Genomic DNA, 451,538 nt, shown 5'->3' on the forward strand with positions numbered 1-451,538 from the left:
CGTCTCCTCGATCCGCTTGGTCGCCGTCCCTACAGCCGTCGCTGTCTCACGGATGTTCGTCCGCCACACGCTGGAGCAGTGGCACTTTGAGGAGCACATCGACGTCGCGACGCTCATCATGAGCGAACTGGCGACCAACGCCATCAAGGCAACCGGCATCACCAGCCCGCAACCGAAGTCGTGGCAGATCACCGACGAACACGTTGTCGCGATGCAGCTCCGAGCACTCGGAGCCAGTCTGTACGTCGAGGTCTGGGACAGGAGTGGCGGCGATCCCGTCAGGAAGAACCCGGACCTTGAGGCCACCAACGGGCGTGGCCTACTCCTGGTCGACGTGCTCTCGAAACGGCGGAGCATCTACCGGCCCCCTGTCGGCGGGAAAATCGTCTGGGCTGAGTTGCCCCTCGGCGTCCCCCTAGAGTCGCCACCCCTCAAGCCGGTACATCGGCCGCTCTTGCTCGGTCCCGGCATCCGTGCACCACGAGGTCCGGTTGAAAACCAGGCACGTACGGCCCTGTTCGACTGGCTGACGAAGACGACCATCGACTCCGAACTCTCGTCGCGGGTGAACGATGCGACCTAGGACCGATGGCCGGCTGACCGTTGATCGGCTCGACCTAGCACCGCACGGCGGTGCCCGATGAAGCCAGGCGAAATATGGGGCGTCTTCGACTGGTACTACGGGGCGTGCTTCCGCTGCGAAGCGTTTCGCGTGCCCGTGGCGTTGGTCGGCGACATCACGGCCACGGACACGAAGGTCGAGTTGTACGCCTGCCATCACTGCATCTTCCGGATGCAGCAACGACATTGGTTCGCAACCGGCCGCCGTGCCTGGCAACTTGAACAGCTTCACCTACCGCCTCGTGGCGGATCTCGGATGACACGACCACTTGCTACACGGTGGCTGCGCTACGTGAAGCGAAGAGACCACAAGAAGTAGGAACGCCCCGCGACCGGCTAACGGACGCGGGGCGTTGCGGCGACCACGGCTATGAACACGAGCAGCAGATACAACGGGGCGAACCAAGCGAAAGCCTGTAGGTGAGCTGCCCAAATCATGGCCTTGTCCCGAGCGGCAAACGCTTCCTCGGCACCCAGGTGTATGTACTTATTCCAGGCACGCTCACCGGCCACCGTAGGCGAAAGCGTCCAGTAGAACGTTTTAATCTCTGGCTTTCGCGGCTGACGAAGGGAGGAGCGAACCGACTCCCAGAAGGTTGTTCGGTGTGGCGGCTCCCAATTCCGTGGGGGCACGTGGGGTGCCAGTGGCTCTACATCATCAGGTAGCTCGGGTTGAGCTTGGGTGACTATCAAACGCGCCAGTTGCTCGATGGCCTGGTTCTCGGCGTAGAACTGCGCTCGTTCCGACCCGTAGAAGTGACCATCCTCGATGGCCGCCTTCCGACGGGCAGTTACGTTCTTTCTACGCGGTACCCCGACAGCCAAGGCGTGTCGCAGTGCCACTGCTTGGTGGCCGTCACCAAGTTCGTCGATCAGTGCTGCTAGCCGCCGCGCCCCATCCTCTTGGTCGTCGGCGTTCAACATGCGGAGCAGGACGTGTTGGTCCTCCAGTGCTTCCGGCGTCAGCCCGTCGCCTCGGCGCAACTGGGCCAAGCTCGACGTCACGTCCTCGTAGATGCCCATGGTTCTACCCCCTCAGCTGCTGGAACAGGTTGCCCGGATCAACGGACCGACTGCAAGTCCACTGCAGAACGCCTCCTTGCAGCTTGGTTGCAGTGACTTCACCCCCTGGCCGGCGGCAGGTTGAAGCCCCGGACCAAGCCGGTCCGCGGTGAACCCGTAGAAGGAGACGTTCTAATGGCCAGTGAGCTGGAACTGAGGAACTTCAACCAAGCTGGCGGGCGACGAGAAGTGTCTAGGCGCGTCGCCCGTGGCCTGCGTACGGTCCAAGAAACCCAGACGCTCGACCTGGCCCGCCTGGCGGGTGAAGGCGAGTACACCGAACTGCGGGCCATGTTCCGGAAGCGCATCGTCGAGGACGGCATGCGCGACGTGACCGATGTCGTTGAGGTCGCACAGCAGTTGGCGGCGGGCGACCAGTTCGTCGCTTCCCTGCTGATCCCGATCGTGCAGGACTTCGCCCGGCAGACCTCGCAAGACATTCGTTCCTTCGGGCGTTGAGGGTGATGGAAACCCTCCTCCACTACGGGCTGGGCGCCGTCATCCTCGTTGTCGGCATCGCCGTGCTGCTGGTGTGGTTCTGGATAGAGGAATACCTCTGGAACCGGAGACCCAAGCAGACAGCCCGCAGCGTCCGGCAAGCCAACAAGAAAGCCATCTCCAACCTGCTGTCGTCGGCGCAGAGTTATGAACTCAACCGTCGACGCCTGCGGGGCGACACCATCGACCGGATGCGGACCGTTGTCCGCGACCACCAAAGTGCAGGCCGAGGCCGCCGCAGTTCGAGGCGTCCATGAAGAAGGCCCGAGCCATGTTGGTCACTCTGCTTCTCGCAGCGATCTGCGTCCGGGTGGTGTGGTGGACCATCGCACCGATGTTGCCCTACGCAATTAGCGGCCTGGTCGTCGTCACCGTGATGGGGTACATCATCCACCGCACGATGAGATGGTAAAAGAATTCGGGCAACACTCACGCAAGGTATGAGAAAATGTCCTGCGTGAGTGTTCCCGAATTGCTGACGTTATCTGCCGCCTCCGCCCCTCTCATAGGTGTGGGCTTTATGGAATTCAAGGACATGCAGACCTCGGCAAGCGGGCACATCCCTTTTAAGCTGCACTTCCCTGCAGACTTGGAACCCGACCAAGTAGCCAACTGGTTCCGTTCGCTTGGTGGCACGCTCCCAAGAGGCGGCCACCTCTTCGGTAGCACGACCGTCGTACTGGAAAACCTGGCCACCGAGCGCGGCATCAGTCACCGGCTCCTGGCTCCCAAGCAACACGCCGACTACATCGGGCAGCAGCTGCGCACCTTGGTTCCGGGCATCAACGTGACGGAGGACGACCAGGAGGAGCCCGAGGCCGGCTGGACCGCCGCGGTGGAGCTTGGACAGTCCAACCCAAGTCGCAGCTTGAGCCTGCCTGATCTAACCGCTATAGCCCACAGCATCCTTGGCACCTTCCAGGGCCTTGGACGCGATGAAGCGTTGGTCGTGCAGTACGTGCTGTCTCCTGCAGTACGGGAGCGACCACCGGTGCCTACGCGCGAAATCAGCAGTACCAACTTCAGCATCGTCGGTCACCTGCTCACAGGGACCAAGGCTGCCGACAAGGACGAGATAGCCGACCGCCGTGCCCGCGCCGCTGAAGCAAGCTTTCTCGGCGTCATCCGGATTGCAGCACGAGCCAACTCGACCAAGCGGGCACGCCTGCTCGTGTCGAACGTCCGCAAGGTGTTCTCAAGCACCGGCAGTCCACACAACCGGATACGCAACCGGTACGTCTCAACTAAGCGCGTCGCACAGCGTATCGACCACGCCAGTAGTCCCCTGCTCTTTCCCGGCCGGTACTCAACGACTGAGTTGGTCGGCCTGACAGGGTGGCCGCTCGGTGACCCACATGTCGCCGGACTTGCGAGGGGACGCACGCGTCAGCTTGCCGCCACCGGTTCAATCCCACGCAAGGGACTGGTGATCGCCCGGTCCAACTTCTCGCAGGACGACCGCTTGATCGCAGTCGACCCCGTACAAGCAGCACAACACATGCAGATTGTTGGGCCGACTGGCTCCGGTAAGACTGTGGTAGCTCAAAACCTCATCTACCAGAACATGATGGCGAACCGAGGCGTGATCCTGATCGAGTCGAAGGGCGACCTGTACAACAGCGTCTTGAACACCGTGCCAAAGCACCGTCTCAAAGACATAGTGCTCGTGGACGTGACCGACACCGATTACCCGCCTGCCTTCAACATCTTGCAGGGTGCCCCTCAGGTGGTGGCGACGGACATCCAAAGACTCTTCGACCACCTGTACCCGCAAGACGCAAAAGGTATCCGCGTACGGCAAGGCTTCTACCACCTCATCTTGACGCTCCTGATGAGTAAGAACGCCACCCGACCCATGACGTTCGCCGACATCGGGCCGCTCAGCGTTCCTAGGGCCAACCAAGCACAGTTCTCCGACCAGTTGATCCGTGGCGTCTCACACGTCGAGGAGCTGGCCATGTGGTGGCAGGAAATCACCAACCTTCCGCGTGCTCACCGGGACAACTACTTCAAGCCCATCTCAGACCGGATCTGGCAGCTCAATAACCGCCCTGCTATCCGGAACATCATCGGGCAAAGCAACAGCAGCATCGACCTACAAGACATCATCCGGAACCGTAAGATCCTGCTGGTTAATCTCGGTCGCTCAACCGAGGGTGCGCCGACAGCTGGATTGCTCGGCAGTCTCTTACTCAATGCCATTTGGGGCACCGTGCAACGAGGTGCCGCCAATCCAAACAACCCGACCATGCTGTACCTCGATGAGTTCCAAGACTTCTTGAACCTGCCGATCTCGCCTGCAGACTGGTTTGCACAGGCCCGCAGCATGGGCCTAGCGGTCACGGTGGCGCACCAATACATTGGGCAGTTGAGTCGTGAGCTTCAGGACGCCACACAGAACAACGCGAGGTCTAAAGTCGTCTTCCAAACCGGCGCCGACGAGGCTAACTACTTCGCCAAGCAATTCGGCCGCCGTGTCACGCCGGATGACTTCATGAACCTTCAGCGCTACGAGGTCATCATGCGCCTTGCCACGACGGACGGTGTGAGTTCGCCGGTTACCGGCATGACGCTGCCGCCAGTAGAACCGACCGGCTTTGCTGAGCGGATTCGTGAAGCATCACGGACCAAGTACGCACGACCGGTTGCCGAGGTCGAGGCGGACATCCGCAACCGGCACACGAACGCTGCTCCGAGTGCACCAAAGACGAAACGGAAATTCGGTGGTCGAGCATGGAACGACTAAGCATGAGCCGTCACGACGGCCTAGGCGAACCCCCTAGGACAACCCTAGGCCAGCCCTGGGCGTACACCCATACCTGTAAGGGGTCCGACCAGGGAGAACGCCCCGTCCTATGGAGACTGACAGTAGGTGGGTGACGGACGCATGAAGCTCCGCATGGAACTATCGGATAGGGACATGGATCTATTGGGGGGTACCTGCGAATTTTCGCAGCTCTCGACCCCCCATTACCGGGAGCTCTATTTTCATGGTGTCAGTCATTCTGTTGCAGATGTTGTTCTTACTCGTCTGGTCCGTCTTGGCTATCTCTCGCGCGTTGGTCGGCGGGCTAGCCAGCCGCAAGGCGGCGCGGGTGCTTGGGTGTATCAACTGGGCAAGTTTGGTCGGGCACTATTCGACATTCAAAGTCGACCGGCAACCCAGGTAAGTAACCATGCCCTCATGATTGCCGACACCTTCGTGTCACTGGTGAAGGCCGAACGCGCGGGCGTTCTCATCATCAAACGGCGGGATGTTGAACTACCCGTTCCACCACAACGGGCCGACTTGTTTGCATCGGTCGACTTCCCGCACCAACGGCGTGAGTCCAAATACTTCTTTGAGATCGACCTAGGTAACGAAGCGCGCTCGATCATCCTGGATAAAATCGCGGGGTACTGGCAAGCATCTAGCGTAAGCAAAGAGGAGTTCTTCCCGTGGGTGGTGTTCGTCGTTCGCAACCAGGCCATAGCCAACCAGTTGCAGCGGTACATCCGTGACGCGCCGACGGATCAACAAGAAATGGTGCGCGTGTTCATGCTCGGCGAGTTGGTGCCGAAGCTGATGCAGCTTTGAAATATCGGCCACCTGTTATATAACGTAAGCAAGGGAACGCTACATTACGTAGCGTGGGAACGTGGGATGAAACTGCGCACCAAGGAGTTATACCCCCCCCCCCCCCCCCCCCCCCCCCCCCCCCCCCGCATATTCGGGCGGGAGTCCGGTAATTTCGTGGTTGAACACTTTTTTGGTTACCCATCGTGGTTACAGCCAAGCCGGACGACTCCTAACAACCATAAGCAAGGGCCGTAACACAATGACGCAACCCACCCCCTTAGAAGAACCGGTGTCCGTAACGGTGGCACCACACAGCATGGAAAAGATCGAGCTTGGCGACTACCCGGCCCGCAAAGAAGTCCCGAACTTCTCACTCACCTTCATGCCGGATGACGGCGAATCCGTCGTAGCCAGTGAACACATAATTGATTCGGCCGATGGTGTGCGCCTCGTGGTGCATGTCCAGAACTACGGCAACGTAGCGACCGAGGTAACGGCAGAACTCGCGAGCGCTATCTGATCCCGTAGAACTCGCACACCTAGCCCTCGTGGCCGGCGTGCCTTTGAAGCTCCCCCACCAAGCCCGCTCCGCGGAACCGCCTTAAAGCGGCTCACCTAATGCCGCCAATAGACCCCGACTTATGCACACCAATAAGGAATAAAGCCATTGATTAACAGAGGTGAGAGGAATATAATTATAGATACAATTAAAAAAAGGCCCTGATTGCACCAGGACCTTTACGGATTCGATTAGTTTGGGTTAACCGAATCCGCTGCTATTTATAGCATCTCCTGGCGTTTTGGGCAAGGAGAAAGCTATATGAGCACTATTGCGCAGACTCAAGAAGCAAAACTATTAACGGATGCCCAGGCGTTCTATGACGCCACATTTGATGCAGAAACTTTGGCGTTACTCGACCAAGCAGCCGACGGCGACGACGCTGCTTGGGATGCCTTAAACGCGATGACCTACAACGTCACACAGGAAGTCACCCACTATGTCACCCTTGCCGGGGGCGGCCCTGCCGCTCGCTTAGCGGTAACCGTCAATGATGACGGAGACGTCGAGAACGCATGGCTTGAGTACCAGGATTGGCTTACACCGTGGACTCGCGCCCCCAAGCAGGACCGAGAGACGGTTAAGCGCTTGGCCACGATCTTCGCCCCTTTCGAGGATTAGAACCGTCGCACCTCCGCCTCATGGCCGGCATGCCCTTGAACGACTCGTATAAGCCGACGAAAAAACCGCACCTTGATGGGTGCGGTTTTTTGCGTTCCGAGCTAGGATTGTTCTCGTCTAACTGGGATGCACAGAGAGACGAGCTACAACAAAGTAAGAAACCGCGTAGCGGTTTAGGAGAAGGGACGATGCCAAACTGGACATCCAACACAGTCACCATTAGTGGTGGCAAATTCAGTGTACGAAAGGTTCGGAAAATACTAAAGGGCGAGTCGGATTTCGACTTCAACCAGCTCATACCGATGGCGGAGACGCTAGGTATAGAGTGTGGCAGTCGGACAGACTTGGGGTTAGCGTGCTTCGATCAAAGTCTCTTTGAGAAGGTACGCAGCTATCCATGGTTCGTTGCTGAATACCCAAACGTCGAAGCACCCAAGCAGTTGCTTGACACTCTCAAGGAAACTCGGCCGGAGACGGTGGAGCTTGGAAGACAAGCGGCAGCTAACGTGAGGGACTACGGAGTACCTACATGGTATGAGTGGCGCAATGAGCACTGGGGTACCAAGTGGAATGCCTGTGAGGTAAAGCTTGAAGCGCACGGCGCAGGGCTGACTTACAGATTCGATACGGCCTGGAGTGCTCCGTACCCCATAGCGTGGCAACTGCACGCGATCTGCACTGAGCTGCTCGGCCTAAGCATCGAGTGGACGGCCGAGGATGAGGATGTCCTAGAGGCGTACGACGTTCTCCAATAGCAAGAACCAGGGAGCGCAGCATCCTGCGCTCCCTGCCCTATTTAGTAGCCCTTACCAAGCGTTCTCGTGTACTGGTCCCGCGTAAATGATGCGAGTTCCAGACTCGGGGTATCGAGGGACATAGGCGTATCGCTGGCGCGGGTAGTGGCAACGAGTCCGGCCGCGCGATTGCTTGCCTGAGATCTGCTCGACAGAAGCAGCCAGGATTGATAGGCCGAGACTAAGTGCGGCCTTCAGGATGCCGACGAGGACGCTTCTTGCGAACCTTCGAGTACTGACGCGCTTCTTCATCGCTACGCCTGCTGCCTTAGAAGTCGTGCCGCAAAGCTCACCCACGCCTTGTCGTTGGTCCCGCTAAAGACCCGTAGGTCGATGCCGAGTTTGATTGCTACATAGCGCTTTGCTTCGTTCTTTAGACTGGTGCTTTTATCCGTCATTTCAATCCGTTCCTTACTGCTTTCATTATGCGCTTGCGTGCACTAGAAAGCAAGAAATAAAGTGCACTGGTGCACTAGTGCACTTTATTTCTTGTGCACTTGCTTGAAGGCAAGAAAGAAAGCGCACTATTGAATGCACAAGTGCACTCGTGTTATCTTGAATGGCAAAGGGGATTCACGACAACACGATGGCAAGAAAGATTGCATTTTCAGCACAGAAGGGCGGAGCGGGGAAGACGGTCAGCGCTAAGAACATAGCGGCGGTCTTCGCCATGCACGGAAAACGAGTCTTGGTGGTTGACCTCGACCCACAAGCAAACATAACTAGAGGCCTGGGGTTCAAGGCAACAGACGTACCGATTACGCTGTGGCATCTCTTTGAACGAAGTGACTTGAGGCCTGAGAACGCCGTCCTCGTTGAAACCTCGGTTAAGGGTGTTCATTTGATTGCCGGGCATCCCCAGCTTAAGGTAACTGAAGCAGGCATGGCGGTTAAAAGAGCCGTCCCAACAAACGGCAAGGACCCAATCTTCACCCTCAGGGGATTCCTCGCTGAGCTCGACAGCCAATACGACTTCATCATCTTGGACACTCCGCCGTCGATGAGCTACATGACCATCAACGCGTTGGCTGCCGCGGATGAACTCGTCATCCCGGCTCCGGCCAGTACATACAGTGATGCCGGAATAGCTGGAGCGGTTGAGGCGTATGAACAGGCTGTCCAGTCTTACAACCCGAGCCTAAAACTGCGCGGGATTCTGGTGACGCGATTTAAGACCACGACAAATAAGTCCAAGGACGTGAACATCAAGATTGGCGCGGAATATTCAGACCTGGTGATACCGCAGCTCATAGTTGAGGCCGTGGCGGTTGACGAAGCAGAAGGGCTCAACCTTCCAGTGGTCATCTTCGATCCGAAGAGTCCAGCGGCCGTGGGATATGTAAAGGTGGGGGAGATACTGTTAGATGAGTAGCAACTACAAAAAAATGCGGGATGAACTGCCACAGCAGATACAGCCACGCTTCTCCAGTTCGTTGTTTGATCCTGGCATACCTAAACCGATGCCGACCGATCCGGCAAGTCCGGACTTGCCTAGTACGCCAGCGTTGCCAACTGAGCCAGCAGAGTCAAGCGGCCTTGAACCAGCTACCGCCTCAGAGTCGCCTCAGGACAGCAATCCACCAATTCAGCTCACCATTGTGAATGTTGACGAAAAGCGCGTGGCCCAAGGTACTGGAATGCGACCGTCACGGCATCGACAGTTGAAGGAGTTAGCATTTCATGAGGACCGAGACAACTGGCTGATCGTTGATGACGCTATCGAAGAGTACGTGGTGAGGCACTATGGGAAGCAGTTCAAGCGCCGCGCCATGGGCAGGTAGAAACATCACAGCAGTACGTATCTTGACGGATCATTGATTTTATTTCCTAGTATGCGGCCACCTTAGTTGGCTGACGCTCCGCGTCGTAAAATCAACATTGTGCGACGATGAATGTCCGTCTCTCTCGCTGCACTTCACCCCAGTAGATTAGGTGGTCCTGGGATTCCGGGACCATGTCCGTGGATGCCTCGAACCAACCCCTCGTGGCCGGCATGCCCTTGAAGCAGCTCGACCAAGCCGACGCCGCGGGGACGTGTTGAACCCGCCCACCTTCGGTGAACTCCTGGCGGTGATCGTCGCGGACGACCTAACGTCAGCCGGCCACAGGCCCTAGGTCACGGAGGACCACCAGGCGCAACGGTTGCCGGTTGGTGGCACAGCTCGTCTCTCGACAGTCCTGCGTGTGATGTGAGCCGTTCTCGACCTGTCTAATGGGGTCGTTGACCTGAGCCATGGTGAGAGTCATCTTTCACCCGAAAGCCCGTCACAGGGCTTGTGGTGAGGTCTCAGAGCTATGCCGTAGTTGGGGTGTTCCCTTGCTTCCACGCGAGATGCATGAACAGCTTGAACGCTGATCCGTCCGGCCGCTTCTTGGTGACTGCTGTCTCTGACGCCGTCACAGCCATCTGTACGGCTCGTTCTCCATGACGCCATACGGCCTTGAGTACAGCTCCCATGTCCTGTGCGCGAGCCTGCACCCGCTTCGCTGCGTCCTCGGCCATCCGTGCCACCTCTCGGACCTTGGCGAGAAACTTCAAGGTCCGTTCCCAGTTAGCTTTGGACGCTACCGAGGCAAACCAGTTCGCCGGGGTACTTCGCTGAGCCATCTTCGGTGCAAGCTCGGCCAGCTCTAGGAGGTCGTTCAAGTGCCCTTCCCTGATGAGCTTGCGGTAGCGGTTCCCTTTGGCCTGTCGCCAGTAGTCGCTTCCCTGGTTCAAGTCGTTTAACGCTGCGGGTAAGCCCTCTTCTATAGAATTAACGCTGGTTTCACCAGGGTTCTTTCTATAGAACTGCTTGCTACTCAGTACGTCACTTAATGCGGTTGCCGCCATGTTTGTTTACCCTCCTACTCGGCCGTTCTTGGTCCGAGCTGTCTTAGTTGTGTTTGGTGGCTCGGTAGCAGCGATCCGCTTAGGCGGTCATGCCGGAGGGTTTTGATAAACAAAAAAGGCCCTCCCGAGGGAGAAGCCTTTTTCTAGGTGTGCGCCTGAATTTGTGCTAAGTCCATAGTAAACAAAGCCAACATGAAAGTCAATACACTTCATGCGCTATCCACTAGGAGCACATTGGTTCCCCTCTTACCGATGGCTAGCGCGAGAAGATTTGCACAAATTCAAGCACTAGTTGTTTCGTAGTATAAAGCGCGTCGTTCTAATTAGCAATATTGGGCTTGCGTGAACGCGCATATTCCCCTTCCTAGTAGTGCCCCGCTTCAATTTTGTGTCCCGAATGGGAATTGAAGCGGGGGGTTCCGCCACTGGTCGCCATTTGATGGCAGCGACCCTGGCGGGTCAGGTACTACCCGTTGCCGTTGCCGACACGCGTACCGGGAACGCGGCCTCGCGTCTTGCGGGCCTCCTTGAGTACCTGGTCCATGTTGGGGGCGAGCTTGTTGAAGTCGGCCAGTCGCATCGCGACATCCTTCTTGGTGCCGTCGGGCTGCTGGATCTCCAGCATCACGAGGTCACCGATGGGCACGAACTTCTCAAGCTCATCGGGAAGAACGTCCAGGGCCTTCGGCTCGTCGAGGGTGGGGTGCTGACGCACGACCACGACGACGAAGTCACCGTCATCACCCTCTTTCTTACTGAGGTCCGACACCTTCTTGTTCACGATTGCCACGAGCTCATCCTCTACATGGTGGGGTTTGACCTGTATTTGTACGGGCCGCCATCTATTTACGCACAAGTTGCCCCAATAACCATGAACAATATTGCTTCGCTTCAACATGCACCGCGGCCGTCGGTGTGAACGGGGCGCTCTAAGGGCATGCCGGCCACGGGTGGTCCTTTATAGCTGTGATTCGGTGTAGCGCCACTTGTTGGCACCGATTTTTTCGAGAATCTCTAAATCTGCCCCGAGGTTAGCGGACAGCAGACTCTCTCCAAACTCTCTGGTGAAGACCCGCATCCGAGTCAGGTCGGTGAGCTTTGTCTTGGTCCTGTAGTTCACGAACCACGTTACAGCCTTCATGATTAAGTCCCTTTCGTTAGGGTGGCGCGCGAAGCGCGAGCCAAGGACTATGTCGAGATCTTCGTCGTCTTTTAGCTTGTCCAGCATTTCAGGAAGGTTGCGGAGGTCGTACCGTTCATCAACGGTCGCCAGGTATCTAACGCGCGGGTTTTGTAGTGCGAACTCGATGCCCGTTTGAAGCGCTGAGCTATATCCGTGACGGGTTGGAATTTTGATGAGCCCGGCGGAGGTCTTCTCAATCTCTGCGACGGATTCGTCTGTGCTGCCGTCATCGACGCACACAACAAGCGGAAACTCAGCGAGCACCTGTTGCAAGATGCCGCCTATTGTCTTCCCGTTGTTGTGAACGGGGATTACTACCGCTACTTCTGAACCACTCATTTACCCAATACTATAGAGGAGTAAGAGCGATATTTAAAGCATGCATTCAAGTTTCTGGCGCAGGCGATACAAAACACGACCTAACATTTTCCTTTGCGGAATTCGAAATTCATGTTATAAGTACCTGGGCAAGTGTGTGACACCGGTCAAAAGGTGTTTCTTTTATCGCCCCGAATAAGAGGGCGGCCACTTCGCACCTTCAAGTACCTACAACTCCTCGGAAAGGGGGAGTGGTGACACCTGCCCAGAATTGGAAGAGACTCTTCACGAGTCGATTCCTGGTGGTCATAGCCATGGTGTCGAGCCTGCTCGGCATCGGTGTGACCCTCAGCGCTGCACCAGCTGCGGCTGAAGACGGCGGCTATCCCAGCGCCACCATGCAGTGCATCCACGCTCCGTACAAGACAACCGGTACGGGCTACTGGTGCTCCGGATATTCCTGGGGAACCATCAAGGACAACGACAGCGGCGCGAGCATCTACTCGGCGCGCGGCTACGCCTACCGCAACTGCACGGACTACGTGGCCTGGAAGCTTGAATCCCAGGGCATATCGTCGTCTCTCGTGCGAGGGCGCGGCAACGGTGGACAGTGGGACGACAGCTCCACCGGCGTGACCGTCACAACGACTCCGGAAGTCGGCGACGCCGCCGTAATGGAGCCATGGGCCACCAACGCGTACGGTCACGTCGCCTACGTCGAGGCCGTCCAGGTGGTCAGCGGCAAGTACCAGGTCAAGGTCTCTCAGTACAACTGGGGCCAGGACGGCAACTACAGCATGACCGGCTGGCAGAACGCCTCGACCTACGGCAACTTCGTCGACTTCAACGGAGTGAACACGCCGCTTGGTGGTGGCAGCACCGGTTCCGGGAACGTCACGGCCGACCCCGACCCCTTGGTGACGAGCCTGGTCACCAGTGACGGCGTTCGCCACGTCTACTCGGGCACTTCTTCCGGCCGCCTGTACGAGACGTGGTGGTCTGCATCATCGCCCTCTCCGACCACATGGGAGCTGATGAACGTCGGCAGCCCGGTGACGGCGATCTCGGCGCAGGCAACTGCGGACGGAAACGAACACGTCTACTACGGCACACAAGGCGGCCAGGTCGGCGAAGTTTGGTGGGGACCGAACTCCAACGGTGTTCACCTCGGCCAGACGTACAGCACCGGAGCGGTGGTCACGACCATCTCCAGTCAGGTGACCTCTGACGGCATCCAGCACGTCTACAGCGCCAACGCAGCGGGCAGCGTGTACGAGACCTGGTGGGGCTCGAACCCGGCGACGACGTGGCAAGTCGCCAACGTCGGCGTGAACGTCGTGTCCATCTCCAGCATCGTGACCTCGGACGGAACCCAGCACATCTTCTACGGTGCAACCAACGGCCAGGTCGGCGAGGTCTGGTGGAACGCCACATCCAACGGCGGACACCTGGGCTTCACGAGCAACGTCGGCACCAACGTCACGTCGGTGACAAGCCAGATCACCTCTGACGGGGTCCGCCACATCTACAGCGCTGCTGCTGATGGCGGCCTCTACGAGACCTGGTGGGGCTACACCTCAACCGGCGCGACCACCTGGCAGCTCGCCAACGTCGGGCACCACCCGACCTCGGTGTCCAGTCAGGTCACCAGTGACGGAACCCAGCACGTCTACTACGGCACGAGCTTCGGCCAGGTCGGCGAGGTCTGGTGGAACGCGAACTCCAACGGTGTTCACCTCGGCCAGACCTACAGCGACCCGGCCGGTGTCGGTGACACCTCGGTGTCCAGTCAGGTCACCTCGGACGGCAGTCAGAACGTGTTCTTCGGGAACGACGCTGGCTCCCTGTTCGGGATGTCCTGGGGAGCCAACCCGGCCACGACAGCTTCTCTCGGAAGCGTCGGCTGACCCCAAGAGGTTGTAGGTACGACAAGGCCCCGTAAGCGGTGACGTTCAACGTCACACAACACGGGACCTGCGTGGGGGTCGGGCGCGTTCATGGCTTCCAGCCAAGACACCCTGACCCTCACGTTCGTACTACTGCTCTCGCGGTAGAAGCTCATTTATTAACAGCCTTTGTGGGCAACCTTGTACCCTCACCACCAACCCGCGCCGGCCACGACTTCTAGGTCGTGTCGTTCAAATGTAGTAAAATACATGTGTGAAACAGAATCCTGATCAACAGGGGTTTGGCTCCCCCAAAATATTTCGCATGGCCATACAAATCCTCGTGATGAGGTTAAAGGGCTCTCGGCGCCACCGTAGGTGATTCTTGCTCCACGGATCATCAATATGAAGGAAAAAGACTTAACCTCACCAGCACCAAAAGCCCGACGCTCCGCAACAAAAGTCAAGCGGACCACTGCTGATAGTGCGGCACAAAAATGGGCCGAAGAACAGGCAGCTAAATTGCCTGCACTCCGGCCCGACCAGTTGAAGCGGATCGGTGCGATTATTAGCGCGGGATGACCTGCAACCGATCTGGGTTGAACCGGTTCGCTCCCTTCTTCGCCGGGTGAAGGATGATCGCCTCGAAGTTCTCGCCTACTATGGCGTGCTTCCGTTCAATGTCGAGGTCCGGCCACTCTTCTCGGATGTTCGTCGTCTTCGGCCGTGCCGTCTTGCGTAGGTGAACGGCTCGTTCCTTGAGGAGCTTGGAGATAGCGGCTTCAGCCTTCCGGATCTCCGGCCATATGTGGGTGCCCATGTCGGGGTTTTCTTTGAACTGTGCGAGTAGGTTTGCCTTCGTGGCCTCGTACTCGGCTAGTTCTTCCGCCCCTGTCCACGGGGTTTCATCGAGCGGAATCTCTTCGTTGTCCAGACGCGCGAAGATCAGCTCGGTTATGAGCTTGTCTATCGTGGGGCCTTTGCCAGAAACCTTATGACAGGTATCGCAGATGTACATAAAGCCGCATCGCTTGTCGGCATTCCCACGCATTTTCCCAGAGCAGTTGGCGCACCGAAGATGTCCAGAGCACATGTACTTGAGTTTGCCGACAGCGACGCCTGCACCAGGGCGATCCGGGTCCTTCAAGAGGGCGACGACTGCACGCCAGATCTTCTCGTCCAACAGAGCCTCGTGCTGCCCCTTGATGGGGTTGCCGTCCTTGTCTTTGGCGTAGCGCTCGTGACGCGGCAGCTCTTCCGGCCCGTGCACGCGCCATCCGACCAACCGAGGTGAGGTCATCATGGTAATGAAGGTTTGGCGCACCCAAAAGTTCCCTTTGGGAGTTAGAACACCGCTCTTCTCCCACTCCCTCAGGATCGTGTGAACGAACTTGCCTTCAAGTAGGTCTGTCGCAGCGTCGTTGATGAGCTTCTTCTCTTTGGCGTCAGCGGTTCGCTTGTCCGCCTGCCAGCCGAAGGGGCGTATCCCGCCAACTGGTATGCCCTCCCGTGCCAACGTCTTGTGCATGTTCTTCACACGTCGGGAGGTTGCGGCTGACTGCTTACCGGCCATCGTCACCATGACCCGTGCCATGTCGCGACCGTTCTCGGTCAGAAGGTCAAGCGTGCCCGTGATGTCGATGATCGGGCGGAAGTGGTACTGCACTGTTTCGATGGCGTCTTCAAGGTGCCGGTTGTCGCGGGTCAACCGGTCGACGTCGTAGACGATGGAGCCGTTGATCACTGTCGTCGGGTCGTACCCGTCAACCGGAGTGAAGTACTTGGTCTCGGTGCGACCCTTGCGCAGGTCGCTCAACATGCCCTCGAACACCGGCCGTACGACTCGGTATATGTAGGTGCCGTCGGCCTGCTTGATCCGCTTCTTCTTCCAAGCAGATGTGTGCGGCTCGTCGTAGGTGCCTATGTACGTACCGCCACGTGCCTCGATGTAGTCGCGGCACAACTGCTCTTGTTCCTCGCGGTTGTTGATGTCCGAACCGCTCAGAGGAACGTCGGGGCGTTCGTGGTCAGGGTCGCGATTGGGCTTTGTCTCGAAGGACAACCGAACCAAACCGGCGAAGTAGAGGCCGGTGAAGTCGCCCCTGTGGGCACGTTCAAGGATGTTCGGTTGTGACTGCATGGAGTGATCTCCTGTTACTCAGTGTAACATTAGTCACGTCGTATGCGAATGTTCTGAGACCAGCAGGTGCCGATGGAGTGGGCGTTCAAGGGGCCGCGCACGATCGCCGACCGGCTCGGAGCCACCGACCTGGACGCGGACGACATCGCGGCCCGTGACCCCGAGGCCTTCGCCGCGCTCCTCTCCGAGAAGCCGGCGGTGCACCGCTACCCGGGCTCGATGGCCAAGCGGATCCAGCAGCTCTGCCAGTACGTCGTCGAGCACTACGACGGGGACGCGAGCGCCGTCTGGGCGGGCGTCGGGACCGGGGCCGAGCTGCTGAAGCGGCTTGAGGAACTGCCCGGGTTCGGCAAGCAGAAGGCGCAGATCTTCCTCGCCCTGCTCGGCAAGCAGCTCGGCGTCACCCCGAAGGGCTGGCGCGAGGCCGCCGGTGCCTACGGCGAACCCAAGTCCCACCGGTCCGTCGCCGACATCACCGGCCCCGAGTCGCTGGCCAAGGTCCGCGCCCACAAGCAGGAGATGAAGGCGGCGGCGAAGGCCGCGAAGGCGGCCGACGGCAGGTAACCGCGTCAGCCGGACGGCCCGCCCCCGGTGGCGGGCCGCGTGACCCCGGTCACACCATGGACCATGACCGAGGCACCGAGCGGCTCCCCCTGGGGCCCGGAGTTCGACGACCGCCGCGCCCACGCACCGCGGCCCCCGCACGACGAGCGCTACCGGGAACCCGACCTCGAAGGTCCCCTGCACGCCCTGTCCAAGGCCGCCTGGCAGGTCGTCCTGCTCACCGGCGTCGCGTCCCTGGTCCTGGGCGTCCTGGTCCTGGTGTGGCCGGGCGCGTCCCTCTTCGCGGCCGGCATCCTCTTCGGCGTCTACCTGCTGATCAGCGGGATCTTCCAGCTGGTCTCCGCGTTCGGCACCCACAGGGCGACCTCGCTGCGCGTGCTGGCCTTCATCAGCGGCGCGCTGTCGATCGTGCTGGGCCTGTTCTGCTTCCGCGGCCCGATGCAGTCGATCCTGCTGCTCGCCCTGTGGATCGGCATCGGCTGGCTGATCCGGGGCATCACCCAGACCCTGGCCGCCGCCTCCGACCAGAACATGCCCGCGCGCGGCTGGCAGATCTTCCTCGGGATCGTCACGTTCATCGCCGGCATCGTCCTCATCGACTCGCCCTTCCGATCGGTCGCCGTCCTCACCCTCGTCGGCGGCATCTGGCTGGTCGCGGTCGGGATCGTCGAGATCATCACGGCGATCAGGATGCGGAGCCGGGCTCAAGAGGTACCGACCGCCCTGTGACCGGCACCCCTACTCCATGCGGGCGTATCTCACTCCGGACCCGATGAACGCCGTGGCTCCGCAGGGCAGATTGACCCCCGTGAGCACCGCACGCAGCCTCCCCCGCAGCCGTGCCTGGCTGCGGGCGCTCGTGCTGCTGCTCGCCCTGCTGGTACCGGGTACCCACGCCGAGATGCGCGCGACACCGGTCACCTCGTCCGTCGAGACGACCATCGAGTACGACGTCCTCGACACGGCCGCCGCCCTACGGCCCTCCTCCCCCGCCGTCCACCGGCCCACCGCACCCCTGCGCCCCGCGCCCGCCCCGGCGTCCCACGTCCCCGAGGGCCGCGCCCTCCCCGCGCCGCACGGACCGTCGTACACCCTGCGCGCCCAGCGCACGGTGGTCCTGCGCTGCTGACGGACCGACCGCCCCACCAGGTCAGTCAGTCCGTTCGACGCGAGGAACACAGCCATGCCCATCGACCCGTACGCGGTCCTGCGCGCCCTGCTGCGCGCGGAGGCCGTACGCAACGCACCCAAACCCGAGGCGCGCACGCCCGAGCCGCAGCGGCCCCCGGAGGAGCCGAAGCGCTGATCCGACCGTGCGGCCCGGTGGGGGCTATCTCTTCCGCCGGGCCGTGCCGAACAGCGAGCGGGTGATCTCGCGGCCGATCTGGGTGCCGACGGAACGCGCCAGGGACTTGAACATGCCGCTGCCGACGACCTGTTGGACCATCGACTCGTCCTCCTTGGCCGGAGCCTTCTTCGCCGCCGCCTTCGGTGTCTCGGCGGGTGCCGGTCGTGCCTCCGAGAGCTTCTCGTAGGCCGACTCTCTGTCCACAGCCTGTGCGTAACGGCCGTACAGGGACGAGGACTTGACCGCCTGGTCGAGGACGGCCGGGTCGATCGGGCCCATCAGGGACTCGGGGGCGCGGAGGCGGGTGACGGCCACGGGGGTGGGGGCGCCGTTCTCGCTCAGGACCGTGACGACGGCCTCCCCTGTTCCGAGGCCCGTCAGGATCTCCTCCAGGTCGTAGGCGGAGTTCGGGAAGGTCTTCACGGTGGCCTTCAGGGCCTTCTGGTCGTCCGGGGTGAAGGCGCGCAGCGCGTGCTGGACGCGGTTGCCGAGCTGGGCCAGGACGTCGCCGGGGACGTCCTTCGGGGTCTGGGTCACGAAGAAGACGCCGACCCCTTTCGAGCGAATCAGCCGGACGGTCTGCGTGATGGAGTCGAGGAAGGCCTTCGAGGCGTCGTTGAAGAGCAGATGCGCCTCGTCGAAGAAGAAGACGAGCTTCGGCTTGTCGGCGTCGCCGACCTCGGGGAGGTCGTGGAAGAGGTCGGCCAGCAGCCACATCAGGAAGGTCGAGAAGAGCTGCGGTTTGTCCTGGACGGCGGGGAGTTCGAGGACGGAGACCATGCCCCGGCCGTCGGTCGCCGTGCGCAGCAGCTCGCTGGTGTCGAACTCCGGCTCGCCGAAGAAGTCGGCCATGCCCTGCGCCTCGAAGGCGGTGAGGGAGCGGAGGATCACGCCGGCCGTGGCGGTGGACAGGCCGCCGATGTTCTTCAGCTCCGGCTTGCCCTCGTCCGAGGTCAGGAAGGTGACGACGGCCCGCAGGTCCTTGAGGTCGATCAGCTCCAGGCCCTTGGTGTCGGCGTAGTGGAAGATCAGGCCGAGGGACTGCTCCTGGGTCTGGTTGAGCTGGAGCACCTTGGAGAGCAGCACCGGTCCGAAGCCGGTGATCGTGGCGCGGACGGGGATGCCGTGGCCGATGCCGCCGAGGGCGTAGAACTCGGCGGGGAAGCCGGTCGCCGTCCACTGCTGCCCGACCTCGGCCGCCCGCCCCGCGACCTTGTCGTTCGCCGTGCCCGGCGCCGAGATCCCCGACACATCGCCCTTCACGTCCGCGAGGAACACGGGCACGCCCTGCGCCGAGAGCTGCTCGGCGATGAGCTGGAGCGTCTTGGTCTTGCCGGTGCCGGTGGCGCCCGCGACCAGGCCGTGGCGGTTGAGCATGGGGAGGGGGATGCGGATCTGCGCGTCGGGGAGAGGGGCCCCGTCCCAGAGGAGGGCGCCCAGATCGAGTGCGGGTCCTGTGAAGGCGTACCCGGCGGCGATCGTCTCGCTGTCACTCATATCAGGCCTCGGTTCCCTTTTTGCCCGGCTTTGCGGCATCTTTTCCAGCGTCGCACTCCGTCTCCATGGCTGCGCCCGGAACGTCATGACCGGTAGGCTTTCCGTGTGATCTTCAAGCGCATCGGAAACGGCCGGCCGTACCCCGACCACGGCCGGGAAAGCACCCGGCAGTGGGCGGATGTCGCGCCGCGCCCGGTCCGCCTCGATCAGCTCGTGACGACCAAGGGCCAGCTCGACCTGGAAACCCTCCTCGCCGAGGACTCGACCTTCTACGGCGACCTCTTCGCGCACGTCGTGAAGTGGCAGGGCGACCTGTACCTGGAGGACGGCCTGCACCGCGCCGTCCGCGCCGCGCTCCAGCAACGGCAGGTGCTCCACGCGCGCGTCCTTGAGTTGGACTGACCCACTCCGGTAGACCGTTGACCCTTTCGGGTTGGTCTCGGCGCTGTCGAATGATCATCTAGTAGGCATCGTCGCCCGGGCGCACTACGCTGCGCTCATGAGCATGCTGACTCCCCCAGGCATGGGCGGCCAGTACCGGATCACGGGGGACAAATACCCGCGCATGCGCCGTCCGCGGCGTCGCGGGCGGCTCGTCCTCATGGTGGTCGCGTCCGTCGCCGTGGTCGGTGTGGGCGGGTGGGGCACGTTGCAGCTCATCGACGTCTTCACCGGTGGCGGCAAGCAGGCCGCGGCGGCCGGTCCCAAGGCGGACTGCGCGTCCAAGGTGAGCCCCTCGCCCCGTACGAACGCCGCCGTCCCGAAGCCCGCCCAGATCACCGTGAACGTCTACAACGCCACGCCCCGCAGCGGCCTCGCCAAGTCGACCGCCGACGAACTCCAGAAGCGCGGCTTCAAGATCGGGGACGTCGGCAACGCGACCGCGCAGTTCGACAAGAAGGTCAAGGGCACCGGCATACTGCTCGGCCCCGCCGCCTCCCTCGACACCTCGCTGCCCGTCCTCGCCACCCAGCTCACCGGCGCCGAGCGCCGCACCGAGCCCACCCGCAAGGGCACCGCCGTCGACCTGATCATCGGCACCGCCTTCAAGGACCTCACGGCGAAGGCCGCCGCCGACAAGGCCCTGGCCGCGCTGAGCGGACCGGCACCGACGGCGAGTTCCTCACCGAAGGCGTGCTCGTAGCCGTACGGCAGCACACACGCAGATTCCCGTACAGCAGGTAAGAGCCGTACGGGAATCGGGTGTTGAACCAGTGCTACTCCGCGGCGCCGTACAGCCGGTCGCCCGCGTCGCCGAGGCCCGGGACGATGTAGCCGTGCTCGTTCAGGCGCTCGTCGACCGAGGCCGTCACTACCGTCACCGGGGTGCCCGCGAGCTCGCGCTCCATGACCTCGACGCCCTCGGGGGCGGCGAGCAGGACCACGGCCGTCACGTCGTCCGCGCCGCGCTTGATCAGTTCGCGGATCGCCGCGACCAGGGTGCCGCCGGTGGCCAGCATCGGGTCCAGGACGTACACCTGGCGGCCGGAGAGGTCCTCCGGCATGCGCGTGGCGTACGTCGAGGCCTGGAGCGTCTCCTCGTTGCGCACCATGCCCATGAAGCCGACCTCGGCCGAGGGCAGCAGCCGGACCATGCCGTCCAGCATGCCGAGGCCGGCCCGCAGGATCGGCACCACCAGAGGGCGCGGGTAGGACAGCTTGACGCCGGTGGTCGCGGCGACCGGCGTCGTGATGTCGACCTGTTCGGTGCGCACATCGCGCGTGGCCTCGTAGGCGAGCAGGGTGACCAGCTCGTCGGCCAGGCGGCGGAAGGTCGCGGAGTCGGTGCGCTGGTCGCGCAGCGTGGTGAGCTTGTGGGCGACCAGGGGGTGGTCGACGACGTGGAGACGCATGTCCACAACAGTAGCCGGGCCCCGCGGCTGCCGCGGCCCCGCTCCGGCCCGCCGCGACGCCGCCCCCACCGGCCACGATTCCGCCCGCACTGGCATCAAACCGCCCGTCCGGGGGAAAGTGGGAGGGACGGACCGGGGTGGTGAGCCGATGCCTGACCGTGAGTCCCGAGAGGACCCGTCGCAGCACGAGAGCCGGGAGACCGATGCCGAGCGCAGACGGCGCCGGGCACAGTTCCTGCGCGAACTGACCGAGGCCCGTGAGCTGCGCGACCGCGTCCAGCCCCGCCGCGCCAAGGCCGCCCGGCTGCGCCACGCCATGCGTATGCGGACCTTCCGCTGGTAGTTGAGGCCTGTCTCACAGGACCTTGTAAGGCCAACCGGGTGCGTGCGCACGGCGATCGCCGCGTACGATCCCGCTGGTGGTCGATCAAACACGGGCGGACACAGGGAGCCGAAGACGTCCCCTGAACGCCTTGTTTCTGCCACGATTCCGAGTGGGTGGGGCTCGGAGCACGAGCTCTCCCCGCCCGTAACCTCCGCCGGGGGGACCCCCAACCGGCACGCCTAAGACCAGTGGGAGAGTCACGGTGTACTTCGCCGCACTGCTCGCGCGCACCGAAGACGGGTGGGAAGCGAGCGACACAGAGCTCGACGATGTCGAGAGCCTGTCGGATCTGGCCGAACTGGCCCGTGAAGCCTCGCCCGAGGACGACACGGTGCTGGTGCTCATCGAGCAGGAGGACGCCTGGTTCGGCGTCGTCCGCATCGACGGCGAGGACGACCCCCGGATCTACGTCTCGGACGCAGCTGCGGCAGCCCGCAGCTCGTACGGCGAGATCCTGCTCACGGACGAGCTGCTCGGGAGGGATCCGGACGCCGACGACGTCGTCGATCTGGACTCCCTCGACCTCGACGGCACCGAGGACGGTGACTCCGAGGAGGACGACGACGAGGACGGCACCTCGGCCGAGGCCGTTCCGCACAGCCCGGTCGGGGACAGCCAGATCCTCGACGACCTGGGCGTCGGCGAGAAGGAGCTGCGCCAACTCGACGCCGACGACGCGCTGAGCGCCATCGCCGAGGCCCTGGGGGCCTCGGAGGTCCTGGAGACCGTCCGCTGACCACAGCACGCGCAGAAGGGTCTCGGGACCCGGTACGCGACCGCTGGCGGGCCGCGATGCGGCTCGCCCTGGACGAGGCCGGAGCCGCCGCCCTGGGCGGCGACGTCCCGGTCGGCGCGGTCGTACTGTCCCCGGACGGTACGACCGTGCTCGCCACCGGCCACAACGAACGCGAGGCCACCGGCGATCCGACGGCGCACGCCGAGGTCCTCGCGATCCGCAGGGCCGCCGCTCACCTCGGTGAGTGGCGGCTGTCCGGCTGCACGCTCGTCGTCACCCTCGAACCCTGCACGATGTGCGCGGGCGCGCTCGTGCAGTCCCGGGTCGACCGGGTCGTCTACGGCGCCCGCGACGAGAAGGCCGGCGCGGCCGGCTCGCTCTTCGACGTCGTACGCGACCGGCGGCTCAACCACCGCCCCGAGGTGATCGGGGACGTCCTCGCGGACGAATGCGCGCACGTCCTCACGGAGTTCTTCCGGGACCGGTAGCAGGGCCCTTGGCGGGCCGCCGATTACCGATTTCAAACCACGCCCCACCTTGTTGTAAGGTCTCTCTCGGTAGCGTGTCCGAGCGGCCGAAGGAGCTCGCCTCGAAAGCGAGTGTGGCGCAAGTCACCGAGGGTTCAAATCCCTCCGCTACCGCTTCTGGAGGGCCCCGTCGAAAGACGGGGCCCTTCGTGCGTAGATCCAAAAACGGCCGTGAAGGTTAAACTCACCGCCGGCAACAGGGGCCCACGGGCACGTACGTCACAGGGGGAGGCCGCGATGGCGGTGAACGCGAAGAAGATCGCTGTCTATGTGCTCGTGGTCTTCGCGCTGTACGTGATCATCACCAAGCCCGCCAAGGCGGCCGACTACGTCCAGATAGGCTTCGAGGGCATATCGGACGCCGCGAAGGCCATCGGCGACTTCATGACCTGGCTGGCCGACGGGGCGCACTAGCCGACCACCCGGGAGCGTGCAGATGATCCGCCACCTCGTCCTCTTCAAGCTCAACGAGGGCGTCCGGCGCGACGACCCGCGGGTGGTGGCGGGCGTCGAGGCCTTCCGCCCGCTCGGCGACCTGATCGAGGACCTGCGCTCCTGGGAGCTGGGCTGGAACATCAGCGACCGCCCCATCGCCTACGACTTCGCGATCAACTCCTCGGCCGACGACGCCGACGCCCTGAAGCGGTACGTCGAACACCCCGCGCACCAGGCGGGCGTCGCGCTGTGGCGCGAGTTCGCGACCTGGGTGATCGCCGACTACGAAGTCTGAGCCCGCCCCCCCTCTTCCAACAGCCCTCCGCCGAAACGGCGGAGGGCTGTCGTGCGTCCTATCCACCAATTTGCCCCTCAACACGGCGTAACGCAGTGATATGCGGTGCTTGCACACAGTGCACATGTGTTGTGATGCTATGACCGCTATTGACGGATGAGTTGACCGATTGAGTTGACCGATGAAGAGGTGGCGTTGACCGTGTCGGCCAGTACTGCGCCGCCCCAGGAAGTCACGGAAGTCACGGAAGCCCCGCCGGCCGCACCCCGCAGCCGCGGTGCCGACACCCGGGCCCTCACCCAGGTGCTGTTCGGCCAGCTCAAGGGGCTCCAGCCGGGCACGCCGGAGCACAACCGGGTGCGCGGGGCGCTCATCGAGGCCAATCTCCCGCTCGTGCGCTACGCCGCCGCCCGCTTCCGCTCCCGGAACGAGCCGATGGAGGACGTCGTCCAGGTCGGCACCATCGGTCTGATCAACGCCATCGACCGCTTCGACCCGGACCGGGGCGTGCAGTTCCCCACGTTCGCGATGCCGACCGTCATCGGCGAGATCAAGCGCTACTTCCGCGACAACGTCCGCACGGTCCATGTGCCGCGCCGGCTGCACGAGTTGTGGGTGCAGGTCAACGCGGCGACCGAGGATCTGACGACCGCCTTCGGGCGCACTCCGAGCACCGCCGAGATCGCCGAGCGGCTGCGGATCGGCGAGGACGAGGTGCTGTCCTGCATCGAGGCCGGCCGCTCGTACCACGCGACCTCCCTGGAGGCCGCCCAGGAGGGCGACGGACTGCCCGGCCTGCTGGACCGGCTCGGCTACGAGGACCCGGCCCTGGACGGCGTGGAACACCGCGACCTCGTCCGGCACCTGCTCGTCCAACTCCCCGAGCGCGAACAGCGGATCCTGCTCCTGCGCTACTACAGCAATCTCACCCAGTCGCAGATCAGCGCGGAACTCGGCGTCTCCCAGATGCATGTCTCACGGCTACTCGCCCGTAGCTTCCAGCGACTGCGCTCCGCGAACCGCATCGAGGCCTGACCGAAAGCGTGAGCGATCTGTCACCGTTAAGAACGAATCGCTCATCAGGGCGCTTCCCGTCAGTTCTGCCCTGAAAAACCGTCAGACCCCCTTTTTCCAGGGCTGATTCGTAACAGACAAGTCGACATGTCACTACAGCGTGTTGCCGACATGTGACATTCTGCGGGAAGCGCGTTTGCCGTGGCCCAGGCTCCGGTATTCAGGTGAAGGCACCGCTCCCCCGACGGGGGCGATCGCCGCGACCGTCCCGCGACCCAAAGGGGGTGGCATGTCCGCAGACCAGGGCAGCTCGAAGGTGCTCACGCTCACCAAGAGCGAGGCTGAGCCCGCACTCGACGCCGTTACGGTCCTCGAGGCCGTACCCGCCGTACCGGCCCCGGCCCTCCCGACCACGGGAGCCATCGACACCCGCACCCTGTCCCGCTCCCTCTTCCTGCGGCTCGCCGCACTCGACGAGAACAGCCCCGAGCGCGGTTACGTCAGGGACACCCTCATCGAGCTCAACCTCCCGCTGGTGCGTTACGCCGCCGCGCGTTTCCGCTCCCGCAACGAGCCGATGGAGGACATCGTCCAGGTCGGCACGATCGGCCTGATCAAGGCGATCGACCGGTTCGACTGCGAGCGCGGGGTGGAGTTCCCGACGTTCGCGATGCCGACCGTCGTGGGCGAGATCAAGCGCTTCTTCCGCGACACGTCGTGGTCGGTGCGGGTCCCGCGGCGCCTCCAGGAGCTGCGGCTGGCCCTCACCAAGGCCAGCGACGAGCTCTCCCAGAAGCTGGACCGGTCGCCGACCGTCCCCGAACTCGCCGCGGTCCTGGGCGTGTCCGAGGAGGACGTCGTCGACGGCCTCGCGGTCGGCAACGCGTACACGGCCTCCTCGCTCGACTCCCCGGCCCCCGAGGACGACGGCGGCGAGGGCTCGCTGGCGGACCGCCTCGGCTACGAGGACACGGCCCTGGAGGGCGTGGAGTACCGGGAGTCGCTCAAGCCCCTCCTGGCCAAACTCCCGCCCCGGGAACGCCGGATCATCATGCTGCGCTTCTTCGCCAACATGACCCAGTCGCAGATCGGCGAGGAGGTCGGCATCTCCCAGATGCACGTCTCCCGCCTCCTCACGCGCACCCTGTCCACCCTGCGCGAGGGCCTCATCTCCGACTGAGGGTTCCTATTTGACGGAGTGTCAGCCACCATGGCGCGATGCTTCGTCCGACATGGCCAACTGGCCGCCGAGGCGCCCTCCTGGGTGCGTCGGCGGCCGCGGTCTGCGCAACACTGACCGCGTGCGGCGCCGGCGACTCCACCGCCGGTTACGCGGCGGTCGGCCCACCCCGACCACCATCCGCCACGACGACCGGCCCGACCGGAAGCGTCACGCTGATACCGCTCGACGACCCCAAGTCGCCCGCCGGCAGCGAGACTTCGGAGACGGAAACAGGGACCACACCAGGACCGGCGTCCAGCACCCCCACCCCCGCCTCTCCACCCTCAGGCGCCAAGTCCGGGGGGAGCGGCGCACATTCACCGTCCTCGCCCCCGACGGCCGCTCCTACGACGACTCCGGCCGCCCTCAGTTGGGGCGCCCCCGCACGCAGGGCCACGGACCACCGCTGGTGCGAGGACGTGACCCTGGCCTTCCACAACTCCGGTGGCACGGCGGTCCGTTCGGGCACGGTGACCCTCGGGACACACATCATCGGGGCCCTCGGAATCGACTGGGCGACGATCGACTCCACGGAGCAATTGCCGGTACCGATCGCGGCCGACGCGCACACGGAGAAGACCTGGACGGTGTGTGTCGACGCGTGGCGGGTCCCGCTGGGTATGCACATCGAGACGCGTGACGTGTCGGTCGAGTGGCTCTAGGCGGCGGCCCCCCAGCCAACGATCGATAGGCTCCTCGCCATGGACGTAAAGGTGGAGATCGCGCGCGAGGCGACTGCCGAACTCGTGGACGCGTTCGGCCAGTTGCTGCCGCAGTTGTCCTCGACGGCGGAGCCCCTCGACAGGGTCGCGGTCGAGCGGCTGGTCTCGTCCGCGACGAACACGGTGCTGGTGGCGCGGGCGGAGGGCATGGTCGTCGGCACGCTGACGCTGGTGCTGTTCCCGGTGCCGTCCGGGTTGCGCGGGCGCGTAGAGGACGTGGTCGTCGACGCCGCTGCCCGGGGCCGGGGAATCGCCGCCCTGCTGACCAACGAAGCGCTGCGGATCGCCCGGGAGGCCGGCGCCCGCACCGTCGATCTCACCTCGCGCCCCGACCGCACCGCGGCCAACCGGCTGTACGAGCGGCTGGGCTTCCGGGCCCGGGAGTCGACGGTCTACCGGTTCGCCCTGGAGCCGACCCGGTAGCCGCCCGAGACGCGCGGTCGGCTTTACATCATCGCCAGGTACACCACCGCCGCCACGACCAGTACGGCGGCGACGACGCCGGCGATCAGGCCGATGCGGGGTCCGGCGGGAGCGGCGGCCTGCTGCTGGCGGCCGCCCTGGGGGGTCTCGTCGACGAAGGCACGGAACATCTGGGTGCTGCCGGCGGGGTCGTAGTTGCCCTCGGGGCCCTGGGTGTTTGCCATGGGCCGAGACACTAGCGAATCCCCGGGGGACACCCAAGTGCGGGGCCTCGCGCAGCCGTTCTCACCTGTGGATTTACTTTCGGCAATGCTTGCCTTTGCCAACTTTTTATGCCAGACCCACCCCATTTTATTTGCCTGTAGCAACCAACCTCTCTTATGGTTGCCCCAAGCAACGAACGTGAACATGGAAGGCAGGGGAGGTGTGATGGCCGAGCGGGCGCAGTACGAGGAGCTGATGCGTCAGTTCAGCGCCTTCGGCGCCGTACGCAGGGAGCTGGGACGGATCCTGCCGTCCGACTGCCCCAGCGGCTCCGCGGCCGTGCTGACCCTGCTCGGCCGGCACGGCGCCATGCGCATGAGCAGGCTCGCCGAGCTGCTCGCCGTGGACATGTCCGTGACCAGCCGCCATGTCGCGCACGTCGCCGACCGGGGCTGGATCGAACGGTCCGCCGACCCCACGGACAAGCGCTCCCGCATCCTGCGCCTCACCCCCGGCGGCCAGGTCCGGCTCGACGAACTCTCCCGCCGTACCGCCCAGTTGCTCGCCGACCGGCTGAGCGACTGGAGCGACGAGGAGGTCGGACAGCTGATCCGGCTGATGGGCCGGCTCCGGGACGACTTCGGCGACTGCCGTACGCACCCGGCCCAGCCCCCGCCCGTCGAATCCCCCCACTCCCCCCACCTCGAACTCGAACACACCACCCGTACACCCGCATAAGCACGGAAGAAAAGGAAGCCCATGGCAACGACCACACCAGCCGGTGTGCGGGCTCACGCCAAGCACGGAGGGGGTTCCCCCGCGGCCTCCGACGGCGCTCCGATGACGCACCGGCAGATCATGGAGGCGCTCTCCGGGCTGCTGCTCGGCCTGTTCGCCGCGATCATCTCGTCGACGATCGTCACCAACGCCCTGCCGACGATCATCGGCAGCCTGGGCGGCGGCCAGGAGGCCTACACCTGGGTCGTCACCGCGGCCCTGCTCTCCATGACGGCCTCGGTGCCGCTCTGGGGCAAGATGGCGGACCTGGTCAGCAAGAAGGCCCTGGTCCAGATATCCCTGGTCATCTACATCATCGGCTCGGTCGTCGCCGGCCTCGCGCAGAACCCGGCGATGCTGATCGGCGCCCGCGTGATCCAGGGCCTCGGCGCCGGCGGTCTCTCCGCCCTCGTCCAGGTCGTGATGGCCGCGATGATCTCCCCGCGCGAGCGCGGCCGGTACTCCGGCTATACCGGCGCCACCTTCGCGGTCGCGACCGTCGGCGGTCCGCTGCTCGGCGGTGTGATCACCGACACCTCGTGGCTCGGCTGGCGCTACTGCCTGTTCGTCGGCATCCCCTTCGCGCTGATCGCGCTGGTCGTGCTCCAGAAGACGCTGCACCTCCCGGTCACGAAGCGGAAGGTCAAGGTCGACTGGGCCGGTGCCTTCTTCATCACCGCCGCCGCCTCGCTGCTGCTGCTCTGGGTGACCTTCGCCGACGACAAGTACGACTGGCTGTCGTGGCAGACGTACACGATGGTGGGCGGCACGTTCGTGCTGGCGCTGCTGTTCGTGTTCACCGAGACCCGGGCGAGCGAGCCGATCATCCCGCTGCGCCTGTTCCGCAACCGCACCGTCTCCCTCGCCTCGCTGGCCTCGCTGTTCGTCGGCGTCGGCATGTACTCGGGCACGGTCTTCTTCTCCCAGTACTTCCAGCTGGCCCGCGACAAGTCCCCGACGATGTCCGGCGTCATGACGATCCCGATGATCGGCGGCCTGTTCGTCGCGTCGATGGTCTCCGGCCGCTTCATCACCAGGACCGGCCGCTGGAAGGGCTGGCTGGTCGCCGGCGGTCTCTTCCTCACCGCGGGCTTGGGCCTGCTCGGCCTGATGCGCTACGACACCCCGTACTGGGAACTGTCCATCTACATGGCCCTGTTGGGCATCGGCGTCGGCACGATGATGCAGAACCTGGTCCTCTCCACGCAGAACCAGGTCACCCCGAAGGACCTCGGCGCCGCCTCCTCCACGGTGAGCTTCTTCCGCTCGCTCGGCGGCGCGGTCGGCGTCGGCGTGCTCGGCTCGGTGATGTCCGGCCGGATCACGCACTACGCCAAGGACACCATCACCTCCCTGGACCCGCAGTCCCAGGCCGCCGCCGCGAAGGCCGTCGGCAGCAGCTCGCTCCCCGACATGGACTCCCTCCCGAGCACGGTCCGCACCTGGCTGGAGGGCGCCTACGGCCACGGAATCGCCGACGTGTTCCTCTACGCGGCCCCCTTCGCGCTCGTCGCCTTCGTCGTCGTGATGTTCATCAAGGAGGTCCCGCTGCGGACGTCCGGCGGACTGGCCCAGGCCGCGGAGGAAGCGGCGGGCGTGCTGGACGCGGCCGAGGTTCCCGCACCGGCAGCGGAGAAGATCCCCGGCTGGGCCGCCGCTTCCGAGACTCAGACCGGTGCCGTAGCCACGGTGACCAGGGAGAAGATCGCACCCGTGACCACATCCGCCTCCACTTCCGTGTCCGGTGGGATTCCCGTCCGCGGCTTCGTCCGCGGCGCCGAGAGCGCGCCCGTCCCGCAGGCCGCCGTGACCCTGATCTCCCTCGGGGGACGCCAGTTGGGCCGTTCGGTCACCCAGGCGGACGGCTCCTACGCGCTGGACGCGCCGAGCGTCGGCTCGTACGTCCTGATCGCCTCAGCCGACGGCTTCCAGCCGCAGGCGTCGACGGTCGTCGTCAACGGCAGCGACCCGGTGTCGTACGACGTTCTCCTCAGCGGTACCAGCGGCCTCAACGGGCTTGTCCGGGCGGCCGATTCGGGGCAGCCGGTCAAGGACGCGATGGTGATCGTGACCGATGTGCGCGGGGATCTGCTGTCCACCGGAACCACGGGGGAGCAGGGCGAGTTCGCGTTCGCCGAGCTGGTGCCGGGGGCGGTGACCGTCGCGGTGAACGCCGACGGGTTCCGGCCGCGCGCCCTGCCCGTCGAGGTCGGCGGCACCGGTGTCACCCGGGTCGAGATCGACCTCGACTCCGGCGCCCAGGTCCTGGGCGTGGTCCGCGCCCCGCACGGCCCGCTGGCCGACGCACGGGTGACCCTCGTGGACGCGGCGGGCAACGTGGTCGGCACCGCCACCACCGGTTCGGACGGGGCGTACGCCTTCACCGACCTGAGCGGCGGCGAGTACACGGTGATCGCGACGGGCTACCCGCCGGTCGCCACCGCCCTCACGCTGAACGGCGGCGGAGCCGACGGCCACGACATCGAACTCGCCCACCCCGGCGAGTAGTTGACACCCCGGTCTGCGCAACGTGTCCCGAGCGGAGGCACGTTGCGCAGACCGGACCCCTTTGCAGGCCTGTACGGCGAGGAGTTACGACAGACATGGGACTGACCGCGAAGATCCGTACCCGCGACGGATGGGCCGTGTCGCACGCGGTCGTCACGGTGACCGACATGACCGGGGCGCAGGTGCTGCGGGCCGAGGCGGACGCGGAGGGAGCGGTGCGGGACCCCGACCCCATGGCCCCCGGGCCGTACACGGTGATCGTGACCGCCGTCGGGTACGCGCCCGCCGCCGCGACCGCGATCGTCACCGCGAGCGGCCGGGCCGAGGTCGGCACGGTCACCCTGGCCCGCCAGGGCGGCACCGAACTCCCGCCGCCCGGCCCCTGGACCGTCGACCCCGCGCACTCCACGGTCGGCGCGGTCGCCCAGCACCTGGGCATCTCCAGCGTGCGCGGCCGTTTCACCGACTTCGCGGCGACGGTCGAGATCGCGCCGGACGACATCGCCAAGTCCCGGGTGGAGGCGGTCATCCGGGCCGCGTCCATCGACACGGGCAACGGCACGCGGGACACCCACCTGCGGTCCGCCGACTTCCTGGACGTGGACCGCTGCCCGGAGATCACCTACCGCTCCACGGGCCTGTCCCCGGCGGGCTCCGACCGCTGGACGGTGCACGGCGAACTGACCCTCCGCGGTGTCGTACGACCCGTCGACCTCGACCTCGCCTACCTCGGCACCGGCGCCGACCCCTGGGGCGGCACCCGCGCCGCGTTCCGCGCGACCACGGAACTGCGCCGCGAGGACTTCGCGATGAACTACAACCAGGTCGTCCAGGCGGGCATCGCCGCGATCGGCACGACCCTCAAGGTCGAGCTGGACATCCAGGCCGTGCAGGGGGAGTCACTGCCTCAGGCGTAACACGGTGCCCTGCGCCTAGGCTGGCGCCATGGCACCGAACATCGCGACCAACACCGCCGTCTCCCTGGACGAGTTGCTCGACTTCGTACGACCCCGCCACCGCGCCCTGCTGCTGACCCGGCGGGCCGACGGCAGCCCCCAGGCCTCGCCGCTGACCTGCGGGGTCGACGACTCCGGGCGGATCGTCGTCTCCACCTACCCCGAGCGCGCCAAGACCCGCAACGCCAAGCGGGACCCCCGGGTCAGCCTCGTCGTCCTGAGCGACGAGTGGAACGACCCGTGGGTCCAGATCGACGGCACCGCCGAGGTCATCGACCCGCCGGACTCCGTGGAACCCCTCGTCGAGTACTACCGCAACATCGCCGGCGAACACCCGGACTGGGACGAGTACCGCGCGGCGATGCTGAAGCAGGGCAAGGCGATCATCCGGGTCACGCCCGAGCGGTGGGGGCCGGTGGCGACGGGCGGCTTCCCGGCGCGGCTGGCGGACGACAAGTAGCGCCCGTGCTCAACCCCGCTTCACCATCGCCTCGATGCCCGCCACCAGCAGGTCCAGGGCGAAGGTGAAGTCCCGTTCCATCATCTCCGCGACCGTGTCGCCGCCCCGGGCCGCCATGAGTTTCCTGGACTCCTCCACGATCTCGGCGGTCGTCGGGGCTCCGTCGAACGTCGTCATGGCGTGCTGGAAGTAGTCGTCGGGGGTCATGCCGGTGTCGGCGACCCGGGCGAAGAAGTGGCCCTCGATCGTGCCGTAGCCGTAGACGAACTGGAAGACGGCCGAGATGGCTCCCGTCAGCCCGTGGTCCGGCAGTCCCGTGCGCCGGATCACGCGCTGGACGACGCGGGAGAAGGACAGGTTGTTCGGCCCGATGTTGAGGAACGTCCCGGCGAGCGGCGACAGCCAGGGATGGCGGACCAGCAGGCCCCGGTACTCCGTGGCCAGCATGCGGAGTTGGTCCCGCCAGTCCTCGCCCTCCGCCTCCGGATCGGGCAGCGGCAACTCCCCGAAGACGGCGTCCAGGGCGAGTTCGAGGAGATCGTCCTTCGTGTCGACGTACCAGTAGACGGACATCGCCGTCACGTTCAGCTCGGTGGCGAGCCGCCGCATGGAGAACTTGGCGAGTCCCTCGGCGTCGAGGAGTCGTACGGTGGCGTCGGTGATGCGGGCGCGGTCGAGCCCGGAGGGTTGTCCGCCACGCGCACTTCGAGGTGCCTTCTCTTCCAGCCAGACGCTGGTGCGTGCAGAACGCCCTGACGACGAGCTTGTCTTGGCCATGACGCACCTTCCTATGCATTTCAACCCCGGCTCAGTATCCAAGGGGCGCGGGGAACTGCGCGACCAGCCACAACGCACCCGCACCCGCACCCGCTACTGAGCGACCACCACCCCCGAGTCTGCCCGCTCCGCCCGCCACAACAACGCCGCCGCAAGCAACCCCCCGGTCAAGACAGCGACCGCCCCCACCAACTGACTTACCTCCAGAGCGGCAGAGAAGGAATCGGTCACCCGCTTCCGCTCAGCCGCTGAGGTCGCCGCCGCCAATCCCTCCGGCAAGGAGCCCGCCGCGAACCGCGAACTCAGCACCGCGCCGAGAACGGCGACCCCCAACCCGTTCCCGAACTCCCCCAGCGTTCCGTTGACTCCCGCACCGACCCCCGCCTTCTCCGGCGGAATCGCACTCATGATCGCGTGAGCCATCGCCGGATTCGCGATCGCCGCCCCCGCCCCGATCAGCAGCAGCCCGGCCAGAGTCCCCGCGTACCCACCGGACGCGACCACCGCGATCGACGCCAGCCCCGCCGACATCAGCACCATGCCCAGACCGATGGCCTGCGGAGCGCCCAGCTTCGCCGTCCACTTCGCCGCCAGCCCCGAGAAGTTGAGCGCGACGATCGCCAGGGCGAGCGGTGCCGTCCGCACGCCGGCCTCCAACGGGCCGTAGCCGAGGACGAATTGGAGGTGCTGGGTGAGGAGGAAGAGGGAGCCGGCCATGCCGAAGGTGATGAGGACGACTCCGGTGACCGCGCCCGTGAAGCGGCGGTCGCGGAAGAAGTCGAGGTCGAGCATGGGGTACGGGACACGGTTCTCCCAGTACGCGAAGGCGGCCAGGAAGAGGACCGCGACCGCCGCGAACAGCAGCACCCGCTCCGACGTCCAGCCGTGCGCGGGGCCGGAGATGATCGCGTAGACCAGCGCGGCCATGCCGACGGTGGAGAGCAGGGCGCCGAGGAGGTCGGGGCGGTCCCCGCGCGGGCTCTTGGACTCGGGGACCAGGGCGATCGCCGCGACCAACGCCAGTGCGGCCACCGGGAGGTTGATGAGGAAGATCGCGCCCCACCAGAAGTGGTTGAGCATGAAGCCGCCGAGGAGCGGACCGGTCGCGAAGCCGAGGGCGTTGACGGCGGCCCAGATGCCGATCGCCTTCGGCTGTTCCTCGGGGGTGAAGATCTGCATCACGACGGCGAGGGTGGTGGTGATGAGCAGCGCCCCGCCGACCCCCATCCCGGCCCGCGCGACGATCAACTGCCCGGTGGAGTCCGCCAGTCCGGCGATCAGTGAGCCCGCGCCGAAGAGGACGAGACCCGTGATCAGCATCTTCTTGCGGCCGTAGCGGTCTGCCGCGCTGCCCGCCGTCAGCAACAGCCCCGACTGCACGAGCGAGTACGCGTTGATCATCCACTGGATGTCCGCCGTGCTCGCGTCGAGTTCGCGGGTGAGCGAGGGGATCGCGACGTTCAGCACGGTGTTGTCGAGCAGCACGGTGAGCTGCGCGAGGCAGATGACTCCGAGGACGATCCAGCGCTTGGGGTGGGAGGTCATGCTGTACACCGTAGAACAGTTCCTATACGGCGTACAACGGGGATTGTCCGGACACGAAGGAGGGGCGGTGACCGTGTGGTCACCGCCCCTGCTCAGCCCTGAACCGTCAGCTGCTCGTCTTCTGCGTCAGGTCGTAGAAGGTGGCCGAACCGACCGTCACCTTCTTGTAGTTCTTCTCGACCCACGAGGAGATCTGCGAGGAGCTGCCGGTGCTGCTGCCGCCCATGCCGGTGCCGCCCGAGATGAAGTAGTGGATCTTGCCGTCCGCCACGTACTTCTTGAACTGGGCCAGCGTCGGCGACGGGTCGGTGCCGTTGAAGCCGCCGATCGCCATCACCGGGTCGCCGGTGGCGAGTTGGTAGCTCGCGGCGTTCTGGGAGCCGATGGACGCGGCGACCCAGGTGTACTTGCTCGCGTCCGTCTGGAGCAGCTTCTTGGCCGCCGAGGTGACCGTCGCGCCGTTGAGCAGACCGCCGACGCCACCGCCGCCGCCCATGCCGCCGCCGTCGCCGGTCTGGCCGCCGAAGCCGCCACCCTGGTTCTGGGTGCCGCCGCCGGTACCGCCGCCGGGCATCGTGCCCGTGCCGCCGCCCGGGAAGCCGCCGCCCTGGTTCTGGGTGGTGCCGCCGCCCTGCTGGCCGGGCATCGTGCCCGTGCCGCCGGTGCGGTTGCCGCCGCCGAAGCCGCCCCGGCCGCCGCCGGGACCGCCGCCGCCCATCATGCTCGCGCCGGCCGGACCGGCCGTCGGGATGGAGCCGGTGTGCGCCGAGTCGACCGTCGACATGGTGTACGCCGCCGGACCGGCCAGGCCCGCCACGATGCTCAGACCGACCGCCGCGAGGGCGAGTTGGCGGCCGATCTTCGCGACGAAGATCAGGCCGAGCGCGCCCGCCAGCGAGCCGAGGAGGACGAGCCACTTCAGCCAGGGCAGGTAGTCGGAGGTGCGGTTGAGGAGGACGTAACCCCACACGCCCGCGGCGACTACCGCCGCCGCGAGGGTGATCGAGGCCCAGATCTCGCCGCGCTTCTCCCAGAGGGAACCCGCGCCGATGCCGATCACGGCCGCGATGTAGGGGGCGAGGGCGATCGTGTAGTACTGGTGGAAGATGCCGGCCATGTAGCTGAAGACGACCAGGGTCGTCACCAGCGAGCCGCCCCACACGAGCATCGAACTGCGCCTGACCGACGTGCGGCCCAGCTTGCGCGTGGCCACCAGGCCCGCGACCAGGAGGATCAGCGCGGTGGGCAGCAGCCAGGAGATCTGGCTGCCGATCTCGGAGTTGAACATCCGGTCCCAGCCCGTGGCACCCCACTGGCCGGTACCGCCGGCGCCACCGCCGCCTCCGACACTGCCGGTCTCGTCGCCGCTGAGGCGGCCGAACCCGTTGTAGCCGAAGGTCAGTTCAAGGAAGCTGTTGTTCTGCGAGCCGCCGATGTAGGGGCGCGAGGAGGCCGGCCACAGTTCGACGATCGCGACCCACCAGCCGGCGGCGGCGACCAACGCGCCCGTCGCCAGGCCCAGTTGGGCGAACCTCTTCTTCACGCTCACCGGCGCGCACACCGCGTAGACGATGGCCAGCGGCGGCAGGATCAGGAAGGCCTGAAGGGTCTTCGACAGGAACGCGAAGCCGATCGCGACTCCGGCCCACACCAGCCACTTCGTACGGCCGTCCTCCAGGGCCCGGACGACGAGGTAGCAGGCCACCGACATGAGCAACGCCAGTGCCGCGTCGGGGTTGTTGAAGCGGAACATCAGCGCGGCGACCGGGGTGAGCGCCAGCACGGCGCCCGCGATCAGACCGGCCTCGGGGCTGTGCCGGCGGCGGACCGCCGCGTAGACGACCGCGACCGTGCCGACGCCCATCAGGACCTCGGGGACCAGGATCGCCCACGAGTTGAGGCCGAAGATGCGGACCGAGATCTCCATCGGCCACAGGAAGGCCGAGGGCTTGTCGACGGTGATCGCGTTGCCCGCGTCCAGCGAGCCGAACAGCATCGCCTTCCAGCTCTTGCTGCCGGCCTGGACCGCCGCCGAGTAGAAGGAGTTGGAGTAGCCGGACGCGCTCAGGTTGTAGAGGTAGAGCAGGCCGGTCGCCAGGAGCATGCCCCAGAACGCGGGGCGCACCCAGCGCGGGTCCTCGGGCCGGCCGCGCCACAGGCGGCGGCCGAGCGGCTGCTTGGGCTCACCGGCCTGGGGGGCCAGGGTGTCCGACGGCGCCACCGGCTCCTGAAGGGCCGTATCTCTGCCGGTGTCACCGGCCGGCGCCCCCCAGGACGAGGGGCCGCCTCCTCCCGGATAGGTCGTCTGATCGGTTTCGGTGGTCATCGGGAGTCCCTCGGGTCGGTGTCGTGGGGACGCACCGGCTGCAACTGCATCGTCGCGTCCCTCCAGGTGCCGTCCGCGGCTTCACCGGCGCGGAACTGGGTGGTGGTGTCGTACGGCGCTCCCTGCTGGGGCTGCGGCTGCCGGTGGGGCAGCGGGCCGTAGGCACCGTGGTGCTGCGTGTACTGCGCGTGCTGGGGGGTCGTCGCCGTCGAATAGGTGGGCGACGAAGGGGAGTTGAGGGCCGCGAGCGTCGACTCGTCGGTGCTGTCGTCGCGGTCCGGGAAGACCCAGGCGCGCAGCAGCAGGAAGCGCAGGACGGTCGCCGCGAGGTTGGCGACCACCAGGACCGCCAGTTCGGTGGAGTGCGCCGGGTTGCTGCTGGCCGCGTTCAGGGCGGCCAGCGAACCACTGGTGAGCGCGAGACCGATGCCGTAGACGACCAGGCCCTGCGCCTGGTGGCGGACGGCGCCGCCCCGGCCGCGGACCCCGAAGGTCAGTCGGCGGTTCGCGGCCGTGTTGGCGATCGCCGAGACCAGCAGGGCGAGCGCGTTGGCGATCTGCGAACCGGAGAACTCCCGGAAGAGGCTGTAGAGCAGCAGGTAGAAGAGGGTCGACAGGCCGCCGACCACACAGAACCCGACGAGCTGGCGGGCCAGCCCCTTGGGCACGTCCTTGATGTCGCGGTCGCGGGGGTCGTCGCCGAAGGGGCGCGTGACACGGTCGAGCGGCAGCGAACCGGAGGCCAGGGCCTTGCCCACGCGCCACACTCCCTTCAGGTCCTCGGTCGCCGTCTTCACGATGTGGACCGTCGAGTTCGGGTCGTCGACCCAGTCGACCGGCACCTCGTGGATGCGCAGTCCGGCCCGCTCGGCCAGCACCAGCATCTCGGTGTCGAAGAACCAGCCGGTGTCCTCGACGAGCGGCAGCAGCGCCTGGGCCACATCACGCCGGATCGCCTTGAATCCGCACTGGGCGTCGGAGAAGCGGGCCTGGAGCGAGCCGCGCAGGATCAGGTTGTAGGTCCGGCTGATGAACTCGCGCTTGGCGCCACGCACGACACGCGACGAGCGGGCCAGCCGGGAACCGATCGCCAGGTCGGAGTGACCCGAGATCAGCGGCGCCACCAGGGGGAGCAGCGCGTTGAGGTCGGTGGAGAGATCGACGTCCATGTAGGCGAGGATCGGGGCGTCCGAGGCGGACCAGACGGTGCGCAGTGCTCGACCGCGCCCCTTCTGCTCCAGCCGGAACGATTTCACCTCGGGGATGTCCGACTCCAGCCGCGCCGCCACCTGAGGAGTGGTGTCGATCGACGCGTTGTCCGCGATGGTGATGCGGAACGCGTACGGGAACGTGCGCTTGAGGTGCTCGTGCAGTCTGAGCACACATGGCTGGAGGTCCTTCTCCTCGTTGTAGACGGGGATCACTACGTCCAGGACAGGCGTACCGGCGTCTCCGGCCGGGAGGTGCTCCCGCGCCGGCAGGGTGCCGGGAGAAGAGTCGGTTCGCATGAACCGACTCTCCTCAAGCGCCCTGTTGCACCCATGTGGTGGCACTGTGCTGTGCCTGTGAGTGCGATTGCCAATTCGTTTCGGGGGCGGGCGCGGGCACGGCCGGTGCAAGCGCGGGCAGATGCACGGTGAACACAGTGCGTCCGGGGACGCTGTCCACGGTGACGGCACCGCCGTGCGCGGTCGCGACCGCCTGCACGATGGCCAGGCCCAGACCGGTCGACCCGGTGGAGCGGGAACGCGCCGAGTCGCCGCGCGCGAACCGTTCGAAGACGTGCGGCAGCAAATCCGGCGGGATGCCCTGGCCGTTGTCCTCGACGTCCACACACATCCACGGTCCGCGCCGCTGCACGCGTGCGGTGATCGTCGTACCCGGCGGGGTGTGCTTGCGCGCGTTGCCGAGCAGATTGACCAGCACCTGCTGGATACGGGCCGCGTCCGCCGACACGAGGGCCGGTTCGTCGGGCAGGTCGAGCCGCCAGTTGTGGCCCATGCCGGCCGCGCGCGAGTCGCTGATGGTGTCCACGACGAGCGGGATCAGGTCGGTCTGGTCGAACTGGAGGGGCCTGCCGGCGTCGAGCCGGGCGAGCAGGAGCAGATCCTCTACGAGGAGGGTCATGCGCCCGGCCTCGGACTCGATCCTCCCGAGGGCGTGCTTGGTGTCGGGCCCGGTCTGTTCGCGTCCGCGACGGGTCAGCTCGGCGTAACCCCGGATGGAGGCCAGCGGCGTACGCAGCTCATGGCTGGCGTCCGCGACGAACTGCCGTACCCGCATCTCGCTCTGCTGTCTGGCGTGCAGGGCGCCGTGCACATGGTCGAGCATCCGGTTGAGCGCGGCCCCGACCTGGCCGACCTCGGTATGGGGGTCGGTCTCGGACTCGGGGACCCGTTCGTTCAGGGTCACCTCGCCGGTGTGGAGGGGGAGTTCGGAGACCCGGGTGGCGGTGGCGGCGACGCGGCGGAGGGGGCGGGTGGCGATGCCGACGAGGATGTAGCCGGCGATGCCCGCGGCTACCAGGCCTGCGGCGGTGACGCTGAGTTCGACGAGGATGAGGGTGTTGACGGTGTTGTCGACATCCGTGGTCGGCAGGGCGACGTAGTAGCCCTCGGTGGTGGAGCTGGGGTTCTTGGCGTACTTGACGAGGTAGTCGCCGAGCCCCGGAATGGTCACCGAGTGCGTGTTGCCGTCCTTCGACACGGACGCGATGGCCTGCTTCTGCGCCGCGCTGAGACCGACGGCGTTCATCTTCTTGAACGCGCCGCTGCTGTCGGTCACCTGCTGGCTGTAGGACGCGCTGGTGATCGCGCCCTTCTGCACATAGGCGGCGACGGTCTTCTCCTGCGTCGGACCGTTCGTGAGCAGCTTGTCGACCTTCGCGGCCGGCGTGAGGGCCTTGTCGGGATCGGTGTCCGAGTTGGCGGACGAGTTGCCCTGGGTCCCCGGAATCGCTCGCGGGGCGCCGGTCCCGCCGTCCGGACTGCCCTGCGGACGGCCCACGGCCCGGATGGCCGTCTCCGTCACCTTGCCCTGAAGCTGCTGATACAGGTGGGACTGGAGCGCGAGCGTCGTCACGGTCCCGATCACCGCACACACCACCGCGATCAGCGTCACGGACGCGACGACGAGCCGGGTCCGCAGGGTGCGCGGCTTACCCGCTCGCTTCTTCTGCGCACGCGGCCGTCGTCGCCCGCTCATGAGGCCGCGGGCTTGATCAGGTAACCGGCACCGCGTCGGGTGTGGATCATCGGCTCACGTCCCGCGTCGATCTTCCGGCGGAGGTACGAGATGTAGAGCTCGACCACATTGGCCTGCCCACCGAAGTCGTACGACCACACACGGTCGAGGATCTGTGCCTTGCTGAGTACACGACGGGGATTACGCATCAGGAAGCGCAACAGCTCAAACTCGGTGGCGGTGAGGTGGATGCCCTCACCGGCCCGCGAGACCTCGTGGCTGTCCTCGTCGAGGGTGAGGTCACCCACGACCAGCACGGAGTCGGAGCGGCGGTCCGCCGCACCGGAGCGGCGGATCAGCCCGCGCAGCCGGGCCACGACCTCTTCGAGGCTGAAGGGCTTGGTGACGTAGTCGTCGCCGCCGGCGGTGAGTCCCGCGATCCGGTCCTCGACCGCGTCCTTCGCGGTGAGGAACAGCACCGGCACGTCCGGCAGCTCACGGCGCAGCCGGCCCAGGACGGTCAGACCGTCCATGTCGGGCAGCATCATGTCGAGGACGACGGCGTCGGGCCGGAACTCGCGCGCGGTCTGGATCGCGCCGGTTCCGTCACCCGCGCTGCGGATCTGCCAGCCTTCATAGCGGAGGGCCATGGACAGCAGCTCGGTGATCGACAGCTCGTCGTCCACCACAAGCACTCGGACGGGGCTCCCGTCCGGCCTCAGCAGTTCGGTGCGCCCCTGGGGCGAGGTCGTGGTCATGGTGGACACGTTGTCGTGGTCCTCTTAGAGCACGCTTTCTAGAGTCTGTGATTTTCCTGAGAAACGCACAGGGGCCTCTCAGGGAACACCTTGGAATCTCTTGCCCGGGACTTATCCCGTCCCGCACACGGCCCCGGCGGACCTGTGCGTTCCGCCCGTGCCGCCTCGGTCTCCCCTGTATCCCCCCAACCTCCGCGCCTCCCTCACAGTCCGAACAACCCTGCCCCGTTGTGATGGCAGACCGCCCGCAGCCAGTCGTCCCCGAGGCCCAGCCGCTCCAGGGCGTGCAGCTGGTGCAGATACGGATACGGGATGTTCGGGAAGTCACTGCCGAGCAGAACGCGGTTTCCCAGGGCGGCCAGCCGGGGGAGCGCACGCGGCGGGAACGGGGCGAAGCGCTCGCTGAAGTCCGTGAACGCCATCGTCGTGTCCAGCCGCACCTCCCCGAACCGCTCGGCTAGGCCGAGGAAGTCCTCGTACTCCGGCATCCCCATGTGCGCGACGACCAGCCGCAGCCGCGGGTGCCTGGCCAGCACCCGGCCGATCGGTTCGGGTCCGGTGTGCTTGCCGGGGGCGGGCCCCGACCCGCAGTGGATCACGACCGGTGTCCCGGACTCGGCGAGCAACCCCCAGGCGGGATCGAGCAGTTCGTCGGCCGGGTCGTACGCCCCGACCTGCACATGCGCCTTGAAGACCCGCGCGCCGGACTCCAGCGCTTCGCGTACATAGCCCTCAACTCCCGGTTCCGGGAAGAGAGTCGAGGTGTGCAGACAGTCGGGGGTGCGGGCGGCGAAGTCGACGGCCCAGCCGTTGAGCCACCGGGCCATGCCGGGCTTGTGCGGGTAGAGCATGGCGGTGAAAGCGCGTACTCCGAACTCCCTGATCAGCGCGACCCGTTCGTCCTCCTCCTTCCGGTACGTGATCGGCCACTCCAGCGCACCACCGGTCGACGGCCCGAGCGCGTCGAAGTAGTCCCAGACCTTGCGCAGCACCCGCTCGGGCATGAAGTGGGTGTGCACGTCGACGAGCCCGGGGAGCCCCAGCCGCTCCCAGAACCGCCGGATCTGGGCCGCCTCGGTCGCGGCGACCATCTCGGCCGCCTCGGCAGCCAAGCCGTGGTCACGGGTTCCGCCGGCCTCACCGGCTTCACTGTCCATATCCATACGGGACCCCACTCCTGCCCATCGCTAGCGCACCGGCCCCTGCTCGTCCACATGGAAGGCGGGCGTCCCCAGAAACACCTCGGCGGTCACCGGCCCATAGGCGATGTTGAACGTGTCCAGCCAGTACGACCAGTCCCGCACACCGGCCGCACTGCTGAAACGGTAGTTGAGCTGCCACCGCACCCACTGCCCCGGCGCGAGCCGGACCGCGGGCGGCCGGCGCTGTCTGGGCGGCAGCCCGAAGAGCGGGTCCACGCACGGGAACACCCTCAACCGCCCCTCGGTCTCCCGGAGTCGGACCGCGACCTGCTTCCGCTCCGTCCGTCCGTCGTACGGCGTGAAGTCGTCCTTCTCGTGCATCCGGACCGTGTGGACCGTGTGGACCGACTGCGCCAACCCGTCCGGCAGCGGGAAGCCGACCGGAACCGCGTTTCTGCGCGCGGCCGCCTCGCCTCCCCGTGACCGCTTCGTCCAGGACGTGCGGACCCACTGCACCGTGACCTCCATGACGCCCCCTCCCCGTTCCCTTCCCCGTGCTCAGAACAACCCTTCCTGGACCCCCGGCACTTCCCTCCTGAACTCCCGCACCGGCACGGTGAATTCAACCGTGTCGCCCCCGGCCGGGATCAGCTCCCACCCCGTCATCAGCCGCGAGTCCAGCACGACCACGCCCCGTCCGGTGGCGAGGTGGAGGTCCGGTCCCGCCGCCGCGAGCACCTCCCCGCTCACCGACCCGCCCGGGACCAGCCCGCTCACCTCGCCGACGGGGGCCGGGAGGTCCCTGAGACCGAACACCTCGACGTGGTCGACGGGTTGATACGGCTCGCGGCGGAGCGACTCCGGCCATTCGCGCAACGCGAGAGCCCGGGCGTGCAGGTCGGCGAGCTCGGCCGCGCGCTCCGCCGCCGAGCCCGGGAGCACGGAGCGGACGGCGCGCTTCTCGCCGTAGGGGATCCGGTCCGGTACCCGGAGTGCGGCGCGCAGGAGTTCCTCCGAGCGGCGGGCTGCCATCAGGGGGCCGAGGCCCAGCCAGCTGAAGCAGACGGCGCCCTGCTCAAGCAGTCGCGCGGAGCCGCGCTCTTCGGCGGTGATGCCGACCTTGAGCAGGCCGGGGCCGAACCAGGCCAGATATACGTGGTACGGCCGCGGGTCGTCCGCGATCGTGTCGGCGGCGACCGAGTGCGCCCGGTCCAGCCGCGCGCACTCCTCGCACCGAGCACCCGTGCTCCGCTCCGGCACGGCCGCCCGCAGCGGACACGTATGCCCCCGCGCTCCCACACATGTCCGCCCGCCCCCTTCCGCGACCTCGAAGGCCACCCGCTTCCCCCGGGGCAGCGGGCTCCCGCGCCCGCCGTCCCACTTCAGCTCGGGACCGCCTGCCGTCCATCGGAGTCCCGAGCACTTCCACGTCCGTGGTGCCCGTGATGTCTGTGCCATCGCTCACGAGATTAGAGGGCGCCACTGACAACGGCCTCAGCCTGCGGTTTCTCCGACCGGAACGGGCTGCCGGGTCTCCTCCGTGCGCCCCTGGGCCGACCGTCCCCGCCCCCGCCCGGCCAGCCGGCACCCGACACACCCGGCGTGCCCGGCCCGCGCGAGCGGGTCCCGTACCCGCATCCCCCACTGCGCCCGGTCCCGCCGCCCGGGCGGCTTGCCCCAGCCGGTGAGGTGGAGCGCCCAGGTGACCAGGACGGCGACGACGACGATGCCCAGTCCGCCGCCGATCAGCGCGGCGGAGACGGTGCACACCCCCGCGCCGGCGACGGCCGTCCCGACGGTCGCGATGCCGAATCCGGTCCACCCGGCGACCGTATGCCCCTCGTCATACTGGTGTGCGCTCATGCGCCAGCCCCTTCAGACTTCTGAAACCTCTCACCACCTAAGAAGTTTAGAGTATTAACCCCTCACGAGCTAAGGCAATATCCATGCAAGCCAAGCCCCGCCCCGCCGCCACCCCGGCCCAGGCACTGGACGCGATGGACTCCCTCATCGCCACCGCACAGCTCGGCCAGCAGGAAATGGCCGAGCGGCTGGGCCTGAACGTCACCGATCTGCTCTGCTTCGCCTGCGTCCTGAAGGCGGGCGAGAACCTCCTCACGGCGGGCGACCTGGCGGAGCACGCCCACGTCACGACGGGCGCGGTGACCGGCATCCTCAACCGGCTGGAACGCGCCGGTTTCATCACCCGCGTCCCCGACCCCACCGACCGCCGCCGCGTCCGCGTGGCCTCGGTACCGGCCGCGGTGACCCGGGTCGTCGCGCTCTACGGCCCCTACTACGACCGCCTCAACGCCCAGTTCGCCGACTACTCCCCCGAGGAGATCGCCGTACTGGCCGACTGGTTCGCGCGGACGTCCACGCTGGCGCAGAACTACATCGAGGAACTCCGCGCGCGGGACAGGGAGTAGGACAAGGAGCCGGAGCGGGGGGCAAGCCCGACCCCGGTGGTGTAGCGGGCTCCACCAACGGTTCGGGTGACCGCTTCCTCGTGCCCGCAGCCGTACGACGGGATCGTTGATCTCAGCCGGTCAGGAGGACCGGCGCAGGTCGAACGGCCGCCGTACGGAGGGAAATCCCATGTCAACCGCACCCGGTCCGTTCGCGTCCTTCGTCCGGTTCGTGGTGTGCGGCGGCGGGGTCGGGGTCCTGTCCAGCCTGGCGGTGCCGCTGCTCGCCACGCTGATGCCCTGGGTCGCGGCGAACGCGCTGATCACGATCGCGTCGACCGTCCTCTGCACCGAACTGCACGCCCTGTTCACCTTCGGCACCGGACGCCGTCCCGGACTGCGCGAGCACTGGCAGTCGGCGGGTTCGGCCACGGCGGCCTACGCGGCGACCTCCGCCGCGATCCTCGTCCTCCACACCGTCCAGGCCTCCCCCTCCATGCTCACCGAACAGATCGTCTACCTCAGCGCCTCGGCCCTGGCCGGCATCGGCCGCTTCCTGGTCCTGCGCCTGTTCGTCTTCGCCGACCGAAGCACTCCGGCCACCGTCACGATCCCGGTACGACCGGTCCCGACGACGCCCGTGTTCAGCGCGGCGGCGTAAGGGGGCCGCGCCCCAACTGCGCGGAGCTGCCGGCACCGTGGGTCGTTCCGTGAACGAAACACTCACGGGTGACGGTGACGGTGACGGTGACGGCAGTACGGGGGACGTCGACTACGGGTGCGGGTCACCGCTGTCGAGCCGTCGCGTTCGATGCGGGAGCAGCGGCCTCGGGGGCTTGCCGAGGCCGTGGACGCGGTGGCCGAGGAACTGCCGTTCCCTGATGGGGCGTTCGACGCTGCGATGACGACGTTCGGCGTGCATCAGTGGAGCGACCCGGCCGCCGGGCTGCGTGAGATGCGTCGGATGACGCGGGGCCGGTCGCCGTGCTGACCTGCGATCCGGGTCTCGTCCGGGACTTCTGGCTGTACGAGTACGCGCCGCCGGTCCTGGACACGGAGGCGCGCCGCCATCCGTCCGTCGCGGGCATCGCCGACGCGCTCGGCGGGACGGTCACCGTCACCGCCGTGCCCATCCCCTCGGACTGCACGGACGGTTTCAACGAGGCGTACTTCGGACGGCCGGAGCGCTTTCTCGATCCCGGTGCGGTCCAGGCCTGCTCGGCCTGGGGTTTCGTGGCGGAGGAGACGCGGACGGAGTACGTGGGGGCCATCAAGGCCGCGCCGGCGGACGGGAGTTGGGACGCGCGACACGGGGCCTTGTGGGACGCGGAGGCCTATGGGGGGTCACTGGTCCTCGTCCGTTCGGTCCGCTAGAGGGGGAAGGGCGGGGCGAGGGAGTGGTGGGCATGACTGTGTCCGCCCGGTCCGCCGCCGGGAACAAATCCGTTTCCCCTCGGAAGCCCGGCCCCCCGTGGCTGGGCCGTCCTGCCTAGCCCGCCTGGCGGTAGGCCTCGTCCAGTTCCGAGAACGTCGCCGGTCCGTCGTCGAGCGGCAGCGTCTCGTCCTCCCCGAAGTCCGGGGCCTGGAAGGGGTTCGTCGCCGGAGGGGGCGATCCCGCGCTGGAACGGCGGGACGCCCCTTCCGGGGCGGAGAACAGCGAGGTCAGTTCGATGAGAGGTCTCCCGTTCGTTACAGGCCGCCAGGACCTGGTGTGCCGTGACCGGGCACTGCGGTCCTACAGCTTGCTCATCTTGGCGTACGGACTCAGGATGCGCTCCTGAACCGAGCCGAAGTCGACGAGCACCGCGATGCCGTCCTCGATGCCGATGACCCGGCCGAGGCCGTACATGTCGTGTGTCACCTGGTCGCCCACGGCGAAATGCTTGGGGGCCGCCGCGGCCGGTGCCTTGAAGGGACTGGTGGGCAGATAGCGCTTCGGTGCAGCTGGCTTTGTCATTGCTTCCAGTATGGGCCTAGACACGCCTCTCGCTGAGGCCGTCCACATCGCTTGTTCATCACAACCTGGTCGCCGACCTCGCGTACGACCCCACCGAGCACCCGAAAACGTGTGAGCAACGTCACTTGGACGTGCTCCCTGGCGACCTGGACGAGGAGGAACCCCGACACCGGACGCAAGCAGGGACCCTGTGGAGTGATCCACAGGGTCCCTGTCGCTGATGTGCACTCGGCAGGATTCGAACCTGCAACCTTCTGATCCGTAGTCAGATGCTCTATCCGTTAAGCTACGAGTGCTTGATTTTCTCTTGTTTTCCTTCGCCGCTCCCGGCCCTTCCGGCCCGCTCGCGGCGACAGGAAGAACATTACATGACTGCCGCCGCCATGTGAAATCCGTTAGCCGTACCCCTTGTGAGCTGCGGAAACGACCCGAAAACGACCTTGCGAACGACCGAAGCCCCGGTCACTGGGACCAGGGCTTCGGATGGGGTGCGGAGGCGGAGGGATTTGAACCCTCGATGGGATTTGCGTCCCAAACCGCATTAGCAGTGCGGCGCCATAGACCGGACTAGGCGACGCCTCCAGCGATGACCTCCCGCGCGAGCGCGAGTGGTGCGTGCAGATGATGACACAGACGAGCGGGGTGCCACCAATCGCGGTCCACGGTACTAGGCAGGCGGGCCGCAGGGCAAAGCCGTTGATGCCGGCCGCCGTGTCCGCAACGTCCGCGGGCGGTGGGCGTTAGTCAGGTCATGTTGCAGGTCAGCCGTCTCCTCGTGATCGCCGCCGCGTCCGCCGCCACCGTCGGCGCACTGGCCGCGACGCCCGCCACCGCGTCCCCCACGACCGCCCGCACGCTCGCCCCACCGCCCGGCAACGACGAGGACCGGTCCGGCGCCGACCACCTCACCGTCACCGTCCGGCACGCGGGCGCCGCCGACGGCACCCACGATCTGTACTGCCACCCCGGCGGCGGCACCCACCCGGACGTGACCGGCGCCTGCGAGGCCGTCGGCCGCAACACCCGGTGGGGGAAGGACCCCTTCGCCCCGGTGCCGCCCGACAGCATGTGCACGATGATCTACGGCGGCCCCGCCACCGCCCACGTCACCGGCACGTGGGCCGGACGCCCCGTCGACACGACGTACGACCGGAGCAACGGCTGCGAGATCTCCCGGTGGAACCGGATGGTCCCGCTGCTGCCCGACCTCGGCCGGTAGATGCCCGCCGCCGGACGGCCACCGGTGGATGTCCATCCGTAGGGGGCCGACGACGTTCGGTCACACGTTCTGCGTCACTTCACCGTGCGACCTCCCTCTCATCTCACTCCGCGAGCACAAGGAGTGCCCTTAGACTCCCTCGCGTGACACGTCGCGGGCCGGTTGGCAAGATGGCCTCCGCGGTCGGCAAGGTGCGGTAACAGGGAGGAAGCGTCTCGTGAGCAGCAGGCCATCCCGAGGCGCTGCTCGCCTCGCAGCCATACTCGACGCGCTCCCGGACGCGTTGGTGCTGGTCAACGCCAACGGGACGGTCGTCAACGCGAACACCATCGCGCTGGAAGCCTTCGAGGCGCCCGGCACCGCGCTCGTCGGACGCGGACTGCTGGACCTGCTGCCGGAGTTCGACTCCCGGCTCATCCCCGGTTCCATGCGGCGCCCCGACTCGATGGACCCGCGCGGCCGGACCAAGCCCACCCGGATGATCGCGCGGCGGACGGACGGGTCCGAGTTCCCGGTCGAAGTGACCAGCGCCAACCTCGAGGACGGCCAGCAGGCCTACGACGGCTACGGCTACACCGCCGACGAGCTGCTGATGCTCGTCGTCCGCGACCTCTCCGGAACCGTCGACACCGAGGCCGAGCTGGCCCGTTCGCAGCGGCAGACCGAGATGATCCTGCGCGCCGCCGCCGAGGGTGTCGTAGGAACGGACACGGACGGGCGGGTCGTGCTGGTCAATCCGGCCGCCGCGCAGATCCTCGGGTACCGCGCCAGCGATCTCGGCGGCAAGGAGCTGCACACGCTCGTGCTGCACTCGCGGGCGGACGGCTCACCGTTCCCGTACGCCGAGTCGCCGCTCGCCGACACCCTGCGGTCCGGGCGCAAGCACCGGGTGCGCGGGCAGGTGCTGTTCGCCAAGAACGGGGACCGCGTCTCCGTCGACCTGACCACCGCGCCCGTGCGCGACGGCGACCAGCTCGTCGGCGCCGTGATGACCTTCACCGACCGGCGGCCCTACGACTCGCTCGCCGAGGAGAAGGAGGCCGCCGACAAGCTGCACCGGGACGAGCTGGAGCGGATCGACGAGGAGCACGCCTCCGAGCTGACCTCCCTGCGCCAGAAGCACATCACCGAGACCGAGGAGCTCCAGGAGCAGCACGAGGAGGAGCTCGCGGCGAACGAGGAGCGGTACGCCGCCCTCGGGGAGCGCGAGAAGGACCGTTACGAGGAGCTGGCCGCACGGCACGAGCAACTGCTCACGCTGCTCGGGCGTTCGCTGCGCGGCCCCCTCGACGAACTGCGCCGGGAACTGGCCGCGTTGGCCGCCGACGACGCCGGACAGCTGTGGCCCGAGGCCAACCAGGTCCTCCATCATCTGTCGGCCGGCTACTCGCGCATCACCCAGCTCATCGACAACGTGCTCGGCTATCAGCGGCTGGAGACCGGGGCCGAGGAGATCGCGCGGACGAAGGTCATGCTGGACGCCGTGGTCGCGGCCGGTGTCGACGGGGCCGTGGAGCTGATCGGTCCCGGTCGTGTGCAGTTCGCCGTGCACGCGCCGCCCATCGAGGCCGAGGTCGACCCCGCGCTGCTCGCGACCGCGCTCGCCCACCTCGTCGCGGACGTCGCCGGCGTCGACGCGACCGGCAACTCGCCCGCTTCGGCGGGCGGTTACATGGACAATACGGTCGTCGTGGCGGCGGCGCAGCGCGGTGAGGTCGTACGGATCGAGGTGCGCGGACCCTACGCCGGGGGAGACCCGGTGCACGAGCCGATCGTGCGCGGGATCGTGCGGGCGCACGGCGGGGTGCTCCAGACGCACGACGTGCCGGGGATGAGCGGCAGCGCGTATGTGCTGGAGGTGCCGATCGGGGGCGGGGCGGGGGCCGTGGCGGTGCCGGCCGCGACCGGCGGTGCCGAACTCGCCGTACCCGAGCAGGCCACGAACGGCAACGGCGGGCGGCGGCGGGCCCGGCGGTCCTCGGTGGACGCGTTCCTGGAGAGCGAGGTGCCGGACGGCGGGTCCGACGGTTCCGGTGGCTCCGGTGGTGAGGGCGCGGTGCCGACCGGGCGGCGCAGGAGGCGTGCGGGCGAGGAGTCGGCGGCGGCCGCGGAGGCGGGCGGCGACGGGGCTTCCAGCGGTACGGGGCGCCGGCGCGGGCGGGCGGCCGAGGGCGGCGCCGGTGACGGGGACGCGGAGGGTGTGTCCGAGGGTGCCGTGATGACAGCGGCGGAGCACGCGGCCGGGACGGCGGCCTCGGGGACCGGGCTGGGCGGGACGGTGCCGCCGCAGGGCGTGCCCGTGCCCGCGGGTGGGGAGCGGCAGGCGTTGCCGGCCGCGTTGCCCGCCGCGGGTGCGGCCGACGAGTCCAGTGGCGAGGACGGGCAGCCGACCGGGCGTCGGCGGCGCGCTCTCGCCGCTGCGGCCGAGCGGGCCGCCGCGCAGGAGGCGGGCGCCCGTACGGTGTTCGCGCTGCCGCCGGCCGAGGCGGACCGGACGCCCGAGACGGATGGGCAGGCGCCCGGGATTCCGGTCGCGCCCGGGCAGGTTGCCGGTGACGAAGGACGGCACGACGCCGTTCCGCACGACCAGTCCGAGGACCACACTCCGCCGCAGCCGCATCCCGCGAGCGCGCCCACCGGGCGGCGCCGCCGGGCCGTGGCCCAGCCGCAGCAGCCCGCGGAGGGCGTGCCGGTGCAGGCGGCGGGCGCGGTGGTTCCGGCGCAGGGTACGGCGGGGCAGGGGCAGCAGGTCGGCGCTCCGGTGCAGCAGGCGGTTCAGCAGGGGCCGGGTGTTGCCGTGGGCGTACCGGCACAGGCGCAAGGACAAGGACAGGAACCGGCGGGGCAGGCCGTACCGGGGCAGCAGCAGGGTGTGGTGCAGCCGGTCGGTGGACCGCCCGTCGGCGGTCAGCCGGTGCCCGGTCAGCCCGGCCAGCCGGGTGCCGCCATGCAACTCGCGCCCGCGCAGAGCCTCCCCGGGCAGGGGCAGGCCCCCGGAGCACAGCCGCTGCCGCTTCCGGCGGAGGCGGCCCCCGGGCAAGGCATCCCGGCACAGGCGGCGTTGCCGCAGGGCGGGCCCGGCCAGCCGGTCGCGCCTCAAGGAGTCCCCGGGCACCCGGTCGCGCCTCAGGGAATGCCCGGGCAGCCCGTCTCGGCTCAGGGAATCCCCGGGCAGCCCGTCTCGGCTCAGGGAATCCCCGGGCAGGGGGTCCCGGGTCAGCCGATTCCGCCGCAGGGCATTCCCGGTGCCCAGGGGCAGCCGGTCTCCCCGCACGGCATCCCCGGTCAGGCCGGCGCGGCTCAGGCCCACCCCGGTGCGCCCGCAACGGCCGTACCGCAGCAGGCGCTTCCCGCCGCTCAGCAGGCGCCGGGCGTCACGCCCGCCCCTGGCACCCCCGTCGTACCGGCGAACGGCGCCGACCCGGCCGTAGCCCCGAACCCGCAGCCGAACCCGAACGCGCCGGCACCCGCCGCTGCCGCTCCCGTCGCCCCGCAGGCGCGGGTCGCTCAGCCGTTGCCCGCCGAGGCCGCCGTGCCGGCGCCGGCCGGGGCCTCGGTCGGGGGTGTCGACCCCAACTCCACCCAGGGGCGGGCGATCAGTGTGCGGACGTTGGGGCAGGGGGTGCCGTTCACGCGGCAGGCGGCGCAGGTGCAGCAGCCGACCGCGACGCCGCCGCCGCACGCGCCGGCCGGCGGCGGGCGGCGGCGGAAGCTGGGGACACGGCCCGATGCCGGTACCGCCGGGTCGGCGCGTCCGCACCCCCAGGGTGAGCAGGCGCAGCCCTCCCTGGCCGGGCAGTCGCGGCTCGCGCCGATCACCGAGGGCGCCGGACGGTCGTACGCCATAGGAGCACCGGACGAGAACGCGGCCGAGGGGCCCGAGCCGCTGGACGGGCCGGGCGGGGCCGTGGAGATCGCGGACACGCCGAGACCGCAGCCGCTCGACGACGAACTGCCTCCCGAGCCGCTCGACAACCCGCGCCGGCTGCTGGTCTGGCCGGCGCCGGACGTGACGACCACGCAGGCGCTGAGCGACCGCGGGTACCGGCCCGTCATCGTGCACTCGCGCGAGGAGGTCGACGCGCAGATCGCGGCCTTCCCGGCGGCGCTGTTCGTGGACCCGCTGACCGGGCCGATCACGCGGACGGCACTCCAGTCGCTGCGGCAGGCGGCGGTCGCGGCCGAGGTGCCCGTGCTCGTCACGGCGGGGCTCGGGCAGGCGACGCGCGAGGCGGCCTACGGTGCCGATCCCGCCGTCCTGCTGAAGGCGCTCGCGCCCCGGGACAGTGAGCAGCATCCGCCGCGGGTGCTGCTGATCGAGGAGCACGCGGAGATCGCGCTGGCGCTGACGGCGACGCTGGAGCGGCGCGGGATGCAGGTGGCGCGGGCCGCGAGCGACGCGGACGCGGTGACGCTGGCGGGGCAGTTGCGGCCCAACCTGGTGGTCATGGACCTGCTCCAGGTGCACAAGCGGCGGGCCGGGATCGTCGACTGGCTGCGCGCGAACGGGCAGCTCAACCGCACCCCGCTCGTCGTCTACACGGCCGCGGTGGACCAGGCCGACCTGCCCCGGCTGGCGTCGGGCGAGACCGTCCTCTTCCTCGCCGAACGGTCGACGAGCACGGAGGTCCAGTCGAGGATCGTGGACCTGCTGGCCCGGATCGGCACCAACTAGCCGATCGGGCGGGCGAGTTGGGCAAGTAGCCTGCGGGCATGCCCACGCCCGCGCCCGGTCCCTTCGCTGTCCCCACTCGCCACGACGGTGCGCCCGACCGGGTCGCGGTCGTCGTGCCCGGTGTCGGGTACACACCCGCCATGCCGCTGCTGCACTTCGCTCGTGCCGTGCTCCTCCAACACGGCTGGACGGTGCAGGAGTTGTGGTGGCGGATTCCTGACGACTTCTCGCGGTTCGGCGTGGAGGAGCGGATCGCGTGGGTGGAGGCGGAGGTCGCGCGGGCCGTCGACGCCGAGGCGGGGGCCTGTCGGCTGGTCGTCGGGAAGTCGCTGGGGTCCCTCGGGTGCGGGGTCGTGGCCGAGCGGGGCATCGCGGGGGCCTGGCTCACGCCTGTTCTGACGATCGACCAAGTGGTACGCGGCCTCCGGCGGGCCCAGGCGCCGACCCTTCTCGTCGGCGGCGGTGGCGACAAGCTGTGGGACTCGGGGGCCGCCGGTTCCGTCGGACATGAGGTGCTGGAGATTCCCGGCGCCGATCACTCGCTGGAACTCGCGGGCGACGCCGAGGGGTCGGTCGACGTGCTGCGGAAGGTCGTCTCGCGGCTGGACCGCTTCGTCGGGTCGCTCGGCCGGTAGCCCGTGGGGTCACCGGCCGAGCCGACCGTCGGTTCAGAGCTTGGTGACGTCCAGGTCGCCGTCGGCGTAGCGCCTGCGCAGGACCTTCTTGTCGAACTTGCCGACGCTCGTCTTCGGGACCGACTCGACGATCGTCCAGCGTTCGGGGAGCTGCCACTTGGCGATCTTCCCCGCGTCGGCGAGGAACGCGCGCAGGGACTCGAAGTCGGCGGTGGAGCCCTCCCGCAGGACTACGGTCGCCAGCGGGCGCTCGCCCCATTTCTCGTCCGGTACGGCGACCACGGCGGCCTCGGTGACGTCCGGGTGCGCCATCAGGGCGTTCTCCAGGTCGACGGAGGAGATCCACTCGCCGCCGGACTTGATGACGTCCTTGGCGCGGTCGGTGAGGGTGAGGAATCCATTGGGGGAGATGGTGCCGACATCGCCGGTCTTGAGCCAGCCGTCCTCGCTGAACTTGTCGGCGGGGCGCAGGGGTTCGGCGTCGGGGCCGTTGTAGTAGGCGCCGGCGACCCAGGGGCCGCGCACCTCCAGCTCGCCTGCGGACTCGCCGTCCCAGGGCAGCCGTTCGCCGTCGGGGCCGGTGAGGCGGGCCTCGACGCTGGCCGGGAAACGGCCCTGGGTCAGCCGGTACTCGAACTCGCGCTCCGTGCCGACCGCCTCGGCCGGCGGGCGGCAGACCGTGCCCAGGGGGGACGTCTCCGTCATGCCCCAGGCGTGGAAGACCCGCATGCCCAGCTTGTCGAAGGCCGTCATGAGGGCGGGCGGGCAGGCCGAGCCGCCGATGGTGACCTGGGTGAGGGAGGAGACATCACGCGGCTTGGCGGTCAGTTCGGCGAGCAGGCCCTGCCAGATGGTGGGCACGGCCGCCGCGTGCGTCGGGCGCTGGCTCTCGATCATCTCGGCGAGCGGGGCGGGCTGGAGGAAGCGGTCCGGCATCAGCATGTTCACGCCGGTCATGAAGGTGGCGTGCGGCAAACCCCAGGCATTCACGTGGAATTGGGGCACCACGACCAGTGAGGTGTCCTCGTCCGTGAGACCCATCGACTGGGTCATGTTGACCTGCATGGAGTGCAGGTAGATCGAACGGTGGCTGAACACCACACCCTTGGGGTCGCCCGTGGTCCCGGAGGTGTAGCACATCGCGGCGGCCTGGCGTTCGTCCAGCTCGGGCCAGTCGTACGTGGTCGGCCTGCCGGCGATGAGGTCCTCGTACTCGTGCACGCGTACGTGGGTGCCGTCCAGCGGGCCGCGGTCGCCGGGGCCGGAGACGACGATGTGCTCGACCGTCGGCAGCTTGGGCAGCAGGGGGGCGAGCAGCGGGATCAGCGAACCGCTGATGATCACCACCCGGTCGGCCGCGTGGTTGACGATCCACGCCAACTGGTCGGCCGGAAGACGGAGGTTGAGGGTGTGCAGCACCGCGCCCATGGCGGGGATCGCGAAGTAGGCCTCGACATGGACGGCGTTGTTCCACATGAAGGTCGCCGTGCGCTCGCCGTCCGCCACGCCCAGGTCCTCGCGCAGGGCGTGCGCGAGCTGGGCCGCACGGGCTCCGATCTCCGCGAAGGAACGGCGTTCCGGCTCTCCCTCACCGGTCCAGCTGATCACCTGCGATGTTCCGTGGACCGTCGACCCGTGGGTCAGGATCCTGGAGATCAACAGCGGTACGTCCTGCATCGTGCTCAGCACGGCGTCCTCCCGGGGGCGACATTGCCTACGCGGTAGTAAGGGTTGCGCTGATTCTGCTCACATACCGCACGGTATGTCACTAGGGACGGGTGATCGATCACCCGACACCTGGCTGACTCCTACCGGACCAGGACCAGTTCCGGATCCTCCCGCAGCTTGCCCAGCGCCCGCGACACTGCCGACTTCACCGTACCCACGGAGACCCCGAGCACCTCGGCCGTCTGCACCTCGCTGAGGTCCTCGTAATACCTGAGGACGACCATCGCCCGCTGCCTGTCCGGCAGCTTCGCGATCGCCCGCCACATCGCGTCGTGCAACGCCTGCTGCTCGGCCGGGTCCTCGGCACCGCAGCCCGGCTCCGGCTCGGGCAGCTCCTCGCACGCGAACTCGTCGACCTTGCGCTTGCGCCACTGCGAGGTCCGCGTGTTCAGCAGCGCCCGGCGCACATAGCCGTCCAGCGCCCGGTGGTCCTCGATCCGCTCCCAGGCGACATACGTCTTGGTCAGCGCGGTCTGCAGCAGGTCCTCGGCGTCGGAGGGGTTCGCGGTCAGCGACCGCGCGGTCCGCAGCAGCACCGGCTGCCTGGCCCTCATGTACGACGAGAACGAGGGGTACGTGAGGGCGGCGGCGGTGACAGTGGTGGTAGCCGTGGTGGTGGCGGTCGGCTGAGTCTGCGCAGCCCGCGCCGCGGGACGGGCGGCCGGACGTACGGCGGGGCGTGCCGCGGTGCGGGTGCCGGGCCGTGTCGTGGTCCGAGCGTCGGCCCGTTCGGCGGCCCGTGCGACGGCGTTCGCAGCGCTGGTGCAGACGGCTGTGGTCATGGCTCCACGCTATGAGCGAACCCCGCTCCGGCGGATCGGCCGCAGGTCCCGAAGCAGACTCCGCCTCAGGTTGTAGTGGTGGGGCTGCCTCCACCTCCTGAAGGTGGACGAGCGGGGGAGACGTACTGCGGGTTTACCCCTGGGGGGGTGGGTCGGGCCCGGCCTTCTGCGGTGGGTCGGGGTCGGGTGTCTCCGGTGGGGTGGGGTCGGGTGTCTCCGGTGGGGTGGGGACGGTGGTCTCCGGTGGGGTGGGGACGGTCGCCTCCGGCGGGCTGGGGCCGGTGGCCTCCGGCGGGCCGAGGACGGTCGCCTCCGGCGGGTTGAGGCGTGGCCTCCGGTGGGCCGGGGTCGGTCGCCTCCGGCGGGCCGAGGACGGTCGCCTCCGGTGGGCCGAGGACGGTCGCCTCCGGCGGGTTGAGGCGTGGCCTCCGGTGGGCCGGGGTCGGTCGCCTCCGGCGGGCCGAGGACGGTCGTCACCGATGGGCCCGGGCTCAGGCGTCGGTCGTGAGGATCAGCCCCGATGTCGGTACCCCGGTACCTGCTGTCACCAGTACCCGGCCGGCGCCGGGTATTCGGTTCACCGCGGTGCCGCGCAGCTGTCTGACGCCTTCCGCGATGCCGTTCATGCCGTGCAGATACGCCTCCCCGAGCTGTCCACCGTGCGTGTTGAGCGGCACCTGTTCCTCGGCCACAAAGTCCGCCGCCTCGCCCTTTCCGCAGAACCCGAACTCCTCCAGCTGCATCAGCACGAACGGCGTGAAGTGGTCGTAGAGGATCGCCACGTCCATGTCGTCCGGTCCGAGCCCCGAGGTGCGCCACAGTTGTCGGGCGACCACGCTCATCTCCGGGAGGCCGGTCAGGTCGTCGCGGTAGAAGCTGGTCATCTGCTCCTGTGCCCGGCCGGCGCCCTGGGCCGCCGCCGCGACGACCGCCGGCGGGCGCGGCAGGTCGCGGGCCCGCTCCACCGACGTGACGACGATCGCCTGCGCGCCGTCCGTCTCCTGGCAGCAGTCCAGCAGCCGCAGCGGCTCCACTATCCAGCGCGAGGCCGCGTGCTCGGCGAGGGTGATCGGTCTGCCGTGGAAGTACGCCGCCGGGTTCGTCGCCGCGTACTTGCGGTCCACGACCGCCACCTGCCCGAACACCTCGGGTGTGAGGCCGTACGTGTGCAGATACCGTTGCGCCGCCATCGCCACCCACGACGCCGGGGTGAGCAGCCCGAACGGCAGCGACCAGCCGAGCGCGGCGCCCTCCGCCGACGGTTCGCGGTGTGTCACGCCCGAGCCGAATCTGCGGCCCGACCGCTCGTTGAAGGCCCGGTAGCAGACCACCACCTCTGCGACCCCCTCCGCCACGGCCAGTGCCGCCTGCTGGACCGTCGCACAGGCCGCGCCGCCGCCGTAGTGGACCCGGGAGAAGAAGGACAGCTCACCGATCCCGCAGGCCTGGGCGACCGTGATCTCCGGGTTGGTGTCCATCGTGAACGTCACCATCCCGTCCACGTCCGCCGGCGTCAGCCCCGCGTCGTCCAGCGCCGCCCGCACCGCCTCCACAGCCAGCCGCAACTCACTGCGCCCCGAGTCCTTGGAGAACTCCGTGGCCCCGATCCCGACGATCGCGGCCCGTCCGCCGAGGGTGTCGCGGGTGCGGGCGCTCATGCCCCGGCCTCCGTCGTCTCTGGTACGGCGACGGCGACCGTGACCACGACCGTGCCGGTGACGTGCCGGCCGATGCCGTTCGTCCCGAGCACGCGCACCGTCGCGGTGGTGTCGTCCGCCTCCTCGATCCGCCCGGTCAACACCATCGTGTCGCCCGGGTAGTTGGGGGCACCGAGTCGTATGGCGACCTTGCGGAGGGTCGCTCCCGGGCCGAAGTGGTCCGTGATGTAACGGCCGACCAGGCCGTTCGTCGTCAGGATGTTCATGAAGATGTCGGGGGAACCCTTCAGCCGCGCCAACTCCGCGTCGTGGTGCACGTCCTGGTAGTCGCGGGAGGCGATGGCCCCGGCGACGATCAGGGTGCGGGTGATCTCGATCTCGAGCGGGGGCAACTCCTCACCCACCCTCATGGCCGCGCCTCCTGCCCTCATGGCTGCGCCTCCTCACTGACGATCAACTCCCCCAGTTCCTGCAGTACTTCGGCCCCGCATCCGAGGTACGCGTCCAACTGGCGCCCCCAGAGGAAGTGCCGGTGGACCGGATGGTCCAGGTCCGCTCCCGCCCCGCCGTGCAGATGCTGACCCGTGTCGACGACCCGCCGGCCCGCCTCGGACGCCCACCAGGCCGCGGTCAGCGCGTGCGTGGCGTACGGCAGCCCCGCGTCGCGCCGCCAGGCCGCCTCGTACGCCGTCACGCGTATCGCCTCGATGTCCATGTACGCGTCGGCGGCCCGGAGTTGGACCGCCTGCCGGGTGGCCAGCGGACGTCCGAACTGCTCCCGCGCGTTGACATGCCCCACGGCCCGCGCGAGCGACCCCGCACAGACCCCGGCCTGAAGTCCGGCGAAGGCGGTACGGGCGGTGGCGAGGACGTCGGCGTGGGCCGTCACGCGGACATCGGCGTGGGCGGGGGTCGGGCCGTCGGCATGGGGCGTCACTCGAACATCGGCCTGGGCGGACGTCGGGCCGTCGGCGTGGGCCTCCGTGCCGCCGAGCCGCTCCGCCGCCGCGCCGTCGAGCGTCAGCCTCCCGGCCGACCAGGGGGCGGTCAGCTCGACCGGTTCGACGCGGGTCGCGTCCGTGACCGGCGTCAGCCACAACTCCCCGTGTTCGTCGGCGACAAGGACATGCGTGGCGTCGCGCAGCCAGGGGACGACAGGGACCGTGCCGGTCAACTCACCCCGCCCGGACGCCCGTACGGCCCGTACACCCCCCTGCGCCGGAAACGCCCCGCACACCACCACCGATCCGTCCCCGATGCCCGGCAACAGTCGCCCCCGCTGCTCGGGGGAACCGTGCGCCCCCACCGCCAGCAGCCCGTACACGCATGTCGGGGCGAAGGGCACCTGGGCCGTCGTCCGCCCCTGTTCCTCCAGCAGGAGGACGAGGCCGAGCAGGCCCAACTCCTCGACGGCGCCCACCAGTCCGGCAGCGCACACCGCCTTCCACAGCTCGGGGTCGCTGCCCGCCCCGGCCGCCGTGAGCCGCTCCGGTGTCGCGAGGTCGCCGAAGATCCGGGCGGCCAGGTCACGGGCCGCCGCCTGTTCCTCGGTCGGCGTGAAGTCCATGTCAGCCCACCCCGCCCTCTCGGTCTTCCTGGACCCGGAAGACGGGGAGCACCAGCGGATCGTCCCCATCGTCGTCGTACCGCCGGAATTCGAGCCGTACCGGCAGCCCGACGCGCACCTTGTCGTACGGCACTCCCACCACGTTGCTCACGATCCGCACGCCCTCGGCGAGTTCGATCAGACCGACGGCGTAAGGACCCGCCGCGTCAGCGGCATGATCGGACTGCGTGAAGGCGGGGAAAGGCGGGTGGTGCATCACCACGTACGAGTAGACGGTCCCGTCGCCGCTCGCCTGGACGGTGTCCCAGTCCGGGCCGCCGCAGGTGTTGCAGCCCGGCAGCCAGGGGTGGCGCAGCGTGCCGCAGTTCGTGCAGCGCTGGATGAGGAGTTGGTGCCGTTCCACGCCCTCCCAGAAGCCGGCGTTGTCGCGGTTGACGACGGGGCGGGGGCGGCGGGCGCGAGCCCCTTTCTCTTCCTGTTTCGCCTTCGTCTTCTGCTTCTGCTTCTGCTGCTGTCGCGCGGGGGCGTACTTGAGGATGCGGAATCGGTGGGTGCCGACGAGGTCCTGGCCCACCCGGACGTCCATGCGCGTCGTGACGAAGTACCCCGTGCCGAGCTTCGTGGTCTTGCGGTCCGAGACCGACTCGATCACCGCGTCGAAGGTGATCTCGTCGCCCGGCCGCAGGGGCCGTAGGTACTCCTGCTCGCAGTCGGTGGCGACCACCGAGGTGCAGCCCGCCTCGTCGAGCAGGTCGAACAGCTCGTCGTAGGCCCCCGTGCGTCCCGAGTGCCCGGAGAGGCCGCCCATGGTCCAGGCCTGGAGCATGGTGGGCGGGGCGACGGCGTCCGGGCCCGCGTACGCCGGATCGGTGTCGCCCATCGCCTCGCACCAGTGCCGGATCATCGGCTCGTTGACGGGGTCCTTGCCGGTGCCCGCGACGGCGGCCGCGCGTCCCTCGTACGCCTTGAGCCGCGCCCCCAACTCGTCGGTCACTGTGCTCACCGCCGCCCCCTCGTCATCCCGAGCCGCATCGTCGCGACGATCTCCCGCTGCACCTCGCTCACCCCGCCCCCGAACGTGTTGATCTGCGCCGCCCTGTTCAACCGCTCCAGCTCGCCGTCCCCGAGGACACCCGGCGAACCCGAACGCACCAGCCCCGTCAGTCCCGTAGCCGCACCTGTTCCTGCTGTCCCGTCCGCTCCGGCGACGTGCTGACATATCTGGTACACCGCGACCGTCGATTCGGTTCCCATCACTTTCACGCCGCTCGCGTCGCCGGGCGCCAGCCGGCCCGCGCCCACGTCACCGACCAGCCGCCAGTTGAGCAGGCGGGTCGCCGCGAGCCGGGCGTGCGCCTCGGCCAACCGCGCCCGCACCCACGGCTCGTCGGCCCGGCGCCGGCCCGTCACCGGATCGGGTGTGCGGGCGGCGGTCAGCGCGGCCGTGTAGAAGTCCTCGGCCTGCATGCCGGTCGCGGCGAGGGCGACCCGTTCGTGGTTGAGCTGGTTGGTGATGAGCGACCAGCCCTCGTTCTCCGCGCCGACCAGGTTGGCCGCCGGGACGCGGACGCCGTCGTAGTACGTGGCCGTCGTCCGCTGCCCGCCCACCGTGTCGATCGGGGTCCAGGAGAAGCCGGGCGCGTCGGTCGGGACGAGGACGATCGAGATGCCGCGGTGTCTGGGGGCCTCGGGGTCGGTGCGGCAGGCGAGCCAGATCCAGTCGGCGTTGTGGGCGTTGGAGGTGAAGATCTTCTGCCCGTCGATCAGCCAGCCCCGCTCGTCACGCACAGCCCGTGTCCGTAGCGACGCGAGATCCGTGCCGGCCGACGGCTCGCTGTAGCCGATCGCGAAGACGAGCTCCCCGCGCAGAATGCCCGGCAGGAGGGCGGCCTTCTGCTCCTCGCTGCCGTACTTCATGAGCGTCGGACCGACGGTGTTCAGGGTGACCATCGAGACGGGCGCGTTCGCCCGGTAGGCCTCGTCGAAGAACACGAACTGCTCGTCCGCGCCGCGCCCCTGACCGCCGTACTCGACCGGCCAGCCCAGCCCGAGCCACCCGTCGCCGCCGATCCGGCGCAGCAACTCCCGCTGCCCGACGGGGTCGTCCGCGCGGGGTGGTCCGTCCGGCATCAACGCCGCGAAGTACGACCGGAGTTCGGCACGCAGGCGCTGCTGGCGAGGGGTGGGGGCGAGGTGCACGACGCCGGACCTCCGTGTCGTCGTACGGACGATGGTTTCTGACTGTCCGTCAGATGCCGTGGACTGTCAAGGTCGTCCGTGCGCAGGCGCCCTGGCGACCGGCCACGCGCGCGTGGCGCACGAGAACGTCCGCGCGGGACGTCTGCCCGCATGCGGGAAAACGTCTGCGCGGTGGCACCGAAGCACCACCGCGCAGACGCGTTACGACCCCACAGAGCACACCTCACACACCCTCAGACGCCTCCGCGCATCCCCGCGCGGGAGTCGTCGGGCGCGGCTACCAGAAGTTGGCGAAGTTGACGGCGACGTTCGAGTTTCCCTGGTTGATGGCGGTGAACGCGGATCCGTTGACCTGGGCGGTGTTGCTCTGGTTCGAGGCCCCGGAGCCGACCGCCTGCTGCTGTGTGGTGGACGAGTTGCCCTTATTGTCGTGCCCGACCCCGCTGCCGCTGACGGTCGCCACACCCGCGTTCGATCCGTTGCCCGCGATGGCGCCGTTGTCCGCCGCCGCGACGCCGGTGAAGAGGGCGGCTGCCAGCGGGAGGGCGGAGACGGCGGCGATGAGGCGGGCGGTACGGATGCTTGCCATGTTGTTCCTCCAGAACAGAGTGCGTAGCGGCTCCGTAGCCGGACGCACATGAAGTACGGCTTCAAGTACTGCTGCTACCAGGGCAGTTGGCCGACCGCCTCGGTGTTGTGCACGACGTCGCGAGACCAGAGTTGCCCACCGAATCCCCGGCGAACCAGGGCGGAAGCGGTTATTCCCCCTGAAGCGTGATGACAAGTCGATAAACCCCTTTGCCTCCACCGAAGCCGCAGTTCAGGGCGGTACGGACATCCCGCCCCGGGCCGCAGAAGAGGCGAAGCGTTCCGCCACATTCCCGGCCATCACCCTCCCCCGGGCGCGTCGACGCGACCCCCTCTTCCCTTTTTCGAACACTCGTACGAACATGGAGTCATGGCCACCATCGACCGGCAGGCCACCACGCTGGCCCTCGCACACGCCCTGTCAGCCGCCGAACGCGGACTGGCCGTGATCCCCCTGTCCCGAACAAAACTCCCGGCCCTGCGCTCACCGCACCGCGACGACACCGACCTGGTGGGCGCCGCGGGCACCGTGGGACCGCCCTGCCACGGCGAGTGCGGACTCCTGGGCCACGGTGTCTACGACGCCTCCACCGACCCGGCCCGCATCCGCGAACTCTTCGCCGCCGCCCCCTGGGCCACCGGCTACGGCATCGCGTGCGGACTGCCGCCGCACCACCTGATCGGCGTCGACCTCGACACCAAATCCGGTACGGACTCGTCCTCCGCCCTGCGCGAACTGGCCCTGCGCCACCTGTTCACGATCCCCGAGACCGTGGTCGTCCTCACCCCCAGCGGCGGCCGCCACCTCTGGCTCACCGGCCCGCCCGACGTCGTCGTCCCCAACTCCGCGGGCCGCCTCGCCCCCGGCATCGACATCCGCGGCGCCGGCGGCTACCTCGTCGGCCCCGGCTCCCGCACCGAACACGGCTTCTACGGCGCCGCGCCCGCCACTGCCCACCTGGCACCGGCCCCCTGCCCACCCTCCCTCCTGCGCCTGCTCCTCCCCCCACCCCGCACCAACCACCCCACCCCCACCTCGACCGGCCAACACGGCCAGGGCCTCGTCCAGTTCGTCCTCGCCGCCCACGAGGGCCAACGCAACACCCGCCTCTTCTGGGCGGCCTGCCGCGCCTACGAGAACGACATCGGCCCGGCGCTGGTCGAGCCCCTGGTCGAGGCTGCGCTGGGCACGGGGCTGTCGGAGCGGGAGGCACGGGCGACGATCGCTTCGGCGGCTCGGATGACGGGGCGGCGGGCATGAACTCGGGCCCCTCGCCGCAACATCCCTCTGTAGCGTGACCGCATGGAAGAACCTCGCATCAAGGTCTACGGCTCGGCCACCGAGATCACCGTGGCAGGCAACGCGGCCGGTCTCCTGACCCTGGCCGAGCGCCTCACCGCCCTCGCCGACCCCGAACTCCGGGACGGCTACCACGAGCATCTCGACGCCGGCATCGACCTCACGGACGGGCCGATCAGCCTGATCCTGCAACGCGACGAGGCGCTGTAGACCCGAGGCGCCGCAGGCCCCATCCACCGCGAACGACCCCCGCCCGAGTCACCCGGTCAGGGGCCGTTCACCCGCGGTGGGTGTGGGACTTGAACCCACGGTGACATCGTTGCGACGACGGTTTCCAAGAGCGTCGCGGTATGAGGAGCGAAACCCGCAAGCGCGCGGGACGTCCGAAGCCCTACGAACTCCGCCGGCGCGTCGGGGCACGGCCGCACTCCAAAAGCTTCGAGCTCAAGCCTCAGGCGGACGGTCGCCGTTCGGAGTTGATGACGGCGCTTCGTGAGCGCGAGCAGTTCGACGAAGACACGGGCCTGCCTGCGCGGGAGTTGACAGTCCGCGACTCGCCCACCTGGTACGACCATGCCACGGCGTACGCGCTCATGAAGTGGCCGCTGGCCGCGGCCAAGCACCGCGCGGGCATCACCGAGGCGCTCGCCGTTGTCATCCCGGCTCTGGTCACGACAACTCGGGGCGCCCCGGATTCCAAGACCCTGCGGACCACTCTCTACCAGTGGGCGTTCCGCGCTTTACCGGGCCCGGACGGTGAAATGACCGCACGCCACACCGCAGAGGAGCCGCCGCCAGAGATCCGATCGGCCTTGTCCTGGCTCTCCGGGCACTCGATGAAGGTCAAGGCGCTGGAAGATCCCGCGCTTCTACGGCCCGCCCTCGAAGCCCTCTCACGCCGCATGGACGGTCGGAAGGCCGCGGAGAACACCGCCCGGCGGAAGCGCACGGTGCCGTCGGCCTCAGTCCGCAGGCCGACCGACGGCCCCTCGCCCCCACCGGCCGACGCGTCCCGTCCCATCATCACGCCAGGGCCAATCACCGCAGGTCAGCGCCATCCTCTTCCCATGATTTCGTCACATCCAGCGATGCCCTTGGGGGCGGCTCGGCTGGGCCGTAGGTTCCTCGGCGTCATCAGTTGGTTGGCCCAATTGCCAGGGATGTTTCATGAACCTCGCCCGAAAGCTCGCATCCGGAGCCATTGCCGCCGGCATCGCCGCCACCGGCCTCCTCGCGGCCACACCCGCCAGCGCCGCCAGCGGCGGCGGCTGCGACCCCTACAGTTCCAGTGCCGGTATCAAGGCGTGCATCAGCGCCAGTGGCAGTGACGTGTTGCCGGACTTCTACATCACCGTGGTCCCTGCCCATTGCCAGTCGGCGGAGTTCACACTCTGGGACATAACCGCGAACACAAGGGTCTGGTCCACCGGGGTCGCCTGTAAGGACATGCACGGCGGCCCGTGGCACATCCATGCCACCTCGGGGCACGCCTACTACAGCGAGCTCGACGTGGAAGTGGGCGGGGAGGGGGCGTTGTCGTCGACAAGCCCGATCTCGTACTGGTGAGCCGCTCTTGAGCGGGCCCGCCTCTGTCCCACAGATGACCCATACGCACTGGTCAACCGTGGGACAGAGGCGGAACGGGGTGAGACAAGGTGCACGCGGAAGGGGCGCCCTCGCGAACGTGGGCGCCCCTTCTGACCTGCAAGTCATCTGACCTGGGCGGTGGGTGTGGGATTTGAACCCACGGTCACATCGCTGCGACGACGGTTTTCAAGACCTTTCGCCGATCATGGGCGGTGAGGTCTCCGCCGCAGGTCAGACGGGTACGAGCGACCCCGCCAAGCCGTCGTCATCGTCGTCGTGCCCGCTACGTGCCCCTCGGTCGAGATCGTGCCCGTTGACCCACGCGTCCGAAGCTTCGGCCACCTGGTCATCGCGGCCGGCGACTGGACGGGCGTAGTGACGAGTGGTCACGCTCGCGTTCGAGTGTCCCAGGCGGTGAGCGGCCGTCATGACACCGTACTTGTCGGCTACCCACGTCCCATGCGAGGCCCGGAGATCGTGCGGGGTCACGTCGGTGAGGCCGGCCGCCGCTACGGCGGGGTCGAAGTAGGCCTTGCGCCACTGGTTGTAGTGCAGGGGTTTGCCCGCAGGTGTGGTGAACAGGAGCGCGCGGCCGTCGTCCGGCAGGGTCTCCAGGTGCTTCCCGAGCCGTTTCGCGAGGGTGGGCGCCACGCGAAGTAGCCGCTTCTGATGGGACTTCGGGGTGTCGAAGACCAGAGCTCCGTTCGCCTCAGCGAGGTTCTCGTCAACCAGCACCGTGCCGCCCGCCACGTCGACATCGTCACGGCGCAGGGCGAACCCCTCACCCACCCGGAGGCCGGCGAAGGCGAGCAGCGCGATCAGTAGGTCGTGCGGCTTGTCGGCCTTCCGCACGACGCGTGAGGCTTCGAGCGGGGTCAGGATGTGGGGCTCGGTCTGCGGCATCCGAGGGAGACGCACGCCCCGGCAAGGTGTCTGCGCGATCAGGTCGTTGTCGACGGCCGAGGCCATGACCTGCGACAGCACTCGGTACGCCTGCCGGATTCGCGACGGGCTGAGCCCCCTCGTTCGCATCTGCGCGACCCACTCCGTCACGGTGATCGGACGCAGGCTCGACAGCTCACGGTCCCCAAGCGCCGGGTTGATCAGCGAGTTGATCAGTGATCGGTACGAAGCCTGCGTCTTGTGCTTGAGCTGCGGTGACACAGCCGCCAACCAGCGAGCCGACCAGTCCCTGACCGTCGTCTGTCCTTCGGCGGGATCGATCCAGCGGCCGTCTTCGATCTCGATGCGCTTCTTTGCGAGCCATCGATCGGCGTCCGTGGTGGTGGCGAACGTGCGGTCGGCAGGCCGCAACACTCCGTCAGGCCCCGGGTAGCGAGCTTGGTACCGCCCTGAGGGCAGCTTCCGAATCCTGCCGAAGCCACGGCGAGACTTGCGCTTCCCTGCCATCAGGCAGCCCTCCTAAGGCCTGTCGGTCGGAGGACGACCGGTTCCACGGTGTTCGCGGCTACGTACGCCTCTATGGCCCGTTCAGGGATTCGGACGTGTCGTCCGACCTTCACGAAGGTGATCCGGCGTTCTTCGATCAGCCGGCGCGAGAACCGCACGGTCGTGCCGAGGAGTTCGGCGACCTCGTGGACGTTGAGGAGTCGTTCCATGGTCACCACTCCCCCTCGGGCAGCTCTGCGAGGGCTTCGCGTGTGGTCTCGCGGTTGAGTTGGATGTCCCGGCGGATGTTGGCTGCGAGCCAGGATTCGCCGGGGGTGTGGCCGTGGCCGGCGTAGGTCCAGTGCGCGAGCGTGAGCGTGGTTGCCTCCGGGTTGTCGTCGGGGTCGGGCAGGCCGAGGGCTTCGCGGTGTTGGGCCGCCCGGTAGTCGGCGCGGACCTGTCGCAGGGCGCCGAGGGTGGTGGAGTAGCGGCGGGACTTGGTGGAGAAGTGGCCCCGGAAGCCGAGCATGTGGGCCCAGTCCCGGAGCTTGCGGTCCGGGTAGAGCGGGTGCAGGTCGAGGCAGGCCGCGATCAGGCGGGCGGGGTGGTCTGGCACGTCGAGCAGCACGAGGGCTTCTTTGTTGCCGATCCTGCGGTCGACCGTGCCCGTGGTCTCCGCCGCCTTGGTGGCGTACTTGGCGACGTAGGAGGCCACAGCGGCTTCGGTGATCTCTTCTCCGTGGCCGAAGGCGCCGATCGGCTGGACGTCGAGTTGTGTGCCCCACCGCAGCGTGCGAGCCGGCTCGTCTCCGGCGGGGTCGACGTCGACCGCGACGCGGGCAGCAGCGGCCCGGATCGCGTCATCAAGCAGGTCGAGCGTGGCCCAGGCCGGCGGGGGGCTGTCGGGTCCGTCCGGTCCGTCGAAGCGGATCACCGCGTGGAAGTGGACGGCTCCGCGCTTCTGGTATTCGGCGACCTTGCCGAAGGCCACGCGGCACTGAGCGTGTGCGTCCTTCTGTGTGAGGCCGGCGCGCTTGGCGATCTCGCGGCGCAGGTAGATCGTGAAGTAACGCCACAGCTCGGAGGCGTGGTTGTTCCACAGCACCGCGCCCGCGTAGTCGTACGTGGTCGGGTCGAGCGGGGTGCCGAGTTCGGGCGCGTCCTCGCCGTGGCGGGTGCCGCAGCGGCAGGGCCGGTTGCCGGGTCGGTTGTGGACGGGGCCGAACGAGGGCGCGGTGAGGGTGGCGAAGACGCGGGGGTGGTCGCGGATCGTGTGCGGGGTGCCCTTGGCGGGGTCGCCGACGAGTCCGGCTCGGATGAGGTGGTAGGTGTCGCCGGCGTAGGTCCAGGCGCAGGCCGGGCAGCGCGAGGCACGGCGGTTGCCGCACGCGATCCGCAGGGTGCCGCCGGGCTCGTGCTCGGTCGTGTAGGCGTACAGGATCGTCTTGGTGGTCGGGTCGATGGTCTTGGTGGCGCCGGCGAGGCGGATCGGGTCGGAGCAGCCGCCCGTGCGGCGGATCTGGTCCTGCCAGCGGTCGAAGTGGGCCGAGCCGGCCACCCTCAGCACGTCGCTGAGGGTGGCCGGGTCGAGTCCCGCCAGGGTGGCGGTGTCGGTCACGCGAACACCTCCTGACGGCAAGTCAGGAACGCGGTACCGATCCAGCCGGTGTAGGCGGGCGGGATGGCCTCGGTCAGCTCCTCGTGGATGTCGGTCCACGTGATGCCCATGGCGTGCTGCATCTCGGCAACCGAGGCCTTGCCGCCGCCTTCCCCGTACGCGGCCACATACGGGCCGTCGCGGTAGACGCCGTGACGCCAACCGCGCACGTAGCCACGGTGCTTGGGGTGAGCCGGCCGAGCGACGGCCCAGCGGCCGAGTTCGAAGTTGCGGTGGCGCAGCACGGCGAGAGCGAACATCTCGCCGCACAGGGTCACGTCCTTGCGGATCTCCGCCTTGCCGTTGGGTTGCTCGATCACGTACGGCAGGCCGGACCGGTCGAGCAGTTCGCGCGTGGGCGCCACCAGGTCTTCATGGGTGCCGCCCCAGCCCTGGGAGGCGTTGGTGCCCACGGTCAGGGTGTTCTTTGCCTGGCAGGGCGGGGAGGCGTGCACGAGGGCGTACCGCTCGATGGCGCCCGTGGTGATGAGGCGGTCGAGGTATTCGAGGGCGTCGCCCCGGTGGTACGGGAAGGGGTAGCGGGGGCGTTCGGCGATGTCGCAGCCGTCGACCGCGAAGCCGGCGCGGTGGTAGCCCATGGCCGCACCGCCAGCGCACGAGAACAGGTCCAGGACCCGGGGCGCGGTCATCGCCGGCCCCCGTTGCGGTGGGCGGGGCCGTGGTTGGCGCTGTAGTCCTCGACCAGGTTCTTGACGTCGGTGTCGCCGTTGGCGTGGTCCTCGGCACCGCAGCCGCCGCACCGGTAGTCGCCCTGGGAGTTGCTGTAGCGGGTACCGGTCTTGACGCGCAGGCCGGGGCTGTCCTCGGTCGGGGTGAGGTCGGCGGGGAGCTTGCGGAACATGGCGGTCACCTCCCGGCGCGGATCAGGGCGGCGCGGGCGGTGTGACCGGTGCCCTTGCAGGTCGTGCAGGTGACGCGGAGGGTGGCGCGGGTTCCGTCGCGGTGGCGGGTACCGGTGGTGATGGTGGCGGTGGCGAAGCCGTCGCAGTCTCGGCAGACGGGCGTGTTCGTCTCGGCGTGCTGGGGCATGATGGGGGCGTCCCTTTCGGGTCCGTTGGATCAGGAATGGGATGGGGCGCCCGGAGCGGCGGAAGTTTGGCGACCGAGGCCGCTCCGGGGGCCGGTTAACGCTGGTTGTTGAAGTCCTTCAGGACGGAGCGCAGAACGACCGCGACCACGGCGACGGACACGCCCGTGATGGCGACCGCGAGGAGCAGCGAGACCAGGACCACGCCGACGACGAGGACCACGGCACCACCGCCGGCCGCGAGGGCGAGCGCACTGCCCGGGGTGAGCTGCACGGTCGGACGATTCGAGACCGGGGCGAGCGGAGCAGGAGCCTGCGGAGCGGGTACCGGGGTGCCGGCGGTCGGCACGTAGACGACCGGGGTCGGGGCGGGGGCGGTGTCCTGGGGCGGGTACTTCGGGGTGAACACGGTTGATCTCCCTTCGGGTTGAGTTACTTCAGGACCGTGCCGAGAGCGGGAGCGAGGACGCTGCCGGCGAGGAGGTAGCCGCCGAGCAGGAGCACGATCACCAGCCACACGGGCGGGCGAATGAGCTTGATGCCGAGGTAGCCGACGACGAGCAGGGCGAACCAGAGCGGGACGTCCATAACGTGATCTCCCTTCAGGCGTTGCAGCGGTGGGTTTGGGCGGTGAGTTCGGCGGCGGCACGGTCGCGGTAGTCGCTGGAGAAGCCGCAGTCGGGTGCGGTGCAGGCGATGGCGTGCTTCTCGCGGCCCCGGTCGTCGGTGTAGGTGGCGACCTGGACGGGTCCGATCCGGATCACGTGCCGGAAGCGGCGGTAGGCGGTCACCGTCAGTCCCCCTGTCGCAGGGTGCGGCCGGGGAACTCGTCGAGGATGCGGGCCGCCCGGTCCGGGGTGCGGTCGGCGGCTTCCTCGGCGAGCAGACGGGCCAGGGTCGGGCGTCCGGCGTCGGCCATCTCGCGGGCTGCGTTCACCAAGTCGTCGGGGCGCTCGAAGGGCTGCATGGTGGTCAACTTCTTTTCCTCTCAGGTGAGTTGGAGTTGTGCGGCGATCGCGGCGGTCATCGGGGCGGGCAGTTGGAGCCGGGCGGACAGGGCGTCGACGGGCATCGGCGATCCGGTCGCGGCGCGGTGGGCGTCGGCGATCTTCCGGGCGTGGTCGAGGAGCGCGGCTGGCACCACGGGTGCGGCGGGCAGTTCCGGCACCGGGTCGACCGCCGGGGCGGGCTCGTCGGTGCGGTGCATCTCGACTTCCGGCGCGGCCACGTCATCCACAGGCTGTGGGGAAGCGGGCACGGCCGTGGGCGAGTGGACCAGGAGCGTGCCGCCGAGGAAGGCGAGTGCGGGCCAGCCGGCGACGAGGATCCGCAGCCAGGCCGGAACGTGGTCGAGGTCGAGGAGTCCGGCGGTGGCGACGTTCGCCCCGAGCGAGGCCGACAGGGCGATGACGAACCAGGTCCAGGCCGCGCTGTCATGGAGGGCGGTGCGCAGTCGGCGCCAGGCGGCGACCATCAGCAGGTCGACCGAGACCGGGTAGGCCCAGGCCTTCCACCCAGTCTGATGGGCCGCTTCCGCGAGGTCGTGCAGGTGGGCGAACGAGAGGGCACCGGCGATGACGGCTTGGATCAGGACTGCGTCCAGACGGACCGAGCGGGCCATGAACGGCACCTCCCTTCAGGAGAGTTGGGCCAGGAGCGGGCGGGGCAAGGGGTCTCCATCCGCCCGACCCCGGCAGGTCATTCGGCGGGGGCCTCGCCACTGCCCAGGCAGTTGAGGCAAAGCCCGGTCTGCTGGCCGACCGCGCGGCGTTTGCGTCCGACGTGAACGGTGCGGGAGACCTCTCCGGTGCCGTGGCAGACCGGACAGTTCTTCGCTTCGGTCTCGCGGGCGGCGGTGTCGGCAGTAGCCATGAGCTGCGCTCCTTCCGGATTTCGGCATGGATCGGGTAGGGACCTGGCGCGAGGCGGTCACGCCGACCGTGTTGGGCAGAGGGGTGTCAGGGCTTGGTCAGCAGTGGTGTGCCGACGAGCGGTGAGGAGGCGGCGGGGGCGAAGGGCCGAAGGAACGGCAGGTCGGGCACCAGGTGCTCGAAGTCCCGGCAGACCGTGGCGACTTCCTCACGCGCGATCTCGGGCGTGCGGATCAGGGACCAGCCGCCATCGGCGTCCGTGGCCACGGCCGTACCGGCACGGCTCGCGGGGATCATGCAGGCGATCGGGACCGCGACCGGGGCGACGTCCTTGAGCCCCATCTCGGCCGTTTCCTTGTCGTTGACCCGGTGCACCACACGGCCCGTGAGCTGGGCGCGGAGCATGGTGGCGCCCTTGCCGAGGTCGGAGCCGAAGCGTTGCCCGCAGATCTCCAGGTAGATGCCGGCCGAACGGGCCATCTGCGCCAGCCGGATCAGCGCCGTGACGATCCGTGTGCGGCGGTCTTCGTCCTCTTTGCGGGAGATCAGGAAGAGTTCGGCGATCTCGTCGACCAGGACCACGATCGGAGCCGGACGTAGGTCTTCGGGCAGTTCCCAGATGTCCGCAGCGCCGTACAGGCCCAGCAGGTCGAAGCGGTCTTCCATCTCCGCCACCAGCACATCCGCCAGCGAGGCGGCATCGTCCGGGGTGGTCGCCAGGGCCGACAGACGCGGCGCGTACGCGGCCTGTTCCACCCCGCGCTTGCAGTCCATCCCCACCAAGGCCACCGGCAGTTGAGCCAGCCCCTTGATCAGACTGCGCTGATACGTCGACTTCCCCGAACTGTTGGCGCCCAGCGTGAGCGCCATGGGGACCTTGCGGTAGTCCCGCTCGAACACGGTCCCGTCGTCCCGCAGCGCCACCGGCACGACCATGTCCCGAGGCTGCGCCTTGCGCGGCATACGCACCCGGCGCAACACGTCATAGCCAGTCATGCGCAGTTCCACGAACCCCGGCTTCGTCACCGCGACCCGCACCGCGTGCACACCCCAGGCGTGCCGCAGCCGTTCCGTGGAGGCGATCACGTCGGCGGGCTCCAGGCCGGCCGGGAGACGCAGGGTGACCCGCAGTCCGGTCATGGTGCCCCGCACGCGGCGGATCTTCGGCGGAACCGGCTGCACCTGACGACGAGCCACGTTGCGGGCCATGAACGCCCGCAGGCCGGACGGCTGAACCGTCAACCCGCACACGTCCATGGTCGAGCGGTACGTCACCGTGAACCGGCCCCACGTCGCGGGCAGACCGACCAGCGACCAGTACGCGCGAGGAGCCCGGTACTTCGCGTAGCCGAGACCGCCGACGCCGGCTATGGCGCCCGCAGTCTCCAGCCACATCGTCGCGTCAGCCATGATCAGGCCGCCGGAGTGATCGCGACCGCGCGGAACGAGATCCCGTGCCGCTTCTGGCCGTTGAACTCGTTCTCCCAGTCCCGCGCCTTCAGCCCGATCACCTTCACGGGCGTCCCCGGCGCCAGACCCTCCGGGAAACCGGTCTCCGGGATGGTCACCTGGTAGAGGTTGCCTTCTCCCTCGTCGGAGACCAGCAGGCCCACGGTCGACAGGCCCGCGTTCGTCTCCCGGTCCACGGCCCGCTCACCGGTCTTCTGGTTGACCAGCTTCGGCACGGGCGCGGTCGCCACGAACACCACAGCGGTCGAAACGTCGATCTTGAACGACGGCATGAAGCACATCCCTCAGTTCTCGGAGGCCGCCGGTTCGCAGCCTCTCTAGACATCTCCAGTAGGCCACACGTCTCTAGAGACGTCAAGGGAATCTGTATAGAGATGTTGAGAGTGCGGGATTCGGGCTACACGGCAGAGCGAGTGCCGTACCTATGGCCTAGGCTGTCTAGAGATGAGAGGAGGGCTCCCGAATGACCACCACCGACGACGACCGTCGGCCGAAGTACCAGCGGATCGCGGACTCTCTACGCGAAGCGATCCAGTCGGGCGAGTACGGTCCCGGTGATCGGCTTCCGGGAGAGAACGACTTGATGGGCACGCATGGCGTAGCCCGTATGACGGCACGTCAGGCCCTGGGTGTCCTCAAGGACGAGGGCATCGCCGAGTCCCGCAAGGGAGCAGGCGTTTTCGTCCGGTCCTTCCAGCCACTGCGGCGCCGAGGAATCCAGCGGCTCTCGGAAGAGCAGTGGGGTAGCGGGCGATCCATCTGGGCAGCCGACACCGGTAGTCGGGCGCTCGACGTCGACCAAGTGGCGGTGTCGGAAGAGGCGGCGCCGGCGGACATCGGGCGCGTGCTTGACCTGGTCGACGAGGAGACCGTGTGCGTCCGGCGTCGGCGGTACGTCCTCGACGGGAAGCCCGTTCTTCTGGCGACCAGCTACCTGCCCACTTCGGTGGTCGAAGGGTCGGCGATCACCCAGGAGGACCCGGGGTCCGGAGGGATTTACGCTCGGCTCGCCGAACTCGGTTACAAGCCGGTGCACTTCCGCGAGGAGATCCGCTCACGCATGCCGACGAAGGAGGAAGCGGCGCAGTTGAGCATCTCCGCTGGCACGCCGGTCATCCTGATCTGCCGAACGGCGTTCGCTGACGAGGGCCGTCCTGTCGAGGTCAACGAAATGACGCTTGACGCGGCCTCCTACATCCTTGAGTACGACTTCGACGCCTGATCAGGCAGACCAGGTGTGAGACCACCGCGCGATGCCGTAGATGTGGGCCACCTGGTCGGCTGCCAGAGTCGGTGTCAACCCGGATAGGACGCGGTCGAGCTGACCGACTTCGAGCACGAGAACCGGCGTGTTGGCGTTCTTGACGACGAGCTTTCTCGCATGCACGACCGAGATCACGGGCCGTACCGGCACCTCGAATCCGCAGTGTTTGGAGAGGGCGCGGGACACTCGACGTGCTTCGGACAGGCTCGCTGCGATGTGGTGGGTGGTGCTGCCGTTCACCGTGATCTCTCTGTCTCCGTACCAGACGGCTTTGCCCGGATGCCGTTTGGAGTTGATGGAGAAAACGCCGGCGGGACCGATGGCGATGTGGTCGATGTCCGTGCCCGTCGCCCATTGGACCGCATGAAGGGTGAGCCAGCCGTGGCCACGGAGCTTGGCGAGCCGCCGAGCGGTGAGCACTTCACCCCGGAGGCCGATGATCCAGCTATAGATCTCCGTCTTAGGCCGCCAACGGTCGATCACTCTCAGCAGAGGGTTCGGCTGTAATTCCTGGATCTTGCGGCGCACCGCGTCGCCCGGACGATTCCGCGCCAAGTCATCTGCCAACGGCTGCATGCCCAGCCCCCTTGTATGTAGCTGTACTGCCAGGCCACCACGGAGACGGCATCTACGCCCAGGCCCGGATCAGCCATGAGCTGTTACAGGTTTCTCTACTTCATCAAGTCCCGGCTGCGCTCCGCTCCGCCGGGCGCGCTCCCGGCTCCGCTGCGGGCGCCGCTCCTGCCTTCGGCTCGCTCCGCCCGCGCTGCGCCGACGCGCGCCCACGTGAGAGGCCGGGGTGATGGGGTGACCACCGTACGAATGCCACGGTCAAGGCGATGCCTCCGGCGGGGGATCAGCCGACACCGGGATGGAGGGGGCGCCGTGCGCGACTGCGGGCCCGTCGTAGTGCACGTGAGGTGCTTCCATCCCGACCACCATCGACCCAGGCAGAGCCGAGCAGACGCAGCCCATGGCGTCCAGGTCGTTCGTACAGTGGCGCGCTCCACCTGGACGCCATGAACTACGCCCGCTCCACGGTGTGTGGGTCGACGGCGGACGGGATGGAAGCTGGGGTGAGTGGTGGGTTGAGGTGGGGAAGCTCGGTTTCACGTGAAACATCGGTCTGCCCCAACTCCCTTATGGAAAAGCCGAGTTGATGCGTCAGCCACTCATCCGCAGCCCGTGCCCCTCGCGTGCCCGATCGACCGGGGAACCACGGGGAACAAGGGGCGCTCGCGGGGAGGGGAAACGGCGAGAGCCCCCGACCGTTTTGGCTGGTCAAGGGCTCTCATGCTGCGGTGGGTGTGGGATTTGAACCCACGGTGACATCGCTGCCACGACGGTTTTCAAGACCGTTCCCTTAGGCCGCTCGGGCAACCCACCTGTGCAGCCGCCCACCAGGGACGGAGCGGGTACAGCGTACCGGCATCGGGGGTGGGTGGGTGGCTTGGTCCCACTGAGGCATCCCGTGGAGCTACGTCTGCGCGGCGCCCGAGACGCCGTACCCGGTGAAGTCGTACCCGGTGAAGTCGTAGCCGATGAACTCCCCCACCGATACGAACCCGATGCGTCGATAGAGCGCGTTGCTCGTGGCGTTGGCCGGGTCGGCGAACAGGACGACGTCCGTTGCGCCCGAGGTCAGTGCGGCTTGGCTCACCGCGGTCGTCACGGCGCCCGCGTAGCCGTGACCTCGGAAGTGGGCCGGGGTGTAGACGGGGTCCAACCGGACCATGCCGGCGGTCGGCGAGGTTACGGCCGCCATGGAGGTGGGGGTGCCCTCCGGGGTCTCCCAGAACGTGAAGTGTCTGTCACCGAAGCGGGACGCGGCCCAGTGGCCGGCGTCGATCAGGTCGATGGAGCCGGTCTCTCCGACGTCGACACAGAACTCGCGGCACCAGCGCGCGACTTGCTCGCGGTCCTGCTTGCCTGCTGCTCGGCCGCGGCCTTCCGGGAACGGCTCCGGTGGGGTAGGGGTGCCCAAGCGATAGAGACGGGCGCCCCAGGTGCGTAGCGGTTTCGCGCCCGTGTGCCGTTGCCAGGACTCGGCGAACGCCTCGGCCGTGGCGTGGTCCGCGATGACGCCGGAGAGCGGTTGGCCGAGGGCTGCCAGGTGGGCGGCGAGGGTGTCGGACTGCTCCGGGGTGAGCGAGGTGGGGTTCAGGCGGCTGCGGGCGGATACGCGGTAGAAGGCCGCGTGGACCTCGCCTCCTCGTTCCGTCCAGCCGAACACCGGGGGCTCGGCGCCGGGTGCGTCCGCTCCGCGCCTCCGTACCTTCTCGATCGTCGTGAGTGCCATGGTGTGGTGTGCGGGACGTGAGCGCAGGAAGGCGCCGGCCCGGGCGAGGAATTCGTCGGCGTCGTGGGTCAGGTGCCAGTCGTTCTGTCGCATGGGTCATGGAGTTTCGTGCGGCCGTTGCATCACCCTGTCCACCACACCGCTCGCGGCGACGTACGACCACTGTTCGTACGTCGTCCCGCCCGCCGTCCGCTGATCGCACATGCCGAGGTAGCGGTATGTCTTCGCGTCGAAGACCAGGAGCGGTGAGCGGGACGTTCCCGGTCCGGGTACGAAGCGGATGCCGATGCCCACGCGGCCGTCGGCGTCCTTCTGGCCGGGGACGACCTTGATGCCGGGGACGGTGGCGAGCGCCTCGTAGGCGGCGGAGCGCAGTCCCTTCGGCAGGACGGGCCTGCGGAGCAGGCCGGAGAGGAAGTACTGGACCATCGGCCAGTCGCCGGGCTTCATCGGCTTGCTGTAGTCCGGCTTGCCGCCCATGTCCCGCAGGTCGATCGCCAGTTCGCGCGGATCGGTGGGCATCAGACTGAGCTCGCTCCACTTGCTCGGCGGCCAGGTGCCCTGGCCCGGCCCGTACACCGGGACCCACTGCTTGTGGCCGAGTTCGCTGACGTACGACCTCTTGGAGCCGTCGACCGAGTTCCAGCTCTCGTCGACGTACGTCCGGGTCCGGCCGCCCCCGGCGGGGGTCTCCTTGATGACCTCCTTGGTGTAGATGAACTGGTCGTCGCGTGCGGCGATCGGCTTCTCCAGCCGGCGTTCCTCGGCCGCCGCTCCCTGGAGCACGGTGGTCGCGCTCACCGGCTGGGTGTCGGGCGAGGAGTCGTTGGCGACCAGCACGGTCGTGGCGACCGCCGCCGTCGCGACGCCTGCCACCGCGATCCGCAGGAACGGGCGGCGGCCGACGGCCACGGAGGTGGCGGGGGCGGTCATCGTCTCGTAGAGGCGGAGACGGGCACGCGCGCGTGCGTGGTCGGTGAGCGGGGGCGCTTCCGCGTCCCACTCCTTCAGGAGCTCCATCTCATTCATCGTCGGACTCCTCAACGTCGGATTCCTCTCGGAGAGTTGTCGGATCGGATCCGCCCAATGCGTCGCGCAGTTTTCTGCGGGCCCTGTGCAGCCGTGACCGGACCGTTCCCACCGGTATCTCCAGGGCGCGGGCGACCTCCTCGTAGCCGAGGTCGGCCCAGGCGACCAGCAGCAGTACGTCCCGGTGGCGGGCGGGCAACCGGGCCATGCCCAGGGCCAGTTCGCCGCGTACGGCCTGTGCGCTGACCCGCGCGGCCACCCGGTCGGCGACCGCGTCCTCGGCACCGTCGGCAGGGGTGGCCGACGGCAGCCGGCCGATCGCCTTCAGCCGCCGGGCCTCGGCGCGCCGGTGCCGGCCCACGAGGTTGGTCGCGATGCCGAACAACCACGGGCGGGCGTCGGCCAGTTCCGTGTTGTAGCGGAAGCGCTGCTGGAACGCGATGGTGAACGTCTCCGCCATCAGGTCCTCGGCCACCTCCGGGCCGAGCCGGCGCGCCGCGTAACGGTGCACCGAGTCGGCGTGGCGGTCGAAGAGCGCGGCGAATGCCTCGGGCTCCTGCCAGGACCGCTCGATCACCGAGGCGTCACTCGTCGGGGCGTCGCTGTCCTGCCCCACCCTGACGCCTGGTTCGACGGTCATCGGGGCTCCTCTCGTCCATGCGAATCGTCCGTGCGAACACGCTGATGAAGATTGGGCTTTCACCCGTACTTCGCCGCAGGGAGGAATCCGGTTCCCACGGTGCGCGAGCGCCCGTGAGGGGAGAGGGCGGAAAGCGGCCGGGCCGGGCAGGGGATTCCCTGCCCGGCCCGGCCGGTCGAGTGTCGGACGCTGCGTCAGCTGTCGCCGACCCGGGACCCCAGGGTCAGTTCCGTGGTGTGCTCGGTGCCGCCGCGCTTGTAGGTGATCGTGACCTTGTCGCCCGGCTTGTGGGTCCAGATCTCGCCGATGAGGGTGGGGCCGCTGTCGATCACCGAGTCGTCGAGCTTGGTGATGACGTCGCCGGCCTTGAGGCCCGCCTTGGCGGCGGGGCCGCCGGCCTCGACCGCGGAGGAGCCCGTGGTGATCGTGGCGCCCGCGGTGCTGTCCTCCAGGGAGACGGAGGCGCCGATCTTGGCGTAGACCGGCTTACCGGTCTTGATCAGCTGCTGGGCGACGTATTTCGCCTGGTTGATCGGGATGGCGAAGCCGAGGCCGATCGAGCCGGACTGGCTGCCACCGCTGAGGCCGCCGCTGCTGGTGGACTGGATCGCGGAGTTGATGCCGATGACCGCGCCCTGGGCGTCGAGCAGCGGACCGCCCGAGTTGCCGGGGTTGATCGAGGCGTCGGTCTGCAGGGCGCTCATGTAGGACGCCTTGCTGGTGGAGCTGCCGTCGCTGGAGGCGACCGGGCGGTTCTTGGCGCTGATGATGCCGGTGGTGACCGTGTTGGAAAGGCCGAAGGGGGCGCCGATGGCGATCGTCTCGTCGCCCACGGCGACCTTGTCCGAGTCTCCGAGGGCGAGCGGCTTGAGGTCGGTGGGGGCGTTCTTGAGCTTGATGACCGCCACGTCGTAGCCCTGGGCGTGGCCGACGATCTCGGCGTCGTACTTCTTGCCGTTCGGGAAGGTCGCCGTGAGCTTGCCGCCGTCGACCGCGTCGGCGACGACGTGGTTGTTGGTGACGATGTGGCCCTGGGTGTCGAAGACGAAGCCCGTGCCGGTGCCGCCCTCGCCGCTGGTGCTCTCGGCCTCGATGGTGACCGTGCTGGGCAGGGACTTGGCGGCCACGCCGGCGATGGTGCCCGGGTCGCGCTTCACGGAGGCGCTGCTGCCGGTGTCGGAGGAGACGGTGGTGGAGTTGCTGTCGTCGTTGTCCTTGGCCAGGGTGTAGCCGAGGCCACCGCCCAGGCCGCCCGCGACCAGCGCGGCGATCAGGACGGCGGCGATCAGGCCGCCTCTTCCGCCGCCGGACTTCTTGGGCGCCGGCTGCTGGTACGGGGTGCCCCAGCCGCCCGCGCCGCCGCCGTAACCACCCGCACCGGACGCGCCGTCGCCTCCGTAGCCGTCGCCGCCGTATCCGCCCACGCCCTCGCCGCCGTACGCACCCGCGGCCGTGCCTCCGTCGGCGTACGACGGTGTGGCGGGCGGGGGCGGCCAGGCGGAGTCGGGAGCGGATCCCGTGCTCTCGGGGCCGGGCGTCTGCGGCGCGGCGCCGTACGCGGGCGCGTGCCCGGCGTCGTGCGGGGCGCTCGGAGGCACCGGGGGGAGCTGCGTGGTGGGCGCGCCCCCCTCGGGCGCAGCCGCCTGCGGGGAAGCTGCGGGAGATTCCACCGGCACAGGAGGTGCAGACGGGGCCGGGGGTACCTCAGTGCCCTCGTTCTCGGTGCTCACAGCTCTTCTCCTCGGTCCACGGCTGTTGTTCTCGGAAGCATGCGGTCACACTCGTTCACGCTTGTCGACGGTCCGGCGCGAAACAGCTGTGCTGGTGCTTTTGTATGCCGTCAGCTTTTCCCACCGGACGTCAGGGCACCATAAGCGGTGCCTGTGGGTCCATGGCGATCCTTTATAAGCGGTCATCAGTACCAAAAAGCCGCATACCTACGCCTTTTCGGTTCCACGTGTACCCCTTTGCGGTGGCACCATGACGCGGTGACCCACGCACGGCAGCACCGGATCCAAGTCGTCGCCCACCGCGGAGCCTCCGAAGAGGCCCCTGAACACACCCTCGCCGCCTACAAGAAGGCGATCGAGGACGGCGCGGACGCGCTTGAGTGCGATGTACGACTGACCGCCGACGGCCATCTCGTCTGCGTCCACGACCGACGCGTCAACCGTACGTCGAACGGACGCGGAGCGGTCTCGGCGCTGGAGCTCGCCGATCTGGCCGCCCTCGACTTCGGCTCCTGGAAGGGCCGCGACTCCTGGCGGACCCGGGACGAGGAGCCGGACTGGGAGCACCTTCCGGAGGACCGCGCGGACACCTCCGTACTCACCCTGGAGCGGCTGCTCGAACTCGTCGCGGACGCGGGCCGGCGGGTGGAGCTGGCCATCGAGACGAAGCATCCGACGCGCTGGGCGGGGCAGGTCGAGGAACGGCTGCTGGTGCTCCTGAAGCGCTTCGGGCTGGACGCCCCGGCCTCCGCCGCCGAGTCCCCGGTACGGGTCATGAGTTTCTCGGCGCGCTCTTTGCACCGGGTGCGGGCGGCCTCCCCGACGCTGCCGACGGTCTATCTGTTGCAGTTCCTCTCGCCCCGCCTGAGGGACGGTCGACTTCCGGCCGGTGTCCGGATCGCAGGCCCCTCGATCCGGATCGTGCGTAATCACCCTGCGTACATCGAGCGGCTGAAAAACGCCGGTCATCAGGTGCATGTGTGGACCGTCAACGAGCCAGAGGATGTCGATCTCTGCGTTGACCTGGGCATTGACGCCATCATCACCAACCGGCCGCGGGCTGTTCTGAGCCAGCTCGGCAGGGAACATTAAAGAACCTCATAAAGACCGCCAAACACCCCTTGACCCGGGCACCTCACCTGCACCATCCTCCGAACTCGGCCACACCATCGAAAACAAGCCACCCGATTACAGGGAGTGCTCCGGCGCGTTCGGTCCGTGTTCGATCGTTGCGAATGCGTCACTGAACGTGGATTGGCCGGTTTCCGGTACAGGCCAAGAGGGCATCCACACCGTGGCGTGGGGCGAAGGAGGTCTCGGGGGTGGCGTTGGTGGTGGCACAGGAAGTGCCCACGTCGTCGAGCATGGCCGTGACCCATGGCCCTGCGGGCGTGGGGCAGGCAAGACATCGCATGCGCGACCAGTTGCGCACGGGCGGTGTGTCGGAATCGGTCATCGACGATGCCGTACTGATCCTGTCCGAGCTTCTGAGCAATGCGTGCAAGCACGGCCGGCCGCTGGGCGACGCCCTGGCCGGTGACGGTGACGTCCGCTGCGCCTGGCGCGTGGACACGGGCGGCCGGCTCACGGTCGAGGTGACGGACGGCGGCGGCCCGACCCGCCCGGCTCCGGCCACCCCGTCGGTCACGGCCCACGGCGGGCGCGGCCTGAACATCATCACGGCACTGGCCGACGACTGGGGCGTACGCGACGACACCCTGGGCGAGGTCACGGTGTGGGTCGTCGTGCACGAGGACGTCCATGATCCGGAAGCCGCCCGCCGACGCGACGACTTCGCTACGCGCGTCACGGCCCCGACGGTCTCCGGCACCCGCCTCGGCTACGCGGACGCCTACGAGGACCTGGACTGACGCGCGCCCGCTGCGACGACTGGGACCGAGGCGTCGGCTGCGACGGCTTGGACTGACGCGCCTGCTGCCACAGCTTGGACTCAGGCGTCCGCTGCGACGGCTTGGACTGACGTCCGACATGGCGACTGGGACTTACGTCCGCCGCGCCAACTTGATCCGGCAGGTCCGCTACGACGGCCTGGGCCCGGGCGTCCGCCGACGACCGGGATGACCCGTCCGCCACCACACCCGGAACCGGCCTGTCGACCACGACGACCTGGACCGGCCCCGTCCGCTGCGACGACCTGGACGGACCTGTCCACCACGACACCCCGGACCGACCCGGCCGCTTCGACGACCTGGAGTCACCCACCCGTCCACCGACGACCTGGATCTGCTCGTCCACCACGACGACCCCGACCGACCCGCCCCATCGACGGCCTGGACCGACCCACCGTCCACCGACGACCCGGATCGACTCATCCACTGGTCCACCACGACGACCTGGACCGACCCGTCCGCCACGACGGCAGGAGCGACCGGTCCGCGCAGAGCCGCCGCGTCCGTCCACAGGTGCCGGGTTGTCCACAGGAGGCCCGTGTCACCGGGTTTTCCACAGGCGGGCCCGCCGCCGACCCGTGTCGCCTGGTTGTCCACAGGCTCCCGTCGGTCATGGCGTGAACGGCTAGGCTCCCGCCCGTACGAGACGAGCCGTAACCGGGAGACACCCAGATGGCCAAGAAGCGACCCCAGACCACGGCCAGGCGGCCTCAGCTCAGTGACGCGGAGGTCCCGGTGGTCGGTGCCCGCGAGCCCTGCCCCTGCGGCAGTGGCCGCCGCTACAAGGCGTGCCACGGCCGGGCCGCCGCGCACGCGGTGACCGAGCTGGTGCAGCGGCCCTTCGAGGGCCTGCCCGGCGAGGGCGACTGGGTGGCGCTGCGCGAGCTGGTGCCGGCCGCCACGGTCGCGCTGCCGCTGAAGGGCGGCCTCCCCGAAGGGGTTCCGTCGGTCACGCTCGCCACGGTGCTGCCGATGGCCTGGCCGGCCCTGCGCCGCGACGACGGCTCGGTACTGCTGGGCCTGCAGAACGACACGGCCTCCGGCGACATCAGCCGCGACCTCGCCGACACCCTCCAGCGCGCGCTGGTCGCGGAGCCGGGCACTCCGGTGCAGTCCCGCCGTGCCCCCGCCGACGGCCCGCGGTTGCAGGAACTGCTCGACCCGGAAGGCGCGTTCGAGCCAGTTGTGCACACGGGCTTCGAATTCTGGGTTCCGGAGGCGGAGAACGCGTCGCCCGAGGTGACCGCCTCCCTGGAGCGCGCCAACGCCGCCGCCATCCCGACCGTGAAACTCCAGGGCGTGGACGCCGCGTACTGGTGCGAGACGCCGGACAAGAACCACCTGCGCTGGGTCATGCCGTACCCGGAGGAGCAGCTTCTGGACGCTCTCGCCCGGCTGCACGCGGCCGGCCGCTCCGGTCTCGGTGAGGGCACCCGCCTCGTGGGGTCCTTCCGTGCTCACGGTCTCACCGTGCCCGTCTGGGACCTGCCGAGCGGGTTCGGCGCGGACGACGTGGAGAAGCCGGCCGCCGAGTTCGCCGAGCGCCTCACCGCCGCGCTGGCCACGGACGCCCCGCTCACCGCGGACGAGCGCCGCGCGCGCGGCGGCCTCACCAACCGGCAGGTCACGCTCAGCTGACACACAGCGGAGCGCGGGAGTTCGGCTGACCGACCGGTCAGTCGCAACAGGCTCGTTCACTCCGGTGACTCCTGTCACAACTCCCCGTTGTGAAAGGCAAGTCGGTGTCCGAATAGCCGAGATCGAATTTGCGAACCGCCGATCTCTTGTTACCGTTCGAGTAGCCCGGTTGCTGGTGCATCCCCCGTCGCCAGCAACCGGGTCTTTTCATGCCCGGCCCGCGTGTACGGAACGATGCCGTCCGTCAACTCGCCGTAGGCGCCGAGGAGTTGCTCCCCGAACGCAGCAACAGCGGCCCGCGCCCACCCTGTCCGGCGGCGAACTCCGCGACGGCCGTGTAGGCCCCCGGAGCGCCCTGTGTGTGCTCCCTGGGCGTCTCGCACAGCGAGGGCTCGTCCTCGGCGCTCACGGCGCAGTGCATCTGCACCGTGCGGTCCGCAGGACCCATCAGGCTCAGCACCGCGTCCAGGTCGTCGCCGGTCGCGTTGCGGTAGTAGGTGCGCGCCCAGGTGTCCTCGCCCTGCGTCATGACACAGGTCTGCGCCTCGATGCCGTCGGGCGTGGAGAGTTCGGGTCCGCAGCGGGCGGCGGTGGCCAGCCCCAGGCCGAGCGTCAGCGGGGAGCGGGTGGGCGCGGGCGCCGGCGAGGGCATCGCCGACGGGTCCTTCGCGTCACCGTCGGAGGAGCCGGAGGAGTCGACCAGGGAACGTACGACCGCCTGACCCTCGTCGCGTACGGGTCCCGCGGACGCCACGGCCAGCGGCAGCGCGACCGCGCACACCGCGACGCCCGCGAGGGCGAGCAGACGAAGGTTCATGGTTCGGAAGATAACGACCAACTACGGGCGCCGCGGTCCGCGCGCGCCCGACACCCCTACAACTCGGGGGCGCTCACACCCGTACGAGTGAGGGCCTCGACCACGGCGTCCACCACGGCCTCGACGTCGGGGACCCAGGGCGAGGACGAGCCGGGCAGTGGTGCGCGCTCCCAGCGGATCTGCCCCTGGCCGGTCTCGGAGGGCGGCAGGGCGAGATAGCCGCCCTCCCCGTGGAAGCGGAGTGAGCCGGGGACGTGGTCCTTGGCGTAGAGCAGCTCGCCCAACTGCTCCATGGAGTACGGCTTGACGAGCAGCGACCAGCGGGTGGGCGCGGCGACGACCGGGCCCAGGCGCATGCCCTGGAGGTCGAGCGCGGCGAGCGCCCGGGCGGCCGCGGGAGCGGGCAGGCTGACCGCGCAGGGGGCTTTGTCGCCGGTGGCGAGGACGATGGGCGCGGCGGGGCGGTTGCCCCACCACCAGCGCACCATGCGGGCGTCGGTGGTGGCCGCGAGGAGGCCGGGGTCGAAGGGGTGGGCGCCGGGAACCGTGCACTCGGGGTCCGGACAGCCGCAGCGGGCCCGGCCCTGGGGGTCCGGTGCCACGCCCGGGAGTACGGGCCAATTCCATTCCGTGGCGAAGGTCAGGGCCGCGCCGAGCATCTCAGACCTCCTGTTGTCTCGCCTGGACAGGAGCCTGCGTCGCTTTCCGAGGATCTCGCGCATGAGCGCTCGTTCCTTTCCGTTGCACCGCTGGCAACACCGAGGACCACATCACACCATGTGTCGATCACTTCACTGTGCGTACCTGTTGGCGCATCACACCCCTGCGCGAAGCAAGGGGAACCCGTGCGTGCATGAAAAGCATGGGCGTGGCGTGGGGGTGGCGAAGTCTGGCGTTTTGCCGTCCCGCGTATTTCTCTCCGCCTCCGCCACGGGAGGATGGGGCACGATCGTCGGTGGTTAAGACGCCCGGGTCCCTCACCAGGTTCCGGGCGACCCCCGCCACCCCTGGTCTTCTCCGAGTACGTACCCATCACGACCGCTGTGACGCTCCGTCGAGCAAGCCCAGTCGACCGCAATGGACCGTCCCCTGATGCAGTTTTAAGCCAACTTTGCCAATCCGCAAGGGGAGAGCGAAATGCCCCCGCGAAACCCATGGACACCAGGAATCCCGGCAGGACAATGCTGGACATCCCCTCACGAGTGCGTGTACATGTGGAGACACTGCCAGCGGCGCAGAATGACATGGGGGTTTGCGATGCTTTTGAGCAATACGCACCGGTCGGAAAGCCGGACGCCATGAACGCCCCTCACCCTCCGAAAGTGGCTGGAATCGATTCAACGGTTCCCTCGCCCGCACACACTGTCGCGCCCGCGCCTGCCGCCACCGGTACCCCTCCGGCCCCTTCCCCGAACGTCCAGAATCCGCCGGAAACCGCTCCGAACGCGCCAAGTGCCCTGCTCCAGGACCGTCTCGCCGGCTGGGTCTCCGACCTCACGACCCTCCACGAACTCACGGAACGCCTGACCCGCACGGACGCACTCGCGGACGCACTCCAGGAACTGCTGCGCGCCGGAGCCGCCCTGGTGGGCGCCCGGCGCGGACTCGTCGTCCTGGAACCCGGCGACGGCCTCGGCCCGCACACCACCATCGGCCTGGGCCTGGACCGCTCCGACCTCGGCCACATCGAGACCGTCCCGCGCGGGGCGATGTCCTACGGCCAGCTCCTCGACAGTCCTGCCGGGGCTCCCGGCGGCGAGGGCGGCGAGATCGTCCACGCCGACCTGTTCGCCGAGGACGGCTTCGACCCGCGCCACCGCGAGGTCGCCGTACGCCTCGGCTACGCGGCCAGTTACGCGCTGCCCCTGGCGACCGACGCGGCCGGGCGGCTCGGCGCCGCCGTGTGGCTGTACGACGAGCCCGCCGAGCCGGTCGAGCGGCAGCGCCATCTCGCCGGCCTGTACACCCGTTTCGCCGCCGAGCACCTGGCGCGGCTCCTGGAGGTCGAGCGCACGCGCGCGTGCGTGGCGACCATCGCCGAGGAGCTGCTGCCGTCCCGGCTCCCCCGCGTGGCCGGTGTGCAGCTCGCCGCGCTGCACCGCACGGGTCCGCGCGGCGGCGGCGACTGGTACGACGCGCTGCCGCTGCCCGACGCCGCGCTCGGCCTCGCCGTCGGCTCGGTGACCGGATCCGGGCCGAGCGCGATCGCCGCGATGGGCCGGCTGAGGGCCTCCCTGCGGGCGTACGCGGTGATGGAGGGCGAGGACCCGGTCGCGGTCCTGTCCGACCTCGAACTGCTCCTGAGGCTCACCGAGCCCGCCCGCTCGGCCACCGCCCTGTTCGCCTACTGCGAGCCCGCGCTGCGCAAGATCACCCTGGCCGGGGCGGGACACAGCCCGCCGCTGCTGGTCGGCGAGCGGCGCACGGAGTTCGTCGAGACCTCCGTCTCCGCGCCGCTCGGCATGCTGGCCTGCTGGGAGGCGCCGAGCGTGGAGCTGGAGGCGGAGCCCGGCGAGACGGTTCTGCTCTACACCGACGGGCTGCTGCACCGTACCGGCGACCCCATGGACCGCGCCTTCGCGCGCCTGCACTCGGCGGCGGCGAGCGTCCCCAAGGCGCTGCGCGCCGACCCGGCGGCGATCGCCGACCACGTGCTGCGGACCGTACTGCCGGACGGCCTCGACACGGCCGACAGCGACGAGGACGTCGTCCTCCTGGCGGCCCGTTTCGAGTAGTCGCCCGGACGCCATGTGTAACAGGCCATACGGCCCTGGGCCCCCTTCCGTACGACCGTACGATGGACGGGGTCCAGTGCCGTATCTAGGAGGATGACCGTGGCCGACGAGCTCAACCCGGAGACCCCGGAGACTGAGTCTGGTGAGCCTGAAGAGCCCATCAAGAAGCGGAAGAACGGCCTGTACCCGGGCGTGTCCGACGAGTTGGCCGAGAGCATGAAGTCCGGCTGGGCCGACACCGAGCTGCACGACCTGCGGCCCGTCGAGCAGGCCGGGCACACCGCCCGCCGCCGCGCCGCGCTCTCCGCGCGCTTCCCGGGCGAGCGCCTGGTGATCCCCGCGGGCAACCTGAAGACCCGCTCGAACGACACCGAGTACCCCTTCCGGGCGTCGGTCGAGTACGCGTACCTGACGGGCAACCTCACCGAGGACGGCGTCCTCGTCCTGGAGCCCACCGCCGAGGGCCACAAGGCGACGATCTACCTCCTGCCGCGCTCCGACCGTGAGAACGGCGAGTTCTGGCTCTCCGGCCAGGGCGAGCTGTGGGTCGGCCGCCGCCACTCCCTCACCGAGTCCGAGGCGCTCTACGGCATCCCCGCCTCCGACGTCCGCGCACTGCCGGACGCCCTGCGCGAGGCCACCGGTCCGGTCCGGGTCGTCCGCGGCTACGACGCCGGCATCGAGGCCGCGCTGACCGACAAGGTCACCGCCGAGCGCGACGAGGAGCTGCGGGTCTTCCTCTCCGAGGCCCGCCTCGTCAAGGACGAGTTCGAGATCGCCGAGCTGCAGAAGGCCGTCGACTCGACGGTCCGCGGCTTCGAGGACGTCGTGAAGGTCCTCGACAGGGCCGAGGCGACGAGCGAGCGCTACATCGAGGGCACGTTCTTCCTCCGCGCGCGCGTCGAGGGCAACGACGTCGGCTACGGCTCCATCTGCGCGGCCGGCCCGCACGCGACCACCCTGCACTGGGTGCGCAACGACGGCCCCGTCCGCTCCGGCGACCTGCTCCTCCTGGACGCCGGCGTCGAGACGCACACCCTGTACACCGCCGACGTCACGCGCACACTGCCGATCAACGGCCGCTTCACCGAGATCCAGAAGCAGGTCTACGACGCCGTGTACGAGGCCCAGGAGGCCGGTATCGCGGCCGTGCAGCCGGGCGGCAAGTACCGCGACTTCCACGACGCGGCGCAGCGCGTGCTGGCCGAGAAGATCGTCGAGTGGGGCCTTGTCGAGGGTCCCGTGGAGCGCGTTCTGGAGCTGGGCCTCCAGCGCCGCTGGACGCTGCACGGCACGGGCCACATGCTCGGCATGGACGTCCACGACTGCGCCGCCGCGCGCACCGAGACCTACGTCGAGGGCACGCTGGAGCCCGGCATGGTCCTCACGGTGGAGCCCGGCCTGTACTTCCAGGCGGACGACCTGACCGTCCCCGAGGAGTACCGCGGCATCGGCGTCCGCATCGAGGACGACATCCTGGTCACCGAGAACGGCAACCGGAACCTCTCCGACGGCCTGCCCAGGCGGTCCGACGAGGTCGAGGTGTGGATGGCGTCCCTCAAGGGCTGATACAAGACTGATGGCCGGGTACCGGTGCGGTGCCCGGCCATTGGTGTGCCCGAAGGGGCCTTTTTCATGAACGTGCCTAGGGGGAGGGCTTTTTCGTGAACGACTTCTGGTCCGGTGTCGGGGTCGACCTGCATCTGGAACCCGACCCGGAGGGCGGCCGCCGCGCCGGTCTCGAACGCGCGCTCCGGGACGCCGTACGCGACGGCCGCCTGGCCCCCGGAACCCGCCTCCCGGCCACCAGACGCCTCGCGACCGAACTCGGCGTCTCCAGGGGCACCGCGAAGGCGGCCTACGACCAGCTCGTCGCCGAGGGCTATCTGACCGCCCGCCAGGGCTCCGGCACCCAGGTCGCCCTGCTGCCCTCCGTCGACGCGGAGGCACCGGGCGCGGCGGCACGCGCGCGTGTACCCCGTTTCGACCTGCGCCCCGGCAGCCCGGACGTCGGCGCGTTCCCGGCGGCGGCCTGGCTGCGCGCGCTGCGCCGCGCCATCGCGACGGCACCCTCCCTGGCGTACGACTACGGCGATCCGCGCGGTCGCCTCGAACTGCGCACCGCGCTCTCCGGCTACCTGGGGCGGGCGCGCGGGGTGATCGCGCCCCCGGAGCGGATCGTCGTCACCTCCGGGTACGTCCAGGGGCTCGCGCTCCTCACGCGCGTGCTCGACGGCTCCCAGGTCGCCATGGAGGATCCCGGACTGCCCTTCCACAGGGAGGTGGTCCGGCACAACGGAGGCGACGTCGTCCCCGTAGGGGTCGACGAACGGGGCGTCCGCGCCGAGGGGTTGGGGGACGCGGCGGCCGTGGTGGTCACGCCGGCCCACCAGTACCCGACCGGCGTGACCCTGCACCCGGAGCGCAGACGGGCGCTGACCGACTGGGCACGCGCGCGTGGGGGACTCATCGTCGAGGACGACTACGACGGGGAGTTCCGCTACGACCGGCAGCCCGTGGGCGCGCTCCAGGGGATGGCACCGGGACAGGTCGCGTACCTGGGCACCGCCTCCAAGACGCTCGGGCCCGCGCTGCGGCTCGGCTGGATGGTGCTGCCGCCGCACCTGGTCGACCCGGTCGCCGACGCCAAGCTGCACAGCGATCACCACACCGAGACCATCGGCCAGCTGGCCCTCGCCGAACTGATCGACAGCCATGCCTACGACCGCCACGTGCGCGCGTGCCGGCTGCGCTACCGGCGCCGCCGCGACCAGCTCCTCGACCGGCTGGGGGCGCACAGCAGCGTGCGCGGGATCGCGGCCGGGTTGCACGCGCTGGTGGAGGTCGACGACGAGGAGGCCGTGCTGGCGCGGGCCGAGAAGGAGGGGCTCGCGGTGGGGCGGCTGGGGGAGCACTGGCACACGGCGGAGGCGGACGCGGACCGGCCGCAGGGGCTGGTGGTGGGGTACGGGACGCCTCGGGAGCGCGTGTATCCCGAGGCGTTGGAAGCGTTGGGACGGGTGCTGGACGGGTCCTGAATTGGACCAACAAATAGGCTGGCTATTGGGTCTCACCAGGGATCCACTGCGCGTCTAACGTCAGAGACATGACGAACTCACTCGTCCCACCCGCGGGCCCGCAACGCACCCTCGCGCTCGCCCAGTTGACCAACTCCGTCGGTGACGGCGCCTACTACGTGACCTCGGCGCTGTACTTCACCCGTGTCGTCGGGCTCGCCCCCGCGCGCGTGGGCCTCGGGCTCACCCTCGCGTGGGCCGTGGGTTCGCTGGTGGGCGTACCGCTGGGGCGGCTGGCCGACCGGCGCGGGTCGCGCGGCACGGCGGTGCTGCTGGCGCTGGCGACCGGGCTCGCGGTGGCGTCCTTCCTCGTTGTCCGGGGATTCGTGCCGTTCGTGCTCGCCGCGTGCGCCTACGCCTCCGCGCAGTCGGGGCTCGCGGCGGCCCGGCAGGCGCTGCTGGCGGGGCTGGTGTCCGCCGGGGAGCGGACCGGGCTGCTGGCCCACCTCCAGTCGACGCTGAACGCCGGTCTCGCGGTGGGCGCGGGCCTGGGCGGGCTCGCGCTGCGGGCGGGGACGCGGCCGGCGTACCTCGGGGTGTTCGCGCTGGACGCGGTGAGCTTCCTGGTGTGCGCGGGGTTGCTGCTGCGGCTGCCGTCGGTACCGGGCGTCCAGGTGCGGAGGTCGGGCGGTCCGGGCGTCCTGCGCGACCGCCCGTACGTCGTCGTCACGCTGCTCAACACCGTGCTGCTGCTGCGGATGCCGCTGCTCAGCCTCGGGCTGCCGCTGTGGATCGCCGAGCGGACCGACGCGCCGACCTGGGTGGTGTCCGCGCTGTTCGTGCTCAACACCGGTGCGGTGATGGTCTTCCAGGTGCGGACGGCACGCGGGGTCACGGGGCTCGCGTCGGCCACGCGCGTGGTGCGCCGTTCGGGCTGGGTGATGCTGGCGGCCTGCGCGGCGTTCGCGCTGTCGGCAGGCGCGTCGCCGTGGGTGGCGGTGGGGACGCTGGTGGTCGGGGCGGTGCTCCAGGTGGCCGCCGAGATGGGCCAGTCGGCGGGTTCCTGGCAACTGTCCTTCGCGTTGGCGCCCGTTGACCGGGTGGGCGAGTACCAGGGGTTCTTCGGCACGGGTGTCACGGTGGCCAGGACGATGGGCCCCCTGGTGCTGACGTCCCTCCTCCTGGAGTGGGGCACACCGGGCTGGTTGCTGCTGGGCGGGGCGACACTGGCGGCGTCGTACGCGATGGGGCCGGCGGCTCGGTGGGCGGCGGGTGCGGGTGCGGGTGCGGGTGCGGGTGCGGGTGAAGTTACGGTCAGGCGGCCGGTGTTGGTGAAGTGACCTTCAGACAGTCGGTGTTGGCGAAGTGACCGGAAGCGGCTCTCAGACGGCCCGCGCGCGGGCTGAACCGAAGCGGGTCCCAGACACCCGGAGTTCGCAACCCGGCCGGCACGAGCGCGGTCGCCGGACCGGCCGCGGGCGACGACCGGACAGGCCGTGCCGGCCGGCCGCGCGGCGGCAAGCGGGGCAGCGGCCCGTGCGCGGCACGGCAAGGCCCGACGGACCCTGCCGATGAATTCACCTGCGCGTCTCGGGACGGACTGCCATTGGCGGCGGGCCGTACGCCCTCGGAACGGCCCGTCACTGGTGGCAGGCCACACGCCCCGAAACCGCCCGCCACTTGGAGCGGGCCGCACGCCGCAGGCCCCGGAACCGCGCGCCGTCGTCGGCGGATCAGCCAGTGCGGGCCGGTGAGTTGACCGGCAGGGAGTCCAGGAAAAGTGCGCCCGCCAGGAGGCCCGCGCTTCCGCGAGGGCTCCACGCGCGCGCGTGGAGGTCGGCGTCCAACGCGGCCAGGGCCTCCGCGCCCGCCACCGTGGCCGTACCGCCCGCCTCCAGGACGCCGCGGGCCCCCGCCTGGACCTGGCGCAGGCCCAACGGACCTGCGGTGTGCAGGAGTTCGGTGTCCTGGAGGGTGGACATCACGGTGAGGAGGGCGTCCAGGCGGGCCTGGTTCTCGGTGGCGCCCGACTTGCGGGCTGTGGCGAGGGCGTCCAACGCCCTGCGTACGTGCGGGAATCCGGCCCTCGCCTCGCCCCGGGCGCCGGCCGCGCCGTACTTGACGGAGATCGACGAACCCCGGGAGGGGCGCCTGGGGGCGCCCTTGTCGTTGAACGCGGCCATCTTCCTGGTGCTCGCGGTGATCTCGTGGGCCTGGGCGCCGGGGTCCAGGGCGACCGCGGCGACCAGGAAGCCGAGGGCCCACAGGGCGCCCTTGTGGCCGCCTCCGGCCAGGCCGACCGAGTGCTCGGTGCACCGGCCGATCGCGCCCAGTTCCGCCCGCAGCGCCGGCGTGACCTCGCCGGCACGGCGGGCGGCGGCGGCCATCGCCGCGAGGCCGGGCGCCAGCGCCCTGGCCGACCAGCGCAGACTGTCGTGCTCCCGGCGCGTGCTGCGGGCGTCCAGGTCACGCGGGTCGGGCAGACCCGGCTTGGGAGCCAGGGCCAGCTGCCCGGTGAGCGCGGCCACGGCGGCCCGCGCCAGCGCGTCGTCCTCTCGGCTTGTCATGTCCCTTACCTTATGAGGAGGCCGAGGCGGAAGGGGAGGCGCTGTCGCTGGGCGGCGTACCCGTAGGGGCGCCGCTGGGAGCGCCACTCGGGGGCGTGCCGCCTCCGCCGCTGCCCGCGCCCGTGCTCTCCGCGTCCGGGTCGACGCCGAGCGTCAGGGAGCCCTTGTAGCCCTTGGACGGGTCCTTCTTGTGGACGGCCTTGAGGGTGAGCAGACCGCTGGTGGCTCCTCCGCCGTCGTAGACCATGTCGTCGGCGAGGACGGTGTACGTGCCCGTGTGCTTGGCGTACGGGTCGAGGGTGAAGATCTCCTCGGCGATGTCGTCGGCGAAGAAGAGCTGGCCGGTGTAGTTGACCTTGCCGCCCTCGTAGGTGCCGTCCTCCTTCTCGCCGCCGGTGTGCACCTTCACGTGGATGTGGCAGGTGCGCGGGGTGTACCAGCCCGGGAAGATCGTCTCGAACTTGACGACCCCGTTGGCGTTGGCGATCTGGTAACCGCGCAGGTAGGTGAGGTCGTTGGCGCTGTCGCCCTCCTCGCTCTCGGCGGGGGCCGAGCCGCCGGGGTTGGCGGTGGTGTAGCCGGAGTAGTAGCCCCAGGCGTCGCAGTGCCAGATCTCCACGGCCGCGCCCTTGACCGGCGTACAGCCGTCGGTGGCGTCGACGACGGTCAGGCGCAGGGTGAGCGGGACGCCCGCCTTGCCCTCGGTGATGTCCTTGCGCACCAAGGCACCGTCGAGGTAGTACGGGCCCTCGGTGACGCTCGTCATCAGCGTCATGCACTCGCTGCCGGTCGAGGTCGCCGTAGCCGTCGCGTCCGCGTCGGCCGTCGCGTCGGTCGTGTCGGCGAACGCCGACTGGAACCCGGCCACCGCCAGCCCACCGGCCGCGACCGTCCCGCCGGTCACCGCGAGGGCGCGGCGCCGGCTGATCGTTTTGTCTTTGTGGTTTCCCGTCATGATCGGGAAGCTACGAACGGCACCCGTCAGGGGCGTAGGCCCCGGCTGTGCGCGCGGTAAGAATCCTTAGAAAGCTGACATCGGGTCGTCGTCGTGCAGGATCCGCTGGAACAACCGGTGGTCACGCCACGCCCCGCCGATGTGCGCGTAACGCGGAGCCATGCCGATCGGCTCGAACCCGCTCTTCTCCAGGACGCGTTGGGAGGCCAGGTTGTCGAGCCGCGTGGTCGCCTCGATGCGGTGCAGTCCGATCGTCTCCCGCGCGATCCCGCACACCCGCCCGACACCCGAGGTGGCCAGGCCGCGCCCTTGCAGGTCGGCGGTGATCCAGTAGCCGAGCGAGGCGCTGCGGAAGGAGCCGAGCACGATCCCGGCCAGGGTGAAGGCCCCGGCGACCCGCTCGCCGGACATGAGGAGCAGCGGTACGACCCGGCCCTCCCGGTACTCCCGCAGCAGCGCCCGCAGCCGTCCGCGCTGCCCGTCGGCGGTGAAGAAGGCGTCCGGACGGTACGGCTCCCAGGGGCTCCGGTTCTCGGCGAAGGCGGCGGCGAGGGCCGGGCCGTCGGCCGGCTCGGCGAGCCGCAGCGTCAGACCGTCGGCCAGTTGTTCGGGTCGGATGTCCATGCGCGGATTCTGCCGTGGCGCCGACACCGGGGGACGCGCCTCGGACGCGCGTCACACCGCCATCAGCGGCGCGTCCTTCCGCCACTTCAGGATCTTGTCGAAGCTCACCACCGCGCCGCCCACACCCGGCTTGTTGCCGATCTGGACGTGGTCGGCGAGTTCCTGGATGAGACACAGCCCCCGGCCGTTCTCCGCCTCGCTCGGGGCGGGGCGGACGGCCTGGGCGCGCGCGAAGCCGGGGCCCGAGTCGGCGACCTCGATACGGCACTTCTCGCCGTCGAGGTACGCGGTGACGCGGTACGCCTCCGACGAGGCTCCGGGCTCGGTGTCGCCGCCGTGCTCGACGGCGTTGGCGCACGCCTCGCTGAGGGCGACCGAGAGGTCGTAGGAGATGTCCGGGTCGACGCCCGCGGTCTCCATCGTGCCGAGGAGAAGCCGGCGGGCGAGCGGAACGCTCGCGGCCTCGCGCCTCAGATGGAGTGACCACCAGATGCTCATGCTCCAGCCTCCTGGCCGCGGCTCGACATACCGATACCTATTGCCGCCAGTGCCCCTGTGTAAGCACGGAGTTGACGTGATGCCGCCCATATGGGGGATGTGTCCGAAACGTAATTGGTGTATCCGGAGGTAGCTCACGTCGGAGAGTGACCTTTGTGATCTATGACACATTATCGTCCCGGTGTGGCGGACCTGCCGTATGGCGCCCGCAGGGCCGGTGCGATGATGAGCCCGCCATGACTGCCCCCCACCCACGTACGGCGCGCTCCGGAGGTGAACTCCGGGTCCTGCGGGCCGCGGTGTTCGCCGCGGTCTGTGTCGTGCTGGCCGCGGCCGGTCATGCCATCGCCTCCTGCGCCACCGTGCCCCTGTGGACACTCGGCGCGGGCTTCGTCGCCACGCTCCTGCTCGTCGCGCCGCTCGCCGGGCGCGAGCGCTCGCTGCCGGGCATCGCGGCACTGCTCGCGGTCGGACAGACCGTCCTGCACACGCTGTTCGGGCTCGGCCAGACGGCGGGCACGTCGACCACCGGCGGCCTGTCCGCGTCCGACGCCACGCTGGTCGCGCGCGCCGCGCATCTGCTGTGCGGCACCACCGCGGCGGCGATCAGCCCGGCACAGGCCCACCAACTCCTCGCCGACGCGCGGCTGCTGCCCGCCTCGGGCTCGATGAGCGGGATGAGCGGCATGGGGTCGACGCACGACCCGGCGGACGCCATGTCCGCCTCCGCCGCCTCGTCCATGTCGCTGTTCCCGTCCGTGTCCATGCTGCTCGGCCACCTCCTCGCGGCACTCGCCGCGGGCTGGCTGCTGCGGCACGGGGACCTGGCGCTGCGGCGCCTGATGGAACTGTCGGCGCACGGAGTCGCGGAAGGGGCGCTCGTACGGTCCCTGCGCGGGGCCCTCGCCCTGGTGCGCGCCCTGCGGGCCGGGCTGCCGGGGGCGCCCGGAACGGGCCCGCGGCTGCGGCGTACCGCCCACTTCGCGCCGCCCGCGCCGCACACCACCGCACTCCAGCACTCGGTGATCCGCCGCGGCCCGCCGTCGGCCGCCGCACACGTCCTCGCCGCCTGACGCGACGCGACCACCGTCACCGCACTCCTTTCGTGCGTGGAGAGGCCGCCGTCGTGCGGCACGCGCGCGTGCCCGGCCTCTTCCGCCGGGAAACCCCTGGTGCCACCCAGGTGTGCACGCGCCCCTCTTCACCACCGGAACTCACTCGAACTCGAAGTGGAGTGCTCCCTTCCATGAAGGCTTCTCGTATCGCCGCCGCCGCTGCCGTCGCCGGCTCGGCCGTTGTCGTCCTGTCCTCCCCCGCCTTCGCGCACGTCTCCGTGCAGCCGGAGGGCACGGCCGTCAAGGGCGGCTACGCGGTCGTCGACTTCAAGGTCCCGAACGAGCGCGACGACGCCTCGACCACCAAGCTCGAGGTCACCTTCCCGACCGACCACCCGCTGGCCTCCGTGATGCCGGAGCCGATCAGCGGCTGGACCGTGAAGGTCACCAAGTCGAAGCTGGCCAAGCCCGCCGAGATGCACGGCGAGACGATCACCGAGGCCGTCACCAAGGTCACCTGGACCGCGACCGGCAAGGGCGTCGAGCCCGGCTACTTCCAGAAGTTCCCGGTGTCCGTCGGCATGCTGCCCACGGACACCGACCAGCTCGTCTTCAAGGCCCTCCAGACGTACTCCGACAAGGAGGTCGTGCGCTGGATCGAGGTGCAGAAGGACGGCGCGGAGGAGCCCGAGAACCCGGCTCCGACGCTTCAGCTGACCGCTGCCGCCGCCTCGGGCGCGAATGCCGAGGACGCCTCCGAGAAGACCGAGAACACCGCCGCCGACACCACGTCCGCCGCCGACTCCTCCGACACCACCGCCCGCGTCCTGGGCGTGGTCGGCATCGCCGTCGGCGCGGCGGGCGTGGCGTACGGCGTTCTCGCCGGCCGTCGGCGTACGACCGTCTGAGGCCCGTCCGCTCATGGCGCGCACAGGGGTCCGTGCGACTCTTGCGTACGACCCCGGTGCGCGCCGGAGCTCTCACAACTGGGACATTTTTCCTATGCGCAAGAAGACGTTCGCGGCGGCAGCGCTGCTCGCCGCCGCCACCCTGACGCTCTCCGCCTGCGGCAGCGACGACGGCAACAGCCCCGTCGCCGTGGTCTCCGAGGACACCGCGACCCAGGCCGCCACCGTGCTCGACACCCCGTTCGAGAAGCCGGACCTGGTCCTCACGGACACGCACGGCAAGAAGTACGACTTCCGGGCGGAGACCAAGAACCGGCCGACGCTGATCTACTTCGGCTACACCCACTGCCCCGACATCTGCCCGCTGACGATGAACAACATCGCGGTGGCCAAGAAGTCGCTGCCCAAGGCCGAGCAGGACAAACTGCTCGTCGTGTTCGTCACCACCGACCCGGCCCGGGACACCGCGTCGGAGCTCGGCAAGTGGCTCAAGGGCATCGACACCCAGTTCGTCGGCCTGACCGGCGACTTCGCCACCATCCAGGCCGGCGCCCGCACCCTGGGCATCTCCATCGAGCCGACCTCCAAGGACAAGAACGGCAAGCTCGTCTCCGTCCACGGCACCCAGGTCGTCGCCTTCTCCCCGAAGACCAACGGCGGTTACCTCCTCTACGGCCAGGACACCACCGTCGACGACTACACCAAGGACCTCCCCAAGATCATCAAGGGGGAGACGCCGTGAGGCGGTTCGCCGGGCCCGTCGCGGTACTGACCGGCGCGCTGGTCCTCACCGGCTGCGGCGGCACGGACGACGCGAAGGCCCAGCTCTCCGTCGGCTCCGCCTACATGCCCCAGCCGGTCTCGGACATGGCGGCTGGCTTCCTGGACATCGTCAACAAGGGCGGCGCGAAGGACGAGTTGACCTCCGTCACCAGCAACGTAGGCCCGGTCTCGGTGCACGAGACGGTCGGCCAGGCGATGGAGGAGGTCACGTCCCTCGATGTGCCCGCGCACGGTCAACTCGTGTTCAAGAGCGGGGGCAACCACCTGATGTTCGACAAGCTGAAGCACACGCTGAAGCAGGGCGACAACGTGACCGTGAAGCTGCACTTTGCCAAGTCCGGCCCTCTCACGGTTGAGATGCCCGTGAAGTCGGCGACGTACAACCCCACGACCGGGCACTGAGGGAGGGACCCCCACCTTGAAGACGACCATCACCCCCCGAGTCCGCACGCTGGTGCTGCTGTTCCTGGCCGTCGTCGGCATGCTGTTCGCGGGTGCCGGGACGGCCTCCGCGCACGCCGCCCTGACCGGCAGCGACCCCTCTTCGGGGGTGGTGGTCAACAAGGCTCCGACACAGGTCTCGCTCACCTTCTCCGAGAAGGTGGCGACGAACAACGACTCGCTGCGCGTGCTCGACCCGAAGGGCAAACGCGTCGACGTCGGCAAACCGTCCAACATCAGCGGTACGACGTACGCCACACAGATCCGCAGCGGACTGCCCGACGGCACCTACACGGTGGCCTGGCAGGTCGTCTCCGCGGACAGCCATCCCGTGGGCGGCGCCTTCACCTTCTCGATCGGCTCCCCCTCGAAGACCACCGTCTCCGCGTCGGCCGAACAGGACGTCGGCGGCGGGCTCGTCGGCGGGCTGTACGGCTTCGGGCGCTACATGTCGTACGCCGGCTTCATCGTCATGGTCGGCGGCGCCGCCTTCGTCCTGGCCTGCTGGCAGCGGGGCGCCGGAGTGCGCGCGCTCCAACGGCTCGTCGTGTCCGGGTGGGTCTCGCTGACCGCGGCCACGCTCTGGCTGCTGCTCCTGCGCGGCTCGTACACGACCTCCGGGAAGATCGGCGACATCTTCGACCTGAACCTCCTCGGCCAGGTCCTCCAGACCAAGACGGGCGCCTCGCTCGTCTCCCGGCTGCTGCTGCTCGCCGCCGCCGCGCTGTTCATCGCCGTGCTCTTCGGGGCGTACGACAAGCGCGAGGACGAGGAGAAGCGCGACCTCACCTTCGGGCTGGCGATCGGCGGCGGTGTGGTGGCCGCCGGACTCGCCGCGAGCTGGGCCCTGTCCGAGCACGCCTCGACCGGCTTGCAGCCCGGCATCGCGATGCCCGTCGACGTCATCCACCTGCTGGCCGTCGCGGCCTGGCTCGGCGGCCTCACCGCGCTCCTCGTCTCGCTGTACCGGGCGCCCGCCGACAACCCCGTCGGGCGGGCCGTCGTACAGCGCTTCTCGCGCCTCGCGTTCGGCAGTGTCGTCGCGCTCGTCGCGACCGGCATCTACCAGTCCTGGCGCCAGCTCGGCTCCTGGTCGGCGTTCACCGACACCGGCTACGGGCAGCTGCTGCTCGTCAAGATCGGGCTGGTGGCGCTGCTGGTCGGGATCGCGTCGATCTCCCGGCGGTGGACGGGGCGGCTCGCGGACACGGCCGAAATCTCCGTGACGGAAAAGGCAGTTGAGGCGGCCGAGGAACGCGAGCCGGAGAAGGAGCACGTCACGGCGTCCGCGAAGGCCGTCGATTCCGGTGCCAAGGCGTCCGCCGCGCACACCGACTCCGGCGCCAAGGCCTCCGCCGCGGTCACCGACTCCACGGCCGCGGACTCCGCCGGCGTCGGCGCGTCGGCCGAGGCAGATGAGCCGGCGCCCGCGTCAGGCGCGTCCAACGGGACCGGTGGCTCCAAGCGCGCCGCCCAACTCGCGCGCCAGCAGGCTGCCGTGGACAGCACCCGGCAGAAGCGGCTGCGGGACGCGGACCCGAACCTCTTCGGGCTGCGCCGCTCGGTCCTCGCCGAGGCCGCCGTCGCGGTCGTCGTCCTCGCCGTCACCACGGCCCTGACGACCACCGAACCGGGCCGCACGGAGGAGGACGCCAAGGCGGCCAAGGCCTCCTCCTCGTCCTCTTCCTCGTCGTCCTCGGGCGCGCTGACCCTGGACATGTCCTTCGACACCGGGGGCACGGACGGCAAGGGCGTCATCCGGGTCGACATCGACCCCGCGCGGGTGGGCGGCAACGAGATGCACGTCTATGTGCAGCGCCCCAACGGCCGGGCCTTCGACGTCCCCGAGGTGAAGGTCGCCTTCACGCTCGCCGCGAAGAAGATCGGTCCGCTGCCCGTGACGCCCGACCGCATCACCACCGGGCACTGGGCCGCGAACGGAATCCAGATCCCCATGGCGGGCGACTGGAAGATCTCGGTGACCGTGCGGACCTCCGACATCGACCAGACCACCGTCGACAAGAACGCGCAGATCGGCTGAACCACGCCATGCCTGACCAGTCCATTCCCGAGGCCCGCACCGTAAAGGCACCTCCCGGGGAGGCCGTTTCCGAAAACGCCTCCCCCGGGGAGGGCGTTTCCCGCCGACGGCTCCTCGGTACGGCCGGTGCCACCGGGCTCGTGCTCGGTGCGGCGGGCGGAGCCGTGGGGTACGCGTCCGCACCGGCCGGGGCCACTCCGCTCACCTCGCTCGGCGCGGACAGGGCAATGTTTCACGGGAAACATCAGCCCGGCATCACCGAGGGCCTCCAGGCGCGCGGCCACCTCGTCGCGTTCGACCTGGCGGCGGGCGCGAGTCGCAAGGAGGCAGCCGCCCTGCTGCGCCGCTGGTCGACGACCGCCCAGCGGCTGATGGCGGGCGAGGCTGCGGCGCAGGACGACACGGATATCGCCCGGGACGCGGGGCCCTCGTCGCTGACGATCACCTTCGGCTTCGGCAACAGCTTCTTCTCCCGTACGGGCCTGGAGAAGCAGCGCCCCGCCTCCCTTGACCCGCTCCCCGACTTCTCCTCCGACCAGCTCGACAAGACGCGCAGCAACGGCGACCTGTGGGTGCAGATCGGCGCCGACGACGCCCTGGTCGCCTTCCACGCGCTGCGCACGATCCAGAAGGACGCGGGCAGCGCGGCCAAAGTGCGCTGGCAGATGAACGGCTTCAACCGGTCGCCGGGTGCGACGGCCCACCCCATGACGGCCCGCAATCTGATGGGCCAGCTCGACGGCACCCGCAATCCCAAGCCGACCGAGTCCACCTTCGACAAGCGGATCTTCGTGCCCGCGTCCGGTTCAGCCGACCCGGCCTGGATGGCGAACGGCTCCTACGCCGTCGTACGCCGGATCCGCATGCTCCTCGACGACTGGGAGAAGCTCTCGACCGGCGCCCAGGAGAACGTCGTCGGGCGCCGCAAGTCCAATGGGGCACCCCTTTCCGGGGGCGGCGAGACGACCGCGATGGACCTGGAGAAGACCGACGCGAAGGGCGCCCTGGTCGTCCCCATCAACGCGCACGCCCGGATCGCCCGCCCCGACCAGAACGGCGGGGCGGCGATGCTCCGGCGCCCGTTCTCGTACCACGACGGCATCGCCGCCGACGGGACTCCGGACGCCGGGCTCCTCTTCGTCTGCTGGCAGGCCGACCCGCTGCGCGGCTTCGTCACCGTGCAGCGCAAGCTCGATCGCGGGGACGCCCTGTCGACGTACATCCGCCACGAGGCGAGCGGCCTGTTCGCGGTCCCGGGCGGGGCGGCGGAGGGCGAGTACGTGGGGCAGCGGTTGCTGGAGGGGTGACCCGGTCGCCCTGACGGGCCGACTGGATGGCGGAGCCGTCGCCCTGACGGCCCTGCGGCGGCCGGAGGCGGGAGCCGTCGCCCTGACGGGTGGCCGATCAGGGAAGCGTGCGCCCGGTTTCGCAAGGCCCATTAGGGTGAGGTCATGCCAGCCAGCTACGCGTATCTCGGCCCTGAGGGCACCTTCACCGAAGTCGCCCTGCGGACGCTTCCCGAGGCGGCCACCCGGGAGCTGATCCCGTATGTGTCGGTGCAGTCCGCGCTCGACGCGGTGCGTACCGGTGAGGCCGAGGCCGCGTTCGTGCCGATCGAGAACTCCGTCGAGGGCGGTATCACCACCACCCTGGACGAGCTGGTCGCGGGCGCGCCGCTGATGATCTACCGCGAGGTGCTGCTGTCGATCACCTTCGCGCTGCTGGTCAGGCCCGGCACGAAGATCTCCGACATCAAGACGGTCTCCGCGCACCCGGCCGCCCAGCCGCAGGTCCGCAACTGGATGAAGGCGAACCTCCCGGACGCCCTGTGGGAGTCGGCCGCCTCGAACGCGGACGCCGCCCGCCTGGTCCAGGAGGGCCGCTACGACGCCGCGTTCGCCGGTGAGTTCGCCGCCGCCCGGTACGGCCTGGAGGCCCTGGAGACGGAGATCCACGACGCGGAGAACGCGCAGACCCGGTTCGTGCTGGTGGGCAAACCCGCCCGCCCGGCGGCACCGACCGGCGCGGACAAGACGTCCGTGGTCATCTGGCAGCGCGACGACCACCCCGGCGGTCTGCGCGATCTGCTCGGCGAGTTCGCCACCCGGGGCATCAACCTCATGCTGCTCCAGTCCCGCCCGACCGGCGCCGGCATCGGCAACTACTGCTTCTGCGTCGACGCCGAGGGACACATCTCCGACCGTCGCGTCGCCGAGGCGCTGATGGGGCTCAAGCGCATCTCTCTGCAGGTGCGCTTCCTCGGTTCGTACCCGCGCGCGGACGTCGGCGTGGACGGGGTGCGGCCGCTGTTCCCGGGCACCTCGGACGAGGACTTCCTGTCGGCGGCGGACTGGGTCGCGCACTGCCAGGACGGCCGTTTCTGACCGGGAGTGCACCGGCGGTGTACCGACAGTGCCCCGGTAGTACCTGCGTATCTTCGTTATCCACAGAAGTTATCCACAGGCCCACTTCTCGACCTGGGGACAAGTCGACAGTGAGGCATCAGTCTGTCGACAAATCGCCCTACAAGCCTCTGGTGTGCGCACCAGCGCGTAGGTCACTCTTCGTCCACCCGTTTCCTTCGGGCAATCCTATGGAGCTACGCAATTCCACCCGAAAGTGGGTGTGAGGGACGTTTGGGTCGGGAATTCCTTGATCCAGTAACCCCTTTAGGAATGATCACTTCCGGCATCCACAGATCTTCCACACAGCCTGTGGATAACTCTTCCGGGATGTGGATTCCTGTGGACAACCGCGACCTCAAGTCCCGTTTCCCACAAGGGATTCGGGTCAACGGGCCGCCTCGCGCCTGCCCCGTTCCGGGGAGCGGGACGCTCTTTTATTGACTCGCGTCGCCCCTCATTGACACTCTTCGCAATTACCCCATAACTGGATGTAAGCCGCGGTTCGGAATACCAAGTCGTGAGCCGGAACCCCGCACCGGTAGCCTTGTCCGCGTGATTGACCTTCGCCTGCTCCGTGAGGACCCCGACCGTGTGCGCGCGTCCCAGCGCGCCCGTGGAGAGGACGTCGCGCTCGTCGACGCTCTCCTGTCCGCCGACGAGCGGCGCAGGTCGTCCGGCGTCCGCTTCGACGAGCTGCGTTCCGAGCAGAGGGCGCTCGGCAAGCTCATTCCCAAGGCCTCCGGCGACGAGAAGGCCGAGCTGCTCAAGAAGACGGGCCGGCTCGCCGCCGACGTCAAGGCGGCCGACGCCGAGCAGCACGAGGCGGACGAGGAGACCAAGCGCCTCGCGCTCCAGCTCGGCAACCTCGTGCACCCGGACGTGCCCGTGGGCGGCGAGGAGGACTTCGTCGTCCTGGAGACGCACGGCACGATCCGCGACTTCGCCGCCGAGGGCTTCGAGCCCAAGGACCACCTGGAGCTCGGCGAGGCGCTGGGCGCCATCGACGTCGAGCGCGGCGCCAAGGTCTCCGGCTCGCGCTTCTACTACCTCACCGGCGTCGGCGCCCTCCTGGAGCTCGCGCTCGTCAACGCGGCGATCGCGCAGGCCACGGAGGCCGGCTTCGTCCCGATGCTGACCCCGGCGCTGGTCCGCCCGCGCGCCATGGAGGGCACCGGCTTCCTCGGCCAGGCCGCGGAGAACGTGTACCACCTGGAGAAGGACGACTACTACCTGGTCGGCACCTCCGAGGTCCCGCTCGCCGCGTACCACATGGACGAGATCCTCGACGCCGACAAGCTGCCGCTGCGCTACGCGGGCTTCTCCCCGTGCTTCCGCCGCGAGGCCGGCACCTACGGCAAGGACACCCGCGGCATCTTCCGCGTGCACCAGTTCGACAAGGTCGAGATGTTCTCGTACGTCCTCCCCGAGGACGCGGAGAACGAGCACCAGCGTCTCCTGGACTGGGAGAAGCAGTGGCTCACCGCCCTCGAACTCCCCTTCCAGGTCATCGACGTGGCCTCGGGCGACCTCGGCGCCTCGGCGTCCCGCAAGTTCGACTGCGAGGCGTGGATCCCGACCCAGGGCAAGTACCGCGAGCTGACCTCGGCCTCCAACTGCGACAGCTTCCAGGCCCGCCGCCTGTCGGTGCGCCTGCGCGACGGCAAGAAGGTACAGCCGCTGGCCACGCTCAACGGCACGCTGTGCGCCGTGCCGCGCACGATCGTGGCGATCCTGGAGAACCACCAGCTGCCCGACGGTTCGGTGCGTGTGCCCGAGGTGCTGCGCCCGTACCTGGGCGGCCGTGAGGTCCTGACGCCGGTCGCCAAGTGAGCACCGGCTTCCCGTACAAGCTGATCGCGACCGACCTCGACGGAACGCTCCTGCGCTCCGACGAGTCGGTCTCGTCGCGCACCCGTGCCGCCCTCGCGGCGGCCACGGAGGCCGGTGCCGCGCACATCGTGGTGACCGGCCGCGCGGCCCCCTGGACCCGGCACATCCTCGACGACCTCGGCTACGAGGGCCTCGCGGTCTGCGCCCAGGGCGCCCAGGTCTACGACGCCGGCGAGCACCGCCTGCTGACCTCGGTCACCCTGGACCGGCAGCTGGCCGCCGTGGCGCTCGCCAAGATCGAGGCGGAGGTCGGCCCGCTGTTCCTGGCGGCGAGCCAGGGCGGCCTGGACGGCGAGGTGCTGGTCGGTCCCGGGTACCGGGTCACGGGCGCGCTTCCCGCGACCCCGTTCACTGACGTCTCCGAGCTGTGGGCCGCTCCCCTGAACAAGATCTACATACAGCATCCGACCCTTACCGACGACCAGCTCGCCGAGGCGGCCCGCGAGGCGGCGGGCGGCTTCGTCACGGTCGCGATGGCGGGCGAGGGCATCGTCGAACTGCTGCCCCTGGGCCTGTCCAAGGCCACGGGCCTCTCCATCGCGGCCCGCCGCCTGGGCCTGAAGGCCGCCGACACGATCGCCTTCGGCGACATGCCCAACGACATCGCGATGTTCGGGTGGGCTGCCCACAGTGTGGCGATGGCCAACGCGCATGAGGAACTCAAGGCTGTGGCGGACGAGGTGACGTCCTCCAACGAGGACGACGGCATCGCGGTCGTGCTGGAGCGGTTGCTCGCGTAGGTGTGGGCAACCGCCCCAGCGCGTCGTGCCCCCTGCCATGGGGGCGAAAGGGAGGGCGGCCCACGCGATAATGAGTCGCGTGCTCGAAGCGGCCGCCCCGGGCAGCTCCCCGTGGTGGGCGACTCGACGGAGGGGTAACTACTCCGGAGACCGCCGCGGGCTGCCCTGAAGGGAGTTGGACGTCCTGTCGTGCATCGACATCGTCCAGCTCCTCTCCCAGTAGGTGGCGCCGGCTGATCCGGCGTCGACAGAACAACTGTGCCTGTACGCCGAGTTGGACGCCACCGAATAAAAGGGCAGCCGCGTGGCTGCTAGCCCCGGCGCCACCTGCGCCGACGTGCCTTGCTGAAGAACCAGCCCGCGGGCGGCTCGTCCGAGCGCCAGGGCTGCGGCTCGGGCGACTCGTTGCGCCAGCGGGCCGCGAGCATCCGGGCGCGCGCGGACGGCTCGGCCGTCTCGGCGGACCGTATGAAGTCGTCGTCCAGGACCAACTTGTCCCAGCCGTCACCTGATTCGGCCTGTCCGCTGCCGTACGGTGCCTGTCCCGCCATCCCCGTTCCTCCTAGCCGTGCGTCCCCGTTTGCCCAGTGTGCCCGGACAGAGATGAAGCCCCCGTCAAGATCAGGACCTGTCATTCCTCGCCGGCGAGGGTAAGCGAGCGCAGCTTCTGTCCGGCGTACCAGGTCGCTCCCACGGTGACCGCGACCAGGAAGATCGTCGCCGTGGTCAGTCCGACGTCCGAGGTCACCAGCTCGCCGCCGGACACCTTGTGGGCGACGGCCAGGGACCACTGCTGGACGCTGAGCGTGCGGGCGCCGGCGACCAGGGAGCCGAACAGGGCCTCCCAGACGAGGGCGTAGACCAGCCCGAAGACCACCGCGTGCCGCGAGACCGTGCCGAGCAGCAGGAAGAGCGCCGCGTAGGCGATGGAGGCGACCAGGGCGGCCACCGTGTAGGCGACGGCGATCTGCTGGCCGTTGCCGTTCAGGATGAGCCCGGAGATCAGCATGGGCACGGCTGAGAACACCATGGTGACGCCGACCGCCACGATCAGCTTGGTGAAGATGATCGTGGGCCGCTTCAGCGGCTTGGACAGCAGGTACACCACGGAGCCGTCGTCGATCTCCGGTCCGATGGCGCCGGTGCCCGCGATGACGCCGATGATCGGCACCATCGTGGCGAGGCCGAGGCCGCCCAGGACGTCGACGGCGGTCTGGTCGTCGGCGCCGGCGAGGGCGCGCACCACCACGGAGATCACGATCAGCAGCAGGGGCAGGGCGCCCAGGATGAGGGCCCGGCGCTTGCCTAGCAGGGCCCGGTAGGTGAGTCGGGCGACTGTGGGGTCGTACATCTCTTGGCCTCCTACGCCGCGACGAGATACGAGAAGACGGATTCGAGCGACTCGTCCGACGGCGAGACCGTGAGCAGCCGGATGCCGTGGTCCCTGGCCACCTTGGGCAGCAGGGCGGTGAACCGGCCGAAGTCGACGGCCTGGATGCGCAGCGCGCCCTCGGCCAGGTCGACCTCGATGCCCGAGGTCGACGGGTCCGCGATCAGCGCGGCGGCCAGGGCACGGTCGTCGCTGGAGCGGACCAGGTAGCGGTGCGGGCGGTCGGTCATCAGGCGGCGGATCTTGCGGAAGTCGCCGCTGGCCGCGTGCCGTCCGGCGACGACGACCTCGATGTGCCAGGCGAGCTGCTCGACCTCTTCGAGGATGTGGGACGAGAACAGCACCGTGCGGCCCTCGTCGCCCATCCGCCGCAGCAGGTCCATGAGCTGCATGCGCTGGCGCGGGTCCATGCCGTTGAAGGGCTCGTCGAGCAGGAGCAGCGAGGGGTCGTGGACCAGGGCGGACGCCATCTTCACGCGCTGGCGCATGCCCTTGGAGTACGTGGAGATCTTGCGGTCCTGCGCGTACTCCATCTCGACCGTGGCCAGCGCCTTCTGGGCCGCCTTGGCGCCGAGGCCGTGCAACTCGGCGTTGGCGACGACGAATTCGCGTCCCGTGAGGAAGTCGTACATCGCCTCGCGCTCGGGGACGATCCCGATGTGCTTGTAGATCTGTTCGTTGCGCCAGACCTGCTGGCCGTCGAGGGTGACGGTGCCGGTGGAGGGGGCGAGGAAGCCGCCCATCATGTTGATGAGGGTGGACTTGCCGGCGCCGTTGGGGCCGAGGAGTCCGGTGACTCCGGGGCCGACGTTCATCGTGATGTCGTTGACGGCGACCACGTTGCCGAACCAGCGGGAGACGTGGTCGATGGAGAGCGTGGTCACAGGCCCACCTTCCGGTAGCGGCGGATCAGGAGGCCGTAGGTCGCGGCGATGAGGCCCAGGACGGCGAGGACATACACGACGCCTTCTCCGTGGGTGGGACCGACGCCTCCGGGAAACGCCGAACTCGCGCCCAGGAAGGCGGACTGGAGGCCGTCGATGAGGGTGACGGGCGAGAAGAGGCCGATCCAGGGGATCGCGCTCGTGGCGTTCTGCGCGTCGGCGATCGCCTGGAGGGTGGAGACGGCGCCGTAGGAGATGGTCAGTACGGCGATGACGGCCGCGATGCCGAAGCCGCGGCGCGGGGTGACCGCGGCGATGACCAGGCCGATGCCGGCGAAGAGCAGGGAGAGGAGGGTCACGGAGACGAGTCCCTGGGCGAAGCCCTTGGTCTGGTCGGCGAAGTCGAGCTTCGCGAGCAACGCTCCTACGTAGAGCACGATCAGCGGGGCGGCGGTCAGGATGAACATCGCCGAGGCCAGGGCCGCGAACTTGGCCCGCACGTAGTCGGCGGTCTCGATCGGCCGCGAGAAGTACAGCGGCACGGTCTTGAAGCGCAGGTCGCGCGAGACGGACTGGGGTGCCTGGGAGGCTACGTAGAGGCTGATGACGGCCTGCATGATGATCGCGTAGCGGGTGTAGTCGACGGGCAGGTCCTTGGCCTTCGTGGCGACCGCGACGGCCACCATGATGGCCGCGGGCACGCACATGACCACGAACAGCAGCATCGGCAGGACCTTGGACTTCACCGAGCGGCCGAGGCCGTAGGCGCCGCGCAGGGACTGCGAGTAGAGGGAGCGGCGGGCGTAGGCGCGGCCCAGGCGGGGGCCGTCGTAGTTGCGGTAGCCGATGTTGTGGATACGGGTCTGGTCGCCCGGCTGGGGGACCAGGGGCTGGTCAATTGCCATGGCCTACGGCCTCCTTCCGCTCTGCGTCGCTGTTGGTCTCGGTGTCGGTGAAGACCTCGGAGATGTGGTGGCGGCGCTGCTCCATGCGCACCAGGCCGAGGCCGAGGTCCGCGATCACGTCCCGGACCACGTCGTACGTCTCCTCGCCCGAGGCCGTCAGCAGCAGGACGTGGCCCGCGCCCGGCAGGCCGCTGCCGTCGTGGGTGTCCACCCCGCGCGCGTGGAGCGCCTCGCGCACCGCGCGGGTGCCGTCCGGGTGCTCGTCGGTGTCGGTGACCTCGATCGCCAGGGTCGTCGTGGTCTGGGTGAAGTCCGTGGTGGAGCTGGAGCGCAGGAGCTTGCCGCCGTCGACCACGATCACGTGGTCGCAGGTGCGCTCCAGCTCGCCCAGCAGGTGCGAGGTCACCAGGACCGAGATGCCGAAGTCCGTGTAGATGCGGCGGATGAGGCCGAGCATCTCGTCGCGGCCGACCGGGTCCAGGCCGTTGGTCGGCTCGTCCAGGAAGACCAGCTGCGGGTCGTGGACGAGGGCCTGTGCCAGCTTGACGCGCTGCTTCATGCCCGTCGAGTAGCCGCCGATGGGGCGGTAGCGCTCCTCGTACAGGCCGACATGGCGCAGCGTGTCCGCGGTGCGCTCGCGCGCGGCGGTGGGCGGCAGTCCGGACATGCGCGCCATGTGGACGACGAACTCGGTGGCCGAGACGTCGGGCGGCAGACAGTCGTGCTCCGGCATGTACCCGACGCGCTCGCGGATGTCGGCACCCTTGGTGGCGACGTCGAGGCCGAGCACTTCGGCTCGGCCCTCGGAGGCGGGGGACAGACCCAGCAGGATCTTGATCAAGGTCGACTTGCCGGCTCCGTTGGCACCGACGAGCCCCGTCACACCGGGGCCGACGTCCACGGAGAGCCGGTCAAGCGCGGTCACCCGGGGGAACCGCTTGCTCAGGCTTTCGGTCGCGATCACAGTCACGACTACGAAGGTAGTGACGCGGACCACTCCGGTCGTCACCCCGCAGAGCTGTCCTCACGTCAGACTCCAGACGTACGGGTCCGTAGGGGATGCCCCTACTTGAGAGCTACGCGACCGCCCTCGCGCAGTTGTCCACAGGTGGAGATCAAGGCTATTGACGCAGCCTCTAACAACTGTCACATTCACCAGTGTCAAGTTACGAGCACGTACCGCAGTCGGTGTGGACAGGTGGGGCGGTGGCATGACTACGGCGGTGACACGCGAACTCTCCGCGGAACTGCGGGGGTTCAGAGAGGTCCAGCGGCTGGCGTACGAGTGCGCCGAAGCCGTCGCGGCCCGGCTGGAGCCCGGGACGACCGAGCGCGACGCGGCCCGGATGCAGCGGTCGTGGCTGCGCGCGAAGGGTGTGAGCGACTGGTTCCATCTGCCCTTCGCCTGGTTCGGCGACCGCACGGCGTTCACGAACTTCCGGGTGCCGCTCCAGTTCTTCCCCACGAACCGCCGGCTGGAGCCCGGGATGCCGTTCATCCTGGACATGGCCCCCGTGTACAAGGGCTTCACGGCCGACATCGGGTACTCGGGCTCCCTGGGCGCGAACCCGGTGCAGGACCGGCTGATGGCCGACCTGGAGGCCCACCGCGAGCTGCTGCTGCGCGAGGTGCGCGAACGGCGCCCGCTGCGCGAGATCTACGAGGACGTGGACCGCCTCATGGTCCGCCAGGGCTACGCCAACCGGCACCGCGCGTACCCCTTCGGCGTGATCGCGCACAAGGTCGACCGGGTCGCCGAACGCCCTTGGTCCCCGCGGCTGTTCGGGTTCGGCACCCAGTCCCTGAAGGGCCTGGCGAGCGACGCGCTGCACGGCCACCGCGAAGGCTGGTCCCCGCTCTGGTCGCCGTACCGCTTCTCCGATCACCCCCCGCACCCCGGCCTGTGGGCGGTCGAACCGCATCTCGGATTCCGGGGCACGGGCGCCAAGTTCGAGGAGATCCTCGTCGTCACCGACTCCAAGGACCCCGAACAGAGCGCCTTCTGGCTGGACGACGATCTGCCGCACGTGCGGCGCTGGGCGGAGGACAAGTGACGCTTGAGGGTGCGCGCGAGCGCCGGGTGCGGACCGGCGGGGTCGAGCTGTGCGTGGCCGAGCTGGGGGACGAGTCGAACCCCACCGTGGTCCTGGTGCACGGCTATCCCGACAGCAAGGAGGTGTGGTCCGAGGTCGCGTCCCGCCTGGCCGACCGCTTCCACGTCGTGCTCTACGACGTCCGGGGCCACGGCCGCTCCACGGCCCCGCGGCCGCTGCGGGGCGGGTTCACCCTGGAGAAGCTGACGGACGACTTCCTTGCGGTCGCGGACGCGGTCAGCCCGGACCGGCCGGTGCACCTGGTGGGGCACGACTGGGGCTCGGTGCAGTCCTGGGAGTTCGTCACCGTCGCGCGCACGAAGGGCCGTATCGCCTCCTTCACGTCGATGTCCGGACCGTCCTTGGACCACTTCGGGCACTGGATCAACAAGCGCCTGACCCGGCCCACCCCGCGCCGCGTCGGCCAACTCCTGGGCCAGGGCGCCAAGTCCTGGTACGTGTACCTCCTGCACACGCCCGTGCTGCCCGAACTCGCCTGGCGCGGCCCGCTCGGCAAGCGCTGGCCGAAGATCCTGGAGCGCGTCGAGAAGGTCCCCGGCGGCGACTACCCGACCTCCTCGCTGCCCACGGACGCGGCCCACGGCGCCTGGCTGTACCGCGACAACGTCCGGGCCCGGCTGCGCAGGCCACGCCCCGACGCTTATGCGCACGCGCGCGTGCAGCTCATCACGCCCCTGGGGGACGCGTTTCTCTCCGAGCGGCTCTACGACGGGCTGGAGGAGTGGGCGCCGGAGCTGGTGCGGCGGACGCTGCCGGCCAAGCACTGGATCCCGCGCACGCGCCCCGATCAACTGGCCTCCTGGATCACGGAGTTCGTGACGGCCGACGAAGGGGGTCCGGTGACGGCCGGCGAAAGAGGTCCGCTGACGTCCACGGGGACGGGCAAGTACGCCGAGCGGTTCGGCGGGCAGCTCGTGCTGGTCACGGGCGCCGGCAGCGGTATCGGGCGGGCCACGGCGTTCGCGTTCGCCGAGGCGGGCGCCCGTGTCGTGGCCGTCGACCGGGACGCGGAAAGTGCCGTCCGTACGGCCGAGTTGGCGCGGCTGATCGGCGCCCCCGAGGCCTGGGCGGAGACCGTCGACGTCTCCGACGGGCCCGCCATGGAGAAGCTCGCCGCGAAGGTCGCAGGCGAGTACGGCGTGGTGGACGTCCTCGTGAACAACGCCGGAATCGGACTCTCCGGTTCCTTCTTCGACACAAGCCCGGAGGACTGGAAGAAGGTCCTCGACGTCAACCTGTGGGGCGTCATCCACGGTTGCCGGCTCTTCGGGAAGCAGATGGCCGAGCGCGGCCAGGGCGGCCACATCGTCAACACCGCGTCGGCGGCGGCGTTCCAGCCCTCCAAGGCACTGCCCGCCTACAGCACCTCCAAGGCGGCCGTCCTGATGCTCAGCGAGTGCCTGCGCGCGGAGCTGTCCGGGCAGGGGATCGGCGTCTCGGCGATCTGCCCGGGCCTCGTCAACACCAACATCACCTCGACCGCGCACTTCGCCGGAGTCGACGCCGACGAGGAGAAACGGCGCCAGAAGCGGTCGGCACGGCTGTACGGGCTGCGGAACTACCCGCCGGAGAAGGTCGCCGACGCGATCCTGCGGGCGGTCGTCCGCGACCAGGCCGTCGTACCGGTCACCCCGGAGGCGCGCGGCGCCCATCTGCTGTCCCGGTTCGCCCCGCGCGCGCTGCGGGCGGTGGCCCGGCTGGAGCCGCCGCTGTGACCGCAGCCAATGAACACCATGCGATCGTGCCCCGCCGGGTCTCCTTCGACTGGTCGCGCACGCCCCTGCACTGGATCCCGGACGAGCCGACCGCCACGCATGTCGTCAACGTGCTGCATCTGCTGCTGCCGGCGGGGGAGCGGTGGTTCGTGAAGGTCCTCAAGGAGGGCCTGCCGCTCGTCAGGGACCCCGAACTCCTCGCGGACGTCAAGGGGTTCATGGGCCAGGAGGCCACGCACAGCGTCCAGCACGCGCACGTGCTGGACCATCTGGCGGCCCAGCGGCTCGACACGGCGGACTTCACCAAGCACGTCGACTTCCTCTTCGAACGGCTGCTGGGCGAACGCCCGCCGCTCGGCGCGCCGTTGCCCGAGCGGGAGTGGCTGCGCTTCCGGCTCGCGGTCGTCGCGGCGATCGAGCAGTTCACGGCGGTGCTCGGCGACTGGATCCTGGCCGCCGAGGCCCTCGACCGGGCGGGTGCCGACGAGGTCATGCTCGACCTGCTGCGCTGGCACGGCGCGGAGGAGGTCGAACACCGCGCGGTGGCCTTCGACATGTTCCAGCACTGCGGGGGCCGCGGTCTCCCCCGCTACGCCCGCCGTATCGCCGGCATGACGGTCACCGCGCCCGTGATGCTCTACCTGTGGGCCTGGGGCACGGCCTATCTGATCCGCCACGACCCCCAACTCGCCGGGCGCGTCCGCTACTCGCTCGCCGAGCACAACAGGGCCGCACGGAAAGGCCTGTTGCCCACCTGGCGGTCGCTCGGCGCGGCCGTCCCCCGCTATCTGCGGCGCTCCTACCATCCGTCGCGGGAGGGATCGCTGAGCCGGGCGGTGGAGTACCTGAGGCGGTCGCCGGCGGCGCGGGCGGGGGCCGCGTGAGTACCGGCTCCGGTGGGGTCGCCCACCGGATCGAGGATCTCGCCCGGCTCAGCGGGGCCACGGTCCGGACGATCCGCGCCTATCAGGACCGCGGGCTGCTCCCCCGGCCCGAGCGGCGCGGGCGGGCCAATGTGTACGCGGACGTCCATCTCGCCCGGCTCCGCCAGATCGCGGACCTGCTCGACCGCGGCTACACCCTGGCCTCCATCAAGGAGTTGCTGGAGGCCTGGGACGCGGGCCGGGGCCTGGGCGGGGTGCTCGGGCTGGCCGCGGAGGTGGACGGGCCGTGGACCGACGAGGAGGCGGGCCGGATCTCGCGCGCCGAGCTGGAGCGGCGGTTCGGCGGCAGCCCGGACGACGCGGCCGTCGCCGAGGCCGTCGAGCTCGGCGTACTGGAGCCGGTCCCCGGAGACACCGACTCCTTCCTCGTGCCGAGCCCCCAAGAGCTGGCAGTGGCCGTCGAGTTGCACGCCTCGGGGGTTCCGCTCTCCGCGATCTCGTCCCATCTGCGGGAGTTGAGGGTCCAGGTCGAGCACATCGCCTCCCGTTTCCTGGAGTTCACCACCGAGCACGTCTTCGCCCGCTACCTCGAAGGACCGCACCGTCCGACCGACGCGGACGCGGCCGAGGCGGCCTCGCTCGTACGACGGCTGCGGCCGCTCGCCCAGCAGACCGTGGACGCGGAACTCGCCCGCGCGATGCGGCTGTTCGCCAACCGTTCACTGCGGCAGCACCTCGGTGCGGCGGAACCTTCTCCGTCGGTGTCCTCGTCACGTTCCGTGGCCGTGCCCGAGGAGACAATGCGGGCCGTGGAGGGGCTGGTTGGGGCGGCGAACGCGGCGGAGTTCATCGCGCTGGCGGCCGAACGGGAGGTGCGGGCAAGGGCGTTGGATGGGCTCATGCCAAGTGGGCGACCCCCAGCTGATCTTGACGAACAGGTGTGGAATGACAGGGAGTTATCCACAGAAACGCCAATTCCCCTTGTGGATAACTACAGTTGGTTGTGGACCAAACATCGGCCCTAAAAGAAAATGCGTGACGCGCGTCTCTCCCGTCATGCTGAGCGGATGGATGAAAGACGCACCGTGAAGGTGTCGAAGTACCTCTCGAAGCATCTGCGCCACCAGCCCGAGCGGATCGGGCTCACCCTCGACGAGGCCGGCTGGGTCGAGATCGACACGCTGATCGCCGCCTGTGCCGCGCACGGGTTCCGCTTCGACCGTCAGGAACTCGACCACGTGGTGGCCACGAACGACAAGCAGCGCTTCGCGATCGAGGGCACCCGGATCCGCGCCAGCCAGGGCCACAGCATCGAGGTCGACCTCGGACTGCCCCCGGCCACCCCGCCGTCGTACCTCTTCCACGGCACGGTGGCACGCAACCTGGACGCGATCCGGGCCGAAGGGCTCCGGCCCATGAACCGCCACGCCGTGCACCTCTCGGCCGACCGGGAGACCGCGACCCGCGTGGGCGCCCGCCGCGGCCGGCCCGTCGTGCTGTCCGTGGACGCGGGCGCGATGCACGGCGACGGCCATGTGTTCCGGGTCAGCGAGAACGGGGTGTGGCTCACCGAGGCGGTTCCCACGCGCTATCTGCGGTTCCCCGAATCCCACTGACCCTGCGCGGCCCGGGATGTGCACCGGGTATGGCCTCGGCCGCACCACCCCCGGCATGATCAGAGGTATGGACCACTTCCCCAGTACCGAGGCGGCCGTCACCGCCCTGCGGGCCATCGCGGACGAGTACGCGCTCGAGATCGAGGTCACCCACGACATCGGCGCCGACCAGACCTCACGTCGCACCTCCGCGGGTTTCGGCGTCACCACCGACCCCGACGGCTCACTCCCGCACGAGGCCTTCATCGAGTTCGGTGGACTGCCCCGGGTGAGTGTGCGGCTCTTCCCCGACGACGACGCCGTGATCACGGTCGAGGGCATCGCCTGCCCCGACATCGCACGCGACGACGTCCCCGCCTTCCTCCGCTCCGTCTTCGACGGCCACGCCTACGTCAAGGCCCGCCGTTTCCCGCCCAGTTGCAACCTGATCGTCCCGCTGCCCGGCGACCGGACGCACAAGGAGTGGATCTCGATGATCACTCTCACGCCGTGGCTGAACGGCCGCATCAGGTGACGGTTTCACGTGAAACACGGACGGCCGCATAGCCTGGGAGCCATGAACCTGCGCCTGAGCACCGTGATCCTCCCGTACCGCCGCTGGAACGAGGGGAGCCGCGAGGCATGGCAGCGCGCGGAGCAGCTCGGCTTCCACACCGCCTACACCTACGACCACCTGTCCTGGCGCACCTTCCGGGACGGCCCGTGGTTCGGCGCCGTACCGGCACTGACCGCCGCGGCGGCAGTCACCGAGCAGATGCGTCTGGGCACGCTGGTCACATCGCCCAATTTCCGGCACCCGGTGACCCTCGCCAAGGACCTCATCACGCTCGACGACGTCTCCGAGGGACGCATCACCCTCGGCATCGGTGCGGGCGGCACCGGCTTCGACGCCACCGCCCTCGGACAGGACCCGTGGACCCCTCGGGAGCGTGCCGACCGGTTCGGGGAGTTCGTTCCGCTGCTGGACCGGCTCCTCACCGAGGACTCGGTGTCGTACGAGGGTGACTTCTACTCGGCGCACGAGGCGCGGAACATTCCGGGGTGTGTGCAGCGGCCCCGGCTGCCGTTCGCGGTGGCCGCCACCGGCCCGCGCGGTCTCAAACTCACCGCCCGCCACGGGCAGGCCTGGGTGACCACCGGTGATCCCCGGCTGTTCGAGAGCGGCACCCCCGAGCAGTCGGTTCACGCCATTCGTGGCCAGGTCGAGAAACTGACCGACGCCTGCGCGGCGATCGGCCGCGACGCGGCCGGGCTCGACAAGATCCTGCTCACCGGCTTCACCCCGGACCGCGGCCGTCCGCTGGAGTCCCTCGGCGCCTTCGTCGACTTCGCGGGCCGGCATCAGGAACTGGGCTTCACCGACATCGTGATCCACTGGCCGATCCCGGACTCCGACTTCGCGGCCGACGAGAAGGTCTTCGAGCAGATCGCGATGGAAGCCCCCACGCAGCTCCGCTGACCCGGCGGCATCCCTGGCCTCGGGCGCGACGGCCCTGCCGGGGGCCGTAACCACTCACCTGTGCGCACTGTCGCACGGCCGTGCGGGCATATGCGGGAGAATGGCCCGGTGACCTCAGCGACTCGACAGCCCGAGACCCCGGCCTCCGCCGTCCCGCCACGGCTGATCGCCACCGACCTGGACGGCACTCTGCTGCGCGACGACAAGTCGGTGTCCCCCCGTACGGTGGCCGCTCTGGCGGCTGCCGAGGAGGCGGGCATCGAGGTCTTCTTCGTGACCGGACGCCCGGCCCGCTGGATGGACGTCGTCAGCGACCACGTCCACGGCCACGGCCTCGCGATCTGCGGAAACGGCGCCGCCGTGGTCGACCTGCACGGCGGCCCCGGAGCCCACCGCTTCGTGAAGGTCCGCGAGCTGGCCCGCAACAACGCCCTCGACGCCGTACGACTGGTACGCGAGGCCGCGCCCGGGACCGTGTACGCGATCGAGCAGACCTACGGCTTCTACCAGGAGCCGGCGTATCCGAAGATGCACATGGAGATCCCGGACACACTCGCGCCCGCCGAGAAGCTCCTCGCGGCGGACGCCCCGGGGGCCGACGAGCCGGTGCTGAAGATCCTCGCGTTCCACCCCGACCTCGACCCTGACGACTTCCTGACCACCGCCCGCCTCGCCCTCGGCGACCGCGCGAACGTCACCCGGTCCAGTCCCAGCGCCCTGCTGGAGATCAGCGGCCCCGGCGTCTCCAAGGCGAGCACGCTCGCCCTGTGCTGCGCGGAGCGGGGGATCGCGCCCGCGGAGGTCGTCGCCTTCGGGGACATGCCGAACGACGTCGAGATGCTCACCTGGGCCGGACAGTCGTACGCGATGGGCAACGCGCACCCCGACGTGCTCGCCGCGGCCTCGGGGCGGACCGTCGACAACAACGAGGACGGCGTTGCGGTCGTCATCGAGCGGATGCTGTCCGAGCGGCGGTAGCTCGCTCAGCCGACGGCCACTCCGCGTGCCTCCAGCCACGGCAGCGGATCGATAGCCGAATCCGTCTCCGGGGTGGCCCGTACCTCGAAGTGCAGGTGCGGTCCTGTGGAGTTGCCGGTCGTGCCGGACTCGCCGATCCACTGGCCGGTGGTGACGCGGTCCCCCTGGTCGACGGCCACGGCGGAAAGGTGGGCGTACTGCGTGCGGTAGCCGCCCGGATGCTCGACCACGATCTGGATGCCGAAGGCGCCGCCGCAGGACACCCGCACCACCCGGCCCGCTCCGGCCGCCCGGACCGGTGTGCCGATCGGCACCGCGAAGTCCTGGCCGGTGTGCCGGTTGGCCCAGCGGGAGCCGTCGCTGCCGAATCCGGCGGACAGTTCGCCCGACTCCACCGGCGCGACCCATGAGGCGGTTTCGACGGTCGGCGGCCGGTCGAGACGGACGGCGCCCGGGCAGGAGCCCGACCCGACCGACCCGACCGATGCGTCCGTCTGTCCGGCACCGGCGGTGTGGCTGTCGCCGTCGCCGGGGCGGGCCGCGAGCACGGCGATCGCGCACAGGAGCACCGGAACGAGCAGTGGGTGACGGCGAGATGAGGGCACGTCAGCGATCGTGACCCGCGCAGCGGACCGGCGCCCTGTTCAAGTCGTACGCATGGGGGACAGGGTGGCGCGAACGGCTCAGCGGGAGCCCCGGGGTGACGGACTCAGTGGGGCGCCTGCCACACCACCGTCGTACCGCCTCCGCCGTCGCCGGGCCCGTACCAGCTGTCGCCGCCCAGGGATTCGGCCCGTCGCTTGAGATTCTTCAAGCCGCTGCGGCGACCGCCCTCCGGGATACCGACCCCGTCGTCCGAGACGGTGAGCCGGACGCCCGGCCGTCCGTCGGGCAGGGTCGCGGTCGCGTCGACGACGACCTCGATGCGAGTGGCCGCCGCGTGCCGGAAGGCGTTGGAGAGGGCCTCGCGCAGGGCCGCGACGAGGTTCTTGCCGGTGAGGTCGCCGACCGCGGTGTCGACCCCGCCGACGAAACGGTGCGCGGGTGTGAAGCCGAGCGGCACGGCGGCCGTGTTGATCTCCCGCAGCACCCGCGTGCACAGCCCGGAGGGGGCTTCGGTGGACCCTTGCTGGAGGGCGAAGATCGCCGTGCGGATCTCCTGGATGGTGATGTCGAGTTCGCCGACGGCGTTGCCGACTCCCTGCCGCACCTCGGGCACGAGCGAGTCGCACCGGGCGCTCTCCAGCGTCATCCCGGTGGCGAACAGCCGTTGGACGACCAGGTCGTGCAGATCGCGGGCGATCCGGTCCCGGTCCTCGTACACCGCGAGGCGTTCCCGGTCGCGGTGCGCCTCGGCCATCATCAGCGCGAGCGCGGCCTGCGAGGCGAACTGGATCGCGAGGGTGCGTTCCGCCTCCGTGAACGGCCGCTCGCCGCGCGCGCGAGGTGTGACGAGAGCGCCCAGGACGCGTCCGCCGCTCTGCAGAGGCAGCGCCATGATCGGCCCGTACGCGCGAGCGAGGGCGCTGATCATACGGGGATCGGTGCCCGCGTCCCCCACGAACACCGGCTGTCCTTCGAGGAGTCGCGCGACGATCTCGCTCTCCGGCGGGACGACTCTGCCGAGCTGGTTGGACGGCTGTTCCGAGGCCACGGCGACGATCTCCATGCCGCCCCCGTCGGCGGGCAGCAGCACGATCCCGGCGGCCGATCCGGAGAGCCCGCGGGCCCGTTCCGCGACGACCTGGAGCGCGTCCTCGGCGTCCCCGCCGGACAGGAGGGCGGTCGTGACGGCCACGGACCCGTCGATCCACCGCTCGCGCTGCTGGGCTGCCTCGTACAGCCGGGCGTTGCCGATCGCGATGCCGGCCTCGGTGGCCAGGACCCGGACCATGGTGACGTCGTCGTCGTTGAAGGGGTCTCCGCCGCGCTTCTCACCGAGATAGAGATTCCCGAAGACCTCGCCCTGGACCCGGATCGGAACGCCGAGGAAGCCGCGCATCCGCGGATGGTGCGCGGGGAAGCCCCAGGAACGCGGATCCTGGGTCACATCCGCCAGCCGGACCGGCTCCGGCTCCCGGATGAGCGCGCCGAGCAGCCCCTTGTGCCCGTCGGGAAACCGCCCGATGCGCCGCGCGGTTCCCGCGTCGACCCCGTGGAAGACGAAGTCGGCGAGGGCCTCGCCGTCCTCGTCGACGACACCGAGCCCCGCGTACCGGGCGCCCGTCAGCTTCGCCGCCGCCTCGCAGATCCGCTCCAGCGTGGAGTGCAGTTCGAGCCCACTGCCCACGGACCGCATCGCAGCCAGCAACTGCGGCACCCGTACGGCCAGTTCGGCGGACAGCCCCGAGGAGGGCGACGGGGGACCGGCACTCTCGGTGGCTGACATGCCACGAGCCTAATTAGTCCCGTTTGTCACGGAAAGTCGAGCGCCCCGACCGTGAGCCTCCCTACCCGGCCGCCACCAGCAGCTCCGACTCCGCCTCCCGCTCCGCCATCCCCCGCAACGGCCCGTCGGCCAAGACCAGTTCGGCGTACGGCCCCCGCTGCACGACCCGTCCCTCGTCCAGCACGATCACCTCGTCCACGTCCTCGAGTCCCGCCAGCCGGTGCGTGATGAGCAGCGTCGTACGGCCCTCCGTGGCGGCCAGCAGATCGGCGGTGAGCGCGTCGGCGGTCGCCAGGTCCAGGTGTTCGGCGGGCTCGTCGAGCACGAGGACCGGGAAGTCGGCGAGCAGCGCGCGGGCGAGGGCCAGCCGCTGCCGCTGCCCGCCGGACAGCCGCGCCCCGTGCTCACCGACAAGCGTGTCCAGTCCGTCGGGCAGCCCGTCGGCCCAGTCGAGCAGCCGGGCCCGCTCCAGCGCGGCCCGCAGTTCGTCCTCGGTCGCGTCCTTCTTCGCGAGCAGCAGGTTCTCGCGCACCGAACTGTCGAAGAGGTGCGCGTCCTGGGCACACAGCCCGACGAGCCGTCGTACGTCGTCGCCGTCCAGGGCGTACGCGTCCACGCCGGCCAGCGTGTACGAACCGGCGTCCGTGTCGAGGAAACGCAGCAGCACCTGCGCCAGCGTCGTCTTGCCTGAGCCGGAGGACCCGACCACGGCGACCCGGCGACCCTTTTCCAGCGTGAGGTCGAGCCCGGCGAGCGCGTCCCGGTCCTGCCCGGAGTGCCGGGCGGCCAGTCCCTGCACGACGAGCGGGAAGGGTGTCGCGGGCGCTTGGCGGGGCCGCTCCGGTTCCCGTACGGGCTCGGGAGCGTCGAGGACCTCGTACACGCGCTCGGCGCTCTTGCGGACCCGCTGCCGGTACTGCACGGCGAGGGGCAGTCCGAGGACGGCCTCGAAGGCGGCGAGCGGGGTGAGGACGACGACGGCCGTCAGGACACCGCTGAGCCGTCCCGCGGCGACGGCCTGGGCGGCCACGAGTGCTGTGGCGGCGACGGTCAGGCCGGAGATCAGCGCGGTGAGGCCGTCGCCGAGCGCGGTGGCGGTGGCGGCGCGGGAGGCGATCCGGGTGAGGACGCCGTCCGCGCGGCGGGCCTCGGCGGTACGGGCGGGCAGCGCGCCGGCGACCGTCAACTCGGCCGTTCCGGTGAGTAGTTCGGTCACCCGAGTGGCGAGCGCCCCGCGGGCCGGGGCCAGTCGCCGTTCGGCACGGCGGGCCACGGCACCGGTGACGAGGGGGACGCCGGCCCCGGCCGCGAGGAGACCCACCGCGAGGACCGCACCGGTCTCGGGCAGCAGCCAGGCCGTGAAGCCGACCGTCGCCGCGGAGACGGTGGCCGCGACTCCGGCGGGCAGCAGCCAGCGCAGCCAGTAGTCCTGGAGCGCGTCCACGTCGGCGACGAGCCGGGACAGCAGATCACCCCGCCGGGTGTCCCGCAGCCCGGCGGGCGCGAGCCGTTCGAGGCGCCGGTAGACGGCGACCCTGGTGTCGGCCAGCATCCGCAGCACCGCGTCGTGCGACACCAGCCGCTCCGCGTACCGGAACACGGCCCGCCCGATCCCGAAGGTCCGGGTCGCGGTCACCGCCACCATCAGATACAGCACGGGCGGCTGCTGCGAGGCCCGCGAGATCAGCCACCCGGAGGTGGCCATAAGCCCAACCGCACTGCCCAGCGCCAGACTTCCGAGCAACAGCGCCAGGGCGAGGCGGCCACGCCGGGCGCCGGACATGGCGCGGACGCGGGAGAGGACGCTGCCCGTGTGTGCCGCGAGCCGGGTCTCGGGCTCGTCGACGGCCACAGAACTCACCGTCGCCTCCGGGCTCGTACCGGCGACCGTCGGCACGGTCTCCGCCCGAACCGCGGTCTCGCCCTCCGTCACCCGGACCACCCGGTCGGCCACCGCCAGCAGGGCCGGCCGGTGCACCACGAGCAGCACGGTCCGCCCCACCGCCAACCGCCGTACCGCCTCGACCACTTCGGCCTCGGTCGCCCCGTCCAGCGCGGCCGTCGGCTCGTCGAGGAGCAGGACGGGACGGTCGGCGAGGAAGGCCCGGGCCAGCGCGAGCCGCTGCCGCTGCCCTGCGGACAGCCCGGCCCCGTCCTCGCCGAGCACACTCCCAATGCCCTCGGGCAGCGCGTCCACGAAGTCCAGAGCACCGGCGTCGGCCAACGCCCGCCGTACGGCGGTGTCGTCGGCGTCGGGCCGGGCGAGCCGTACGTTCTCGGCGATCGTCCCGGCGTACAGCTGCGGCCGTTGCGGCACCCAGGCGATGCGCGAGCGCCAGCGCTCCAGGTCGGCGTCGGTGAGATCGACTCCCCCGACCCGGACCCGGCCCTCGGCGGGCCGCACGAACCCCAACAGGGCGTTCAGCAATGTGGACTTGCCCGAGCCGCTCGGGCCGACGAGAGCGACGGTCTCGCCGGGTTCCACGGTGAAGGACACGTCCGACACGGCGTCCGCAGACCGCCCGGGATACCGGACCGTCACGCCTTCGAAGGCGAGGGTGTCGGAGAGTACTTCGGTGGTGCCCGTTGCCGGTACCGGTGTCTCCAGGACCGCGAAGATCTCCTCGGCCGCCGCGAGACCCTCCGCCGCCGCGTGGTACTGCGCGCCCACCTGACGCACCGGCAGATACGCCTCGGGGGCCAGGACGAGGACGACGAGGCCGATGTAGAGGTCCATGTCGCCGTGGACGAGCCGCATGCCGATCGTCACGGCGACCAGGGCCACGGAGAGCGTGGCGAGGAGTTCCAGGGCGAAGGAGGAGACGAAGGCGATCCGCAGGGTCCGCATGGTCGCCTGCCGGTACTCGCCGGTGATGCGCCGGATCGACTCGGCCTGCGCCTTGGCCCGCCCGAACACCTTCAGGGTCGGCAGCCCCGCGACCACGTCCAGGAAGTGTCCGGAGAGCCGGGACAGCAACTTCCACTGACGGTCCATCCGGGACTGGGTGGCCCAGCCGATCATCACCATGAAGAGCGGGATGAGCGGGAGCGTGCCGACGATGATCGCCGCCGAGACCCAGTCCTCGGTGACGATCCGCGCCAGCACCGCCACCGGGACGACGATCGCGAGCCCCAACTGCGGGAGATAGCGCGAGAAGTAGTCGTCGAGGGCGTCGACACCACGCGTCGCGAGCGCGACCAGCGATCCGGTCCGCTGCCCGCTCAGCCAGCCGGGGCCCAGCTCCACGGAACGCTCCAGCAGCCGTCGCCGTAGCTCCGACTTCACGGAGGCGCTGGCACGGTGGGCGGCGAGTTCGGTGAGCCAGGAGACCAGGGCACGGCCACCCGCTACGGCCACCAACAGCAGCAGGGGAGTACCGAGTTCGCTCACGGACTTGCCGTGCTGGAAGGCACCGACCACGACCTCGGCGATGAGCATCGCCTGGGCGATGACCAGCAGCGCACCGACGGCCCCCAGGCCAACGACCGCCATCAGGAAGAGGCGGGTGGCGCGGGCGTATCGAAGTAGCCGTGGGTCGATTGGTTTCACGTGAAACACACCCTCTTCATCGGGAGGTCCCGACTCCTCAGTAGGTCCCGGTTGGGGCATGTTTCACGTGAAACATGCCCCAACCGGACTCAGCGCTGGCCTCAGTGCGCCGCTTCGGCGATGTGCTGCGTACCGATCCGCTTGCGGAACACCCAGTACGTCCAGCCCTGGTAGAGCAGAACGATCGGGGTGGCGATCCCCGCACACCAGGTCATGATTCGCAGGGTGTACGGGCTCGACGAGGCGTTGGTGACCGTGAGGCTCCAGTCCGCGTTGAGCGAGGACGGCATGACGTTCGGGAAGAGCGACAGGAAGAGCATCGCGACGGCGGCGATGATGGTGACCCCTGAGAACGCGAACGACCAGCCCTCGCGCCCGACCTGGATCGCCCCCAGCGCAGCGACCAGGGCGACGACAGCCACGATCATCGCGACCAGGCTCTTGCCGTCACCGCTGTCGACCTGGGTCCAGATCAGGAAGGCGAGCGCCAACAGGGCGGTGATGAGACCGACTTGAAGGGCCAGCTTCCGTGCCCGCACCCGGATGTCGCCGACCGTCTTGAGTGCCGTGAACACCGCGCCGTGGAAGGTGAACAGGGTCAGCGTGACCAGGCCTCCGAGGATCGCGTACGGGTTGAGCAGGTCCCAGAAGGTGCCGGCGTACTCGAAGTTCTTGTCGATCTTCACGCCCCGCACGATGTTGCCGAAGGCCACACCCCACAGGAACGCCGGGAGCAGCGAGGTCCAGAAGATCGCCGTCTCCCAGTTGCGCTGCCAGTTCTCCTCGGGTCGCTTCGCCCGGTACTCGAAGGCGACGCCCCGGACGATCAGGCAGACCAGGATGATCAGCAGGGCGAGGTAGAACCCGGAGAAGAGGGTGGCGTACCACTCGGGGAAGGCGGCGAAGGTCGCGCCGCCGGCCGTGAGCAGCCAGACCTCGTTGCCGTCCCAGACCGGGCCGATCGTGTTGATCAGCACCCGCTTCTCGGTGCGGTTCCGGGCGAGCAGCTTGGTGAGGATGCCGACCCCGAAGTCGAAGCCCTCCAGGAAGAAGTAGCCGGTCCACAGGACGGCGATGAGGACGAACCAGACGTCGTGCAGTTCCATGACTGTTGCAGCTCCCTCGGCCTAGTACGAGAAGGCCATCGGCTTGTCGGCGTCCTGGGAGTCGCCGCCGATCTTCGTGGGCGGGTTGAGGTCGGCCTCGGTGAGTTCGGGCGGGCCGGCCTTGACGTACTTCGCGAGCAGCTTGACCTCGATGACGGCGAGGATCGCGTAGAGCGAGGTGAAGACGATCATCGAGGTGAGGACCTCGCCCTGGGAGACGCTGGGGGAGACGGCGTCACGGGTCTGGAAGAGGCCATAGACGACCCAGGGCTGACGGCCCATCTCGGTGAAGATCCAGCCCCAGGAGTTGGCGATGAGAGGGAAGCCGAGGGTCCAGATGGACACCAGCCAGTAGAGCTTGGTGAGTTTCGGGCCGAGAGCCTTCTTCTTGAAGAGGACCACGTTCGGGACCTCGTCGTCACCGACCCGCAGATGCTGGGGCAGCATGAACTTCTTGCGGGTCAGCCAGAGTCCGGCCAGACCAACGGCGAAGGACGCCATGCCGAAGCCGATCATCCAGCGGAACGCCCAGAAGGTGACGGGGATGATGGGCCGGTAGTCGCCGGGGCCGTACTTCGCCTGCTCGGCCTTGTTGGTGTCGTTGATGCCGGGGACGTACGAGTTGAAGTCGTCGTCGGCGAGGAACGACAGTATCCCGGGGATCGAGAGCTCGACGGTGTTGTGGCCCTTGCTGACGTCGCCGTAGGCGAAGATCGAGAACGGCGCGGAGTCCTGGCCGTCCCACAGGGCCTCGGCAGCGGCCATCTTCATCGGCTGCTGCTTGAACATGACCTTGCCGAGGGTGTCGCCGCTGACGGCGGTGAGCAGACCGGCGATGGTGACGGTGATCAGGCCCAGCCGCAGCGAGCTCTTCATCACCGCGATGTGCTTCTTGCGGAACAGGTGGAAGGCGGCGATGCCGACCATGAACGCGCCGCCGGTCAGGAAGGACGCGGAGAGCGTGTGGAAGGCCTGCGCGAGCGCGGTGTTCTGGGTCAGCACGTGCCAGAAGTCGGTGAGTTCGGCACGCCCCTTGGCCTTGTTGATCTTGTAGCCGACGGGGTGCTGCATCCACGAGTTGGCCGCGAGGATGAAGTACGCCGAGAGGATCGTGCCGATCGAGACCATCCAGATGCAGGCCAGGTGGATCCGCTTGGGGAGCTTGTCCCAGCCGAAGATCCACAGCCCGATGAAGGTGGACTCGAAGAAGAACGCGATCAGCGCCTCGAAGGCGAGCGGGGCACCGAAGATGTCGCCGACGAACCGCGAGTAGGCGGACCAGTTCATGCCGAACTGGAACTCCTGCACGATGCCCGTGACGACGCCCATGGCGATGTTGATCAGGAAGAGCTTGCCCCAGAACTTGGTGGCCCTGAGGTACTTCTCCTTCTCCGTGCGCACCCACGCGGTCTGCAGGCCGGCCGTGAGAGCGGCGAGCGAGATCGTCAGGGGGACGAACAGGAAGTGGTAGACGGTGGTGATGCCGAACTGCCATCGCGCCAGTGTTTCCGGCGCCAGAGCCAAATCCACGTCGTCAGTCTCCTTATGTCGCCGTGGTCACAGCGGCAGTTTGCCCCTTATGTCACACGCATCACTGGACAAGCAGGACACGCTTGTGAACGCGTTCACATTCACAAGGATTATGACGCATGGCTGTTCGACATGTGATGGGCGGGGGGTCCCTAAGGCAGTCCCGTACGTCACATCGGCCGGGGCCGGTCGGCCCATGGCGCGGGGCGCCTCGGTTTCACGTGGAACCGAGGCGCCCCGCAGGCGCGTAATAGTCGTTCACCAACCTCTTGCCGTTCACAGCTCCTTGCGGAAGCCCTCGGCCACCTTCAGGAAGATGTCGTTCGCCTCGGTCTCCCCAACCGTGATGCGCACTCCCTCGCCCGCGAAGGGTCGGACCACCGCACCATGCTGCTCGCACACCGCCGCGAAGTCGACCGTGCGCTCCCCCAACCGCAGCCACACGAAGTTCGCCTGGGTCTCGGGAACCGTCCAGCCCTGGGCGCGCAGCGTGTCGACCACGCGGGTGCGCTCGGACACCAACGAGCCGACCCGCCCGAGCAGTTCGTCCTCCGCGCGCAGCGAGGCGACCGCCGCGTCCTGCGCGAGCTGGCTCACCCCGAACGGCACCGCCGTCTTGCGCAGCGCCGCCGCCACCGGCTCGTGCGCGATCGCGAAGCCGACCCGCAGCCCGGCGAGGCCGTACGCCTTGGAGAAGGTCCGCAGGACGCAGACGTTCGGCCGGTCGCGGTAGAGCTGGACGCCGTCCGGCACCTCCATGTCCCGGATGAACTCGCGGTACGCCTCATCCAGAACGACCAGGACATCGCCGGGCACCCGGTCCAGGAAGCGCTCCAGCTCGGCCCGCCGTACGACCGTGCCCGTCGGGTTGTTGGGGTTGCAGACGAAGATCAGACGGGTCCGGTCGGTGATCGCGTCGGCCATCGCGTCGAGGTCGTGCACATCGCCCGGGGTCAGCGGCACCTGCACGGCGGTGGCGCCACTGATCCGCGTGATGATCGGGTATGCCTCGAAGGAGCGCCAGGCGTACATGACCTCGTCGCCGGGTCCCGCGGTCGCCTGGATGAGCTGCTGGGCGACCCCGACCGAGCCGGTGCCGGTGGCCAGGTGGGAGACGGGGACGCCGAACCGTTCCGCCAGCTCGTTCATCAGACCGGTGCAGGCCATGTCCGGGTAGCGGTTGAAGGAGGCGGCAGCGGCCGTCACGCTCTCCATGACACCGGGCAGCGGCGGGTACGGGTTCTCGTTGGAGGACAGCTTGTAGGCCACCGGACCGTCCGCCGCGGCGGGCTTGCCCGGCTTGTAGGTGGGGATACCCTCCAGCTCGGCGCGCAGCTTGGGGCTCGTCTCGCTCACCGCAGTCCTCCTTGTGACCACCACCGGATTTCAATACTGCTCACCTTATGAGGATTCGACGCCGCCGCGTACAGATCGCGTCCGGGTGAGCGGCCTCCGGGCGCCGGCCGGGACCGCCTCGCGCCTCACAGCCGCATCAGGGGCAACAGCGTACGAAGGCGCACGAACTGGGGGCGCGCTGTACATATATCTATGCGCTGGTAGCTCACGCCGTGGCGCGCATCCCTCGTACAGGTGAGTTGAGACCTCTTCGAAACATCGGGGACTTGGCAGGCCCATGCGCGCCGACAAGTCACGTAATGCCATCGAAGCGTTTAACTGACTTTGTTTCTAAGGTAGTTGACCCTTCCTGACCTTGCAGAAACGTGCCTGTCAACGCGTGCATATGCGTCCGCACTACCCCACCGCATGAGCCCTACTATCGGCTCGCCATGACAGCAGCAGGGAAGCACCAGGTGAGCCGCGCGGAAACCTCTCGTCGAGGAAGCCGGCCGGGCCGGGCGGGAATCAGAGACGTGGCCGCCGCGGCCGGAGTCTCCATCACGACCGTCTCCGACGCCCTCAACGGCAAGGGCCGGCTCCCGGACGCCACCCGACGCCATGTCCGCGAAGTGGCCGACCGGCTGGGCTATCGCCCCTCCGCGGCGGCTCGCACGCTCCGTACCGGGAAATCGGGCCTCATCGGCCTGACCGTCACGACGTACGGGGATGAACCTTTCACCTTCACCGAATTCGCGTACTTCGCCGAGATGGCCCGGGCCGCCACCTCGGCCGCGCTCGCCCGCGGCTACGCCCTCGTGATCCTTCCGGCGACCTCGCGCCACGACGTGTGGTCGAACGTCGCCCTGGACGGCACGGTCGTCATCGACCCGTCCGACCAGGACCCGGTGGTCAGCGAGCTCGTCCGGCAGGGTTTACCGGTCGTCTCCGACGGCCGCCCGGCCGGCTCGCTCCCGGTGACCGCCTGGGTCGACAACGACCACGAGGCCGCCGTCCTCGGCATCCTCGACCACCTGGCCGACGCCGGCGCCCGCCGGATCGGCCTGCTCACGGGCACGAGCACGGACACGTACACACATCTCTCGACCACCGCGTACCTGCGTTGGTGCGAGCGGGTGGGCCAGGATCCGGTGTACGAGTCCTATCCCGCGCACGATCCGTGCGCGGGCGCCGTCGCCGCCGACCGACTGCTCGCCCGGCCCGACCGGCCCGACGCGGTCTACGGCCTGTTCGACCCCAACGGCACGGACCTGCTGGCCGCGGCCCGGCGTTACGGGATGCGGGTGCCGGAGGATCTGCTGCTGGTGTGCTGCAGCGAGTCCACGGTGTACGCCAACACCGAGCCGCCGATCACCACGCTCTCGCTGAAGCCGCGCCGTATCGGCACGGCGGTGGTGCAGCTCCTCATCGACGCCATCGAGGGGGTCGATTCGGATCTGCCGGTCGAGCAGGTGATACCGACCGAACTGATCATCCGTACGTCGTCCCAGCGACGGCCACCGCGGACGACGGTCAGTCCGCCTCGGTCGCCGGAGGGGAAGTAGGGGACGGGCGGGGCGGTGGGTCGGACCGGTCGGATGGGTTGGCCGGGTTGGCCGGGTTGAGTGCCGGTCGGGTGTCTCGGGGGATGCGGGCGGCTGGTGGGTCGGAGAGCCGGTCGGGTCGAGTCTCCGGAGGGGCGAGTGGCCGGTCGGCCGGGCAGCTCGTCTGACGGTGGGTCGGGCTAGCGGTCGGGGCGATGGCGGTCGGGCTGCTGGCCGCTGGTGGGTGGGGCGATGGAGTCGGCCCGTCGGCAAATCGGTGGGCCGGTCAGTCCGGCGGTGGGCTGTCGTCGGGTCCGACGGCGGGTCGTCATCGGGTCCAACGGTGGTCGGTCTGCCTGTCGCCTGCTCCGTGGGCAGGCTGTCGGCTGGGCCCGGCCTGGCTGGTTGCGTGGGCCGCTCGGTCGGTGAACTGGTCAGTGGGCCCATCGGTCGGTCGGTGAACCGCTCGGTCGGTGAACCGGTCGCGCGACGGGCCGGGCTGGCGGTGCGTCAGGGCGGCGGTGGGCTGGGGCAGCGCGGGGGCTGGCCCGGTGGGTCGACCGCCCGGTGGGTCCGCTTGTCGGCGCCTGCCCGTGCCGAGGGCTGCTCGGGGCGTGGTGACGGGCGTGCGGGTCGGTGTCGTAGGCGGGGCGTGCGGGGCGTCGTAGCCGGAACGGGCGAGGCGTCGTATGCCGAGACGGGTCGGCATACGGCCCTTCTTCACGATCGGCACGGTGACGGGTGGAGCAGCTGGAGGGGGACGTCGTGACGGGCTCGGCGAAGGGGTGGGCGCGGTGCCGTGCACCCCTCGGGGCGGAGCGGCCGGCGGGCGGTGCCCGGGTGCTTCCCTCGGGCTCCCGTACGGGCCGGACGGTGCCGGGACTCCCACTCGGCACCGTTCGGGCCGTACCGGCCGACCCTGCCCCCTCGACGCCCGCGCAACCCTGGCTCCCAGGCATCCACCCGATGCCGCTCGGGCCGTACCGCCCAACCTCTGCCCCTGCAACGCCCGCCCGCCCCCGTCTCCCCAGGCACCCACCCGGCACCGGAGTCGACTACCGACCGACGCACGGTCGGCGGTCGTACCGAAGTCGGAGGTGGAGTACGGCAACCGCCGGAGGCCGTCGCACCGGCGAAATCCAGCCGCCCTTCCGGCGGGAACCGATCGTCCCTGGAGTGCTGGTCGAGTGGTCGAAGCCCTGCCCAATCGGGGCGAAAGCCACGGTGAACCGGAGTCCTGCTCTGATTCACCACCCCTGGGTCATCACATGGCGCGATCCGCATTCCTATGATGGGCCCACGACACCGCGGGCCGCTGCGACCAGGCAGTCCGACGCGGTGCAGACGCGGCGTGATGGTGGAGGGGTCGATGACTCAGGGGGCCGGTCAGGGACCCGAGGTGGAGCGGACGGCGACGTTGCGCGACTTCCGGGTACCGGCGTATGTCCACGAGACCGGTCCGTACGCCGACAGCGCGCAGCCCGGCGGCGCCGTACGACCCGACGAGGAGGCCTTTGACGAGGCCTATCCCGACGGGTACACGCCGACCCAGCGCGATCTGCCGGTCATCAATAGGGGTGACACGGTTCAGGTCGCGGTGGACCCGGCGCCGGTGGGCATCCCGCGGCAGACGGAGGGCCCCGGTCCGCTGTTCGTCGTAGGGGATGTGCACGGCTACCTCGACGAACTGGTCGCCGCGCTGCGGGAGAAGGGCCTGATCGACGCGGCCGGAAGCTGGTGCGCGGGCACCGCGCGGCTGTGGTTCCTCGGCGACTTCACCGACCGCGGCCCGGACGGCATCGGCGTCATCGACCTGGTGATGCGGCTGTCCGCCGAGGCCGCCGCGGCCGGCGGCTACTGCAAGGCCCTCATGGGCAACCACGAGCTGCTGCTGCTCGGCGCCAAACGGTTCGGCGACACCCCCGTCAACTCCGGCGCGGGCACCGCCACCTTCCAGGCGGCCTGGCTGCTCAACGGCGGCCAGAAGACCGACATGGACCGCCTCCAGGACGTCCACCTGCAGTGGATGGCCCGGCTGGACGCCATGGAGGAGGTCGACGGGCATCTGCTCGTCCACTCCGACACCACCGCCTACCTCGACTACGGCGACTCGATCGAGGCGGTCAACGACAACGTCCGCGAGACCCTCACCCGCAACGACGCGGACGAGGTGTGGGACGTGTTCCGCAAGTTCACCAAGCGCTTCTCCTTCCGCGACGAGGGCGGCGCCGAACATGTCCGCTCATTGCTCGACATGTACGGCGGGACCCGGATCGTGCACGGCCACAGCCCGATTCCGTACCTGCTGGGCGACGTCGGCTCCGAGGACGGCGAGGACACCGCCAGTCCCGTGGTCGAGGGACCGCACGTCTACGCCGAGGGACTCGCCATCGCGATGGACGGCGGAGTGACCATGGCCGGAAAGCTGCTGGTCCAGCAACTGCCGTTGGATATCTGAGCGTTTAACGGGCAGAGGTCCCCCTCGGAGGACCGGCGGACGACAGCGCTGGCCAGGGGCCAATTTCTGGAAACCCCCTGTCACCGTGTGCCGTCGCCGCTCTACCATCGGCTTATCCGTAGCAGGCTCCCCTCCGTTTCTGCCCGACGGCTCGTTGGCATGCGAGCCCCAAGCCCTACGGAGCATCGGGGGATGCACATGAACAGCGTTCCGCAGCACCTGCACAGCGAGGACCGCCAGGAGTACGAGCGGATCCTCGACGAGGCGCTGCGCTCCGCCCCTACCCGCCCGGAACTGGCCGCTGTCGGTAAGCGGCTCAACCCCGAACAGCTGCGCACCATGGCGCTGAACGCCACCGCACTCATCACGGCGGCCGCGGCGACCGAGTACCAGCACTACGTGAAGGTCCGCGAGGAACTGCGCCAGCCGGCGTCGTCCACCCCGCCGTCCGTCCACGAGACCGGCTCCGCGGAGCCGGGCGGCGTGGGTGCGATGGGGCTCGCCACCACCCTGGGGGAGGCTGCCGAGGGTGCGGGTGCCGTCGCCGTCGCCGCCGTCCTCACCCCCGTCCTCGCCGGCACGGCCGCGGCGATATTCCTGCTCGTGGGGTACATCCTCAAGATGCTCACCCCCGAGCCCGCGTTCGCGCAGACCATGCTCACCGCCGGCTGGGTGTTCGGCGCGATGACCGCCGCGGCGATCCTCGTCGCCGCCGTCGGCCTCCTCCTCACGGCCCTGCGCAACCGGCCGACGTTCGACGCCGACCCCTACGGCGAATCGGGCGGTGAGGTGGCCCGGGCCAGGGAAGCCTGGCACGACGCCCTTCTGGAACGCGGCATCCTGCCGTTCCTCCAGGAGGCGCTCGCGGCCCCGGGCACGGCGGCCCGACGCCGTCCGACACCCTCGGCACCGAGTCGCATGCCGCACCTCGGCTACGACCGTCCCGGCTTCTCCAGCCCCGACGAGGGCCCGGAGCCGGGCCACCGCCCGAGCTTCAGCAGCCCGGACTTCTCCAGCCCGGACTTCGGGGGGCCCGAGCACGCGCCGGAGTAGCCCCTCGGCTTGCGCCCCCAACCAGGGGAGCGCAAGCCGAACACCCGGGTCCACCGAGTTCGATCAATTCACCGAGTTCTATTGTTTCATTGTTTCATTGGTTCACTGAATTCGGCGAATTATCTGCGCCGCGGCCCTTTCCACCGGGGTGCGGCTGTGGACATGTACGAGTGCGAGATGGAAGAGCGCCGGTGCGACAGGGGCCCACCGGTGAATGCGATCGGCGCGCAGCATGTACTTGATGACCGCCGAAGGGCGGAACGGAACGAAATCGATGGTCTGGTGTTCCCATCTGTCCGCCACCCCTCTGCTGATACGCGCCTGCATATCGGCGCAACTCGCGTCCTTGAGCCGGGCATAGAAGTGCACTCCATTGCCGCTTCTCGATGTCCAGCACGAGGGCGAGCATTTCGAGTGCGTACTCGTGCGGTTCTATGGCCAGTTCCTCGCGCATGCCGCGCCGCGCTACCGCGTACAGATCCGGGGCGCTCCTGCCGGACGAGTCGATGTGCCGTGACATGCCTTCGTTGACGGACGAGTTCCAGACGCCCGAGGCCATACGGACCCTGTTGCTGCGCTGGGTGACGATCAATATGTCGTCGGCCGTCACCACCGCGATGTTCACCGCGAAACTGCATTGCAAGAATGCGGGTGCCGACAGCGGGTCATCGGGATCGAGATAGCGCGAACGAGGTGTGGTCCCGTCGGCCAGCCGACGGTCCAATTGCTGGGCCGCGAGGAAAGTGTAGTAGTCCGTCGGACGCAGACGCAGGTGGATTTCCGGCTGTTCGTCGAGCGCGGTACGGGAAATACCGACCGTCTCGACCGCGTATCGAGGTCCGTTCCACAGGGGTGTTCGGCCCTCTGCCTGAAGGCGCGCGCTTTCTTCCTCGATCTCGGCCCGCCAGCCCGCCATGTCCGGAGGCAGCTCGATCTCCTGGTCCAGTACCTGGATGTAGACGGCTTGCGCCGGTATGGACGATTCCCCGTCGCCTTCGACGATCAGGGCGGAGGTATGCAGCGGACCGAGGGAGAACGTCCGCCACACCGGGCTGGACTCCTCCCGCCGGCGCAGACCTCGTACCGCGCTCTTCGAGCGGGCTCGCAGCCTGTACCAGCTGTTCTGTATCGGATCCTGGAACAGCACCGCGACCAGCATGCCCAGCACGGCGCCGACAACCCCGTTGGCCAGATCGATCCCACCCATGCCAGGCAGGGTAGAGACCTTGATCGCGGCCCGCCTGACCTTGTCTCTTCCGTTACGACGTCCCCTTCCGTTACGGCGTCCGCCGGGGTTCGCCGGGGTTCGCCGCGATGACCTCGTACGGGGGTTACCCGGACCGCGCATTCGGCGGGCAGCCCCATCCTCCCCCGCGCCCCGATCCGGTTGGCTGGTGATCGTCGCCGATCAGGACCAGGAGCAACGGGGGATTCGGACATGCAGCTGCCGTCGACGAGGAAGACCGGCGCCGCCGTACTGGCAGCGGTGTTGCTCGCACTGGCCTCGCCCATGGCCGCGACCGCCACCACCGGACACCCGGCACCGGACCACCCTTCCCACGCGTACGACGAGGCCACGCTCCAGCGCGACCTGGCAGCCGTACGGAAGGCGGGCGGCGGCGATGTGAACGTGCTGGCCAGGGTCGACGGACCGAGCGGCGCACCGCTCATGGCACGCATCGGCACCCGCACCGCCGACTCCTCCGACCCGATCCCCTGGAACTCCCACTTCCGGGTGGCGAGCACGACGAAGACGTTCGTGGCGACCGTCGTCCTCCAACTCGTCGCGGAGAAGCGGCTGTCGCTCGACGACACCGTCGATCACTGGCTGCCGGGAGTCGTCACGGGCAACGGCAACGACGGCACCCTCATCACCGTCCGCGACCTGCTCCGCCAGACCAGCGGCCTCTACGACTACATCGACGACCCGGAGATCCAGGACCGCCTGATCAACCACTTCGACGAGAACCGCTACGACACCACCCCGGCGGCCGACCTGGTCGCCGTCGCGATGAAGCACCGTCCGCTCTTCGTGCCGCAGCCGGGCGGAGCCACCCGGTGGGCGTACTCCAACACCAACTACCTGCTGGCCGGGATGATCGCGGAGAAGGCCGGCGGCGCGAGCTGGCAGGACCTGGTCGCCCACCGGATCATCGCGAAGCTCGGACTGCGCAACACCTCCATTCCCGGGCTCGATCCGTTCCTGCCCGACCCGCACGTGAACGCGTATCTGACGACCGCCGACGGCAAGCGCCTCGACGTCACCGATCACAGCTTCCAGCACACCGCGGACTCCGGTGTGGTGAGCACCACCGCCGACCTGAACACCTTCTTCCGGGCCCTGGCCGGCGGCAGGCTGCTCCCCGCCGCGCAGTGGCGCGAGATGCGGCAGACCGTGCAGCGGACCGACGACCCGGAGGACGTGGCCGAGATGCCCGAGGGCACCTACGGCCTCGGCCTGCGCAGGATCCCGCTCTCCTGCGGCGGTTACTACTACACCCACGAGGGTGACGGAGCGGGCGTCAACACCCGCACCGCGGCGAGCGCCGACGGCAGGCGAGCGGTGACCGTCTCGATCACGACCACCACCGCGCCGCCGGACCTCGCCGCCCTCAACCGCGCGACAGGCACCCTCGTGGACCACGCCCTGTGCGACAACACGTCGGCGAAGGGCTCGCCGAAGAGTTAGACACCGTGCTGGATGGACCGTGTCCGTCCCGGCCGGTCGTCGTCAGTCGGCGATCGGCAGGTACACCCGGTTGCCCGCCGCCGCGAACTCCTTCGACTTCCGCGCCATGCCCTCCTCGACCTCCGCCCTGGTACCGCCGTGTTCGCGGCGGATGTCCTGGGAGATCTTCATCGAGCAGAACTTCGGCCCGCACATCGAGCAGAAGTGCGCCGTCTTGGCCGGCTCCGCGGGCAGCGTCTCGTCGTGGAACTCCCGTGCGGTGACCGGATCGAGGGCCAGGTTGAACTGGTCCTCCCAGCGGAACTCGAAACGGGCGTCGGACAGCGCGTCGTCCCACTCCTGTGCACCTGGATGCCCCTTGGCGAGGTCGGCTGCGTGGGCGGCGATCTTGTAGGTGATGACGCCGGTCTTGACGTCGTCACGATTGGGCAGGCCCAAGTGCTCCTTGGGCGTGACATAGCAGAGCATGGCCGTGCCCCACCAGGCGATCATCGCGGCACCGATGCCGGAAGTGATGTGGTCGTACGCAGGCGCGACGTCCGTCGTCAGCGGGCCGAGCGTATAGAACGGAGCTTCATCACAGATCTCCTGCTGAAGGTCGATGTTCTCCTTGATCTTGTGCATCGGGACATGTCCCGGGCCCTCGATCATGGTCTGTACGTTGAAACGCTTCGCGATCGTGTTGAGTTCCCCGAGGGTCCTCAACTCGGCGAACTGCGCCTCGTCGTTGGCGTCCGCGATCGAGCCGGGACGCAGACCGTCGCCCAGCGAGTACGTGACGTCGTAGGCGGCGAGGATCTCGCAGAGTTCCTCGAAGTTCTCGTAGAGGAACGATTCCTTGTGGTGCGCCAGGCACCAGGCCGCCATGATCGAGCCGCCGCGCGAGACGATGCCGGTCTTGCGGTTCGCCGTCAGCGGTACGAACGGCAGCCGCACGCCCGCGTGGACGGTCATGTAGTCCACGCCCTGTTCGGCCTGTTCGACGACCGTGTCCTTGTAGATCTCCCAGGTCAGTTCCTCGGCGCGGCCGTCGACCTTTTCGAGTGCCTGGTAGAGCGGCACGGTGCCGATGGGGACGGGGGAGTTGCGCAGCACCCACTCGCGGGTGGTGTGGATATTGCGGCCGGTGGACAGGTCCATGACCGTGTCGGCGCCCCAGCGGGTCGCCCAGGTCATCTTCTCGACCTCCTCCTCGATGGAGGAAGTGACCGCGGAATTGCCGATGTTGGCGTTGACCTTCACCAGGAACCGCTTGCCGATGATCATCGGTTCGATCTCGGGGTGGTTGACGTTGGCCGGCAGCACCGCCCGCCCGGCCGCGATCTCCTCCCGCACGACCTCGGGCGAGACCTTCTCCCGTACGGCCACGAACTCCATCTCGGGTGTGATCTCGCCCCGTCGCGCATAGGCGAGTTGAGTCACCGCCGTGCCCTCGCGTCCCCGGCGCGGCTGCCGGGGGCGGCCCGGGAACACCGCGTCGAGGTTGCGGAGTCCACCGCGCGGTGACGTGTGCTTGATTCCGTCGTCCTCGGGGCGGACGGGGCGGCCCGCGTACTCCTCGGTGTCGCCCCGGGCGATGATCCAGTTCTCCCGCAGCGGCGCCAGCCCCCTGCGGACGTCTGTGTCGACGAGCGGATCGGTGTACGGGCCGGAGGTGTCGTACAGCGTCACGGACTGTCCGTTGGTGAGGTGCACCTGACGGACCGGCACCCGCAGATCGGGGCGCGAGCCCTCGACATAGCCCTTGTGCCAGCCGATGGACGACTCCCCGGCCGCAGGGGACTCCTCGACCCCCGTCGGCTGCTCGGCCCGTGCGAACTCCTTGCCCGGAATGGGCTGTTCGTCCTGGCTGAAGGCAGGCGTGCGTGCGTCCTTGTTGGTCATGAGACCTACTCCCTACGCCGGCATTACCCGGTAACAGGTTCGGCGGTCGACGCAGCGGCTTCCGTCAGCCGATGTTTCATGTGAAACATCACTCGATACAGGTGACGTTTCCCGTGAAACATCGCAGAGACGGAGGTCAGCGCCCTCTCAGCCCGGTGCTCCGAGCTCCCGCGTGTGCAAAGGTGCCTCCACGCTAGCGTCATATGTGGCGCGGTGAACAGTGGGCCTCCGGCGTTCTTGCGATGATCGGGCGGTGACCACGACGCAGCAGCCCCCGTACCCGCCGACCGGGCCGCCGCATGGCCATGACCACGGCCGCGGCCATGGTTCCGATGGCGGCCACGGTTCCGGGTCCGGGGACGACCACAGCTCCGGTGGGGACGGCGGGCACGGCTCCGGCGCGGGCGGTGGGCACGGTCACTCGCACAGTCACGGCCCGGCCGCCCCCGTCTCCCGTCACCTCCGGAAGGTGATCGCGGCGATCCTGATCCCGTTCACGGTGGCGGTCGTGGTCGGCATGGTGGTGTTGTGGCCCGGCGGCGCCCCGTCGCACAAGCGCACCGGGGTCGGCTTCGACCGGCAGACGCAGCAAGCGACGGTCACCAAGGTCGTCAGCGTGAGCTGCGCGTCGGTGAACGCATCCGGCGGAGGCTCGACCGGGGACACCTCCACCGCCGAAGGCTCCTCGGCGGCGCAGGAAGCGGCCGGCACCTGCAAGAAGGCCACGGTCACGGTCAGTACGGGCAAGGACAAGGGCCGTACGTTCACGGAGATCGTGCAGCCCGACCAGTCACGGCAGTTGCACCAGGGCGAGAAGGTCGTGGTCGCCTACGAGCCCTCCGCGCCCAGGGATCTGCAGTACTCGGTCACCGATGTGAACCGCAAGTTCCCGATGGCGCTGCTCGCCGGCATCTTCGCGCTGGCCGTCGTGGTGGTGGGCCGGCTGCGCGGTGTCATGGCGCTGATCGCGCTGGCCATCAGCTTCATGATCCTCAACTTCTTCATCCTGCCCGCGATCCTGCACGGCTCGAACCCGCTGATCGTGGCGGTGGTCGGATCGAGCGCCATCATGCTGATCGCCCTCTACATGTGCCACGGGCTGTCGGCCCGCACATCCGTGGCGGTGCTCGGCACGCTGATGTCGCTGGTGCTGATCGGTGTCCTGGGTTCGGTGTTCATCGGCTGGGCCGCGCTGACCGGCAACACGGACGACAACACGGGCCTGATCCACGGGCTGTATCCGTCGATCGACATGAGCGGTCTGCTGCTCGCCGGCGTCATCATCGGTTCGCTCGGTGTGCTCGACGATGTGACGGTCACGCAGACCTCGGCGGTCTGGGAGCTGCACGAGGCCAATCCGTCGATGGGCTGGCGGGGGCTGTACCGCGCCGGTATCCGGATCGGCCGCGACCACATCGCGTCCGTGGTCAACACGCTCGTCCTCGCCTACGCGGGCGCCGCCCTGCCCTTGCTGCTGCTCTTCTCCATCGCCCAGAGCAGCGTGGGGTCGGTGGCCAACAGCGAGTTGGTCGCCGAGGAGATCGTGCGCACGCTGGTGGGCTCGATCGGTCTGGTCGCCTCGGTTCCGGTCACCACTGCGCTCGCGGCCCTGGTGGTCTCGGCGGACCGACCGGGACGCGAATCGGCTCCGGCGGGTGTTGCGGCGGCGGCCACGGCGACGCCGGGTTCCGGGTCCGCGGCAGCGCCCGACGCCAAGCCCGCGCCTGCGCGCGGCGGGAAGGGCCGACGCCGCAAGCGCTGAGGACGGCGAGAACCGCCGCGCGCAGCCACGCAGAAGCGTTCCTGCGGCCCCGAGGCCCCTCTCGGGCTTCCCCGGACCGCTCCCGGACCCTCTCGACCCCCGCAGGCCTTTCAGGGGTCCACAGATGCCTCCAAAGGCTTCGGACCCCTTGGTGAAGCGTTACGCCAACTCCCTCCGCCGCCACGGCTACGCTTCAGCCGGCGCTCTGCTCCTCCGCCAGAATGCGGTCCAGTGCCTCGTCGAGGTGGGCGTCGAAATCCGCGAGCGCGCCCTCCTGACCGAGCGGAACCAGCCGGTCAGTGCGGTCGAGGAACGCTACGAGCGGGGCCGCGCCGGTGCGGAACAGCGCCTGGTCGGCGCCCACCTGAAGCCTGATCAGCACTTCGCCCAGCGTCTCGGGATCGACGGGCTCGATCCGGACATCGCCGTCACCGGACGCCCGGCCCACCCCGTCGATCAGCAGCTCCCGGCCGAAGGCCCAGGTCACCGGGGCATCCCCCGGCAGATGGAAGGTCAGCCGTACGGCGTACGGATCGCACGTCTCGTAACCCAGCTCGACCGGGATACGGAAGGAGAGCTCCTCGGAGACGAGGAAGCTCATCATGACCTCTGCCTGTACGGACTCGCGCATCGCCTATCCCGTCAATTGCCGCCGACTGGCTGGGAATGATCCCTGTGACACTGAAGGAATATTGCTGAACGTACACAACAGATCACAAGGAGTAAGTTTTCAGATACTGATAGAGAGCGCGAGCGACCCCAGCAGCCTGCCGACCTCGATCTGCAACTCCCGGGCAGCGGCCGGCAGACGGTCGGCCTGATGCGAGGGGAGAGAAATGGCCATCGTGGCGGCCGTACTGCCGAGCGTGATCGGAATCGCCGCGCAGACCGTGCCCAGCGCGTACTCCTGACGCTCCACCACCAGCTCCATCCGCCGCATCCGGTCCAGCCGCCGCAGCAGCGAGTGACCGTCCCGCACGGTGTACGGCGTGAGGGAGCGCGCGGGGTAGCGGTCGAGGTGGTCGCGCCGGGCGTCCTCGTCCAACTGGGCCAGCAGACACTGGCCGATCGCGTGCGCGTGCCCCGTCTCACGGAAGTCGGCCCACTCCTCGACCGCCGGGTTGCCGGGGCTGTCGGAGACGCACATGACCTCGATCTCGCCGTCGCGGTACATCGCGTAGTAGACCGGCACACCGATCGAATCCCGCCAGGCCGCCAGCGCGTCCACCAGCGTGCTGCGACGTTTCTCCTGCGCCCCGCTCCTGCTCAGCCTCTCGGCCGCTTCACCGAGGAAGAACAACCCTTTGTCGCGGCGGAGATAGCCCTCGTGCACGAGGGTGCGCAGCAGGTGGTACGCCGTGGGGAGCGCGAGGCCGGTCTCGCGGGCCAACTGCTTCGCGGGGGCGCCGTGTTCGTGCGCGGCGACGGACTCCAGCAGCCGCATGGCCCGCTGGACGGAGCCGATGAGGGTGGTGGCGGGCTGGGGCTGCGAGCCGATGAGGGTCGCCGCCGACTCCGGCTGCGGCTCGGGGGCTGTCGCGGTGCGCTGCCGCGGCGGGGCCGCCACGGGACGCAGCTGTGCGGGGATCGCCACCGAACTCGGCCAGGTCGGCGGGCCGGGCTGGGTGGGGGGTGCGTGCGGTTCTACGGGTGCGGTGTCAACCGTGGCCAAGGGTCACTTCCGGAGCGCGAGGGGGCAGCCCGTGCGGGGAACACGGGGAGGGGGTGCGCCGCCCGCGGGGTTCGTCCCCGCGTCGAATTCCGGACTGTAACCGCCTGCCACCGCCCGCAGACGGCCTGTCCGGAAAACTTCCCCCGCCCGAGGGAACCGGTGATTCCTGTTACCGATCACCGGTTGCCCAGCAGGGCCTCACCAGTCGCTGCGTGAGGAGGAACCCGCCGTGAACTTCCGCACGACGTAGACCAGTCCGCCGACCAGCGCCACGAAGACCAGCGCCTTGAAGAGCAGTCCGATGACAAAGCCCACGACGGTCGCTATCAGCCCGCCGAACACGACCAGGGCGATGACCGGCACCGCGACCCACTTAACCCACCACGGCAGTCCGCCGAAGATCTCTCGCATCGCCCTCGTCCTTTACCTCTCCGCCCGTCGCTCGTACCGGGTCCTGTGGTGTCCGGCACTGCTGTGCCGGACCTCTGATGTCCTGCACCCGATGCTAGGGCGGCCGACGGCAGAACGGGGGCCTCGCATCCCTTGTCCTCCCCTGACCGTTCCCCTAGGGAACCCTGAGACGCGGGGTCAGGCTTCAGGGGGAGAGTCAGGCCTCCGGCGGCGAGAACACCACCAGCACCCGCAGGTCCTCGCTGATGTGGTGGAACTTGTGGGCCACCCCGGCCGGCACATAGACCACGCTGCCGCGCGCCACCTGGGTGGTCTCCATGCCGACGGTGATCGCGGCCCGGCCGCTCACGACGAAGTACACCTCGTCCTGGTTGTGCGGCTGCTGCCGGTCGTGATCGCCCGCGTCGAGCGCGTAGAGGCCGACCGACATGTTCTTCTCGCGCAGGAACTGCAGATATGCGCCGTCGTTGGCGGCACGCTCCGCCTCCAGTTCATCCAACCGGAATGCCTTCATCGCCCTCGTCCACGCTCGGAGTCGATCTCTTCTGTCACGATCAGACACATGAAGAATTTCCTAGTCAAGACGATCGCCAACGCGGGTGCCCTGGCGGTCGCCGTATGGCTCCTCGACAAGATCACCCTGACCGGCGACAGCACCTTCAAGAAGGTCTGGACCCTGATCCTGGTCGCCCTGGTCTTCGGCCTGGTGAACTTCCTGGTCAAGCCGATCGTCAAGGTACTGACCTTCCCGCTGTTCATCCTGACGCTCGGTCTGATCACCCTGGTGGTCAACGCGCTGATGCTGCTGCTCACCTCGTGGCTGGCCGACAAGCTCGACCTGAGTTTCCACGTCGACGGCTTCTGGACCGCCGTCCTGGGCGGCCTGATCATCTCGGTCGTCTCCTGGGCGCTCAACCTCGCCCTCCCCGACGGGGACTGAGCGCGCCATGACCTACCGCGTCAGCTTCGTCTGCACCGGCAACATCTGCCGCTCCCCGATGGCCGAATCGGTCTTCCGCGCGCGGGTGGAGGAGGCCGGGCTCGGCGATCGGGTCGAGGTCGAGAGCGCGGGCACCGGCGGCTGGCACGAGGGCGACGGCGCCGACCCGCGCGCCGTCGCCGTCCTGGCGGAGCACGGCTACGGGACCGACCATGTCGCACGCCGGTTCCAGGCCTCCCGGTTCGCCCGCCTGGACCTCGTCATCGCCCTCGACTCCGGCCACCGGAAGGCCCTGCGCCACCTCGCCCCGACCGAGCAGGACGCCGAGAAGGTCCGTCTACTGCGCTCCTACGACCCCGCCGCCGGCGCCGATCTCGACGTACCGGACCCGTACTACGGGGGTCTGGACGGCTTCGAGGAGTGTCTTGAGATGGTGGAGGCGGCGAGCGAGGGCCTGCTCGCCGCGGTTCGCGAGGAAGTGGAAGGACGAGCGATATGAGTGATTCCGCCGCAGACGGAGGCGTAGGAGACGGCACCGGGGACGGCACGCGCGCGGTGCGGGCCGGTCTGCCCGAGTCGGTCAAGTACGAACCGACGCTCCCCGGACCGGTGTTCGCCGCACACTTCCACCTCCCTGGCGAGGTGGCGGGCCCGTACAGCTACGGCCGTGACGACAACCCGACCTGGACCCACCTGGAACGCGCCATCGGCGAGCTGGAGGCACCTGGGCGGGAGGGTGTCGAGACGCTCGCGTTCGCCTCCGGGATGGCCGCCATCTCGGCGGTGCTCTTCTCCCAGCTGCGCGCCGGCGACACGGTCGTCCTGCCGAACGACGGCTACCAGGTACTGCCCCTGGTACGCGCCCAGCTGGAGGCGTACGGCATCGAGGTACGCACCGCGCCGACCGGCGGGGACGCCCAGCTCGACCTGCTCGACGGCGCGAAACTGCTGTGGATCGAGACCCCCTCGAACCCGGGGCTCGACGTGTGCGACATCCGTCGGCTCGTCGAGGCGGCACACGCGCGTGGCGCCCTCGTGGCCGTCGACAACACCCTCGCCACACCCCTGGGACAGCGCCCGCTGGAACTCGGCGCCGACTTCTCGGTGGCGAGCGGCACCAAGCAGCTCACCGGGCACGGGGACGTCCTTCTGGGCTACGTCGTCGGAACGGACGCCTCCGCGATGACCGCCGTACGCCGTTGGCGCAAGGTCGTCGGCGCGATTCCCGGGCCCATGGAGGCCTGGCTCGCGCACCGCTCGATCGCCACGCTCCAACTGCGTGTGGACCGGCAGGACGCCACCGCGCTGATCCTCGCCGAGGCCCTGCGAGGGCGGGACGAGATCACGGGGCTGCGTTATCCGGGGCTGCCCGACGATCCCTCGCACAAGGTCGCCTCGCGGCAGATGCGGCGCTACGGGTGTGTGGTGTCGTTCACGTTGCCCACGCGCGCGCGTGCCGAGCGTTTTCTCGACGCGCTGCGGCTCGTGGACGACGCGACGAGTTTCGGCGGGGTGCGGTCCACCGCGGAACGCCGGGGACGCTGGGGCGGGGACGCCGTTCCGGAAGGTTTCGTTCGCTTCTCGGTCGGTGCCGAGGATCCCGAGGACCTGGTGGCCGATGTGCTGCGTGCGCTGGACGAGTCGGCGCGGTGACCGCTTTACGTACCGCCGATCGGTGTCCGGCTACGCACAACGGACGGTCCGAGCCTCCCCCCTCGTGGCTCGGACCGTCCTCGGTTCTGCGCGCGAAGAACCGCGCGCACAAGGCTAGTTGACTCTGTGTCAGTGTCCAATCACAGTAGCGACAGAGACCTATCGACTTATTTATAGTTGGGCCCTGCCCGGGGCCGGAGAAAGGGCGGGGAAAGGAGAGTGCGTGCCATGGATCTGGCCTTGCTGCGCACCTTCGTGACCGTGCACCGGGCCGGCTCCTTCACCCGCGCAGCAGCCCTGCTCGGTCTCTCCCAGCCCGCGGTGACGTCCCAGATCCGCACCCTGGAACGGCAGTTGGGCCGCCCCCTGTTCCTGCGCCAGGCCCGTGGAGTCACCCCCACGACCATGGGCGACGAACTCGCGCACAAGGCCGCGCCGCATCTCGACGCCCTCGTGGAGATCGCCGAAACCGGCCCCGACAACGACTCCTCGTTGCGCACCCTGCATCTCGCCGGGCCCCCCGAGTTCACCGCAGAGCGGGCGCTACCCGCGCTCACGGAACTGACCGGCGACGACGGCCAGCCCTTCGCACTGCGCGCGTCCTTCGGGAACGCCGAGGAAACCCTGGAGGGGCTGGCCGCCGGACATCATGATCTGGCCATCAGTACGGCCCGTCCGCGAGGTGCTCTGCTCACGGCGACAACGCTCTGCGACGAGGAGCACGTCCTCGTCGCCGCTCCGCGCTGGGCCGAGCAGATCGGCTCCGCGAACCTCGATCCCAAGGACGCGCCCGCGCTGGACGATCTCCCCCTGATCGAGGTCCACGAGTCGCTGCCGTTCGTCTCCCGGTACTGGGCGTCCGTCTTCGACTCGCGCCCGGCCGCCTCGGGCACGGTCATCGTGCCGGACCTGCGCGCGGTGCTCGCCTGCGCGAGCGCGGGTGCCGGACTCGCAGTGCTGCCCCGCTATCTGTGCGCATCCGCACTGGAACGCGGCGAGGTCGTCCCGCTCCACGAACCGGCGGTGCCACCGCTGCGGACGTATTTCCTGGTCGTGCGCACCGGAACTCTCGCGATGCCGCACATCGCCCGGGCCCACGAGTGGCTGCACCGCGCGGCCACCGGATGGGGCTGACCAGGCGCTTTGTCGTCGCTTCTCGCCAACGGCGCCGAATGTCACGCTCTGAACCGCCAAGGTGACGTTTCGCGATGTTTCACGTGGAACCAGCCGGGCCACATTTCTCCCATGACCGTCCGACCAGTGGTCAAGCGCACCGCACGTGCCGTTCTCCTCGACGGCGACGACCTGATCCTGATCAAGCGCACCAAGCCCGGTGTGGATCCCTACTGGGTCACGCCCGGTGGCGGGGTCGAGCCCGAGGACACCACCGTCGTCGATGCCCTGCACCGCGAGGTGCACGAGGAGCTCGGCGCCAAGATCACTGACGTGGTTCCCTGCTTCGTGGACACCGTCGAGCACATCGGTGCGGACGCCACGGCGACCGGCGTGAAGGTCCAGCACTTCTTCGTCTGCCACCTGGAGTCCATGGACCCGGCGCTGCGCCACGGCCCCGAAGTGGACGCTCCCCTCGGCGAGTACGAGATCGTCAGAGTCCCCTTCACCAGGGTGGGCATCGCATCCGTCCATCTCGTGCCGCTGTCTCTACGGCACTATCTGGACGGCAACATCGAAGGCGTCCGCGCGATGCACGCCCCGGACCTCGGCTGACCTCGCCGACGCCGGGTCAGTCCCCGGCGGCCACCAGCTCCTCGACCGAGTCGTGCCGTATCCGTTCCGCCGGGATACCGATGTCCTGCAGAGCATCGACACCGCTGCGGATCATTCCGGGCGGGCCCGAGACATAGGCGTCATACCCACTCCAGGGCCCGTACGTCCGTATGGCGTCCGGGAGTTGGAGATGCGCCTGCTGGTCGACGACCGTCCGGACCGTGAGCCACGGATACGACTGTTGGAGCCGGAGCATCGTGTCGATGTCATAGAGGTCGTGATCGGTACGGGCCCCGTAGAACACCTCCACCGGCCGCCGCTCGCCGTGCTCGGCGACGTCCTCGACCAGTGCCTTGATCGGCGCTATGCCGGTGCCGCCACCCAGGCAGAGCAGTCCGCTGTCGGTGCTGTGGTTCACGGTCATCGAGCCGGCCGAGGGACCGAGCCGGATGACATCGCCGGGCCGGGCCCGGTGCACCAGCGCGTTCGAGACCCAGCCCGCCGGGACGGCCTTCACATGGAAGGTCAGCAGCCCGTCCGAGCGGGGCGCCGAGGCGAAGGAGTAGTGCCGCCATATTCGCGGCCACCAAGGCGTCTCCAGGGTCGTGTACTGCCCGGCGAGAAAGGGGTAGGGCTGGTCGGGGCGGACGGTGACGACCGCGATGTCCCGGGTCCTGAGGTCGTGGGCAACGACCTCCGCGTTCCACCAGGCCGGGGCGCGCAGTTCGTCCGCGGCGGCCGCGTCGATCATGACCTGCGAGATCGTCGTGTACGCCCGGACCCAGGCGGCCTCCGTCTCCGCGTCCCAGACGGCCGAGGCGTACTTGTTCAGCGCACCGATGAGGCACTCGCCGACGGCCGGGTAGTGCTCGGGCCGGGTGCCGTACTTGCGGTGCCCGCGGCCGAGGTTCTGCAGATACGCGACGAGGACCTCGGTGTTGTCGATGTGCTCGGCCGCGGTGAGCAGCGCCTTCAGCAACCGGTCCCGCTGGGTGTCCATCGCCGCCGGGAACAGCGACCGCAGCTCGGGGTGGCGTACGAAGAGCAGCGCGTAGAAGTACGAGGTGACCTTGTCGGCCACCGGGGCGACTTCGGCCATGGTCCGGCGGATGAGCACGGCGTCCGGGGATGCCTTCTCCGTGACGGTGCCGGAAACGCGCTGGGCGGGGACTCGCACGACGGCCGAACCGGTCGCGGCGACGGACGGGACGGGTGCCGGAGCCGACGGCTCGGGAGGCAGAACCTGCGCGGGCGTGAAGGGCGACGAGGGCGCGGGAGACAGGTTCTGGGCCTGCACGGCGGGCGCCGGAGGCATGGACGGCGGAGGCGTGGACGGCAAAGGCATCGGGGGCGAAGCCTGGGCAGGTGTGGCGGGTGGAGGGGGCGTGGGAGGCGGAGTGTGAGCAGGCGCGAAGGGCTGCGGAGGCGTCGTGGATGAGAGTTGAGCGGGGATGAAGGGCTGCGGAGGCGTCCCAGGCGAGGCTTGCGCAGGAACGAAGGGCTGCGGAGGCGCGGGAGGCAGAGGCTGGGCCGGGGTGAAGGGCTGAGGGGCGGTCGCGGCCGGCGGTATTCGCTCCTGGCCGGGCGGGATGCCCTGCGGCGAACCGTGGCTTTCCGGCGCCGGCGCGGCACCCTCGGCGCTCTGGGCGGACCGCTCCGAACTCTCCGCGGGCGGGCGCTCGTTGACACTCGCCGCGGACCTGCGGACCGGTCGCATCACGGCCGGACGCCGTACCCCGGCCGTCTCCCGCTCCTCGCCCGGAGGCACCTCCGGCTGCTTGCGTGGCGTGAACCAGCCGCTTCCGCCGCTGCCGCCGCCGGACGGACCGTTGTCGGCCGACGTGGTGGTCGGAGCGTCCATGGTGTGCCTCGCCTCGAACATCTTTCGGTCGGTCGGCGTGCTTCCCTCATCGGAAGCTGCCTGCTTTCCGCGCGGACTGCTTGCTTTTCCCCGTTCACTCAAGCGGCCGATACAGCCATATCCAACCCACATTCCCACCGCGTACGGACAAGTAAGGCGAGATGTGACATTGCCCGCAGTACTCGCCTGCGGCGCCCTGCTGCGGACAAGAACCGGAGTCGACCATACCGGCCCGTGATGCGCGCACAACTCCGGCCCGGCTCCCCCACGAACAGTGGGAGTCGCGAACCATCAATTCCCTCAACTACCGGGCGCCGCGCACCAATTCGTAGGCATCCCACAGATCCCGCCCCGCATAGGAGTGGGTGGCAAGGCCCGCCAGATGTCGATCGGCGTTCACCGCGACCGAGACGGGGACGACGCCGAACAGATCCTTGTCCGACGTCGAGTCGCCATAGGCGACGCAATCCGCCCTCGTCACCCCGAACTCCTCACAGAGCCGATCCGCGATCACCACCTTGGCAGGGGCACTGAGGACTCCGGTCAGGTCCATGGAAGGCTGGGTGAAGGGCACGGCGGGGAAGAGCGATCCGTGTGCCGCGTGCGCGCCCCAACCCGTGAGCCGCTCCACGAAGAAGGACGGCGAGAGCGACACGACGGCGCAGTATTCACCGGCGCTCCTGATCTCGGCCCAGACCTCTCGAATCCGCGCCAGCCAAGGGGCCTCTTCAAAGGCCGCCGCGACATGCGCCTCCGTGAGATCCGCCCATAGCGCGTACACGCGGGTCGCATACTCCGGCGGACCGATCAGCCCGGCCGAGATCTCCTGTTCAAGCTCCACCGTCTCGGCTTCCAGACCGAGCTGACGTGAGATCTCCAGTGGGGCGCTGGTTCCGTGCAGCAGAGTGCCGTCGAGGTCGAAAAGGTGAAGTCTCGCCATGGGCCATGAGGTTAGTGGGCACAGCTGTGGCACCTTCCGCGAGCCTGCCGGATGTTCGCCGTTCGCCGGTGTTTCACGTGAAACATCCGGCTTCGACCGAGGTGTTGTGCGGTCGGCCATGACATGGCCAAAAGCGAGTACGTCTCCCCGGAAACGGGTGGACGCCGACAACGCAGTCAGACAGCCTGACCTGCGTGCCGACTCATTCCCTCGCCGCTCTGCCCATCCGCCGGCTGACGCTCCGCGATCGCAACGCCTGCGCCGACCTTTCAGAGGACCGGGGGTGGCCACGCGAGGAACACAAGTGGGGCTTCCTCCTCAGCGCGGGGACGGGGTACGGCATCGACAGCCCGGAGGGTGGCCTCGCCGCGGCATGCGTCGTCACGGAGTACGGCCCACAGGACCGCCCGGATCTGAGCGCCATCGGCATGGTCCTGGTCGCCGAACGCCATGCCCGCCAAGGCGTGGGGCGTCGGCTGATGCGCCACCTGCTGTCAGTGCTGGGACCGACGCCACTGACCCTGCACGCGACCCCGAACGGCCGCCCGCTCTATGAAGAGCTCGGCTTCAAGGTGACCGGCCGAGCCGAGATGCTGCGCGGTCGTTTCACGCCGGACGGACCCGAGTCCCGGATCGCCACCCGTGCGGCCACGGCCGAGGACCTCACCGGCATCCTCCGGCTCGACGAGGAGGTGTTCGGGACCGATCGCACGCCCCTCATCACTCGCCTGCCCGCCTTCGCCGACCAGTTGCGGGTGGCGCAGGACAACGGCCGGATCATCGGGTACGCGGCGGCCTGGCCCAACATGGACACACACGTCGTGGGCCCGCTGATCGCACGGGACGCGGAGACGGCGAAGGCTCTCCTCGTCTCGCTCGCCGCCCGCACCGACCGTCCCCTGCGCACCGACATCGACGCACGCCACGAAGACCTGCTGTCCTGGGCGAAGGAACGCGGCCTGGAGTACCGCGCCTCCAACTCCGTCATGACGTACGGGATCGCCGAGCTGCCCGGCGACTGGACACGGCGGTTCGCGCCCCTGACAGTCGCGGCCGGCTGACACCTCCGGGCATGGCAAACGCCGGCTCCCGACTTGATCGGCAACCGGCGTTTCAGCCGTCTTCAGACGTCAGACGAGTGCCTCTACGGCGGCATGGGCGAACCCGTGGTCCTGCGACGGCGCACCGCCACCGACCCCGATCGCTCCGATCAGCCGGTCGTCGCGGTGCACCGGGAGACCGCCCGCGATGAACAGCAGCGGCCGGTCGAGCGCGGTCGGCAGGGTGTGGAAGAGGCCTCCGGGCTGGACCGCGTCGACGAGGTCGGCGGTGGCCGCGTTCAGCTGAAGCGCGGTGTACGCCTTGCGGGTGCTGGTCTCACCCGAGATCAGCACGGCCCGGTCGTCGCGCCGGAAGGCGAGCAGATGGCCGCCCGCGTCCAGCACGGTGACACTGACGGTGGCTCCGGCGTCCTCCGCGGCACGGCGGGCCCGGTCGACGAGCGCTTCGGCGTCCTGGATGGTCAGCGGGGCTACGGCGGTGGTCGTGCTCATCAGGGTTTCTCCTTGCGGGTGTTGCTGGTGGTGTGTTGTCGGTCGGAAGGCGCAGGGACGGTCCTGTGCCTGTGCCTCCTCGACGGGGTTCAGCGGGGTCAGTGGTGGACTACTGAGCGCTGCTCGCTCGGCAGGGCGCCCGCCACGACCGCCGTGCCACGGGCGCCGGTGCGGCGCTCCAGGGCGGCCGAAAGGATCGCGAGGAGCAGGGCGGCCGCGGCGAGGACGGCGCCGACCCAGTTGGGGGCGGTGTAGCCGAGGCCGGCCGCGATGACGATGCCGCCGAGCCAGGCGGACAGCGCGTTGCCGAGGTTGAAGGCGCCGATGTTCACCGCGGAGGCCAGCGTCGGGGCGCCGTGCGCCTGGTCCAGGACCCGCTTCTGCAACGGCGGCACGGTGGCGAAGCCCAGGGCGCCGATGAGGGCGATGGTGACGGCTGCCGCGATCTTGTTGTGCGCGGTGACCGTGAAGAGCGCGAGTACGACGGCCAGGGCGCCGAGCGAGACGTACAGCATGGGCATCAGGGCGCGGTCGGCGAACTTGCCGCCGATGAGGTTGCCGCCGACCATGCCGAGGCCGAAGAGGACGAGCAGCCAGGTGACGGACCCGTCGGCGAAGCCCGCGACATGGGTCATCATCGGCGCGATGTAGGTGATGGCCGCGAAGACGCCGCCGAAGCCGAGGACGGTCATCGCCATGGCGAGCAGGACCTGGGTGTTCTTGAAGGCGGCCAGTTCGTGGCGCAGTTGTACGCCCTCGGGCTTGGGCAGGTCGGGCACGAGCTTGGCGATGCCCGTCAGGCCGATCACACCCAGGCCCGCGACGACGGCGAAGGTGACCCGCCAGCCGACGGACTGTCCGACGAGGGTGCCCAGCGGGACGCCGACGACATTGGCGACGGTCAGCCCGGTGAACATCATCGCGATGGCTCCGGCCTTCTTGTCCGGGGCGACGAGTTCGGCCGCGACGACCGAGCCGATGCCGAAGAAGGCGCCGTGGGCGAGCGAGGCGACCACACGGCCGATCAGCATCACGGAGAAGCTGGGGGCGACGGCGGAGAGCAGGTTGCCGACGATGAACAGGCCCATCAGCAGCATCAGCATCCGCTTGCGGGGGATCTTGGTGCCGAGCACCGTCATCAGCGGGGCGCCGATCACCACGCCCAGCGCGTAACCGGTGACCAGCAGACCGGCAGTGGGGATGGAGACCCCGAAGTCGCCCGCGACCTGGGGCAGCAGGCCCATGATCACGAACTCGGTCGTTCCTATTCCGAAGGCCCCGATCGCGAGGGCCAGAAGCGCGAGAGGCATGGGGATGTACCCTTCCCAGAAGATTGCAGGAGCGCTTTGCGTGCGTTCACAATAGTTGCAGACGCGGGCTATATGCAAGCGCTGACTATTTCGCCTGTGCTCTATCCTGGGTTCAGCCGCTCCTGGACGGAGGAAACGCCAATGACAGCGACGGACCCCGCACTCACCGCCCTCGCCCAGGGCTGGTGCGCCCTCTCCCTGCTGCACGGGAGGATCGAGGCGCACATCGAGCGCGCCCTTCAGGCCAAGCACGACCTGAGCCTGCGGGAGTACTCCCTGCTCGACGTCCTCAGCCGGCAGCACGACGGTGACGGGGGCCATCTGCAGATGCGACAGGTCGCCGACGCAGTCGTCCTCAGTCAGAGCGCCACCACCCGGCTGGTCACCCGGCTCGAGGACCGCGGCCTGCTCGCCCGGTATCTGTGCCCGACCGACCGCCGGGGCATCTACACGAACGTCTCCGAGGCCGGCCTCGCCCTGCTCGAAGAGGCCCGCCCCACCAACGACACCGCCCTGCGCGAAGCTCTCGACGCGGCGGCCGGGAACCCCGAGCTGGCGCCGCTGGTCCGCGTCGTGGAGTCGATGCACGCGCCCGCATAGCCGGCGCCGTCCTCCGCCGCACAACGCTGCCTAAGGTGTGTGCATGGGAGATCTTGAGATACGAGCCGCGGTCACCGAGGACGTCCCCGCCATCGTCGCCATGCTCGCCGACGACCCGCTGGGCTCCCAGCGCGAGTCACCTGACGATCTGACGCCCTACCTGGCCGCGCTGGAACGCCTGACCGCCGACCCCAACCAGCACCTGGTCGTCGCCGTCCGCGAGGGCCGTGTCGTCGGTACTCTCCAGCTCACGGTCATTCCCGGCCTGTCCCGCAGAGGCTCCACCCGTTCGATCATCGAGGCCGTACGCGTCCACGCGGACGAGCGGGGCAGCGGCCTCGGCACCCGGCTCATCGAGTGGGCAATCGCCGAATCGCGCCGCCAAGGCTGCCAGTTGGTCCAGCTGACCTCCGACGCCACCCGCACCGACGCCCACCGGTTCTACGAACGGCTCGGCTTCACGGCCTCACATGTGGGCTTCAAGCTCCCCCTCTGAAGGGAAAGTGAAGCACCCGTCCGACATCGAGAGGGGCCATGTTTCACGTGAAACATGGCCCCTCTCCGACCGCCACGGCTAGCGGATCCCCCGCCACCCCTCCGGGTCCACCCCACCCGGCACAGAAGCGCTCTCCTCGTACGGCTGACGCGTGAACACGAACGATCCGAGGTCCAGGTGGTCGACGGACCCGTCCGGGCGCCGTACGGGCCGTAGGAGCTCTCCGGCGTAGTAGCCCTCCAGTCCGGTCCAGGTGCCGTCACCGTTGGCCCGGAAGCGTGAGCGGCGGCCCTTGCCCGCCAATGGCTCCAGCGAGGCCGTTCCATCTGCCGTCAGCCGTAGGGCGAAGCCGTGTGTGCCCCAGTACCACTGCCCGGCCAGCTCCAGTGCGGCGGCGTCGACTTCGGGCATCGGGCGCCAGGGCTCGGGAATCCTCGGTTCGGCCTCGGCGACGATACGGACGAGGTCGGCACCCACCGATGACAGGAGCGGTCCGGAGGTGCAGTTGGCCAGCACCACCGCCGAGACGTCGTCCTCCAGGCTGATGGTGAGGTTCGCCAGGAAGCCGGGCAGCGATCCGGAGTGGCCGACGAGCAGGCGGCCGTCGCGGTGCTGAATCTGGAGGCCGAGACCGTAGGCGGCGCCGTCCACGACATCGGCCGCCTCGGCCGGTGCCGCCGGGGTTCGCATCTCCCGCACGGACTCCGCGCTCAGGACCCGGTCGTCACCGTTGGCCAGGAAGACCGCGAACCGCGCCAAGTCGCCCGTGGTGGACCAGAGTTGACCGGCCGGCGCCATGAGACCGAGGTCCACGGCGGGTTCCGGCAGCAGTGCGTCGGCCCACGGATGCACCGCCCAGCCGCCCGCGTGGGGCGCCTGGGGCTGAGCACTCGTGCGACGGAGGCCCAGGGGTTCGAGCACTTCCCGCCGGAGTACGTCCTCCCAGGGCGCACCGCGCAACTCCTCGACGAGCGAGCCCAACAGCGTGTATCCGGGGTTCGAATAGTGGAACCTGCGGCCGACCGGATGCAGCAGGGGCTGCTCGCCCAGCACATCGCGGAGTTCGGGGCGCAGGGAACCGGGTGTCCGTTCCCACCAGGGTGCGGGTGACTCGGCCGCCAACCCGCTGGTGTGCGCGAGCAGTTGGGCGATGGTGGCCTCCCCCGCACCGGTACCCGGCAGATGCTTCTCCAGGGGGTCACCGAGATCGAGGACGCCTTCGTCACGCAGCCGCAGTACCAGGACGGCGGTGAACGTCTTGGTGATCGAGCCGATCCGGTACTGCACGTTCTCGTCCGGCCCGTGCCCGTCGACCGAGGTCCGCGCGCCGTGCCACACCGCCCGCCCGTCCCGCACCACCGCCGCGACCAACGACGGTGCGCGCCCCTCGGCCTGGGCACCGGCGATCCGATGCAGCAACGCCCGGCGGGTCGCGGGAAGCAGGTCGTCCTGAGATGTCGTCATGCCCCCAGTCCATCCGGCAGGACTGCCCTACGTCGAGCACATTTCCCGGGACACGACAACGGGTCGGCCGCCAATGGTCGTGCAGGTCCCACCGCCGATGACCTACCGATGAGTTTCCCGCGCCGCGCCGGTCCGTACGTGTGAGACCGACTCACGGAAGGCTGGCGCCATGCGGAAACTGATCTACGGCATGAACCTCACCCTGGACGGCTACATCGCCGCGCCCGGCGACGACATCGGCTGGGGCGGACCGCCGAGCGACGAGCTGTTCCAGTTCTGGTCCGACCAGTTGCAGGCGACCGACCTGTCGCTGTACGGGCGCAAGCTGTGGCAGACGATGAGCTCCTACTGGCCGACCGGCGACCAGCAGCCGGGCGCCACCCCGGCGGAGATCGAGTTCGCGCGCCGCTGGCGGGACATGTCGAAGGTGCTGTTCTCCTCGACGACCGACAAGGTCGACTGGAACACCCGCCTGGTCACCGGTGACGCGGTCGCCGAGATCACCCGACTCAAGGCCGAGGACGGCGGCCCGATGGACATCGGCGGCGCGACGCTCGCCGGGGCGGCCATGCGGGCCGGGCTGATCGACGAGTACGTGCTGGCCACCGCGCCGGTCCTGGTGGGCGGCGGCACGCCGTTCTTCAGCGCGCTGGACAACTGGGTGAACCTGAACCTGGTGGAGACGCGGACGCTTCCCGACGGCGTGATCCTGACCCGGTACGAGACGAGGCGCTGAGCAGCAGTACCCACCCACATCGCCCGGTCAGGTCTGCGCCATGTCCACGAACCGCGAGTAGTGGCCCTGGAAGGCGACGGTGATCGTCGCCGTTGGGCCGTTACGGTGCTTGCCCACGATGATGTCCGCCTCGCCGGCCCGCGGTGACTCCTTCTCGTAGGCGTCCTCGCGGTGCAGCAGGATCACCATGTCGGCGTCCTGCTCGATGGAGCCGGACTCACGGAGGTCGGACACCATCGGCTTCTTGTCCGTGCGCTGCTCGGGACCACGGTTCAGCTGCGAGAGTGCGATCACCGGGACCTCCAGCTCCTTCGCCAGAAGCTTCAGGTTTCGGGACATGTCCGAGACCTCCTGCTGACGGCTCTCCTGGCGCTTGGAGCCACCGGCCTGCATCAGCTGCAGGTAGTCGATGATCACCAGCTTGATGTCGCTGCGCTGCTTGAGCCGGCGGCACTTCGCGCGGATCTCCATCATCGACAGGTTCGGGGAGTCGTCGATGTAGAGCGGCGCGGACGACACCTCGGGCATCCGACGTGCCAGCCGGGTCCAGTCCTCGTCGGTCATGGTGCCGGACCGCATGTGGTGCAGGGCTACGCGGGCCTCGGCGGACAGCAGACGCATCGCGATCTCGTTGCGCCCCATTTCGAGGGAGAAGATGACGCTCGGCAGGTTGTTCTTGATCGATGCCGCACGCGCGAAGTCCAGCGCGAGCGTGGACTTGCCCATGGCGGGACGGGCGGCGATGACGATCATCTGGCCCGGGTGCAGACCGTTGGTGAGCGAGTCGAGGTCCGTGAACCCGGTGGGGACACCCGTCATCTCGCCGCTGCGGGAGCCGATCGCCTCGATCTCGTCGAGCGCACCCTCCATGATGTCGCCGAGCGGGAGGTAGTCCTCGCTGGTCCGCTGCTCGGTGACCGCGTAGATCTCGGCCTGGGCCCGGTTGACGATCTCGTCGACGTCGTCGTCGGCCGCGTACCCCATCTGCGTGATGCGCGTACCGGCCTCGACCAGGCGGCGCAGGACGGCGCGCTCGTGGACGATCTCCGCGTAGTACTCCGCGTTCGCCGCTGTCGGCACGGTCTGGACGAGCGTGTGCAGATACGATGCGCCGCCGACCTTGTTGATCTCGCCGCGCTTGGTGAGTTCGGCGGCGATGGTGATCGGGTCGGCCGGCTCGCCCTTGGCATAGACGTCGAGGATCGCCTGGTAGATCGTCTCGTGCGCGGGCTTGTAGAAGTCGTGACCCTTGAGGACCTCTACGACGTCGGCGATGGCGTCCTTGGACAGGAGCATGCCGCCGAGTACGGACTGCTCGGCATCGAGGTCCTGCGGCGGCACACGTTCGAAGGCCGACCCCGCGCCCTCCCACTCGCCGCCTTCCCGGCCGCGGTCGTGCTGTTCGTCGCGACCCCTGCCTCCGTCACCGCGCCGTCGGGAAGCAGGCAGACGATCACTTGGACCGCTCTCGGCCCACGGGTCGTCCAAGGGCTCGGAAATACTCAACCGAGCCACCTCCTCCCGTCCGCCGAGCGGACCTCGCCGTGCCCCTCATTTCTACGGCACGGCACTGACAAATGAGACGCCCAACTCCGGTACGGGCGCGTCGGTTTTGTGATGGTTTTCAGGCCGACGGACGGAGCGGGCGCCGGTCCACCGTAGGCCCGCGGGCACCGTCAGCCAATCTGGTTATCCACAGGCCATGTGGACGACGGCCCGGATGCTGTGGAGAACCCGCCAAAACCTGTGCACGACCCGGTGGACAGCCCTGTGAACAAGACCTCCCGATTCCGAACGCAACCCGTCTGACCTGCCCTTTCCCCATCCACCGGCTGTGCAGAAGAAAAACTTCTCCAGCCGGACCAAGATCGCTTCGAACAGTGCGCGAGAGGACACGAGGCGAGATCAGAGGTAAGGGTCAGACAGCAATTGCATCTCTTACCTGTGGACGATTAGATTAGTGCTCATGACACAGGCTCCCGCGACCACCAGGGCCATCCGACGCCGGCACGACCGCGAGATCGTCATGCTGGCCGTCCCGGCCTTCGGCGCACTCGTCGCCGAGCCCCTCTTCGTCATGGCCGACAGCGCGATCGTGGGCCATCTCGGCACCGCACAACTCGCCGGACTCGGCGTGGCTTCCGCCCTCCTGACGACAGCCGTGAGCGTCTTCGTCTTCCTCGCCTACGCCACCACGGCGGCCGTCGCCCGACGCGTCGGTGCGGGTGATCTCCAGGCAGCCATCCGCCAGGGCATGGACGGCATCTGGCTCGCCCTGCTGATCGGTGCCACCGTCATCGCCGTCGTCCTCCCCTCCGCACCCGCCCTCGTCGGCCTCTTCGGCGCCTCGGACACGGCGGCCCCCTACGCGACGACCTATCTGCGGATCTCCTCCCTCGGCATCCCGGCCATGCTGGTCGTACTCGCCGCCACCGGAGTCCTGCGCGGACTGCAGAACACCAAGACACCGCTGTACGTCGCCATCACCGGTTTCGTCGCCAACGGCGTCCTCAATCTGGGGCTCGTCTACGGCGCCGACCTCGGCATCGCCGGCTCCGCCTGGGGCACCGTCATCGCGCAATGGGGGATGGCTGCCGTCTATCTCGTCGTGGTCGTCCACGGAGCTCGCCGGCACGGTGCCTCGCTCCGCCCCGACGCGACAGGGATCCGGGCCTCGGCGCAGGCGGGTGCACCTCTCCTGGTACGCACGCTCTCCCTGAGAGCGATCCTCCTGATCGCTACGGCGGTCGCTGCCCGTCTCGGGGATGCCGACATCGCCGCCCACCAGATCATCCTGTCACTGTGGTCTCTGCTGGCCTTCGCACTCGATGCCATCGCCATCGCCGGCCAGGCCATCATCGGCCGTTACCTCGGTGCGGACGATCCACAGGGCGCCCGAGCCGCCTGCCGCCGCATGGTGCAGTGGGGCATCGCCGTCGGAGTGGTGCTCGGCCTCCTGGTGATCGTGTCCCGACCGCTGCTCCTCCCCTTGTTCACCAGCGACTCCACCGTCAAGGACACCGCGCTACCCGCCCTGATCATGGTCGCGCTCTCGCAGCCGATCTGCGGTGTCGTCTTCGTCCTGGACGGGGTACTGATGGGTGCGGGAGACGGGCCGTATCTCGCCGGAGCGATGTTGGTCACCCTGGCGGTCTTCGCCCCTGTGGCCCTGCTCGTACCGGCCTTCGGCGCCGGACTGACCGCTCTCTGGGGAGCGATGACCCTGATGATGGCGGTGCGCATGCTGACACTCCTGCTGCGCACCCGCTCGGGCCGCTGGGTCGTCACCGGCGCGACCCGCTGACCGTTTCACGTGAAACACCGCTCGCGGCCACGTTTCACGTGAAACATGCGCGCCGTAGCACCGCCTTGAACACAGCGGAGGGGCCGCACCCCAACGGGTGCGGCCCCTCTCTCAGCTGTGCCGAGCGCAGCGATCAGGCTGCGATGACCTCGATGTTGACCTTGGCGGCAACCTCGGGGTGCAGACGCACGGACGTCTCGTGGGCGCCCAGCGTCTTGATCGGAGCAGACAGCTCGATACGACGCTTGTCGACCTCGGGGCCACCGGAAGCCTTGATCGCCGAAGCGATGTCGGCCGGGGTGACGGAGCCGAAGAGACGACCGGCGTCGCCGGAGCGGACGGCCAGACGAACCTTGACGCCTTCGAGCTGGGCCTTCACGGAGTTGGCCTGCTCGATGGTCTGGATCTCGTGGATCTTGCGAGCACGACGGATCTGCTCGACGTCCTTCTCGCCACCCTTGGTCCAGCGGATAGCGAACTTCCGCGGGATCAGGTAGTTGCGAGCGTAACCGTCCTTGACGTCGACGACGTCGCCCGCGGCACCGAGGCCGGAGACCTCGTGGGTGAGGATGATCTTCATTGGTCGGTCACCCTTCCCTTATCGCGCGGTGGAGGTGTAGGGCAGCAGCGCCATCTCACGGCTGTTCTTCACGGCCGTGGCGACGTCACGCTGGTGCTGCGTGCAGTTGCCGGTCACGCGGCGGGCACGGATCTTGCCGCGGTCGGAAATGAACTTCCGCAGCATGTTCGTGTCCTTGTAGTCCACGTACTGGACCTTGTCCTTGCAGAATGCGCAGACCTTCTTCTTCGGCTTGCGCACAGGCGGCTTCGCCATGGTGTATCTCCTGTGTGATCAAGAAGTGTGGGTACGACCCACCCTCGGCCCGGGGGCCTAGAAGGGGGGTTCGTCCGAGTAGCCGCCGCCACCGCCGGCACCGCCGGAGTTTCCACCCCAGCCGCCACCGCCGCCGCCCTGGTTGCCACCGGCGGGAGCGCTGGTGGCCCACGGGTCGTCGGCGGGAGCACCGCCGGCCGGCTGACCGCCGCCGGAGTTTCCACCCCAGCCGCCGCCACCCTGGCCACCACCACCGCCGCCGCCGAAGCCACCGCCCTGGCCACCGCGAGCGCCACCGGCGGTCTTGGTGACCTTGGCCGTGGCACTGCGCAGGCTGGCGCCGACTTCTTCGACGTCCAGTTCGTAGACCGTGCGCTTGACGCCCTCACGGTCCTCGTAGGACCGCTGCTTCAACCGGCCCTGCACGATGACGCGCATGCCTCGCTGGAGCGATTCGGCGACGTTCTCCGCCGCCTGACGCCAGACCGAGCAGGTGAGGAAGAGGCTTTCGCCGTCCTTCCACTCGTTCGTCTGGCGGTCGAAGGTGCGGGGAGTGGACGCGACACGGAACTTCGCGACCGCCGCACCGGAAGGGGTGAAGCGCAGCTCGGGGTCGTCGACAAGATTGCCGACGACCGTGATGACGGTCTCGCCTGCCATGGGGGAACCTCTCGGCGGGTTTGCTGCTGGCTGCTTGGTGCTGCTGCTACTCGGATCCCGAGATCAGCTGAGCTGGACGCTCAGTGGGTCTCGGGGCGGAGGACCTTGGTCCGGAGGACCGACTCGTTCAGGTTCATCTGGCGGTCGAGCTCCTTGACGACCGCAGGCTCGGCCTGCAGGTCGATGACCGAGTAGATGCCCTCGGGCTTCTTCTTGATCTCGTACGAGAGACGACGACGGCCCCAGGTGTCGACCTTCTCGACCTTTCCGTTGCCCTCACGGACGACGGAGAGGAAGTTCTCGATCAGGGGGGAGACAGCGCGCTCCTCCAGATCGGGGTCGAGGATGACCATCACCTCGTAGTGACGCATGTGGAACCCACCTCCTTTGGACTCAGCGGCCACGGTCGATCCGTGGCAGGAGGGTTGTGATGCGTAAGCAACAGTGTGTGCCAGTAAAACAGTCGCCACTGACAACGGGTGCCCCTTGCGGGGATTCCGATCCGTGACGACGTGGGCAGACACCAGTGCAGAGGGTACAGAGTACCCGCACACCTGCTTCCGGTTGAAATCCGGTGGCGGAGAGCGTCAATCTGTACACATCGGGTGTGTCCGGCGCGACGACGCGCCGCCTTCCGCAGGAGGTGCCACATGGCACAGGCATTGCGACCCAACACCGCCGGTTCCCTTTTCGCCACGGACGGCAAGCCCCATCCGCTCCAGGACACGCTGCTCGCGGTGACCGTGGTGCTCGGGCTGACCGCGTTCGTCACGGGCTTCTTCCACCACCTGCATCTGCTCAGCTCATGGACCGGCCTGGTGGGAATCCTCACCGGCGCCTACGGCCAGTGGATCTCGGAGACGACGAGGGAACGCTTCGGTCTGATCCTGGGTCTCGGTGCCGCGGGTGTCGGGTTCTTCCTCGGCATGGCGCACGGCGGACTGTTCGGCGGCGTCATCAGCTGACGCTCCGGCACCACGGTCCGAACACCGCGTAGAACACCACGGAACGCCTCGGCGACCCACAGGCCGAGGCGAAGGTTGCATACGCCCAGTCGGGGCGCTCGCAAGGCGCAGTAGGCTTCGGCGCGAGAGCCGGAGCCCCTGTACCCATGGGGACACACCAGCCCGAGGAGCGCCCCGAATGAGCCTGACCCTGAGGACCATCAGCCGAGAGCAGCATCTGGCATTCATCCAGAGCCTGCCGTCGGCTAGCCACATGCAGGTCCCGGCATGGGCTGACGTGAAGGCGGAGTGGCGCTCCGAGAACCTCGGCTGGTTCGACGAGAAGACCGGCGAGCTGGTCGGTGTGGGCCTGGTCCTCTACCGCCAACTCCCCAAGATCAAGCGCTACTTGGCCTATCTGCCCGAGGGTCCGGTCATCAACTGGTTCGCGCCGAATCTGGACGACTGGATCCAGCCGATGCTGGCCCACCTCAAGCAGCAGGGCGCCTTCTCGGTGAAGATGGGCCCGCCGGTCATCATCCGGCGCTGGGAGGCCACCTCCATCAAGGCCGGCATCCAGAACCCGGACGTGAAGCGGCTGCGCGACATCGAGGCCGACTACATCGAACCGCGCGCCTTCGAGGTGGCCGACAAGCTGCGCCGCATGGGCTGGCAGCAGGGCGAGGACGGCGGCGCCGGCTTCGGCGACGTCCAGCCGCGCTACGTCTACCAGGTGCCGCTGGCGAACCGGTCGCTCGAAGAGGTCCACAAGAACTTCAACCAGCTGTGGCGCCGCAACATCAAGAAGGCCGAGAAGGCCGGTGTCGAGGTCGTCCAGGGCGGCTACCACGACCTCGAGGAATGGCAGCGGCTGTACGAGATCACGGCCGTGCGCGACCACTTCCGGCCCCGCCCGCTGTCGTACTTCCAGCGCATGTGGACGGCCCTCAACACCGAGGACCCCAACCGGATGCGGCTGTACTTCGCCCGGCACAACGGGGTGAACCTGTCGGCGGCGACGATGCTCGTGGTCGGCGGCCACGTCTGGTACTCCTACGGCGCCTCCGACAACATCGGCCGTGAGGTCCGGCCCTCGAACGCGATGCAGTGGCGGATGCTGCGCGACGCCTACGCGCTCGGCGCCACCGTGTACGACCTGCGGGGCATCTCCGACTCGCTGGACGAGACCGACCATCTCTTCGGTCTGATCCAGTTCAAGGTGGGCACCGGCGGACAGGCCGCCGAATACCTGGGCGAGTGGGACTTCCCGCTGAACAAGCTGCTCCACAAGGCGCTCGACATCTACATGTCGCGCCGCTGACCTGACGGTCCTCGCTTCGATAACGTCGACAGCTCTCATACTCCTGATACACCGCAGCCACCCGAAAGGTTCCAGGTCCGGCCATGGCGCTCACGCTCTACGTCGACACTGCTCGCTGGCGGGCGCATCACAAGCACGTGGCCGAGCAGTTCCCGGGGCTCGTCCCGGTCTGCAAGGGCAACGGCTACGGCTTCGGGCACGAGCGCCTGGCTGAGGAGGCTACGCGGCTGGGCGCGGACGTCCTCGCCGTCGGCACGACGTACGAGGCCGCCCGGATCAAGGACTGGTTCGGGGGCGACCTGCTGGTGCTCACGCCCTACCGCCGCGGCGAGGAGCCCGTTCCGCTGCCGGACCGGGTGATCCGCTCGGTGTCGTCCATCGACGGTGTGTACGGCCTCGTGGGCGCCCGTGTGGTCATCGAGGTGATGTCCTCGATGAAGCGGCACGGCGTCAGCGAGCAGGAACTGCCGCAGTTGCACTCGGCCATAGAGAACGTCCGCCTGGAGGGGTTCGCCATCCACCTCCCGCTGGACCGCACCGACGGCTCGGACGCCGTCGAGGAGGTCATCGGCTGGATGGACCGGCTGCGGGCCGCGCGGCTGCCCCTGCACACGATGTTCGTCAGCCACCTCAAGGCCGAGGAACTCGCCCGGCTGCAGCAGCAGTTCCCGCAGACCCGCTTCCGGGCCCGTATCGGCACCCGGCTGTGGCTGGGGGACCACGAGGCCACCGAGTACCGCGGGGCCGTCCTGGACGTCACCCGGGTCGCCAAGGGCGACCGCTTCGGCTACCGGCAGCAGAAGGCGGCCTCGGACGGCTATCTGGTGGTCGTGGCGGGCGGTACGTCGCACGGGGTGGGCCTGGAGGCCCCCAAGGCCCTGCACGGCGTCATGCCGCGCGCCAAGGGCGTCGCCCGCGCCGGCCTGGCCACGGTGAACCGGAACCTTTCTCCGTTCGTCTGGGACGGCAAGCAGCGCTGGTTCGCCGAGCCCCCGCACATGCAGGTCTCGATCCTCTTCGTGCCGGCGGAAGCGGCCGAGCCGAAGGTCGGCGAGGAGCTGGTGGCCCATCTCCGGCACACCACAACGCAGTTCGACCGCATCGTCGATCGCTGAGCCTCTCCCGAACAGCCGAAAGGCCGTACACGGAACCTCCCGTGTACGGCCTTTCGCGTGGTCCCGCCGGACCTTGTTCGCTCAGAGCGAACGGTCTGCCGTCCTGTCGCCGCCCCACTCCACCTGCGGTCCGTCGAAGGGGGCCGCGTGCCGTCCCGGACGGGCCGCGGCCCCGAACACGAACACGTCCTCCGCGCGGTCGAGCACCCCGCCCGAGGGGTCGTCGTCGCCCGCCAGGCGCACCACGTCCCGCTCCGGCATGAGGATGTCGCGCACGATCACGACGCAGAGGTAGAGCGTGCCCAGGAGGTGCAGGCCGATGGCCCAGTGATAGCCGTCGGTCGGCAGGCCCTTGTGGGCGTCTCCGCTGGTCGTGTACGCGAGGTACATCCAGATCCCCAGGAAGTACGCCACCTCGCACGCCTGCCAGATCAGGAAGTCCCGCCACTTCGGCCGGGCCAGTACGGCCAGCGGGACCAGCCACAGCACGTACTGCGGCGAGTAGACCTTGTTGGTCAGGATGAACGCCGCGACGATCAGGAAGGCCAGCTGGGCGAAGCGCGGCCGGCGCGGAGCGGTCAGCGTGAGGGCCGCGATGGCTGCGCAGCACAGGAGCATCAGCAAGGTGGCGAACGTGTTGACGGTGTCGGTGCTGAGCGGGTCGGTGGAGTTCTGGGCCAGGATCAGCCAAAAGGACCCGAAGTCGACGCCCCGTTCCTGACTGAACGTGTAGAACTTCGACCAGCCGTCGAAGGCGAAGAGCATCACCGGCAGGTTCACCGCCAGCCAGGCGACCGCGGTTCCGCCGAACGCCTTCCCGAAGTCCCGCCACTTGCCCGCGCGCCAGCACAGCAGGAACAACGGGCCCAGGAGAAAGACGGGATACAGCTTGGCAGCCGTGGCAAGGCCCAACAGGACGCCGAAAGCGAGGGAACGGCCCCGGGACCACATCAGCATCGCCGAGGCCGTCAGAGCGACCGCCAGGAGGTCCCAGTTGATGGTGGCGGTCAGCGCGAAGGCGGGCGCCAGCGCGACCAGCAGTCCGTCCCAGGGGCGGCGGGCGTGCGTGCGGCTGACGCATACGACGATGACGGCCGCGCACACCATCAGCATCCCGGCGTTGACCATCCAGTACCACTGTTCCTGGTGCTGGATGCTGCCGCTGCCCGGTGTGAGCCAGGCGGCCACCTCCATGAACACCCCGGTCAGCACGGGGTATTCGAGGTACTGCATGTCGCCGGGGAGCTTGTCGAAGTACGGGACGAGCCCGTCGGCGAAGCCGCGCCCCTGGTAGAGGTGCGGGATGTCCGAGTAGCACGCGTGCGTGTACTGCGAACTCGCGCCGAAGAACCAACCGCTGTTGTAGCAGGGTGCCTTCTGGACCAGACCGAGGGCGAACATACCGATCGCCACCAGCGCGACGACCCGTACGGGAGTCCACCAGGACGCCCCGAGAAGGGCCCGCCGGCCGATGGGGCCACCGATCAGTTCGCTACCGGCGGCGGCGACCTGGTCAACCTTGGTCGGCTTCACCGGATCCGGCTCGTGCACGCTCGTGGGCGTCAGTTCTGCACTGGGCATGGGGCACATCCTGCCGTACACACCTAGGAGTACGCCGAGAGCCGCCGCAACCCGATGGATGCGACGGCCCCTGTTTCACGTGAAACGGTCCACGATGGGTGTTTCACGTGAAACACCCATCGTGGACGGTATGGCAGCTAACCGGTTGAGCCTCCGAAGATGCCCCCATTGCCGTTGCCATTGTTGGTGCCGCTGGACTCCGTCGCAGTGGCCGTGTCCGTCGGCGTGGACGTCGAGCCTCCATCGGTGCCGCCGTTGTCACTGCACTGCCAGCTGAACCGGCAGGACTCGGTTGCCGACGGTGTCGAACTCGGCGTCTCACTGGGCGTCTCGCTCGGCGTCTCACTGGGCGTCTCGCTCGGCGTCACCACGGGCGTCGGAGAGGGAGACGGTGCACCGTCCTCGTTCTGGACCTTGTCGATCTTGGTGGCGTCCGGGAAGCCCGGGTCGGAGTCCCCCTTGAGGGCTGCCTCCATGTACTCGGTCCAGATCGACGTCGGGATGTCACCACCGTGAATGGACGCCACGCCCGCCGTGCCGTTCATCGAGAGCAGTTCGGCGTCTTTGGGGTTCTCCCTGAACATCGCGATCGACGTCGAGAGCTGCTGGGTGTAGCCGACGAACCAGGCCGACTTGTTGCTGTCGGTGGTACCGGTCTTGCCGGCCGCCGCGCGGCCCAGAACCTTGGCGTTCTTCGCCGTACCGTTCTGGATGACGTTCTCCAGCGTGTCCGTGACGGTGTTCGCCACGTTCTCCGGCATCGCCTGCTTCACAGCGGGCTTGCTGAAGCCGGGCACCGGCTGTCCGCTCTGCTTGACGGACGTCACCGAGTACGGGTCCGCCTGCTTGCCCGAGGCGGCGAACGTCGCGTAGGCGTCGGCCATCCGGATCGCGCTGGGTGTCGACGTACCGATGGCGAAGGACGGATTGAGGCTCTTGGCCATGCTCGATTCCAGGATGCCCGCCGACTCGGCGACGTCCCGGACCTTCGTCATCCCGACGTCCACTCCGAGTTGGACGTACGGCGTGTTGATGGACTGCTCCATCGCCTTGCGCAGGGTGATGTAACCCCAGGGGTAGTTGCTCTCGTTGTTCTGATAGAAGATCGAGTTGTCCTTGTTCAGGACGTATGTACCGTCCTGCTGCCTCACCTTGAGGTGATCATCGCCGTTGTACTTGCTCAGCGGCGAGATACCGACGCCATCGGTCTTGTACGTGCCGTACTCCATGGCCGCCGCGAGCACGAACGGCTTCCAGGTCGAACCGACGGGGACACCCGAGGTGTCGGCGTTGTTGGTGAAGTGGCCGTTCTCGTAACCGTCACCGCCGTAGAGCGCGACGATCGCTCCGTCCTTGGGCCTCACCGACGCCGCGCCGAACTGGACGTACTTGTCCAGACTGCGCTTCTTCGGGTCGATGCGCTCCTTCTGGATCTTCTTCACGGCCGCGCTCAGTTCGTTGACCTTGTCCTTCTCGAAGGTCGTGTAGATCTGGAAGCCGCCCTTGTCGAACTCGGTCTGCGAGATGTTCGAGTGGTTCAGGACGTACTTCTTGGCCGTGTCGACCAGGTAGCTGATCTGCCCCGTCATGCCCTTGGTCGCCTTCAGGCCCTGGGGTGTGGGGTACTTCTTGATGGCTTCCTGGTACTCGGCGTCCGTGATGTGCTTGTCGTTGTGCATCTGCTCGAGGATCCAGCTCCAGCGTTCCTCGGAGCGCTTGCGGTTCGCGGCGGCGGTCGCCGCGGGGTCGATGTTCGTGGCGCCGATCGGGTCGTAGTACGTCGGACCCTTCAGCAGTGCCGCGAGGAAGGCGCACTGCGACGGCTTGAGATCCACCGCGTCCACACCGTAGTAGGTCTGCGCGGCGGCCTGTATGCCGTAGGCGCCGCGGCCGTAGTACGAGGTGTTCAGGTAGCCCTGGAGGACCTGCTCCTTGCTGAGCTGCGTCCCCACCTTTATGGAGATGAACATCTCCTTGAACTTACGCGTGACCGTCTGTTCCTGGCTCAGGTAGGTGTTCTTGACGAACTGCTGGGTGATAGTCGAACCACCCTGCGTCTGACCGCCCTTGGCCATGTTGACCAGGGCCCGGGCGATACCCATGGGGTCGACGCCCGAGTCCGTGTAGAAGCTCTTGTTCTCGGCCGAGATCACTGACCACTGCATGGCCTTGGGGATCTGGTCGATGGTGATGTTCTGACGGTTCGCCCCGGTACCCGTGGCGACCATCTGGTCGCCGTTGGACCAGTAGTAGACGTTGTTCTGCGACTTGGCCGCGGTGTTCTCGCTGGGGATGCTGACCATCGCGTAGCCGACACCGACCGCGGCCACGATGCTGCCGAAGAACAACAGGCACAGCGTGGAGACAAGCCGCCAGGAGGGCACCCAGCGGCGCCATCCGTACTTGTCGAAGCGCGGATAGTCGATGAACCTCTTCTTGCCGGGCGCGGGAGCGCGTCCTCTGCCCCGACCGGGCCCGTTCGGGCCACCTGGACCGCGGCCCGCCGGCTCGGCCCCTCTGCGACGGCCGCCGCCTCTCTGTGCGGCCCGACGGGCTTCGGCACGGCTGCCGTACTGGCGGTCGTCACCCCCGGAATCGGCGGTGTTCGACCCATAGGAATCGGATGGAGACCCGGTGGTGGCGCCTCGCGGTGCCGCGCGGCGGCCGGAGGTCGGTCCGGACTGGCCGCGTCGGTCCGCGGCACGTCCGCCTCCCTGCGGCTGCGGCGGTTTGCGACGGTGCTCGCTCATCGAACGATTACTCCTCGGGCAGGCGCACCCGTGCGCGCCTGGAAACGGCGGCTGGTTTCCGGTCCCCCCGAAGTACGGATGTGGTCGGTTCTGCATTCATCCGTACCGCACCGGGGACGTTGACGCCCCCACGCGTCACTTGGTTCCCGGTGGTGTGCATGCCGCACAGACTACGCACCGTCAAAACCTGCTTAGCCCCGAAGTTCACCCCAAATCAGGCAACTTGCTTCCAACGAATCAGTGATGTGACGCCGCTCACCATCTCCCCACTTGTCGCATCCGGAAGGCCGTTCTATCGTCTGGATGTATCGAGTCGATACATCAGCTCGGCATAAAGACCGTCACGGTCGGACCGCGGACAGACAGGAGGCGACGATGAGCCGACGTTCCGGCATCCTCGAGTTCGCCATCCTCGGCCTGCTCCGCGAATCCCCGATGCACGGCTATGAGCTGCGCAAACGACTCAATACGTCACTGGGTGTGTTCCGTGCGTTCAGCTACGGGACGCTCTATCCCTGCCTCAAGACGCTGGTCGCCAACGGCTGGTTGATCGAGGAGTCGGGGAACACTCCTGAGGACGCCCTCACGGCCACACTCGCGGGGCGTCGCGCCAAGATCGTCTACCGGTTGACGGCGGAAGGTAAGGAGCACTTCGAGGAGCTGCTCTCGCAGACGGGACCCGACGCGTACGAGGACGAACATTTCGCCGCTCGTTTCGCCTTCTTCGGGCAGACGTCACGCGACGTACGCATGCGCGTACTGGAGGGCCGCCGCAGCCGGCTGGAGGAGCGTCTGGAGAAGATGCGTGCCTCCCTGGCGCGGACCCGGGAGCGCCTCGACGACTACACCCTTGAGCTCCAGCGCCACGGAATGGAGTCCGTGGAGCGCGAAGTGCGCTGGCTGAACGAGCTCATCGAGAGCGAGCGGGCCGGACGCGACCTGAAGGGTCCCGTTCCGGACGGCACCGCTCAGCAGGACAGCACATCCGGGGAGTCGGGCGGCCTGCCCCGGCTCGGGGGTGCCACCCCCGGGCCGGATCCGTCCGATGAAACCACCACATGAGGTCCAGTCAGGGCCTCACCTCGCACACACAGGGAGCAACCGGAATGGGTTCGGTTCGCGTAGCCATCGTCGGCGTGGGCAACTGCGCCGCCTCACTGGTACAGGGCGTCGAGTACTACAAGGACGCCGATCCGGCGACCAAGGTGCCGGGTCTGATGCACGTCCAGTTCGGCGACTACCACGTCGGTGACGTCGAGTTCGTCGCCGCGTTCGACGTCGACGCGAAGAAGGTCGGCCTCGACCTCGCCGACGCCATCGGTGCCAGTGAGAACAACACCATCAAGATCTGCGACGTCCCGAACAAGGGCGTCACGGTCCAGCGCGGTCACACCCTCGACGGCCTGGGCAAGTACTACCGCATGACGATCGAGGAGTCCGCCGAGACCCCGGTCGACGTGGTCCAGGTCCTCAAGGACAAGCAGGTCGACGTCCTGATCTGCTACCTGCCCGTCGGCTCCGAGGACGCGGCGAAGTTCTACGCCCAGTGCGCCATCGACGCCAAGGTCGCCTTCGTCAACGCCCTCCCGGTCTTCATCGCCGGCACCAAGGAGTGGGCGGACAAGTTCACCGAGGCCGGTGTCCCGATCGTCGGCGACGACATCAAGTCGCAGGTCGGCGCCACCATCACGCACCGTGTGATGGCGAAGCTGTTCGAGGACCGCGGTGTCCGTCTCGAGCGCACCATGCAGCTCAACGTCGGCGGCAACATGGACTTCAAGAACATGCTGGAGCGCGACCGCCTGGAGTCCAAGAAGATCTCGAAGACGCAGGCCGTCACCTCGCAGATCCCGGACCGCGACCTGGGCGAGAAGAACGTCCACATCGGCCCGTCGGACTACGTCCAGTGGCTCGACGACCGCAAGTGGGCCTACGTCCGCCTCGAAGGCCGTGCCTTCGGCGACGTCCCGCTGAACCTGGAGTACAAGCTCGAGGTCTGGGACTCCCCGAACTCCGCGGGTGTCATCATCGACGCCCTGCGCGCCGCGAAGATCGCCAAGGACCGCGGCATCGGCGGCCCGATCCTCTCCGCGTCGAGCTACTTCATGAAGTCCCCGCCGGTCCAGTACTTCGATGACGAGGCCTACACGAACGTCGAGAAGTTCATCAAGGGCGAGGTCGAGCGCTAGGACCCGCCGGTTCGGTCGTCGAGGGTCCCCGGGGCATTCCGCCCGGGGACCCTCCTCGTATGTGAGGCTGTGCCCATGGCCGTCGTCCATGACCTGCGCGTCCTTCTGCGCTTCCAGGGCTTCCGCCGCCTGCTCGCCGTACGACTGCTCTCCCAGGGCGCGGACGGCGTCTACCAGGTCGCACTCGCCGCCTACGTCGTCTTCTCCCCGGAGAAACAGACCTCGGCCGGCTCGATCGCCTCCGCGATGGCGGTCCTGCTCCTCCCGTACTCCCTCATCGGCCCCTTCGCCGGCGTCCTCCTGGACCGCTGGCGCCGCCGCCAGGTCTTCCTCTACGGCAACCTGCTGCGCGCCCTGCTGGCCGCGGCCACCGCCGTCCTGATGGTGAGCCAGGTTCCGGACTGGCTCTTCTACGTCTCCGCCCTCTGCGTCACCGCCGTCAACCGCTTCGTCCTCGCCGGCCTGTCCGCCGCGCTCCCTCGCGTGGTCGACGACGAACGGCTCGTCCTCGCCAACTCCCTTTCCCCCACGGCCGGAACACTGGCGGCGACCGCGGGAGGCGGCCTCGCCTTCGTATTCCGCCTGCTGGTCGCGGACACAGACGCCACGGTGGTCCTGCTGGGCGCCGCCCTCTACCTCTGCGCGGCCCTCGCCTCCTTGCGCATGGCCCCCGAACTCCTCGGCCCCGACCTGGCGTTGACTCGGCCCCGCCTGGCGACGGCCCTCGCCGGCACCGCCCGCGACCTGAGAGCGGCGCTACGGCATCTCGCCGCGCCGCAGCGCCGGGAGGCGGTCCGGGCGCTGCTCGCGATGACACTGATGCGCTTCTGCTACGGCGCCCTGACGGTCCTGCTGCTCATGCTCTGCCGGTACGCCCTGTCGTCGACGCCGGACGACGGACTGCGCCTGCTGGGGCTGGCGTTGGGGGTCTCCGGCGCCGGTTTCTTCGTGGCGGCCGTGGTGACACCCTGGGCCGCCGGACGACTGGGCCCCGGCCGCTGGATCGCCGTGTGCGCCGCGGGTGCCGCGGTCCTGGAACCGGCCCTCGGCCTCCCGTTCACCACCGCCCCGATGCTGGCGGCGGCCTTCGTCCTGGGACTGACCACACAGGGCGCGAAGATCGCCACGGACACGATCGTGCAGTTCTCGGTCGACGACGGCTTCCGCGGCCGGATCTTCTCCGTCTACGACGTCCTGTTCAACGTCGCGTTCGTCGGCGCGGCGGCGATGGCCGCCCTGGTACTGCCGCCGGACGGTCGCTCGGTGACCCTGGTGGTCACGGTCGCCGTTATCTACTCGGTGGTTGCTGCGACTATGGCCCATTTTGAGCGCCGAAAAGTGTCACATCACTGACACGGAGTCGATCCGGGTCACAGCGGTGTCAGTGGGTGCCGGTAACTTACGTGCGTCTTACTTCGCATCATGCCGCGTGCCATGCCGCGTCATGCGCCCACGTTCCAGGGGGGACCCCAAATGACAACTCCGCCGCCTCAGAGCCCGAACCCATACGCCCAGGGCCAGCAGCCCTACGGCGAGCCTCAGGCGCAGGCTCCGTACCCGCCGCAGGGTCAGGCGCCGTACCCGCCCCAGGGCGGCTACCCGCAGCAGCCCGGCCAGCCCGGGTTCCCGCCGCAGGGCGCGGCTCCGTTCGCCCCGGTCCCGGCGCAGCCCAGGCGCCGGTTCAGCCCCAAGCTGATCCGGCTCGCCATCATCCTCGTGATCGGCATCGGCGCCGCCATCTACGGCGTCATATCGAGTCAGCACGACGCCGACACGGCAAAGGTCGGCGACTGCATGCACCGCGGCAGCACCAGCGACACCAACCCGGACCTCAAGGTCGTGAAGTGCAGCGACGCGAAGGCTCAGTACACGGTGCTGGCCAAGATCAGCGGCAGCTACTCCGAGGCCGAGGCGGAGACCAAGTGCACGGCGGCCGCGAAGGACTTCCAGTACTCGTACACCGAGAGCGGTGACGGCAGCGACTTCCTGCTCTGCCTGAAGGACTACAAGAAGTAAGGCAGTTGCGGCGCGGGGCGGTGTCTCATGTTTCACGTGAAACACCGCCCCTGATGCTGTCCGGGGTCATGTTTCACGTGAAACATGACCCCGTTTCGCGACCTCAGCTTTCCGAGGCCCACCACTCCTTGAGCGCGGCCACCGCCGCCTCATGCTCCATCGGCCCGTTCTCCAGCCGCAGTTCGAGCAGGAACTTGTAGGCCCGACCGATGGCCGGCCCCGGGGTGACGCCCAGAATCTCCATGATCTGGTTGCCGTCGAGGTCCGGACGGATCGAGTCCAGCTCCTCCTGCTCCTGAAGCTGCGCGATGCGTTCTTCCAGCCCGTCATAAGCACGGGACAGTGCGGCAGCCCTGCGCTTGTTCCGGGTGGTGCAGTCCGAGCGGGTCAGCTTGTGGAGTCGGTCCAGGAGCGGGCCGGCGTCACGGACGTAGCGCCGGACCGCCGAGTCGGTCCACTCGCCGGTGCCGTAGCCGTGGAAACGCAGGTGGAGTTCGACGAGCCGCGAGACATCCTTCACCAGCTCGTTGGAGTACTTGAGCGCCAGCATGCGCTTCTTGGTCATCTTCGCGCCGACCACCTCGTGGTGGTGGAACGAGACCCGGCCGTCGTTCTCGAAGCGGCGCGTGCGCGGCTTGCCGATGTCGTGCAGCAGTGCGGCCAGCCGGAGGGTCAGGTCAGGACCGTTCTCCTCCAGTTCGATCGCCTGCTCCAGCACGATCAGTGTGTGTTCGTAGACGTCCTTGTGCCGGTGGTGCTCGTCGCTCTCCAGGCGCAGGGCGGGCAGCTCGGGCAGGACGTGGTCGGCGAGACCGGTGTCGACGAGAAGCGCCAGGCCCTTGCGTGGGTGCGCGGAGAGGATCAGCTTGTTCAGCTCGTCCCGCACCCGCTCGGCCGAGACGATCTCGATCCGCCCGGACATCTCCGTCATCGCCGTGACGACCTCGGGAGCGACCTCGAAGTCGAGCTGCGCGGCGAACCGGGCCGCCCGCATCATCCGCAGGGGATCGTCCGAGAAGGACGCCTCGGGCGTACCCGGAGTACGCAGCACCCGGGCCGCGAGGTCGCCGAGACCGCCGTGCGGGTCGATGAACTCCTTCTCCGGGAGGGCGACAGCCATGGCGTTCACCGTGAAGTCGCGCCGGACGAGGTCCTCCTCGATGGAGTCGCCGTACGACACCTCGGGCTTGCGCGAGGTCCGGTCGTAGGCCTCCGACCGATAGGTGGTCACCTCGATCTGGAAGCTCCGGTCGACGTCTCCGACGCGGGCGTCCTTCTGCACCCCCACCGTGCCGAACGCGATCCCGACCTCCCAGACGGCGTCCGCCCACGGCCGGACGATCTTCAGTACGTCCTCGGGCCGTGCGTCCGTCGTGAAGTCCAGGTCATTGCCGAGCCGGCCGAGCAGCGCGTCGCGCACCGACCCGCCGACCAGGGCGAGGGAGAACCCGGCCTCCTGGAAACGGCGGGCGAGTTCGTCGGCGACGGGAGCCACCCGCAGCAGTTCGCTCACCGCGCGATGCTGCACCTGGCTCAGGGCACTGAGGTTGTCTTCGTTGGCGTTCGGCACAAGAAAAAAGGGTACGTGGCCTGGGCGACCCCGGGCGCCTCCATTAAACCTCCATGGACACGCACCCTGATATCGGCGCAAGGTCAGCCTCTGCGACGTACCGGAGCACCCCTCTTTATACGCGCACATACAGGACGCGCCGATATCGATCTGCGATCTTGTGGAGCAGTCCGCGGCACTTCCCCTCAGCGCGCATCGTTACCATGCGTGGACGCACATTGCGACGACCACTGACGACGACGAGGGACGGGCGAGCGCGTGGCCGAGGCGGCAGACTTCCAGGGGACGTGTCCCTCACCTGCCCGCCGGTGGCTGCGGCGCACCGGCGCACTGCTCGCCGGGGCGCCTCTGCTGGCCGGCCTCCTCCAGATGTCCGTCGCCGCGCCCGCCGGCGCTGCCGAGCAGGCTTCCGCACAGGCCGCCTCCGGCTCGCAGACGGTGTCCGTCTCCGTGGACACGCTCACCCCCAGCGTCCCCACGGACGGGGACACGCTGACCGTCTCCGGGACGGTGACGAACAACGGCAAGCAGGCGGTCACCGACGCGCATGTGGGCCTGCGCCTGGGGCAGGCGCTGAGCACTCGCTCGGCGATCGACAGCGTCGCCGAGCGCACCGGCTACATCCAGGGTGTCGACGGCTCGGAGATCGACGACAAGTACACGCAGAAGTTCTCCAAGCTCACTCCGGGCGTCGCCGAGCCCTTCACCCTCTCCGTGCCGGTCGACAAGCTGGACCTCGGCGACGACGGCGTCTACCCGCTCGGTGTCTCGCTCTCCGGCCAGACCTCCGCCCAGCCGTGGGACCAGGTGCTGGGCATCCAGCGGACGTTCCTGCCGTGGCAGCCCGACGACGCGGACACGAAGACGAAGACGACGTATCTGTGGCCGCTCGTCTCCACCGTCCACATGACGGCCCAGACGGGTTCCAACGAACAGCAGACTCCGGTCTTCCTCAACGACGACCTCGCCAAGGAGATCGCCCCGGGCGGCCGGCTCGAGCAGATGCTCTCCCTGGGCAAGGACCTCGACGTCACCTGGGTGATCGACCCGGACCTGCTGGCCTCCGTCGACGCGATGACCCGCAGCTACAAGATCCAGGGCGACGGCGACACCACCACGACCGGCACCCACCAGGCGGTCGCCAAGGCGTGGCTGGCCCAGTTGCAGTCGGCGGTGGCGGACAAGGAGGTCGTCGCCCTCCCCTTCGCCGACCCGGACCTGGCGTCCCTCGCCCACAACGGCACCAGCGTCACCGGCTCGCTGAGCCACCTCAAGGACGCCACGGACGTCGCCGCGACCACCGTGGAAACGGTGCTCCATGTGACACCGAACACCGACTTCGCGTGGCCGGTGAGCGGCGCCGTCGACCCGTCGATCATCAAGGTCGCCACCTCGGCCGGCGCCGACAAGGTGATCGCCCGCAGCGACAGCCTCCAGGAGACCGGCGGCCTGCCGTACACGCCCTCCGCGGCCCGTCCCATCGGTGGCGGTACGACGGCGGTGGTCGCCGACGCGCGCCTCTCGACGGCGTTCGAGGGCGATCTGACGAAGGCCGGGGCGGCCACGCTGGCCGAGCAGCAGTTCCTGGCCCAGAGCCTGGCCCTGGACCTTCAGACGGACAAGCAGCGCAGCATCGTCGTCGCCCCGCAGCGCATGCCGACCGCGGGCCAGGCCCAGGCGATGGCCGAGGCGCTGACGGCTCTTCAGGGCAGCACGTGGTCCGAGTCGCAGGATCTCGCCGCGGCGGCCAAGGCCAAGCCGGATCCGGGTGCCACCACGAAGATCCCGTCGTCCTCCAGGTACCCCTCCTCGCTACGCAAGCAGGAGCTGCCCAGGTCGGCCTTCGAGGAGATCGCGACCACTCAGGACAAGCTCGACAACTTCCAGGTGATCCTCAGCAACGAGGCCCGCGTGGTGACCCCGTTCGGGCGGGCCATGAACCGCGAGATGTCCACGTCGTGGCGCGGCCGGGCAGGTGAGGCGGAGAACTTCCGCCAGGGCGTGCTGGGCTATCTCGACGACCTCGTCGACCAGGTCAAACTGATCGACAAGTCCGAGACCAAGCTCTCGGGCCGCAGCGCCACGATCCCCGTGACCGTGCAGAACAACCTGGTGCAGGGTGTCGACCACCTGATCCTGCGCCTCACCTCGACGAACCCCACCCGCCTCAAGATCGGCGGCAAGGCCTACACGGAGCAGAAGGTAACGGTCAACGGCGGGCACAGCCAGTCGGTGAAGTTCACCACCACGGCCAACGCCAACGGCAAGGTGGGTGTGGTCGCCCAGCTGTACACGGAGGACGGCCAGGAGTACGGGCAGGCCGTCAACTTCGACGTGAAGGTCACCGAGGTCACCGCCACGGTGATGCTGGTCATCGGCGGCGGCGTCCTGCTGCTCGTCCTCGCCGGCTTCCGGATGTACACGCACCGCAAGCGGGCCGCCGCCCGCCAGGCCGAGGAGGAGGGTCCCGACGGGCCCGAAGACGCGGCCGGCGAAGCGCCTGAAGGCCCGGAGAACCCCGAGGGCCCGCAGGACCGTCTCCAGGAGAAGTCCGGCACTCCGTCCCGGGCGGACGACCCGGAGCACCCGAGTGACCCGACACCGGACACCGCACCGGAAAGCGCCGACCCGTCCGGCACTGGTGAGAGAGTGGACCGTTGAGCGATGTCGTGGCCGGTGGGCCCGGGGACGATGAGGTGGGGTAACCATGAACGCGCCGTACGACGGTGACCGCGGTCAGGGCGCGGGCAGCTCGGGCTATCCCGAGGGCCCGCCGCCCGAACACGGCCAGGTGCCGCCGCAGCCCCCCGCGGACATGTACCTCCAGGACGCCTACGACCAGGATCCCTACCGGGCGCAGGACCTCTCCGCCCAGGACCCGGTCGCCGAGGCGCTCTACGACCGCGCCGCCCACCCCCCGCCGCCTCCGGGCACGTACCAGCCGCAGCCCCCGCTCTACGCCCAGCCGCCCCAGTCCCCGTACGCCCCCGACCCCCGCGTGTGGGCGCAGACCCCGGCGCCCGAGCCCGAGGGCCCGACCCAGTACCTGCCCTATGGCGACGACGCCCGCACGACCCAGTTCGTGGGCGTCGACGACCTGGTGACCGGGGCCGGCGAGGACTACCAGGAGCCGGACGCCTTCGCTCACCTCTTCCGGGACCAGGGCCAGGGCGGCGGACGCCCGTCGATGGATCCCCCCGGGGTCCCCGGTCCGTCCCCGGCACCGCCCTCGGGCCAGGCACCCTTCGCGCCGGCCCCGGCACCGGTGTCCGACGCCACGATGCAGCTCACTCCGACGGCACCCGCGCCGTCGGCCACTCCCAAGAAGAGCGGGAAGGCCGGTGGGCTCCTGAAGTCGAGTGCCGTGATGGCCGCGGGCACGATGGTCTCCCGCCTGACCGGCTTCATCCGTTCCGCGTTGATCGTCTCGGCCTTGGGCCTCGGCCTGCTCGGTGACTCCTTCCAGGTCGCCTACCAGTTGCCGACCATGATCTACATCCTCACCGTCGGCGGTGGCCTCAACTCGGTCTTCGTGCCGCAGTTGGTGCGCGCCATGAAGGACGACGAGGACGGCGGCGAGGCCTTCGCCAACCGCCTGCTGACCCTCGTCGTGGTGGCCCTCGGCGGCCTCACCGTCCTCGCGATGTTCGCGGCACCGCTCCTGGTGCGCATGCTCTCGACATCGGTCGCCAACGACCCCGCCGCGAGCGAAGTCGCCGTCACCTTCACCCGCTACTTCCTGCCCTCGATCTTCTTCATGGGCATCCACGTGGTGATGGGCCAGATCCTCAACGCCCGCGGCAGGTTCGGCGCGATGATGTGGACCCCGGTCCTGAACAACATCGTCATCATCGTGACGCTGGGCATGTTCATCTGGGTCTACGGCACCGCCGGCAGCTCCGGCATGACCGCCGGGAACATCCCGGCGGAGGGCCAGCGACTCCTGGGAATCGGAGTTCTCCTCGGGCTCGTCGTGCAGTCCCTGGCGATGATCCCGTACCTGCGCGAGACGGGATTCCGTCTCCGACTGCGTTTCGACTGGAAGGGCCACGGCCTCGGCAAGGCCGCGATGCTCGCCAAGTGGACGGTCCTCTTCGTCCTCGCCAACCAGGCGGGCGCCATGGTCGTCACCCAGTTGTCCACCGCCTCGGGCAAGGACTCCGGCGTCCTGGGGACAGGCTTTGCGTCCTACGCCAACGCCCAGCTGATCTGGGGTCTGCCGCAGGCCATCATCACCGTCTCCCTGATGGCCGCCCTGCTGCCCCGTATCTCGCGCTCGGCCGCCGAGGGCGACAGCGGAGCCGTCCGCGACGACATCTCCCAGGGTCTGCGTACGACGGCCGTCGCGATCGTGCCCATCGCCTTCGGCTTCCTCGCCCTCGGCATTCCGATGTGCACCCTGATCTTCGGCTCCTCCGGCACCAGTTCGGCCACGAACATGGGCTTCATGCTGATGGCCTTCGCCCTCGGCCTGATCCCCTACTCGGTGCAGTACGTCGTCCTGCGCGCCTTCTACGCCTACGAGGACACCCGGACGCCCTTCTACAACACCGTCATCGTGGCCGCGGTCAACGCGGGCGCCTCGGCGGTCTGCTTCTTCGTGCTCCCGGCCCGCTGGGCCGTGGTCGGCATGGCTGCCTCGTACGGCCTCGCGTACGCGACCGGTGTCGGTGTCGCCTGGAACCGGCTGCGCAAGCGGCTGGACGGCGACCTGGACGGCGCCCGTGTACTGCGGACGTACGCTCGGCTCGGTATCGCCTCGGTGCCGGCCGCACTGCTCAGTGGTGCGGCCTGCTACGGGATCGGACATACGCTCGGCCAGGGTGTCGTCGGCTCGTTCGCCGCGCTTCTGGTGGGCGGTGCCGTACTGCTCGGCGTCTTCTACATCGCGGCCCGCCGCATGCGCATCGAGGAGCTCAACTCCCTCGTGGGCATGGTGCGCGGGCGCTTGGGGCGCTGAGCGGGGGCACATGCACAACCATCGTCCGCCGCTGTGTGTCGTGCATAGCGGCAGACTGTGGGCACAATTGGTTTCGGCGTCGGACAGCGTGCAACGGATGGGGAGGCAGGAGCGGCGGTGGCGGAACGGAGCACGGCTGCCGTCGACGTGGCAGACAACAGCGGCGACAAGCCGCTGACCGCCAAGGCGGACCAGTCCACGGCCGACGGGGTGGCCCAGAACCCGGAGCGGGACACGGACAGCGACCAGGCACAGGGGAGCGGCGGGATCGAGGAAACCGGGAAGGCCTCACCTCCCGAACTGCACAGCGGGCACAAGCTCGCCAGACGGTATCGCCTCGAAGAGTGCGTCACTCGTCTGGACGGCTTCAGCAGTTGGCGCGCGGTGGACGAGAAACTCCGCCGTGCCGTCGGTGTGCACATCCTGCCTGCGGACCATGCGCGGGCCCGCTCGGTGCTGGCCGCGGCCCGTTCCTCGGCGCTGCTGGGTGATCCCCGTTTCGTCCAGGTTCTGGACGCCGTGGAGGAGAACGACCTCGTCTACGTCGTGCACGAATGGCTGCCCGACGCCACGGAACTGACGGCGCTTCTGGCACCCGCCCCGCTGGAGGCGCACGATGCCTACCAGATGGTCAGTCAGATCGCCTCCGCGATGGCCGCCGCCCACCGCGAGGGCCTCGCCCATCTGCGCCTGAACCCGAACGCGGTGCTGCGCACCTCGTCCGGCCAGTGGCGGATCCGGGGCCTGGCCGTCAACGCCGCGCTGCGCGGCATCAGTTCGGACACCCCGCAGCGCACGGACACCGAGGCGATCGGCGCCCTGCTGTACGCGGCGCTCACCCAGCGCTGGCCGTACGAGAGCGACGCCTACGGCCTGTCCGGGCTGCCCAAGGGCGTCGGCCTCATCGCTCCCGACCAGGTCCGCGCAGGCGTCCACCGAGGTCTCTCGGAGCTCGCCATGCGCGCGCTCGCCAACGACGGTGCCACGGCCTCCCGGCACGAAGCCGCGTGCACCACTCCGGAGGAGCTGGTCAAGGCGATCGGCGAGATGCCCCGCATCCGCCCGCCGGAGCCCGCGTTCACCGCGCCTCCCGAATACCAGCGCACGACCTACCAACAGGGCACGTACGGCCGCCCCGCGCCGCGCCCCGGTGCCACCCAGGCGGTGCCGACGCCGCCGCCCCCACTGCAGAGCCGCACCGGCAAGGCGCTCAAGTGGGCCGTGTCCGCGCTGCTGATCGCCGCGCTGGGACTGGGCAGTTGGCAGCTCGCGGACGCGCTGATGGATCAGGGCAACAAGTCCGACGACACCAAGCAGACGCAGCCGACGGACGGGAACGACAAGAGCGGCGACAAGACCAAGCCGGTCAAGACGCTCTCCATCCAGGCCGCCCAGGAGTTCGTGGCGAAGGGCGACGCCCAGCACCCCAACGACGTCGACAAGACGTACGACGGCGACCCGTCGACGTACTGGCGGACCTCCAGCTTCATAGGGGGCCCGGTGCTCGCGCCGTACAAGCCGGGCGTGGGCATCGTCTACGACCTCGGTTCGGCGCAGAACGTCGCCACGTCGACCATAGGGCTCTACTACAGCGGCAACCACACAACGGTGCAGCTGTACGCGGCCGACTCGCTGTCGCCCTCCTCCCTGGACTCCATGACGCAGATCGGCGCCGTCACGACGAGCGGGACCAGTGCGACGGTGAAGGTCACCAAGCAGGTGAAGACCCGGTACGTTCTTGTCTGGCTCACCGCTCTGCCGCACGCACCGAGCGACCGGTACAGCGATGCCGGCTACAAGCAGGCCATCACCGACGTGAAGTTCACGGGCTGACGTCTCACCGGAGGGGGAGGGGGTCCGATGGCGGAAGGCGCCGGACACGACGGCATAAGCGATCAGGATCTGCTCGCCCGTCATGTCGAAGGCGACCCGGACGCCTTCGGTGAGCTCGTACGGCGCCACCGGGACCGTCTCTGGGCCGTGGCCCTCCGCACGCTGGGCGACCGCGAGGAGGCCGCTGACGCGGTCCAGGACGCCCTGGTCTCCGCCTACCGGGCCGCCCACACCTTCCGCGGCCAGTCGGCCGTCACGACCTGGCTGCACCGGATCACCGTGAACGCCTGCCTGGACCGTGCCCGCAAGGCCGCCTCCCGGAAGACGTCGCCGGTCGACGACACCGAGCGACTCGAACAGCTCCTGGAACCGCACGAGTCGGCCGCCGCCCCGGCGGAACGCAACGACTTGCACCGCCAACTGCTGGAAGCCCTGGGCACCCTCCCGCCCGACCAGCGCGCCGCCCTCGTCCTCGTGGACATGCAGGGCTACCCGGTCGCGGAGGCCGCTCGCATGCTCGATGTGCCGACGGGCACGGTGAAGAGCCGCTGCGCACGCGGAAGAGCCAGACTCCTTCCGCTCCTCACCCATCTGCGGCCGGAAAGAGCCGCTGACGACGAGGAACCGGGCGCACGACGGAACCGGGCGGAGGGGACATCCGTCCCACCGGCAGCGGGACCACGCGAATCGTCGGGTCCCAAGGATGCAGGGCCGAGCGATTCAGCTGCTGTGAAGGGCGGAGGTGGGCGAGCGTGACATCCACGACGGACACGGCCGGGCACCCGGATGTCGCGGAGATCTCCGACCTCACCGAGGGCCTCCTCCCGCCGTCCCGGACGACCGAGGTACGACAGCATCTGGACGAGTGCGAGCTCTGCGCGGATGTCTTCGACTCGCTGGAGGAGATCCGGGGACTGCTGGGAACACTGCCCGGCCCACCGAGGATGCCCGTCGAAGTCGCGAGCCGTATCGACGCGGCCCTCGCCGCCGAGGCCCTGCTGGGCGCCACCGCCCCCGAGACCCTGGCCGCACCGACCTTGGTGAGCGCGTCCCGATCCGTGTCCGGCAAGGACACCGGGACGCATGTTTCACGTGAAACATCGCTTCAGACGGACCGCCCGTCCGGACGTGCGCATGCGGCGACCGGCCCCGGACGCAAGGACCGGAGTCGCGGCGGTCGCCGCGGGAGGATCGTCCTGGGAGCCGTGTTCACCGCGGCCGTACTCGGAGCCGGTTCCCTGTTCCTCCAGTCGCTGGGCGATCACAAGACGTCCGAAGCGGCTCACGGGAATCCGACCAGCGCGGCGGACACCTTCTCGAAGGGGAAGCTGGAGAGCGAGGTCGGAGATCTTCTCTCCACCAAGACCGCCACGAGTCGGGGCCCCGGCACCGGGGATTCCTGGAACGCCGCGACTGTTCCGGAGGACGGTACGAAGTCCTCCACCAAGACTCCCCAAACCCTGATCCAGCCCTCGGGCACCATCCCGAACTGCATCAGGCAGGGCATCAACCGTGGCAACGAGGATGTCCTGGGTGCCAAGAAGGGCACCTACAAGGGGAAAGCCGCGTATCTCGTGGTGCTGCCCGATGCTTCCGACAGCACCCGGGTCACGGCCTATGTCGTCGACGCGACCTGTGTCGGTGGGCAGACATCCGCCCCTGGCAAGGTCCTTCTGACGCAGTCGTACGCGCACCCCTGACTCCGGACGCCTCCTCTCCGACCAGTGTGGTACTGCCCTCCTGTGTGCCGTCTCCGTGTGCCCGGACACACCGGGAATGCGGGCCCCGTAGGATCCGTTGGGTGGGGTGGAGGCTCTGACAGGGGCTCCCACCGGTCGTACTGACGCAGTCCAGAGACGAGGAACCAAGCCGTGAGCGACGTCCGAAACGTGATCATCATCGGCTCCGGGCCCGCCGGCTACACGGCGGCGCTCTACACCGCGCGCGCGTCGCTGAAGCCGCTGGTGTTCGAGGGCGCCGTCACCGCCGGTGGCGCGCTGATGAACACCACCGAGGTCGAGAACTTCCCGGGCTTCCAGGACGGCATCATGGGCCCCGAGCTCATGGACAACATGCGCGCCCAGGCCGAGCGCTTCGGTGCCGAGCTGATCCCGGACGACGTGGTCTCCGTCGACCTCACCGGTGAGATCAAGACCGTCACGGACACCTCGGGCACCGTGCACAAGGCGAAGGCCGTCATCGTCACCACCGGCTCGCAGCACCGCAAGCTGGGCCTGCCGAACGAGGACGCTCTCTCCGGCCGGGGTGTCTCCTGGTGTGCGACGTGTGACGGGTTCTTCTTCAAGGACCAGGACATCGCCGTCATCGGCGGCGGCGACACGGCGATGGAGGAAGCGACCTTCCTCTCCCGCTTCGCCAAGTCCGTGACGATCGTGCACCGCCGGGACAGCCTGCGTGCCTCCAAGGCGATGCAAGAGCGTGCCTTCGCCGACCCGAAGATCAAGTTCGTCTGGGACAGCGAAGTCGCCGAGATCGAGGGCGACCCGAAGCTGGCCGGCCTCAAGCTCCGCAACCTGAAGACCGGGGAGCTCTCGGACCTCGCGGTGACGGGTCTGTTCATCGCGATCGGCCACGACCCCCGCACGGAGCTCTTCAAGGGCCAGCTGGACCTGGACGGCGAGGGCTACCTGAAGGTCGAGGCGCCCTCGACCCGGACCAACCTGACCGGCGTCTTCGGCGCCGGTGACGTCGTCGACCACACCTACCGCCAGGCGATCACCGCCGCCGGCACCGGCTGCTCCGCGGCTCTCGACGCCGAGCGTTTCCTCTCCGCCCTCGCGGACGAGGAGAAGACAGAGCCCGCGAAGACCACCGTCTGACCCCCATCCGCCCCACCGCACGATCAAGTTAAGGAGCCCGCCGTGGCCGGCACTCTGAAGAATGTGACCGACGATTCCTTCGAGCAGGACGTCCTCAAGAACGACAAGCCCGTCCTCGTGGACTTCTGGGCCGCCTGGTGCGGTCCGTGCCGTCAGATCGCTCCGTCCCTCGAAGCCATCGCCGCCGAGTACGGCGACAAGATCGAGATCGTCAAGCTCAACATCGACGAGAACCCGGGTACGGCCGCCAAGTACGGCGTGATGTCCATCCCGACCCTGAACGTGTACCAGGGCGGCGAGGTCGCCAAGACCATCGTCGGTGCCAAGCCGAAGGCCGCGATCGTCCGCGACCTTGAGGACTTCATCGCCGAGTGATGTTTCACGTGAAACATGGATGGGCCGACTCTCCGGAGTCGGCCCATTTGCTTTGGAGCTGTCCCTAGCTCTAGGGCGTTTCTTGTGGATCAGCGTGCGGACCAGATGAAGATGCCCGCGATGTGCAGTGCGGCAAGGTAGACGGTGGCGGTCTTGTCGTATCGAGTGGCAAGGCCGCGCCACTGCTTGAGCTTGTTGATGCACCGCTCGACAGTGTTGCGCTGCCGGTAGGCGGTCTTGTCGAAGGCGGGTGGCCTGCCGCCGGACCGGCCCCGCCGCCTGCGCTTGGCGATCTGGTCGGCAGGCTGCGGGATGACGGCCCGGATGCCGCGGCGGCGCAGGTGGGTGCGGATGGCCCGGGAGGAATACGCCTTGTCCGCCAGGACTGTCTCCGGGGTGGTCCGGGGCCGTCCGACCGGCCGGGCCACCCTCAAGCGGGCCATGACCTCAGTGAATGCGGGTGCATCACCCGCCTGTCCCGGTGTGAGGCAGAAGGCCAGGGGGCGGCAACGTCCGTCGGCAACCAGATGGATCTTGGTGGTCAGTCCGCCGCGGGAGCGACCGAGGGCATGGTCGTGCGGCTCGCCGGCCGGGGCCCCTTTTGACGGGCCCCGGCGGCGTGCTGGTGGGCGCGGACGATGGTGGAATCGACGGCGACGACCCAGTCGAGGTCGCCTTCGGAGTCGGCCTGGGCCAGCAGCGCGGCGAAGACCTTCTCCCAGGTGCCGTCGGCCGCCCACTTCCGTAGCCGGTTGTGGACGCCCTTCCAGGAGCCGAACTCCTCGGGCAGGTCCATCCACGGGCAGCCGGTGCGGTACTTGAAGGCGATCGCGTCGATCACCTGCCGATGATCCCGCCACCGCCCACCCCGCCTCGGTGCCCGATCGGGTAACAGCGGCTCGATCCGGGCCCACTGGGCGTCAGTCAACGACACACCCAGACCAACGATCAGATGATCCGAAGGAAACGCCCTAGAGCGGTCGCAGCGCTGGTTCCTTCTGTACGGCTCCCAACAGCCGGTCGAGCGCCAGCTCCACGTCCTCCTTCCAGGAGAGCGTTGTACGCAGCTCCAGCCGCAGCCGTGGATGGGCGGGATGCGGGCGGACCGTCTTGAAGCCCACGGCGAGCAGATGGTCGGCGGGCAGTACACAGGAAGGCTCTTTCCAGCGAGTGTCGCCGAAGGCCTCGATCGCCTTGAAGCCCCGCCGCAGCAGATCCTTGGCGACCGTCTGCACCATGACCCGGCCCAGCCCCTGTCCCTGGTAGCCCGGCATGATGAACGACGTCATCAGCTGCACGGCGTCCGGTGAGACGGGGCTCGTGGGAAACGCCGTGGAACGAGGAACGTAAGCAGGGGGCGCGTAGAGGACGAAGCCCACCGGCACGTCATCCACGTAGACGACCCGCCCGCAGGAACCCCAGTCCAGTAGGACGGCGGAGATCCACGCTTCCTTCTCCAGGGCCGCCGTGCCGGCGTTTACCGCGGCCTGGCCGCTGACGGGGTCCAGCTCCCAGAAGACGCACGACCTGCAACGCTGGGGGATGTCCGGGAGGTTGTCCAACGTGAGCGGTACGAGCCGACGCCCCATGAAGGCTGATCCTCGCTTCCTTCGCCCGCAGCGTCGCGGGCGGCTGTCAGAGCGCTGCGTTCCCTGAGCAGACTGCCGACGAATCCGCCGACCGCTCCCAGGCCCAGACCCGCGCTCACCAGTCCGGTGCGGCTCACCGTTCGCATGGCCCCTGCCTCCCCTAAGAGGTGCTGCCAGGTGGATGCGCCATACCCGAACGCATCGTATCCATGATGCGATTGCATCGATACCGACAGAAAGCAAAGAGCGGGCCGCGTTCCGGTACACACCGGACACGGCCCGCCCCACAGGTCTGACGAACGAAACCCACGCCGTGGGCGGACGGCTCAGGCCTCCTCCTCCGAGTCGTCGTCCAGCAGACCCCTCTGCAGGACAGGCCCCTCACCCGGAGCCAGCGAGCCGAGGATCCGCTCAAGGTCCTCCATCGAGGCGAACTCGACAGTGATCTTGCCCTTCTTCTGCCCCAGGTCGACCTTCACTCGAGTCTCGAAGCGATCCGAGAGACGCGTGGCGAGGTCGGACAGTGCCGGGGAGACCAAGGCACCGGCTCGCGGTCCCTTGGAGCGCTGGGACGACTGAGGCCGCGAATCCATCAAGTGCACGATCTCTTCGACGGCCCGTACCGAGAGACCCTCGGCCACGATCCGGTGAGCCAGCCGGTCCTGCTCCTCCGAGTCGTCCACGGAGAGCAGTGCCCGGGCATGGCCGGCGGAGAGCACTCCGGCCGCGACCCGGCGCTGGACCGACGGCGAGAGCTTCAGCAGACGCAGGGTGTTGGAGACCTGCGGGCGAGAACGCCCGATACGGTCCGCCAGCTGATCGTGCGTGCAGTTGAAGTCCTTGAGCAACTGGTCGTAGGCAGCCGCCTCTTCGAGCGGGTTCAGCTGGGCACGGTGCAGGTTCTCCAGGAGCGCGTCCAGGAGAAGCTTCTCGTCGTCCGTGGCCCGCACGATCGCGGGGATGGCGTCGAGCCCGGCCTCACGGCAGGCCCGCCAGCGCCGCTCGCCCATGATGAGTTCGTAGCGCGTCGGGGCGATCTGTCGTACGACGACGGGCTGGAGGAGGCCGACCTCCTTGATGGAGGTGACGAGCTCCTGGAGCGCGTCCTCGTCGAAGACCTCACGCGGCTGGCGGGAGTTCGGTGTGATGGAGTCGAGAGGCAACTCGGCGAAGTGGGCACCGATGGGAGGCGCGAACGTCTCCACGGCGCCGTACGACGGCTCCTCTGTGTCGTAGGAAGCCGGCGGCAGGGTGGTGACCTTCGCCGCGGCCACTCCTCGGTCGCCGGTGATGACCGGAACGGCCGTGGGAGACGCGGAAGCAGAGCCGCCCCCCATGGCGGCCGGAGCCACTGTCTTCTCCCCGGTCGGGGCTGCGGGGATCAGTGCGCCGAGCCCACGGCCCAAACCCCTCCGTCGCTCGCTCACTGGATGCCCTCCACCATGCTCTGGTCGCTCTGCGCGCCGATGTGCGCATGTGGCGCGTCGTAGCTGACGCCCACACCCTTCAGTGCGATTTCCCTTGCTGCTTCAAAGTAGGAGAGGGCACCGCTCGATCCGGGATCGTAGGTCAGTACCGTCTGCCCATAACTCGGCGCCTCGGAGATACGGACCGAGCGGGGAATGCTCGTCCGCAGCACCTCGTCGCCGAAGTGGCTGCGCACCTCGTCCGCGACCTGGGACGCGAGACGCGTCCGGCCGTCGTACATGGTGAGCAGGATGGTCGACACATGCAGGTTGGGGTTGAGGTGTCCCCGCACCAGGTCGACATTGCGGAGCAGTTGTCCGAGGCCCTCCAGCGCGTAGTACTCGCACTGGATCGGGATGAGAACCTCCGCACCGGCGACCAGCGCATTGACTGTCAGCAGGCCGAGCGAGGGCGGACAGTCGATGAGGATGTAGTCCAGCGGCTGCTCGTAGGCCTGAATCGCCCGCTGCAGTCTGCTCTCTCTGGCCACCAGGGACACCAGCTCGATCTCCGCACCGGCGAGATCGATCGTGGCAGGGGCACAGAAGAGACCCTCGACATCGGGAACCGGCTGCACAACCTCGGAGAGAGGCCTGCTGTCGACCAACACGTCATAGATGGAAGGAACTTCCGCGTGATGATCGATCCCCAATGCCGTGGAGGCATTGCCCTGTGGGTCGAGGTCGACCACCAGAACACGGGCACCGTGGAGTGCCAGCGAAGCGGCAAGATTGACGGTCGTCGTCGTCTTGCCCACCCCACCCTTCTGATTGGCGACAACCATGATTCGGGTCTGCTCGGGTCGCGGCAGGCCCTCGCCCGCACGACCTAGGGCTTCCACAGCCAGTTGGGCAGCACGACCGATGGGAGTGTCGTCCATAGGGGGCGGTGTTTCACGTGAAACATCCTCCCCCATCGACTCGGTACGGGGACCGGGGACCGGATCGGTCATCGGTCCCGCGATGTTGGCGTCGGACCGCAAGGATTCACTCTCCTCGACTTCAGGCTCGCAATGAACAGAGCCTCCCATGTCTTCAGGGTCGTGAACCAGTGAGGCCTGTTGTTCTGTGGAGAATTCCACCTCTGTGGACAACTCCGTGCCCTCTCCGAGTGATCCGAGAGGCTTCCGATCGCGGGGTTCGGCCGCGCGGCTGCGGCTGATGATGCCGTGGAGCAGTGAGCGACGTTTCACGTGAAACACGATGCACAGCAGCCGAGGCCGAACTGTCCGCGACACTCCGGAATGCGTAGGTTAGGCAGCTTGTGTGGAGTAAGTCTCGTCCTCAGGACGGATCAGCGACGGCGGCGCGTCCGTCCAGTGCGCGCCGCCTTGGCGCGTTTGGCGGCGAAGCGGACACCACCGGGACTCTCCCCGACCTCGACGCGCACGACCGTCGAGAGCGGATCCACGATGCCCTCGCCCACGTGGAGGATGGACGTCTCCACAGCACCGAGCTTGCTCAGAGCTGTTCCCGCTGCCTTGAGCTCTTCCTCGGCGGTGTCGCCCTTGAGGGCGAGCATCTCTCCGTAGGGACGCAGCAACGGGATGCCCCAAGTGGCCAGCCGGTCCAGCGGTGCCACGGCCCGGGCCGTCACCACATGGACGGGCTGCAACTTGCCCATGACCTCTTCGGCCCGTCCGCGCACGACGGTCACATGGTCCAGGCCCAGCAACTCGACGACCTCGGCGAGGAAGTTGGTCCGCCGCAGCAGGGGTTCCAGGAGCGTGATCTTCAGATCCTCCCGGACGAGCGCCAGGGGAATGCCCGGCAGGCCGGCCCCCGAACCGACGTCGCAGACCGTCACGCTCTCCGGCACGACCTCCGAGAGCACCGCGCAGTTCAGGATGTGCCGTTCCCACAGGCGGGGCACCTCACGTGGGCCGATGAGACCACGCTGCACACCCGCGTCGGCGAGCAGCTCGGCGTACCGGACCGCATCCTCGAAGCGATCGCCGAACACCTCGCGCGCCACCTCGGGCGCAGGGGGAAGCTCCGCTGCCTCCGTCACGGGGGACCGTCCTTCCGTACCGCAAAAGCGCATGGGGCGCTGACCATCAGGACCACCAGAACTACAGGACTATCAGGCTGACAAAGTTCGGCCCCGTCTGCTCAACAGACGGGGCCGGTGGAACGTGGGGACCGATCAGGCGGGAAGCACGACGACGAAGCGCTGCGGCTCCTCGCCCTCCGACTCGCTGCGCAGTCCCGCGGCCTTGACGGCGTCGTGCACGACCTTGCGCTCGAACGGGGTCATCGGGTTCAGCTTCACCGGCTCACCGGTGTTCTTCACATCGGCCGCGGTCTTGGCACCCAGCTCGGAGAGCTCGGTCCGCTTCTTGGCCCGGTAGCCGGCGATGTCCAGCATCAGACGGCTGCGGTCCCCGGTCTCCCGGTGGACCGCCAGGCGGGTGAGCTCCTGGAGTGCTTCCAGCACCTCACCGTCACGGCCGACGAGCTTCTGCAGGTCGCGGCCGCCGCTGTCGCTGATGATCGACACCGCGGCGCGGTCGGCCTCGACGTCCATGTCGATGTCGCCGTCGAGATCGGCGATGTCGAGCAGACCCTCAAGGTAGTCCGCCGCGATCTCGCCCTCCTGCTCCAGGCGGGACAGGGTGTCTGCACCCTCGGCAGCGGCGGAGGTGGTGGTGCCTTCCGTCACGGGATGGACTCCTTCTTACTTCTTGGACGGGGACTTGGGCCGCTGCGGACCCTTGCGCTGTCCGGACTGGGCCTTGCTGCGGGTACCGCCGGCGGGCTTGGGAGCCGCCTTCTTGGCAGCGGTGGCGGGCTTGGCGTCCTCGGGTTCGTCCGACTTGCTCAGCGAGGTCTTCGGCTCGGCGTCATCCGCCGTGTCGTCGGCCGACTTCGCGGCGGTGGACTGGCGCTGGGACTTGGTCTGCCGCTTGGGCTGCTGGCGCCTGGGAGCGGCCGTGGTCGGCGTGCCGTCCTCGGACTCCACCGCCGCCTCGCCCTTCACCACAGTCCCGTCGGCCTGGGCCACGAGGCCCACCTTCGTGAGGCTGTTGATGAACTTGCGCTCGAACTCGTTGCGCTCACGGCCCTTGGAGACGATCGCCTTGACGATGGCCTTCTCGCCCCGGCTGCGGGTCTTCTCGTGGTGCGTGACGTGCTTGGTCAGGCGCTCCAGGTAAGCGGCCTGGGCCTTGGAACCCGGGGTCGGGTTGTTGCGGATGACGTACATCTGCTGGCCCATGGTCCACACGTTGGTGGTCAGCCAGTAGACGAGGACACCGACGGGGAAGTTGATACCGAAGATGGCGAACATGACGGGGAAGACGTACATCAGCATCTTCTGCTGCTGCATGAACGGGGTCTTCACCGTGGTGTCGACGTTCTTCGTCATCAGCTGGCGCTGCGTGTAGAACTGCGACGCCGACATCATCACGATCATGATCGCGGTGACGACCCGGACGTCGGTCAGCGTGGCACCGAGCGCCTCGACCTTGCTGCTGCTGTCCGTGAACTTCGCGGCCAACGGGGCACCGAAGATGTGCGCCTTACGCGCGCTGGCGAGCAGCGAGTCGTTGATGACGCCGATCGTCGAGCCCGTCGCGATGCCGTTGAGCACGTGGTACAGGGCGAAGAAGAACGGGGACTGCGCCAGGATGGGAAGGCACGAGGAGAGCGGGTTGGTACCCGACTCCTTGTACAGCTTCATCATCTCTTCGGACTGACGCTGCTTGTCGTTCTTGTAGCGTTCCTGGATCTTCTTCATCTCGGGCTGCAGGGTCTGCATGGCCCGGGTCGCCTTGATCTGCTTCACGAAGAGCGGGATCAGGCAGATGCGGATCAGGATCACCAGGGACACGATGGACAGGCCCCAGGCCCAGCCCGTGTCGGGACCGAAGACCTTCCCGTACACCGAGTGGAACTGGACGATGACCCAGGAAACGGGTGTCGTGATGAAGCTGAAAAGACTGGCAATCGTGTCCACTAATCATGCTCCTTGGGCATGGGACGGTGTCTCTGCGGCCGGGCTCGAAGGACTCAGCCCTTCAGTGGCCGTTTCGGCGGCGGAGGTCCCGCCCTTGTCTGCGCGCCGTGCGCCTCGCAGCATCTCGTGCCACCTCGGTCGCTTGCGCGGCGGGACATGGTCCACACCGCCGAGCGACCACGGGTTGCACCGCAGGATGCGCCAGGCCGTGAGCGCGGTGCCCTTGATCGCGCCGTGCCGGTCGATGGCCGTATAGCCGTAGTGGGAGCACGACGGGTAGTACTTGCACACCGGCCCCAGCAAAGGACTGATCGTCCACTGGTACAGCTTGATCAGTGCCAGTAGTGGGTACTTCATCGCGCGCCCCCTCCCAGCAGCCGCTGAACGGCGGCATCCAGGTCTTGGGCCAGCTGTGCATGGTCGGCGTCGCCCGCTCCGGGCAGCGCTCGTACGACTACCAGGCTACCGGGGGGAAACAGGGCGACTCGCTCACGCATCAGATGGCGAAGTCTGCGCTTCACTTTGTTGCGCACCACGGCGCCGCCCACTGCCTTGCTGACGACGAAACCCGCACGCGTCGGGGGAGCGCTCTCCCCTGGCGCGTGCGGGTCCGTGGCACCGCTACGAAAGTGGACGACGAGAAGCGGGCGGCCGGCCCGGCGACCCCGTCGTACCGCGGTCGCGAAGTCCTCGCGCCGCCTCAGCCGATGCTCGGTAGGCAGCACGACGTCATGACCTGATCGGGATCAGGCGGACAGGCTGGCGCGACCCTTGCCACGACGGTTCGCGAGAATCGCGCGACCGGCACGGGTACGCATCCGCAGGCGGAAGCCGTGGGTCTTGGCCCGACGACGGTTGTTCGGCTGGAAGGTGCGCTTGCTCACGAGGGGGCTCCAGAAATAAATCGGTGGTTGCGGGTGCCGTCCTGGCTGTCACCGTGCGCCCACGAGTAGCTCGCAGTAACGCCCGAGTGCACCGCTGACCGATCACCCACATGCGATCTGTGCCCATCGGAGGCAGGCGGCAGCAGCCATCGACAACTCGACCTGGTCACGGTACGCGGGGCTACGCCATCCGGTCAAACCAGCGGTCACAGCGAGACACTATCCACAGGCTGGGGACAACAACTTGAACCGCACCCGTCGCCCTGACTACCGTGGCTGGACTCTGATTCGTTCCTTTGTCCCCCGCCCCGACACCTTTTTCCCCTGCGTCCCACCCGATTTACATCCCGTCCCGTCCGCGAACCACACGTTCGTGGGACCCGTGAGAGAGCGTGCCCTGTGGCTGACGTACCTGCCGATCTTGCCGCAGTGTGGCCACGAGTGCTGGAGCAACTTCTCGGTGAGGGGCGTGGGCAGGGTGTCGAGACCAAGGACGAGCACTGGATCCGGCGCTGCCAGCCCCTGGCACTCGTCGCAGACACCGCCTTGCTCGCCGTACCGAACGAATTTGCGAAGGGCGTGCTCGAAGGCCGTCTCGCGCCGATCGTCAGCGAGACCCTGAGCCGCGAGTGCGGCCGGCCGATCCGGATCGCGATCACCGTCGACGACTCCGCCGGCGAGCCCCCGGGCCCGCCGGCGCCCCCCGCCCCGCCCCAGCGCCGCTACGAGGAACCCGAGCAGAACCGGGACCCGTACGAGGGCGGCTACGGCCGTCATCGCGCCGAGCCGCTCCCGGGCGGCCCCGGCGACCAGCTGCCCACCGCCCGCCCCGCCTACCCGTCGGAGTACCAGCGGCCCGAGCCCGGCGCCTGGCCGCGCCCGTCGCAGGACGACTACGGCTGGCAGCAGCAGCGGCTCGGCTTCCCCGAGCGGGATCCGTACGCGTCGCCGTCCCCGGACCAGTACGCGCCGCCCGCACAGGATCAGTACGCGTCACCGTCGCAGGACCAGTACGGCTCGCCGTCCTCGGACCAGTACGGGGCACCGTCGAAGGATCAGTACGGCGCACCGCCCCAGGACTCCTACAAGCCGCAGCAGGACCAGTACGCCCCGCCTGGGCAGGACTACCGCCCGCAGTCGATGGAGCGTCCGTCGTACGAGCAGCAGCGCGCGGAGTACGAGCAGTCGCGGGCCGAGTACGAGAAGTCCCGCGCGGAGTACAACCAGCGCGACGCGCGCCGCGATCTGTCCGACTCGCGCTCGTCGTCGAACTCCGGCCATGTGCACCGCGGCGGCCCGGGCTCGCCCGGGCCGCTGGGCTCGAAGCCCGCGCCGGCGGCCGGACCGGGTGAGCCGACCGCACGCCTGAACCCGAAGTACCTCTTCGACACGTTCGTCATCGGTGCCTCGAACCGCTTCGCGCACGCGGCCGCGGTCGCCGTCGCCGAGGCGCCCGCGAAGGCGTACAACCCCCTTTTCATCTATGGGGAGTCGGGGCTCGGCAAGACGCACCTGCTGCACGCGATCGGGCACTACGCGCGGAGCCTGTACCCCGGCACGCGCGTGCGGTACGTGAGCTCGGAGGAGTTCACCAACGAGTTCATCAACTCGATCCGCGACGGCAAGGGCGACAGCTTCCGCAAGCGGTACCGCGAGATGGACATCCTCCTGGTCGACGACATCCAGTTCCTCGCGGACAAGGAGTCGACGCAGGAGGAGTTCTTCCACACCTTCAACACGCTCCACAACGCGAACAAGCAGATCGTGCTCTCCAGCGACCGGCCGCCGAAGCAGCTGGTCACGCTGGAGGACCGGCTGCGGAACCGTTTCGAGTGGGGTCTGATCACCGACGTCCAGCCGCCCGAGCTGGAGACCCGTATCGCCATCCTTCGTAAGAAGGCGGTGCAGGAGCAGCTCAACGCCCCTCCGGAGGTCCTGGAGTTCATCGCCTCCCGCATCTCGCGCAACATCCGCGAGCTGGAGGGGGCGCTGATCCGGGTGACGGCGTTCGCGTCGCTCAACCGGCAGCCGGTGGACCTCGGTCTCACCGAGATCGTCCTCAAGGACCTCATCCCTGGCGGCGAGGACTCGACCCCGGAGATCACCGCGTCGGCGATCATGGGCGCGACCGCCGACTACTTCGGCATCACGGTCGAGGACCTGTGCGGCAGTTCGCGCGGGCGCCAGCTGGTCACGGCCCGCCAGATCGCCATGTACGTGTGCCGTGAACTGACCGACCTCTCGCTGCCGAAGATCGGCGCGCAGTTCGGCGGCCGCGACCACACCACGGTCATGCACGCCGACCGCAAGATCCGCGCGCTGATGGCCGAGCGCCGCTCGATCTACAACCAGGTCACCGAACTGACCAACCGCATCAAGAACGGCTGACAGCAGCGGAGTTGGGACGCCGACGGCGGCGAATCCACGACACCGAGGGGCGCCCAGGGATTTCTCCCCGGGCGCCCTTCGCCTTGCCGGGAGCCGGCCGCGACGCCGCTCGGAGGGAACGTGCAGACGCTTCAACGGCCAGCCGGGAGGGCGGGCCCAAAGGCGTCCGAAGGCGTCGCGGAGTCCTCCAGGGCGATCCGCAGCCGGGGCGGCGCAGCTACCCGGGCGCTCCCCAGCCGCTCCCCAGCCGTTCGCGAGGCGCTTCGGAGGCGCTCCGACGGCGGTCTAGCGGCGGTCCGACGGCGCTCCGGAGGCGGTCTGCCGATGGTCGGGAGCAAGTCGGAAGCCGCTTTGAAGCGGTCAACGCCCTTCCCGGACCGATCCCGCGGCTGCTCGGGCCGGGTCCGTCGTCCATCCACAGCTGTGTGCAGACCGCCCGCTGTTCGAATACTCGCCGGGTTACGGCCGCCCTCCACAGATTCGGTGACTTTCTTCCGTCCACATCCTGGGGACTGCGAAGTTGTCCAGATCGTGTCCACAGGCCTCGTGGGTGAGAGACCATCAGTCCAGGTCAGGTGCTTGTGGATTCGTGGACAAAAGATCTCCACAGGCTGTGGACAAATCCGTGATCCACAGGCTGGGGACGGAGTTGTCCACCGACAACCCACAGGCTGGGGGCGGTTGTCCCCAGCGATCCCCAGCTTCTCCACACCGCTGTCCACTGTTCGGCAACGCGACGCGCCACCTCACCGTGTCGAGTGAAAGGCGTCACACGAAGGTGCCGGGTTGGGCTGTGGGAAAGGTGGGTAAAGCTGGGGACGGCGCTGGGGAGAAGTGGCCCTCGGCTGTGCATGGGGTGTGCAGAACTTTCCGTTCTCCACAGAAACCCGAGGTTGTCCACCGCCGTCACCCACAGGACCGGTGGACAAAATTCCTGCTCTGAGCTGGGAAAACGGGGTTATCCACGGTATCCACAGCCCCTACTACTACTAGCAACTAGAGAGAGCTGGGAAACCGTTTCGAAGCGGGGCCTGTGCACAACTCGCGCTTCGTCGCCCGACCGCCCCTCGTCACGACTTGACCCCGAGAGGCACCTACTGTCAGTGCCGTGCGTCAGACTGTTCCCCGGTGTCCTTCCCCTCACAGGGACCGACCACACCGAGACAGACGACGAAGCCAGGCAGGCCGAGAAGCGCCGGCAACAGCAGGAGGCGGCAACAGTGAAGATCCGGGTGGAACGCGACGTACTCGCGGAGGCAGTTGCCTGGGCGGCACGCAGCCTCCCGGCCCGTCCGCCGGCGCCGGTCCTCGCCGGCCTCCTGCTGAAGTCCGAGGAGGGGCAGCTGAGCCTGTCCAGCTTCGACTACGAGGTCTCCGCGCGGGTGTCGGTCGACGCGGAGGTCGAGGAGGAGGGCACGGTCCTCGTCTCCGGCCGGCTGCTCGCCGACATCTGCCGCGCCCTCCCCAACCGTCCGGTGGAGATTTCCACAGACGGTGTACGGGCGACGGTGGTCTGCGGCTCCTCCCGCTTCACGCTGCACACACTCCCTGTGGAGGAGTATCCGGCGCTGCCGCAGATGCCGGGCGCGACCGGCACCGTCCCAGGTGAGGTGTTCGCCTCGGCGGCCGCCCAGGTGGCCATCGCCGCCGGGCGCGACGACACGCTGCCCGTCCTCACCGGTGTGCGCATCGAGATCGAGGGCGACACGGTGACGCTGGCGTCCACCGACCGCTACCGCTTCGCGGTCCGCGAGTTCCTGTGGAAGCCGGAGAACCCGGAGGCGTCCGCGGTCGCCCTGGTGCCCGCCAAGACCCTCCTGGACACCGCCAAGGCCCTTACGAGCGGCGACAGCGTGATCCTGGCGCTCTCCGGCTCGGGCGCGGGCGAGGGCCTCATCGGCTTCGAGGGCGCCGGCCGCCGTACGACGACCCGGCTCCTGGAGGGCGACCTCCCGAAGTACCGCTCGCTCTTCCCGACGGAGTTCAACTCCATCGCGGTGATCGAGACCGCCCCCTTCGTGGAGGCCGTCAAGCGCGTGGCCCTGGTCGCCGAGCGCAACACGCCGGTCCGACTGAGCTTCGAGCAGGGCGTGCTGATCCTGGAGGCCGGTTCCAGCGACGACGCACAGGCTGTGGAGCGGGTCGACGCGAACCTTGAGGGCGACGACGTGTCGATCGCCTTCAACCCGACGTTCCTGCTGGACGGCCTGAGCGCCATCGACTCCCCGGTGGCCCAGCTGTCCTTCACGACCTCCACCAAGCCCGCGCTGCTCAGCGGCAAGCCCGCCCTGGACGCCGAGGCGGACGAGGCCTACAAGTACCTGATCATGCCGGTCCGCCTGAGCGGCTGACCCGTACCGACGAGAACACCGCAGGTCGGGGCATACGCGGCCGGGTACTTCTGAGCGCGTATGCCCACAGGTGTGCATGACCGTCCGGGTTTAGGCTCGGACACAGGTACGCAAGTGCCCTCATGCCACGTCGCACCCTAAGGAACAACTGATGGAGCTCGGTCTCGTCGGCCTCGGCAAGATGGGCGGCAACATGCGCGAGCGCATCCGCCGCGCAGGCCACACCGTCATCGGATACGACCGCAACCCGGACCTCGCCGATGTCCACAGCCTGGGAGAGCTTGTGGACAGGCTCAAGGGCCCCCGCGTCGTGTGGGTGATGGTCCCGGCCGGTGCCGCCACCCAGTCGACAGTCGACGAGCTGGGCGAGCTCCTGGAGCCCGGCGACGTCGTCGTGGACGGTGGCAACTCGCGTTGGACGGACGACGAGAAGCACGCCGAGGAGCTGGGCGCCAAGGGCATCGGCTTCGTCGACGCGGGCGTCTCCGGCGGTGTGTGGGGCCTGACGAACGGCTACGCGCTGATGGTCGGCGGCGATGCCGAGAACATCGCCAAGGTCCAGCCGGTCTTCGACGCCCTCAAGCCCGAGGGCGAGTTCGGGTTCGTGCACGCCGGCAAGGTCGGCGCCGGGCACTTCTCCAAGATGGTCCACAACGGCATCGAGTACGCCATGATGCAGGCCTACGCCGAGGGCTGGGAACTCCTGGAGAAGGTCCACTCCGTCACCGACGTCCGCGAGGTCTTCCGGTCCTGGCAGGAGGGCACGGTCATCCGCTCCTGGCTCCTCGACCTCGCCGTCAACGCCCTCGACGACGACGAGCACCTGGACAAGCTCAAGGGCTACGCCGAGGACTCCGGCGAGGGCCGCTGGACCGTCGAGGCCGCCATCGACAACGCCGTGCCGCTGCCCGCGATCACCGCCTCCCTCTTCGCCCGGTTCGCCTCCCGCCAGGAGGACTCGCCCCAGATGAAGATGGTCGCGGCCCTGCGCAACCAGTTCGGCGGCCACGCCGTCGAGACCAAGTAATCCACAGATCCACAGGCCCGGCCTGTGGATCCACAACCTGGGGGAGGTCGGCGAACGACCATGCACGTCACGCATCTGTCGCTGGCCGACTTCCGCTCGTACGCCGGGGTCGACGTCCCGCTCGACCCCGGCGTCACCGCGTTCGTGGGCCCCAACGGGCAGGGCAAGACCAACCTCGTCGAGGCGATCGGCTATCTCGCCACCCTGGGCAGCCACCGCGTCTCCTCCGACGCCCCGCTGGTCCGCGTGGGCGCCGAACGCGCGATCATCCGGGCGCAGGTCCGACAGGGCGAGCGGCAGCAGCTGGTCGAGCTGGAGCTGAACCCGGGCCGCGCCAACCGGGCCCGCATCAACAGGTCCTCGCAGGTCAGACCCCGTGACGTGCTGGGCATCGTACGGACCGTGCTGTTCGCGCCCGAGGATCTCGCCCTGGTGAAGGGGGATCCCGGGGAGCGGCGGCGTTTTCTGGACGAGCTGATCACCGCGCGGTCGCCGCGCATGGCCGGTGTGCGGTCCGACTACGAGCGGGTGCTCAAGCAGCGCAACACCCTGCTGAAATCGGCCGCGTTGGCGCGGCGGCACGGCGGGCGCTCGATGGACCTGTCCACGCTCGACGTGTGGGACCAGCATCTCGCGCGCGTGGGCGCCGAGTTGCTCGCCCAGCGGCTCGATCTGATCGCCGCGGTGCAGCCCCTCGCCGACAAGGCGTACGAGCAACTGGCGCCCGGCGGCGGCCCGGTGGCCCTGGAGTACAAGCCTTCGGCGCCCGGTGAGGCGCACACCCGCGAGGACCTCTACGAGCAGCTGATGGCGGCGATCGCGGAGGCGCGCAAACAGGAGATCGAGCGGGGCGTCACCCTCGTAGGACCCCATCGGGACGATTTGATTCTCAAACTCGGTCAGTTGCCCGCCAAGGGGTACGCCTCGCACGGGGAGTCCTGGTCGTACGCGCTGGCGCTGCGGCTCGCGTCGTACGACCTGCTCAGGGCCGAGGGCAATGAGCCGGTGCTGGTGCTCGACGACGTGTTCGCCGAGCTGGACACCCGGCGTCGGGAGCGGCTGGCGGAGTTGGTGGCGCCGGGCGAGCAGGTGCTGGTGACGGCGGCGGTCGACGACGACGTACCGCATGTGCTGGCCGGGACGCGGTACAGCGTGGCGGAGGGGGCGGTGGAGCGCGTATGAGTACGAACGAGCCCGCCCCGCGCCCCGAGCGCCCCGCAGCCGGGGAAACCACGCCCGAGAAGGCCGCCGAGCCCTCCGGCGTCGACCTCGCGCGCGTGGCGTTGCGCGCCGCGAAGGAACAGGCACGCGCGCGTGGGGACGCGGCGCAGCAGAAGAAGCAGGCGCGGCGCGGGGGCCTGCGCTCCGGCGCGCGCGCCGACGGACGCGACCCGATGGCACTCGGCGCTGCGATCAACCGGCTGCTGAACGAACGCGGCTGGGAGACGCCGGCCGCGGTGGGCGGTGTGATGGGCCGCTGGCCGCAGATCGTCGGCGAGGACCTGGCCAAGCACTGCGTACCGGAGCGGTACGACGAGGACGAGCGGGTGCTGGTCGTGCAGTGCGACTCCACGGCCTGGGCGACCCAGTTGCGGCACCTCACGCCCACCCTGGTGGCCAGGCTCAACGAGGACCTGGGGCACGGCACCGTACGGATGATCAAGGTGCTCAACCCCGGTGGACCGCCCCGCCGCTACGGCCCGCTGCGGGCTCCCGGCAGCACGGGTCCCGGCGACACCTATGGGTGACTGACATCACAGTGCGGGCCCGGGCGGGCGACCGGACGCGGTTGCGAATACCGACCTGACCCAGGAGTAGCAAAGGGTTCATACCCGGAAGCGCTGAGTGCCGCTGTAAGCCTCTTTGAGCCCCGTTCCGCATATGGGGAGTCGGGAGAGACCGGTTGAGGGCGGCACATGAGGACTCAGGTACCGGCAAACCCCCATCACTGTCGGCGCTACCGGTAGACTGGAAGCAATCCCGCCCCACTTGTGGGACACACACCGAGCAACGCTGACTAAGGCTTACCAACGCAACACGCCGCAGCCGCTCCGGCCATCAGCCGGGTGCCTGGCTTGTGCTGTGCCAGAAAGGGCGCTTCGTGGCCGATTCCGGCAACCCCAACGAGAACATCCCGTCCACCGACGCCGGCGCCGACGGCGAGGCTCACTCCTCGAACGGCGAGGTCACAGCCTCGTACGACGCCAGCGCCATCACCGTCCTCGAGGGTCTGGACGCGGTCCGCAAGCGACCCGGTATGTACATCGGCTCGACCGGTGAGCGAGGCCTGCACCACCTGGTGCAGGAGGTCGTCGACAACTCCGTCGACGAGGCGCTGGCCGGCCACGCGGACACGATCGACGTCACGATCCTGCACGACGGCGGCGTACGCGTCATCGACAACGGCCGCGGCATCCCGGTGGGCATCGTCCCGTCCGAGGGCAAGCCCGCCGTCGAGGTCGTGCTGACCGTGCTGCACGCGGGCGGCAAGTTCGGCGGCGGCGGCTACGCGGTCTCCGGCGGTCTGCACGGAGTGGGCGTCTCCGTCGTGAACGCGCTGTCCAGCAAGGTCGCCGTGGAGGTCAGGACCGACGGCTTCCGCTGGACGCAGGACTACAAGCTGGGCGTCCCCACCGCCCCGCTCGCGAAGCACGAGGCCACGGACGAGACCGGCACCTCGGTCACCTTCTGGGCCGATCCGGACGTCTTCGAGACCACCGAGTACTCCTTCGAGACGCTCTCGCGGCGCTTCCAGGAGATGGCGTTCCTCAACAAGGGTTTGACGATCAAACTCACTGACGAGCGCGAGCTGGCGAAGGCCACGGCCGGTGCCGACGAGGCGGGTGCGGACGAGAAGGACGAAGTAAAGACCGTCACGTACCACTACGAGGGCGGCATCGTCGACTACGTGACGTACCTCAACTCCCGCAAGGGAGACGTGGTGCACCCGACCGTCATCGACCTGGAGGCGGAGGACAAGGAGAAGAGCCTGTCCCTCGAGGTCGCGATGCAGTGGAACAGTGGTTACAGCGAGGGTGTGTACTCCTTCGCCAACATCATCCACACGCACGAGGGCGGCACGCACGAAGAGGGCTTCCGGGCCGCGCTGACGTCACTGATCAACAAGTACGCGCGCGACAAGAAGCTGCTCCGCGAGAAGGACGACAACCTCACGGGCGACGACATCCGCGAGGGTCTGACCGCGATCATCTCGGTGAAGCTGGCCGAGCCGCAGTTCGAGGGCCAGACGAAGACCAAGCTCGGCAACACCGAGGCGAAGACCTTCGTACAGAAGGCGGTCTACGAGCACCTGAACGACTGGCTGGACCGCAACCCGAACGAGGCGTCGGACATCATCCGCAAGGGCATCCAGGCGGCCACCGCGCGCGTGGCGGCCCGCAAGGCCCGCGACCTCACCCGCCGCAAGGGCCTCCTGGAGACCGCGTCCCTGCCGGGCAAGCTCTCCGACTGCCAGTCGAACGACCCCACCAAGTGCGAGATCTTCATCGTCGAGGGCGACTCCGCCGGCGGCTCGGCCAAGTCCGGCCGTAACCCGCAGTACCAGGCGATCCTCCCGATCCGGGGCAAGATCCTCAACGTCGAGAAGGCCAGGATCGACAAGATCCTGCAGAACCAGGAGATCCAGGCACTGATCTCCGCCTTCGGCACCGGGGTCCACGAGGACTTCGACATCGCCAGGCTGCGCTATCACAAGATCATCCTGATGGCGGACGCCGACGTCGACGGACAGCACATCAGCACCCTGCTGCTGACCTTCCTGTTCCGCTTCATGCGGCCGCTGGTCGAGGCCGGGCACGTGTTCCTGTCGCGCCCCCCGCTGTACAAGATCAAGTGGGGCCGCGACGACTTCGAGTACGCGTACTCGGACCGCGAGCGCGACGCCCTGATCGAGCTGGGCCGGCAGAACGGCAAGCGCATCAAGGAAGACTCGATCCAGCGCTTCAAGGGTCTCGGCGAGATGAACGCCGAGGAGCTGCGCATCACCACGATGGACCAGGAGCACCGCGTCCTCGGCCAGGTCACCCTGGACGACGCCGCGCAGGCCGACGACCTGTTCTCGGTCCTCATGGGCGAGGACGTCGAGGCGCGCCGCCAGTTCATCCAGCGCAACGCCAAGGACGTCCGCTTCCTCGACATCTGAGTCGGTCTCAGCTGACCGCACCAGGAAGGATCCCCACCAGCAATGACCGACGAGAACACGTCCGGTACGCCTGAAGAGGGCGCGATCATCGCCCAGCGCGTCGAGCCCGTCGGGCTCGAGACGGAGATGCAGCGCTCGTATCTCGACTACGCGATGTCCGTCATCGTGTCGCGCGCCCTGCCCGACGTCCGGGACGGCCTCAAGCCCGTCCACCGCCGCGTCCTGTACGCCATGTACGACGGCGGCTACCGGCCCGAGAAGGGCTTCTACAAGTGCGCCCGCGTCGTCGGCGACGTCATGGGCAACTACCACCCGCACGGCGACTCCTCGATCTACGACGCGCTGGTCCGCCTCGCGCAGCCGTGGTCGATGCGGATGCCGCTGGTGGACTCGAACGGCAACTTCGGCTCTCCGGGCAACGACCCCGCCGCCGCCATGCGCTACACCGAGTGCAAGCTGGCGCCGCTGTCCATGGAGATGGTCCGTGACATCGACGAGGAGACCGTCGACTTCACGGACAACTACGACGGCCGCTCCCAGGAGCCGACCGTCCTGCCGGCCCGCTTCCCGAACCTGCTGATCAACGGCTCGGCGGGCATCGCGGTCGGCATGGCCACCAACATCCCGCCGCACAACCTCCGTGAGGTCGCGGCGGGCGCCCAGTGGTGCCTGGAGAACCCCGAGGCCTCGCACGAGGAGCTGCTGGACGCGCTGATCGAGCGCATCAAGGGCCCCGACTTCCCGACCGGCGCGCTTGTCGTCGGCCGCAAGGGCATCGAGGAGGCGTACCGCACCGGGCGCGGCTCGATCACCATGCGCGCGGTCGTCGAGGTCGAGGAGATCCAGAACCGCCAGTGCCTGGTGGTCACGGAACTGCCGTACCAGACCAACCCCGACAACCTCGCGCAGAAGATCGCCGACCTGGTGAAGGACGGCAAGGTCGGCGGCATCGCGGACGTCCGCGACGAGACGTCGTCCCGTACCGGCCAGCGCCTGGTCATCGTCCTCAAGAGGGACGCGGTCGCCAAGGTCGTACTGAACAACCTCTACAAGCACACCGATCTCCAGTCGAACTTCAGCGCCAACATGCTGGCCCTGGTCGACGGTGTGCCGAGGACCCTCTCCCTGGACGCGTTCATCCGGCACTGGGTGGCGCACCAGATCGAGGTCATCGTCCGCCGTACGAAGTTCCGGCTGCGCAAGGCCGAGGAGCGGGCGCACATCCTGCGAGGCCTCCTGAAGGCCCTGGACGCCATCGACGAGGTCATCGCGCTGATCCGGCGCAGCGACACCGTGGAGATCGCGCGTACGGGCCTGATGGAGCTCCTGGAGATCGACGAGATCCAGGCGAACGCCATCCTGGAGATGCAGCTCCGCCGACTGGCCGCCCTGGAGCGCCAGAAGATCATCCAGGAGCACGACGAACTCCAGGCGAAGATCGCCGAGTACAACGAGATCCTCGCCTCCCCGGTCCGCCAGCGCGGCATCGTCAGCGAGGAACTCGCCGCGATCGTCGAGAAGTTCGGCGACGACCGCAAGACGATGCTGGTGCCCTTCGACGGTGACATGTCCATCGAGGACCTCATCGCCGAGGAGGACATCGTCGTCACCATCTCGCGCGGCGGCTATGTCAAGCGCACCAAGACGGACGACTACCGCTCCCAGAAGCGCGGCGGCAAGGGCGTCCGGGGCGCGAAGCTCAAGGAAGACGACATCGTCGACCACTTCTTCGTGTCGACGACCCACCACTGGCTGCTGTTCTTCACCAACAAGGGTCGCGTCTACCGCGCGAAGGCGTACGAACTCCCGGACGCCGGGCGCGACGCGCGCGGGCAGCACGTCGCGAACCTGCTCGCCTTCCAGCCGGACGAGGCGATCGCGGAGATCCTCGCGATCCGCGACTACGAGGCGGCGCCCTACCTGGTCCTCGCGACCAAGGGGGGATTGGTGAAGAAGACGCCTCTGAAGGATTACGATTCGCCCCGTTCCGGCGGTGTCATCGCGATCAACCTCCGTGAGACGGAGGACGGTTCCGACGACGAACTGATCGGTGCCGAACTCGTCTCGTCCGAGGACGATCTGCTGCTGATCAGCAAGAAGGCACAGTCGATCAGGTTCACCGCGACGGACGACGCCCTGCGCCCCATGGGGCGTGCCACCTCCGGTGTCAAGGGCATGAGTTTCCGCGAGGGCGACCAGCTTCTCTCGATGAATGTTGTTCGACCCGGTACGTTCGTGTTCACTGCCACAGACGGCGGGTACGCGAAGCGGACCGCTGTCGACGAGTACCGCGTCCAGGGTCGCGGCGGCCTGGGTATCAAGGCCGCCAAGATCGTCGAGGACCGCGGTTCTCTCGTCGGCGCGCTGGTGGTCGAGGAGACCGACGAGATCCTCGCCATCACGCTGTCCGGCGGTGTGATTCGTACGCGAGTCAACGAGGTCAGGGAGACGGGCCGTGACACCATGGGCGTCCAACTGATCAACCTGGGCAAGCGCGATGCCGTCGTCGGTATCGCTCGTAACGCCGAGGCGGGATCCGAGGCGGAGGAAGTCGCCGGCGACGAAGCCGTCGACGAGACCGCCGAGGATGTCGCGACCACCGGCACGGACGAGGGTGACGCACCCTCGGTCGAGTAGCACGAGGAGAGAGTCATCGTGAGCGGAGCCACGGGCGCCGGATCGACCGGTACGGACACGGACGGCGGCGGCCGTGGCTCCGCCGCGAACGCGACAGATCCGCACACGACCCAACTGCGTGCGATCGACGTGAAGAAGGCCGACTCGCACGCGCCCGACGCACATGGATCCCAGGGGGGAACTGTGACGGACACCCGAGGCCCGGGGACCCAGCAGCAGTCGGCCGGTGCTGGCCAGGCCCCGGCCGGTGCCAAGGCTCCGGCCCAGGGGCAGCAGGCGCCCCAGCCGCCCGCACCGGCCGCGCCGCCGACGGCGTCCCCGCTGCCGGGTTCGCCGCTGCCCGGTGAGCGTCCGTCGCAACAGGCGGCCGGGCCGTACCACCCGCCGCAGGCCTACCCCACGCAGCCGCCGGCCGCCGCCCAGAGCGGTGCCGTACGGCGGCCGCGCACGGGTGCGCGCACCGCGCCCCGCACGCGTAAGGCGCGCCTGCGGGTGGCCAAGGCCGACCCGTGGTCGGTGATGAAGGTCAGCTTCCTGCTCTCCATCGCGCTGGGCATCTGCACGGTCGTGGCGTCCGCGGTGCTGTGGATGGTCATGGACGCGATGGGCGTCTTCTCGACGGTCGGCGGCACGATCTCGGAGGCGACCGGCTCGAACGAGTCGAACGGCTTCGACCTGCAGTCCTTCCTGTCCCTCCCACACGTCCTGACCTTCTCGGGGATCATCGCGGTCATCGACGTCGTCCTCGCCACCGCCCTCGCGACCCTCGGCGCGTTCATCTACAACCTCTCCGCCGGCTTCGTCGGCGGCATCGAGCTCACGCTCGCCGAAGACGAGTGAGAAGCCGGACGAGAACGCGGGTGTACGGGGGTTGAAACCTCCGTCGGCGGTCCTGTGACTATCGATTTTGGGACTGCCCATGTCGTGCGCTAATCTTCAGGAGTCAGCGCGCGGGACACACTCCGCACAGCGCGGCGGGGCTATAGCTCAGTTGGTTAGAGCGCATCCCTGATAAGGATGAGGCCACAGGTTCAAATCCTGTTAGCCCCACCAGCACGAAGACCCCCAACCCATTGTGGTTGGGGGTTTTTGGCGTCTACGGGCCGACGCCGACGGCGCGATCGACGGGTTGCCCGGCGGTCGGTGGGCAGCAGTGAGACCCCCGGCCACGACGGGCCGGGGGTCTTCAGGGTCGTCTCTGGAGCGTTGTACGCAAGTTCGCCGCTGTGTCAGAGATGTCGGGGCGGTGGGTCGGTGGTGAGGTGGCGCGTGACGGGGGTCAGCGCTGGAGGGGGGCCGCCAGGGGTGTTGTCTGCTCGGTGTGGGCCGGTTCGGTGGAGTCGGCGGTCTCCGTGGCCTCGTCCGTGTCCGTCGGCGGGCGGTGGCGGCAGCTGGGGGACTTGCCGTGGGCCTCGGCCCGGATGCGCTGCTTCATCGTGGGGGGCAGGGACCTGGTGAAGGACCAGGGGGAGATCGTCGGTGCCGTCGGCTGCGCGGTGGCGCTGGTGTTGGTCGCCCCGGTCCGGGGCGTCGCCGCGGTGGCGGCCGTCGCGGTGATCGTGATGAGTCCGAGCGCGGTGCAGAGCGAGATGAAGGCGGCGACGAAGGCGGTCCACAGCTTCATGACCTTGATCCGGGTCATGGCCCCTCACTTTCAGGTTGGGCGATTTGCGTACTTTCCTCATGATGTGTATGGGGGCCGCGAAGTGTGGGACCGGCGCCCGTGGCGCGTCGATGTTCCGATGAACACCACTCGGATGGGTGCAAGAGGCGCGAAAAGCCAAGGAAAATGGAGAAGTGGGACCAAATTAACGGTCCGTAGAGATGTGATCACCCTCCGATCGGAGCGGTTCCATCCGCTTCTACTGCGCTGTCCCGGGCGGGAGTTGGCCGCGGAGGCAGGTCACCGATCGGTATCGGTCGGTGTGTATAGTCGGGCGACAGAGGTCCCCTACGTCAAGGAAAGACGAGGTCGCGCGGTGAAGAAGCTTCTCCTGGTCGCACTGGCCGCCATCGGCGGGCTCCTCGTGTACCGCCAGATCCAGGCGGATCGCGCCGAGCAGGATCTGTGGACGGAGGCGACCGACTCCGTGCCCACGGGTTCGTGAGTACCGAGATCCAGTTCTGAGCACGCCCCGACCGCCTGGCGGTCGGGGCTTTGTGTTGCGCCGTCGCGCGAACACGGTTACGGCCCGCACGACCCGGGCGTTTCGGACACTCGTACGTATTGCCGGGATGCCACGCGCGCGTGCGGGGCAGGATGGGCCACGTCCGGAGCAACGACGAGGGGTGGCGCGTGATGGGGCGGCGGCGTACGGCGTGGTGGCGGACGCGAGCACAGGGCGGCGGCCGCACGCCTGTTGCCCGGGCGGCCGTACGATCCGTCGGCGCGGCCGTACGGTCCGTCGGTGACGTACGACGGCGCCGGCCCGGTGTCGTACGACGCGTCGGTGCCGTCGTCGCCGTGCTGTGCGCGACCGCGGCCCTGGCGGGGCAGCCCGCCGGCGCCGCCGGGACGCCGGGCTCCTACGGCTACGACAAGGGCGACCGGGCCGTCGACGGCGCGACCGCCGCGGCCGACGCCGTAGGCCTGGATTCGGGCGGGACGTACCGGAGTTCCCTCCCGAAGGGCGCGAGCCTCTACTACGGCCTCACTCTCGACGAGGTGTCCGACGTCTACGTCTCCGTCACCGCCGTGCCCCCGGTCGGCAGCACGGTCGCCGCCACCGACGGGATCAGGGTGTCGCTGCGGAACGCGGGCGACACCGCCTGCACCCACCAGAGCGCCACCTTCGGCGCGAGCAGGAGCCCGCACCCCGTGGCCGCGTGGGCCGTGCGGGAGACGGGCAGGGCGCTGTGCAAGGGGGGCGGGCAGTACTACGTGCTCGTCGAACGCGTCGACGCGACCGGTTCCTCGTCGGACACCTGGGGACTGGAACTCACCGTGGTGTCCGAACCGCCGCTCGCTCAGGCGGTCACGTCCGACGCGCCCCAGGACTGGAACTCCGCCTCGCCCGAGCCGGTCACGGGGGAGGCGCGGAGCCGCGCGGGCGGCTCGGGGTTCGCCGGGGCGGTCGCCGTAGGACAGGGCGTGTGGCGGGGCGACATCGCACCCGGCGGGACGCTCTTCTACAAGGTGCCCGTCGACTGGGGCCGGCAGCTCTCCGTCAGCGCGGAACTGGGTGCCTCGGACGCTGGCAGCGGCTATGTGAGCCGCGCGCTGGACCTGGCGCTCTACAACCCCGTGCGCGCCTCGGTCGACGAGGCGGGCGTCGGTTATCAGGGCAGTCCGAGATCGGCCGCCCTCGAAGCCCTGCCGCCCGTCGAGTACCGCAACCGCTACTCCGTCGTCGACCACGAGAGCGGGATGCGCTTCGCCGGGTCGTACTACCTCGTCGTGCACCTCGCCGCGCAGGTGGCCGACGACTTCGGCCAGGGGCCGTTCCCGGTGACGCTGCGGGTGCGCGTCGCCGGTTCGGCGCACGGCGGGCCGGGGTACGAGGGGCGGTCCGAACCCCGGAACGTCTTCGACGTCACCTCGCAGGACCGCGCGGCGGCCGTGACGGGGAGCGGCGGGGGAGGCGACACCGCGATGAAGGTCCTCGCGGTGGCCGGGATCGGCGCGGGCAGCGTGCTGTTGGCGACGCTCGGCGCGTGGACGGTGGCGGCCCGGCGCCGGGCGACGACGTAGCCGCCGTACCCCTTCCGACGCCGACGCCGACACCGGCACCGACGCCGACGCCGACATGTCACCGGTCGGTCAGACGCGGGTCAGTGCCCAGAACCCCACGGCGTAGCAGGCCAGCGCCAGCAGCAGGACCGGTATCGCCACCTTCGCGGGCGGTCCGGGGCGGCGCCGGGCGCGCCTGCCGTGGTGCTGCGGAAACGGCGGCGCGGTGGGCGGAACCAGCGGGACCTGAGCGGTGTATGAAGCAGTAGAGGGTTCGGCACGCGGCTGGGGGGAGGGCAGGGCATGGGGGATCTGCGGAGTCCGCGGAGTCTGCGGGGGCGGCAGATGGAAGCTGCCGGTGTCCGACATCGGGGTCGAGGTCGGAGTCGGGGTGGGCGTCGGCGTCGGGATCGGGCTCAGTGTCGAGGCGGTCGGCTGGGAGATGTCCTGCCGCGGGTCGAGGAGGACGGAGTCCGCGCCGTCGGTGCCCGCACCCGCACCCGCGGTCGTACCTGTCCCTGTTCCTCCGGTACTCACACTCGTCCCGTGCGACGGAGTCGCTCCCGTGTCCACCCCGGAGGCCCGCTTCAGCGGACCCTCGGGCGCGAACCCCGTCGGCAGCGGCCCCACTTGGTCGAAGATCTCGATCAGTTCGTCGTCGGGGCCGGGCTCGGGCAGGAGTTCCACGGCCGCCGCGAGCGCCTTGCGCGCCCCCGTGGCCGTACGGAAGCGAGCCTGCGGATCGGGCTGGAGCAGCATCGCCACGACCTGCCACAGCGGCTCGGGAACACCCTTGGGTGCCCCAGGCGTCCCGTGCTCGGCGAAGTACTGGATGAGCGCCTTGGAGTCCGGCTTGGCCCCCTCCAGGAGATACAGCGCCACGAGGCCCACGGCGAACAGGTCGGCGGGGAAGTCGGGTTCGGCGCCCATCATCTGCTCGGGCGCGAGGTAGCCCGGAGTGCCCACCACGAGGTCGGTCTCCGTCAGGCGCGCCTCGCCCAGCCGCATCGCGATGCCGAAGTCGGACAGGCGCAGTCGTGGCCGGGCCGCGCCGGTGGCTTCGAGGAGCAGGTTGGCGGGCTTGATGTCACGGTGCACGACACCCTCCGCGTGCACCGCGGCGAGTCCGGAGAGGAGCTGGTCGAGCAGCGTGCAGACGAACGCGGGGGGCAACGGGCCGTAGTCCCCCACGAGATGGACCAGCGAGCCGCCGGCCACCAGGTCCATGGTGAACAGGACCTTGTCGTCGTCGGCGGCCCAGCTGGCCGGTGCGAGCACATGGGGGTGGTCGATGCGCAGCGCCTGTTCCCGTACGAAGCGCAGCAGCGAGTGCGCGTCGCTCTGCTGAAGGACCTTGGCCGCGACATAGCGGCGCCTGCGGTGGTCCCAGGCACGCCAGACCGCGCCGACACCTCCACGCCCGATCGGGTCGACCAGTTCGTACCGGCCGGCGAAGACCTCACCCATGGCTGTACGTCGCTCCTCCCCCTGCGGCTACCTCCGTTGCTTCCCCCGAGACGAGCGATACGACTCCCCCTCGCGCCAGTTGCCGTGTGCCCGGCTGTCGAACCCCCGATCGACGGCCGGGCCGTGGTGCTCAGCTCTGGTGGGACTGGTAGTGCGCGACCGCGTCGGAGGTACGGCCGGCGCCGTACACCCGGAGGAACTCTGCCAGTTCGGGGTGGCTCGGGGCGAGGGTGTCCGCCGCGTCGATGATGTCGCCGGCGGCGGCCACCGAGCGCAGCAGCGACTGGATCTCGCGGACCACCCGTTTGACCGTGGGCGCTCCCGAACTGCTTGTCGTGGTCGTGGTGTTGCTGAGCACCGAGCCCCCCTGGGACTTCTTGATCTCGTCCATCCGCTCGGTCGCCTCGGCCGCGCTCACGCTGCCGTCCGCGACCTGCCCCGCCAGGTCCTGCAGCAACTGCACCCGCTGCACCACCGCGGGATTGCCGATCTTCGCCCGCTGACCGCTCATCAGCTGGGACAGCATCGGTGCGGACAGTCCCAACACCCCCGCGAGACGAGCCTGGTTCAAGCCAAGATCGTCGATGAGCTTACGGAAGAGCGCCCCCAAAGGCTCCCCGTACCAATTCCGCTGCAGCTCCCGCGCTCTGGCGGTGGCTTCCTGCTGTGCGGCGTCCATTGCGTCTCCCCATCGCTTCCCCAAAACCGTGGTTCGCTCTAGCGAACCACGACGAGCATCTTACGGAGAGTGGTCGTCCACCGGGAGCCCCAAGTTTTTGGAAGATACCGGGGGTGACCCGGTACGCTGGTCCCCGAAGCCCGCCGGTGCCCGGTTGTGCCGGTCGGACGCTTCTTTCGAGGGGCCTTAGCTCAGTTGGTAGAGCGCTGTCTTTGCATGGCAGATGTCAGGGGTTCGACTCCCCTAGGCTCCACGTGCTTTCCCCCTCTGAACTGCGGAAACGTGGTCGGAGGGGGCTTTTTTTCTGCGCGGATTTCCGTGCCGACGCGTCGGCGTGACGATCCTGGTGGGCGTCCGTGATGGTCGTTTTTGCTGGGATTTCGAGTGGTGTCTCCCCCCTGGTGGATCCTCTGCTACCTCGGCGTTACGGTGCGTCACACCGCTCTGCTCGCGGCGGAACGGCCCCGCGGTGGGTGCGCGGGTGATGGAGGACACAGGCTCGCGCACGTACTCCCGCGGGTCGTGCGGGAGCGTCGCCGGCGGCCACGAACCGGCGCGATCGAGCCGATCGCGTTGCCTGTCCGCCGCGTTCCTCCGTGAGCCCTCTGCCCGTCCTCTGCCCGTCCTCCGTCAGGCTTCCGCCTGTCCTCCGGCCGTCCTCCGGTCGGCTTCCCGGAGTGCTCCGGTCCGGCTCGGGAGGCGCGGCAAGGGGAATGCGGCCATGACTGCGGGCGCCTGCGGACTGCCTCGCCCGGCGCTCCCCAACATCACCAACCAGCCTGCCAGTTGATGGCGGCACCCCGACAGGGGCACGATCGGTCCTGCGTCGGCGCGGTAGTGAGTCATATGCACTTGGAATGAACGGGGCGGCGGTGTCCGGGGCCGGCGAGCGGGCCCGACCCCGGGCGTCGGCGCTGTGCCCACCGGTCCGATGTCGATCTCACCAGCGCATGGTCATCACGCGGTGGTCCCACGAGTCACCCGGAGCAACCTGTTCTCCTTCTGTTCCGCCCCCTTCCATCGGGGAGCGGGTCGAACGCGCATGCTCTTCGCTGGGGCAAATTGTTAATGATGTTGCTGCTGTGGCGGCCGGGCGGAGTGGGCGTTTTTTTGCCACATAGCCCCCAAAGCGCCTGCTAATCAGGCTCATGTTCGACAATGCCTGGGACTGCTTTTTGTGTGCGACCCGTGAAGACCGGCTGGCAACTGTCGAACGCTTGAGTGGAGTCCACTGTGATCGACCTCCGGGTACTGGGACCGGTACGGGCATTGGTCGGTGAGCGCGATCTGGACATCGGACATGCACGGCAGCGCTGTCTGCTGGCCCTGCTGCTCGTGGACGTGAACAACGTGGTCCCCAGCGACCGGCTCGCGGAATTCGTCTGGGGCGAGCGACCCCCGCAGCAGGCACGCAACGCACTCGCCGGTTACGCCACGCGGCTGCGCAAGGTCATGGCCGCCGCACCGGGGCGGCCGACCTTGTCGTCGCAGGACAGCGGGTATGTGCTGCGGGTCGATCCGTCGGCCGTGGACCTGTACCGGTTCCGGGACCTGACCTCCCGGGCCGCCCTGGTCCGGGACGACGAGGAGCGCTGCGAGCTGCTGCGGTCCGCGCTGGCGCAGTGGTCGGGGACCGCGCTCGGTGACCTGTGGGGCACTCGTGTCGAGTCGCTGAGCACGACGCTGGACAGTGAGCGGCAGGCCGCCCTGCTGGACTTCTTCGACACACAGCTGAGGCTCGGCCGGCCCCAGGAGATCCTCACGCAGCTCCAGTGGATGACCGAGGAACGGCCCTACGACGAGGAGTTGGCGCTCCGGCTGGTGCTGGCCCACCGGGACAGCGGAAACCTGGCCGCGGCGCTGCGGACGTACGAGCGGACCTGTGAGCGGTTGGCCCATGACCTCTCGACGCGTCCCGGAGAGGCGCTGCGCGGGGCGGGCGAGCGGCTGTTGAACACGGAGCGGTCACTCGGCGACGGGAAGCACGGGAGGGACGGGAAGCACGGGAGGGACGGGAAACACGAGAGGGACGGGAAGGACGGGAGCAGCGCGCTCTCCGTCGGCACGCGGGCTCGTGACCGGCTCCAAGTGCCCAGCAGCACGGGGTACTTCGCGGGTCGTGAGCGGGAACTGACGGAACTGGACGAGCTGTTGACGCCGGCGAGCCCTCCGGTGGGGGCCACGGCGCACCAGAGCCGCAATCTCGCCGTGATCAGCGGCATGGCCGGCGCCGGCAAGACGACGATGGCGCTGCGGTGGGCGCAGCGGGGCCGTCCGTCGTTCCCCGACGGGCAGTTCTTCGTGGCGCTGCGTGGGCACGAGCACCATCTGCCGCCGCTCGAACCGACCGAGATACTCGCGCAGGTGCTGCTCGCGCTGGGGCTGCCGGCCGCCGACATACCGTTCGGGCTCGACGAACGGGCCGCGCTGTACCGGACGTTGCTGGTCGGCCGACGGGTGCTGATGGTCCTGGACGACGCGGCGGGACCCGACCAGGTGCGCCACCTGCTGCCCCCGAGTGTCGACGGCAGCGCGGTCGTGGTGACGTGCCGGGAGCGGATGCCGGAGCTGAGCACCACCTACTTCGCCGGTGAGGTGCTTCTGGACACCATGGACACCGAGTCGGCGCTCGCGCTGCTGGCCTCGCTGGTCGGCAGGGAGCGGGTGGAGCGGGAGCCGGAGGCGGCGGCCGGGATCGTCCGTGCCTCCGGGCTGCTGCCGTTGACCGTGCGGCTCAGCGGTGCCTATGCCGCGACCCATCCCGACGAGCCGCTGGAGCAGGTGCTCGCGCGGATTCCGGCCGCGGACAGCGCGGACGCGCACGGTGCGATGAACCAGGCGCTGGGCCTGTCGTACAGCAAGCTCGGAGCGGATCAGCGCCGGCTCTTCAGGCAACTGGGCGTCCTTCCGGGCACCGAGTTCGGGCGGGACACGGTGGCGGCGCTGGCGGACGGCTCGTTCGCCCTGCTGGAGGAGCGGATCGGGGCGCTGATGCGGGCCAATCTGCTGTCCGAGTACGCGCTGCGCCGCTACCGGATGCACGACATGGTCAAGGAGTACGCGGCGGGGCGCGCGGCCGAGGAGGACCCGTGGGAGGTGCGCCGGGACGTCCTGCTGCGGCTCCTGGAGTGGTACCGGCAGGCGGTGGAACGGGCCAGCAGGGCCAGCGGTATCCAGCTGTCGGGGGTGCACCGGGGGGAGACCGCGGCTGCTCCCGGGCCGGCCGGGCGGTCCGTGAGCGACACCGGCGAGGTCGTCGGGATGGCCTGGCTGGACCGGGAGAAGCCCAATCTCTGCGCGGCCATCAAACTCGCCGCCGAACAGGGGCTGGGCCCGGCGAGCTGGCGGCTGGCCGACGCGATGCTCGGCTTCATCCGGCTGCACCCGGGCGGCGACGACTGGTCGGCGGCCGTGGAGGCCGCGCAGCGGGCGGCGGCCAAGTCGGAGAATCCGCGGGCGAACACGGCGATGCTGCTCAACGTCGCGGACTCGCGGTACCGGGAGGGCCGTTACTCCAGCGAGCAGCGGCTGGCCAGGGAGGCGCTCACCGTCAGCCGGGACGCGTCGTGGCGGGCCGGGGAGGCGCTCTCCCTGGCGGTCCTCGGCCGGTCGTACTGGTCGGTGGGGATGATCGGGCTCGCGAACCGGTACATGCGTGCCGCACTGCGCATCCACGAGAGCCTCGGGGACCTGGCCGGACAGGCCAACGCCCTGGGGCGGCTGGCCCGCAACGCCTATGACACGGGCGACCTGGTGTCCGCCCTGAGCGACTACCGCAGTTCACTGCGGCTGGCGCAGCGGATGGAGTCCCGGTTCGGGCAGGTCCGGCTGCCCGCCTACATCGCGCTGACGCTGCGCCAGCTGGGGCAGTACGGCGAGGCCGACCAGTGGTGCGAACTGGCCATCAGGTCGAGCCGTGACATGGATTTCCACGAGGGCGTGGCCATCGCGCTGACCTGCCGGGCGGCGCTCTTCAGCGACCTGGGGGAGCACGCCCGGGCGGTGGCCTCCGCACGCGAGGCGCACGTCGCCATCCCGCACCTGTCGGACCCCCGTATCGAGGCGGACTGTCTGATCCGGCTGGGCGGGGTCGAGGCCGCGGCCGAGCACACGGACGTGGCCATGCGCAGCCTGGGCAAGGCGATGCTGCTCGCGGATCAGATCGGCTACCGGCAGGCGGTGGCCCGCGCCCAGGTCGAGCGGGCGGCCACGTACATCCGGCTGGGGCTGTACGAGGAGGCGCTGGCGGCCTGCCGGAGTACCCGGCACGCCCTCCACGGGGTCGACATGCGCCTGGTCACCGCGCAGTTGCTGGTCCTGGAGGCGGACTGCGCACTGGCTTCGGGGCGGTACGAGGCCGCCCGCGCCGGGTACCGCCGCGCCTGTGCGCTGTACCGGACGGCGGGTCACCGGCTGGGCGAGCTGCGGACCCTGCTGTCCTGGGGCCGCTCCGCCGGTACCGCGCCGGGCCACGGGCGTCCCGAACGGCTCTGGCGCCGGGCGTTGCGCCTGGCCGAGCCTCTCGCGGTGCCGGAGGCGGACACTCTGCGGACCCTGTTGGGTGCGGCGGCCGGCTGACCGGCGGCGCGGCCGTCGCCGGGCCTGCCGGGGTTCTGGGCGCCTGGCACTGCGCCTGGCCGAGCCGCTCGCGGTGCCGGAGGCGGACACTCTGCGGACCCTGTTGGGTGCGGCGGTCGGCTGACCGGCGGCGCGGCCGTCGCCGGGCCTGCCGGGGTTCTGGGCGCCTGGCACTGCGCCTGGCCGAGCCGCTCGCGGTGCCGGAGGCGGACACTCTGCGGACCCTGCTGGGTGCGGCGGTCGGCTGACCCGCGGCGGCGCCGTCGCCGGGCCCGCCGGGGTGTTGGGCGCCGGGCGCTGCGTCTGGCCGAGCCGCTCGCGGTGCCGGAGGCGGACACTCTGCGGACCCTGCTGGGCCCGGTGGCCGACTGACCCCCGGCGGCGCCGTCGCCGGGCCCGCCGGGGTGTTGGGCGCCGGGCGCTGCGTCTGGCCGAGCCGCTCGCGGTGCCGGAGGCGGACACTCTGCGGACCCTGTTGGGTGCGGCGGTCGGCTGACCAGCGGCGGCGCCGGTGCCGGCCCCGCCGCGGGAGTGTCCGAGCGGGCTTCGCGCCGCTGTTCAGAGGCGTACCACGGTTCCGGCGTACGTCAGGCCGGAACCGAAGCCGACCAGTACCGCGAGGTCCCCCTCGCGCAGGGCGCCGGAGGTGCGGAGGCGGTCGAGGGCGAGGGGGATGGAGGCCGCCGAGGTGTTGCCCTGGTCCACGACGTCGCGGGCCACGACGACGTCGGAGGGGAAGCCCACGCTCTGCGCGATCGCCTCGGTGATGCGCAGGTTCGCCTGGTGCGGGACGAAGGCCTGGACGTCGCCGGGCCCGAGACCCGAGCGGTCCAGCACCTCGCGTACGACGGCGGGCAGCCGGGTCACCGCCCAGCGGAAGACCGTCGAGCCCTGCATGCGGAGCACGGGCCCCGCGTGCCCGGGCTCCTCCCGCACGGTGATCGCCTCGCGCAGCGTGGGGTCCGTGCCCCACACCACGCCGCCGATGCCCGGCTCGGTGCCGCGTCCCACCACGGCCGCGCCCGCCCCGTCCGAGAACAGGAAGGCGGTGGAGCGGTCCCGGGGGTCGAGGATGTCCGACATCCGTTCCACGCCGATGACCAGGCAGGTGCGCGCCTGGCCGCTCGCGACGGACGCCGCGGCCAGGGCGAGGCCCACGGTGAAACCGGCGCAGGCGGCGCTGACCTGCCAGCCGTGCCCGGCGATGCCCAGCCGGCGGGCGATCCGCGCGGCGAGCGCGTCCGCCGCCCCGGTGGCGGCCCCGCCGACGTCCGACATGGTGGCGACCAGCACCTGGTCGACCTGGTCGGGTGCGACACCGGCGTCGGCGAGGGCCTTCCCGGCGGCGGTGGCCCCCATCTCCGCCAGGGTCTCGTCGGGACCGGCGAAGCAGCGGGTACTGATGCCGCTGCGGCGCAGGATCCACTCGGGGTTCGAGTCCAGGGTGCGGCAGATCTCCTCGTTGGTGACGATCCGTCGGGGCCGGTAGCCCCCGATGCCGAGCAGAACCGCGTGGTGACGGTCCGGCACAGGGGTGTGCGCGGTGTGCGTGGTGTTCACCCGGGACTCCTGTCGTCTGCCTGCCTCGCGTGCTTGCCCGTTCCCTTGCCGCGCGTTTCCTCGCTCGCTGTCCTCGAAGGCTTTACGCGCCGGACGGGGCCACCCCGCGTGGCATCGCGTCGGCCGGGTGCACGGACACGGCCGTGCGGATACGGCTTGACAGTCACATACCTTCGGTATGTACTTGCATACCAAGGGAATGTAACTTGTTTGGAAGGATGACCGGTGACCTCAAGTCCGCTCGCGTCTCGCACTGAGCCGTCCATGGCGGGGAAGGCGCTGCTGCTCACTTCGGCAGCCACGTTCATGGCCTTCCTCGACACGACGATCGTCAACGTGGCCTTCCCGGCCCTGCACGAGGACTTCCCCACGGAGTCCGTGACCAACTTGACCTGGGTGGTGACCAGTTACGGCATTCTCTTCGCCGCCCTGCTGACCCCGGCCGGGCGTTTCGCCGACATCCTGGGGCGCAAGAAGCTGTTCCTCTGGTCGGTCGGCCTGTTCAGCCTCGCGTCCCTCGCCTGCGCCGTCGCGCCGAACGTCGGATCGCTGATCGCCGCACGCGCGGTGCAGGGCATCGGCTCGGCGGGCATGATCCCCGCCGCGCTCGGCATCGTCCTGTCCGAGACGCCCGCGGAGAAGAGGTCCGAGGCGATCGGCATGTGGGGGGCGGCCGGTTCCATGGCCGCCGCCGCGGGCCCCTCGCTGGGCGGACTGCTGGTCAGTGAGATCGACTGGCGCGCGGTCTTCATCCTGAACATCCCGATCGGCCTGGCCGTGATCCTCGGTGCCAAGTCCCTGCCCGACCGCCCGGTGGAGAAGTCCCCGCTGCCCGACCTGCTCGGCACGGCCACGGTCACCCTCGGCCTCGCGGGCGTCGTCATCGGCCTCACCAAGGGCGGCGACTGGGGCTGGGACGTGGCCAGGACGTGGATCTGGATCGGCGCCGGCGTGGTCCTGATCGCCTACTCGCTGCTGCGTTCCCGTTCGCACCCCGCCCCGGCGGTGGAGACCAAGCTGTGGGGCACGTCGATGTTCGCGGCGGCCAACCTCACCGCGTTCCTGCTCGGCGCCGGCCTGTTCGTCTGGTTCCTGTCCGGGCCGCTGTACCTCACCACGATCTGGCACTACTCCGTGCTCAAGGCCGGTCTCGCCGTCACCCCCGGCGCGGTGCTCTCCGCGGTCGCCGCCATCTCGGTGGGCCGCCGGCTCAAGCCCGCCCAGCAGCGTCCGGTCGTCATCGTGGCCGCCGCCGTCTTCCTCGGCCTGAGCATCTGGGCGTACTCGGGTCTCGGCTCCGACCGGGAGTTCCTGGCCCTGTGGCTTCCGTACGGCGCGTTCGGCGGTGCGGCGATCGGCGCGGCGCTCACCAGCGTGACGACCGCGGCGTCCATCTCGGTGCACCCGCTGAAGTTCGCCACCGGCACCGGAATGGCCACCACGGCCCGGCAGTTCGGCGGCTCGGTCGGTGTCGCCGCGATGGCGGCCGTGTTCGCCGCGGGCGACCTGAGCACCGCCAAGCCCTACCGTGAGGCGTTCCTGCTCGCGGGGATCTTCATCGCGGCCTCCGCGGTGCCGGCGTTCTGGCTGTTCACCAAGAAGTCGATGGCCCAGATCGCCGAGACCCAGGCGCAGATCCAGGCGTACCTGCGGGCGCAGGCGGCCGCGGCCCAGGCCGCCGCCTCTCCGGAGGGCACGGCCACCGCCGACCGGAGCTGACGTCAGGCCCCACCCCCCCCAGAACGCCGGGCGGCTCCATCCCCCGTGGCCGCCCGGCTCCGGCGGGGCCGTGGCTCCCCAGGGACCACGGCCCCGCCGTGCGTTTTCCGCACCGCGGATCCATCGATCCGTCCAACCCGGTACGACCCTGCCGAAGGAGTCCGTTCCATGTCAGAGGAAGCCGCTGAACAGAAACGTCCCGTCTACCCGATGGCCCGCACCGACGCGACCCAGCCGCCCGAGGAGTACAAGGAGTTCCGGGCCCGGTGCCCGGTGCCGCACGTGAACCTGCCCACCGGGTCGGACGCCTACCTGGCGACCCGGCACGCCGACGTACGGACCGTGCTGTCCGACCCGCGATTCAGCCGGGCCGCCTTCCTGGAGCCCGGCGCGCCCCGGATGCAGCCGGTGGAGCCGCACCCGGACAACATCATGAGCATGGACCCGCCCCGCCTGACCCGGGTGCGGCGGCTGATAGCGAAGGAGTTCGGGCCGCGCCGGGTCGTGGGCATGCGCCCGCACATCGAGGCCGTCGCCACCCGGCTGGTCGACGCCGTCGAGGAGTCGGGCAGCCCGGCCGACCTGGTGTCCGCGTTCGCCACCCCGCTGCCGTTGCAGATCGTCTGCGAGCTGATCGGGGTGCCCTTCGAGGACCGGGGCCGGTTCCAGGACTGGTCGGACCGGTTCACCGCGCTGACCAAGTACACGGCACAGGAGATCGCCGACGCCGACCGCGAACTGCGTGAATATCTTGAGCGGTTGATCGACAGCAAGCGGCAGGTGCCCGGTGCCGACCTGCTCAGCGCCCTCGCCGGCGAGAGCGACCCGGACCTGCGGCTCACCGAGTCGGAGCTCGTCATGCTCGGTGTCTTCCTGCTGATCGCGGGCCACGACACCACGACCACCGTCATCGCCACCAGCATCGTGACCCTGCTGCGCAACCCCGAACAGCTGCGCCTGTGGCGCGAGAATCCCGGGCTGACCGGCTCCGCCGTCGAGGAACTGCTGCGCTACAACACCCCGGGGGACGGGTCGTTCGCCCGGATCGCCACCGAGGACGTCGAGCTCAGCGGTACCCGCATTCCGGCCGGCAGCGCCGTCATCGCCCCCATGAGTTCGGCGAACCGCGACGAAGAGGTCTTCAAGGACCCCGACCGCTTCGACATCACGAGGGATGCCTCCGCCCACGTCGGATTCGGTCACGGGCCCCACTTCTGCATCGGCTCGGCGCTGGCCCGGCTCGAACTGGAGGTGGCCCTCGACACGCTCTTCACCCGGCTGCCCGGCCTGCGCCTCGCCGTCGCGCCCCAGGAACTGCGCTGGCGGCACTTCGCGGCCCTCGGCGGACTCCACGAACTGCCCGTGACCTGGTGAAACCGGGCCCTGCCCACCCGTGGGCAGGGCCCAGCCGAGAATTCCGCGATCGCCACGAGGGAGCGCCCCCGCCGGGCCGTAATACAGCACGAGAGCCCATCGGTTCGATGAGGGGAATTGATGAACACAGTCCTGGACTGGCTGGACTCCCCCGCCCCGGAGCGTGGAATCCACTACTACCGAAACGGCGAGTGGCACCTCCGCGACTACGCGGACATCGCTTCGGCGGCCCGGCGGACCGCCGCCTTCCTGCACGCCAACGGTGTCACCAAGGGCGTCGTGTCCCTGCTGATCGAGGAGCCCGAGACCTTCGTCCCGGCGTTCCTCGGCACCATGTACGCGGGGGCCACCCCGTCCCCGATCGCCTCGCCCGTCACCTTCGGCGGCCACGAGGCCTTCACGGAGCACGCCGCCGCCGTCCTGGGCGCAGCGGCCCCGGCCGCCGTGCTGACCGAGGAACGGCTCGCCCCGCTCGCCGCCGAGGCGTGCGCCAAGGCGGGAACGGGCGCGCCCCTGATCCTGCCCGACCCCGCAGGGCTGCCCGCCGACGACGGCCTGGCGGCCCGCCCGGCGGAACTGGCCCTGCTCCAGTTCACCTCCGGTTCCAGCGGAACCCCCAAGGGCGTCCGGGTCACCGGCGACAACCTCACGGCCAACGTCCGGGCCATCCACGGCTGGCTCGGCGTGACGAGCGAGGACTCGTGCTCGTCGTGGCTCCCGCTCTACCACGACATGGGCCTCATCGGGACGTTCCTGGGCTCCGTGGTGGCCCAGATCGACCTGTGGCTGATGAGCCCGGTCGACTTCATCCGGTCCCCGGCCCGCTGGCTGGACTGCCACGGCCGGCACGGCGTGACCATCACCACCGCACCCAACTTCGGCTACGGCTACGCCACTTCCCGGGTGCGCGACGAGGACCTCGCGGGCACCGACTTCTCCGCCTGGCGGGTCGCGATGAGCGGCGCCGAACGCGTGGACGCCAGGGTGGTCGCCGACTTCACGACCCGGCTCGCCCCGTACGGTTTCGACGCCCGGATCCTCACCCCCTGCTACGGCATGGCGGAGACCACGCTCGCCGTCACCGGCGTCCGCCCCGGTCAGGGGGCACGCATCGTCCGTCCGTCCGGTCCCCTGGACACCGGGGCACCGGTCACCGTCGCCGGCTCGGGCACCCTCGGCACCGACCGGCCCGACGACCCGGCCGGCTGGATCGCCTCCTGCGGCACACCGGTGCCCGGGACCACCGTCGACATCGTCGACGACGACGGGACGGTGCTGCCCGACGGCAGGTTCGGCGAGATCCGGGTCGCGGGCACCTCGGTGGCCGACGGCTACGAGTCGCCCGACCCCGCCGCGAGCGAGGTGTTCGGCGCGGACGGACTGCGCACCGGCGACGCCGGGTTCCTGCTGGACGGCGAGCTGTACGTGGTCGGCCGGATCGGCGACAGCATCAAGGTCCGCGGCCGCAAGGTGCACGCCGAGGACCTGGAGGCGGCGCTCGGCACACTCCCCGGGATACCGCCCGGCCGCTGCGCGGTGGCGCTCGGCTCCCGGGACGGTCGCTCGGAGGCGGTGATCGTCGTGGAGGCGCCCGGCGACGACTGGCTGGACGCGGCGGCCGGCGTACTGCGCGCCGCCCTGGACTCCACGGTCCGGGTCACCCTCGTGCGGTCCCGGCGCGGCACGATCCCCCGGACCTCCAGCGGCAAACCGCGCCGCCGGCTGCTGTGGCAGCGGGCCGGGGACAACACGCTCACCGGTGACGTACTGCACCGGACACACGACGGCGACCGACCCGAGCGAGCGACCACACCGGGACTGGATGGGGCAGCAGCATGACCATGACGACGACCAGCGGGCTCGTACTCGACGTCACCGAGACGGCCCCCGAGACCGCTGCCGAACAGCGCGGCCGACTCGCCAACTCCGGCGACCTCTACCGCCGTTGGGAACGCCAGCAGTGGGCGGTCGCCCAGGTGGACCCCGCGCGGGACGCGCCGACCTGGGCCGCCCTCAGCCCCTTCTCGCGCGATCAGATGCTCGGCTCGCTCGGTGAACTGGAGGTCGGCGAGGTCACGGTGACCCACACCCTGGGCGCCCTGATCGACGCGCCGCCCACCGAGGACGACCGGATCTTCCTCTGCACCCAGCTGGCCGACGAGGCACGGCACGTGCGGTTCTTCCAGACCTATCTGGAGGAGGGCTGCCGGACCGGTCTCGACGCGGTCGAGGAGGGCGCCGACTACGCGGAGGTGTTCACGCCCGAGCTGACCCGGGCCACCGACGCGGTGCGCGCCGACCACCAGGACCGCGAGTCCTGGTACCGGGCGCTCGTCTACTACCACCTGATCACCGAGGGCGTGCTCGCCGCGACGGCCCTGCGCACCACCCGCTTCCTGGCCCGCCGGCTGAAGCTGGAGGCGCTGGAGGAGGGCCTCACCAACGTCACCCGCGACGAGTCGCGGCACGTCTCCTTCGGCCTGCGGGCCGCGCAGGACGGCGTCGCCGGCGGATTCGGCCAGGTGATCGGGGACGCGCACTTCGAGTCGCTCGGCGTGGCGGCTTGGGTGCTGATCGGCCCCTCCCGGCACAACCCGGTGCCCGCGCTGCCCATGGCCCTGCGCAGCCGGGCCGCCCAGCTGTACGGCAGCGTCGAGATCGCCCGGGAGCGCCTGGTGAAGCAACTGCGCCTGGTGGGCCTGCCGGAGCTGTCCGAGAAGGCCGGCGCCGCCTGGGACCTCGCGGTGGAGACCGCACTGGACGCCTACGCGGAGCGCTGGGACGCGCCGCACCCGATCCGCGCCGCCGCGGCCTGAACAGCGCCGTATCCCGAAGCCACGAAGAGTCACAGAGAGAGGGACGAAAGAGCCATGGACACCAGCGACAACAGCACCGCGCGGGCGCAGATCCGGAAGATCGTCGGGGAGATGAGCCCGCTCGGGGCCCGCGAGGCCCGTTCCGAGGACCGTCTCGTCGAGGAACTCGGCTACGACTCGCTCGCGGTCATCGAACTCTCGCTGCGGATAGAGCGGGAGTTCCCGCTCGCCGACCTCGGTTCGAAGGCCACGCCCGACATCACCACGGTCAAGGACATCGAGGACTTCGTCGACCAGCAGCAGGTGACGGCGGCGAGCGACGCCGCCTGATCCACCCGCCCGTACGCCACCAACAGGGCGTCGGCCCTTCTGTCCGGAGAGGCAGCACGAGAAGATGACGACACACGATCTGCGCAGTGAGCTGGACGACCCGCTGGCGCTCTCCCACGACCAGTGCGTGGAGCTGCTGCGGGGAGCTCCGTGGCAGCGGCTCGCCGTGATGGGCGACAGTTTCGCGGCCGGTGTGGGCGACCCCAGCCAGGGGTACGCCCGGGTGCCGTGGCCGCAGCGGATCGCGGCCGCGCTCGGCTCCGGGAACCCCGGCTTCGGATATCTCAACACCGGAGTCGTCGGCAAACGGACCGCCGAGGTGCGTGCCGAACAGCTCGACCAGGTCCTGGAGTTCGGGCCGGACCTGGTCAACGTGGCGGCCGGCGGCAACGACCTGTTCGACGCCGAGCCGGACCTGGACGGCGTCGAGGCCGACCTGGAGGCCATGTACACGGCGCTGCGCGGCCAGGGTGCGGACATCTTCACGTTCACCGTGACCAACGTCTTCGAGTCGGTACCGGAGCTGTCGGTCTTCAGGGACCGGACGATCGCCCTCAACGACCGCATCCGCGCGGTCGCGCAGCGCCACGACGCGGTGCTGATCGAGATGTGGAGCCACCCCGTACGACTGCGCCCCAACCTGATGAGCGCCGACGGCATCCACTTCGCGATGGAGGGACACGCCGCTCTCGCCGCCGAGATCGTCAAGGCCCTCGGCGCGCGCGTCGCACGCCCCGCGCAGTCGTGACCGCGGCCGAGGCCACCGTGAGCCACGTCGTGGTCGGCGCGGGCTCGGCCGGCTGTGTGCTGGCCGAGCGGCTCAGTGCCGGCGGCGCACAGGTGGTGCTCATCGAGGCGGGCGGCCCCGACCGGCGGGCGGAGATCAGCATCCCGGCCGCGTTCCCCGCGCTGTTCCACACCTCCGCCGACTGGGGCTACCGTACGACCCCGCAGCCGGGCCTCGACGGCCGCGCCCTGCACTGGCCGCGGGGCCGCACGCTGGGCGGCTCGTCCTCGCTCAACGCCCAGATCTGGCTGCGCGGGCACCGCGCGGACTACGACGGCTGGGCGGAGGACGACGGCTGCGCGGGCTGGTCGGCCCGGGAGGTGCAGCCGTACTTCGAGCGGGCCGAGGACCGCCTCGGCACCGGCGCGTACGGTTCCGGCGGGCCGATCCGCATCGAGGACCTGCGCGACCCCAGCCCGGCCACCGCCGAGTTCCTGTCCGCCTGCGCCGAGGCGGGACTGCCCGCCCTGGACGACGAACACCTGCTGGACCCGGAGGGCGCGGGCCCGGTCCGCACCACCCAGCGCGGGGGACGGCGGTGGAGCGCGGCCGACGGCTATCTGCGGCCCGCGCGGCAGCGCCCGAACCTCACCGTCGTCACGGACGCCCACGTCGAGCGGATCCTCATCGAGGACGGCCGCGCGGTCGGCGTCGCCTACACCACCGCCGACGGGCCCGCCGAGGTCCGCGCCGAGCGCGAGGTGATCCTGGCGGCGGGCGCCATCGGCTCCGCGCAGCTGCTGATGCTGTCCGGCGTCGGGGACGCGGACGAGCTGCGGCGGCACGGCATCACCGTACGGGCGCACTCCCCGCGGGTCGGGCGGGGTCTCGCCGACCACCTCTACGTTCCGCTGGCGTTCGAGGCGCACGGCCGGGTGACGCCGGGGATCACCGACCCGCAGGGCGAGATCGCCGAGTTCCTGCGCGGCCGGCGCGGGCGGCTGACCTCCAACCTCGCGGAGGCCGTCGCGTTCCTGCGCAGCGATCCCGCGCTCACCGCACCCGACCTTGAGTTCGTGTGGATGCTGGTGCCCTCCCTCGAACCGGGACAGGCCCCGCGCACCCACGGCGTCACCCTGGGCGTGGTGCTGCTGCGCCCGCGCAGCCACGGCACGCTGCGGCTCGCCTCCGCCGACCCGGCGGCGCACCCGGTGATCGACCCGCGCTATCTGTCCGACCCGGACGGCGCGGACCTGCGGGTGCTGACCGAGGGGCTGCGCCGGGCCCGTGACGTCCTGACCCGGCCCGCGCTGGCGGCCCGGCTGGGGGCCCCGCTGACCCCCGGCGCCCTCGACCCGGACCCGGGCACCGCGCACGCCGTGATCCGGGCGCACGCCCAGACCCTGTACCACCCGGTCGGCACCTGCGGCATGGGGGCGGACCCGGAAGCCGTACTCGATCCGTGGCTGCGGGTGCGGGGGGTGGCGGGGCTGCGCGTCGTCGACGCCTCCGCGCTGCCGTCCCTGCCGCGCGGCCACACCCACGCGCCCACCGTGATGCTCGCGGAGCGCGCGGCCGACCTGATCCTCGCCGACGCGGCACCGCACCCCTCGGGCGCGCTGTCGCACCGCTGAACCGGCGCCCCATGACCGGCCCCACCAGACGAAAGGCAGTACGACCGTGACCGTTCAGGACCCGCAGCTGTTCATCGAAGCCTTCCGGGCGGCCCTCGCCGACGCGGAGTTCGCGACGCTGATCAAGGAGCGCGACTTCTCCCTCCAGTTCGTCGTGACCGGCGACGCCCACACGGCCTTCCTGCTGGACGCCGACGGCGTGCACGACGGCGCCCCCCACCCGCCGCGGCTGCGGCTGGAGGTACGGCCCGACGCACTGCACCTGATCCTGCTGGGCCGGCTCGGCGTGACGCAGGCGATCGTCGCCCGCCGCCTTGTCGTGAAGGGCCCGGTGTCCCAGGTGCGTCAACTGGCGGACTACCTGCCCGCGTTGGGCCGCGCGTACGCCGCGCTCGCCCTGGCGCCCGCCTCCGCCTGAGCGACGACACCTTCCCGACCCACCCCGTCCGTCACCACAGAAAGCCGACCGTTGTGATCGCGACCACCACCACCGCCGTCCCGAACGCACCGACCCTTTCCGACCTGCGGGCACTCAACGCCGCCGCCATGCCGTCGCTGTTCCAGCTTCCGCCCGAGATCGAGGAACTGCGCGAGGAGGTCCGCGAGTTCGCGCAGACCGTGGTCAAACCGCGGACCCTTGCCAACGACCTCGCCCCGGCCGACGACTTCGACTGGGAGATGGTTGAGGCCGGCCACCGGCTGGGACTGCTGCGCCTGACCATCCCCAAGGAGCTCGGCGGCCGGGGCATGGGTGTGCTCGGCGTGTCCGTCGCGATGGAGGAGCTGGCCTCGGTCTGCGCGAGCACGGCGCTGATCTTCGGCGCCTCGCTGCTGGGCCAGACCTCGGTGCTGTTCTCGGGCGACCAGCAGCTCCAGGCCCGCTTCCTGCCCCCGTTCCTCGGGGACAAGCCGGTCCTGGCCTGCAACGCCATCACCGAGGAGATCGCGGGCTGCGACCTGCTCATACCCGAACACGCCGAGCTGGCCGAGGACGTGATGACGGCCCGCCGGGACGGCGACCACTTCGTGCTCGACGGCGTCAAGCGCTTCATCACCAACGGCAAGGTGGCCGAGTGGGCGGCCGTGTTCGCCAACATCGAGGGCAACCCGGGCGCCACCGGACTGACCGTGTTCATCGTGCCGCTGGACAGCGAGGGCGTGACCCGCGGCGAGGTGGCCGACAAGATGGGCTACCGGGCCTGCCTGGGCACGACCCTCCACTTCGACGGCGTCCGGGTGCCGGAGGAGAACATCGTCTTCGGGGAGGGCGGCGGCTGGAACTACCTCACCGTCCAGTCCAACCAGGCGCGTTCGATCGTGGCGGCCATGTCGACCGGGGTCGCGCGCGGCGCCTTCGAGATCGCCAAGGAGTGGGCGGGCGAGCGCGTCCAGGCGGGCAAGCCGCTGTACGAGCACCAGTTCACGGCCCGCAAGCTGGCCGAGATGTCCTCGAAGATCGAGGCCTCCCGGCTGCTGTACCTCCAGGCCGCCCACCAGGCCGACAACATGCTGCCCGCACCCGTCTACGGCCCGGCCGTCGCGAAACTGTTCGCCGACCGCGCGGCGATCGAGGTGGCCGAGGAGGCCATGTCCATCGTCGGCGCGCGCGGCTACTGCCGCGACCACGCGGTGGAGAAACTGGTCCGTGAGTCCTTCGGCGCCCGCATCTACGAGGGCACACCCGAGGTACTGGCACTGGCCATCACCGGCGCACTGTACGGGCGGCGGGTATGACACCAGCCACCAGCACGGACTGGACACCACCTCCCGCAACGGCGACTTCTCGTACGGGCCGGACGCCGGCTCCTGCAACGTCGGCTTCTCGCCCCGCCCGGACGCCGCCTCCCGGAACGGCGGCCTCCCGCCCCGCCCGGACCCCGGTCTCTGGGGCGGCGGTTTCTCGCCCCGGCGGGACGTCGCTCTCCGGAACGGAGACTTCTCGTACCGGCCGGACGCCGGCCCCTGCAACGTCGGCCTCCCGCCCCGACCGGACGTCGGCCCCCGGATCGTCGGCCTCCCACCCCGGCTCGACGCCGCCCCCCGCAACGTCGGCCTCCCGCCCCGGCCGGACGCCCGCCCCCGCACCGTCGGCGCCCCGCCCCGCCCCGGTGACGTTCGCCCCGGTGACGTCCGCCCGGGCGCGGGCCACCGCCGTGCTGTCGGCCGTGTCGTACATCGAGGCTGCCCTCGCCTCGACGGCGCACTGCACCCCTCTGTCCCTGAATCCGCCCCGCGCCCCGAAGCACGGGACGGGCGCGCAGCAGGGTGCGTCGGAGGGGAGGGCCGCATGAGCGCGCCGGCCGACACCGCCCTGGACGATGCCCGCCGGGCCCGCTATGTGGAGCACGTGCTGGCCCTGCACGACCGGATGAGCCTGGCGGGCCTGATCGAGCAGGCCGATCCGCTGTACCTGGCCCGGCGCCCGGACGGTCTGACCGTGCTCGCGCTGCCGCAGTCCCGGCTGCCCGAGCGCTACCGGCTGGGGATCTACGGGTTCCGGCTCGCCCAGTACCTGCGGTCCCGTTTCGCCAGCGACCGCGTCGCCTTCGCCCGCGGCCTGTTCGCCGAGCCGGTCGGCGCCGGACACGGCGAGGAGATCCACTTCATCGCCATGGAGGAGTCGACCGGCACGATCCTGCGCTATGTGTCGATCGTCGCCGCCACCGACGAGGCCGCCCTGCCGGTGACCCACCCGGACCGCACCCCGTTTCCCTGCGAGGTGGCCCACGGGATCAACCTCTTCGACCATGTGTCCCTGGACGAGCCGGTCACGGCGCACGAGGTCTGGGAGATCAAACGCCTGATGCAGCGCCCCTCCGAGCGCGACACCGCCCCGGCCCGCCGGCTGCGGCTGTCGCTGGAGCTGATGCTCGGCTTCTACACGGTCCTGGCCGCACTCTCGCCCGCGCCGAAGTTCCTGGTCGGCGACGGCGAGGAGGGCCTGGCGGTACGCCGCCTGGCCCGCAGCCTGAAGGACATCACCGTCATCGAGGGCACCTGCCCCGCACTGTCCGAGGACGACCTGCTCTTCCCCGCGTACGTGGAGCGCGCGGTCGTCAAACCGTTCGTGGCCGGCGTTCCCCGCGGGGCGGAACTCGACCAGCTGGTGCGCCGGCTGGAGCACGCGCTGGACGCGACCAACCCGCTCGCCGGCTTCCAGCAGCTCGTCAGCCGGGTCGGGGGAGAGATCCGGAGGGTAAGGATATGAGCGCAGCCGTCGTGGCCCTGACGGGCGGATCGGTTCCGGCCGCCGTCGCCGAGGACCCGGGGACCTACTACCGCTCACTGACCGAACGCAACCGGGGCCTGGTCCCCGACGCCGTACAGGAACGCCTGCGCACCGCCACCGTGCTGGTCGCGGGGTGCGGCTCGACGGGCGGAGCGGTCGTCGAACCGCTGGCCCGCCTGGGCACCGGCGGCTTCGTGCTCGCCGAGCCGGGCGCGTACGAGCTGAACAACCTCAACCGGCAGAGCGCCACGCGCGCGGACATCGGCCGCAACAAGGCGGAGGTGGCGGCCGAGCGCATCCGCTCGGTCAACCCCTTCGCCGAGATCCGGGTCGACACGGCGGGCATCCGCCCCGAGGACCCCGAACTCCTCCTGGACGGCGTGGACGTGGTCGTCGACGGCGTGGACGTCACGACCCACGGCGGCTGGCGGGCCAAGTACGCCCTGCACGTGGCGGCGGCCCGGCGCCGGCTGCCCGTGGTCTCCGGCTACGACCTGTCGGGCACCCAGCACGTGCGCTTCTACGACTACCGCACCGGCGCCGCTCCCCTCGCGGGCGCGATCACCGCCGAGGAGGTCGCCGAGGGCGCGCTGTGGACCCTGCTGCTGAAGGTCATCCCCCGGGAGATCATCCCGGCCGACCTGATCGCGGACGTCACCGCCCACCGCGCGGACCCGGACTACAGCGTCCCCCAACTCGTCTACGCCTCGCACCAGTTCGGCGTACTCGCCGCACGCTACGTGCTGGAGATCCTGGCCGGCCACCCGGTCCGCGAACAGCTCACGGTCGACATCCACCGGCTGGTCTCGGCCGCCACCCCCTCGGAAAGCACTGAACGAGCACAGGACAAGGAGTCGTGATGACCACAGCCACCGACCGCCCCGGCCGCCGCGCGGACGACCCGCTCGTGCGCCAGACCAAGAAGGCCGCACAACTGCTCGTCGCCTCGGCCAGGCACTCCTACGACCCGCGGGTCGACGTCAACTGGGACGAACCGCTGGAGGAGGGCAAGTGGTTCCTGCCGGAGAAGCGGATCTCCCTCTTCGGCACGGAGCTCTACGACTCCCTGCCCATGGAGCAGAAGCTGCTGCTCAGCCGGGAGGAGCTGGCATCGTCGCTGGCCGCGGGGGTGTGGACCGAGCACATCCTGCTGCACCTGGTGTCGCGGTACGCCTACAAGCGGGACATCACCAGCCCGCAGGTGCAGTTCGCGCTGACCGAGATGGCGGACGAGGTGCGCCACATGATCATGTTCGCCCGGCTGGTGGAGAAGACGGGCGCGGAGTTCTACCCCCTGCACCCCAAGACACAGCGTTCCGGACTGCTGCTGAAGACGTTCGCGCCGGTGCCCGTGCTGTGGGCGATGCTGCTGCTTACCGAGGAGTTCTTCGACCGCTTCCAGCGTGAGCAGGCCAACGACGAGACGGTGCAGCCCCTGGTGCGCACGGTGGCCCGCATCCACGTCGTGGAGGAGGCCCGCCACATCAGCTTCGCCCGCACCGAACTGGAGCGGTTCGTGCCGACGCTCTCCAAGCGGCGGCTCCAGATGCTGCGCGACTTCCTCGCCGGCGTCGTGAAGTCCGTCCGCCGCGACCGCTACAACCCGCTGATGTACGAGCGGGCCGGCCTCGACCCGAAGCTCTGCGTCGAGACGGGCCGCAACAACCCCGTGGGCAAGGTCAACGGCGCGTACGGCGCCGAGCGCATCGCCCCCTACTACAAGTCGATCGGTCTGATCGGTGGGCGCTCGGAGAAGGTGTGGCGCGAGGCCGGTTGGCTGAAGGACGCCTAGAGACAAGGAAGTCGACCGTGGAGGATGACGGGTACGAGGGTCCCGCGCTGCTGATCGTGGAGGACCGCAACGAGTTCACGATCCGGGCCCGGCTCACCGGCGGCTTCCAGCCGCTGGACGGCCGCTACCGCTGGTACGGACGGCTGGAGGCGCATGAGGAGCTGACCCGGCTGGTCGGCGACCGCAGCGCAGGCGTCGTGTTGCGTACGGACGAGGGCTCCGCGACGGGTCGCATCACCGAACCCGACCTGTGGAACCGCTACCGGATCGAGGGCGTCAGTGTGCCGCCGTTCCGTGTTCCGTTCAGCCTGGCGGAGGCCGAAGAAGCGGAAGGGGCGGATCCGCCGGTGAGCTGAGCGTGCGCGGGAACAGAACTACTCAGAACAATGGAGGCCCCGGCCCATGTGTTTCGACGAGGACGCCATTCCACCGGTATTGCCGATTCCGGATTCCGTGATCGAAAGCCGGTATCTGGAATTGACCGCGAGCGACGGCAACACGTTCGCCGCTTTCACCGCCGCCCCGGCCGGCGGCACCCGGACGGCGATCGTGATCCTGCCCGACGTCCGCGGGCTGTACGGGTTCTACACGGAACTCGCCAAACGCTTCGCGGAGAACGGCGTACGGGCACTCGTCATCGACTACTACGGACGCACCGCGGGCGTCGGCAAACGGGAGAAGGACTTCCCGTTCGCCGAGCACATGGCCAAACTCAGCCCCCGTGAGCTCTACGCCGACCTGGGCGCGGGCGTCGCACACCTGCGCTCGGCCGAGGGCGGCGCCGCCGACGCCGTCCTCACGGTCGGTTTCTGCATCGGCGGCCGGCTCGCCGTGATGGCGGCGGCCGGAGGCCTCGACCTGGCCGGGGTGATCGGCTTCTACTGCTGGCCCGCGGACGGGCCGGACGGCGCCCCCGGGCCCACCAGCCGCGCCGCCGAACTGGCGGCACCGGTCCTGGCTCTGATGGCGGGGGAGGACCCGGGCATTCCGCAGGCCCATGTCACGGCGTTCGACGAGGCGCTGGCCGCGGCGGGCGTCGACCACGAGGTCGTCACCTACCCCGGCACCCCGCACAGCTTCTTCGACGCCCAGCGCGACGCGTACGCCGACGCCTCGGCCGACGCCTGGAACCGGGTCCTGCGGTTCGTGGAACGCGTCGGCGCGCACTGAGAAGAGGAGCGGTAGAACACATACGTATGGAAGGAATGAAAGTGCGTGTAATCTAGAAGGTCAGGTGGAGACGGTCGATTCTCGGGGAGTGCGAGCATGGCCACCACTCGTACGAGTGCGAGAACGCGTCTGACGCAGCGTGAGCGGTCGGACAGCACGATCGAGGAACTGCTGAGTGCCGCCCGCACGCTGTTCGCGGACCGCGGTTACAACGCGACCTCGCTCGACGCCGTCGTGGAGGCCGCCCACCTCACCAAAGGTGCCCTCTACCATCACTTCTCCGGCAAGCAGCACCTGTTCAAGGCCGTGTACGAACGCGAACAGGCCCGGCTGGCCCACATCGTGGCCCGTGCCTACCTGGGCGCCCGGCCGGACTCCTGGGAAGCGGTGTTCGTCGGGGCGAGGGCCTTCCTCGTGGAGGTCCTCGCCCCCGACATCCAGCGCATCAACCTGATCGACGCCCCCGGCGCGCTCGGCACCGAGGAGATGCGCGAGATCAACTCGGGCTGCCTGAAGATGATGGAAGAGGGCGTCCGGCGCGCCGCGGCCACCGGAGACATCGCACCGCACTCCGTGACCGCCCTCACCAACCTGCTCTACGGCGGCCTGTGCGAGACGGCGATGGCGGTGGCCCGGGCCGAGGACCAGCAGGGAGCCCTCGACGCCGGCATCACCGAACTGCGTGCCCTCTTCGACGCCCTGGCCGTGAAGCCGGACTGACCCCGGTCACCCCGCCCGGGCCGTCATCGCCGCCGCCAGATCGGTCAGCGGCAGCCGGGGCCGGATCAGGGCCTGCTCGGCGGCCGCGGACAGGGCCCGCGGGAAACGGTCGCACAGCTCGATGATCTGGATCACCGCCCCCGGCTCCGCCTCGACCCGGTGCTCACCGAGGATTCCGGCGAGCATCCGCCGGGCCTGCAGAACACTGAGCTTCTGAAGCCCGATGCTGCGCAGCCCGCCGACACCGGTGAGACGGCCGGCGTCGCGGGTGGTGACCAGCAGCACTCCGGAGGACAGCCCCGGCAGCAGCACCTCCAGCTGCTCCGCCGAGGCCAGGTCGTCGAGGAGGACGAGCACCCGCAGGTCCTTCAGGACACCCTGGCCGAACGAGACCAGTTCGGTCGGCTCGCGCGGCACGGTCACGCCCAGGCTGCGCAGCACGAACCGCAGCACGTCGTGCCCCGACAGGGCGGTGCGCACGTTCCGGACCTGGCCGGCCGGCCCCCGCTGGGCCGGCGTCCGCCCGGTCAGGTGCGGGCCCCCGGGCAGCGTCTGCGTACCGCTGCCGTGCAGGGCCATGAAGACCTGCCCGTCCGGGAAGCGGTGCGCCACCCGGTGCGCCCACTGGACCGCCAGAGCGGTCTTGCCGATACCGGACGGCCCCTCGATGACCCGGGTGACCGGGTGGCCGCCGGCGGCGGTCAGGGAGCCGTCGAGCATCGCCAGTTCCTGCTCGCGGCCCACGCAGCGGATGCTCCGGGGCAGTTGTCGCGGCACCGACGGGGCCGTGTCGGCCCGGGGCCCGGCCGCGACGAGGTCGGGGTCGGCGCGCAGGATCGTGGCGTGCAGGTCCTTGGTCTGCCGGGCCGGATCCACGCCCAGACGGTCGGTCAGCCGGCGGCGCAGCGCCTCGTACGTCTCGATGGCTTCGGTACGGCGGCCTGAGCGGTGCAGACCGGTCATGAGGTTGCGGATGACCAGCTCGTTCTCCGGGTGGAGGTCGGCGAGCGAGTGCAGTTCGTCCAGGAGCCCGATGCTGCCGCCGAGCCCGAGTTCACCTTCGTGGCACTCCACGAGGGCCGACAGATGCTCCTGTTCGAGCAGTGACCGGGTGCGGGCGGCCCACTCTCCCGTGACCCCGCCGAGCGGCCTGCCGTGCCAGTTGCCGAGCGCCTCGCGCAGCAGCCGGGTGACCGTACGGGCATCCGTGCCCGCGACCCGGGCGCTCGCCACGATCCGGCGGAACCGGTGCAGGTCGATCGCGTCGGGATCGACCTCCAGGGCGTAACCGCCGTGGCGGCGGCGCAGGACGGCCCGCTGTCCGCCGGCGGCGCTCTCCAGAGCACTGCGCAGCCGCGAAATATAGGTGTGAATCATGTTCCGTGCCGAAGCCGGTGGATCGGCCTCCCACGACCAGTTGATCAGTTCGTCGGGCGTGACGACTTCATTTGCATGGACCGCAAGCATTGCAAAGATGCAACGCTGTTTGTTCTGGCCCAGTTCGACTTGACTTTCCGCGGTGCCCCGGTACTCGACAGGTCCCAGTAATTGCACGAGAACCATGCTTGCCCACCCCCGTGTGCGCGCACTGTACGGACTTCTCCGACATCGAAGTGGTTCGGCTTCGTTCTGGTGAACGAAGCCCGTTCCGATGTGGCATTTCATGATTCTCACTGGACCGCGCTCGCGAAGCCCGTCGAACCGCTGAGAGGTTTCCTAAAGTTTTCCCGCATCGCTCCCACCGACGCTGGTTCCGCCACCAGGACTTCGTCAACGGGAGCTGATGTGACGCGTAGTTTGTCCTACCCCCGCCAGGAGAAGGAGCGCCACCGCCACCGCTGGAGTCTCGTGCTCGCCGAGCGGGAGCGCCTGCTGCGTCTGGCCACCAGCCGGCTCGGCCGTGTTTCGGACGCGGAGGACTGCGTCCAGGAGGCGATGCTGCGCGCTGTGACCTTCGACACGCTCGATGAGTCCCGGGTCGCCGCGCTGCTCACCACCATCACCCTGCGCCTGTGTGTGGACCAGCAACGCGGTGTCCAGCGCGACCACAGGCTCGCCGTCCGGGTGCAGATCCTGCGCCGCCCCGAACCGGACCCCGTCTCCGAGGTCGAGCACCGGACCTGCGAGCGGGCCGCGGGTGCCTGGCTGCTGACCCAGCTCACCGGCCTCGGCACGCGTGAACGCGACGTACTGCTGGCCCGCGCCCGTGGCCTGAGCACCGCCGAGACGGCCAACGCGCTACAGATCACCTACAAGTCGGCCGAGAGCGCCTTCACCCGGGCCCGCAGTCGGCTGCGGGCGGTGTATCACCAGGAGATGGCCCGCTGACACCCTGGCGACTGTTCCACGTGAAACATCGCGGTGGGGCAGGAGACCCACAAGTCTCCTGCCCCACCGGGATGTTGACGGTGCGTGGGACGTCAGCGGTGCTCGTCGCGGTCCGCGGCCGCCTCGTCCTCGGCCTGCTTCGCCTGGACCTCGGGGTCGAGCACGGACTGGCCACTGCCGTCCACCGAGGAGAGACGGCCCGTCTCGGGCACCTCGGTCGCGGCCGGGGGCTCGACCAGCCAGTCCGGGTTGGCCTGCTTGTCCCACCACTTCCAGGCGGCGAAAGCGCCGCCCGCCAGGATGCCCAGCACCGCCAGCCCCTTCGCGAGCCGGCCGGCCCTGGCCCGTCGCTCGTGCTTGCGGACCAGCTTCTGGATCTCCTGGGGCGAGACCTGGCCGCGCAGCGCGGCGAGCGCCGCCGCACCGCGCGCGGCGGCCTCGTCCCTGACCGGACCGGCGGCGGCGACCGCCTGCTCGATCCGCGGCCGGGAGTACTCGGCGGCCTGCTGAGCGGCCCTGCGGGTGCGGACGGCAGCCTCCTGGGCGGCCAGGTCCACCTTCGGCGGCACATGGGTGCGGGCCTGTTCCAGACGTGGTGCGAGATGGGCGTCGTACTGCACCCGGGCCTGGTCGGCGGCCAGGGACACCTTGGGCGCGAGCCGTACGCGCGCCTCGTGGGCGTAGTACGCGGCCTTGTCCTTGGCCGTGTCGGCGTAGGGCGCCACCACTTCCGCGGCGTGCAGCACGCTGTCCTTCGCCGAGCCGGTCGCGGAGCGCACGCTGTCGATGCGGGTCACGGGTTCCTCCTCCTCGGTGGCGTACGTTTCTTCGTCTGTCCACCCAAATAGGGATCATGCCTGCCAGAGCGCTACGGGGCATGTGAGGGCGGGCATCCGGGTCACGATCACGGGTGATTGCGGATGAATACGGGGGAACTGGGGGAACGGGGGCTTGTCGTCGACAATGCCACGGATCCCCGCCGCCTGCCCCTGTCCCGGAGTCACTCGGCCGGTTTTCTGCAAGCGGATCGGGCGGAAAGGTCCCCGCGCGCGGCCATCGGGCGACTCGGCGCGGCGGGCGTGCGAGGATCTGGGGGTCACAGAAAGACAACGGAAGGCAGATCGTGGCCGAGCAGCTTTACGCCACCCTGAAGACCAGCCTTGGCGACATCGACATCCGGCTGCTGCCGAACCACGCGCCCAAGACGGTCCGCAACTTCGTCGAGCTCGCCACGGGCGAGCGTGAGTGGACCAACCCCGAGACGGGCGAGAAGTCCAAGGACAAGCTCTACGACGGCACGGTCTTCCACCGGGTGATCAGCGGCTTCATGATCCAGGGCGGTGACCCGCTGGGCAACGGCACCGGCGGTCCGGGCTACCAGTTCGAGGACGAGTTCCACCCGGAGCTCCGCTTCGACAAGCCCTATCTGCTCGCCATGGCCAACGCCGGTCCGGGCACCAACGGCTCACAGTTCTTCGTCACCGTCTCCCCGACGGCCTGGCTGACCCGCAAGCACACCATCTTCGGCGAGGTCACCGACGCGGCGAGCCAGAAGGTCGTCGACACCATCGCGGCCACCAAGACCAACCCGCGCACGGACCGCCCCCTTGAGGACGTCGTCATCGAGTCGGTCGTCGTCGAGACCCGCTAGCCCTGGATCGCAGGGCGGACACCAGTACTTACCGGCGGGAACCAAACGCCCCGTTCATCCGTAAGGATGGGCGGGGCGGTGCATTGCGTACGAAGGATTGAGGGGACCCCATGGACCAGGCGCCAGGCAGCCCGCAGGGCCCGGAGGAACAGCGGCCCCCGGACGCCCAGAGCCTGCCGGGCTGCTATCGCCACCCGGACCGCGAGACCGGCATCCGCTGCACCCGCTGCGAGCGCCCGATCTGCCCCGAGTGCATGGTCAGCGCCTCGGTCGGCTTCCAGTGCCCGGAGTGCGTGCGCGACGGCTCCGGCACGGGGCACGCCCCGACGGCCGCCCAGCCCCGCACGATCGCGGGCGGCACGGTGGCCGCGGACCCGCGGCTCGCCACCAAGATCCTGATCGGTCTCTGCGTCGCCTTCTATCTGCTCCAGCAGGTGCTGGGCGACAGCTTCACCGAGCGCCTCGAACTCCTCGGCCAGGCGTACGTCCCGCAGTTCGGCTCCGTCGAGGGCATCGCCGAGGGCCAGCCGTACCGGCTGCTGACCGCGATGTTCCTGCACGGCAGCGTGATCCACATCCTCTTCAACATGATGAGCCTGTGGTGGATCGGCGGTCCCCTGGAGGCGGCTCTCGGGCGGGCCCGCTATCTCGCGCTCTACTTCGTCTCGGGTCTCGCGGGCAGCGCGCTCACGTACCTCATCGCCGCCCCGAACCAGCCCTCGCTCGGCGCCTCCGGCGCCATCTTCGGGCTCCTGGGAGCAACCGGCATTCTGCTGCGCCGCCTCAACTACGACCTGCGGCCGCTCATCGCCATCCTGGTGATCAACCTGATCTTCACCTTCAACCCGGGAATGAACATCGCCTGGGAAGCCCACATCGGCGGCCTCGTAGCCGGTGTCATCACGGGCTACGCGATGGTCCACGCCCCGCGCGAGCGCCGGGCCCTGATCCAGTACGGCACCTGTGCCGTCGTACTCGTGATCGTCGTGGTGTTGACGCTGATCAGGACGGCTCAGCTCAGCTGATATCAAACCGTTGTCCACAGTGCGTGGCGGATCTTGTGCATACCGTGGAGAACAGCTGTGCCCCCTGTCACCGACCCGTGTTTGTGCAGGTCAGGCAGGGGGCGAACAGGCTTGCGGTTGCCGGTGTGTCAGTCACACCAGCGTCAACACCCAGTGGGTTATCCACAGATCGTCGTTCTTTTTCCCCAGGCCCGCTGTGGATACTTCTCTGGCCTGTGGATAACTCAGTGGAAAGCCGTGGGCAGAGCTACTTCCACTGGGTCGAGACACCGAACCCGGCGGCGATGAAGCCGAAGCCCACCACGATGTTCCAGTTGTCCAGGCTGTCGATGGGCATGGAGCCGTCGGTGACGTAGAAGACGACGATCCAGGCCAGTCCGATGACGAACATGGCCAGCATGACCGGAGCGACCCAGGCACGGCTGTTCAACTTGATGGCGGTCGCCGTCTTCGCCGGCGGCGGCGTGTAGTCGGCCTTCTTGCGGATACGTGACTTCGGCACGAGGGTCTCTCCTGTCGATGCGCTGCGTGGCCGCGCAGGGAACTGGGGCGGGCTCCGGGGCAGCGTACAAGGGGACACTGAGTGCTCCCCCGGGCGTCCGTTAGCGTAGTGCTTCCGCGGCGCCGAAGGAGATAAGGGTACGTTGAGCAATTCTGCCGACTCCCCCGGGACGGGTACCAGTCCTGCCGGTATCCGCCGTTTCCGTCCCGTGCGGATTCTCACGGTGGCCGTCTTCGCCCTCGCGGGGCTCATCTTCTTCACCAGTTTCAACACCGCCAAGGGCACCAACATCCGCACGGACGCCTCCCTGCTGAAGCTGTCCGACCTCATCCAGAACCGCAGCGAGAAGAACGGCCGGCTGGGCGACGCGAACAGCGTCCTGCGCGACGAGGTCGACGCCCTCCGCAAGGAGGACGACACCGGCACGGGCGCCGACAGCGAGAAGCTGACGAAGCTGGAGCGGAGCGCGGGCGCGCAGAAGCTGAAGGGCAAGGCCGTCACCGTCACCCTCAACGACGCCCCGCCCAACGCCACCGCCAAGCTCCCCGGCTATCCCGAGCCGCAGCCCGACTACCTGGTCATCCACCAGCAGGACCTCCAGGCCGTGGTGAACGCCCTCTGGCAGGGTGGCGCCCAGGGCATCAAGGTCATGGACCAGCGGCTGATCGCGACCAGCGCCGTGCGCTGCGTGGGCAACACCCTGATCCTCCAGGGCCGGGTCTACTCACCGCCGTACAAGATCACGGCCGTGGGCGATCCGGGGAAGCTTCAGCAGGCGCTGGCGGCGTCGAAGGCGATCCAGAACTACATGGTGTACGTCAACGTCTACGGGCTCGGCTGGAAAGTGACCGACGACGGGACGGTGACTCTTCCCGGGTACTCGGGCACAGTGGATCTGCACTACGCGAAGCCAGTGGAGTAGGCGTCCGTACGGGAGCTGCCGGTGCGCGTGATCGTCAGGAGCGTCAGCGAACTCTGCATCACCGTGGGCACCCTGATCGTCCTCTTCGTGGTCTACGTGCTCTTCTGGACCGGTGTGAAGGCCGACCACACGATGAGCGACCAGATCCACCAGCTGCAGAACCAGTGGTCGCGGCAGACCGCGCGCCCGAAGGCGGCGGCCCCCACACCCACCGCCCCGGCGAAACCGGCCGCGTACAAGGACGGCAGGCCCTTCGCGATCATGTACATCCCGCGGCTTGGTTTCACGTGGAACAAGCCGGTCCTGGAAGACACGGACGTGAGCACCCTCCAGAAGGGACTGGGGCACTACGCCGGCACCGCACAGCTCGGGCAGGTCGGGAACTTCGCGGTGGCCGGGCACCGGCGGACCTACGGCAACCCCTTCGTGAACTTTCCCGAGCTCCGCAAGGGTGACGCGATCGTCCTGACCGACGGGACGACCTGGTTCACGTATCGGATCGACAAAGGGCCTTACAAAACCGTTCCCACCGACATTGAGGTGATCGATCCTGTGCCACGTAAGTCCGGGTACACGGCCTCGGGCCGCTATCTCACGCTGACCACGTGCGATCCGGAGTGGGGGCACAGCCACCGGCTGATCGTCTGGGCACACCTTGACTCCACACAGCCTGTGGAGGCCGGGAAACCAGCCGCGCTGCGCCGTTAGTCTGGTGGCGTACGGCGTGAGTCTGGTGCCGTGGTGCGACGGAAGGGACGGCATGTACGGCTGGATCTGGCGGCATCTGCCGGGCAACGCGTGGGTCAAGGCGCTGATTTCGCTCGTCCTGGCCCTGGCCGTGGTCTACATCCTCTTCCAGTACGTCTTCCCGTGGGCCGAACCGCTGCTGCCCTTCAACGATGTGACGGTGGACAACCAGTGAGTGCACGGATTCTCGTCGTCGACAACTACGACAGCTTCGTCTTCAACCTGGTCCAGTACCTGTACCAGCTGGGCGCCGAGTGCGAGGTGCTGCGCAACGACGAGGTGTCGACGGCGCACGCCCAGGACGGCTTCGACGGCGTTCTCCTCTCGCCCGGCCCCGGCACCCCCGAGGAGGCCGGCGTCTGCATCGAGATGGTGCGGCACTGCGCCTCGACCGGGGTGCCCGTCTTCGGCGTCTGCCTCGGCATGCAGTCGATGCAGGTGGCCTACGGCGGCGTCGTGGACCGCGCCCCCGAACTGCTGCACGGCAAGACCTCGCTCGTCGAGCACGAGGGCCGGGGCGTCTTCGCCGGACTGCCCTCGCCCTTCACCGCGACCCGCTACCACTCCCTGGCGGCCGAGCCGGGCACCGTCCCGGCCGAACTGGAAGTCACCGCCCGGACGCACGACGGCATCATCATGGGCCTGCGCCACCGCGAACTGCCCGTCGAGGGCGTCCAGTTCCACCCGGAGTCGGTGCTCACCGAGCACGGCCACCGGATGCTGGCCAACTGGCTGGTGGAGTGCGGCGACCAGGGTGCCGTGGCGAGGTCGGCGGGGCTCGCCCCGGTGGTGGGCAGGGCCACGGCGTGACCGCGCTGCGCCCCGAGCGCGAGTCCGAGGCCTCGTACGGGGAGCAGCCGTACGAGGAGCCGGGCGCGTTCGAGGAGTGGTACGACGCGTCGGCCCAGGGCGCGTCCGGGACGCCGTACGGTCCGATCGACGAAGAGACCATGGCGCTGCGGATACCGGATCCGCCGCCGGTGCGGAGAGGCCACGGCCGGTCCATACCGGCTTCTGACGCCTCATCCGCCGCCTCCGCCACAGGAACCCCAGCCGGCGGCCGTGCGGCCCGCAGAAAGGCCGCCAAGGGCCGTCACGGGCGTCATGGCGGCGCCGGGTCGGCGGAGGAGACCGCCGAGGGGCTCGAATCCGGTGCGGTCGGCGCGTCCGGCGGCTCCGTCGCGCCCGTCTCGCGGGTCGAGGCGCGGCGGCGGCAGCGGGCGAACAAACCGGGCGCCGCGGTCGTCGCGAGCCGCGCGATCGGTGAGGTGTTCATCACCACCGGCGTGCTGATGCTGCTGTTCGTCACCTACCAGCTGTGGTGGACGAACGTACGGGCGCACGCGCAGGCCGGCAGCGAGGCGAGCCAGCTCCAGAACGACTGGGCGAGCGGGAAGCGCGCGCCCGGGGAGTTCGAGCCGGGGCAGGGCTTCGCCATCCTGCACATCCCCAAGCTGGACGTGGTCGCGCCGATCGCCGAGGGCGTCAGCAACAAGAAGGTGCTCGACAAGGGCATGGTCGGGCACTACAGCGAGGGCGCCCTCAAGACCGCGATGCCGGACGCCAAGACCGGCAACTTCGCGCTCGCCGCGCACCGGAACACCCATGGCGAACCGTTCCGGTACATCAACCAGCTCAAGCCCGGCGACGAGGTCGTCGTCGAGACCCAGACCACGTACTACGTCTACAAGATGACGAAGACGCTGCCCGTGACGTCGCCGAGCAACACCAGCGTCATCGACCCCATCCCCAAGGGCTCGGGTTTCACCAAACCCGGCCGGTACATCACGCTGACGACCTGTACGCCGGAGTTCACCAGCAAGTACCGGTTGATCGTCTGGGGCAAGATGGTCGAGGAACGGCCGCGCAGCAAGGGTAAGCCGGATGCGCTCATCCAGTAGGGGCAGATGAACGTGGCAGCGACCACCGACGACACCGCAGAGCACACCGACACGCCCGCGTCGCCGCCGGACCGCGCCCGCGGCACCGGCCCGATCGCGACCGCGGTCAGCGTCTTCGGTGAACTCCTCATCACGGCGGGCCTGATCCTCGGCCTGTTCGTCGTCTACTCCCTGTGGTGGACGAACGTCGTCGCCGACCGCACGGCCGACAAACAGGCCGACAAGGTCCGCGACAACTGGTCCAAGGACAAGGACACCGGCCCCGGCGCGCTCGACACCAAGGACGGCATCGGCTTCCTGCACGTGCCCGCCATGAAGAACGGCGAGGTCCTGGTCGAGAAGGGCACCGGCACGGACGTCCTGAACGACGGCGTCGCCGGCTACTACACCGACCCCGTCAAGGCCGTCCTCCCCACCACCGGCAAGACCGGCAACTTCACCCTCGCCGCCCACCGCGACGGCCACGGCGCCAAGTTCCACAACATCGACAAGCTCAAGAAGGGCGACCCGATCGTCTTCGAGACGAAGGACGAGTGGTACGTCTACAAGGTCTACGACATCCTTCCCGAGACCTCGAAGTACAACGTGAAGACCCTCGCCCAGATCCCCGTGGAGTCCGGCAGGAAGAAGGCCGGCCACTACATCACGCTGACGACCTGCACGCCGGTGTACACGTCCCGGTACCGGTACGTGGTGTGGGGGGAACTGGTCCGCGTCGACAAGGTGGACAGCGCGCGGACCCCGCCGAAGGAACTGCGGTAGGAGCCGGCAGCACAAGAGCCCCGGCACCCTTCTCGGGGTGCCGGGGCTCTGTCGTGTCCTTCGGTTACCGCGCTATCCGTTCGTCCCGCCGAAGAAGCCCCCGTTGTTGCCCCCGTTGTTGTTGCCGTTTCCGACACTCACGGTGGTGAGGGTGATCGTCGTGCTGCTCGGGTCGACCGTGTTGCCGGCGCCCGGGTCGATCGCGGTCACGATCGCGTTGTCGCTCGAGTCGCTGCCGTCGGCGAACTGGATGTTGGTGAAGCCCTGCGCCTGAAGCGCCTGCTTGGCGTTCTTCACCGTCTGGGCGACCACGTTCGGGACCTGGACCTGCGAGGACTTGCCGATCTGGATGTTGACCGTGGAGTTCTTGTCGACCTGGGTGTTGGCCTGCGGATCGGTCGAGACGACCTTGCCGACCAGGTTCGGGTCGCTGGTGTCGACCTCGGTGCAGTTGCCCACGAGGTTGTTCGCGGTCATCTGCGCCTTGGCGTCGTCACAGCTCTTGCCGCTGACGTCCGGGACCGTGGACTTCGCCTGGGCCTTGGCGACGGTGAGGGTGATGGTGGTGCCCTTCTCCACCTCCGCGCCGAGCTTCGGGTTCTGCTCCAGGACGGTGCCGGGGTCCTCGGCGGACACCTTCTGCTTCGTCTCCACCTTGAACTGGTACTTGTCGCCCTCAAGGGTCGTGGTGGCGTCGTCGACGTTCTGGCCGAGGACGCTCGGTACGACCACCTTCGGGGCGCCGGTCGAGACGACCAGGTTGACGGTGTCGCCCTTCTTGACGTCGACGCCCGGCTTCGGGTCCTGCGAGCAGACGCTGCCCTTCGGCGCGTTCTCGCAGGCCTTGCGGGTGGGCTCGGCCAGCTTCAGGCCGGAGTTGACGGCCATGGTCTTGGCGGTGTCGTAGGTCTGGCCGACGAAGTTCGGGGCCGCGAACGGCTTGTCCGCGCCGCCGCTCCCGCTGAACGCCCACTTCCCGATCAGGATCGCGCCCACCAGCACCAGGACGGCCGCCACGACCAGCAGGATCGTCGAGGTGTTCGACTTCTTCTTCTGCTGGCGACGCCGGTCGGGGCGGTCGTCGTAGCCGAAGCCGCCGTCGTCCGGGTTCATCGGGGGCAGCATCGTGGTGGCGCCGGGGTCGGCGCGCAGGGCCGTGGTGGCCTGGTCGTCGCCGTAGCCGCCGTAGCCGACCGAACCCATCGCCGCCGTCGCCGCGACCGGCTGGCCGTCGAGGCAGGCCTCGATGTCCATGCGCATCTCGTCGGCGGACTGGTAGCGGTAGTTCGGGTCCTTGACCAGGGCCCGCAGCACGATCGCGTCCATCTCGGGCGTGATCTCGGGGTCGAAGACCGACGGCGGCTGCGGCTCCTCGCGCACGTGCTGGTACGCGACCGCGACCGGGGAGTCGCCCACGAACGGCGGCCGTACGGTCAGCAGTTCGTAGAGGAGGCAGCCCGTCGAGTAGAGGTCCGAGCGGGCGTCGACCTGCTCGCCCTTCGCCTGCTCCGGGGAGAGGTACTGGGCGGTGCCGATGACAGCGGACGTCTGCGTCATCGTCATGCCGGAGTCGCCCATCGCGCGGGCGATGCCGAAGTCCATCACCTTGACCTGGCCGGTGCGCGTCAGCATGACGTTGGCCGGCTTGATGTCGCGGTGCACGATGCCGTTGCGGTGCGAGTACTCCAGGGCCTGGAGGATGCCGATGGTCATCTCCATGGAGCGCTCCGGCAGCAGCTTGCGGCCACTGTGGAGGAGCTCACGGAGGGTGGAACCGTCGACGTACTCCATGACGATGTACGGGATCGAGACCCCGTCGACGTAGTCCTCGCCCGTGTCGTAGACCGCGACGATCGCGGGATGGTTGAGCGAGGCGGCCGACTGGGCCTCCCGGCGGAACCGGGCCTGGAAGGAAGGGTCGCGCGCAAGGTCGACGCGCAGCGTCTTCACCGCCACCGTGCGGCCGAGGCGTGTGTCATGGGCGAGGTAGACCTCCGCCATGCCACCACGGCCGAGCACCTGGCCCAGCTCGTACCGGCCGCCGAGGCGACGCGGCTCTTCCATAGTTCCCTACCAGCCCTCTCCGTCGGTCCCGACCCGCACGGATGTGCGGTCGGAGGCTAGCCGTCCGGGCCTACCGTACCCGGCTGGCTTTGTGTGACCTGGCCAAGCCCGTCACCCGATACAGGACCGGTATCGCAACGTGCACCGATGTGAAGGGAACGTGAGCGGGGTCACTTCTTGCTGTTGATGACCGCCTCCATCACGCTCTTCGCGATGGGGGCCGCGAGACCGCCGCCGGAGATGTCGTCACGGTTGGCGCTGGAGTCCTCGATGACCACGGCCACGGCCACCGGCGAACTGCCGTCGGAGAGCTTGGCGTAGGACAGGAACCAGGCGTACGGGTTCTCGCTGTTGGCGACGCCGTGCTGGGCGGTACCGGTCTTGCCGCCGACGGTGACGCCCGGGATCTGCGCGTTCTTGCCGGTGCCGTCCTTGACGACGGTCTCCATCATCGACTGGAGGATCTGCGCGTTCTTCGACGACAGCGGCTGGCTCAGCTGCTGCGGCTCGGTCTGCGCGATGGTGTCGACGTTCGACGACTGGAGCTTGTCGACCATGTACGGCTTCATCAGCTTGCCGTCGTTGGCGACCGCCGAGGCGACCATGGCCATCTGGAGCGGGGTCGCCGCGGTGTTGAACTGGCCGATCGAGGAGAGCGCGGTCTGCGACTGGTTCATGTCGTCGGAGAAGACCGAGGCGCTGGAGCGGATCGGGGTGAACTGCTCGGAGTCGAAGCCGAACTTCTTCGCCTCGGCCAGCATCTTGGCGTTGCCCAGGTCGGAGCCGACCTTGCCGAACACGGTGTTGCAGGAGTACTGCAGCGCCACCCGCAAAGTCGCGTTCTTGCAGGGGATGTTGCCCTCGTTCTTCAGCTGGGTCGTGGTGCCCGGCATGGTCCACGGCAGCGGCGAGTCCGTCGCCTCGTCGGCGGAGCCGTACAGCCCGTTCTCCAGCGCGGCCGACGCCGTGACCACCTTGAAGGTGGAGCCCGGCGGGTAGGTCTCGCGCAGCGCCCGGTTGAGCATCGGGTCGTCCGGGTCGTACTTCTTCTGAAGCTTCTGCCAGGCCTTGGAGTCCGTGGAGGTGGAGTTCCCGGCGAACGTCGACGGGTCGTACGACGGGTAGGACGCCAGCGCCAGGATCTTGCCGGTGGACGGGTCGAGGGCGACGACCGCGCCCTTGCCGCCCTGCTTCGTCAGACCGCTCCACGCGGCCTTCTGCGCGGCCTCGTTGAGGGTGGTCACGACGTCGCCGCCGGACTTCTCCTTGCCCGTGATCATGTCGAGGGTGTTGCGGAAGAAGAGCCGGTCGTCGGTGCCGGAGAGGATGCCGTCCTCGATGGACTCCAGCTGGTTGGCGCCGAAGGCCTGCGAGGCGTACCCCGTGACCGGCGCCCACATCGCGCCGTTCTTGTAGGTGCGCTTGTACTTGAGGTCGTTCAGCCCGGAGGTGCTGGTCTCGGTGGAACCGGTGATCGGGCTGCCGTCCACGATGATGTCGCCGCGCGGAGTGGAGTAGCGGGCGATGGTGACCCGGCGGTTGTTCGGGTCGTCCTTGAGGCTGTCGGCCTTGACGTACTGGAGCCAGTTGTCGCGCAGCAGCAGAGTGAGGACCAGCAGACCGCAGAAGAGCGCGATCCGGCGCAGGGGCTTGTTCATGACGGGCGGACCACCTGGGTCATCTCGGCGTCGGGGCTGGGGGCGGGCGCGGGGGCCGGCCGGCGGGCGGTGTCGCTGATGCGGATCAGGATGCCGATCAGCGCCCAGTTGGCGATGACGGAGGAACCGCCGTACGCCAGGAACGGCATCGTCATACCGGTCAGCGGGATCAGGCCCATCACACCGCCGGCCACCACGAAGACCTGTAGCGCGAAGGCGCCGGACAGGCCGACGGCGAGCAGCTTGCCGAACGGGTCGCGGGCGGCGAGGGCGGTGCGTACGCCGCGCTCCACGATCAGGCCGTACAGGAGCAGGATCGCCATGATGCCGGCCAGGCCCAGTTCCTCGCCGAAGGTGGCGAGGATGAAGTCGGAGTTGGCGGCGAACCGGATCAGGTCGGAGTGACCCTGACCCCAGCCGGCGCCGAGGGTGCCGCCGGAGCCGAAGGCCCACAGCGCCTGCATGGCCTGCTCCGAGTGCAGACCGGTGACACCCGGCGTGCGGCTGAGCGTGTACTCGCGCATGGGGTCGAGCCAGGCCTGCACACGCTGCTGGACGTGCGATTCGAAGCTGGCCACGCCGACCGCGCCGGCCGCGGACATCAGCAGACCGAAGACGATCCAGCTGGTCCGCTCGGTGGCGACGTACAGCATGATGATGAACATTCCGAAGAACAGCAGCGAGGTGCCGAGGTCCGTCTCGAAGACCAGGATCAGGATCGAGATGAACCAGACGACCAGGATCGGGCCGAGGTCGCGCCCGCGCGGCAGGTACAGGCCCATGAAGCGGCGGCTGGCCAGCGCGAGCGCGTCGCGCTTCACCATCAGGTAGCCGGCGAAGAAGATCGCGAGGACGATCTTCGCGAACTCACCGGGCTGGATGGTGAATCCGCCGATCGAGATCCAGATCTTGGCGCCGTAGACGTTCAGGCCGAGGCCGGGGACAAGCGGGAGCAGCAGCAGGACCAGGGCGCCGGCCATGGAGATGTAGGTGTAGCGCTGAAGGACGCGGTGGTCCTTGAGGAAGATCAGCACGATCACGAAGAGCGCGATGCCCATGGCCGTGTACAGCAGCTGGTTGGTCGCCTTGCCGCCGGCCACGTGGATGGACTGGAGCAGCTTGGACTGGTCGAGGCGCCAGATGGCGACGAGCCCGAGCCCGTTCAGCAGGGTGGCCAGGGGCAGCAGCAGCGGGTCCGCGTACGGGGCGAATCTCCGTACGGCGAGATGCGCGACACCGGCCAGCAGGCCGAGGCCCAGGCCGTAGCTCAGCAGCCCGGTCGGCACCTTGTCGTCGATGGCCAGGCCCACGTTGGCGTAGGCGAAGACCGGGATGACGACCGCGAACAGCAGCAGCGCCAACTCGGTGTTGCGTCTGCTCGGTGCGCCGATGGCGCCGATCGTGGACGTGTGGTGCGTCGGCGAATTGGTTGAACTGCTCATCGTGTGACGGGGCCTCTCACGGCTTGCCTATTGCTTGCTGCACTGCGAGACGACCTGCTGCTCTTCCTCCGAAAGACTGGGACCGGGGCTGGGAGTTGCAGACTTGGTCGGGGACGGGGACGTCGAGGCCGAAGGTGACGGCGTGGCCTTGGACGTGAGGGAGGTGCTGGTGGTTCCCGTGGTGCCGCCGGCCTGGCCCTGACCCGCCGTCGTGCCGGTCGTGCCCGAGGCGCTCGTGCGCTCGGACTCCTTCTTGCACGCGGAGGCCTGGACGGCGAGATCGGCGATCTTCTTCTGGGCGTCCTTGAGACCGCCCTCGGCGATCGTCGCCTTGACCTGCTTCTGCTGGTAGGGCGGCAGGTACTTGAGTTCGATCTCGGGGTGGTCCTTCTCCACCTTCGAGAGCGAGACCCAGGCGAGGTCCTGGCTGATGCCCTGGTAGAGCGCCACGTGCTCGCCGTTGGTGCCGACGAAGTACTGCGTCTGCGTCCAGCGCCAGCCGCCGTAGAGACCGCCGCCGATGACGGCCAGCGTGAGCACGGTGTAGAAGGATCTCTTCAGCCACTTGCGGCCCTTGGAGGGCTTCACGAAGTCGTCGTCGGTGTAGTCCCCGAAGCTGCCCGAGGGGACGTAACCGGTGGTGTCGCCGGAGCCGGGCGGGCCGAACTCGCCGCCCCCGCCGCCCTGTCCGGGCACCTGGCGGCCGAGCCCGGAGGCACGGCCCGCCGGGGTCTGCATGATGCCGTTGTCGTGCAGGTGGAGCTGGTTCTCGGCGACCGCGCCGACGATGACCGGGGTGTCCGACAGCTGCGCGGCGAGGGTGTCGCCGGTGTCGAGGTCCAGGACGTCGGCGATGATCACCGTGATGTTGTCGGGGCCGCCGCCGCGCAGCGCGAGCTGGATCAGCTCCTGCACGGTCTCCTGGGGGCCCTGGTAGCTGGCGAGGGTGTCCTCCATCGTCTGGTGGGAGACGACTCCGGACAGCCCGTCGGAGCAGATCAGGTAGCGGTCGCCGGCCCGGACCTCACGGATCGACAGGTCCGGCTCGACGTGGTCGCCACTGCCGAGCGCGCGCATCAGGAGGGCGCGCTGCGGGTGGGTGGTGGCCTCTTCCTCGGTGATCCGGCCCTCGTCGACGAGGCGCTGCACCCAGGTGTGGTCCTGCGTGATCTGGGTCAGCACACCGTCGCGCAGCAGATAGGCGCGGGAGTCCCCGACATGGACGAGGCCGAGCCGCTGCCCGGTCCACAGCAGGGCGGTCAGGGTGGTCCCCATGCCCTCCAGCTGGGGGTCCTCCTCGACCATCATCCGCAGCTGGTCGTTGGCCCGCTGCACGGCGGTGCCGAGCGAGGTGAGGATGTCGGAGCCGGGCACGTCGTCGTCGAGCGAGACGATCGTGGAGATCACCTCGGAGGAGGCGACCTCACCGGCGGCCTGGCCGCCCATGCCGTCGGCGATCGCGAGGAGGCGTGGACCGGCGTAGCCCGAGTCCTCGTTGCCCTCGCGGATCATGCCTTTGTGCGATCCGGCGGCGAAGCGCAGTGACAGACTCATGCGCACCTCGCCCGTCGGCTCCGGGTACATCCGCACGGTGCCCACCCTCCGGTCGGGAGCGCGCCGGGGTCCGCCAGGCGGTCCGCCGGTGCGTGCTCGCTCCGCTCGCGCTCATTCATGACGTGGCACTACTTCCGCAGCTCGATGACGGTCTTGCCGATGCGGATCGGCGCGCCCAGCGGAATCGGTGTGGGGGTCGTCAGCCGGGACCGGTCCAGGTACGTGCCGTTGGTCGATCCGAGGTCCTCGACGATCCACTGACCGTCGCGGTCCGGGTAGATCCTGGCATGCCGGCTGGAGGCGTAGTCGTCGTCCAGCACGATCGTCGAATCGTGCGCCCGTCCCAGGGTGATGGTCTGGCCCTGGAGGGCGACGGTGGTGCCGGTGAGGATGCCCTCGCTGACGACCAGTTTGGTGGGGGCGTTACGGCCCCGCCGGCCGCCCCCGCCCGACTGCTGCTGGCGCTGCTGCGGAGGCGCCGCCTGCCGGGCGGCCTGCTGCTGCGGTCGTCCGGCTTCCCGTCGCGAGCCGCGCTGTGTGACACGCGTTCCGAACAGGTCGCTGCGGATGACCTGCACGGCCACGATCACGAACAGCCACAGTACGGCCAGGAAACCCAGCCGCATGACCGTGAGGGTCAGCTCTGACATTGCCCCCGCTTCACCCTTCGGCTTGCCGGTAAATGATGGTGGTGCTGCCCACGACGATCCGCGAGCCGTCGCGGAGCGTAGCGCGGGTGGTGTGCTGCCCGTCCACCACGATGCCGTTGGTGGACCCGAGATCCTGGATCGTCGAGGGCGTTCCGGTCCGGATCTCACAGTGCCGGCGGGATACGCCGGGGTCGTCGATCCGCACGTCGGCTTCGGTGCTGCGGCCCATCACCAACGTCGCGCGGGAGATCTGATGGCGGGCGCCGTTGATCTCCACCCAGTACCGCATCCGCACGCCGGGCGCCGGGGCGGCGGGCGCGGGCTGGAGGTACGGCGCCGAGCCGCGGCCACCGGGCGGCGGTGCGGCCGGCATGGGCGGCGGGGCGCTCACGGGGGCGGCGGGCGGATAGCCGTAGCCGCCGGGCCGTCCCGCGGCCGGCGGTGCCGCCGGAGCGGGGGTGCCGGGTGCCTGCTGGTTGGTGGAGGAGGCGAGCGTACGACTGCGCACCCGGTACAGACCGGTGTCGAGGTCCTCGGCCTTCTCCAGGTGGACCTTGATGGGTCCCATGAAGGTGTAGCGCTGCTGCTTGGCGTAGTCGCGGACCATGCCGGCGAGCTCGTCGCCGAGCTGTCCGGAGTAGGGGCTGAGCCGCTCGAAGTCCGGCGTGCTCAGCTCCACGATGAAGTCATTGGGTACGACGGTCCGGTCGCGGTTCCAGATCGTCGCGTTGTTGTCGCACTCCCGCTGGAGCGCGCCGGCGATCTCGACGGGCTGGACCTCGGACTTGAACACCTTGGCGAAGGTGCCGTTGACCAGACCTTCGAGGCGTTGCTCGAACTTCTTCAGGACTCCCATGGGGCACCTCCTCCGTCGTTGCCGCACTGCTTGTCGTACCGACTGCCGTGCCGGCTGCCTTGGTACTGCTTACTGATCGTATCCACGCGCCGGTAAATCGGCTGGTTCCCCCTTGTCGGCCCGTCGAACTCCTTCTGCACTACTCCTGCCCAGGATCGTAGAGGGGGCCGCAGACAAGTGTCCCGCACCTGACTGTGGACCTTGCCCGCCTCCTGGGGAGATGGCCGCTACCGGTACGAGGTTGATACGTGAACCGGCCCACGTTGATACGTAGCGGGAGGTGCGGGGTGTCCGGAGGGGGCGCCGGTGGTCCCCGGGGCAGGTCACGGGGTGCGGATAAGGGATGTGAATCCACCCCGGGCACCGTGCTAATCTTCTGCATGTCGGAAGGCGCCAGCCCCTACGGGGAACAGCTCGAAGACACACCCAATGCGCGGGTGGCGGAATAGGCAGACGCGCTGGATTCAGGTTCCAGTGCCCGCAAGGGCGTGGGGGTTCAACTCCCCCCTCGCGCACAACGGAAGCCCCTCAGGTCTCGGACCTGAGGGGCTTCTTTCTTGTGTGGTTCTCACCTCAGGTGAGGACAATCACAGCCTCTAGGCGGCCAGTCGTTCCGCCAGTTCCTTCGCCTTGGTGGCCGCGTCGCCGAGGGCGCGCTCGCGGGACGCCTCGTAGAGGGGGACCAGGTCGGACATCGCCGGGTTCTGCGGGGCCATGGTGAGCTCCGGGACGATGAACTCCAGTTCTGTGCCGAGGGCGTCGACGAAGACCGCGCGGAGATAGGTCTGCACGTACTCGAAGCCCTCGCGCGGGGTGCCGGGACCGTAGGCGCCGCCGCGGCTGGCGATCACGGTGACCGGAGTGCCCTTGATCCTCGAGTCCTCGGTGCCCGCGGTGCGGCCCATGAGGATCACGTTGTCCAGCCAGGCCTTCAGGGTCGAGGGGATGGCGAAGTTGTACATCGGGGCGCCGATCAGCACCGCGTCCGCCTGCTCCAGCTCCTCTATGAGCCTCACGCGCTCGGCGAAGGCCGCCGCCTGCTCGGGCGTGTGCGTGGCCGGGTCGGCGAAGCCCGCGGTGTGGGCGTCGGCGGTGATGTGCGGCACGGGGTGCGCGGCGAGGTCGCGGTGGATCACCGTGCCCTCCGGGTGCTGTTCCTTCCAGGACGTGCGGAAGGCGTCGGCGACGGCGCGGGACGCGGAGGCGCCGGCGGGGAACACGGAGGAGTCGATGTGCAGAAGCGTGGCCATGGGGGTCTCCAGGGGGCTGGAACCGCCGAGCAGTGTTTTGCTCAGCAGCTGAAGTTTTGTACTCGACTATGAATAACACAGGTACTTACTTTTTTTCATCCCGGTTCCGGAGGGCAGTACCCTGAGGCCATGACGGTCGAGCAGGAGCACGGCACGGACCTGTGCAAGCAGGTCGACAAGGGCATCAGCCGTGTCTTCCAGCTGTTCGGAAAGCGCTGGACCGGGCCGATCGTGGCCGTCCTGATGGCACAGCCCATGCACTTCTCCGACCTGCGCCGGGCCATCCCGGGCATCAGCGAGCGCATGCTCTCCGACCGGCTCACCGAACTCGGCGCCGCCGGGCTGCTCGTCCGCGAGGTCGACGAGGGCCCGCCGCTGCGCGTCTCGTACCGGCTGACCGAGGCCGGCAAGGCCCTGGATCCGGCGCTCCGGGAACTCGGCGCGTGGGCCAAGGTGCATCTGCCCGAGGGGTGGGAGACGGGCAACTGCTGAGGCCGCGTGGGTTTTCCACAGGCACGGCGCTGTCCGCAGGTCCCGAGTTGTCCACAGGGTCTGACGTGTTTTCGCCACCCGCTGTACGGTCGTCGCGAGTTGATGTTCGTGCGTGCGCAAGTGCGGGGGAGGCGGTCGGTATGACCGAGGCCGGAATCGGTGTGGGGCGCAGGCTGCCCGGAGTGCGGGGCTTCGCCTCGTGGCCCGTGGCGGGATCGCCCAAGGAAGAGGGCAGGGCGCTGCGGGAGAGCGTCCCGCGCAGCGCGCACGCCGCGCTCGACCTGGACGGCTCCCGCCCCGACGCGGTGACCGCCGTCGAGGAGTCCGGCCGGGGCCGGATCCCCGGGCTCACCCCGATACGGGTGGGCCGGATGGCGGCCACCCCCTTCGCCTTCCTGCGCGGTTCGGCCGGCCTGATGGCCCACGACCTCGCCCGCACCCCCATGACCCGCATCGGCGCCCAGATCTGCGGCGACGCCCACGCGGCCAACTTCGGCCTGTACGGCGACGCCCGCGGCGGCCTGGTCATCGACCTGAACGACTTCGACGAGACCGTGCACGGCCCCTGGGAGTGGGACCTCAAGAGGCTCGCCGCCTCCCTGGTTCTCGCGGGCCGGGAGGCCGGCGCCGACGAGGACACGTGCCGTACGGCGGCGCACGGCGCGGTGGGCTCCTACCGCCGCACCATGCGGCTGCTGGCGAAGCTTCCGGTGCTGGACGCGTGGAACGCCATCGCGGACGAGGAGCTGGTCTCCCACGCCGACGCCCGCGACCTGCTCGGCACGCTGGAGCGGGTCTCGGAGAAGGCGCGGGGCAACACCAGTGGGCGGTTCGCGGCCAGGTCGACCGAGGCCGCCGAGGACGGCGGGCGCCGCTTCGTCGACGCCTCGCCGGTGCTGCGCCGCATCCCGGACGAGGAGGCCGCGGCGGTCGCGGCATCGCTGGAGGAGTACCTCGACACGCTCTCCGAGGACCGCCTCCCGCTGCTGGCCCGGCACACGGTGCACGACGTGGCCTTCCGCGTCGTCGGCACGGGCAGCGTCGGCACCCGGTCGTACGTCGTGCTGCTCCTGGACCACCGCGGCGAACCGCTCGTCCTCCAGGTCAAGGAGGCCCGCCCCTCGGCGCTGGTGCCGCATCTGCTGACCGCCGGGTTCGAGGCGCCCGCCGTCCCGCACGAGGGCCGGCGCGTGGTGCTCGGACAGAAGCGAATGCAGGTCGTCAGCGACATCCTGCTGGGCTGGACGACGGTCGACGGACTGCCGTTCCAGGTACGGCAGTTCCGCAACCGCAAGGGCAGCGTCGACCCCGCCGCCCTCGCCGCCGACCAGATCGACGACTACGGCCGGATGACCGGCGCCCTCCTCGCCCGCGCCCACGCCCACAGCGCCGACCCGCGCCTGGTCGCCGGGTACTGCGGCAAGAACGACGAACTGGACGAGGCGATAGCGACGTTCGCCGTCACCTACGCCGACCGCACCGAGGCGGACCACGCGGAGCTGGTGGCGGCGGTGCGGTCGGGGCGGATCGCGGCCGAGCTGGGGGTGTGAGGTCCCGGTGGAGCCGCCCGGTCACGCTGTCCGCCGCCCGCCGGGACCTGTCGGCCCGGTGGCCGGTGGCCGACTGTCCGGAGGCGGGGGGCGGCCGTGGCCTACGCTGGTCGGGTGACGACCCCGGAAGCTGAGCAGTCCCAGTCCGCGCCCGTCGGAGAACCGGTGCCGGAGCAGGCGGGTGCCGAGGCGCCGTCCGCCGCCGGAGCCGCGGCGGGCGAGGGTTCCGCGCGCGAGGACACCGGGGGCGGCGCGGCCGGCACCGGCCCGGCCGACGGTGCCGCGCCCCGCCCCGAGGAGCGGTTGGAGCGGGCCGTACGGGCCGCGGAGCAGGCGTTGATCGAGTACGAGATCGCGGTGGACACCTTCCGCATCGAGGTCGAGAACTTCTCCCGGCTGCACCACCAGAAACTCGGCCCGATGTACTCCAGGCTCGACGAACTGGACGCGCGGATCGCCGAGGCCAAGGCCGCGCGCAGCGGTGACCCCGAGGACATCCGCCTGGCGGACGAGGCCCGCGCGCGCGTGATGCCGATGCCCGCGGTCGAGGAGCTGTTCCACGGCTGGATGGACGGCGACGGCCTGTTCCCGGAGGCCGCGGCGATGCTCACGGACCAGCCGGTCCGGCCCCCGCAGCGGGTGCGCCCCAGCGAGGAGGCCCGCAAGCTCTACCGCGAGCTGGCCCGCAAGGCCCACCCCGACCTGGCGCAGGACGACGACGAGCGCAAGCGGCGCGAGGAGTTCATCACCCGCGTCAACGCCGCCTACAGCCGGGGCGACGCCCCGCTGCTGCGCGAGCTGGCCGAGGAGTGGGCCGCGGGACCGGCCCCGGCGGAGCGCGGCCCGAGCGCCAGCGAGGAGCTGTACGCCCGCCTCGAATGGCTCGCCCAGCGCAAGGAACTGCTCACCCTCGTCGCCCGGGAACTGGAGGAGGGCGCCATCGGCTCCATGCTCCGGATCGCCCCGGACGACCCCGACCGGCTCCTGGACGAGATCGCGGACCAGCTGCTCGCCCAAGTCGCCAAGCGGGAGGCCGAGTTGGCGGCCCTGCTCGGGGAGCCGGACACGTCGGCCGGAGCGTCGGGTAGCGTCGAGTCATGAGTTTCGGAGCTGGTGTGCCCACGGTCGAGGTCGGCGACCTCAAGGACGGCGACTTCCTGCTGGACGTCCGCGAGGACGACGAGTGGCAGGCGGGTCACGCCACGGGGGCGCTGCACATCCCCCTCAGCGAATTCGTGGCCCGGTACGGCGAGTTGACCGAGGCGGCGCCGCAGGACGGCAGGGTCCATGTGATCTGCCGCTCCGGCGGGCGCTCCGCCCAGGTCACGAACTATCTGACCCAGCAGGGCATCGACGCAGTGAACGTCGACGGCGGCATGCAGATCTGGGCCGCCGCGGGCCGCCCGGTCGTCACGGACGAGGGCGAACCGGGCTTCGTCCTCTAGGCCTTCGGAGGCCCTAGGCCAGTGGGTGGGCCGCCAGCAGGTCCCCCAGGGCCTCCTCGTGTGCCGCCGCCGGGCCGAGCGACAGCTCCAGGTGCTTGGCCCAGGCGTGGTACCGGTGCAGGGGATAGTCGGTGTCGGCGCCGAACCCCCCGTGCAGATGCTGCGCGGTCTGCACGACCCGTCGTACCCCCTCCGCCGCCCAGATCTTGGCCACGGCCAGGTCCGCGGCGGCGGGCAGCGCGCCCGGTGCGCCCGAGGCGATCCGCCACGCGGCCTGCCACAGCGTTGCCTCCATGGCGCGCAGGTCGATGTACCGGTCGGCGGCCTGCACGGCGACGGCCTGGAAGGTCGCGACCGGGAACCCGAACTGCTCGCGCTTTCCCGTGTATTCGGCGGTCATCCGCAGGACGGCGGTGCCGAGCCCCAGGGCCAGCGCGCAGGTACCGGCGGTCAGCAGGTCGCGCAGCCACTCCCAGGCGCCCTCGGCGTCGATGACGTCGACCACCGCGATCGGCACGGACTCCAGGCGCAGTTCGGCGAGCCGCTCCCCGGTGGTGGAGATCTGCTCGGCGAGGACGACGCCGTCGCGGTCCGGGGCGACCAGCGCGAGGACACTCCGGTCGGCGTCCGTGTGCGCCGGTACGACGACCAGGTCCGCGCCGAAGGCCCACGGCACCGCCGTCTGCACCCCGTCCAGCAGCCACCGGTCGCCGTCCCGCCGGGCCGTCACGGCGAGCTCGGCCGGGTCGTGCCCGGTCCGCCCGTGCGCGGCGACCGTGAGCACGAGCTCGCCGCGGGCAGCCCGGGCGAGCAGGCCGGACCTCAGCTCCTTGCCGCCGAAGGCCTGTACGGCCGCCGCGGCGGCGCTGCTCTCCAGGAGCGGCACCCTGGCCAGCACCTTCGCGGACTCCCGCAGCAGCAGACAGAGGGCGATGGCGTCCAGGCCCGCGCCGCCGTACTCCTCGTCGAGCAGCAGGCTCAGCAGGTCGGCCTCGGCGAGCCTGGCCCACAGCGCCCGGTCGAAGTCCTCGGCGACGGCGCCCGTGGTGTCCGCCGGACTGGGCACGGAGTCCGGCACGACGTCGGCGAACACCCCCGCCGCCGCCTCGGCCGCCGCCTGCTGCTCCTCGCTGAAGGTGAAGTCCACGGTTCCCGTCCTTCCGCAAGACCTGATCTGACGGAGCGTCAAGATAGAACAGGTTCTAGAAGAAGGGAACGGCTCGGCCGGGCGTCCCACGGACAACATGACACCGTGCACGGCCTGTGGGGATCGGGACTGTGCCCGGAGCGTGCGGCTGAGTACCGTTCCGTGCGACGGACAGGAATCGGAGACGGGGCGACATGGACGCGAACGACGGAGGCTCGAACGCCCCCGAGGGGGAGCGGACGCCCGTCTCCTCCTCCGCGGGGCCGCACGTGCCCGCGCAGCAGCCCCCGCCTCCTCCGCCCCCGCCCGCACCGGACCCGCCCGTCGGTGTCGCCGCGCTGTCCCTGCGCTACCAGGTGGGCGCCGCGCTGGCGGTCGCGGTCGTGGCGGTCGCCGCTCTGGTCCACCTCGGGATGGTGTTCCTGCACGTCGCGCCGTCGAACACGGTGACGAAGCAGCACGGCAAGGCGATCGACGAGTGGATCTACCCGGAGTTCGAGCAGAACTGGAAGCTGTTCGCGCCGAACCCCTTGCAGCAGAACATCGAGGTCCAGGTGCGCGCCGACATCCGCACCGCGGCCGGTGCGACCCGTACGACCGGCTGGTACGACCTCTCGGCCGAGGACGGCGCGGCCATCGACGGCAATCTGCTGCCGAGCCACACCGAGCAGAACGAGCTGCGCCGGGCCTGGGACTTCCTGACCGCCACGCACGACGCCGAGAACAAGGCGATCGGCGTGCGCGGCACGCTCGCGGAGACGTATCTGCGCCGCATCGTCGTGCTGCGCCTGGGCCGGGACCACGCGGCCGGAGCGGGCGGTACCGTCCAGCGCGTCCAGGTCCGCTCCGTCACCACCAATGTGCCCCCGCCCGAGTGGAGTGACGAGCAGGTGTCGACCACGCCCCAGTACCGCACGCTGCCCTGGTGGCCGGTTCCGGCGGACGAGGGCACGGGAGGTGTCCGGTGAGCGGTTTCGCCCCGTCGGTCTCGCGCGGCATCGCCCGCGTCACCGAGTCGGCCCTCGGCCCCTACCAGAGCGCCGTGATCCGCATCGGCTTCGCCGCGACCTGGCTCCTGTTCCTGCTGCGCGAACTGCCCCACCGCCAGGAGCTCTACGGCCCCGACGGCCCTTGGAGCTGGGACCTCGCCCACCGGCTGATCGCGGACAACGGCGCGTTCACGGCCCTGATGTGGTCGGACGGGCAGGTCTGGTTCGAGACGGTGTATGCGCTGGCCGTACTGGCGAGCGTCCTGCTCCTGCTGGGCTGGCGCACCCGAACGACGTCCGTGCTCTTCATGGTCGGCGTCCTCTCGCTCCAGAACCGCAGCGTCTTCATGGGCGACGGCGGCGACAACGTCCTGCACCTGATGTCGATCTACCTGGTGTTCACCCGCTGCGGCCAGGTCTGGTCCCTCGACGCCCGCCGGGCCGCACGCGCGCGTGGAGAGCGGATTCCCGACCGGACCGGGCCGGTCCTGTGGGTGCTGCTGGGCGCGGTGCTCGTCGCGGTGACCTCGGCCGGCCGGTTCGACAGCGAATGGTTCGTGCCCGCGCTCCTGTGGGGCGTCTGGCTGGCGCAGGCCCTGTGGTGGGCGGTCGGGCGGTACGCGAAGTCGTACGAGCCCCGGGTGCTGCTGGACGTCGTGGCGAACGTGATCCACAACGGCGCCCTGTTCGTCGTCGCGACCGAGGCCTGTCTGATCTACGCGACGGCCGGCTGGTACAAGATCCAGGGCTCCCGCTGGCAGGACGGCACCGCCGTCTACTACCCGCTCCACCTCGACTACTTCTCCCCCTGGCCCGGCCTCGCCGGCGTGCTGTCCTCCAGCGGCACGATGGTGATGCTGGTGACCTACGGGACGGTGATCGTGCAGGTCGCCTTCCCGTTCACGCTCTTCAACCGGCGGGTCAAGAACGTCCTGCTGGCCCTGATGATGACCGAGCACGCGGTGATCGCCGTGCTCCTGGGGCTGCCGTTCTTCTCCCTCGCGATGATCGCGACGGACGCGGTCTTCCTGCCGACGTCATTCCTGCTCCCGCTCGGCGGCCGGGCGGCACGCGCGCGTGGACGGTGGTTCGCGCGGGGCGACCGTACGGTCCCGGACGAGGATCTGGAGGAGCCGCGCAGCCCGGAGAACCCCGAGCACAGCCACGTAGGCTTCACCGCATGACCGACCCCGCAGCGGCCGACTGGCACCGGCTCGCCGAGACCGCCGTACTGCTGGACGGTTTCCACGCCCTCAAGCACGCGCTGCGCTTCGGCGCAGAGGTCCCCCAGGCGGTCACCACGGACCGACGGTCGGCGCTCGCCCTGGCCGCAGACCTGGCCCCCGACGTACGGGACGCCCTGGACGCGCTGCTGACGGAGGTCCCGGAGGCCGCGTACCGGTCCTTCGTCCCGCGCCCGCATCCGACAGGGGTGGCGGCCTTGGCCGTACGACCGGCACGCGCGGCCAATCTGGAGCAGCTGGGACGCCTGCCCCGCCGTACCCCCGTCGTGGTCCTGGACAACCCGCGCAACCTCGGCAACGCGGGCGCGGTGATCCGGCTCGCCGCCGGTTTCGGCGCGACCGGCGTGGTCACCACGGGGACGCTCGACCCCTGGCACCCCACGGTCGTCCGCGCAGGGGCGGGCCTGCACTACGCGACAGCCGTGGAGCGTCTGACGGTGGACGAGCTCCCGCCCGGCCCGCTGTTCGCCCTCGACCCGGAGGGCGACGACATCCGGGGCCTGAAGCTCCCGGACGACGCCGTCCTGGCCTTCGGTTCGGAACGCAGCGGCCTGTCACCCGAACTACGCGCCCGCACAGACCACTTGGTGTCCTTGCCGATGCGCCCCCAGGTCTCCAGCTACAACCTGGCGACGAGCGTGGCGATGACCCTGTACCACTGGAGTACGTCCACGGCAGCGCCCCTCTAGGGGCTCTCAGGCGTCCCGACGCACCTCGACAACCCGGAACCGATTGGCGACAAACGCCCCATCGCACAGGGCCGCGTTCGCCGCCGGGTTGCCACCCGAACCGTGGAAGTCCGAGAACGCGGCCGTCTGATTGACGAACACCCCACTGGTCAGATTCAGCGACAACTGGGCGGCCTCCTCAAGGCAGACCTCCTCGACGGCCTTCTCGACACCCTCGTCCGTGGTGTACGCCCCGACCGTCATCGCCCCCTTCTCCCGCACCGTCCGCCGCAGCAACTCCACCGCGTCGGACGCCGAGTCGACCGCGACGGCGAAGGAGACGGGCCCGAAGCACTCGCTCATGTACGCGGCCTCGTCGTCCGGCTTGGCCCCGTCCAGCTTCACGATCACCGGTGTCCGCACGACCGCGTCGGGGAACTCCGGGTTCGCGATCTCCCGTGAGGCGAGGGCGACTTCACCGAGGGAGGCGGCCGCCTCCAGCCGGGCCTTCACGTCCGGGTTGACGATCGCGCCGAGCAGCCCGTTCGCGCGCGCGTCGTCGCCCAGGAGACCGTCCACCGCGCGGGCGAGGTCGGCGACGACCTCGTCGTAGGACTTGGGCCCCTGGTCGGTGGTGATGCCGTCGCGGGGGATCAGGAGGTTCTGCGGGGTGGTGCACATCTGGCCGCTGTACAGGGACAGGGAGAACGCGAGGTTGGACAGCATGCCCTTGTAGTCGTCGGTCGACTCGACGACGACCGTGTTGACGCCGGCCTTCTCCGTGTAGACCTGCGCCTGGCGGGCGTTGGCCTCCAGCCAGTCGCCGAAGCCGGTCGAGCCCGTGTAGTCGATGATCCGGATCTCGGGGCGCGTGGCGAGCGTCTTGGCGATGCCCTCACCGGGACGTTCGGCGGCGAGGGCCACGAGGTTCGGGTCGAAGCCGGCCTCGGTGAGGACCTCGCGGGCGATCCGGACCGTGAGCGCGAGCGGCAGTACCGCGCGCGGGTGGGGCTTCACCAGGACCGCGTTGCCGGTGGCGAGGGAGGCGAACAGGCCCGGATAGCCGTTCCACGTCGGGAAGGTGTTGCAGCCGATGACCAGGGCGGTGCCGCGCGGGACCGGCGTGAACTGCTTGTTCATGACGAGCGGGTCGCGCTTGCCCTGGGGCTTGGTCCACTCGGCGACGGCGGGCGTGCGGACCTGCTCCGCGTACGCGTACGCCACCGCCTCCAGGCCGCGGTCCTGGGCGTGCGGGCCGCCCGCCTGGAACGCCATCATGAAGGCCTGGCCGCTGGTGTGCATGACCGCGTGGGCGAACTCGTGCGTCCGGTCGCCGATCCGCTTGAGGATCTCGATGGAGACCACCGCACGGGTCTCCGCGCCCGCGTCCCGCCAAGCCCGCTGTCCGGCGCGCATGGCCGGCAGCAGGACGTCGAGGTCGGCGTGCGGGTACGTCACGCCCAGCTCGATGCCGTAGGGCGACACTTCGCCGCCCACCCAGTCGTCCGTGCCGGGCTGGCCGAGGTCGAGGCGGGTGCCCAGGAGGGCGTCGAAGGCGGCCTTGCCCGCCGCCGCGTCCAGGCTGCCGTGCTCGCCGTAGGCCTTGGGGTGTTCCGGGTGGGGGGACCAGTACGCGCGTGTGCGGATCGCTTCGAGCGCCTGGTCGAGTGTCGGCCGGTGCCGGGCGATCAGCTCGTGCGCGGTCGGTTCGGCGGCCATGCGGGACCAACTCCTCTTCTCAAGAACTCGTCAACTCGTCTGCGAGTTCATGACCTGGGTGGGAACAGGGAAAGGATCAGGGGCGGGAACAGGCGGTCAGAGTTAGAGTAACCGAACGATCGGTCGGGACAAGGGGGTCCGCCGCATCTGTGGAAAACCCCGTGCGGGAGGATCGCGGACATGACAGCACTGGACCTCAGCAGCCCCGTGGCCGTCGTCGGCACCGGCACCATGGGCCAGGGCATCGCCCAGGTCGCGCTGACCGCGGGTCACGTCGTACGGCTGTACGACACCGTTCCGGGGCGGGCCCGGGACGCGACCGACGCGATCCGCGCCCGGCTCGACCGCCTCGTCGAGAAGGACCGGTTCACCGCCGCCGACCGGGACGCCGCACACGCCCGGCTGCTGCCCGCCGAGACCCTCGCCGAGCTCGCGGACTGCACCCTGGTCGTCGAGGCCGTGCTGGAGCGGCTGGACGTCAAACAGCAGCTGATGCGCGACCTGGAGGACGTCGTCGGCGAGGACTGTCTGCTCGCCACCAACACCTCGTCCCTGTCGGTGACGGCCATCGGCGCCGCCCTGCGCAACCCCGGCCGCTTCGTGGGCCTGCACTTCTTCAACCCGGCCCCGCTGCTGCCGCTCGTCGAGGTCGTCTCCGGGTTCGCCACCGACGTCACGTCGGCCACGCGCGCGTACGAGATGTCCCGCGCCTGGGGCAAGACCCCGGTCGCCTGCGCGGACACCCCCGGCTTCATCGTCAACCGCATCGCCCGGCCCTTCTACGCCGAGGCGTTCGCGGCCTACGAGGCACAGGCCGCCGACCCGGCCACCATCGACGCGATCCTGCGCGAGTCCGGCGGCTTCAAAATGGGCGCCTTCGAACTGACCGACCTCATCGGCCAGGACGTCAACGAGTCCGTCACGCACTCCGTGTGGCAGTCCTTCTTCCAGGACGTGCGCTTCGCGCCCTCGCTCGCCCAGCGCCGCCTGGTCGAGTCCGGCCGCCTCGGCCGCAAGACCGGACAGGGCTGGTACGACCACGGGGCCGACGCCGAGCTGCCCGAGCCGCACACCGCGGAACCGGCCCAGCCGCCCGCCTACGTCGTCGTCGAGGGCGACATGGGCCCCGCGGCCGACCTGGTCGCGCTGATCCGCGAGGCGGGCATCGTGGTCCGCGAGGAGGAAGAGGACCACGGCACCCGCATGGTGCTGCCCGGCGGCGGACAGCTGGCGCTCGCCGACGGACAGACCTCCGTCGAGTTCCGCGACGTCGTCTACTTCGACCTCGCCCTCGACTACCGCAGGGCCGGCCGCATCGCCCTGTCCGCCTCCCAGGACACCGCCTCGGGGACCCTCTCCGAGGCGATCGGCCTCTTCCAGGCGCTCGGCAAGGACGTCAGCGTCATCGGGGACGCCCCCGGGATGATCGTCGCCCGCACGGTCGCCCGGATCGTCGACCTGGCGCACGACGCCGTCGCCAAGGGCGTCGCCACCGAGGAGGACATCGACACCGCGATGCGGCTTGGTGTCAACTACCCCCTGGGTCCGTTCGAATGGAGCCGCAGGCTCGGCCGCAGCTGGGCCTACGACCTCCTGGACGACCTGCACCTGCGTGACCCGTCGGGACGGTACGCGCCGTCCCTGGCGCTCTACCGCCACGCGTACGCCACCGAGAAGCGGGAGGGCACCCCATGACGACCGCCAAGCGCGACACGTACACCCCCGAGAGCCTGCTCTCCGTCGCCGTCCAGGTCTTCATCGAGCGCGGCTACGACGGCACCTCCATGGAGCACCTCGCCAAGGCGGCCGGCATCTCCAAGTCGTCGATCTACCACCACGTCACGGGCAAGGAGGAGCTGCTGCGCCGCGCGGTCAGCCGCGCCCTGGACGGTCTCTTCGGGATCCTCGACGAGGAGCACGCGCGCGTGGGGCGTGCCGTCGAGCGGCTGGAGTACGTCGTGCGGCGGATGGTCGAGGTGCTGACCTCCGAGCTGCCGTACGTGACGCTGCTGCTGCGGGTGCGCGGCAACACCGACACCGAGCGGTGGGCGCTGGAGCGGCGCCGGGACTTCGACCACCGGGTGGCCGACCTGCTGAAGGCCGCGGCGGCCGACGGCGACCTGCGCGGGGACGTGGAGGTGCGGCTCGCGACCCGGCTCGTCTTCGGGATGATCAACTCCATCGTGGAGTGGTACCGGCCCGACGGACGCGGCATGGGCGAGCGCGAAGTGGCCGACGCGGTGGCCCAGTTGGTGTTCGCCGGGCTGCGCGCCCCGCACTGAGCCGAAGCCGGCGGGCCCGCGCCGGACCTCGGGCCGGGTCAGCCCTGCGGTTCCAGGTCCTCCTCCTCGAACACCAGCAGGGTGCGCGAACTCAGCACCTCGGGGATGGCCTGGAGCCGGGTGAGCACCAGCTCGCGCAGCGCCCTGTTGTCCGGGGTGTGCACCAGCAGCAGGACGTCGAAGTCGCCGCCCACCAGCGCGATGTGCGAGGCGCCCGGCAGCAGCCTCAGCTGCTCGCGGACCGTGCGCCAGGAGTTCTGCACGATCTTCAGGGTGATGTACGCCGACGTGCCCTGACCCGCGCGTTCATGGTCGACCCGGGCGCCGAAGCCGCGGATGACGCCGTCCTCGATGAGCCGGTTGATCCGCGCGTAGGCGTTGGCGCGCGAGACGTGCACCCGTTCGGCGACGGACCTTATCGACGCGCGGCCGTCCGCCTGGAGCATCTGGAGGATGTCCTGATCGATGGCGTCGAGCGGACGCGGGGGCGGCAGCTCGCGTCCCGCCTCCGGGCCGTCGGCCATTTGTTCAGGTGCCATGTCCCCCCGCCTCCCTACCATGGACGTACTGCGTTCATTTGAGGTTGTGGAGAACCGTTTGTCCACAGCCTGGAGCCGCGTGTAGCCAAAATGTGCCGACGACCGAACAATCGGTAGGGAGGCGCCGCACGTCCGAGGCGCCTCTCCGAGCCACTCCCACGAGGAGGTGCCGTCATGACGGTCATGGAGCAGCGGGGCGCGTACCGGCCCACACCGCCGCCCGCCTGGCAGCCGCGCACGGACCCCGCGCCCCTGCTGCCCGACGCCGTGCCCTACCGGGTCCTCGGCACCGAGGCCGCCGCGCAGGCCGACCCCGGGCTGCTGCGCCGCCTGTACGCCCAGCTGGTGTCCGGCCGCCGGTACAACGCGCAGGCCACCGCCCTCACCAAGCAGGGCCGGCTCGCCGTGTACCCCTCCACCACCGGCCAGGAGGCCTGCGAGGTCGCCGCCGCGCTGGTCCTCCAGGAGCAGGACTGGCTCTTCCCCAGCTACCGCGACACCCTCGCCGCCGTAGCCCGCGGCCTCGACCCCGTGCAGGCCCTCACCCTGCTGCGCGGCGACTGGCACACCGGCTACGACCCGCGCGAGCACCGCATCGCCCCCCTCTCCACCCCGCTCGCCACCCAGCTCCCGCACGCAGTCGGGCTCGCCCACGCGGCCCGCCTCAAGGGCGACGACGTGGTCGCGCTCGCCATGGTCGGCGACGGCGGCACCAGCGAGGGCGACTTCCACGAGGCGCTGAACTTCGCCGCCGTCTGGCAGGCCCCGGTCGTCTTCCTGGTCCAGAACAACGGCTTCGCGATCTCCGTCCCCCTCGCCAAGCAGACCGCGGCCCCGTCGCTGGCCCACAAGGCCGTCGGCTACGGCATGCCCGGCCGCCTGGTCGACGGCAACGACGCGGTCGCCGTGCACCAGGTCCTCGGTGAAGCCGTACGGCACGCGCGCGAGGGCGGTGGTCCCACGCTCGTCGAGGCGATCACCTACCGCATCGAGGCCCACACCAACGCCGACGACGCGACCCGCTACCGCGGCGAGACCGAGGTCGAGGCCTGGCGCGCGCACGACCCGATCGCCCTTCTGGAGCACGAGCTGACCGAGCGCGGGCTCATCGACGAGGCCGGTATCCGGGCCGCCCGCGACGCGGCCGAGGCCATGGCTGCCGAGCTGCGCGCCCACATGAACCAGGACCCGGTGCTCGACCCCATGGACCTGTTCGCCGACGTGTACGCCGAACCCACCCCCCAACTGCGCGAACAGCGCGACCAGTTGGCGGCCGAGCTCGCGGCCGAGCGGGAGGGGACGCACTCATGACCACCGTCGCCCTCAAACCGGCCACCATGGCGCAGGCCCTCACGCGCGCACTCCGCGACGCGATGGCGGCGGACCCCACCGTGCACGTCATGGGCGAGGACGTCGGCACCCTCGGCGGAGTCTTCCGCGTCACCGACGGCCTCGCGAAGGAGTTCGGCGAGGACCGCTGCACGGACACCCCCCTCGCCGAGGCCGGCATCCTCGGCACGGCCGTCGGCATGGCGATGTACGGCCTGCGCCCGGTCGTCGAGATGCAGTTCGACGCCTTCGCCTACCCGGCCTTCGAGCAACTGATCAGCCACGTCTCCCGCATGCGCAACCGCACCCGCGGCGCCATGCCCCTCCCGATCACCGTCCGCGTCCCCTACGGCGGCGGCATCGGCGGCGTCGAGCACCACAGCGACTCCTCCGAGGCCTACTACATGGCGACCCCCGGCCTCCATGTCGTCACCCCCGCCACGGTCGCCGACGCCTACGGCCTGCTCCGCGCCGCCATCGCCTCCGACGACCCGGTCGTCTTCCTGGAGCCCAAGCGCCTGTACTGGTCGAAGGACACCTGGAACCCCGACGAGCCGACCCCCGTCGGCCCGGTCGGCCGCGCGGTCGTCCGCCGCTCCGGCAGCAGCGCCACGCTCATCACCTACGGCCCCTCCCTCCCCGTCTGCCTCGAAGCCGCCGAGGCGGCCCGGACCGAGGGCTGGGACCTCGAAGTCGTCGACCTGCGCTCCCTGGTGCCCTTCGACGACGAGACGGTCTGCGCGTCCGTACGGCGCACCGGCCGCGCCCTCGTCGTGCACGAGTCGGGCGGCTACGGCGGCCCGGGCGGCGAGATCGCGGCCCGCGTCACGGAGCGCTGCTTCCACCACCTGGAGGCACCGGTGCTGCGCGTCGCCGGGTTCGACATCCCGTATCCGCCGCCGATGCTGGAGCGGCACCACCTGCCCGGCGTCGACCGGATCCTGGACGCCGTGGGACGGCTGCAATGGGAGGCCGACAACTGATGGCACAGGTACTGGAGTTCAAGCTCCCCGACCTCGGCGAGGGCCTCACCGAGGCGGAGATCGTGCGCTGGCTGGTCCAGGTCGGCGACGTCGTCGCCATCGACCAGCCGGTCGTCGAGGTCGAGACGGCCAAGGCGATGGTCGAGGTCCCCTGCCCCTACGGCGGCGTCGTCACGGCCCGCTACGGCGAGGAGGGCACCGAACTGCCCGTAGGCGCACCGCTGTTGACGGTCGCGGTGGGCGCACCGGCCGCCGACACCGCCGCGGCGACCGAGGGCTCGGGGAACGTCCTGGTGGGCTACGGCACGGGAGCGCCTCCCGCGCGGCGGCGCAGGGTCCGGCGAATGGCGGCGGACGTCGTGACCTCGGTGGCGGACGCCCCCGCACCCGCCCCCGCCGCCGGGACCGGCGGCCGTGGCGACGCTCCCGTACCCGTCATCTCGCCCCTCGTACGCCGGCTCGCGCGTGAGAACGGCCTGGAACTGCGGGAGTTGACGGGTTCCGGCCGGGACGGGCTGATCCTGCGGGCGGACGTCGAGAAGGCACTCCGCGCGGCGGCGGCCCAGGAGGCGATCGCCCAGGAAGCGACGCTCCTGCCCCCGGCCACGGTCCACGCGACCCCCGACGGGACACGCATCCCCCTCCGCGGCATCCGGGGCGCCGTGGCCGACAAGCTCTCCCGCAGCCGCCGCGAGATCCCCGACGCGACCTGCTGGGTGGACGCCGACGCGACCGAGCTGATGCGCGCCCGAGCGGCCATGAACGCCGCCGTCGGGCCCAGGATCTCCGTACTGGCCCTGCTCGCCCGGATCTGCACGGCCGCGCTGGCCCGGTTCCCCGAGCTCAACGCCAGCGTGGACATGGAGGCGCGGGAGATCGTCCGGTTCGACCGGGTGCACCTCGGGTTCGCCGCGCAGACCGAGCGCGGGCTCGTCGTCCCCGTCGTACGGGACGCGGGCGCCCGGGACGCGGAGGTGCTGAGCGCGGAGTTCGCCCGGCTCACCGAGGCGGCCCGGACCGGGACGCTGACCCCGGGGGACCTCACCGGCGGGACCTTCACGCTGAACAACTACGGGGTGTTCGGCGTCGACGGTTCCACGCCGATCATCAACCACCCCGAGGCGGCGATGCTCGGCGTCGGCCGGATCGTCCCCAAACCGTGGGTGCACGAGGGCGAGTTGGCGGTCCGCCAGGTCGTGCAGCTCTCGCTCACCTTCGACCACCGGGTCTGCGACGGCGGCGCCGCGGGCGGTTTCCTACGGTATGTGGCGGACTGTGTGGAACAACCGGCGGTGCTGCTGCGCAACGTGTGATCACGGAAGCCCGCACAAGTTCCCTGTGATCAGGGCGGCCCGCATACTCGGGGGGTGACCGCGTACGAGCCCCCCGACTCAGCGCCCGGCGACGCGTACGACGCCGTCGTGCTCGCCGGTGGCGCCGCCCGGCGGCTCGGCGGTGCCGACAAACCCGGGCTGCGCGTGGGCGGCCGGGCCCTGCTCGACCGGGTGCTCACCGCCTGCGCCGACGCCCGGACCACCGTCGTGGTGGCCGACCCCCGGCCCACGCCCCGGCCGGTGTGCTGGGCCCGCGAGGACCCGCCCGGCGCGGGCCCGGTCGCCGCGCTCGACGCCGGTCTGCGCCACACCACGGCCGACACCGTCGTGGTCCTCTCCGCCGACCTGCCGTTCCTCGAACCGGCAACCGTACGGCGGCTGTTGACCGCCCTGCGGGCCGACGGCACCGAGGGCGCGCTGCTCACCGACGCCGACGGGCGCGACCAGCCACTCGTCGCCGCGTACCGCGCGCAGGCGCTCCGCCGCGAGCTGACCGCACTCACCTCCGAACACGGCGGCCTCACCGGGCTGCCCCTGCGCCGCCTCACCGCCGCGCTCGATCTCACCCGCGTCCCCGACCCCGTCGCGTCCTTCGACTGCGACACCTGGGACGACCTCGCCATCGCCAGGGCACGCATCAGGGAGCATGGGCACGTGTTGGATGAATGGATTTCCGCAGTCAAGGACGAACTGGGCATCGACCTGGACGTCGACACCGGCATCCTGCTCGACCTCGCCCGCGACGCGGCCCACGGAGTGGCCAGGCCCGCCGCCCCGCTGACCACCTTCCTGGTCGGCTACGCGGCGGCGCAGGGCAAGGGCGGCCCCGAAGCCGTGGCCGAGGCGGCCCGCAAGGCCGCCGCCCTCGCGCTGCGCTGGGCCGACGAGGACACCCCCGGGACCGGGCCCGGCGCCAAGCCGGAGACCCCGTCCGACGCTCCCGGTCCGGACGCCGCCGGATGACCGCGCGCGGCACGCACACGCACGCCGGCGAGCACACCCAGGATGTCGAGGACCTCGACGTCGAGGAGGTACTCGCCCTCGTGAACGAAGCCGGCACCGGCGGACACGCCGAGCCCCCGCCGACCTCCCAGGCCTCCGGCGCGCCCCGCAAGCCGGACACCCGTCAGCACAAGGCCACTCCGTGGCCCCAGGCCCGTGCCGTCGCCGCGCGCGCCGCCCGCTCCGGCGGCCACCGCGCCCCCGTCTCCGTGCCCCTCGACGCGGCCCTCGGCCTGGTCCTGGCCGCGCCGCTTGTCGCCCTGAGCGACCTGCCCTCGTTCGACACCTCCGCGATGGACGGCTGGGCGGTCGCGGGCCCCGGCCCCTGGGCCGTACGCGAGGACGGGGTGCTCGCCGGACACGCGGAGTCGGAGCCGCTCAGCGACGGCGAGGCCGTGCGGATCGCGACCGGAGCCCGGGTCCCCGCCGACACCACCGCCGTCATCCGCAGCGAACACGGCCGCACCGACGACAAGGGCCGGCTGCACGCGGCCCGGGAGGTCGGACACGGCCAGGACATCCGCCCGCGCGGCCAGGAGTGCCGCAGCGGCGACCACCTCCTGCCCGGCGGCACCCTGGTGACCCCCGCGGTGCTCGGCCTCGCCGCGGCCGCCGGCTACGACACGCTCACCGCCGTACCCCGGCCCCGGGTCGAAGTCCTCATCCTGGGCGACGAGTTGCTCACCGAAGGGCTGCCCCACGACGGGCTCATCCGGGACGCGCTCGGCCCGATGCTGCCGTCCTGGCTGCGCGGACTCGGCGCCGAGGTCACCGCGGTCCGCCGGCTCCGCGACGACGAGAAGACGCTGCACAAGGCGATCTCGGCCAGCACCGCCGACCTCGTCCTCACCACCGGCGGCACCGCCTCCGGCCCGGTCGACCACGTCCACCCCGCCCTGAGCCGGCTCGGCGCCGAACTCCTCGTGGACGGCGTCAAGGTGCGCCCCGGCCACCCCATGCTGCTGGCCCGCATCAAGGACGACCAGCACCTCGTGGGCCTGCCCGGCAACCCCCTCGCCGCGATCTCCGGCCTGCTCACCCTCGCCGAACCGCTGCTGCGGACCCTGTCGGCGCACCCGGCCCCGGAGCCGTACGCGCTGCCCCTCCAGGAAGCGGTGCACGGGCACCCGTACGACACCCGGCTCATCCCCGCCGTGCTGCGCGGCGACTCCGCGATCCCGCTGCACTACAACGGCCCGGCCATGCTGCGCGGGATCGCGGCGGCCGACGCGCTCGTGGTCGTACCGCCGGGTGGGGCGCGGCAGGGGCAACAGGTGGAACTCATCGATCTGCCGTGGGCGGTCGCGGGAATCGGGGTGTGTTTCACGTGAAACAGCCGGGCCATGATGCGATCGCCCGCCAGGCGGACGAACATCTCGTGACCCATCGGGTGAAACTCCCGAAGAAAGTGGTCGAGCACCCCTTCCAGCAGGTCGCCAAACGGCTGTCCATCGCACTGTTCCTGCTGGCCGCGACCGCGCTGATCGTCTATGCCGACCGCGACGGCTACAACGACAACTCGGACGGCTCGGTCGACTTCCTCGACGCCCTGTACTACGCCACGGTCACCCTCTCAACCACGGGCTACGGCGACATCACCCCGGTCAGCGACGGCGCCCGGCTCACCAACATCCTCGTCGTCACACCCCTGCGCGTGCTGTTCCTGATCGTCCTGGTCGGCACCACCCTGGAAGTCCTCACCGAGCGCACCCGGGAGGAATGGCGTTTGAACCGCTGGAGGTCCGCGTTGCGGGATCACACCGTCGTCGTCGGCTTCGGTACGAAGGGGCGGTCGGCGATCCAGACCGTGTGCGCGACGGGGCTGAAGAAGGAACAGGTCGTCGTGGTCGACCCCAGTGCGAAGGCGATCGAGGCCGCGAGCAGTGACGGGTACGTCGGGGTCGTCGGGGACGCCACCCGCAGCGAGGTCCTGAAGCGTGCCGAGGTGCACAAGGCGCGGCAGATCATCATCGCGACCCAGCGCGACGACACGGCCGTGCTGGTGACCCTCACGGCTCGGCAGCTCAACCGCGGTGCGAAGATCGTGGCCGCCGTGCGCGAGGAGGAGAACGCGCCGCTGCTCAAGCAGTCCGGCGCCGACGCCGTCATCACCAGTGCCAGCGCGGCCGGCCGGCTGCTCGGCCTGTCCGTGCTCAGCCCCGCCGCCGGCATGGTCATGGAGGACCTCATCCAGCAGGGCAGCGGGCTCGACATGACCGAACGCCCGGTCATAAAGGCCGAGGTGGGCAAGACGCCCCGCGAGACGGACGACCTGGTGGTGAGCGTCGTACGCGGGCACCGGGTGCTCGGTTACGACGACCCGTCGATCGGGACGCTTCAGCTGACGGACCGGCTGATCACGATCGTGCGGGTCTCACCGGGTTCGCAGGTCGCGCCGGACGCCCGGCCGCTGCCGGAGTGATCGACCCTCGGCGTTCCGCCGTGTGACGAGGAGTAGCGTCGGGCGCATGCATGCGATCACGATTTCCGAACCTGGTGGGCCCGAGGCGCTGGTGTGGGACGAGGTCCCCGATCCGGTGGCCGGCGAGGGCGAGGTCCTGGTCGAGGTGGTGGCCACCGCCGTCAACCGCGCCGACATCATGCAGCGCCAGGGTTTCTACGACCCGCCGCCCGGCGCGTCCCGCTACCCCGGCCTCGAATGCTCCGGCCGGATCGCCGAGGTCGGCCCCGGGGTCTCCGGATGGTCGGTCGGCGACGAGGTGTGCGCGCTGCTCGCGGGCGGCGGCTATGCCGAGAAGGTCGCCGTACCGGCCGGGCAGCTGCTGCCGGTGCCGCAGGGCGTCGATCTCAAGCAGGCCGCCGCGCTGCCCGAGGTGGTCTGCACGGTCTGGTCGAACGTGTTCATGGTCGCCCACCTCCGCCCCGCCGAGACCCTCCTCGTGCACGGCGGCTCCAGCGGGATCGGCACCATGGCGATCCAGCTCGGCAAGGCGGTCGGCGCGAAGGTCGCCGTCACGGCCGGCACCAAGGAGAAGCTGGACTACTGCGCCGAGCTGGGCGCGGACGTCCTCGTCAACTACCGCGAGCAGGACTTCGTCGCCGAGGTCGCGCGGGCCACGGGCGGTGCGGGCGCCGACGTCATCCTCGACAACATGGGCGCCAAGTACCTGGACCGCAATGTCCAGGCCCTCGCCGTCAACGGGCGGCTCGCGATCATCGGGCTCCAGGGCGGCATCAAGGCCGAACTCAACATCGCGGCCCTCCTCGGCAAGCGGGCCGCGATCAGCGCGACCTCGCTGCGGGCCCGGCCGCTCGGCGAGAAGGCGGCCATCGTCGCCGCCGTACGCGAGCATGTGTGGCCGCTGATCGCCTCCGGCCAGGTCCGTCCGGTCGTCGACCGGGAGCTGCCCATGAGCGAGGCGGCGGCAGCGCACCAGGTGGTCGAGGACAGCGGGCACATCGGAAAGGTGCTGCTCGTCGCGCCGTAGGCCCGACAGGTTCTAACTCCGGCGGACCCGGAGACCGATGAAGGCCAGGCCCAGGCCGAGCCCGATGAGGATCAGGCCGCTGCCCAGCGGGAGGATCCGCAGGACGGGCTCGGTGGGGTCCTCGGCGTGGGTGACGGTCCGGTGCACGGGCTGGAGCGGTGGCGCGGACGGCGTGACGGCCGCTTCCTGTGACGGTGACGCGGAGTCGGCGGGCGTCGGAACGGCCGAAGCGCCGTCCTCGTCCGCCGCCGGCTCGGCCGCCTCCTCGTCGGCACCGCCGTTTTCGTCCTCCTCGGCGCTCGGCTGAGCCGTCCGCCCCGGCCGTTCCCGCCCTGCACCGGCCTGGCTTCCGGCGCGCGAGGGCTCGGCGGAGGGGTGAGCGGGTCCGAGAGCGGGGGCCTGATCGTGGTGGTCGGCACCCGAAGCGGGCCTCGGAGCGGAGGCCGAGGGAGAAGCAGGGGCATGGGCGGCGCCGGACGCGGGCGCACCGCCAGTGCCTTCCGTCCCGTACGCCGGAACACCCCCGTACGGATTCACCGTCGCGCCCGTGCCCAGCACAAGCAGCAGTCCCGTGGTGCGCAGCCATGGAGTCACGGGACAAGCGTCACATCGGGCGGGTTTCCCGGCATTCCAGGTTCGGGCAAACGGTGGATCACCTTACGAGGGGGGCACCACGGTGGTGAGGTGTACGGGTGCGAGAGAATGGCGGCATGGAGATGCCGAGGAACGAAAGGTCACCGGAGAAGCCTCAGATCCTGGTCGTGGGCCAGGACGGGATGGCGCTCGGTGGCACCGGGGACGAGGACTCCCGCGAGATCCCGGTGACGGAGATGGTGGAACAGCCCGCCAAGGTCATGCGGATCGGCAGCATGATCAAGCAGCTCCTGGAGGAGGTGCGTGCCGCCCCCCTCGACGAGGCGAGCCGGGTGCGGCTCAAGGAGATCCACGCCAGCTCGGTGAAGGAGCTGGAGGACGGTCTGGCGCCGGAGCTGGTCGAGGAGCTGGAGCGGCTCTCGCTGCCCTTCACGGACACGGCGATCCCGAGCGACGCGGAACTCCGTATCGCGCAGGCGCAGTTGGTGGGCTGGCTGGAGGGACTCTTCCACGGGATCCAGACCACGCTGTTCGCCCAGCAGATGGCCGCGCGGGCGCAGCTGGAGCAGATGCGCCGGGCGCTGCCGCCGGGTGTCGGTGACGGCGGCGAGGAGGGCCAGCCGGGCGGGGGCCGGGTGGGCGGCCCGTACCTGTAGACACCCCCACATGTTCAAAGGGCCCGGCAGCGACCGCTGCCGGGCCTTTCCGCGTCACGGGGTCAGGACGGGTTGCCCGTCGAGACGCCCAGCTGGATCTGGGGCATGTCCTTGGGGTCCACGTCCGTGTCGGCCGCCGGGAACTGGTCCATGACCGTGCCCTGGCCGTAGGTGTTCTCGTCCTCGTACTTGATCTTCACCTTCCAGCCCGCGGCCTGGAGGCAGGACTTGACCGACGAGATGTACTTGAACTGGAAGTCCGGGACCTGGATCTTGGTGGAGTCGTTGTACGACTCCTCCGGCTCCGTGCACGCGGTCGTCTCGATCGTCTTCGAGGTGTCGCCGTCGCGGTGGCCCTCCACGGCCGTCACCGAACTGCTCGCGCTGGAGCCGCCGCTGCCGCCCCGGTCGTCCGAGCTGCTGCCGGCGTTCGCCAGGGCCGCGATCAGCGAGCCGATCGCGATGAGGGCGACGACGATCGCGCCGATGACGACCGGCTTGTTGCTTCGGCCGCCTCCCCCGGGAGCGGGCGTCGGGTGCTGCGGGTTCAGGTTGTACGGCGGCGGGGTCGAGATGCCCTGCTGCCCGAACCCGACCGAGGCCGGCGTCTGATAGCCCGGCTGCTGCGGATAGCCGTAGGCGGGCGAGGGCGGCGTGGGCGCCGGAGTGCCGTGGTGGTACGGGCCCGGGTGGTACGGCGTCTGTACGGGGCCGGGTGCCGGGGCGGCCTGGTCGACCGGCGGGAACACCGCGGAACCGACGCCGGAGCCGCTCTGCGCGGGCGCGCCCGGCACGATGCTCGGGGCCGCCGCGTGCAGCGAGGACGCCACGCGCAGACACTCCTCGCGCATGGACTCGGCGTTCGGGAAGCGCTCGTTCGGGTTCTTCTTCAGCGCGCGGGCGACCAGCGCGTCCACGGCCGGCGGCAGCGAACGGTTGATCGAGGAGGGGGCGACCGGCTCCTCCTGGACATGCGCGTACGCGATGGCCAGCGGCGAGTCCGCGTCGAACGGGAGCCGCCCGGTGACCAGTTGGAACAGCATGATGCCGACCGAGTACAGGTCGCTGCGCGCGTCCACGCCCCGGCCGAGCGCCTGCTCCGGGGAGAGGTACTGCGGGGTGCCGACGACCATGCCGGTCTGCGTCATCGAGGTGACCCCGGACTGCATGGCGCGGGCGATGCCGAAGTCCATGACCTTCACGACACCGCGCTTGGTCATCATCACGTTGCCCGGCTTGATGTCCCGGTGGACCAGGCCCATCTCGTGGCTGATGTCCAGCGCCGCCAGCACGTCCGCGGTGATCTTCAGCGCCTTGTCGGCGGGCATCGCGCCGAACTGCCGTACGTCCTCGTCGAGTACGGAACCCAGCGGGCGGCCCTCGACGTACTCCATGACGATGTACGGCATCGTCGAGCCGTCGAGCGCGTCCTCGCCGGTGTCGAAGACGGAGACGATGTTGGTGTGCGTGAGCTTGGCCACGGCCTGGGCCTCGCGGCGGAAGCGCTCGCGGAAGGCCTGCTCACGGCCGAGCTCGGTGTGGAGTGTCTTGATCGCGACCTGGCGGTCGAGCACCGAGTCGTAGGCGAGGTGCACCGAGGCCATGCCGCCCTCGCCGAGCAGGTCGCGCAGCTGGTACCGGCCACCCGCCAGCGCGCGGCCCGTGTACCGGCCGTGTGGGCCGTCCTGGCTCATGTTCCGTGTCCCCCATCGGCGCCGGCTCAGTGATCGAATGTGCCATTCCCGGCCAAGTCTGCCGGAGGGCACTGACACGTCAAGCGCGGTGCCCGTTCCGTGACCGTACGCGAAAGAAGAGTCGTGGAAGCGTTACAGGTGCTGTACCGGCGGTACACAGAATTTGCACGACGGCGCGTGGTACCGATTTGATGGCCGGTCCGTCTCAGGACGATTCCGGCACTGATCCCGGAACGGCGGCTTGCGCCGAGCCTGTAGCGTGGCCGACGGAGACCGTGACAACACCGCGCGCACCGCGGGCAGAAACGACGGCGAGGACTGATGGCACAGCAGCACGCTCAGGGCCCGTCCGACCCCGAGGCGGCTGGCGGCGGAATGTCGGACGCACCGGAACTGTGGGGCAACGGCGGACTGGTCGGCGACGGCCGGTACCGGCTCACCCACAGACTGGGCCGGGGCGGTATGGCCGAGGTCTTCGCGGCCGAGGACGTCCGGCTCGGGCGCACGGTCGCGGTCAAACTGCTCCGCTCCGACCTCGCCGAGGACCCGACCTCCAAGGCCCGCTTCACGCGTGAGGCGCAGTCGGTGGCCGGGCTCAACCACCACGCGATCGTCGCCGTGTACGACTCCGGCGAGGACACGGTGTCCACGGGCGGCTACGGCGCGGGCGGCGCCCAGTCCGTGCCCTACATCGTCATGGAGATCGTCGAGGGGCGCACGATCCGCGACCTGCTCCTCAACGCCGAGGCGCCCGGGCCCGAGCAGGCCCTGATCATCGTCTCCGGCGTCCTGGAGGCGCTCGCCTACTCGCACCAGCACGGCATCGTGCACCGCGACATCAAGCCCGCGAACGTGATCATCACGCACAACGGCGCCGTCAAGGTCATGGACTTCGGCATCGCGCGCGCCCTGCACGGGGCGTCCACGACGATGACGCAGACCGGCATGGTCATGGGCACGCCCCAGTACCTCTCCCCGGAGCAGGCGCTCGGCAAGGCCGTCGACCACCGCTCCGACCTGTACGCGACGGGCTGCCTCCTCTACGAACTCCTCGCGCTGCGGCCCCCGTTCACCGGCGAGACCCCGCTGTCGGTGGTCTACCAGCACGTCCAGGACATCCCCGTCCCGCCGTCCCAGACGTCGAACGGCGTGTGCCCGCCGGAGCTCGACGGCCTCGTCATGCGCTCGCTCGCCAAGGACCCGGACGACCGTTTCCAGACGGCCGAGGAGATGCGCGGGCTGGTCCAGTACGGCCTTCAGATGCTCTACGACCAGGGCGGCCACACCGGCACCTGGAACACCGGCCCGGTGACGGTGGCCAACGCGCAGGGGACCCCGCCGGGAGGCTTCGCCGGCACGGCGATGATGCCGCAGGACGCCTCCGGCACCGCGCAGATCCCGCAGCCGATCCTGCCGGGCGGCTACGGCAACGGCGACGACGGCGGCTTCGAGGGGCACGGCAACCACGGCAGCGGCCGGGGCAAGCTGTGGATCCTCGCCGTGCTCGCGGTGATCGCCATCGCGGCGGGCGTGGCGCTGGCCATGAACAACACCGGTAACGGCACCGGCGGTTCGGGCACCTCGCAGTCGCCCACGACCTCGCAGTCCGCGACCGACGACACGTCCAGCGAGACGCCGAGCGACGAGGCGTCGGCCACGCCCTCGGACACGGAGACGGACGACAGCGGCACGAGTTCAGGCTCGGGCTACACACCGTCGAGCACGCCCTCGTACACGCCGTCGGAGACGGCCACCGAGAAGCCGTCGAGCACCCCGACCCCGTCCGCCACGGAGCCGTCGGACACCCCGACCGAGAGCACCTCGGCGGATCCGACGGACTCGGGCGACCCCGGTGCCGACGGCGGTACCGGCACCGTCGCCGGCGCCCTCGGCGGCGGCTGACCTCCCCGCACGTCGACACGCGCGCGTGGGCCCCGTAAACAGGGGTCCACGCGCGCGTGCCGTTTTCCGCGGTCCTAGGGGGCGTACTCCGTGAAGGCCCCGCACACCGCGTCGTACTCCCGCGTCCACCACACGGCGAGCGCGGAGGCCGCCGGGAACTGGGGGTCCGCGCGGGTGTCGCCGCGTTCGTAGTGCCAGCGCAGCATCCAGAAGTCGTTGAGCCGCTCCCACCACACCCGGTGCACGGCGGCGGCGAGTTCGGAGGGCGTGGCCCGCGCGGCCCGCCGGTACGCGTGCGCGTACGCCCGCACCTTCGGCAGGTCGAGCGTCCCGTCGGGCCGTACGAAGAAGATCGCGGCGGCGCGTACGGCCTCCTCGGCGCGGGGCTGGACGCCGAGGCGGTCCCAGTCGACGATCGCGGCGGGGGCGTCGCCCTTGTAGAGCAGGTTGAACGGGTGGAAGTCGCCGTGCACCCACCCCACGGACGCCCCGCGCGGTGGCCGCCGGTCCGCGTGCCGCTCCAGCAGCTCCCGCCGTTCCAGCAGCCGGTGCCGGGCCAGTTCGTCGAAGGCGTCGGCGGGCCGGTGCCTGCGGACGTGCCCGAGCAGGTCGTCGATGAGGGCGAAGGTGTCGGCGGGGTCGGCGCCCGGCAGGCACTCCGCGCGCTGTCCCGGCATCACCTGCTCCAGGCTCGCGTGGACGACCCCCAGCAGCGCGCCGAGGCGGCCGCACTGGACGGTGGTCAGCTGGCCGCCGTGGCGGTGGCGGCCGTCGATCCAGGGGTGCAGGGCGTAGGCGTGACCGCCCACGACGGCGACCGTGCGGCCGTCGCGGTCGGGCAGCGGCGGGGCGACGGGGACGCCGAGGTCGGCGAGGCGCCGGGTCGCGGCGTGCTGGCGGGCGATCGCCGCCGGGTCCGCGGTCTCGGGGTCGAAGTGGTGCTTGAGGAAGTAGCGGCCCCGGGTGGTGCGGAGCCGGTAGCCGCGGTTCAGGAGGCCCTGCTCGACGGGTTCGCAGGCGACGGCGGACCCGGCCGCGTACTGGCTCAGGAGGGCGCTCAGCGGGGGCGCGTGGGGCACGGGGGGTGGTACACGTAAGGGCGGCACGCGGCCGATGCTAGAGCACGGAGCGAGCCTGTGAGCTGCGGTTTGTCACAGAAAGTCACCGGTCGGTCGTCGATGGTCGCTTTCGGTCACAGGGTGGGCCCGAAGCGCCGTTCCAGGCCGCCGTCCACCGGGTGCACGGTGCCGAGCCGCGGCTCGATGCGCAGGTACACCATCGCGTCCCGGGCCGGGCCGAAACGTTCGATCTGGTCGGCCGTCGGCTCGTACGGCTCGCACGTGCCGATCACCTGCACGGACCACAGCTCCTCGCCCGGTTCGGCCGAGTCCAGGTTGTCGGCCCCGTAGGCGACGACGCTGCCCACGCACGCGTGGTGGTGGCCGTGGCTCCTGGGCATGCGCAGCAGCAGCCGGCCGTCCTGGACGATGTGGCCGGCCAGGGCGAGGAAGGGCAGCGCCCGCAAGGTGGTCGCCACCCTGCCGTGGTCGGTGCGGGCGAGCAGGGCCATGGCCGGCTGTGCGTCCTCGGGCATGTGACCACTGTCGGCGGATCCGGCCTCCCGGGGGAGAGGTCTTTGGTCCCTAATCGCGCCGCCGCTCGGCCTGTCTGCGCGCCACGTAGGCCGCCGCCTGCGAGCGCCGCTCCATACCGAGTTTGGAAAGCAGACTCGACACGTAGTTCTTGATGGTCTTCTCCGCGAGGTGCAGCCGCTCGCCGATCGCCCTGTTGGTGAGCCCCTCCCCGATCAGGTCGAGGATCCTGCGCTCCTGGTCGGTGAGCGCGTCGAATCCGTCGTCAGGCTCGGCGCCGCCGTTGCGCAGCCGCTCCAGGACCCGGGCGGTCGCCACCGGGTCCAGCAGCGACCTCCCGGCCGCGACGTCCCGTACGGCACTCAGCAGTTCGTTCCCCCGGATGGCCTTCAGCACGTATCCGGAGGCACCCGCCATGATCGCGTCGAACAGGGCCTCGTCGTCCGCGTACGAGGTCAGCATCAGGCACTTGACCGAGTCGTCCCGCGCGCGGATCTCCCTGCACACCTCGACCCCGCTGCCGTCCGGGAGCCGTACGTCGAGAATCGCCACGTCGGGGCGCACGGCCGGGATCCGCGCCAGGGCGTCCGCCGCCGTGCCGGCCTCGCCGACCACCTCGATGTCGTCCTCCACGGAGAGCAACTCGTGGACACCTCTGCGTACCACTTCATGGTCATCGAGGAGAAAAACACTGATTTTTCCGTCTTCGCGCACGCCGCAAGTCTCACACGCGGCCTCTTCCCGTGCCCGAGGTGACCGGGATAACGTGCCGTTGTTCCGGCCCCCTGCAAGGCTGTGACCAGGACTTGTTCCCGACTTTGCCGATTTACTTGGAAATCCAAGCAAAATCGCAGGTCAGGAGGGGTTTCACAGAATTGTGGAGCACTGGGTAACGTGCCTGTTGCAGGGCGCTCGCCGGGGCACCTGTCACGCCTGCTCCCGACGAACCGCACCCACCCTGTGCGTCCGTGGGGCGCAGGTGAGCCGCACTGGCACCCGGCGAACCCGGGGAGCCGGACCGACGGAGGAGCACACGTTGACCGTGGAGAGCACTGCCACGCGCAAGCCGCGACGCAGCGCCGGAAGCAAGGCCAAGGGCGCCGACCCGGACCTCGTCCAGCTGCTGACGCCCGAGGGCAAGCGAGTCAAGAACGCGAAGACCGCCCCGTACGACAAGTACGTCGCCGGCATCACCCCCGATGAGCTCCGCGGCCTGTACCGCGACATGGTGCTCACCCGCCGCTTCGACGCCGAGGCCACCGCCCTCCAGCGCCAGGGCGAGCTGGGCCTGTGGGCCTCGCTGCTCGGCCAGGAGGCCGCCCAGATCGGCTCCGGACGGGCCACCCGCGAGGACGACTACGTCTTCCCGACCTACCGCGAGCACGGCGTCGCCTGGTGCCGCGGGGTCGACCCGACCAACCTGCTGGGCATGTTCCGGGGCGTCAACCACGGCGGCTGGGACCCCACCGTCAACAACTTCCACCTGTACACGATCGTCATCGGCTCGCAGACCCTGCACGCCACCGGCTACGCGATGGGCGTGACCATGGACGGCGCCGACAGCGCCGTCGTCGCGTACTTCGGGGACGGCGCCTCCAGCCAGGGCGACGTCGCCGAATCGTTCACCTTCTCGGCGGTGTACAACGCCCCGGTCGTGTTCTTCTGCCAGAACAACCAGTGGGCCATCTCCGAGCCCACCGAGAAGCAGACCCGCGTCCCGCTCTACCAGCGCGCGCAGGGCTACGGCTTCCCGGGCGTCCGCGTCGACGGCAACGACGTCCTGGCCTGCCTCGCGGTCACCAAGTGGGCGCTGGAGCGGGCCCGCAGCGGCGAGGGCCCCACGCTCGTCGAGGCGTACACGTACCGCATGGGCGCCCACACCACCTCTGACGACCCGACGAAGTACCGGGCCGACGAGGAGCGCGAGTCGTGGGAGGCGAAGGACCCGATCCTGCGGCTGCGCCGGTATCTGGAAGCCTCAAACCACGCGGACGAGGGATTTTTCGCGGAACTCGAAGCCGAATCCGAGGCGTTGGGCAGGCGAGTGCGCGAAGCGGTCCGTGCCATGCCGGACCCGGACCGGTTCGCACTCTTCGAGCACGTGTACGCGGACGGGCACGCGCTCGTCGACGAGGAGAGGGCCCAGTTCGCCGCCTACCAGGCGTCGTTCGCGGACGAAGAAGGGGGTAAGTGACATGGCGGACACCGTGACAACCAAGAACCTGCCGCTGGCCAAGGCGATCAACGAATCGCTGCGCGCCGCCCTGGAGTCCGACCCCAAGGTCCTCATCATGGGCGAGGACGTCGGCAAGCTCGGCGGCGTCTTCCGCGTCACGGACGGCCTCCAGAAGGACTTCGGCGAGAGCAGGGTGGTAGACACACCCCTCGCCGAATCCGGGATCGTAGGCACCGCCATCGGCCTCGCCCTCCGCGGCTACCGCCCGGTCGTGGAGATCCAGTTCGACGGCTTCGTCTTCCCGGCCTACGACCAGATCGTCACCCAGCTCGCCAAGATGCACGCCCGCTCCCTGGGCAAGGTCAAGCTCCCGATCGTCGTCCGCATCCCCTACGGCGGCGGGATCGGCGCGGTCGAACACCACTCGGAGTCCCCCGAGGCCCTGTTCGCCCACGTGGCAGGCCTGAAGATCGTCAGCCCGTCGAACGCGTCGGACGCCTACTGGATGATGCAGCAGGCCATCCAGAGCGACGACCCGGTGATCTTCTTCGAGCCGAAGCGGCGCTACTGGGACAAGGGCGAGGTCAACACCGAGTCGATCCCCGGCCCCCTCCACAAGGCCCGCGTGGTCCGTGAGGGCACGGACCTGACCCTCGCCGCCTACGGCCCCATGGTGAAGCTCTGCCAGGAGGTCGCCGACGCGGCGGCCGAGGAAGGCAAGTCGCTGGAGATCCTGGACCTGCGCTCGGTGTCCCCGCTGGACTTCGACGCGATCCAGGCCTCGGTCGAGAAGACCCGCCGCCTGGTCGTGGTCCACGAGGCGCCGGTGTTCTTCGGCTCCGGCGCCGAGATCGCGGCCCGCATCACCGAGCGCTGCTTCTACCACCTGGAGGCGCCGGTCCTCAGGGTCGGCGGCTATCACGCCCCGTACCCGCCGGCCCGCCTGGAGGAGGAGTACCTGCCGAGCCTGGACCGGGTGCTCGACGCCGTCGACCGCGCTCTGGCGTACTGAGGAGAGGGTCGTGACGACGATGACTGAAGCTGAAGCGCCCGTGCGCGAGTTCAAGATGCCGGACGTGGGCGAGGGCCTCACCGAGGCCGAGATCCTCAAGTGGTACGTCCAGCCCGGCGACACCGTCACCGACGGCCAGGTCGTCTGCGAGGTCGAGACGGCCAAGGCGGCGGTGGAACTCCCCATCCCCTACGACGGCGTGGTCCACGAACTCCGCTTCCCCGAGGGGACGACGGTGGCGGTGGGCACGAGCATCATCGCGGTGGCGGTCGCGGGTTCCTCGGCCGAGGCTCCGCCCGAGCCGAAGCCGAAGCCGAAGCCGGAGCCGGTGGAGGAGGCGAAGCCGGCCGCCCGCACACCGGTCCTGGTCGGCTACGGCGTCTCCACGTCGGCCACGAAGCGCCGCCCCCGCAAGGGCGCGGAGATCCCGGCCCAGGAGGCGTCGGCCGCCGTACAGGGGGAGCTGAACGGCCACGCGGGGATCGCTGTCGTAGAGCGACGTCCCCTCGCGAAGCCGCCGGTGCGCAAGCTGGCGAAGGACCTGGGCGTCGACCTGGCGACGGTCACCCCGTCGGGCCCGGACGGCATCATCACCCGCGAGGACGTGCACGCGGCGGTGGCACCGGTAGCTGCGGCGGAACCGGTGCAGGCGCCGACGCCGGCCCCCCTTTCGCCTGCCCCCGTGACGTACGACACGACCCGGGAGACCCGCATCCCGGTCAAGGGCGTCCGCAAGGCGACGGCTGCGGCGATGGTCGGCTCGGCGTTCACGGCACCGCATGTCACGGAGTTCGTGACGGTGGACGTGACACGCACGATGAAGCTGGTGGAGGAACTCAAGCAGGACAAGGAGATGCAGGGCCGACGGGTGAACCCGTTGCTCCTGATCGCCAAGGCCCTGCTGGTCGCGATCAAGCGCAACCCGGACGTCAACGCGTCCTGGGACGACGCCGCGCAGGAGATCGTCCTCAAGCACTACGTCAACCTGGGCATCGCGGCGGCGACCCCGCGCGGCCTGATCGTGCCGAACATCAAGGACGCCCACGCGAAGACGCTGCCGCAACTGGCGGATTCCCTGGGCGAGTTGGTGTCGACGGCGAGGGACGGCAAGACGTCCCCCGCGGCGATGCAGGGCGGCACGGTGACCATCACCAACGTCGGCGTCTTCGGCATCGACACCGGCACCCCGATCCTCAACCCCGGAGAGTCGGCGATCCTCGCGATCGGCACGATCAAGCTCCAACCGTGGGTCCACAAGGGCAAGGTGAAGCCCCGCCAGGTCACGACCCTGGCCCTGTCCTTCGACCACCGCCTGGTGGACGGGGAGTTGGGCTCGAAGGTGCTGGCGGACGTGGCGGCGATTCTGGAGCAGCCGAAGAGGTTGATTACCTGGGGGTAGGGGGGCGGGGGCCGCGCGTCTCTTTGGGTGGGGGTGCGCGGCTCCCACTTCTCCCTGTTCCCCGTCTGCTTCAGTCCTCACCGACCTGGATGAGTACGGCGAAGCGGTGGCCGTCGGCGCCGACGACCAGGTTGTCGAAGGTGCAGGCGGACATGGCGCTCCAACTGTGTTCGTCGCCGTTGGACCACCACAGAGCGTCGGGCCCGAGGAGTTCCACCACGAGGCCCGCAACCCTATCGGCCTCGGGGCGTTCCATGAACGTGAACTGGGGCCACACGAGGCACTGCGATGCGAGACGGCCCATCATCGCTGCGGCGTTCTCCGGGGCGATGGGCTCCAACAACGCTTCGACCCGCTCGACGGGTGCCGGACCATCCGGATCACTGGCGTGCTGCTGCCAGTCCTTCCGGTGCAACTGCCCTATGAGGATGTGCGTTTCAGCGGCGATAGCGGCCAGGACACCCTTCGCACCGCCGCTTGTCGGAGACAGCCGCCCCGACCGGACGTACACGCGCGGTGTGTGCGCCAGCCCCTTCAGCAGCACCGACAACTCGTCTCTGTCCCGAGCCACTTGGACTCCTTTCTTACGCGGAGGGCCCATAGTCGGCGCGCGGCACGGTCAGCCGGTCGGCGACCAGTGCGAGCCAGCCGCTCGGTGAGTACGGCGGCGGGTCGACCTCCATGCCCAACTCGGCCACGGCGAGGGCGTAGTCGGACTCGTCGAGGTCCAGGGCGAGGAGTTCGTACAGCTCGCCGACGAGGTGGGCGGCCAACTGCGGGTCGGTCGAGGCCCGGTAGTCGTCGGTCGCCGCGTCGTGGTCGTCGAACTCGTCCGGCATGTCCTGCGAGAACCACCCGCCGAGGAACTGACCGAGTTCCGGGAAGCGGGCGTGCCATTCCCAGTGGGTGGCGGGAGTGGCCGGAGGCGGGACCTCGCCCTCCTCGACGCTGTGCTTGATGTGGTCGGCGAGGCAGTACAGCCACTGTTGGAGGTCGGATTCGGGGAGGCCGACGTCCGGGATCGCGTAGAACTCGCCGAGGCGCAGGCGGAGTCGACCCGGGGGGTTGTCGGCGTACTCGCGGAGTTGGCGTTCGGCAACGGCGAGGGCCCAGGGGCGGCTGTGCCACGTGTGGCGGAGGTAGGCGACCAGCGCGTCGCTCGGCTTGTCCGGGGTGTCGTCGGCCGGCTGACCGGCGTAGGCGCGGATGACCTGGTCCAACTCGCCGTAGCGGCGGTCGTGTTCGAGGGGGCTCAGGGGCACGGTGGTCAGCCTCTACGGATCGGGTCGCTACAGGTAGACGGGGAACGTGGCGTGTACGACGAAGCCGTGCGGCCGGGACGCGTCCCGCTTCAGGATCACCCGGGCCGCGCGGACGTCCACCGGGTCCCGTCCGGCCAGCATCATCGCCTGGAGGAGGACCCGTCCGATTGGTTCGGGGCGGGAGGGCCAGGATGCCTCGATGGTGAGACGCGGGCGCGTGGACTGGGCCAGCCATCGATGGATGACCTGTTCGTTGGTGGTCACGACCTGCTGAGTCGCCCACTGGGCGGTCTCGCGGTCAGGATAAGTGGAACTGCGGGTACGCATGAGTGGATCGCTTTCAGTCCTCGAAGAAGGCCCAGAAGACTCCCACTTCAGAGCCTGAGACGACAATCACACCACAGTCGGTGGTGAAGTTGGAAAGGCAATTCCATTCGGAATCTGGGTTCAGGAGATCCGCGTTCGGGTTTTCCCGGGCTTGTGCCACGTTGGTGTAGTAAGTGGCTTCCGGGCCAAACCTGGAGAGGATCTCCTCAGAGTAGGCGAAAAGTCGCTCCCTGCGGTTCTCGAAATCCGGAATATTGCAGGCCTGGTAGTGCTCACCCTGTAGAGCGATGAGCAGTTGTGAAGCGGACAGTTCCCCTACCGTATAGAGAAGTGATTCGAATTCATCGAGAGACCAGTCAACAAGGAACGGTTCGTCTGGACCCGCCTCACCGCCTGGCCCCTGTGGCGCAAGATTGATGGATCTCCACTTTCGCGGATCGTTCACCTTGAGTGCCATGACGGACAATACATCGCGACGCCAGTCGTCATTTTTTCGGGGGCCTGCTGCCGCGAAGGTCCAACCCCCGCCGAAAAGCTCCAGCAGAGCCGCTTCCCAAGAAGCGGAATCGGTCACCTGTCGTCCCTCCATGGGTCATTGGTGTACGTCAGCGAGCTGCTTACGGCCCTCATGGCTGAACTTTGTCGCTCGGCATCGAAGTGAGGACGACGTATGGTGGATGGCCGCCAGGGCGGGGTTTCAAGGTCACATTGACGATATCCGAGTCGTGGGCGGAAGCGTCGCCTCGGGTCCAGGTCCTGCCCACGACGTTGTTGAACTCGAGTCCCACGGTTCGCTTGGAGGAGTTCGGATTCGGGTTGCCAGCCAGCCAGTTGGCGACCTTCTGCTGGTTGCTGGGGTCATCGAGGACGGCCTGCGTGTAACGCTGGGCCGACGCCAGGTCGGCGAAAGTCGATGTGGCGATCGGTGCGACCGTACCGTCCGGCCGTACCGTCACCTGGTCGCGAAGCCTCTGCTCCAATTGTGCGTCCGTCTTCCCCACATGCTTGTCGATGACGTGCGAACCTGCCAGGCCCTCCTGATTGGCGAGATCGACGGGGAAGCGGTGCTTGGATTCGTCATCTCCCGGAACCGTGTAGAGAGGGTCACCTTTGAAATCTGTCAATGCCCGCGCGCCGAATGCCTCGGCTCTGGCCGTCTCGGCATGGAAGGTCGGTGCGCTCGTGTATGCCTCGTCAAGGGCCGGCAGTAGCGTATTGATTTCGCTGACCTGTCGGTGAATTCGGTTGTTGTAGGCCGACACGGCGTCGTTCAGGGCGCCTTCGTCGATGTTCAGCACGATCCCGACCGAGACGTCCGCGACCAAGCCCTTTCCGGCTTCCCACAGCCCTTTCACCAGGCTTTTGGCATCCGTGATGTCCAGATCTCTGGGATCGAGTTGCTTGACACTGTCGACAACGGCTTGGCGGTAGAGCCGGTGCAGATCGTCCCGGACGTCCTCGGCGGCCTTCGCGACGTTGTAGATCGCATCCACCATGGCGTCGCACGTGTCGAAGAGAACAGCGAAGACGGGGTGGCTGGTTCCTCTCTTCTTCGCGTCGTCGTTGGACCAGTCGTAACCTTCCCTGTTCTTGCCCCAGGCGGATGTCCCCCACAGCGTGCTGCAGAACGACCGCATCGCGTTGTACCAGTCCTGATCGGTCTGATCGGTGATGCTGCCGACGAGGCCTGTCAGCGTCCCATCCACCATGCCGAGCGTGGTCTGCGGCATTCGCCAAGCCTGGGAGATCGAGTACAGGCGCAGGTGATTGGGCAGCGGGAGGATCGTTGCTGCTTTGCCCCAACGGCACTCGTGCTCCAGCAGGGGACGCATGACAGCCAGGACGACGGCTTCCAGACCTTCGAGGGCCTCCTGCATCAAGTCCTGGCCGGCATCGATGTCCCCCCACTTGAAATCGGTGACCGGACCGTACGTGGGGGCTTTGTCGATGACATGCGGGTTCGGCCGATGCGTCGGCTGTCCTGTCGGCGAAGGGTGGGTGGCTGCGTCGGCCGCCGCGTAGTTGTTGGCAGTGGATGTGAAGCCGACAGCGGCTCCCCCCACGCTCACCACTGACTTCGCCCAGACCTCCAGGAAGCGCTCGGCGACTTTCAGGTAGGCGGTCGTGAAGTCCTTCATCGCTGTACCCCTCCCGCCGCCGTCCGGGTACCGAGCCAGTTCGTCGAGGAACGACTTGATGCCACGGTCAAGAGGGTCCTGCTGGTCCGCTATGCCCGTTGAGACGCCGTACAGGATGGTCGGAGTGACATCGATCTTCCCGTTTCCCAGAGGCGTCGGGGTACTCATCAGGCCGCCCCCCAACCCCGCAGCACCGCCCGATGCGCCGCCGAGTAATTCGCATGCCCTGTGGTGACGTACGCGTGCAGCCACCTCTGTGCCGCCTGCAGATCCTGCGCCGAGCGGTCCCACTCGTCGAGCTTCTGGACGAAGACCTCGCGGGCCTCGCCCTTCCAGGACAGGACGACCGGTTCGGCGCGGTCGTAGAGGTCGTCGAGTTTGGTGTTGAGCTGCTTGAGGATGTCCTCCAACTCGGTGGCGAGGTCGTGGAGGGTGGCGAAGGAGACGGTTATGTGGTCGTCGTCGGCGGAAGCCCCGGTCGACATGATCTGGGCTTGATCCGCTTTGACGGACATCCGAGATCAGGGGTTCAGCCCCGAGAGGATGTCCATCATGGAGAGCATGGGGAAGAAGAAGCCTCGCCCTCGTCGCTCGTTCACGCCGGAGTTCAAGGCGGAGATCGTCGAGCTGTGCCGACGCGGTGACCGCTCGGTCGGTCAGATCGCCAAGGACTTCGATCTGACCGAGACCGCGGTGCGTGACTGGGTGAAGCAGGCCGAGGTCGATGCGGGCGAGCGGGACGGCCTGACCAGCAGTGAACGCGAGGAGCTGGCCGCGTTGCGGCGGGAGAACCGCCGTCTGCGTGAGGACGTCGAGGTCCTCAAGCGTGCGACGGCTTTCTTCGCGAAGGAGACCCGGTGACGGTGCACCCGTTCATCGAGGCGGAGAAGCGCGCAGGTCACAGCGTCAAACGAGCGTGTGAGCTGCTGAAGGTCTCCCGGACCGCCTTCTATGCCCGGCGCGCTGCCAAGCCTGGTCCCCGCGCGGTCCGTGACGCCGAGCTGGCGGAACAGATCGCCGACGTCCACACGAGATCGCGGGGAACCTACGGCGCCCCGCGCGTCCATGCGGTGCTCAAGCGGGCAGGCGCCGGATGTGGCCGCCGACGTGTCGCGCGGCTGATGCGGGCTGCCGGCCTGGAGGGCCGACACCGCAGACGACGACACCTGACGACGATTCCTGATCCACGGGCTGCTCTTCGGCCCGATCTCGTCGTCCGGGACTTCCAGCCCGACCCCGCCGACTTGAATGCCCGGTGGTGCGGCGACATCACCTACATCGCCACGGAGGAGGGCTGGCTCTATCTGGCCATCGTCATCGACATCGCCTCACGTCGCGTGGTCGGCTGGGCGACGGCCGACCACCTGCGGACCGATCTGGTCGCCGATGCCCTCACGGCCGCCTGCCGGAAGCGCCGTCCCACCCGGCCGGTGATCTTTCACTCGGATCGCGGCTGTCAGTACACCAGCCAGCAATTCGCCACACTGGCGCACCAGTTGGGCGTGCGCCTGTCGGTCGGCCGCACCGGACAGTGCTGGGACAACGCGCTCGCCGAGTCGTTCTTCGCCACCATCAAGAGGGAGTTGCTCACCACGAGCTCCTGGCCCAGCAGAGCCGCGGCCCGAACCGCGATCTTCGATTTCATCGAGGGCTGGTACAACTTGCACCGGCTCCACAGCAGCCTCGGCTACCGCAGTCCCGCTGAGTATGAGACCGCACTCGCAGCCTGACCACCACACCGATGGTGTCCGTCAAAGCGGAACAAGCTCAGATCCCCCTGGATATCGGTTCCGTTGGCAACTACGGCTGGGTGACGGGTACTTGGCTGCTCGGTTCAGAAGGAGTCGAGGCTGCTGCGGGGTGCAGTCGGCGTATCGCCGCCCGTCGCCTCCGCGTTGGGCGTGGACAGCTTGTCGACCTCGCCGGCGACGTTCACCTGGATCTTCCGCATCTGCTCCAGCACCTCGATGTCGTGCGCGGAGAAGCCGTCCTGGCTCATCCGCACCGCCTGCTCCAGCAGCTTCATCACTTCGCGGATGCGTACGGCGTCCTCGGTCGCCGCGCGGTGGAACTCGCGGTACGCCGTTGCCGCGGGGCCGCGCCAGCCGGCCTCGATGCGGTCGACGATCGCGTCCATGCGTCTGACCTGCTTGTTGAGGTGGTCCTGCATGTCGTCGAGGTCACCGGCGAGCTTGGTGAGGTCGGAGGACGTCACACGCAGGTCGGGGCCGCCGCCTTGGTTCGTACCGGTTCCGGGCACTGCCATGCCGTATCCCCGCCCCCGTCGCGTCGGCATCACACGTCACTTGCTGTTGCAATAATCCTACGGTTCGCAGTGGCCCCGGAGCGAGGGTGTTAAGCCGCCGTACTGCCCACCATGAGGATCTTGACAGCGATGGTGGTGCCGTCTGTCTCGTACGTGGCTCGGTAGATGCCGACGCGTAAGCGCCGGAGGCTGGTGCCACCGAGTTTGCTGCTTGCCTCCGGCTCCGGATTGCCGGCGAGGGCGTTGATCGCCTTGACCAGAGGCTTCACCGCATCGCCGTCACGGGCTCGGAGCCGCTTGAGACCTTCGGAAGCAGCCCGCTCCCAGATGATCGTGTAGCTCAAGGTGCTTCCGCTCCTGGGACGAGGGCGTTGATCTCGGCCTGACTGGCCGTTGGGCCGCCTGCGGCACGCGCATACAGGGATACGGCGACATCCGCGAAGTCGATTGCTTCCGCGCGGGCGTTCTCGTCCGTTGCCGAGTCGGCGAGAGCCTGGGTCCACCAGTGGTTGAGAAACGCCTCGAAGCCGCCGGAGTCGGACAGTGTGCCCAGTTCCGTGTAGAAGTCGGCGCGGTGGTCGAGTCGTAGGACCGCTCCGATGCCGTCGACGGTTCGGTGGACGACCTCACCTGTGAACCCGGTGGCTTCCCGAGCCTCGCCCACTGCGTCCTGCCACTTGCCCGCCACGTGCGTCTCCTCTCGCCGAGCGGCCAAGATATCGCCGCGGCACCTTCGGAGACGGGTCAGGAAGTTACGCATCGCGGCTCCCTGTGATGTTCAGTTCCGCCCAGACGGTCTTGCCGACCGTGAGCCTCTCCACGGCCCAACGGCTCGCGACCGCGCGGACGATGAGCAGGCCGCGGCCGAACTGGTCGTCGGGGGTGGAGGTTTGGGGCCACGGGAGTCGCTCGCCCCTCGGGTCGGTGACCGCCACGCGCAGGGCGCTGCCGGTGAGGGACGTCTCCACGCGGAACAGGCGGTCGCGCAGGCTTCCGTGCAGTAATGCGTTCGTGCACAACTCGCTTGCCAGCAGGGCCGCGTCGGCGGCGGAGTGGGGGTGTCCCCAGGTGGTGGTGAGGTGGGCGACGTGTCTGCGGGCGCGGGGGATGTTGCTCGGGTACGGGGTGTAGGTGACGGCGTCGTAGTGGTCGTAGGCCTTGGGGGGGACCGGGAGTAGGGCAGGAATCGGTCACGGGTACGCACCTCCTTGTGCGATGTGGGGGCCAGGTGGGGTGGCTCTGCCGTGGGTAGCACGGTGCACTTCCGCCAACTGGTGCCGCTGGGTGGCGTGTTGTGCACTGACGGTAGCGGTGCGAGGAGTTGGCCAGCAAGTATGAGGCCATAAATTTCTACTCGAACTTGCTTGCCCTCCGTATGGTGACCACACAGACTGTGACCAACTCGGCGGGAGGGAAGGCGACATGGCAGGTAGGAACCCTGATCGCGGTGTGTCCGTGTCGACCGTGCTGGCGCGGCGGCTGGGCGGTGAGCTGCTGCGTATGCGTGAGGTGCGCGGGTTGCGTCAGGCGCATGCGGCCGAAGCGTTGTCGGCGTCCGTGGCCAAGGTCGCGAAGATGGAGCGCGGGCTGGTGCCGATCCGGGATCCGGACATCCGCGCGCTCTGTCACCTGTACGGCGAGACGGCCGAGCCGGTGATCGGACGACTGCTGACCCTCGCGAGGACGGACCGTGAGAGACGCAAGGCCCGTGGTTGGTGGAACCAGTACCCGCAGCTCTCCGCGATGGTCGAGTACGTGGCGCTGGAAGACATCGCCACCAGCATGCGCACCTGGGAACTCGCCTTTGTCCCCGGCCTGTTGCAGACACCGGACTACGCCCGGGCAGTGGCCGTGGGCGCGGGTTCGTGGGAGGACCCGGACGAGATCGAACCCTTTGTGGAGGCCAGGCTGGCTCGTCAGGCTCGACTGCGGTCGGAGCGCCCACTGGAGTTGTGGGCCGTGGTGCACGAGGGCGCGCTACGCCAACTCGTGGGCGGGCGGGCCGTGATGAGGGAACAGCTGGGGCAGCTGCTGGACCTGGCGCGGACGGACACGGTGAAATTGCAGGTGGTGCCATTTCTGGCAGGCGCCAACCCGGGCATGATCGGGGCGTTCAGCATCGTCTCGTTCGCTGAACCCGGCGCCCTGGACGTCGTACATATGGACGTACCCTCTTCTACGCTCTGGTTGGAGAGCGAGGAAGACGCAGCCCGGCACAGTCGGATCTTCGATCGCATCGCGCGAGTGGGGCTGGCGGAGCGCAACGCTCTCGACCTGATCGAAGCCATTCGCAAGGAGATGTAGATCCGGTGACCGAGTTCGTGTTCGTCAAGTCCAGCTACAGCGGCGGAGACGCCGGACAGCAGTGCGTCGAAGTCGCCCGCAACGTGCCCGGCACGGTGGCCGTTCGTGACTCGAAGGACGTGGACGGGCCGATACTCCGGCTCACCTCCACCGCATGGGCCGCATTCGCCAAGGAACTGTGAACCGTGCCCGCTTTCGAGTTCGGCAAGTCCAGCTACAGCGGCGGGAATGCCGGTCAGGAATGCGTCGAGGTTGCCCGCAACGTGTCCGGAACGGTTGCCGTCCGCGACTCCAAGGCCCCCCACGGGCCGATACTCCAGGTCGCTCCCTCGGCCTGGGCCGCGTTCGCGGCGCACGTGGGTTTCGCCTAGGTCTTCTCCCACATCCCCGAGTGCGCTTCCCTCAGGTGCTCGGTGAACGCGCTGACGACGACCGGGAAGAAGTCGGTGAACCGTTCGCCGGCCGAGCCCCCTCCCATTCCGGCCCCGCTGAAGAACGCGTCCAACTGATCCTCGGAATGGAACACGGCCAGCGCCTCCGCGCACTCGGCGATCAGTCCCGGCAGCTGCCACGGGCACCAGGGGTGGGTGTCCGAGACGACCAGGCGGAGGCCCTCCTCCAACGTGGCGTCCTGCATGTCGTCGTCCACGGCGAGTCCGTCCTGGCCGAAGTAGTTCACCAGGAACTGACTCAACCGGGGGAAGCGCAGGGCGAGTTCATGGGTGGTCAGTGGTGTTCCGAAGAGCGTTTCCCGGTCGAACGGCGCCTTCCAGCACTCCACATACGCGGCCACCGCCCGGTAGACCTCGGGTGTGCGGGCCACCGACTCGGCCCTCGGGAAGTTCGTGAGGGAAGGGTGTCCGCCGGCCGGATCGTGCGCGAACAGGTCGGCCGCCAGGTGGAGTTGCGCCGCGATCTCGTACAGGTTCCGGCCACCCTCCTCCGACGCGTTCCACAGTCCCCGGATGACCGGGAACAGGTCCTGCCGCCACTCCTCGGCGTCGTCGGGGATGGGTTTGCCGTAGTCCCTGTACTGCTTCAGCAGAGTTCGAGCGCCCTCAAGCGCGAAGTACTGTGCCAGCTCCCGGCGGTGCGACGACATCGCCGACTCAACTCCCCACGTGACGGTCGTATGGGAAAGCCGTACGACAAGCCGCCGTACGGCAAAGGGGCCCGCCGCTGGCATGCGGCAGGCCCCTCACGAACGTGTCGGCTGCGTCAGAGCGTCGCGAAGCCGTAGTTCAGGAGCTTCGTCGCGTCCGTCGCGCGCTGGGTGACGGAGGACGACGCGAGGACCGTGCCGATGACCGTCTTGCCGTTGCGGGTGGCGGCGAAGACGAGGCAGTACTTGGCCTCGGGGCCGGAGCCGGTCTTCACGCCGATGGTGCCGCTGTAGCTGCTGAGCAGGGTGTTCGTGTTGGTCCAGGCAGCCATCGTGCGGGTGCTGCCGGTCTTGGTGACCGTCTTGGCGGTGTACGACTTGGTCTTGACGACCGTCTTGAACGTGGCGTTCTTCATCACGTTGCTGGCGAGCTTCGTCAGGTCGCGCGGCGTCGAGTAGTTGTTGCCGTTGCCGATGCCGTCGAACGAGTCGAACTTCGTGTTCGTCATGCCGAGCGTCTTCGCGGTCGAGTTCATCTTCGCGATGAACGACTTCACGCGCGCGGCCCGGGTGGAGCCCGTGCCGAACTTGTCGGCCAGCGCGTAGGCCGCGTCGCAGCCCGACGGCAGCATCAGGCCGTAGAGAAGCTGGCGGACGGTGACCTTGTCGCCGACGATCAGGTGGGCGGAGGAGGCGGTGTTGGCGACGATGTAGTCGCTGTACGCCTTGACGATGGTGACCTTGGCGTCGAGGTTGAGGTTCGACTGGGAGAGAACGACCTTCGCGGTCATGATCTTCGTGGTGGAGCCCGTCGACCGCTTGGTGTCCGCGGCCTTCGTGTAGAGCGTCTTGCCCGTGGCGTTGTTCATCACGTAGCCGCCCGCGGCCACGATCGACGGCTTGGTGACAGCCTGCGCGGGTGCCGCGGTCAGGGCGCCGGTCGCGAGCACGGCGCCTGCGGTCACGGTGACCGCGGCGGCTCTGCGGAAGCGGCTGCCCTTGATGCCGTTAATGGCAGTAATCAACTGAGGTACCCCGAATACGTTGAATGCCCCTGAGGAGCGGCCCAGTTGGAGGGGGGAAAAGAAGGGCCGCACGTGTGTGACACGTAAGTAGCACAGAAGGTTGTGCGGTTGCTGGGGCGGGTTCCCCGAAGGTGTGAAACGTCCCCGGGAACCGGCCGCCGAAACGCACATCCGTAGACGCGCCCCGGGCCCTCCTCGGTTCCGGACGGTCCCGGCGGGTTCCGGCGGGTCCCGTCCGCATCCTGGACGCCCGTCCTCATGCGTACGTGTTGTATCTATGCTGTCCTCATGCCGTACCCGTCCCCCTCCCCGTCCCTCGTCGCCACCGGTTCCGCCACGCCCGCCGCCAAGCAGCCCCCCGCCGCCGACCGCGTCTACACACACGTCAAACAGGGTGTCCTGGACCGGCGTTACGAGGGCGGCACCCTCCTCACCGAGGGCGAGCTCGCCGAGGCCGTCGGAGTGTCACGGACCCCCGTGCGCGAGGCGCTGCTGCGCCTGGAGGTCGAGGGGCTGATCAAGCTCTACCCGAAGAAGGGCGCCCTCGTCCTGCCCGTCTCCTCGCAGGAGATCGCGGACGTGGTGGAGACCCGGATGCTGGTCGAGCAGCACGCGGTCCGCAAGGTCGTACCGGCGTCACCGACCCTCATCGCCCGGCTCGAAGAACTCCTCGCGCGGCAGAAGGAACAGGCCGCCGCGGGCGATCTCGCCGGCGCCGCCGTCACCGACCGCTGCTTCCACGCCGAGATCGTCCGCAGCGGCGGCAACGAGATCCTCTCCCGCCTCTACGACCAACTCCGCGACCGCCAGCTGCGGATGGGCGTCGCGATCATGCACTCGCACCCCGACCGCATCGCCAAGACGCTCACCGAGCACGAGGCGATCCTCGACGCGCTGCGCACCGGCGATGCCGAGGCGGCCGTGGAGATCGTCCATCAGCACGTCGACTGGTTCTCCCACCTGGCTCGGGGCGAGGTCCGATGAGCAGCAGCAGTTCCAGTTCCGCACTGTCCCTGCCCGGTGATCCGCCCGGTGGCCGGCGCGCGATGGCCGTGTGGGGCATCGGCGTCTCCGTCTACTTCGTCGCCGTCATCTTCCGTACGTCCCTGGGTGTGGCCGGTCTCGACGCCGCCGAGCGCTTCCACGTCAACGCCTCCGCCCTCTCCACCTTCTCGATCCTCCAACTGCTGGTCTACGCGGGCATGCAGATACCCGTAGGCCTGCTCGTCGACAGCCTCGGCACCAAGAAGGTGCTGACCATCGGGGTGGTGCTCTTCACCGCCGGCCAGCTCGGCTTCGCCTTCTCCCCCTCCTACGGCACCGCGCTCGCCTCCCGCGCGCTGCTCGGCTGCGGCGACGCGATGACGTTCATCAGCGTGCTGCGGCTCGGCACCCGCTGGTTCCCGGCCCGGCGCGGACCGATGGTCGCCCAGCTCGCGGGCCTCGCGGGAATGGCCGGAAACCTCGTCTCCACCCTGGTGATCGCCCGCCTGCTGCACGGCATCGGCTGGACGGCGGCCTTCGCGGGCAGCGCGCTCGCCGGGGTCGTGGTCCTGGTTCTGTTGCTGCTGTTCCTGAAGGACCACCCCGAAGGCCACGAGCCGGAGCCGTTCCCGCACCGGGGCGCGGCCTACGTCCGCCGGCAGATCGCCGCCTCCTGGCGCGAACCCGGCACCCGTCTCGGCCTGTGGGTGCACTTCACCACCCAGTTCCCGGCGATGGTGTTCCTGCTGCTGTGGGGCCTTCCGTTCCTGGTCCAGGCCCAGGGCCTGGACCGCGCCACCGCCGGCGAACTCCTCACCCTCGTCGTGCTGTCCAACATGGTGGTGGGCCTGGTCTACGGCCAGATCGTCGCCCGGCACCACGCGGCGCGGCTGCCGCTGGCGCTGGGCACGGTGGGAGCGACGGCCCTGGTGTGGGCGGTCACGCTGCTCTACCCCGGCGAGCACGCGCCGATGTGGCTGCTGGTCGTGCTGTGCGCCGTGCTCGGTTCCTGCGGGCCCGCCTCGATGCTCGGTTTCGACTTCGCCCGCCCGGCCAACCCGCCGGAGCGTCAGGGAACCGCCTCCGGAATCACCAACATGGGTGGTTTCACTGCCTCGATGACGACGCTGTTCGCGATCGGTGTGCTGCTCGACGCGACCGGCGACAACTACTCGATCGCGTTCTCGGTGGTCTTCGTGCTCCAGGCGCTCGGCGTCAGCCAGATCCTGCGGCTACGGCGCAGGGCGGCCCGCCGCGAGCGCGAGCGGCTGGTGGCGAGCCGGGTGGAGACGGTGCACGTGCCCGCGTGACGGGGTGATGTGCCCGCGTGACGCCGGCCCGCTCACGTATCCACCAACTCGGCCCCTATGAAGGCCTAGTTCACACCGTCTGCTTACTTCGTGACCGTGAAGTTCCGCAGTATCGACGCCGCGAGCTCCGGATCGCCGTCCGCCTTGACGCGGTCCGTCACCGATTCGAGGGGGACCCGTCCGCAGGCCAGCCGGACGTACGTCTCCCAGTCGAGGATCAGCGTCGCGGCGGGCCCGAGCGCGGGGGCCGTCTCCAGGGTGCCGCGGCCCTGGATGTCGACGCGGATCGTACGGAGGAACTCGATCGGACCGTGCACGTCGAAGACGACCGCCGAACTGCGCGGTGCGCCCGAGTCCTCGGCGACGACCCGGGGGAGCTCGGCGAGCAGCACGTCACGGGCGATGTGCGCGCCCGGCGAGTCGAGGTTCCCGGGGCGGCCGAGGGCGGTGCGCAGATCCTGCTCGTGCACCCAGATGTTGAACGCGTGGGCGCGCATGGACTCTTCGAGCGTGACCTCGGTGCCGACATGGCCGCGTACCGTCCGGCCGGGCTCCCGCGACTCGTTCCGCAGCTGGCGGTTGCGGCGGATGATCGTGTACTCCAGCTCCGACGTCATCTCCGGCGCCGTGTGGTGACGGCGGACGTCGACCTGCATCTCCATGTACCGCTGGTGCTCGTTGGTGACGTGGTAGAGGTCGCGGGGGAGCGTGTGGATGGGGCGCGGATCGCCGAGCATCTCGTTGTCCAGCCCGATGACGTGCGAGACCACGTCGCGCACCGACCAGCCCGGGCACGGCGTTCGCCGGTTCCACTCTCCCTCCACGAGCGGGGTCACCAGCTCGGATATCGCTTCGATGGAGTGGGTCCAGGCGTCGGCGTAGGGCTGGAGAGTGGGATGCAGACTCACGGAACGGGACCCCTCGGCGGTCGGTACAGGTCGGGTGGCGGGCGGCGTTGCCAGCGGGAGGTGGCTGTCGGCGGGTGTCTTGGAACGCTAAGTTACGCTGCTGTGAGGCACCCCGGCAGTGCTTTCGTGTGACGATCGTAGGCCCGTGTGAACGGCTCGAATGCCAGGACGGTGGTAGTGTGCGCGCCTCTCTCATCCAGATCGCCGTAGAAGAGGGCGAATCGGTCGAAAATCGTCGGGTTCGGGTGGGTGCTCTCGTCCGCGAACAGGCGGGTGCCGATCTGGTCGTCCTGCCGGAGCTGTGGACGACGGGCGCGTTCGCCTACGAGCTGTTCGGCAGCGAGGCCGAGCCGCTGGAGGGGCCGACGTACGAGGCGATGGCCAAGGCGGCGAGCGACGCGGGCGTCTGGCTGCACGCCGGCTCGATCCCCGAACGGGACCCGGAGGGCCCCCTCTACAACACGTCCCTCGTCTTCTCCCCCTCCGGTGAACTGGCCGCCGCCTACCGCAAGATCCACCGCTTCGGCTTCGACAAGGGCGAGGCCGTACTGATGGGCGCGGGCGGCGAGTTGGTGACGGTCCGCCTCCCCGAGACGGTCGTCGGTCTCGCCACCTGCTACGACCTCCGTTTCCCCGAACTCTTCCGCGGCCTCGTCGACGCCGGCGCCGAGACCCTCGTCCTGTCGGCGGGCTGGCCCGAGCGCCGCCGCTCCCACTGGACCCTCCTGGCGCAGGCCCGCGCCGTGGAGAACCAGTCGTTCGTCCTCGCATGCGGAACGGCCGGCACGCACGCCGGAGTTCCCCAGGCCGGTCACTCGATCGTGGTCGATCCCTGGGGCGAGGTCCTCGCGGAGGCGGGCGCGGGCGAGGAGGTCCTCACGGTGGAATTCGACCCGGCGCGGGTGGCCGTGACGCGGGAACAGTTCCCGGCGCTGAAGGATCGCGTGCTGGGGCTGGAGCGCCCGCAGCGAGCTGGGTGAGCGGCGGATCCGCGCCGAGCGGACCCGAGTCGGGCGGATCCGAGCGGGGCGGATCCGAGCGGGCCCCGGCCGCGCTCCGACGTGCCTTCTGGGCCGTCGACCGTGCCTTCGACGGAGCGGTGCCGCCGCCCCGGGCGATGGTGTTCGCCGCCCGGAACGCGGCGGGCTGCGCGACGGTCGCGGCGCTCCTCGTCGCGGTCCCCGTCGGCCTGGCCCTCGCGGTCTTCACCGCCCCGGCGTGGGGCCACCTCGTGCAGACCGTCCTCGCCGGCACGTGCGCGTGGCTGCTGTTCTGGGCGTTCCTGCGCTTCGAACACCACCGTCAGGCCCACTACGAGCGCACCGGCTACGACCTCGCGCCGCGCGACCCCGAGGCGCCCGCCGGCCCCCGGGTCGTACTCATCGGGCTGCTCAACTCGTGGGTCCCCATGACGGTGTTCGTCTGGCTCATGGGCTGGCTGGACGACGACCCTCCCAGCTGGACGGACAGCGCGGTTCTCGCCGCGCTGTTCGTCGTCGTCATGCGCTTCGCCGACCACGTGAGGGAACGCCGCCGGACCCGTGCCCGTAAGTCGGCCGACTGGAAAGCGCGTTAGTCCTCCCGCTCCTTCTCCGCGAGGTGGATCACGCACACCGCCACCGCGATCAGCAGCGCAGCGTCCGCGTCCTCACGGACGATGTCGACGCCGTACGTCTCCCTGATGTGCAGCCAGCGCCGGGAGATCTGCGCGAGCAGCTCGCCGTCGTAGTCGACGCCGAACTCGCGGTCCAGGATCTTGCCGCTGACGTCGAGTTCGGTGCCGTCCACCAGGGAGACCCGATAGTGGTTGCGCAGCAGGGAGAAGCGCTTGCGCCTGATGGTTGCGAGGGGCTCGCCGTCCCGTTCGATGACCATCGTGTCGCGCAGGGCGAGCATCTTCTTGTGGATGTCGATGAGCACGCGCCCGTGCGTGTCCTTCAACTCGAAGGTGTCCCTGATCCGCATGGCCTTGCCGTCGACCAGGAACACCTTGTTGCCGTGCTGGTCCTCGATCCAGTAATCCTCACCGAAGCCGAGGATCCGATCGCGTACGAGGAATCTCATGCCTCTACGGCTTCCCCGGCAGCCAGTCCGAAACGCCGCCGGTAGGCCGACGGGCTCAATCCGGTCTCCCTGCGCAGCCGCACCCGGAGGTTCGCCCCGGTTCCCAGACCGCACCTCGCGGCCACCACGTCGAGCCGCTCCTCCCCGCGCTCGATCAGCCGGCACGCCAGCGCCACCCGCTCCCCGGTCAGCCACGCCAGCGGAGTCGTCCCCAGCTGCGCCCTGAACCGCCGGTGCAGGGTCGCGGGGGAGACGGCCGCGCGGTCGGCCAGCCCGCTCACCGTCAGCGGCTCCCCCAGCCGCTCCCGCGCCCACGCGAGCAGCGGCCCCAGCGACTCGTCCGGCACGTCCGGCAACGGCCGCTCCACGAACTGCCGCTGCCCGCCGTCCCGATGGGCCGCGAACACGAGCCTCCTGGACACCGCGTTGGCGATCTCGGCGCCATGGTCCCGCCGTACGACATGCAGCCCCAGGTCGAGGGCGGCGGCGCTGCCAGCGGCGGTCAGGATGTCGCCGTCGTCGACAAAGAGGACGTCGGGTTCGAGCAGCACGCGCGGGTGCAGCGCGCGGAAGGCGTCCGTCCACATCCAGTGCGTGGTGGCCCGGCGCCCGTCCAGCAGCCCCGCCTCCGCGAGCGCGAAACTGCCCGTGCACAGGCTCATGACACGGGCCCCGCGCGCGTGGGCACGCCGGATCGCGTCGAGGACGTCATCACCGCGCGGTACGACGTTGTCGGGCCGCCCCGGCACGACGAGGGTGTCCGCCGAGTCCACCGCGTCCAGCCCGTACGCACCGGTCACGGTGAAGAACCCGTGGTTCATCCGCACCTCACGCGCGGGTGTGCACACCAGCACCTCGTACAGCGGCCCGGAGAGCCCGAGTTCGGGCCGCGGCAGCCCGAACAGCTCGGTGGCGACGCCCACTTCGAAGGGATTGGTGCCCTCGTCGACGATGACGGCGACGCGATGCGGACGCCTGGACGGCTGCTGAGAGGATCCTTGCGGCATGTGCGATTCCTAGCACTCACCCGCCGGGTACGACACCCCGCACGCTGACCTCATGGAACCCATCGCGCTCTCTGCCGCCCTCGCCTCCTTCACCGACCAGTGGAGCCCCCGCATCGTCACCACCGTCAACGACTACGACGTCCGCGTCGCCAAGGTCGGGGGCGAACACCTCTGGCACACCCACGACCACACCGACGAGTTCTTCCTGGTCCTCTCCGGCGAACTCCACATCGCGCTCCGCGAGCCGGCGGGGGAGCGCACGGTCGTCCTCCCCAAGGGCAGCGTCTTCACGGTCCCGCGAGGCACAGAACACAAGCCGTACGCCCCGGTCCCGACCGAGATCCTGCTCCTCGAACCGACCGGCACGCTCACGGTCGGCGACCACCACGGGGCCGTACCGGACCATGTGGACGCGACGACGGGTCACGCGCTTTCGTGACTGCCACTGGCGATCGCCGGGATATATAACTCTCCTGGATTTTAAGAAGTTCACAACGAAGCACTGAACTTCTGGTGACAATCAATTGGTGCACCAAGACACGATCTGTGACCTGTACCTGCGCCTTTCTCTCGACCGAGATGGCAAGACCGCAATCGAACGGCAGGAAGCCGACTGCCGTGCATGGGCCGAACGCAACGGCCTCACGGTCCGCAAGGTCCACATAGATAAGGGGCACTCCGGCTACAAGGCCGTTGAGCGCAAGGGATTCGATGCCGCTCTCGCGGCAGTCACGGCCGGGGTTGTCGGCACGTTGATTGTCTGGAAGCTGGATCGGCTGTCACGCAAGGGCATCGGTCAGGTCGGAAAGGTGCTCGACGACATCGAGAAGGCGGGGGGCGTCTCGTCTCGGTAGTCGATGGGCTCGACACCTCCAACGACTCTGCGCGCATGGTCGTCGCGATGCTCGCCGAACTGGCCCGGGCCGAGTCCAAGAACCTGGGTACGCGGGTCGGGCATGCGAAACGCTATCTGCGCAGCAAGGGGCAATGGATCGGTGGCCAGCCTCCGTACGGGCTCAAAGTGGACCAGAAGACCAAGAAGCTGATCCATGACCCTGAGTGCGCCGTCTACGCTCGTCTGATCGCGGATGAGGCGCTGGCCGGTATGTCGTTGGTGAAGATCGCCAGGCTTCTCAACGAGTACGAGATCTTCTCTCCGCGCGGTGGGCAGTGGAACGCGGCGAGCATCATGCAACTTCTGCGCTCCCCGGCTTTTGCCGGCCTGATGCCCGAGACGGAGAGCGTTGAGACGGAGGACGGAGAGCGGAGGTACACGAGCCGGGTCTTCCCGTACCGGGACCCCGAGACCCTCGAAACCGTGGATATTGGGGAGGGGATCATCACGGTTGGCGAGAGAGACCGCATCATCCGCCAACTTGAGGCACGTACCTTCGTGCATGCGGGCAAACGTCGACCGAAGCCGGAAGGAACGGCGTTGCTCACGGGCTTGGTGTTCTGCGGTGTGCCGGGCTGCGGACGCCGTATGCACCGAGTGGGCAACAGTTATCAGTGCATGGCGCGTCGCGCGGGGAATCAGTGCATTGGTGCCTCGGCGATGGCTGACGTTGTGGACGGTTACGTGGCGGGGCTCTTCCTCGCCAAGCTTCCGGCCCTCGAACCTGATGATCCGCTGCTCATCGTGATCGCGGATCGCTGGGGACACCGAGTTGACCCGGAGACGTTCGCGAAGCGTGATGCGATCACTGCCGAAGTCCAGGACGAGGAAGCCCGGTTGACGGATCTTGAAGATGCGCGATACGTGCGCGGCGAATTCAAGGGTGCTGTGGCTGTCGACCGTTACAACCGGCTCGAGGAGCGGCTTCGGAGCCGTATCGAGGGCCTGCGTAATGACCTTGACAAGCTGCCCGTACCGTCGGTGGACGTGTCTCCGATGCTCGATGGTGTTCTTCTTCGAGAATCGTGGTCGCAAGCGACGAACGACGATCGGCGTGACCGGCTGTCATTGGCGATCGACCGTGTGGAAGTCAGCAAGGGCAAGCGTGGCCAAAGGCTTGTTCCTGAGCAGCGCATCCAGATCCGCTGGGCCAAAATGCCGGAGGCGGAGGGCACCGCGTAGTTCTGTCTGAGCGCCGTTCGCGGCCGTTGCTGGAAGTCTCTGGTGAGGGTTGGCGCGGCGTGATGCTGCTGGACAACGCCAGTGTGTGACCTGGCGAGTGTCTGGGAGCGGACCGTCGCGCGTCGCGACTTGATCGGTCTGTGCAGGAGGAGTGGGCGGTGCCCTCCTCAGTCTTGTGCCCGGACGTCTCGGAGGGCGTTGTCTGCTCGTGCCCGCGCGCCCTCGCCTTCCCCTTGGGGTGATGTTTTGGAATACGGCACCACGGAGGTGATTGAGGGAGACACAATCCGACGCCGGGGCACGCATAAAGGGGGATCGGGACATGGAGGCGAACATCAAGCCGAGGGTTGACGTGACGTACAGGCGTCACAAGCACGGCGGCGGCTTCACATGGACAGCTGTGATCGAATTCGAGGGTAATCACGGCGCGAAGTACCCAACCAGCGGGCCATTGGCGACGGTGGCTCTCTGGGTGGCAGAGGTCATCGAGAGCAAATACGTGTGTCAAGAGGTTGATTGTGTGAGCCGGTTCGAGTTCCCTGCAGGGGGGACGGGCACGGATGCCGCTGTGCCCCGAAGCGCGACAGACACTGCCGTGGCAGGCGATGAAACGGCAAGATTGGCGGCGCTGTCGGTATTGCAGCCCCTTGGACTGCATCCATCGGATGTCGACTACATCCTTGAGGTCGCCGGTCAGCGAGTGGGTGTTCCCTCTGATCTGAAGAAGCACAGTGGGGCGGGATCCGGTGGGCGGCCATGGCTCGGATCGGTAACCGGGCAAGTGATGGAGAGGTGGCGGACGCGCGAGGCGCCGTAGTTTCGGTGCGACTGTTGCTGTGACCGATCGCGGGTGGGGCGCTTAATCAGGGATGGCACTCTTGAGGCATGAACGCTGCCTTTCCCTCTCCGCGCCGTGCCCGCGTCCGCGCCCCCGAGCTGATCGGCAAGGGTGGCTGGTTGAACACGGGCGGCAAGAACCTGACGCTCGCGCAGCTACGGGGTAAGTGTGTTGTTGTTGATTTTTGGACCTTCTGCTGCATCAACTGCCTGCATGTCCTCGACGAACTGCGGGAGTTGGAGGAGAAGCACCGGGACACGGTCGTGATCATCGGCGTGCACTCGCCGAAGTTCGTGCACGAGGCCGAGCACCAGGCGGTCGTGGACGCGGTCGAGCGGTACGGCGTGGAGCATCCGGTGCTGGACGACCCGGAGTTGGCGACCTGGAAGCAGTACGCGGTGCGCGCGTGGCCCACCCTCGTCGTGATCGACCCGGAGGGGTACATCGTCGCGCAGCACGCGGGCGAGGGGCACGCGCACGCCATCGAGCGGCTGGTCGCGGAGCTGGAGACCGAGCACGCGGCGAAGGGGACGCTGCGGCGCGGGGACGGGCCGTATGTCGCACCGGAGCCGGAGCCCACCGTGCTGCGGTTCCCCGGCAAGGCGCTGGCCCTGCCGTCCGGGACCTTCCTGGTCAGCGACACCACCCGGCACCAACTGGTCGAGCTGGCGGCGGACGGGGAGAGCGTCGTACGGCGGATCGGTTCCGGGGTGCGGGGGTTCGGCGACGGCACGGCCGACTCCGCCGCCTTCAACGAGCCACAGGGGCTGGCCCTCGGCGAGGACGGTTCCGTCGTCGTCGCCGACACCGTGAACCACGCGCTGCGCCGCCTCGATCTCACCACCGGTGCCGTGACCACCCTCGCGGGCACCGGCTGGCAGTGGATGCAGGGCGAGTCGACCTCGGGCCCCGCACGCGAGGTCAGCCTCTCGTCGCCCTGGGACATCGCCTGGTGGCAGGGCAGGCTGTGGATCGCCATGGCCGGTGTGCACCAGCTCTGGGCCTACGCCCCGGACACCGAAACCGTCGCCGTCACCGCCGGCACCACCAACGAAGGGCTCGTCGACGGGCCCGGCCCCGAGGCCTGGTTCGCGCAGCCCTCTGGACTCGCCGCTACCGCCGACCGGCTCTGGCTGGCCGACTCGGAGACGTCCGCCCTGCGCTGGGTGGACGTCGAGGGTGCTGTCCACACCGCCGTCGGCACCGGTCTCTTCGACTTCGGGCATCGTGACGGAACCGCCGAACAGGCCCTGCTCCAGCACCCGTTGGGCGTCACCGCGCTCCCGGACGGCTCGGTCGCGATCAGCGACACGTACAACCACGCGCTGCGCTGCTACGACCCCGCGACCGGCGAAGTCACCACGCTGGCCACGGACTTGAGGGAGCCCAGTGACGCCGTCCTGGACGGTGACGAGATCCTGGTCGTCGAGTCGGCCCGGCACCGGCTGACCCGGCTGCGGTTGCCGGAGGAGGCGGTACGGGTCGAGTCCGTGGCGCATCGCACCCGGCGCGCGGCCACCGAAGTCGCCCCCGGCGAGCTGAAGTTGGACGTCATCTTCCAGGCCCCGGCGGGCCAGAAGCTCGACACCCGCTACGGGCCCTCGACCCGCCTGCTCGTCTCTGCGACCCCGCCCGAACTGCTCGTCGACGGCGAGGGCGCGGGCACGGACCTGAACCGCACCCTGACCCTCAACCAGGCCGTCACGGAAGGCGTGTTGCACATCTCCGCGACGGCCGCCTCGTGCGACGACGATCCTTCCAACGAATACCCCGCCTGCCACGTCCACCAGCAGGACTGGGGCGTCCCGGTCCGCCTCACCGAGGGCGCGACGGACCGCCTCCCCCTCGTCCTGGCAGGCATGGACGACCTGAACGAACAGCACAGCCAGAACGCCTGAAACGGGGGACCGCCAACAGAGTGTTACCGCCGCCGCGCCCGCGGCGCCAGCTTGTACAGCGCCATCCCCGCCGCCACCAGCGTGGTCGCCGCGACCATCATCGCCATGCTGTTCAGCCACAGGCCAGTCGCGGCCAGCGTGGCCCCACCGGCACCCGTCGTGCCGGCGCCGACAACTCGTCCGTACATGAATCCTTCTCCTTGAGTGGTGTGAGCGTGTGTGAGGGGGGTGGGCTAGGTGGCCACCCACTTCTCCTCGCTGCGGCGGACCAGGCCCCACAGCGAGGTGAAGTAGACGGCGTGCTGGAAGAGGTCGTAGAGCATCTCCGGGATCATCAGCGCCGCGACCAGGACCGCGAGGGGGCCGGCGCGGCGGACGGAGACGGTCTTCTCGACCACGAAGATCAGGCCGATCGCGGTCCAGAACGGGGAGACGCCGGGAAAGCCGTAGAGCGTGGTGTATGTGGCCATGAAGGTCAGGTAAACGAGGAAGGACAGCGCGCCGAAGCCCATCAGGAACTGCTGGAGGAAGTAGCGGGCGGTGACCTTGGTCCAGCCGTAGTCGCGGAGGTTCTCCAGGGCGCCGCGCTGCCAGCGCAGGCGCTGGTGCCAGAGTTTGGGGAGGCTGGTCATGACCTCGGTGGTGACCGCGCAGCCCGCCGGGGACATGGCGCGGTAGCCGAGGGTCTTGACCGCCTTGGTCATCTCGTCGTCCTCGGTGAGGGAGGCGAGGCTGTAGTAGCCGTCGCCGCCGCCGATGAGTCCCGAGTGGCGTGCCTCCCGGACCTCGCGCAGGACGCGGGCGCGGAACATCGTGCCGGTGCCGGTGAGGACCTGGGCCTTGCCGCCCGTGCGGTCCAGCTCCCAGGCGAAGCGCTGGAACTCCATGCGCTGGAGCAGCCCGAGGAGTCCGCCGCCTTTCTCGCCGTAGAAGACTCCGCCGACGGCGCCGACCTTGCGGTTGAAGGTGGCTATCGCGGTCTCGCTGAACCAGGGGTTGAGGACGGTGTCCGCGTCCTGGACGAGGAGCAGGTCGCGTTCGTCGAGGTGGGGCAGGACCCAGTCGATCGCCTGGTTGAGGGCGCCGGCCTTCTTGTGGGTGTTGCCCCGGGTGGCGAAGATGTCCGCGCCGTGCGAGGCGGCGACCTCGGCGGTGTCGTCGGTGCAGTTGTCGGTGACGACGACGATCAGATCGGGTTTACGGGTTTGCCGCCACAAGCCCTCGATCGCGGCGCCGATGCGCTCCGCCTCGTTGTGGGCCGGTATGAGGACCACCAGCCGTGGTTCGGGCACGGCAGCAGCCTCCCCCGTGACGAATCGTGAGACGGGCCCGGGGCTGCCTCCCCCGGACCCTCAACTGCACAGAGTCTTCACGAGGCTCACACAACCGCACAATACGACTGGCGTCACGGATTGCTCACGGTTGTCTGTGGTTGTCCTGTGCGGGCGATTCGGCCAGTGTGCGGGTTACGTCCGCCAATCCACCGTCGAAAGCGCCGATCGGGTGCGGTGTCCTGACAACTCCCGTGTGCGGTACGGGAGTTGTCGGCGGAGTTGTCAGCCTTCCAGAAACGCCACCAGCGCGTTGGCCAGCAGGAACGGGTCGCGGTCGCCGCAGAGTTCGCGGGCGCTGTGCATGGAGAGGATCGCGACGCCGATGTCGACGGTCTTGATGCCGTGCCGGGCCGCGGTGATCGGGCCGATCGTGGTGCCGCAGGGCATGGAGTTGTTGGAGACGAAGGTCTGGAAGGGGACGCCCGCCCTCTCGCAGGCGGCGGCGAACACCGCGCGGCCCGAACCGTCCGTGGCGTAGCGGTTGTTGACGTTGACCTTGAGGATCGGCCCGCCATTGACGCGCGGGTGGTGCGTCGGGTCGTGCCGCTCCGCGTAGTTGGGGTGCACGGCGTGGCCGGTGTCGGAGGAGAGGCAGACGGTGCCCGCGAAGGCGCGGGCCCGGTCCTCGTACGATCCGCCGCGCGCGAACACCGAACGCTCCAGCACCCCGCCGAGCAGCGGCCCGTCCGCGCCCGTGTCGGACTGCGAGCCGTTCTCCTCGTGGTCGAAGCCGGCCAGCACGGGGATGTACGGCAGGTCCGGGCGGGCGGCGGCGGAGGCGAGCGCGCCGGCTCCGGCGTGCAGGGACAGCAGGTTGTCCATGCGCGGGCCGACGACGAACTCCTGGTCGCGGCCGAGATAGGAGGGCGCCTCGACGGAGTGCGTCATCAGGTCCCAGCCGGTGACCTCGCCCGGTCCGAGCCCGGACTCCTGCTCCAGGAAGGCGATCAGGTCGCCGTCGCGGACGTCGTCGGCCAGGCCCCAGATCGGCTGGAGGTGGCGCTGCTTGTCCAGCTTGAGTCCCTCGGCGGAGACGGACCGGTCCAGGTGGATGGCGAGTTGGGGCACTCTGAGCAGTGGCCGGTCGACGTTCACCAGGAGGGTCGAGCCGTCCCGCAGGCTCAGCCGGCCAGCGAGGCCGAGGTCGCGGTCGAGCCAGGAGTTGAGCAGCGGTCCGCCGTAGATCTCGACGGCGACCTGGCGGAAGCCGTGCGCACCGGTGTCGGGGCGCGGTTTGACCCGAAGGTTCGGGGAGTCGGTGTGCGCGCCGATGATGCGGAAGGGGGTGTGGGGTGCCGCACCTTCGGGGACGAACCAGGCCACGATCGCGCCGCCGCGCAGCACGTACTTGCCGCCGGTCGTCCCCTCCCAGGCGTCCGTCTCGGCGACCTGCCTGAATCCGGCCTTCTCCAGCCGCTCGGCGGTGTTCGCCACGGCGTGGTACGGCGTGGGGGACGCCGCGAGGAAGGACATGAGGTCGTCGGTGTGGCCGCGGTCGAAGCGGGGGGGTTCGCTCATGGGGTTCACCTTAACGACGTACGAGGGCCCACTCCTGGTGATGGGAGCGGGCCCTCGCAAGGGCGATGTGGGGTTTCGCGAAGCTGTTCCGGTCTGTCCCGGAACGGGTTTCCCGCTGGCTAGAAGGCTGCTTCGTCCAGTTCCATCAGGTCAAGCTCCACGCCCTCGGCGACCTTGCGGGCCAGGGTGAGACCGGGCAGCACATTGGCCGCGAAGAACTTCGCAGCCGCGATCTTGCCCGTGTAGAAGGCGCGGTCCTTGGCCGAGGCCGTCTCCAGTTTCTCGACGGCGACGGCGGCACCCTTGAGGAGCAGGTAGCCGACGACGACGTCACCGGAAGCGAGCAGCAGGCGGGTGGTGTTGAGGCCCACCTTGTAGATGTTCTTGACGTCCTGCTCGGTGGCCGCGAGGTCGGTCAGCATCAGGCCGACGATGGCCTCCAGCTCGACGGCCGCCTTGGCGAGGTGCTCGCGCGCACCGGCCAGGTCCTCGCCGCCCGTGCCCAGCGCGAGGAACTTCTTGATGTCCTCGGCGAGGGAGTTGAGGGCCGCGCCCTGGTTGCGGACGATCTTCCGGAAGAAGAAGTCCTGGCCCTGGATCGCGGTCGTGCCCTCGTACAGGGTGTCGATCTTGGCGTCCCGGATGTACTGCTCGATCGGGTACTCCTGGAGGAACCCGGAGCCGCCGAAGGTCTGGAGCGACTGGGCGAGCTGCTCGTAGCCTTTCTCGGAGCCGTAGCCCTTGACGATCGGCAGGAGCAGGTCGTTGAGCGCGTGCTCGGCCTTGGAGTCCTCGCCGTTCGCCTCCTTGACGGCGATCGCGTCCTGGATCGAGGCGGTGTACAGCACCAGGGCGCGCATGCCCTCGGCGTAGGCCTTCTGCGTGATCAGCGAGCGGCGCACGTCCGGGTGGTGCGTGATGGTGACCTTGGGCGCGGTCTTGTCGCCGAAGGCCGCGAGGTCGGGACCCTGGACGCGCTCCTTGGCGTACTCGAGGGCGTTGAGGTAGCCGGTCGACAGCGTCGAGATGGCCTTCGTGCCGACCATCATGCGGGCGAACTCGATGATCCGGAACATCTGGCGGATGCCGTCGTGCTTGTCGCCGATCAGCCAGCCCTTGGCCGGGTGGCGGTCGCCGAAGGTCATCTCGCAGGTGTTGGAGGCCTTGAGGCCCATCTTGTGCTCGACGTTCGTCGCGTAGACGCCGTTGCGCTCGCCCAGCTCGCCGGTCTCGACGTCGAAGAGGAACTTCGGCACGAGGAAGAGGGAGAGCCCCTTGGTGCCCGGGCCGTGGCCCTCCGGCCGCGCGAGCACGTAGTGAAGGATGTTCTCCTCCATGTCGTGCTCACCGGACGTGATGAACCGCTTGACGCCCTCGATGTGCCAGGAGCCGTCCTCCTGCTGGATCGCCTTGGTACGGCCGGCGCCGACATCGGAACCCGCGTCGGGCTCGGTCAGCACCATGGTCGAACCCCAGGTCCGCTCCACCGCGAGCTGCGCGATCCTCTTCTGTACGTCGTTGCCCTCGTCGTAGAGGATCCCGGCGAAGGCCGGGCCGGAGGAGTACATCCACACGGCCGGGTTGGCGCCCAGGATCAGCTCCGCGTACGACCAGATCAGGGAGGGCGGAGCCGTCGTGCCGCCGATGGCCTCGGGCAGGCCCAGCCGCCAGTACTCGGACTCCATGAAGGCCTTGTAGCTCTTCTTGAAGGAGGCCGGGACGGGCGCGGTGTTCGTCTCGGGGTCGAAGACCGGCGGGTTGCGGTCGGCGTCGGCGAAGGACTCCGCGAGCTCGTTCTCCGCGAGCCGGGTCAGCTCCTCCAGGACGCTCTTGGCGGTGTCCGTGTCCATCTCCGCGAACGGACCGGTGCCGTACAGCTTGTCGCGCCCGAGGACCTCGAAGAGGTTGAACTCGATGTCGCGGAGATTCGACTTGTAGTGCCCCATGGCGACGACTCCGTAAGAGATATGTACAACGAGATGTACCAAGCATGTGTACTAAGCAGTAGCTACGATGATGCTACCCGTCGGTAATAAGACGCAACCCCAAGCCGTCCATGTGTGACTCAGTACTCTTGCTCGCATGTACGGCTACGACCAGAACGTGGGCGCTCAGCAGGGGTACGTCCCGCCCCAGCAGCAGATGGCCGGTGGCGTGGGCGGCTACGGCCAGCAGCCACCGCTCTACCCCGAGCCGTCCCCGCCCTCGCTCGCGGACGCGGTGCGCGCCTTCACCACCGGGCAGATGGCCGCCGAGGACTTCCAGCAGGTCTTCGCGACCTCCAAGGTCTACTGTCCGCGCGGCGACAACCCGGGCTTCCTCGCACTCCACAACACCCAGCAGCCGGTGATCCCGATGTTCACCTCGCTCAAGGAGCTCCGCCGCTATGCCGGCAAGGAGTCCAAGTACTTCGTGATCACCGGCGCCGAGGTGATCGACCTGCTGCCGACGGGCTACGGCTTCGTCGTCGACATGGAGGGCGAGCACCGCATGGTCTTCGACGCGAAGGCGGTCGAGCAGATGGTGGAGTTCGCGATGCGCCGCATGTACGGCTGACGGCGCCGACGCCCACGTCGTACGGAACGCCCGGAGGGAATGCCCTCCGGGCTTCTTCTGTTGTGGGGTAGCAGAAAGTTCAACGCTCAACTAAACTCGACGCACAAGGAGGTCCCGACATGCCTGCAGTGACCGTACAGAACCCGCTGACCCTGCCCCGCGTGGCCGCGCCGGCCGACGCCGTGGCACGTCCCGTGCTCACCGTCACGACCGCACCCGGCGGTTTCGAGGGTGAGGGCTTCCCGGTGCGCCGCGCGTTCGCCGGGATCAACTACCGTCACCTCGACCCGTTCATCATGATGGACCAGATGGGCGAGGTGGAGTACGCGCCGGGCGAGCCCAAGGGCACCCCCTGGCACCCGCACCGCGGCTTCGAGACCGTCACCTACATCATCGACGGCGTCTTCGACCACCAGGACTCCAACGGTGGCGGCGGCACCATCACCAACGGCGACACCCAGTGGATGACGGCGGGCGCGGGCCTGCTGCACATCGAGGCGCCGCCGGAGTCCCTCGTCGTGTCCGGCGGGCTCTTCCACGGGCTCCAGCTGTGGGTGAACCTCCCGGCCAAGGACAAGATGATGGCCCCCCGCTACCAGGACATCCGCGGCGGTCAGGTCCAGCTCCTCACCACCCCCGACGGGGGCGCGCTCCTGCGCGTCATCGCCGGTGAGCTGGACGGCCACCAGGGCCCCGGCATCACGCACACCCCGATCACGATGGTGCACGCCACCGTGGCCCCGGGCGCGGAGCTGACCCTGCCCTGGCGCGAGGACTTCAACGGCCTCGTCTACGTCATGGCGGGCAAGGGCTCGGTCGGCGCGGACCGCCGTCCGATCCACCTGGGCCAGACCGCCGTCTTCGGCGCCGGCTCCTCGCTGACCGTCCGCGCGGACGAGCAGCAGGACTCGCACACCCCGGACCTGGAGGTCGTCATCCTCGGCGGGCAGCCGATCCGGGAGCCGATGGCGCACTACGGCCCGTTCGTCATGAACACCCGCGAGGAGCTCCAGCAGGCCTTCGAGGACTTCCAGAAGGGCCGGCTGGGCACCATCCCCGCGGTGCACGGGATGGGCGAGGGCGGTCTGTAAGCCTTCGCGGAACCTTCGTAGAGCGTTCCCAGAGCGTTCGTAGAGCCTTCGTAGAGCGGAACTTCCCGAAGCCCCGTCCTTGTCCGGACGGGGCTTTCGGCATGCCGGTCGGCGGCCGGTCCGGGTCCTCCGTCCGGGTGAGCCGGGCCCGGCCGGCGCATGAAGGTCACGCTCATGGAAAGGGACGGGCGGAAAGTGGACGTCGAATGCAAGGAAGTCACCCGTGCGTATCCGCATGAGCCTGGCCGTCGCCCTGGCAGCCACCTGTCTCGCCCTGACCGGCGCGGCGAGCCCCACCCAGGCCCGTACTACCTCCACCCAACAGGCCGCGAGCGCCGCGCTGCACCGCGCGGACGCGAACTGCGGGGCGGGTGAGATCTGCTTCTGGCACGACCGGAACTACTCGGGCACCCCCTGGCGGTGGAGCCCCGCCTCCGGGTACCGGGACATGCCGTCCAACCTGCACGACCACGTGTACTCCTTCGTGGCCAACGCCAACGGGTGCTTCATCGACTGGAGCCCGCAGGAGAAGCGGCCGGTCCTCACCGGCGACTACGCCCAGGCCTACGACACCAACTTCGGCACGCGGATCGACGCGGTGGGCCCCACCTGCTGAGTCCGTCACCCGGGCGGGCCGTCCCCACGGGACGGCCCGCCCTCCGCGTGTTCGGCTGGGACCGTGCAGCTGCTCCCGGATCCCGTACGGCGCCTCGCCGCCTGGTGCGCCGTCGTCCTGCTCGTCTCCGGGGTCGTCTACGTCGGGATCCGGCTCTGCGTGGAGTTCAGGACCGCCGTCACGCCCGTGCTGCTCGCGCTGCTCGGCACCGCGCTGCTGGGGCCGCTGTACCGGCGGCTGGTGAAGGCCAGGGTCAACCGGTCCGTGGCCGCCGCCGTCACCTGTGTCGCGGTCGTCGCGGCGGTCGGCGGGGCCGTCTACATCGTCGTGGCCGCGCTGATCGACACCGGGGACCAGATCGTCTCCTCGCTCAAGGACGCGGCGAACTCCGTCTCCGACCACTTCGGGGCCGCCGGGACCTCCCTGGACGACCTCGCCTCCAACGCCAAGGAACTGCTCACCAAGTTCGGCGGGACGGCCGCCTCGAACGTGATCAGCGGGGTCAGCGTCGTCGGCGAGGCCATCGCCATGGCCGTACTGGCGCTGCTGCTCGTCTTCTTCTTCCTGCGCGACTCCCACCTCGCCACCGGACTGCTGCGCTCGCTCGCCCCGCACGGCACCGCCGACCTCGTCGAGGCCATGGCCCGCCGGGCCTTCGAGGGCGTCGAGGGCTTCATGCGCGGGACCACGGTGATCGCCCTCATCGACGCCACCTGCATCGGCATCGGCGTGCTCGTCCTGGACGTGCCCGGGGCGGTGGGCCTGGCCGCGCTCGTCTTCGTCGGGGCGTACATCCCCTACCTCGGCGCGTTCCTCTCCGGCGCGGTCGCCGTGCTGGTCGCACTCGCCGACCGGGGCGTCGTCATCGCCCTGTGGGCCCTCGGGGTCGTCCTCGCCGTGCAGGTGCTGGAGGGGCACGTGCTCCAGCCGATGATCCAGAGCCGGACCGTGCAGATGCACCCGGCCGTGGTGATGATCGCGATCACCGCCGGAGCCTCCGTGTCCGGCATCCTCGGCATGCTGCTCGCGGTCCCGCTGACCGCCGCCGTCTTCGGGATCGTCCACGAACTGCGCGAGCGCTACGGCGCGGCGGACCCCGTCGCGGAACCGTCGCCGTCGGACTCGTAGAGCTCGAACCAGATGCTCTTGCCCTCGCCCCTCGGGTCCACGCCCCAGGTCTCGGCGAGCAGCTCGATCAGCAGCAACCCGCGCCCGGAGGACGCCAGTTCACCGGGGTGCCGCTTGTGCGGGAGGTCGTCGCCGGCGTCCGTGACCTCGACCCGCATCCGCCGCTCACCGGGCTCACCGGCCACCTCGGCGGTCAGCAGGGCGTCGGCGTCGGTGTGCACGAGGACGTTGGTGAGCATCTCGGAGACGAGCAGGACCGCGGAGTCGACCTGGTCGGCGCCGTTCCAGTCGTGGAGGAGTTCGCGCAGCTGCTGCCGGGCCACGGCGATCCGCTCGGGCTCGGCCTGCGCGACCGTGAGGACCGTACGGCGGATCTTCGGCGCCTCGGTCACCGTGTCGCCGCAGCCGCAGCTCTCGCCCTCCCGGGACAGCAGGAGTACGGCGATGTCGTCCTCGCGGCGGTCGGCGAGCGGGCCGGTGGTGTGGTGCGAGGAGGGGCCGTGGACGGCCTGGACGAGCGCGTCGGCCAGTTCCTCCAGGTCGCCCTTGTGGTCCTCCAGGATGGTCCGGATGCGCTTCCAGCCGGTCTCCAGGTCGTGGCCGCCGGTCTCGATCAGCCCGTCGGTGCAGATCAGCATGGTCTCGCCGGGCTCCAGGGCGAGCGTGGTCGTCGGATAGTCGGCGTCCGGGTCGATGCCGAGCGGCAGTCCGCCGGCCGTGGGCCGCGTCAGCACCGTCCCGTCCGCCATGCGTATCGCGGGGTCGGGATGGCCGGCGCGGGCGATCTCCAGGACGCCGGTCTCCGGGTCGGCCTCGACGTAGAGGCAGGTCGCGAAGCGCGGGTCGGTCATCTCGGCGTCGCCGTTGGTGATGCCGTGCAGGAAGCGGGAGGCGCGCGAGAGCACGGCGTCCGGGCGGTGCCCCTCGGAGGCGTAGGCGCGCAGGGCGATGCGGAGCTGGCCCATCAGCCCGGCGGCGCGCACGTCGTGCCCCTGTACGTCGCCGATGACGAGCGCGATACGGCCTCCCCCAGAGGGGGGACCCCCGGGCAGCGGGATCATGTCGTACCAGTCGCCGCCGACCTGGAGGCCGCCGCCGGTCGGTATGTAGCGGGCGGCGAAGCTCATGCCCGGGATCTCCGGGCCCAGCGTGGGCAGCATCGAGCGCTGGAGTCCGTCGGTCAGCTCCCGCTCGGACTCGGCGACCCCGGCCCGGGACAGGGCCTGGGCGAGCATCCGGGCGACCGTGGTGAGGACGGACCGCTCGTCCGGGGTGAAGGCGACCGGGTAGGTGAAGCCGGCCATCCAGGCGCCCATGGTGCGCCCGGCGACGGTGAGCGGCAGGAACGCCCAGGACTGCCGGTGGAAGCGCTGGGCGAGGGGCCAGGTGACCGGGTAGCGCTCCTTGTACTGCTCGGGCGTGGACAGATAGACGGCACGGCCGGTCCGTACGACCTCGGCGGCCGGATAGTCCGTCACCAGGGACATGTGCGAGAACGGGTCCTCGTCGCCCGGCTGGTGCCCGTGGTGCCCGATGATCGTGAGCCGGTCGCCCGACACCCCGAACACGGCGAGGCCGTCCGGCGAGAAGCCCGGCATCGACAGGCCCGCCGCGACCCGCAGCACCTCCGCCGTGGACCGCGCCTCGGCGAGCGCCCGGCCCGCGTCCAGCAGGAACGCCTCGCGGGACCGCCGCCAGTCACCGGTGACCGCCGTCCGTCCGGCGGGCGTGCCCGGCGTGGGCTCGGTGACCTCCTGGAGGGTGCCGATCAGCTCGAAGGACCGGGTCTCGGGGTCGTAGGACGGCTTGGAGCGGCTGCGGACGGTGCGGATCACCCGGCCACGGACGTCCATGATCCGGATCCGGACCTCGGCGAGGGTGCCCTCGGCGACGGCCAGGCCGACGACCCCGGCGATCTCGTTCCAGTCGACGGGGTGGAGTCTGGCCCGGGTCTGGGCCTCCGTGAGGGTGGTCGGCTCGGCGGGCAGCCCGAGCAGCCGTGCGGCCTCGGCGTCCACCGTGACCAGCTCCGTGGCGGTGTCCCAGTGCCACAGACCGGTCGCGAGGGCGGCGAGTACCTCCCCCACGGCGGGCAGGGGCTCACCAGTGCGCATTGCCCCATTTAAGAAGATGTGATCGCCGGTCGCCACTGTTGTGACCTGCCGCACACGGACCGAGGGGCTCAATAGCTGAGTGATCTCTATTTTTTGTCGGCGAGGTGGTTCATGTTTCGCCCTTCTTGCTGGGCATTTTGCTGTGCATTCCTGCTTGACGGTGTTTATTCTTTCATGTTCACTCAGTTTTTGTGACCCTGTCCACGCCATCGGGAGCATCCATGACCTTCCCTGCTCGTTTCCTCTGGGGCACGGCCACCGCCGCCCACCAGGTCGAGGGCAACAACGTCGCCAGCGACTTCTGGGTCCTGGAGAACGCGCCGGGTTCGTCCTTCGCCGAGCCCAGCGGGGACGCCTGCGACCAGTACCGCCTCTACCGCCAGGACCTCGCCCTGCTCAAGGAGCTGGGGTTCACCTCGTACCGCTTCTCCATCGAGTGGGCGCGTGTCGAGCCCGAGGACGGCCGCTTCTCGTACGCCGCGATAGCCCACTACCGCGATGTGCTGGAGGCCTGCCACGAGTTGGGACTCGTTCCGCATGTGACGCTCCATCACTTCACCAGCCCCCGCTGGCTGATGAGGCTCGGCGGCTGGGAGTGGGAGGGCACGCCCGAGCGGTTCGCGGCCTACTGCCGGCTGGTGATGAGCGAACTCGGCCCGCTGATCCCGTACGTGTGCACCATCAACGAGGCCAACATCGCCCCGCTGATCCGCAGCCTGCGGCCCGCGAAGGACGAGACCGACACCTCGCACGCGCCGGTCGGCATCGACGACACCATGGGCGATCTGTTCGGCGGCGGGTTCAAGACGGCCGCCGCCGAACTCGGCACCACACCCGAGGAGTTGCACGTCTTCCTGTTCACCGACAGCGAGGCCGGGGCGGCCGTGGTGAAGCAGGCGCACATCGCCGCGCGCCGCGCGGTCCGGGAGGCCAGCCCGGACACCCAGGTCGGCTTCACCCTGGCGATCAGCGACCTCCAGGCCCTGCCGGGCGGCGAGGAGACCGCGGACCGCCTCTGGGCCGAGCAGGTCGGCGACTTCCTGACGGTCACGGACGGCGACGACTTCCTCGGCGTCCAGAACTACACCCGCGCCCTGGTCGCCGCCGACGGCATCCAGCCGCAGCCGGAGGGCGCCGAACTCACCCAGCTGGGATACGAGTTCTGCCCCGAGGCGCTGGAGGGCGCGCTGCGCCGGGCGGCCGGCGCGGGCCTGCCGCTGATCGTCACGGAGAACGGCGTGTCCACCACCGACGACAGCCGCCGTACGGAGTTCATGCGCCGCGCCCTCGAAGGCGTCGAACGCTGCCTCGCCGACGGCATCGACGTGCGCGGCTACTACTACTGGTCGGCGCTGGACAACTTCGAGTGGATGCTCGGCTACCGGCCGCAGTTCGGGCTCGTCGCCGTCGACCGGGCCACGCAGCGGCGCGAAGTCAAGGACAGCGCACGGTACTTGGGGGAGATCGCGCGGCGCAACGCGCTGTAGACGGAGGACGGGGTGCAGGGGCCGGAGACCCGGAGGGGGGCTCTCCGGCCCCTGCGCCACGTCCAGAGACCGGCCGCCACGTCTAGAGACCGGCCGCCACGTCTAGAGACCGGCCGCCGGGTCCAGGAGGGCGCGCCGGGTCTCCATCCAGTTCTCGGCGGTCAACCGCCTTACCGCGGTGACCAGTTCGTCGCCCAGGTCGAAGTCCGGGGTCACCAGCCACTGCGCCTGGAGGCCGTCCCAGACCGCGACGATCTGGCGGGCGACCCGCACCGCGTCCAGGCCGGGATGCGCGAGACCGGCGTCCTGGCGCTGTTCGACCAGGCGCGCGAAGCGGGTGATGCTCTGGCGGTAGTGGTCGGTGAAGTAGTCCTGCGCGGGGTGCCCGGGAATCGTCGCGTTCCCGGCCAACGCGGTGTAGAGCCGCATGATCGCCTCGCGGCGCGGGGCGGCCCGGGCGAAGGCGCGCAGGTCCTCCATCTCCAGGGTTCCGGAGACGTCCTCGGTCCGGCCTCCGCTGTCCTCGTCCTCGGCGGACTGGAGCGCGGCCACCAGGAGATGGTCCTTGGTCGGGTAGTGGTACAGGACGGTCGCCTCGCGCGAACCGGACCTGCGGGCCACCTCGGCGGTGGTGACGTTGCCGTGGCCCTTCTCCAGGACGATCTCCAGCACGGCACGCGCGATGGCCCGGCGCCGCTCCGCGGTCCTCGCGTACGGCCCCCGGGCCCGGCTCGTCGTGCTCGTGTCGCTCGTCATGCCTCGACCTTACGGGTGCGTACGGCGCCGGGGCGGGTGCGGGGACCGTACGGTCCCCGCACCCGCCCCGGCGGCTGTGTGCTGATGGCAGGTCCTGCCGTCAGATCCTGTCAGGAGGATCTGACGGCAGGGGTCTATCGGACCGACTTCACGAACACCACCAGTACCGCTCCCACCAGCGAGACCACCGCGCACAGCGGGAACAGGGCGTCGTACCCCCACGACTCGACGATCGCGGCGGCCATGAAGGGGGCGGCGACCTGGGGCGCGGAGTTGGCGATGTTGATGAGCCCCATGTCCTTGCCCGCGTCCTCGCCGCGCGGGAGCACCTTGCTGATCAGCGCCATGTCGACGGCCACGTACATGCCGAACGCCAGACCGTTGACGATGTTGAACGCCGTCATGCCGCCCACCGAGTCGAACGCCATGGGGATGAAGAGGGACACCGCGGCCAGCAGGCCCGAGCCGAGCACGAAGGGCTTGATGCGGCCGAAGCGGTCGACCAGGGTGCCGATCAGCATCGCGGCGCCGACCATCGCCAGAGCGTTGACGACCATCAGGAAGCCCATGGTGGCCGCCGCGTCCTGCGGGGCGACATGGACGTACTCCATGAGGATGTAGTAGCTGAAGGTCACCACCATGAAGTAGCCGGCCACAACCCCGAACCGGGAGACGAAGGCGACCGCGAAGTCGGGGTGCCGCTTCGGGTTGATCCAGAAGTTCGAGAGGAACCTCTTCAGGTCGAACGGCTCGACCACCATGTCCTTGGTGGACTTCTCCGGTGCGACGAACACGAACACGAGCGTGAAGGCGACCAGCAGCGCGGCGACCAGGTAGTAGCCGTCCGCCCCCTGGAAGCGTCCGCCGAAGCCGCCGATGACACCGTCGAAACCGAGCTTGCTCGCGTCGATGCCGCCGATCACATAGGCGGTGGCGATGGTCCCGACCGGGGTCGCCAGTCCGGAGATCGCGGAGAAGCGGCCGTACTTGGCCGGGGGCACGCGGTCGGGCATGGTGGCGGTGGTCGCGGCCTGGTAGCCGTTGACGATCAGCTGGACGAATCCCCAGGTGAGGGCCAGCACGCCGATCGACTTGGCCTGCGACTGCCAGAGCAGGGCGCCCGCGCCGAGGAGCGCGCAGATCAGCATCCAGGGGGCGCGGCGGCCGAACCGGGAGCGGGTGCGGTCCGAGATCTGCCCGAAGACGGGGTTGCCGATCGCGGCGACGGCGGCACCGATGGCGACGGCGTTCTTGAGCGCGTCGGGGTCGTTGAAGCCCTTGATCGCGGTGACCTGGATGGGGATCAGGAAGGAGCCGACGCCCATCCAGATCAGCACCAGCGCGAGGCCGGTCAGCGGAAACGTGGCGTAGAGGGGGCCGAGCCGGTAGCGGGGCCGGCCGTCGGCGTCGAACGGACCGACCGGGGTCGGAACGGAACTCGTGGAACTGGCCTCGGAGGCCGCGACATCGCTGTGTGTCATGGGTGTTCACCAGGTTTATCGGAGGGAGGTGGACACGACCCGCGTCGTGGGGGTTTCCGGGGCGCGAAACCTGAGTGAAACAGGGTAGATGGTTCTCGTCAATGTATTGGTGCGCGATTTTTTGGCGGATTGAGCGGGGTTCGTTCGGGGGAAACTTGAGTTGACTCAGTGTTGGATGGTCGGACTGGGCGTTGTCGAAGCGTGCCGGTAAACCCGGGGAGAGGGGCGGTGGGCGGCCGGTACCCTTGGTCGTGTTTCACGTGAAACGCGACCCCGATCTGCGAAGGCTGGATGAACGACGATGCATCGGTACAGGTCCCACACCTGCGGCGAGCTCCGCGCCTCTGACGTCGGCACCGACGTCCGGCTGAGTGGCTGGCTGCACAATCGGCGCGACCTGGGCGGCATCCTCTTCATCGATCTGCGCGATCACTACGGCATCACGCAGCTCGTCGCCCGCCCCGGCACGCCCGCGTACGAGGCTCTCGACAAGGTCACCAAGGAGTCGACCGTCCGCGTCGACGGCAAGGTGGTCTCCCGGGGCACGGACAACGTGAACCCGGACCTGCCGACCGGTGAGATCGAGGTCGAGGTCGGCGAGGTCGAGCTGCTCGGCGCCGCCGCCCCGCTGCCCTTCACGATCAACACCGAGGACGGGGTCAACGAGGAGCGGCGCCTGGAGTACCGCTTCCTGGACCTGCGCCGCGAGCGCATGCACCGCAACATCATGCTGCGGTCCTCGGTGATCGCCTCGATCCGCTCGAAGATGGTCGCCCTCGGCTTCAACGAGATGGCCACCCCGATCCTCTCCGCGACCTCCCCCGAGGGCGCGCGCGACTTCGTGGTCCCCTCCCGCCTGAACCCGGGCAAGTTCTACGCCCTCCCGCAGGCGCCGCAGCAGTTCAAGCAGCTGCTGATGATCTCCGGCTTCGACCGCTACTTCCAGATCGCGCCCTGCTTCCGCGACGAGGACGCGCGTGCGGACCGCTCGCCGGGCGAGTTCTACCAGCTCGACGTCGAGATGAGCTTCGTCGAGCAGGAAGACGTCTTCCAGCCGATCGAGAAGCTCATGACCGAGCTGTTCACGGAGTTCGGCGGCGGCCAGGAGGTCACCTCCCCCTTCCCGCGCATCCCGTTCCGCGAGTCGATGCTGAAGTACGGCTCCGACAAGCCGGACCTGCGCGCGAAGCTCGAACTCACCGACATCACGGACGTGTTCGAGGGCTCGGAGTTCAAGGCGTTCGCCGGCAAGCACGTCCGCGCGCTGCCGGTCCCGGACGTATCGGCGCAGCCCCGCAAGTTCTTCGACCAGCTCGGAGACTTCGCGGTCACCCTCGGCGCGAAGGGCCTGGCCTGGGTCCGCGTGACCGAGGACGGCTCGCTGACGGGCCCGATCGCGAAGTTCCTGACGGAGGAGAACGTCGCCGAGCTGACCAAGCGCCTGTCGCTGGCCGCCGGTCACGCGGTGTTCTTCGGCGCGGGCGAGTTCGAAGAGGTCTCGAAGATCATGGGCGCGGTCCGCGTCGAGGCGGCCAAGCGCGCCGGCCACTTCGAGGAGGGCGTCTTCCGCTTCTGCTGGATCGTCGACTTCCCGATGTACGAGAAGGACGAGGAGACCGGGAAGATCGACTTCTCGCACAACCCGTTCTCGATGCCCCAGGGCGGTCTTGAGGCCCTGGAGACCCAGGACCCGCTGGACATCCTGGGCTGGCAGTACGACATCGTCTGCAACGGCGTCGAGCTCTCCTCCGGCGCGATCCGGAACCACGAGCCCGACATCATGCTCAAGGCATTCGAGATCGCGGGCTACGACCGCGAGACCGTCGAGGAGCAGTTCGCTGGCATGCTGCGCGCGTTCCGCTTCGGCGCCCCGCCGCACGGCGGGATCGCCCCCGGCGTCGACCGCATCGTCATGCTGCTCGCGGAGGAGCCGAACATCCGCGAGACGATCTCCTTCCCGCTCAACGGCAACGCCCAGGACCTGATGATGGGCGCGCCGACGGAGCTGGACGAGACGCGACTGCGGGAGCTGCACCTGTCGGTGCGGAAGCCGCAGCCGAAGTAGCAGGCATTTGGCGGAAGTTGGGGCTCGGAACCGGCATCGGTTTCGAGCCCTTTCGCTTGCGCACAGGATTCACAGCGCATTCTCATGTTCATGTCAGGTTTCTCACCTCTACCTTCCGGGCCATGACGGATTCCCAAGTACCCGAAGCCCAAGTACCCGAAGCCCAAGTATCCGAAGACAGAGGACAGTTGGCCCGTCGTACGGTCCTGGTGGCGGGCGGCGTGGCGGTGACGGCGGTGGGTGCCGCCGGAGCGCTGTCGGCGAGCGCGTCGGCGGAGGAGAGGCCTCAGGCAGGGGCGACCGGGTCGCCGGAGGCCTGCTACACGCTCACCTCGGAGCTGGTCGAAGGCCCGTACTACATCGACGCCGACAAGATCCGCCGTGATGTGACGGAGGACCAGGAGGGCATCCCGCTCACCCTCGCCCTGAAGGTGATCGACGCCGACACGTGCAGACCGCTGCGCGGCGCGGCCGTGGACATCTGGCACTGCAACGCGACCGGCGTCTACTCCGGCTACGAGGCGGGCGGAGGCGGCGGCCCGGCCCCCACGGGAGCGCCGCCCTCGGGCACTCCGACCGGCACCCCGACGGGCGGCCCGCCTCCCGGTGGCGGCGGGGGCCACCAGGAACCGACCGACGACGACCGTTTCCTGCGCGGCACCTGGCACACCGACCGCCACGGCCAGGTGACCTTCAAGACGGTGTTCCCCGGCTGGTACCAGGGCCGCTGCGTCCACATCCACGTCAAGGTGCACGTCGACGGCGAGTGGACGGACGCGGGCTACGAGGGCGGCCACACCTGCCACACGGGCCAGCTCTTCTTCGACGAGAAGGCGGTCCTGGCGACGGCGGTCCTGGAGCCGTACGTCTCCAACACGGCGACCCGCACGACCCTCACCGAGGACGGCATCTACCCCCAGAACGGCCACGAGGGCGGCCTGCTCTACCTCAAGTACGACCGACGGCGCATCGCCCGGGGCGTACACGCGCGTCTGACGCTGGCGGTGGACCCGGACGAGACGAACGACGGGGAGGGCGGCGGAGGCCCGGGCGGACCCGCCCCGTCGGCTTCGGCGTCCGCGTCACCGTCGGCCACGACAGGCTGACGACGACCACACCGGCCCCGTACGTCCCTCTGGCCCCCCACCATGGAAACCTCGCAGCGGACACACAGGAATATCGATGTGCCTGCACAGAGGCAGGGCGTGTCATGGACGTACGAGGCCGGAACCGCCCGGCCCGTGGACCGTGAAGGCCGGGAGGAAGCGATGGGATACGTCGTACTCGCACTGCTGTTGACAGCCGGGGCGGCGTTCGCCGTCGTCGCGCAGCGCCGCGCGCACCGGCCGCGGGCCCTGTCCGACCTGGACGCGGAGGTCGAGGCCAGCGGCTGGGTACTGCGGCTCGGCGCGAGCCTGTCCGTCCCCGAGGCGAGGCTCTGGGCGGGCGCGGGCGAAACGGCGACGCGCGCGCTGACGGCCGCCGCGGAATGCCACCGCGCGGCCGGCGCCCAACTGTCCGCGGCCCACACGGCCGACGAATACACCCAGGCGACCCGCCTCGCCCAGGAGGGCCTCGCCCACATCACCACGGCGCGCGCCGCCCTGGGGAGCGGGCCGGTACTGGCGGACTCGGCGGCGTAGGCCTGGGCGGGCTGTTCCGCCTGTCGAAGGAGCTGTAGGCGTGGTCCGGTGGCAGAAGTCCTCGTTCTCCGGTGGTGCGGCAGGCAACGAGTGTGTGGAACTTGCCTATGGCGAAGGCGAGTTGCTGCTCCGCGAGAGCGATGACCCCACGCGAATACTCCCCCTCACCCCCACCACCCTCGCCGCCCTCCTCCACCGCATCGCCCCGCGCCCGAGCGCCTGGCACCGCTGAAGCCTCTCCCGAGGGACAGTCCGCTTCCCGGCGCCTTCAGGATTCATGGGAAAGCACAGCCCACTCCCATGCTTCTTACAGCCCTCTTACCTACCGTCCGGGCATGACGGGAAACGAAACAGCGAACGAGTCGCAGGAACAAGTGCGTAACCAATCCCCCGCGCACAAACGGGACTTGACCCGGCGCAAGGTCGTCGTCGCGGGTGGAGCCGCCGTCGCCGCGGTGGGTGTGGGCGGAGGGCTCGCCGCGAGCGCCTTCGCGGACGGGGCGACCTCCACCGGAGCCGCGAAGAGCACGGCGAGCGGTGTCGAGACGTGTTACACGCTCACCTCGGAGACCACCGAGGGGCCGTACTACATCGACGCCGACAAGATCCGCCAGGACATCACCGAGGACGAGGAGGGCATCCCGCTGACCCTCACCCTCAAGGTGATCGACGCGGAGAGCTGCAAGCCGGTCCGGAACGCGGCCGTCGACATCTGGCACTGCACCGCGCTCGGCGTCTACAGCGGTTACGAGGCGATGGGCAGCGGAGGTGGTGGAGGCGGCGGCGCCCCCACCGACGCGCCCTCGGGGACGCCGACCGACACACCCTCGGGCACCCCCACCGGCGAGCCCCCGTCCGGCGGAACCGGCGGTGGCCACTCCGAGCCGACCGACGACGAGCGTTATCTGCGCGGCACCTGGAAGACCGACAAGCGCGGCCAGGTCACCTTCAAGTCGGTGTTCCCGGGCTGGTACCAGGGCCGTTGCGTCCACATCCACGTCAAGGTGCATGTCGACGGCGAGTGGACGGACGCGGGCTACGAGGGCGGCCACACCTGCCACACGGGCCAGTTGTTCTTCGACGAGAAGTCGGTGCTCGCGTCGGCGGCGGTCGAGCCGTACTCCACCAACACCACCACCCGCACGACCCTCACCGAGGACACGATCTACCCGCAGAACGGCCACGAGGGCGGACTGCTCTTCCTCGACTACGACAAGAAGCGCATAGCGAAGGGGGTCCGCGCCCACCTGACGATGGGCGTCGCCCCGGACGAGACCCATGACAGCACGGACACCCAGCCGAGCGCGTCGGCGTCGGCATCCGCGTCCTAGAAGGTCGTCAACCGTGCTCAGGATCAAGAAAGTTGGCGAGCCGCGGCAACCTTCTTGATCCTGACGGCCACTGAGGAGTCGTAACCCCTCGCCGCACCAAAGGACTCCCCCGTGGCCACGCCTTCCCCCGCTCCGTCCCACCGCCGTTCGCTCCGCAAGCGCCGCACCCTCGTCGTCACCGCCGCCGCGGCCGCCGCCGGCATCGGTGCCGGCTTCCTCGTGCTGAGCGCGAACGCCGCCAGTACCAGCGCCGACCTGTACCACCAGACCCTCGCGGCCAAGGACGGCTGGGCCTCGTCCGGGACCGGTACCACCGGTGGCGCGAAGGCCGATGCCGCGCACACCTTCACCGTGAGCACCCGCGCGCAGCTCGTGAAGGCGCTCGGGTCCGCCAGTGACACCACGCCCCGGATCGTCAAGATCAAGGGGACGATCGACGCGAACACCGACGACTCGGGGAAGAAGCTGAGCTGCGCCGACTACGCGGCCGGGACCGGGTATTCGCTGTCCGCCTATCTCAAGGCCTTCGACCCCTCCACCTACGGCCGCTCGAAGCTGCCCTCCGGCACGCAGGAGAAGGCGCGGGCCGCCGCGCAGGCCAAGCAGGGGAAGAACGTCATCTTCCGGGTGCCCGCCAATACGAGCGTCGTCGGCGTGCCCGGCACCAACGCCGGGATCACCGGCGGCATGTTGCAGATCCAGGGCGTCGACAACGTCATCGTGCGGAACCTGACCTTCGCCGCCACCCAGGACTGCTTCCCGCAGTGGGACCCGACGGACGGGGACAGCGGGAACTGGAACTCGCAGTACGACGCCGTGACGCTGCGCGGTGCCACGCATGTGTGGGCGGACCAGAACACGTTCACCGACGCGCCGGGGCTCGACACCTCCGACCCGACGTACTACGGGCGCCAGTACCAGATCCACGACGGCGAACTCGACATCACCAAGGGCTCGGACCTGGTGACCGTCGAGCGCAACCAGTTCACCAACCACGACAAGACGATGCTCATCGGCAGCAGCGACACCGACAGCGTCGGCAAGCTGCGCGTCTCCATCCACCACAACGTGTGGAAGGGCATCGTGCAGCGCGCGCCGCTGGCCCGGATCGGGCAGATCCACATCTACAACAACTACTACGACACCACGAACCTCAACGGGTACGTCCTCCAGTACAGCGTCAACTCGCGCGCCAAGGCGCAGGTCGTCGCCGAGGACAACTACTGGAAGACGTCCGCGAGTCAGAAGGTGAGCAAGCTGTTCAGCGGCGACGGCACCGGGTCCATCGCGGGCAGCGGCAACCTCGTCAACGGCACGGCGACCGACCTCGTCGCCGCCTACAACGCCGCCAACTCCAAGAAGCTGAAGACCACCGTGAACTGGACCCCGACCCTCACGGCCGGCCTGGAGACCTCCGCGAAGAACCTGCCGACGGAGCTCGCGACCACCACCGGAGCCGGGGTGCTCAAGTAGCGGTAGCAGCGGTAGCAGCGGTAGCAGCGGTCTCGCGCTCAGGAGCCGCAACTTCCCTTACCAACCAGGGGAGTTGCGGCTCAGCTGTCGTACGTGCCGTCCCAGGGCGGCCCGAACGCGTGCCGGTCCGGGTACAGCTCCGCCCAGCTGCCGTCCTCGTCCTCCTCGATCAGCAGGCCGAACAGGACGCCGTCCACCGTGCGTTGGAAGGGGCGGACCGCGATGTCGGTGTAACTGCGGCGGGGGAGGGCGCGGAGCAGTTTCGCCAGGTGGATGCGGGCCTGGGAGAGGACGGAGTCGTCGCCTTGGGGGGCGCGCTGCTGCTCGGCCCAGGTGCCGGCGCACCAGATCTCCGAGTCGCGGTAGCGGCCCGCGGCGTCGAAGGTGTGGAGCACCGTGTAGAGACGTTTCTGCTCTTCCCAGCCGTCGCCGGGACGGAAACCCTGGGGGAACGCGTAGGTGACCGACGCCAGGAACTGACCGTCCGCGTAGCGGCCGACGGCCCCGCTGCGCTGATTCGGGTCGTAGGCGATCGGGATGACCTCGGGGACTGCCATGGCGGCACCTTACGGGTTGGCGCGAACACGTCTACGTCGGGGTCCGTCACCGAGCCCGCATGACCTCGCTGAGTTGACCCGGGGTCAATGGTGGCACCGCGACGGGATGCGCCGCACCAGCTCTGAGACCGTCGAGGAAGAACGCCAGGCAGCGGCGCCAGTTGTCGGGCGCGGTCGCCATCGACTCGCGGATCACCTGGGACATCGCCCAGACCAGGGTGACCAGGTCCTCCGGCTCGAAATCGGGGCGCAACTGCCCGCTGTCCCGGGCCCGTTTGATGATCTGCTCCGCGCGCCGGAAGCCGCGGTGACAGGCCTGCTCGACCTCCCCCGCTGCCCGGAACCGCTGCGCCAGCGCGTCGTTGAGGCCGTGGTCCTCGGCCTGTAGGGCGAACAGCCCCTCGACGTACCCGACGAACCCGTCCCAGGGGTCCGGGGCCGCCAGTGCCGAGTCGACGATCCGCTCCAGCGCGGCCAGCCGCTCCGGGAAGATCGCGTCCCAGAACGCCTCCCGGGTCGGGAAGTGGTTGTACAGCGTGCCGATGCTGACCCCGGCCCGCCGGGCGATCTCCTCCAGCGACGCGTCCAGACCGCGTTCGCCGAACACCTCGGTGGCGGCCGCCAGGAGCTTGTCGCGGTTGCGCGCGGCGTCGGCCCGCAGGGGTTTGGGGGCGGGGGCGGGCTGGTGCATGACGCCATCATACGGAACTTGAGAGGAGCCTCAGGTTCCGTGCTACGGTCGGAAACGTAAGTTGAGGAGCGCCTCAAGTTAGCCGTGTCCGTGAAGTCGTCCCGGAAGGCTCCGCCATGCCCGCATCCGCATCGCACCGGCCCAAGGTCGCCGTAGTCCTCGGGGCCGGCCCCGGCCTCGGCATGTCCGTCGCCCACCGCTTCGGCCGCGAGGCGTACACAGTGGTGCTCGTTTCCCGCAGCGACACCCGGCACGCCGTCTATGTCGCGTCCCTCGCCGCGGCGGGCGTCGAGGCCGCGTCCTACGTCGCCGACGTGCGCGACGCCAAGCAGCTCGGCTCGGTGCTCGACACCGTCGTCGAGCGCTACGGCCGTATCGACCTCGTCTACTACGGACCGGGCGCCCTCGACCTCGACGGGAGCCGCCCCAGGTCGATCACCGAGACCGACTCCGCCGGCGTCCAGGAGGCGATGAGCTGGATGTATCCGGCCGTCAACGTGGTGGGCAGGGTGCTGCCCGGCATGGTCGAACGGGGCACCGGTGCCTTCGTGTTCGCGGGCGGGCTCAGCGCCGTAGTGCCGATGCCCACGCTCGGCGCGCTCGCCGTCTCGTCCGCCGCCCTGCGCAACTACGCCCTGACCCTCAACGCGGCGCTGGCCGACACCGGGGTCTACGCCGGGAACCTGGTCATCGGCGGACTCGTCGAGCGCGGTGACATCCACCAGCTGGTGACGTCGAACCCGGAGCAGTTCGGGGATGTGGGTGACAGGACCCTCAACCCCGACGAAATCGCCGACGGGGCCTGGGAGTTGGTGACGCGGCGGGACCGGGCCGAGGACACGTTCAGCGTGTTCGGGTGAGAGGTTCAGGTCCTCGCGCCTGCAGCAACGCCTATGACCTCGACGGGAGCTGGCCTTTCGAGGATCCCGGCCCGCTGGGGGGATCCCGGACAAGCTACTCGCAGGCCGGTTTCATGCAAGCCGCATGACGTTGTTCTCAGGGGCCAGAAGCCAGTGGAAATGGTCCACGAGTGGATCCAGCAGATGCGGATCACGCAAGACCACGCCGAGCTCGATGTTGTCGGACAAGGCCCGGTCGGTCAGGTTGGCGCTGCCCAGAAGAGCTGTATGCCGGTCGGCAGCGATCAGTTTGGCGTGCAATACGCCCGACGACCCGACCCGATGCCAGATGTGTACATGATCAGGAAGCGCAGCAAAGGCTGCCGCTGCCTGTGTGGACTCTTCGAGCAACAGATCCACGCGAACCCCCCGGTCGACGGCTCGTCGTATTTCCGTGACGACGTTCTCAGCACCGTGCGCGGCGAAGCTGGCGATCAGCAGCGAGGTGTCCGCCGAGCGGATGACCTCCAAAGCAACACCGCTCGTCAGTCTTGCCGGTATCGATGCACTCATCGGTCCGCTCACCGCGACCTGGGCGGGCCCGGGTCGAGGAAACGACCGGGCAGTGGCAAGGGCAAGAGCGAGCCCCGCCCCGGTCATGCCTGGAACCTCGATCCGCCAGACGCGGATGACCTCCGAGAGCTGCTGCGCCAGGCCGGCGGCTGACTGGGCTGCGCTGAAACGGCTCAGCAAAGGGTCATCGGGACCGTTTACCGTGTCAAGCAGTTGTTCCAGGACGGCGATTCGGTCTTCGGGCAGGCGATCGCAGAGCGCGGCCAGAAGTCGGGGCAGACGATGTGAGGAGGCGCCGCTCCTGGCTGGGGGCACGTGTGCCGTGTGAGCAGACGGTTCGGCAGGTTCGCTCAAGTCATCGCCGCCCGATCGGCTCACGGCCTGAACGCACATTTGTCGTCAGCCAGCGTCTCCACCAGGAGTGCCCGGTCCAGGTAGTGATTGCCCCGCTCACAGGAGGTCTCCGCCGCGAACAGGCATGCATGGCACGCGGCCCCATGCAACCGGGCATGGACGCGCGGATCGTGCTCAGCGCACATGGGGTCGGAGCTGCACAGCCTGGCTTCTTCCAGAGCCTGGGCGATGGCCGGTCCGAGACGGTCGCCGCGGCCGAGTGAGACGAGTCCGCCCAGGGTCCCCTCACTGTCGGGGGCGGCGGTGTAGAGCAGGATTCCGGACATGGCGTCGGGCCCCGAGCGCGCGTAGATGCGTTCCGCTATACCGGAGGCTCCATAGCCGCATTCCAAGGCGAACTGGCGGATGAGAACGTGCGCCAACGTATGCAGGAGGACATATCTGATACCTGGCCAGCGGGGCTCCACCCGTCGGGCCACGCACCAGTCCCAGTGCGCCGATTTCAGGACCTCCTCGCGGGCGCGTACGGCGTCCTGCCGTTCCCAGTTTGCGAGTTGTTGTTCCTTGAGTGCGAGGAACACGCCTTCGCCGCGCAGTTCCGCACAAGGCACCCAGGTGGAGGGATTGCGGCTGAGTGGGGCTCCTGCGAGGGTTCGCCCCTCGTCCTCCGGCAGCCATTCGGGAGCCTCTATCCGGGTGAAGCCGGTGAGCGCCGAGACTTCGCGGAGTCGGTGGACGAGAACGACGCTGTCGAGCCAGTCGGCTGTGCCGTCGGGTACCTGTCGCTCACGGACGGTGGTGAAGTCCGGCAATGAGTGGTCGCGAGGATGGATGAAGGCCCGCCACTCGGGGGTGATGAGGTCGAACTCCTCGTCCTCGTCGGCCTGATCACCTGCGGCTGCCTGAGCCTCCTTGGTGACCGCGGCCCAGACGGCGTCCGCCCCGTACTGCTCCAACTCTGGCCAGCACGCCTGGGTGGGCAGCAGCATCTTCGCGGCATCGGCAGGGACGGCGGCGAGCGGGGACAGCAGGCTCCAGTGTTCCCTGACCGCTTGGGTGAGCGGCTCCTCGGCACGAGGAATGCTGAACACTCTCAACTGGGAGGCGAACCAACTGTTGGTAGCGCCCAGCACCATGGTGCGTGCGTGTTCGGAACATCCGCCCTGAGCGAAGACGCCAAGATGCGGGTGATGGCCGCGGCAGGCGGGCAGGTTCCGCTCGCCTGCTTGACCGAGGGCGTCCGCCATGGAGCGGGGTGGCACTCCACAGGTACATCGCACAAAGACGTTCGCGGCTTCGCCGGTGGTGCCGGACTCGGTCAGGCTGAGGGTGTGCCCCTCGCACGAGGACGCGCCACGGTGGACGAAGTAGACCCAGGGGAAGTCGTCCATGTGTCCGGCTGGGCAGGCGACGAGGAAGCGGGCGGGCAGGGCAGTGGGCTGTCCTTTGCCTGCCCCACCGCAGTTGACGTGGACGTACTTGGTCTTCTCCGGTCGGTAGAGGTTCTTCCGAAGCTGGAAGAGGCCGCCCGAAGCGGGAGCCAGCTGGTTGCACCGCTCGCGTGAGCAGCGCAGCCAGCGAGGGAAGAGCCCGACCGGAACACCGGTCCTGGTCCAGTCGCCGTAGGGGTCCGCGGGGTTCTCCGGCAGGTGGGGCGGAGTGCGCAAGGCGGCGACCTGGCCGCCCAGCCGGCGGCGGACGGCGGCGAGGAGGCGGTCCTCGGTGAGAACGCGGGCGCGCACGGGGTCCCAGTCGTCGAGTCCCATGACCATCGTCGAAAGGTTCGGCAGATCGGTGACGGCGCCGACGCCGTATGTGTGCAGGAGTTGGCTGGGACGCAGCTCGCCGACGCGGAGCGCTTCGGTGGCAGGGCTGGTCATGTCGTCTCCATGGGATCTGTTGGATCTGCGTCGGTGGTCAGGTTGGTGTCGTTGACCTGTTGACGCGGTACGTAGGGCGGCTCGTCGTCGGATTCGAGGCCTGCCGGGCCGGTGAAGATCAGCCGGATCGGGGGTTCTACCTCGCGCAGTGAGGTCGGGCAGGTCATGAGCCGCCAAGGTCCGCTGTCCGGCTCCAGCAGGAGCGGGGCGACATCGCCCTGGCGACGGGCTGCCCGATAGCCGAGAACCGCTCCCGGTGCCTTGCGCTTCTGCTCCCAGTAGTCGAGCCGGGCGTCGAGCCGTGTGCGCACCTCGTCGGCGGTGTGCCGCATGGCCGTGACGTCTCTGGCACGCAGTTCCAGCGACCGTACGGCGTGGCTGACGACCTCTCCGCGGCGATCCACCCATTGGGCGCCGCGGTTCGGGTTGTATTCGGGCTTGAGATTGCGCACCAGGGAAGCCAGGACCCCGGTGAGGCCCCGGTCGACGGCGCGGTCCGCGAACGGCGTGACGGACAGCGCTTCGACGTGCTGGTAGATCGTGGCGTGGAAGGACTCGAAGGTTTCGTAGTGCGAAAGGTCGCGCGGCCGGGCCCAGTTGAGGACGGTGAAGACGAGACCGGGAGCCCGCCGGCCGACACGGCTGGTGGCCTGGATGTACTCGGCGGTCGACTTGGGCTGGTTGTTGACGACCATGACGCCGAGCCGGGATACGTCCACGCCGACGGCGATCATGTTGGTCGCGAGCAGGACGTCGATGGGGCGCGGCGAGCCCTTGGGTCGACGGCCGAAAGTGATGTCGAGCTTCTCCAGGATGTCGGGGATGGCGTCGGAAGCCATTCGGCTGGTCAGCTCGGCCGGCTCACCGATCCGTCGTGCGGCGAGGCCGCGCCGGTCGGCCCGGACGAGCCTGGCCGACACGTCGTCCTCCACGAGCCGCCGCATGCCGCCGAGGTCACGCAGGCTGTTGAAGTAGCCGACGAGGGTCATGTACGGGTCGGTCAGCTCGCTCGCCCCATACGTCTCGTACAGATGCTGGGCGGCGGCGAGTTGGGCGACGAACACCCTGATCGCCACGGACTTGGTCCGCACTCCCTGCGCGCAGATGCCCAAGTACAGGCGGCCGGGGGTGGCATCAGTCGCCCGACGCCGGGCGAAGAACGTGTCATCGGCGCTCAGCCCCGAGGGCGGGAAAACAGCAGTCCTGCGGGCGAAGAGGTCGTGGATCTGGCGGTCGGCGCGGCGCACGGTGGCCGTCGAGGCGATGACCTTCGGACGCACGGCCTTGCCGGGTTCGGGTTCCCAGGTGGAGAGCCGGTCCACGGCGGTCTCGTACAGTCCGGTGAGGGAGCCGAGCGGGCCGGAGATGAGGTGCAGCTCATCCTGGACGATCAGGTCCGGCGGGCGCACGCGAACGGCGTCGACGGTGGAGGCGGCCGGATGATCGCCGGCCGCGGGGTGGCTGGAGGACTCCCATTCCGCGTCCACGGCGGACGGCGTGACATATCCGTGCCGGGTACACCGGCGGGAGACCTGGCCGAACAGAGCCTGGGTCTCGCCCTTCCAAGGCAGCTGGGCGAACTTGTCGACGGTGGCGATGACGAGGCTGGGCGGGAGGCGGTAGATCTCCTCGTCCACAACGAGGATCGGCAGACCCTGTTCATCGGCCGGGAGTCCGAAGGCGGCGGCCCCGAAGGGACACTCGAAGGCGTCGGGGCAGGTGATGAACGTCCGTCGGAGGGTGGTGTCGACGGCGATGTCGCGGCCTGCCTCCATCTTCGTACCGCACCAGGTACAGCTGGTGAGCTGATGGGGCGAGCCCATACGGCCGAAGCCGCCGTACCCCTTCTCCTTCTTGCGCTCCTTGGCCCAGTCGGCGGCCTGGTCAGTGGTGTTGGGGGTGACCCTGCCCCCCACCCACAACCCGATACGGAACGGGTTGCGACCCCAGCGGTCCGGGGCCTCCCGTCGGATCACCTCGCAGGCGCAGATCAGCGCGGTGGCGCGCTGGAACTGCTGGATGGTGAGCAGCCGCAGCGTGTAGCGCATGATCACGGCGACGCCGTGCTCGGCGTCGAGGCCGCCGAGGTGAGGCTTGCGCCGCCGGATGGCGAGGGTGAAGGCGGTCAGGCCGAGATACGCCTCGGTCTTGCCACCACCGGTGGGGAACCACAGGAGGTCGGCGAGTGCACTGCGGTCGTCGGTGCGCTCATGGTGGGCGGGGTCGGCGAGCGAGGGCAGATTGAGCAGCAGGAAGGCCAGCTGGAAGGGGCGCCAGCTGCGGTTCTTCGGCAGATCGACTTCCCGGACCGCTTCTTCGAGCGATTTCGTGGGCGTACGCCGTCGGTCGCCCGCGGCGATGGTGTGGACGCGCTGGTGCCACATGGCGCGGTTGGCGAACCGGAAGGCGTCCAGGGCATCGGGGTCGTCCCGCAGCAGGTCAATGCCTTCGCTGATACGGTCGGCGGCCTCACCGGCGAGGCGCATGTTCTCCAGGGCCTCCGCGCGGTAGGCATCGAGCCCTGCGGCCGGATCGTCCACCGACTGCTTCTGCCGCTCGATCCAGGACCGGTAACCGTCCACCAGCGGGAGCAGGGCGGCCCGCAACGGAGCGGCCTCCAGCCTGCTCAACTCGCTCATGTCCAGCACGAGTTCCGTCAGTTCCGGCAGGTCCTCGTCGCGCAGGTCGTGCCGCGGATCCGGTACGTCCGTATGCGGGACCTCGTACGAGGGCGTGGTTGTGGTGGAGATACGCATCGCACGCCGAGGGTCCGTGGGATCGGCCTCGGCGTGCACACCGGTGCCGTGGCCAACGGCGAACTCGGGGTGGAAGCGGTACGTCATGGCGAGCGAGCGCCGTTCGTCCTGGTTGCCGCCGGGCGGCTCGGCGCTGCGGCGCGGCAGGAAGGGCGCGGTGTCCGGCGCACCCGCCACAGCCATCGTGGCCTGAAACATCCAGTGGGTCGAACCGGGCTTGTTCTCTTGCCCGTTGACCAGGAACAGGGAGATCAGCCACGATCCTTCGTGCAGGCGGGCCCGGCCGCGCACCACGATGTGCGGGTAGTCGCGGGCGTGCACCGGCAGGGCAGCCAGCTTGCCCTCCACGAGTTTCACGGTGACCGTGCCCGAGCAGGGCACTCGGTGGTACACCCGCTTCGGGTTTCCCTCGATCTTCGAGTCCCCACGCTCGTACCGCGACCAGGCGCAGTCGACCGTCAGCTCCTGGACCTGGCCGTCCACGCGCAGGGTCAGTCCCAGCGTCGACGGATGAAGACTCGGCATGTTGGGCGCGGACGGCTCGGGATCTCCCGCCTCCGGCTCCTGTTCGGGCGCCATGCCCGTCTCTTCGAGCGTTTCCGGCGCGACCACCTTGCCGACCGTCCGCAGGGCCGCACTCTCCTCGTCCCGTACACCGCCGGGGGCCAGCCGCCCGATGATGTAGTGGTCCAGGGGATTGCCCGCCAGCTCCTCCGGCTCCTCGCCGGTGGGTCCCAGGAGATCGCGTACGACCAGTTCGGCGAGCCGGTCGCGCAGTTGCTGCGGGGTGGGCGCGGACAGCACCGCTCCACCGGAGGTGGGGTCCGGCTCGGAACCTGGACTGGCGAGAGGTTGCTGGGTCACGGGGCCAGACTAGGTGCGCCCACTGACAACCGGTACGGACTTCCGTACTGAACCCGATCAGCCACTTCACCTGCTGATGGTTCCGCGCCATCCGGCGGACTGCTTTCGGCCTGATTCCGATCAAGGCCTTTGGTTGAGTGTGTGACCGTCGTTACGGTGCGTGGCTCCAGGGGTACGAAACGCGTGCGAAGAGCGGTAGGACGCAGCGGCGCGCGGGGGTTCGAAGGGCGAGCGGGGACACATGACGGACAACAGAACCGGCGGTATCCCGCATCAGCCGTCGAGTGGCTTAACACCTCCGAAGTCCGTGGCCGGGACCTACGGCGTTCCGCTGACCGGTCCTGAGCACGCGCCGGGATGGCTCAAGGGATCGACGGGGTTCGGGGACAACGGCCACCGGGGAGCGTTCGGCGAGGAGTTCATCCGCATGCTGGCCACGGCGGCCGATCTGGACGTGAGCCGCAGGGAACGCGACAGGGTGGGTGTCGACTGGCAGTTGGGCTACACGGGACGAGCGGGTACTCGTCGGTTTCCGGCCATTGAGGCACAGGTGAAGTGCACATCGTCACCGGATATCCACGGAGAGCACATCCACTACCCGCTCAAGGTGAAGAACTACAACCTGCTGGCCGGCCGTGACTACGAGATCCCTCGCTTCCTCTTCCTCGTTCTGGCTCCAACCGACCCCTTCGCTTGGGCGCATGCGAACCACGACCGGATGCTGTTGCGGCGCGCCGCCTACTGGATGTGCCTGCACGACCACGATCTGCTGGAGGACGTGCCGAAAACGGGTACGCGCACGGTTCACGTTCCGCGTGCCAATCTGCTGACCGTCGACTCCTTGCACGACCTCTTCGCCGAGGACTACCGGAACATGCTGGTGGTGTCATGACCGTGATCACGGATGCGGAGTTCGAGGAGGCCGAGGGCCTGGCTCCCGTAACGGTGAGGCGTTACCTGAGCGGCAAGGGATGGAGCGCGGAACGCGACCTGTCCGGTGCCGAGTTGTGGGAGTGGAGGCCGCCGCAGGAGCCGGAGGCCCCCTTCGACCCGGCTCCGTACGAGCTTCTTGTGCCGATGCAGCGCCGCCGTGACTACGGGGGCCGGATCGCCGACATCCTGGAGACCCTCGCCGTCGTCGAGGCCCGCCGTCCGGGCGACATCCTGCGCGAGATGCAACTGCCTCCGGTGGACTGGCAGTTCCTCAGGCTCGTCCCGCCGGGCCCTTCCGGTACGGCTCCTCTCCTGGACCTGGTGTCTGCACTCACCGGGTTGAAGGACCTGCACACCGCGGCCGCGTCCTCGGCGCTCACTCCGCAGGCGGTGCAGCCCGCGCAGAAGCCGCAGCTGGTGAAGGAGCACGTGGCGGCGGTACGGCTGGACCAGACGCGGGTCGGCAGTTACGTCATCGCCGCCCACACCCCGCTGCCGGACGGCCAGTACGCCGGGCACGACAGCACGGGGCAGGGGTCACTCTTCGACGACTCGGAACTGGTCAGGCACCCCTTGCTGCCCTCCGAACCGTTCGCCCGCCGGGTCTCCCGGATGCTGTTCGCCGGAGTCACCTGCGCGCGTTTCGTCGCGGAGCAGACACTGGCCCAGGACTCCGTGCCCCACTTCGAGCACTTGGACAACGCCGGCCTGTCGGCCAACCTCTGCGAATCCCTCGTCAAGATCGCGGGCGAGGAGCGTCGTGACTTCTCACTGGCGTTCGCATGGTCGCCCGAGATGCCGATGGAGCAACCCTCACAGCCAGTCGCGATCACGGGCCTCCATGTGGAGGCACTGGAGGCGGTGGCGCAGGATCTGCGCGAACGGCTGGGCCGGGAGCAGGACGCGGTTCTGCACGGTGTGGTGACCAAACTGCACCGGGACGTGGACCCGCGGGAGGCGACGATCTACGGCTGGCTCCTGCACGAGGACTCCCAGCGGCAGCGGAGGGTCCGTGTGGAACTGCGTCCGGAGGACATCGACAAGGCCACCGATGCCTGGCGGTTGGGGCTGGAGGTGGAGGTGACCGGTGATCTGGAGCCGCGTGGCACGGGGGTGCGGATGCGGCGGGTGACGATGTTCGTCGTTCGGCCGGAGTAGCGAGTGCGTGCCTGAACGGTCAGAACCCCAGGTAGGTGATCTGTACGACGTAGACGCGTTCGCTGCGTACGACGACCTGATACGTGAACATGCCGCCGGGGACGATGATGTCGCCGCCCGCCGGGTCGACGCCCTCGTGGGCCCGGCCGTGGATGTGCACAGCTTCGGCGGCTCTGACCAACTCGTCCGCTTTGCTTTCCACCTTGGCGAGGAAGTCGGCGGGAGCGGTGCGGGCGGCCTCCTCCGCACCGAAGGCGTACTCCCACTTCCAGCTCAACCGCGTACCGCCTTCATGGCGTCGTCCAGGACAGCGCTCAGCTCCTGTAGAGCCTCCTGCGCGGCGGCAGGGTCCTCGTGTTCCAGTCGGCTCTGCGCGCGGTCGAAGCGGGAGGACAGGTCGGGGCAGCGGGCGATCTCGATGTCCCTTGCCCAGAGGAGGACCCAGCTCTGCACGGGGCTCAGCGACTGCCACTCGACAGCTTTGGCGAAGGCGGCGTCCTTCGTGGCCTGCATCTCGTCCAGGCGCCCCGGGGCAACGATGGCGAGCGCAGCGCGGAGGGCGTCAGGGGTCTGATCGGGGCGAGGGATCAGCTCGCGTCCGTGGTCGGCCAGTGTGCTCATCGTGTCCTCCAGGAGTGCCCTCGCCAGGATATCCGGCCGGGGCTGGAGTGAAGGAAACTCCTGAGTCGTCACGCTCATGCTAGGCGGCCTTCGCCAGGTCGGACCGGCAGTCACGGCAGCGGCCGGGCGCGGGAGAGCGGAAGGCGCGGTCGCAACCGTCGCAGGTCTGGAGCGGATGCCGTACGCCCGGGGGCGGTGCGAGTGCGCGGAACGGCGACGGAGGTGGCAGCTGGGCGGCGAGGCGGTGGGCCAGGAGCGCCGCCGGGCGGCGCAGGTCCTCGGGTGGCAGGTCCGTGGTCAGGGCGTGGCGTACGGCGGTGGGGGTGAGGTCGCGCTCCAGCCAGGCGGCGACTCCGGGGGCGAGGTGCTCGGCGTCGGTGGCGGAAAGGAGGAGGCGGGAGTCGTGGCGGCGGAGGCCGGCGAGGAGGTCGGTGGCCGTCCGGAGGAGCGAGGGCGAGGGGTACGCGGGCCGGGGCACGGCGGGGAGGAGCTTGCGGGACGGGGGTTTGTCCGGGGCGGTCCGTCGTACGGCGGGGGCGGCGTCCTCCCGGGGTGCGCCGGGCTGGTTGCAGGAGACCGTGCGGGTGACGATCCGGCCGCCGGGGACGCGTTCGCGGGTACGGCGGAGGTAGCCGTGGGCTTCGAGTTCCCGCAGGGCGGCGGCGATACGGGTCGGGCCCTCGGGGAAACGGGCGGCGAGGGTCTTGATGTCGGCGGGGGCGCCGGTGGGCAGCGACTGGATGTGGACGGCGAGCCCGATCGCCAGACCCGACAGCTCGGGGTGCTGGGCGAGGTGGTTGCCGATCACCGTGAAGCGCGTGGTGTGGCGGGTGTTGTCGTGGATGACGCCCGCGTGTGGTCGCCGGTGGGGGTGGTTTTTGCCCGGGATACGGGACTGGGCGCGCGGGGGCGCGCTAGGGTTTTCGGTGTCCATCGGGAAGCTCCTACTTCCTCGGTGGTCAGGCCCTCGCCTTGGGATTGCCGTCCCGGCGGGGGCCGTCGCATGTCTGCGGTTGTTTCGTGTTGCGTTGTGTCGCGCTGAGCGTAGGGCAGGCAACCGGTCCCGAATCCAGTCCAGTTGGTGATGTTCACTCGCGCGAGTGAGTTTGCGCGGAGCGTGGACAGGTGGGCGGGAGGGAGGGGTGGGGCTTGGTCGGGTTCTTTCTCTTCCGTGGTTCTTAGGGAAGAGCGTCAGCCGCACCGGAGCACGGGCCGCTGTGCTTCGGTGCCGCCAGCGATTCCGTTGGGAGCAGGTCGAGTTCGGCCCAGACGGTCTTCCGGGGGACGGGGCCGAGTTCGACACCCCAGCGATCGGCGAGAGCCTCGACGAGGACCAGGCCGCGTCCCGATACGGCGTCCGGGGACGGGGGTTGGCGTAGGGGGAGGTCATCACCGCGCGTGTCCGTCACCTCGATGCGCAGTACGTCCGTGGTGGCGTGGAGGGCGAGTCGGAAGTCCCGGCCCGGGAGCCGGCCGTGGGTGGCGGCGTTCGCCGCGAGTTCCGCGACGAGGTGTTCGGCGGTGTCGGTGCTGCCGGGCGGCAGGTCCCAGGTGCGCAGCCACTCCGTGGCGAGGAGGCGGGCGAGGCGGGCGCCGCGTGGGGTGGGGGACAGCAGGACGCCGAAATGACGGGTGGGGGCGTGGAGTTGGGTGGAGTTTTCCTGGTTCACGTGACTGAGCGTGGTGGTGCGCGCTTACCGTGAACAGTGACTCAGCCGGTTCGTACCGTGACTGTCCGGAGTTTGTCCGGTGTTGTCGGGGCTGTCGGCACGGGCTGTGCGGGTAAGGGGCGTTGCGGCGTGGACGTGCGACGGAGGGTGCGGGATGCAGCAGGGGAATGGCGACGCGGGTCGGCTCAAGGGCGAGGCGGACGAGCCGGGTTGGGAGGTGGACCCGGATGACGACTGGGGTGTGGCGGTCGTCGCGACCGTGGGGCGGCAGCTGAAACTGCGGCGCGAGGCGAAGGGGATGCGGGCCGCCGAGTTCGGGTTGGCGGTGGGGTACGGGGAGGACATGGTCTACAAGATCGAAGGGGGTAAGCGGATCCCTCAGCCTGAGTACCTGGACAAGGCGGAGGAGGTGCTGGGGGCGGATGGGTTGATCTCGGCGATGAAGGAGGACGTGGCGAAGGTTCGGTATCCGAAGAAGGTTCGGGAACTGGCGAAGCTGGAGGCCAAGGCAGTCGAAACCCTCTCGTACGCCAACCACAACCTGCACGGCCTGCTGCAGACCGAGGAGTTTGCGTGGGCGCTGCTGAAGACGAGGCGTCCATCGCTCTCGGGAGACGAACTGGAGCGAGCGGTGGCCGCGCGCATGGCCCGGAAGGGGATCTTCGAACGTTCATCGGCCCCTGAACTCAGCTTTGTTCAGGAAGAGGTGACGCTGACGCGCCCAGTCGGAGGCAGGATGGTGAGGCGGAGGCAGCTCGAACACCTCCTGGAGCTGGGGCAGTTGCGGAACGTCGAAATTCAGGTTATGCCGATGGACCGCTGGGACCATCCTGGTACTGGAGGACGAATCCAGGTGCTGAAGTTCGAGGACGGAACGGCGGTTGGACGCATGGACGACGAGTTCGGCGGACGTCCCGTCTCAGACCTGAGGCAGCTGAGGATCCTCGAACTGCGCTATGGCATCATCCGGGCCGAGGCTCTGACCGCACGGGAGTCACTGGCTTACATCGAACAACTGCTGGGAGACACATGATCCGCGAGTCCTCTGCCGGAGACTCTTCCGAGCTGGCGTGGTTCAAGAGCAGCTACAGCGACAGCAGCAACCCGAACGACTGTGTCGAGGTGGCCACCACCCCCGGCACCATCCACGTCCGTGACTCCAAGGACGCCCAGGGCGCCCGCCTGGGCTTCGCCCCGGACGCGTGGGTGGACTTCGTGATGTACGCGTCGGAGAACTGACCTCTCAACTGCTCCCGCCCCACGCCTGGTTGGTATCAGGAGCGGGGCGCGTTGGCGTGTGGGCTCAGAAGAGGGCGTCCGGCTGCGGGAATAGGCCGTCGCCGAAGTCCCCCACGGCGCTCGGGTTTACGGGCGCTGTGGTCCGCGCCTTCGCCTTGGCCTTGCGTGCGGCAGCACGACGCCGCTTGGCCTCCGGCGTGTGTAGGCCTTTCTCCAACTCTTCCTTGTAGCGGACGTGGTTCAGCTCCAGGAGACGGTCCAGGATCTCGGTTTGAGTGTCGGCGGCGATTGTGAATCGATCACCTTGCCGAGTCGCGTAGAAGCCGTGCTTGAGGTCGAGATCGGTCCAGTTGTAGGCGTTCGCGACGGCTTGGTCCACTTCGACGTGCGCTTGTCGGATGGCCTCGATGTCGGAGGCTGCCTCGGATTGACGGTTCACGAGGTTGTAGACCGGGGTGAGGCCGATGTCCCGGGCAGTCATGACGTCTCGCTGGGCTTTTTCCAGAGTGATTCCGGCAGAGGCAAGGCGGTCTGTTTCTTGCGGGTGAGGGAACGTCTCGTATACATCGGAGGGGGTGTATCGGGGGTCGCCTTTTAGGGTGGAGCCCCAGCGGATGGCCCACGCGACATGAATATTACTGGATAGCAAGGCGAGTCGCTTAGGGGAATCTGAGGCGACTACGCAAACAGCGTCTGAGAAAATCTGGCCGGTGGACAGCATTGCGGGAGCCATCGTTTTGCTGTGGCGAACAATCACGATGACTTTCGCGAGCTCCGCGATCGCATCGTGCAGCTCGGGGCGGGGACGCCAATAATGCCAAAACTTGATTGGTGACTCGGCATCTGCTTTCTCGCGGACGCCCTTCACCTTAGAATCGACTATGTTCCAGAGGTCTGGGTAGGAGCGTGCCTTTCCCTCCGGCCAGTTTCGGAAATTTATGGTCCAGCGACTAGCTGAGACATCGGGGCGGGAGTTCAGATCCTCTCCGCCAAGGTAAGGAAGGAGTGCGTCTTGGTTGCGAGGATCTCGCGCAATTAAAGATTGAGCCTGCTCGGGCTTTAGGGTGAACCCAATCCCCCGTAAGGTGACGCCTTGGAAGCAGGCATCTACATTTGCTTCAAGAGGGAAAGGATTTCCGGATACTCGTGACAGAACGTTTAATCCGGCGGTGATTCCATGCACCTTGTGGCCATCCAAGAATGGGTTTTCGGTCTCATCGGTTTGTCCGCCGAGCCACAGTAATGAGACTTCCAGAGCGGCCGTTCCGGGCCACGGCTGAGACTTTATGGCTCGGTAGATTTTCCAGTCGGATCCTGTAGCCTGATCGAGGCCGACCTCTCGACTTTCGTTCTGCGCAATCGAGTTCGTGGCGATAATTCCGGCTCGCTTTTTTGGGGCGAGTGTCAGATATCTTAAGAGGAAGTATGAGCAGATGTCTGCATTCCCGCGTACGCCATGGCTGATGTGGTTGACCAGGTACTCTCTATAGTCGGCTCCTAAAGCGCCAGAGATCCTCTTGCCTTGAATGAATGGTGGATTACCCATAACTGCATCAAAGCCATTTAGGTTGCCCGCCCCCATAACCTCAGGAAACTCTAACGGCCAATGCAGCGGACTTATAGCCTCAGCCCGAGGTCCTTTCAGCCAGCCATCCACAATCTCTCGCGCCCGAGTCGCCGCCTCCTCGGCGCCGGCACTGCCCTCCAACGCCGTCGCCACCAGCCCCGCCACCGACTCCAGCCGGTTCCGGTAGGCCCGTGACTTCGCGTCCTCCTTGGCGTCGCGGAATTGCGCAGCGCCCCGCGCCCCGCCCATCCGCTCCTCGCCGGAGATGTCGGACGCCTCGTCGTCGGAGATGCCCTCGGCGGCAAGGGCCGCGCCCACCACCGCGTCCGCCGCCAGCCGCAGCCGTTCGCTCCGTGACTCCGCCTTCGCCAGCAGGTCCGCCTTGTCGCGGACCACCCGGATGTCGGTCACCGCCGTCGACTCGATCTGGCGCCGCAGCTCCGCCGCCTCCGACAGGAGCGTCTCCGTGACGTCCAGCGCCCGCGCGACCTCCGGGCTCAACTGCCGGTCCCGCCACTCCAGATGGAACTGCTTGACCTGCCGGACGTCGATGACGCCCACCAGCGAGTCCCCCGAGCGCAGCGCATGGTCCAGGAACGAGAACGGGCGGCCCTTCGCCAGTGTCACCAACCACAGTGACAACTTGGCCAGTTCCACCGCCATCGGGTCGCGGTCGACGCCGTACAGGCACTGGTCGGACACCAACCGCCGAGCGATCTGGTGGAGTTGCTCATGGTCGTCGCGGTCCACGTCCTTCGCGATCTCCGGCGGGAGGTCGGGCTCCCTGAGCCACGCCTCCACCACCCGGTCCGACAGATACCGGCACGCAGAGACCAGGAACGCACCCGAACCCATCGCCGGGTCCAACACCCGCAGCTTCAGCAGCTCTTCGGCCTTCTTCGGCTGCCAGACACCCGGCGCCGCGCCCTCCGCCGGACCCGGCGCGAAGCACAGCGGGGCCAGCGTGTGCTCCACGACCTCCTCCGCCAGCGCCTTCGGCGTGTAGTGCGTGCCCGTGTCGCGGCGGTTGCCGGAGCGGACCACGATGACCGAGCCCTCGGGCCACACCTTCGGCTCGCCGCGCAGGTCGACGCCGTACAACTCAGAGAAGGCAGCCGCCCGCTCGACGAGAGCGATGTCACTGCCGCACGCCGTCTCCAACTCGACCGTCGCCGCGCCCGACTTGGCGTGCGCGGCCGTCACCGTGGCGGCCTTCGTCCCCGTGACCGCGGCCACCTGGTCCGCCAGCGTGCCGGCCGCCGCCCACTCCTCCAGGCGAGCGAGCGGCAGTACCGCCTCGTATTTCTTGTCCCTACCGAAGGAGACCCCGACGTACGGCTCGTCGGCCCAGCGGCAGCCGTACTCCAGCAGACCCTCGTAGACGTGGCCGATCTGCTCAACGTCGAGGCCCTTGTAGGACAGGCGCTCCTTCCCCTTGAAGCCCTTGCGGGCGCGCAGGGTCAGGAGGGCGTCGAGGATCTCGTAGACCACCCGGTCGGTGACCTTGGCCGGGACCAGCCAGGGGAAACGGGACGGGTCGAAGAGGGAGCCGCCGTACGGCGGGATCCACAGCCGGTCGTGCGTGCTGCCGCCGTGGATCGCGGCGAACAGGGCGAGCAGGCGCGGCCAGGTCGCCTCGACCCGGTCGCCCAGCTCGTCGCCGTGCAGGCTCTGGGCCAGCGCCAACTCGTCGTGCAGGGGGCCGACGGCGTACGAGGCGTCGTACAGCTCGTCTCCGGCGGGCAGTAGCCGCTGTTCCTCTGCGTAGAGGAGGAAAACGAGGCGCATCATCACGGTGAGCGCGCCCTCGTAGACCTGCTTGGCGGGTACGTCCCGGAGCAGTTCGCCGCGTGACTCGCGGTCCAGTCGGGACAGCTCCGCGACCAGCAGCGACACCGCCTCACGGACCTGGCGGCCGAGTGTGTCGGTGACCTCGGACATCGCGTCGACGGTTCGGGCGAAGAGGCCCGCGGTCGATTCGGTCGGCTTGCCCGCCGCGTCCAGCGGAGGGCGGACGACCCGGCCCGCGGTGAGCAGGCTTGCGAAGGCGCGGACGAGGATCGGTTCCTCGGCCCACAGGTCCGCGTCGAAGACGGCGACGGTGGTCGCCTCCTTCGGACGGGCGTGGACGAGGGCCCACTCGCGTCCGTTGGTGAGCAGTGCGAGCGGCACCCCCCGCGCCCTGCACAGGTCGGCCGCCCGGTCCGCCAGGCCCGGCTGCTCGCCGCGCGGGCGGTTGAGGGGGCCTTCCCAGTCGTCCGTACGGAAGAACAATGCGCGCGGGGCCAGGGCACCGGACTGGCCGGGGCCGAGGAGGACGCCGTCGGGCGTGTTCGCGCCGGCGTGCAACGACTCGGGGATCGCCGCGCCCTCGCGCAGGCCGGGAGCCCGCCAGCCGATCAGCTCGGTCAGGACGAGCTTCTCCCACGCGGGCCGCAGCAGGGCCGGATCCTCCTGGACCTCCGCCCACGCCTGCCGCAGCTTTGCCCACGTCTCCGGCGGGATCGTGTCGAGGCCCTGCGGGAAGGCGCCGACCAGCACCGGCAGCGACACGAACGGGCCGTCGGGGCGCAGCAGCCGCAGCCAGTCCTCGTGCTGCTCGGCGGGGGTGGGGACCGAGCCCTTCGGCGGAAACTTCCTTGCGGTGGGGGCGGCGGTCGGCATCAGCGGTTCTCCTGGCTGGCGGCGGTAGCTGCTAGGGGCGAGAGGGAACGGGGGACGAGGAAGGTCACGGCGACCGGGAACCAGCGCGGCGAGGGATCGGCCCAGCGGCGGCGCAACGCGGACGTCTCCGCCTCCGTCACGTCCGGCAGCCGTCGCAGCCGCTCCTGCAACGCCTCCCGGTCCGCGCGGAGTTGGCGGCGCTCGTCGTCGACGTCGAACAGCGACTCCTGCTGCCAGTGGCCCGTGTCGTCCAGCCGGTCCCGGATCGAGCGGCCGAGGTCCTCCAGGACCGACCGCATGCCCTCGACCTCCTCCTCGCAACGTTCGGCGAGCAGCGTTTCGAGGGAGCGGAAGCGGCGGTTCGCCCGGGTGTTGAGGGCTCGCGCAAGACGCTCCTCCAACTGCGGCCAGAGATCGGCGAGTTCGGTCCGGATGTCGGCGGCGGGCAGCTCGTCCGTCGCCTCGGTCAGCCAGCCGTCGACTTCCTCCATCTTCGCCGCGACGAACCTGCCGCCCTCGATCAGGCCGCCCGCCGTGATCACCTCCTCGTGCAGCCGCGTTCCGCCACTGCCGGTGATGACCACCCGGCCGTGCGCGACCAGTGCCGGCTGCCGCAGCACGCCGTCCGGCACCACACGGGCCGTCACCCGGGACAGATGGGCTCCCGCGCCGCTGGACCACAGCTCGGCCCGCAACAGGCGTAGGCACATCTGCACCAGGCGGTGGCCCAGGTGCATGTGCACCACGTCCGTACGGTCGCGGGCCTCCAACTCATCGAAGACGACCGGGCGTTCCCTGCCGGTGAGGGGGTGGCGCAGTCCGTCGTTGCGGGCACGGGCCCAGGCGCCGGGCAGCTCCGGCAGGCGGAAGCAGCGTGCCCCTTTGCCCGGCTTGGGGTCGGGGACCTCGATGAGGTCCTTGCGGTGGGCCAGCAGCAGACCCGTGCGGACGACCTGCTCGACCGTCGCCGGGTGCAGATGCAGTTCCTGGCGGCTGGCGGACAGCGCGTCCACCAGCCGCTCCAGGTCGCGTGCCAGGTCGCGCTCGACCTTGAGGACGGCCTTCCCGGACCGCTTGGTGATCTCGGCGTCGGCGGTGGTCCAGCTCGAACGGCGGCCCAGCATCTTCTGCTCGACCTGCGCGGCGATCACCTCGCCCGCGCTGCCCAGATCCTCGCGGATGCGCTCGGTCTTGCGGGCGGCCACGGCCAGGAAGTGCAGCTCGTCCTCCAAGGCCCCGTCCTCGTAGCCCGAGTCCGTCTGGTGGTCGTGCGCCGGGTCGAAGCCCTGCCAGCCGGCCGGGACGAAGTGGAACACGTCGACCTGTTGGGCCTTCTGTCCGTGTCGGTCCACACGGCCGTTGCGCTGCTCCAGGCGGTTGGGGTTCCAGGGGATCTCCCAGTGCAGCACCCGGTGGCAGTGCGCCTGGAGGTTGATGCCCTCGCTGGCCGCGTCGGTGCCGAGCAGGATACGGACGGGGGACAGGTCGGGACTCTCCTGGAAGACCTGCTTTACCTGCTCGCGGTCCTCCGGGTCCTGGCCGCCGTACAACTGGGCGATCCGTTCTGCGGGATAACCGGCGGCGATCAGCTGCCCGTACAGCCAGCGCTGGGTGTCGCGGTACTCGGTGAAGACGATGACCCGCTCGGGTTCCCAGTCGCCCAGCGGGCCGCCCGGGCACACGATCTCGTCCAGCCACTCCCTGAAGCGGGCGAACTTGGCGTCAGGCCGTTTCCCGGCGTCGACGGCCCAGGTGTCCAGTTCCTTGAGGAGTGTGTGCTCGCGGTCGGAGAGCGGACGCATTGCCTGACGGGCGGCGGTGAAGGCCCGCGTCGCCGCCTCGGCCTGCTCCTGCTCGTCCTCCTCCTCGGCCTCCTCGATCCCGTCGATCAGCGGCCGCAGCACCCGGATGCTCGGGGTTGGCTCCTCCTCGGGATCGGTGCGCCGGGACGTCATCGTGTCCAGGTGGGTGTGGATGGTCTCCGCGAACGCCTTCGGTGACGACAGGAAGCGCTTCTTCAACAGCGACGTCACGAAGTCGGCGGCCGTTCCGCCCGCCTTTCCGTTGCCCTGTTCGGCACGGCGCGAGCGGGCGTACTCCGTCAGCTTCGCGTACGCATCACGCATCGCCTCGCTGTACTCGACCTCCAGCGCGTGAGGCACCCGCTTGGGGAAGCGCGGCTTGCCGTTCCACAGGGGCGGCAGCTCCGACTTCATACGGCGCACCATCACCCGGCGCAGCTGCTCCTCGGACGGCTTGATCCCCCGGGCGAAGCGGTGGTCGTCGAGGAGTTCCAGGAGTGCGGTGAAGGACTCCAGGTAGCCGTTGTGCGGGGTCGCGGAGAGGAAGAGGCGGTGCTCGCAGTGCGGGGCCAGCAGCTTCACGGCCCGGGTGCGCTGCGAGTCCACCGCGTACTTTCCCGTTCCCGACGGCGCGCACGTGTGCACCTCGTCGACGACCAGCAGGTCGAAGGCGCGCGGATACTCCGGCACTGCGGGCAGCAGCTCGCGCAACATACGCAGCGGGCGCTCACGCTTCAGCCAGTCGATCGAGACGATCAGACGCGGGTGGTGAGTCCACGGGTTGGCGTACAGCCCGGCCGAGCGGCGCAGCTCCCGCAGCATCTTCGTGTTGACGATCCGGAAGTCCAGACCGAACTTGTCCCGCATCTCGTCCCGCCACTGAAGCGTCAGCCCGGCGGGGCAGACGATCAGCATGGAGCGGGCGCGGTGCCGCAGCATCAGTTCCTGCATCACCAGACCGGCCTCGACCGTCTTGCCCAGACCTACGTCGTCCGCGATCAACAGGTTCGTACGCGGCATGGACAGGGCGCGGACCACCGGGTCCAGCTGGTAGTCCTGGATCTCGACGCCGGAGCGGAACGGAGCTTGGAGCGCCGTCTTGTCGGCCGACGCGATAGCACCCCACCGCACGGCATCGAGGAAGGCGTCCAGCCGTCCCGGCTCGTCGAAGCCGTCGTCGGGAGAAGGCAGCTCGTACTGGTCGTGGACGTCCGTCGCCTGTTCCAGCTCCCACACCACCCGGAGCTCCTCGTCCCTGCCGTCGCTCTCCAGCGACGACAGCGTGATGAGGTGGCTGGTGGCTGCTTCCGCGGCGCGTGCCGGATCGTCGCTGGCGGCGGTCGAGCGGACGACGTCGGTGACCACCCAGGGGCGGTTGCGTACGGTCACGCGCTGGCCTGGGGCCGGAACCGGCGCGCTCGACGTGTCCGGATTCGCCGACTGCATGACCATGTCGCTCGTTCCCCCAGCTTTCACGAACATCCCTTTTCCCAGCGGTAGTAAAAAGTCTAGGTGCGGAATGGGCGGCGATAGCCGGGTCGGCCTGATGTGTTCGTGTTACTGCTGGAGAGTGTGTCGTCGGTTTCTCCCAAGGCGACCCAGGGGCCCGTGAAGTCTCGCCTTACACGGTCGGCTTCTCCTCGAGGCGCGGGAAGAGAACCGCGCCCTTCGTCACCGGGGAGCCGGGCGGAAGCGCACCCCAGGTGGAAGCGTCCCGGATCCGCTGGTCGCCCAGCGGGCCCAGGGATGTCGAGGCGCCCAGCGATTCCCACAGTCGCTCCGACGTCTCCGGCATGACCGGTGCGAGGAGGATCGCGATCGCGCGGAGGGAGTCGGCCGCCGTGTAGAGGATCGTCGCGAGGCGGTCGCGGGCCCCGGGGGAGTCGGACTTGGCGACCTTCCAGGGTTCCTGGTCGGTCAGATAGCCGTTGACCTGCCGGACGAAGTCGAGGACGGCCAGGATGCCGCCCTGGAAGTCGAATTGGTCGCCGATACGGCGGTCCGCCTCCGAAGTCGCCGTCAGCAGCGCCGACTTGAGTGAGCGCTCGGCCTCGGTCTCCTCCCCCGGCGCGGGCAGCGCGCCGTCGAAGTACCTGGCCGTCATCGCGGTCACCCGGGACGCCAGGTTGCCGTAACCGTTGGCGAGTTCGCTGGTGTAGCGGGCGGTGAAGTCCTCCCAGGAGAAGGAGCCGTCCTGGCCGAAGGCGATGGCGCGCAGGAAGTACCAGCGGTAGGCGTCCACGCCGAAGTGCGCGGTCAGGGACTGCGGGCTGATGCCGGTCAGGTTCGACTTGGACATCTTCTCGCCGCCCACCATGAGCCAGCCGTTGGCGACGACCCGGCCCGGCAGCGGCAGGCCGTTGGCCATGAGCATCGCCGGCCAGATCACGGCGTGGAAGCGGAGGATGTCCTTGCCGACCAGGTGGACGTCGGCCGGGAAGGTCGCCGCGAACTTCCCGGGGTTCTCGTTGTAGCCCACCGCCGTCGCGTAGTTGAGGAGCGCGTCGACCCAGACGTAGATCACGTGCGAGGGGTCCCAGGGGACCTTGACGCCCCAGTCGAAGGTCGAGCGGGAGATCGACAGGTCCTGGAGGCCCTGGCGGACGAAGTTCACCACCTCGTTGCGGGCCGAGGCGGGCTGGATGAAGTCCGGGTGGGCCTCGTAGTGGGCGAGGAGCCGGTCGCCGTACTCGCTCAGCCTGAAGAAGTAGTTCTCCTCCTTGAGGAGTTCGACCGGCCGCCGGTGGATGGCGCACAACAGCGTGCCGCTGCCGTCCTCCGCCTCGATCAGCTCGCCCGGGAGCTTGTACTCCTCGCAGTACACGCAGTACGGGCCCTCGTAACCGCCCTTGTAGATCTCGCCCTTGTCGTGCAGGTCCTGCACGAACTCCTGGACGCGGTCGGTGTGCCGGCGCTCCGTGGTGCGGATGAAGTCGTCGTTCGAGATGGCCAGATGGTCCCAGAGGGGTTTCCAGGAGTTCTCGACCAGGCGGTCCGCCCACTCCTGCGGGGGCACGCCGTTCGCCTCCGCCGTGCGCAGGATCTTCTGGCCGTGCTCGTCCGTGCCCGTGAGGAACCAGACGTCCTCACCGCGCCGGCGGTGCCAGCGGGCGAGGACGTCGGCGGCGACCGTGGTGTAGGCGTGGCCGAGGTGCGGGGCGTCGTTGACGTAGTAGATGGGGGTGGTGACGTAGTAGTACGTCATCGGGTCACCCCTGGTCTCCGCCGAACCGCTCCTTGTACATCTCCAGGTCCTCCTCGGTGAGCTTCGCGAAGAGCACGGGGGGGACGGTGAAGGGGGTGCCTGCGGGGACGCTGGTGAGGGCGCGGGCCTCTTCGGCCGAGACCCAGGTCGCGCTGTCGTCCTTGAGCTGGAACGCCTGGCGCATCGCCGCCGACGAGGACGGGATGAAGGGCTCCGAGACCACCGCGTAGAGGTGGATCAGGTTCATCGCCGTGCGCAGGGTGAGGGCCGCGGCCTCCGGGTCGGTCTTGATCTCCAGCCAGGGGGCCTTTTCCTCCAGGTAGGAGTTGCCCGCCGACCACAGGGCGCGGAGCGCCGCCGCGGCCTTGCGGAACTGGAGGGCCTCCATCTGGGTCTCGTACTCGGCCAGCAGACCCGCGATCTCCTCGCCGAGCCTCGCCTCCGCCGGGCCGGCCTCGGCGCCCGCCGGGACCTCCTCGCCGAAGCGCTTCTTCGAGAAGGACAGGACGCGGTTGACGAAGTTGCCGAGAGTGTCCGCCAGGTCCTTGTTCACCGTGGCGGTGAAGTGCTCCCAGGTGAAGGAGGAGTCGTCGGACTCGGGGGCGTTGGCGATCAGGAAGTAGCGCCAGTAGTCGGCCGGGAGGATGCTCAGGGCCTGGTCGGTGAAGACGCCCCGCTTCTGGGACGTGGAGAACTTCCCGCCGTAGTACGTCAGCCAGTTGAAGGCCTTGACGTAGTCGACCTTCTTCCACGGCTCGCGGATGCCGAGCTCCGTGGCCGGGAACATCACCGTGTGGAACGGGACGTTGTCCTTGGCCATGAACTCGGTGTAACGGACGGTCGCGTCCGACTCGTACCACCAGGACTTCCAGTCGCGGGTCTCCCCGGCCGGGGCCGCGTCCGCCCACTCCTTCGTCGCGCCGATGTACTCGATCGGGGCGTCGAACCAGACGTAGAAGACCTTGCCCTCGGCCGCCAGCTCCGGCCAGGTGTCGGAGGGGACCGGGACGCCCCAGTCCAGGTCGCGGGTGATGGCGCGGTCGTGCAGGCCCTCGGTGAGCCACTTGCGGGCGATGGAGGAGGCGAGCTGCGGCCACTCGTCCTCGTGCGCCGCGACCCACTCCTCGACCTCGTGCTGGAGCTTCGACTGGAGGAGGAAGAGGTGCTTGGTCTCGCGGACCTCCAGGTCCGTGGAGCCGGAGATCGCCGAGCGCGGGTTGATCAGGTCGGTCGGGTCCAGGACGCGGGTGCAGTTCTCGCACTGGTCGCCGCGGGCCTTGTCGTAGCCGCAGTGGGGGCAGGTGCCCTCGACATAGCGGTCCGGGAGGAAGCGGCCGTCCGTGGGCGAGTACACCTGGCGGATCGCGCGCTCTTCGATGAAGCCGTTCTCGTTCAGGCGGCGGGCGAAGTGCTGGGTGATCTCGCGGTTCTGCGGGGAGGAGCTGCGGCCGAAGTAGTCAAAGGCCAGCGCGAAGCCGTCGTAGACCGCCTTCTGCGCGTCGTGCGCCTGCGCGCAGAACTCCGCCACCGGGATGCCCTGCTCCTTCGCGGCCAGCTCGGCCGGGGTGCCGTGCTCGTCCGTCGCGCAGATGTACAGCACGTCGTGGCCGCGCTGGCGGAGGTAACGGGAGTAGACGTCCGCCGGGAGCATGGACCCCACCATGTTGCCCAGGTGCTTGATCCCGTTGATGTACGGAAGGGCGCTGGTGATGAGGTGTCGAGCCATCGGGGGGCTGCTCCCAGGTCGGTGTGTTGCTGTTGTTGCGAACCTTGAAATCGTAGCCGACATGGGTGTGCCGCCCGCCTCCCGTTTTACGGGGTGGGAAGCGGGCGGCACGTTGTCCTGCGGCCGTGCGGTTACGGGCGCCAGTCGATCAGTACGCCGTCGTAGAGCTCCGCGTCCGTGAGCTCCAGGGGGGTCGGGCCCGCGTGGAAGAAGGCCGTGTTGTCGGTCTTCAGCTTGCGGAGGTAGTCGAAGGCCTTGTTGTCGTGGTCGCCGAACGCGACGAACGAGAAGAAGACCGAGGCGTGCGACTTCGCGGCGTCCGTGAGGGACTGGGTCGCCGGGGTCTTCGCGTCCGGGGCGCCGTCCGTCTGGAAGACGACCAGGGCGGGGGTGCCGGGGGTGGCGTTCGCGTCGTAGTGCGCGAGTACGGCTTCTACGGCGGCGTGGTAGCTGGTACGGCCCATGCGGCCGAGGCCGGCGTGGGCCTCGTCGACGGCGTTGTCGGGGGAGGCGGGGGTCAGGTCCGTGGTGCCGTCCACTTCGGTGGAGAAGAAGACGACGTGGACGGTGGGGGTGGGGTCCGGGTCCAGGTGGGTCGCGAGGGCGAGGGTCTGGTCGGCGAGGGCTTGGGCGGAACCGTCCTTGTAGTACGCGCGCATGCTCGCGGAGCGGTCGAGGACGAGGTAGGTCTTGGCCCGGGTACCGGTGAGGGTGGCCTTGGCGAGTGCGGCGGCGGCGGAGTCGCTGCCCACGGCCTCGGCTACGCCCTCGGCCTCGATCGTTTCCCCACCCGCACCGCCCGTGACGGATTCGTTGTCGGGTGCGGGTGGCCCCTGTGGGGCGGACTCGCCGTCGGCGGCTGCGGCTGCGGCTGCGAGCGCGGGGGCGGGTTCGGTTGCGGGTTCCGGGGTGGCCGCCTCCGGCAGAGGCTTCGCCTCCGCCTCCGGCTCGGGCTCCGGTTCCGCGACCGGCTCGGGCTCCGGTTCCGGTGTGACCTCGGCGACGGGCTCGGGGGCGGCGGCCTCCGTGACGGGCTCCGCCTCGGGCTCGGGGGCCACGGCGGGCTCGGCTTCCGGCTCCGGCGCGGTTTCGGCGACGGGCTCTGCCTGAGGCTCGGTGACGGGCTCGGTGACGGGCTCTGCCTCGGGCTCCGGCGTTACCTCGGCCGCAGCCTCGGCTTCTGCTGCCTTCGGCTCGGCGACCGGCTCGGTCTCCGTGACCGCTTCCGGCTCGGTGTCCACGACGGGCTCGGCTTCCGCGACCGGCTCCGCCTCGGTCTCGGCGACGGGCTCTGCCTCGGTCTCCGGCGCCACCTCGGCCGTAGGCTCAGCTTCTTCCGCCACCGGCTCTGCGACCGGCTCGACAACAGCCTCAACCTCGGCCCTCGCCTCAGTCGTCGCCGTGCCCTCCGTCCCTTCCGTCGACGTCGTCGGCTTCGGAACCGTCACGTTGTCGAAGGCCAGGGCCACGAGTTCGTGTTCGTCGTCCTCCAGGCTGGAGGACGGGCGGGGTTCCGGGACCTGGGCGACTGCCGTGGGGGCCGGGGTGGTGAGGTCGGGTTCTGTGGACGGGGACGGGACCTTGGCGTCCGGTTCCCGGGGGGTCTGCTGTTCCTGCGAAGGAGTGCGTTCCGCGCTCTCTGCTTCCGCGGCACGCTCCTTGCGTGACCTGCCGAACGCATTCCGCAGGAGAGTGAGAATGCCCATGTGCGCAACCCTTCGCGTGAGTTGAAGCCGTCAATCCCTGGCCAGGACGGACACGTAAGGTTAGCGGCCCCGGATGGCGATCTTAGGCAGGGGCGACGCGCGTGGGACGCGTTCTGTCAACACCCCCTGTTTCAGCCACCACTTCGCTCACCCGTTCACCTGCCCGTTCACCGGGCGGCGGGCAGTGTCAGTGGGTCCCCCTACCGTTCATTCCATGACGCACGTGACGCACCGCACGTACAGCACCCACTGGATACACGGCCCGCTCGTGAGCCATCAGGAGGTCAACGTCGTCTTCTTCCGGGGGATGTCGCTGGACGCGCTCACGCGGGAGCTCCTCTCCATGCGGCGGATCCCGCTCGCCTACGCCAAGGGCGCCGAAGGCGAATGGGGGCTGGTCATGCACGACATGTTCGGCTGGGACGAGGACGACTACGACCGCCCCGACTACCGGCCGTTGTGCCGGGACGGCGGTGAACTCGCCGTCTTCACCACGGAACCCTGCGTGGCGAAGGCACACGGCCCCGATTTCGCGTACCTGCGCGACGGCCGCTTCGTCTGCGGGTTCAGCTTCGAGACCCTGTCCTACGGCGTCGGGGACCACCCGGATCTGCTGTCCCCCGCCCTCACCGCCGCGCGGCTCATCGGGCCCCGAGCGGAATACGACCGGGAGGACAGGGAGGAACGGACCGTGCGGGCGATCTCGTCCTTCTTCTCCCTGCCCGATCCCGACTTCTCCCTGACCTGACCGGCCTCCAAGTACCCTCCCCCGCCCAGACCTCAGTGCGGCGAAGCGATGGCCCGTGCCGCCGCGACCTCCTGGCGCAGCGGCTCCAGCACACTGCCCGCCGGCCCCGTCAGATCCGTACGGACCTCCACCAGCACCTCCGACTCGCGCACGCCCTGCGACAACTCCCGGAGCTGGAGCGCCACTTGGGTGACCTCGGCGGGGGACGGGGGCGGTGCTCCGTGTTTCACGCGGACCCGTGCCGCCGTCGTCGCGTCGACGATGCGTTCCACGGCGACGACCAGGGGGAGCCAGCCGGCGGCGAGGCGGCCGGTGGGCGGGGGTTCGGTGAGGGCGCGCTGGAACTCCGTGCGGATGACGGACAGGTCGCGGTAGAGGCGGCGCCGCATCCGGGCGCGGGCCGCCGGATCGGCCTCCAAGCCAGGTGCGCCAGGATTGCCGGGAACTCCGAACGCCGACTCCACATACCCCGCCGTGTCCGCCACCGCCTCCGCCAACCGGTCCCCCACCCGCGTGTGCCAGCTCTCCGGCCAGAGCAGATAGCCCGCGATCAGCGCGATCCCGCAGCCGATCAACGAGTCGACCAGGCGGGGCAGGAGCAGTGCCGTGCCCTGGTGGTTCAGGATGTCGGACAGGAGCAGGATCACCGGGGTGATCGCCATCGTCTGGTAGCCGTAGCCCCGGGGGGTCAGGGCGGGGATCAGGGGGGCCAGGACGAGCAGGACCAGTACGTCCCACCAGCCCCTCGGGACGACCGACAGCACCGCCGCCGCGATCACCAGCCCGGCCACCGTGCCGAGCGCGCGCAGCAGTGCCCGGGAGAAGACCGAGCCGAAGTCGGGCTTCAGGACGAAGGTGATCGTCAGGGCGATCCAGTACGAGCGCGGGACCGGGACCGTGGACACCAGGACCTGCGCCAGGCCGATGCAGAGGGCCAGGCGCAGGCCGTAACGCCAGGAGCCGGAGGAGAGCAGCACGTTGCGGGCCGCCCTTGCCGCTCTGATGCGGAGGGCCGCCGGGCGGCCCAGGCGGTCGTCGATGCCCCGGGGGTCGACGTCGGGGGCGGTGACGACCTCTGCCGCGTGGCGCAGGGCGTGGTCGACCGCTCGGGTCGTCTCGCTGGTGGGGGTGGGGAGGTCGAGCCCTGTCGGGCCGGTGTAGCCCGTCTCGACGGCGTGCGCGAGATCGCGGACCGCGTCGCGGATCTGCGGGGGGAGTGGCCTGCCCGTCTGGTGGACCGCGGGGGCCGCCTCCACCACCGGCGTGATCGCGTTCAACTGGGCCAGCAGGCGGGTGAGTTCGGGGTTGCGGCCGTGGTGGCGGGCGCGCCGGGCGAGGACCAGGTCGTAGGACTGGTTGAGGGACTGGGTGACCGCCTGGCGGGCCGCGTCGTAGGCCGCTGTCGGGTCGTCGCCGCAGGTGGTGAGGAGGTCGGCGACGGTGCGGTAGGTGTTCGCGACCGCCGTCCGTTCCGGGACGCCGGAGCGCAACGGCCAGGCGAGGAGGGCCAGGAGGAGGACGAGGAGGCCGCCGCCGGACATCAGGACGGGGGCCAGCCACCACGCGCCGGGCAGCGGGAGGCCCGCGCCGATCACCGAGTTGAGGAGCAGGAGCAGGCCCGATACGGAGGCCACCGCGCCGATCGTCGAGATCATCCCGGACGCGAGCGCGATGAGGGTCAGGGCGGTGACCGCGTACCAGCCGTGGCCGTAGACCGCCGCGCCGAGCGTGACGCCGAGCGCGCCGAAGAGCTGGGGGACCGCGATGTTGAGGATGCGCATGCGGTAGGCGTCGGCGGTGTCGCCGATGACTCCGGAGAGGGCGCCCATGGAGGCGAGGGCGCCGTAGGCGGTGTGTCCGGTGGCGAGGCCGAGGGCGAGGGGGAGGGACATCGCCACGGCGGCGCGGGCGATCGCCGGGCGGTTGAGGGGGGCCTGCTGGGGTTGGAGGTTCCTCACCAGCCAGTCGGGGGGTGTGAGGCCGATGGGGAACGCGCGGGACATGCGCCCATTATGGGCGGCCCCGCACGTTATTCGTGCTGGTGGAGCGCGATGTCCACCAGCAGCGCGCGGTGGTCGGTGTCGGCGAGGTCGAGGAAGCGGGCGCTGTTCGCGGAGAAGTCCGGGGAGAGGAGGACGTGGTCGATCTGGGTGCCGAAGGTGGGGAGCAGGCGCTCGGGCCAGCTGGGGGTGCGGGGGTGTCCGGCGAGGCGGGCCGCGTCGCGCAGGCCGGTGTCGAGGATGCGGCGGAACGCGGCATGGTCCTGGGAGGAGTTGAAGTCTCCGGCCAGGACGGTGGGGGTCGTCGGGTCGGTTGCGGCGAAGGTGCGCAGCCTGCCCAGCTCGCGGCGCCACAGGCCCACCTGGTTCGGCAACGGGGGCATGGGGTGGGCGAGTTGGAGGCGTACGGCATGGCCGTCGACGTCCGCGACCGCGCCGGGCATGCCCATCGTGCCGGTGACGCCCCTCGTGCCCTTGAGGGGGAAGCGGCTGATGATGACCGAGCCGTGCGAGCCGGCCGCCACCACGGCCTGCCGGTAGGGGAGTTGGGTGGCGAAGTCCCTTCGCAGGGTGGCCTGGCAGGTGTACTCGCACTCCTCCACGAACACCACGTCCGGCCGCTCCCGCCGGATCACCGGCACCAGGGCGCCGGTCCCCCGCCCGAACTCGACGTTCGAGGTCAGCACCCGGAACTCGGCGATCGCGGGCCCGCCCGGTTCACCGCTCTTCCCGTACGGCTCGATGAACCACGCCAGCAGCCCGAGCAGCGCCACTCCCCATACCAGCCCGAGCCGCCAGCGGGAGAGCAGGGCGAGGAGCAGTGCGAGGCCGGTGGGTGCCAGCAACCACGGGAAGAAGGCGAGGAGTTGGGGGACGGGCGTGATCGCGTCGGTGTCGGCCGTACGGCAGCCGACGACCGCGCTCACGGCGGCGAACAGCAGGCCCGAGCACCAGAACGTGAAGTGCCGGCCCCGGTGGCGTTCCGGCACGAAGTCGGCGGCGGTCCACTCGGAGGTCACGGTGCCCACGTGATGACCTTCCGCCGGTGGACGCAGATGCCGGATGCCCGAATCATCCCACGCGTGCCGGGAACTTCCCCGGGAAACAGGATTTCAGGAGTCAGGCCTGGACCCGGGTCGGCTGCTGCGCCCCCTCCGCCGCCGGCGCCCGCCGTCGTCGTACGAACTCCCTTGCCGGGCGCAGGTATCGGGTGAGCCAGGCCGTCGCGGCGACCGTGAGGCCGAGGCCGAGGAGCAGCCAGGCGACCGTGCGCAGGGTCGAGGTGAGGGCGTCGTAGATCGCGCCGCCCGCGGCCTGGGAGACCTCGGCGGGGAGGTCGGCGACGGTGAGCTGTCGGCCGATCGCGAGGGCGAGGCCGAGCAGCGCGCCGCCCAGCGCGGTGCCGAGCGCGGTCGCGGTGATCGCGCGGCGGCGGCGCACGGCGACGGCGATGCCGGTGACCGCGAAGACGGCGGCGGTGACGGGGAGCCAGAAGCCGGCGACCTCGAGCACGTGGAACTCCTCCCGGAGCGGGCCCAGTTCACCGGCCGCGAGGACCGCGACCTCGGTGTGCCGGACGGGGATGCGGTCCGCCAACGGCACGTGCTCGTGGGCGAGTTGGTGCTTGACCTGGGCGGCGACCGGGGCGAGGTCGACGGTCACGGCACCGCTGCCCTCCTCGTCGCGCAGGGCGTGCAGGACGGCGTCGTGGGTGGCCCGGTTGCCCTCGTCCCAGGCCAGCCGGAAGGCCTCGGTCTTGGTGAACGAGTGCACCGCGTCGTGCACGAAGGGCGCCATCGTGCCGCGCATCCCGCCCACCGTGCCGCGCATCCCCTCCACATGGATACCGCGCATGATGCCCGCGCCGACCGTGTCCGCGACGACGTCCCGTACGGCCGGGTCGGCGGCCAGCGGTGCCATCGCCGTGACGTAGCGGCCGGAGTCGGTCAGCCCGTACGCCGCCCAGGCCGCCAGCGCGCCGAAGGGCGTCAGGAAGCAGGAGAGGGCGACGAGTACGGCCGACAGGGCGCTCCGGAGACGTGGGGGCACCTCCCCAGGACACGTGCGGGGCGTGCGGGGCGCGAGCCGGGTGCCGGTAATTGCCTGCATTCGGGTGCGATGTCAAACCGAACGGGTGCCCCGGCCTCGGAACCCTTGGCGGAACTGGCCGTTCCGCTCTCGGGTGGAGGGTTGACCCGAACGGGTGTTTCCTGGAACCGGGGAGAAGGAGGCCGAACATGCGCACCACTCCGGCCCTGCGGACTCTGGCCGCGGCCCTGCTCACCGGTGGCACCCTCGCCGTCGCGGCTGCGGGCACCACGGCGGCGGCAGCACCGACCACGTACGCCGAAGGACATGGCGGTGGTGGCGGTGGCGGCAGTCCGATCTGGGGCACGATCGTCTCCCGCACGGATCTGAACGTGCGGCAGTCACCCACCACGCGTTCCCCCGCCGTCGACACGCTCTCACCGGGCAGTCAGGACCGCGTCCAATGCGTGGTCAGGGGACAGAGCGTCAACGGGAACTCCGACTGGTACTGGCTCGTCGGCGCGCAGGGCTGGGCCAGCGCCGCCTTCGTCGACACCGGCGGCCAGTGGGTGCCGTCCTGCTCGGACCCGTGTCCCGGCTGGAAGGACGGCAGCGACAACGGCGGCAACTCGAACTGGAACAACGACCCGAACTGGAGCGACAACTCCAACTCGTGGAGCACCTCGGCCTCCGGGTCGTGGAGCGTCTCGGGCTCGTGGAGCTGGAGCGCGTCCGGGTCGTCGAGCGGCGGCGGCATCTGGAACTGGGCGCCGTAGCAGTCGTAGGAAGGCGGGCAAGTCGTGGGCCCCGGCACCGAGTTGGTGCCGGGGCCCACAGCTGCGTGCGGTCCGTCCGGGTCAGCGGATGCGGTTGCCCTCCCCGTCCTCCCGCGTGTAGTAGCGGTAGAAGAACACCAGGAACACGCCTGCCGTGGTCGCGACTCCGATGGCTGCCGACCGCAGCACGCTCTCGCCGGTCTGGCTGTAGAGGAAGCCGAGCGCGGCGCCCGCGAAGCCGGACTTCACCAGCGAGTGCAGTTCGCGCTTGAGCAGCGGGGCGAACCGGGCCACCGCCAAGCACAGCACGATGAACGCCAGCGCCGTCACGAAGCCGAACAGGATGTTCCAGCCGGTGATGGGACCGCCGCTGCGACGGTTGGCCGCCGCCCAGTAGCCGTAGACGAGCCCGAGGACGACCGGGATCGCGACCTTCGCCACGCGGTGCACGCGGGCGTCGAAGACGTCGGGCAGCCCGCTCGGGGCGGTGAATCCGCCGGAGCCGGGTGTGGGTGCCGCATGAGCCATGAGAGCACTCCTCTCTCTCGCCCCCGTCTACCAATGCACACCCCGGGGGAGGCGGTGGCAAGTCGGGGTGCGGGCACGGTTGCCCCATGTTTCGCTGGGGCGCATGAAGCTCGTACTCTTCGGCGCCACCGGCATGGTCGGCAGCCGGATCGCCACCGAGGCCTCGGCCCGCGGACACCAGGTGCTGGCGGTCAGCCGCTCCGGCCAGTCACCGGTCCCCGGGGTCACCGCCACGGCCGCCGACGCGGCGGACGCGGCGAAGGTCGCGGACCTCGCGCGCGGCGCCGACGCGGTCGCCTCCGCCTGCGTGCCGCCCCGGGACGGGAGCGACCCGCGCGGCCCGTTCCTCGCCCTCAACGAGGGGCTCGTCGCGGGCGTCCGCGCGGCCGGGGTCGGGCGGCTCCTGGTGGTCGGCGGCGCCGGCGGCCTGGAGGTCGCCCCCGGCCAGGCCCTCAGCGACCAGCCCGGCTTCCCCGAGGCCTACCTCCCTGAAGCCCTCGCCCACCGCGACGCGCTCGCCTACTACCGCACCCTCGACGACCCCGACTGGACCTACGTCTCCCCCGCCGCCGAGATCGCCCCCGGCAAGCGCACCGGCCGCTTCCGCGTCGGCGGCGACGCGTTCATGACCGACGACGAGGGCCGCAGCTTCGTCAGCGCCGAGGACTACGCCGTCGCCTTCGTCGACGAACTCGAACAGCACGCCCACCCGCGCACCCGGATGTCGGTCGCGTACTGACGGCTGTGAGCGGCCGCGAGCTCATACCAGTCCGCTACGGCTCCGGCTCCGGCTCGGGCTCCGGGGACACCGACGCCCTGCGGCGGCAGCAGTTGCTGCGGGTGCGCGGGCGGAGCGTCGCCTGGGTGCCGCCGCTGCTCGTGCTCGTCACCATCCTGCTGGTCGACTGGTACACCGGCGGCGAGTTCCGGACCGTCTCCTGGATCGTGCTCGTGCCCGGCATCGCCGCCGCGATCTGCGGAGTGCGGGGCACGGCCGTGTTCGCGGTGCTGGGCCTGGCCACCTACGTCCTCGCCGACCACGCCTGGCCGCGCCAGTACCAGACCGGCCTGCCCGACTTCATCCTCGTCGGCGTCGGCGGCGTCCTCGCCGTGCTGGCCTGCGCGGTCCGGGTCCGCGGCGAGCGCCGCATGCTGCACATGCGGGACGTCGCCGAGACCACCCGCCGCACCCTGCTGCGCCCGCTGCCGCCCGGCTTCGGCGGCCTCGACCACGCGGCCGTCTACCTCGCCGCGGACGCCGTCGCCCGTGTCGGCGGCGACTTCTACGACGTCCAGCCCGGGCTGCACGGCACCCGCGCCCTCGTCGGCGACGTCCAGGGCAAGGGGCTCGGCGCGGTGGAGGCGGCAGCGGCGCTGCTCGGCACGTTCCGCGAGGCCGGCTACCACGAGGCGGCGCTCGGCACCGTCGCCGCCCGGCTGGAGATCCGGATGCTGCGCCACGGACGGCATCTCGCCGCGCTCGGCCGCGAGGACGTCGACCGTTTCGCCACGGCCGTCCTGCTGAGCTTCCCCGCCGGCGACCCGGGCACGGTCGAGGTCGTCAACTTCGGGCACGAACCCCCGCTGGTGGTCGGCCCGTTCGGCGTACGGTCGCTGCCGCCCGGGCACGGACTCCCGCTGGGACTGGGCGAGTTGGCCGGCCTGGAGGGACCGCCGCCGACCCTCCGCATCACCCTCGCCCCCGGCGAGACCCTCCTCATCGTCACCGACGGAGTCACCGAGGCCCGCGACGGCGCCGGTGTCTTCTACCCCCTCAAGGACGACGTCACCGAGGGCGTCCACCTCGACCCGGGCACCGCCGACCCGCACCGCCTGGTCGCCTACGTCCGCGACGGCACCCTGCATCACTGCGGGGGCCGGCTCGCCGACGACACCACGATCTTCGCGGTACGGCGGTCCTGACATCCTCCTTTGCAGCAGCAGCCGTTACGGTGCTGAGGTACGCAAGTGATCGACGGTTCTATCGGGGGAGGGCACATGCCTGGAACGGTGCTGCTGCTCGCGGCCTCACCGGTCGGCAAGGGACGGCTGGTGGACGCGGCGTCCGTGCTCCCGGTCCTCGCGGCCGTCGCCCCGCCCGTCCTGTCCGGCACGGAGACGGCCAACGTTGTCGAACTCGCCGACCCGCTGGAGCCGCAGGCGGTCCTGACCCGGCTCCGGGCCGCCGCGACCGCCCCCGGACCGCTGACGGTGTTCATCACCGGCCAGCTCCAACTCGACCGCAAACAGCACCTTCCGCACCTGGCGCTGGCGCGGACGACCCCGGCGACGGTCCGCTACACGGCGTTCCCCTGGGCCTGGATCCGCGAGGAACTCCGCCTGCGCGCACCGGGCACGACCACGCTCCTCCTCGACCTCCACGCCGACGCCGAGACCTGGCAGTGGCTGCGCGCCCACCCCCTCGACTCGGGCCGCACACACGCCGTTTACGGTCGCATCGCACCGCCGCCGCCCCGGCGGGAGGTGGCCGTGCCGACGTACATGAAGGCGGTGGCCACGGTGCTGCGCAGCGGACACCGCCCACCGGTGGAGGACCTGCACCAACTGGCCGTGGGCCGCCTGGGCGCGGAAGGCTACGCCGACGTGCTGCTCGCCTCGCCGGGGCCTGTAGGTGCGGGCGCCCCTGGGGGCTCCGCCCCCAGACCCCCGTCGGCCCTGAAGGGGCCTCGTCCTCAATCGCCGGACGGGCTGGAAAATGACCGCAGTTGGGAAGCCGGCCGGAGTCACATGAACACCGACGGCAGCCAAGTGGAGTCCAGCCACAGCCAATTCGATCCCGCGCGCAGTCAAAAGGATGCCGGTCGAAGCCTGAAGAGTGTCGCCCCGAGCCCAAAGGGCGCCGGCGGGAGCCAAGAAGGTGCTGGCCGAAGCCTGAAGGGTGTCGGCCCCAGCTCGAAGGGCGCCGGCGGAAGTCAAGAAGGTGCTGGCCGAAGCCTGAAGGGTGTCGGCCCCAGCTCGAAGGACGCCAGCGGAAGTCAAGAAGATGCCGGTCGAATCCCGAAGGACGCCGGCGGAAGTCAAGAAGATGCCGGTCGAATCCCGAAGGACACCGGCGTAAGCCAAGAAGATGCCGGCCGAAGCCCAAAGGACACCGGCGCAAGCCAAGAAGATGCCGGCCGAAGCCCAAAGAGCACCGCCCCGAGCCCAAAGGGCACCGCCCCGAGCCCAAAGAGCACCGCTCCGAGCCCAAAGGACACCGCTCCGAGCCCAAAGGACACCGCCCCCGACTGGGACAGCGACCCCCACACCGCCATCACCTCAGCCGTTCAAGCCGGCCGTCACCCCGCCGCCGACGCGCTCGCCGCCGAGCACGAGCAGGCTGCCGTGCGGGCGCACGGGAGGGGGTCGGAGCAGGCCTTGCACTGGACCGAAGTGCGGGCCGATCTGGCGATGTTGGCGGGGGATCCGGTGCGCAGTTGCAGGGCGTGGCTCGCGGTGGCGGGCGCGCGGCTGGCGGCGGGGCAGTTGCCCGATGTGCCCGCCGTCGAGGCGGCGGTGGACCGGGCCCATCACCAGTGGGGGCAGATCCACGACCCCGCGACCGCCCGTGAACTCGGCCTGGAGCTGGCCGAGTTGAGGGGGCGGGTACCGGGTCGCCGCGCGGGCGCCCTGGACCACGTGCGGAAGCAGCTGCTCCAACTCCAGCCGTAGGGCAGGTCAGTTGACGGTCAGGAACTCCAACGCCCCCGAGACCAGGGTCCGTACGCCCGGCGCGACCGTCACCAGATCCGGCGCGAAGTTCGGGCTGTGGTTGCTGGGGACGGCGTGGAACTTCTCCATCAGGTCGGTGCCGGGGGCCGCGTCCCAGGTGGCGGCCGGGGTGCTCGTCACGAACCAGTAGGAGTACGGCACCCCGTCCGGGACGAGGTTGGGGAAGTCCTCGCTGCCCGTGGCCGGGCCGGGGTCGAAGACCGTGCCCGCGCCCAGGACCTCGGTGTGGACGGCGGCGATCCGGCGGTCGGTGTCCGCGTCGTTGACCATCGTGGGGAGGCTGGTCCCGATGGTCACCTCGGGCTCGCGCGGGCAGCCGGCGGCGATGCACTCGCCGGACGCGATACGGCGGATCGCGGCGATCATCCGGTCCCGTACGTCGGCGGACTGGGTGCGCAGGTTGAGGGAGATCCGGGCGCTGGTCGGGATGATGTTGTGCCGGGTGCCGGCCTCGATGCGGCCCACGGTCAGGACCGCGGAGTCGCGGGCGGCGATCTCGCGGGACACGACCGTCTGGAGCCGGGTGACGAGGTAGGCGGCGGTGACGACCGGGTCGACCGTCGACTCGGGGCGGGAACCGTGGCCGCCGAGCCCGTGGATCTCGATGTCGATGTCCGTGGAGGCCGACATGATCAGGCCGGGCACGTGCGGGTAGAACCCGGCGGGGCCCGGCGCCGCGTGCTGGGCGAGCGCGACGTCCGGACGCGGGACGCGCTCCCACAGGCCGTCGGCGACCATCGCCGCCGCGCCCCCGCCCGTCTCCTCGGCGGGCTGCCCCACCAGCACCAGCGTCCCCGACCAGGTGTCCCGCCCGGCGGCCAGCGCCTCGGCGGCGCCGGTCAGCCAGGTCACGTGCAGGTCGTGCCCGCAGGCGTGCATCGCGCCGTCCACGGTGGAGGCGTAGGGCAGTCCCGTCTCCTCCTGGACCGGCAGCGCGTCCATGTCGGCGCGCAGCAGCACGGCCGGTCCCTCGCCGTTGCGCAGCACCGCGGCGACACCGGTGCCGCCGATGCCCTCGACGGTGTCGTAGCCCGCCTTGGTGAGACGTTCGGTGAGCTTGGCGGCGGTGCGGTGCTCGCGGCCGGAGAGCTCCGGGTGGCGGTGCAGGTCCCGGTAGAGGTCCTCCAGGTCGGGGACCGGGAGGTCGGCGGTGAGGTCGAGTGCGGTGCGCGCGGCGGCAGACGTCATGGCGTCAGCGTAGGGCGGTCGCGAGGGCGATCACATGGCGCGTGACCCAGGCGATGACCTAGGTGATCGCCTGGGGCACGGCCGGGGCGCGGCTGGGGGACGGCGGGGGTGCGGGACGCGGTCAGAACGCCGGGACGGCGGACGGACGGGCCTTGTTGATGTTGCTCACGAGGTTGTTGGTGAGCGGGAAGTTGGCCTTGCCCCAGGTCGAGTTCCACAGGGCGTCGCGGGGCGTCTTGTCCATGTTCTCCATGGTGACCAGGGCCGGTGTGTCCCAGGTGCCGTTGCCCCAGGCCACCGGCGTCTCGCCCCACTTGGCGAAGCGGAAGGCGTGGGTGCTCGCGCCGTCCTTGTGGTAGACGATCTCGACGTGGTTGCCGCTCATCGGCACCTCGTTGACCGGGTGGGTGCTGTAGCCGCCGTGCCGGGAGGCGGCCAGGTACGCGGGCCGCTCGTCGCCCTGCTTCTGGAAGACGACGACGGACTCCCAGTCGTGGCGGTGCCCGAAGGCGTCGGCGCCGTTGAGGGTCTGGTCCTTCTCGAAGTAGAGCCCGTAGACGTAGGCGCACCAGCCGTTCCTGCACAGGGACTGCGAGTACGTGTTGGCCTTGCCGAGGTGGTCGGTCCGGCAGCCGCCGGTGATCGAACCGCTGTTCTTGAGGCCGCCGTTGAGCCTGCCGCTCGCGTCGACGGCCGCCGCCGGGAAGCAGCCGTCGGAGTCGTAGTCGAAGACCGGCATGTACTTGTTCTGGAAGGTGCTCGCGTTCCAGGGCAGGGGGGTCAGGATCGCCGCGTCGGCGCTGCCGGCCAGGCCGACGGTGAGCGCGGTGGCGGCGCCGGCCACCAGGGCGGCCCTGGTGATCCGGGATCTCCTGGTGGTTCTGGCGGTCCGGGTGCTCGTGCTTGCTTCAGTGGACATGTGCGGGGGGTCTTCCCTTGCTCGGTGGGGGCGGGGACCCGTGCGGATCGCGGGTCCCCGTGTGACGAGAGGGCCGGCCGGTCAGGCGTACGGGTCGAACGTGATGCCGCTCGGCAGGGCCTTGTTGAGGTGGTCGTCGAACTTCGCGTCCTGGAGCGGGAAGTTGGCGTCGCCCCAGTCGGAGGCGTTCAGGATGTCGCGGAGGTTGGACGCCATGTTCTCCCAGGTGAGGAGGTTCTCCTGGTGCCAGGCGCCGTCGTCGTTCTCCGGGGTCTCGCCCCACTTGGCGAACCGGAAGTCGTGGGTGCTCAGACCGTCCTTGTGGTAGACGACCTGGACGCGCTGGCTGCTCATCGGGACGTCGGCGACGGCCTCGGTCTCGAAGTCGCCGTGCTGGGAGGCGGAGAGGTACGACGGGGTGGAGTCGCCCTGCTTGACCCAGACGACGATGCACTCCCAGTCGTGGCGGTGGCCGATGCCCGGGGAGGCCTCGTCCTTCTCGAAGTAGCTGGCGTAGATGGTTCCGCACCAGCCGTTGTTGCACTTGGTGCGCGAGTAGGTGTTGGCGTGGTCGAGGTGGCCGGTGCGGCAGCCGCCGGTGACGGAACCGGTCGGCTTCAGACCGCCGTTGAGGTTGCCGTCGGGGTCGATGGCGGCGGCGGGGTAGCAGGAGTCCGTGTCGTAGTCGTACAGCGGCTCGAAGTTCTTCTCGTACGTCGTCGCGTTCTCGGGGAGGTTCTGCAGCACACCCGCGGAGGCGGTGAACGGCAGGGCGAGAACGAGGGCGGCGGCGCTGCCCGCTACGGCGGCGGCGCGGCCGAGGCGGCGGGTGCTGATTCGGGACATCGGGGGGCTCCAGTCGACGGTCCATGTCCACGCTCGCCCCGAACATGACAGCCGGGGTGGGCGAACAGAGATTGGCAGAAGGGGAGCGCCCGATGGAAGGGCTTTCTATCAAACGGAGGGAGGCATTTCGCCGAACTGGCGAACGCGACGCTCGGCGAGCGGCCGACCGTACGCCCCTCACCCGTACGCCCCTCACCCGGACGGCCCAGCCCACGCGGCCACGTCTCCGCGGCGCTGCTCCACTTGTCGGTAACAGGGGGCCGGTAGTACCCACCGAAGGAAGTGCCGCGCATGGCTGTCCCCGAATCCACCCTCGCCATCAACTTCACCCAGGGGCTGAACGACGCCTGGTCGAAGGTCGCGCAGTTCGTGCCGAAGCTCGTCGGCTTCCTGGTCATCCTGGCCATCGGCTGGTTCGTGTCGAAGATGATCGCCCGCGTGCTCGACCGGGTACTGCGGCGCGTCGGTTCGGAGAAGCTCTCCGAACGGGCCGGTACGGCACGGATGTTGCGGGACTCCAAGTACGACATGACCGGCATCGTGTGCAAGATCGTGTACTACGCGCTGATGCTGATCACCCTCCAGCTCGCGCTCGGCGTCTTCGGCACCAACCCGGTCTCCACGATGATCAACGGCATCGTCGCCTGGCTGCCGCGCGGCATCGTCGCGGTGGTCCTGATCGTCGTCGCGATGGCCATCGCGAACGCGGTCCGCGGGATCGTCGGCAGCGCGCTGTCGTCGATGTCGTACGGCAGGATGCTCGCGACGATCGTGTGGGCCTGCATCGTGGCGCTCGGCGTGATCGCCGCGCTCGGCCAGGCCGGCATCGCGACGACGGTCACCCAGCCCGTCCTCTACGCGGCCCTCGGGACCGTCGCCGGAATCCTGATCGTCGGTGTCGGCGGCGGCATGATCGCGCCGATGCGCCAGCGCATGGAGCGCATGCTGATGGCGGCGGAGCGCGAGACGACCAACGCGAAGGGCAGCCTCACGGCGTACCAGGCGGGCCGCGCGGACGCGATGGGCAACCAGCCGGCGCGGGAGCGGACGGACATGGGCAGGGAGATGCCGGGGTCGTCGGACATGTGAGAGTTCCGGCTACGCTGGGTCGTACTGTCGCGAAGGAGATGGCGGTATGACCCAGCAGGCCATTTACCGGCACCTGCGTGAGCTGCGAGAGCACCTCGCACCGCTGCCGGGCTTCACCTACCCCGAGATCAGCGGTGGGATGTTCGTCATGATGATGAGCCCCCGTCCTCGTCATCAGGTCACGGCGGCGGACGTGCGTGATCAGCTCGCTCCGCAGGTTCCGCACGGTGTCGGTGTCTTTGAGGCGACTGACGCCGGCGATGCCATACTCGGCAAGCTCCGTATCCCCGACATCATCGTCACCTCACGTGAGGCGATGCTGACCGACGATCCGCTGGACCCACACGAGATCCTTCTGGCCATCGAGATCGTTTCCCCATCGAACCCCGATAACGACTACGAAGCCAAGAGCCACGACTACCCAGCGATGGGCATCCCGCACTACGTCATCCTCGACCCCCGGGACGGCACCTGGACGTACCAGTGGGGCATCGATACCAGCAGCGGGCGCCCCGCCTACGGCAACCGTCTGCACAAGCAGCCGTACGGGACCCCGCTCGCCATCAACGCCGAGTCGGGCACCTGGAAGCTCGACACGAGCGGTCTGCCGCTCTACTCGCGCAAAGACATGATGCTCGCGCCCGAGTGAGACACCGGCGGGCGGTCCGCCGCCTTGGCCGGGCTTGCCGCTGCCGCGCCGATCAGGGCGGCTACGGCGATGACGGCGGCGCAGAATCCTCTGACGTAACGCGCGGACATACCAACCTCGCAACGACAGTGACGGCGACGGCAACAGCGATGAGTTAAGCACGCTTAATGCGTGCCTAACTTAAGGGGTTGGAGTGCGCAACGGGAAGGGCTTCAGGGGGAGTTGAGCCAACGGAAACCTGTTTTCAGTCACCCCGGCGCTGCTCCGGAAGCAGCCCGTGCCGGTGCACCAGCCAGCTGATGGCCGTCAGCCTGCACACCGCGTAGTCGTGCCCGACCGGCTCCCGCCAGTCCAGCTCCGCGAGCGCGTCGAGAAAACCGAGCGCGTAGTCGGTGAGGTCGGCGTGGTCCGGGGCGGGCGGTGCCAGATCCGGCCCGCCCGCCGCGAGGCGTTCGCGCAGTTCAGCCACGTGCTGGTCCACCGCGGCCGTGAACGCAGGCTCGAAGGCGAACTCCGCGAAGCGGGGCCCGTAAGCGCTGCTGATCTTGGCCAAAGGGGACATTTCTCCACGGTACGGCAGCCTGGCCGGAGGGAGTTACGTGATTCCCGTCACCGCGGTGCGACGCAATGGTTACGCTCGGCGACAGGCCGTAACTACTCGGAGGTGGCTGTCGCATGGTCCACGTTCGTCAACTCGACCCGAGCGCATCCCCGTTGGACTACTTCGGCTACGAATGCCGTCGGTTGAGGGAGGCGGCGAGCCTCACGCTGGAGGGCCTCGGCAAGATCCTCTACTGCACCGGCTCCCTCATCGGACAGATCGAGACGGCTCAGAAGGTCCCGACCCGGAACTTCGCCGAACGCCTCGACGCCGCGTTCATGACCGACGGGTCCTTCACCCGCATGATCGGCATGGTTCTGCGGAGCCAACTCCCCAACTGGTTCCAGGCGTATGCGGACATGGAGGCGAAGGCCGCCTTCATCTCCACGTATCAGTGCCAGGTGGTCTACGGCCTGCTCCAGACGCCGGAGTACGCGGCAGCGCTGGTGGCAGTCGACCACCCGGACAAGATCGAGGAGATGGTCGCGGCGCGCATGGAGCGGCAACGCATCCTGGAGAAGAAGCATCCGCCCGCGGTGTGGGTCATCCTCGATGAGGCCGTGCTGTTCCGGCAGGTCGGCGGACGCGAAGTCATGCGCAAGCAACTCGCCCGTCTGGTGAGCTTTCGCGACAACCCCTGGGTGAACATCCAGGTGCTGCCGTTCTCCGTAGGCGCACACACCGGGACGATGGGTTCTTTCACTCTCCTGCGCTTCGACGACGACCCGGATATCTACTACTCCGAGGGTTACGACCAGGGCCACATGACCGCCAATCCGCAAGTGATCAGGGAGCGTTCGGTCGGTTATGCTCGCTTGCAGGCTGGCGCCCTATCTGTAGAGGAGTCGGCCGACCTGATCACTCGCGTGATGGAGGAACGCTATGGAGACCAGCCGACAGACGTGGCGTAAGTCCAGTTACAGCGGTAGCAGCGGCGGCGAATGTGTCGAGTGCGCTCCCCTCGGCGCCACGGAGTGGCGCAAGTCCTCCTTCAGTGGTACCAACGGCGGCGATTGCGTCGAGGTCGCGACCGCAGCCACCCCCTGCATCGCGATCCGCGACTCCAAGAACCCCGGCGGAGCGATCCTCACGGTCTCCCGCTCGCGCTTCGTGGAGTTCGTCGACTCACTTTGAGGCGTCGAGGTCGCCGACCGTACGCTTCACATCGCCATCCGTGACTCGAAGACCCCCGGCGGAGCGATCCTCACCGTCTCTCGTCGCCCCTTCGAGGACTTCATCAACTCACTCTCGATGTAACTGAGTTACTGGCCAGTCTGTAACTCGGCTTACTGGCATGATTAATGCATGGTGAGACGGGACGACCCGGAAGTCATCGGGCGCAGGGTCCAGCAGTTGCGGCACGAACGCGGGCTCACCCAGCGGCAGTTGGCCGAGCCCGCCTACACACCGGCGTACATCTCCACCCTTGAGGCCGGCCGGGTCCGCCCCTCCGACGACGCGCTGCGCCACCTCGCGGAACGGCTCGGCGTCGCCTACGACGAGCTGGCCACCGGCCGCCCCGCCCACCTCGCCACCGAACTGCGCCTACGGCTGACCGGCGCCCAACGCACCCTGGCAACAGGGGAGTCGGAGGAAGCGGCGGAGCAGTACGCCGAGCTGCTCGCGGAGGCGGAGTCGCACGGGCTGGTGGACGAGGAAGCCATCGCGCTGCTCGGGCTCGGCGAGTGCGGGCTCGACACCGGGGACCTGACCGCGGCCCGCATGTACTTCGAGCGAGCGGAGCGGCGGCTCGCCGACGAACCCCTCCCCGCCCGCGTCCCCGCCCTCCGCGGCCGTGCCGTGGCGCACTATCTCACCGGTGAACTCCGGTACGCCGTCTACCTGTTGGAGTCCACTCTTGATGAGCTGAACCGGGGCGGCCTGCACGACCCCGACGCGCTCCTGCTCCTCTACGCGAGCGCGATAGGGCCGTACATGGACATGGGCGCGCACGCGAGGGCGGCCCAGGCGGCGGAGTTGGCCCTCGCGCTCGCACCGCAGGTCGCGGACCCGGCGCTGCTGGCACGTATGCACCGTTCGGTGGCGCGCACGCTGATAGCGGAGGGCAAGGTCGCGGAGGCCGACGCCTCGCTCGCGAAGGCCGCCGATCTGTACCGCCAGCTCCAGTTCCGTACCGAACTCGCCAACTGCCACTGGATGCGCGGCTACGTCTACGCCCAGGACGGCGAACTGGAGCGCGCCGAGGTCGAGTTGAGGCAGGCGCTGGCCATGCTGACGGCGAAGCGGGCGGCGCTCTACAGCAGCCAGGTGGCCGTGGAGCTGGCCGACGTACTGCACCGGCGCGGCAAGTCCGACGAGGCCGCCACTCTCCTCCACGACGTTCTCAACGACCTCAGCTCCGAACGCGGCGCCCTGCACTCCGCCGCCGCCCACCGCCTCCTCGGCATCATCGCGGAGGACGCCCGCGACACCGAGGCGGCCGAGGAGCACTACGTCCGCGCCCTCAGCCTCCTGGAGCGCGCGGGCGCGGCCGGTGACCTCGCCGACCTGTGCCGGATGCTCGGCGATCTGCTCCGCCGTACCGGCCGGGTGGAAGCGGCGCTCGACGCCTACCGCACGGGCCTCGGCCACCGTACGGCCCCCGGAACCACGACCCTCGGCCCGGCGCCCGCACAGCCTCCTCTTTGACAAATCGGGGATACCGCACAGCGCCGACCGTTACCGTGCCACGTACGAGTGCCAGGCGTAATCGTGCGAAACGGGATGAGACAGGCGCGTGCAGAACGAACGGACCGTGGTCGACGGCCTGCGCCTGGCCGTACGCGCCATGGTCTACGCGGTACTCGGCGGCGCCGCCCTCATAGCCATCGCGACGGTCGTTTCGGTCCTCGGCCCGATGCTGGCGATCGACCTCTACACCCCACCCGTGGCGGCCTGGTGGACGGTCTTCACGGCGGTGGCCGTCCAGGGCGTCCCCTTCCTGCTCCTCGGCACGGTGGTGTCGGCGGCGATCGGCGCGTTCGTCCCCGAGCGGGTGTTCACCCGCCTCCTCCCCCGCAACCAGGCGCTCGCCGTCCCGATCGCGGGCGCGGCAGGAGTCGTACTCCCGGGCTGCGAGTGCGCGTCGGTCCCGGTGGCGAGCAGTCTGATGCGGCGGGGTGTGGCCCCGGCGGCGGCGCTGGCCTTCCTGCTCTCCGCCCCCGCCATCAACCCGGTTGTCCTGGTGGCCACTTCGATCGCGTTCCCGGGCCAGCCGAAGATGGTGCTGGGCCGCCTGGTCGCGTCCCTCGCGACGGCGGTGGTGATGGGCTGGCTGTGGGCACGCTTCGGCAGGGAGAAGTGGCTACGACTCCCCAAGCGCACGCGGACCACCGCGTCTTCGCCTGCGGGTATGAAGGCCTTCGTCGCGGGCCTGCAACACGACTTCCTCCACGCCGGCGGCTTCCTGGTCCTGGGCGCGGCAGCGGCGGCGACCTTCAACATCGCGGTCCCGCGCTCGATCCTGGACATCTTCACGGGCTCGTCCTGGCTGTCGCTCCTGCTGCTGGCCCTCCTGGCGGTGGTGCTGTGTGTGTGCAGCGAGGCGGACGCGTTCGTTGCGGCCTCGCTGAGCGGCTTCTCACCAGCCGCGAAGCTGGCGTTCATGGTGGTGGGCCCGATGGTCGACCTGAAGCTGATCGCGTTGCAGGCGGGCACGTTCGGCCGTTCCTTCGCGTTCCGCTTCTCCTCGACGACGTGGCTGGTCGCCGTGACGAGCAGCACGCTCGTGGGCTGGTGGCTGCTGTGAGGCGCTACGGCTCGGCGGTCCTCCTCCTGCTCACGGGCGGGGCGGTCCTGCGGATCTCCCTCTTCAGCGACCTGTATCTGCGGTACGTACAGGCGGCGTTGCGGCCGTACTTGGTGATCTCCGGTTCGCTGCTGATGCTGTTGGGGCTGGTGGCGGCGATCAGGGGGATGAGCCACAGGGACCACGAGGAGGAAGAGGAGGAACACGAGGAACACGAGGAAGAGGAAGCGGAGGGCCATGGCCATTCCCACGGCCCGCGCATCGCCTGGCTCCTCACCCTCCCCGCCCTGGCCCTCCTCCTCTTCCCTCCCCCCGCGCTGGGCTCGTACAGCGCGGGCCGCGAACAGGCACAACTCGCGGCACAGGGCGTGGGCACCTTCCCCGCGTTGCCCGCAGCCAAGGTGCTGGACATCTCGGTGGGCCAGTACAGCTCCCGGGCGATCTACGACACCGGCCACTCCCTCAAGGGCCGCACGGTCCGCATGACGGGCTTCGTCACCCACGGCTCGAACGGCGCCTGGTACGTCACCCGCCTCGTCGTCACCTGCTGCGCCGCCGACGCGACGACCAGCAAGGTCGAGATCAGAGGCACCGAGGCGTCCGACGCCCCCCAGACCGACACCTGGGTCACCGTCACCGGCACCTGGCTCCCCAAGGGCAGACTCGGCACGGACGGGGCGTGGCCTCCGCTGCTCGACGCGAAGACCGTCACGCAGGTGAAGCAGCCGGCGGATCCGTACGAGAAGCGTTGAGGCCGTTCCGGAGATACGGGTGATTGCGGAGCGTTAAGGTGCTGGTGATGCGCAGGGTGTGGGGCGTGTCACTCATCGCTACGTAACAGGGGTCGCGGGGGCAGCTCGCGCGGCCGTGCATCTGGGGGGCCTCATGCACGAGATGGTCAAGGGCGGGAACGTCGGTCTGGCGTCGCTGAGCGAGGACATCGGCTCGGTGCTGATGAGCCTGAGCTGGGGGAGCCCGACGGGAGAGGGCGACGCGGACGTCTCCGTACTGCTGCTCACCGGGGACGGAAAGGTGCGCAGCGACGGGGACTTCTACTTCTACAACAACCCCGTCGCCGCCGACGGAAGCGTGCAACTGCTCGGCAAGGCACCGACGGCGGACGGCAGCGAGGACCGGATCACCTTCGACCTGACCGCGATCCCGGTCGGCGTCGAACAGATCGTGGTGGCGGCGAGCCGCTACGAGAGCGCCCGTTTCTCCGAACTCCAGGACCTGCGGCTGACGTTGGCCGACGGCTCCGGCGAGAGCCTGCTGCGTTTCTCGATCGACGATCCGGGTGAGGTCAGCGCGCTGCTCTTCGGCGAGTTCTACCGGCGCGGCGGCGACTGGAAGTTCCGCGCGATCGGCCAGGGCTACGAGTCCGGACTCGCCGGTGTGGCAACGGACTTCGGTGTCGACATCGACGACGACGCGGACGTGGACGTGGACGTGGAGGCTGCGCCTGATGCGGAGTCCGAGGCCGAGTCCGAATCCGAGGGCGCGACCGGAGTCCGTACGACGGAAGCCGTCGCCGCGATTCCCGCGCAGCCGCCGAGCCCCGCGGTCGAGTCGGTTCCCGAGGTCTCAGAGGTCTCCGAGGCCGTTGCCGCTGCGCGTCCCGCCCGTCCTCGTACCGCCAAGAAGAAGGTCACCCTGCCGAAGGTGGCCAAGAAGTCCCTCGCGGAGAACGACTCCTGGAGACGTGCCCGGCTCTTCCCGGCCTCCGTGCTCAAGAGCGACCACGAGCGGGAGACCCGGGCGACCTCGGTGCTGCTGTCGGTGATGGCTCAAGTGCCCGAGTTCGGGCGGCGGTTGACGGCGGCCTTCGGAGCGCCGGTCGGCCGGATGGAGACGTTCACCGAGGTCACTCTGCCCAACGGCGAGTCCCCTCGGCGGCCCGACGGGGTGATCCGGGTCGAGCGCGCGGGCAAGCTGTGGACCGCGCTCGTCGAGACGAAGACGAACGGCAACCCCCTCAAGCCGGACCAGGTGCAGGCCTACGCCGACATAGCGGCCCGGCGCGGATACGAGGCCGTCATCACGCTCTCCAACGACGTCGAGCTGGAGGGCAGCCCGTTGGTGGAGGTCAAGCTCGACGGGCGGCGCAAGAACAAGGTGGCGCTCTGGCATCTGTCCTGGGCCGAAGTCGCCCACCAGGCACAGATGTTGATCCGCCACGAGGGCGTCGGCAACGCGGCGCACGCCTGGCTGCTCCAGGAACTGCTCCACTACCTCCAGCACGAGAACTCCGGCTGCCACGGCTTCCAGAACATGGGCCGCTCCTGGGTCCCGGTGCGCAACGCGATCGACGCCGAGACCCTGTGCCAGGGCGACCCGCGCGCGGTGGAGGTGGTGGAGAGCTGGGAACGGCTGGTCCGGCAGGTGTGTCTGCGGCTGGGCGGCGAACTCGGCGAGAAGGTGCTGCCGGTGCAGCGCGCCAAGCGAGGCACCGATCCGGCCTCCCGGCGCGCCGCCCTCGCCGACCGGCTGTGCGTCGACGGCAGGCTCGACGCCGAGCTTCGTATCGAGGGCACGCCCGGTGTCCTCGCCCTCTGCGCGGACCTGCGCACCGGCAAGCTGCGGACGTCCATCGAGATCGCGGCCCCCGACCAGGGCTATCCCCTCAGCTGGGCCAAGCGGCTGATCCGCAGGCTCGCGGAGGCGCCGGCCGACCTCCACGTCGAGGCCGTGCTGGAGGGGCAGACGGGCGGCGGTCCGCGCGGCACGCTGGAACGTCTGCGTCCCGAGCCGGCCGACATCCTCCCCAAGAACGGAACCCAGATCACCGGCTTCCGCCTGTCCCTCTTCAGAGGCATGGGCAACACCCGGGGCACCGCCGAATCGGGCTTCATCCGCAGCGTCGACGAGTCCGTGGACCGGTTCCACGCGAGTGTGGTGGTCCACCTGGACGGCGGCCGTCCGACGCGTTCACGGAGGCCGGCCGAGGCCTGACGCTCTTCGCTCCTCGGGAGCCGCCGTTTCCTAGACCTGCACCCGCCCCTGCCGCTGCACATCCGTAAGCCGTTGCGCCCCGATCTCCAGTGCACGGCTCATCGCGTCCGGGGGTACGTTCGCGAGCCCCCCGTTCGTGAGGGTGATGGTGTCGTCGCCGATGCGGACGGCGGCGGTGTCGAGGGTGAGGGTGGACTGGTCGCCCTCGGGGGTGGTGCCGGTGAGGGTGAGGTGGAGGCCCTCGCGGGCGTCGCCGACGTTCGGGAGGGCGGCCTCTGTGACGGTCACCGTCTGGGGGCCGGAGCGGGTGGTCGTGGCTGTGAAGTTCGCGCATTTCTGCGGGAGCGTCTTCAGCCAGGCCAGGGTGCGGTCCACGTCGGCGGACTTGAACGCGGCCACCTGGTAGTGGAGTTGGGCCTCGTCGTCGGTGTCGTCCAGGCCGATCACCGCCTGGGCGGTGGCCGGGGCGCCGAGGAGTTCGTCGGCGTAGAGCGCGTCGAGGAGACGCTGGCAGTCGGGGTCGGCGGTCTTCGCCTTGAGGAGGCTGTCGCGCCAGGTGGCCGTGCCCTGGGTCGGGGTCCAGGGGGCGCCCAGGTCCGTGTCCGCGATCAGCGCGGTCTGCGCCTGCGCCTGGGTGAGGACGGGGGCCGCCGCCGGGGACGCGTGCGCCGCGGGGGTGCGGACGACCGAGGGGGACGGCGCGCTCGTCACCTTGTGCAGCGCGGCCTCGTTCGCGCAGCCCGCGGCCGTGAGCAGGGTGCCCGCCGACAGTGCCGAGGCGAGGAGGAGGACACGGGCCGGGGAACGGGTCATCGAGGGTCCCTCCTGGGGCGGATGCCGGGTGGATGCGGGGGGCGGATGTGTGGCGCGGGTGTCGGCGCGTGCTCCCACGGCACCATCGCCCGCGCCCGCCCACCAGCGCGCCGGGCCGTCCGGGTGACTGCCGGCCCCGGCGCGGGCCATCGGGAAACCAATAGCAGCCATTCGGTTCCTCATTGGCCGCCGGTCCGTACCCCGCCTACTGTCGAAGGCACCTCATCGACCACCGCCCAGGAGACCCCCCATGTCGAAGATCCTCTTCGTGCTGACCGGCGCCGACCACCTCACCCTGGCCGACGGCACCCCGCACCCCACCGGCTACTGGGCCGAGGAGGCCGTCACCCCGTTCGAGGCCTTCAAGGCGGCCGGGCACGAGGTCGTCGTCGCGACGCCCGGCGGTGTGGTACCGCCCGTGGACCGGGGCAGCCTCGCCGCCGACTTCAACGGCGGCCAGGAGAACGCCGACCGCGTCGCCGCCGTGCTCGCGTCGAGCCCCGAGTTCCAGCACCCGGTCAAGCTGACCGAGGTCGACCTCGCCGACTACGCCGCCGTCTACTACCCCGGCGGCCACGGCCCGATGGAGGACCTCGCCGTCGACGCCGACTCCGGCCGCCTCCTCACCCTCGCCCTCGCCTCCGGCAAGCCCCTCGGCGTCGTCTGCCACGGCCCGGCCGCGCTGCTCCCGGCCGTCAAGGAGGACGGTACGAACGCCTTCGCCGGGCGCCGCCTCACCGGCTTCACCAACGACGAGGAGACCCAGGGCGGCCTCGCCGACAAGGTGAAGTGGCTGCTCCAGGACCGGCTCGTGGAGCTCGGCGCGGACTTCCGGCAGGGCGAGCCGTGGGCGCCGTACGTCGTGGTCGACGGCAACCTCGTCACCGGCCAGAACCCGGCGTCCTCCGCCCCGGTCGCCGACGAGCTCCTCAAGAAGCTCGCCTGACTGATCTCGCCTGATCAATTCCGTCGCGGGGGCGGTTGTTCGACTGCTACCGTCCGCCGCATGCAGCGCGCCTGTTTCTTTGTGACGACGACGCCGGAGAGTGTCCCGGCGCGCTGACTGCTGACCCAAGTCGAAGCCCCGGGGCGAGTGCCCCGGGGCTTCGTCGTCGCCGGATTCTCGCCCCGCCGTCATAGAGCGAGGAATCCATGTACGACCACCGACGTCTCGGCCGCGAGCTCGGCCTCTTCGACACCGACCCGCTGATGGGCGCGGGACTGCCGTACTGGCTGCCCGACGGCGCCGTCGTCCGGCATCAACTGGAGGAGTATGTGCGGGAGTTGGAGTGCGCTGCCGGATACCGGCACGTGTACTCGCCCGTTCTCGGCAAGCGTGAGCTGTACGAGATCTCCGGGCACTGGTCGCACTACAGCGACGACATGTTCCCGCCGATGCAACTGGGCGCGGAGGAAGTCGTGTTGCGGCCGAGCCTCTGTCCGCATCACGCGCTCATCTACCGCTCCCGTTCCCACAGCTATCGCGAACTTCCGCTCCGTATCGCCGAGTTGGGCGGCATGTACCGCTCCGAACTCTCCGGCGTGCTCGGCGGCCTGACCCGCGTCCGCGCCATCCAGCTCAACGACGCCCACATCTTCTGCACCCTCGACCAGGCCGTCGAGGAGGCCCGGGCCGCCCTCGCCCTCATCGCCCGCGCCTACGCCGACCTCGGCATCCGCGCCTCCCGCTACCGGCTGTCGCTGCCGGGGGAGAACGTCTCCGGCGGGGGCGGCAAGTACGTTGCCGACCCGGACCTCTGGCGGCGGGCGACCGCGATGCTGCGCGAAGTCCTCGACGCGTCCGGGGTGGCCTACGAGTCTGCCGAGGGCGAGGCCGCGTTCTACGGCCCGAAGATCGACGTCCAGATCGAGGACGCGGCCGGCCGCGAGGCCACCCTCTCCACCGTCCAGATCGACTTCCACCAGCCCGAACGCTTCGACCTCCACTACATCGGCCCCGACGGCGCGAAACACCGGCCGGTCATGGTGCACCGCAGCGTCGTCGGGAGCGTGGAGCGGGCGGTGGCGCACCTGGTGGAGGAGCACGGCGGGGCGTTCCCGGCGTGGCTGGCGCCCGTGCAACTGGTCGTCCTCCCGGTGTCGGAGGAACAGGAGGCGCAGGCCTACGGCCTCGCCGAGCGGGCCCGCGCCCAGGGACTCCGTGCCGAGGTCGCCGCCGAGGGCAGCCTCGGTGCCCGGATCCGGGCGGCGCGGCTCGTCCCGTACCAGGCGGTCATCGGCGAACGGGAGGCCGACGCCGGCCTGGTCGCCGTACGACTGCGGGACGGGCGCCGGGTCGACCCGCTGCCGCCCGCCGACCTGCTGCACCGGGTCACCGCGCGGGTCGGGGCGCGCGGCGCCGAACTGTGGGCGGATGCGTAAGGTCGCAACCGAACAGCACCGTCGAGAGAGGACCCTGCCGTGAGCGGTCAGCCCATCCCCGTGATCATCGACTGCGACACGGGGGTCGACGACGCCCTGGCGCTGCTGTTCGCCGTCCGGCACCCGGGCCTGGACCTGCGGGCGGTCACCTGCGTGGCCGGGAACACGGACGTGGACCAGGTCGTACGGAACACCCTGATCGTCCTGGACCACGCCGGCGCCGGTGACATCCCGGTCGCGCGCGGCGCCGCCCGGCCGCTGATCGAACCGGCCCGCTCGGCCGCGCACGTCCACGGCCAGGACGGCATGGGCGACATGGGGCTGCCGGCCTCGGCGCGCACGCCCGTCGACGTGGACGCGGTGACGCTGCTGCGCCGCGAGATCCTGGCGTCTCCGCGCCCGGTCACCCTGATCCCCACCGCCCCGCTGACGAACATCGCGCTGCTGCTGCGCACGTTCCCCGAGGTGACGGCCAACATCGAGCGGATCGTGTTCATGGGCGGCGCGGTGGCGGTCGGGAACGCCACGCCCGTCGCGGAGTTCAACGTCTGGCACGACCCGGAGGCGGCGGCGATCCTGCTCACGGCCGGGGTGCCGATCACGATGTACGGCCTGGACGTCTTCGAACGGGTCCAGGTCCCGGCCGCCGACGTCCGGAGGCTGCGGGAGAGCGCGGTACCCCGGCTGAGGCTCGCGGGCGATCTGCTGGCCCACCGCGATCCCGCCGCCTCCGGCGATCCCACCCCCACCGGCGGCCTCGGCGACGCGGGCGCGGTCTGCGCGGTCGCCGACCCGGCCGGCCTCACCACCCGCCTGCTGCCGGTCGAGGTCTCCCTCGCGCCGGGACCCGGGCGGGGGCAGACCATCGTCGACCGGCGCCCCCGCCACGGCGAGTCCGAGATCCACGACGGGGCACGCGAACAGGCCCTGGTCGACGTGGGATTGGACGTGGATGTGGAGCGGTACGTGAAGCTGTGGCTGGAGACGGTCGAGGGGTGACAGACGGACGCCGGACCGGGATCTCCTCCCGGCCCGGCGTCCTCTTCTTTGTCCGACCGGCGGCTAGGAGTGCGAAGCCCGGCGGCGTCGCGTCGCCACCACGATCGCCGCGCCGCCCGCCAGCAGGGCCGCCGCGCCGCCGACGATCGCGCCGGTGTTGCTGCCGCCGCCGGTCTCGGCGAGGTCGCCGCCGCCACCGTTGGGCGAGGGTGCCGCCGCCGGGGCGCTGCTCGAACCGGAGGCGACCGGGGTCGGGCTCTCGGACGGTGTGGTCGACTCGGAGGCGCTCGGGGTCGCGGTCGGGGTCGAGGACTCCGAGGCGGGCGGGGTGGACTCCGGGGCCGACGGGGGTACCGACGCCGGGGCCGACGGGGACGGCGGCTGGGACTCGGTGGTCGAGCAGTCCTTCGTGCCGCCGTTCCAGGCCGCGATCAGCTTGTCCTTGATGACCGGGTGGTCGGGGCCCTTGGGCAGGTCGCCGTGGACGAGGCCGTCGCCGGCGGCGGGGTTGCCGTCGAACTTGACCGCGCCGCGGTAGAGGTCGATCTGCGCGAAGCAGCCCTCGTCCGGCACCGAGATGTCGAGCGAGTCGGTCTGGCCCTTCTTCACGGTGACCGTGTCGAAGTCGACGAAGACCTGCTGGCCGGAGGTGGCGAAGGTCGGGCCGTGCGCGATGTACGAGGCGAGCGAGGCGGTGCAGGTGGACGCGTCGCCCGCGGTGCGGACCTTGATGTGGACCTTGCCGTCGTCGGTGGGCTTCAGGTTCTGGTCGTCGACCTTGACGGAGGGGAAGAAGCTGGTGCCGTCCAGCGAGAACTGGCAGCCCTCGGTCTCGGTGACCGTGCCCGCGCCGGAACCGGGCTTGTAGTGGCCGCCCGACTCCCAGCCGTCACCGCCGCCGCCGTGCCCCCCGGTGGCCCAGGCGCCGGACGCGGCGGCTACGGAGGCCGCGGCGAGGGCGAGGGAGGCGGCGCCCGTCCCCAACAGGCGGCGCACGGTGACACGACTGGCTATGGACATACTGATCCCATCTGGCGTGTACAGGGTGTGGAGGGTGTGGATCAACGCGAGAAACACTGGGCTCATTGGTCACATGCGCCACAGCGTGTGCACATCGTGGGTCCACCGGAAGAAGACTGTCAACTCGCCTCGGTGTAGAGGGAATTCATAAGGAGACCACGTGTCCGACCTGTCCTCCCGTGACCCGAACTGGTGGCGTCAGGCCGTTGTGTACCAGGTGTATCCGCGCAGTTTCGCCGACGCGGACGGCGACGGACTCGGGGACCTGAGGGGTGTCACCGAGCGGCTCACCCACCTCGCCGCGCTGGGCGTCGACGCCCTCTGGCTGAGCCCCTTCTACCCGTCCGAACTCGCCGACGGCGGCTACGACGTCGCCGACCACCGCGACGTCGACCCGCGCCTGGGCACCCTCGACGACTTCGACGCGATGGTCGCCGAGGCGCACCGGCTGGGCCTGAAGGTCATGGTCGACATCGTGCCCAACCACACCTCGCACCTGCACAGTTGGTTCCAGGAGGCGCTGGCGGCCGGGCGCGGTTCCGCCGCCCGCGACCGGTACGTGTTCCGGGACGGGCGCGGCGACGACGGTCAACTCCCGCCCACCGACTGGCCGTCCGTCTTCGGCGGCAGCGCGTGGAAGCGACTCACCGACGGACAGTGGTACTTGCATCTCTTCACGCCCCAACAGCCCGACCTGAACTGGGACAACGAGGAGGTGCGGGCCGACTTCCGCGCCACGCTCCGCTTCTGGTCGGACCGGGGAGTGGACGGCTTCCGCGTCGACGTGGCCCACGCGCTGGTGAAGGACCTCGGCGAGCCGTTGCGGGACATCGGCCCGATCGCGGCCAACTCCGAGGCGGTCCTGGACGACCTCCCGCCCGGCAGCCACCCCTACTACGACCGCGACGAGGTCCACGAGATCTACCGCGACTGGCGCCGCAGCGTCTTCGACACCTACGCCCCGCCCCGCATGGCGGTCGCCGAGGCCTGGGTACCGGCCGCCCGCCGCGCCCTCTACGCCCGCCCCGACGAACTCGGCCAGGCCTTCAACTTCGAGTACCTGGAGGCCGGTTGGGACGCGGACGAACTGCGCGAGGTGATCACCGGCTCACTCGCCACGGCCCGCGCGGCAGGCGCGTCGGCCACCTGGGTGCTGTCCAACCACGACGTCGTACGCCACGCCTCGCGCCTGATGCTGCCGAGGGGCACGGACCCGAACACCTGGCTGCTGTCCGACGGCCGTACGCCACCCGTCGACACGGCGGCCGGCCTGCGCCGCGCCCGCGCCGCGACCCTGCTGATGCTGGCGCTGCCCGGTTCGTCGTACGTCTACCAGGGCGAGGAACTCGGACTGCCCGAGGTCGCCGACCTGCCCGTAGAGGTCCTCCAGGACCCCATCTGGGAACAACAGGGCCACACCCACAAGGGCCGCGACGGCTGCCGGGTACCCCTGCCGTGGACCACGACCGGTCCGTCGTACGGCTTCGGGTCCGGCCCCGCGTGGCTGCCGCAGCCGGCGAGCTTCGCGTCGTACGCCGTCGAGGCGCAGGACGGGAGCGAGGGCTCGACGCTGGAGCTCTACCGCAGGGCGTTGCGGCTGCGCCGCAAGCTGCTCGACGGGGAGTCGCTGACCTGGGCGGCGGACAGCCCGCCCGGGGTGCTGCACTTCACGCGCTCCGAGGGCTGGCGGTGTGTCACCAACCTGTCGGCCAAGCCGGTCGCCCTGCCGCCGGGGGAGGTGCTGCTGAGCAGTGAACCGGCGGCAGAGGGCGGTGAGTTGCGGCCTGATACGACCGTGTGGCTGGGGGTGTAGCGCGCTCGGTGGCGCACTCACCCCACTGTCGGGGTCTGGCTGGCGCTGGGTGACGCCTCGCCCGGCAGGACCGGCGGCTGGGTGGTGCTGTTCACCGGTGGGGTGAGGACGACCTCCGGCGCGCCCGCGGCCGGGGGCGGCGGGGTCAGGTCCACGGCCGGCAGCTTCGGCGGGGTCGTCTCCTGGAAGAGGACCTGGCTGAAGTTGACCAGGCCGGTCTCCTCCATGACCGTGATGTGGTCCAGGACCGTCGCGTTGGCCTGGTTGGCGAGGATCCGCACGAGGGTGTTCTCGGTCGTGGAACGGATCTTCGCGATCGTGTTGAAGATCGAACCGTGCGTCACGCGCAGGATGTTGGCGAAGTCCGTGTCGAACTGCTTGCCGCTGTCGCCGTTCAGGGTGTTGATGAACCCCTGCTGCTGCGGGCTGGGCTGGTTCGGGATCGTGATGTTGAGCATCGGCGCGATCTTGCGAACGGTCGAGTCCAGCGCCGCGTGGCCGTCGATCAGGTGCTTGCTCGCGGTGATGACCGCGGGGCTCGCCCCCTTCTTCAGACCTATCTGGCCGACCGGGTACTCCCACAGCCCTGCCGCGCGCACCTTGACCACGAAGTCCCGGTCCGCCTCGGTCAGCGGCCCCCACTGAGTGTTGGCGATCACGCGTGTGGGCGCGCTGGAGACCGTGTTGACGCCCAGCATTGCCGGATAGGCGAGGGCGACAAGGGTGATGCTGAGGGCTCCGCCCACAACCATGGTTCCCGTCGCGTTCCGCGAAAAGCGCACCGTACCTCCTGTGTCGTGGACCGCCCGTCGGCGGTACGGACAGTGGGGAGTACGGATCGGGGAAGCGTTCGAAGTCTTTGGTTTTGGTAAAGCCCGAGTGGGGCGCGTCACAAGTGGCGGGTGCGTCGGAGGGGCCCCGCCTGGTGGCGGGACCCCTCAGGTGTCAGGCGGCGGTGGGCCGTGCCGCCGTCCGACGGCAGGAACAGTCCGCGTCGATGCAGAGTGAGTTGTGGGCGAGTGCGGCCAGGATCGAGGCCTGCAGCCGGGTTTCCTGGCCCAGCTTGTCGACGATCCGCGCGACGTGCATCTTCACCGTCCGCTCGGCGATCCGCAGTTCGCCCGAGAGCTGACGGTTGCTCAGGCCTGTGGCCAGCAGGAGAAACACTTCCTTCTCCCGTTCCGTCAGGCAGTCCACCCCGGTGAACTCTTGTATGGGGTGGGCGTTCATCCGACGGTAGGCGCAGGTCGACCTCTGCATGGAAAGACCCTTCCGATCCCGCCTTTCCCAGCAGGGCCCCGTGCCCTGGGTGCGGCGGTGGTCAGAGACCAACTTAGCGCCCACCTCTGACAATTACCTGTCAAAAACGCACCACTGAGAGCTACTTGAGGTTGCCGTATATGCGTCTATGGACGCAGAAATATCAGAAACTGCCGTAATAGGCCGTGAGATCCGCCTCCGGGCAGGCGATGGAACCGATCAGGCAGTCGACGTTGGCGTACTTGCGTGTGTAGACGTTGGTGACCTTTCCGCCGTCGTAGATGTAGATGTAGTGATTCGGCATCAGCCGGTGCTTGCCGGACCGGATCGCGTAGTTGCCGCTCTTGGTGAGGTTCATGGTGAAGGACCCGTCGATGGCTCCCTTGACTCCGCCAAGGCCGCTGCAGAACGGGTTGGTGGCATGCATGACCATCCGCACGTCCACGTAGTTCGAGCCCGACCCCAGCTTCTTGACCTTCATGTCCTTGTCGCTGGCGGTCTTCGTGGCGACCAGCCTGCCGGTGCTCTTCGCGTACACGTGTGTCGCGTTGACGTGCTTGTTGCCCACCACGGCCTTGGACGACCACGTGATGGTGGCGTTCAGGGCGGTTCGGTACTTGCTCGACTTCCAGTTGAAGTCGGAGTGCCCGTCGCCGCCGAACTGGAAGTTCCTGCCGTAGTCGCAGCCCGCCAGCGGGGCGTTGACCTTCTTCTGCGGAATGAAGGCGACCCAGGTCAGGGTGGACTTCGAGGCCACACCGGCGGCGACCGCACGGGAGGCCGCCTGTCGGCGCAGCGCGGACAGGGATCCGGAGGCCGGCACGGCCACCTTCATGCCCCACAGCCGTGCCCGCGGGTCGCCCTGTTCCGGCAGTACGGGCGCGATCTGGTAGCGGTACACGGCGCCCGGGCGCACGTTCGTGTCGCGGAAGGACGTCACGCCCGCGACCGGGCGGGCCACTTCCTTCCCGTCGCGGGTGACGACGTAGCGGGCGTCCTTCGCGTAGCCCTCCCACGAGGAGGGGATCGCCGGGCGAACCCCTTCCCCGTGACCCGTTCACCGGGTCAGGCCGTACCCCACTCCTGGGCCTTCCGCTTCGCCGTCGTGTTGCCGCACGCGGTGATGGTGGCCTTCTGGCCGAGCGTCGACCCCGCCTCTGTCAGGCACTTGTTGGCCCACTTGCTGTGGATCTTGCTCTCGGACAGGACCCACTGCTGCGTCTTGGACGAGGCGTTGCAGGCCCGCTGGGTGACGACGGTACCGGCGGCAGTGCTGGAGACGCCCAGACACTTCGCCGACTTCTTGTTCTTGATCGTGTAGACGCCGGCGGACGTCCCCTTGAGCGTCCACTTCTGGTCGGAGCCCGACGTGCACTTCTTCTGCACGGCCGGGGCGCTGTTCGTGGTCTTGCCGTTCATGGAGAGGCAGATCCCTGTCGGACCCCACACCTTCTCCAGCCGTACATTGGTGTACGCGCTCGGAGTGACGTTTGCCCCGGACGCGGCGCTCGCGGGTACGACGAACGCCGCGAACAACGTCGTGGTGGCACCGGCGAGCATGACTGCCCTGGTTCCCTTGTGCATGGCGTATCCCCCTGTGGGCCATGAAAGCGATCTGGTGCGATCAGCCTAGGGAGATCCTTTCTGCCGCACAGCGTCCATAAGGGAGGTGTCCACAAGGGCAGTTGGGCGAGGGCGTACCGTTCTGTCCGACCAGTGGGCAATACCGCGCAGCGTGAAATCGGGGGTACTTCCGGCATGGCACGTCCATCCCGTAGAACGTGGTTCGTCCTCGGCGTGACGGGTGTCGCGGCCGTCGCCACCGCGGCCGTTCTCGTCGTGCACGAGTCGGACGCGCCGGCCTACGCCATCGAACAGGCCCCCCACGCCCATGCCGCCGCCTGCACGCGTATCGCCAAGGACTATCCGGCCGTGCTGGAGGGACACCGGCGTGCCGAGACCGGCACTCCAGGTGTCGCCGTGTGGGGCGACGAGGCGGTGGTGCTCCGTTGCGGGCTGGAACCCCCGGCCCCGACCACCGACCTGTGTGTGTCCGTCAACGGCGTGGACTGGGTCTACCGCCAGAGCCAGTCCCGTAACGGCCTCAAGGTGGTCGTCACGTACGGCCGCACCCCCGCCGTCGAGGTGACGCTCTCCGAGCAGGACACCGCGCTCGACAGTGCGCTGGTGGACGTGAGCCGGATCGTCCGGCCGATCCGGCAGCAGAGCCACTGCGTCGACTCCTCCGGAAACTGAAGGAACCCCGAGTGAAACGCATCCCCGCACGCGTCTACGTCCCCGTCCTCGCGGCCCTCGTCTGTGCCGGGGCACTCATCGGCGTGACCGAGGCCCGGGACGACCCGCACGGCACCCCGGGGCGCAGCTATGACGCGGACGGGACTCTGAAGATCGACGCCGCGCGGAGATCCGTTGCACCGGACATCGCCGGTACCGGCACCGACGGACGTACGGTCCGCCTCTCCGCGTACCGGGGGAAGACGGTCGTGGTGAACGTCTGGGCCTCCTGGTGCGGGCCCTGCCGTCAGGAGACGCCCATGCTGGTGCGCTACCAGGAGGAGACGAAGGGGCAGGGTGTCGTCGTCCTGGGGCTGAACGAGGACGACTCCGCCGGTGACGCACGCGCCTTCGCCCGTACCTACCACATGTCCTACGCCAGCCTCCTGGACCCCGACGGAAAACAGTTCCGCAAGCTGGCCAAGGGCCTGGTGAGCACCCAGGGTCTGCCCGTCACGCTCGTCATCGACCCGCGCGGCAGGGTCGCCGCGGCGACAGCCGGAGCGCTTTCCGAAGCCCGCCTGACGAGCGCGGTGACGGCGGCACGAACCGGTTCCTGACGGTGATCGAGCGCTTCCGGCAGCGCCGTCCGGCACCGAGCGGGTCGTCGGAGCCGGACGGGCGGTGCCTGCGCTAGGGCGTTTCTTGTGGATCAGCGTGCGGACCAGATGAAGATGCCCGCGATGTGCAGTGCGGCAAGGTAGACGGTGGCGGTCTTGTCGTATCGAGTGGCAAGGCCGCGCCACTGCTTGAGCTTGTTGATGCACCGCTCGACAGTGTTGCGCTGCCGGTAGGCGGTCTTGTCGAAGGCGGGTGGCCTGCCGCCGGACCGGCCCCGCCGCCTGCGCTTGGCGATCTGGTCGGCAGGCTGCGGGATGACGGCCCGGATGCCGCGGCGGCGCAGGTGGGTGCGGATGGCCCGGGAGGAATACGCCTTGTCCGCCAGGACTGTCTCCGGGGTGGTCCGGGGCCGTCCGACCGGCCGGGCCACCCTCAAGCGGGCCATGACCTCAGTGAATGCGGGTGCATCACCCGCCTGTCCCGGTGTGAGGCAGAAGGCCAGGGGGCGGCAACGTCCGTCGGCAACCAGATGGATCTTGGTGGTCAGTCCGCCGCGGGAGCGACCGAGGGCATGGTCGTGCGGCTCGCCGGCCGGGGCCCCTTTTGACGGGCCCCGGCGGCGTGCTGGTGGGCGCGGACGATGGTGGAATCGACGGCGACGACCCAGTCGAGGTCGCCTTCGGAGTCGGCCTGGGCCAGCAGCGCGGCGAAGACCTTCTCCCAGGTGCCGTCGGCCGCCCACTTCCGTAGCCGGTTGTGGACGCCCTTCCAGGAGCCGAACTCCTCGGGCAGGTCCATCCACGGGCAGCCGGTGCGGTACTTGAAGGCGATCGCGTCGATCACCTGCCGATGATCCCGCCACCGCCCACCCCGCCTCGGTGCCCGATCGGGTAACAGCGGCTCGATCCGGGCCCACTGGGCGTCAGTCAACGACACACCCAGACCAACGATCAGATGATCCGAAGGAAACGCCCTAAGCGAATTGGCCCGGCTGGTAGTCGCCGGCCGGCATCGTGAGCATGACGTTCATGCGGTTGAAGCTGTTGATGAGGGCGATCAGCGAGACGAGGGCCATGAGCTGCTCGTCGTCGTAGTGCTTCGCGGCGTTCCCCCACACCTCGTCGCTCACCCCGCCGGACGCGTCCGCGATGCGGGTGCCCTGCTCCGCGAGCTCCAGCGCGGCGCGTTCCGCGTCGGTGAACACGGTGGCCTCGCGCCACACCGCGACGAGGTTCAGCCGTACCGAGGTCTCGCCGGCGGCCGCGGCGTCCTTGGTGTGCATGTCGGTGCAGAACCCGCAGCCGTTGATCTGACTCGCCCGGATCTTCACCAGTTCCTGCGTGGCGGCGGGCAGCGGCGAGTCGGCGACGACCTTGCCCGCGGCGATGAAGTGCTTCAGGGCCTTGCCGGCGATGGGGCTGGTGAAGGCGTTGAGTCGAGCACCCATGGTGGGCTCCTCTGCGTTTCGTTGTTCCGTTGCCGTTGCTTCCACAGGACTGACGAAACGGGCCGCGCGAATGTGACAACGCGCGAAAAACAGGTGGAGCGCCGCCGCGGTCCGCCCCTACCGTGCTGCGGAACCGAGTCGTCTGGGCAAGGACGTGCCGTTGTACACCGTGTGAGACCCCCCGAGTGCTGAATCGTCGCGCGTCGCGCTGGTGCGCCGCGCTCCTTTTTGCTGCGGTCTTCTCACTGGAACCGGTGTACTCCTGTGCTCGAAACCTGGGTGGTCATGCCCACCTGCCTGCCCCTCGTCCGCCGCCGCTGCCACGCCTGCGGGGCCGGACACTTCCAAGCAAGCGGCAAGTTCCGCGTCAACGCCCACCACAAGCTGCTGGACGTCTGGCTCCTGATCCTCTGCACGGGGTGCGGGGACACGGCGAAACTGACGGTCATGGAACGGGCGAACGTGCGCTCCATACGACCGGAACTGTTGGCGCGGCTGCACGCCAACGACGTTGTTCTGGCCGGGGAGTTGCTCCAGGATCCCGCCCTGCAGCGCCGTAACCGCATCGCCCTCGACTGGTCCGGCGCGTGGCGCCTCGACACACGCGGATCGGACCACCTGAACCGCGAGGCGATCGACATCGCGGTCCACTTCACGGCCCGCATCCCGATCCGCCCGGTCCGACTGATCGCGGAGGGCTGCGCCTTGCCCCGGGCCGAGGTCGAACGCCTGATCACGGAGGGGCGGTTGGTCTCGACGGTCCGCCTGAACGACAGGGTCTCGGACAACTTCACGTTCACCCTGAAGCGCTGACGCTATTGCGCCCGTGGGGCCTGCCGGGCGGGTCCTACGGGCGTGGGGTGAGGGTGCCCGTGCGTATCGCTTGGAGCAGTTGGGCGAGGGGGGCGGGGGTGGTGGTGAGTGCGGTGGCGGGGGTGTCGGATTCGCGGAGGTGGATCGTGGTGGGGGTTGCGCCGAGTTCGACGCAGTCGTTGCCTTCACCGCCGCCCGAGAAGGATGACTTCTGCCACTGAGCGGGGGTGATCATGGCTCTACCTCACAGATCCTTGGCCAACTGGTGAATGAGGTCACGTGACTGCGCGGGGTCGAGCGACTCGTTCCTCACTTTACGGAAGAGCTTTCGAAAGTGCGCCAGTTGGGCATCGGAGTCGAGGAACGCGGTGCCGTGCGGAGCGTCGCGTACCACGGTGTCCAGGCGGGGTACCACCCCGCCCAGGTGCACCATCGCGCCACCGGCTCCCGCGAAGGCGTCCAGTTCGAACGGGATGACCCGCACGGTGATGTGTTCCGCCTCCGACAGCTCCAGGATCTGGGCCAGTTGAGCACGGAAGGCGACCCGGCCGGCCACCCTGATGCGGAGCGCGGCTTCGTGGATCACGGTCACGTACGGGATGGGGGCCGGGCCCTCGATGATGACCTTCCGCTTCATCCTGTGGGCGACCCGGTAGGCCAACTCGCCTTCCGGGAACTCTGGGTTCATGTAGGAGAAGAGGTCGCGTGCGTAGGCCTCGGTCTGAAACAGACCGGGCACGTGCGTGACCGCCACGTCATGACGGAACGTCGCGTGATGATCCAGCTCGGCGAGGTCGAAGTAGGCGGCGGGGAGTACACCCCGGTACTCCTCCCACCAGCCACGCGTCCGGTCCGTTGCCATGGCCACGAGGGCGTCGACCAAATCGCTTTCGGCGCAGGCGAAGTTGGCGGCGAGTCGGCGCACGGTCTCTTCGCTGACCCCGGCCACACCGGACTCGATCTGGCTCAGCCGTCCCGCGTCGGTTCCCAGTGCCGCCGCTGCTTCGCGTCCCGTCAGCCCGGCTGCCTCGCGCAGTTTCTGCAGTTCGGCACCTAGGCGCGCCTGGCGCGCGGTGGGTTGCCTTCTCCGCGGCATGGGCTCTTCCCTCGTTCCTCAACAGCCTTTGGGCACCGCCCCGTTCGTGGGCAGATTACGGCAACAGCTTGCGGTGGACCAATGTTGGACCCTACCGTCGGTGATGTGCCGCACACCCTGCGAAACACCGGGGTACCGGAAGCGCACCGCTCCGTCCTGCCACGACGGCTGCGGCACTGCCACCGTCCCCGAAGGCCAACTCCCCACGACACGCACGGAGTTCACGCATGCCCAAAACCGAAGGTCCTGCCCCCTGGGAGTACTCCCTCCACATCCCCAACGACCTCCTTTCCGTCACGGTCTGCCGTCGTACCCTCCGCCTCGTCCTGACGATGCACGGGCTGATCGGCCTGGTCGACACCGCCGAACTCCTGGCAACGGAGCTGGTGGGCAACGCCGTACGTCATACGGACGGTCCCGCCGCGCTGCGAGTGTCCTGGTCGCCGGACATCCTCCGGATCGGGGCTTGGGACGCGAACCCCGAACCTCCGCAACCCCCAGGTGAGTTGACCTCGATCACCGATCTGGAGGACGGGCGCGGACTCGCCCTCGTCAAGGCCTGCGCGAACCAATGGGGATGGCAGCCGCTGTCCAGGGACGGCCGCCGGGGCAAGTACGTCTGGTGCGAACTGGGCGGCGTGGCCTGAACGTTCCTTCCCCCCTCGAAAGAGTGAACGTACCCGAATCGGCCGGACAGCCGGGTCCTTGATCCACCTAGGTTGCGCACATGGTCACATCAGCTCACGAAGGCATGCACCGGATCTTCCAGGAGCGGCCCGAGATCCTCACGCCCGTCTTCGACGTACTGGGCGTCGCGTTACCTGAGAAGGCGGCGGTGTACGCGATCACCACCGACGCGACGGAGACGCGGCCGATGGCCCGTCACATCGATACGGCGCTGCGGATCTGTCCGTCCGACGGCGAGGACTTCCTGCTCGCCGTCGAGGCGCAGGAGCGGCGGGACGACAGGAAGGAGCAGAGCTGGGCGTACTACGTCGCGTATCTCCAGTCGAAGTACAAGCTGCCGGTGCTGCTGCTCGTGGTCTGTCGCGACCGGGCCACGGCCAAGTGGGCGGCCGGTCCGTTCGACTGCGGTACACGCGGCTGGACGGTCCAGCGCACGTGCCCCCTCGTCGTCGGGCCGGACAACCTCCCGATGATCACGGACGTGCGGAGCGCGGCGAAGAATCCCGCGATGGCCGCGTTCTCCGCCCTGACACACGCCAACAACCCCGAATGCGACGCCATACTGGACGCACTGGACCAGGCCCTCGGCGGCATGGACTCCGACGCCTCCGACTACATCTACCAATTTCTCGACGTCACTCTGGGGGACACCCCCGCCGGAGACAAATGGAGGAGCATCATGGGTTTCGTCAACTACTTCCCCGGCCGAGGGCACCTCATGGAGAGGGCCTACTTCGAAGGTGAGGCGGCTGGAGAGGCCAAGGGCGTCCTGCGCGTCCTGGAAGTCCGTGGGCTGGTCGTCTCCGACGACGTCCGGGAACGCGTCACCACCTGCACCGACCTCGACCGCCTCAACGACTGGCTCGACCGGGCCGGTACGGTCGACCGGGCGGAGGAGTTGTTCACCGAGGAGACGGACGGCCAGGAGTAGGCCAACGCCCTTCCGTTGACGGAATGTTGACCGGTGGATGGCACAGCGTTGGCGAACCCCCGCTATACGTTCGGCCCCATGCCACCACTCCCCCCACACCCCCAGCGGGCGGCCCGTCAGGTCCCGCTCCCCGTCCTCCCGTACCGCAAGCCCACCAAGGGCCGTGACTACTGGGTGCTGAACGACGTCCTTCCGGATGTCGACGCCGTACGGGAACGGTGTCTCGCGAAGGACGACTGGGTGAAGGGGTATCCGTACACCTCGGAGACCTGGCCCGGGCTGCGGACCATGCCGGGGTTGGAGCCCTCCGAGTTGGGGCGGATCGAGCGGCTGGTCAAACAGGCCACCGGGGCCAAGGAGTTGTGGGTGCAGAAGGCGCCCGGCGGCGGGACGCTCAACCACAACTGCATCCAGGTCGTGGGGGAGGGCGAGAGCGAACCCCGGCCTCACACCGACTCGCGGTCGCTGTGCCGGTACGCCGCCGTGCTGTATCTGAACCCGTCCGTGCCGAAGGACTGCGGGACCAGTTTCTACCGGCAGCATCTGCCCGGCGGCCGGCTCGGCGGCAACGTCGTGCAGGCTCCGCACAACAACCTCGTCGAGGCGTTGGGTACACGGTTCGTGGCGCCGGATGCGTTCGAGGAAGACGTGCGCGTGCCGCACAAGTACAACAGTCTCCTGCTCTACCACGCCAACCTCGTGCACAGCGCGACCGGTTACCACGGCAGCACCCTGGAGGAGAAGCGGATGACCGCCGTCTTCTTCTGGATGGCCTGACCCGACCGACGCCCGCTCCAGGGTGCCGGTGTCACCCGAACGGCGTGGCACTGCTCGCGGAACCGGGGCGTCGGGGATGCGCTGGCAGGGTGACGGAACTCGACCGGCTGCGGGCCCGGGTGGCTGCCCTGGAGGCGGAGCGGGCGCGTGGGCCCGGGCGCCGCGTGCGTTCGCTGGTTGCCGTGCTGCTCGTTGTCGTCGGGTGTGTGCTCGCTCCGCTCGGGGTCGTGGCCGCGTGGACGGCGGACACGGTGGGCGATACGGAGCGTTATGTGCGGACGGTGGCGCCTCTCGCCGATCATCCGGACATCCAGGACGCCGTAGCGGACCGGGTGACGGTGGCGGTCATGGGACATCTCGACCTCGCTACCCTGCTGTCCGGCGTCGCGCCCGCCCAACGCCCGCTGCTGGAGAAGGCGTTGGGGGCGCTCGGCGGCTCCCTGGAGGACGCGGTCCGCGCGTTCGTGCACGACAAGGCGCGGGCCGTCGCCGCCTCCGACGCCTTCGCCGGGATCTGGAGGGACGCGAACCGGCGTGTCCACAGCACTGTGGAAAAGGCCCTGACCGGCAGCGGCGGCGGTGCTGTACGGCTCGACGGCGGCGCGGTGACGCTCGACGTCGGTCCGGTCGTGGACCAGGTGAAACAGCGGCTGGTCGCCGACGGGATGACGGTCGCTGGGAAGATCCCGGAGATTCAGACGTCGATCACCCTCGTCCAGAACGACGACCTCGACTCGTATCGGAAGTACTTCCGGCTTCTTCAACTGGCGGGCGTCTGGCTGCCGTTGGTGGTCCTGGTCCTGGTCGCGGCCGGCGTGCTGCTGGCGGGGCGGCGGCGCAGGGCACTGGTCACGGGTGCGCTGGGGGTCGCCGTCGCGACCGGCCTGCTCGGCATCGCGCTGCGGATCGCCCGCGCCCTGTACCTCGACGCGCTCCCGGCCGGGGTGTCACAGCCCGCCGCCGCGGCCGTGTACGACGCGCTGACCCGGTTCCTGAGCACGACGGTGCGGATGGTCGTCGCGGTGGGGGTGGTGGTCGCGCTCGGTGCCTGGCTGACGGGGCCCAGCCGGCGGGCGGGTCTCGTACGGCGGCTGTGGACGTCCGGGATCGGGGCGGTGCGGGCCACCGCCGACGGGGCGGGACTGCGTACGGGGCCGGTGGGGCCGTTCGTGCGCCGGTACCGGACGTGGATCGGCCGGCTCCTGGTGGCCGCGGCCCTGCTGACCTACCTGCTGTGGTCGTATCCGACGGGGTGGGTCGTGGTGGGGCTGGCGCTCGCGCTGCTGTTCGCGCTGGCGGTGGTGGAGTTCCTCGCGGCGGACGAAGACCCGGCGGACGAGCATCCGGGACTCACCCGGACGGCGTAACCCCCCTGGTGGACGGCGGGCCTCGGCCGGATGGTCGAAGCACCACACACCACAGAGAGGTGGGGCATCGCCATGACGCAGCAGCCGCACTCGACCCAGCAGCCGCATTCGACGTCCACCGGCGGTGAGGAGAAACCCCCGGTCTGGAACGACGCCGGCCAGCACACCGGTCAGGCCCCCGGCAGCCGTGGCTACGGCCCGCCCCCGTCCGGCGGCGGGCTCGCGGTCGGCGGTGCCGTCTTCGCCGGTGTCCTGATGCTGATGAACGGCGTCATCGCCATCCTCCAGGGCATCTCCGCGCTCGCCAAGGACGACGTCTACACCCGCGTCGGCGACTACGTGTACAGCATCAACCTCACCGGCTGGGGCGTGATCCTCCTCTGCCTGGGCGCCGTGGGCGCGGTCACCGGCTGGGGCATCCTCAGGGGCATGGCCTGGGCCCGCGTCTGCGGCATCGTCCTCGCGAGCCTCAGCGCGATCCTCCAGTTCATGTTCCTGCCATACGCCCCGATCTGGTCGGTCATCATGATCGCGGTCGACGTGTTCGTCATCTGGGCACTGGCGGTCTACGACCCGAAGACCTCCGGGGCGCGTCAGTAGGGACGGCGAACGGCCGAACCGGCGAGTGGGCGGGTCAGACGTGTCCGATGCCGCCCCCGCCGAAGGAACCGCTCCTTCCCGGCAGCCAGCGCTGCCGGCTCTGGTCCTTTCCCGTCCGGCTTCCGGAGTGATGGAGCTGGTACGGCATCAGCCGTTCCTTCTCCTCCGAGGCGACGGGCATCTCGTCGGGTTCCCGCATCTCGCGCATCTCATGGACGGCGCCGGTGTCGGGGAGGTGCGGCTGCTCCTCGGGGAGCGGCCGCGGAAGTTCCTGGTCACGGACCTTCATACCGAAATGTATGGCCCAGACCAGCGCGCCTGCGATCAGCAGGCCACCCAGAAAGGCTGCGCCCACGTCGAGCGTGTTGTGCGACGACGCGGCCAGCAGTTCGTACGCTGCCGTGCTCATACTCCGAGTATCACTCTTTGGGAGTGATTGTGGCCATCCGCGTGAGATAAGCGGTGACCTCGGCGGGGTCCCGGGTGAACAGCGCCACGTGGTTGTCGGGGCGGATCAGCACGAGGGCCGGGCCGGTGATCCCGTACGCCCGCCGGGCGTGCCCCTCGTGATCGCGCAGGTCCTCGTCCACCGTGAACCCCTGCATCAGGCCGTCGTGCTCGGCCGCCAACTTGCCTACGGTGTCCGCGAGTTCGGCGCCGAAGCCGAGCAGCGTGAACCGCGGGTCGGCGTACACCTGGAAGAGCCGGACCGGGTGGCCCGAGGTGTCGAGGCAGGGGGCGTCGGGCGCGCGGTCGCCGGGGCGCAGGGCGGCGGGATCCCCAGCAGCTGCGACAGAGCCGTCGGCCGGACCCGCGAGGGAGCTCCACGGGTAGCCGGTGCCCATCGGCGGCGGAGCGGCGACCTCGATACCCGTGCCGGGTTCCTTGACCCTTTCGAGCACCTGGGCGTACAGGTCGCTGGTGACCCCCAGCGTCCAGGCGGCCACCGGAAGACGCTCCTCCTCGTACGTGTCCAGGAGCCCGGCGTCGGCCTGCCCGGTGGCCGCGAGGGCCAGCTTCCAGCCCAGGTTGTAGGCGTCCTGGATACCGGTGTTCATACCAAGCCCGCCCGCGATCGGATGGACATGGGCCGCGTCCCCGGCGAGCAGGACCCGGCCGACCCGCATCCGGTCGACCATGCGGACATTGACCCGCCAGACGGAGAGCCAGGTCGGGTTTCTCAGCGTGACGCCGGGCACGCGCGCGTACCGGTCGAAGATCCGCTGGAAGCTCTCCAGCGACGGCGGCAACGGCTCGCCGTCCGCGTCGAGTTCGGGACTCGCCTGGAGCTGGAAGGAGTCCGTGCCGGGCATGGGGCACAGCGCCACCCCGCCGCCGTCCGACGTGAACCACTGGTGCCACACGTCCCGGCCGATCCCCTCGGCCTCCACGTCCCCGACGACCATCGACTGCGTCTCGTCGGTCGTACCGTCGAAGCGCACCCCCAGCACCTTGCGCACCCGGCTGCGCCCGCCGTCACAGCCCACCAGGTAACCGGCCCTGACGCGCTCCCCGTCGGCGAGGACGGCCGTGACCCCGTCCGCGTCCTGCTCGAACTCGACGACCTCCGTGCCGAGTCGGACTCCGACCCCGAACTCCGCGAGCCGCTCGCGCAGGATCTGCTCCACCTTCCACTGCCCTATGAGCACCCCCCGCTCGTACGGCGCGTCCGGCGTGGGGAGCGCGTCCGCGAACGGGTCGGTGTCGTTCACATGCCTGCCGTCGAAGTACTTGCGGAAGGGGAGCCGTGTCGTCCCGGTGGCGAGCACGCGCTCGGTGCCGCCCACGTCCTCCAGGACCTCCAGGGTGCGCGGCTGGAGGCCCTTGCCCCGGGACTCCCGGTGCGGGGCCGGCGCCGCGTCCACGATCCGCACCCCCACACCGCGCCGGGCCAGCTCGATGGCGAGCGTGAGGCCGGTCGGCCCGGCGCCCGCGATCAGTACGTCGTCGCTCATCGCGATCCCTCTCGTCGTCGTTGCCTCAAGGGAACACCGAACGGCAAGAAAATGCAACCGGGTCTCAGAAGATTCTCGACTTCACTCCATCTCGGGTCTCATTTGATTCTCGGTCTCATCGTCTGGTAATGTGGCCCGCATGGACGAACTCCCCGGCCTCCGCGAGCGCAAGAAGGAACGCACCCGGAACCTCATCGCACAGGAAGCCCTGCGTCTCTTCCGCGAGAAGGGGTTCGACGAGGTGTCGGTCGTCGAGGTCGCGGCGGCGGCCGAGGTCTCCAAGGCCACGCTGTTCCGGTACTTCCCGGCGAAGGAGGACCTGGTCCTGCACCGCTTCGCCGACCACCTCGGCGAAGCGGCCCGCGTCGTACGCGGACGCCCGCCGGCCCTGTCCCCCACGGCCGCCCTGCGCGCCCACTTCCTGGACCGCCTCGCCGCCCGCGACCCGATCACCGGCCTGAACGACCACCCAGACGTGCTCAGCTTCATGGACCTGCTCTACGGCACCCCGAGCCTCCAGACCGGCCTGGCGCAGCGCTACCGCAGCCAGGAGATCGACGCGCTCGCCGAAGCCCTCCCCGACGTCCCCGACTCCACCCCGCTCACCAGACGCCTCGCCGCCACACACCTGATCGTCGTCCAGCAGGAACTCAGCACGGCGAACTGGCGCACGATGGCCGCGGGCCGCACCGCCGACGAGGCCTACGCCGACGCCGTCGCCGAGGCGGAGCGCGCGTACGGCCAGCTCATGACCGGCCTGGACACGGTGTACCCGGCCGGGACACCGGCCGGGGCGGCGGGGCACCCGATGGTGTAGTCGGCTACACCATGCATCCGGCACCCTGCTCTCCCGCGCCGCCCGGAATCCGGTGCCAGCCTGGTGAGCATGGGTATGACAGTGCGGCAGGCGACGCGGGCGACGGTTCAACTGGCCAGAGGTGTGGCCATGACGTTCGGGACGTATCTCTTCGTCACCGCACTGCTGATCGCGACCATGGGGACGCTGTTCGTGGTCGGTGCCTGGATGCTGCCCGAGGCGGTGCTGCTGGTGCGCCGGATCGCGGGCGCCAGGCGGCGGCAGGTCGCCGGGTGGAGCGGGCGGGAGATCGCGGAGGCGTACGTGCCGCTGGACGGACGGCCGTTGCGGGAGCGGTTCGTCGCGGCGGTCCGCGATCCCGGCACGTTCCGGGACCTGCGGTGGATGTTCGCCCAGTACGCGTACGGGCTGCTCGGACTGCTCGCCGTCCCGCTGTGGATCGTGGCGCTGCCCGTCGACGGCGTGTGGTGCGGGCTGCTGCGGCGCCGGGCGCTCGTCCTGCCGCTGCTCGGGCGGCTCGCGGACCTCGACGCGCGCTGGTCGGCCGCCCTGCTGAAGCCGTCGCCGAAGGCGCTGCTCACCGAGCGGGTCGAGGAACTCGCCGAGACCCGGGCCGGGGTGATCGCCGCGCACGAGGCCGAACTCCGGCGCATCGAGCGGGACCTGCACGACGGGACGCAGGCCCGGCTGGTGGCGCTGTCGATGCGGATCGGACTGGCCAAGCGGGCCTACGACCGGGACGGCGGCGGTGATCCGGAGGCCGCCCGGCGGCTGCTCGCGCAGGCGCAGGACCAGGCGGAGGAGGCGCTGACGGAGCTGCGTCACGTGGTGCGCGGCATCCACCCGCCGATCCTCACCGACCGCGGGCTCGCCGGTGCCGTACAGGCGCTCGCCGCTGGCAGCGGGCTCCAAGTGGCCCTGGATGTGGAGGAGTTGGCGACCGGTCCGCGGGCCCCGGCCGCGGTCGAGGCCGCCGCGTACTTCCTGGTCGCCGAGGCGCTCACCAACGCGGCCAAGCACAGCGGCTCGGACCGCGCCGAGGTCCGGCTCGCCCGGGTGCCCCACGGGCTGACGGTGTGCGTACGGGACGAGGGAAAGGGCGGCGCCGAGGAGGCCGCCGGCACCGGACTGCTCGGTCTGCGCCGCCGTATCGCCGCCCTCGACGGGACCGCAGACGTGAGCAGCCCCGCCGGAGGACCCACGGTCGTCGCGGCGGAGCTGCCCTACACCTGGTGAACAGGCGTCAAAGAACCACTAGTTGGAGAAGTAGATGTACTTCCAGCCGCTGTACGTCGTCGAGTTGACGCTGTCACCGGAGGAACCGTTGATGTACGCGGCCCGGATGCGGGCCTTGATGCCGGACTCGCCGGGGGCGCCGAGGTTCACCGCGACCTTGCCGTTCGTGCCGAGGCCGAAGTACTCGGAGTCGGAGTCGTACCAGCGGCCCTGGTAGTAGACCTGAAGGTCGAGCCGCTCCTCGCGGTTGGGGTAGTACGTCATCGTCGTGGTGACGATCGGCGCCGAGTTCTTGTGGAACCAGTAGTACGACGTCGAGCCGATCTTCGCCGTCTTGTAGTGCTTGCTGATCGCCGTGGAGATCTTGACCTTGGCGTACGCGTTGACCTTCACCGTCTTCGACGCGTAGCGGGCGTCACCGGCGAAGACCGCGGAGACGGCGGTGTCGCGGGTCATGTCCACGGTCACCGTGAGGTTGCCGCTGGAGTTGACCTTGCCGGTCTTGACGAGCTTCTTCGGCTTGTCGCCGCCGAAGGGGTCCGCGTAGATCGAGACCGTGCGGTTCTTGTAGGTCTTGCCGAGGTGCGCGGTGAACTTCACGTCGGCGCCGTACGAGTACAGCTTGCCGTTGTTGTTCAGGCTCAGGCCGGTGGCCGCGCGGGACACGGAGACCTTGTCGGAGGCGCTGACCGCCGCGTGCCCGGTGTCGCCCGCGTAGGCCACCTTGTAGGTGACCGTGCCGCCGGCCGGCGGGGTGTCGGCGAAGGAGTACGTGCCGTTCGACTGGACCGTGACGGTGGGCAGCGCCTTGCCCTTCGGGGACTCCAGGTCGGTGCGCGTGACCTGGAGCTTCACCCCGGCGGGCAGGGCGACCGTCGCCGAGAGCTTGCCGGTGACGGTGAGCTTCTTGGCGCGGGCCGCGGAGGAGGGGGCGTTGACCGTGAGGGTCGGGACGTTCTTCTCGGGGTCGGTCAGCGCCTTGAGGGTGTAGCCGCCGCTGGACTTCGCGACCAGCGCGAAGATCCGTGAGTCGTCCGGGGCCCAGGTGAGGTCGGCCGTGCCGTAGACGCCGTTGCTGTACGTGCGGATCGCCTTCGTGGCGTTCGGCCGGTACGTGGTGATCGTGCCGCCGCTGACCGACGCGACCGTGCCGTCGGCGGCGATGTCGGCCTGCTGGCCGTTCGGGTAGGTGCCCGCCTGGGCGAACCTGCCGTCCGCGTAGGCGTCCCGCACCGAGCCGTTGACCAGCACCTCGTCGGCACCGGGCACCAGGTCGATGTCGTAGATGCCGCTGTTGAGCGTGTAGTCGCCGCCGTAGTAGGCGACCTTCTGCGGGGTGGCCCCCGAGACGTCCAGGACGGCCATCGAGTCGGTGGAGATGCCGGTCTCGCCGATGGCGAGGAGGCCGGGCCGGGACGCGGCGGTGTCGAGGAAGCCCGGGTCCCAGATCGTGACGCCCTCCGGCAGCTGCGCCAGTGTCACGGGGTCGGTGCCGCTCGCCGGGTCGGTGGCCGGGTCGAACGAGCCGAGGTTGCCGGACCACTGGTCGCCGTAGGTGAACCAGACCTTGCCGGCGGAGAAGGCGAGGTAGCGCGGGCCCTTGCCGGTGGCGACCGGGTAGCGGGCCTTGACGTCGAGGGTGGCCGCGTCGATCGCCACGATCTCGTGCGTCTCCTGCGCCGCCGCGTAGACGGTGGCCCCGTCGTCGGAGAGGGCCAGGTCGGAGACCCCCTTGATGCCGCCGACCGAGGCGAGGACGTTGCCCGAGTAGTCGGTGGCCGCGACCGTACCGGCCGCACCGTCGCCCACGAACACCCGCTTGAGGGCGCCGTCCGCGACCAGGCCGCCGGGCGAGGTGACGGCGGCGGTGGCCGCCGAGGCCGTACCCGTCGCTACGACGCTGAGCGCCGCCGAGCCGAAAAGAACCGCGAGCGCTGTCGCGGTGGAGATGCTGCGCATCCGCACGTGCTGTTCCCCCCACAAGGAAAACCGGTCAGGAGACCGGGAGTTGAGAGCGCCGCGCAGCACCCGGACGTGACCGCGGATGAGAGACGCGGTGACGCGCGGGGCGCGGCTGCTATGCGCAGCGTATGGCATGCCTGTGACAGGTGGGAAAGGGGTTATCCCGGCACGGGCCCGCCGGGAGGGTGCGGTACCTCCCGGCAGGCTCCCGAGGGCTCGGTCGCGCGTCAGTTCTGGTGCACGGAGTTGCGGCCCGGTCCGCCCGACAGGACGTCCGTGCCGGTGCCGCCCCACAGGGTGTCGTTGCCGGAGTTGCCGTAGATGGTGTCGGCGCCGGCGTTGCCGTAGAGGACGTCGTTGCCCGTGCCGCCGTAGATGTAGTCGTTGCCGGCGCCGCCGCTGATCCGGTCGTTGCCGGCGCCGCCGGTCAGGCTCTGGCCGCCCGCGCCGCCGGTGATGACGTCGTTGCCCGCGCCGCCGTCGACCGCGCTGCCGGTGGTGGTGATCGTGTCGTTGCCGTTGCCGCCCTGGGCGATGGTCATCGCGCCGGCGTGGATGGTGTCGTTGCCGTTCTCGCCCCAGCCCACCGAGTACTTGCCGAGGGTGAGGGTGTCGTTGCCGGTGCCGCCCGAGACGTAGTTGCCGTCGACGCTGCCGTCCTCGGTGTACGTGTCGTTGCCGGCGCCCAGGTCGGCGGAGGCGAAGTAGTACGTCTGGGACGTCCTGTTGTGGTACGTCAGGCTGTCGTTGCCGTCGCCGAGCGTCAACTGGACGGTGGGGTAGGGGTCCTGGCTGTCCAGCATGGTGACCGTGCAGGAGACCTTGGTGTGGTCCGAGGCGGTGGGGTACGCGCAGCCGGTGCCGGGCTTGATGGTGACGACGTCGTCGATGACGTACGTGATCCTGTCGGTGCCGGTCGTGTGCGTCGCGGTGACGACCGCCTTGTTGGCCTGTCCGGCGGCGGCCGTGTACAGGACCTCGTTGCCGCCGTTGCCGAGCGCGGCGGTGGCCGGAGCGGTGGCCGCGCTCGCGGTCTGGGCGAGGAGCAGCGGAGCGGCCAGGGCCGTGCCGAGGGCCAGGGTCGCGAGGCGACTGACAGAACGGGTGGACATCGCACAACCTCCGTGAAACGTAAGGGGAGTTGGCGGATTCCGAGGAATTCGAATTCCGACACCGCGTACGACCCTCCCTTCCGGGGCTTGGTTGTGCCCCTTTTCGCACGAGAGGTGCCCCGGCGCGAAACGTCAGCCGCGATTCAGCGCGAATTCATGAACTGGCCCGCCGATCGAGGACAACCCTCGCTATGAGGCACGGGCCAGTTCCGTCGCGTCACGGCGGAACGCCCACCGCATCTCCGGTTCCATCGCGAAACGGAAGGCCCGGCGGACGGGCGGTGCGCACAGCGCGGTCACCACGGCGGCGGCGACCACCGTCACCGTGAGTTCGCCGAGTGGGCCCTGGACCCACGAAGGGCCGTACCAGCCCCAGGACTTGGCGCCCTGCGCGACAAAGCCGTGCAGGAGATAGCCGTAGAGCGTGCCCGCGCCCAGGGCGGTGAACCAGGTACGGCGGCGCGGTACCCAGGCCAGGAAGCAGGCGACCAGGAGGGTGGAGACGGCGAACAGGGCCAGTGTCATCAGCGGGCCTTCCCAGTCGGGCACGCCGAGTTGCTCCGCGCTCGCGTTGTGGAAGAGCCAGGAGTAGTCGAAGCGCGGCACCGACCAGTAGGCCAGTGCGAGCGCGCACCCGACCACCGGGACCGCCGACTGCCGTACCTCGGGCCGCCGTACGAGCTGGAAGTGTTCGGGCTTCAGGGAGAGGCCGAGCACGAAGTACGGGAGGAACTGCAACACCCGTTGCAGATCGAGGTCGTTGCCGATGGACGGGGAGAGCGTCGCCAGCATCGCGATCGCCAGGGCGAGGGGCAGCGGGTGGCGGACGTGGTTCCAGACCGGGGTGGTGAGGCGCCAGACGAACAGGGCCGCCAGGAACCACGTCAGATACAGCGGGTCCAACAGGCTGATCGCGCGGTCGGGTTGGTGGTCCGTCCAGCGGGTGAAGAGGGTGTACGCCGTCTCGAAGACGACGTACGGCACGACGATTCCCGTGAGCAGCCGCCGGATCTGGAGCGGGGTGGCGCGGAAACTCCGGGAGAAATAGCCGGAGATGACGATGAACGCCGGCATGTGGACGGCGTACACGAGCGTGTAGAGCGCGGTGACGCTGCGGCTGCCGGAGCGCAGCGGCTCCCAGGAATGGCCGATCGCCACCAGGACGATCGCGAGGTATTTGGCGTTGTCGAAGAAGGGGTCGCGCTGCTTCCCGGGGGCGGGCTCCGGCGCGCCGGCGGTGGCGGCGGACGGTCGTACGGGGGTCTCGGCGGAGGCGGTGGGAGAAGCACGCATTCCGCTCGCCTCACCGCCTTCCGGCGATCCAAACCCCGTCTTTCATGTGACGCGTGTGACATACGGCGCATGTGTGACGCTCAGCCGAAGCGGCCCGCCACATAGTCCGCCGTCCGGGAGTCCTTCGGGGAGCCGAAGACGTCGTCGGTCGCGCCGGCCTCCACGATCCCGCCGGGGGTGCCCTGTTCGGCGAGGAAGAACGCGCACTGCTGGGAGACGCGGGCGGCCTGCTGCATGTTGTGGGTGACGATCACCACGGTGACCTGCCCGGCCAGTTCGTGGATGGTCTCCTCGACCCGGCGGGTGGAGGTCGGGTCGAGCGCCGAGCACGGCTCGTCCATGAGGAGGACCCGGGGGCGTACGGCGAGCGCGCGGGCGATGCACAGCCGCTGCTGCTGGCCGCCGGACAGCGCGCCGCCGGGCTGGCGGAGCCGGTCGCGGACCTCTTTCCACAGCCCGGCCCGGGTCAGCGACTCCTCCACCAGCTCGTCCTTCTCACGGCGGCCCACCCGCGTGCCCGTCAGGCGCAGACCGGCCACCACGTTGTCGTAGATCGACATCGCGGGGAACGGGTTCGGCTTCTGGAAGACCATGCCGATACGGCGGCGGGCGTCCGTCAGCCGCCACGAGGCGTCGTAGATGTCCTCGCCCTCGAAGAGCACCTCGCCGCCGAAGGCCGCCGACGGGATCAGCTCGTGCATCCGGTTGAGGGTGCGCAGGAACGTCGACTTGCCGCAGCCGGACGGCCCGATGAGCGCGCTGACCTGGCCCGCGGGCATGGTCAGCGACACCTGCCCGAGCACCTGGTGGGTGCCGAACCAGGCCGAGACGGCGCGGGCTTCGAGGGTCGCGGGGGCGGCCGTCGGGTCGACGACGGGGAGGACGGCGGTGTCGGTCTCGGTCTCGGTCTCTGTCACGGTCATGTCGGGTTCCCTCGGTTCACAGCAGGTTCGGCAGCAGTTCGGTGGTGCGCGTGGCGACCTGGAGCCCCAGGACCGCGACGAGCGGGGCGAAGACGATCCACGTCTGGTGACGGCCCCAGCGGTGCCAGGCCCATACGGCCCCTACGGCGGCCAGCAGCAGCGCCTGGAGCCACATCACCAGGGGCCACGGCACGCCGTCGGGACGGGCGAGGGGTTCTTCGGAGTCCGGCAGGGTGCCGGAGCGGATCACCGCGGCCGGGGTCTGGAAGGCGGTCGAGACCAGGTCGGCGTCGACGCGCAGGACGCCGGCCGGCATGAAGTGCGGGCCGGTCGCGGTGACCAGGACGAGACGCCCCTGGCCGGCGGCGAGGGGCGCGGGCGCCGGGTCGCCGGCCCGGCGGACGCCGGTGACCCGGTACCTCGCCGTGCCCTGGCCGGTGGTCACGGTGAACGTGACCCCCTCGCGGAGCTCGGCCAGCCGCCCGAACGGGCCGCCGTAGGCCGCCGCCCGGCCCATCAGCACGCTGGTGCCGGACTGTCCGGGGAACGGGGTGTCACGGCGGTGGCCGGGACCGTCGGTCAGGACGGTGGAGTCGGTGCCCTCCAGGACGACCTGGCTCAGGCCCAGGGACGGGATACGGATCAGGGCGACCGGGGTGCCGGGCGCGAGGAGCTTGCCCTGCTGGTCGGTCTGGGACACCGGGGCGGTGCCCAGTGCGAGTTGGCCGCGCAGTTCGTCGAACGCGGCGTGCTGCGCGGAGTGTTCCTGGGCGCCGCTGAACACGAGCAGCTGCGCGGTGATGCCGAGCAGGAGGGCGGCGAGGCTGAGCAGCCCGCCGCGGGAGAGGTGGCGGACGGCGGTGACGCTCCGCACGCCGCGGACGCTCCGCACGAGGGCGTACGGCGCGGCCGGAGCGGGCCTGACGGGGGTGGCGACGGTCACGGCGGCCGGCCTCCTTTGCTGTCGTCGTCGTAGGGGCCGCCGGGGAGACGGTGAGGTCTCCCCGGCCGCACGGTCAATTGGTCGTGGATCAGGTGGACTTGATGGTGAAGTTGGCGCCGGACTTGGTGTTCACCGTCGTCGAGCCCGCGTAGTAGGCGTGCAGGGTGTGCGTGCCCCGGCTCAGCCTCGGCAGGGTGAGGGTGACCTTGCCGCCGCTCAGCGTGCCGGTCGCGATGATCCGGCTGCCCTCGTAGACGCGGACGGTGCCGGTGGGCGTGGTGCCGGTCGCGGTGACCTTGACGGTGACCTTCGCGCGGGCGGTGTGGGAGATCGAGGCGGGCGCCGTCTTGGAGACCGCCGCCGTCGCCTTGACGATCTTCAGGGAGACGGTCGCCGAGGACGCGTTGAGCTTGGTGGCGCCGGCGTAGGAGACGGTCAGGCTGTGCGTGGCGACCTTGAGGTGGTTCGACACGTTGACGGTGACCTTGCCGGAGCTGTTCAGCGTGCCGGTGCCGACGACCGTCGAGCCGTCCTTCACGGTGACCTTGCCGCTGGGGACGACACCGTGCGTGCCGGTCACGGTGACCGCGACCTTGGGGGTCGTGCCGTACGCGGTGGTGGCGGTGGTCGCCTTGGTGGTGCTCGCGTACTTGACGGCGCCGGTCCAACTGGCCGCGGTACCGGTGCCGTTGACGTTGTTGGCGGTGACCGTCGCGGTGTAGGTGCCGGTGGCGAGACCGGTGAAGGAGTACGACGTGGTGGAGGCCGCGACGTCCTTCGTGGCGACGAGGGCGCCGTCCGCGCCGGTCAGCGTGATCCGGTAGTCGGTGACCGGCATGGCCGGGACGACGCTGTTCGGGGTCCAGCTGAGCGTCAGGCTCGCGTCGCCGAGCGTGGACTTCAGGGTGGGCGCGTTCGGCACCGAGTGGTCGAAGGAGCTGGACTCCTCCAGGCCGCCGAGCTTGGCGTGCTTGGCGACCGAGATGGAGCCGTTGTAGGACTCGTTGACGAAGCCGAACTTGGCGATGACCGACTCGGCGGCGTCCGACGCCAGCTGCGCGGTGTGGCTGCCGCTGGTGACGAAGACGTCGTACAGGTCCTTGTCGTAGAAGATGCTGGTCGGGTCGATCGCCCGGCTCGGCACGACGTTGTAGACGTCACGGCCGAACGTCGCGTTCTCGTAGTAGGCGTTGACCGGGGCCAGCTTGCCGTTCACCGTGGTGACCGGGCTGGTGGCACCGTCGTCGCCGGGCAGCTGCACGGAGGCCAGGTGACCGCCGGCGGCCGCAGCCGTCTTGCTGTAGTCGGGGGAGATGCCGTTGTTCTGGGCGATCCAGGAACCGACGGAGAACGGGACGAGCGCGCCGTCCTCGGTGAGGGCCGCGTCGGCCTGGTTCTCCTGGACGACGGTGACGCTCGCGGCGACGTCGAGGTCGGCCACGCCGATCGCGTTCAGGAAGAACTTGCGGGTGCCGGAGCCGGACTGCGGGATCTTCGGGTGCACGGTCTGGCCGTTCACCACGGTCAGCGCACCGATGTAGATGTCGTGCAGCTGCTTCACGGTCAGGGTGTCCAGGGCCGAGCCCTTGACCGCGACACCGACCGCGTCACGCGCCATCGGGATGTACGTGAGCGCGGTGCCGGAGCTGGACGGACCGCCCGAGGAGCGGGCGAAGTCGACCTGGCCCTTGACCGAGGCACCGGTGGAGTCCAGGTCGCCGGTCAGTGACTCGCTCAGGGCGGTGCGGCCGGCGCCGGAGCCGTTGGGGCGCAGGAAGGTCGTACCGCCGGTGCGGGTGGTGATCTTCGTGCCGGTGGCGCCGGTGCCCGGCTCGATCGCGTCGTAGGACGCGATGCCCGCGCCGTTCGCCGATTTCACGGCGGAAGCGGAGTAGCTGGTGCCGTTGACGGTGTCACCGGCCAGGGCGTTGGTGACGTCCTGGGTGGTGTCCGACCCCACGCCGACGAGCTGGCGGAAGGTCCCGGCGGGGGTGGGGTCGGCGGACGCCGGGCTCGCCAGAGCCAGCGTGCCGGACACCACGGCGGCGGCGACCATGGCCGCCGAGAGGCGCATTCTGCGCATTGCGGTTCTCCAGAAGGTGTGCGAGGTGACGTCGGGTGAATCTGAGAGGGTGGTGCGAGCCGTCCGCCCCGACTGCCTTTCGGGGCGGACGGCGGTTCATGGGGGAGCACTTGCGTCTCCGGGGAGTGGTGCTTTTAGGGGCGCGGGGAACTGCGCGACCAGCCACGACGCGCCCGCAGTCGACGAACTACCGTCTGCGTTGAGGCAATTGACAACCGTCCCCCGCCGGCGAACGGCGCCCCAATCCCGGCCACAGCGCCAAGTACCGCACCGACCGGCACGGCATAGCGCAGCGGACTCGCAGGGTCGGCAGGCGTCGTCCCCGCCGCCGTAGTCGCCACGGCCTGGCCCCCGTCGTACGACGCCGACGCGCTGGGCGCGACACTCGCACCGCCGCCGACGCCACCGGCACCCGTACCGGCACCGCCCGCAGTGCCACCGGTCCCCCCGGCGGAGCCACCCGCACCGCCGCCCGAGGCGGAGGTACCCCCGGCGGCCGAGCCGCCGCCCGCTGTGGACTTCGGAGCGGTGTACGCGACGAGCACGTCCGCCGCCACGCCGGCCTGGGCGCGCAGCTTCACGGTGAGCGGCGCGTAGCCGTACGGCAGCCTGCCCGGATCGGCCCCCTGCGTCTGGCCGGCGCCCGAGGCGTACCGCAGCAGCGCCGCGTAGTCCTTGCGGGCGGCCTTGCTCACCTTCCCGGGGCGCACCGCCGCGTACACCAGCTCGGTCAGCGGATACGCGCCCTTGGCCGTGGCGTTCGCCGGGGTGACCTCGGGGACGCCGGAGCCGGTGGCGGTCGCGGCCGCCGCGGTCAGGGCGGCCGCGGTCGGGGCCACGTACTGGCCCGCGTTGTTCTGCAACTGGGCGGTCTGGAGGCCGTAGCGGGCGGCGGAGGCCGCGTCCGTGATGGTGATGACGAAGCGCGAACCGACGATCTGCGGGCCGGAGTTCTTGTACGCCGGCGGGGTCGCCAGCGGGTCCCAGGTGGACTTCCACAGGGTGTCCGCGCGGCGGGCGTGCAGCGCGCCGGCGTGCATGTCCTCCACATAGGGGTGGAAGTCGATCATGCACTGCTTGTTCGTCGCGGGTGCGCCCGAGCCCGGCGGGATCGTGCACCACGGGTCGCTCTTCGGGTAGTCGTCGGTGTGCGACGGGTCGAAGGCGGTGCCGGTCGGGTTCAGGTCGGCGTTGGTGCTGTAGTACGGGTTGACCCGCATGCCGTCGTCGTCGGGGACACCGGCGAGGAACCGCCGGGCGTCCTTGTCGGCGAGGATCCACTGCCAGATCGCGCGGGCGGTGTCGGAGTGGCCGAGCGAGGTCAGCAGATCGGTGTCGGTGGCCGGGGTCTCGGCGACCGACAGGTAGGCGAACTCCGGGTTCAGCGCGATGAATTCGGGGTCGGTGGCGAGCCCGGACGGGTTCTTCCGCGCCCAGCCGTACCCCTTGACCGCCGTGCCGCTGATGACCGAACCCCAGGTGGAGCTGCGGTACGACTCGGTGAGCAGCTTGGCGACCAGGCGGGCGTCGAGCCTGATGGACTCGACCTTGGTGCCGTCGAGTTTCTCTTCGGACGCCGGTGCCCCGGACGAGGATCTGCGTTCGATCGTGAAGCCGATGACGGCTCCGGAGAGGGCGACCGGCGCGTACGTCGTCGTGTCCGACGGCGCGGTCGTGCCCGTGTCGGCTCCGAGCCTGCGGGTGGTGAACGCGAGACCCGTCGAACCGTCCGCGATCAGCCGGGAGCGGGTGTCCGGCTCGCCGAACTCGGTGTAGCTGTACACCTTGCCGGCCGAGCAGAGCTTCGCCTGCCAGCTGGTCATCGCGTCCGCCACCAACTCGCTGCCGGTGGTGGGGCGTTCGTCGGCGCCGAGCGGGCAGTTGGTGCCCACGCTGTTGAAGTCCAGCCTGACCGCGATCCGGTTCTGCCAGTTGGTGGAGGAGACCGGGGAGCCGGCGTTGACCTGGCTCTTGTCCGCGTACGGTTTTCCGTCCAGGTCCAGATGACCCTGCGGGACGATCACCAGCCAGCAGGAGCGGGGCCTGGTCACGCCGTTGGTGGTGACGGGCGTGCCGCAGCCGAGGTGGGGCGCCTCGTTGGCCGTCTGGACCTCGAAGAACTCCTTGCCGGTGCCGTCGGCGCCGGTGCGGGCGAAGTCGACCTCGTTGGTGGTGTTGCGGCTGAAGAACTTGTTGTTCTGGGTGTTGGTGGTGATCGTCGTGCCGTCCACCGACGTGAAGGGGACCTCGCCGGGGGCGTTCGGGTTGGCGGCGCCGTAGCGGTTGTCCTGGCCGTAGTTGGTGGGGTCGGCGCTGTAGAAGATCTGCCGGGTGTCGTCCTGGCCGTTGCCCGGCCAGCTGCCCCGGTCGGTGGTCGGGGAGGCACCGTACTGGCACTGGGTGCGGGACGGGCCGGGGTTGGCGGGGACCGTGCCGTCGTCGTCGCCCCAGCACTGCATGATCTGTACGAAGTCGGTGTTGAACTGCGTGCCCGCGAAGGCGGTCGGTGTGCCGCCGGTCCAACTCACCGTCACCGCTTGACTGGTGAGGTGGGTCGTCTGGTCGACCGTGAACTTCATGTCCTTGAACTCGCCTCGGCCCGAGACGGTGACGGCGGAGCCCGCGCTTGCCGGCGCGGCTGTGGCGGGCGGGGCGGACTGGCCTACGGCGAGGCCGACGAGGGCGCCGATGGCTGCGCCGGCGATGAGCCGGACCAGTAGCCTCGGCTTCGCCATCGCCTTCCGACTTCCCACCCGCACCGCCCGTGCGGCTTTCGTCGTCGGGTGCCGGTGGCCCTTGTGGGGCGGGATCGCCGTCGGCGGGTGCGGGGCTTTGGGTGTGCTCGTCATCGTGAACTCACCTCGTCCTGGCGGTCGTTGGTGCTGCGGGACGTGATCAGGCGGGAGGCGATCGACGGGAGCAGCAGGAGGCCCAGGATCAGGACCGCTGCCAGGAGCATCAGGGTCTGGGTGGTGGTCCAGCCGTGTTCGGTGGAGACCGCCACCGGCTGGGCCAGGGCGATCGTGCCGTCCGCCGCGGCTGCCGCCGCCGTGCCGGTTCCGCCGGACGCGGTGCCTGTTCCGCCCGAGGTGAGGGCCTGTCCTGTGTCCGGGTCTACGGAGGGTTGGGCGGAGGTGCCGGTGCCGCCGGTCGTGGTGGTGCCTGTGCCGCCCGTCGTGGTGTCGCCCGTGCCGCCGCCGGACGTGGTGCCGCCGCCGCCCGAACTGCCGTTGCTCGTGGAGGACTTGGCGCCGCCGCTGCCCGTCGTGCAGGCCGTCGCGCCCTGCTTGTCGCAGGGTGACGGGTAGGGGGCCGTCTCCGCGAGCTTGTTGCGGCCGGTGGTGGTGAAGGTCGGGTTGTTGCAGTTCTTGATGTTGATGTTCTGCGCCCGCACGCCCGGGATGCGCTTGATCTGGTCGAAGCCGGCCTTCACCAGGTTGATCGGGAGGGGTGAGTAGCCGAGCGACGGCGCCTGTTGCTGGCCCTGGCACATGAAGTAGTAGGAGAAGGCGCCCAGCGTCTTGCCCTTGTCCTTCGTGAACGTGCCCTGCACCTTCAGCGGCAGGATCATGTACGAGTAGCTGGAGAGCGGGTAGTTGCGCCTGTCGGTGTCGTTGTAGACGCCGTCGAGCTGCTGGGTGAGGTAGTCCGCGGAGGACTTGTCGGTGTTGATCTTCGCCTTGAGGAGCGAGACCGCGACGTTCTTCGGGGTGGGCTCGGTGTAGTAGCCCGCGTGGTTGAGGACCTTGGCGACCGGATAGTGCGCGTTGAGGGCGTAGGAGTAGTTGACGTAACCGATCGCGCCCTCGCCGTAGTTCTGGGCGATGTAGCCGGCCACGCCGAGGTCGCCGGACTGGGCGATCATGCCGGAGACGGTCGGGTAGTACGAGGTCTGGCCGCAGGCGCCGGAGCGGCCCACCTTCGCGCAGTACGCGTTCCAGAGGGACTTGTGCTGGGCCGCCATCCACATCGTGAACTGGGCGGTGGAGCCGGAGCCGTCGGAGCGGACGACGGGGACGATGGTCCGGTGCGGGAGTTGCAGCCCCGGGTTGTCGGCCTTGATCACCGGGTCGTCCCAGGTCTTGATGGCCCCGGTGAAGATCTTGGTGACCACGGCGCCGGAGAGGCGGAGGTTGGTGACCCGCTTGCCGTTGACGGTCAGGTGGTACATGAACACCGTGCCGCCGGCCACGATCGGCATGTAGGCGTACGAGCCCGAGCCGGGGCGTTCCGCGGCGCTGCCGTCGGTGGGGTGGGTCTGGAACGGGATGTCCGACACCGCGAAGTCGACGGTTCCGCTGAGGAACTGACGCCGTCCGTCGGAGGAGCCGGTGCCGGCGTAGCTGATCCGCATGCCGTACTGGTTGACCGCGCGGCGCCATTCGTCGACGGCGTTCTCCGCCCAGGTGGAGCCGGCGCCGGAGATGGGGGTGTAGCTGTCGGCGGCGGCGGGGCCGGCGAGGGGCCCTGCGAGGAGCGCGACGAGGGCGGCGAACACGGCGCCGAGCGCCCGCAGGGGGCGGGGGAGGCTGCGATGGCTGGGCATCAGTCGGTCGTCTCTCCGGGTGCGGGCTGGTGGGTGGCGGGGTTTTCGTTCCCACCCGCACCACCCGTGATGGTTGCGTCGTCGGGTGCGGGTGGCCCCTGTGGGGCGGATCCGCCGTCGGCGGCCGCGCGTGCGTCGTCGCGTCCGGGAGCGCCCTCCGTGTCGGCTTCGCCGCCACTGCGTGCGTTGGTGGTGGCGGTTGCGTCGCGGGGTGCGGGTGGTGCCTGTGGGGTGGGTTCGCCGTCGACTGGTGCGGGTGGTTCGGGGGCGGCTGCGGCCAGTGCTGGGTTGGGGGTGCGGGAGGTCGTGACGGGTTCGGCGCCGTATGTAGTGCGCGTGCCGTGGGCGTCCGTGGGTGTCGGTGACCCCTTCTCGGGTCTCTCGGCGTCGGTCTTCGTGGCCGGTTCTTGGGGACGCGCGTCGAACAACGACAGTCCCGGTGACCGGAGTTCGTCGAAGCGGGCCGCGTCCCGGCGGGAGGCTCGGGCCGTGCGGCGGGCCTGGCTGCGGGTTTGCTGGCCCGGGCCTCGGCCGCCGATCACCCGGGCGATCACGAACAGGATCAGGACCAGGGCCATCAGGACTGCCGCCGCTCCGAAGCCGCGGGCGATCATCGCCGGTTCGGGGGAGCGGACGAAGCTGAAGACCGCGAGGGGGAGGGAGATCATCGGGCCGTGCAGGGGGTCGTAGTTCGTGGCTGCTGTGAAGCCTGCCGTCAGGAGGACCGGGGACGTCTCGCCGATGCCTCGTGCCGTGCCGAGGATCACCGCTGTGGCGAGTCCTGAGCGGGCCGTTGGCAGGACCACGTGCCAGACCGTGCGCCAGCGTGGTGCGCCCAGGGCCTCCGCGGCCTCGGTGAGTGTGCCGGGGACGAGGCGTAGGACCACGTCCGCCGCTCTGATCACGATCGGCAGCATCATGACGCTGATCGCGAAGCCGGCCGCAAGTCCTGACTTCTCCATGCCCAGTTGGAGGACCCAGACGGCGTAGACCATCAGGCCGGCCACGATGGACGGCAGTGCGGTCATCGCCTCGACGATCGTGCGGACGAAGCGGGAGAAGCGGCCGGGGATCTGGTTGAGGTACACCGCGCAGGCCAGCCCCAGCGGGACGGTGATCAGCAGCGCGATGGTGATCATGAGGAGGGTGCCGACCATCGCGTGGGCTGTGCCGCCTACGCCGAGGGGGTCGAGCGGGCCCGCCGCCTGCATGTCCTGGTGGAAGAAGTTGGTGTAGGTGAGTGCCTCTCGGCCCCGCCAGAGGGTGAAGCCGACGACCAGGGTGAGGGCGGAGAACAGCAGGGCCGCCGCCGTCCACAGCACCACCGTCATCACCCGGTCGCGTACCGCCTGGCCGTTCTCCTCCAGGCCGGTGAGTACGCCGTAGACGACCAGGGAGACCGTGTACCAGGTGACCGCGAAGCCCAACGTCCCGGAGAAGGGGGCCAGTTCGCCGAACAGGAGCACGCTCACGCAGAGGCCGGACACCGCGGCCCCGGACAGGGCCAGCACTCCGGAGCGGGTGGGGCCGCCGATCCGCCGTGGTATGTCCGGGAGTTGGGGGGCCGGGGCTTCCGACTCCGGTGTCACTACTGCTTCTTCTACGACCGTCATCTCATGCCTCGCTCTGCGCGCCGGACCGCGAGCGGGCCGCGATCGTGGACGCGGTGAAGTTGACCGCCAGGGTGAGGAGGAACAGGGCAAGGCCTGCCGCCATCAGGGCCGACATGCCGAAGGACGAGGCGTCGCCGTAGTGCAGGGCGATGAGGGAGGAGACCGAGTTGGAGCCGGTCTGGAGGATGTGCGGCTGGATCACGAAGACCGGCGAGATGATCATGTAGACGGCGATCGTCTCGCCCATCGCCCGGCCGAGCCCGAGCATCGTGCCGCCGATGATGCCGCCCTTGCCGTAGGGCAGGACGACCGCGCGGATCATGCCCCAGCGGGTCGCGCCGAGCGCGTAGGCGCCCTCGCGTTCGCCGGCCGGGGCCTGGGCGAAGACCTCGCGCATCACCGAGCACTGGATGGGCGCCACCATCAGCGCGACGACGATCCCGGCGACGAACGCGGACGCGGTGTAGACGCTCGCGGAGGCGAGCGGGTCGCCCGGGTGGGTGCCGTCGACCTTGAAGAGGGGGATCCAGCCGAACCAGTCGGACAGCCAGCGCGACAGGCCGATCACGTGTGCCTGGAGGAAGAAGAGGCCCCAGAGGCCGTAGACGACGGAGGGGACCGCCGCCATCAGGTCGACCAGGCTCACCAGGGTGCGGCGCAGGCCTCGCGGGGCCACGTCGGAGATGAACAGGGCCGTGCCGACGGCCAGGGGTACGGAGATCGTGACCGCGACCGCCGCGATCAGCAGGGTGCCGGTGAGGACCGCCGCGATGCCGAACCTGTGGACGTCCGGCTGCCATTGGGCCGTCGTGAGGAAGGACGGGCCGGTGGCGCGCAGTGCCTGCGTGGCGCGTAGGAGGAGGAACAGTCCTACGGCGGCCATGATGGCGAGGACGGCGATCCCGGTGGCGGTCAACTGGTAGCGGAACACCCGGTCGCCGAGCCCTCGGGCGGCCTGTGGGCGCCTGGGGGGCGGATCGAGCACGGGTCTGTGGGGCTCCGTCCGGTCGGAGCCCTTCTGCGCGGACAGCACGTGTCCCTCCACCTGAGGAAACGAAACGAAACGAGACGAAAGGAAACGAGGCGCTTCGCGACTTCCCGGTGGATGCCGCGCGAAGTGAGTCAATGGCCGGATTCTTTCGGTGCAGAGCTTCACATGTGGAGAGTTGGTGAACGGGTCATGTCACTTCAGTGGGGCTGCTGTGGAGGAGGTGCCAACGAGGGCACTCCTGGGGGCCGTCGGGCACCTTGCCTCTCCCGGGCAGCCTGGCCGGCCGGAACACTGCCGGACATTGCACAAGCCCTTGCCGTGCGGGCGGGGGCAGAGTGTGGGCCATGACAACCGACGTCCGCGAAGTGCACTGCCGTGCCCGTCCGCGCCACGCCCTGTGGCTGTCCGTGGCGTTCGCGGCGGCGGGCGTCGGGGCGTCGGTGGGGTGGGCGGCGTATCGCGGTCCGGGTGTGGTGTGGCTGGTTGTCGGCGGGGCGTTCGCGCTCGTCGGGCTCGTGTCGCTGCACATGGTCACCGCCCAGGTCAGTGCCGACGCGCGCGGTCTGCGGTCCTGGACCCTGCTGCGCCGCTGGAGCGTGCCCTGGCCCGAGGTCGCCGAGCTGCGGATACGGCTGAAGCGCGGGAACGGCTCGCGGGGCGGGCAGATCCGTCGCGTCGGTGTGCTGCTGCGGGACGGGCGCAGTCGGACGCTGCCCCTGCCGGTCGCGACCGGACCGTATGAACTCGGTGTGTTCGAGGAGAAGTTGGACGGTCTGCGTGTGCTGCACCGGCGCCACGGGGCCGGGGTCGCGCAGGCGGCGGCCGTTCCCGTCGTCTCGGACCGTACCGCCGGGCGCGGGTGGGCGGGGACCGCGGTCCTGTGGTGTGTGGGGCTGCTGGTGGGTGCGGGCGTGGCCGCCGCGTTCGTGTCGGGCACCGCGGCCGACCAGCGGGCGTGGCGCGCGGCCGTTCCGTGCAGCGCCGCGACCCCGGCCGCTGACCGCCGGGAGTGCCTGACCTACACCTCGGCCGTGATCGCGCGGACCGACCCCAACCGGCCCAAGAAGAGCAGTTGGCTGTACTTCGCCGACGACCGGCCGTTCGCGCGCCTTGAGGTTCCGGTCGAGGCCGCCGACGGGTTCCGTGCCGGTGACAGGGTCCAACTCACCTTCTGGCGCGGCGAGGTGAGGGTCGTCACCGGCTCGCGGTACGTCTGGCACCGGCACGTCCCGAACGCTGGCACCCTGGCCGTCCTGTCGGCCTTCGCCGCTCTCGGCGCGGGCTACCCGGGCGCGCTGACCGTGCAGCGGGTGCGTGGACGGCGGCTGCCCGACGACGAAGTCCTGCCGTCCGCCCTGCCGTTCGTGGTCCCGCTCGGCGGTACGGCTCTCTGGCTGGTGCCGTTGTGCTACCTGCACCCCACGGGCCTACTGGCCTCTCCTGGCGCGATCACCTGGGCGGCTGCGGGCACGCTGGTCACGGGCGCGCTGCTGGTGTGGGCCTGGCGCGAGACCCGGGTCCGCCCGGTCGGCGATGCCGAAGTAGCCGTAGAACTGGCCGAGTTGGACGGCGAGGTGTTCGTGTCCGCCCGCTTCCTGGAGCACACCGACTACAACCCGTACGGCTTCGGCACCCATATCGCCCTCGGTGACGGGCCGCCCGCGGTGACCCCGGGGCCGGGCCGGTTCGCGGCCCGGCGGATCCCGGTGGAACGGATCACCGTCAAGGCCGTACGTCGGGCCCGGGGCGGCGACGGCGACACCGTCCCCGGTGACTGGCACATCGCCGAACTCGACGACGGGGGCCGCCCGGTGCGCCTCGCGGCGGCACCGGCCGACCTGGCCCGCGTCCTGCGTGAACTGACCGCGGTGCGGGAACGGGAGCCGTCGTAGAGCGTCTCAGTCCTGCTTGGGGCCTGCCTGCTGGACCACTTCGAAGGTCCACAGTGTCGCGTCCGTCGCGGCGGGCCTGGGGCGCTCGGCCTGCGCGGAGCCGTCCTGGGGTGTGCCGCGGTGGGCGGCCTGGCCCATGCCGGACATCCACTTCTGGAAGTCCTCCTCGGCGCGCCAGCGGGTGTAGACGAGGTAGGTGTCGGTGCCCTCGACGGGGCGGAGCAGCTCGAACCACTCGAAGCCGTCCGAGCCGTCCACCGTCCCGGCGCGGTTCGCGAACCGCTTCTCCAGCGTCTCGCGCTGCTCTTCGGGGACGGTGAGTACGTTGATCTTGACGATGCTCATGGGCCCATTGTCCCAGCGCCGTCACCCGCCCCGGTGAACTGGCGTGTCCTCCGGGGCGGTTGTGTGCCGAACGGCCGTCACCGGCCGTCCTCTTTCGGGTGATCCGTGGACGGCATAACGGCCGTAACGTTTCCTCACTTCGCCCGCCCACCTGCGTTTTTGCTGGTGAGGGGCGTTGTTTGGCGCACAAGTTCGCATCGTGTCACGTGCCCGGCCGGATCTTGATCCGATCTACAGTCGTGCTCGCTCGTCCAAGATCACTGACGAACGAGGCGTGTGTGACCCACCGACTGCCCAGCGCAGCCCCCCTCTTGACGCCGTCGCGGACGGCCGTGCTCGAGGGCATCGCCGGTTACGTCCCCCCGGACGCGGTGGCGAACGACGCCCTGCCCGCCGCGTGGGGTGTCGACGACGCCTGGGTGCGCAGACGCACCGGCATCGGCGAACGGCGGCGCGCGGCACCAGGGGTGACCACGGGCGACCTCGCACTGGAGGCGGCCGGACGGGCCCTCTCGGCGGCCGGGCGACCGGCCGTCGACGCCGTCGTCGTCGCCACCTCCACCCCGGACCGGCCGATGCCGGCCATGGCGCCCCGGCTCGCCTCCCGGCTCGGCCTCGGCGGTCCGGCCGCCTGGGACGTGTCCGCCGCGTGCAGCGGATTCGTCTACGGTCTCGCCGCCGCCGTCGGTGCCCTGACCTCGGGGTGCGCCGACCGGGTGCTGCTGGTCGCGGCCGAGGTGTACTCGACGCTCCTCGATCCGCAGGACCGTTCCGCCGGGATCCTGTTCGGCGACGGCGCCGGGGCGGCCGTCCTGCGGCGCGGGACACCGGACGAGCCGGGCGCGGTGCTGGCCCTCGACCTCGGCAGCGACGGCTCGGGGGAGGGGCTGATCCAGGTGCCGGGCGGCGGTGCGCTGGAACGGTCCCGGCCGGGCGAATTCGGCCCGGACGACCGCTACTTCCGCATGCGGGGACACGACGTCTTCCAGCATGCGGTGACCCGTATGACGCAGTCCGCCCACACCGTGCTCAAGCGCGCGGACTGGGCGGCCGAGGACATCGACCGGTTCTGCGCCCACCAGGCCAACGCCCGGATCCTGTCCGCCGTCGGCGCCCGCGTCCCCGTGTCCGGCGACCGGCATGTCACCAACATCGCCCGGGTCGGCAACACCGGCGCCGCCTCCATCCCGCTGGCCCTCGCCGACGCCGCCGCGCGCGGTGAACTCCGCGCCGGGCAACGGGTGTTGCTCACGGCCTTCGGCGCCGGGCTCACCTGGGGCTCGGCGGCCCTGGTCTGGCCGGAGCTGCCGGAGGTGCCCGGGACCGAGGGTGTCGGCACCAGCGACGGTGGCGACCCGGCCGTGTGATGCCGCCGTGTGACGCCGGCCGTGTGACGCCGATCGTCCGAGACCTCGCCCGTTCGCGGGCGGCCCCGCTGTTCCCCGTCCGCCGGTGATTCGTCGTCTTCGCGTACCGCGAAACAGGTCGAGCGCCCCGATTGTGCAGCCCCGCCCACTCGTCGAAAGGAACACCATGTCTCCCGTCCAGAGTGCCGTGACCGCCGTACTCACCCAGAAGTTCGAGGTCAGCCCCGAGTACATCCGTCCGGAGGCCACCCTGGAGAGCCTCGATCTCGACTCGCTCGCGCTGGCCGAACTCGCCCTGGCGCTCCAGGAGGAGCTGGGGGTTCCGGTCGCGGAGGAGGAGGCCGCCCGGCACTGCACCGTGGGTGAGCTCGTCGCCACGCTGAACGCCAAGCGGGCGTGATGACAGCACCCTGCGCACCCGTCTCCGTCACCGGCCTGGGGCTCATCACCCCGGCCGGGGTCGGCCGCGCCGCCACCTGGGAAGGGGTCCTGTCCGGTCGTTCTACGGCGGCCACCGATCCCGAACTCAAGGGCTGTGCCGTCGACTTGTCCTGCCGTATCCCCCTCATGACACCGGAGCAGGCCCGGATCGGCGGCGGCAAGGCCTGGCGCATGGGCCGCTTCAGCCAGCTGGCCGTGCTCGCCGCGCGGGAGGCGGTCGCCGACGCCGGACTCGACCCCGCCGGGTGGGACGGCGCACGGGTCGCCGTGGTGATCGGCTCGGGGCTGGCCGGGGCCGCCCATCTGGAGGACCAGACCCTCCGCCACCACCAGGGCGGCCCGGAGCTGGTGTCGCCCGCGCTGGTGCCCATGCTGATCTCCAACATGGCAGCCGGGGAGGTCCTGTTGGACCTCGGCGCCCATGGTCCCTCCCTGGCGACCGAGAGCGCCTGTGCCTCCGGGGCCAGCGCCCTGGCCACCGCCCGCGCGCTGCTGCTCGCCGGGCTGTGCGACATCGCGGTGGCGGGCGGCGCGGAGGCGGCCGTCACCCCGGTGATCACCTCCGGCTTCCAGCGGATGGGCGCCCTGTCGTCCCGGGTCGGTGAACCCGGCGCCGCCTCACGGCCGTTCGCGGCGGACCGGGACGGATTCGTGATCGCCGAGGGCGCCGCCGTCCTCGTCCTGGAACGGGAGGCGGACGCCCGCGCCCGAGGACAGCGGCGCTACGCCCGGCTCGCGGGCGTCGGCCAGACCTCCGACGCGTTCCACCCGACCGCCCCCGCACCAGGGGGAGTTCACGCCGAGGCCGCGCTGCGCGCCGCGCTCGCGGAGGCGGGGCTCGGTCCCGGAGACGTCGACCACGTCAACGCGCACGGCACCTCGACCCCGCTCAACGACCTGACCGAGGCCGAGTTGATCGAGCGCGTGCTGCCGCACCGGCCAAGTGTCACCGCGCCCAAGGGAGTTCTGGGCCACGGCCTCGGCGCGGCCGGCGCGGTCGAGGCCGCGCTCACCGCCCTCACCGTGCACCGCTCCACCGTGCCGCCGATCGCCAACCTCACCCCGGACAACCTCCCCTACGACCTCGACTGCGTCACCGGCCTCCCCCGCCGGCAGCGCGTCCGGGCCGCCGTCAGCCACTCCTTCGGGTTCGGCGGGCACAACGTGGTGCTGCTCTTCACCGGAGAGCACTGAACACAGGAAGGATCGATGACCGTTCACAGCACGATCGTTCACGCCACCGTCCACATCCCCGAGGGGCGGCAGAGCGTGGCCGCGGTGGAGGACCGCTTCCGGGCGGGCAGCCCCGCCGTGCCGCTGGCCCGCGGGGTGCTCCAGCGCATGTACGGGCTCGCCGAGCGCACCGTGGCCGACGACCTGGAACAGCCCTCCGACCTGGCCGCCCACGCGGCCCGGCGCCTCCTCGACGACACCGGCACCGGCCCCGCCGACATCGACCTGCTCCTCTACGCCGGCATCCTCGCCGACATGGAGGAGCCCGCCACCGCCCATGTCGTCGCCGACAAACTCGGCCTGGGCTGCCCGGTGTTCGACCTGAAGAACGCCTGCAACGGAGTCCTCAACGCGCTGGAGGTCGCCGACGCGCTCATCCGGGGCGGACAGTACCGCCGGGTGCTGGTGACCACCGCCGAGGTCAGCACCCGGGAGAGCCGCTGGCAGCTCGACGACCCGGCCGACCTGGCGACCGCGCTGCCCAGCCTCAGCACCGGCGACATGGGCTCGGCGCTGCTGGTCGAGGCGGGCGGGCGGCCCGGCATCCTCGGCTCCCGGTTCTTCGCCAACTCCTGGGGCTGGCGGGCGGCCACCCTGCCCAACCCGTACGCCCAGCACCGCAGACTCGGCCATCTCCGCATCGACTCCGCCGAGTTGGTGGGGTCGTTCGACGGGCTGCCCGGCAAAGTGCGGGGTGCCATGCGGGAGTTGGGCGTCGAGGGCGACGACCTCGACCTCGTCTGTGTGCACCAGCCGTCGGTGCCGTTCACCAAGGTCGTGTGCGAGTGGGTGGGCGTGGACCCGGGGCGCATCCTGGCCACCTTTCCCACCCACGGCAACGTGGCGACCAACACCATCCCCCTGCAACTCGCCGCCGCCCTCGACGCCGGGCGGCTGCGACGCGGCGACCTGGTCGGCATGTTCGGCTTCGCGAGCGGGGCCAGCGCGGGAGTGGTCGTCGCCCGCTGGTGAGTCCCGGCACCGGCCCGTCCTCAGGCTCCGTACGAAGGTGAAGGCACCATGACCACGACCCGCGTCCCCCGCATCCCACCCCTCCCGCCCGCCGAATGGCCCCCGGTCCTGCGGGCGTTGCTCGCCGACTCGCACCGGGACGGCCCCGGCCGCGAGAACCTCTTCGGCACCCTCGCCCACCACCCCGTCCTGGCCCACGCCTGGCTCTCCCTCGCCCGCGTCCTCACCCACGAGGGCACCCTCGGCCACCGCAGACGCGAGCTGATCGTCCTGCGCGTGGCCCACCGCCTCGACGCGCCCTACGTCCACCGGCGGCACCGCACCCCGGCCGCGGACGCCGGACTCACGGCCGCGGAGATCGACGCGACGGCGGCCGACCTGGACGCCCACGCCTGGACGGGCGAGGACCGCGACCTCCTGGAGGCGGCCGACCTGCTCGCCGCCAACTCCCCGGTTCCCGACGCGCTTTGGAGCCGCCTCGCCCGAGTCCTCGGTCCCGGGCAACTCGTCGAGCTCCTGGTCCTGGCCGGCCAGACCGCCACCATGTGCGCCACGCTCAACACCCTCCGCACCCCCTCCGACCGGCAGCCCTCACTCGTCGTCCTCCTCGACCGCGAACGCTGTTGCAGCGCGGGCCAGTGCGTCGGCGCGGCACCCGAGGTGTTCGAGCAGGACGAGGCGGACGGCCGGGTCGCCCTGCTCGTCCCGGAGCCGGACGCGCGCCACGCCGACGAGGTCCGGTTCGCCGCCGACCTGTGCCCCAGCGGCGCCATCACACTGGTCGACGAGGAGGAGCCGGCCCGCTCATGACGACCGCCACCACTCTCGAACTCCCTTCCCCCTACGGCAGTTGCCCCTTCTCCCCGCCGCCCGCCTACACCGACGCCGCCCGCGAGGCCGCCGTCACCCGTGCCGCGCTGCCGGACGGCACCGCGTGCTGGCTCGTCACCGGCTACGACGAGGTGCGCGCCGTGCTGGCGGACGCCCGGTTCAGCGCCGACGCGCGCACACCGGGCTTCCCCTTCCTCTCCGCCGGGCAGCGCGAACTGGCCACCGCCAAACCGAGCTTCATCCGCATGGACGATCCCGAGCACGCCCGGCTGCGCCGCATGGTCAGCAAGGACTTCCTGGTCAGGCGGATCGAGGAACTGCGCCCGGGCATCCAGGACATCGTCGACCGGGCCGTGGACCGCATGACCGAGGGCCGCACCTCGGCCGACCTGGTGGCGGACTTCGCGCTGCCGATCCCCTCGCTGGTCATCTGCCTGATGCTGGGGGTGCCGTACGAGGACCACGAGGTGTTCCAGTCGCTCAGTCGGACACTGCTCGACAACCGCACCACCCGGCCGGAGGCGGAGCGGGCGCACACCGAACTCATGGGTTATCTGGCGGAGTTGGCCAGGCACAAGCGCGGCCACCCAGCGGACGACATCCTCAGCAGGCTCGCCGCCCGCGAGGACCTGACCGCGCAGGAGACGGCGTCGCTCGGCTTCCTGCTGCTGGTCACCGGGCACGAGTCCACGGCCAACATGACGGCCGTCAGCGTGCTCGCACTGCTCCAACGCCCGGACCAGGCGGCCCTGTTGCGCGCGGACCCGGCCCTGGTGCGGGGCGCCGTGGAGGAGTTGCTGCGCCACCTCACGATCATCCACCTGGGCCTGGGGCGCGCGGCGACCGAGACCGTGCGGGTGGGCGGGGTGACGATCCCGGCCGGGGACGGCGTGATCTGCATGCTGTCCACGGCCAACCGGGACCGCCAACTCTTCGGCGAGGCGGATGACTTGGACCTCACCAGGGACGCGCGCCGCCATGTCGCCTTCGGCTACGGCATCCACCAGTGCCTGGGGCAGACCCTGGCCCGCGTGGAACTCCAGACCGTCCTCGCCACCCTGCTGCGCCGTCTGCCCGGACTGCGGCTCGCCGTCCCGGCCGATCAACTCGCCTACAACCAGGACACCATCGTGTACGGGCTGCGCGCGCTGCCGGTGACCTGGTGACCTGGGACTAGAAGACCCGCTCCAGGTCCTGTTGGACGATCGTCCGCATGCTGTGCTCGGCGAGCGCGGCGGCCTGCGGGACGGAGGTGGCGAAGTCCGCCTTCGTGGGCTGGAGGGTCGTGCCGTGGTACATGATCGAGCCGCCGCCGACCGCCGCCCCGCACATCGCCGTTATGCCGTCTCCTACGACGGCTTCGAGCACGCCGGTGTGCGGCGTCCAGGTCTTGTCGACGCCGCCGACGATGGCGTGGTCGGTGAGCCAGGACCAGGGCGGAGACGCCTGCTCGGGCCAGCCGCGACGCGGTGACGCGCCGAGCAGGCCGCGGCGGCTGAGGGTGGGGGAGGCGTGCTCGGGCATATGAGGGAGTCGAGTACCGGCGGGGGCCGCGCGTCGCAGCTGCCCGGACCCCGCCGGTGAGGTCCCTGTTCCTCCGGTCTCAGAGCTGGACGGGCATGCTCCAGCAGTTGGAGGTGGCCGCCTTGCCGGCGAGGCGGTCGGTGAGCCAGGAGATGGCGTCGCCCTGGTCGGTGAGCAGGGGTGCGAAGTGGTTGACGAGAGCGCTGCCGACACTGGGCAGGACGACGGGCTTGTACGTGACGTCGGCGCCCTTGGCGCACCAGTCGACGGCGAGTTGGCGGGCCTGGGCGTGCGGGACGAGGTTGTCGCTGACGCCGGTCGCGAGACGGACGGGTCCCGACGGTTTGAGGGTGCCGATGCGCTGTTCGTCGAGGAAGCTCTGGAAGGCGGGGGTCGACGCGATGATGTCGCTGATGGACTCGCCGTCCGTGGTCCAGCTGGTGCTCTTCTTGTAGGCGTAGCCGAGCAGCGCGTCGCCCACGCACATGGTCGACAGGTCGGTGAGCGCGGCCTTCCCGGCGTCGTTGAGGTGTGCCTCGGCGAGGGGCTTCAGCGCCGGGTCGGACTGGAGGAAGCCGTTGAGCGACCAGCCCAGCGCGCCGGCGAGTTCGCTGCCGTCGATGGCCTTGGTGACCGAGGTCAGGTCGGCGGGCGGGGCTCCGGCGTAGGTTCCGGAGAGGGTGACGTCCGGGGCGTAGGAGGACTGGAGTTCGGCGGCTGCGGCGGTGGCTCCGCCGCCCTGGCTGTAGCCGTAGAGCCCGACCGGTGAGGCGGCGGTGACCGAGGTTCCGGTGAGCGAACGGGCGGCGCGTACGGCGTCCAGCACCGCGTGCGCCTCGTCGACCCGGTTGACGTAGGTGTGCAGGCGGTCCGTGGCGCCGAGTCCGACGTAGTCGGTGACGACGACGGCGACGCCCTGGGCGAGCAGGCGGTAGATGGAGAGATCCTCGTAACCGACCGAAACCGTCTGGCTGTTGAAGACGAGGGGATGTTCCAGGCCCATCGACGCGGAGCACTGGTCGCCCTGTCCGACGGTGCCGGGGGCGACCGCGACGAGGGGGCGCGGGCCGCTGCCGGACCAGTCGGCGGAGGGTTCGATGTAGGCGCCGGTGACGGCGACGGGCTGCCCGTTGGAGTCGGTGGACTTGTACATCAGCCGGGTCGCGGTGCCCGGGAGCGGGCCGTCGAGGCCCGGCAGGCTCAGGGCGAGGGGGAGGGGCTCGCTGCGGACGAGGGCGCCGTTCGCGGCGGGCAGGGTGGCGGGCGGGTTGTAGAACGCGGGGATCGTGACCCCTCTGGACACGACCTCGTCCGCGGCGGTGGCGGCGGACGCGGTCGCGACGACCAGGGCCTGGGCCCCGAGACAGGCGACGACGGTGAACGCGGCGCCGAGCAGGCGCCGTTGGCGTGCGGGCATGGCGAACCTCCTGTGGAGCGGCCGTCAGGAAGCGGTGGCGCGGTGGCGCACACACGCGTCCCACGTGTGTGCGCCGGCGCCGCCGAAGAGTGGTTCGCCTGGAACTTACCTGCGGGTAAGTTACTCGTGATACCCGTCGGTAGGTTACGTTTCGGTAATGTGACTGACTGTCAAGTCGCGACGACCGGTTCGAGGCACTCAGGCCGAGGCGATCCGATCGAGACGGTCCGCCACGGCTTCCGGCTCGCTGACCATCAGGTCGTGGCCGGTGTCGATGTCCCACAACCGCCCCGCCGCGCGCGCCGGTTCGAGGTCCGCCGGATCGCGGAAGGGCAGCGTCGCCGTACACACGATCTGCGACTGCGGCAGCGCGCGCACCGCCGCCTCGTCCTTCAGCCGCAACGGCTGCTCGAAGCACTTCCAGGGATGGGGCGTGATCTTCGGTGCCAGCCAGGCGATGTCGTCCGGATCGGTCAACCCGTAGTGGGGCATGGGTCCTTCGCCGGGAAAGTTCACCAGCTCGACTCCGTCGACGACCCTCCCCGTCGCCCGGGAGGCGGCCATCAACTCCGGTGCCACATCGGCGAGGGACTGCCCGTCGGCCGGTGTCGCCGCGTCCAGGTAGACGAGATGGCCGACGCGGTCGAGGGCGCGGTCGGCGGCACCGGTGACGACCATCCCGCCGTAGCTGTGCCCGACGAGAATGGCGTCGAACAGCCCCTCGTAGCGGAGGAGTTGGGTGACGTCGGTGATGTGGGTGTCGAGATCGACGCCGGGTCCGAGGAGATGCGACCGCTCGCCGAGTCCGGTCAGTGTCGGGGCGTACACCTCATGACCCTTCGCGCGCAGGATCCGCGCGACGCGCTGATAGCACCAACCACCGTGACTGCCGCCGTGCACGAGAACGTACGTAGCCATGCGGGCCTCCCGCCCTACCCGACAACTGTCGGATAACCACCAGGTGTGGGAGAGAATACTGTTGCCGCATGCCAGCGCAACCCCTCGAACACCCCGGCCTCCCCGCCGCTCCCGGACGACCCCGGGCTCCCGGTCATCCCGACCCCCGCGTCCTCCGCTCCCGCGCCGCCCTCGAAGCCGCCCTGCGCGAACTGGTCACCGAACGCGACCTGCGCCAGATATCCGTCGCCGACCTCACCAAACGCGCCGGCGTCAACCGCTCGACGTTCTACGAGCACTACGCCGACGTGCACGACCTGGCGGTCGCGGCGTGCACCGCGACCTACGACGAACTGGTGGCCACGGAGCCGATCCCGCACAGCCAACTGGCCCCTGACGGCAGCCCGTTGCCCAACCCCCTCCCCGCCCTCTTCACCCATGTCGCCGCCCACGCCCCCCTCTACCGCGCCCTGCTCTGCGACGAGGGCAGCGCCCGCATGATCAACCACCTCCTCCACCGCATCACCCTCGCGGCCCGCACCAGCCGCGGCCTCCCGGCGGAGCCCGACACCACGGACCCCGTCTCCGCCTTCCTCGCGGGCGCGATCCTGGGCACGGTCATGGACTGGCTGCGACGCGACTGCGCGGGGTCGGCGGAGGAGATCGGGGCGGCGATCTGGCCTTACGCGGTGGCTTGTGCGGAGGTGCTGCCGGGGGCGGGCCGGCAGTGACGCGGGGAACGGCGGAAAGGCCGGCCGAACGAGAGCCCGGCGGCTGTGGCACGCCGGCCGCGTCTCAGGTCTCGGGAACCCATTCCACGGGAGGAGGCATGCGGCTGTAGTGGGGTCCTCTGGTGCCGTACTGGGAGAGGTGCAGGATCTCGCCGCCTAACTGGAGTTCAGCCGGCGGAGGGTTGGGGACCCTGATCTTGGGGTGGCGCCGGCCGTCGATGACGATGCTCTCCCGTAGGTCGTTGCGGCCGTCCGCCCAGCTCTGGGCCCGCTCGCGAGTCCACGGGTTCTGGAGGGTCCGCGGGGCGGCCGGGTCGTGGGCGTAGCCGTTGAGACCGCGGACGAGACCTTCGCTGTAGACACCCTTGACCCGGAAGTTCTCCAGATCGTCCGCGCGCACGACCATGTTGACGTACCGGCGGCCGTTGCCCCTGTGCCGTCCGACCGCGCGCCAGCGGCCCGGGCCGGGGTCCCAGATCGTGGGTGGGATCCACAGCAGGGCGCCCACCGGGAAGTGCTTCGTGCCGCGCTGGATGTCGAGACCACCCTCGCCGCGCGTGGTCTCCCGCGCCACGTTGGCCACCAGACACCAGCCCAGCAGCCCGTCCGGCGTCTCATCTCCGATGGGTTCCGTGTCCGCCACACCGAGCATTCTCAGGCACGGGACGGGACCTGAACCAACTGTTTTCCTGCTGTTTTCACGGGCTCACACCACCAGCCCGCACACCACCGAACCCACAGCGACCACCACCCCCGTCTCCCCCAGCGTCCCGTCCTCCCGCACCCGCAACACCGCCACCGTCCCGCTGTGCTGATTCGCCACCAGCAGCTGCCCGGGCGCCGCGGTCAGCCCCCGGGGCCAGCTTCCCCCACTCGGGACCTCCCCGAGAGGTTCGAGGGCCGTGCCCGTGATGCGGAACGCCGCGACCGTGTCCGCGCCCCGGTTGGTCACCCAGACGTAGCGGCCACAGGGCGAGGTGACGATGCCGCCCGGCTGGTTGGGGATGTCCGCCACGGCCGTTGCCGGCACCCGGGACAGTTCGTGCAGGGTGCCGGTCTCGGCGTCGTAGCGGTGACACGTCACCGTGGAGGAGAGCTCGTCGGCGCTGAGGACCAGGTCGCCGGTCGGGGTGAACGCCAAGTGGCGGGGGCCCGAGCCGGGGCGGAGACGGGACACACCCACCTGGTTCAACTTGCCGGTATTCGGGTCCAGTTGGTACGCGAACACCGTGTCCGCGCCCAGGTCCGTCGCCAGGACGTAGCGGCCCGCCGGGTCGACGAGGACCTGGTGCGCGTGGCTGCCCTCCTGGCGGCCGGTCACGGGGCCCGAACCCTTGTGCTCGACCACGTCCGTGAGGTCCGAGAGCCGGCCGTCCGCGTCCAGGCGGTGCACGGCCACCGTGCCGGGCAGCGTGTCCGTGCCGTAGTTGGCGGTCAGGAGGAAGTCGCCGCCGGGGTGGACGGTCAGATGGCACGGGTTCGCGCCGCCGCTGGTCAGGGGCGCCCCCAGGGGAGTCGGCGCCGCGCCCTCCCGCAGGGCGAACGCGCCCACCGCGCCCGGCGTCGACTCGTGCGTCGTGTAGACGACGGGGAGCGTCGGGTGCGCGGCCAGGAAGGACGCGCCGCTCGCCGCCACCGCGTCCACGACGCCGAGACCGCCGTCCTGAGGGGTGAGCCGAAGTGCCGTGAGGCCGACGCCCTCACCACCCGTGTCCGGCGTGTACGAACCCGTCAGGACCTCGACGTGCCCTGCGATACCAGTACTTGTCATTGCGCGTTCAGTCCTCAGCGGAGTACGTCGTCGTGGTGGTCCAGCAGCGGGAGTTCGCCCCGGCGCGGCAGGCCCTCCCAGTCGCCCTCCGTGCCGACCGCGAACGCGCCGACCCGGGCGGCCGTGTCGAGCCGGACCGACGCGGGCGCACCGGCCAGCAGTTCGGCCAGGTAGCCCGCCACGAAGGCGTCCCCGGCGCCCACCGAGTCGTACACAAGGGCAGGCAGCGCGGGTTGGCGGTACGGGTGGCCGTCGAGGAGCGCGAAGGCCCCCTCCGCGCCCAGCTTGATCACGGCACCGGAGGGGCCCAACTCGCAGATCCCCTTGGCCAGTTCCTCGGGTTCGTGGCGGTCCGGCACCGCGAGGCGGGCCTCGTGCGGACCCGCGAACACCAGATCGCTGTCGTGGAGGAGGGGGAGGACCGCCTCCCGCGCCTCGTCCTCGTTCCACAGCAGGGAACGGAAGTTGATGTCGAGGGAGACCAACACCCCTGCCTCGCGGGCGATGTCGACCGCCCGGCGGACCGCTCGCGCCGGACCCTCCCCCAACGCCGGTGTGATGCCGGTGATGTGGAGGACCGACGCCCCGGCGACCACCTCCTCCGGGATGTCCTCGGGGGCGAGGCGGACGCCCGCCGTCGCCGTGCGGTAATAGCGCATCCGGTGGTGCGTGCTGGTGCGCTTCTCCTTGAGGAGAAGGGACGTCGGGGCGGCGTCCCGTACGGCCACGGCGGTCACCCCTTCCGCCCGCAGCTCGCGCAGCACCAGCTCACCCAGCTCGTCCTCGCTGACGCGGCCGATCCACGTGGCCTTTCCGCCCAGGCGACTTACGCCGATCGCCACGTTGGACTCGGCGCCGGCGACGCCGAGGCGCAGGGTGGTGCCCAGGGTGAGCGGGCCGGGACCGGCGGCGGACAGGACGCCCAGGGTCTCGCCCACGGTGACGAGGTAGGGCTCGTCGTTCTCGACAACAGGCTTACGGGTGTTCACAGGCGGTTCTTCTCCTCGGACCCGGCGCTGGGCCTGACCGTCTCCAGCAGTGCGCGGGCCCGGGCCGTGAGGGCGTTCAGCGCCTCGGGGGTGGGGTCCCGGTCGGCGTCGCGCAGCAGCGGGGAGCCGACGCCGACGGCGAGTGCGCCCGCCGCCATGTACTGCCCGGCCGCTTCGAGGTCGACGCCGCCGACCGCCATGAGCGGTATGTGCGGGAGCGGGGCGCGGAGTTGGCGCAGATGGGTGGGGCCTCCGGTGCAGGCCGGGAAGAGTTTCACGGCCGCCGCGCCGGCCCGCCAGGCGGTGGTGACCTCGGTCGCCGTCCACGCTCCCGGGTAGAAGGGGATGTCCTGGTCGGCCGCGTCGTGGATGACGTCCGGTTCGACGTTCGGCGAGACCAGGAACTCGGCGCCCGCCGCGAGCGCGTCGCGGGTGTCGCCCGTGCTGAGGACCGTACCGGCGCCGACCGAGACCCCGGCGCCGAGTTCGTCCTTGATCCGGGCGATCGCGTCGAGGGCGCCGGCGGTGGTGAGGGTGACCTCCAGGCAGGTGATCCCGCCGGCCGCGAGGGCACGGGCCGCGGCGGGCAGCGCGCTGGCGTCGGCCGACCTGAGGATGGCCATCACCCGGGTACCGGCCAACTGGGGTGTGAGCAGGGGCCGTAGAAACTGATGGTCCGTCACTTGACCGCTCCCGCCGACATTCCGGCGACCATCTGGCGCTGGAAGAAGATGAAGATGACCAGTAGGGGAAGCACGCCGAGGAGCGCGGCCGGGAAGAGGGTGGTCGGCTGGACGGTGTGCGGGTCGATGAAGGAGTACGCGTTCACCATGACGGTGCGCTTGCCCGGGTCCTGGAGGAATACGAGGGGGACCAGCAGGTCGTTCCAGATCTGGAGCGAGATGAACGTCAACAGGGTGCTGGTGACCGGGCGGAGGAGAGGCAGGATGACCACGAAGAAGGTGCGGAGCGCGCCGCAGCCGTCGAGGGCCGCCGCCTCCTCCAGGTCGGCCGGGATCTGCCGGATGAAGCTGGTGTAGAAGAACACGGCGAGCGGCAGGTTGAGCGCGGTGTAGATGAGGACGACGCCCGCGTAGGTGTCGAGCAGGTTCAGGTCGCGCATCAGCAGGTACAGCGGTGCCACCACGACGAACACGGGGATCGACGTGCCGAGGATGAACAGCCGGTACACCGCCGTCGACCAGCCCGCCGTGATCCGGCCCAGCGGATAGCCCGCGAGCGCGCCGAGCACGGTGATCAGGACGCACGAAAGCCCGGTGATCAGAAGGGTGTTGAGGGTGCTCGTGCCGTAGTGGATCTGGCTGAAGGCGTGCGTGAAGTTCTTCAGCGTGAAGGAGTGCGGGATGCCCAGCGGGGAGCGCGCCACGTCCGCCGCCGTGCGCAGCGAGGTGACGATCGTGAACACGAACGGCAGGACGAAGAGAACCGTGCCGAGGGTGAGCGCGGTCGTGCCGACGGCGGTGGCGAGCCTGCGCGGGGTCCAGGTGGCGGTGGCGCGGGGCCGGGGCGCGTCGGGCTTGCCGGCGGGGCGGCCGACTTCCGTCGCGGAGACCGCGATTGAGGGGGGTGAGGTCATGAGGTGATCCGTCCGATTCCAACGATTCCAACGGTGCCGAGGGTGCCGACGGTGAACTGCCGGTCGTGCGTGCGCACTTGGGGGCGTCCGTACGTCGTCACACGCGCCGTTCGCGCAGTCTGAGCAGGGAGTTGGTCGCGCTGGACAGGACGACCACGGTCACCAGGAGCAGTACGGCGATGGCGACGCCGTAGGCGAACTTCCCGCCGCCGAAGATGTTCCGGTACACCAGCAGGGTCAGGGTGTCGGTGGCGCCGGCCGGGCCGCCGTTGGTCAGGACGAGCGGGAACTCGAAGACCTTGAGCGAACCGATCAGGCTGAGTGTCACGTTGACGGTGAGCGCGGGCGCCAGCAGCGGCCACTCGATGCTGCGGAAGCGGCGCCAGCCGGACGCGCCGTCCAGGGCGGCGGCTTCGAGGAGTTCGGCCGGCATGCTCATATAGCTGGCGAGGAAGATCGCGCACGAGTAGCCGGTGAACATCCAGATGTTGACCGTCGCGACCGAGTACAGCGCGGTGGACGGATCGCCGAGCCAGACGTGCTTGAGGCCGCCGAGACCGACCCCGTCGAGCAGGGCGTTGAGGCCGCCGTTCGGCGCGAAGAGGTACGACCAGATGAACGCGGCCATCAGCGGCGAGATGAGGGTCGGGGTCAACAGGACGACGCTCAGGGCCTTTCGGACCTTCTCGCGGCGGAACAGCATCGACGCGAAGAGCAGCCCGAGGCCGTTCTGCACGACGACGACCACGACGGCGTAGAGGACCGTGTGCCACAGGGCCGCGGAGATCTGCGGGTCGTCCGCCATCGCCGTGTACTGGTCGGCGCCGACGAAGTGGGAGATCGGGCCGCCGACGCTGTCGGTCAGGCTCAGGTAGACGCCCTTGAACAGCGGATACAGGATGAACAGCGCGTACACGGCGATCGCGGGGAGCAGGAAGGCGGCCATGGTGGCACGCCGTCGGTGGAACACGGGGGATCGACCTCCTTGGCCGTCAGGCCCCTGGGGGGAGTGGGTGGGACGGGGGTGGGTGACAGGGGTGGGTGGGCCGGCCGGCTCGGTCACCCGGTCGCTGGTCACTCGGCCGGTCTGCCCAGTCACCCGGCCGGTGTTCGACTGACCGGACGGCCCAACTACCCCACCGCCAGGGCTACTTGGCGGACGCCGCCGTCTGGATGTCCTTCAGCGTCTTCGCCGCGTCGGACTGGCCCAGCAGGAAGGACTGGATCTTGGAGCCGGTGTCGGTCTCCGACTGCGAGCCGTACCAGGTGTTGGACGGCAGCACCCGGTAACGGCCCTCCGTGAAGGCGGTGTTGAAGATGGTCGTCTCCGTCGAGTCGGGCGTGGTGCCACCGGTGAACGGCGACTCGGCGTGCTCGGCGTCCAGGTACTTCGCCAGATTCGCGCTCTGCGACCAGAACTTGACGTACTCCTTCGCCGCGTCCGCGTGCTGCGACTGGGAGTTGACGCCCCACGCCGTGCCGGAGAACAGCATCGCGTTCGGCTTGGTGCCGGCCGCGCCGCCCGGCCAGGGGGCGAACGACACCGGGAAACCGGCCTTCTTGATGTTGGAGACCTGCCAGGCGCCCTGGTACCAGAAGGCGCTCTTGCCCGCGCTGAAGTCCTGCGGCCCCTGCGACCACTCGTCGACGCCGAGCTCGTTCTTCCAGTTCACGAAGCCCTTGTCACCGAGGGTCTTGAGCTGGTCGAGCGGCTCCTTCCAGTCCGAGCCGAAGGACGCCTTGCCGGCCAGGAAGTCCGCGTCCCACTGCTTGTTCTTCTGGTAGACGGTCGTCGAACCGCTCGCCTGGAAGATCGAGCTGCCGGTCCAACCCGCCTTGTCCGGCAGGGAGATGGGCGTGACCCCGGCCTTCTTCAGCTTGGCGAGGTCGGCGAGGAACGTCGGCCAGTCGGCGGGGACCTCGGTGATCCCGGCCTTCTTCAGCAGGTCCATGTTGGCGTACAGCCCGATGCCGATCAGCTCCATCGGCATGGCCAGCGTCTTGCCGTCGCTCTGCGTGAACGGCTTCGCGGCCGAGGATATGGAGCTCACCCACGACTCGTTGGAGAGGTCCGCGAGGTAGCCGGAGGCGCCCCACTTCTTCATCTTGTCGGCGTCGACCATGATGACGTCCCCGGCCTTGCCGCCCAGCAGCTCGGGCTGGAGCTTCTGCGTGTAGGTCGGGTCCGCGGTGGTGTACTTGAAGTCGATCTTGATCTTCGGATGCGCCTTCTCGAAGGCCTTGTTGATCTCGGCGATGTTCGCCGGCTCCGCGCCGCCGCCCTTCCACGCCTCCACGTGGAGCGTGACCGTCCCGTCCGCCGAGGTCGAGTCGGAGCTGCCGCCACAGGCGGCGAGCGACGTCGCCAGGGCGGCGACCGTGGTGGCGACCGTGAGCAGTCTCCCGGAGCGCTTCATTGCACACCTCACCCATCATCGGCGCATGCCGATTTCGTCGTGCTTGCAGGGGTTTCTACGGAAAGTTGCGTGGTCCTCTGGGTTCGCCGAGTCCCGTCGGCTGTGCGAGGACCATCATGGTTTGCCGGGCCTGAATGGATATATCACTGAAATCCATCGAAGGAAACCGGTTGACCAACGACTTCGGCGAACGCTAGGTTGCGGCGCCAGAAGGTGTCAAGAGGTCAAACGCAACACCCCACGCCGATCGCCGCACCCCAGGCGAATCCGGCAGCAGGGCATGATTCGCAGGACGGCCGGGGTCGTCGACAGCGTGGTTGACAGGGAGGACTCGCGTGGCTGAACAGCCCGTACGGGCAAGGCTGGTGGACGTCGCACGGGAGGCGGGAGTCTCCAAGGCGACGGTGTCCAAGGTGCTCAACGGACGGCAGGACCTGTCCGTACGGCCCGAGACCCGACAGCGCGTCCACGAGGTCGCCGCCGCCCTGGGCTACCGCCCGCACTCCGGGGCCCGCGCCCTGGCCGGGGCCAGCACCCACGCCCTGGCCCTGCTGGTGCCGGCCCTCAACAACCCGACGTACGTGACGATTTCGCGCGGCGCCTACCAGCGCGCCCGTGAACTGGGCTATCTCTCCCTGCTCGCCGAGGACTTCGACGGCCAGGAGGCCGACGACACCTTCAACGACCTGGTCAAGGAGGGCCGCGTCGACGGCCTCCTGATCGCCTCCGCCCGCCCGCACCACCCCCTACTGGAGACCCTGAGCCGCAACCCGGTTCCGCACGTCTTCCTCAACCGCGCCGTCAAGGGCTCGGGCCGCAACGTCACCATGGACGTGGCACGTTCGAGCGTCACGGCCCTCGACCATCTCCACGGCCTCGGCCACCGGGTGATCGGCCACATCGCCGGCCCCTCGGGGATCACCCCCAGTGAGGACCGCAGGGACGCGTTCCTACGGCACTCCGCCGCACTGGGCCTGGCCGCGGCACCGGTCGCCTCCGGCGACTTCACCGAGGAGGGCGGCGCGGCGGCCGCCCGCGAACTGCTCACCCCGGCCGAGGGCGAACCCCGGGTCACCGCGCTGTACACCAGCTCGCTGGCCCAGGCCATCGGGGCGATGCGGGCCATCCACGAACGCGGCCTGCGCATCCCCGAGGACATCTCCCTCGTCGGCAACGACGACCTCCCCGTCGCCGGCTACCTCACCCCACCCCTCACCACGGTCGCGATGCCCCTGCACGAACTGGGCACGGCGGCGGTGGACGCGCTGGTCGCGGAGATCCGGGGGGAGTCGCCGGGGGATGTGGTCGTGCCGACCGAACCGCGGTTGGTTCTGCGGGGGTCCACGGCGGGGCCGGGTACTACGGGCTGACCAGTAGGGGCTGCCGTTCCCCTACGGGTTCCCGCCCTCCCGGACGACCGAGCCGCCGGTCGGACGGAGGGACGCAGGACGAGGACCGAGAAACAGCACCTCGGAACGCAGGACAGTACCGATGGACGGATGACCGGACGGGCCGGTCACGCCGAGAGGAACACCATGAGCCGCACCACCCCCGAGAACCACCCCGACCACCCCGACCGTCACGCCTCTCGTTTCACCGGCCGCACGGCCCTTCTCACCGCCGCCGCCTCCGGCATCGGCGCCGCCACCGCGCGACGCCTCGCCGAGGAGGGCGCGTCCGTGCTGGTCACCGACGTGGACGCGGCCGGGGCCGAGAAGGTGGCCGAAGAGGTCCGCGCCAAGGGCGGCCAGGCCCGTCACCTGGGGCTCGACGTCACCGACCCCGAGGCGTGGCCGGAGGCGATCCGGACCGCGCAGGAGTGGACCGGCCGCCTCGACCTGCTGCACCTCAACGCCGGCCGCAACCTCCCCGGCGCGATCCATGAGATCGACGACAGCTCCTGGCACAGCCACCTCCGCCTCGCCCTCGACTCCGTCTTCTACGGTGTCAGGGCAGCCGTTCCGCTGCTCTCGGCGGCCGGCGGCGCGGTGGTCGTCACGGGCTCGGTCCACGCGGTGCTCGGCTTCAGCGGCTTCCCCGCGTACGCGGCGGCCAAGGGCGGAGTCAGCGCGCTGGTACGGCAGTTGGCGGTCGAGTACGCGGGCCGGATCAGGTTCAACGCGGTCGTGCCGGGCGCGGTGGACACCGGTCTGTGGACCGATGCCCCGGACGAGTACCGGGCCCAGACGGCCGCCCGCACCCCGGTGGGCCGCATCGGCGAACCCGAGGACATCGCCGCCGCCGTCGCCTTCCTCGGCTCCGACGACGCGTCGTTCATCACCGGCCAGAACCTGGTCGTGGACGGCGGGCGCAGCATTAGCTCGCAGGAGTAGGACCCCCGATTCCCTCGCTCTTCTCCCTCCCCCCTCCCCCCGTACTACCCGTAGGACCCGGAGGTCCGCAGCATGAAAATCACCGGATACGAGCTGTTCCTCGTCGAACCGCGCTGGCTCTTCCTGCGCGTCGACACCGACGAGGGCATATCCGGCTGGGGCGAGCCCATCGTGGAGGGCAAGGCCCACACGACGGCCCGGGCGGTCGAGGAGATGTTCGACTACCTGACCGGCCAGGACCCCGCCCGCATCGAGGAGCACTGGCAGATGCTCGCCAAGGGCGGCTTCTACCGCGGCGGCCCGGTCCTCAGCAGCGCGCTGGCCGGCATCGACCAGGCCCTGTGGGACATCGCGGGCAAGACGCACGGCGTGCCCGTGCACCAACTCCTCGGCGGCCACGTCCGCGACCGCGTCCGCATCTACGGCTGGCTCTACGGCGAGACCCCCGAGGAACTCGCCGAGTCGGCGGCGGGCCAGGTCGCCAAGGGCCTGACCGCCGTGAAGATGAACCCGTGCGCGCAGCTCGAACCGCTCGCGACCCCCGCCGCGATCGACGCGATCGTGGCCCGCGTGGCCGCCGTACGGGAGGCGATCGGCCCGGACCGCGACCTGGCGCTGGACTTCCACGGCCGCTTCAGCGGAGCGATGTCGAGGCGCGTACTGCCGTACCTGGAACCGCTGTTGCCGATGTTCGTGGAGGAACCGGTCCTCCCCGAGTTCACCCGCGACCTCGGCGACGTCGTCCGCGCGACCTCCATCCCCATCGCGACCGGCGAACGTCTCTTCTCCCGCTGGGACTTCAGGGAGGTGCTCGGCGCGGGCATCGCGGTGGCCCAGCCCGACATCAGTCACGCGGGCGGCATCTCCGAGACCCGCCGTATCGCCGCGATGGCCGAGGCCTACGACGTGCTCGTGGCCCCGCACTGCCCCCTGGGCCCGATCGCGCTCGCCGCGAGCCTCCAACTCGACTTCGCCGTACCGAACTTCCTCATCCAGGAACAGTCCCTGGGCATCGGCTACGGCGACAGCAGCGGCCTGCTCGGCTATCTCGCGGACGCCTCGCCGTTCGAGGTCCAGGACGGCTACATCCACCGGCTGACGGCCCCCGGCCTCGGCATCACGGTCGACGAGGACAAGGTCCGCGCCGCCGCCGAACGAGGCCACCGCTGGCGCAACCCGGTCTGGCGCAACACGGACGGTTCGCTGGCTTCCTGGTAGCAGCCCAAGTTCCTTACACGGCGGGGCTGTTGGCTTCGCGCTGCCCCGACGCCGTCCAATCCGGCGTCGGGACAGCACCACACGCTCCAGGCGCACCGGCGGCAACCGGTCATCGCGCCTGGTGAAGAGGGGAATCTCGCCGCACGCAGCGGCAAGGGACACATCCACCCATCCAAGGAGCGCGCAATGAAGCGTCGCAGATTCGGTTCTCCCGACAGACCAGTTTCCGCCACCCGCCGAAAGCCGGGAATCCTCGCCCTGCTCGCCGCGATGGCGGGCGCCCTGCTCGTCCCCGTCATGGCGACCAACGCGTCGGCGGCGGGCACGAGTTACTACGTCGACTGCTCGGCCTCCGCCAACGGCACCGGTACCAGCGCCAGCCCCTGGAACTCCGTAACAGGCGTCAACAGCACGACATTTGCCGCGGGCGACAGCATCCTCTTCAAGGCCGGCACGACCTGCACCGGCCAGCTCACCCCCGGCGGTTCGGGCGCCTCCGGCAGCAACATCTCGATGGCGTCGTACGGTTCGGGCGCGAAGCCGATTATCGACGCGGCGGGCGCGACGGGCGCGGTCATCCACCTCCTGAACCAGCAGTACTGGGACATCGGCGGCCTGGAGCTGATCGACAACGCCTCGTCCCCCGCGTACCGTTCGGGCGTCCTGGCCGAGAACAGCTCCGGCGGCGTGCTGAACCACATCCGCGTCCACGACATGTACATCCACAACATCGCGGGCTACGGCGGAGGTTGGTACTCGACCAACGCGGGCGTGGGCGTCCAGACCGACCACACCACCCCGGTCTCCACGTGGAACGACGTGGTCGTGGAGAACAACACGTTCGACCACGTGGACCGCATAGCGGTGGCGGTGACCCCGGACGCGGACGGCCAGGGCACCGGCCTGACCACGGGCACGGTCATCCGCAACAACACGATGACGTACGACGGCGCGGACGACATCCTCGTCGTGAAGAACGACGGCGCCCTGATCGACGGCAACAAGGCGGGCTACGGCGGCGCCAAGTCGACCTGCCCGCCGTCCGGTCAGTACTGCAACGGTGCCTCGGCCGGCATCTGGATGTCCGGCAGCAGCAACACCGTCGTCCAGAACAACGAGGTCTACTGCCACATCAACGGCGCCGACGGCACCGGCTTCGACGTGGACTGGGGCAACCACAACACCACGTTCCAGTACAACTACAGCCACCAGAACCTCGGCGGCTTCCTGCTGGTGATGCCCCCCTTCACCATCGCCAACGAGCCCACGTCGACCGTCCCCAGCGACGGCACGGTGGTCCGCTACAACATCAGCGAGAACGACGGCAGCAACTCGGGCTGCCCCACGTCGGGTACGCAGACCCACGGCGGCGGAGTCCTGCACTTCGTGGGTGGAGTCCCGAACCAGAGCGGCAGTTCGTCTGCCGTCCCCCTCTTCTACAACAACACGTTCTCGGTCAGGGACGGCCTGAGCACGCCGATCCTCTACTCCCGCTCGGGAACGTCGATCAGCGGAGCCCTCTCCTTCCAGAACAACGCGGTCTTCAACTACGGCTCCGGCAACTACTTCACCACCACCGGCACTTCGACCTACTCCAACAACCTCTTCTACGGCAACCACCCGTCCCGCGAGCCCGCGGACGCGGCCAAGGTGACGTCGGACCCGGAGTTCCGCAACGCGGGCAACGCGAACACGTCCTCGTCGTACACGGGCAAGAACGCGTACCAGGTCCACCCGTCGTCCCCGGTGATCAGGGCGGGCGCGGTCATCGCGTCGAACGGCGGCTACGACGCGTACGGCAACGCGGTGTCGGCCACGGCCGCTCCCAACATCGGCGCGTACAACGGCACCGGCGGCAACCTCCTCTCCAACGCGGGCTTCGAGACGGGCAGTCTGTCCCCCTGGACCCAGGCGAGCGGCACGGCGTCCTCGGTGACGGCGGCCAACTCCCGTACGGGAGCTGACGCGTTGACGACGGCGGCCAGCGGCAGCGGCGCGAACCAGGCGCTCACGGGCCTCTCGCCGTCCACCACGTACCTGCTCACGGGCTGGGGCAAGGTGGCGACGGCGGGCGAGACGCTGGCGATCGGCGTCAAGAACTTCGGCGGCACGGAGACCTACACGAACGTGGCGTCGACGTCGTACTCGCAGGCGGCGGTCCTGTTCACGACGGGTGCGTCGTCGACGACGGCCACGGTCTACTGCTGGAAGAACGCCGGTGGGGCCGGGGCGGGTTACTGCGACGACCTCGCGGTGGAACCGTTGACGTCCTCCACCAACACGGTCACGAACCCGGGCTTCGAGACGGGCGCGCTGACCCCGTGGACCCAGAGCACGGGCACGGCGTCGAGCGTGGCGGCCTCCAACGCCCGTACCGGCACGTACTCCCTCCAGACCGGGGTGAGCGCCAGCGGCGCCATCCAGACGGTCAGCGGCCTTGCGTCCGGCGGCAGTTACCTGCTGGCGGCCTGGGCGAAGGTGGCGACCTCGGGTGAGGAGGTGGCCGTGGGCGTGAAGAGCTTCGGCGGCACGGAGACGTACCTGCGAGGCTCGACGACGACCTACACCCAGGAACCGATCTTCTTCACGACAGGCGTCTCCAACACGGCGGCGTCGGTGTACTGCTACAAGAACTCCGGTTCGGCGGCGGGCTATTGCGACGACTTCACGGTGGTGAAGCTGCCGTAGCAGGGCCGAGCAACGCGTATCCCCCGGGTCCTGCGACCCGGGGGATGTGTGTGCAGCGGGAGTTCACTCGTACCAAGGCCCTTGCAGGGGGCCGCGCTTGGTCGTCGCCCGGACTCCGGGTATGACGCTGCCCTTGTCGAGGTCGCCTCGAATGCGCAGATACAGACTGGGAGTCGGCAGCCCGATGGTCTGGATCCACCCCCTGCCGTGCACGTGCCCCGCGGCGGTCAGCGCCTCGAACTGGCCCTCCGGGGCCCTTGTCTTTGCGTAGATCTGGCAGAGCGTCTCACCGCTGTCGGCGAAGGCGTAGCGGGCCGCGTAGGCGTAGCCCTCGTGGAGCCAGACGTACAGCACGATCGGTTTGTCCAGGACGGCACGGAACCAGTCGGCGGCGGCCTGAGCGAGCTGGTCCGCCGGGCCGGTGGCGTCAAGTGCCCAGGCGCTGGGCTGATCCGGCAGCGTGTACAGCTGGCTGTGCAGACGATCGCCCCGTACGCGGTCACCGACCAGGTGCACGCCCAGATTGATCAGGCTCAGATGCTGTCGGGGCTCCACGGCGCCCCGGTCGGAAAGACTGACGTAGGCGAGCAGCGACTCCCAGTCCTCGGGACGCCCGACCTCCCCCGTGATGTCACCCGGCGCCCACGCCGTGCAGTGCCGGCGCAGCGCGGCGGCGAAGTCTCTTTCGGCATCGGTGAATTCGAAGTCGTCGTCGAGGTCGTCGACCTCGAACCACGTGTATTTCCTCATGGGAGGACCCTATGGTCGGCGGTTGCCGTACCTCCTTGCCGTGCAGCAGCATCGGGCGATGTCCCGATCAATAGGTGCGCACACTGCCGACCCGTGCCCTCGGTGTCTCGTTGAAGCGGTCCATGGAGGGGATGGCTGCGCCGGGCCGGCCAAGCGTCGGTGGGTGTCCGCCGCTGTGCCTGGGCGTTGGCACAGAAGTGGGCACCCACCGAGCGTGTGGGCTACCGGCGGAACGCCGTTCGCGAGGTGACCGAATGGCTCATCGGCGGCCCTGCGACCGTGACCTCCGTGCCGTCAGGAACACCAGCGCGCCGCCCGCCACCAGCAGGACGGCGGTACCCGCCCGCAGCAGGACTCCGCCCGTGCCCGTGGCGGCGAGCCCGCCGCCGGTCGTCGTACCGCTGCTGGTTCCCGTCCCGGAGCCGGACGGGCTCGCGGTGGCCGTGGCCGACGGGGAGGCGGAGGCGGAGGCGCTGGGCGAGGGGCTGGACGTCGCCGAGCCGGTGGCCTTCACCGTGATCGCCGTGGTGTCGTTCGACGCGTCGTCGTCACGGTTGGGGTAGTCGGGGTTCTCCACCGCCCGTACGCTGCCCCGCGCGCCGGGAACGACCCGGTCGATCCGCACCGTGAACTCCTGGGTCACCGAGTCGCCCGGCTTGAAGTCCGTGCTGCTGATGTCGCAGGTGTAGCTCTTCGCGCCGGCCTTGCGGGGTGTGCAGTTCCACAGCGGTCCGGGGTCGCCCTGTTCGCCGGGGGCGGGGACGCCGGTGATGGTGGTGCCGGCGGGCGGGGTCACCACGAACGTGCCGGAGTTGTCGGCGTCCATCCAACGGAAGTTCATCCAGCCCGGCCCGTTGTTCCGCACACCCACGGTGATGCTCACGGTCTCGCCGACCTTGCCCTCGACCGTGTCGCCGAGCGCCTGGTAGTCGGCGTGCTGGGTGGTGGCGAAGGTGCCGTACCCGGAGCCGGTGAATCCGGAGCCGGAGGCGACGGACTTCAGGCCGAGCGGCGCGCCGCTGCCGGTCCCGGGGAAGTCGGACGGGTCGAAGGAGTCGGGCGCGGTGCCGCCGACCGGCCACACGACGTAGGAGTTGTAGCCGTACATCGTGTCCTTGGCGGCGGTGTAGCGCAGCGGCGCGTCCGTTTCGTAGGCCTTGCCGGGTGCGACCGGGGTGTCGAACCGGCACCAGGCGCCGACGTCGGGCCGGTCCGAGTAGTGGCAGTTGGAGTGTTCACGGGCGAGGGAGACGCCTTCGGAGTCCTGCACCAGCAGCATGACGCCCTTGTCGGCGGGGGCCGTGCCGGTGTCGGCGAAGGCCGGGGTGCGCTCGAAGACGGCGCCGGGCGCGATGCCCTTCAGCGCCGGGTAGGACCGGGCGACGAGCTTGGGCCCGCCGACCAGGACGTCCGTCTGCCCCGTCACGGTGGCCGCGTCGGAGGCGGTGGCGGTGTAGGTGATGGCACCGGTGTCGCCCGCCTTGGCGGCCGCGGTGGGCTTCAGGAGGAACGGGTCGATCGACTCCTTGCCCGACAGCGGGCCCACGTCGCACCGCAGCTTCAGCGTGCCGGTGCTCACACAGTCCCCCGTGACCACCATCGTCGCCTTCCCCGCGAGGGACGACGCGTCGACGGCGACCGAGACGTCATGGGCGTCCCCGCCCGAGGCGGTGATGCCGAGGCCCAGGTTCGGCCCCTCGCCCTCGGTGGGGAGGTAGTAGTTCTCCTGGGCGTCCAGGACGAGCGTCGTTCCGGCGGCGTGCGCGGCCGGGGTCACGACCGCCATAGCGGCGGTCGCGAAAGCGGCGGCAGCCGCTGTCCGCCATGTTCTGCGTATCGTCAACACACAACGTGGACACGTCAGGCCACCGGAAGGTTGCGCGCGAGTGTCCGTCGGTCGACGAACGGGTTCCGCTCAGGGAACCTCACCGGGAGCGTCTCCGGAGCACCCGAACCGGCGACGGCGGCTACAGCCGACGGCCAGAGTTGCGACGCGCCGCTCTCGGTGGGCCTTCGCAGCGAGGAATGGCAGCAGTTGCCGCGCGTCGTGGGTAGGGAGCACGGCCGCACGTCGACCCCGAGCGTCGCATCGGCTGCCGCCGCCCTGTCGGTTCCGTCGGCCCACATCTGATGTGCGGCCGGTGCGGGGCCGAAGTGGGCGGGGTCGGGTTTGGTCAACTGCCCAAGACCGCCTCCCGCGCTGCGCGTGCCCAGATGGCCTGCTGGCGGAGCGGGAAGCCCATTCGATTCCAGTGGAAGAGGACATGCCGGGCCAGGATGCTGCGCGTCCCGAGGCCGAGTTGTCCTTCACGTCCGGCGTGGCCGAGGGCACGGCCGCTACGTTCGATTCCGGCAACCCATTGCGAGACGGGTGCGTTCGGACCGTCAACTGCGAGGGCTGAAAAGGCGTCGGTCGCGAGGAGTTGGCGCATTCTGTCCGTCATCGCGGTGACGAGCTCGACTGGGACATCGTCGGGGAGGGGGCGTGCTGCCTCGACCCGTGCCCAGACATCGCCCTGTTCTCCCCACTCCTGGCCGGCGGCGCGTAGGAAAAGGCTGACGACGAGGAGGGAAGTTGCCTTGGCGTCGAGACCGCTGTCGTCCGTGCTGTCGCGGTGTAGACGGTCGAGGATGCCGACGCTGTCAGTGTGAAACAGACTGTGGGCGACGGCCATGCCGACCGGGCCTCCAAAAGCCGTGGTTTCTGGCTCGTACGGTGATGGCCACCAGCGGTTGACCAAGTTCCGTGACACAGCGTTGTCGAGGACTTCGCCGATCTGCCGCGCCATGTCCTCGGCGATCGTCGTAGAAGAGGGGACGACTCGTAGGCGCCAGCAGGGGTGCTTGCGGACGAACCACCAGTCGCCGAGCGTTCCGTTCGCCGTCTGCTGTCGCAGAAGTGGCAGGAGGCAGGCGTAGAAGGTGCGCTCGGCAGTCGAGTAGTCGGTGAACTCGATGTTCACCTGTCGCCAATTGGCCGGTTCGGATTGTGCGTTGAGGGCGGCTTGGCCAGCTGCCCGGTACCGCGCGGCGGCCTCCGTGAGGAGATCCGTGGACGAGCGCAATTGGGCGGCGGCCTCTGCGATCGGGGTGCCGGTGAGGACGGCCAGGACGGCCTGCTCGACGGCGCTGTTGTCGTGCGGCGGATCCATCCACAACTCTTCAGCGGCGGGCATCAGATGAGGAGTAGGCAGGCGTCCCAGTCGCCCATGGGTGTGCCTGCTTCGGCGTCTTGGAGGGCGAGGTCCGCGCCGGTTGCGCCGTCGAGGAACCCGGCCGCTGTGGGAGGACCTACAGAGAGGAAGCGGTGCGTGAGCTGGGGCAGGTAATCGCTGAAGAGACGTGGTTCGTCAGCGTCCATGGCAACGCGTTGGACGACACGTATGAGGCCGCCGACACCGTGACACAGACCGCGGTCGGTGAGGGGATCGAGTTGGATGGGATCGGACAGGCAGTACAGGAGCGCTCGTTCGGCCATGCGCCGACGGTCGGTGTCACCCAGGGCGAGGGCGGCGAGTTGCTGGGCGCGGGCGAGGCCGGGGGTGCCGTAGCACCAGGAGGGCGCCGCTGGGTGCATGGGACTCGCGGTGGTATCGGTGATCCAGCGTGGCCAGCGGGTTCCTCGGTGGTCGCTGACACGTATCCGGTCCAGCCAGTGGCAGATGCGAAGCATCGCCTCCTGGTGGCCGGGCACGGTGATGCCGCGCAGGTGGGCGAGTGCGAGGAGAGCCAGGGGTCCGGCAATGCCGTGGGCCAGCCCGGCGTTGGCGTGGCCACCGGGAGTGGGGGTATCGAGGTTGACGGGGCTGTGGCCCACCCACCAGCCGGGCCGGGGGCGGCCGTTGGGGCCGGGGAGTGGCTCGGTCAGTCGCACGAGGTATTTCAGGACGGCTTGGATCTCTGCACCGTCGGGGGTACGACGCAGGAGGAGAGCGCCGAGGCCGGTGAGGCCGCGCAGTAGGTCGTACTCGGCGAAGCTGGTGGGTTGGCCGTGGTCGATGCGGGTGTGGGCTGCTTTCAGTCGGCGGCGGGTGTGGGTGGCCACGATCCGGTCGAGGGCGTTCAGGGCGCCGACGTACTGGTTGCTGCCGGTGGCGGCCAGATGCAGGACGTACGTCATCGCGGGTGCGCCGAGAAACAGTCCCGCTGTGTCTCCGTCGAACAGCGGCCCGACGGCCGTGAGTTGGCGGTGTACGTCCTGCCACGATCCATGGCCCCGGCAGGCGTGCTCGATGTGGAGCAGGGCGCCGCCGAGAGAGCCGTGGGCGAGCGACTGCCGGAAGGCGGTGTCCCGTTCGGCGTTGGGTGTGACGGCGGCGGTCATCGCGGTACTCCTTCGGTGCGTGCGTTCCAGGACAGGGCGGCGGTGCGGGCGAGGCGGCGGCAGGTGGCCTCGCTGTCGGGATCGATGCCGGCTGCCCGGTTGTGGTGCATGTGCAGCAGGGAGGGCAGGACGTCGGTGGGTTCGGCGCCGTGGTCCGCGAGCGCGGTCCGGTACGTCTTCAGCGCACTGCGGCGGTGAACCCAGGCCGCGGCGACGTCTTCGCCGCCGGGCAGGGCTCGCAGGCCGGCGAAGTCGCCGTCTGGGGTGGTCAGTTGTACGGCCTGTGCTTGGAGATCACGCGAAGGCATCTCGCCCTCTCCCTTGAGCAGGTGCTCGGTCAGCCAGCGGTTCCCGGCCGCCGGGCTGTCGGTGAAGGCGGCGGCGATGTCCGCGAAGCTGGCGGCGGTGACTGCTGGCTGCATGCGGGGAGGAAGGCCGAGCCTCAGTTGGGCGACCGCGGCGGTGGAATCAGCGGCGAAGGCTCGTTCGGCGATGGCCAGGGTGTCGCCGGTGCCGTAGCGGCCGATCTCCGGTTCGTCGGTGTCCCACTGGATGCGGCGGATCAGCCCATCGTTGCGGAGTTTCGCCGCCCAGGCTCCGATCCGCTGCGCGGTGGTGCCAAACGCGTCCGGGGTCGGCAGCCGGAGCCGTAGGCGCAGGTGGGCGTCCGGATCGCTGTAGCGCGCGTACCACCACAACGGTTCGCCGCTCGCCTGGTCTTGGAACAGGGTGGGCAGGTGCGTGGTGAGGATCTCCGGGGTGCGTTCGGGGTGGCAGTAGATCTTCAGGTAGGCCCACGCGGAGGTGCCTGGCAGACGGCAGCTTTCGCGCCGTACGACCGCCGTCGTTCGGGGGCGGTGAACCGCTGGTGCAACTGTCGAGGCGAACGGCATGGTGATCTCGTGTGCGCGGCCGAGCCAGCCGTAGGCCCCCTCCTCGGGCGCCTCGTGCAGCGTCACCGTGCCGTTGCGTCCCAGTTCCATGCGCAGGAGCTGTTGGTGGGCGGGGTGGTCGAGGTCGAGACGGAGGCGCTGGTCGTCGGAGCCGAGGAACACGGTGCGGGTCACGCCGTAGCGGCAGCGCCAGTCGGTGAAGTGGCGTAGCCAGTCGGGATGTTCGTCGTGAACGAGGTCACGCGTGCGGAGGCGCCAGCAGGCGGGCGAGAGGATGGTGCGGCCGACGCGGACCTCGGGCAGGAACGGCAGCCGGGCGGCTGCTCCCCATGCGAAGGGGGTCAGTACCGCGGTGTGTGAGCGGTGCACTTCGGTGAGGAAGCGGACCAACGGGTGGGTGGCGTTGGTGAGTTCGACGGCGTTCAGCACCGACGGTTCGACGAGCCGGCCCGTGGACCGCGAGACCAGATAGAGGCGCTGGGAGTCCGCGGCCACGGCGAGGTCGTTCAGGTCCAACGTGGCGGCGGGGTTGTGTTCGCCCAGCGCGAGTACGTGCCGTACAACGGCGGGGGCTTGGCTGACGTTCTGGGTGCGAAGCCGGAGCGGCGGGCTGGAGATCTGCACGCGGTCCGTGTCGGCGGTGAGTGTCGGCAGGGACGCGTACGCGGACGTCATGCGGTCGCGGTCGGCCGAGTCCAGCAGGGTCAGGAACCGGCCGGTCGTGGTGCCCGCCGCCTGGGAGAGACCCGCGAGGCTCAGCGTGTATCGGCCCTGGTTCAGGGCGCTCAGGGAGGTGGCGAGTACGGAGAAGCACATCTCGACATGGGCGGGGACCTGGGTGACCTCGCCGACGGCGAGCGCGGCGAGATCCTCTTCGGTCAGCGTGATCTCGCGTGCCTGGTTGATCGCGGCGTCCTGGGCGAGGGCGAGGAGGTGTTCGTCCCGGCGGGTGGTGGCCTGGACGGGACGCTTGAGGAGGGAACCGCGGTAGCCGGCCGGGAATCCGAGGCCGATGTCGGGGTCGGTGAGGTCGCGGACGGGTACGAGGGCGCCCATGCTGTAGCGCTCCAGGAAGCGGGCGCGGTAGTCCTGCCAGGCCGGAGGCCCGGCAGGGTAGGGCGAGATACGGGCCATGACCTGGAGGGCTCGTTCTGCTTCCCGTGCGACCTCGGCGGGCAGGACGACATCGCAGTCGGGCCGCAGATTCACCACCAGGGTCCGCCCGTTCACGGCGGTCGCGGCTGTCATGCGCTTCGTGGCCTCGCCGCGGAGGGTCCACTGCTCGTCGGCCGGGGCGTGGTTGTGGCGGGTCAGGAGCTGGTGGATCCGGCGGAGGCGCGCGGTTGTCTCCGCCTGGGGATGTGTGCTGAAAGAGTCGAGTTGGGCCACCAGGTGGCCGAGGGCGTCGTCACAGGTCATGGGCGCCCGCAGGCTGGTGATGAGGATCCGGTGGGCGACGAGGTCCCGAACCATGTCCTCGATCACCGGCGTGGGTGTGCTGGGGTAGCTCGCGTGCAGCTTGGCGACGATGTCCTCGACCGCGATCGGCGCGCGGGCGAGTTCGAGGACTGCGTCGGCAGCGGGGGTGCGGCGCAGGGTGACCTTGGCAGGACCGTCCTTACCCGGTTGGTGCGGTACGGCGATTCTGGTGCCCCGGACGACGCACGTGTGATCGGCGATCACGGGCAGGTGCCGCAGCAGGTCGGTGTTCTGCTCCAGGGCGGTGACGATCTCCGTGAGCCACTCGGCGTCCGCTCGGACGGACGTCCGGTGGTCGGTACCCCATCGCACCTGGGCGCGGTCTCCGAGTTGTACGGGCGCGGGGCCGGCGAACAGACCGAAGGGCGTGGCACGGTGCTGCATCCGCAACAGGTAGCGCATCAGCGAGATGACAGCGCGCCGGACGGTGCGCGGTCGCTGGTTACGGCCGTCGAGTACGCCGTGCACGGCCTCGACCAGCAGAGGGCTGGCGACCTCGATGGCCGCCACTATGGCCTCGTCCGCCCAGACCTTGCCGATCCACTCCCGCCAATGCTCGACGTCGCCGGAGGTGTTGCCGCCGAGGTCCGGCCAGGGAGGCTGTGGGGCAGTCGGCGGCCGTGCGGCTGCTCTGATCAGAACGGCGTCGACGGCGTCGTACATCGCAATGCCTCCTTCGTCCGTCGTGTTGTGTGGCGAGGGGCGGGGCCGGTGACCCCGGCCCCGCCCCTCGGCGGTTGATCAGCCGCCGATGCAGGTGCTGTTGGAGCAGGCGGACTGGCAGGTGGAGGTGCAGCCGTCGCCGGTGTCGTTCAGCAGGCCGGGCACGACCGGGGCGGACGCGATGGTCTCGATGTCGAGGTCGAAGTCCGTATCGGTGCTGGACGCGAAGTCCGTAGCGGCCTTGAGCGAGGTGCTGCCCTGTGGTGCCATCTCGATTCCTCCTGAGTGAGTGGGATGTGCCTTGTTGTCCTGACCGGTGGGCGCTCTCGGCTCTACGGCCAGGTGATGAGGACCCGAGTGTGCGGGCGGTCGACGACGCGGCCCGAGGGAAGCTGCCCGTCCGGTGCGCCCATCGGGTGGATCTCGATCCGTGCTCGGTCGCTGCGGTGCTCGCCGTCCCAGACCTGGATTTCCTCGACCAGACGCTCGGCGACCTTCTGGCCCTGCGCCCCATGGCCGATGGCGCCGAGCTCGAACCGGTCCGGGTTTTCGGTACGCCGAACGGTTCGATAGGCGAAGCTGTCGCCGTCGACGAGCGTGGGGACCCCGAGCGGCGAGGCCGAGGCGACCAGGCCGCGCTCGCGGGCGGCCGGGGTCGCGGCCAGGAGCGGCAGGTTGTCCAGTGCGGTCGTCAGCCACATGTCCAGGTGCTCGCTGGACTCGTCGCCGGCGAGTGTCACTCCGGACCATGCTGTGACGCTGGGGCTGCGCAGGGCGGCGCGCAGTCCGTCGGCGTCCGGCTCGGGGTGACCGTCCAGACGCAGGCCCACTTCTTCGCCTTCGGCGTCATGCAGGAGGACCAGGCGAACGCGGTTCTCGCCGACGCCCTGCATGGGCACGAAGCCGCACAACTCGACGCTGTCGCTCAGCAGTTGGTCGCCTTGGCGGACGAGCGCGACGGTACGGGTCATGCCACGCATCCGCAGGGGCACGACGATGCGGCCGCCGTCGACGAGCTGCTCGGTCCAGGCCGGCGGGATGTCGGCGGCCTGGACGGTGACGAGAACGCGGTCGTACGGAGCGTGCTCGGCCACGCCGTATTCGCCGTCGGCGGTGACGACGCGCACCTGCTGGTCGTAGCCGGTCTCTGCCAGGAACTTCTCGGCGCGTGCGGTGACGTCGTGGTCGATGTCCACGGTGACGACGAGGCCCTCGGGGCCGACGATCTCAGCCAGATAGGCGGCGTTGACGCCCCCGGAGCCGATCTCCAGTACCCGCATACCGGGCCGCAGGTCGGCCTGTTCGATCTGCATCGCCTGGATACGGGCGGCGGACACCGAGCTGATGGCCACACCGTCGGCGTCCTTCTTCGTGATCGCGGCGTATTCCGTCTGATAGGCCGTGGCCAGGTCCAGTTCGGGGGTGGCCAGATGCCTGGGGATCTTGCGGAACGCGGCCACGACGTGCGGGCTGCGGGCAGCGTCGAGTTCCATCAGTTCTCGGACCATCGCGTCGCGCAATTGCCCGGCGGCTGCGGGGACTTCCTCGTGGTGGGTGGTCATGTCGTGGACGTTATTCACGAGCTCCCTCTTTCCGGGCGGTGAGCGATCGGCTGCACCAGACCCACTTGCCCTTGCGGCTTCGCTGCGTACGGCATCCCCAGTCGTCGGTGAACGCTTCCACCAGGGACAGTCCGCGGCCGGACTCGCCCTCGGTGGACTGCGTGTGGGGCACCGGCAGACGGGGAGAGGCATCGGCGATCTCGGCCAGGACGGTGTCGAAACGCTGCCGCAGAACCATCACGATGGGGCCCTCGCCGTGTTGTACGGCGTTGGTCACCAGCTCCGACACGACCAGAACCATGTCGTCGGCCAGATCGCCCAGGCTCCAGGAGGTCAGGGTGTCGCGCGTTGTCCTACGTGCCTTGGACGCCGCGTGCGGGTCGGATTCCAACGGGATGGCGAACGCTCTCAGAACATGGCTCGCCGTCGTGCTTGGTCGGGGAATTGTCATCACGCCCACCTGCGCAGAGCGTCTCGGACCCGTCGTACCGTCCGTGTGCTGTTGTCGAAAACTCCAGGAGCAGAGTCAACGCGGGCTCTACCGGACGGAGTTGTTCGTGGCATCGCGGGTAACCGCACAGGCGGCCTGGTCCGGTCGTCCGGCCGGTGCGAGAGCAGCCGTCTGTCCCGGAGGGCCGGTGGGGGGCTTTCGTGCTTCACGGCGTGGCTCCTTGGGAGAGACGGACTGTCCGGACGGGGGCGCCTTCCGCGACGGGTACATCGCTGGTGACGGTGTCCTCGCACTAGGTGACGGCGATCAGAGTGAGGCCGGGGCGGATGTCGTCACCATGGCCCAGCGGGTAGCGTCTGCCGCTCTTCCAGGTGACGCACGTGGCACGCGGGTAGCTTCGAAGTGTCGTCTGCACCACGGCGGTTGCGGCTCCCCCAAGTGCCGGGGTCCCCTGAATGCGAGGGAGCCGCAGGCCAAAGGCCGACGATGGTCGGTCAGTGGTCTTCTTTGGCCGAGAGGGGCCGATGATGGATGAACGTCCCAGGACGCTGCTCAAGGCCCTGGTGGCCCAACGGCACTGGCGCTACGGCGACTTCGTGGGCCACTTCACCCGCACCGCCGAGAAGGTCGTCAAGAAGGGCACCGCGAACCCGACGATCTCCGAGGCGCAGTTCCGCCGTTGGACCGCGGGCACCATCCGGACCCTGCCCGGCCCGGACGCCTGCCGGGTGCTGGAGGAGATGTTCGGCGTCAGCGCGGCAGCGCTGTTTCAGGCGCCTCCCTCAACCGATTCACCTGCACCCGCGTTCAGCCTGAAGGACGAGATCGACATGACCGCACGTGAAGCTTCCAACGAGGCTGGTGCCGCCGCCTCCGCGTCCATCTCCGACACCACCCTCGACCAGCTGCGCGACGACGTCGCCGAACTCGCCCGCCGCTACCACGCCTTCTCTGCGTTCGAAATCCTCCAGACCGCACGGAAGTTGAGGGAGGAAGCCGAACAGCATCGCGACCGCACCCAGGTTCCCGTCCAGCAGCAGGACCTGCTGATCATCGCCGGACAGGCCTGCGCCCTGCTGTCGGCAGCAGCCTTCGACCTCGGTTCACTCGACGGCGCCACCCGTCTCGCCCGGGCCGCCGCGCTGTACGGCGAGACCGCCCGCTTCACCCCGCTGCGGGCCTTCGCCGGCGGTGCCCTCGCCTACATCGCCTACTTCTCCGGTCGGCCCGCCGAAGCGGCGCAGATCGCCCAGCGTGCGCAGATGTTCGCCGGGCTCGGGGACGTCGCACACCGTCGCCTGGCGGCCATCGAGGCACGCGCGCACGGCCACCGAGGCGACGCGGCCTCGGCCCAGCAGGCGCTCAACGCCTCCCGCCAGGAAGGCCGTGGGCATATTGACGACCTGCACGACGGCGTGGCGGGCGAGTTCGGCTTCCCCGACGACCGACTGGCCATGTCCAACGCCTCGACCTGTCTGCTGCTCGGCGACGGCGAACAGGCCGAAGCTGCTGCCCGCACGGCGCTCGACCTGGTGACCGGCAAGCCCGAGGCCCTCCGCTCCGCACGCGTCGTGGGCGGAGCTGCTGCGGACCTGGCCGCGGCCCGCCTCCTGTGCGGTGATCTCGACGGCGCCGCAGACGCTCTCGAACGCGTCTGGATCGTGCCCACCGAGCAGCGCGCCACCGGTCTGCTGACCCGGACCACGCGCGTCCGCCGCGCACTGACCGAGGAGCGGTTCCGACGGGCGCCGCTCGCCGACGAAATGGGCGAGCGCCTGGAACATTTCAGCCGCCTCGCCGCTCAGCATCAATTGGGCGTGGGATCGGGCACGTTGGCGGTCCTGGAGGGATGAGCCGACTCAGGACGCGGAGGCCACAGCAGCGAGGATCTTGGCCTCCTTTTCCGGAGCGATTCCGTGCTCCGCCCAGCGAGGGTGATCCACCGGACGCCCGTCGGCCCGCAACCAGGCCCAGGTGTCCGTAATCGTCTCCGTCAGCGGCCGACACCGCAGCCCGGCCGCCACCGCTTTGCCGGCGTCCACCGACCAGACACCGGCGTGGGTACGCCAGAGGGGCAACTCGGTCCACTGCCGCACCTCGTGCTCGATGAGCACCTCGGGCTCCACCCACACCGGGTAACCATCCGACTCGGTGACGGCAAGGCAGGCGAGCAGGAAGTCCCCGAACCCGATTCCCTCCGGATGGGCCAGGTTGTAGGCGCCGCCAGTGTCGGCAGCCGCCTGGTCCAGGGCGAAGGCCGCGACATCGCGCACGTCGACCGGCTGGATGATCCGGTCGGCCGGAGCCGGCGCCAGCACCGGCCCGCCCCGGCTGGCCCGGTTCAGCCACCAAGGCAGCCTGCCCACGTACTCACCCGGCCCGAGAATGACTCCCGGCCGCAGGAACACCGCCCCATCGCCGAACGCCTCGGCGACTGCCCGTTCCCCACCTGCCTTCTGGAATCCGTACTTGGTGGGCGACCCGTCCGCACCGGTGTAACCGAAGGACTCGTTCGCGTCCGACGGGCACTCCAGCACCTCGGACTCCTCGGTCAACGTGTGATGCGGCCACCCCGAGTACACCGACACGGTGGACACGTGCACCCACCGAGCTGCCGCACCGCGCAGGGCTTGCGCGGCCAGCCGCACGTCGCGCGGCGGAAACTCGGAACTCGACGTATCGATCACCGCGTCCCAAGGGCCTTGGGTGGCAAGCCGGTTGAGATCCGCAACCTCCGTACGATCACCGCGGACCGCACGTACCCCCGGCACGTCCTGACCAGACCGGCCACGACTGAACGTCGTCACGTCCCAGCCACGGAGCAGCGCTTCTTCGACGACGCACTTGCCCAGGAACCATGTGCCACCCAAGACCAGAATCCTCATGGTCAGGATCCTGCCCTCCTGCTGGACGGGGGAGAAGAGGGGCGTCAGTTCGCCCGGGGGCGGGACGGACAGGGAAGTCCCTGAAGGACTGGCGCGCTGTCGCAGAGCCAGGGGGCCACGAAGTCAGTCGACAGAGTCTTGGACTTACGGAGTGGCGGCGTGGCGTACCGCTGAAGCTCAGCATCGTTGTACAGGTTGCTGTGGTCTTACTCATCCGACAAGTACGCGCCCAGCCAACGCAGTGATTCTGCAGGGTGTTCGCTCCTGTTGTGTAACTGCCCTTTCTGTCTTGAGAGTTGGGTAAGTCGTTCTTCTACTGGGCAGCGAGTCAGTGGTGGAGATGAGTGGCTGCGTACCTGTACGCGTTGATGGTTCGGGCTTTATAGGGACGATCTTGGTCTGGCGCAGACAACTGCCGGGGACCGGTGGGGACTAGTTCCGCCACTGCCTGTCAACGCTGTCACGCAGTTAGACACTCACCGAAGCTGGCGACGGTGGTGCTTGACTGTCCCACTCGACCGTCGGTTTCGGGGACCTTGGCCCAGGAACGGCCAATGAATCATGGTTGGGATGAAGGTCTAGCGCGCTTGGCGCGGAAGGCTGCTCCTCTCCCTGGCTCCTGCAGCGCTGACGACATGCCCTCTTTCGGTGAACGCACTGCTTGTGGAGGCGATGTCACCTATGATCCCTTAAGGAGATAACGCATATTCACATAGGTGGCAGGTGGGGGCAGTGAACAGAATCGGCGGGAAATTTCCGATCCTCTTGATGCTAATTTCATCAGTCTTTTTAGCACTTTCGGTGATGGAAATCGACGCAGAATTTGATTCGATTGATCCATCAGAGGTGAGCTCTCTTACTGCCGCATTCATCGAAGTTGGTCCGTGGTTGGCGATAGCACTCTTCATCGGAGCGACTTTACTGAGCTTCACTAAGGCTTCGCGTAGTTCTGCCGAGTGGAGGCCGGAAACTAAATACACATCAGCGTTCTTCGCTGGCTCAGCTGTAATCACAGCTGTCGCACTCTATGCTATCTTTGGCGGTATTTTTTCCAGCCTGAAAGAGATTTATGACTCTGAGCATGGAGTCAATCCAAACTCCGCCAAGTGGATCCCGATCTACAGTCTCCTTATACTTGCTATTCTGGCGTCGTTTCTCCCGGTTCTGGCAATCGGAGCGATGAATTTGCTGGCGGGTAAGTTTCTTGTTGCCAGTCCACTCACGCATCCTGCGATTGAAGTAGAACTCGTAAATGCTCTTGGGCTAGAAAATGGGGGATCGGAGCGAGAGAGCAGCGAGAACGACCTAGAACTCGACGTGTCTACTGATGACCAGAGGGCGGGGGCGGCCAGAAAAACAGTTAACGATCCGCTGACGAGACTGGCAATTGCACATTCTGACGGGCATGCCAGGCTTATCCTCAAATATTATGCACAAGGTTATTCGCAGGCTAACCTAGGGTTCATTTCCAGTCTTGGATTTGCAGTCATCGGATTTTTCGCAATCCTTGCTTCAGCATTGTCTCTGTGGTTTCTTGGCGCGAAGTCGGCGGTCCCAATATCTATTACGGGTTTTTCGGGTGCGATTAGCGGAGCGGTGAGCTTCCTCTTCTTCCGTAGAGCCGATAAGGGGCGTGAGCTTATGATGGGGCTCATTGATAAGCTTCGCTTAGACCGGGAAAAGGAACTCAACACGCTTAGGTCTCTTGAGCAAATGGAGAAGTTCGATAAAGGGATACTTCCTGACGCTTTGAGGGCTGCTGCCGCTCTCCAATTTATGAACTCCTCGATCACGCTCGAACAGTTGTCTACCTTTTTAAGGGAGAATAATTTTGGACCGAGTGAGCGTGACACTTCTTGAGCGCTGAGGTCGGCGATGGGGGCCGATATACCTGCGCGTATCGAGTCGGCACCGGGTTCAGCAGTACGAGTTAAGGCGGGAGGCGGTGAATTTTGATCCGAAATCATCTAATGGCTACAGCGCAAGGAAAGATCCCCTGACTGGCGCATTTCGCTAGCAATCGCCGCCGTCCCAGCTATGGCCGCCATAATTGCTGCCCGCTCGGGAGTGCCAGCGGTAAAGTCGTGTGGCTCCCAAGTCGTCGACCTGCACCTGCCCGCAGTCCGTCACGAACTTGTACGACAACTCAGCTTGGGAAGCTGCGAGAAATTGTGGCTGGTTGTGGCGCCGACCTGGATGAATGTTCGGGCCGTAATAGTGTCGGGCTCCTTTGCTTTCATCGTGATTCCCGGCTCTATATGGAACCGTCGAGGTCCATGCATCACAGCGGCAACCCACTTAATCAAGATTGGTCATTTTTGGTTAAAGGGGCTTTCCGTGCGCGCCGGAGGGCCATGATGGGACACAGTCGGCTGCTCTGGTTCAGCTACCCATCAGCTGTACGGTCACGTCCAGGTACGTACTTCAGTACTTCAGTGAGGCAAAGCACCCCATGATCTTGCGCGAGTTTCTTTATGTGGACACCGATAAAGTGCGATCGATGCTTGCCCAGCTCGACGGAGGTGTAGCCGAGGAGGAACGCGAAACCGGACGGGAAGAAAAGCGCACGACAGTCGGACCTCGTGGGGTTGCCCAGCATTTTCAGGGAACTGGGGTCGAGCGCTATACACAAAAATCACTTGGTGATGCGCTTTTCCCGATGCTAGAAAGTGCCCTAGAGTCCGAGTTGCTACTGCGTGACATCTCTGAACATGTAGCAGATACAGGGCAGTGGACTTCCGGAAAAATGAGAGTAATTGCACCGCCGGGATCATTGGTTCGAATTACCGCCCGTGGGACGCTTTTCGATTCGCGTTACGTCGCGAATACGTTCGCTGCCTTCGCCTCGGTTAATATCGGACTACAAGGGCTCGGTGCTATGCCCACTCCGCCTCCGCCAAACAGTGGCAAGACTGGTAAAGGTCAGCAGCGGAATCGATCTGGGAAGGCGGAAGGGAATTTGCAAGAGCAGTTGGAGGACTTGATTCCGGAATTCCGGATGGATGCAGGCGGTTCCATCGTCGACACTGATGATCTCCGCTCGATTCTACGGGTAGCGCGCGGCGTATTTGCGCCAGGGCTTCATATAAATCTCTCCCCTGTGGAGTCAAGTGAGGTGCTTATCAGTTCTCGATTGCAAGAGGGTCGGCAATACCTAGACTCTGAGTCCGATATTCTTTTCGCCCGCTATGGAACGGCGGAACAGGAATGGACCTTGGTCGGGAGTGTAGGACAGCACGGCACTGAAGATGCAGTCGAGCCTAACGATGCATTCATGAACTCCGACGGGAGTGTGTCGCGCGGTAAGCTGGCTAGGTTCATTAATGCGCACATTGCAAATATTGGAGCAACGGGATTCATTGACTTGCCGCAGCATCCTGGATTTTCCGTGATCCCGTTTGCCGTATATCGATCAATTCCGCGCTTTTCCATGGGAATTAGCGTGCCGTGATGTGCTAGTTTTTATGGCCATGTCAAGTTGCGGTGCGTCCTCATCGGTTCGCGGTGGCGCTGCCCGTTGCCTACGGAATAAAGAACCGCACAGCAAGCTAGGAATCGGAAAGCATCAAGAACAAACATCCGTCAAGGAAGAACTGAAGTTGGGGCGGGACTGGGGGGTCTGTACGCACCCCGGCTCGGCGTTCGACGGGCGGGTGCGTTTTGAGCATGACGGTTGTGAGTTGTTCGGCGGTCGGGAGGACGGTTCCTTCGGCTGATCGTTGTGTGGAGCAGCGAGGCCCAGGTCATCGACCCGGGCCTCGCTCGTGCGGCTGAAGCAACCTCAGTCCCTCGCCCCCGGCTTCACCACCGTGTCCACGAAGTCGCCGATCGCTTCCAGTGTCGCGCCCAGCTGCTCGATCTGCGGGAAGTGGGCCGCGTCCGCGATCGGGACGAAGCGGCTGTTGGGGAAGGAGTCGGCGTAGCCGCGGCCGTACTTGAGGGGGGCTATGCCGTCTTCCTCGCCCCAGACCACCAGGACCGGGACGGTCACCCGGTGGAGGCGGGCGCGGAGCTTCGGGTCGTAGGTGAAGTGTTCGCCGCCGTAGACGGCGAGGGTCTTCTGGTTGGCGGCTGCCGCGGCGCGCTGTTCGTCGGTGAAGGAGGCGAAGTCGGGGCGGAACGCCGGCTTGGCGAAGGAGAGTTGGCTGATGTCGGCGGGGGCCATGGGGCGGGGGTCCACGACCCGGTTCTCGACCATGTGGGCGTGGATGCCGACCGCGTTCAGGAGGGTCAGGGCGCCGATGCGGCCCTGGTTGTCGCGCAGGGCCATCTCCGCGGCGATCCAGCCGCCGACGGAGTTGCCGATCACCATGACGCCCTTGAGGTCCAGCGTGTCGAGCAGGTCCAGGTAGGCGATGGCCAGGTCGGCGACGGTGTCGAAGCGGTCCGGGCGGGGGGTGCCGTCGAAGCCGGGGTGGGTCGGGGTGACGACGTAGACGTGTTCGGAGAGGGCGGCGGAGATGCCGGCCACCGTGCGCGGGCCGGCGCCGCCGTGCAGTACCAGGACGCCGGTGCCCTCGGTGTTCTCGCCGAACTCCTGGACGGTGACGGTGAGTCCGCCGGGGAGGGCGACGGTGCGGGTGGGGGCGGGAGACATGGCGGAGGTGGGCATCGTGAGTCCTTTTCGCTTGGCTCGCTCGGGCTTCGCTGCTTGCTGAGAGCTGGCTCTCATGAATGTAGGGGGTCGGCTCTCTTTATGCAAGTGAACTCTCATGATGAGAGTTGGGTGTGCCTGGTCGCGGGAGGGTGCCAAGTGGTGGTGCGGGTGCGCCGATTGGCTACTGGTGCGTGCCGGGGTGTGGGTGTTCGACCGGGGTGCGGGCCGGCAGGCCGCGCAGGAGGGCGTCCAGGAACAGGTCGAAGCGGGGGCGGGCCGTGCCGAGGCCCCGGTCGGTCTCCGTCGCGGCCAGCCACTGGACCACGCCGAGTCCGAAGATGTACCAGCTCTGGTCCGCCTCCGCCGGTTCCGCGCCGGCGGTGACGAAGGCCGCGGTGACGCGTTCGCGCAGGCGGCCGAAGGAGTCGGGGTTGTGGCGGTGCGGGCGGGCCACGTGGGCGGCGTAACCGGGTACCGCGCGGAACTCGTCGTGCATCGCCCACGCGAGTCGGGCCAGCCAGGCGCGCCAGGTGCCGGGAGTGGGGGAGTCCGGCGGCAGGATGCGGTCCACCACGACCTGGCTGATCAGGTCCAACAGGCCGTCGCGGTCGGGGACCCAGCGGTAGAGGGCCGAGTGGGAGACCCCCAGGCGGGTCGCCAACTCCCGCATCGTGAGCGTGGTCAGGTCGCATTCCAGGGCGGTCGACACGATCAGCTCGCGGCTCAGCCGGGACGGGCGGCCCGGGCGTGGCCGCCGTTGCCGTCCCGGTGTCGGTGCCGGTGCCGCTCCCGGGTCCGCTCCCGCTCCCGAGTCCGGGTCCGGTTCCGGGCTCTTGGGTTCGGACTCCCTGGTCATCGGCAGCAGCCTAGTGCAGACCGGTGTCTGGATTAGTGACCGCTGGTCACTAATCATGTTAGGGTCCCCTCACTTTCCTGCCGTCACGTCGACTTCTCGGGAGGCTCGCCCATGGGATCGGACGCGCCTGACATGGATCACCCTCGCGACCCCGGCACTCCGCTCGTCCTGCTCCTCTGCGCCCTCGGTGTCGCGCTCGCGCAGACCGTCGTCGTGCCCGCTCTTCCCTTGTTCCAGCGGCGACTTGGCGTGGATCCGTCCGGCGCCGCCTGGCTGCTCACCGCGTTCATGCTGGCGTCGGCCGTGGCCACGCCCATCGCCGGACGGCTCGGGGACCTCGTCGGGTATCGGCGGGTGATGGTCGGGTGCCTGCTGTGTCTCGTGGTGGGGAGTGGGCTCGCGGCCGTGGCCGATCGCGGTGGGTCGTTCGCGGGGATGACCGTCGGGCGGGTGGTGCAGGGACTTTCCGGGGGAGCGTTTCCGCTGGCCTTCGGGCTGGCGCGGCGGCGGGTGCCGGAACGCCGGCTGCCGGGTGTCGTCGCCGCGCTGAGCGCGATGTTCGGGGTGGGCGGGGC

General features: G+C 69.4%; 423 protein-coding genes, 7 tRNA genes and 3 pseudogenes (2 of these 433 cut by a window edge). 228 read left to right on the forward strand and 205 right to left on the reverse strand.

What is annotated here, in order from left to right; genetic code table 11:
- Positions 1-583: the 3' portion of an ATP-binding protein gene (locus ACQHII_RS23450; protein WP_427921145.1), read on the forward strand. The gene continues 38 nt to the left of window position 1, outside the view; the window shows 583 of its 621 coding nt (coding positions 39-621); the start codon falls outside the window, past its left edge; its stop codon occupies positions 581-583.
- A gap of 374 nt (positions 584-957) precedes the next feature.
- Here the strand turns inward: ACQHII_RS23450 and ACQHII_RS23455 are convergent, their stop codons facing one another.
- A complete protein-coding gene (locus tag ACQHII_RS23455) occupies positions 958-1,644 on the reverse strand; it encodes a hypothetical protein (protein ID WP_427921146.1) in 687 nt (228 codons plus the stop codon).
- A 174-nt stretch (positions 1,645-1,818) separates the two neighbouring features.
- Here ACQHII_RS23455 and ACQHII_RS23460 point away from each other — a divergent pair, with 174 nt between their 5' ends.
- From ACQHII_RS23460 to ACQHII_RS23500, 9 genes are all read left to right on the forward strand, one after another.
- The gene (locus tag ACQHII_RS23460) at positions 1,819-2,142 is read left to right on the forward strand and encodes a hypothetical protein (protein ID WP_427921147.1); all 324 of its coding nucleotides are present in this window, start codon (positions 1,819-1,821) and stop codon (positions 2,140-2,142) included.
- Positions 2,143-2,147: 5 nt separating this feature from the next.
- Entirely contained in the window at positions 2,148-2,438 is a 291-nt protein-coding gene (locus tag ACQHII_RS23465; protein ID WP_427921148.1) for a hypothetical protein, read from the forward strand.
- A gap of 200 nt (positions 2,439-2,638) precedes the next feature.
- Positions 2,639-4,927, forward strand: a complete 2,289-nt coding sequence (locus ACQHII_RS23470) for a type IV secretory system conjugative DNA transfer family protein (protein WP_427921149.1) — start codon at positions 2,639-2,641, stop codon at positions 4,925-4,927.
- Between the two features lie 126 nt (positions 4,928-5,053).
- Positions 5,054-5,758: a replication-relaxation family protein gene (locus tag ACQHII_RS23475; RefSeq protein ID WP_427921150.1), complete on the forward strand. Its 705-nt coding sequence runs from the start codon at positions 5,054-5,056 to the stop codon at positions 5,756-5,758.
- A 298-nt stretch (positions 5,759-6,056) separates the two neighbouring features.
- Positions 6,057-6,260 (forward strand): hypothetical protein, encoded by a 204-nt coding sequence (locus ACQHII_RS23480; RefSeq protein ID WP_427921151.1) that lies wholly within the window; start codon positions 6,057-6,059, stop codon positions 6,258-6,260.
- Between the two features lie 300 nt (positions 6,261-6,560).
- The gene (locus tag ACQHII_RS23485; protein ID WP_427921152.1) at positions 6,561-6,920 is read left to right on the forward strand and encodes a hypothetical protein; all 360 of its coding nucleotides are present in this window, start codon (positions 6,561-6,563) and stop codon (positions 6,918-6,920) included.
- A gap of 188 nt (positions 6,921-7,108) precedes the next feature.
- Positions 7,109-7,675: a hypothetical protein gene (locus tag ACQHII_RS23490; RefSeq protein WP_427921153.1), complete on the forward strand. Its 567-nt coding sequence runs from the start codon at positions 7,109-7,111 to the stop codon at positions 7,673-7,675.
- Positions 7,676-8,300: 625 nt separating this feature from the next.
- Entirely contained in the window at positions 8,301-9,086 is a 786-nt protein-coding gene (locus ACQHII_RS23495; RefSeq protein ID WP_427921154.1) for a ParA family protein, read from the forward strand.
- Positions 9,079-9,495: a hypothetical protein gene (locus tag ACQHII_RS23500; protein WP_427921155.1), complete on the forward strand. Its 417-nt coding sequence runs from the start codon at positions 9,079-9,081 to the stop codon at positions 9,493-9,495. The genes ACQHII_RS23495 and ACQHII_RS23500 overlap by 8 nt, the downstream gene beginning before the upstream one ends.
- A 512-nt stretch (positions 9,496-10,007) precedes the next feature.
- Here the strand turns inward: ACQHII_RS23500 and ACQHII_RS23505 are convergent.
- The 3 genes from ACQHII_RS23505 to ACQHII_RS23515 form a co-directional block, all read right to left on the reverse strand.
- Positions 10,008-10,547: a hypothetical protein gene (locus ACQHII_RS23505; RefSeq protein WP_427921156.1), complete on the reverse strand. Its 540-nt coding sequence runs from the start codon at positions 10,545-10,547 to the stop codon at positions 10,008-10,010.
- Between the two features lie 466 nt (positions 10,548-11,013).
- Positions 11,014-11,328, reverse strand: a complete 315-nt coding sequence (locus ACQHII_RS23510) for a hypothetical protein (protein WP_427921157.1) — start codon at positions 11,326-11,328, stop codon at positions 11,014-11,016.
- A gap of 177 nt (positions 11,329-11,505) precedes the next feature.
- On the reverse strand, positions 11,506-12,069 hold the full coding sequence (locus ACQHII_RS23515; protein ID WP_427921158.1) for a glycosyltransferase: 564 nt from the start codon (positions 12,067-12,069) through the stop codon (positions 11,506-11,508).
- A gap of 293 nt (positions 12,070-12,362) precedes the next feature.
- Here ACQHII_RS23515 and ACQHII_RS23520 point away from each other — a divergent pair, with 293 nt between their 5' ends.
- Positions 12,363-13,955 carry a CHAP domain-containing protein gene (locus ACQHII_RS23520; RefSeq protein ID WP_427921159.1) on the forward strand — a complete coding sequence of 531 codons (1,593 nt, stop codon included), beginning with the start codon at positions 12,363-12,365 and terminating at the stop codon, positions 13,953-13,955.
- A gap of 547 nt (positions 13,956-14,502) precedes the next feature.
- On the opposite strand, the gene ACQHII_RS23525 is transcribed toward ACQHII_RS23520, so the two are convergent.
- Entirely contained in the window at positions 14,503-16,074 is a 1,572-nt protein-coding gene (locus ACQHII_RS23525) for a recombinase family protein (RefSeq protein ID WP_427921160.1), read from the reverse strand.
- A 57-nt stretch (positions 16,075-16,131) separates the two neighbouring features.
- On the opposite strand from ACQHII_RS23525, the pseudogene ACQHII_RS23530 reads away from it, so the two are divergent.
- The 4 genes and pseudogenes from ACQHII_RS23530 to ACQHII_RS23545 form a co-directional block, all read left to right on the forward strand.
- A pseudogene (locus tag ACQHII_RS23530) lies at positions 16,132-16,638 on the forward strand (HhH-GPD-type base excision DNA repair protein); the annotation flags it as partial.
- Between the two features lie 63 nt (positions 16,639-16,701).
- On the forward strand, positions 16,702-17,367 hold the full coding sequence (locus tag ACQHII_RS23535; RefSeq protein WP_427921161.1) for an HdeD family acid-resistance protein: 666 nt from the start codon (positions 16,702-16,704) through the stop codon (positions 17,365-17,367).
- A gap of 79 nt (positions 17,368-17,446) precedes the next feature.
- Positions 17,447-17,767 (forward strand): hypothetical protein, encoded by a 321-nt coding sequence (locus tag ACQHII_RS23540; RefSeq protein WP_427921162.1) that lies wholly within the window; start codon positions 17,447-17,449, stop codon positions 17,765-17,767.
- A 54-nt stretch (positions 17,768-17,821) separates the two neighbouring features.
- Complete coding sequence (locus ACQHII_RS23545) at positions 17,822-17,944, forward strand: hypothetical protein (protein ID WP_427921163.1); 123 nt, start codon at positions 17,822-17,824, stop codon at positions 17,942-17,944.
- Positions 17,945-17,968: 24 nt separating this feature from the next.
- Here the strand turns inward: ACQHII_RS23545 and ACQHII_RS23550 are convergent, their stop codons facing one another.
- Positions 17,969-19,483, reverse strand: a complete 1,515-nt coding sequence (locus ACQHII_RS23550; protein WP_427921164.1) for a helicase HerA-like domain-containing protein — start codon at positions 19,481-19,483, stop codon at positions 17,969-17,971.
- 105 nt (positions 19,484-19,588) lie between these two features.
- Between ACQHII_RS23550 and ACQHII_RS23555 the strand changes: the two genes are divergently transcribed.
- Both ACQHII_RS23555 and ACQHII_RS23560 read left to right on the forward strand, forming a co-directional pair.
- On the forward strand, positions 19,589-19,885 hold the full coding sequence (locus ACQHII_RS23555; RefSeq protein ID WP_003999914.1) for a type II toxin-antitoxin system VapB family antitoxin: 297 nt from the start codon (positions 19,589-19,591) through the stop codon (positions 19,883-19,885).
- 121 nt (positions 19,886-20,006) lie between these two features.
- Entirely contained in the window at positions 20,007-20,627 is a 621-nt protein-coding gene (locus ACQHII_RS23560; protein ID WP_427925395.1) for a LytR C-terminal domain-containing protein, read from the forward strand.
- A gap of 73 nt (positions 20,628-20,700) precedes the next feature.
- Here the strand turns inward: ACQHII_RS23560 and upp are convergent, their stop codons facing one another.
- Positions 20,701-21,336, reverse strand: coding sequence for a uracil phosphoribosyltransferase (gene upp, locus ACQHII_RS23565; protein WP_019073299.1), 636 nt, complete (start codon positions 21,334-21,336; stop codon positions 20,701-20,703).
- Positions 21,337-21,484: 148 nt separating this feature from the next.
- On the opposite strand from upp, the gene ACQHII_RS23570 reads away from it, so the two are divergent.
- The 10 genes from ACQHII_RS23570 to ACQHII_RS23615 all read left to right on the forward strand — a co-directional run bounded on the left by ACQHII_RS23570 (position 21,485) and on the right by ACQHII_RS23615 (position 27,095).
- Positions 21,485-21,679: a hypothetical protein gene (locus ACQHII_RS23570; RefSeq protein ID WP_019073298.1), complete on the forward strand. Its 195-nt coding sequence runs from the start codon at positions 21,485-21,487 to the stop codon at positions 21,677-21,679.
- A gap of 244 nt (positions 21,680-21,923) precedes the next feature.
- Positions 21,924-22,457 (forward strand): hypothetical protein, encoded by a 534-nt coding sequence (locus tag ACQHII_RS23575; protein WP_427921165.1) that lies wholly within the window; start codon positions 21,924-21,926, stop codon positions 22,455-22,457.
- A gap of 56 nt (positions 22,458-22,513) precedes the next feature.
- Complete coding sequence (gene tadA, locus ACQHII_RS23580) at positions 22,514-22,945, forward strand: tRNA adenosine(34) deaminase TadA (protein ID WP_427921166.1); 432 nt, start codon at positions 22,514-22,516, stop codon at positions 22,943-22,945.
- Between the two features lie 68 nt (positions 22,946-23,013).
- Positions 23,014-23,098 (forward strand) — tRNA-Ser (locus ACQHII_RS23585).
- A gap of 123 nt (positions 23,099-23,221) precedes the next feature.
- Positions 23,222-23,398, forward strand: a complete 177-nt coding sequence (locus ACQHII_RS23590; RefSeq protein WP_200715918.1) for a hypothetical protein — start codon at positions 23,222-23,224, stop codon at positions 23,396-23,398.
- A 22-nt stretch (positions 23,399-23,420) separates the two neighbouring features.
- Positions 23,421-23,714, forward strand: a complete 294-nt coding sequence (locus ACQHII_RS23595; RefSeq protein WP_427921167.1) for a Dabb family protein — start codon at positions 23,421-23,423, stop codon at positions 23,712-23,714.
- A 189-nt stretch (positions 23,715-23,903) separates the two neighbouring features.
- Positions 23,904-24,749 (forward strand): RNA polymerase sigma factor SigF, encoded by an 846-nt coding sequence (locus ACQHII_RS23600; RefSeq protein ID WP_019073293.1) that lies wholly within the window; start codon positions 23,904-23,906, stop codon positions 24,747-24,749.
- A 268-nt stretch (positions 24,750-25,017) separates the two neighbouring features.
- Entirely contained in the window at positions 25,018-25,908 is an 891-nt protein-coding gene (locus ACQHII_RS23605; protein ID WP_019073292.1) for an RNA polymerase sigma factor SigF, read from the forward strand.
- Between the two features lie 38 nt (positions 25,909-25,946).
- The gene (locus ACQHII_RS23610) at positions 25,947-26,612 is read left to right on the forward strand and encodes a hypothetical protein (RefSeq protein WP_427921168.1); all 666 of its coding nucleotides are present in this window, start codon (positions 25,947-25,949) and stop codon (positions 26,610-26,612) included.
- A gap of 39 nt (positions 26,613-26,651) precedes the next feature.
- Complete coding sequence (locus ACQHII_RS23615; RefSeq protein ID WP_427921169.1) at positions 26,652-27,095, forward strand: GNAT family N-acetyltransferase; 444 nt, start codon at positions 26,652-26,654, stop codon at positions 27,093-27,095.
- Positions 27,096-27,118: 23 nt separating this feature from the next.
- Here the strand turns inward: ACQHII_RS23615 and ACQHII_RS23620 are convergent, their stop codons facing one another.
- Positions 27,119-27,319 carry a hypothetical protein gene (locus ACQHII_RS23620; RefSeq protein ID WP_019073288.1) on the reverse strand — a complete coding sequence of 67 codons (201 nt, stop codon included), beginning with the start codon at positions 27,317-27,319 and terminating at the stop codon, positions 27,119-27,121.
- 205 nt (positions 27,320-27,524) lie between these two features.
- On the opposite strand from ACQHII_RS23620, the gene ACQHII_RS23625 reads away from it, so the two are divergent.
- The 4 genes from ACQHII_RS23625 (at position 27,525) to ACQHII_RS23640 (ending at position 32,000) form a co-directional block, all read left to right on the forward strand.
- Positions 27,525-28,037 (forward strand): MarR family winged helix-turn-helix transcriptional regulator, encoded by a 513-nt coding sequence (locus ACQHII_RS23625; protein WP_427925396.1) that lies wholly within the window; start codon positions 27,525-27,527, stop codon positions 28,035-28,037.
- 21 nt (positions 28,038-28,058) lie between these two features.
- A complete protein-coding gene (locus tag ACQHII_RS23630; protein ID WP_427921170.1) occupies positions 28,059-30,584 on the forward strand; it encodes an MFS transporter in 2,526 nt (841 codons plus the stop codon).
- Between the two features lie 95 nt (positions 30,585-30,679).
- Positions 30,680-31,501, forward strand: coding sequence for a YceI family protein (locus tag ACQHII_RS23635; RefSeq protein WP_427921171.1), 822 nt, complete (start codon positions 30,680-30,682; stop codon positions 31,499-31,501).
- Between the two features lie 28 nt (positions 31,502-31,529).
- The gene (locus ACQHII_RS23640) at positions 31,530-32,000 is read left to right on the forward strand and encodes a PPOX class F420-dependent oxidoreductase (protein ID WP_427921172.1); all 471 of its coding nucleotides are present in this window, start codon (positions 31,530-31,532) and stop codon (positions 31,998-32,000) included.
- 9 nt (positions 32,001-32,009) lie between these two features.
- Here ACQHII_RS23640 and ACQHII_RS23645 read toward each other — a convergent pair whose 3' ends face one another.
- The 10 genes from ACQHII_RS23645 to ACQHII_RS23690 all read right to left on the reverse strand — a co-directional run bounded on the left by ACQHII_RS23645 (position 32,010) and on the right by ACQHII_RS23690 (position 43,594).
- Positions 32,010-32,777: a TetR/AcrR family transcriptional regulator gene (locus ACQHII_RS23645; protein ID WP_427921173.1), complete on the reverse strand. Its 768-nt coding sequence runs from the start codon at positions 32,775-32,777 to the stop codon at positions 32,010-32,012.
- Positions 32,778-32,870: 93 nt separating this feature from the next.
- Positions 32,871-34,322 (reverse strand): MFS transporter, encoded by a 1,452-nt coding sequence (locus tag ACQHII_RS23650; protein ID WP_427921174.1) that lies wholly within the window; start codon positions 34,320-34,322, stop codon positions 32,871-32,873.
- A gap of 106 nt (positions 34,323-34,428) precedes the next feature.
- On the reverse strand, positions 34,429-36,648 hold the full coding sequence (locus ACQHII_RS23655; RefSeq protein WP_427921175.1) for an ArnT family glycosyltransferase: 2,220 nt from the start codon (positions 36,646-36,648) through the stop codon (positions 34,429-34,431).
- Positions 36,645-38,156: a glycosyltransferase gene (locus ACQHII_RS23660; RefSeq protein ID WP_427921176.1), complete on the reverse strand. Its 1,512-nt coding sequence runs from the start codon at positions 38,154-38,156 to the stop codon at positions 36,645-36,647. The genes ACQHII_RS23655 and ACQHII_RS23660 overlap by 4 nt, the downstream gene beginning before the upstream one ends.
- A gap of 13 nt (positions 38,157-38,169) precedes the next feature.
- Entirely contained in the window at positions 38,170-39,852 is a 1,683-nt protein-coding gene (locus ACQHII_RS23665) for a sensor histidine kinase (RefSeq protein WP_427921177.1), read from the reverse strand.
- Complete coding sequence (locus ACQHII_RS23670) at positions 39,849-40,589, reverse strand: response regulator transcription factor (RefSeq protein ID WP_026179246.1); 741 nt, start codon at positions 40,587-40,589, stop codon at positions 39,849-39,851. The genes ACQHII_RS23665 and ACQHII_RS23670 overlap by 4 nt, the downstream gene beginning before the upstream one ends.
- Positions 40,590-40,792: 203 nt before the next feature.
- Positions 40,793-41,680, reverse strand: coding sequence for an amidohydrolase family protein (locus ACQHII_RS23675; RefSeq protein ID WP_427925397.1), 888 nt, complete (start codon positions 41,678-41,680; stop codon positions 40,793-40,795).
- Positions 41,681-41,776: 96 nt separating this feature from the next.
- A complete protein-coding gene (locus ACQHII_RS23680) occupies positions 41,777-42,259 on the reverse strand; it encodes a hypothetical protein (protein ID WP_427921178.1) in 483 nt (160 codons plus the stop codon).
- Positions 42,260-42,289: 30 nt separating this feature from the next.
- On the reverse strand, positions 42,290-43,189 hold the full coding sequence (locus tag ACQHII_RS23685; RefSeq protein ID WP_427921179.1) for a DUF2797 domain-containing protein: 900 nt from the start codon (positions 43,187-43,189) through the stop codon (positions 42,290-42,292).
- A 36-nt stretch (positions 43,190-43,225) separates the two neighbouring features.
- Positions 43,226-43,594, reverse strand: coding sequence for an HGxxPAAW family protein (locus ACQHII_RS23690; protein ID WP_427921180.1), 369 nt, complete (start codon positions 43,592-43,594; stop codon positions 43,226-43,228).
- An 83-nt stretch (positions 43,595-43,677) separates the two neighbouring features.
- On the opposite strand from ACQHII_RS23690, the gene ACQHII_RS23695 reads away from it, so the two are divergent.
- The 4 genes from ACQHII_RS23695 (at position 43,678) to ACQHII_RS23710 (ending at position 45,513) form a co-directional block, all read left to right on the forward strand.
- A complete protein-coding gene (locus tag ACQHII_RS23695) occupies positions 43,678-44,160 on the forward strand; it encodes a MarR family winged helix-turn-helix transcriptional regulator (protein ID WP_427921181.1) in 483 nt (160 codons plus the stop codon).
- Between the two features lie 169 nt (positions 44,161-44,329).
- A complete protein-coding gene (locus tag ACQHII_RS23700; RefSeq protein WP_427921182.1) occupies positions 44,330-44,800 on the forward strand; it encodes a hypothetical protein in 471 nt (156 codons plus the stop codon).
- 150 nt (positions 44,801-44,950) lie between these two features.
- Positions 44,951-45,130: a methyltransferase domain-containing protein gene (locus tag ACQHII_RS23705; RefSeq protein WP_427925398.1), complete on the forward strand. Its 180-nt coding sequence runs from the start codon at positions 44,951-44,953 to the stop codon at positions 45,128-45,130.
- The gene (locus tag ACQHII_RS23710) at positions 45,124-45,513 is read left to right on the forward strand and encodes a hypothetical protein (protein ID WP_427921183.1); all 390 of its coding nucleotides are present in this window, start codon (positions 45,124-45,126) and stop codon (positions 45,511-45,513) included. Before ACQHII_RS23705 ends, ACQHII_RS23710 begins: the two co-directional genes overlap by 7 nt.
- 361 nt (positions 45,514-45,874) lie before the next feature.
- On the opposite strand, the gene ACQHII_RS23715 is transcribed toward ACQHII_RS23710, so the two are convergent.
- The 3 genes from ACQHII_RS23715 to ACQHII_RS23725 all read right to left on the reverse strand — a co-directional run bounded on the left by ACQHII_RS23715 (position 45,875) and on the right by ACQHII_RS23725 (position 46,678).
- Positions 45,875-46,096, reverse strand: coding sequence for a hypothetical protein (locus ACQHII_RS23715; protein WP_019073270.1), 222 nt, complete (start codon positions 46,094-46,096; stop codon positions 45,875-45,877).
- A gap of 223 nt (positions 46,097-46,319) precedes the next feature.
- Positions 46,320-46,392, reverse strand: a tRNA-Arg gene (locus ACQHII_RS23720).
- Positions 46,393-46,587: 195 nt separating this feature from the next.
- Positions 46,588-46,678 (reverse strand) — tRNA-Ser (locus tag ACQHII_RS23725).
- Positions 46,679-46,847: 169 nt separating this feature from the next.
- On the opposite strand from ACQHII_RS23725, the gene ACQHII_RS23730 reads away from it, so the two are divergent.
- From ACQHII_RS23730 to ACQHII_RS23740, 3 genes are all read left to right on the forward strand, one after another.
- Entirely contained in the window at positions 46,848-47,315 is a 468-nt protein-coding gene (locus tag ACQHII_RS23730; RefSeq protein WP_427921184.1) for an SSI family serine proteinase inhibitor, read from the forward strand.
- A gap of 217 nt (positions 47,316-47,532) precedes the next feature.
- Positions 47,533-51,990: a PAS domain-containing protein gene (locus ACQHII_RS23735; protein WP_427921185.1), complete on the forward strand. Its 4,458-nt coding sequence runs from the start codon at positions 47,533-47,535 to the stop codon at positions 51,988-51,990.
- A gap of 38 nt (positions 51,991-52,028) precedes the next feature.
- A complete protein-coding gene (locus tag ACQHII_RS23740; protein ID WP_427921186.1) occupies positions 52,029-52,625 on the forward strand; it encodes an alpha/beta hydrolase in 597 nt (198 codons plus the stop codon).
- Positions 52,626-52,658: 33 nt separating this feature from the next.
- On the opposite strand, the gene ACQHII_RS23745 is transcribed toward ACQHII_RS23740, so the two are convergent.
- The 8 genes from ACQHII_RS23745 to ACQHII_RS23780 all read right to left on the reverse strand — a co-directional run bounded on the left by ACQHII_RS23745 (position 52,659) and on the right by ACQHII_RS23780 (position 61,148).
- Positions 52,659-54,314, reverse strand: coding sequence for a long-chain fatty acid--CoA ligase (locus ACQHII_RS23745; protein ID WP_427921187.1), 1,656 nt, complete (start codon positions 54,312-54,314; stop codon positions 52,659-52,661).
- Positions 54,315-54,433: 119 nt separating this feature from the next.
- The gene (locus ACQHII_RS23750; protein ID WP_427921188.1) at positions 54,434-55,135 is read right to left on the reverse strand and encodes a SigE family RNA polymerase sigma factor; all 702 of its coding nucleotides are present in this window, start codon (positions 55,133-55,135) and stop codon (positions 54,434-54,436) included.
- Positions 55,136-55,626: 491 nt separating this feature from the next.
- Complete coding sequence (locus ACQHII_RS23755; RefSeq protein ID WP_427921189.1) at positions 55,627-56,793, reverse strand: lipid-transfer protein; 1,167 nt, start codon at positions 56,791-56,793, stop codon at positions 55,627-55,629.
- Positions 56,790-57,203 carry a MaoC family dehydratase gene (locus ACQHII_RS23760; RefSeq protein WP_427921190.1) on the reverse strand — a complete coding sequence of 138 codons (414 nt, stop codon included), beginning with the start codon at positions 57,201-57,203 and terminating at the stop codon, positions 56,790-56,792. The genes ACQHII_RS23755 and ACQHII_RS23760 overlap by 4 nt, the downstream gene beginning before the upstream one ends.
- 17 nt (positions 57,204-57,220) lie before the next feature.
- Complete coding sequence (locus ACQHII_RS23765; protein WP_427921191.1) at positions 57,221-58,360, reverse strand: acyl-CoA dehydrogenase family protein; 1,140 nt, start codon at positions 58,358-58,360, stop codon at positions 57,221-57,223.
- Between the two features lies 1 nt (position 58,361).
- Positions 58,362-59,363: a bifunctional MaoC family dehydratase N-terminal/OB-fold nucleic acid binding domain-containing protein gene (locus ACQHII_RS23770; protein ID WP_427921192.1), complete on the reverse strand. Its 1,002-nt coding sequence runs from the start codon at positions 59,361-59,363 to the stop codon at positions 58,362-58,364.
- On the reverse strand, positions 59,360-60,559 hold the full coding sequence (locus tag ACQHII_RS23775) for an acyl-CoA dehydrogenase family protein (RefSeq protein ID WP_427921193.1): 1,200 nt from the start codon (positions 60,557-60,559) through the stop codon (positions 59,360-59,362). The genes ACQHII_RS23770 and ACQHII_RS23775 overlap by 4 nt, the downstream gene beginning before the upstream one ends.
- Positions 60,560-60,836: 277 nt before the next feature.
- Positions 60,837-61,148 (reverse strand): hypothetical protein, encoded by a 312-nt coding sequence (locus ACQHII_RS23780; protein ID WP_019073223.1) that lies wholly within the window; start codon positions 61,146-61,148, stop codon positions 60,837-60,839.
- Positions 61,149-61,517: 369 nt separating this feature from the next.
- Between ACQHII_RS23780 and ACQHII_RS23785 the strand changes: the two genes are divergently transcribed.
- The 3 genes from ACQHII_RS23785 (at position 61,518) to ACQHII_RS23795 (ending at position 64,013) form a co-directional block, all read left to right on the forward strand.
- The gene (locus ACQHII_RS23785; protein WP_427921194.1) at positions 61,518-62,408 is read left to right on the forward strand and encodes a bifunctional DNA primase/polymerase; all 891 of its coding nucleotides are present in this window, start codon (positions 61,518-61,520) and stop codon (positions 62,406-62,408) included.
- A 42-nt stretch (positions 62,409-62,450) separates the two neighbouring features.
- Entirely contained in the window at positions 62,451-62,657 is a 207-nt protein-coding gene (locus ACQHII_RS23790; RefSeq protein ID WP_427921195.1) for an Imm32 family immunity protein, read from the forward strand.
- 957 nt (positions 62,658-63,614) lie between these two features.
- A complete protein-coding gene (locus ACQHII_RS23795) occupies positions 63,615-64,013 on the forward strand; it encodes a hypothetical protein (RefSeq protein ID WP_427921196.1) in 399 nt (132 codons plus the stop codon).
- Between the two features lie 252 nt (positions 64,014-64,265).
- Here the strand turns inward: ACQHII_RS23795 and ACQHII_RS23800 are convergent, their stop codons facing one another.
- From ACQHII_RS23800 to ACQHII_RS23865, 14 genes are all read right to left on the reverse strand, one after another.
- Positions 64,266-65,444: a tyrosine-type recombinase/integrase gene (locus tag ACQHII_RS23800; protein ID WP_427921197.1), complete on the reverse strand. Its 1,179-nt coding sequence runs from the start codon at positions 65,442-65,444 to the stop codon at positions 64,266-64,268.
- A complete protein-coding gene (locus ACQHII_RS23805; protein ID WP_427921198.1) occupies positions 65,444-65,653 on the reverse strand; it encodes an excisionase family DNA-binding protein in 210 nt (69 codons plus the stop codon). Before ACQHII_RS23805 ends, ACQHII_RS23800 begins: the two co-directional genes overlap by 1 nt.
- 2 nt (positions 65,654-65,655) lie before the next feature.
- Positions 65,656-67,041 (reverse strand): replication initiator protein RepSA, encoded by a 1,386-nt coding sequence (gene repSA, locus ACQHII_RS23810; RefSeq protein WP_427921199.1) that lies wholly within the window; start codon positions 67,039-67,041, stop codon positions 65,656-65,658.
- Positions 67,038-67,730: a DNA methylase gene (locus ACQHII_RS23815; RefSeq protein WP_427921200.1), complete on the reverse strand. Its 693-nt coding sequence runs from the start codon at positions 67,728-67,730 to the stop codon at positions 67,038-67,040. Before ACQHII_RS23815 ends, repSA begins: the two co-directional genes overlap by 4 nt.
- Complete coding sequence (locus ACQHII_RS23820; RefSeq protein WP_427921201.1) at positions 67,727-67,942, reverse strand: hypothetical protein; 216 nt, start codon at positions 67,940-67,942, stop codon at positions 67,727-67,729. Before ACQHII_RS23820 ends, ACQHII_RS23815 begins: the two co-directional genes overlap by 4 nt.
- 5 nt (positions 67,943-67,947) lie before the next feature.
- Positions 67,948-68,130 carry a hypothetical protein gene (locus tag ACQHII_RS23825; RefSeq protein WP_427921202.1) on the reverse strand — a complete coding sequence of 61 codons (183 nt, stop codon included), beginning with the start codon at positions 68,128-68,130 and terminating at the stop codon, positions 67,948-67,950.
- A gap of 95 nt (positions 68,131-68,225) precedes the next feature.
- Positions 68,226-68,537 (reverse strand): SpdD protein, encoded by a 312-nt coding sequence (locus ACQHII_RS23830; protein ID WP_427921203.1) that lies wholly within the window; start codon positions 68,535-68,537, stop codon positions 68,226-68,228.
- Positions 68,538-68,560: 23 nt separating this feature from the next.
- Positions 68,561-68,716, reverse strand: coding sequence for a hypothetical protein (locus ACQHII_RS23835; RefSeq protein WP_427921204.1), 156 nt, complete (start codon positions 68,714-68,716; stop codon positions 68,561-68,563).
- Between the two features lie 14 nt (positions 68,717-68,730).
- Positions 68,731-68,919, reverse strand: coding sequence for a mobile element transfer protein (locus tag ACQHII_RS23840; protein ID WP_427921205.1), 189 nt, complete (start codon positions 68,917-68,919; stop codon positions 68,731-68,733).
- Between the two features lie 2 nt (positions 68,920-68,921).
- The gene (locus ACQHII_RS23845; protein ID WP_427925567.1) at positions 68,922-69,104 is read right to left on the reverse strand and encodes a hypothetical protein; all 183 of its coding nucleotides are present in this window, start codon (positions 69,102-69,104) and stop codon (positions 68,922-68,924) included.
- A 12-nt stretch (positions 69,105-69,116) separates the two neighbouring features.
- Positions 69,117-69,749, reverse strand: coding sequence for a DUF2637 domain-containing protein (locus ACQHII_RS23850; RefSeq protein ID WP_427921206.1), 633 nt, complete (start codon positions 69,747-69,749; stop codon positions 69,117-69,119).
- Between the two features lie 77 nt (positions 69,750-69,826).
- The gene (locus ACQHII_RS23855) at positions 69,827-70,000 is read right to left on the reverse strand and encodes a hypothetical protein (protein WP_427921207.1); all 174 of its coding nucleotides are present in this window, start codon (positions 69,998-70,000) and stop codon (positions 69,827-69,829) included.
- Positions 70,001-70,086: 86 nt separating this feature from the next.
- On the reverse strand, positions 70,087-71,409 hold the full coding sequence (locus ACQHII_RS23860) for an FtsK/SpoIIIE domain-containing protein (RefSeq protein ID WP_427921208.1): 1,323 nt from the start codon (positions 71,407-71,409) through the stop codon (positions 70,087-70,089).
- Positions 71,410-71,411: 2 nt separating this feature from the next.
- Positions 71,412-71,741, reverse strand: coding sequence for a hypothetical protein (locus ACQHII_RS23865; RefSeq protein ID WP_427921209.1), 330 nt, complete (start codon positions 71,739-71,741; stop codon positions 71,412-71,414).
- A 191-nt stretch (positions 71,742-71,932) separates the two neighbouring features.
- Here ACQHII_RS23865 and ACQHII_RS23870 point away from each other — a divergent pair, with 191 nt between their 5' ends.
- Entirely contained in the window at positions 71,933-72,691 is a 759-nt protein-coding gene (locus ACQHII_RS23870) for a GntR family transcriptional regulator (protein WP_427921210.1), read from the forward strand.
- Here ACQHII_RS23870 and ACQHII_RS23875 read toward each other — a convergent pair whose 3' ends face one another.
- The 6 genes from ACQHII_RS23875 to ACQHII_RS23900 form a co-directional block, all read right to left on the reverse strand.
- Positions 72,692-73,309, reverse strand: coding sequence for a nuclease-related domain-containing protein (locus ACQHII_RS23875; protein WP_427921211.1), 618 nt, complete (start codon positions 73,307-73,309; stop codon positions 72,692-72,694). It abuts the gene before it with no gap.
- Between the two features lie 723 nt (positions 73,310-74,032).
- Positions 74,033-74,119 (reverse strand) — tRNA-Ser (locus tag ACQHII_RS23880).
- 91 nt (positions 74,120-74,210) lie between these two features.
- The gene (locus ACQHII_RS23885; protein WP_427921212.1) at positions 74,211-75,125 is read right to left on the reverse strand and encodes a GNAT family N-acetyltransferase; all 915 of its coding nucleotides are present in this window, start codon (positions 75,123-75,125) and stop codon (positions 74,211-74,213) included.
- 3 nt (positions 75,126-75,128) lie between these two features.
- The gene (locus ACQHII_RS23890; protein ID WP_427921213.1) at positions 75,129-76,061 is read right to left on the reverse strand and encodes a CU044_5270 family protein; all 933 of its coding nucleotides are present in this window, start codon (positions 76,059-76,061) and stop codon (positions 75,129-75,131) included.
- Positions 76,054-76,701 carry an RNA polymerase sigma factor gene (locus tag ACQHII_RS23895; protein WP_427921214.1) on the reverse strand — a complete coding sequence of 216 codons (648 nt, stop codon included), beginning with the start codon at positions 76,699-76,701 and terminating at the stop codon, positions 76,054-76,056. Before ACQHII_RS23895 ends, ACQHII_RS23890 begins: the two co-directional genes overlap by 8 nt.
- Positions 76,702-76,895: 194 nt before the next feature.
- Positions 76,896-78,431, reverse strand: a complete 1,536-nt coding sequence (locus ACQHII_RS23900) for a S1C family serine protease (protein WP_427921215.1) — start codon at positions 78,429-78,431, stop codon at positions 76,896-76,898.
- A 258-nt stretch (positions 78,432-78,689) separates the two neighbouring features.
- Between ACQHII_RS23900 and ACQHII_RS23905 the strand changes: the two genes are divergently transcribed.
- The 3 genes from ACQHII_RS23905 to ACQHII_RS23915 all read left to right on the forward strand — a co-directional run bounded on the left by ACQHII_RS23905 (position 78,690) and on the right by ACQHII_RS23915 (position 81,979).
- The gene (locus ACQHII_RS23905; protein ID WP_427921216.1) at positions 78,690-79,523 is read left to right on the forward strand and encodes a glycerophosphodiester phosphodiesterase; all 834 of its coding nucleotides are present in this window, start codon (positions 78,690-78,692) and stop codon (positions 79,521-79,523) included.
- Between the two features lie 230 nt (positions 79,524-79,753).
- The gene (locus ACQHII_RS23910; protein WP_427921217.1) at positions 79,754-80,302 is read left to right on the forward strand and encodes an ATP-binding protein; all 549 of its coding nucleotides are present in this window, start codon (positions 79,754-79,756) and stop codon (positions 80,300-80,302) included.
- 711 nt (positions 80,303-81,013) lie between these two features.
- Complete coding sequence (locus tag ACQHII_RS23915; RefSeq protein ID WP_427921218.1) at positions 81,014-81,979, forward strand: DUF5926 family protein; 966 nt, start codon at positions 81,014-81,016, stop codon at positions 81,977-81,979.
- Between the two features lie 244 nt (positions 81,980-82,223).
- Here ACQHII_RS23915 and ACQHII_RS23920 read toward each other — a convergent pair whose 3' ends face one another.
- Both ACQHII_RS23920 and ACQHII_RS23925 read right to left on the reverse strand, forming a co-directional pair.
- On the reverse strand, positions 82,224-82,796 hold the full coding sequence (locus ACQHII_RS23920) for a hypothetical protein (RefSeq protein WP_427921219.1): 573 nt from the start codon (positions 82,794-82,796) through the stop codon (positions 82,224-82,226).
- 56 nt (positions 82,797-82,852) lie between these two features.
- Positions 82,853-83,518 carry a bifunctional DNA primase/polymerase gene (locus tag ACQHII_RS23925; RefSeq protein WP_427921220.1) on the reverse strand — a complete coding sequence of 222 codons (666 nt, stop codon included), beginning with the start codon at positions 83,516-83,518 and terminating at the stop codon, positions 82,853-82,855.
- Positions 83,519-83,977: 459 nt separating this feature from the next.
- Between ACQHII_RS23925 and ACQHII_RS23930 the strand changes: the two genes are divergently transcribed.
- From ACQHII_RS23930 to ACQHII_RS23945, 4 genes are all read left to right on the forward strand, one after another.
- Positions 83,978-85,531 carry a SpoIIE family protein phosphatase gene (locus ACQHII_RS23930; RefSeq protein WP_427921221.1) on the forward strand — a complete coding sequence of 518 codons (1,554 nt, stop codon included), beginning with the start codon at positions 83,978-83,980 and terminating at the stop codon, positions 85,529-85,531.
- A gap of 93 nt (positions 85,532-85,624) precedes the next feature.
- Positions 85,625-87,100, forward strand: a complete 1,476-nt coding sequence (locus tag ACQHII_RS23935) for an aminopeptidase P family protein (RefSeq protein ID WP_427921222.1) — start codon at positions 85,625-85,627, stop codon at positions 87,098-87,100.
- 95 nt (positions 87,101-87,195) lie between these two features.
- Positions 87,196-88,569 carry a PLP-dependent aminotransferase family protein gene (locus ACQHII_RS23940; protein WP_427921223.1) on the forward strand — a complete coding sequence of 458 codons (1,374 nt, stop codon included), beginning with the start codon at positions 87,196-87,198 and terminating at the stop codon, positions 88,567-88,569.
- Between the two features lie 68 nt (positions 88,570-88,637).
- Positions 88,638-89,888, forward strand: coding sequence for an MFS transporter (locus ACQHII_RS23945; RefSeq protein ID WP_427921225.1), 1,251 nt, complete (start codon positions 88,638-88,640; stop codon positions 89,886-89,888).
- A gap of 393 nt (positions 89,889-90,281) precedes the next feature.
- On the opposite strand, the gene ACQHII_RS23950 is transcribed toward ACQHII_RS23945, so the two are convergent.
- The 4 genes from ACQHII_RS23950 to ACQHII_RS23965 form a co-directional block, all read right to left on the reverse strand.
- Positions 90,282-91,115, reverse strand: a complete 834-nt coding sequence (locus ACQHII_RS23950) for a triphosphoribosyl-dephospho-CoA synthase (protein ID WP_427921226.1) — start codon at positions 91,113-91,115, stop codon at positions 90,282-90,284.
- Positions 91,116-91,125: 10 nt separating this feature from the next.
- Positions 91,126-92,070, reverse strand: a complete 945-nt coding sequence (locus tag ACQHII_RS23955; protein ID WP_427921227.1) for an intradiol ring-cleavage dioxygenase — start codon at positions 92,068-92,070, stop codon at positions 91,126-91,128.
- Positions 92,071-92,136: 66 nt separating this feature from the next.
- Positions 92,137-92,694 (reverse strand): GNAT family N-acetyltransferase, encoded by a 558-nt coding sequence (locus ACQHII_RS23960; protein WP_427921228.1) that lies wholly within the window; start codon positions 92,692-92,694, stop codon positions 92,137-92,139.
- Between the two features lie 51 nt (positions 92,695-92,745).
- A complete protein-coding gene (locus tag ACQHII_RS23965) occupies positions 92,746-93,192 on the reverse strand; it encodes an ATP-binding protein (protein WP_427921229.1) in 447 nt (148 codons plus the stop codon).
- Between the two features lie 236 nt (positions 93,193-93,428).
- Between ACQHII_RS23965 and ACQHII_RS23970 the strand changes: the two genes are divergently transcribed.
- The 9 genes from ACQHII_RS23970 (at position 93,429) to ACQHII_RS24010 (ending at position 103,455) form a co-directional block, all read left to right on the forward strand.
- Positions 93,429-94,265, forward strand: coding sequence for a hypothetical protein (locus tag ACQHII_RS23970; RefSeq protein ID WP_427921230.1), 837 nt, complete (start codon positions 93,429-93,431; stop codon positions 94,263-94,265).
- Between the two features lie 173 nt (positions 94,266-94,438).
- Positions 94,439-95,155: a YcnI family protein gene (locus tag ACQHII_RS23975; protein WP_427921231.1), complete on the forward strand. Its 717-nt coding sequence runs from the start codon at positions 94,439-94,441 to the stop codon at positions 95,153-95,155.
- Between the two features lie 94 nt (positions 95,156-95,249).
- Positions 95,250-95,897, forward strand: a complete 648-nt coding sequence (locus ACQHII_RS23980) for an SCO family protein (protein WP_427921232.1) — start codon at positions 95,250-95,252, stop codon at positions 95,895-95,897.
- Positions 95,894-96,340: a copper chaperone PCu(A)C gene (locus ACQHII_RS23985; RefSeq protein WP_427921233.1), complete on the forward strand. Its 447-nt coding sequence runs from the start codon at positions 95,894-95,896 to the stop codon at positions 96,338-96,340. The genes ACQHII_RS23980 and ACQHII_RS23985 overlap by 4 nt, the downstream gene beginning before the upstream one ends.
- 16 nt (positions 96,341-96,356) lie before the next feature.
- Positions 96,357-98,420: a copper resistance protein CopC gene (locus tag ACQHII_RS23990; RefSeq protein ID WP_427921234.1), complete on the forward strand. Its 2,064-nt coding sequence runs from the start codon at positions 96,357-96,359 to the stop codon at positions 98,418-98,420.
- Between the two features lie 8 nt (positions 98,421-98,428).
- Positions 98,429-99,727, forward strand: a complete 1,299-nt coding sequence (efeB, locus tag ACQHII_RS23995) for an iron uptake transporter deferrochelatase/peroxidase subunit (protein WP_427921235.1) — start codon at positions 98,429-98,431, stop codon at positions 99,725-99,727.
- 144 nt (positions 99,728-99,871) lie between these two features.
- Positions 99,872-100,804 (forward strand): prephenate dehydratase, encoded by a 933-nt coding sequence (gene pheA / locus ACQHII_RS24000; RefSeq protein ID WP_427921236.1) that lies wholly within the window; start codon positions 99,872-99,874, stop codon positions 100,802-100,804.
- 573 nt (positions 100,805-101,377) lie between these two features.
- Positions 101,378-102,655 (forward strand): serine--tRNA ligase, encoded by a 1,278-nt coding sequence (gene serS, locus ACQHII_RS24005; RefSeq protein WP_427921237.1) that lies wholly within the window; start codon positions 101,378-101,380, stop codon positions 102,653-102,655.
- Positions 102,652-103,455, forward strand: coding sequence for an HAD family hydrolase (locus tag ACQHII_RS24010; RefSeq protein ID WP_427921238.1), 804 nt, complete (start codon positions 102,652-102,654; stop codon positions 103,453-103,455). Before serS ends, ACQHII_RS24010 begins: the two co-directional genes overlap by 4 nt.
- Positions 103,456-103,766: 311 nt before the next feature.
- Here ACQHII_RS24010 and ACQHII_RS24015 read toward each other — a convergent pair whose 3' ends face one another.
- The 5 genes from ACQHII_RS24015 to ACQHII_RS24035 form a co-directional block, all read right to left on the reverse strand.
- Positions 103,767-104,006, reverse strand: a complete 240-nt coding sequence (locus ACQHII_RS24015; protein WP_427921239.1) for a hypothetical protein — start codon at positions 104,004-104,006, stop codon at positions 103,767-103,769.
- 80 nt (positions 104,007-104,086) lie between these two features.
- Positions 104,087-104,806 carry an ABC transporter permease subunit gene (locus ACQHII_RS24020; RefSeq protein ID WP_200709318.1) on the reverse strand — a complete coding sequence of 240 codons (720 nt, stop codon included), beginning with the start codon at positions 104,804-104,806 and terminating at the stop codon, positions 104,087-104,089.
- Between the two features lie 11 nt (positions 104,807-104,817).
- Positions 104,818-105,729, reverse strand: a complete 912-nt coding sequence (locus tag ACQHII_RS24025; protein WP_201051152.1) for an ABC transporter ATP-binding protein — start codon at positions 105,727-105,729, stop codon at positions 104,818-104,820.
- On the reverse strand, positions 105,726-106,634 hold the full coding sequence (locus ACQHII_RS24030) for an ABC transporter permease subunit (protein WP_427921240.1): 909 nt from the start codon (positions 106,632-106,634) through the stop codon (positions 105,726-105,728). Before ACQHII_RS24030 ends, ACQHII_RS24025 begins: the two co-directional genes overlap by 4 nt.
- A complete protein-coding gene (locus tag ACQHII_RS24035) occupies positions 106,624-107,598 on the reverse strand; it encodes an ABC transporter ATP-binding protein (RefSeq protein ID WP_427925399.1) in 975 nt (324 codons plus the stop codon). Before ACQHII_RS24035 ends, ACQHII_RS24030 begins: the two co-directional genes overlap by 11 nt.
- Positions 107,599-107,845: 247 nt before the next feature.
- Here ACQHII_RS24035 and ACQHII_RS24040 point away from each other — a divergent pair, with 247 nt between their 5' ends.
- The 8 genes from ACQHII_RS24040 to ACQHII_RS24075 all read left to right on the forward strand — a co-directional run bounded on the left by ACQHII_RS24040 (position 107,846) and on the right by ACQHII_RS24075 (position 115,400).
- Positions 107,846-108,688 (forward strand): M24 family metallopeptidase, encoded by an 843-nt coding sequence (locus tag ACQHII_RS24040; RefSeq protein WP_427921241.1) that lies wholly within the window; start codon positions 107,846-107,848, stop codon positions 108,686-108,688.
- Complete coding sequence (locus tag ACQHII_RS24045; RefSeq protein ID WP_427921242.1) at positions 108,685-110,463, forward strand: SDR family oxidoreductase; 1,779 nt, start codon at positions 108,685-108,687, stop codon at positions 110,461-110,463. Before ACQHII_RS24040 ends, ACQHII_RS24045 begins: the two co-directional genes overlap by 4 nt.
- The gene (locus tag ACQHII_RS24050; protein ID WP_427921243.1) at positions 110,460-111,347 is read left to right on the forward strand and encodes a metal-dependent hydrolase; all 888 of its coding nucleotides are present in this window, start codon (positions 110,460-110,462) and stop codon (positions 111,345-111,347) included. Before ACQHII_RS24045 ends, ACQHII_RS24050 begins: the two co-directional genes overlap by 4 nt.
- On the forward strand, positions 111,344-112,372 hold the full coding sequence (locus tag ACQHII_RS24055; protein WP_427921244.1) for a MerR family transcriptional regulator: 1,029 nt from the start codon (positions 111,344-111,346) through the stop codon (positions 112,370-112,372). Before ACQHII_RS24050 ends, ACQHII_RS24055 begins: the two co-directional genes overlap by 4 nt.
- A 42-nt stretch (positions 112,373-112,414) precedes the next feature.
- Positions 112,415-112,963: an RNA 2'-phosphotransferase gene (locus ACQHII_RS24060; RefSeq protein WP_427921245.1), complete on the forward strand. Its 549-nt coding sequence runs from the start codon at positions 112,415-112,417 to the stop codon at positions 112,961-112,963.
- 55 nt (positions 112,964-113,018) lie between these two features.
- Entirely contained in the window at positions 113,019-113,477 is a 459-nt protein-coding gene (locus ACQHII_RS24065; protein WP_427921246.1) for a hypothetical protein, read from the forward strand.
- 42 nt (positions 113,478-113,519) lie between these two features.
- A complete protein-coding gene (locus ACQHII_RS24070) occupies positions 113,520-114,422 on the forward strand; it encodes an LLM class flavin-dependent oxidoreductase (protein ID WP_427921247.1) in 903 nt (300 codons plus the stop codon).
- 90 nt (positions 114,423-114,512) lie between these two features.
- Positions 114,513-115,400, forward strand: coding sequence for a Cof-type HAD-IIB family hydrolase (locus ACQHII_RS24075; protein WP_427921248.1), 888 nt, complete (start codon positions 114,513-114,515; stop codon positions 115,398-115,400).
- Between the two features lie 5 nt (positions 115,401-115,405).
- On the opposite strand, the pseudogene ACQHII_RS24080 reads toward ACQHII_RS24075, so the two are convergent.
- The 6 genes and pseudogenes from ACQHII_RS24080 to hisC all read right to left on the reverse strand — a co-directional run.
- Positions 115,406-115,900, reverse strand: a pseudogene (locus ACQHII_RS24080) (M23 family metallopeptidase); the annotation flags it as partial.
- A 209-nt stretch (positions 115,901-116,109) separates the two neighbouring features.
- Positions 116,110-117,789 carry a GAF domain-containing sensor histidine kinase gene (locus ACQHII_RS24085; RefSeq protein ID WP_427921249.1) on the reverse strand — a complete coding sequence of 560 codons (1,680 nt, stop codon included), beginning with the start codon at positions 117,787-117,789 and terminating at the stop codon, positions 116,110-116,112.
- A 61-nt stretch (positions 117,790-117,850) separates the two neighbouring features.
- Entirely contained in the window at positions 117,851-121,339 is a 3,489-nt protein-coding gene (cydD, locus tag ACQHII_RS24090; protein ID WP_427921250.1) for a thiol reductant ABC exporter subunit CydD, read from the reverse strand.
- A gap of 101 nt (positions 121,340-121,440) precedes the next feature.
- Positions 121,441-122,445, reverse strand: coding sequence for a cytochrome d ubiquinol oxidase subunit II (gene cydB, locus ACQHII_RS24095; protein WP_427921251.1), 1,005 nt, complete (start codon positions 122,443-122,445; stop codon positions 121,441-121,443).
- A gap of 21 nt (positions 122,446-122,466) precedes the next feature.
- A complete protein-coding gene (locus ACQHII_RS24100; protein ID WP_427921252.1) occupies positions 122,467-123,975 on the reverse strand; it encodes a cytochrome ubiquinol oxidase subunit I in 1,509 nt (502 codons plus the stop codon).
- 276 nt (positions 123,976-124,251) lie between these two features.
- Entirely contained in the window at positions 124,252-125,331 is a 1,080-nt protein-coding gene (gene hisC / locus ACQHII_RS24105; RefSeq protein WP_427921253.1) for a histidinol-phosphate transaminase, read from the reverse strand.
- 431 nt (positions 125,332-125,762) lie between these two features.
- Between hisC and ACQHII_RS24110 the strand changes: the two genes are divergently transcribed.
- From ACQHII_RS24110 to ACQHII_RS24120, 3 genes are all read left to right on the forward strand, one after another.
- Positions 125,763-126,875, forward strand: coding sequence for a LacI family DNA-binding transcriptional regulator (locus tag ACQHII_RS24110; protein WP_078532683.1), 1,113 nt, complete (start codon positions 125,763-125,765; stop codon positions 126,873-126,875).
- A gap of 1,333 nt (positions 126,876-128,208) precedes the next feature.
- Positions 128,209-129,312: a metallophosphoesterase gene (locus tag ACQHII_RS24115; protein ID WP_427921255.1), complete on the forward strand. Its 1,104-nt coding sequence runs from the start codon at positions 128,209-128,211 to the stop codon at positions 129,310-129,312.
- 192 nt (positions 129,313-129,504) lie between these two features.
- Positions 129,505-130,365 (forward strand): hypothetical protein, encoded by an 861-nt coding sequence (locus tag ACQHII_RS24120; protein ID WP_427921256.1) that lies wholly within the window; start codon positions 129,505-129,507, stop codon positions 130,363-130,365.
- A gap of 94 nt (positions 130,366-130,459) precedes the next feature.
- On the opposite strand, the gene ACQHII_RS24125 is transcribed toward ACQHII_RS24120, so the two are convergent.
- Entirely contained in the window at positions 130,460-131,572 is a 1,113-nt protein-coding gene (locus ACQHII_RS24125) for a hypothetical protein (protein WP_427921258.1), read from the reverse strand.
- Positions 131,573-131,803: 231 nt separating this feature from the next.
- Between ACQHII_RS24125 and ACQHII_RS24130 the strand changes: the two genes are divergently transcribed.
- Complete coding sequence (locus tag ACQHII_RS24130) at positions 131,804-133,054, forward strand: serine hydrolase domain-containing protein (RefSeq protein ID WP_427921259.1); 1,251 nt, start codon at positions 131,804-131,806, stop codon at positions 133,052-133,054.
- Between the two features lie 42 nt (positions 133,055-133,096).
- Here ACQHII_RS24130 and thiC read toward each other — a convergent pair whose 3' ends face one another.
- Positions 133,097-134,938, reverse strand: a complete 1,842-nt coding sequence (thiC, locus tag ACQHII_RS24135; RefSeq protein WP_427921260.1) for a phosphomethylpyrimidine synthase ThiC — start codon at positions 134,936-134,938, stop codon at positions 133,097-133,099.
- 253 nt (positions 134,939-135,191) lie between these two features.
- Here thiC and ACQHII_RS24140 point away from each other — a divergent pair, with 253 nt between their 5' ends.
- A complete protein-coding gene (locus tag ACQHII_RS24140) occupies positions 135,192-136,700 on the forward strand; it encodes a YibE/F family protein (protein WP_427921261.1) in 1,509 nt (502 codons plus the stop codon).
- Between the two features lie 193 nt (positions 136,701-136,893).
- Here the strand turns inward: ACQHII_RS24140 and ACQHII_RS24145 are convergent, their stop codons facing one another.
- The 4 genes from ACQHII_RS24145 to ACQHII_RS24160 form a co-directional block, all read right to left on the reverse strand.
- Positions 136,894-137,331, reverse strand: coding sequence for an SsgA family sporulation/cell division regulator (locus ACQHII_RS24145; RefSeq protein ID WP_427921262.1), 438 nt, complete (start codon positions 137,329-137,331; stop codon positions 136,894-136,896).
- A 99-nt stretch (positions 137,332-137,430) separates the two neighbouring features.
- Positions 137,431-138,372: a helix-turn-helix domain-containing protein gene (locus tag ACQHII_RS24150; protein ID WP_427921263.1), complete on the reverse strand. Its 942-nt coding sequence runs from the start codon at positions 138,370-138,372 to the stop codon at positions 137,431-137,433.
- A gap of 198 nt (positions 138,373-138,570) precedes the next feature.
- Complete coding sequence (locus ACQHII_RS24155; RefSeq protein WP_427921264.1) at positions 138,571-138,783, reverse strand: DUF5326 family protein; 213 nt, start codon at positions 138,781-138,783, stop codon at positions 138,571-138,573.
- A 196-nt stretch (positions 138,784-138,979) separates the two neighbouring features.
- Positions 138,980-139,297: a cupin domain-containing protein gene (locus tag ACQHII_RS24160; protein WP_019073397.1), complete on the reverse strand. Its 318-nt coding sequence runs from the start codon at positions 139,295-139,297 to the stop codon at positions 138,980-138,982.
- A gap of 48 nt (positions 139,298-139,345) precedes the next feature.
- Between ACQHII_RS24160 and ACQHII_RS24165 the strand changes: the two genes are divergently transcribed.
- From ACQHII_RS24165 to ACQHII_RS24185, 5 genes are all read left to right on the forward strand, one after another.
- The gene (locus tag ACQHII_RS24165; protein ID WP_427921265.1) at positions 139,346-139,723 is read left to right on the forward strand and encodes a phage holin family protein; all 378 of its coding nucleotides are present in this window, start codon (positions 139,346-139,348) and stop codon (positions 139,721-139,723) included.
- A gap of 7 nt (positions 139,724-139,730) precedes the next feature.
- Complete coding sequence (locus tag ACQHII_RS24170) at positions 139,731-140,222, forward strand: low molecular weight protein-tyrosine-phosphatase (RefSeq protein WP_427921266.1); 492 nt, start codon at positions 139,731-139,733, stop codon at positions 140,220-140,222.
- Entirely contained in the window at positions 140,219-141,376 is a 1,158-nt protein-coding gene (locus ACQHII_RS24175) for a cystathionine gamma-lyase (RefSeq protein WP_427921267.1), read from the forward strand. Before ACQHII_RS24170 ends, ACQHII_RS24175 begins: the two co-directional genes overlap by 4 nt.
- Before the next feature lie 228 nt (positions 141,377-141,604).
- Entirely contained in the window at positions 141,605-142,510 is a 906-nt protein-coding gene (locus tag ACQHII_RS24180) for a LysR family transcriptional regulator (RefSeq protein ID WP_427921268.1), read from the forward strand.
- Positions 142,511-142,621: 111 nt separating this feature from the next.
- Positions 142,622-143,104, forward strand: a complete 483-nt coding sequence (locus ACQHII_RS24185) for an NUDIX domain-containing protein (RefSeq protein ID WP_019073392.1) — start codon at positions 142,622-142,624, stop codon at positions 143,102-143,104.
- 16 nt (positions 143,105-143,120) lie between these two features.
- Here the strand turns inward: ACQHII_RS24185 and ACQHII_RS24190 are convergent, their stop codons facing one another.
- Both ACQHII_RS24190 and ACQHII_RS24195 read right to left on the reverse strand, forming a co-directional pair.
- Positions 143,121-144,965: a globin domain-containing protein gene (locus ACQHII_RS24190; RefSeq protein ID WP_427921269.1), complete on the reverse strand. Its 1,845-nt coding sequence runs from the start codon at positions 144,963-144,965 to the stop codon at positions 143,121-143,123.
- A 304-nt stretch (positions 144,966-145,269) separates the two neighbouring features.
- Entirely contained in the window at positions 145,270-145,905 is a 636-nt protein-coding gene (locus ACQHII_RS24195; RefSeq protein WP_427921270.1) for an HAD family hydrolase, read from the reverse strand.
- A 194-nt stretch (positions 145,906-146,099) separates the two neighbouring features.
- Here ACQHII_RS24195 and ACQHII_RS24200 point away from each other — a divergent pair, with 194 nt between their 5' ends.
- The gene (locus ACQHII_RS24200; protein ID WP_427921271.1) at positions 146,100-146,966 is read left to right on the forward strand and encodes a GNAT family N-acetyltransferase; all 867 of its coding nucleotides are present in this window, start codon (positions 146,100-146,102) and stop codon (positions 146,964-146,966) included.
- Positions 146,967-147,035: 69 nt separating this feature from the next.
- On the opposite strand, the gene ACQHII_RS24205 is transcribed toward ACQHII_RS24200, so the two are convergent.
- Both ACQHII_RS24205 and ACQHII_RS24210 read right to left on the reverse strand, forming a co-directional pair.
- Entirely contained in the window at positions 147,036-147,458 is a 423-nt protein-coding gene (locus ACQHII_RS24205; protein ID WP_427921272.1) for a GlcG/HbpS family heme-binding protein, read from the reverse strand.
- A 98-nt stretch (positions 147,459-147,556) separates the two neighbouring features.
- Positions 147,557-148,768 carry an MFS transporter gene (locus ACQHII_RS24210; RefSeq protein WP_427921273.1) on the reverse strand — a complete coding sequence of 404 codons (1,212 nt, stop codon included), beginning with the start codon at positions 148,766-148,768 and terminating at the stop codon, positions 147,557-147,559.
- 141 nt (positions 148,769-148,909) lie between these two features.
- On the opposite strand from ACQHII_RS24210, the gene ACQHII_RS24215 reads away from it, so the two are divergent.
- Both ACQHII_RS24215 and ACQHII_RS24220 read left to right on the forward strand, forming a co-directional pair.
- A complete protein-coding gene (locus tag ACQHII_RS24215) occupies positions 148,910-149,368 on the forward strand; it encodes a MarR family winged helix-turn-helix transcriptional regulator (RefSeq protein WP_427921274.1) in 459 nt (152 codons plus the stop codon).
- Between the two features lie 43 nt (positions 149,369-149,411).
- Entirely contained in the window at positions 149,412-149,864 is a 453-nt protein-coding gene (locus tag ACQHII_RS24220; protein WP_427921275.1) for an N-acetyltransferase family protein, read from the forward strand.
- A gap of 78 nt (positions 149,865-149,942) precedes the next feature.
- Here the strand turns inward: ACQHII_RS24220 and ACQHII_RS24225 are convergent, their stop codons facing one another.
- A complete protein-coding gene (locus ACQHII_RS24225) occupies positions 149,943-151,328 on the reverse strand; it encodes a serine hydrolase domain-containing protein (RefSeq protein WP_427921276.1) in 1,386 nt (461 codons plus the stop codon).
- 169 nt (positions 151,329-151,497) lie between these two features.
- Between ACQHII_RS24225 and ACQHII_RS24230 the strand changes: the two genes are divergently transcribed.
- Complete coding sequence (locus tag ACQHII_RS24230) at positions 151,498-152,064, forward strand: dihydrofolate reductase family protein (protein ID WP_427921277.1); 567 nt, start codon at positions 151,498-151,500, stop codon at positions 152,062-152,064.
- Positions 152,065-152,091: 27 nt separating this feature from the next.
- On the opposite strand, the gene dnaB is transcribed toward ACQHII_RS24230, so the two are convergent.
- Positions 152,092-153,570, reverse strand: a complete 1,479-nt coding sequence (gene dnaB, locus ACQHII_RS24235) for a replicative DNA helicase (RefSeq protein WP_026150108.1) — start codon at positions 153,568-153,570, stop codon at positions 152,092-152,094.
- 460 nt (positions 153,571-154,030) lie between these two features.
- Here dnaB and ACQHII_RS24240 point away from each other — a divergent pair, with 460 nt between their 5' ends.
- Complete coding sequence (locus tag ACQHII_RS24240; RefSeq protein ID WP_427921278.1) at positions 154,031-155,368, forward strand: MATE family efflux transporter; 1,338 nt, start codon at positions 154,031-154,033, stop codon at positions 155,366-155,368.
- A 133-nt stretch (positions 155,369-155,501) separates the two neighbouring features.
- Here ACQHII_RS24240 and rplI read toward each other — a convergent pair whose 3' ends face one another.
- From rplI to rpsF, 4 genes are all read right to left on the reverse strand, one after another.
- Complete coding sequence (gene rplI, locus ACQHII_RS24245; protein WP_019073380.1) at positions 155,502-155,948, reverse strand: 50S ribosomal protein L9; 447 nt, start codon at positions 155,946-155,948, stop codon at positions 155,502-155,504.
- Positions 155,949-155,966: 18 nt separating this feature from the next.
- The gene (gene rpsR, locus ACQHII_RS24250; protein ID WP_006381652.1) at positions 155,967-156,203 is read right to left on the reverse strand and encodes a 30S ribosomal protein S18; all 237 of its coding nucleotides are present in this window, start codon (positions 156,201-156,203) and stop codon (positions 155,967-155,969) included.
- Between the two features lie 57 nt (positions 156,204-156,260).
- Positions 156,261-156,863, reverse strand: a complete 603-nt coding sequence (locus ACQHII_RS24255; RefSeq protein ID WP_427921279.1) for a single-stranded DNA-binding protein — start codon at positions 156,861-156,863, stop codon at positions 156,261-156,263.
- An 80-nt stretch (positions 156,864-156,943) separates the two neighbouring features.
- On the reverse strand, positions 156,944-157,234 hold the full coding sequence (gene rpsF / locus ACQHII_RS24260; RefSeq protein WP_006604399.1) for a 30S ribosomal protein S6: 291 nt from the start codon (positions 157,232-157,234) through the stop codon (positions 156,944-156,946).
- Between the two features lie 279 nt (positions 157,235-157,513).
- Here rpsF and ACQHII_RS24265 point away from each other — a divergent pair, with 279 nt between their 5' ends.
- From ACQHII_RS24265 to ACQHII_RS24275, 3 genes are all read left to right on the forward strand, one after another.
- A complete protein-coding gene (locus ACQHII_RS24265; protein WP_019073378.1) occupies positions 157,514-157,828 on the forward strand; it encodes a hypothetical protein in 315 nt (104 codons plus the stop codon).
- A 178-nt stretch (positions 157,829-158,006) separates the two neighbouring features.
- Positions 158,007-159,128: a peptidoglycan bridge formation glycyltransferase FemX gene (gene femX / locus ACQHII_RS24270; RefSeq protein ID WP_019073377.1), complete on the forward strand. Its 1,122-nt coding sequence runs from the start codon at positions 158,007-158,009 to the stop codon at positions 159,126-159,128.
- An 83-nt stretch (positions 159,129-159,211) separates the two neighbouring features.
- Positions 159,212-160,243 (forward strand): alanine racemase, encoded by a 1,032-nt coding sequence (locus ACQHII_RS24275; protein ID WP_427921280.1) that lies wholly within the window; start codon positions 159,212-159,214, stop codon positions 160,241-160,243.
- Positions 160,244-160,324: 81 nt separating this feature from the next.
- Here ACQHII_RS24275 and ACQHII_RS24280 read toward each other — a convergent pair whose 3' ends face one another.
- The gene (locus tag ACQHII_RS24280; protein ID WP_427921281.1) at positions 160,325-161,824 is read right to left on the reverse strand and encodes a glycosyltransferase family 87 protein; all 1,500 of its coding nucleotides are present in this window, start codon (positions 161,822-161,824) and stop codon (positions 160,325-160,327) included.
- A 137-nt stretch (positions 161,825-161,961) separates the two neighbouring features.
- Positions 161,962-164,208 carry a transglycosylase domain-containing protein gene (locus ACQHII_RS24285; RefSeq protein ID WP_427921282.1) on the reverse strand — a complete coding sequence of 749 codons (2,247 nt, stop codon included), beginning with the start codon at positions 164,206-164,208 and terminating at the stop codon, positions 161,962-161,964.
- A 741-nt stretch (positions 164,209-164,949) separates the two neighbouring features.
- Between ACQHII_RS24285 and ACQHII_RS24290 the strand changes: the two genes are divergently transcribed.
- The 4 genes from ACQHII_RS24290 to ACQHII_RS24305 all read left to right on the forward strand — a co-directional run bounded on the left by ACQHII_RS24290 (position 164,950) and on the right by ACQHII_RS24305 (position 168,779).
- Positions 164,950-165,636: a helix-turn-helix transcriptional regulator gene (locus tag ACQHII_RS24290; RefSeq protein ID WP_427921283.1), complete on the forward strand. Its 687-nt coding sequence runs from the start codon at positions 164,950-164,952 to the stop codon at positions 165,634-165,636.
- Between the two features lie 44 nt (positions 165,637-165,680).
- Positions 165,681-166,763 carry an inositol-3-phosphate synthase gene (locus tag ACQHII_RS24295; RefSeq protein WP_427921284.1) on the forward strand — a complete coding sequence of 361 codons (1,083 nt, stop codon included), beginning with the start codon at positions 165,681-165,683 and terminating at the stop codon, positions 166,761-166,763.
- Between the two features lie 75 nt (positions 166,764-166,838).
- On the forward strand, positions 166,839-168,116 hold the full coding sequence (locus tag ACQHII_RS24300) for an MFS transporter (RefSeq protein ID WP_427921285.1): 1,278 nt from the start codon (positions 166,839-166,841) through the stop codon (positions 168,114-168,116).
- 120 nt (positions 168,117-168,236) lie between these two features.
- Complete coding sequence (locus tag ACQHII_RS24305) at positions 168,237-168,779, forward strand: LppU/SCO3897 family protein (RefSeq protein WP_427921286.1); 543 nt, start codon at positions 168,237-168,239, stop codon at positions 168,777-168,779.
- A gap of 103 nt (positions 168,780-168,882) precedes the next feature.
- Here ACQHII_RS24305 and ACQHII_RS24310 read toward each other — a convergent pair whose 3' ends face one another.
- Positions 168,883-170,349 (reverse strand): CCA tRNA nucleotidyltransferase, encoded by a 1,467-nt coding sequence (locus ACQHII_RS24310; protein WP_427921287.1) that lies wholly within the window; start codon positions 170,347-170,349, stop codon positions 168,883-168,885.
- A gap of 258 nt (positions 170,350-170,607) precedes the next feature.
- On the opposite strand from ACQHII_RS24310, the gene ACQHII_RS24315 reads away from it, so the two are divergent.
- The 7 genes from ACQHII_RS24315 to trxA all read left to right on the forward strand — a co-directional run bounded on the left by ACQHII_RS24315 (position 170,608) and on the right by trxA (position 180,357).
- Entirely contained in the window at positions 170,608-173,010 is a 2,403-nt protein-coding gene (locus tag ACQHII_RS24315) for a DUF6049 family protein (RefSeq protein WP_427921288.1), read from the forward strand.
- A 46-nt stretch (positions 173,011-173,056) separates the two neighbouring features.
- Positions 173,057-175,309, forward strand: coding sequence for a murein biosynthesis integral membrane protein MurJ (gene murJ, locus ACQHII_RS24320; RefSeq protein WP_427921289.1), 2,253 nt, complete (start codon positions 173,057-173,059; stop codon positions 175,307-175,309).
- Positions 175,310-175,426: 117 nt separating this feature from the next.
- Positions 175,427-177,142 carry a serine/threonine protein kinase gene (locus ACQHII_RS24325; protein ID WP_427921290.1) on the forward strand — a complete coding sequence of 572 codons (1,716 nt, stop codon included), beginning with the start codon at positions 175,427-175,429 and terminating at the stop codon, positions 177,140-177,142.
- 27 nt (positions 177,143-177,169) lie between these two features.
- Positions 177,170-177,898 carry an RNA polymerase sigma factor SigM gene (sigM, locus tag ACQHII_RS24330; RefSeq protein WP_427921291.1) on the forward strand — a complete coding sequence of 243 codons (729 nt, stop codon included), beginning with the start codon at positions 177,170-177,172 and terminating at the stop codon, positions 177,896-177,898.
- Positions 177,895-178,842: an anti-sigma factor family protein gene (locus ACQHII_RS24335; RefSeq protein ID WP_427921292.1), complete on the forward strand. Its 948-nt coding sequence runs from the start codon at positions 177,895-177,897 to the stop codon at positions 178,840-178,842. The genes sigM and ACQHII_RS24335 overlap by 4 nt, the downstream gene beginning before the upstream one ends.
- 171 nt (positions 178,843-179,013) lie before the next feature.
- Complete coding sequence (trxB, locus tag ACQHII_RS24340) at positions 179,014-179,982, forward strand: thioredoxin-disulfide reductase (protein ID WP_200716174.1); 969 nt, start codon at positions 179,014-179,016, stop codon at positions 179,980-179,982.
- Positions 179,983-180,024: 42 nt separating this feature from the next.
- Complete coding sequence (gene trxA, locus ACQHII_RS24345) at positions 180,025-180,357, forward strand: thioredoxin (RefSeq protein ID WP_081218330.1); 333 nt, start codon at positions 180,025-180,027, stop codon at positions 180,355-180,357.
- A gap of 89 nt (positions 180,358-180,446) precedes the next feature.
- On the opposite strand, the gene ACQHII_RS24350 is transcribed toward trxA, so the two are convergent.
- The 10 genes from ACQHII_RS24350 to rpmH form a co-directional block, all read right to left on the reverse strand.
- Positions 180,447-181,306 (reverse strand): IS5 family transposase gene (locus ACQHII_RS24350; RefSeq protein WP_427925200.1). Its coding sequence is split into 2 segments (ribosomal slippage): positions 180,447-180,961 and positions 180,961-181,306, totalling 861 coding nucleotides; the frame shifts between segments, so codons are not numbered across the junction.
- Positions 181,307-181,328: 22 nt separating this feature from the next.
- Positions 181,329-181,946: a GNAT family N-acetyltransferase gene (locus tag ACQHII_RS24355; protein ID WP_427921293.1), complete on the reverse strand. Its 618-nt coding sequence runs from the start codon at positions 181,944-181,946 to the stop codon at positions 181,329-181,331.
- A gap of 326 nt (positions 181,947-182,272) precedes the next feature.
- Positions 182,273-183,373: a ParB/RepB/Spo0J family partition protein gene (locus ACQHII_RS24360; RefSeq protein ID WP_427921294.1), complete on the reverse strand. Its 1,101-nt coding sequence runs from the start codon at positions 183,371-183,373 to the stop codon at positions 182,273-182,275.
- Positions 183,370-184,443 carry a ParA family protein gene (locus tag ACQHII_RS24365; RefSeq protein WP_078532690.1) on the reverse strand — a complete coding sequence of 358 codons (1,074 nt, stop codon included), beginning with the start codon at positions 184,441-184,443 and terminating at the stop codon, positions 183,370-183,372. The genes ACQHII_RS24360 and ACQHII_RS24365 overlap by 4 nt, the downstream gene beginning before the upstream one ends.
- Before the next feature lie 263 nt (positions 184,444-184,706).
- On the reverse strand, positions 184,707-185,423 hold the full coding sequence (rsmG, locus tag ACQHII_RS24370) for a 16S rRNA (guanine(527)-N(7))-methyltransferase RsmG (protein ID WP_026179255.1): 717 nt from the start codon (positions 185,421-185,423) through the stop codon (positions 184,707-184,709).
- A gap of 135 nt (positions 185,424-185,558) precedes the next feature.
- Positions 185,559-186,074: a protein jag gene (locus ACQHII_RS24375; RefSeq protein ID WP_019073357.1), complete on the reverse strand. Its 516-nt coding sequence runs from the start codon at positions 186,072-186,074 to the stop codon at positions 185,559-185,561.
- Positions 186,075-186,089: 15 nt separating this feature from the next.
- A complete protein-coding gene (gene yidC / locus ACQHII_RS24380) occupies positions 186,090-187,370 on the reverse strand; it encodes a membrane protein insertase YidC (RefSeq protein ID WP_427921295.1) in 1,281 nt (426 codons plus the stop codon).
- Between the two features lie 3 nt (positions 187,371-187,373).
- Entirely contained in the window at positions 187,374-187,727 is a 354-nt protein-coding gene (yidD, locus tag ACQHII_RS24385) for a membrane protein insertion efficiency factor YidD (RefSeq protein WP_019073355.1), read from the reverse strand.
- Positions 187,724-188,095, reverse strand: coding sequence for a ribonuclease P protein component (rnpA, locus tag ACQHII_RS24390; RefSeq protein ID WP_078532680.1), 372 nt, complete (start codon positions 188,093-188,095; stop codon positions 187,724-187,726). The genes yidD and rnpA overlap by 4 nt, the downstream gene beginning before the upstream one ends.
- Positions 188,096-188,116: 21 nt before the next feature.
- Positions 188,117-188,254: a 50S ribosomal protein L34 gene (gene rpmH, locus ACQHII_RS24395; protein ID WP_006381191.1), complete on the reverse strand. Its 138-nt coding sequence runs from the start codon at positions 188,252-188,254 to the stop codon at positions 188,117-188,119.
- Between the two features lie 399 nt (positions 188,255-188,653).
- On the opposite strand from rpmH, the gene dnaA reads away from it, so the two are divergent.
- From dnaA to ACQHII_RS24440, 9 genes are all read left to right on the forward strand, one after another.
- Entirely contained in the window at positions 188,654-190,642 is a 1,989-nt protein-coding gene (gene dnaA, locus ACQHII_RS24400) for a chromosomal replication initiator protein DnaA (RefSeq protein ID WP_427921296.1), read from the forward strand.
- Between the two features lie 1,220 nt (positions 190,643-191,862).
- Positions 191,863-192,993, forward strand: coding sequence for a DNA polymerase III subunit beta (gene dnaN, locus ACQHII_RS24405; protein WP_019073352.1), 1,131 nt, complete (start codon positions 191,863-191,865; stop codon positions 192,991-192,993).
- Between the two features lie 151 nt (positions 192,994-193,144).
- Complete coding sequence (gnd, locus tag ACQHII_RS24410) at positions 193,145-194,020, forward strand: phosphogluconate dehydrogenase (NAD(+)-dependent, decarboxylating) (RefSeq protein WP_427921297.1); 876 nt, start codon at positions 193,145-193,147, stop codon at positions 194,018-194,020.
- A 60-nt stretch (positions 194,021-194,080) separates the two neighbouring features.
- The gene (recF, locus tag ACQHII_RS24415; protein WP_019073567.1) at positions 194,081-195,202 is read left to right on the forward strand and encodes a DNA replication/repair protein RecF; all 1,122 of its coding nucleotides are present in this window, start codon (positions 194,081-194,083) and stop codon (positions 195,200-195,202) included.
- The gene (locus ACQHII_RS24420; protein ID WP_427921298.1) at positions 195,199-195,768 is read left to right on the forward strand and encodes a DUF721 domain-containing protein; all 570 of its coding nucleotides are present in this window, start codon (positions 195,199-195,201) and stop codon (positions 195,766-195,768) included. Before recF ends, ACQHII_RS24420 begins: the two co-directional genes overlap by 4 nt.
- A 353-nt stretch (positions 195,769-196,121) precedes the next feature.
- Positions 196,122-198,182, forward strand: coding sequence for a DNA topoisomerase (ATP-hydrolyzing) subunit B (gene gyrB, locus ACQHII_RS24425; protein ID WP_427921299.1), 2,061 nt, complete (start codon positions 196,122-196,124; stop codon positions 198,180-198,182).
- Positions 198,183-198,224: 42 nt separating this feature from the next.
- Positions 198,225-200,819 carry a DNA gyrase subunit A gene (gyrA, locus tag ACQHII_RS24430; protein WP_427921300.1) on the forward strand — a complete coding sequence of 865 codons (2,595 nt, stop codon included), beginning with the start codon at positions 198,225-198,227 and terminating at the stop codon, positions 200,817-200,819.
- Positions 200,820-200,837: 18 nt separating this feature from the next.
- On the forward strand, positions 200,838-201,659 hold the full coding sequence (locus ACQHII_RS24435) for a DUF3566 domain-containing protein (protein ID WP_427921301.1): 822 nt from the start codon (positions 200,838-200,840) through the stop codon (positions 201,657-201,659).
- A 136-nt stretch (positions 201,660-201,795) separates the two neighbouring features.
- Positions 201,796-201,872: transfer RNA gene (locus ACQHII_RS24440), tRNA-Ile, on the forward strand.
- A 226-nt stretch (positions 201,873-202,098) separates the two neighbouring features.
- Here the strand turns inward: ACQHII_RS24440 and ACQHII_RS24445 are convergent.
- Positions 202,099-202,461 carry a DUF6344 domain-containing protein gene (locus ACQHII_RS24445; protein WP_427921302.1) on the reverse strand — a complete coding sequence of 121 codons (363 nt, stop codon included), beginning with the start codon at positions 202,459-202,461 and terminating at the stop codon, positions 202,099-202,101.
- Between the two features lie 337 nt (positions 202,462-202,798).
- Between ACQHII_RS24445 and ACQHII_RS24450 the strand changes: the two genes are divergently transcribed.
- Together ACQHII_RS24450 and ACQHII_RS24455 are read left to right on the forward strand one after the other, a co-directional pair.
- Positions 202,799-202,927: a DLW-39 family protein gene (locus ACQHII_RS24450; RefSeq protein WP_003999697.1), complete on the forward strand. Its 129-nt coding sequence runs from the start codon at positions 202,799-202,801 to the stop codon at positions 202,925-202,927.
- Between the two features lie 152 nt (positions 202,928-203,079).
- Positions 203,080-204,510, forward strand: coding sequence for a hypothetical protein (locus tag ACQHII_RS24455; protein WP_427925400.1), 1,431 nt, complete (start codon positions 203,080-203,082; stop codon positions 204,508-204,510).
- 69 nt (positions 204,511-204,579) lie between these two features.
- Here ACQHII_RS24455 and ACQHII_RS24460 read toward each other — a convergent pair whose 3' ends face one another.
- Positions 204,580-205,956: a serine/threonine-protein kinase gene (locus tag ACQHII_RS24460; RefSeq protein ID WP_427921303.1), complete on the reverse strand. Its 1,377-nt coding sequence runs from the start codon at positions 205,954-205,956 to the stop codon at positions 204,580-204,582.
- A gap of 130 nt (positions 205,957-206,086) precedes the next feature.
- A complete protein-coding gene (locus ACQHII_RS24465) occupies positions 206,087-206,635 on the reverse strand; it encodes a helix-turn-helix domain-containing protein (protein WP_019073558.1) in 549 nt (182 codons plus the stop codon).
- 180 nt (positions 206,636-206,815) lie between these two features.
- Here ACQHII_RS24465 and ACQHII_RS24470 point away from each other — a divergent pair.
- Both ACQHII_RS24470 and ACQHII_RS24475 read left to right on the forward strand, forming a co-directional pair.
- Positions 206,816-206,888 (forward strand) — tRNA-Ala (locus tag ACQHII_RS24470).
- A 980-nt stretch (positions 206,889-207,868) separates the two neighbouring features.
- Complete coding sequence (locus tag ACQHII_RS24475) at positions 207,869-211,213, forward strand: BTAD domain-containing putative transcriptional regulator (RefSeq protein ID WP_427921304.1); 3,345 nt, start codon at positions 207,869-207,871, stop codon at positions 211,211-211,213.
- A gap of 558 nt (positions 211,214-211,771) precedes the next feature.
- Here the strand turns inward: ACQHII_RS24475 and ACQHII_RS24480 are convergent.
- Positions 211,772-212,773 (reverse strand): beta-ketoacyl-ACP synthase 3, encoded by a 1,002-nt coding sequence (locus tag ACQHII_RS24480; RefSeq protein WP_427921305.1) that lies wholly within the window; start codon positions 212,771-212,773, stop codon positions 211,772-211,774.
- A gap of 264 nt (positions 212,774-213,037) precedes the next feature.
- On the opposite strand from ACQHII_RS24480, the gene ACQHII_RS24485 reads away from it, so the two are divergent.
- The 16 genes from ACQHII_RS24485 to ACQHII_RS24560 all read left to right on the forward strand — a co-directional run bounded on the left by ACQHII_RS24485 (position 213,038) and on the right by ACQHII_RS24560 (position 228,284).
- The gene (locus ACQHII_RS24485) at positions 213,038-214,492 is read left to right on the forward strand and encodes a DHA2 family efflux MFS transporter permease subunit (protein WP_427921306.1); all 1,455 of its coding nucleotides are present in this window, start codon (positions 213,038-213,040) and stop codon (positions 214,490-214,492) included.
- Positions 214,493-214,660: 168 nt separating this feature from the next.
- Complete coding sequence (locus tag ACQHII_RS24490; RefSeq protein WP_427921307.1) at positions 214,661-215,866, forward strand: cytochrome P450; 1,206 nt, start codon at positions 214,661-214,663, stop codon at positions 215,864-215,866.
- 120 nt (positions 215,867-215,986) lie between these two features.
- Entirely contained in the window at positions 215,987-217,705 is a 1,719-nt protein-coding gene (locus ACQHII_RS24495) for an AMP-binding protein (RefSeq protein WP_427921308.1), read from the forward strand.
- Positions 217,702-218,682 carry a ribonucleotide-diphosphate reductase subunit beta gene (locus tag ACQHII_RS24500; RefSeq protein ID WP_427921309.1) on the forward strand — a complete coding sequence of 327 codons (981 nt, stop codon included), beginning with the start codon at positions 217,702-217,704 and terminating at the stop codon, positions 218,680-218,682. Before ACQHII_RS24495 ends, ACQHII_RS24500 begins: the two co-directional genes overlap by 4 nt.
- A 54-nt stretch (positions 218,683-218,736) precedes the next feature.
- On the forward strand, positions 218,737-219,012 hold the full coding sequence (locus ACQHII_RS24505) for an acyl carrier protein (RefSeq protein ID WP_427921310.1): 276 nt from the start codon (positions 218,737-218,739) through the stop codon (positions 219,010-219,012).
- 64 nt (positions 219,013-219,076) lie between these two features.
- A complete protein-coding gene (locus ACQHII_RS24510) occupies positions 219,077-219,760 on the forward strand; it encodes an SGNH/GDSL hydrolase family protein (RefSeq protein WP_427921311.1) in 684 nt (227 codons plus the stop codon).
- Entirely contained in the window at positions 219,757-221,373 is a 1,617-nt protein-coding gene (locus tag ACQHII_RS24515) for a GMC family oxidoreductase (protein ID WP_427921312.1), read from the forward strand. Before ACQHII_RS24510 ends, ACQHII_RS24515 begins: the two co-directional genes overlap by 4 nt.
- A 46-nt stretch (positions 221,374-221,419) precedes the next feature.
- Complete coding sequence (locus ACQHII_RS24520; protein ID WP_427921313.1) at positions 221,420-221,791, forward strand: SCP2 sterol-binding domain-containing protein; 372 nt, start codon at positions 221,420-221,422, stop codon at positions 221,789-221,791.
- Positions 221,792-221,844: 53 nt separating this feature from the next.
- Positions 221,845-223,107: an acyl-CoA dehydrogenase family protein gene (locus tag ACQHII_RS24525; RefSeq protein ID WP_427921314.1), complete on the forward strand. Its 1,263-nt coding sequence runs from the start codon at positions 221,845-221,847 to the stop codon at positions 223,105-223,107.
- Between the two features lie 389 nt (positions 223,108-223,496).
- Entirely contained in the window at positions 223,497-223,664 is a 168-nt protein-coding gene (locus ACQHII_RS24530) for a hypothetical protein (protein WP_427921315.1), read from the forward strand.
- Positions 223,661-224,581, forward strand: a complete 921-nt coding sequence (locus ACQHII_RS24535; protein WP_427921316.1) for a hypothetical protein — start codon at positions 223,661-223,663, stop codon at positions 224,579-224,581. The genes ACQHII_RS24530 and ACQHII_RS24535 overlap by 4 nt, the downstream gene beginning before the upstream one ends.
- Positions 224,578-225,462, forward strand: a complete 885-nt coding sequence (locus ACQHII_RS24540) for a ThiF family adenylyltransferase (protein WP_427921317.1) — start codon at positions 224,578-224,580, stop codon at positions 225,460-225,462. Before ACQHII_RS24535 ends, ACQHII_RS24540 begins: the two co-directional genes overlap by 4 nt.
- Complete coding sequence (locus tag ACQHII_RS24545; RefSeq protein WP_427921318.1) at positions 225,462-226,394, forward strand: AurF N-oxygenase family protein; 933 nt, start codon at positions 225,462-225,464, stop codon at positions 226,392-226,394. The genes ACQHII_RS24540 and ACQHII_RS24545 overlap by 1 nt, the downstream gene beginning before the upstream one ends.
- A gap of 17 nt (positions 226,395-226,411) precedes the next feature.
- Complete coding sequence (locus tag ACQHII_RS24550; RefSeq protein WP_427921319.1) at positions 226,412-226,750, forward strand: DUF4873 domain-containing protein; 339 nt, start codon at positions 226,412-226,414, stop codon at positions 226,748-226,750.
- Between the two features lie 97 nt (positions 226,751-226,847).
- Positions 226,848-227,564, forward strand: coding sequence for a dienelactone hydrolase family protein (locus ACQHII_RS24555; RefSeq protein ID WP_427921320.1), 717 nt, complete (start codon positions 226,848-226,850; stop codon positions 227,562-227,564).
- A gap of 96 nt (positions 227,565-227,660) precedes the next feature.
- Entirely contained in the window at positions 227,661-228,284 is a 624-nt protein-coding gene (locus ACQHII_RS24560; RefSeq protein WP_427921321.1) for a TetR/AcrR family transcriptional regulator, read from the forward strand.
- A 6-nt stretch (positions 228,285-228,290) separates the two neighbouring features.
- Here the strand turns inward: ACQHII_RS24560 and ACQHII_RS24565 are convergent, their stop codons facing one another.
- A complete protein-coding gene (locus tag ACQHII_RS24565) occupies positions 228,291-229,949 on the reverse strand; it encodes a BTAD domain-containing putative transcriptional regulator (protein WP_427921322.1) in 1,659 nt (552 codons plus the stop codon).
- Between the two features lie 120 nt (positions 229,950-230,069).
- On the opposite strand from ACQHII_RS24565, the gene ACQHII_RS24570 reads away from it, so the two are divergent.
- Positions 230,070-230,612, forward strand: a complete 543-nt coding sequence (locus ACQHII_RS24570; protein ID WP_427921323.1) for an RNA polymerase sigma factor — start codon at positions 230,070-230,072, stop codon at positions 230,610-230,612.
- 92 nt (positions 230,613-230,704) lie between these two features.
- Here the strand turns inward: ACQHII_RS24570 and ACQHII_RS24575 are convergent, their stop codons facing one another.
- A complete protein-coding gene (locus tag ACQHII_RS24575; RefSeq protein WP_427921324.1) occupies positions 230,705-231,409 on the reverse strand; it encodes a DUF5324 family protein in 705 nt (234 codons plus the stop codon).
- 326 nt (positions 231,410-231,735) lie between these two features.
- Between ACQHII_RS24575 and ACQHII_RS24580 the strand changes: the two genes are divergently transcribed.
- Positions 231,736-232,263, forward strand: coding sequence for a peptidylprolyl isomerase (locus ACQHII_RS24580; RefSeq protein WP_427921325.1), 528 nt, complete (start codon positions 231,736-231,738; stop codon positions 232,261-232,263).
- Between the two features lie 110 nt (positions 232,264-232,373).
- Positions 232,374-233,288 (forward strand): rhomboid family intramembrane serine protease, encoded by a 915-nt coding sequence (locus ACQHII_RS24585; RefSeq protein WP_427921326.1) that lies wholly within the window; start codon positions 232,374-232,376, stop codon positions 233,286-233,288.
- Between the two features lie 247 nt (positions 233,289-233,535).
- Here ACQHII_RS24585 and crgA read toward each other — a convergent pair whose 3' ends face one another.
- On the reverse strand, positions 233,536-233,790 hold the full coding sequence (gene crgA, locus ACQHII_RS24590; protein ID WP_019073554.1) for a cell division protein CrgA: 255 nt from the start codon (positions 233,788-233,790) through the stop codon (positions 233,536-233,538).
- Between the two features lie 142 nt (positions 233,791-233,932).
- On the opposite strand from crgA, the gene ACQHII_RS24595 reads away from it, so the two are divergent.
- From ACQHII_RS24595 to ACQHII_RS24620, 6 genes are read left to right on the forward strand one after another with little or no spacing between them, the layout of a single operon-like run.
- On the forward strand, positions 233,933-234,712 hold the full coding sequence (locus ACQHII_RS24595) for a DUF881 domain-containing protein (RefSeq protein WP_427921327.1): 780 nt from the start codon (positions 233,933-233,935) through the stop codon (positions 234,710-234,712).
- A 21-nt stretch (positions 234,713-234,733) separates the two neighbouring features.
- The gene (locus ACQHII_RS24600) at positions 234,734-235,420 is read left to right on the forward strand and encodes a class E sortase (protein ID WP_427921328.1); all 687 of its coding nucleotides are present in this window, start codon (positions 234,734-234,736) and stop codon (positions 235,418-235,420) included.
- A gap of 16 nt (positions 235,421-235,436) precedes the next feature.
- Positions 235,437-235,634, forward strand: a complete 198-nt coding sequence (locus ACQHII_RS24605) for a hypothetical protein (protein WP_174479444.1) — start codon at positions 235,437-235,439, stop codon at positions 235,632-235,634.
- A complete protein-coding gene (locus ACQHII_RS24610; protein ID WP_019073550.1) occupies positions 235,631-236,269 on the forward strand; it encodes an aminodeoxychorismate/anthranilate synthase component II in 639 nt (212 codons plus the stop codon). The genes ACQHII_RS24605 and ACQHII_RS24610 overlap by 4 nt, the downstream gene beginning before the upstream one ends.
- A complete protein-coding gene (locus tag ACQHII_RS24615; RefSeq protein ID WP_427921329.1) occupies positions 236,266-237,360 on the forward strand; it encodes a class E sortase in 1,095 nt (364 codons plus the stop codon). The genes ACQHII_RS24610 and ACQHII_RS24615 overlap by 4 nt, the downstream gene beginning before the upstream one ends.
- A gap of 6 nt (positions 237,361-237,366) precedes the next feature.
- Entirely contained in the window at positions 237,367-238,122 is a 756-nt protein-coding gene (locus ACQHII_RS24620) for a class E sortase (RefSeq protein ID WP_427921330.1), read from the forward strand.
- Positions 238,123-238,194: 72 nt separating this feature from the next.
- Here the strand turns inward: ACQHII_RS24620 and pknB are convergent, their stop codons facing one another.
- From pknB to ACQHII_RS24650, 6 genes are all read right to left on the reverse strand, one after another.
- Positions 238,195-240,186, reverse strand: a complete 1,992-nt coding sequence (pknB, locus tag ACQHII_RS24625; RefSeq protein ID WP_427921331.1) for a Stk1 family PASTA domain-containing Ser/Thr kinase — start codon at positions 240,184-240,186, stop codon at positions 238,195-238,197.
- A gap of 170 nt (positions 240,187-240,356) precedes the next feature.
- Positions 240,357-241,844 carry a peptidoglycan D,D-transpeptidase FtsI family protein gene (locus ACQHII_RS24630; RefSeq protein ID WP_427921332.1) on the reverse strand — a complete coding sequence of 496 codons (1,488 nt, stop codon included), beginning with the start codon at positions 241,842-241,844 and terminating at the stop codon, positions 240,357-240,359.
- Positions 241,841-243,286 carry an FtsW/RodA/SpoVE family cell cycle protein gene (locus ACQHII_RS24635; protein WP_427921333.1) on the reverse strand — a complete coding sequence of 482 codons (1,446 nt, stop codon included), beginning with the start codon at positions 243,284-243,286 and terminating at the stop codon, positions 241,841-241,843. The genes ACQHII_RS24630 and ACQHII_RS24635 overlap by 4 nt, the downstream gene beginning before the upstream one ends.
- A gap of 27 nt (positions 243,287-243,313) precedes the next feature.
- Positions 243,314-244,870, reverse strand: a complete 1,557-nt coding sequence (locus ACQHII_RS24640; RefSeq protein WP_427925401.1) for a Stp1/IreP family PP2C-type Ser/Thr phosphatase — start codon at positions 244,868-244,870, stop codon at positions 243,314-243,316.
- Between the two features lie 98 nt (positions 244,871-244,968).
- Positions 244,969-245,490, reverse strand: coding sequence for an FHA domain-containing protein FhaB/FipA (locus tag ACQHII_RS24645; RefSeq protein ID WP_019073543.1), 522 nt, complete (start codon positions 245,488-245,490; stop codon positions 244,969-244,971).
- Positions 245,491-245,500: 10 nt separating this feature from the next.
- Positions 245,501-246,346: an FhaA domain-containing protein gene (locus ACQHII_RS24650; RefSeq protein ID WP_093627912.1), complete on the reverse strand. Its 846-nt coding sequence runs from the start codon at positions 246,344-246,346 to the stop codon at positions 245,501-245,503.
- A gap of 431 nt (positions 246,347-246,777) precedes the next feature.
- Between ACQHII_RS24650 and ACQHII_RS24655 the strand changes: the two genes are divergently transcribed.
- Positions 246,778-246,861: transfer RNA gene (locus ACQHII_RS24655), tRNA-Leu, on the forward strand.
- 81 nt (positions 246,862-246,942) lie between these two features.
- Here ACQHII_RS24655 and ACQHII_RS24660 read toward each other — a convergent pair.
- Positions 246,943-247,596, reverse strand: a complete 654-nt coding sequence (locus tag ACQHII_RS24660; protein ID WP_427921334.1) for an FMN-dependent NADH-azoreductase — start codon at positions 247,594-247,596, stop codon at positions 246,943-246,945.
- Positions 247,597-247,725: 129 nt separating this feature from the next.
- On the opposite strand from ACQHII_RS24660, the gene ACQHII_RS24665 reads away from it, so the two are divergent.
- The 4 genes from ACQHII_RS24665 (at position 247,726) to ACQHII_RS24680 (ending at position 251,083) form a co-directional block, all read left to right on the forward strand.
- The gene (locus ACQHII_RS24665) at positions 247,726-248,088 is read left to right on the forward strand and encodes a winged helix-turn-helix transcriptional regulator (RefSeq protein WP_427921335.1); all 363 of its coding nucleotides are present in this window, start codon (positions 247,726-247,728) and stop codon (positions 248,086-248,088) included.
- 140 nt (positions 248,089-248,228) lie between these two features.
- The gene (locus ACQHII_RS24670; RefSeq protein ID WP_427921336.1) at positions 248,229-249,638 is read left to right on the forward strand and encodes a DUF2252 domain-containing protein; all 1,410 of its coding nucleotides are present in this window, start codon (positions 248,229-248,231) and stop codon (positions 249,636-249,638) included.
- A gap of 114 nt (positions 249,639-249,752) precedes the next feature.
- Complete coding sequence (locus tag ACQHII_RS24675; RefSeq protein WP_427921337.1) at positions 249,753-250,739, forward strand: J domain-containing protein; 987 nt, start codon at positions 249,753-249,755, stop codon at positions 250,737-250,739.
- Between the two features lie 14 nt (positions 250,740-250,753).
- Positions 250,754-251,083, forward strand: a complete 330-nt coding sequence (locus ACQHII_RS24680; protein WP_427925402.1) for a rhodanese-like domain-containing protein — start codon at positions 250,754-250,756, stop codon at positions 251,081-251,083.
- A 13-nt stretch (positions 251,084-251,096) separates the two neighbouring features.
- On the opposite strand, the gene ACQHII_RS24685 is transcribed toward ACQHII_RS24680, so the two are convergent.
- Positions 251,097-252,230: an acyl-CoA dehydrogenase family protein gene (locus tag ACQHII_RS24685; RefSeq protein WP_427921338.1), complete on the reverse strand. Its 1,134-nt coding sequence runs from the start codon at positions 252,228-252,230 to the stop codon at positions 251,097-251,099.
- 194 nt (positions 252,231-252,424) lie between these two features.
- On the opposite strand from ACQHII_RS24685, the gene ACQHII_RS24690 reads away from it, so the two are divergent.
- From ACQHII_RS24690 to ACQHII_RS24700, 3 genes are read left to right on the forward strand one after another with little or no spacing between them, the layout of a single operon-like run.
- A complete protein-coding gene (locus tag ACQHII_RS24690) occupies positions 252,425-253,198 on the forward strand; it encodes a DUF5819 family protein (protein WP_427921339.1) in 774 nt (257 codons plus the stop codon).
- On the forward strand, positions 253,195-254,403 hold the full coding sequence (locus ACQHII_RS24695) for an HTTM domain-containing protein (RefSeq protein ID WP_427921340.1): 1,209 nt from the start codon (positions 253,195-253,197) through the stop codon (positions 254,401-254,403). The genes ACQHII_RS24690 and ACQHII_RS24695 overlap by 4 nt, the downstream gene beginning before the upstream one ends.
- A complete protein-coding gene (locus ACQHII_RS24700; protein WP_427921341.1) occupies positions 254,400-255,152 on the forward strand; it encodes a TrmH family RNA methyltransferase in 753 nt (250 codons plus the stop codon). Before ACQHII_RS24695 ends, ACQHII_RS24700 begins: the two co-directional genes overlap by 4 nt.
- Before the next feature lie 6 nt (positions 255,153-255,158).
- Here ACQHII_RS24700 and paaN read toward each other — a convergent pair whose 3' ends face one another.
- Positions 255,159-256,850 carry a phenylacetic acid degradation protein PaaN gene (paaN, locus tag ACQHII_RS24705; RefSeq protein ID WP_427921342.1) on the reverse strand — a complete coding sequence of 564 codons (1,692 nt, stop codon included), beginning with the start codon at positions 256,848-256,850 and terminating at the stop codon, positions 255,159-255,161.
- Between the two features lie 180 nt (positions 256,851-257,030).
- On the opposite strand from paaN, the gene ACQHII_RS24710 reads away from it, so the two are divergent.
- The gene (locus ACQHII_RS24710; RefSeq protein ID WP_427921343.1) at positions 257,031-258,545 is read left to right on the forward strand and encodes a 3-hydroxyacyl-CoA dehydrogenase; all 1,515 of its coding nucleotides are present in this window, start codon (positions 257,031-257,033) and stop codon (positions 258,543-258,545) included.
- Positions 258,542-259,132, forward strand: a complete 591-nt coding sequence (locus tag ACQHII_RS24715) for a TetR/AcrR family transcriptional regulator (RefSeq protein WP_359612912.1) — start codon at positions 258,542-258,544, stop codon at positions 259,130-259,132. The genes ACQHII_RS24710 and ACQHII_RS24715 overlap by 4 nt, the downstream gene beginning before the upstream one ends.
- 38 nt (positions 259,133-259,170) lie before the next feature.
- Here the strand turns inward: ACQHII_RS24715 and ACQHII_RS24720 are convergent, their stop codons facing one another.
- Positions 259,171-259,671, reverse strand: coding sequence for an Lrp/AsnC family transcriptional regulator (locus tag ACQHII_RS24720; protein WP_427921344.1), 501 nt, complete (start codon positions 259,669-259,671; stop codon positions 259,171-259,173).
- 174 nt (positions 259,672-259,845) lie between these two features.
- Here ACQHII_RS24720 and pdhA (ACQHII_RS24725) point away from each other — a divergent pair, with 174 nt between their 5' ends.
- Genes pdhA (ACQHII_RS24725) through ACQHII_RS24755 form a run of 7 tightly spaced genes read left to right on the forward strand, consistent with a single transcriptional unit; the run spans position 259,846 to position 267,768 of the window.
- Positions 259,846-260,982, forward strand: a complete 1,137-nt coding sequence (gene pdhA / locus ACQHII_RS24725; RefSeq protein ID WP_427921345.1) for a pyruvate dehydrogenase (acetyl-transferring) E1 component subunit alpha — start codon at positions 259,846-259,848, stop codon at positions 260,980-260,982.
- Positions 260,979-261,983 carry an alpha-ketoacid dehydrogenase subunit beta gene (locus tag ACQHII_RS24730; RefSeq protein ID WP_427921346.1) on the forward strand — a complete coding sequence of 335 codons (1,005 nt, stop codon included), beginning with the start codon at positions 260,979-260,981 and terminating at the stop codon, positions 261,981-261,983. The genes pdhA (ACQHII_RS24725) and ACQHII_RS24730 overlap by 4 nt, the downstream gene beginning before the upstream one ends.
- The gene (locus ACQHII_RS24735) at positions 261,983-263,296 is read left to right on the forward strand and encodes a dihydrolipoamide acetyltransferase family protein (protein WP_427921347.1); all 1,314 of its coding nucleotides are present in this window, start codon (positions 261,983-261,985) and stop codon (positions 263,294-263,296) included. Before ACQHII_RS24730 ends, ACQHII_RS24735 begins: the two co-directional genes overlap by 1 nt.
- Before the next feature lie 54 nt (positions 263,297-263,350).
- Positions 263,351-264,280: an NTP transferase domain-containing protein gene (locus ACQHII_RS24740; protein ID WP_427921348.1), complete on the forward strand. Its 930-nt coding sequence runs from the start codon at positions 263,351-263,353 to the stop codon at positions 264,278-264,280.
- Positions 264,277-265,650, forward strand: a complete 1,374-nt coding sequence (locus ACQHII_RS24745) for a molybdopterin molybdotransferase MoeA (RefSeq protein WP_427921349.1) — start codon at positions 264,277-264,279, stop codon at positions 265,648-265,650. Before ACQHII_RS24740 ends, ACQHII_RS24745 begins: the two co-directional genes overlap by 4 nt.
- Positions 265,647-266,741: a potassium channel family protein gene (locus ACQHII_RS24750; protein WP_427921350.1), complete on the forward strand. Its 1,095-nt coding sequence runs from the start codon at positions 265,647-265,649 to the stop codon at positions 266,739-266,741. Before ACQHII_RS24745 ends, ACQHII_RS24750 begins: the two co-directional genes overlap by 4 nt.
- A 46-nt stretch (positions 266,742-266,787) precedes the next feature.
- Positions 266,788-267,768, forward strand: coding sequence for an NAD(P)H-quinone oxidoreductase (locus ACQHII_RS24755; RefSeq protein WP_427921351.1), 981 nt, complete (start codon positions 266,788-266,790; stop codon positions 267,766-267,768).
- 12 nt (positions 267,769-267,780) lie between these two features.
- Here ACQHII_RS24755 and ACQHII_RS24760 read toward each other — a convergent pair whose 3' ends face one another.
- On the reverse strand, positions 267,781-268,362 hold the full coding sequence (locus ACQHII_RS24760) for a hypothetical protein (protein ID WP_427921352.1): 582 nt from the start codon (positions 268,360-268,362) through the stop codon (positions 267,781-267,783).
- Positions 268,363-268,478: 116 nt separating this feature from the next.
- Between ACQHII_RS24760 and ACQHII_RS24765 the strand changes: the two genes are divergently transcribed.
- Positions 268,479-269,018 (forward strand): bacterial proteasome activator family protein, encoded by a 540-nt coding sequence (locus ACQHII_RS24765; RefSeq protein ID WP_019073519.1) that lies wholly within the window; start codon positions 268,479-268,481, stop codon positions 269,016-269,018.
- A 62-nt stretch (positions 269,019-269,080) separates the two neighbouring features.
- Here ACQHII_RS24765 and ACQHII_RS24770 read toward each other — a convergent pair whose 3' ends face one another.
- Positions 269,081-270,712 carry a protein kinase domain-containing protein gene (locus ACQHII_RS24770; RefSeq protein WP_427921353.1) on the reverse strand — a complete coding sequence of 544 codons (1,632 nt, stop codon included), beginning with the start codon at positions 270,710-270,712 and terminating at the stop codon, positions 269,081-269,083.
- 321 nt (positions 270,713-271,033) lie between these two features.
- Here ACQHII_RS24770 and ACQHII_RS24775 point away from each other — a divergent pair, with 321 nt between their 5' ends.
- The gene (locus ACQHII_RS24775; RefSeq protein ID WP_427921354.1) at positions 271,034-272,614 is read left to right on the forward strand and encodes a protein kinase domain-containing protein; all 1,581 of its coding nucleotides are present in this window, start codon (positions 271,034-271,036) and stop codon (positions 272,612-272,614) included.
- A gap of 74 nt (positions 272,615-272,688) precedes the next feature.
- Here ACQHII_RS24775 and ACQHII_RS24780 read toward each other — a convergent pair whose 3' ends face one another.
- From ACQHII_RS24780 to ACQHII_RS24790, 3 genes are all read right to left on the reverse strand, one after another.
- Positions 272,689-273,693 carry a phosphotransferase gene (locus ACQHII_RS24780; protein WP_427921355.1) on the reverse strand — a complete coding sequence of 335 codons (1,005 nt, stop codon included), beginning with the start codon at positions 273,691-273,693 and terminating at the stop codon, positions 272,689-272,691.
- 113 nt (positions 273,694-273,806) lie between these two features.
- Positions 273,807-274,208 (reverse strand): pyridoxamine 5'-phosphate oxidase family protein, encoded by a 402-nt coding sequence (locus ACQHII_RS24785; protein WP_427921356.1) that lies wholly within the window; start codon positions 274,206-274,208, stop codon positions 273,807-273,809.
- A 49-nt stretch (positions 274,209-274,257) separates the two neighbouring features.
- Positions 274,258-274,920: a response regulator gene (locus tag ACQHII_RS24790; RefSeq protein WP_427921357.1), complete on the reverse strand. Its 663-nt coding sequence runs from the start codon at positions 274,918-274,920 to the stop codon at positions 274,258-274,260.
- A 322-nt stretch (positions 274,921-275,242) separates the two neighbouring features.
- On the opposite strand from ACQHII_RS24790, the gene pdhA (ACQHII_RS24795) reads away from it, so the two are divergent.
- From pdhA (ACQHII_RS24795) to ACQHII_RS24805, 3 genes are read left to right on the forward strand one after another with little or no spacing between them, the layout of a single operon-like run.
- Positions 275,243-276,400 (forward strand): pyruvate dehydrogenase (acetyl-transferring) E1 component subunit alpha, encoded by a 1,158-nt coding sequence (gene pdhA / locus ACQHII_RS24795; RefSeq protein ID WP_427921358.1) that lies wholly within the window; start codon positions 275,243-275,245, stop codon positions 276,398-276,400.
- 1 nt (position 276,401) lies between these two features.
- Entirely contained in the window at positions 276,402-277,394 is a 993-nt protein-coding gene (locus tag ACQHII_RS24800; RefSeq protein ID WP_427921359.1) for an alpha-ketoacid dehydrogenase subunit beta, read from the forward strand.
- 10 nt (positions 277,395-277,404) lie between these two features.
- The gene (locus tag ACQHII_RS24805) at positions 277,405-278,793 is read left to right on the forward strand and encodes a dihydrolipoamide acetyltransferase family protein (protein ID WP_427921360.1); all 1,389 of its coding nucleotides are present in this window, start codon (positions 277,405-277,407) and stop codon (positions 278,791-278,793) included.
- Between the two features lie 70 nt (positions 278,794-278,863).
- On the opposite strand, the gene ACQHII_RS24810 is transcribed toward ACQHII_RS24805, so the two are convergent.
- From ACQHII_RS24810 to ACQHII_RS24835, 6 genes are read right to left on the reverse strand one after another with little or no spacing between them, the layout of a single operon-like run.
- Complete coding sequence (locus ACQHII_RS24810) at positions 278,864-279,364, reverse strand: hypothetical protein (RefSeq protein ID WP_427921361.1); 501 nt, start codon at positions 279,362-279,364, stop codon at positions 278,864-278,866.
- A gap of 13 nt (positions 279,365-279,377) precedes the next feature.
- Positions 279,378-280,055 (reverse strand): contact-dependent growth inhibition system immunity protein, encoded by a 678-nt coding sequence (locus ACQHII_RS24815; protein WP_427921362.1) that lies wholly within the window; start codon positions 280,053-280,055, stop codon positions 279,378-279,380.
- A 27-nt stretch (positions 280,056-280,082) separates the two neighbouring features.
- Complete coding sequence (locus ACQHII_RS24820) at positions 280,083-280,382, reverse strand: RNase A-like domain-containing protein (protein WP_427921363.1); 300 nt, start codon at positions 280,380-280,382, stop codon at positions 280,083-280,085.
- Between the two features lie 13 nt (positions 280,383-280,395).
- Entirely contained in the window at positions 280,396-280,956 is a 561-nt protein-coding gene (locus ACQHII_RS24825) for a hypothetical protein (RefSeq protein ID WP_427921364.1), read from the reverse strand.
- 52 nt (positions 280,957-281,008) lie between these two features.
- Positions 281,009-282,688, reverse strand: a complete 1,680-nt coding sequence (locus ACQHII_RS24830; RefSeq protein ID WP_427921365.1) for an RNase A-like domain-containing protein — start codon at positions 282,686-282,688, stop codon at positions 281,009-281,011.
- Complete coding sequence (locus tag ACQHII_RS24835) at positions 282,688-283,005, reverse strand: WXG100 family type VII secretion target (protein ID WP_427921366.1); 318 nt, start codon at positions 283,003-283,005, stop codon at positions 282,688-282,690. The genes ACQHII_RS24830 and ACQHII_RS24835 overlap by 1 nt, the downstream gene beginning before the upstream one ends.
- 67 nt (positions 283,006-283,072) lie before the next feature.
- Between ACQHII_RS24835 and ACQHII_RS24840 the strand changes: the two genes are divergently transcribed.
- Together ACQHII_RS24840 and ACQHII_RS24845 are read left to right on the forward strand one after the other, a co-directional pair.
- Entirely contained in the window at positions 283,073-283,381 is a 309-nt protein-coding gene (locus ACQHII_RS24840) for an IS3 family transposase (RefSeq protein WP_046584010.1), read from the forward strand.
- A complete protein-coding gene (locus tag ACQHII_RS24845; protein ID WP_427919556.1) occupies positions 283,378-284,250 on the forward strand; it encodes an IS3 family transposase in 873 nt (290 codons plus the stop codon). The genes ACQHII_RS24840 and ACQHII_RS24845 overlap by 4 nt, the downstream gene beginning before the upstream one ends.
- A 104-nt stretch (positions 284,251-284,354) precedes the next feature.
- Here ACQHII_RS24845 and ACQHII_RS24850 read toward each other — a convergent pair whose 3' ends face one another.
- The 4 genes from ACQHII_RS24850 to ACQHII_RS24865 all read right to left on the reverse strand — a co-directional run bounded on the left by ACQHII_RS24850 (position 284,355) and on the right by ACQHII_RS24865 (position 285,973).
- Positions 284,355-284,786: a WXG100 family type VII secretion target gene (locus ACQHII_RS24850; RefSeq protein ID WP_427921367.1), complete on the reverse strand. Its 432-nt coding sequence runs from the start codon at positions 284,784-284,786 to the stop codon at positions 284,355-284,357.
- 89 nt (positions 284,787-284,875) lie between these two features.
- Positions 284,876-285,130: a type II toxin-antitoxin system RelE family toxin gene (locus ACQHII_RS24855; protein ID WP_427921368.1), complete on the reverse strand. Its 255-nt coding sequence runs from the start codon at positions 285,128-285,130 to the stop codon at positions 284,876-284,878.
- A complete protein-coding gene (locus ACQHII_RS24860; RefSeq protein WP_427921369.1) occupies positions 285,127-285,474 on the reverse strand; it encodes a hypothetical protein in 348 nt (115 codons plus the stop codon). The genes ACQHII_RS24855 and ACQHII_RS24860 overlap by 4 nt, the downstream gene beginning before the upstream one ends.
- Positions 285,475-285,538: 64 nt before the next feature.
- Entirely contained in the window at positions 285,539-285,973 is a 435-nt protein-coding gene (locus ACQHII_RS24865) for an ATP-binding protein (protein ID WP_427925403.1), read from the reverse strand.
- Positions 285,974-286,208: 235 nt separating this feature from the next.
- Between ACQHII_RS24865 and ACQHII_RS24870 the strand changes: the two genes are divergently transcribed.
- The 3 genes from ACQHII_RS24870 to ACQHII_RS24880 are packed head-to-tail and all read left to right on the forward strand — an operon-like array spanning position 286,209 to position 287,461.
- Positions 286,209-287,090 carry a helix-turn-helix domain-containing protein gene (locus tag ACQHII_RS24870; protein ID WP_427921370.1) on the forward strand — a complete coding sequence of 294 codons (882 nt, stop codon included), beginning with the start codon at positions 286,209-286,211 and terminating at the stop codon, positions 287,088-287,090.
- 5 nt (positions 287,091-287,095) lie between these two features.
- Complete coding sequence (locus tag ACQHII_RS24875) at positions 287,096-287,272, forward strand: DUF397 domain-containing protein (protein WP_427921371.1); 177 nt, start codon at positions 287,096-287,098, stop codon at positions 287,270-287,272.
- A 3-nt stretch (positions 287,273-287,275) separates the two neighbouring features.
- Entirely contained in the window at positions 287,276-287,461 is a 186-nt protein-coding gene (locus ACQHII_RS24880) for a DUF397 domain-containing protein (RefSeq protein WP_427921372.1), read from the forward strand.
- Here the strand turns inward: ACQHII_RS24880 and ACQHII_RS24885 are convergent.
- Positions 287,458-288,192, reverse strand: a complete 735-nt coding sequence (locus tag ACQHII_RS24885) for a hypothetical protein (protein ID WP_427921373.1) — start codon at positions 288,190-288,192, stop codon at positions 287,458-287,460. The two genes, ACQHII_RS24880 and ACQHII_RS24885, sit on opposite strands and share 4 nt — an antisense overlap.
- 116 nt (positions 288,193-288,308) lie before the next feature.
- The gene (locus tag ACQHII_RS24890) at positions 288,309-289,217 is read right to left on the reverse strand and encodes a D-alanyl-D-alanine carboxypeptidase family protein (protein WP_427921374.1); all 909 of its coding nucleotides are present in this window, start codon (positions 289,215-289,217) and stop codon (positions 288,309-288,311) included.
- A 288-nt stretch (positions 289,218-289,505) separates the two neighbouring features.
- Between ACQHII_RS24890 and ACQHII_RS24895 the strand changes: the two genes are divergently transcribed.
- Complete coding sequence (locus ACQHII_RS24895) at positions 289,506-290,201, forward strand: GntR family transcriptional regulator (RefSeq protein ID WP_427921375.1); 696 nt, start codon at positions 289,506-289,508, stop codon at positions 290,199-290,201.
- Positions 290,198-291,511: an MFS transporter gene (locus ACQHII_RS24900; RefSeq protein WP_427921376.1), complete on the forward strand. Its 1,314-nt coding sequence runs from the start codon at positions 290,198-290,200 to the stop codon at positions 291,509-291,511. Before ACQHII_RS24895 ends, ACQHII_RS24900 begins: the two co-directional genes overlap by 4 nt.
- 83 nt (positions 291,512-291,594) lie before the next feature.
- Here ACQHII_RS24900 and ACQHII_RS24905 read toward each other — a convergent pair whose 3' ends face one another.
- On the reverse strand, positions 291,595-292,419 hold the full coding sequence (locus tag ACQHII_RS24905; protein WP_427921377.1) for a maleylpyruvate isomerase family mycothiol-dependent enzyme: 825 nt from the start codon (positions 292,417-292,419) through the stop codon (positions 291,595-291,597).
- A gap of 179 nt (positions 292,420-292,598) precedes the next feature.
- Here ACQHII_RS24905 and ACQHII_RS24910 point away from each other — a divergent pair, with 179 nt between their 5' ends.
- Both ACQHII_RS24910 and ACQHII_RS24915 read left to right on the forward strand, forming a co-directional pair.
- Complete coding sequence (locus tag ACQHII_RS24910; RefSeq protein WP_427921378.1) at positions 292,599-293,399, forward strand: carbon-nitrogen family hydrolase; 801 nt, start codon at positions 292,599-292,601, stop codon at positions 293,397-293,399.
- Complete coding sequence (locus ACQHII_RS24915) at positions 293,396-293,995, forward strand: hypothetical protein (protein WP_427921379.1); 600 nt, start codon at positions 293,396-293,398, stop codon at positions 293,993-293,995. The genes ACQHII_RS24910 and ACQHII_RS24915 overlap by 4 nt, the downstream gene beginning before the upstream one ends.
- Here the strand turns inward: ACQHII_RS24915 and ACQHII_RS24920 are convergent.
- Positions 293,992-294,483 (reverse strand): LURP-one-related/scramblase family protein, encoded by a 492-nt coding sequence (locus tag ACQHII_RS24920; protein WP_200712920.1) that lies wholly within the window; start codon positions 294,481-294,483, stop codon positions 293,992-293,994. The genes ACQHII_RS24915 and ACQHII_RS24920 overlap by 4 nt on opposite strands.
- On the reverse strand, positions 294,480-295,490 hold the full coding sequence (locus ACQHII_RS24925) for a helix-turn-helix domain-containing protein (RefSeq protein WP_427921380.1): 1,011 nt from the start codon (positions 295,488-295,490) through the stop codon (positions 294,480-294,482). The genes ACQHII_RS24920 and ACQHII_RS24925 overlap by 4 nt, the downstream gene beginning before the upstream one ends.
- Before the next feature lie 52 nt (positions 295,491-295,542).
- On the opposite strand from ACQHII_RS24925, the gene ACQHII_RS24930 reads away from it, so the two are divergent.
- From ACQHII_RS24930 to ACQHII_RS24950, 5 genes are all read left to right on the forward strand, one after another.
- Entirely contained in the window at positions 295,543-295,929 is a 387-nt protein-coding gene (locus tag ACQHII_RS24930; protein ID WP_427921381.1) for a cupin domain-containing protein, read from the forward strand.
- A gap of 88 nt (positions 295,930-296,017) precedes the next feature.
- The gene (locus tag ACQHII_RS24935; protein ID WP_427921382.1) at positions 296,018-296,344 is read left to right on the forward strand and encodes a recombinase family protein; all 327 of its coding nucleotides are present in this window, start codon (positions 296,018-296,020) and stop codon (positions 296,342-296,344) included.
- Positions 296,345-296,379: 35 nt separating this feature from the next.
- A complete protein-coding gene (locus ACQHII_RS24940; RefSeq protein ID WP_427921383.1) occupies positions 296,380-297,567 on the forward strand; it encodes a recombinase family protein in 1,188 nt (395 codons plus the stop codon).
- A 322-nt stretch (positions 297,568-297,889) separates the two neighbouring features.
- Positions 297,890-298,384 (forward strand): hypothetical protein, encoded by a 495-nt coding sequence (locus ACQHII_RS24945; protein WP_427921384.1) that lies wholly within the window; start codon positions 297,890-297,892, stop codon positions 298,382-298,384.
- Between the two features lie 68 nt (positions 298,385-298,452).
- The gene (locus tag ACQHII_RS24950; protein WP_427921385.1) at positions 298,453-300,303 is read left to right on the forward strand and encodes an NHL domain-containing thioredoxin family protein; all 1,851 of its coding nucleotides are present in this window, start codon (positions 298,453-298,455) and stop codon (positions 300,301-300,303) included.
- A gap of 23 nt (positions 300,304-300,326) precedes the next feature.
- On the opposite strand, the gene ACQHII_RS24955 is transcribed toward ACQHII_RS24950, so the two are convergent.
- From ACQHII_RS24955 to ACQHII_RS24970, 4 genes are all read right to left on the reverse strand, one after another.
- The gene (locus ACQHII_RS24955) at positions 300,327-300,491 is read right to left on the reverse strand and encodes a hypothetical protein (protein ID WP_019055237.1); all 165 of its coding nucleotides are present in this window, start codon (positions 300,489-300,491) and stop codon (positions 300,327-300,329) included.
- Between the two features lie 45 nt (positions 300,492-300,536).
- Positions 300,537-301,595 carry a glycosyltransferase family 2 protein gene (locus ACQHII_RS24960; protein WP_427921386.1) on the reverse strand — a complete coding sequence of 353 codons (1,059 nt, stop codon included), beginning with the start codon at positions 301,593-301,595 and terminating at the stop codon, positions 300,537-300,539.
- 264 nt (positions 301,596-301,859) lie between these two features.
- The gene (locus tag ACQHII_RS24965) at positions 301,860-303,155 is read right to left on the reverse strand and encodes a M18 family aminopeptidase (RefSeq protein ID WP_427921387.1); all 1,296 of its coding nucleotides are present in this window, start codon (positions 303,153-303,155) and stop codon (positions 301,860-301,862) included.
- A gap of 119 nt (positions 303,156-303,274) precedes the next feature.
- Positions 303,275-305,101, reverse strand: coding sequence for an acyl-CoA dehydrogenase (locus ACQHII_RS24970; protein ID WP_427921388.1), 1,827 nt, complete (start codon positions 305,099-305,101; stop codon positions 303,275-303,277).
- A gap of 136 nt (positions 305,102-305,237) precedes the next feature.
- Here ACQHII_RS24970 and ACQHII_RS24975 point away from each other — a divergent pair, with 136 nt between their 5' ends.
- The 4 genes from ACQHII_RS24975 (at position 305,238) to ACQHII_RS24990 (ending at position 308,546) form a co-directional block, all read left to right on the forward strand.
- Positions 305,238-305,711, forward strand: coding sequence for an SseB family protein (locus ACQHII_RS24975; RefSeq protein ID WP_019073480.1), 474 nt, complete (start codon positions 305,238-305,240; stop codon positions 305,709-305,711).
- 119 nt (positions 305,712-305,830) lie between these two features.
- Positions 305,831-306,802 (forward strand): pirin family protein, encoded by a 972-nt coding sequence (locus ACQHII_RS24980; RefSeq protein ID WP_427921389.1) that lies wholly within the window; start codon positions 305,831-305,833, stop codon positions 306,800-306,802.
- A 223-nt stretch (positions 306,803-307,025) separates the two neighbouring features.
- Positions 307,026-307,418 carry a peptidase inhibitor family I36 protein gene (locus ACQHII_RS24985; RefSeq protein ID WP_427921390.1) on the forward strand — a complete coding sequence of 131 codons (393 nt, stop codon included), beginning with the start codon at positions 307,026-307,028 and terminating at the stop codon, positions 307,416-307,418.
- Between the two features lie 63 nt (positions 307,419-307,481).
- The gene (locus tag ACQHII_RS24990; protein ID WP_427921391.1) at positions 307,482-308,546 is read left to right on the forward strand and encodes an AI-2E family transporter; all 1,065 of its coding nucleotides are present in this window, start codon (positions 307,482-307,484) and stop codon (positions 308,544-308,546) included.
- Here ACQHII_RS24990 and ACQHII_RS24995 read toward each other — a convergent pair.
- A complete protein-coding gene (locus tag ACQHII_RS24995; RefSeq protein ID WP_427921392.1) occupies positions 308,498-310,660 on the reverse strand; it encodes a SpoIIE family protein phosphatase in 2,163 nt (720 codons plus the stop codon). The two genes, ACQHII_RS24990 and ACQHII_RS24995, sit on opposite strands and share 49 nt — an antisense overlap.
- Before the next feature lie 221 nt (positions 310,661-310,881).
- Here ACQHII_RS24995 and ACQHII_RS25000 point away from each other — a divergent pair, with 221 nt between their 5' ends.
- Positions 310,882-312,147 (forward strand): glycoside hydrolase family 1 protein, encoded by a 1,266-nt coding sequence (locus ACQHII_RS25000; RefSeq protein WP_427921393.1) that lies wholly within the window; start codon positions 310,882-310,884, stop codon positions 312,145-312,147.
- 102 nt (positions 312,148-312,249) lie between these two features.
- Here the strand turns inward: ACQHII_RS25000 and ACQHII_RS25005 are convergent, their stop codons facing one another.
- Positions 312,250-312,903, reverse strand: coding sequence for a TetR/AcrR family transcriptional regulator (locus tag ACQHII_RS25005; RefSeq protein ID WP_427921394.1), 654 nt, complete (start codon positions 312,901-312,903; stop codon positions 312,250-312,252).
- Positions 312,904-313,037: 134 nt separating this feature from the next.
- Entirely contained in the window at positions 313,038-314,384 is a 1,347-nt protein-coding gene (locus ACQHII_RS25010; RefSeq protein ID WP_427921395.1) for an MFS transporter, read from the reverse strand.
- Between the two features lie 301 nt (positions 314,385-314,685).
- On the opposite strand from ACQHII_RS25010, the gene aspS reads away from it, so the two are divergent.
- From aspS to ACQHII_RS25040, 6 genes are all read left to right on the forward strand, one after another.
- On the forward strand, positions 314,686-316,449 hold the full coding sequence (gene aspS, locus ACQHII_RS25015; protein ID WP_427921396.1) for an aspartate--tRNA ligase: 1,764 nt from the start codon (positions 314,686-314,688) through the stop codon (positions 316,447-316,449).
- A 122-nt stretch (positions 316,450-316,571) separates the two neighbouring features.
- Positions 316,572-317,555 carry an intradiol ring-cleavage dioxygenase gene (locus ACQHII_RS25020; protein ID WP_427921397.1) on the forward strand — a complete coding sequence of 328 codons (984 nt, stop codon included), beginning with the start codon at positions 316,572-316,574 and terminating at the stop codon, positions 317,553-317,555.
- 78 nt (positions 317,556-317,633) lie between these two features.
- Positions 317,634-318,092 carry a hypothetical protein gene (locus tag ACQHII_RS25025; protein WP_427921398.1) on the forward strand — a complete coding sequence of 153 codons (459 nt, stop codon included), beginning with the start codon at positions 317,634-317,636 and terminating at the stop codon, positions 318,090-318,092.
- A 40-nt stretch (positions 318,093-318,132) separates the two neighbouring features.
- Positions 318,133-318,324 (forward strand): DUF397 domain-containing protein, encoded by a 192-nt coding sequence (locus tag ACQHII_RS25030; protein WP_427921399.1) that lies wholly within the window; start codon positions 318,133-318,135, stop codon positions 318,322-318,324.
- 103 nt (positions 318,325-318,427) lie between these two features.
- Positions 318,428-319,423 (forward strand): dioxygenase, encoded by a 996-nt coding sequence (locus ACQHII_RS25035; RefSeq protein ID WP_427921400.1) that lies wholly within the window; start codon positions 318,428-318,430, stop codon positions 319,421-319,423.
- Between the two features lie 111 nt (positions 319,424-319,534).
- Positions 319,535-320,896, forward strand: coding sequence for a pectate lyase family protein (locus ACQHII_RS25040; protein WP_427921401.1), 1,362 nt, complete (start codon positions 319,535-319,537; stop codon positions 320,894-320,896).
- An 80-nt stretch (positions 320,897-320,976) separates the two neighbouring features.
- On the opposite strand, the gene ACQHII_RS25045 is transcribed toward ACQHII_RS25040, so the two are convergent.
- Both ACQHII_RS25045 and ACQHII_RS25050 read right to left on the reverse strand, forming a co-directional pair.
- Complete coding sequence (locus ACQHII_RS25045) at positions 320,977-321,453, reverse strand: hypothetical protein (protein ID WP_427921402.1); 477 nt, start codon at positions 321,451-321,453, stop codon at positions 320,977-320,979.
- A 46-nt stretch (positions 321,454-321,499) separates the two neighbouring features.
- Positions 321,500-322,144 (reverse strand): TetR/AcrR family transcriptional regulator, encoded by a 645-nt coding sequence (locus tag ACQHII_RS25050; protein WP_427921403.1) that lies wholly within the window; start codon positions 322,142-322,144, stop codon positions 321,500-321,502.
- Positions 322,145-322,260: 116 nt separating this feature from the next.
- Between ACQHII_RS25050 and ACQHII_RS25055 the strand changes: the two genes are divergently transcribed.
- Positions 322,261-323,004, forward strand: coding sequence for an SDR family NAD(P)-dependent oxidoreductase (locus ACQHII_RS25055; protein WP_427921404.1), 744 nt, complete (start codon positions 322,261-322,263; stop codon positions 323,002-323,004).
- 111 nt (positions 323,005-323,115) lie between these two features.
- On the opposite strand, the gene drmC is transcribed toward ACQHII_RS25055, so the two are convergent.
- Genes drmC through drmA form a run of 3 tightly spaced genes read right to left on the reverse strand, consistent with a single transcriptional unit; the run spans position 323,116 to position 329,410 of the window.
- Positions 323,116-323,934, reverse strand: a complete 819-nt coding sequence (gene drmC, locus ACQHII_RS25060) for a DISARM system phospholipase D-like protein DrmC (protein WP_427921405.1) — start codon at positions 323,932-323,934, stop codon at positions 323,116-323,118.
- Positions 323,931-325,790 (reverse strand): DrmB family protein, encoded by a 1,860-nt coding sequence (drmB, locus tag ACQHII_RS25065; RefSeq protein ID WP_427921406.1) that lies wholly within the window; start codon positions 325,788-325,790, stop codon positions 323,931-323,933. Before drmB ends, drmC begins: the two co-directional genes overlap by 4 nt.
- Positions 325,787-329,410 (reverse strand): DISARM system helicase DrmA, encoded by a 3,624-nt coding sequence (gene drmA / locus ACQHII_RS25070; protein WP_427921407.1) that lies wholly within the window; start codon positions 329,408-329,410, stop codon positions 325,787-325,789. Before drmA ends, drmB begins: the two co-directional genes overlap by 4 nt.
- A 241-nt stretch (positions 329,411-329,651) precedes the next feature.
- Between drmA and ACQHII_RS25075 the strand changes: the two genes are divergently transcribed.
- Positions 329,652-330,302, forward strand: coding sequence for a DUF4365 domain-containing protein (locus ACQHII_RS25075; RefSeq protein ID WP_427921408.1), 651 nt, complete (start codon positions 329,652-329,654; stop codon positions 330,300-330,302).
- Positions 330,299-331,501 (forward strand): hypothetical protein, encoded by a 1,203-nt coding sequence (locus tag ACQHII_RS25080; protein ID WP_427921409.1) that lies wholly within the window; start codon positions 330,299-330,301, stop codon positions 331,499-331,501. Before ACQHII_RS25075 ends, ACQHII_RS25080 begins: the two co-directional genes overlap by 4 nt.
- Positions 331,502-331,520: 19 nt before the next feature.
- Here the strand turns inward: ACQHII_RS25080 and ACQHII_RS25085 are convergent, their stop codons facing one another.
- From ACQHII_RS25085 to ACQHII_RS25100, 4 genes are all read right to left on the reverse strand, one after another.
- A complete protein-coding gene (locus tag ACQHII_RS25085; protein WP_427921410.1) occupies positions 331,521-331,778 on the reverse strand; it encodes a hypothetical protein in 258 nt (85 codons plus the stop codon).
- On the reverse strand, positions 331,775-332,122 hold the full coding sequence (locus ACQHII_RS25090) for a hypothetical protein (protein WP_427921411.1): 348 nt from the start codon (positions 332,120-332,122) through the stop codon (positions 331,775-331,777). The genes ACQHII_RS25085 and ACQHII_RS25090 overlap by 4 nt, the downstream gene beginning before the upstream one ends.
- A gap of 79 nt (positions 332,123-332,201) precedes the next feature.
- On the reverse strand, positions 332,202-333,056 hold the full coding sequence (locus tag ACQHII_RS25095; protein ID WP_427921412.1) for a helix-turn-helix domain-containing protein: 855 nt from the start codon (positions 333,054-333,056) through the stop codon (positions 332,202-332,204).
- Between the two features lie 244 nt (positions 333,057-333,300).
- Positions 333,301-333,792 carry an ATP-binding protein gene (locus ACQHII_RS25100; protein ID WP_427921413.1) on the reverse strand — a complete coding sequence of 164 codons (492 nt, stop codon included), beginning with the start codon at positions 333,790-333,792 and terminating at the stop codon, positions 333,301-333,303.
- Positions 333,793-333,946: 154 nt separating this feature from the next.
- Here ACQHII_RS25100 and ACQHII_RS25105 point away from each other — a divergent pair, with 154 nt between their 5' ends.
- Together ACQHII_RS25105 and ACQHII_RS25110 are read left to right on the forward strand one after the other, a co-directional pair.
- Positions 333,947-334,825: a helix-turn-helix domain-containing protein gene (locus ACQHII_RS25105; protein WP_427921414.1), complete on the forward strand. Its 879-nt coding sequence runs from the start codon at positions 333,947-333,949 to the stop codon at positions 334,823-334,825.
- A complete protein-coding gene (locus ACQHII_RS25110) occupies positions 334,822-335,031 on the forward strand; it encodes a DUF397 domain-containing protein (RefSeq protein WP_427921415.1) in 210 nt (69 codons plus the stop codon). Before ACQHII_RS25105 ends, ACQHII_RS25110 begins: the two co-directional genes overlap by 4 nt.
- Before the next feature lie 64 nt (positions 335,032-335,095).
- Here the strand turns inward: ACQHII_RS25110 and ACQHII_RS25115 are convergent, their stop codons facing one another.
- From ACQHII_RS25115 to ACQHII_RS25135, 5 genes are all read right to left on the reverse strand, one after another.
- Complete coding sequence (locus tag ACQHII_RS25115) at positions 335,096-339,262, reverse strand: Eco57I restriction-modification methylase domain-containing protein (RefSeq protein WP_427921416.1); 4,167 nt, start codon at positions 339,260-339,262, stop codon at positions 335,096-335,098.
- Entirely contained in the window at positions 339,262-342,453 is a 3,192-nt protein-coding gene (gene drmD, locus ACQHII_RS25120) for a DISARM system SNF2-like helicase DrmD (protein WP_427921417.1), read from the reverse strand. The genes ACQHII_RS25115 and drmD overlap by 1 nt, the downstream gene beginning before the upstream one ends.
- Positions 342,454-342,685: 232 nt before the next feature.
- Positions 342,686-344,269 carry a methionine--tRNA ligase gene (gene metG, locus ACQHII_RS25125; protein ID WP_427921418.1) on the reverse strand — a complete coding sequence of 528 codons (1,584 nt, stop codon included), beginning with the start codon at positions 344,267-344,269 and terminating at the stop codon, positions 342,686-342,688.
- A 4-nt stretch (positions 344,270-344,273) separates the two neighbouring features.
- Positions 344,274-345,995 (reverse strand): methionine--tRNA ligase, encoded by a 1,722-nt coding sequence (metG, locus tag ACQHII_RS25130; protein WP_427921419.1) that lies wholly within the window; start codon positions 345,993-345,995, stop codon positions 344,274-344,276.
- A 131-nt stretch (positions 345,996-346,126) separates the two neighbouring features.
- Positions 346,127-347,701 (reverse strand): VWA domain-containing protein, encoded by a 1,575-nt coding sequence (locus tag ACQHII_RS25135; RefSeq protein ID WP_427921420.1) that lies wholly within the window; start codon positions 347,699-347,701, stop codon positions 346,127-346,129.
- Between the two features lie 214 nt (positions 347,702-347,915).
- Between ACQHII_RS25135 and ACQHII_RS25140 the strand changes: the two genes are divergently transcribed.
- Positions 347,916-348,449 carry a hypothetical protein gene (locus tag ACQHII_RS25140; RefSeq protein ID WP_427921421.1) on the forward strand — a complete coding sequence of 178 codons (534 nt, stop codon included), beginning with the start codon at positions 347,916-347,918 and terminating at the stop codon, positions 348,447-348,449.
- Between the two features lie 32 nt (positions 348,450-348,481).
- On the opposite strand, the gene ACQHII_RS25145 is transcribed toward ACQHII_RS25140, so the two are convergent.
- From ACQHII_RS25145 to ACQHII_RS25155, 3 genes are all read right to left on the reverse strand, one after another.
- Positions 348,482-350,452, reverse strand: coding sequence for an FUSC family protein (locus ACQHII_RS25145; RefSeq protein ID WP_427921422.1), 1,971 nt, complete (start codon positions 350,450-350,452; stop codon positions 348,482-348,484).
- 26 nt (positions 350,453-350,478) lie between these two features.
- The gene (locus ACQHII_RS25150) at positions 350,479-351,477 is read right to left on the reverse strand and encodes an endonuclease/exonuclease/phosphatase family protein (protein ID WP_427921423.1); all 999 of its coding nucleotides are present in this window, start codon (positions 351,475-351,477) and stop codon (positions 350,479-350,481) included.
- 91 nt (positions 351,478-351,568) lie between these two features.
- Positions 351,569-352,498: a hypothetical protein gene (locus ACQHII_RS25155; RefSeq protein ID WP_427921424.1), complete on the reverse strand. Its 930-nt coding sequence runs from the start codon at positions 352,496-352,498 to the stop codon at positions 351,569-351,571.
- A 188-nt stretch (positions 352,499-352,686) separates the two neighbouring features.
- On the opposite strand from ACQHII_RS25155, the gene ACQHII_RS25160 reads away from it, so the two are divergent.
- Positions 352,687-353,253 (forward strand): SH3 domain-containing protein, encoded by a 567-nt coding sequence (locus ACQHII_RS25160; RefSeq protein WP_427921425.1) that lies wholly within the window; start codon positions 352,687-352,689, stop codon positions 353,251-353,253.
- 81 nt (positions 353,254-353,334) lie between these two features.
- On the opposite strand, the gene ACQHII_RS25165 is transcribed toward ACQHII_RS25160, so the two are convergent.
- Positions 353,335-353,781 carry a hypothetical protein gene (locus ACQHII_RS25165; RefSeq protein WP_427921426.1) on the reverse strand — a complete coding sequence of 149 codons (447 nt, stop codon included), beginning with the start codon at positions 353,779-353,781 and terminating at the stop codon, positions 353,335-353,337.
- 103 nt (positions 353,782-353,884) lie between these two features.
- Between ACQHII_RS25165 and ACQHII_RS25170 the strand changes: the two genes are divergently transcribed.
- The 3 genes from ACQHII_RS25170 (at position 353,885) to ACQHII_RS25180 (ending at position 357,453) form a co-directional block, all read left to right on the forward strand.
- Complete coding sequence (locus tag ACQHII_RS25170; protein ID WP_427921427.1) at positions 353,885-354,520, forward strand: NAD(P)-dependent oxidoreductase; 636 nt, start codon at positions 353,885-353,887, stop codon at positions 354,518-354,520.
- A 5-nt stretch (positions 354,521-354,525) separates the two neighbouring features.
- Positions 354,526-355,704, forward strand: coding sequence for a PP2C family protein-serine/threonine phosphatase (locus ACQHII_RS25175; protein WP_427921428.1), 1,179 nt, complete (start codon positions 354,526-354,528; stop codon positions 355,702-355,704).
- A 75-nt stretch (positions 355,705-355,779) separates the two neighbouring features.
- Entirely contained in the window at positions 355,780-357,453 is a 1,674-nt protein-coding gene (locus ACQHII_RS25180; protein ID WP_427921429.1) for a hypothetical protein, read from the forward strand.
- A 6-nt stretch (positions 357,454-357,459) separates the two neighbouring features.
- Here the strand turns inward: ACQHII_RS25180 and ACQHII_RS25185 are convergent, their stop codons facing one another.
- The 3 genes from ACQHII_RS25185 to ACQHII_RS25195 form a co-directional block, all read right to left on the reverse strand.
- Positions 357,460-358,701, reverse strand: coding sequence for an amidohydrolase (locus ACQHII_RS25185; RefSeq protein WP_427921430.1), 1,242 nt, complete (start codon positions 358,699-358,701; stop codon positions 357,460-357,462).
- A gap of 121 nt (positions 358,702-358,822) precedes the next feature.
- The gene (locus ACQHII_RS25190) at positions 358,823-359,620 is read right to left on the reverse strand and encodes an NPP1 family protein (protein WP_427921431.1); all 798 of its coding nucleotides are present in this window, start codon (positions 359,618-359,620) and stop codon (positions 358,823-358,825) included.
- An 81-nt stretch (positions 359,621-359,701) separates the two neighbouring features.
- On the reverse strand, positions 359,702-360,466 hold the full coding sequence (locus ACQHII_RS25195; RefSeq protein ID WP_427921432.1) for an NPP1 family protein: 765 nt from the start codon (positions 360,464-360,466) through the stop codon (positions 359,702-359,704).
- 291 nt (positions 360,467-360,757) lie between these two features.
- On the opposite strand from ACQHII_RS25195, the gene ACQHII_RS25200 reads away from it, so the two are divergent.
- Positions 360,758-361,555: a mechanosensitive ion channel family protein gene (locus ACQHII_RS25200; protein ID WP_427921433.1), complete on the forward strand. Its 798-nt coding sequence runs from the start codon at positions 360,758-360,760 to the stop codon at positions 361,553-361,555.
- A 46-nt stretch (positions 361,556-361,601) separates the two neighbouring features.
- Positions 361,602-362,204, forward strand: coding sequence for a Uma2 family endonuclease (locus ACQHII_RS25205; RefSeq protein WP_427921434.1), 603 nt, complete (start codon positions 361,602-361,604; stop codon positions 362,202-362,204).
- A gap of 244 nt (positions 362,205-362,448) precedes the next feature.
- On the opposite strand, the gene ACQHII_RS25210 is transcribed toward ACQHII_RS25205, so the two are convergent.
- Complete coding sequence (locus tag ACQHII_RS25210) at positions 362,449-362,766, reverse strand: DUF6401 family natural product biosynthesis protein (RefSeq protein WP_427921435.1); 318 nt, start codon at positions 362,764-362,766, stop codon at positions 362,449-362,451.
- A 113-nt stretch (positions 362,767-362,879) separates the two neighbouring features.
- On the opposite strand from ACQHII_RS25210, the gene ACQHII_RS25215 reads away from it, so the two are divergent.
- From ACQHII_RS25215 to ACQHII_RS25240, 6 genes and pseudogenes are all read left to right on the forward strand, one after another.
- Complete coding sequence (locus ACQHII_RS25215) at positions 362,880-363,716, forward strand: helix-turn-helix domain-containing protein (RefSeq protein WP_427921436.1); 837 nt, start codon at positions 362,880-362,882, stop codon at positions 363,714-363,716.
- Positions 363,688-364,062, forward strand: a pseudogene (locus ACQHII_RS25220) (DUF397 domain-containing protein). The gene ACQHII_RS25215 and the pseudogene ACQHII_RS25220 overlap by 29 nt, the downstream one beginning before the upstream one ends.
- Before the next feature lie 48 nt (positions 364,063-364,110).
- Entirely contained in the window at positions 364,111-365,454 is a 1,344-nt protein-coding gene (locus tag ACQHII_RS25225; RefSeq protein ID WP_427921437.1) for a tetratricopeptide repeat protein, read from the forward strand.
- A 139-nt stretch (positions 365,455-365,593) separates the two neighbouring features.
- Positions 365,594-366,553 carry a permease gene (locus ACQHII_RS25230; protein ID WP_427925404.1) on the forward strand — a complete coding sequence of 320 codons (960 nt, stop codon included), beginning with the start codon at positions 365,594-365,596 and terminating at the stop codon, positions 366,551-366,553.
- Positions 366,550-367,305 carry a TIGR03943 family putative permease subunit gene (locus tag ACQHII_RS25235; RefSeq protein ID WP_427925405.1) on the forward strand — a complete coding sequence of 252 codons (756 nt, stop codon included), beginning with the start codon at positions 366,550-366,552 and terminating at the stop codon, positions 367,303-367,305. The genes ACQHII_RS25230 and ACQHII_RS25235 overlap by 4 nt, the downstream gene beginning before the upstream one ends.
- A 142-nt stretch (positions 367,306-367,447) precedes the next feature.
- Complete coding sequence (locus tag ACQHII_RS25240) at positions 367,448-369,505, forward strand: TerD family protein (protein ID WP_427925406.1); 2,058 nt, start codon at positions 367,448-367,450, stop codon at positions 369,503-369,505.
- 30 nt (positions 369,506-369,535) lie between these two features.
- Here the strand turns inward: ACQHII_RS25240 and ACQHII_RS25245 are convergent, their stop codons facing one another.
- Entirely contained in the window at positions 369,536-370,318 is a 783-nt protein-coding gene (locus ACQHII_RS25245) for a hypothetical protein (RefSeq protein WP_427921438.1), read from the reverse strand.
- 250 nt (positions 370,319-370,568) lie between these two features.
- On the opposite strand from ACQHII_RS25245, the gene ACQHII_RS25250 reads away from it, so the two are divergent.
- The 3 genes from ACQHII_RS25250 (at position 370,569) to ACQHII_RS25260 (ending at position 373,699) form a co-directional block, all read left to right on the forward strand.
- Positions 370,569-371,264 carry a type 1 glutamine amidotransferase domain-containing protein gene (locus tag ACQHII_RS25250; protein WP_427921439.1) on the forward strand — a complete coding sequence of 232 codons (696 nt, stop codon included), beginning with the start codon at positions 370,569-370,571 and terminating at the stop codon, positions 371,262-371,264.
- 206 nt (positions 371,265-371,470) lie between these two features.
- Positions 371,471-372,700 (forward strand): threonine--tRNA ligase, encoded by a 1,230-nt coding sequence (thrS, locus tag ACQHII_RS25255; RefSeq protein WP_427921440.1) that lies wholly within the window; start codon positions 371,471-371,473, stop codon positions 372,698-372,700.
- Positions 372,701-372,739: 39 nt separating this feature from the next.
- Complete coding sequence (locus tag ACQHII_RS25260; RefSeq protein ID WP_427921441.1) at positions 372,740-373,699, forward strand: nucleoside hydrolase; 960 nt, start codon at positions 372,740-372,742, stop codon at positions 373,697-373,699.
- Between the two features lie 63 nt (positions 373,700-373,762).
- On the opposite strand, the gene ACQHII_RS25265 is transcribed toward ACQHII_RS25260, so the two are convergent.
- Positions 373,763-374,719, reverse strand: a complete 957-nt coding sequence (locus tag ACQHII_RS25265; protein WP_427921442.1) for an LAETG motif-containing sortase-dependent surface protein — start codon at positions 374,717-374,719, stop codon at positions 373,763-373,765.
- Between the two features lie 160 nt (positions 374,720-374,879).
- Between ACQHII_RS25265 and ACQHII_RS25270 the strand changes: the two genes are divergently transcribed.
- Positions 374,880-376,532: a glycoside hydrolase family 13 protein gene (locus ACQHII_RS25270; protein ID WP_427921443.1), complete on the forward strand. Its 1,653-nt coding sequence runs from the start codon at positions 374,880-374,882 to the stop codon at positions 376,530-376,532.
- Between the two features lie 17 nt (positions 376,533-376,549).
- Here ACQHII_RS25270 and ACQHII_RS25275 read toward each other — a convergent pair whose 3' ends face one another.
- The 4 genes from ACQHII_RS25275 to ACQHII_RS25290 form a co-directional block, all read right to left on the reverse strand.
- Positions 376,550-377,278, reverse strand: a complete 729-nt coding sequence (locus ACQHII_RS25275) for a DUF4142 domain-containing protein (protein WP_427925407.1) — start codon at positions 377,276-377,278, stop codon at positions 376,550-376,552.
- Positions 377,279-377,477: 199 nt separating this feature from the next.
- Entirely contained in the window at positions 377,478-377,792 is a 315-nt protein-coding gene (locus tag ACQHII_RS25280; protein WP_427921444.1) for a LuxR C-terminal-related transcriptional regulator, read from the reverse strand.
- 163 nt (positions 377,793-377,955) lie between these two features.
- Entirely contained in the window at positions 377,956-378,753 is a 798-nt protein-coding gene (locus tag ACQHII_RS25285; protein WP_427921445.1) for a hypothetical protein, read from the reverse strand.
- A 104-nt stretch (positions 378,754-378,857) separates the two neighbouring features.
- Positions 378,858-379,376: an RICIN domain-containing protein gene (locus tag ACQHII_RS25290; RefSeq protein WP_427921446.1), complete on the reverse strand. Its 519-nt coding sequence runs from the start codon at positions 379,374-379,376 to the stop codon at positions 378,858-378,860.
- 174 nt (positions 379,377-379,550) lie between these two features.
- On the opposite strand from ACQHII_RS25290, the gene ACQHII_RS25295 reads away from it, so the two are divergent.
- A complete protein-coding gene (locus ACQHII_RS25295) occupies positions 379,551-380,048 on the forward strand; it encodes a DUF3515 domain-containing protein (RefSeq protein ID WP_427921447.1) in 498 nt (165 codons plus the stop codon).
- A gap of 11 nt (positions 380,049-380,059) precedes the next feature.
- Positions 380,060-380,647 (forward strand): TlpA family protein disulfide reductase, encoded by a 588-nt coding sequence (locus ACQHII_RS25300; protein WP_427921448.1) that lies wholly within the window; start codon positions 380,060-380,062, stop codon positions 380,645-380,647.
- Positions 380,648-380,739: 92 nt separating this feature from the next.
- On the opposite strand, the gene ACQHII_RS25305 is transcribed toward ACQHII_RS25300, so the two are convergent.
- Together ACQHII_RS25305 and ACQHII_RS25310 are read right to left on the reverse strand one after the other, a co-directional pair.
- Positions 380,740-381,599, reverse strand: a protein-coding gene (locus ACQHII_RS25305) for an IS5 family transposase (RefSeq protein WP_427925200.1) whose coding sequence is annotated in 2 segments (ribosomal slippage) — positions 380,740-381,254 and positions 381,254-381,599 — 861 coding nt in all. Because the reading frame shifts where the segments join, the coding sequence is not laid out codon by codon here.
- A 22-nt stretch (positions 381,600-381,621) separates the two neighbouring features.
- Positions 381,622-382,095, reverse strand: a complete 474-nt coding sequence (locus ACQHII_RS25310; RefSeq protein ID WP_427921449.1) for a carboxymuconolactone decarboxylase family protein — start codon at positions 382,093-382,095, stop codon at positions 381,622-381,624.
- Between the two features lie 285 nt (positions 382,096-382,380).
- Here ACQHII_RS25310 and ACQHII_RS25315 point away from each other — a divergent pair, with 285 nt between their 5' ends.
- Positions 382,381-382,908, forward strand: coding sequence for a DUF1062 domain-containing protein (locus tag ACQHII_RS25315; RefSeq protein ID WP_427925408.1), 528 nt, complete (start codon positions 382,381-382,383; stop codon positions 382,906-382,908).
- A gap of 34 nt (positions 382,909-382,942) precedes the next feature.
- On the opposite strand, the gene ACQHII_RS25320 is transcribed toward ACQHII_RS25315, so the two are convergent.
- Together ACQHII_RS25320 and ACQHII_RS25325 are read right to left on the reverse strand one after the other, a co-directional pair.
- Positions 382,943-383,143 (reverse strand): DUF397 domain-containing protein, encoded by a 201-nt coding sequence (locus ACQHII_RS25320; RefSeq protein WP_427921450.1) that lies wholly within the window; start codon positions 383,141-383,143, stop codon positions 382,943-382,945.
- Between the two features lie 9 nt (positions 383,144-383,152).
- Complete coding sequence (locus ACQHII_RS25325; RefSeq protein WP_427921451.1) at positions 383,153-384,004, reverse strand: helix-turn-helix domain-containing protein; 852 nt, start codon at positions 384,002-384,004, stop codon at positions 383,153-383,155.
- Between the two features lie 227 nt (positions 384,005-384,231).
- Between ACQHII_RS25325 and ACQHII_RS25330 the strand changes: the two genes are divergently transcribed.
- From ACQHII_RS25330 to ACQHII_RS25350, 5 genes are all read left to right on the forward strand, one after another.
- Positions 384,232-384,651, forward strand: coding sequence for an ATP-binding protein (locus tag ACQHII_RS25330; protein ID WP_427921452.1), 420 nt, complete (start codon positions 384,232-384,234; stop codon positions 384,649-384,651).
- A gap of 80 nt (positions 384,652-384,731) precedes the next feature.
- A complete protein-coding gene (locus ACQHII_RS25335) occupies positions 384,732-385,622 on the forward strand; it encodes a hypothetical protein (RefSeq protein ID WP_427921453.1) in 891 nt (296 codons plus the stop codon).
- A 78-nt stretch (positions 385,623-385,700) separates the two neighbouring features.
- On the forward strand, positions 385,701-386,399 hold the full coding sequence (locus tag ACQHII_RS25340) for a DUF6445 family protein (RefSeq protein WP_427921454.1): 699 nt from the start codon (positions 385,701-385,703) through the stop codon (positions 386,397-386,399).
- Positions 386,400-386,488: 89 nt separating this feature from the next.
- Positions 386,489-387,766 (forward strand): hypothetical protein, encoded by a 1,278-nt coding sequence (locus ACQHII_RS25345; protein ID WP_427921455.1) that lies wholly within the window; start codon positions 386,489-386,491, stop codon positions 387,764-387,766.
- A gap of 72 nt (positions 387,767-387,838) precedes the next feature.
- A complete protein-coding gene (locus tag ACQHII_RS25350; protein ID WP_427921456.1) occupies positions 387,839-388,366 on the forward strand; it encodes a DUF7144 family membrane protein in 528 nt (175 codons plus the stop codon).
- A gap of 34 nt (positions 388,367-388,400) precedes the next feature.
- Here the strand turns inward: ACQHII_RS25350 and ACQHII_RS25355 are convergent, their stop codons facing one another.
- Both ACQHII_RS25355 and ACQHII_RS25360 read right to left on the reverse strand, forming a co-directional pair.
- On the reverse strand, positions 388,401-388,775 hold the full coding sequence (locus tag ACQHII_RS25355; RefSeq protein WP_427921457.1) for a DUF6479 family protein: 375 nt from the start codon (positions 388,773-388,775) through the stop codon (positions 388,401-388,403).
- Between the two features lie 10 nt (positions 388,776-388,785).
- Positions 388,786-390,321 carry an FAD-dependent monooxygenase gene (locus ACQHII_RS25360; RefSeq protein WP_427921458.1) on the reverse strand — a complete coding sequence of 512 codons (1,536 nt, stop codon included), beginning with the start codon at positions 390,319-390,321 and terminating at the stop codon, positions 388,786-388,788.
- Positions 390,322-390,460: 139 nt separating this feature from the next.
- Here ACQHII_RS25360 and ACQHII_RS25365 point away from each other — a divergent pair, with 139 nt between their 5' ends.
- On the forward strand, positions 390,461-391,138 hold the full coding sequence (locus ACQHII_RS25365; RefSeq protein WP_427921459.1) for a TetR/AcrR family transcriptional regulator: 678 nt from the start codon (positions 390,461-390,463) through the stop codon (positions 391,136-391,138).
- A 69-nt stretch (positions 391,139-391,207) separates the two neighbouring features.
- Complete coding sequence (locus tag ACQHII_RS25370; RefSeq protein ID WP_427921460.1) at positions 391,208-392,374, forward strand: histidine kinase; 1,167 nt, start codon at positions 391,208-391,210, stop codon at positions 392,372-392,374.
- A gap of 18 nt (positions 392,375-392,392) precedes the next feature.
- Here ACQHII_RS25370 and ACQHII_RS25375 read toward each other — a convergent pair whose 3' ends face one another.
- The 10 genes from ACQHII_RS25375 to pstC form a co-directional block, all read right to left on the reverse strand.
- Complete coding sequence (locus ACQHII_RS25375) at positions 392,393-394,333, reverse strand: YncE family protein (RefSeq protein ID WP_427925409.1); 1,941 nt, start codon at positions 394,331-394,333, stop codon at positions 392,393-392,395.
- 230 nt (positions 394,334-394,563) lie between these two features.
- Positions 394,564-395,448: a calcium-binding protein gene (locus ACQHII_RS25380; protein ID WP_427921461.1), complete on the reverse strand. Its 885-nt coding sequence runs from the start codon at positions 395,446-395,448 to the stop codon at positions 394,564-394,566.
- 189 nt (positions 395,449-395,637) lie between these two features.
- The gene (locus ACQHII_RS25385; protein ID WP_427921462.1) at positions 395,638-396,741 is read right to left on the reverse strand and encodes an acyltransferase family protein; all 1,104 of its coding nucleotides are present in this window, start codon (positions 396,739-396,741) and stop codon (positions 395,638-395,640) included.
- An 80-nt stretch (positions 396,742-396,821) separates the two neighbouring features.
- A complete protein-coding gene (locus ACQHII_RS25390) occupies positions 396,822-397,664 on the reverse strand; it encodes a phosphate ABC transporter ATP-binding protein (RefSeq protein ID WP_427921463.1) in 843 nt (280 codons plus the stop codon).
- A gap of 16 nt (positions 397,665-397,680) precedes the next feature.
- A complete protein-coding gene (locus tag ACQHII_RS25395) occupies positions 397,681-398,607 on the reverse strand; it encodes a sortase (RefSeq protein ID WP_427921464.1) in 927 nt (308 codons plus the stop codon).
- A gap of 88 nt (positions 398,608-398,695) precedes the next feature.
- Entirely contained in the window at positions 398,696-400,690 is a 1,995-nt protein-coding gene (locus tag ACQHII_RS25400; RefSeq protein WP_427921465.1) for an Ig-like domain repeat protein, read from the reverse strand.
- Positions 400,691-400,824: 134 nt separating this feature from the next.
- Positions 400,825-403,539: a hypothetical protein gene (locus ACQHII_RS25405; RefSeq protein WP_427921466.1), complete on the reverse strand. Its 2,715-nt coding sequence runs from the start codon at positions 403,537-403,539 to the stop codon at positions 400,825-400,827.
- Positions 403,536-405,236, reverse strand: coding sequence for a phosphate ABC transporter substrate-binding protein PstS (locus ACQHII_RS25410; protein WP_427921467.1), 1,701 nt, complete (start codon positions 405,234-405,236; stop codon positions 403,536-403,538). Before ACQHII_RS25410 ends, ACQHII_RS25405 begins: the two co-directional genes overlap by 4 nt.
- Positions 405,236-406,849: a phosphate ABC transporter permease PstA gene (gene pstA / locus ACQHII_RS25415; RefSeq protein WP_427921468.1), complete on the reverse strand. Its 1,614-nt coding sequence runs from the start codon at positions 406,847-406,849 to the stop codon at positions 405,236-405,238. The genes ACQHII_RS25410 and pstA overlap by 1 nt, the downstream gene beginning before the upstream one ends.
- 1 nt (position 406,850) lies before the next feature.
- Positions 406,851-407,882 carry a phosphate ABC transporter permease subunit PstC gene (pstC, locus tag ACQHII_RS25420; protein ID WP_427921469.1) on the reverse strand — a complete coding sequence of 344 codons (1,032 nt, stop codon included), beginning with the start codon at positions 407,880-407,882 and terminating at the stop codon, positions 406,851-406,853.
- A gap of 302 nt (positions 407,883-408,184) precedes the next feature.
- On the opposite strand from pstC, the gene ACQHII_RS25425 reads away from it, so the two are divergent.
- Positions 408,185-409,732, forward strand: a complete 1,548-nt coding sequence (locus ACQHII_RS25425; RefSeq protein WP_427921470.1) for a PH domain-containing protein — start codon at positions 408,185-408,187, stop codon at positions 409,730-409,732.
- Between the two features lie 6 nt (positions 409,733-409,738).
- On the opposite strand, the gene ACQHII_RS25430 is transcribed toward ACQHII_RS25425, so the two are convergent.
- Positions 409,739-410,077, reverse strand: coding sequence for an antibiotic biosynthesis monooxygenase family protein (locus ACQHII_RS25430; protein ID WP_427921471.1), 339 nt, complete (start codon positions 410,075-410,077; stop codon positions 409,739-409,741).
- Between the two features lie 278 nt (positions 410,078-410,355).
- Between ACQHII_RS25430 and ACQHII_RS25435 the strand changes: the two genes are divergently transcribed.
- The 6 genes from ACQHII_RS25435 (at position 410,356) to ACQHII_RS25460 (ending at position 416,087) form a co-directional block, all read left to right on the forward strand.
- On the forward strand, positions 410,356-411,444 hold the full coding sequence (locus ACQHII_RS25435; RefSeq protein ID WP_427921472.1) for a beta-ketoacyl-ACP synthase III: 1,089 nt from the start codon (positions 410,356-410,358) through the stop codon (positions 411,442-411,444).
- 166 nt (positions 411,445-411,610) lie between these two features.
- The gene (locus ACQHII_RS25440) at positions 411,611-411,844 is read left to right on the forward strand and encodes a phosphopantetheine-binding protein (RefSeq protein WP_362980941.1); all 234 of its coding nucleotides are present in this window, start codon (positions 411,611-411,613) and stop codon (positions 411,842-411,844) included.
- Positions 411,844-413,079 (forward strand): beta-ketoacyl-[acyl-carrier-protein] synthase family protein, encoded by a 1,236-nt coding sequence (locus tag ACQHII_RS25445; RefSeq protein ID WP_427921473.1) that lies wholly within the window; start codon positions 411,844-411,846, stop codon positions 413,077-413,079. The genes ACQHII_RS25440 and ACQHII_RS25445 overlap by 1 nt, the downstream gene beginning before the upstream one ends.
- 15 nt (positions 413,080-413,094) lie before the next feature.
- Complete coding sequence (locus tag ACQHII_RS25450; protein WP_427921474.1) at positions 413,095-414,090, forward strand: 3-oxoacyl-ACP synthase III family protein; 996 nt, start codon at positions 413,095-413,097, stop codon at positions 414,088-414,090.
- Between the two features lie 48 nt (positions 414,091-414,138).
- Positions 414,139-414,900 carry a ferredoxin gene (locus ACQHII_RS25455; protein WP_427921475.1) on the forward strand — a complete coding sequence of 254 codons (762 nt, stop codon included), beginning with the start codon at positions 414,139-414,141 and terminating at the stop codon, positions 414,898-414,900.
- Positions 414,897-416,087, forward strand: coding sequence for a cytochrome P450 (locus ACQHII_RS25460; RefSeq protein ID WP_427921476.1), 1,191 nt, complete (start codon positions 414,897-414,899; stop codon positions 416,085-416,087). Before ACQHII_RS25455 ends, ACQHII_RS25460 begins: the two co-directional genes overlap by 4 nt.
- A gap of 7 nt (positions 416,088-416,094) precedes the next feature.
- Here ACQHII_RS25460 and ACQHII_RS25465 read toward each other — a convergent pair whose 3' ends face one another.
- From ACQHII_RS25465 to ACQHII_RS25475, 3 genes are all read right to left on the reverse strand, one after another.
- Complete coding sequence (locus ACQHII_RS25465; RefSeq protein ID WP_427921477.1) at positions 416,095-416,445, reverse strand: hypothetical protein; 351 nt, start codon at positions 416,443-416,445, stop codon at positions 416,095-416,097.
- A 79-nt stretch (positions 416,446-416,524) separates the two neighbouring features.
- Entirely contained in the window at positions 416,525-417,862 is a 1,338-nt protein-coding gene (locus ACQHII_RS25470; RefSeq protein WP_427921478.1) for a lipase family protein, read from the reverse strand.
- A 198-nt stretch (positions 417,863-418,060) separates the two neighbouring features.
- Positions 418,061-418,780 (reverse strand): alpha/beta fold hydrolase, encoded by a 720-nt coding sequence (locus ACQHII_RS25475; protein ID WP_427921479.1) that lies wholly within the window; start codon positions 418,778-418,780, stop codon positions 418,061-418,063.
- A 68-nt stretch (positions 418,781-418,848) separates the two neighbouring features.
- Here ACQHII_RS25475 and ACQHII_RS25480 point away from each other — a divergent pair, with 68 nt between their 5' ends.
- Positions 418,849-419,490: a TetR/AcrR family transcriptional regulator gene (locus tag ACQHII_RS25480; protein ID WP_427921480.1), complete on the forward strand. Its 642-nt coding sequence runs from the start codon at positions 418,849-418,851 to the stop codon at positions 419,488-419,490.
- Positions 419,491-419,554: 64 nt separating this feature from the next.
- Here ACQHII_RS25480 and ACQHII_RS25485 read toward each other — a convergent pair whose 3' ends face one another.
- The 7 genes from ACQHII_RS25485 to ACQHII_RS25515 all read right to left on the reverse strand — a co-directional run bounded on the left by ACQHII_RS25485 (position 419,555) and on the right by ACQHII_RS25515 (position 426,264).
- Positions 419,555-420,133: a hypothetical protein gene (locus ACQHII_RS25485; protein ID WP_427921481.1), complete on the reverse strand. Its 579-nt coding sequence runs from the start codon at positions 420,131-420,133 to the stop codon at positions 419,555-419,557.
- A 63-nt stretch (positions 420,134-420,196) separates the two neighbouring features.
- Positions 420,197-421,261, reverse strand: coding sequence for a lactonase family protein (locus ACQHII_RS25490; protein WP_427921482.1), 1,065 nt, complete (start codon positions 421,259-421,261; stop codon positions 420,197-420,199).
- 14 nt (positions 421,262-421,275) lie between these two features.
- Positions 421,276-422,250: a sugar kinase gene (locus ACQHII_RS25495; RefSeq protein WP_427921483.1), complete on the reverse strand. Its 975-nt coding sequence runs from the start codon at positions 422,248-422,250 to the stop codon at positions 421,276-421,278.
- Positions 422,247-422,933, reverse strand: a complete 687-nt coding sequence (locus ACQHII_RS25500; protein WP_427921484.1) for a bifunctional 4-hydroxy-2-oxoglutarate aldolase/2-dehydro-3-deoxy-phosphogluconate aldolase — start codon at positions 422,931-422,933, stop codon at positions 422,247-422,249. Before ACQHII_RS25500 ends, ACQHII_RS25495 begins: the two co-directional genes overlap by 4 nt.
- Entirely contained in the window at positions 422,930-423,847 is a 918-nt protein-coding gene (locus tag ACQHII_RS25505) for a carbohydrate ABC transporter permease (RefSeq protein ID WP_427921485.1), read from the reverse strand. The genes ACQHII_RS25500 and ACQHII_RS25505 overlap by 4 nt, the downstream gene beginning before the upstream one ends.
- A gap of 97 nt (positions 423,848-423,944) precedes the next feature.
- Positions 423,945-424,817, reverse strand: coding sequence for a carbohydrate ABC transporter permease (locus ACQHII_RS25510; RefSeq protein ID WP_427921486.1), 873 nt, complete (start codon positions 424,815-424,817; stop codon positions 423,945-423,947).
- A 178-nt stretch (positions 424,818-424,995) separates the two neighbouring features.
- The gene (locus tag ACQHII_RS25515; RefSeq protein WP_427921487.1) at positions 424,996-426,264 is read right to left on the reverse strand and encodes an ABC transporter substrate-binding protein; all 1,269 of its coding nucleotides are present in this window, start codon (positions 426,262-426,264) and stop codon (positions 424,996-424,998) included.
- Between the two features lie 335 nt (positions 426,265-426,599).
- Here ACQHII_RS25515 and ACQHII_RS25520 point away from each other — a divergent pair, with 335 nt between their 5' ends.
- The 4 genes from ACQHII_RS25520 (at position 426,600) to ACQHII_RS25535 (ending at position 432,503) form a co-directional block, all read left to right on the forward strand.
- Positions 426,600-427,634, forward strand: a complete 1,035-nt coding sequence (locus ACQHII_RS25520; RefSeq protein WP_427921488.1) for a LacI family DNA-binding transcriptional regulator — start codon at positions 426,600-426,602, stop codon at positions 427,632-427,634.
- A 165-nt stretch (positions 427,635-427,799) separates the two neighbouring features.
- A complete protein-coding gene (locus ACQHII_RS25525) occupies positions 427,800-428,597 on the forward strand; it encodes an SDR family NAD(P)-dependent oxidoreductase (RefSeq protein WP_427921489.1) in 798 nt (265 codons plus the stop codon).
- 72 nt (positions 428,598-428,669) lie between these two features.
- Positions 428,670-429,815: a galactonate dehydratase gene (gene dgoD, locus ACQHII_RS25530; RefSeq protein WP_427921490.1), complete on the forward strand. Its 1,146-nt coding sequence runs from the start codon at positions 428,670-428,672 to the stop codon at positions 429,813-429,815.
- A gap of 186 nt (positions 429,816-430,001) precedes the next feature.
- Positions 430,002-432,503, forward strand: a complete 2,502-nt coding sequence (locus tag ACQHII_RS25535) for a right-handed parallel beta-helix repeat-containing protein (RefSeq protein ID WP_427921491.1) — start codon at positions 430,002-430,004, stop codon at positions 432,501-432,503.
- A 63-nt stretch (positions 432,504-432,566) separates the two neighbouring features.
- On the opposite strand, the gene ACQHII_RS25540 is transcribed toward ACQHII_RS25535, so the two are convergent.
- From ACQHII_RS25540 to ACQHII_RS25575, 8 genes are all read right to left on the reverse strand, one after another.
- Entirely contained in the window at positions 432,567-433,253 is a 687-nt protein-coding gene (locus ACQHII_RS25540; RefSeq protein ID WP_427921492.1) for a hypothetical protein, read from the reverse strand.
- Positions 433,254-433,512: 259 nt separating this feature from the next.
- Positions 433,513-435,039 (reverse strand): hypothetical protein, encoded by a 1,527-nt coding sequence (locus ACQHII_RS25545; protein WP_427921493.1) that lies wholly within the window; start codon positions 435,037-435,039, stop codon positions 433,513-433,515.
- A 388-nt stretch (positions 435,040-435,427) separates the two neighbouring features.
- The gene (locus ACQHII_RS25550) at positions 435,428-436,429 is read right to left on the reverse strand and encodes a thiopeptide-type bacteriocin biosynthesis protein (protein ID WP_427921494.1); all 1,002 of its coding nucleotides are present in this window, start codon (positions 436,427-436,429) and stop codon (positions 435,428-435,430) included.
- Entirely contained in the window at positions 436,429-437,577 is a 1,149-nt protein-coding gene (locus ACQHII_RS25555; RefSeq protein ID WP_427921495.1) for a lanthionine synthetase C family protein, read from the reverse strand. The genes ACQHII_RS25550 and ACQHII_RS25555 overlap by 1 nt, the downstream gene beginning before the upstream one ends.
- Positions 437,574-440,612 (reverse strand): lantibiotic dehydratase, encoded by a 3,039-nt coding sequence (locus ACQHII_RS25560; protein ID WP_427921496.1) that lies wholly within the window; start codon positions 440,610-440,612, stop codon positions 437,574-437,576. The genes ACQHII_RS25555 and ACQHII_RS25560 overlap by 4 nt, the downstream gene beginning before the upstream one ends.
- A gap of 78 nt (positions 440,613-440,690) precedes the next feature.
- Positions 440,691-440,882 carry an FxLD family lanthipeptide gene (locus tag ACQHII_RS25565; RefSeq protein ID WP_427921497.1) on the reverse strand — a complete coding sequence of 64 codons (192 nt, stop codon included), beginning with the start codon at positions 440,880-440,882 and terminating at the stop codon, positions 440,691-440,693.
- A gap of 62 nt (positions 440,883-440,944) precedes the next feature.
- The gene (gene fxlM, locus ACQHII_RS25570) at positions 440,945-442,174 is read right to left on the reverse strand and encodes a methyltransferase, FxLD system (RefSeq protein WP_427921498.1); all 1,230 of its coding nucleotides are present in this window, start codon (positions 442,172-442,174) and stop codon (positions 440,945-440,947) included.
- Positions 442,175-442,184: 10 nt separating this feature from the next.
- Positions 442,185-442,625: an ATP-binding protein gene (locus tag ACQHII_RS25575; protein ID WP_427921499.1), complete on the reverse strand. Its 441-nt coding sequence runs from the start codon at positions 442,623-442,625 to the stop codon at positions 442,185-442,187.
- A 527-nt stretch (positions 442,626-443,152) separates the two neighbouring features.
- Between ACQHII_RS25575 and ACQHII_RS25580 the strand changes: the two genes are divergently transcribed.
- Positions 443,153-444,478, forward strand: coding sequence for a DNA-binding protein (locus tag ACQHII_RS25580; protein WP_427921500.1), 1,326 nt, complete (start codon positions 443,153-443,155; stop codon positions 444,476-444,478).
- A 6-nt stretch (positions 444,479-444,484) separates the two neighbouring features.
- On the opposite strand, the gene ACQHII_RS25585 is transcribed toward ACQHII_RS25580, so the two are convergent.
- Entirely contained in the window at positions 444,485-445,510 is a 1,026-nt protein-coding gene (locus ACQHII_RS25585) for an NAD-dependent epimerase/dehydratase family protein (RefSeq protein ID WP_427921501.1), read from the reverse strand.
- 732 nt (positions 445,511-446,242) lie between these two features.
- Between ACQHII_RS25585 and ACQHII_RS25590 the strand changes: the two genes are divergently transcribed.
- Complete coding sequence (locus ACQHII_RS25590) at positions 446,243-447,370, forward strand: TRADD-N-associated membrane domain-containing protein (RefSeq protein WP_427921502.1); 1,128 nt, start codon at positions 446,243-446,245, stop codon at positions 447,368-447,370.
- Between the two features lie 592 nt (positions 447,371-447,962).
- On the forward strand, positions 447,963-448,961 hold the full coding sequence (locus ACQHII_RS25595; protein ID WP_427921503.1) for a DUF6414 family protein: 999 nt from the start codon (positions 447,963-447,965) through the stop codon (positions 448,959-448,961).
- Positions 448,962-449,291: 330 nt separating this feature from the next.
- Here ACQHII_RS25595 and ACQHII_RS25600 read toward each other — a convergent pair whose 3' ends face one another.
- Both ACQHII_RS25600 and ACQHII_RS25605 read right to left on the reverse strand, forming a co-directional pair.
- The gene (locus ACQHII_RS25600) at positions 449,292-450,122 is read right to left on the reverse strand and encodes an alpha/beta fold hydrolase (protein ID WP_427921504.1); all 831 of its coding nucleotides are present in this window, start codon (positions 450,120-450,122) and stop codon (positions 449,292-449,294) included.
- A 166-nt stretch (positions 450,123-450,288) separates the two neighbouring features.
- The gene (locus tag ACQHII_RS25605; protein ID WP_427921505.1) at positions 450,289-450,963 is read right to left on the reverse strand and encodes a TetR/AcrR family transcriptional regulator; all 675 of its coding nucleotides are present in this window, start codon (positions 450,961-450,963) and stop codon (positions 450,289-450,291) included.
- 132 nt (positions 450,964-451,095) lie between these two features.
- Between ACQHII_RS25605 and ACQHII_RS25610 the strand changes: the two genes are divergently transcribed.
- Positions 451,096-451,538 carry the 5' end (the start) of an MFS transporter gene (locus ACQHII_RS25610; RefSeq protein ID WP_427921506.1) on the forward strand. Its footprint extends 1,045 nt past the window's final position, so the window shows 443 of its 1,488 coding nt (coding positions 1-443); it begins with the start codon at positions 451,096-451,098; its stop codon lies beyond the right edge, outside the window.

Source organism: Streptomyces sp. cg40, assembly GCF_050320165.1.
Lineage (GTDB): Bacteria > Actinomycetota > Actinomycetes > Streptomycetales > Streptomycetaceae > Streptomyces > Streptomyces hokutonensis.

What these genes read in the sequence shown, in the direction of transcription:
- ACQHII_RS23455 (WP_427921146.1), bottom strand. Translation starts at nt 1,644, where the DNA reads ATGGGCATCTACGAGGACGTGACGTCGAGCTTGGCCCAGTTGCGCCGA.
- ACQHII_RS23460 (WP_427921147.1), top strand. Translation starts at nt 1,819, where the DNA reads ATGGCCAGTGAGCTGGAACTGAGGAACTTCAACCAAGCTGGCGGGCGA.
- ACQHII_RS23465 (WP_427921148.1), top strand. Translation starts at nt 2,148, where the DNA reads ATGGAAACCCTCCTCCACTACGGGCTGGGCGCCGTCATCCTCGTTGTC.
- ACQHII_RS23480 (WP_427921151.1), top strand. Translation starts at nt 6,057, where the DNA reads ATGGAAAAGATCGAGCTTGGCGACTACCCGGCCCGCAAAGAAGTCCCG.
- ACQHII_RS23485 (WP_427921152.1), top strand. Translation starts at nt 6,561, where the DNA reads ATGAGCACTATTGCGCAGACTCAAGAAGCAAAACTATTAACGGATGCC.
- ACQHII_RS23490 (WP_427921153.1), top strand. Translation starts at nt 7,109, where the DNA reads ATGCCAAACTGGACATCCAACACAGTCACCATTAGTGGTGGCAAATTC.
- ACQHII_RS23495 (WP_427921154.1), top strand. Translation starts at nt 8,301, where the DNA reads ATGGCAAGAAAGATTGCATTTTCAGCACAGAAGGGCGGAGCGGGGAAG.
- ACQHII_RS23500 (WP_427921155.1), top strand. Translation starts at nt 9,079, where the DNA reads ATGAGTAGCAACTACAAAAAAATGCGGGATGAACTGCCACAGCAGATA.
- ACQHII_RS23505 (WP_427921156.1), bottom strand. Translation starts at nt 10,547, where the DNA reads ATGGCGGCAACCGCATTAAGTGACGTACTGAGTAGCAAGCAGTTCTAT.
- ACQHII_RS23515 (WP_427921158.1), bottom strand. Translation starts at nt 12,069, where the DNA reads ATGAGTGGTTCAGAAGTAGCGGTAGTAATCCCCGTTCACAACAACGGG.
- ACQHII_RS23520 (WP_427921159.1), top strand. Translation starts at nt 12,363, where the DNA reads ATGGTGTCGAGCCTGCTCGGCATCGGTGTGACCCTCAGCGCTGCACCA.
- ACQHII_RS23525 (WP_427921160.1), bottom strand. Translation starts at nt 16,074, where the DNA reads ATGCAGTCACAACCGAACATCCTTGAACGTGCCCACAGGGGCGACTTC.
- ACQHII_RS23535 (WP_427921161.1), top strand. Translation starts at nt 16,702, where the DNA reads ATGACCGAGGCACCGAGCGGCTCCCCCTGGGGCCCGGAGTTCGACGAC.
- ACQHII_RS23545 (WP_427921163.1), top strand. Translation starts at nt 17,822, where the DNA reads ATGCCCATCGACCCGTACGCGGTCCTGCGCGCCCTGCTGCGCGCGGAG.
- ACQHII_RS23550 (WP_427921164.1), bottom strand. Translation starts at nt 19,483, where the DNA reads ATGAGTGACAGCGAGACGATCGCCGCCGGGTACGCCTTCACAGGACCC.
- ACQHII_RS23560 (WP_427925395.1), top strand. Translation starts at nt 20,007, where the DNA reads ATGGGCGGCCAGTACCGGATCACGGGGGACAAATACCCGCGCATGCGC.
- upp (WP_019073299.1), bottom strand. Translation starts at nt 21,336, where the DNA reads ATGCGTCTCCACGTCGTCGACCACCCCCTGGTCGCCCACAAGCTCACC.
- ACQHII_RS23570 (WP_019073298.1), top strand. Translation starts at nt 21,485, where the DNA reads ATGCCTGACCGTGAGTCCCGAGAGGACCCGTCGCAGCACGAGAGCCGG.
- tadA (WP_427921166.1), top strand. Translation starts at nt 22,514, where the DNA reads ATGCGGCTCGCCCTGGACGAGGCCGGAGCCGCCGCCCTGGGCGGCGAC.
- ACQHII_RS23590 (WP_200715918.1), top strand. Translation starts at nt 23,222, where the DNA reads ATGGCGGTGAACGCGAAGAAGATCGCTGTCTATGTGCTCGTGGTCTTC.
- ACQHII_RS23595 (WP_427921167.1), top strand. Translation starts at nt 23,421, where the DNA reads ATGATCCGCCACCTCGTCCTCTTCAAGCTCAACGAGGGCGTCCGGCGC.
- ACQHII_RS23605 (WP_019073292.1), top strand. Translation starts at nt 25,018, where the DNA reads ATGTCCGCAGACCAGGGCAGCTCGAAGGTGCTCACGCTCACCAAGAGC.
- ACQHII_RS23610 (WP_427921168.1), top strand. Translation starts at nt 25,947, where the DNA reads ATGCTTCGTCCGACATGGCCAACTGGCCGCCGAGGCGCCCTCCTGGGT.
- ACQHII_RS23615 (WP_427921169.1), top strand. Translation starts at nt 26,652, where the DNA reads ATGGACGTAAAGGTGGAGATCGCGCGCGAGGCGACTGCCGAACTCGTG.
- ACQHII_RS23620 (WP_019073288.1), bottom strand. Translation starts at nt 27,319, where the DNA reads ATGGCAAACACCCAGGGCCCCGAGGGCAACTACGACCCCGCCGGCAGC.
- ACQHII_RS23625 (WP_427925396.1), top strand. Translation starts at nt 27,525, where the DNA reads ATGGCCGAGCGGGCGCAGTACGAGGAGCTGATGCGTCAGTTCAGCGCC.
- ACQHII_RS23630 (WP_427921170.1), top strand. Translation starts at nt 28,059, where the DNA reads ATGGCAACGACCACACCAGCCGGTGTGCGGGCTCACGCCAAGCACGGA.
- ACQHII_RS23635 (WP_427921171.1), top strand. Translation starts at nt 30,680, where the DNA reads ATGGGACTGACCGCGAAGATCCGTACCCGCGACGGATGGGCCGTGTCG.
- ACQHII_RS23640 (WP_427921172.1), top strand. Translation starts at nt 31,530, where the DNA reads ATGGCACCGAACATCGCGACCAACACCGCCGTCTCCCTGGACGAGTTG.
- ACQHII_RS23645 (WP_427921173.1), bottom strand. Translation starts at nt 32,777, where the DNA reads ATGGCCAAGACAAGCTCGTCGTCAGGGCGTTCTGCACGCACCAGCGTC.
- ACQHII_RS23650 (WP_427921174.1), bottom strand. Translation starts at nt 34,322, where the DNA reads ATGACCTCCCACCCCAAGCGCTGGATCGTCCTCGGAGTCATCTGCCTC.
- ACQHII_RS23655 (WP_427921175.1), bottom strand. Translation starts at nt 36,648, where the DNA reads ATGACCACCGAAACCGATCAGACGACCTATCCGGGAGGAGGCGGCCCC.
- ACQHII_RS23660 (WP_427921176.1), bottom strand. Translation starts at nt 38,156, where the DNA reads ATGCGAACCGACTCTTCTCCCGGCACCCTGCCGGCGCGGGAGCACCTC.
- ACQHII_RS23665 (WP_427921177.1), bottom strand. Translation starts at nt 39,852, where the DNA reads ATGAGCGGGCGACGACGGCCGCGTGCGCAGAAGAAGCGAGCGGGTAAG.
- ACQHII_RS23670 (WP_026179246.1), bottom strand. Translation starts at nt 40,589, where the DNA reads ATGACCACGACCTCGCCCCAGGGGCGCACCGAACTGCTGAGGCCGGAC.
- ACQHII_RS23675 (WP_427925397.1), bottom strand. Translation starts at nt 41,680, where the DNA reads ATGGTCGCCGCGACCGAGGCGGCCCAGATCCGGCGGTTCTGGGAGCGG.
- ACQHII_RS23680 (WP_427921178.1), bottom strand. Translation starts at nt 42,259, where the DNA reads ATGGAGGTCACGGTGCAGTGGGTCCGCACGTCCTGGACGAAGCGGTCA.
- ACQHII_RS23685 (WP_427921179.1), bottom strand. Translation starts at nt 43,189, where the DNA reads ATGGCACAGACATCACGGGCACCACGGACGTGGAAGTGCTCGGGACTC.
- ACQHII_RS23690 (WP_427921180.1), bottom strand. Translation starts at nt 43,594, where the DNA reads ATGAGCGCACACCAGTATGACGAGGGGCATACGGTCGCCGGGTGGACC.
- ACQHII_RS23695 (WP_427921181.1), top strand. Translation starts at nt 43,678, where the DNA reads ATGCAAGCCAAGCCCCGCCCCGCCGCCACCCCGGCCCAGGCACTGGAC.
- ACQHII_RS23700 (WP_427921182.1), top strand. Translation starts at nt 44,330, where the DNA reads ATGTCAACCGCACCCGGTCCGTTCGCGTCCTTCGTCCGGTTCGTGGTG.
- ACQHII_RS23705 (WP_427925398.1), top strand. Translation starts at nt 44,951, where the DNA reads ATGCGGGAGCAGCGGCCTCGGGGGCTTGCCGAGGCCGTGGACGCGGTG.
- ACQHII_RS23715 (WP_019073270.1), bottom strand. Translation starts at nt 46,096, where the DNA reads ATGACAAAGCCAGCTGCACCGAAGCGCTATCTGCCCACCAGTCCCTTC.
- ACQHII_RS23730 (WP_427921184.1), top strand. Translation starts at nt 46,848, where the DNA reads ATGTTGCAGGTCAGCCGTCTCCTCGTGATCGCCGCCGCGTCCGCCGCC.
- ACQHII_RS23740 (WP_427921186.1), top strand. Translation starts at nt 52,029, where the DNA reads ATGCCCACGCCCGCGCCCGGTCCCTTCGCTGTCCCCACTCGCCACGAC.
- ACQHII_RS23750 (WP_427921188.1), bottom strand. Translation starts at nt 55,135, where the DNA reads ATGACCACAGCCGTCTGCACCAGCGCTGCGAACGCCGTCGCACGGGCC.
- ACQHII_RS23755 (WP_427921189.1), bottom strand. Translation starts at nt 56,793, where the DNA reads ATGAGCGCCCGCACCCGCGACACCCTCGGCGGACGGGCCGCGATCGTC.
- ACQHII_RS23760 (WP_427921190.1), bottom strand. Translation starts at nt 57,203, where the DNA reads ATGAGGGTGGGTGAGGAGTTGCCCCCGCTCGAGATCGAGATCACCCGC.
- ACQHII_RS23765 (WP_427921191.1), bottom strand. Translation starts at nt 58,360, where the DNA reads ATGGACTTCACGCCGACCGAGGAACAGGCGGCGGCCCGTGACCTGGCC.
- ACQHII_RS23780 (WP_019073223.1), bottom strand. Translation starts at nt 61,148, where the DNA reads ATGGCAAGCATCCGTACCGCCCGCCTCATCGCCGCCGTCTCCGCCCTC.
- ACQHII_RS23785 (WP_427921194.1), top strand. Translation starts at nt 61,518, where the DNA reads ATGGCCACCATCGACCGGCAGGCCACCACGCTGGCCCTCGCACACGCC.
- ACQHII_RS23790 (WP_427921195.1), top strand. Translation starts at nt 62,451, where the DNA reads ATGGAAGAACCTCGCATCAAGGTCTACGGCTCGGCCACCGAGATCACC.
- ACQHII_RS23795 (WP_427921196.1), top strand. Translation starts at nt 63,615, where the DNA reads ATGAACCTCGCCCGAAAGCTCGCATCCGGAGCCATTGCCGCCGGCATC.
- ACQHII_RS23800 (WP_427921197.1), bottom strand. Translation starts at nt 65,444, where the DNA reads ATGGCAGGGAAGCGCAAGTCTCGCCGTGGCTTCGGCAGGATTCGGAAG.
- ACQHII_RS23805 (WP_427921198.1), bottom strand. Translation starts at nt 65,653, where the DNA reads ATGGAACGACTCCTCAACGTCCACGAGGTCGCCGAACTCCTCGGCACG.
- ACQHII_RS23815 (WP_427921200.1), bottom strand. Translation starts at nt 67,730, where the DNA reads ATGACCGCGCCCCGGGTCCTGGACCTGTTCTCGTGCGCTGGCGGTGCG.
- ACQHII_RS23820 (WP_427921201.1), bottom strand. Translation starts at nt 67,942, where the DNA reads ATGTTCCGCAAGCTCCCCGCCGACCTCACCCCGACCGAGGACAGCCCC.
- ACQHII_RS23825 (WP_427921202.1), bottom strand. Translation starts at nt 68,130, where the DNA reads ATGCCCCAGCACGCCGAGACGAACACGCCCGTCTGCCGAGACTGCGAC.
- ACQHII_RS23835 (WP_427921204.1), bottom strand. Translation starts at nt 68,716, where the DNA reads ATGGACGTCCCGCTCTGGTTCGCCCTGCTCGTCGTCGGCTACCTCGGC.
- ACQHII_RS23850 (WP_427921206.1), bottom strand. Translation starts at nt 69,749, where the DNA reads ATGGCCCGCTCGGTCCGTCTGGACGCAGTCCTGATCCAAGCCGTCATC.
- ACQHII_RS23855 (WP_427921207.1), bottom strand. Translation starts at nt 70,000, where the DNA reads ATGGCTACTGCCGACACCGCCGCCCGCGAGACCGAAGCGAAGAACTGT.
- ACQHII_RS23860 (WP_427921208.1), bottom strand. Translation starts at nt 71,409, where the DNA reads ATGGCTGACGCGACGATGTGGCTGGAGACTGCGGGCGCCATAGCCGGC.
- ACQHII_RS23865 (WP_427921209.1), bottom strand. Translation starts at nt 71,741, where the DNA reads ATGCCGTCGTTCAAGATCGACGTTTCGACCGCTGTGGTGTTCGTGGCG.
- ACQHII_RS23870 (WP_427921210.1), top strand. Translation starts at nt 71,933, where the DNA reads ATGACCACCACCGACGACGACCGTCGGCCGAAGTACCAGCGGATCGCG.
- ACQHII_RS23875 (WP_427921211.1), bottom strand. Translation starts at nt 73,309, where the DNA reads ATGCAGCCGTTGGCAGATGACTTGGCGCGGAATCGTCCGGGCGACGCG.
- ACQHII_RS23885 (WP_427921212.1), bottom strand. Translation starts at nt 75,125, where the DNA reads ATGCGACAGAACGACTGGCACCTGACCCACGACGCCGACGAATTCCTC.
- ACQHII_RS23890 (WP_427921213.1), bottom strand. Translation starts at nt 76,061, where the DNA reads ATGAATGAGATGGAGCTCCTGAAGGAGTGGGACGCGGAAGCGCCCCCG.
- ACQHII_RS23895 (WP_427921214.1), bottom strand. Translation starts at nt 76,701, where the DNA reads ATGACCGTCGAACCAGGCGTCAGGGTGGGGCAGGACAGCGACGCCCCG.
- ACQHII_RS23915 (WP_427921218.1), top strand. Translation starts at nt 81,014, where the DNA reads ATGGCCAAGAAGCGACCCCAGACCACGGCCAGGCGGCCTCAGCTCAGT.
- ACQHII_RS23920 (WP_427921219.1), bottom strand. Translation starts at nt 82,796, where the DNA reads ATGAACCTTCGTCTGCTCGCCCTCGCGGGCGTCGCGGTGTGCGCGGTC.
- ACQHII_RS23925 (WP_427921220.1), bottom strand. Translation starts at nt 83,518, where the DNA reads ATGCGCGAGATCCTCGGAAAGCGACGCAGGCTCCTGTCCAGGCGAGAC.
- ACQHII_RS23930 (WP_427921221.1), top strand. Translation starts at nt 83,978, where the DNA reads ATGCTGGACATCCCCTCACGAGTGCGTGTACATGTGGAGACACTGCCA.
- ACQHII_RS23935 (WP_427921222.1), top strand. Translation starts at nt 85,625, where the DNA reads ATGACCGTGGCCGACGAGCTCAACCCGGAGACCCCGGAGACTGAGTCT.
- ACQHII_RS23945 (WP_427921225.1), top strand. Translation starts at nt 88,638, where the DNA reads ATGACGAACTCACTCGTCCCACCCGCGGGCCCGCAACGCACCCTCGCG.
- ACQHII_RS23950 (WP_427921226.1), bottom strand. Translation starts at nt 91,115, where the DNA reads ATGACAAGCCGAGAGGACGACGCGCTGGCGCGGGCCGCCGTGGCCGCG.
- ACQHII_RS23955 (WP_427921227.1), bottom strand. Translation starts at nt 92,070, where the DNA reads ATGACGGGAAACCACAAAGACAAAACGATCAGCCGGCGCCGCGCCCTC.
- ACQHII_RS23960 (WP_427921228.1), bottom strand. Translation starts at nt 92,694, where the DNA reads ATGGACATCCGACCCGAACAACTGGCCGACGGTCTGACGCTGCGGCTC.
- ACQHII_RS23965 (WP_427921229.1), bottom strand. Translation starts at nt 93,192, where the DNA reads ATGAGCATCTGGTGGTCACTCCATCTGAGGCGCGAGGCCGCGAGCGTT.
- ACQHII_RS23970 (WP_427921230.1), top strand. Translation starts at nt 93,429, where the DNA reads ATGACTGCCCCCCACCCACGTACGGCGCGCTCCGGAGGTGAACTCCGG.
- ACQHII_RS23975 (WP_427921231.1), top strand. Translation starts at nt 94,439, where the DNA reads ATGAAGGCTTCTCGTATCGCCGCCGCCGCTGCCGTCGCCGGCTCGGCC.
- ACQHII_RS23980 (WP_427921232.1), top strand. Translation starts at nt 95,250, where the DNA reads ATGCGCAAGAAGACGTTCGCGGCGGCAGCGCTGCTCGCCGCCGCCACC.
- efeB (WP_427921235.1), top strand. Translation starts at nt 98,429, where the DNA reads ATGCCTGACCAGTCCATTCCCGAGGCCCGCACCGTAAAGGCACCTCCC.
- pheA (WP_427921236.1), top strand. Translation starts at nt 99,872, where the DNA reads ATGCCAGCCAGCTACGCGTATCTCGGCCCTGAGGGCACCTTCACCGAA.
- ACQHII_RS24015 (WP_427921239.1), bottom strand. Translation starts at nt 104,006, where the DNA reads ATGGCGGGACAGGCACCGTACGGCAGCGGACAGGCCGAATCAGGTGAC.
- ACQHII_RS24020 (WP_200709318.1), bottom strand. Translation starts at nt 104,806, where the DNA reads ATGTACGACCCCACAGTCGCCCGACTCACCTACCGGGCCCTGCTAGGC.
- ACQHII_RS24030 (WP_427921240.1), bottom strand. Translation starts at nt 106,634, where the DNA reads ATGGCAATTGACCAGCCCCTGGTCCCCCAGCCGGGCGACCAGACCCGT.
- ACQHII_RS24040 (WP_427921241.1), top strand. Translation starts at nt 107,846, where the DNA reads ATGACTACGGCGGTGACACGCGAACTCTCCGCGGAACTGCGGGGGTTC.
- ACQHII_RS24060 (WP_427921245.1), top strand. Translation starts at nt 112,415, where the DNA reads ATGGATGAAAGACGCACCGTGAAGGTGTCGAAGTACCTCTCGAAGCAT.
- ACQHII_RS24065 (WP_427921246.1), top strand. Translation starts at nt 113,019, where the DNA reads ATGATCAGAGGTATGGACCACTTCCCCAGTACCGAGGCGGCCGTCACC.
- ACQHII_RS24070 (WP_427921247.1), top strand. Translation starts at nt 113,520, where the DNA reads ATGAACCTGCGCCTGAGCACCGTGATCCTCCCGTACCGCCGCTGGAAC.
- ACQHII_RS24075 (WP_427921248.1), top strand. Translation starts at nt 114,513, where the DNA reads ATGCGGGAGAATGGCCCGGTGACCTCAGCGACTCGACAGCCCGAGACC.
- ACQHII_RS24085 (WP_427921249.1), bottom strand. Translation starts at nt 117,789, where the DNA reads ATGTCAGCCACCGAGAGTGCCGGTCCCCCGTCGCCCTCCTCGGGGCTG.
- cydB (WP_427921251.1), bottom strand. Translation starts at nt 122,445, where the DNA reads ATGGAACTGCACGACGTCTGGTTCGTCCTCATCGCCGTCCTGTGGACC.
- ACQHII_RS24110 (WP_078532683.1), top strand. Translation starts at nt 125,763, where the DNA reads ATGACAGCAGCAGGGAAGCACCAGGTGAGCCGCGCGGAAACCTCTCGT.
- ACQHII_RS24115 (WP_427921255.1), top strand. Translation starts at nt 128,209, where the DNA reads ATGGTGGAGGGGTCGATGACTCAGGGGGCCGGTCAGGGACCCGAGGTG.
- ACQHII_RS24120 (WP_427921256.1), top strand. Translation starts at nt 129,505, where the DNA reads ATGCACATGAACAGCGTTCCGCAGCACCTGCACAGCGAGGACCGCCAG.
- ACQHII_RS24125 (WP_427921258.1), bottom strand. Translation starts at nt 131,572, where the DNA reads ATGGGTGGGATCGATCTGGCCAACGGGGTTGTCGGCGCCGTGCTGGGC.
- ACQHII_RS24130 (WP_427921259.1), top strand. Translation starts at nt 131,804, where the DNA reads ATGCAGCTGCCGTCGACGAGGAAGACCGGCGCCGCCGTACTGGCAGCG.
- thiC (WP_427921260.1), bottom strand. Translation starts at nt 134,938, where the DNA reads ATGACCAACAAGGACGCACGCACGCCTGCCTTCAGCCAGGACGAACAG.
- ACQHII_RS24145 (WP_427921262.1), bottom strand. Translation starts at nt 137,331, where the DNA reads ATGCGCGAGTCCGTACAGGCAGAGGTCATGATGAGCTTCCTCGTCTCC.
- ACQHII_RS24155 (WP_427921264.1), bottom strand. Translation starts at nt 138,783, where the DNA reads ATGCGAGAGATCTTCGGCGGACTGCCGTGGTGGGTTAAGTGGGTCGCG.
- ACQHII_RS24160 (WP_019073397.1), bottom strand. Translation starts at nt 139,297, where the DNA reads ATGAAGGCATTCCGGTTGGATGAACTGGAGGCGGAGCGTGCCGCCAAC.
- ACQHII_RS24165 (WP_427921265.1), top strand. Translation starts at nt 139,346, where the DNA reads ATGAAGAATTTCCTAGTCAAGACGATCGCCAACGCGGGTGCCCTGGCG.
- ACQHII_RS24170 (WP_427921266.1), top strand. Translation starts at nt 139,731, where the DNA reads ATGACCTACCGCGTCAGCTTCGTCTGCACCGGCAACATCTGCCGCTCC.
- ACQHII_RS24175 (WP_427921267.1), top strand. Translation starts at nt 140,219, where the DNA reads ATGAGTGATTCCGCCGCAGACGGAGGCGTAGGAGACGGCACCGGGGAC.
- ACQHII_RS24180 (WP_427921268.1), top strand. Translation starts at nt 141,605, where the DNA reads ATGGATCTGGCCTTGCTGCGCACCTTCGTGACCGTGCACCGGGCCGGC.
- ACQHII_RS24185 (WP_019073392.1), top strand. Translation starts at nt 142,622, where the DNA reads ATGACCGTCCGACCAGTGGTCAAGCGCACCGCACGTGCCGTTCTCCTC.
- ACQHII_RS24190 (WP_427921269.1), bottom strand. Translation starts at nt 144,965, where the DNA reads ATGGACGCTCCGACCACCACGTCGGCCGACAACGGTCCGTCCGGCGGC.
- ACQHII_RS24195 (WP_427921270.1), bottom strand. Translation starts at nt 145,905, where the DNA reads ATGGCGAGACTTCACCTTTTCGACCTCGACGGCACTCTGCTGCACGGA.
- ACQHII_RS24205 (WP_427921272.1), bottom strand. Translation starts at nt 147,458, where the DNA reads ATGAGCACGACCACCGCCGTAGCCCCGCTGACCATCCAGGACGCCGAA.
- ACQHII_RS24210 (WP_427921273.1), bottom strand. Translation starts at nt 148,768, where the DNA reads ATGCCTCTCGCGCTTCTGGCCCTCGCGATCGGGGCCTTCGGAATAGGA.
- ACQHII_RS24215 (WP_427921274.1), top strand. Translation starts at nt 148,910, where the DNA reads ATGACAGCGACGGACCCCGCACTCACCGCCCTCGCCCAGGGCTGGTGC.
- ACQHII_RS24220 (WP_427921275.1), top strand. Translation starts at nt 149,412, where the DNA reads ATGGGAGATCTTGAGATACGAGCCGCGGTCACCGAGGACGTCCCCGCC.
- ACQHII_RS24225 (WP_427921276.1), bottom strand. Translation starts at nt 151,328, where the DNA reads ATGACGACATCTCAGGACGACCTGCTTCCCGCGACCCGCCGGGCGTTG.
- ACQHII_RS24230 (WP_427921277.1), top strand. Translation starts at nt 151,498, where the DNA reads ATGCGGAAACTGATCTACGGCATGAACCTCACCCTGGACGGCTACATC.
- ACQHII_RS24240 (WP_427921278.1), top strand. Translation starts at nt 154,031, where the DNA reads ATGACACAGGCTCCCGCGACCACCAGGGCCATCCGACGCCGGCACGAC.
- rplI (WP_019073380.1), bottom strand. Translation starts at nt 155,948, where the DNA reads ATGAAGATCATCCTCACCCACGAGGTCTCCGGCCTCGGTGCCGCGGGC.
- rpsR (WP_006381652.1), bottom strand. Translation starts at nt 156,203, where the DNA reads ATGGCGAAGCCGCCTGTGCGCAAGCCGAAGAAGAAGGTCTGCGCATTC.
- ACQHII_RS24255 (WP_427921279.1), bottom strand. Translation starts at nt 156,863, where the DNA reads ATGGCAGGCGAGACCGTCATCACGGTCGTCGGCAATCTTGTCGACGAC.
- rpsF (WP_006604399.1), bottom strand. Translation starts at nt 157,234, where the DNA reads ATGCGTCACTACGAGGTGATGGTCATCCTCGACCCCGATCTGGAGGAG.
- ACQHII_RS24265 (WP_019073378.1), top strand. Translation starts at nt 157,514, where the DNA reads ATGGCACAGGCATTGCGACCCAACACCGCCGGTTCCCTTTTCGCCACG.
- femX (WP_019073377.1), top strand. Translation starts at nt 158,007, where the DNA reads ATGAGCCTGACCCTGAGGACCATCAGCCGAGAGCAGCATCTGGCATTC.
- ACQHII_RS24275 (WP_427921280.1), top strand. Translation starts at nt 159,212, where the DNA reads ATGGCGCTCACGCTCTACGTCGACACTGCTCGCTGGCGGGCGCATCAC.
- ACQHII_RS24280 (WP_427921281.1), bottom strand. Translation starts at nt 161,824, where the DNA reads ATGCCCAGTGCAGAACTGACGCCCACGAGCGTGCACGAGCCGGATCCG.
- ACQHII_RS24290 (WP_427921283.1), top strand. Translation starts at nt 164,950, where the DNA reads ATGAGCCGACGTTCCGGCATCCTCGAGTTCGCCATCCTCGGCCTGCTC.
- ACQHII_RS24295 (WP_427921284.1), top strand. Translation starts at nt 165,681, where the DNA reads ATGGGTTCGGTTCGCGTAGCCATCGTCGGCGTGGGCAACTGCGCCGCC.
- ACQHII_RS24300 (WP_427921285.1), top strand. Translation starts at nt 166,839, where the DNA reads ATGGCCGTCGTCCATGACCTGCGCGTCCTTCTGCGCTTCCAGGGCTTC.
- ACQHII_RS24305 (WP_427921286.1), top strand. Translation starts at nt 168,237, where the DNA reads ATGACAACTCCGCCGCCTCAGAGCCCGAACCCATACGCCCAGGGCCAG.
- murJ (WP_427921289.1), top strand. Translation starts at nt 173,057, where the DNA reads ATGAACGCGCCGTACGACGGTGACCGCGGTCAGGGCGCGGGCAGCTCG.
- sigM (WP_427921291.1), top strand. Translation starts at nt 177,170, where the DNA reads ATGGCGGAAGGCGCCGGACACGACGGCATAAGCGATCAGGATCTGCTC.
- ACQHII_RS24355 (WP_427921293.1), bottom strand. Translation starts at nt 181,946, where the DNA reads ATGGGGCGTCGGCTCGTACCGCTCACGTTGGACAACCTCCCGGACATC.
- ACQHII_RS24365 (WP_078532690.1), bottom strand. Translation starts at nt 184,443, where the DNA reads ATGGGAGGCTCTGTTCATTGCGAGCCTGAAGTCGAGGAGAGTGAATCC.
- yidD (WP_019073355.1), bottom strand. Translation starts at nt 187,727, where the DNA reads ATGAAGTACCCACTACTGGCACTGATCAAGCTGTACCAGTGGACGATC.
- gnd (WP_427921297.1), top strand. Translation starts at nt 193,145, where the DNA reads ATGGAGCTCGGTCTCGTCGGCCTCGGCAAGATGGGCGGCAACATGCGC.
- recF (WP_019073567.1), top strand. Translation starts at nt 194,081, where the DNA reads ATGCACGTCACGCATCTGTCGCTGGCCGACTTCCGCTCGTACGCCGGG.
- ACQHII_RS24420 (WP_427921298.1), top strand. Translation starts at nt 195,199, where the DNA reads ATGAGTACGAACGAGCCCGCCCCGCGCCCCGAGCGCCCCGCAGCCGGG.
- gyrA (WP_427921300.1), top strand. Translation starts at nt 198,225, where the DNA reads ATGACCGACGAGAACACGTCCGGTACGCCTGAAGAGGGCGCGATCATC.
- ACQHII_RS24445 (WP_427921302.1), bottom strand. Translation starts at nt 202,461, where the DNA reads ATGACCCGGATCAAGGTCATGAAGCTGTGGACCGCCTTCGTCGCCGCC.
- ACQHII_RS24455 (WP_427925400.1), top strand. Translation starts at nt 203,080, where the DNA reads ATGGGCCACGTCCGGAGCAACGACGAGGGGTGGCGCGTGATGGGGCGG.
- ACQHII_RS24460 (WP_427921303.1), bottom strand. Translation starts at nt 205,956, where the DNA reads ATGGGTGAGGTCTTCGCCGGCCGGTACGAACTGGTCGACCCGATCGGG.
- ACQHII_RS24465 (WP_019073558.1), bottom strand. Translation starts at nt 206,635, where the DNA reads ATGGACGCCGCACAGCAGGAAGCCACCGCCAGAGCGCGGGAGCTGCAG.
- ACQHII_RS24485 (WP_427921306.1), top strand. Translation starts at nt 213,038, where the DNA reads ATGGCGGGGAAGGCGCTGCTGCTCACTTCGGCAGCCACGTTCATGGCC.
- ACQHII_RS24490 (WP_427921307.1), top strand. Translation starts at nt 214,661, where the DNA reads ATGTCAGAGGAAGCCGCTGAACAGAAACGTCCCGTCTACCCGATGGCC.
- ACQHII_RS24495 (WP_427921308.1), top strand. Translation starts at nt 215,987, where the DNA reads ATGAACACAGTCCTGGACTGGCTGGACTCCCCCGCCCCGGAGCGTGGA.
- ACQHII_RS24500 (WP_427921309.1), top strand. Translation starts at nt 217,702, where the DNA reads ATGACCATGACGACGACCAGCGGGCTCGTACTCGACGTCACCGAGACG.
- ACQHII_RS24505 (WP_427921310.1), top strand. Translation starts at nt 218,737, where the DNA reads ATGGACACCAGCGACAACAGCACCGCGCGGGCGCAGATCCGGAAGATC.
- ACQHII_RS24510 (WP_427921311.1), top strand. Translation starts at nt 219,077, where the DNA reads ATGACGACACACGATCTGCGCAGTGAGCTGGACGACCCGCTGGCGCTC.
- ACQHII_RS24535 (WP_427921316.1), top strand. Translation starts at nt 223,661, where the DNA reads ATGAGCGCGCCGGCCGACACCGCCCTGGACGATGCCCGCCGGGCCCGC.
- ACQHII_RS24540 (WP_427921317.1), top strand. Translation starts at nt 224,578, where the DNA reads ATGAGCGCAGCCGTCGTGGCCCTGACGGGCGGATCGGTTCCGGCCGCC.
- ACQHII_RS24545 (WP_427921318.1), top strand. Translation starts at nt 225,462, where the DNA reads ATGACCACAGCCACCGACCGCCCCGGCCGCCGCGCGGACGACCCGCTC.
- ACQHII_RS24560 (WP_427921321.1), top strand. Translation starts at nt 227,661, where the DNA reads ATGGCCACCACTCGTACGAGTGCGAGAACGCGTCTGACGCAGCGTGAG.
- ACQHII_RS24565 (WP_427921322.1), bottom strand. Translation starts at nt 229,949, where the DNA reads ATGAAATGCCACATCGGAACGGGCTTCGTTCACCAGAACGAAGCCGAA.
- ACQHII_RS24585 (WP_427921326.1), top strand. Translation starts at nt 232,374, where the DNA reads ATGGACCAGGCGCCAGGCAGCCCGCAGGGCCCGGAGGAACAGCGGCCC.
- ACQHII_RS24620 (WP_427921330.1), top strand. Translation starts at nt 237,367, where the DNA reads ATGAACGTGGCAGCGACCACCGACGACACCGCAGAGCACACCGACACG.
- pknB (WP_427921331.1), bottom strand. Translation starts at nt 240,186, where the DNA reads ATGGAAGAGCCGCGTCGCCTCGGCGGCCGGTACGAGCTGGGCCAGGTG.
- ACQHII_RS24630 (WP_427921332.1), bottom strand. Translation starts at nt 241,844, where the DNA reads ATGAACAAGCCCCTGCGCCGGATCGCGCTCTTCTGCGGTCTGCTGGTC.
- ACQHII_RS24635 (WP_427921333.1), bottom strand. Translation starts at nt 243,286, where the DNA reads ATGAGCAGTTCAACCAATTCGCCGACGCACCACACGTCCACGATCGGC.
- ACQHII_RS24640 (WP_427925401.1), bottom strand. Translation starts at nt 244,870, where the DNA reads ATGTACCCGGAGCCGACGGGCGAGGTGCGCATGAGTCTGTCACTGCGC.
- ACQHII_RS24645 (WP_019073543.1), bottom strand. Translation starts at nt 245,490, where the DNA reads ATGTCAGAGCTGACCCTCACGGTCATGCGGCTGGGTTTCCTGGCCGTA.
- ACQHII_RS24650 (WP_093627912.1), bottom strand. Translation starts at nt 246,346, where the DNA reads ATGGGAGTCCTGAAGAAGTTCGAGCAACGCCTCGAAGGTCTGGTCAAC.
- ACQHII_RS24660 (WP_427921334.1), bottom strand. Translation starts at nt 247,596, where the DNA reads ATGGCCACGCTTCTGCACATCGACTCCTCCGTGTTCCCCGCCGGCGCC.
- ACQHII_RS24665 (WP_427921335.1), top strand. Translation starts at nt 247,726, where the DNA reads ATGACGGTCGAGCAGGAGCACGGCACGGACCTGTGCAAGCAGGTCGAC.
- ACQHII_RS24670 (WP_427921336.1), top strand. Translation starts at nt 248,229, where the DNA reads ATGACCGAGGCCGGAATCGGTGTGGGGCGCAGGCTGCCCGGAGTGCGG.
- ACQHII_RS24690 (WP_427921339.1), top strand. Translation starts at nt 252,425, where the DNA reads ATGGACGCGAACGACGGAGGCTCGAACGCCCCCGAGGGGGAGCGGACG.
- ACQHII_RS24700 (WP_427921341.1), top strand. Translation starts at nt 254,400, where the DNA reads ATGACCGACCCCGCAGCGGCCGACTGGCACCGGCTCGCCGAGACCGCC.
- paaN (WP_427921342.1), bottom strand. Translation starts at nt 256,850, where the DNA reads ATGGCCGCCGAACCGACCGCGCACGAGCTGATCGCCCGGCACCGGCCG.
- ACQHII_RS24710 (WP_427921343.1), top strand. Translation starts at nt 257,031, where the DNA reads ATGACAGCACTGGACCTCAGCAGCCCCGTGGCCGTCGTCGGCACCGGC.
- ACQHII_RS24715 (WP_359612912.1), top strand. Translation starts at nt 258,542, where the DNA reads ATGACGACCGCCAAGCGCGACACGTACACCCCCGAGAGCCTGCTCTCC.
- ACQHII_RS24720 (WP_427921344.1), bottom strand. Translation starts at nt 259,671, where the DNA reads ATGGCACCTGAACAAATGGCCGACGGCCCGGAGGCGGGACGCGAGCTG.
- pdhA (WP_427921345.1), top strand. Translation starts at nt 259,846, where the DNA reads ATGACGGTCATGGAGCAGCGGGGCGCGTACCGGCCCACACCGCCGCCC.
- ACQHII_RS24730 (WP_427921346.1), top strand. Translation starts at nt 260,979, where the DNA reads ATGACCACCGTCGCCCTCAAACCGGCCACCATGGCGCAGGCCCTCACG.
- ACQHII_RS24735 (WP_427921347.1), top strand. Translation starts at nt 261,983, where the DNA reads ATGGCACAGGTACTGGAGTTCAAGCTCCCCGACCTCGGCGAGGGCCTC.
- ACQHII_RS24745 (WP_427921349.1), top strand. Translation starts at nt 264,277, where the DNA reads ATGACCGCGCGCGGCACGCACACGCACGCCGGCGAGCACACCCAGGAT.
- ACQHII_RS24755 (WP_427921351.1), top strand. Translation starts at nt 266,788, where the DNA reads ATGCATGCGATCACGATTTCCGAACCTGGTGGGCCCGAGGCGCTGGTG.
- ACQHII_RS24765 (WP_019073519.1), top strand. Translation starts at nt 268,479, where the DNA reads ATGGAGATGCCGAGGAACGAAAGGTCACCGGAGAAGCCTCAGATCCTG.
- ACQHII_RS24770 (WP_427921353.1), bottom strand. Translation starts at nt 270,712, where the DNA reads ATGAGCCAGGACGGCCCACACGGCCGGTACACGGGCCGCGCGCTGGCG.
- ACQHII_RS24775 (WP_427921354.1), top strand. Translation starts at nt 271,034, where the DNA reads ATGGCACAGCAGCACGCTCAGGGCCCGTCCGACCCCGAGGCGGCTGGC.
- ACQHII_RS24785 (WP_427921356.1), bottom strand. Translation starts at nt 274,208, where the DNA reads ATGCCCGAGGACGCACAGCCGGCCATGGCCCTGCTCGCCCGCACCGAC.
- ACQHII_RS24800 (WP_427921359.1), top strand. Translation starts at nt 276,402, where the DNA reads ATGGCGGACACCGTGACAACCAAGAACCTGCCGCTGGCCAAGGCGATC.
- ACQHII_RS24820 (WP_427921363.1), bottom strand. Translation starts at nt 280,382, where the DNA reads ATGCGTACCCGCAGTTCCACTTATCCTGACCGCGAGACCGCCCAGTGG.
- ACQHII_RS24830 (WP_427921365.1), bottom strand. Translation starts at nt 282,688, where the DNA reads ATGAGTACCCCGACGCCTCTGGGAAACGGGAAGATCGATGTCACTCCG.
- ACQHII_RS24835 (WP_427921366.1), bottom strand. Translation starts at nt 283,005, where the DNA reads ATGTCGACCGGGGCTTCCGCCGACGACGACCACATAACCGTCTCCTTC.
- ACQHII_RS24840 (WP_046584010.1), top strand. Translation starts at nt 283,073, where the DNA reads ATGGAGAGCATGGGGAAGAAGAAGCCTCGCCCTCGTCGCTCGTTCACG.
- ACQHII_RS24850 (WP_427921367.1), bottom strand. Translation starts at nt 284,786, where the DNA reads ATGGCAGTGCCCGGAACCGGTACGAACCAAGGCGGCGGCCCCGACCTG.
- ACQHII_RS24870 (WP_427921370.1), top strand. Translation starts at nt 286,209, where the DNA reads ATGGCAGGTAGGAACCCTGATCGCGGTGTGTCCGTGTCGACCGTGCTG.
- ACQHII_RS24885 (WP_427921373.1), bottom strand. Translation starts at nt 288,192, where the DNA reads ATGTCGTCGCACCGCCGGGAGCTGGCACAGTACTTCGCGCTTGAGGGC.
- ACQHII_RS24895 (WP_427921375.1), top strand. Translation starts at nt 289,506, where the DNA reads ATGCCGTACCCGTCCCCCTCCCCGTCCCTCGTCGCCACCGGTTCCGCC.
- ACQHII_RS24900 (WP_427921376.1), top strand. Translation starts at nt 290,198, where the DNA reads ATGAGCAGCAGCAGTTCCAGTTCCGCACTGTCCCTGCCCGGTGATCCG.
- ACQHII_RS24920 (WP_200712920.1), bottom strand. Translation starts at nt 294,483, where the DNA reads ATGAGATTCCTCGTACGCGATCGGATCCTCGGCTTCGGTGAGGATTAC.
- ACQHII_RS24925 (WP_427921380.1), bottom strand. Translation starts at nt 295,490, where the DNA reads ATGCCGCAAGGATCCTCTCAGCAGCCGTCCAGGCGTCCGCATCGCGTC.
- ACQHII_RS24930 (WP_427921381.1), top strand. Translation starts at nt 295,543, where the DNA reads ATGGAACCCATCGCGCTCTCTGCCGCCCTCGCCTCCTTCACCGACCAG.
- ACQHII_RS24940 (WP_427921383.1), top strand. Translation starts at nt 296,380, where the DNA reads ATGGTCGTCGCGATGCTCGCCGAACTGGCCCGGGCCGAGTCCAAGAAC.
- ACQHII_RS24945 (WP_427921384.1), top strand. Translation starts at nt 297,890, where the DNA reads ATGGAGGCGAACATCAAGCCGAGGGTTGACGTGACGTACAGGCGTCAC.
- ACQHII_RS24950 (WP_427921385.1), top strand. Translation starts at nt 298,453, where the DNA reads ATGAACGCTGCCTTTCCCTCTCCGCGCCGTGCCCGCGTCCGCGCCCCC.
- ACQHII_RS24955 (WP_019055237.1), bottom strand. Translation starts at nt 300,491, where the DNA reads ATGTACGGACGAGTTGTCGGCGCCGGCACGACGGGTGCCGGTGGGGCC.
- ACQHII_RS24965 (WP_427921387.1), bottom strand. Translation starts at nt 303,155, where the DNA reads ATGAGCGAACCCCCCCGCTTCGACCGCGGCCACACCGACGACCTCATG.
- ACQHII_RS24970 (WP_427921388.1), bottom strand. Translation starts at nt 305,101, where the DNA reads ATGGGGCACTACAAGTCGAATCTCCGCGACATCGAGTTCAACCTCTTC.
- ACQHII_RS24975 (WP_019073480.1), top strand. Translation starts at nt 305,238, where the DNA reads ATGTACGGCTACGACCAGAACGTGGGCGCTCAGCAGGGGTACGTCCCG.
- ACQHII_RS24980 (WP_427921389.1), top strand. Translation starts at nt 305,831, where the DNA reads ATGCCTGCAGTGACCGTACAGAACCCGCTGACCCTGCCCCGCGTGGCC.
- ACQHII_RS24995 (WP_427921392.1), bottom strand. Translation starts at nt 310,660, where the DNA reads ATGCGCACTGGTGAGCCCCTGCCCGCCGTGGGGGAGGTACTCGCCGCC.
- ACQHII_RS25000 (WP_427921393.1), top strand. Translation starts at nt 310,882, where the DNA reads ATGACCTTCCCTGCTCGTTTCCTCTGGGGCACGGCCACCGCCGCCCAC.
- ACQHII_RS25005 (WP_427921394.1), bottom strand. Translation starts at nt 312,903, where the DNA reads ATGACGAGCGACACGAGCACGACGAGCCGGGCCCGGGGGCCGTACGCG.
- ACQHII_RS25010 (WP_427921395.1), bottom strand. Translation starts at nt 314,384, where the DNA reads ATGACACACAGCGATGTCGCGGCCTCCGAGGCCAGTTCCACGAGTTCC.
- aspS (WP_427921396.1), top strand. Translation starts at nt 314,686, where the DNA reads ATGCATCGGTACAGGTCCCACACCTGCGGCGAGCTCCGCGCCTCTGAC.
- ACQHII_RS25020 (WP_427921397.1), top strand. Translation starts at nt 316,572, where the DNA reads ATGACGGATTCCCAAGTACCCGAAGCCCAAGTACCCGAAGCCCAAGTA.
- ACQHII_RS25035 (WP_427921400.1), top strand. Translation starts at nt 318,428, where the DNA reads ATGACGGGAAACGAAACAGCGAACGAGTCGCAGGAACAAGTGCGTAAC.
- ACQHII_RS25045 (WP_427921402.1), bottom strand. Translation starts at nt 321,453, where the DNA reads ATGGCAGTCCCCGAGGTCATCCCGATCGCCTACGACCCGAATCAGCGC.
- ACQHII_RS25050 (WP_427921403.1), bottom strand. Translation starts at nt 322,144, where the DNA reads ATGCACCAGCCCGCCCCCGCCCCCAAACCCCTGCGGGCCGACGCCGCG.
- ACQHII_RS25055 (WP_427921404.1), top strand. Translation starts at nt 322,261, where the DNA reads ATGCCCGCATCCGCATCGCACCGGCCCAAGGTCGCCGTAGTCCTCGGG.
- drmB (WP_427921406.1), bottom strand. Translation starts at nt 325,790, where the DNA reads ATGACCAGCCCTGCCACCGAAGCGCTCCGCGTCGGCGAGCTGCGTCCC.
- ACQHII_RS25075 (WP_427921408.1), top strand. Translation starts at nt 329,652, where the DNA reads ATGACGGACAACAGAACCGGCGGTATCCCGCATCAGCCGTCGAGTGGC.
- ACQHII_RS25080 (WP_427921409.1), top strand. Translation starts at nt 330,299, where the DNA reads ATGACCGTGATCACGGATGCGGAGTTCGAGGAGGCCGAGGGCCTGGCT.
- ACQHII_RS25090 (WP_427921411.1), bottom strand. Translation starts at nt 332,122, where the DNA reads ATGAGCACACTGGCCGACCACGGACGCGAGCTGATCCCTCGCCCCGAT.
- ACQHII_RS25095 (WP_427921412.1), bottom strand. Translation starts at nt 333,056, where the DNA reads ATGGACACCGAAAACCCTAGCGCGCCCCCGCGCGCCCAGTCCCGTATC.
- ACQHII_RS25105 (WP_427921414.1), top strand. Translation starts at nt 333,947, where the DNA reads ATGCAGCAGGGGAATGGCGACGCGGGTCGGCTCAAGGGCGAGGCGGAC.
- ACQHII_RS25110 (WP_427921415.1), top strand. Translation starts at nt 334,822, where the DNA reads ATGATCCGCGAGTCCTCTGCCGGAGACTCTTCCGAGCTGGCGTGGTTC.
- ACQHII_RS25115 (WP_427921416.1), bottom strand. Translation starts at nt 339,262, where the DNA reads ATGCCGACCGCCGCCCCCACCGCAAGGAAGTTTCCGCCGAAGGGCTCG.
- metG (WP_427921418.1), bottom strand. Translation starts at nt 344,269, where the DNA reads ATGACGTACTACTACGTCACCACCCCCATCTACTACGTCAACGACGCC.
- metG (WP_427921419.1), bottom strand. Translation starts at nt 345,995, where the DNA reads ATGGCTCGACACCTCATCACCAGCGCCCTTCCGTACATCAACGGGATC.
- ACQHII_RS25135 (WP_427921420.1), bottom strand. Translation starts at nt 347,701, where the DNA reads ATGGGCATTCTCACTCTCCTGCGGAATGCGTTCGGCAGGTCACGCAAG.
- ACQHII_RS25140 (WP_427921421.1), top strand. Translation starts at nt 347,916, where the DNA reads ATGACGCACGTGACGCACCGCACGTACAGCACCCACTGGATACACGGC.
- ACQHII_RS25145 (WP_427921422.1), bottom strand. Translation starts at nt 350,452, where the DNA reads ATGTCCCGCGCGTTCCCCATCGGCCTCACACCCCCCGACTGGCTGGTG.
- ACQHII_RS25160 (WP_427921425.1), top strand. Translation starts at nt 352,687, where the DNA reads ATGCGCACCACTCCGGCCCTGCGGACTCTGGCCGCGGCCCTGCTCACC.
- ACQHII_RS25165 (WP_427921426.1), bottom strand. Translation starts at nt 353,781, where the DNA reads ATGGCTCATGCGGCACCCACACCCGGCTCCGGCGGATTCACCGCCCCG.
- ACQHII_RS25170 (WP_427921427.1), top strand. Translation starts at nt 353,885, where the DNA reads ATGAAGCTCGTACTCTTCGGCGCCACCGGCATGGTCGGCAGCCGGATC.
- ACQHII_RS25180 (WP_427921429.1), top strand. Translation starts at nt 355,780, where the DNA reads ATGCCTGGAACGGTGCTGCTGCTCGCGGCCTCACCGGTCGGCAAGGGA.
- ACQHII_RS25185 (WP_427921430.1), bottom strand. Translation starts at nt 358,701, where the DNA reads ATGACGTCTGCCGCCGCGCGCACCGCACTCGACCTCACCGCCGACCTC.
- ACQHII_RS25190 (WP_427921431.1), bottom strand. Translation starts at nt 359,620, where the DNA reads ATGTCCACTGAAGCAAGCACGAGCACCCGGACCGCCAGAACCACCAGG.
- ACQHII_RS25195 (WP_427921432.1), bottom strand. Translation starts at nt 360,466, where the DNA reads ATGTCCCGAATCAGCACCCGCCGCCTCGGCCGCGCCGCCGCCGTAGCG.
- ACQHII_RS25200 (WP_427921433.1), top strand. Translation starts at nt 360,758, where the DNA reads ATGGCTGTCCCCGAATCCACCCTCGCCATCAACTTCACCCAGGGGCTG.
- ACQHII_RS25205 (WP_427921434.1), top strand. Translation starts at nt 361,602, where the DNA reads ATGACCCAGCAGGCCATTTACCGGCACCTGCGTGAGCTGCGAGAGCAC.
- ACQHII_RS25210 (WP_427921435.1), bottom strand. Translation starts at nt 362,766, where the DNA reads ATGTCCCCTTTGGCCAAGATCAGCAGCGCTTACGGGCCCCGCTTCGCG.
- ACQHII_RS25215 (WP_427921436.1), top strand. Translation starts at nt 362,880, where the DNA reads ATGGTCCACGTTCGTCAACTCGACCCGAGCGCATCCCCGTTGGACTAC.
- ACQHII_RS25225 (WP_427921437.1), top strand. Translation starts at nt 364,111, where the DNA reads ATGGTGAGACGGGACGACCCGGAAGTCATCGGGCGCAGGGTCCAGCAG.
- ACQHII_RS25230 (WP_427925404.1), top strand. Translation starts at nt 365,594, where the DNA reads ATGGTCTACGCGGTACTCGGCGGCGCCGCCCTCATAGCCATCGCGACG.
- ACQHII_RS25240 (WP_427925406.1), top strand. Translation starts at nt 367,448, where the DNA reads ATGGTCAAGGGCGGGAACGTCGGTCTGGCGTCGCTGAGCGAGGACATC.
- ACQHII_RS25245 (WP_427921438.1), bottom strand. Translation starts at nt 370,318, where the DNA reads ATGACCCGTTCCCCGGCCCGTGTCCTCCTCCTCGCCTCGGCACTGTCG.
- ACQHII_RS25250 (WP_427921439.1), top strand. Translation starts at nt 370,569, where the DNA reads ATGTCGAAGATCCTCTTCGTGCTGACCGGCGCCGACCACCTCACCCTG.
- thrS (WP_427921440.1), top strand. Translation starts at nt 371,471, where the DNA reads ATGTACGACCACCGACGTCTCGGCCGCGAGCTCGGCCTCTTCGACACC.
- ACQHII_RS25265 (WP_427921442.1), bottom strand. Translation starts at nt 374,719, where the DNA reads ATGTCCATAGCCAGTCGTGTCACCGTGCGCCGCCTGTTGGGGACGGGC.
- ACQHII_RS25280 (WP_427921444.1), bottom strand. Translation starts at nt 377,792, where the DNA reads ATGCAGAGGTCGACCTGCGCCTACCGTCGGATGAACGCCCACCCCATA.
- ACQHII_RS25290 (WP_427921446.1), bottom strand. Translation starts at nt 379,376, where the DNA reads ATGCACAAGGGAACCAGGGCAGTCATGCTCGCCGGTGCCACCACGACG.
- ACQHII_RS25295 (WP_427921447.1), top strand. Translation starts at nt 379,551, where the DNA reads ATGGCACGTCCATCCCGTAGAACGTGGTTCGTCCTCGGCGTGACGGGT.
- ACQHII_RS25310 (WP_427921449.1), bottom strand. Translation starts at nt 382,095, where the DNA reads ATGGGTGCTCGACTCAACGCCTTCACCAGCCCCATCGCCGGCAAGGCC.
- ACQHII_RS25315 (WP_427925408.1), top strand. Translation starts at nt 382,381, where the DNA reads ATGCCCACCTGCCTGCCCCTCGTCCGCCGCCGCTGCCACGCCTGCGGG.
- ACQHII_RS25320 (WP_427921450.1), bottom strand. Translation starts at nt 383,143, where the DNA reads ATGATCACCCCCGCTCAGTGGCAGAAGTCATCCTTCTCGGGCGGCGGT.
- ACQHII_RS25325 (WP_427921451.1), bottom strand. Translation starts at nt 384,004, where the DNA reads ATGCCGCGGAGAAGGCAACCCACCGCGCGCCAGGCGCGCCTAGGTGCC.
- ACQHII_RS25330 (WP_427921452.1), top strand. Translation starts at nt 384,232, where the DNA reads ATGCCCAAAACCGAAGGTCCTGCCCCCTGGGAGTACTCCCTCCACATC.
- ACQHII_RS25335 (WP_427921453.1), top strand. Translation starts at nt 384,732, where the DNA reads ATGGTCACATCAGCTCACGAAGGCATGCACCGGATCTTCCAGGAGCGG.
- ACQHII_RS25340 (WP_427921454.1), top strand. Translation starts at nt 385,701, where the DNA reads ATGCCACCACTCCCCCCACACCCCCAGCGGGCGGCCCGTCAGGTCCCG.
- ACQHII_RS25350 (WP_427921456.1), top strand. Translation starts at nt 387,839, where the DNA reads ATGACGCAGCAGCCGCACTCGACCCAGCAGCCGCATTCGACGTCCACC.
- ACQHII_RS25355 (WP_427921457.1), bottom strand. Translation starts at nt 388,775, where the DNA reads ATGAGCACGGCAGCGTACGAACTGCTGGCCGCGTCGTCGCACAACACG.
- ACQHII_RS25360 (WP_427921458.1), bottom strand. Translation starts at nt 390,321, where the DNA reads ATGAGCGACGACGTACTGATCGCGGGCGCCGGGCCGACCGGCCTCACG.
- ACQHII_RS25365 (WP_427921459.1), top strand. Translation starts at nt 390,461, where the DNA reads ATGGACGAACTCCCCGGCCTCCGCGAGCGCAAGAAGGAACGCACCCGG.
- ACQHII_RS25370 (WP_427921460.1), top strand. Translation starts at nt 391,208, where the DNA reads ATGGGTATGACAGTGCGGCAGGCGACGCGGGCGACGGTTCAACTGGCC.
- ACQHII_RS25375 (WP_427925409.1), bottom strand. Translation starts at nt 394,333, where the DNA reads ATGCGCAGCATCTCCACCGCGACAGCGCTCGCGGTTCTTTTCGGCTCG.
- ACQHII_RS25380 (WP_427921461.1), bottom strand. Translation starts at nt 395,448, where the DNA reads ATGTCCACCCGTTCTGTCAGTCGCCTCGCGACCCTGGCCCTCGGCACG.
- ACQHII_RS25385 (WP_427921462.1), bottom strand. Translation starts at nt 396,741, where the DNA reads ATGCGTGCTTCTCCCACCGCCTCCGCCGAGACCCCCGTACGACCGTCC.
- ACQHII_RS25390 (WP_427921463.1), bottom strand. Translation starts at nt 397,664, where the DNA reads ATGACCGTGACAGAGACCGAGACCGAGACCGACACCGCCGTCCTCCCC.
- ACQHII_RS25400 (WP_427921465.1), bottom strand. Translation starts at nt 400,690, where the DNA reads ATGCGCAGAATGCGCCTCTCGGCGGCCATGGTCGCCGCCGCCGTGGTG.
- ACQHII_RS25405 (WP_427921466.1), bottom strand. Translation starts at nt 403,539, where the DNA reads ATGACGAGCACACCCAAAGCCCCGCACCCGCCGACGGCGATCCCGCCC.
- ACQHII_RS25410 (WP_427921467.1), bottom strand. Translation starts at nt 405,236, where the DNA reads ATGCCCAGCCATCGCAGCCTCCCCCGCCCCCTGCGGGCGCTCGGCGCC.
- pstA (WP_427921468.1), bottom strand. Translation starts at nt 406,849, where the DNA reads ATGACGGTCGTAGAAGAAGCAGTAGTGACACCGGAGTCGGAAGCCCCG.
- ACQHII_RS25425 (WP_427921470.1), top strand. Translation starts at nt 408,185, where the DNA reads ATGACAACCGACGTCCGCGAAGTGCACTGCCGTGCCCGTCCGCGCCAC.
- ACQHII_RS25430 (WP_427921471.1), bottom strand. Translation starts at nt 410,077, where the DNA reads ATGAGCATCGTCAAGATCAACGTACTCACCGTCCCCGAAGAGCAGCGC.
- ACQHII_RS25440 (WP_362980941.1), top strand. Translation starts at nt 411,611, where the DNA reads ATGTCTCCCGTCCAGAGTGCCGTGACCGCCGTACTCACCCAGAAGTTC.
- ACQHII_RS25445 (WP_427921473.1), top strand. Translation starts at nt 411,844, where the DNA reads ATGACAGCACCCTGCGCACCCGTCTCCGTCACCGGCCTGGGGCTCATC.
- ACQHII_RS25450 (WP_427921474.1), top strand. Translation starts at nt 413,095, where the DNA reads ATGACCGTTCACAGCACGATCGTTCACGCCACCGTCCACATCCCCGAG.
- ACQHII_RS25455 (WP_427921475.1), top strand. Translation starts at nt 414,139, where the DNA reads ATGACCACGACCCGCGTCCCCCGCATCCCACCCCTCCCGCCCGCCGAA.
- ACQHII_RS25460 (WP_427921476.1), top strand. Translation starts at nt 414,897, where the DNA reads ATGACGACCGCCACCACTCTCGAACTCCCTTCCCCCTACGGCAGTTGC.
- ACQHII_RS25465 (WP_427921477.1), bottom strand. Translation starts at nt 416,445, where the DNA reads ATGCCCGAGCACGCCTCCCCCACCCTCAGCCGCCGCGGCCTGCTCGGC.
- ACQHII_RS25470 (WP_427921478.1), bottom strand. Translation starts at nt 417,862, where the DNA reads ATGCCCGCACGCCAACGGCGCCTGCTCGGCGCCGCGTTCACCGTCGTC.
- ACQHII_RS25475 (WP_427921479.1), bottom strand. Translation starts at nt 418,780, where the DNA reads ATGGCTACGTACGTTCTCGTGCACGGCGGCAGTCACGGTGGTTGGTGC.
- ACQHII_RS25480 (WP_427921480.1), top strand. Translation starts at nt 418,849, where the DNA reads ATGCCAGCGCAACCCCTCGAACACCCCGGCCTCCCCGCCGCTCCCGGA.
- ACQHII_RS25490 (WP_427921482.1), bottom strand. Translation starts at nt 421,261, where the DNA reads ATGACAAGTACTGGTATCGCAGGGCACGTCGAGGTCCTGACGGGTTCG.
- ACQHII_RS25505 (WP_427921485.1), bottom strand. Translation starts at nt 423,847, where the DNA reads ATGACCTCACCCCCCTCAATCGCGGTCTCCGCGACGGAAGTCGGCCGC.
- ACQHII_RS25515 (WP_427921487.1), bottom strand. Translation starts at nt 426,264, where the DNA reads ATGAAGCGCTCCGGGAGACTGCTCACGGTCGCCACCACGGTCGCCGCC.
- ACQHII_RS25525 (WP_427921489.1), top strand. Translation starts at nt 427,800, where the DNA reads ATGAGCCGCACCACCCCCGAGAACCACCCCGACCACCCCGACCGTCAC.
- dgoD (WP_427921490.1), top strand. Translation starts at nt 428,670, where the DNA reads ATGAAAATCACCGGATACGAGCTGTTCCTCGTCGAACCGCGCTGGCTC.
- ACQHII_RS25535 (WP_427921491.1), top strand. Translation starts at nt 430,002, where the DNA reads ATGAAGCGTCGCAGATTCGGTTCTCCCGACAGACCAGTTTCCGCCACC.
- ACQHII_RS25540 (WP_427921492.1), bottom strand. Translation starts at nt 433,253, where the DNA reads ATGAGGAAATACACGTGGTTCGAGGTCGACGACCTCGACGACGACTTC.
- ACQHII_RS25545 (WP_427921493.1), bottom strand. Translation starts at nt 435,039, where the DNA reads ATGGCGGTCGTGACCCCGGCCGCGCACGCCGCCGGAACGACGCTCGTC.
- ACQHII_RS25550 (WP_427921494.1), bottom strand. Translation starts at nt 436,429, where the DNA reads ATGCCCGCCGCTGAAGAGTTGTGGATGGATCCGCCGCACGACAACAGC.
- ACQHII_RS25555 (WP_427921495.1), bottom strand. Translation starts at nt 437,577, where the DNA reads ATGACCGCCGCCGTCACACCCAACGCCGAACGGGACACCGCCTTCCGG.
- ACQHII_RS25560 (WP_427921496.1), bottom strand. Translation starts at nt 440,612, where the DNA reads ATGTACGACGCCGTCGACGCCGTTCTGATCAGAGCAGCCGCACGGCCG.
- ACQHII_RS25565 (WP_427921497.1), bottom strand. Translation starts at nt 440,882, where the DNA reads ATGGCACCACAGGGCAGCACCTCGCTCAAGGCCGCTACGGACTTCGCG.
- fxlM (WP_427921498.1), bottom strand. Translation starts at nt 442,174, where the DNA reads ATGACCACCCACCACGAGGAAGTCCCCGCAGCCGCCGGGCAATTGCGC.
- ACQHII_RS25575 (WP_427921499.1), bottom strand. Translation starts at nt 442,625, where the DNA reads ATGACAATTCCCCGACCAAGCACGACGGCGAGCCATGTTCTGAGAGCG.
- ACQHII_RS25580 (WP_427921500.1), top strand. Translation starts at nt 443,153, where the DNA reads ATGGATGAACGTCCCAGGACGCTGCTCAAGGCCCTGGTGGCCCAACGG.
- ACQHII_RS25585 (WP_427921501.1), bottom strand. Translation starts at nt 445,510, where the DNA reads ATGAGGATTCTGGTCTTGGGTGGCACATGGTTCCTGGGCAAGTGCGTC.
- ACQHII_RS25595 (WP_427921503.1), top strand. Translation starts at nt 447,963, where the DNA reads ATGATCTTGCGCGAGTTTCTTTATGTGGACACCGATAAAGTGCGATCG.
- ACQHII_RS25600 (WP_427921504.1), bottom strand. Translation starts at nt 450,122, where the DNA reads ATGCCCACCTCCGCCATGTCTCCCGCCCCCACCCGCACCGTCGCCCTC.
- ACQHII_RS25605 (WP_427921505.1), bottom strand. Translation starts at nt 450,963, where the DNA reads ATGACCAGGGAGTCCGAACCCAAGAGCCCGGAACCGGACCCGGACTCG.